Raw genomic sequence first — 445895 nt, forward strand, 5'->3', positions numbered from 1 at the left:
CGTGAGGCCGGCAAGTCGCTGGCCGATGGCGTGGCGGAAGTGCGCGAGGCAGTCGACTTCCTGCGCTATTACGCCGCCGAGGCCGAAAAGGCCGAGGCCGGCACTGTCGCGCGTGGCGTTATCGCCTGCATCTCGCCATGGAATTTCCCGCTGGCGATTTTCACCGGCCAGATTGCGGCGGCCCTCGTTACCGGCAACTGCGTGGTTGCCAAGCCGGCCGAGCAAACGCCGCTGATCGCAGCGCGCGCGGTCGAACTGCTGCGCAAGGCCGGCATTCCCGAGGATGTCATCCAGCTTCTGCCGGGCGACGGCCCGTCGGTCGGCGCGCCGCTGACCGCCGATCCGCGCATCGCCGGCGTCTGCTTCACCGGCTCGACCGAGGTCGCCAAGCTGATCGAAAAGCAACTGGCCGAGACCGCGGCACCCGACGCCATGCTGCTTGCCGAAACCGGCGGCATGAATGCGATGATCGTAGATTCCACCGCTTTGCCGGAGCAGGCAGTGCGCGACATCGTTGCCTCGGCCTTCCAGAGCGCCGGCCAGCGCTGCTCGGCGCTGCGCATTCTCTATGTCCAGAAGGACGTCGAGAAGAAGATGCTGGAAATGCTGGAAGGCGCGATGAAGGCGCTGAGCGTCGGCGATCCGTGGTCGATCTCGACCGATGTCGGGCCGGTCATCGATGAGGAGGCGCAGAATTCCATCCGCGATTATTGCGGCAAGATGGAAGGCAAGGGCCGCCTGATCGCCAAGCTCGATGCGCCGGCAGGTGGCCGTTTCGTTGCGCCACACGTCTTCCGCGTAAAAGGCATCGAGGAGATGGAGCGCGAGATTTTCGGGCCGGTGCTGCATGTTGCGACATTCGACGCCGATGATCTCGATAAGGTCATTTCCGCCATCAATGCAAAGGGTTACGGGCTTACCTTCGGCCTGCACACGCGCATCGAAGGGCGCGTGCAGCACCTTGTCGATCGCATTCATGCCGGCAATATCTATGTCAACCGCAACCAGATCGGCGCGGTCGTCGGCTCGCAGCCTTTCGGCGGCGAGGGGCTTTCGGGCACCGGCCCCAAGGCCGGTGGGCCGCATTATCTGCGCCGCTTCCGCAAGGCGGAAAGCGCATCTGCTATGGAGGCCGAGGGCCAGCCGCTTCCGGCCGTGGAGCTTGCCGAGCAGTTTCCCGATGCAACGCTCAGTGGCTGGAATGTCGCCGCCGACCGCATCATGGTTCTGCGGAAGCACCTGCGCGGCAAGGGTTCGGCCGGCATTGCGGCAGCTGCGGCGGTCGACTACGGCCAGATCGATCTGCCGGGTCCGACCGGCGAGGCCAATACGCTGGCGCTGAACCCGCGTGGTCGCGTGCTTTGCCTTGGCCCGGATGGTGAGGCGCTTCTTGCGCAGGCCATCCAGGCGCTTGCCGCCGGCAATGCCGTGCTGGCCGTTGCGACGTGCGCTTCGGCTGCCGTCAATGCGCTCACCGGCAAGGGCCTGCCGATCGTGGCAATCGATGGCGTGGCGTCTGCGGCTTCCTTAAAATCGCTCGGCATCGATGTCGTCGCCTTTGCCGGTTCGCCGGTGCGGGCCAAGGAAATCCGGCAGGCGCTGGCGGCACGAAAAGGGCCGATCGTGCCCTTGATCAGCGAAGTGCTTTATCCCGCAGCCTACGCGCATGAGCGCGCCGTCTGCGTCGACACGACTGCTGCCGGCGGCAATGCGAGCCTGCTGGCGGGGGCATGATTACACTTCTTCCGGCGCGCAGCCAAACCGCAGCAGATTGCCATGCGGGTCGTGGACATAGAATTCCTTCATGTTCCACGGCCTGACGGTGAATGGGCTCAGTTTCTCCACGCCGCGCGCTGAAAACTCGGCGTGCAACGCCGGCACCTCGCCGCCGCGAATGTAGCAGGAGGAAACCTCGGGCAGGGCGCGGTCGGCGGTGTACCAGAAATGGATTTCCATCTCGCCGCGCCGGACGATCAGATAGTCGTCCATCTCCGGCTGGATGACCTCGAATCCAAGCTGGTCGCGATAGAAATCGCGGCTCGCCTTGATGTCGGGTGAGGGCAGGACGGGGATCGTGCGTGCGAAATCGATGGCTTCTGCCATTTCATGCGCCTTCGACGACCGAGAATCCCTCGAACTGAGGATGGCCGATATAGGCGGGTTTGGTCGCACCGGCGTTCTTGTGGGCGGCGCGGAAGTTTTCCGACTTCGTCCAGGCGACAAAATCCTCGTAGCTTGCCCAGACCGTATGCGAGGCAAACAGGGTATAGCCTTCAGCCTCGTTCAAAGACCCGCGCAGGAGATGAAACTCCTTGAACCCGGTCATTTCCGAAAGCTTCGAATCCCGGCCTTTCCAGACATTCTCGAAAGCCTCTTCCGAGCCTGCCTGCACCTTGAAGCGGTTCATTGCGATATACATTTTCGTCTCCTTCAGATGTTGCGCCGGGAAGGCGCATGTTCTCTTGGCGCATTGCGCGCTTCGTCGGTGGTCGGAAACCTGATTACCCCATCCGGCGTCTCGGAGCCAAGTTTCGTGACCGGGTTCGGACCTGCCTGAACCGATCCCGTGTCCTGATGGTGGCCAATATCCACGACATTTGAATTCTGTGCGGTCACATTTTCGCGCCCGCGCAGAAGCGCGAGCAATTCAGGTCTAAGGCCGTCGCCGCGTGAGGTGGCGAGGCTGTGAAGTCCGGTCAATGGCAGCATGAAGGTCTTTCCTCATTGAAGTTCGGCATGCGGCCATAGAGCCCGGCAGCGGGAAGAGCCGTCACACGCCAAAGGCGATGCCGGTTTTCGTCCCCGTCTTGAGCTGGCGCATGCAGGCGGCGGGCTCGACGCCGGTGCCGGCGCACTCTGTTGCGTGGTTGATCAGCACCCGGCTGATCTTGGCGCAATCGGCTCCGGCTAGGTCGAAGCGGGTCACCTTGGTTTTGCCGACCGGCAGTTCCTTGAAATCGAGAACGGTCAGGCGATCGACCACGCCGCTTTCATTGAACAGCGCGATCTCGAAGGCCGCCCTGGAGAGTTCGGAGCCGAGCGCGTTATTGACCACGAAGGTCAGCCGGCAGCCCTTGTCGGAAGGCTGGGCGCCGTTCAGTTCGAGGGTCAGGGCAGGCGCCGGCGCGGTTTCCTGAGAATGCGCTGAGGCAATCGGCAGGCATGAAATCGCCGCGGCTGCGACGATGAGACGGGCTGAAGTCAGGGTGGTGTTCATGGATGTCCCCAATTGGCTGGTCTGGTCGTTTCAAAAAACTCACCGGCGAATGGACTTCGCCGGTGAGCGCTGGAGTGTCGCCTCGTTCCGGGAGGTCAGAACTGGAACTGCGTCGACACGTGGAATGTCCGGCCCTGGCCGGAGCCGATGGTGCTCAGCGCCGGTGTGTATTGCTTGTCGAACAGGTTGGTGACCTTGAAAGCCACATCCACATTCTCGTTGACCTTGTAGTTCGTGAACAGGTCGACGGTCGTGTAGCTCGGCGTCTTCACGTTAATCGGCGTGAAGGTCGGATCATTGGCATTGCCGACATTCGTCACCCCGTTCGAGACATAGTTGACCCGTGTGCCGACCTCCAGCTTCTGCTCGAGGAAGCGCCCACCGAGTGTCAGAGCGATGATGTCGTCCGGCAGGTAGCTCAGCGCGCCAAGGCCCGGCTGCTGGCTCGGCAGCTTGGTGTCGGTGTGCGTGTAGGCGATACCACCGAAAGCCAGGCCGAGATCATAGGTGGCGGCAAGCTCGATGCCGCTCTGGCGTGCTTCACCCGGAACATTCACATATTCGAACATGAAGAACTGCGGATTGAAGCGGGCCGCGATGAAATCCTCGACCTTCATGTTGTAGTAGCTGGCCTTGACCCGCAGGCTGTCATCGGCAGTGAACAGGCCGTCGCGTTTCACATTGACGCCGACTTCCCATCCCTTTTGCGATTCGGGCTTCAGGTCTGGATTGGGCAGGAAGCTTGCCGAAGTGCCGCCGGGATGATCGCCGCCGACCATGGTTTCCTGCACGGTTGGTGCGCGCATCGACTGCGAATAGGTGACATAGGGCTGAAACCAGTCGAGTGGTTTGACCGCCAGCGTTACCTTCGGATTGAGCGCCCCCTTCGACTGGTCGACGGTATAGGCGCCACCCGCACGGGGCCCTGCATCGGCTGTTCCGTCCAGATTGTAGAAGTCGTAACGCAGCGCGCCGACCAGTTCGAACATGCCGTAGGTGAAGGTGTTTTCCGAAAACACCGCACCGGTGCGGCTGTGGGCATTGGCGGGGTTCACGCCGCCATTGATCGAGGTGACCTTGTCCGTAAAATATTCAACGCCGTTTTCGGACTTCACCGCGATCTCACCGAAATCCATCAGCGAGGTGTTGGACACGTCGAACCCGACACCGCGGTCATTGATCTTGCGTCCTACGGAGGTCGCAAATGGCGATGTACTTTTTAGATATTCCATCTGGATGTCATTGTAGTAGCCGTTGACCTTGAGATGGATCAGGTCGTTTCCTGTCGGGTCGTAACGATAGTTGGCAGTCGCCGTGCGATTCTTGACCTGCTGCTCGTAGGAGTTGGCGGTGAAATCGTTCTGGTAGAAGATGCTACCAAGCGATAGGCGGTGATCCTCGCCGAAGCCGAAATCGGCCTTCAACAGGCCCGACACCAGATCCTGCCCGGTATATGGCACAGTCTCACCGTCACCGTTCTTGAAGTCGTTGGAATCGCGCTTGCTGATTGCCGCTGCAAGTCCGACCGCATCCCGCTTCACACCGCCCGCCAGCATTTCGGAGAAGCCGACGCCGTTGCTGCCCCAGGAGGCGCGGCCGAGCAGGCCGTATTCCTGGCCGTCACGCACGATGTCCTCGACGCCGATGGTGCGGAAATTGACAGAGCCGGCCAAGCCGCCGCCGCCCGCCGTTGAAACAGCGCCGCGCTCGACATCGATCTCTGTCAGGAAGTTGGGATCGACATAGGTGAAGCCGCCGGCCTCATGGCCGGTGAAGCGGAAGCTCTGGCGCACGCCGTCGATCATCGAATTGACGCGGCCCGAACCTTCGAAGCCGCGAATGTTGACGGCAATGCCCGGCTGCTGCGGGTTTTCGCGGGTAAACGTCCCTGGCACCGAGCGCAGAACGTCGTCGAGGTTTTCACGCCCGAGCTTTTCGAGCGTCTTCTTGTCGACTTTGCCGACGCTCGCCGGGACGTCCTCCGGCTCGCCAGTGCTGTCTCCGGCACCTGCTCGCCCGCTGGTGATGACAACGCGCTCAAGCTGCGTCACGCGATCCTGCTTTTCGGCCTCGTTCGTTTCCTGGGCTCTTGCCCCGATTGTTCCGACCAATACGGTCACTGCTGCTCCGCCAAGCAGAACAGCCATATTTCGTGCCACCAGCCCCATGTCCCAAAGCTCTCCGGTATGTGTTTCATGCGTGCTGGCTCGGTGCTTGCTGGCATTTTTTCATTGATGCCGGAGTGATTTAAATCTTGACTCGTTTACTCCGGTATTGCACTGACTATTGAACATGATGTTTTGAGTCAAGATTGATTTCAAGGCCGGAACAGAGGTCATCCGACAGGGGAGGCCAAGTTCCAAAACGAAAGGGTCCGACGACCATGAACAGCCACAATCACCAGGACTTCCACCACCGCAACCGGCGGCCTTTCAACGAAGCGCCGCGGCGTCCCGAACCGCAGCATTTTCCGACACGCACAGTCTTGAGTTCATCGCTCTTCAACGGTGACCACGAGATCGGCATCGACCATGGCGGATCGCTCTACCGGCTGAAGATCACCCGCCAGGGCAAGCTCATCCTCAACAAGTAAGCTCAGGACTTTTCCATGGACGCTCGCGTTAAACCCGCGCCACAAGCAATCCGTCTGGCGAGAGCCGACAATCCCAAAATGCGCGAACGCGATCTCGCAAGCCAACTCGGCATCTCCGAGGCCGAGTTGGTTGCGGCGCATTGCGGCGAGGGGGTCGTTCGCGTGGAGCCCCGCGTCAATGACCTGCTGACCGGCCTCGAGTCCGTCGGCGAGGTGATGGCGCTGACCCGCAATGAAAGTGCCGTCCATGAAAAAATCGGCATCTACGACAAGGTCGTAACCGGCAATCACAACGCCATGGTGCTCGGCGAAAACATTGACTTGCGCATATTCCCGAAAATCTGGGCGCATGGTTTTGCCGTCGAAAAGCGCGACGGCGGCGAAATCCGCCGAAGCCTGCAGTTCTTCGACAAGGAAGGCGAGGCGGTGCACAAGGTGCATCTGCGCAGCACCTCCAATCTCTATGCCTATCAGAAGCTCGTGGCCGATCTCGCCTCCGTCGATCAGCGACAGACGTTGGATCTTAGCTATGAGGACACGGCCGATGACGGCGCAGAACTGCCGGAGACCTCAACCAGCATCGACGATTTGCGCGATCGCTGGAGCAAGCTTACCGACACGCATCAGTTCTTCGGCATGTTGCGCACATTGAAACTGTCGCGCCAGCAGGCCGTTCGGATGGTGGGGCAGGACTATGCCTGGCTGGTCGACAACGATGCGTTGGCCGCGATGCTGCATCATGCCGCCGAGGGCGAGACGCCGATCATGTGCTTTGTCGGCAATCGCGGCTGCATCCAGATCCATTCGGGGCCGGTCAGGAACATCAAGCCGATGGGGCCGTGGATCAATATCCTCGACGAGACCTTCCACATGCACCTGCGGATGGATCACGTCGGCGAGGTCTGGGCGGTGCGCAAGCCGACGAAAGACGGTCACGTCACCTCGCTCGAGGCCTATGGCGCCGACGGCAAGATGATCATCCAGTTCTTCGGAAAGCGGCATGAAGGGCAAAGCGAGCGCGAGGACTGGCGCTTCATTGCAGAGAACCTGCCGCGCATTCCGACTTCGACGGCGGCCTGAGGGGCAGTTCCATGAGCATCTTCAATCGTATTGCCCGCGGCGCATGTGCTGCCTTCGTGGCTGCGTCCGTCATCGGCGCAGCGACAGTCGCATCCGCGGAAGAAGGCAAGGCCGTATTTCCCGACACGTCGCGGCTCGTTTCCATCGGTGGATCGATAACGGAAATCGTCTATGCGTTGGGTGAGGAGGGCAAGCTGATCGCCCGCGATTCGACCGGCACATACCCCGAGGCGGCGAAGGCGCTGCCCGATGTCGGCTATATGCGGGCTCTGTCTCCCGAAGGCGTGCTGTCGGTCAATCCATCCGGCATTCTGGCGCTTGCCGGCAGCGGTCCGAAGGAAGCCGTCGATGTCCTGAGGAAAGCCAGCGTCACCTTCATCGAAGTGCCTGAAACTTTCGATCATGCCGGAATCCTGGAAAAAATCCGGGTCGTCGGCAAGGCGCTCGGTGCAGACGCCAAGGCCGACGCTCTGGAAGCCTCCGTCGATGCCGACCTCAAGGAGGCCGAAAAACTCACTGCCGATGTGAAGGAGCGCAAGCGCGTGTTGTTCATTCTCAGCATGCAGGGCGGCAAGATACTGGCTGCCGGCAGCGACAATGCCGCAGACGGCATCATCAAGCTGGCGGGCGGCGTCAATGCCGTCGAAGGTGTGCCGGGTTACAAGCAGCTTTCCGAGGAAGCGGTGGTGACCGCCAAGCCGGACGTCATTTTGATGATGAATCGCGGTGGTGATCATGCGGCCGCTGCCGACGATCTCTTTGCCCATCCGGGCATCGCGTCTACGCCGGCGGCCGAGAACAAGAAACTGGTGCAGATGGATGGCAGCTACCTGCTCGGCTTCGGCCCGCGCACCGCCGGCGCCATTCGCGATCTTGCCATCGCACTTTATGGCGACGCGATAAAAGACTGATTGGAAATAGCGTGGCGGATACATTGGCCGACAGGTTCGGCGATATGGAAAAGCGCGCGGCGGCGGGTGACCGCTCGGCGCGCGCAAGATTCACCATCGGCATTCTGTGCGTGCTGCTTGGCCTGACCGTATTGTTCAGCCTTGCCTCCGGCGCGTCGGATGCTTCGGCTGTCACCGTGGTGCGCGACTGGCTGTTTCCGTCGCTGTCGGATGGCTCTGCCCTTTCCGCGCGCGACCGCATCATCGTCTACGACATCCGCCTGCCGCGCGTCATTCTGGGCGTGCTGATCGGGGCTGCCCTTGCCGTGTCCGGGGCGGTCATGCAGGGCCTGTTCCGCAATCCGCTGGCCGATCCCGGCCTTGTTGGCGTCTCATCGGGTGCCGGCCTTGGCGCCATCGTCGTCATCGTGCTTGGCGGCACGGTGCTCGGGCCGGTGCTGGCGATCTTCGGCATCTACACTTTGCCGCTGGCCGCCTTCTTTGGTGGGCTAGCGACAACCTTGTTGCTCTATCGCGTCGCGACCCGGCGCGGACAGACTTCAATTGCCACCATGCTGCTTGCCGGCATCGCGCTCGGCGCGTTAACGGGAGCGCTGTCCGGCATTCTTGTTTATCTCGCCGACGACCGGCAGCTTCGCGATCTGACCTTCTGGGGGCTCGGTTCTCTGGCGGGTGCGACGTGGACCAAGATTGCGGCAGCGGGGCCGATTATCGTGCTGGTGCTGATCGTCTCGCCGTTCCTGGCGCGTGCGCTCAACGCGCTGGCGCTGGGTGAGGCCACCGCCAACCATCTCGGCATACCGGTGCAACGTTTCAAGAATGTCGCCATCGTCGCGGTTGCCGCCGCCACCGGGGCTTCGGTGGCCGTCAGCGGAGGCATCGGCTTCGTCGGTATCGTCGTGCCGCATCTGCTGCGCCTGCTGATCGGGCCGGACAACCGCTATCTGCTGCCGGCTTCCGCGCTGCTCGGCGCATCCATGCTGCTCGTTGCCGATGCAATCAGCCGGACGATCGTCGCGCCGGCAGAACTGCCGATCGGCATCATCACGGCATCGGTCGGCGGGCCGTTCTTCCTGTGGATATTGCTGCGCAAGCGCGGCCTGCTGGACCTCTAGGGAGCAATGGCCATGATCGAAGCCCGCGACGTGTCCGTGTCCATCGGTGCCAAGCGCATCATCTCGAATGTCGATTTCGACATGAGGCCGGGCGAGGTGGCGGCGATCGTCGGTCCGAACGGTTCGGGCAAGACGACCTTCCTCAGGGCGCTTACCGGAGAATTGCCCTATACAGGCAGCATCGCCATCAACAATCGCGACCTGGCGACCCTGAAGTCCTGGGAGGCGGCGGCCATGCGCGCGGTGCTGCCGCAGGCGACAGCACTTTCCTTTCCTTTCACGGTGCGTGAGATCGTCAAGCTCGGGCTTCTGGGCGGCCGCTCCGGCGCGCTGCCAGGCGAGGACGACCGCCTGCCGGACCGGGCGCTGTCACGCGTCGATCTGGACGGCTTTGCCGGCCGGTTCTACCAGGAGCTTTCCGGCGGCGAGCAACAGCGGGTGCAGCTTGCCCGGGTGCTCTGCCAGGTCTGGGCGCCGGTGCTGGACGGAAAGCCGCGCTATCTGTTTCTCGACGAGCCGGTTTCCAGCCTCGACATCAAGCACCAGCTCATCATCATGAACATCGCCCGCGATTTCGCCCGGCGCGGCGGCGGGGTGGTGGCGATCCTGCACGACCTAAACCTGACGGCGATGTTTGCCGACCGCATCTTCGTCATGCATCGCGGCAGACTGGCAGCCGCCGGCTCGCCGCAGGATGTGCTCAGCGACGAACTGATCTCGAAGGTGTTCGAATGCCGGCTGAAGGTCGGCGCGCTGCCTGCCGGCAACGTGCCGTTCGTGCTCCCGCAATCGGCGGGGCTTTAAGCGCTGGGCCCCAAAAGCCTTCTTTTCAAGCCCGCAAGGAAGCCCCTAGCAGGTTTTTCGTCAGCGGGCACCGTGACTTGGTCGCGATAATCCTGGAAATCCATCCATTCAGCTTCAGGGGTTGCCGCGTGATGCATCCATTCGCCCGGCAATAAAACGTACCAGCCATATCGAGCGGAAAATTCCTTCAGAAGCGGGAATAAATCACCGCCGCCACGAACATGGATCATGATACCGTCAAGAGGTTCTGATCCTGCCAGGTTGAATTCGAGCGAGATGCCGTTTTTGTCATACTCGCCCCAGCCGCCATCTTCCCACCTAGTGCCTTGTAAGACGGCGGAAATCTTTGCCTGCACATCGCTTCTGGAACCAAGTGGAAGAGGCTTCCAGTCACTGGGCATTTCATCGACAGGCTGTGGTGGAGAACTGGCAGCGTGAACCAGAATATCCCAACTCATAGAAGGCCCCTCCGTATTTTACGAAGTTGCCACAACGTGGTTGCGATGAAAATACTCAGGCAGCAGGCGCGCGGCGTTCCACCAGCAGATCGATGCCGAGCAGGCTGCGCACATTGGGCCGTGCCTTGACGAGGTCTGCGATCGTGTAGCGCGCGAGCACTTCGAAGAAGGCGTTCAGTGCTTCTCGCAGCGCCGAGTTCAACGCGCAGCTGTCGACCAGCGGGCATTCGGCCGCGTCGTTCTCGAAGCATTCGGCCATGGCGAAATTCTCTTCCGTCACGCGCACCACGTCGAACAGATTGATCTTGTCGGCGGCACGTCCGAGCCGGACGCCACCATTGCGGCCGCGCACGGTTTCCACCAGGCCGTTTTCGACCAGCGGCTGCAGGATCTTGAACAGGAATAGTTCCGACACGGAATAGGCGGCGGCAATCTCAGGTATCCGGCTCAGCCGGTCGTCATTGGCAGCGCAATACATGAGGATGCGCATGGCGTAGTTCGTCTGGCGGGTGAGCCGCATGGTCGTTTCCTTCGCAGCACCGGCTGAAACCGATTTCCGAACGGCTCAAGCCAAGACAGGCGCGATCTCTCGAGTCGTTGGATCGCTTTCATTCCTGAATATGGCCTACAGTCTAGAATAATTCCAGACAAGAAGCGAAAATACCTTCTCCTTTTGGTCATATTTTTGGCGTTGATGCTGCGGCTGCGTCCGGTATTCCATTTTTGCAATGCTGACCTTTACGTAAAGGGATTGCATTTCATGGTGCGGCGCACAATATAATCACTGTCGAGAGTCGTAGACTCGGGGAGGAACCCACGAGAAGTACGACACATGCAAAACAATACGCTCAATCACGTTCCGCTGACCGGTATCATCAGGCAGCTCCGGCCTTCCGACCTCCCGCGCTTCCGCGAACATCTTCTCAGGCTCGATGCCGTGAGCCGGCGTGACCGCTTCAATGGCGCGACGGACGACGATTTCATCGCCAGCTATGCCGACCGCAGCTTTGCGCAAGGCACCACCGTCATCGGTTATGTCGAAGACGACAAGGTCTTCGGGGCGGCCGAACTGCACGAACGGCCTGAAATTGCCGAGCCGACGGGCGAGATCGCCTTCAGCGTCGAGCGCCATCTTCAGCACCGCCATATCGGCGGGCGCCTGTTCGAGCGCCTGATCGCAAATGCGCGCGGGCTGGGCTACACCAAACTTCTGGTGACGACCCATCCGCAGAATGTCGCGATGAAGGCCTTGGCGCGCAAGTTCAACGCAGCGCTTTCCTTCGAGGACGGCGAGACCGTAGGCGTTATCGACCTCGGCCAGCGTTCCTTTGCCGCGCTCGATCTCGTCGCTCCCAAACCGTTCGGCCTGTCGCCGCTGCGCGATATTCCCAAGATGCTTGCCGGCAGGTGAGGGCGCCTGTCCCGCGTTCGCCCTTGATCCCTGCCTGTAGTGAAGGCCCGCGCAAGCGGGCCTTTTTCATGTCTTCCATCTGGTAAGCCCCATATGTCTGGCGAGCCGAATGGCGGGGTCGCTCATGGATGATAGTGTGCGCCCTTTCGACAACCGGATGAGCATATGAACCAGGCATCGGCAATCAACCCGGAAAACGCGGAGAAGCTTGCAGCACTCCGCCGCACCAAATTCATCGCCACCGGCGCTTTGTGCCTGTGTGTTGCCGTCTTCATCGCGGCGAAGCTGTTGCAACCGCGCTTTCCGTGGCTTGGTTTCGTCGCAGCTTTCGCCGAGGCGGCCACCATCGGCGGGCTAGCCGACTGGTATGCCGTCGTGGCGCTGTTCAAGCGGCCGCTCGGCCTGCCGATCCCGCATACGGCGATCATTCCGTCCAATCAGGAGCGCATTGCCGACAATCTCGGCCGCTTCATCGAGGTCAATTTCCTGGCGCCGGGGCCGGTGCGCGAAAAGCTCGGCGAGGTTGATTTTTCTGCTTTGGTCGCCGACTGGCTGTCCGACCGGCAGAGGGCGGAAGGTCTGTCACGTTTCGTCGCGCGGCTGGTGCCGCAGACGCTTGCGGCCATCGATCAGTCCGGCCTGCGCGGCTTCGTTTCCGAGCGCATGCTGGAGCAGGTGGAAAAGGTGCCGCTCGCGCCCCTGGCCGCAGAGCTTCTATCTGCCTTCACCGATGACCGCCGTCACCAGAAACTGTTCGACCAGTTCACCAAGGTGGTCGGAAAATTCCTCTCCGATGAGGAAGCGCTGGCGGTGATGCGTGAAAAGATCCGCGAGGAACTGCCGTCGCTGTTCAATCTGTTCCGCGCCGACGCCTATCTGCTCAAGAAGATCGTCGCTTCCGCTGGTTCGCTGCTGGAAGAGGTGCGGGCCGATCAGGATCATCCGATGCGGCAGGAGTTCGACCGTTTCGTTGAAAAATTCATCGCCGATCTGCGCAATTCCAAAACCTACGCGAAACGTGCCGAAAAGCTGAAGCGCGATTTTCTCGCCCGGCCCGAGCTGAAGGCACTGGCCGGCGACATGTGGGAAAGCCTGCGCAACCTGATCGAACAGGATGCGCGCGCCGAAAACTCCATGATCCGCAGCCATCTCGCCGGCATGTTTGTCGAGGTCGGCCGTCAGCTTGCCGGCGACGAGAAAATCCGCGCCGACATGAACCAGGGTTTTGTCGTGGCGCTGGCCTCTTTCGTTGAGAGCCAGAAAAGCGGTGTCTCGAGCTTCATCGCCGAGCAGGTGAAGCGCTGGGATCTCGGCCAACTCACGCGCCTCATCGAAATGAACATCGGGCGCGACCTGCAATATATCCGCTTCAACGGCATGCTCATCGGCGGCATAGCCGGGCTGGCGCTTTACGTGATCGAGCTCGTCTTTCTCGTGAATTGACCCGCGCGGTCATCGGCCTATCTTCTCCTTGACCGCGTTCGACACCGGCGCGCGAAAGGGAGGAAATGATGGCCAAGGCACCTGAGACCGATACCTTCATGGACATGTTCAAGCGGCTTGGCGAGGAGCTGAAGCTGCCGCGCTTCGATGTCGACTCCATTCTCGCCCATCACCGCAAGAACCTGGAAGCGTTGCAGAAATCCGCCTCGGCCGGTGCATCGGGCGCATCAAGCCTCATGTCGCGGCAGCGCGAGATCATGCAGGACACGGTGCGCGAGATCACGGAGATGGCGCAGGGTTTCCGCACGCCCGGCAACCCGCAGGAGATGATGTCGAAGCAGGCCGATTTTGTGCACCGTTCCTTCGAGACCACGGTCAAGAACGCCAGCGAATCCGCCGAAATCATGCGCAAATCCGGTACGGAGTCGCTGGATATCCTGCGCAATCGCATCCGTGAGGCAATGGCGGAAATCCGGGAGGGATACGACCAGCGGAAGTAGTTGTTTCGGCGCATAGTTGGCCTGGGGCAGGTGCGTTCGAACGGCCATCATCTGTTCGGCTGATTGCCAAAGTCTGTCACGAAGGTCTTTTGCAGAGCGTCATAAACTGCTAGTTCCGGGCAGAAGTGGTCCGTTTGCGGGGAGCGTCTGATCCAGTGAGCGTACCTGTTTGTGCCGAAAACCTGCGCGCGTAAGCGTCGGAAAACGGAGAAACCGATGTCGAAACCGGCTTTGACATTCGCCACGCTCAAGGAAGCCGTCGGGCAGGAACTCGGCGTCTCGCAATGGACCACCGTCGACCAGACCCGGATCGATCAATTTGCCGACTGTACGGGCGACCATCAATGGATTCATGTCGATGCGGAGCGGGCGCGGCGCGAAAGTCCTTTCCGCGCGACGATCGCGCACGGCTTCCTGACGCTGTCGATCATCGGCTCGCTCGGCCAGGAGATCGGCGCAATTCCTGAAAATACGCAAGCCGCATTCAACTACGGGCTCGACAGGGTCCGGTTCGTCGCCCCGGTCCGGGCAGGCACGCGCGTTCGGCTGCGCTCGACCTTGGTATCGCTCGAGGATCGCGGTCCGGGCCAATATCTGATGAAGGCAAGCAACGTGATCGAGATCGAGGGCGACGAGCGGCCCGCGCTGATCGCCGACACGCTGATCATGCTTTATGAGCGTCGGCAGAAGAAGGCTGTTTGCTAAGTCTGGGTGCATCGAGCGCAGAAAACTGTCATTCACAGGCTGCCATCACCTGAATGTCGACACACCTATTCGGCGTCTGGCTGGTTCTTCGGGGCCGCTTTGATGAAGGCCGGCAACTCCAGGCAGGCCGCCGCGATCCGCGAAATCACCGGGTAGGGCTCCATATCGACATTGTAGCGGGCGTTGTTGACGACCTGCGCGACAAGGCAGATGTCGGCGAGGCCGGGCCGGTCGCCGTGACAAAACGTGCCGGTATCCTTGCTCTCGGCGAGAATCTTTTCAAGCGGTTGGAAGGTTTCGTTGACCCAGTGCCGGAACCAGTTGGCGACATCGTCGTCGCCGGCGCCATAGAGCGTGCGCAATGAAGTCAGTACCCGCAGATTGTTTATCGGGTGGATGTCGCAGGCGATCATCTGGGAGAGCATGCGCACGCGGGCGCGGCCGAGTGCATCGGCCGGCAACAAGGGCGGCTGCGGCACCGTTTCATCCAGGAATTCGATGATCGCCAGCGATTGCACCAGAAGCGTGCCGTCGTTCCAGATCAGGGCAGGGACAAACCCTTGCGGATTCACCGCGAGATAGGACGGTTCGAGATGTTCGCCGAAGCGCAGGTGATGGGGCACGTAGGTGTATTCCAGCCCCTTCATCTCCAGCGCAATGCGCACCCGGTAGGAGGTGGAGGAACGGAAATAATTATGCAGGATGATTTCGCTCACCAACGTTCCTCCCAGTGCATCTTGCGGGTCGTTTTCGCACGGCGAATGCGTCGCGTGTCGAAAAGCGGCCGATGTACTATTTGCCAATAATCGCTTGCGCTGCGCTCGGCTACTCTTGAATGATGCGGAATGAATCAGGGAATTAGAAAAAATGTCTTCTTTGGCTGGTCTGGCCGGACCACGGCATCCCTCGACGTCCGCACTTGCATGACGGAGAGTTGGCCATGAGCTCTGCCAACGAAACTGCCCGGTTCCTGATAATCGACGATCACCCGTTGTTTCGCGAGGCGCTGCACAGCGCGGTGCGCATGGCCTATCCGGATGTCGATACGGTGGAGGCGCGCTCCATCACCGAAGCGCTGGAACATCTGGCCGGGCCCAAGCCTTTCGATCTGGCGCTGCTGGACCTCTCTATGCCCGACGTTCATGGTTTCGACGGGTTGCTGCAACTGCGTACGCGCTACCCGCGCCTGCCGGTGGTCGTGGTTTCCGGTCACGAGGAGCCGAAGATCATTTCCGAGGCGCTGTCCTACGGTGCCGCCGGCTTCATCCCGAAATCCGTGCGCAAGACCGATCTCGCCAATGCCATCCGCTCCGTCATGGAAGGCGCGATCCATGTGCCGGAAAACTATGAGGGCCAGGCACCCGATGCCGAAAGTGCCGATCGGGCCGAAATGGTGCGCCGGCTCGCCAAGCTGACGCCGCAGCAGTTGCGTGTTCTGCAGATGCTGCGGCAGGGCCTTCTCAACAAGCAGATCGCCTTTGAGCTTCAGGTCGGCGAGACGACCGTGAAAGCGCATGTCTCGGAAATCCTGCGCAAGCTCAACGTCTACAGCCGCACCCAGGCGGTGATCGAGGTTTCGAAGCTCGACAATGCCGAGCTGTTCCGGGAGCAATCGGGATTCTAGGGGAGTAGGGGAATAAGGGAGTAGGGCAGTAGGGCAGTAGGGCAGTAGGGCAGTAGGGCAGTAGGGATTGGGGTTTCCAGAGCCCTTGCTGTCTCGACTAAATGCGTCGCGCGGAACTTAATTCCCTACTGCCTTACTGCCCTATTCCCCTACTCCCCTAAGCCAACAAATGCGCCAGCAGCGCCCGCAACTGCGCCGGCTTCAGCGGTTTGCGCATCAGTTCGACGCCGGCTTCGCGCGCCAGGCGTATTACGGCGTCGGAGCTGTCTCCGGTGACGATGAGCGCGGGCACCGCGCGTCCGAGATAGTCGCGAATTTCGGCGATGGTTGCGCTGCCGAGATCGCCGCCGTCGAGATGCTGGTCGGCAATGATGATATCGGGAATCCAGTTCGTATCGCCCAGCGCCTGCATTGCCAGCGCGGTCGAGGTCGCAGTCTTGACCGTGCACTGCCAGCGCTCAAGCAGTACGGTCATCGCCTCCAGAACCTCGATGTCGTTCTCGATCAGCAACACTTTGGTTCCGAACAGGCCGTAACCGCGTGGCCGTTCGGGCTCGCCAAGCAATGCCATGGGATCGGTAAAGGTGCCGACGACTACCGGCACGTCGAGATGGAAAATCGTTCCGCGTCCGACGATCGAGGAAAAGGCGATGGGATGGCCGAGCGCGCTGGTCATGCGGCGCACGATCGACAGGCCGAGGCCAAGCCCGCCGCCGGAAAGATCGGCGTCGGCGGAACCCGTGCCGCGGTGGAATTCCTCGAACACGGCCTCGTGCTGGTCTTCGGGAATGCCGCAGCCGGTGTCGACGATTGCGATCCTTATCCTGTCGCCGCGGTGCCGGATGCCGACCAGAACGCCGCCTTTGCGGGTGTAGCGTATAGCGTTGGAGACAATGTTCTGCAGGATGCGGCGCAGCAGCGTGCGATCTGAGCGCACCACCGCGTTTCCGGCATGGAACTTGAGTTTCAGCCCCTTCTGCGCGGCCAATGGCTGGAAATCGGATTTCAGCGACGAGAACAATTGATCAAGCGACACATCGCTGATCTCAGGTTCGACGACACCGGCGTCCAGCTTGGAAATGTCGAGCAGCGTGTGGAGCAGGTCCTCCATCGTTTCCAGCGAGCGCTCGACCTGCCGGACCAGCTTGCGGCCTTCTTCGCCGGCCTGAACCTCGGCCAGCGCCGACACCGACAGATGCGCCGCGTTGAGCGGTTGAAGGATGTCGTGGCTGGCAGCGGCGAGAAAGCGCGTCTTGGAAAGATTGGCGCGCTCGGCATTCTCCTTGGCGGCGACGAGATCGATATTGGACACCTCGAGCCGGCGCATCGTGGCGCGCAGCTCTTCCGTGCGGCTGCGTACCCGGTTTTCCAGGTTTATCGCGGTCTGGAACAGCGAAAAGGCGTTGCCCTGCTGGTCCATCGAACGCTCGACGCGGGAGATCAGCGCCTGATTGATTTTCTTCAGTTTCTCGATGTCATCGATCTGGCGCACGGACATTTCCCTGGCTCTTATTCCGCCGCCTGTCGCTGGCCGAAGGCGATGCCGATGAAGGTCTGATTAAGGTGCATGGAGCGATACTGCTCGCCATAGGTGCCGAAGCCGATCACGTTGTTGGCACGGTAGAGTTCCGAAATGTCGCGGAATACCTGACGGTTGCGAGCGTCGAGACGCCGCAGCACGCAGTCGAAGCCGAGAATCATGTCGATGCCGCCGAGCCGCTCACTGACGTTCTTCAACGCGGTGCGGGTCGATTCGACCATGCCGGTCGGCTTGGCTATGGACAGCACGATGCCATCGTCGATGGCGCAGAAGAAGGATAGCGAGCCGTCGGAATTCATCTTCTGGATCGAGCGGCAGTAATATTCACCACCGACACGCACGACGACCGGATGCGAGGCGAAGCTCAGCGGCGTCATGGCTCCATGAACGATGCCAACCGCCGCGGCGAATTCCTCGGCCGCCACGCCGGCATTGAATTCATAGACGATACGCCGCTCAGGATCGGACGAAGTGACGACGAGCTTGTCTTCGGTCGGCACGAAGTTTTCCGTCTTGAAGACGTGGAACGGGATTTCGGTCGACATCAGGATGATGACGGCGCAGTCGCTGTCGACATGGCCGTTCGAGATCAGCGCGGTCGTCTGGAATTTCAGGTCGTCGCCGGCGGAGCCGCCGATCAGGGGAATGTCGTCGAGCCCCCAGTGGATCGCCGATGTCACGGCCTCCTCGGTGTAGGAGAGGCCATCGATCAGGCAAAGCGCGAAGACATTGGCCGAATGGGTCGACCCGGTGCGGGAATAGAGCGTACGCCTCAAGGCTTCGACTTCGCCGGCGATATCATCCATACCGGAGGAAGAAAGGTTCCCGATCATTGTGCTGACGGCGGTGAAGGAGCGCTGCGGAAACAGCATTGCCAGGACGTGACCGTCCTCGAGCCCTGCAGGCGTTATCTCCCCGGCAGTGGAGCAACCGGCGTAGCTCAGGCCCGGTGCGTGAACCTTCAAGGCAGCGGAAAGCGATTCGGCATCCATCACCTGCTGCGAAAAGAAGAGAAGTGCAAAGCCGGCATCGATAGCGGCCGCTTCTTCGGCGACCGCCCGGGCAAATTCATCGGCGTCGGCCATGTCGGAAGTCAAAGCCGACAGGCCGCAGGCGTAGCTTGTCCGTGAACAGACCAGCGCAGTTCCTCCCAAAACCCACCTTCGACGTCCTCATCTTATGTCGAAGGCACACGCGTCTTGTGCATTCTTGCCCCCAGGCGTTAGTTTGGCAATGCCTGCATGCGGAACTCGTGTCCGAAAGTACAATATACGGGCATCTGGGCCGCCTGCATTCTCGCATCGTCGGGAATAATAAATGCATTTTGCCGCGCGTTTCGCGGCGACAGAATTCAGACCGTCCGGCCTTCGGCTGTGACGGGAACGGCACCGAGGGAGGTTTCATGTCGGAAGTATCGTTGGTTGTGAACGGCCGGCGCGTCGGCGGCGTGGTCGAGGACCGCACGCTGCTGGTCCAGTTCCTGCGCGAGCATGTCGGGCTCACCGGCACGCATGTCGGTTGCGACACGTCGCAATGCGGCGCCTGCGTCGTCCATGTCGACGGCAAGGCTGTCAAATCCTGCACAATGCTGGCCGCTCAGGCATCAGGCTCGACAGTGGTCACCATCGAAGGCCTGGCCAATGGCGCCGACCTGCATCCGGTGCAGGCGGCTTTCAAAGAGCATCACGGGCTGCAATGCGGCTTCTGCACGCCGGGCATGATCATGTCGGCGACAGATATGATCAATCGCCACCCGGAAGGCCTGGACGAAGCGACGGTGCGCGCGGAGCTCGAAGGCAATATCTGCCGCTGCACCGGCTATCACAACATCGTGAAAGCCATATTGGCAGCGTCGAAGACTAGGTCGAAGAGCAAGGGCAAGGTTGCGAGCAAGGCGAAGAAGGCGGCGTGAGACGAGGGCAATAGGGCAGTAAGTCACTGCGGTGTTCGTCCCCTACTGCCCTACTGCCATATTCCCTTACTCCCCTAAAAAGTTCTGGAGGAGAACGTTCATGGGCATTGAAGGCGTCGGCGCACGGGTTGCGCGCAAGGAAGACAGAAGGTTCATCACGGGTGCGGGGCGCTATGTCGACGACATGGTGGTTCCGGGAATGAAGCATGCGGCGTTCGTGCGCAGTCCTTACGCACATGCCGACATCAAGAAGATCGACGTCAAGGCGGCGCAGGCCATGCCGGGCGTCGTCGGCGTGCTGACCGGCAAGGAACTCAAGGCCGACGGCATCGGCAATCTCATCTGCGGCTGGATGATTCATTCCAAGGACGGCTCGCCGATGAAGATGGGCGCCTGGTCGCCGCTTGCGGTCGACCGCGTCCGTTACGTCGGCGATGCAATCGTCATTGTCGTGGCCGACACCAAAGGCCAGGCACGCGACGCTGCCGAGGCCGTCGAGATCACCTTCAAGGAACGCAAGGCCGTCACCAGTGCGGTGGATGCCGTGAAGAAAGGCGCGCCGCAGATCCATCCGGAAGCCGACGACAATTTGATCTTCGACTGGGATCTGGGCGATGCCGAGGCCACAAATGCTGCGTTTGGCAAGGCGGCGCATGTCGTCAAGCTGGACATCATCAACAACCGTCTCGTCCCCAATGCCATGGAGCCGCGCGCAGCGCTCGGTCACTACGACAAGGCGGAAGACCACTACACCTGCTGGACGACATCGCAGAACCCGCATGTCGCCCGTCTCGTCATGAGCGCCTTCTACAATGTCGCGCCGGAAAACAAGCTGCGCGTCATCGCGCCCGATGTCGGCGGCGGCTTCGGTTCGAAAATCTACATCTACCCGGAAGAGATAGTCTGCCTGTGGGCATCGAAGAAGACCGGTGTGCCGGTGAAATGGGTCGGCGACCGCACCGAAGCCTTCCTCACCGACGCGCATGGCCGCGACCACGCCACCCATGCCGAAATGGCTTTCGACAAGGACCACAAGATCCTCGGCCTGAAGGTCGAGACCAAGGCAAATCTCGGCGCCTACATGTCGCTGTTTTCCTCGGCGACGCCGACCTATCTCTACGCCACGCTTCTGTCGGGCCAGTACAATATCCCGGCAATCCACGCCAATGTGAAGGCGATCTACACCAACACCGCGCCCGTTGACGCCTATCGCGGGGCGGGGCGGCCGGAAGCCACCTATGTCATGGAACGGATGATGGAGACGGCGGCGCGCGAGTTCGGCCTCTCGCCGGCAGAGCTTCGCCGCAAGAATTTCATCACCTCCTTCCCGCATCAGACACCGGTCATCATGTGCTACGACGCCGGTGATTTCGGCGCCTCGCTCGATGCGGCCCTCAAGGCTTCCGACTATGCCGGCTTCGAGAAGCGCCGCGCCAAGGCAAAGAAGGCGGGCAAGCTGCGCGGCATCGGCATGAGCTGCTACATCGAGGCCTGCGGCATCGCGCCGTCGGCGGCGGTAGGCTCGCTCGGCGCCGGCGTCGGCCTTTGGGAATCGGCTGAGGTGCGCGTCAACGCCGTCGGCACGATCGAAGTGCTCACCGGTTCGCACAGCCACGGGCAGGGGCATGAGACGACCTTCGCCCAGCTTGTCACCCAACGCTTCGGCGTGCCGATCGACTCGGTGTCGATCGTGCATGGCGACACCGACAAGGTGCAGATGGGCATGGGCACCTATGGCTCGCGCTCCGGCGCGGTCGGCATGAGCGCCGTCGTCAAGGCGCTCGACAAGGTCGAGGCCAAGGCCAAGAAGATCGCCGCCCATCTGATGGAAGCGGACGAGGGCGACATCGTCATCGAGAACGGCACGCTGAAAGTTGCCGGCACCGACAAGAACGTGCCGTGGTTCCAGGTGGCGCTTGCTGCCTACACCGCGCACAACCTGCCCGGCGGCATGGAGCCCGGCCTCAAGGAAACCGCCTTCTACGATCCGGCCAACTTCACCTTCCCGGCGGGCTGCTACATCTGTGAGGTCGAGGTTGATCCGGATACCGGTACGACCGAGATCATCCAGTTCGTCGCCGCTGACGATTTCGGCAACATCATCAATCCGATGATCGTCGAAGGCCAGGTGCATGGCGGCATTGCACAGGGCGTCGGGCAGGCGCTCCTTGAAGGCGCGCACTACGACCCCGGCAACGGCCAGCTTCTGACGGCGAGCTACATGGACTACACCATGCCGCGCGCTGGTGATCTGCCTTCATTCCAGGTTTCGACCTCGAACACGCCATGCCCGTCCAATCCGCTCGGCATCAAGGGGTGTGGTGAGGCCGGCGCCATCGGCTCGCCGCCGGCAGTTATCAACGCCATTACCGACGCCATCGGCACCAATGAACTGACTATGCCCGCCACGCCCCAGAAGGTCTGGGCGGCGCTGCGGTCGGCAACGAAGAACTGAGGATCGGGGAGTAGGGGAATAAGGGAGTAGGGCAGTAGGGTTCGACAATAAGTTCCTTCCCCTGATGTTCTTCCCCTACTCCCTTACTGCCCTACTCCCTTATTCCCATTCTCTCTTAACGGAGGTGACAATGTACTCAGTCAATTACCACCGCGCTTCCTCGGTCGCTGACGCGGCCAAGCAGATCAAAAAGGGCGACGCCAAATTTCTCTCCGGCGGCATGACGCTCATTCCGGCGATGAAGACCCGGCTCGCAGCACCCTCAGATCTGGTCGATCTCGGCCACATCAAGGAAATGAAGGGTATCAAGGTTTCGGGCAAGACCGTCACCATCGGCGCCGGCACGACGCATTACGAGGTTGCCAATGACGAGAAGCTGAAGAAGGTCGCGCCTGCGGTCGCGCATCTCGCCAGCCTCATCGGGGATCCGGCAGTGCGCCATCGCGGCACGATCGGCGGCTCGATCGCCAACAACGACCCGGCAGCCGACTACCCCGCCGCGCTTCTCGCGCTCGGGGCTACAATCGTCACCAACAAGCGTCAGATCGCGGCTGACAAGTTCTTCAAGGGCCAGTTCGAAACGCCGTTGAAGGAAGACGAGATTGTCACCGCCGTCACCTTCACCGCCCCCGCCAAGGCGGCTTACCAGAAGTTCCGCAACCCGGCTTCGCGCTATGCCATCACCGGCGTGTTCGTGGCCAAGGGCAGCGACGGCGTGAGGGTGGCGGTCACCGGCTCGGGTGATGACGGCGTCTTCCGCTCCAAGGAGATCGAGGCGGTTTTGACGAAAAAATTCGACACCTCTGCACTTGAAGGCGTCACCGTGCCGTCGAAGAACCTGATGACGGATATGCATGCTTCGGCAGAGTATCGCGCCAACCTGATCGTGGTCATGGCCAAGCGCGCGGTGGCGGATGCCAACGCCTGATTGATCTGCAAAGCTGAGAAAAGGGGGCCGCTACGGCCCCTTTTTTGTGCTTGTTACTGGTCGGGTTCACTCGGAGAGATTTGTTTTGTTTCGGTCGATATAGATTTAAGTACCTAAATATAATGAATACGATTCTATTGTGATAACTAAAGAAACTTTCTTCGGTACTCACTTTGAGCTAATAGTAAATTTCTTAGAAAAAACTAATATTTCTCGCCTTGACGTCGTTCGCACGGGAGGGTGAGATGGCCGTTGTAAGTGGTGGGACGTTAGTTCCGATAAATTTCGACACGCTTCAGGTCAACAAACTCTACGACTATGATTTTTCGGCGGTGTCCTCCACGTCCGCGAAGTACTACGACAATGCGACGAATTACACGCTGTTCCAGGGCAGTGGCTTCACCTTCAACACCTCACATGTGCCCACCGGCGGGACCGTTACGTCGGCGCGCTATGTGATAAACAACAGCACGGCTCTGCTGATCAGCGGCGCGAGCATAGCCGCCACCACAGTCCACACTTATGCGTCACAAAACAACACTCAGGGCCTGCTTGGCCTTGTACTGGCTGGCGCTGACACGCTGACCGGGACGCCGCTGGCCGACGTCCTTCGCGGCTATGGCGGCAACGATATTCTGAAGGGCGCCGGGGGCAAGGATGTGCTCGACGGTGGGACTGGCGTCGACACTGCGCTCTACAACGACAAGGCGGGTGCCGTCGTGGTCACTCTCAACGGTGCTATCAACGCGACGGTCACCGTCGCAGGCATTGCCGAAGACACCATTCGCAACATTGAGAATGTCACCGGCGGCTCAGGGGCTGACACGCTGACCGGCGATGGCCTCGCCAATACGCTCAGCGGCGGTGGCGGCAACGATATATTGAGGGGCGCTGCCGGCAATGACGTGCTCATCGGCGGATCGGGCAAGGATGTGCTCGATGGCGGGACGGGGCTCGATACCGCAGTCTACAGCGACAAGACGGGTGCCGTCGTGGTGACCCTCGTTGGTGCCAACAATGCGACGGTTGCCGTCGCGGGCGTCGCCGAGGATACGATCCGCAACGTCGAAAACATCACAGGCGGTTCCGGGGCCGATACATTGACCGGCGACGGTCTCTCCAATGTCTTGAACGGCGGTGCCGGCAACGACACCATCCGGGGCGGGGGCGGTGCGGACACGCTTATCGGCGGGCGGGGCAACGATTTCCTCAATGGCAATTCCGGCCTTGATACGGTCGATTACAGCAAGGACGCCGCGGGCGGAGGAACGCTGGGCGTCATCGTCAATCTGCTGGGCAATGGTTCGCAGGCTGGCCTGCCGGCAGATACCGCGAAGGACGGTTTCGGCAACACCGATACTGTCACGAACATTCCGAATGTCATCGGGACCCAGTTCAACGACCAGATCTACGGCGGCAATCATGCCAACAGGCTTTCCGGCGGTGCCGGCAATGATGTGATCAACGGTGGGCTAGGCAATGATGTTCTGATCGGCGGCACCGGCAACGATACGTTTTTCTTCAACGGCGCACTTGGTGCGACCAACATCGATACGATCAGCGACTTCGTCGTGGTGAACGACACGGTCCGGCTGGAGAATGCCATCTTCGCCGCCTTGACCGTCACGGGCACGCTTGCTGCCGCCGCCTTCCATATCGGAGCTGCTGCAGCCGACGCATCCGACCGCATCATCTACAACAGCGCGACCGGCGCACTCAGCTACGACAAGGACGGAGCAGGGGGAACCGCGGCAGTGCAATTCGCCACGGTCGCGCATGGCCTTGCAATGACCAATGCCGATTTCTTCATCGTATAAAGCCTGAGAAAGAGCTTTCCCCTTCGTCTGCAACCCGCTTGAGAGGATAAGCCCTTGTGGGAGGCGGGTCGATAACGCCCGGTTAGGGGCGAGTGGCGGCTCATAGTTTTGACTTGCTTCACCTTCATCGCTAGATGTCGGGCCGATTGTACGGCACCGAAGGCGGGCATTGACGCGTGAAGTTCTATCTAAAGATCGCAGCCGGGTTTCTGCTTCTGCTTGCCGTGTTTGCGTTCATGATCTGGTACCGCACCACCGCGCTCGGCCATGAGGCGCTGCGCGACATCGCCACGCAGGCGCAGCTTTGCAAGACGGTTGGATGCAGCGAAGGTATCGACGAGGCGGCGTCTTATCTGGCCGAGCAGTACGGCCTTTCGCCGAGCCTGGTTCAATGGTGCGTTGGCGTCGACACGCTGTCTGAACGCGACGGCGCCAAGGGTTTGGTCAACCGCTCCTGGTGGATCAACCTGCTTTATGAACCATGCGGCGATCCGATTACCGAGTAGATGAAACGGGTAGGGCCGTTTGACGGTCCTGCCTGTCGCCGGGATCGCTCCCACGAAGCGGGATGACTATTTCGGCATTGGCGGCATGAATGCTTGATGCCGCCAACATTTCATTCCACATCAGTCACGAGGCGGGATGACATATGGGATCAGCGTTGGATGTTCAGGTGGTGGGCCTTGCCTGCCTCCGTCGTCACGCATTTGCTCATTGTAGCGCTTCTGATCTTCGGGCTGCCGGTATCGCTCTCGCCGTCGCAGGAGGAGCAGGCGATAGCGGTTGAACTTGTGCCGCCGCCCAAACCACCTGAGAAAGCAAAGGTTGAACCTCCGCCGCCTGCGAAAGAGGCCAAGTCCGAGAAGGCGCAGGAAGCAAGTGCCGAGGCATCGTCACCAACGGGCAATGATTCCGCCGGTGAGCCGCCGCCGTCCGCTCTGAGGCCCGTTTTCCAATTCGGTGAGAAGGACACCGGTCCACGGGAAGCTCCGGATGGCAACAGTGCGGACGAGGGTTCGGCGTCGCCCGTGGCGCGGCTCGAACCAGACAAAAAGGATCTCGCAGAACCACCGCCGGTGAAAGCGTTCGATGCAATAGGCGCAGCTCCGCAGTCTGAGGCGCCCGAGGTGCCGACACCCAAGCCGACGGACGTTGCCAAAGTGCAAAGTGCCGTGAAGCTTCAGAAGGCGAAGAAATTATTCTCGCAGGCAGCAAGCGGTAATCCGACTGCGACAACTGCGATGCGTAACGTTCCGCGCGACGTGCGTGCGGGACGGCTCTGCGTAACGGAGCTGCGTGAGCAGTTGCTTAACGCTTCACCGCCCTATTTTCCGGACCTCCTGCCTTCCGAGCGGCTGAAGGACGGCACCGTCATCGAAATCCCCCGGGAGGCCTTCCGCGCGAATGGGCAGTGGTTCAATCTGAGCTATCGTTGCGAGGTCGACGCAGACGCGATGAAAGTCGTGTCATTCGCCTTCAATGTCGGAGATCCGGTTCCGCGCAGCGAATGGAAGCGCCGCGGGCTGCCAGCACAATAAGGGCTGAGCGCGCGTTCGAGGCGGAATCTGGGCTAACTCTTGCCAAGACCGCAGTGACGGATATCATCGCTTCGGGAAGATCGGAAAACTGCACTCGACTGACGTGGTGCTATGTCTATGGCGGAAAAAAGCAGATCGACAGCGGTCGAAAACCAGCGAAAGTCGCGCGCGGCGGTTCGGCGTGCGCTTGAACGGCACAAGGTCTATGTCGTCAGCCGGCGTTTTTCCGATTCCGGCATGTCCGCTCGCGTCCTGATCGATGGCGAGTATTACGACGTCAACGAGCGTGAACTGTCACGGCTGGAGGCCGGTGCGCGTCCTGAACGTGATCTGGCTCTTGAACCGGTTCGCGACGCCTGAGCCGAGCAGGGGCCTCAGCGTGTTGATCATCACTCAAAGTCTCATTTCCGAAGCGTGATCCATGCCGGCGCATGATCGCTTGCGCCGTCCATTCCTCGAACATCCCTATCGACGCCAGCGCCGCTGAGCTGTCGTGCCAGCTTCCTGCTTAGAAGAATATGATCGAGGCGCAGGCCGGCATCGCGCGGCCAGCGGTTTCGCCGGTAATCCCAGAATGTGTAGATGACATCCTTGGGATGGACCTTGCGGATTGCGTCGAGCCAACCCTGCTTGAGAAGGCTGTGAAAAGCTGCCCGGCTTTCGGGCTGGACCAGCGCGTTGTCGTCGTAAGATCGTGTCGGATAGATGTCGCGTGGCTCCGGGACGACGTTGTAGTCGCCGGCGAGCACGACAGGCAGTCCTGTCGACAGGAGTTCCGTGGCGTGACTGATCAGTCGATCGTGCCAGGCAAGCTTGTAGTCAAATTTCGGGCCGGGCTGGGGGTTGCCGTTGGGTGCATAGAGCGACGCGATCAGTATGCCATTCACGGCTGCCTCGATGTAGCGGCTCTGTGAATCGGATGGATCGCCCGGCAGTTCGGTGCGGGTCAGGACGGGTTCGTTGCCGAGCGCCAGAATGGCGACGCCGTTCCAGGCCGATTGCCCGCGCCAGACCGCGCCGTAACCCGCCGCCTCGATTGCACTTTTGGGAAACTGCTTGTCGGGTGCCTTGAGCTCCTGCAGGCAGACGATATCGGGCTTGGCCGACGCCAGCCAGGCCAGCAGATTCTCAAGCCGGTGGTTGATGCCATTGACGTTGAAGGTCGCGATCTTCATGCAGGCTGCACAGTCAGCGCGCCAATTTGCCGACCCATGCTGTGACCGCATCGGCAAGCGTCTTCAGGTGATCGGCGGCAGAAAACCCCGATATGCTCTTGCGCGGCTTGAGGTCGTGATCCCCATCCTCCAGCCACAGAATCTCGATCCTGTCGGAGAGCTGATAGGCCGGAACTTCATCGCGGGTGCCGAACTCGTCGCGTGTTCCCTGACAGATCAAGGTCGGCGTTCTCAATCCCGCAAGATGCTTGGTGCGCAGTTGTTCGGGCTTGCCTGGCGGATGAAACGGGTAGCCAAGGCACAGAAGCCCGGCGATCTTACCGTCTGCATGAAGTTCGTCCGCAACCATGCTGGCGACCCGTCCGCCCATGGATTTTCCGCCGATGATGAGCGGCCCTTTCGCGCCAAGTTCGGCCACGGCCGCCTCGTATTCCGGATTGAGCGTCTCGGCACGGGGAGGGGGTTTGCGGCTGTCCGAGGTCCGGCGTGCGGCCATGTAACCGAACTCGAAGCGCGCGACGCGAAACCCTGCCTGTGCGATAGCCTTGGCGGTAGCCGTCATCGATGCGGAATCCATCGGCGCGCCGGCACCGTGGGCGAGGAGGATGGTGACGGGAGCATCATCCGGTCCATCGAACAGGAACATCTCAGCCTGCCGTTCTTTGGGCAAGCTGAAGGTCGACGAACTGGATGCCGCGGGCAGCCGTTCGCGCCCATTCGGAATCGCCGTCGAGTTCGAGATAGCGCTCCCACCAGCGCCGCGCTTCGCCGAGATTGCCGGCGTCGAATTCGAGCTTCGCCAGATTGAAGATTGCGTCTTCGTATGCGCTGTCGAGTTCGATCGCCTTGAGAAGGTGGCGGCGCGCGGAATCGACCCGTCCATCTTCGCTCATCAGCCCGGCGAGGTTGAACCACGCCTCGACGAAGCTGGGATCGAGCTTGATAGCGCGGGCATAGTCCTGCGCGGCATCCAACGGCAGGCCTGCCGCCTTCAGGCAGTTCGCACGGTTGAAAGCGGCGACGGGGTCGTTCGGATCGATTGCGAGATAGCGCTGGTAGAAGGCTGCAGCATCCGCATATTGGCCTTCATGCTCTGCCGCTTCGGCCTGCAGGAAGATATCCTCAAGTTCGGCTTCGCCGGGAATTCCAAGTTCGAACAGCATTTGGCCGTCGAGTTCGCTCAAGCCTTCCGCGCGGCGCGCGTAGATTGCGTCCGAACCTTCGTGGTGGAGCGACAACGCGGTAAGCGACTTCACCGGACCGGATCGATGCACCGATCTTGCAATGGCGCTCCAGGAAGCACCGCTGGAAACCAGCCCGGCGTATTTCCTGGCCAGGATCAGATCACGGAAGGAGTAGGGCTCCGCGTCATGTTCGAAGGCATCGAACAGGGAGAGAAGTTTCAATGTCCGCGCGGACAGCCCGGACTGGTCGATCAAAGACTGTTCCGTGAGTGCCGAAGCCTCCGGCGAGGGCATCAGCCCGAGCAGCCGAAGAAAGCCGTTCTCGCTCAGGAGCCGCGTGCCCTGGCTCATTCCAGCATCGAATAGCGTATCGATCTCGGTCTCGCTTGCCCGCGTAAGCAGCCCGCGACCGAAGACCAGATGCGACATTCGGCGGGTTAACCCCCGCCGGAGATGGCCATGTTGCCGTTCGACCTCGCGGGCGGCCAAGCGTCGTGGAAACGCAGACAGCGCACCCACGATGCCGAATATCTGGCCGGCAACCGCCATCAGGCTTTCTTCTTGGCAGCCGGTTTCGCCGCTGCGGCGGCGGCCTTTTCCTTGGACTTGGCTGCCGGTTCGGCCTTGGTCTTGCTCTTGGCTGCCGGTTTCGATTGCGACAGGCTCGCCTTCAGGGCATCCATGAGGTTGATGACATTGCCGCGATCGGGAGCTGCCGCGACGATCGGCTTGTGGCCCTTGAGCTTCTCCCGGATCATCTGCATCAAGGCGACTTCATAGCGATCCTCGTAGTTCTTGGGATCGAAAGTCGTCTGCTTCTGCTGGATGAGTGCCTCGGCAAGTTGCAGCATCTCGGCATCCGGCTTTCCGACCGGGATGTTGCCGAAATATTCGGCTGTGCCGCGCACTTCACTCGGATTTCGCAGCGTACAGACGAACATGCCGGTTTCGCGAGCGCCGATGGTGATCACCCGCTCACGGCTGGAGAGGACGAGGCGTGCAATCGCCAGCTTGCCGGTCTTGCGCAAAGCCTCTCGAAGCACGACGAACGTTTCTTCAGCCATTGCGCCGTCGGGCGCCAGATAATAGGGCGCGTCCTGATAGATGACGTCGACGGAGCCTTCGTCCACGAAGGCTTCGATGTTCATCGTATGCGTGGATTCGATCTTGATGCTTTCAAGGTCGCTATCCTCGATGATGATGTATTTCTTGTCTTCGTATTCGTATCCCTTCACCAGATCGGATCGTTCGACCAGGCCCAGTTCGGGATCGACAGGCTTAATATTGATCCGGTTGTGGGTCTTCTTGTGAAGCTGATTGAAGCTGATACGTTCGCTCGTGCTCGTGGCGGGATAGAGCCTGACCGGACAGCTCACGAGACTGAGTTTAAGGTAACCTTTCCAGCTTGCCCTGGGCGCCATGATCGTCTCCTACGCGGTACTACGATGACTTCCTGCTTTCAGACAATAACGGCAAATCCCTAGCGAAATCTTCTATATCGGCCCAGGGATCGCCTGACGTGGCCAAGAGGCCAGGCAGCGAAGAATAGTTCAAATCCTCCGGAGCGTCGATGGTTTCGAGATCGGCCCAGCTTACCGGGGTCGATGCGGGCAGGTTGGTGCGCGCCCGAAGAGAGTAGGGGGCGACCGCAGTGTGCCCGCGCGCATTGCGGTGATAGTCGATGAAAATCCGCTTTACGCGATTGTCCTTGCCCATTGTCGTGGTGAAGGTCTGGGGTGCGGTGGCGGCAAGCTGGCTGGCTATGGCGCTGGTTGCCTGATGGACTTTTTTCCAGATGAGCTTGGGCGTAATGGGGATGACGACGTGGATGCCCTTGCCACCCGATGTCTTCACGAAGGGGACGAGACCCAGCCCCTCAAGCTCGCCGCGGATGTGAACGGCCGCCTCGACCACTTCCCGCCAGGCGATGCCTTCGCCGGGATCGAGATCGAAGACGACGCGATCCGGCTTGTCGAGGCGCTTCCGGTATGATCCCCAGCTGTGGAACTCGATGACGCCGAACTGCGCCAGCGCGAGATAGCCTCTGGCGTCTTCCACCGAGATATAGGACTTCGTCTCGCCTTCCGAATTGGTGGTGTCGAAGGTCGCCATCGAGGACGGCATGCCGGTGAAGGCATGGCGCTGGAAGAAGCAATCCGTAAGCTTTCCCGTCGGACAGCGGAACAGCGAAACCGGACGGGCGAGAATATGCGGCAGCATGAAGTCTCCGACCATGGCATAGTAAAGCGCTATGTCGAGCTTGGTCGGGCCGGACTTGCCGAACAGCCGGCGCGTTGCATTGGTGACGGAGATGCTTGCGAGATCGGCATCCGAAATCAGCCGTTTGCGCTTTGTCGAGACAGGCGTGGTTAGCTCCACGTCGCGCAGGCTCTTGAACACCGCGTGGCGAAGCGCGTTGTCAGCCGTGCGGTTGGCATAGTGAACATGCGCCGACAGCACCGGGCGAACCCAGATGATCTCCTTCGGCGCGCCTTCGAGCTTGGTCGCGCCGTCATGCAGGGGCTCCAGCCGGGCAAGCAGTTCCTCCTGCATGTCAGCATCGAACCCCGTGCCGATCTTGCCGCGATACTGCAGTTCGCCGTCAACCCATTCGGCCGCGGCAAGGGCGGCGAGGCCTTCTGCCGCTTCTGAAACAGTGTATCCGGCAATGACGAAATCGCCTTTCATCAACGCCTTGGTCTTGGCCCAGGTTTTTGAGCGGCCACTCTGGTACGGCGCTGATGCACGTTTCGAAACGACCCCTTCGAGCCCCAGTTCCGAGACCTTTTCGTAGAATGCACGGCCGTCGCCATCGACGTGGTCGCTTAACTGGATCGCCGAATTCGCGGTTACGTGCCCCGCCAGGAATTGGGAAAGCAGCGCCTTGCGCTTTTCCAGCGCAACCTTGGCAAGGTTCCAGCCGTCGAGATGGAGAAGGTCAAAGGCATAGAATACCAGCTTCTTGCCGGGTCCTTCCGACAGTGCATCCTGCAGAAGCGAGAACCGGCTGATGCCCTTGTCGTCCAGCACGACGATTTCGCCGTCGATGACGACGTCGCGGCTCGGCAATCGCCGAAATTGATCCGGCAGGTCGCCGTAGCGCTTCGTCCAGTCCAGTCCGCCCCGCGTGATCAGCCGCACGGTGTCGCCGGACACATGCGCCATCGTCCGGTAGCCGTCGAACTTGATCTCATGCAGCCAGACCTCTCGGGTGTCGTCCCCGCCGGGCGGAGCGGCTATCTGGGTCGCGAGTTGAGGCTCGATGCGCGTCGGGGCGTCTCCCTTCACGGCACCGGCGAGAGAACCAGGATCGAGCTTGGCGGCCTTACGCACCGGCTTGGGCTTCTGCACCAGTTCCTCGATCCGCCGGCCGGATTTCACGCTTTCCGGGCGCTTTGCGAGGATGTCGATCTTCGTGTCGGCGGAGAGGTCGCGCTCCTTGAACAGGAGCCAGTTGCGCTGATCGTCATCGCCTGGCTTTGGCTTCAGCCGCGCCAGCATCCAGCCGCCATTGAGTTTTTCGCCGGCCAGGCGAAACTTGAACGCGCCGGTCTTCAGGCTTTTCTCGATATCGTCCATTGGCGCCCAGACGCCGGTATCCCAGACGATCATCGGGCCGCCGCCATATTCGCCTTCGGGTATGACGCCCTCGAAGTCGATATATTCCAGCGGATGGTCCTCGGTTTCGACGGCAAGCCGCTTGTCCGCGGGGTTGAGCGACGGCCCTTTCGGCACGGCCCAGCTTTTCAGCACGTCGCCGACCTGCAGCCTCAGATCGTAGTGATCTGCGGTCGCGTGATGCTTGTGGACGACGAAACGGCTGCCCGTATCCCCTGAAAGATTACCGGCGGGCTCAAGCGTTTTCGAGAAATCCCGCTTTTTGCGATAGGGCTGCAGCTTCGATGTCGCCATACCCTAGCGTATGGGCAGTCCGGTCAAGCCGCAATGTTCCAGTTCGATCAGCGTTACGTTGCAATATCAGCGACCGGTGCCTCGATCATTGCCTTGAAGGCAGGCTGCGGCGATCGCTTCACGCAGTTCCTCGCCGGCGATCGGCTTGTGCAGGATACGAACGCCGCTCGCGCTGACTTCCTTGAGGCGCGATGGCGAGGTGTCACCGGTAACGATGATGGCCGGGACACGGCGGCCGATATGGGTGCAAAGCGTCTGGGTCGCTTCCAAGCCAGTTGCGCCACGACCCAGGCGGTAGTCGGCGATGATAAGGTCGACCGGCGCGTCGCCGGTCTTCAAGGCCCCCGCATGGATTTTTCGTACCTCTGCAGCGGATCGGCCGGCATAGACACGATGCCCTTCCAGGGTGAGCAGCCGAACCATGGCGTCGAGAACATCTTTCTCGTCCTCCACAACCATGATGCCGACTGGTGCGATGATGCCGGCGGGTAGTGTCTCGCTGCCATGCAAAGTGGCCTCCACCGCTCCGGTTTTCGGAACCGTCACGGAGAACATCGAGCCGCGCCCGGGCACGGAAACCAGCCTCAGGGGATGTCCGAGCAGCTCGGTCGTACGGCGAACGATGGCGAGGCCAAGCCCCAGGCCTTGCGTGCGGTCTCTTGCCGGGTTCTGCAACTGCACGAATTCTTCAAAAACCATCGCTTGCTGATCGGCAGGGATGCCGGGGCCTGTATCCAGGACCTGTATTTCCACCAGATCGCCGTGCTTGCGGCAGCCGAGCAGAACGCCGCCTTCCTTGGTGTAGCGAAAAGCGTTCGACACAAGGTTGTTGAGGATTCGCTTGAGCATCATCGGGTCGCTGTCGACCCGCAGGTCGCTGTCAACGACGCGCCATTCAAGGCCGCGCTGTTTTGCTTCCGCGGCGAACTCGTTGCGAAGGTCGCGGAACAGTTCGCGCAACTCCACCGCTTCGTTCGCAACCGTGACGATCCCCGCGTCGAGCCGGGAGATATCGAGCAGCGCGTTCAAGAGTCCGCTCAGGTTTCCGATGACTGATTTCGCCCTGCTTGCCAGATCACGAGCCTCGCCGGAGGGCACATTGCCGCGCTGCCCCATTATGGCAAGCGTGGAAACCAGCAGGCTCAAGGCATGGATAGGCTGGCGCAGATCGTGACTGGCCGCGGCCAGAAACCGCGTCTTGGCGCGGTCTGCCGTCTGTGCCCGGTCACGTTCTTCCTGCAGGTGGTCGACCAGGTTCTCATTTTCCAATCGCAGGCTGACGGTTTCGCGCAACATGCGGTAGGTGATGCGGCAATAGTAGAAATTGATTGCCACAAGCGACGCGAGCAGGAACAGGAAGGCGCCGGAAATGTCGCTTTCGGTCATGATGCAACGGGCGGCAATCGGCACGACGGTCGCGAGAATCGAGCCGATGAGAGCCGGCGGAAAAGCCGAAAGCGACGGCACCGTGCCGCAGACGAGGCCGGTCAGTACGATAACCGTGAAGGAAAGCACGATGGGCGCCTCGGGAAGGAAACCGGCCCAGCCGAGCGCGCCCCACAACAGGCCCGACACCCAGGAAAAGCCTGCCGCGAGCCATGCCCATTGCATGATCGACCCGGCATCTCTTTTGCGGCTGAAAAATCGGCGGGAGGCAAGAACCCGGATGGCCGTGAGCAGATAGAGCGCGCCAAGCCACCCGATTAGCCAATTCGTGGAAACGGCATTCTTCAGCACGTATACCGCAGCGAGAGAAATGACGATGTTGGAGATAACCACGCCGTAGGAGTTGCGATACAGAAGCTCGATGAGAGCCTGGCGTATCTTGTCTTCCTGCATCAGGCCCCTCCAAGCGCCGCGCGAACATCGTCCGAACGGTCCTTACCCAAAAACGATTGATCTATAGGCAACTTGTTTCCCATAAGTTGGCGCCCAGGGAATTTCTGTTGACCAAATGATTCGCCCGCTCACCGCCATTCTTGCCGACGATCATGCCATTGTCCGTGAAGGACTGAAGCTGCTCATCTCTGTGATGGAAAATGTGTCTGTCGTTGCCGAGGCAGCGGATGGCGAGGCCCTGCTGGGGCATGTGCGTGGCACCCGCGCCGACTTGCTGATCCTCGATCTCGGCATGCCGGGCGTTGCCGGAATACAGTTCATCTCCGACATAAAAGCTCTCGCCCCTCGAATGAAGATACTGGTGCTGACGGCCAATATCGAGCCGAGAACGGTGCGTGCAGCGCTGGAGGCCGGCGCCAGCGCCTATCTGACCAAGGACGGCGACCCGGAGGAACTTGGCGCGGCCATCGAAGCGGTGAAGAACGGCGGAACCTATCTGGCGCAGACCGTTCGTTTCGCGATAAGCGAGCCGGCCCGAAACAGCAGGCCGCAGCCGGCGCAGGAAATCCTGTCGCCGATCCCGCTGACGCGGCGCGAACATCAAATCCTGGCGCTGGGAGCGCAAGGCATGACCGCGCGGGAAATTGCAGAGCGGCTGGGCATCAGTCCTTTGACCGCCCGCAAGCATCGGGAAAACCTGATGCGAAAGCTTAATCTCCATAGTGCCGCCGAACTGACCGCCTATGCGGTTCGCCTTGGATTGCCCGCCGGCTGACAGGACCGGGCAGGGGTTCAGAGTAGTATTTTCTTAACCATCAACTGACTATCGGACAGCGACGGCTGTTCAAATACGGCACCTGCCGTATGTCTTCCTCCCGGAGCCGCGCCTATCCCTCCCACGGCTGAAACATGTGGGAGGAGCCATCATGCCATCGCTGGATCTGTGGATTCCGTTTGCCATCGCAACGCTTGCCTTCGCTTGCGTGCCGGGGCCTGCAATTCTCTATATGACAGCGCAGACTCTCGCCCATGGCCGGCAGGCAGGCTTGATGGCGGCACTTGGCGTTCATCTCGGTTGTTACGTGCATATCGTAGCCGCCGCAGTGGGTCTCGCCGCACTGATGGAGCATGCGCGGGTCGTTTTTTCGATAATCCGATTTGCGGGTGCCGCTTACCTCATCACGCTCGGCCTTGCCATGTTCCTGGGCTGGAACCGCAACGGTGAGGACGGTGCCCGTCCGGCGCCGAACACATTTCGCGACAGCATGGTCGTCGAAATCCTCAATCCCAAGACCGCGCTGTTCTTCCTGACCTTCCTGCCGCAATTCGTCGACCCGTCGGCCAGCATTCCGGTGGGGCTGCAATTCCTCATCCTCGGCATCATCGTCAATCTCATCTTCTCGATCGCCGATGTCGCCGCGGTCGGCATCACCTCACTCGCCCTTGGCCGGGTCGCTGCCGGCGGGGCCGGATGGATGGTCCCAAAAACCTGCGGTACGGTTCTCATCGGATTAGGCGTGGCGCTCGTCAGCCACCATGTCTGATCCTGCAGAAAATGAATCTGCCAGGTCGCCTCGATCACTGTCGGCCAGAAGAACTTCAGTTGTTCGAGCCTGAACACCCGCTTCAGAAGCGATAGTCAGTGGGCGCCCGGCCCGGCCCATCATCTTTTTCGATAGAGGAGTTAAACCGCAATCGGGGATTGCGCTGCAGCCGTTGCCGGGAACTATGCTTGTCTTGCGGGCAGGTACTTGCTTTGCGCCTCTCTTGCTATTTAAATCGATATAACTTGCAGAGGTCACATGAGGGGTGTCCGATGGAAAGCATAGCAGGCAGATTGTCCTCCCTTTCCACTGCGTGTCGAGGAAGGCCGTCATGGCGCGATGCGCTGGGGGCTTTGATGGGCGCGGGCTTGCTTCTCTGCGTATCCGGCGCCTCTGCCCAGCAGCAGGAACCGCCGACGGTGACCGTCGCCAAGCCGGTTGTGCGCGATATCGTCGAAGACGACGAATTCGTCGGGCGCTTCGATGCAATCGACGATGTCGCAATCCGCTCGCGCGTCGCCGGCTATCTGGCCGAAGTGCATTTCCGTGACGGCCAGATGGTGGCGAAAGGCGATCCGCTTTTCACCATAGACCAGCGCCCTTACCAGGCCGCCTACGACGCGGCGAAGTCGCAGGTGGATGTGGCGACGAGCCTGCTCGAATTCTCCAAGACGCAACTGGACCGGGCCGAGCAACTGGCAAAGTCCGGCAATCTTTCAGCGTCTGTACTCGACGACCGCCGGCGCGAGTTCCTCTCCGCGCAGGCCCAGCACCAGGGCGCCGAGGCCGCATTGCGCACCGCCAGCCTCAACATGGAATTCACCGAGATCAAATCGCCGCTATCGGGCCGCATCGGCCGGCGGCTGGTCTCGCAAGGCAATCTCGTCCAGCCGGACTCGACCCTGCTCACCACGATCGTCGCACTTGACCCCATCGACTTCTATTTCGACATCGATGAGCGGGCGTACTTTTCCTATGCCCGCGACGCGCGCCAGCGCGGCGGCTCCATTCAGGAAGGGGGAGGCGGCATAGACGTTTCGGTGCGCGTGGCCGACCAGAACGAGGCAGCCGTCAAAGGCAAGCTGGACTTTGCCGAGAATCGGCTGGACGAGGCGACCGGCACGATGCGCGCCCGCGCCCGCTTTGACAACAAGGAAGGGATGCTGCAGCCGGGCATGTTCGGCCGCATCAATGTGCCGGGCTCGTTGCCGCATCCCGGCGTTCTGCTGCCGGATGAGGCGATCGGCGCCGATCAGAACCGCCGCATAGTCTTTGTCGTGGATCAGGCGGGCCTGGTTTCGACCAAGCCTGTCCGCACCGGCCCGCGCATCGATGGCTACCGCGTCATCCGCGAAGGCCTGACGGGCGATGAAACCGTGGTGGTCAATGGGCTCGTGCGTGTGCGCCCGGGCGTCACCGTCAAGCCCGAAACGATCACCTTGCCGCCCAAGGCCGAAGGGCAACCGCAATGAGGTTCTCTCATTTCTTCGTCGACCGCCCGATCTTCGCTGCGGTCCTTTCGATCGTGCTTCTGATTGTCGGCGGCATTGCCTACACGCAGCTTCCGGTCGCCCAGTATCCCGAGATCGCCCCGCCAACGATCGTGGTGCGCGCCGCCTATCCCGGCGCCGATGCCGAAACAGTCGCCGCAACGGTTGCCACGCCGATCGAGCAGGAAATCAACGGCGTCGAGAACATGCTCTACATGTCGTCCTACTCGTCGGAGGACGGCGCGATGGCATTGACCATCACCTTCGAGATCGGCACCGACCTCGATCAGGCCCAGGTGCTGGTGCAGAACCGCGTCTCGGTGGCTGAGCCGCGCCTGCCGGAAGAGGTTCGGCGGCTCGGCGTGACAACCGCAAAGAGTTCGCCCGACCTCATGATGGTCGTGCACATGCTGTCGCCGGACGACACCTACGACCAGCTCTACGTCTCGAACTATGCGCGCACGCGCATTCGCGACGTGCTGTTGCGGCTGGATGGCGTCGGCGACGTCATCATCTTCGGCGAACGCGAATATGCGCTGCGCATCTGGCTCGACCCGGAGAAACTGTCGTCATATGGCATGACAGCCGGCGATGTGGTCGAGGCATTGCGCGAGCAGAACGTGCAGGTTTCCGGCGGTTCGATCGGCGCACCACCAGTCACGGGCGGATCGGCCTTTCAATACACGGTGACGACGCAAGGGCGCTTCGAGGACGCGCGCGATTTTCGCTACGTCATCGTCAAGTCGACCGAGGGCCGCCTGATCTCGCTAGAGGATGTGGCGCGTATCGAACTCGGCGCCAAGGACTATGTCACCAATTCCTATCTCAACGGCAAGCAGGCAGTGGCGCTCGGCATTTTCCAGCGGCCCGGAACGAATGCGCTGGCAGCGGCCGACGAAATCCAGAAAACCGTTGCCGATCTGGCGGCGGATTTCCCGAAAGGTCTCGCCTACGAGATCGTCTACAACCCGACCGAGTTCATCGCCGAGTCGATCAACGAGGTCTACAAGACGATCGCCGAGGCGATACTGCTGGTCGTCATCGTCATCATTGTCTTCCTGCAATCATGGCGCATGGCGATCGTCCCCATTGTGGCGATCCCGGTCTCCTTGATCGGTACGTTGGCGTTCCTTTATGCCTTCGGCTTCTCGCTCAACATGCTCACGCTCTTTGGCCTCGTGCTGGCGGTCGGCATCGTCGTCGACGACGCAATCGTTGTGGTCGAGAATGTGGAGCGAAACATCGCTCTGGGGCAGACGCCGCGACGCGCTGCCCATCGGACTATGGACGAAGTGGGCACCGCAGTGCTTGCGATCTCGCTGGTGCTGATTTCGGTATTCGTGCCGACGGCCTTCATCCCCGGCATTTCCGGTCAGTTCTACCTGCAGTTTGCCATCACCATCGCGGTGTCGACGGCGATCTCCGCTTTCAATTCGCTGACGCTTTCGCCGGCGCTGGCCGCCACATTGTTCAAGCCTCATCACGAGGGCGAGCATTCAAACTTCTTCCTGGCGCGGTGGGGCCGTGCACTTGCGGACGGCTTCAACAACGGCTTCGATAGGCTTTCGCATGGCTATGCCAAGCTGGTGCATCTGCTCGTCGGTTCGTGGACTGCGTTGCTTGCAATGCTGCTAGTCTTTGCCGCTCTGATCTATGCCACGGTCTATATGCTGCAGACGGTGCCGCGCGGTTTCATTCCGCAGATGGACCAGGGATACGCCATCGTCGTCGTGCAATTGCCGGAAGGCTCTTCGCTGGGCAGAACTGACGCCGTCGTCCAGAAGGCATCGGAGATCATCAGGAAGACGCCCGGCGTCGCCAACGCTGTTGCATTTGCCGGCTTCTCCGGCGCGACCTTCACCAACGCCAGCAATTCGGGCGTGATTTTTGCGGCCTTCAACAGCTTCGAGGAAAGGCTGAAAGAGGGGCAGTCGTCCGGACAGATCATCGGCAACCTGTATGGCAGCCTGCAGTCGATCCAGGAGGCATTCATCATCGCCTTGCCGCCGCCGCCAGTGCCCGGCATCGGCAATTCGGGTGGCTTCAAGATGATGCTGCAGGAGCGCAACAGCGCCGACATGCGACCGATCCTGGCGCTTGCCTATGAGATTGCCGGCAAGGCCAACCAGACGGCGGGTCTGACGGGTGTGTTCACCACCTTCTCGGCTTCGAGCCCGCAATTCTTCCTGGAGATCGATCGCGACAAGGCGCGCATACTGAATGTGCCGATCCCCAACATATTCGAGACGCTCTCGATCAATCTCGGTACTGCTTATGTCAACGATTTCAACGCGTTCGGCCGGGTTTATCAGGTGCGGGCGCAGGCGGATCAGGCGTTTCGCCTGGAGCGCGATGACATTCTGAAGCTGAAGGTCCGATCGGCTACAGGCGCGCTGGTACCGCTGGGCACGCTGGTGGAGATCCGCGACGTGACCGGACCATCGCTGGTGCAGCGCTACAACATGTATGTCTCCGTGCCAGTGCAGGGCAACGCCGCGCCGGGCGTCTCCACCGGGGATGCGCTGAAGGCCATGGAGAAGGTTGCTACCGAAACGCTACCGCAAGGAACATCGTTCGAATGGACGGAACTTGCCTTGCAGGAAAGCCAGACCGGCAACACGGCGATCCTGATCTTCGGGCTGTCGGTGCTGTTCGTCTTTCTTGCGCTGTCTGCTCAATATGAGAGCTGGATCATGCCGTTCGCGATCGTGCTCATCGTGCCGCTCGGCGTGCTCGCGGCACTGATTGGCGTGGCCTTCCGCGGACTGGACAACAATGTGCTGGTGCAGATCGGCCTGGTCGTTCTCGTGGGTCTTGCCGCCAAGAACGCCATCCTGATCGTCGAATTCGCCCGGCAGGGCCAGGAGCATGGCGCGTCTGCGGTCGAAGCGGCAGTGGAAGCTGCACGGCTGCGATTGAGGCCGATCCTGATGACCGCCTTCGCCTTCATCCTGGGCGTCGTGCCGCTGATGATCGCCACAGGCCCGGGCGCCGAAATGCGGCAATCGCTGGGTACGGCGGTATTCTCGGGCATGCTTGGCGTGACGATCGTCGGCCTGTTCCTGACACCTGTGTTCTACGTGACGCTTCGGCGGCTGTTCCCTTATCGAAAGCTGGAGGAAGAGGCGGCGGTTGTTCGGGGGGCCGATATTTAAAGCCTGCGGCAATGATGGTCGGATATGCCTGGTCTTCCGGCATTATCCGCGATGCGGCTTGTTTGGCGAAAATCGACTGAAACAGGGAGAGACAATCCATGTTCTACGCCATCCTGGCTTATCACGAGGAGGGAGTGGTCGAATCCTGGACGAAAGAAGAGGATGAGACACTGATGGCCGAACTGCTTCAGGTCAATGATCGCCTCGTCGGGGAAAAGCGTTTGGGCCCGGCCGCACGGCTCGGCCCGACGCAAGGCGCTGTGACCTTGCGAGGGGAGGGTGCCGGTTTGGTCACCGACGGCCCCTTTGCCGAGACCAAGGAGCAGTTGCTCGGTTTCTATGTTGTCGATTTCCCGACGATCGAGGCAGCCGTCGCTGCGGCGCGCGACCTGCGTCGCGCCAATCCGACTGCAGTGTATGAAATCCGGCCGATCTCGCTCTATCTCCCCGGCGCGCCGCTGACGGCCGGAGACGAGAGCTAGCAAGCCTTCCAGATATTCTCCTCAATGCGTTGTGTCGAACAGGCACCAAAGAGCCAGAAATGGTGTGGTGGCCGATGCCTCCATGGCATGAAGTATGTTCGGCTCATTGTAGAGCCCCGCGCGCCAGCATACCGTGGAGCGCTTTACCTTCAGGTGCATATGATGCAGCCGACCGGCATGATCTGATGAGGGTTGCGTCGAAATGTGTTATCAGCCTGTCGAGTTTATCCTGCGTCGGTCGCCGATCTGGCTCTTGCCCTTTGCCGCCGAGGCAGCCATCTAAACGTACCAAAAAGTGTCGCACTGTGGCCTATATTCGTGTGCACTCGGCACGACCTAACGATTTGATGTTAAAGAAAACGATGAAATACCAATACGTTAGACTCTCCGTTGCACCCATGATGGACTGGACTGACCGCCATTGCCGGTTTTTCCATCGCCAACTCACCAGCCGTGCACTGCTCTACACTGAGATGGTGGTGGCCGACGCCGTCATTCATGGTGCGCGCGAGCGGCTGCTTGGGTTTTCGCCACAGGAGCATCCGATTGCGCTGCAGCTTGGTGGCTCCGACCCGGTAAAGCTGGCCGAGGCCGCGCGCGTCGGCGAGGCGTTCGGCTATGACGAGATCAACCTCAATGTCGGCTGCCCGTCCGACCGCGTGCAGTCTGGTACTTTTGGCGCCTGCCTGATGAAGACGCCGGCTCTGGTTGCCGATTGCACGGCGGCGATGAAGGCTGCGGTGAAGATACCGGTCACGGTCAAATGCCGTATCGGTGTCGATGAACAGGACCCCGAGCCGGCGCTGGATGCGCTGGCCGACGGGGTGTTCGAAGCTGGCGCGGATGCGCTGTGGGTGCATGCGCGCAAGGCGTGGCTGGAGGGGCTGAGCCCCAAGGAAAACCGAGATATCCCGCCGCTCGACTATGATCGCGTCTACCGGCTCAAGGCCAAAAATCCGAATCGATTCATCGGCATCAATGGCGGTATTCAGACACTGGATGAAAGCAGCCGGCATCTGGAGCATGTCGATGGCGTCATGCTCGGCCGCGCCGCCTATCACACGCCCGGCGTCCTCATCGATGCCGATGCCGCGCTCTATGGCGATGCCGCGCGCGATTTCGACTTTGCCGCGTTGATCGAGACGATGGCCGACTATGCCGGCCGTCATATTGCTGAGGGCGGGCGTCTCGGCCATGTCACGCGCCATATGGTTGGGTTGTTCCATGGCATGCCCGGCGCGCGGCGCTTCCGCCAGATATTGTCCACCGACGCCACCCGTCCGGGCGCCGGGCCGGATGTGTTGCGCCAGGCCTCTGCCGAGATCGATTTCGAGCGCGCCAGCCAGGCAGCCTGACCAGTCCCAGCTCCTCCGAATTTTCATCGGCCAAACGCCGACAGGAATTGTGCTTGCCAATCCAATAAGTATCTACTTATATGTTTGGCATGATCGAGTCGGAAATCTTTCGCGCCCTTGCCGATCCCACCCGTCGCGCCGTGTTCGAGCGGCTGGCGGGCGGCGAGATGAGCGTCGGCGACCTCAAGGCGGGCTTTGAAATTTCGCAGCCGGCGGTTTCCCAGCATCTGGCCGCGCTGCGCAAGGCCGGACTGGTGACCGAGCGGCGGGAAGGGCGCAACGTGTTCTATCGCGTCGAGCCCGAAGGCCTGTCGCCGCTTGCCGGATGGGTCGAGCGCTACCGCAATTTCTGGCCGGATCGTGTCGAACGGCTGAAGGACGTGCTGAAGGGAATGGACCAATGAGCAATGACCGTGCGCATGACCGTGAGGAAATCGTCGTGGAGTGCAACCTGCCGGATGCGCCGGAAAAGGTCTGGCGCGCGCTGACCGTGCCGGAACTGCTTTCCGCCTGGCTGTTGCCCAACGATATCCGCCCGGAGGAGGGCGCGCGCTTTTCCTTCGAAGGCGGTCCGGGCGTGGGTGGCAAGGTTTCGTGCGAAGTGCTCGACATCGAGCCGCACCGGCACATCCGCTATTCCTGGCGCGATGGCGATGCCGAGCGCGAGGGCGTGGCGAGCACGGTCAGCTTCGAACTCACGCGGACCGCGGTCGGCGGCACGCATCTGCGCATTGCCCATGAGGCGCGCGTCGTGGCGCTCCCGGCCGCGCGACCGAAGACCATCGCTGCTGCCAATTCGAACCGGCCCGCCTCCATGTTGTTGGCGGCCTGATATCTTCACAGGAGAACGACCATGAGCGGAATTTCCAATCTCGTGCCGATGGTCATCGAGCAGTCGAGCCGGGGCGAGCGCGCCTTCGACATTTTTTCGCGGCTGCTGCGCGAGCGCATCATCTTCATCAACGGGCCGATCGATGACAACGTTTCGGCGCTGGTCTGCGCGCAACTTCTATCGCTGGAATCGGACAATCCGAAAAAGGAGATCGCGCTCTACATCAACTCGCCGGGCGGCGTGGTCTCCAGCGGCTTCGCCATCTACGATACGATGCAGTACATCAACAGCCCGGTTTCCACTGTCTGCATGGGCACGGCGGGCTCGATGGGTTCTTTTCTCCTGATGGCCGGCGCGCCGGGAATGCGCATCGCGCTGCCCAACGCCAGCATCATCCTGCACCAGCCGTCCGGCGGGTTTCAGGGACAGGCATCCGACATCCAGCGCCACGCCGAGGATATCATCAAGGTCAAGAAGCGCATGTACGCGCTCTACGCCAAGCATTGCGGGCGCACCATGGAGGAGGTCGAGCGCACGCTGGACCGCGACTATTTCATGACCGCCGAGGAAGCCCGCGACTGGGGTATCGTCGACCATATCTATGAGCGGCGGGAACTGACTGCGGCTTGATAGGACCGGCAGTTTTTGCGATTGCGGATTACCCCTCTCCGTCGCGCTTCGCGCGCCACCTCTCCCCGCAGGCGGGGCGAGGAACCCAAGTCCTGAAACGCCGCGACCTCACAGAATCTAGGTTCCTCTCCCTCGCAAAGCGGGGGAGAGGTGGCGCGCGAAGCGCGACGGAGAGGGGGAGTTCACGCAAGACGCCGCTTCAATCAAGCCGCATGCGCCAGAATGTTCACCAGCTTGCCAAACGGATCGCGCACATAAAACCGCCTCACGCCCCAAGGCTCGTCGGCCGGTCCATATTCCACGGCAATGCCGGCTTTCTTCACCCGCTCCAACGCCTCATCCAAATCATCCACCTCGATCGAAAGGTCCGGTACCGGCGTTCCCGAGCCGCCTTGCTCGGCAAAGCTGATCTGGACGGTCATTGCTTCCTGCGAGCCGTAGGTGGCGATCCAGCCGATATCCATCAGCAGGTCGAGGCCGAGAATGTCGTGATAGAAGCGCCGGGCTGCGGCGACATTCGGCGTGTCGATATTGGCTACGATGCGCTTGACCTTCATTCCAATCCTCCCGATTGAAATTTTACGGCGTCAGTCCCGCAGGATCATGCGGTCGCCGCGCATGTCGAAGCCTGACAGCGTGCCGATGAAATTCATGCCGAGCAGGCTCTGGTCGAGCATGCCGGGGGCGGCGACCAGCAGCGTCACGTTGCGCCGGGTGATCGCGCCGAGCGTCAGTTCCTTGGCCGTCACCCTTGCCGCGGTGGCGTTGCCGTTGGCGGTCGAAACCGGGATCGTATAGGCGAGCGTTTCAGGATCGAAGCCGGCGCGGCGGGCGTCGTTGGCCGTCAGCACGGTGCTTGTCGCGCCCGTGTCGACCAGAACCTGCATGGCCGCGCCATCCACCGAAATCCGGGCTTCGAAATGGCCGTTCGGCATTTTTTCCAGCGTCACCGTCGTGCGTCCGTCGGAGTCGGTGATCGAAAGCGGGCTGCCGGGCACCAGTCCGGCGGTGACGCGGCTGGCGATATCCTGCAATTCATAGCGATACTGATAGCCTGCGATGAACACGAGGATCACCAGCAGCCACAGCGCCAGATTGCGGGCCACGTCACCCAGACGGTGCCGTGAGCCGAGGATGCCGGCGCCAACCACCGCGCCGAAAATGCCGAGATAGAGTACGCGGCCGAATGTGTCGCTGGACAGGCCGGAAACATCGCCGCTCATGTCGTTCAGCACGAGCAGGACCAGCCCGACCGCCATAACCCCAAGAATGATCCAGATCGAACGGCTCATGCAGTCAAATCACCTGGCCGCGTTCTCGCGCCATGCGCGTGCGCCGCGTTTCGCGGCGAGGCCGCCGCTCGACCGTTTCGAGCCGCGCCGGCAGAAGCGCCATCACCTCGCGGCGCTGCACCGGCGTCATGTCGAGCCAGGCGGAGATTTCGTCGCGCGTGCGCCCGCAACCGAAGCAATAGCCGGTTTTCATGTCCATCGAGCAGACAAGGATGCACGGTGATTCGATCGCCGCCATTTCGGATTCCCGTTGTCCTTTCCAGATGGGCCAGACGGATCGCCAATGCAAGCCCCAGGCCCTTGGCCCATTGTGCCACGCGGCCATCGCGGCTATGCCGCAGCCGACGACGATTTTAGCGGACATTTACGACATGACCAGCGCGCTTCCCTTCGACGATTTTCGCACATTGCTGACGAAACTGCCGGCCGGCAACGCGGCGGCTGGCGAACGCGTGCGGGATCAGTTCGACCGCGCCGACAAGCCGAGAGGTTCGCTCGGCAGGCTGGAAGACCTCGCAGTGTGGTTGGCGACGTGGACCGGACGACCGCCTGCGGTGAACCGGCCGCTGGTTGCGATTTTTGCCGGTAACCACGGCGTCGTTGAACAGAACATCTCGCCACGCACTATGGAAGCGACCGCGCGGGCGGTCGAGCTCACCGCCGCCGGTGGGGCGGCGATCAACCAGATCTGCCTGGCCTACGATATCGGCCTGAAGGTCTTCGACCTCGCGCTGCATCTGCCGACCGCCGACATCTCTCGGGAAGCTGCCCTCGACGAGCGCGGCTGCGCGGCCACCATGGCGTTCGGCATGGAGGCCATCGCCGGCACGGACCTTCTCACCATCGGCGATCTCGGTGTCGGCAACTCGACTGTCGCCGCTGCGATTCTTGCAGCTCTCCATGGCGGTACCGGTGCGGATTGGGTCGGGCCGGGTTCGGGTGCCGATGCAGCTATGATTGCCCGCAAGGCGGAGGTGGTGGACGCAGCCCTTGCCGTGCATGCCGGCCACTTGAAAGACCCGTTCGAGGTGCTGCGCCGTGTCGGCGGGCGCGAGTTCGCGGCCATCGCCGGCGCCATCATCGCCGCGCGAATGGAGCGTATCCCGGTCATCCTTGATGGCTTTGCCGCAACCGCAGCAGCCTCCGTGCTTTACGCAATTCAGCCGGGCGCCTTGGATCATTGTGTGATCGCGCAGCTTTCGCCCGAACCGAGCCATGCGAAGGCTGTCGAGAAGCTCGGGATGCGGCCCTTGCTCGATCTCGGCGTCAGCCATGGCGAAGGGGCGGGCGGTGCGCTCGCCGCCGGAATGGTCAAGGCGGCGGCGCTGTGCAGCACCGGCATGGCTGCCGCACTTTAGAGGCGCTGATTTTCCACCTTGGGAGGTTAGCGTCTGCGCCCACCAACTGCCACCGCCGCCTTCGTCGGCAGCGCCGGCAGGACTTCCATGACCCGCGACGCCGGGAAGATGGCGATGGCTTCCGTGCCCACGCGCAGCTTGGAGTGAAGCTGGAACTCGCCGCCATGCATCTCCAGCAGGCCCTGGACGATCGGCAGGCCGAGCCCGGTTCCCTGTTCTGCGCTTTTGATGGCGATCGAACCCTGGCCGAAGGCTGACAGCACCACCGGGATTTCTTCGGCCGGAATACCGGGGCCGTTGTCCTTCACTGAAATGTATTGCCCGCCACCCGCCGTCCAGCCGACGCGCACGCGGATTTCGCCGCCGGATGAGGTGAACTTGATCGCATTGGACAGAAGGTTCAGCGTGATCTGGCGCACGGCGCGCTCGTCGGCGAACAGGCGCGGCAGCTCCGGCTCAAACTCCTGGATCACCTTCAGGTTCTTGTTATAGGCCTTCAGTTCCATCAGGTGGCAGCATTCCTCGACGATGTAGAGAAGGCGCACCGGTTCCTCGTTGAGCTGGTAGCGGCCGGCCTCGATGCGTGACAGGTCGAGGATTTCGTTGATGAGGTCGAGCAAATGCTGGCCGGAATCGTGCACATCGCGGGCATAGTCGCGGTAGGTCGGGTTCTGCATCGGCCCCAGAACCTCGTTCGACATCACTTCGGAAAAACCGAGAATGGCATTCAGCGGCGTCCGCAATTCGTGGCTCATCGAGGCAAGAAAGCGTGACTTGGCGAGATTGGCCTCTTCGGCGCGGCGGCGTGCCTCGTCCGACATGGATTTGGCGGTTTCCAGCTCGGCGATCAGCCCGTCCTTTTCGGAGCGGAAGGAAAGCAGCATCACCGACGAGCGGTTCAGGCGGCTGGCGACATAGACGAAGAAGGGCAACGACAACGCCAGCAGCGCCAGCATGACGAGATCGGCAGGGTCCGGCTCGGTAACGCCGAACGCGGCATAGACCGCAACCGGCAATGCGAACGTGGTGAGCAGCGCGCCGCGCAGGGACGAAGCGATCAGCGCGGTGGCTGCCATCGCCAGCAGCAGCACGACGGCCTTGACGATGGGAAACTGGTCGACCTGGCATTCGTTGCAGTTGATTGCCGCGAAATAGGCCCAGCCGAGACCGGTGATGAAATGCCCGATCAGGAAGTTTCGCGTGGTCCGTGCGGTTTCGAGCTTGGTCGTCTCTGATTTTTCGACGCGGTGCGCATAGAGCGCCAGTCCCGCATAGCAGATCATTGTCAGCAGCGCCCAGACCATGATCTCGCCGCGCATGCCGATGAAAATTCCGGTGGCGGTTATTGCGAGAACCAGCAGCGGAATGGCGGTCGCGCTGCCCACCATCGCATTGGCGTGAAGTTTCAGCAGTTCGCGGTCGAAGGCAAGCGCGCCGGGCCGGTGCGAAAGCCGGTCACGCGTTTTGCGCACCGCGCGCGCGACATCGCTGTTGCGGTGCGGTTTCCTGCGGTCCACAATGAATTTGTCCGCCGTGTTAGAGCGCAGCAACGGCATGAATGTCTTCAACTTACGCGAGCAATGATTACAAACCGCAGACTAGGCCGGAATGATTAAGAGTTTGTTTGCCATATGACTCGAATGTCGCGGAACTGGTCGCGTAGGCGGCGCTACACCCCGCCGCGCAGCCCATTCCGGAAGTTTCTGGACTATTGCCTCGCCTTTGCGATTCTCGGGCTGATTGTCCTCATCGTCGCGCGCCTCGACCGGGTCGAAACCCGTCAGACCACCGGCTCGGCGATCGTCAACGATGGCGATTCGATTACGCTCGGCGCCGAGCGCATCCGCCTGCTCGGCATCGACGCGCCGGAATACACGCAGACCTGCCAGAAGGACGGCGCCGACTATCCGTGCGGGCGGCGCTCTCGTGAAGCGCTTGCGCGGCTCGTCGCGGGCAAATCCGTTTCGTGTTCGGGCTGGGAGCGCGATCGCTACAACCGGTTGCTTGGCGTCTGCACGGCCGGCGGTGTCGATCTCAACCGCGCGCAGGTGGAGCAGGGGTGGGCGGTCGCCTATGGCGACTATGACGATCTGGAGCAGGCAGCGCGCCAGAAGGGCATCGGCATCTGGGCCGGCACATTCGAGCGTCCGCGCGAATGGCGTGACACGCATCGCATGCCGGTAGAGCCGCATCACGGCAGCGCCGGTTCGATGCTCAACTGGCTGCGGGAAATGCTTCGGTTGTCGTGATGCCGCGCTATAGTCGCAAGCCGAAACTGAAAGGGAGGTTGGATTGAAACTTTATGATGGCGGGCGCGCGCCCAATCCGCGGCGGGTCCGCGTATTCCTGGCCGAGAAGGGCATCGAGGTGCCGCTGGTGCCCATCGATATGGGTGCAATGGGACATAAGGGCGACGAGGTCGCCCGGCGCAACCCGCTGCAGCGCCTGCCTGTGCTCGAACTCGACGATGGGACGATCCTGACCGAGTCCGTAGCCATCTGCCGCTATTTCGAGGAGCTTCATCCCGAGCCGGCGCTGTTCGGGCGCGGTGCGCTCGGCAGGGCCAAGGTCGAGATGTGGCAGCGGCGCATGGAGCTCAACCTGCTCAGCTGCGTGGCGCAGGCATTCCGCCACATTCACCCGGCGATGAAGGAGTGGGAAATCCCGCAGGTTCCCGAATGGGGTGAAGCAAACAAACCCAAAGCACTGGAATTCCTCAATATTCTCGATGGGGAACTGGCTGACCGTGAATTTGCCGCCGGCGACGAATTCTCCATTGCCGACATCACCGGCATGATTGCCGTCGATTTCATGAAGCCGGCGCGCATTGCCGTCCCTGAAGAGCTGACCAACATCATTCGCTGGTATCAGGCGATTTCTGCCCGGCCGAGCGCCAAAGCCTGACCGTGCCCGCCGAGCTCGACCGGCTTGTCGCCGAAATCCGCGCCTGCCGCATCTGCGTCGAGCAGCCGCTTGCCCGGCCCCTGCCGCATGAGCCGCGGCCGGTCGTGGTGGCGTCCACGTCCGCCCGCGTCCTGATTGCGGGGCAGGCGCCCGGCACGAAGGTCCATGCCAGTGGCTTGCCGTTCGACGACCGCTCGGGCGACCGGCTGCGCGACTGGCTCGGCGTGACGCGCGCCCAGTTCTACGACGCGCAAAACTTCGCCATCGTGCCGATGGGCTTCTGCTTTCCGGGGCAGGATGCCAAGGGCGGCGACCTGCCGCCCCGCCGCGAATGCGCGCCAGCATGGCGGCAAAGGCTGATCGATCTGATGCCGCAGGTCGATCTCGTTCTTGCAGTCGGGCTTTATGCGCAGAGCTGGCACCTGGGCGTGGCGCGCAAGGAGTCGCTGAACGAAACGGTGCGGGACTGGCGCGCCATCCATGACGCGTCGACGATGCCGCGCGTCATCCCGCTGCCGCACCCTTCGTGGCGCAATACGGGCTGGCTGAAAAAGAATCCGTGGTTTGAAATGGAATTGCTGCCTGTCCTCAAATCGGAAATCCGGCATCGCATTTCCTGATATTCCTGCAATGTCTTTGCAAAAATTCCCGGTCCCCGGAGAATTCCTTTCTTGTGAAATACTTTCGTTAGGGAGATTATGGCGGAATAATATTCTAACGGAGCCATCATGGACCGCCTTGATCGAAAAATTCTTCGCCTTCTTCAGGAAGACGCGACACTTGCCGTCGCCGATGTCGCCAAAAAGGTGGGCCTGTCGACGACGCCTTGCTGGCGGCGCATCCAGAAGCTCGAGGAGGAGGGCGTCATCAAGCGGCGCGTGGCCATCCTCGATCCGGAAAAGATCAACACGCGCGTCACCGTCTTCGTGTCGATACGCACCAATTCGCACAGCCACGAATGGCTGCGGCGCTTCTCGGAGGTCATTCAGGAATTTCCGGAAGTGATTGAATTCTATCGCATGAGCGGCGATGTCGACTATCTGCTGCGCGTGGTGGTGCCGGACATTTCGGCCTACGACGCCTTCTACAAGCGGCTCATCGCCAAGATCGAGATTCGCGACGTGTCCTCGGCATTCGCGATGGAGCAGATCAAATACACGACCGAACTGCCGCTGGATTATATGGTGCTGGACAAGGAATCCGGCTCCAACGCCGCTTGATGACAGCTTGCCGGGAGGTTCGCGCCTCCCGGCCGTGCTTCACTTCTTCATGAAGCTCCACGGGTTGGCCTGCGGCACCACAACCGCATCCGGCACGGTTTCGGCCGATGCGACATCCGCCTTGCTGAAACTGTAACCGGACTGGACGATCGAGACGCCATCGAGAATGAAGAGCTGGCTCTTCTCCATGCTGGGCTTCAGCGTGCCGGTTACCGATACGGCCTCGTAGGCTTTCGCCAGTTTGTAGGGCTTGGGCATGGTGACGAGAACGATCTGGTTCGGCGGCGGTGTTGGCATATGGCTGCACGCGCCGGTCCAGGGGACGAGCAGGAACTGGTAAACAAGATCGCCATCGCGATCGACCGGCAGCGCGTAGCCGGTCAGTGTCACCGTCTTTCCGTCCAGATTCGTAGAAAGCGTTTCGCCATGGTCCGGCATTTTTGCAGCGACCATGGGCAATCCCGGGCCTTCGGCGGCCTGTTGCCCCGCTGGCCGGAGATCTTTCCAGAAAATGGTCGTGGCTGGCGAGGCGGCGTTCGCACTGAATGCCAGAAGTGTGGCGGCAGCCGCGACGGCTGATCTGAGAACAAAATTCAACGGCTACACTCCACGGGCATGAGCCTGAGTAAAATCGCTCGGGAAGGTCGGGTCAATAAGCAAAGGCGCGATTGGCCTGTTATGCCGAAGCGCTGCGCCTGGCCGCTCATTTCGCGTCCGCCTTGCGTTGCAGGTGTTCCAGCGTTTTGGGCCCGGTCAATTCCTTGACCGCATCCTTGCCGATCCAACGTGTCGTCTTGTCGGGCGAGGCCGCGAGCTTTTCGGCCATTACGAGCACCGGCCCGTGCAAGGCGAACGAGCGCTTGCCCATCGAGCGAAGTGCCCAGTTCACGGCCTTCTTCACGAAATTGCGGCTGTCGGTGGCGTGAGCCTCGACCAGCCGCAGGAAATCGAGGAAAGTCGCGTCCGGCTCCTTCTTCCGATGGACGACCGACCAGGCCATCATGGCAAAGGCGGTCCGGCGGACGAATTCGCGATCATCTGCCGCGAATTCCTCGATCAGTTCGCGCCAGCAATCCGTGTCGACGAAGAGGTCGGAGACGCCATCGACGATATCCCAGGAGTCGAAGCTCGCAGCCCAACGCCTTGCATTTTCAGCGGTAAAGCGCTTCGGGTCGGCCGTCACGGAAGCGATGAACTGCGCCTCCATGATACCGCTCTCCCAAAGCTCGAAGGCGCGTTCATGGTTTCGCTTGATCTGCCTGGCGATCTGTCGCTGCACGCCGTGCGAGATGCCGAGCGCACGATCGATTTTGATGCCATAGCGCAGCATCCCACGGCGATTTTCTTCCGAACCGATCGAGCGCAAATGCGCGATGATTTCCGCAGCGCTGGAGTTCGCCGAAAGCTCGGCCATGGCGTCTGCGCCTATTTCTCCAGTCGTGCCAGCAGCGAGGACGTGTCCCAGCGCTTGCCGCCCATGCCTTGCACATCCTTGTAGAACTGGTCGACAAGTGCCGTGACGGGAAGCGATGCGCCGTTGCGGTCGGCCTCGGTGAGGCAGATGCCGAGGTCCTTGCGCATCCAGTCGACGGCGAAGCCGAAATCATATTTGCCGGCGTTCATCGTCTTGTGACGGTTTTCCATCTGCCAGGAGCCGGCAGCGCCTTTGGAAATCACTTCGACCACCTTTTCGATGTCGAGCCCGGCTTTCTTGCCGAAGTGGATGCCCTCGGCCAGACCCTGAACCAGTCCGGCGATGCAGATCTGGTTGATCATCTTGGTAAGCTGGCCGGCGCCCGTCGGACCCATCAGCCCGACCATTTTGGCATAGGCGTCGATCACCGGCTTGGCCTTGTCGAAGACATCCTGATCGCCGCCGACCATGACGGTCAGCGCGCCGTTCTCTGCACCGGCTTGACCGCCGGAAACCGGCGCGTCGAGGAAGGAGATGCCGAGCTCTGAAGCTTTCTCGCCGAGTTCGCGTGCGACTTCCGCCGAGGCCGTGGTGTTGTCGATATAGATCGCGCCTTTCTTCATCGACTGGAAGGCCCCGTCCGGGCCGATGGTGACGCTGCGCAAATCGTCGTCATTGCCGACGCAGGAGAAAACAAAGTCCTTGTCCCTGGCTGCCTCGCGCGGCGTTGCTGCGTGGCTGCCGCCATGCTCGCCGACCCATTTCTGCGCCTTGGCGACGCTGCGGTTGTAGACGGTGACGTCATGCCCGCCCTTGTTCTTGAGATGCGCTGCCATCGGGTAGCCCATCACGCCAAGTCCCAGGAATGCCACTGACGCCATTATTCCAACCTTTCAGTCCCAACGAAAACCGTGGGCGTCAGGTCTAGCGCATAACCCCAAAAATCGGAATCGATTTTTGGAAAGGATTATGCGCCGACTCAGAGTGTTACAGCGTCCTTTGCGCGTTCAATTGGACGCGCGGCGCTGTACGCGATGGAGCAGATTCGTCAAGGATGAAGGATTGGCTCAGGCGGCGCGGGCAGCCGTGGCGACGCGATTGCGGCCCTCGGATTTGGCCAGATAGAGGGCTTCGTCGGCCTCGGCGATCAGCGACGGCAGATCACGCTCGGAGAACGGGGCGGACGCAACGCCGATGCTGATGGTCGGCCGCAGCGTGCCGCGTTCGGTGACAATCGCGATCTCGGCGCAGCGCGCGCGGATATTCTCTGCAATATCGATCGCCCGCCTCTGGCCGACGCCGGGCAGGAAGACGACGAACTCCTCGCCGCCATGGCGGCACAGCAGATCGCTCGCACGAATTGTGCTCTTGGCCATGGCCGCGAACATAACCAGCACCTGGTCGCCCACGGGGTGGCCGTAGGTGTCGTTGATCTTCTTGAAGAAATCGAGATCCATGATCAGCACGGTCGCCGGTGCGCGGGTGACTGCAAGGCGTTGCAGCGACTGTTCCGCCCGTTGGACGAATTCGCGCCGGTTGAGAACGTCGGTCAGCCCGTCATGGGTAGCGGCGCGGCGCAGTGCCATTTCGGTCTGTTCGCGGCCGAGTGCAACAAGGGTGAAGCTGGAAATCAGGATCAGCAGCATCACCTCGATGGTGGCCACCTTGGAACCGAAATAGGCAGTGAAGAACGGATGGTCCGGGCTCGTCAGCCAGAGCACCCCGCCGCGCCCGGCATAGTACAGGCCGTTGAAACTGCTGGTCACGGCCAGGATCAGGGCGTTCTGATAGCGATTGGCACCGCCGCGCCAGAATTCGAAGCCGGTCATCAGGCTGTAGAACGAGAATACGAAGAAAAACAGTACTGCGCCGCTCCAGGCTTCGAGCGGCCGGGACATCAGGAGCGGCACCAAGATGACCAGGCAAGGTCCGGCGAGTGCCGGAACAACCGCGCTCGAACGCCCATTGAAGGAGCGCGCGCCAACCCAGATGAAGGACATGGTTGCCACGACGAAACCATTGCCGACGGGACCCAGCCAATCGAGGTGAGGGGCCGACGAGGCGATGTAGAAGAGGAGCGAAATGGTCGAGCAGGCAAAGCCGATGCCCCACCACAGGCTGGAGGCGATTTCGCGCCGCCGCCACGCCTCGAGCAGGAACAGCACTCCGCAGGTGGACGTCACCAGCATGGAGCAAAGCATCAACGTGTTGAGATCGATCTGAAAAGCCATTCGGCCGCTGCACCCCGTATGACGCCGAGCATAGGCGTCAGTGGTGAAGCCGTCGTAAAGGGAATTGCCGCTGCGTCAATAAAATTGCGGCGCGCCGGCCGATTTCAGCGCTTCAAATGTTTGGTGATGCGCCGCTCGATCCATTCGATGCCGTGGCGCAGCGTCTCGACCATCGACAGGTAGATCAGTGCGGCCCAGAGGTAGGTCTGGAAATCGAAGGTGCGCGAATAGGCGCGGCGCGTTTCGCCCATCAGGTCGTAGACGGTGATGATGGCGACGATCGCCGAGCCCTTGATCATCAGGATGATCTCGTTGCCATAGGGGCGCAGCGCAACGATCAGCGCCTGCGGCAGCACGATCTTGCGCAGGATCTGGTACTTGTGCAGCCCGAGCGACTCCGCGCCCTCCCACTGGCCCTTCGGCACGCTTTCGATGGCGCCGCGCAGGATTTCGGCCTGATAGGCTGCGGTGTTCAGCGAGAAGGCGAAGACCGCGCAATACCAGGCATCGCGGAAGAAGGTCCACAAGCCGACGGCTTCAAGCTGCGGCCGGAACGAGCCGAGGCCGTAATAGATCAGGAACGTTTGCGCCAGCAGCGGCGTGCCGCGGAAGAAATAGACATAGGCATAGGCCAGGGCGTTCAGCAGCTTGTTCTTCGACATGCGCGCATAGGCGATCGGTATCGAAAGCAGCGCGCCGAGTACGATCGAGACCGCCACCAGTTTGATGGTTACCAGCAGGCCGGACAGATAATAGGGCGCGTATTTCTCGAAAAGGTCCGGGTTCCAGGCGTTGACGAGATAGCCCACCATGGCGACGCCGAGCATCAGCCACAGCACGATGAAGACGTGCCCGGTTATGCGCGCGGCAGTCCATGGCCTGGGAATGGCCGGCGGGCGGTCGACGTCGGTGCTGGTTTCGGTGACGGCGCTCATCGCTGCGCCTCCTTGCGGCCGGCCCAGCGTTCGATGGCATTGATGCCGAAGGACGAGATTATGGCCAGCACCAGATAGATCATGCAGGCGAAGCCGAAGAACAGGAAAGCCTGCTTGGTGACACGCGCGGCAATGCCGCTCTGGCGCAATATGTCGGCAAGGCCGATGGCCGAGACGAGCGACGTGTCCTTGAGCAGGATCAGCCAGAGATTGGCGAGGCCGGGCAGGGCGATCTTGATCAGCTGCGGCAGCACCACCAGCCGCATCGTCTGGCCCTTGGAAAGGCCGATCGAATAGCCGCCCTCATATTGCCCCTGCGGGATGGCGCGGAAGGCCGAGAGAAAAACCTCGCTGGCGTAGGAGGAAAAGACCACGCCCAGCGCCACCATGCCGGCAACGAAGCTGTTGATCTCGATATTGGTGCCGGGACTAATCAGATGAAGCAACTGCTGAAGGCCGATCTGCGCGCCATAGAAGACGAGGAACAGCGTCAGCAGTTCGGGCAGGCCGCGAAAGATGGTGGTGTAGACATTGCCGGCGAGCCGCAGCGACGGCTCGGGCGATTGTTTGGCGAGCGCCACCAGAAAGCCGATGAGCAGACCGACCGGAAGCGTGGCGAGCCCGAGCGAGACCGTGACGAGAACGCCCCAGGCGATGTCGTCACTCCAACCTTCTGGTCCCCAGCTGAGCAGCGTCCAGACGTTTTCCATCCGCGCGCCAGTCTCCTGTTCTGTCTAAAAGGCGAGGGCGGTGATTTGGCCGCCCTCGCGCTTCAATCGGATCAGGATTCGGCGCCGTAGACGTCGAACTTGAAGTACTTGTCGTTGATTTCCTTGTACTTGCCGTTGGCGCGGATCGCCTTGATCGCGGCGCTGAACTCGTTCGCCAGCGCATCGCCCTTGCGGACCGCAATGCCGGCGCCCTGTCCGAAGATCTCGACCGGCTGCGGCGAGGGTTGGCCCAGCAGCTTGCAGCAGGCGCCGTCGGCAGAATCAAGCCACTGCGACAGAACGACGATGTCGTCTTCCACCGCATCGAGACGGCCATTGGCGATATCGAGCTGATATTCCTGGGCGGTCGGGTAAGCCTTGACCGTTGCGTCGGTGAAGGTCTTTTCCGCATAGTTGAAGTGGGTGGTGGAGCCCTGCGTACCGATCGTCTTGCCGGCGAGGTCTTCCTTGGTCACGCCCTTGATGTCGCTGTCCTTGGGGACGGCGATGGCCGAAGGCGTGTTGTAGTATTTGGCGGAGAAGTCGACCTTTTCCAGGCGTTCCGGTGTGATCGACATGGACGCGATGATGGCGTCGAACTTGCCGGCCTGAAGGGCGGGGATGATGCCGTCCCAGTCCTGGGTCACGAATTCGCACTTGGCCTTCATCTCTTCGCACAGCGCGTTGGCGATATCGATGTCGAAGCCTTCCAGCTTGCCGTCGGCGGTCAGGTTGTTGAAGGGCGGATAGGCGCCTTCGGTGCCGATCTTGATGGTCTTTTCCTGGGCCTGGGCTGCGCCGATTGCCAGCGCGATTGCCGATACCCCAAGCGCGACACGCATAAGAATACGCATGATGTTCCTCTCTGTTGTTGCCCGCCGCTGATGGTTGCGGCGTCGTCCAGGGCCGCCTCCCGGTGGCCCGCAGAGCGCGATACTGCGTCTGTTTTCAGGAAGAAAGCAACTGCAAATACGTCCCCGGCAAACGACTTTACGTCAACTTGCCGGCGTGCGCGCAAGTTCATTCCGGCGGCGTAAATCGCTGCCGGGACATGACGTTACGTCAACTTTTTCAAGCCGGTTGTTGTTTCAATGAAATCGGCGATCACCGCGATGTCGTCGATGCCGAATACCGGGAGGCGTTCTCCCGACACCGGATGGTCAGCGGCGATGGCGACGATGTTGGGATCGTTCGCCGACAGGGGCGCTGTGTCTTTCGCTTCCAGCCGGCGCGTCTCGATCTTCTTGTGCGCCTCGCGCTTGTAGCCCTCGACCAGCACGATGTCGCAGGGCGAAAGGCGCGCCAGTATGGCGTCGAGCGAGGGCTCGTCTTCACTGGTCAGTTCATGCATCAGAGCCCAGCGCTTGCCGGAGACGATGGCGACTTCGCGGGCGCCGGCGGCACGATGGCGAAAGCTGTCGGTGCCCGGCTTGTCGATGTCGAACGCATGATGCGCGTGCTTGACCGTGGAAACGCGCCAGCCGCGCGCGGTCAATTCGGCCACGAGCCTTTCGGTCAGCGTGGTCTTGCCTGAATTCTTCCAGCCGGTGATGCCGAATACGCGCTGTGTCAAATCATGGCCCGCACGATCGCCTCGGCTTCCTGAAGTTCGCCGGGCGTGTTGATGTTGAAGAAGGGATCGACGATTTTTTCCGCAACGTCCAGCATCGGGAAATCGACCTCGACGAAATCATGGCTTTCGATGAAGGCGCGCACGCGGAATTTATGCTGCCCGCCGAGAAAGACGAGAAGCTCGTCGTGCAGCGTAACGGGCCACAGCGCGAATGTCGGGTGCTGTTCTCCGTCCGAGCAAGCAACCGCAATCCGGCCTGCTTCGCCCTTTCTGGCCGCGTCGAGCTTTTCGCAAAGATTGGCGGGGAAGAAGGGTGTGTCGCCGGCAACCGTCAGGATATGGCTGGCGACGGGGCGTGCCCATTCCATTCCCGCCAGAATCCCGGCCAAAGGTCCGGCGCCTGCGGTGTCGGCAATGACGGGAAGCCCGAAGCCGGCAAGGCGCGCCGGGTCGCCATTGGCGCTGATCGCCATTCGTCCGGTCTGTGGCGCAAGCCGCGAGATCACCTGCGACAGGATCGTTCTGCCGCCCAGCGGGCGCAGCGTCTTGTCGCCACCGCCCATGCGCGTCGCGCGGCCGCCTGAAAGAATCAATCCCGCAATATCTTCCTGCACACTCACGCTTCCTTGCCCGGATGCCGCGACACCCACATCACATAAAGGGTGAACAGCGCGCCTGCCAGCGCCGAAAGCAGCATGACCCAAAGCAACGGGTAGGGGCCGGTCTCCGGCGTCAGCAGCGCACCTGCGACCACAGCAAGCACCGCGCCGCCGCCGATCTGCAGCGCGCCGCCAAGGCCGGACGCCGAGCCCGCCAGATGGCTGCTGACGCTGACGATGCCGGCATTGGCGTTGGGCAGCGTAACGCCGTTGCCAACGCCAACGAAGAAGACAGGGCCGAACAGCGACAACGGATGGTTGTAGCCGGACCAGAACAGCGCGATCGACAGCATCATGCCCAGTACCGTCACGACATTGCCGTAGAGCATCATGCGGTTGATGCCGACCGTTCGCGAAAACCTGCCCGACATGAAGTTGCCGAGCATGTAGCCGATCGAAACGATGGCGAAATACAGTCCGTATTGCGATGGCGTCAGGTGCAGGATTTCCGACGAGATGTAAGGCCCGCCGCCGAGAAAGGCGAAGAAAACACCGGATGTGGAGGCGGCCGTCAGCGTATAGCCCCAGAAGCGCCGCGAGCCGACAACTTCCGGATAGGTGCGGAACTGCGCGGCAAAGCTCGACGATTTCTGCCGGTTCGTCTCACCGAGATCAAGCCAGACGATGGCGAAGGCGAACAACCCTGCCGCAAGCATCAGCAGGAAGGTAGCATGCCAGCCATAGAACTCGTCGAGGAAACCGCCGATAATCGGCCCTATCATCGGCACCAGGCTGGTGCCCATCGTGATGTAGCCGATCTTGCTCGCCGCTTCGGCTGCCTCGACGGTATCGCGCACGATGGCGCGCGATAGCACCATGCCGGCTGCCGAACTCGCCTGAAGCAGGCGGCAGGCAAGCAGCAGCTCGATCGTCGGCGCATAGAGGGCCGCGACCGTGCCGAGAATGAAAAGCGCGAAGCAGAACAGCATCACCGGCCGCCGGCCGAAGCGATCGGATGCCGGCCCGATGAACAGTTGCAGGATGGCGGTGGCGGCGAGATAGAGCGAAACAGCCAGCTGCACGACGGCATATTCAGCGTCGAAATGCCTGGCCATGCCGGGCAGGGATGGCAGGAAGACGTTCATCGACAGCGTGCTGGCTGCTGCTGCCGTCACCAGCGTGAAGACATGCGGCGGCGTCGCCTTGTTCAGGAAGCCTGCCGCCATATCCCGAGCCTAGATGCCGTCCGGCGCCATCGCCGGGCCTGTGCTTTGCGCGGCTGGCGCGGTTTTTCCGGCGACCTGTTCGCGGTAGAGCGTATAGAGGCCGGAACCGACGATGATGGTCGCGCCGACGATCATCGCAATGTCGGGGACGTCGCCGAAGATCAGATAGCCAAGCACGATCGCCCAGAGCAGGGCCGTGTAGCGGAATGGTGCGATGAAGGAGATGTCGCCGGTGCGCATCGACATGATGACGAACTGGTAGCCGACCAGGACGAGAACTGCCGCAAGGCCGAGCAGCGCGATGTATTCGAACTCCATCGGCGTCCAGCCGCCGAGCGGCGTTATGAGCACTGCGCCGCACAGCATGATCACCGTGGCGGTGACTGCGGAAACCAGAAGCGACGGGACGTGCGGCGGCAGGCGTCTGGTCGCGAGGTCGCGCAAGGCGCAGAAGGCAACCGAGACCAGCGCCGACAATGCGAAGACGTTGAAACCCTCGAAGCCCGGCCTCACGATGATCATGACGCCGGCAAAGCCTGCGACGATCGCCAGCCAGCGGCGCCAGCCGACGCCTTCACCCAGAAACAGCGCCGCGCCCATCGTCACCGCGAGCGGCAGGGCCTGAAGCACGGCCGAGACATTGGCGATGGGCAGGTGCTGGAGCGCGATCAGGAAGAAGATCGTGCCGCCGAGCTCGCCCAGGACGCGAAGGCCGATCATTGGGTGGAATATCAGCCGCGGCATCTTCAGCGCGCCCTGGTGCCAGGCAAGCAGGGTGATCAGCGCGGTCGCGAACAGCCCACGGACGAGGATCACCTGGCCGAAATTCATGTGCATCGACGCCAGTTTGATCAACGCGTCGTTGCATGTGAACCCGGCCATCGACACCACCATGAACATGGCGCCGCGAAGGTTGGGAGAAAGTGCCAAGGCGTTTCCGATTCTTTATTGTTAGGCAAAGGATGTAACATCCGGTGCCGAAACAGCAATGCCAAAGCGCTGGGCCACCGGAGAGTTCGGCCAGTGCTGCCATTGCAAGAGGTCACGAACGGAGGTTTGCCGGCTAAATTTTCCTGCTGTCACGAGCGGCAGGCAGCAGGGTCGGCTTGGCGTGGTGGTCGTTCCTTGAATTTACCCCACGATGGCGACTATCGTGACCATGAGCGGGGCAGGAATTCGAGGACATAAATCCAATGACTCCATCCGAACAGATCGACCAGTTGATCGCAAAACTCGACGACTGGCGCGGCAAGACGCTCGCCAGCCTCCGCAGGAGCATCCTCGAGGCCGACGTAGAGATCATCGAGGAATTGAAGTGGATGGGAAGCCCGGTATGGTCCCGCGACGGCATTATCGCTGTCGGCAACGCCCACAAGGACAAGGTGAAGCTCACCTTTTCCCACGGTGCGAGCCTCCCGGACCCCGACAAGCTCTTCAACGCGGGCTTCGGCGGCAAGGTGTGGCGGGCGATCGATGTTTTCGAGGGCGACACGATCGATGAGAACGCTCTGAAAAACCTCGTCCGCGCCGCGATCGAGTTCAATCAGGCCAAGAAGAAGACCAAGAAAGCGCCGGCGGGCAGCAGGGCGAAGGCTCAAACAAGGAAGGAAGCCTGAAGCTGCGCTTTCGCAGGTCTAGGCAGCTTCGACCAGAAGGTCAGCCAGTTCCTGCGGCTTGTCGATGCCGACATCATGGCCGCAGGCGACCTGCCTGACGGTCCAGCTCGGGTCCTTTCCCAAAGCCTCAGCGGTCTGGCCGAACGGGCTCTCCCAGCCGGTGGCCTGGATATAGGTTTTCTTCGGTACGCGCTGGTAGGCGCCGGTAACGCGGAGCTTTTCCTTCAGCGATGCGGTTGGGTGCGGCGTCGCTTTGGCGTCGACCCAGGCGCGGTCTTTTTCATCAAGATAGTCGCCCTTTGAGGTCGGCGGAGCGGGGATCGTTTCGCCGACGAGTTCCCAGTCTTCGGCGAAATCGGCGAAGGACTGGCCATCTGCGGGTATGAACGCGTCGAGATAGACGATCGAGGCGATGCGCTCGCCGATCCTTTCGGCCACCCCGGTTATGACGATGCCGGAATAGGAATGCCCGACCAGCACGATATTATCGAGGTCCTTCCACAGCACCTCGTTGACGACGTCGTTGACATGGGTGGTGAGGTTTATGTCCGGTCCTGCAAGGTGCGAACGCTCGCCAAGCCCGCTCAGCGTCGGCGCGAAGACACGGTGACCCTTGGCCGTCAGCAGATCGGCAACCCGCATCATCGACCAACTGCCCGCCCATGCGCCATGCACGAGCACAAAGGTAGCGCGCCCGTTCTTCTTTGAGTCGGTCATTTCATCTTCCCGATATGGATTTGAATTCGCTGGCTTACGAGCCCTGTCGGCCCAGCGGTGCAAGGTCGAGATAATGCAGGACCGGCACCAATGGCTCCAGCCCGCGTGCATAGGTCGAATAGCTGTGCAGGATCCGGTCTTCGTCGCGGAGGAAGACGCTGAGGCCCGGCAGTTCGGTGCCCCACTGGTCCCAGGCACCTTTCGCGGCCTCGAACTCGGCCTTGCCACGGTAGTTGATCTCGATAGGCGCGATCTTTTCGTCCAGCGTGACGTGGAAATCGTAGTTGAAGTCGCTGCCGAAGGACGAATACCACGGCACGGTCCAGCCCATCTTCTGCTTGTAGCCGGAGAGCTTCTCGAAAGGTGCGCGCGAGACCATCGCCAGTGTGGTTTCGCGTTTATGCAGTTCGGACAGATCCGGCAGGCTGTTGGCGAAGCTGGTGCAGCCGTGGCAGCCATTCTCCCACTCCGGGTCGAACATGAAGTGGTAGATGAGGAGCTGGCGCCGGCCCTCAAACAGGTCGGCGAGGCTCGTCTTGCCGTTCGGGCCGTCGAAGAGATAGTCCTTCTCGACCAGTTCCATCGGTAAGGCGCGGCGTTCGGCGTTCAGTGCATCGCGCGCCTTCGACATTTCCTTCTCGCGGGCGAGCAGCCGCTTGCGCGCTGCCACCCATTCGCCGTGCGGGACAATTTTCTGCGCTTCCATGTCTGTCTCCTTTCGAATTCAGTTCAGGTTCTGCGTCGGGAACATATGGAAATAGGGCTTGGCCTCCTTCAGCACGCGGGCGAAGGACGAGCGGTTCAACAGCCGGTCGAAATAGGCGGCCATGTGCTTGTGCGTCGCGGCGAAGGGCTCGACCTTTTCGGCATAGAACAGCGCCGGTGCCGCCGCGCAGTCGGCCATAGTGAAGGCATCGCCCATCGCCCATGTCCGCGAGGCCATGTCGCGCTCGATCATGCCATAGGCGGTTCGAAGCGTTGCGCGCGCCTGCTCGACGCCGAAGGCATCGTGCTGGCCTGCCGGGCGAATGCGGTCGACGACGATCTTCTGCATCGGCTCCTGCACATAGAGATCGTAAAAACGGTCGGCGAGGCGGGTGCGCCAGGCCTCTTCGGGGTCATAGGGCACGAACCGCACCGCGCCGGGATAATACCGGTCCAGATACTCGATGATGATGGTCGATTCCGGCACGATGCGGTCGCGGGCGGCGTCGCGCAGCACCGGCATCTTGCCGACCGGCCACAATTCCCTGAACTCCGCGCTGGAGCTTTCGTCACCGAGATCGACCAGCACCGTCTCGAACGGGGTGTCGTTTTCGTATAGCGCGATCAGAGGCTTGTGGCAGAAGGAGGCGAGGGGATGGAAATGATAGGTGAGTGACATGGAATCGCTTTCTCCTGTCGACCGTCAGCTCGCGCCGGTACATCAAATAGTGATTGTATTTAGCAACCAGTTGAACGATAATTGCACTGCTATGGAATTGCAACCGGTTTTTCGGAGAATTTTTTGATGGACGCTGCTCATCGCTCGGGCTGCCCGATAAACCTCTCGCTCGAAGTGTTCGGCGACAAATGGAGCCTGCTGATCCTGCGCGACATGATCTTCGGCGGCAAACGCCACTTTCGCGAGCTTCTGCGGTCGGAAGAGGGCATTTCGTCCAACATCCTCGCCGACCGCATGAAGATGCTGCTGGAAGAAGGCATGCTCACCAAGACCGACGACCCGAGCCACAAGCAGAAAGCGATCTACAGCCTGACAGAGAAGGCGATCGAATTGGTGCCGATCATGGCCCACCTCGGCGCGTGGGGCCGCAAATGGCTCCCCGTCAGCGAAGATCTCAGCATCCGCGCGCGGCTTCTGGAGGAGGGCGGGCTGCCGATGTGGGAGAAATTCATGGCCGAGCTGCGCGTCGAGCAGCTTGGCGCACCGAACACCATCTCCGGCCCGACCGTGCGCCAGACGCTGCAGGCGGCCTATCTGGAAGTGGTCGCGCGGCAGCAGGCGGAGCGGGCCACAGCGAACTGAGGCAACTGCCGTCCAGCGGCTGGGTGCGCGATCAATTCGGCTTGTTCATGGCTTGAGACTCGATCAGAACCGATCCAGTCTGAGATTCCGCACCGGGTTTATAATTGCGGACTTTGCCGTGGGGGGCTGATGAAAGAGCGCGCGAAAAAACCAAAGCTGTACATCGGAGGCTGCCTTTGCGGCGCTGTTCGCTTCGAGGCGACCGGCCCGGCTGAAAAGCCGCATACCTGCTCCTGCCGCATGTGCCAGCGCCACACCGGTGCATTGACGGCGCCCTGGGTCGAGTTTCCAAGCGACCGGGTGACGTGGACCGGACCCGCCGGCAAGCCGTCCGTCTATCGCTCGTCGGACTATTCCAGCCGCGCCTTCTGCCCCACCTGCGGCAGCTCCCTCGGCGCCATCGACGACAAGCCGGTTGTCGCCCTGTTGCTCGGAGCCTTCGACAAGCCCGCAGCGAAAGAGCTGATGCCCGCCTATCACACCAACCGAGGCGGACGGCCGAAATGGTGGCATGTGGAGGTGGGCGCGGGGTAGGAGGTGCGGCCGCGTGGAGCGTTGGGTCTGCGCGTTTCGCTTCGCTCATGCTCGACCCTGAATGACAAAGTGAGGGCGGCGCTTCCAGCACCAACCTCGGCGATTAGCGGTACCAACCATTAAGTTCGTCTTCCCGGAAACCGGAGCGAAGCGCAGGTTATCCGGGATCCATTGGCCGCAGCATCGTCAGGCGCGGCCCGGTCCTTGCCTTGGGGTTGGTCAGGACCACTGTGCGAACTCAGTACCCGGCCGTGGTGGTCAATGGGTCCCGGATAACCTGCGCTTCGCTCCGGTTTCCGGGATGACGACGGTGAGGTTTTTGCTTCGCTCAAGGGTTTGAAGGTGTGGAAAGATTTTCAACCGATTTCCACCCAACCTATTGTTTCTATTCACACCGCACATTTTTCTTCCCTCAATCTATCCCCCTCTTTCCGACCTCCCACATACTTCCCTCGCAAATCCGCTTCCAAACGGGATTCCTGGTGCGCACCGGGTATCAGGGGGAAGCGTCGGCGTCCGGGCTGGTGGTGCTGCGGTAGCACTGCTGGGTGATGAACCCCTAAGCCCGGGTCCTTGGCTACGGCTGGCCACGCGAATGTGGAGGCGACTGAGCGGGACAAGAGCGCTGGCGGGGCGCAATGGCTGCGCCACGAATTTACAAACATAGGAAGGCAAGGCCTTTGCGCCCCGCATTCCCGAGTTCTTTGACAATGGCCAGATGCGAAAGCAGGCGTGGCGATGATGAAGCGCGCCTCACCTTCTCCCCTTGTGGGAGAAGGTGGCCGACCCGAAGGGGAGGTCGGATGAGGGGTGTTGGACGGAGCGCAGACGCTGGAGTTTCTTCCAGCACCCCTCATCCGTCTTGGCGCTGCGCGCCAATCCACCTTCTTCCACAAGGGGAGAAGGAAAGGAGCCCGACCTTCACCCGCCGGTAACGCTCATATGGCGCGAGACGGCGGGGCGGCTGGTGCGGCGGTCGATGATGAAGTCGTGGCCCTTGGGCTTGCGGCCGATGGCTTCGTCGATGGCGCTGGAGAGAAGCTCGTTGCCTTCGGAAGCGCGCAGTGGCGCGCGCAGGTCGGCGGCGTCTTCCTGGCCGAGGCACATATAGAGCGTGCCGGTGCAGGTCAGCCGGACGCGGTTACAGCTTTCGCAGAAATTATGCGTCATCGGCGTGATGAAGCCGAGCCGGCCGCCGGTTTCGGCAACCTCGACATAGCGCGCCGGGCCGCCGGTCTTGTAGGGAATGTCGGTCAGCGTGAACTGGCGCTCGAGATCGGCGCGCAGCAGCGACAGCGGCAGATACTGGTCGGTGCGGTCCAGATCGATCTCGCCCATCGGCATGGTTTCGATGACGGTCAGGTCCATGCCACGGCCATGGGCCCAGCGCAGCATTTCGGGAAGTTCGGCGTCGTTGAAGCCCTTCAGCGCCACCGCGTTGAGCTTGATCTTGAGCCCGGCAGCCTGGGCGGCATCGATGCCGGCCATGACCTTGTCGAGATGGCCCCAGCGGGTGACGGCATGGAATTTTTCCGGGTCGAGCGTGTCGAGCGAGACGTTGATGCGCTTGACGCCGCAATCGGCGAGTTCGCCAGCGAAGCGGGCAAGCTGCGAACCGTTGGTGGTCAGCGTCAGCTCTTCAAGCGCGCCGCTCTTGAGGTGGCGCGAAAGCTCGCGCACCAGATGCATGATGTTCTTGCGCACCAACGGTTCGCCGCCGGTCAGCCGCAATCTGCGCACGCCCTTCTCGATGAAGACGGTGCACAGCCGGTCGAGCTCCTCGAGCGAGAGCAGATCCTTTTTGGGCAGAAAGGTCATGTCTTCCGCCATGCAATAGGTGCAGCGGAAGTCGCAACGGTCGGTGACCGACACGCGCAAATAGCTGATCGTGCGCCCGAATGGATCGATCATGTTCATGCGATGGCGTTTCCCAATGCCGTCAGCGCGACGGCTCTTGCCCTGAATGTCGTGTATTCGTACCCGTCATTCAAGGTAGGTGATATCGGTCTTTGGTAACATCTCCGTAGCCGACGCTGCAATGTCGGCTTTGTGGCACAGCTTTTTCACCTTTTCGGTGAACCCGAAGGCGCGTAGGGAAGGGGCCGAAACAAGGGCAGGACGATGACGGCGCCAACTGAACTGAGAGTATCGAAGGATCGCCGGACGCTGACGGTGACGTTTCCCAACCACCATCCGTTTGAGCTGTCGGCCGAACTGCTGCGCGTAGCTTCGCCCTCGGCTGAGGTACAGGGGCACTCGCCGGAACAGCGGGTGACCGTGCCGGGCAAGCGCAACGTGGCGATTTCCCGGATCGAGCCGGTCGGCAATTATGCGGTGCGTATAATCTTCGACGATACCCATGATACGGGCATCTTCACCTGGAACTACCTGCACACGCTGGGCCACGAGAAAGACGAGCGCTGGAATGCCTATCTCGCGGAGCTTCAGCAAAAGGGCATGAGCCGGGGATAGCGTCGCAAAAACGTCACCGAACTCAGATAACGGCGCGAGAGAAATCGGAGGTTTGGGAATGTCGAAGATCACCACCGTCGAACAACTCGAAGCGCTCTACGGCCTGCCCGGCGAGACCTCGCTGGTGAAGGAACTCGACCACATCATTCCCGAATATGCGGCCTTCATCGAAGCGTCGCCCTTCGCAGCGCTTGCCACGACCGGGCCTGAAGGTCTCGATTGTTCGCCGCGTGGCGATCTCGCCGGCTTCGTGCGCATCCATGACGAGCGGACGCTGATGATGCCCGACCGGCGTGGCAACAACCGCGCCGATTCGCTGAAGAACATCATCCGCGATGACAGGGTGGCGCTGCTGTTTCTGGTTCCCGGTTCGGGAACGACGCTGCGGGTCAACGGCCGCGCCTACATCACCACGGATGCCGAGCGTTGCGCGTCCTTCACGGTCGAAGGCAAGCCGGCGCGTTCGGTGACGGTGATTGCGGTCGAGGCCGTCTATTTCCAGTGCGCGCGGGCTATCGTGCGGTCCGAACTGTGGAACCCGGAAAAGCACGTCGACCCGAAGTCGATGCCCACGCCCGGCCAGATACTCGCGGTGACGAGCCGGAAAAACATCGACGGCGAGAAATACGATCGCGAATGGCCGGAGCGCGCAAAAGCCAGCATGTGGTGAGGGCGCGCGAGCCGGCTTCAGGTGTTTTTCATCACCTCGGAAATGCGTGTCATCATAGCGCCCATGCGGTCGCATTCGGTCGGAGAGGTTTGGGCCATCACCGTCTCGATCAGCGCGTTGTAGATGTGCAGCGCGTCCATCAGGAGCGTCTCTCCCTCGCCGGTGAGGGTCAGCCGCATGATCCGCTTGTCCTTGGCGTCGTTTTCGCGGGTAAGCAGGCCGCGCTTTTCCAACTGGGGCAAGAGCATGGTAATGTTCGACCGTCCGACCAGCAATTTGCGGGCAAGATCATGCTGGGACATGCCAGGGTGCCGATAGAGGTTCATCAGCATGTCGAGCTGCGCGAGCTTCAGGTCGAGCGGCTGCAACGCCTTGCTCAAGGCAGCCACAACGGCCTTTTCGGCGCGCACCAGCGCGATCCAGTTGCGGAATCGCGGATTGTCCCAGGGAAGGTCTTGTTTATTGTTCATGTTTGAACTATTATGTTCACAGTTGAACCGTTGGTCGGATCGTCAATATGGCATCAATTGGTTTGAAGGTCATCCGGGGTGTGTTCGGTGCTGCCGAGCATATAGCACCGCGATTGGGCGGACGCGCTGCGTTTGAACTCTTCTGCCGAACGCCTGACCCGAAAAAGCTGAGCGCGGGCGAGCGGCGTGCGGTCGAAGCGGCGAGGGGCTTCATGGCCGAGGCGCGGCATCACCGGCTGAAAGTCGGCTCGGGATGCGTAAGCGTTCACGAATTCCGCCCCGAAGGCCATTCCGCAACCGCAACTGTGCTCGTCATCCATGGTTGGCGCTCGCGTACCGAATATATGCGCGCTCTCATCGAGGGCTACCGCAAGGCGGGCTTTCGCGTGATGTCGCTCGATCTGCCGGGTCACGGAGGGTCGACGGGGCGGCGGCTCAACATGGCGATGGCGGTCGAAGCCACAGCGGCAGCGGCACAATGGTTCGGCCCGTTCGCGGCGGTCGTCGGTCACTCTTTCGGCGGTGCGGTTGCAGCCTGTGCCGCCTCCGGCATGATCAAGGGCACAGCACCCCTGCCGACGGAACGCCTGATCATGATCGCATCGCCAAACGCGCTGACGGACGTACTCAATGGATTTCGCCGGCATACGAATGTCGGGGATAAATCGGCCCGCGCGCTCGATAATCAGATCAAGCGCATCTCCGGCCATCCGATGGCCGAGTTCGTCGCATCCAGATATATCGCGCAAATGCAGATACCGACATTGGTCATCCATGCGCCCAACGATGCGGAAGTGCCGGCGTCAGACGCCAAGACGCTTGCGGCTGCCGGCGACCATGTCAGGCTCCTCTGGGCCGAAAACCTCGGGCATCGCCGCATCTTGTCCGACCAGACTGTCGTGGCGGAGGCTGTGGGTTTCGTGGAACAGCCACGACAGCCAGCCATCGTCCATTAGCCTCCGCCCGCTACGGCATCGCGACCGATACGTTGCGGCCTCGCTCACGCCCTTGTGAAGCGGCTAGGCAACATCATTGCCGAAATTTATCTTCCCTTAACGAAATCGGTATGAATCGATATAGTCGCGTCCTACATCGGCAGTGGACGAGCTGATTTTTCTCGGCGCGGCGAGAAAATGGGGAAACCGTCCGGAATTCGGGCGGAGACGGATAATCAATGATCTTCTCTCTGAAAAGAACCGCAGCCCTGTCGATCACGGTTCTTGCCGCCTCGCTGGCTTTCGACGCACCTGCAAACGCTCAAGGATTGTTCGATACCTTGTTCGGCGGCGGGCGTGTCCAGCGCATGCAAAGGGAAGAGTTTCCGCCGCCGCCGCGCGCCGAGAGGCGCGTTCCGCAGCCCAAGCGCACTGCAACTCCTGCTGCGGTCGCCAAGATCACCGGCCCGAGCTATTACACCTACAAAGCCGATCCACTCGTTCGCGTCGACTTCGGTGCGCTTTCGAAGAGTGCGCAACCGGTATCGTTCGAGCTATCATTGGGCGGCACATCTTTTCGGGAAGGCCTTGCCGGCCTCGACGGATTTGACCTCTCCGCTGAAAAGGATATCGCCAAGGCTCTTGCGGATTATTATGCGGCCAATCCCGATTACATCTGGGTAAGCGGCGCGACCGCCAATGCGCGTGCGCAGGATGCGGTTCGGGTTCTGGGCGAGGCGCCTACCCATGGACTGGACGCGGCGGACTATGCCGTCACGGTACCGGCCACCGGCTATTCGCTCGACGACATGGCCGCGCGCCAGCGCGAATTGATGCGTTTTGAGATGACGCTCTCGGCGCGCGTGCTGCGCTATGTTCGCGATGCGCAGAATGGCCGCGTCGATCCGAACAGGATTTCCGGATATCACGATTTTCCGGCCAAGCCGCTGGACATGGTCAACGTCCTGAAGACGCTGGCTCATACCGGCGAAGTGCGCAGCTATATGGAATCCTGGCATCCGCAGAACGCGGAATACCAAGCCTTGCGCGTCGAACTTGAGTCGTTGGAAGCCAGTTCGGAAAACGACATCGTCGTCGATCCGAAGCTGTTCTTGCGGCCGGGTCAAAGCAGCCCGGAACTGCCGAAGCTGCTGCAGCTGATCGCCCGCGACTATCCCGACGACATCGGCCAATATTCGGAGGTCATTACGCGGCTCGGCGCGAGTGAGGCCTATGTTGACGAGCTGGTGCCGGTCATCAAGATGGCGCAGGAAAAGGTCGGTCTGAAGCCGGACGGCGTGATCGGGCCGCGCACCGTGGGTGAACTCGCCGGAACGTCCAAAGCGGATCGTGTCGACAAGGTGCTCTTCGCGCTGGAGCAGATGCGCTGGTTGCCCTCCAATCTCGGCAGCCCCCGCGTTTTCATCAACCAGCCGGCATTCACGGCAAGCTATATCGACGGCGATACGGAAAAGCTGAAGATGCGCGTCGTCATCGGCCGGCCGACCAATCAGACAAGCTTCTTTTACGATGAAATCGAGCAGGTGGATTACAATCCCTATTGGGGGGTTCCGCAGTCGATCATCGTCAACGAGATGCTGCCAAGACTGCGCCGCGATCCCGGTTATCTCGACCGCTCCGGCTATGAAGTGACCGATTCGAAAGGTCGAAAAATTCCGTCGTCTTCGATCAACTGGGGACAGTACGGCGCAAAAATTCCCTACAGCGTGCGCCAGACCCCCAGCGAGGCCAACGCTCTCGGCGAGCTGAAAATCCTGTTCCCCAACAAGCATGCGATCTACATGCACGACACGCCGCAGAAGAGCCTGTTCGACCGCGATTCGCGGGCGTTCAGTCATGGCTGTGTCAGGTTGAAGGACCCGCGGGGCATGGCGGCGGCAGTGCTGGACACGACGGTCGACCATATCGCCCAGAAGCTGAAGCAAGGGCATTCATCCGAGCGCGTCACGCGCAAGATTCCGGTCTATGTCGCCTATTTCACGGCCTGGCCGGAAATGAACGGCAAGGTCGAGTATTTCGGCGACGTCTACGATCGCGACGCGCATCTGAAGACGGCTCTGGAAAAAACCGAGGCAGTGCGTACGCCGAGCATCCGGCAAGTCTCCCAGGCCGACACCGAGTTCTGAAACTTCAGGTGTCCCACACAGCGGGCGCCGCCCGCTGGATCATGCGGCTCTTCGCAAGCAACTACCCGTTGCTTGCCACAGTCCTTTGGACGCTTTGGCTGACGATACGCTGAAGTCAGCGCAATCAGGAAAAATCGGGCAAGGGGTATGGTGGGCGATGCAGGGATTGAACCTGCGACCCCACCCGTGTGAAGGGTGTGCTCTCCCGCTGAGCTAATCGCCCGCTCGTTGCCCGAAGGCCAAGCGAGCCGCGATATAAGGGACGGGAATGACCGAAGTCAAGGCACCGATCAGTTTGCTGCCGCGATAAGTTTGTCGGCCAGCGCCACCGTCAGTTCGTCGAAATGCGAGATGATTTTCGACGGCTCGAATTCGCGTACGTGCCGATCGGTATAGCCGAAATCGACCGCGACCACCGGAATGCCGGCTGCCTTGGCCGTGTCGATGTCGGTTTGCGAATCGCCGACCATCACTGCGCGATCGCGATCGCCTCCGGCCATTGCGATGGTTTCGGTCAGATGCCGAGGGTCCGGCTTGCGGAATGCGAACGTATCCTGGCCGCAGATCGCAGCGAAATACCGGGTCATATCGAGCGCTTCGAGAAGCTTGCGCGAAAAGCCTTCGGTCTTGTTGGTGCAGACGGCCATCAGGAAACCGGCGTCGGTAAAGCGGTCGAGTGCATCGAGTACACCTGGGTAGGGCAGGGACTTACCGGGAATGTTTTCACCATAGTGATCGATGAAGAGTGCAAAAAGCCGGTCGTGCTCTGCGACCGGCAGCGGCGTCCTGCTGGCGGCGAAGGCGCGCTCGATCATCACCCGGCCGCCATGGCCGACGAAGCTGCGGAAGCCCGTCGCGTCGGTATGCGGCACGCCACCGGCGCCGAGGCTGTGATTAAGGCTCTCGAGCAGATCGGGTGCCGTGTCGACCAATGTTCCGTCGAGGTCGAATACGATGATTGGGCTGCTCATGAGATGTCCTGCTGCTCAAGGAATAAGTCGGTCGCGCATAGCCCGAGTGACCTTGCGGCGCAAGCAAAGTCGATTGGGCCTGAGGGGCAGAAAACCTTTGCCGAAACAGCCAAAGATGCTAGGAGCGCGACCGAACGAGGACGCGGCGACACACCCATGGACGCAAGAGCATTGAAGATCGAGGCGGCGCGGGCCGCGCTTGAACATGTCACGGACGGGATGCGGCTCGGCATCGGCACCGGCTCGACTGCCGAGGAATTTGTCCGGCTGCTTGCCGAAAAGGTCGCGGCGGGCATGAAGATCATCGGTGTTCCGACTTCCGAACGCACCGCAGCGCTGTGCCGCGAACTGGGCGTTCAATTGTCGACGCTCGATGAGACACCGGAGCTTGACCTGACGATCGATGGCGCCGACGAGGTCGATGCGCAGCTCACGCTGGTCAAGGGCGGTGGCGGCGCGCTGCTGCGCGAGAAAATCGTGGCCGCAGCCTCGAAGAAAATGATCGTGATTGCCGATCAATCGAAGATGGTAGAAACGCTGGGCAAGTTTCCGCTGCCGATCGAAGTCAACAAATTCGGCTTGAAGGCGACCGAGCTGGCAATCGCTGCGGTTGCCGAAAAGCTCGGTCTTTCGGGCCCGCTGACATTGAGGATGACGAACGGCGCGCCTTTTGTTACAGACGGCGGACATTTTATCGTCGACGCATCTTTTGGCCGCATTCCCGATCCAAGAGCGCTATCAAATGGTCTTCACGCCGTTCCGGGGGTTGTCGAGCACGGTCTGTTCCTGGGCTTGGCGCAGGCGGCAGTCATCGCGGGTGCGGACGGCATCAGAACGGTCCGCGCGACCCAATAAAGAGGGAGTTTTATCCATTATGACGTTGGTCAATCGTGTTCGCCGCTTCTCCGCGGTTCTGGCGGCTTCGGCAATGGTCGCAATTGCGTCGCCGGCCTTTTCGCAGGAAATCTCGGACGCGCACCTGAAGGCAGCCCGCGAGGCGGTGGCAGCGATTCATGCCACCGACTTGTATGACAACATCCTGCCGCAGGCCGCGGGAGCGCTGAAGGCGCAGCTTATCCAGAAGAATCCGGATCTTCAGGAAGTCATCACCTCGACGGTCGATGAAACGACGCTGAAGCTTGCCGGCCGCCGTGCCGACCTGGAGAAGGAAGCAGCGCTTGCCTATGCGCGGGTCTTCTCGGTCGAGGATCTGAACGGCATTGCCGCCTTCTACAATTCGGCGCCGGGCAAGAAGCTTCTTTCCGATGGCCCGATCGTGGCGCGCGAAGTCAGCAAGGCTGCCGATATCTGGCAGCGCGGCGTCGCTCGTGATCTCGCCGAGGAAACCGGCAAGGCGCTCGACAAGGCGCTTGAGGGCAAGTCCGCTCCGGCGATCACCGATCCGGCAACGCCGACGCCTGACGCGGCAGCACCGGCGCCGGCGCCTGCTCCCGCCAACTGATCGAGCCTTACAAAATTGCATCGCTGAAAAGCCCGGCCTCTGCCGGGCTTTTCTTTTGCGGCTTTGGCTCCTAACTGTCACTTGCCGCGCACGGAGACAGAATCATGACTGCATATGACTACGACCTTTTCGTCATTGGCGGAGGCTCCGGCGGGGTTCGCGCTGCGCGCGTCTCGGCGGCACTCGGCAAACGGGTGGCGATAGCCGAGGAATTCCGTTTCGGCGGCACATGCGTGATCCGCGGCTGCGTGCCGAAGAAGCTCTATGTCTATGCTTCGCAGTTTCCCGAGCATTTCGAGGACGCCGCCGGTTATGGCTGGACTGTGCCCGAGGCGAGCTTCGACTGGCGCGAGCTCGTTGCCAACAAGGACAAAGAGATCTCGCGGCTGGAACAGATCTACCAGCGCAATGTCGAAGGGGCGGGCGGTGAGGTGTTTCACACGCGGGCGACCATCGTCGATCGGCATACGATAAGGCTGGAGAGCGAAAACCGTACCGTCACCGCCGACCAGATTCTGGTTGCGACCGGCGGCAGGCCGAATCCGCATGCCGCTTTGCCTGGTCACGAGCACTGCATCTTCTCGAATGAAGCGTTCGATCTGCCGGAATTGCCCAAGGCGATCGTGATTGCCGGCGGTGGCTATATCGCCGTCGAGTTCGCCAACATCTTCCATGGGCTCGGGGTCGAGACGACGCTGATCTACCGTGGCAAGGAGATACTCAACCGCTTCGACATGGACCTGCGGCGCACGTTGCATGAGACCATGGAAAAGAAGGGCATCCGTATTCTCTGCCACGAGATGTTCAAGGCTATCGACAAGCGTCCCGATGGCAGGCTCGACGCGCACCTGCAGGGCGGCGAGGTGCTGACGGTCGATCAGGTCATGCTGGCGCTCGGGCGTATTCCCAACACCGAAAACCTTGGGCTGGAAAACGCAGGTGTCGAACTCGGCAAGACCGGTGAGATCATCGTTGACGGCTATTCGCGGACCAATATCGACAATATCTGGGCGATCGGTGACGTCACCAATCGCGTTCAGTTGACGCCGGTGGCCATCCACGAGGCGATGTGTTTTGTCGAGACGGCGTTCAAGGGCAACCCGACACAGCCAGACCATGACTGCATCGCGACGGCTGTTTTCTCGCAGCCGGAAATCGGCACGGTCGGCCTGTCCGAGGACGACGCGGCCAAGAAGTTTGCAAATCTGGAAATTTATCGCGCGACGTTCCGCCCGATGCGGCACACGCTTTCCGGGCGTCAGGAAAAGATGCTCATGAAGCTGGTCGTGGACGCCGATACGCGAAAGGTGATCGGCGCTCACATACTAGGCCCGGATGCCGGTGAAATGGCGCAGCTTCTCGGCATTACGCTCAAAGCAGGTGTCACGAAGGATGATTTCGACCGCACCATGGCGGTGCACCCGACGGCAGCCGAGGAACTGGTCACCATGTACAAGCCCACCTATCTGGTCAGGAATGGCGAGCGGGTCGAATAGGGCGGCGGAACCGTTCGATTTCCGCGGAATTCCAGGGTAGAATAGCCAGCCGGCTTCCTGTATAGAGCGCCGTTCCCGAAAGCGGGAGATTTGCCGGGCAATTCCTGCCCTGAAGATACGTATTGGGTGCGACAATGACGAAATGGTCCCCGAATTCCTGGAGAAACATGCCGATCCAGCAGGTTCCGGCCTTTCCGGATCAGGCTGCTCTTGCGGAGACCGAAGCTCGTCTTGCATCGTTTCCGCCGCTCGTTTTTGCAGGCGAGGCGCGCAAGCTGAAGAAGCAGCTTGCACAGGTCGCTGCCGGGGACGCCTTCCTGTTGCAGGGTGGAGATTGCGCCGAGAGCTTTGCGGAACATGGCGCGGACAATATCCGCGACTTCTTCCGCGTCTTCCTGCAGATGTCGGTGGTGCTCACCTTCGCTGGTGCTCAGCCGGTGGTGAAGGTCGGCCGCGTTGCCGGCCAGTTCGCCAAGCCGCGTTCGTCCGACAATGAGACCAAGGATGGCGTGACGCTGCCGAGCTATCGCGGCGACATCATCAATGGCATCGAGTTCGACGAGAAGTCGCGCATTCCCGATCCGGCCAGGCAGGAAATGGCCTACCGGCAGTCGGCCGCGACGCTCAACCTGCTGCGCGCCTTCGCGCAGGGTGGCTATGCCAGCCTGGAGAACGTTCATCGCTGGATGCTGGGCTTCGTTTCCGACAGCCCGCAGGGCGAGAAGTATGAGTCTCTCGCTAATCGCATTACCGAGACGATGGACTTCATGAAGGCCGTCGGCATCACGTCCGAGACCAACTACGCGCTGCGCGAGACGGATTTCTACACCAGCCACGAGGCGCTGCTGCTCGGCTACGAGGAGGCGCTGACCCGCGTCGATTCCACCTCGGGCGACTGGTACGCGACTTCGGGCCACATGATCTGGATCGGCGATCGCACGCGTCAGCCCGATCATGCCCATCTCGAATATTGCCGCGGCATCAAGAACCCGCTCGGCCTGAAGTGCGGTCCCTCGCTGACTGCCGACGGCTTGCTCGAGCTGATCGACATGCTGAACCCCGAGAACGAGCCGGGCCGCCTGACGCTGATCGCCCGTTTCGGTGCCGACAAGGTCGGCGAGCATCTGCCGAAGCTGGTGCGTGCGGTGAAGAAGGAAGGCCGCAACGTAGTCTGGTCCTGCGATCCCATGCATGGCAACACGATCACGGCTGCCGGCTACAAGACGCGGCCCTTCGACCGCATCCTGCGCGAGGTGCAGAGCTTCTTCCAGGTTCACCGTGCCGAAGGCACGCATCCGGGCGGCATCCATATTGAGATGACCGGCAAGAACGTGACTGAATGCACCGGCGGCGCACGCGCCATCCGCGACGAGGAGTTGCAGGATCGCTACCACACGCATTGCGACCCGCGCCTCAACGCCGATCAGGCGATCGAACTGGCCTTCCTCGTGTCGGACCTGCTCAAGAAGGACGCCGGCGCGCCTGAGAAGAAAGTCGTGAACGGCTGATCCGTTTCATTCACGAATGCGAAAAAGGCGCTGGTTTCCAGCGCCTTTTTTGTTTCAGTCATCGGCGATAGTGCCGTGTGAGAGCGGCCCGGTATCAATCCTTGCGGTAGAGCAGCCAGCTCTTGCTCGAACGTTCCGGAATCTCGGAGAATCTGGTAACCCGGTTGCGGCCGTTGAGTTTGGAGCGATAAAGCGCGCGGTCGGTCTTGGCGTAGAGATCTTCAGCGCTCTCGGCCTCGGAGGCCATGCAGACGCCCATCGATACCGTGACCGGCCCGTAATTGACGTTCGTCTGGCCGCCGCTGGAAAAGGACGCCCGCTCTATCAGCAGCCTGATGCGCTCGGCGATGTCGAATGTCGACTGCTCGCTGGCACCTTCGACGATCAGCGCAAATTCCTCGCCGCCGGTTCTGGCGACGAACATGTCTTCGCGGATGCTGGTGCGGAAGATGCCGGCGATGATCTGGAGGATCTTGTCGCCGACGGGGTGGCCGTATCGGTCGTTGATTTCCTTAAAACGGTCTATGTCGGCGAGGATCAGGGCGTTGAACAGGATGCCTCGGCTGCTGTTGTAGACCTTGGCTATTTCCTTGTCGAAAGCGCGGCGGTTCCAGATCAGCGTCAACGGGTCGGTGTCTGCAAGCTTCTTGTATTCTTCGAGCTTGGATTTGACGCTTTCGAGTTCAGCCGATTTCTCGCTGAGCGTATTCGCCACCTGCTTTCCGTGGTCGATCGTCGAATTCGTCGCAGTCGACATGACGCCGGCGATCTTCTGCAGCAATTCCCGTGAAATCGCCGTGCGGCTGTTCAGCCCGTCGGCGGTCTGATCGAGAATCTGGCCGTATCGCTCGATGTGGTTGCGCTCGCTGCGAAGGATGCCGGCGATATCTTCCAATTCCTTGGCGATCACTTCGCGGGCATTTTCGACAATGCTCTGGGTGTGGTTCTGCGCAAAATACTTGCGGCCGATCTGATCGAGCTGATCCTGGGTCGGCCGATTGCCCAAGGCTATGACCTCAAGGCTGAGCTTCGGGTTCGAACCCGACAGCGCTTCGTAGAAAATCTCGTAATTGCGCGGCAAGGCCACGACGCCCATCTGGCGCATGGTCATGACCGTGTTGATGGCGAGGTCGTTGATTTCCTCGCCCGTGGCGACCGCAGGCTGCATTGTTGCTCCACTTCACCATTGGAACCGAAGCCGGCCCCGTTTCCAATGTCAGACAGCCTGACGACCAAAACGAACGATCGGGGATGAGAGTTTGCGCCGGCGCATACAACTGTACCGGCCCGTGAGGACGCCCCCCTGCGACCTCTGCTTGCATTCATGCTATATGCTGCCGAGCTAAAGTTTCCTTAATTGACTGATAGAACAGGCGCAAGTTGACAGGCATCGATTTGGTGAAAGATTGTTTCACAATTGCACACCCACGGGATTGACCGTGAATTTTCTGCCTTGATGTCGCAATTACCAAAGTAAGTTGAATATACTTATGGCGATATCAGCGGACTCAGCGAAACACGCCACCTTCTAGCACTGCGGGCACGAGATGAACGATACACGAACTGGCTCTTGTAGCTGTGGCGCTGTCCATTTCACGACGTCGGGACCGTTGCGCGGCGTGATTTATTGCCACTGCAAGCAATGCCGCAAGCAAAGCGGCCATTTCTTCGCAGCAACCAACGTTCCCGATGACAGAATCATGATCGAAGGGGCAAGCAACATCACCTGGTATCGCGGGTCGGATACCGCCAGGCGCGGCTTCTGCAGCGTTTGCGGTTCGGTTCTCTTCTGGAAGCATGACGAACTCGATACGATTTCGGTCATGGCCGGCGCTTTCGATGCGCCGAGCAGGCTTGAAGCCCACAGCCATATCTTCGTCGCCGATAAAGGGGACTACTACGAAATCGATGACGGCCTGCCGCAATTTTCGAAATCCACGCCCACTATCAAAGTGGCAGGAAACTGAACGGGAAAATTCAAAACGTTCTCGATTGTTGAACGGTTCGTCGACGGCTGGCGCTCTGCCCAGCTTGTTTGAACGGGCGTATATGATGGTCAAGGAGAAAGCCCATGACCACCATGCCCACACTGTTCATTTCCCACGGCGGCCCGAATATCGTCATCAGCGACACGCCGGCGCGGCATTATCTTGAAACGATCTCCGATCGTGTGCCGGCGCCAAAGGCGATCGTGATCGTTTCGGCTCATTTCGAAACGCATGGTGTTACCGTGGTTACCGATCCCAGGCCCGAAATGATCTATGATTTCGGTGGCTTTGCTCCAGAGCTTTACAAGATGATTTACGCGGCTCCCGGTGCGCCGGAGCTTGCCGAAAAGGTGCTGGCGCTTCTCGATCAGGCAGGGCTCGATCCTGCAAGGCTCGGAAAGCGCGGCTATGATCACGGCACCTGGACGCCTCTAAAGCTGGCTTTCCCGCAGGCCAACATACCGATCGTGCAGGTATCGATCGATCCGAACCGGGATGCTGCCTGGCATTATGCCGTCGGGCAGGCGCTTTCACCGCTGCGCGAAGAGGGCGTATTGCTGATCGGCTCCGGCCATATCACGCATAACCTTCGTGCGTTCTTCTCGGTCATGCGTCAGGGAGCGGCGCCCGATCCGTCGCTTGCGGCCAAGGTGAATGCCTTCACAGGCTGGTTCGAGGAAAAGCTCGCCGCCAACGATACGGCTTCGATCCTCGACTGGAAGACCAAGGCGCCGTTTCCATCCGAAAACCATCCGACCGACGAGCATCTGATGCCAATTTTCTTCGCTTATGGCGCAGCCGGCGAGAAGGTGAGGGCGGAGCGGGTTCACAATTCGGTCGATCACGGCTTTTTCGCCAATGATTCCTATCTGTTCCACTAAAGCCCGGTGCGCTACATGATCCCCTTCCGGCGATTCGGCGGGGGATTTGTGCAATGGAACGGCTGATAAACGCTTTCCACAATTCGGTAAGGGCCTTTAGCCGGCTCATCCGCTCCGAGAAGGCATTCCAGCAGGAGGTTATCCTGCTTGCGATCGCGATCCCGGTCGGTTGGCTCGTGGCATCGAGCTGGCGCGGCTATGCCTTGCTGATAGGAGCGCTGCTGCTTCTGATAATGGTCGAGGTGCTGAACACTGGCATCGAAGCTGCCTGCGATGCCGTTTCGCGCGAGTTCAACATCGACATCCAGCTCGCAAAGGACTGCGGCTCGCTGGCGGTGCTGATCTCGGTGATTATCGCCGCCGGCGTCTGGGGCATTGCAATTATCGAGAGGTTCACCGGCCTACCGCTTTAGCCGCGACATCCTATATGTGCGGGGCACAAGGATAATCCCGCACCATGAGCGAAATTCGCACGGAGCTTGAACACCGCGCCGGCTTGCCAGAGGACTTGCGCTGGCTCGCCGAAAAATATCCGCGCGAAGACTGGCAGGCGCACGTCAATATCGGCGGTATGGCGAACATGTGGCTGCAGCGCCACGACATGTTCCGCGAACTGGGCGGCGTCCTCACCAATGTGATTGCCGATTATCGCGAAGGAAAGACGACTGCGCCGCAGTTTGCGCAATTTTTCGCGCCGCGCCTGAACTTCTTTCTCGGCCAACTCGACGGTCATCACAGGATCGAGGACGAGCATTATTTTCCAGTCTTCGCCAATGCCGAGAAGCGTTTGAAACGCGGCTTCGACATTCTCGATGCCGATCATCACATCATTCATGACGGCCTCGAGCGCAACGCAGAAACCGCCAATGCCTTTTTGCGGGCTCTGCAGGAGACCGACGACAAACAACGCTTTGCCGCAGACGCCTATGCCGACGAGAATACACGCCTTGTGGCGATGCTGACCCGGCATCTGGCCGATGAGGAAGACCTGATCATCCCGTTGATTCTCGATCGCGGCGATCGTGAGCTCGGTATCGGCTGAAGCCTGTCGCTCAGCCAGCCCTGCCGTCAGCGACAAGGCGCGCTTCCAGCCGCTGCATCATTTCGGTCAGCTCAGTCAGCTTGTCGCGCATCGCCAACATCTCCTGATGACGCAGTTCATCGAGTTTTTCATGCAAGGCCATGATCTCGATCTCGGCTTTCAGATTGACTTCATAGTCATGCGTGGCGTCGATGCGGTCGCGTTCGGTTTGCCGGTTCTGCGACATCATGATGACCGGCGCCTGTATGGCGGCCAGCATGGACAGGACGAGATTGAGAAAAATGAAGGGGTAGGGATCGAAGGCGTCGGTCCGGAGAAGGTAGACGTTTGCGACTGTCCAGACCACGAGGAAGAGCAGGAACGACAATATGAACGTCCAAGAGCCGCCGACGCGCGCGATGGAATCAGCGAGACGCTCGCCGAAGGATTGGCGCTCCTTGTAAGCTTTGGCCGTGTTCTTCGCTATCGCCTTTCGGTCGATCGCGCTTTGAAGCACGCGATGTTCGAGGTCGGTCAAAGCTTCGGGCTTGCGGGTCAGCCAACGGCCCGCCAGATCGGCCACGGTCTTGTGCATCGTCCCCTCCATATGCTTGTCATCAGGACTGTCAGTGGTCGCATCGAGCGGGATGGACGGATGCTGCGATGCGATTGAAAATGCTACGATGTGCCAAGTTGCAGGGAGGCCGCAATGCTCGACTTCGATAAAATCCGTGCTCGCGCGGCAAAGCGCAAGGGCGGCGAGGCGGTTCTTGCCTCCTTGCTGGGTTCGGTACCCGACAATGCGGCTTTGGCGAAAATCCCGGACCACCGTATTCTCTCGACCATGGCTGAGCGTGTCTTTGCTGCAGGTTTCGTGTGGCGGGTGATAGAGCAGAAATGGCCCGGGTTCGAGGAGGCATTTCTGGGTTTCGAGCCCAAGCGCCTGCTCTTCCAGCCTGACGACTTCTGGCATGACCTCACGGCGGACAAGCGTATCGTTCGCAATCCGCAGAAGATAAAATCGGTGCGCGACAATGCCGTTTTCGTCGAGCGCATGTCGAAAGAGCATGGCAGCTTCGGCAAATTCCTCGCCCAATGGCCCGCCGACGACCAGATCGGCCTGACCGCATATCTGGCCAAGCATGGCAGCCGGCTCGGCGGCAATACCGGGCAGTATTTCCTGCGCTGGCTGGATTGGGACAGCTTTATCATCTCGCAGGATATGGGCGCGGCGTTGCGCGATGCCGGGCTCGACATTAGCGAAAACCCGACATCGAAACGCGATCTTTCCCGGATACAGATTCAAATCAACGACTGGGTGCAGAAGACGGGACTGCCGCGCAAGCACATTTCGCGCATCCTGGCGATGTCGATCGGCGAGAACCACGCGCCCGAGACGATCCGCGAATATACGGGCGAATAGATGGCCGAAGGGTGCGAGCGCTATGACCCACGTTAAAATCCGTCTGTTATGCTCATGTTGAGCATTGTGGCCTAAATCATTGGCTGCGCTGTCCGTTGCAAGCATAAAGCCGTCGCGCTACACCGCTGATATGACAAAGAAGCCTGCCGCTCCCGATATCCTGCGCATCGCAGTTGCCCAGTTGAACCCGACCGTCGGCGACATCGCCGGCAATCTCGCCAAGGCGCGCGAGGCGAGAACGGATGCTGCCCGCCAGGGTGCCGACATCGTCCTGTTCACCGAGCTTTTCATTGTTGGCTATCCGCCTGAGGACCTTGTTTTGAAGCCGGCGCTGTTGGCAGCGTGCGAAAGGGCGGTAGAGGATCTTGCGAAGGATACTGCTGATGGCGGTCCCGGAGTCATCATCGGCACACCGCTGAAGCGCAAGAGCGGTACGCACAATTCCGTCATGGTGCTGGATGGCGGCAAGATCATCGCCGAGCGCTACAAGGTCGACCTGCCCAACTATGGCGAGTTCGACGAGAAGCGCGTGTTCCAGCCGGGCCCGGATATGCCCGGGCCGGTCAATTTCCGCGGCGTTCGGCTTGGCATTCCGATCTGCGAGGACATCTGGAACGATCTCGCCGTCTGTGAGACACTGGCCGAAAGCGGCGCCGAACTGCTGCTGGTGCCGAACGGTTCGCCCTATTACCGCGGCAAGGTGGATATCCGCCATCAGGTGGCGATCCGGCAGGTGATCGAGAGCGGCCTGCCGCTGCTTTTTGCAAACCAGCTTGGCGGGCAGGACGAACTGATCTTCGACGGCGCGTCTTTCGCGATCAACGCCGACAAGACGCTCGCCATGCAGATGTCGCAGTTCGAGGAGCAACTTTCCGTCACAACATGGAAGCGTAGCGATGAGGGATGGGCCTGCACCGGCGGGCCGATGTCAAAGATTCCCGAAAAGGAAGAGGCCGACTATCGCGCCTGCATGCTGGGCTTGCGCGACTATGTGAACAAGAACGGTTTCAAGAATGTCGTTCTCGGCATGTCGGGCGGCATCGATTCGGCAATTTGCGCCGCTCTGGCCGTCGATGCGCTGGGCGAGGAGCGGCTGCGCGCCGTGATGATGCCATATCGCTATACCTCGAAGGATTCGCTGAAGGACGCCGAGGACTGTGCCCGCGCGCTTGGCTGCCGCTACGATATCGTGCCGATCTTCGAGCCCGTCGAAGGCTTCTTGCACGCGCTCGAACAGATGTTCGAAGGCACCAAGGAAGGAATCACCGAGGAGAACCTTCAAAGCCGCGCGCGCGGCACGATCCTGATGGCGATTTCCAACAAGTTCGGGTCGATGGTCGTCACCACAGGCAACAAGTCGGAAATGTCGGTCGGCTACGCCACGCTCTACGGCGACATGAATGGCGGCTTCAACCCGATCAAGGACCTCTACAAGATGCAGGTCTATGCGCTGGCCCGCTGGCGCAACGGCCATGTACCGCCGACGGCACTCGGACCGTCGGGCGAAGTGATACCGGCAAACATTATCGACAAGGCGCCCTCGGCGGAACTGCGCGAAAACCAGACCGACCAGGATTCGCTGCCGCCTTATCCGGTGCTGGACGATATCCTCGAATGCCTTGTCGAGAACGAGATGGGCACGGACGATATCGTCGCGCGCGGCCATGATCGCGATACGGTGCACCGCATCGAGCATCTGCTCTACATCGCCGAGTACAAGCGGCGGCAGTCGGCGCCGGGCGTGAAGATCACCAAGAAGAATTTCGGCCGCGACCGCCGCTATCCCATTACCAACCGGTACCGTGATCGGGGCTGACAAAAATGGCTAATGTCGAGATCAGCTTCGAGCCGTCGCGAATCGATTTCCAGAAGACCTCGGAGATCCTGAAGGAGAGCTACTGGGGCGATGGTCGGAGCGACGAGATACATCGCCGAGCGTTCGACAGCTCATTTTGCGCCGCTGCCTTTATCGACGGTGAGCAGGTCGGCTTCGCGCGTGCCGTCACCGATTACGCCTGTTTCGCCTATCTCTGCGACGTCATCATCTGGCCTGATCGGCGTGGCGCCGGCATCGGCAAGAAGCTCATCGCGGCATTGCTCGACCATCCAGATCTCGCCGGCGTTGGCAGCTGGAGCCTGCGAACCGGCGACGCACACAAGCTCTACGAGCAGTTCGGCTTCGTCATCTCAACGGACGGAATGTATATGCGGCTGGCGCGAAAGCCTGCCTGACACACGCCACTGTTGCAAAACTACGTCAACCTTTATGCCAGTTGCATTTTGCGGCACGGGCTGACTTGGCGAAAACGCAGGCCTCACCTATAAGCAAATTTCTGCGATTCCCTTTTGGGAGGGTGCGAATGCCAGGATTTGACAATTTCATGCGAGGTCTTGAGGCCTAGGTCTGCGATGCTCCGTCGCCCAAGCTGATTGCTTGGCGGTTCGGAGCAAGTTCAGAGCCTGGCACTCTTCGGTCTCGGTCGCCGCCCGATCATGTTGATCGGGCTTGCAGCCAAATTCGCTTCGTACCCGCATCTCCGGACGTTTTGTCGTCCTTCGCGGGGTTTTCAAAACTGACTTTACTGGGATCGGGTGACGCTTTTCGCCCGAATGACATCATGGCTCGTTTTCGTATCGACTGGCGCGGCGGCGCGTTCCGCAGCGTTCTGGGCTTCACCGCCCGCCACTGGCAGCGTCAGCCTGTCCGCGCTTCGGTGATCGCAGCTGCGGTTCTGGTTTCGACCCTGGCCGACGTACTGACGCCGCTCTATTCCGGCCGTCTGGTCGACGCTGTCGCCAATGGCGCGGCGACGGATGTGGTTGCGTGGAATGCCGCACTCGCAGCGTTCTTCACGCTGCTGGCGCTGGCGCTTGGCGCCATCGTCATGCGCCACATTGCCTTCATGGGCATCATCGACCTGACGCTGAACATGATGTCGGATATCGCGGCCGATGCGTTTAATCGCGTCCAGCGCTTTTCGACGGATTGGCATGCCAACAGCTTTGCCGGCTCGACCGTGCGCAAGGTGACGCGCGGCATGTGGGCGCTCGACCTGCTGAACGACACGATACTGGTCGCGTTGTTCCCGTCGCTCGTGATGCTCATCGGCTCGACGCTGCTGCTCGGCTGGTACTGGCCCATGATGGGCGTGATCATCGGTATCGGCTCGTTGATCTACATCGCAGTGACGGTATCGCTGTCACTCGGCTATGTCGCGCCTGCGGCAAGTCTCGCCAATCGCTGGGACACACGCCTTGGCGGGTCACTGGCCGACGCGGTGAGCTGTAATTCCGTCGTCAAGGCTTTTGGCGCGGAAAGGCGTGAAGATGGCCGGCTCGCCAAGGTGACCGCCAAGTGGCAGCACCGGACGCGGCGGACTTGGGTTCGCGGCACTATCAACGGCACGACGCAAGGTGCGACGCTGCTCGTGCTGCGCGCGGCGGTGATCGGCTTTGCGCTGCAGTTGTGGTCGCGCGGGCAGGCGAGTGCCGGCGATATCACGTTCGTGTTGACCTCGTTCTTCGTGCTTCAGGGTTATCTGCGCGATGTCGGCATGCATGTGCGCAACCTGCAGCGCTCGGTCAACGATATGGAGGAACTGGTCGATATCCACGGCCAGGCTCTCGGCATCGAGGACAAGCCCTATGCCAAGCCGATCGAGATCACCGTCGGGCGGATCGATTTCGAGAACGTCACCTTCCACTATGGAAGCCACAGGCTGCCGCTCTACGAGAATTTCTCGGTGACGATCGCAGCCGGTGAGCGTGTCGGTCTCGTCGGGCATTCGGGATCGGGCAAGACGACCTTCGTCAAGCTGATCCAGCGGCTTTACGATGTCAGCGGCGGTCGCATCGTGATCGACGGGCAGGATATTTCGCAGGTGACGCAGGCATCGCTGCGCCAGCAGATTGCCATCGTGCAGCAGGAGCCGATCCTGTTTCACAGGTCGCTTGCCGAAAACATCGCCTATGCGCGGCCGGGTGCCTCGCAGGCCGAGATCGAGAATGCGGCACGGCTTGCCAGCGCGCATGACTTCATCACCCGGCTGCCCAAGGGCTATGGCACGCTGGTGGGTGAACGCGGCGTGAAGCTGTCGGGCGGCGAGCGCCAGCGCGTGGCAATTGCGCGTGCGTTCCTTGCGGATGCGCCGATCCTGATACTGGACGAGGCTACGTCGAGCCTCGATTCGGAATCGGAGGTGCTGATCCAGCAGGCGATGGAGCGGCTGATGATCGGGCGCACGACGCTGGTCATTGCCCACCGTCTTTCGACGGTGCGGGCGCTCGACCGGCTGCTGGTGTTCGACAATGGCAAGATCGTGGAAGAGGGCGATCACCAGGCGCTCATCCGCCTGAAAGGTGGCATCTATCGCCGCCTGTTCGAACGGCAGGCGCTGGAGCTGACCAAGGGCCTGGTGGTCTAAAGGGCCAAATCCGCCGGCCGCGCGTCTGCGTGGCCGGCGCGTGCAGCCTTGCCAAGGCCATATCGTTCCGTTAACCGGGGAAAATGACTGTAACCGTTCGTTTTGCCCCGTCGCCGACAGGCTTGATCCATATCGGCAATGCCCGCACGGCGCTGTTCAACTGGCTGTTTGCCATGAAGAACGGCGGCCGCTTCATCCAGCGCTTCGATGACACCGACGTGCTACGCTCGAAGCAGGAATATGCCGACGCCATCCTCTACGACCTGCATTGGCTGGGCATCTTTCCCGATGCCACCGACTATCAGTCGCGGCGCTTCGATGCCTATGACGCGGCGGTCGAGAAGCTGAAGGCGGCGGGCCTGCTCTACGCCTGCTACGAGACATCGGAAGAGCTGGAGCTGAAGCGCAAGATACGGCTCTCCCGCAAGCTGCCGCCGGTCTATGGCCGCGAGGCGCTGAAGCTGACCGGTGAGGAGCGCGAGGCGCTGGAGGTCGAAGGCCGCAAGCCGCATTGGCGTTTCCTGCTGCCGAATTTCAGGGATAACCCGTTCGAGACGGAACGCACCGAAATCCAGTGGGACGATGTGGTGCGCGGCGAAGAAACCGTCGATCTCGCATCGCTATCAGACCCGGTTCTGGTGCGCGAGGACGGTACCTATCTCTACACGCTGCCGTCCGTCGTAGACGACATCGACATGGGCGTGACCCATGTCATCCGCGGCGACGACCATGTCACCAACACCGGTGTGCAGATCGCGCTGTTCAAGGCGCTCGGTGCCGAGCCGCCGGCCTTCGGGCATCATAATCTTTTGACGACGAGCACCGGCGAGGGGCTTTCGAAGCGCAGCGGTGCGCTTTCGATCAAAAGCCTGCGCGAATCCGGCCTGGAGCCGATGGCGGTTGCCTCGCTGGCGGTGCTGATCGGGACGTCTGAAAGCGTGACCGCTGTGCCCCATATGTCAGAGCTTGCGGAGCGGTTCGATCCAGAAGCAACGTCGAAGTCTGCGTCGAAATTCGATCCGGCGGAGCTTATCGTGCTCAACCGCGCGCTGCTCCATCAGCTGCCATTCAACGAAGCGCAGGACCGGCTTTCGGCACTCGGCGTGTCGGGAGAAAAGGCCGAGTCTTTCTGGCTGGCCGTGCGCGGAAATCTCGAAAAACTGGGCGATGCTGTTACCTGGTGGCGCATCGTCAATCAGGGTCCGGAAGAGCCCGTCGAACTTTCAGACAAGGACCGTGAATTCGTGAACCAGGCGTTCGACATGCTCCCCGAAGAGCCTTGGGACGGGTCGACCTGGAAGGCTTGGACCGGCGCCGTAAAGGAAGAAACCAAGCGCAAGGGCAAGACGTTGTTCATGCCCCTGCGACTGGCGCTTACGGGACTTGCCTCTGGGCCGGAGCTCGCAGATCTATTGCCCCTTCTGGGTCGGGAAGGAACACTGGCCCGACGACCCTGACCTTGCGATTGGGGTCAAGCGGTGCAAGTTCCGACGGCTTGGTTTCCGCAGGCTGTGCAGCAGGTTCCGGCCCAAGTTTCTGAATGGAGCTTGCGTGCGTTTCCTGGGCAGCAGGTGGCGCCACCGGCAGGATCGACGGAGACTCGTTTGGCGCAGTCGAGGAGGTCGCTTCGCTTGAAGGTGGCGGGTTTCCGGCAATCACTTCGAAATTCTTCGGTGCATTGCAGCTGCAGCCTTCCGGCTTTGGCAGGGTTTCGCGCTTGTAGAGATAAGCGTTCGGCATCTCGGAATATGGCTTGCCGCTGACGGAGGAAACCATGTCGGCCGACTCGTCGCTGATTTCCGGCGCCTCTTCGCCTTCCTTGACCTCCTTCATCGCCGCAGGGCTGCTTTGGTGGAAGAAGACCTGCATCTCGGCGCCTGGGCACATCGCCTGGCAATTCTGCTGGTCGCGGGCGAATTCGCGCTTCGAAGACGCAAAGGACATCGGGAAGTAATAGCCGTCGCATGTGCGCACACAGACGGTTCGATACTGGCCGCTCGGCGTTTGCATACCAGATGCTTGATTGGGCTTGGCGACCTGCCGGGCGGTACGCACTGGTGCGTTGTCGATTGTCTGGCGCCGCTCGCCGGTTCCAACCTGTGGCTGCATGACCAGGTAGTTGCCTCTATCCGAATTGTCCGTGCGAGGAGAAAATGGTTGCCGCGCCACTACTTGATTGCGGCAGCCATTGGCGTTGAGGGAAGCGAGTATGGTCGCTCGCGATCTTCCGCCTCCACGCCCGGCAGACTGATCGCGCTTGCGCTGAAGGGTGTCGACGTTGCGTTCCATCTTCTGGACGTTTGCGTTGATCCTGGCGCATTGCTGCACATTGCTGCCGAACAGGGAGAAACCGCAGCCTGCAGCGCGCGCATTGCCCTTTGCAGCAGAAAGCTGCTGGCGCTGTTTGCTCAGCGCTGCATCGTATCTGCGAAATTGTGCGGACCCGCCACCGCCTGATCCAGCGGATGCGAGCTCGGCCTCGAGCTGCCGGCAAACGCGGGAGCTAGCGGCTATCGCCGAGGTTGCGAAGACGATCGAAGCCAAGACGAGCAGCGCCGCCAATGCACGTGCCAAACCGTTCAACCCGGCCATCAGGCGCCCCCCGAACGTTTGCTATGCCTGATCAAAGATTCCGCCGCTGATCAGGCGTCACTCCGTTACCACATACGAGGTTAACTCTTTCTTCGCGTTTGGACAGTTGACCTTTTCGTGATCGCTATTGGTTAGCCGGCTTTCGAGATGGTCGCCTGAGCCTTTTGAGCTGCTTCCACCACCGCAAGTGCGGTCATGTTCACGACGCCGCGCGATGTAACCGACGGCGTCAGGATATGCGCAGGCTGCTCGGTGCCGAGCAGGATCGGCCCGACATGCAGGGCGTCCGTCATCTGCTTTACCGTGGTCAGCGCGATGTTCGCTGAATCGAGATTGGGGAAGACGAGGAGATTGGCTTCGCCCTTGAGCGTGGAATGCGGATAGACGCGCTGCCGCAGATGTTCCGACAGAGCGGAGTCTGCGTGCATTTCACCGTCGCTCTGAAGCTCGGGCGCGATCCTCTTCAGGATCGCGGCTGCCTCGCGCATCTTCAATGCGCTCGGGGAGTCGCGCGAGCCGAAGTTCGAGTGCGACAGCAATGCCGCCTTGGGCTCGATGCCGAAGCGGCGGATTTCCTCGGCCGCCAGTATGGTCATCTCGGCGATTTCCTCTGCGGAGGGATCAACCGTCACATAGGTGTCGGTGAAGAACGTCACGCCACGGCTGGAAATCAGCATCGACAGCGTGGAGAGATCACGGTCGCTGACGCCGGCGCGCGGTCCGATGATCAGCGTCACATTGCGCAGGTGGCGGGCGAAGCGCCCTTCGAGGCCGCAGATCATGGCATCGGCATCGCCGCGCCGCATGGCAAGTGCAGCAATGACGGTCGTGTCCGTGCGGACCATGGTGCGCGCGGCTTCCTGGGTCACACCGCGCCGGCCTGCGAGTTCGATCAGCTGATCGACATAGTCGCGGTAGCGCGGATCGTCCTCGGGGTTGATCAGCTCGAAATCCGTGCCGGGACGAATGCGTAAGCCATAGCGCCGCAACCGGACATCGATGACATTCGGGCGGCCGATCAGGATCGGCTCGGCAATGCCTTCCTCAAGCACCACCTGTGCGGCGCGCAGCACGCGCTCGTCTTCGCCGTCGGCATAGATGACGCGCTTGGCCGTCGACATCTTCGCGGTGGAAAACACCGGCTTCATGACAAGACCGGAGCGGAAGACAAAGCGGTTCAGCCGGTCGATATAGGCCGGAAAATCCGTAATCGGCCGTGTGGCTACGCCGGTCTCGCAGGCCGCTTTGGCCACAGCCGGCGCAATCCGCAGGATCAGGCGCGGGTCGAACGGCGAGGGGATCAGGAAGTCAGGTCCGAAGACCGGCGTCTCACCGGAATAGGCGCGCGCCGCGACATCCGACGGTTCCTCGCGCGCAAGGGCGGCGATGGCGCGGACAGCGGCCATCTTCATATCTTCGTTGATGGCGCTTGCGCCGCAGTCGAGTGCCCCACGGAAGATGTAAGGAAAGCACAGTACGTTGTTGACCTGATTGGGGAAATCGGAACGGCCGGTGCAGATCATGGCGTCCGGCCGGGCCGCGCGGGCAACCTCCGGCATGATCTCCGGCGTCGGGTTGGCCAGTGCCAGGACAAGCGGCTTTTCCGCCATGTGCTTCAGCAGTTCAGGCTTCAGAACGCCGGCTGCGGAGAGGCCGAGGAATACGTCGGCGCCTCCGATGACATCCTCAAGCGTGCGCGCATTGGTATCCTTCACATAGGGGTCTTTCCAGCGATCCATCTCATCCAGCCGCCCCTTGTAGGCGACGCCGAAACGGTCTGTGACCCAGATGTTTTCCACCTTGGCACCAAGCGAAACCAGGAGGTTGAGGCAGGCAAGAGCTGCCGCACCGGCGCCTGAGGTGACGATCTTGATGTCCTCGATCTTCTTGCCGGCGAATTCGAGACCGTTGAGCACCGCTGCCGCAACGATGATCGCGGTGCCGTGCTGGTCGTCGTGGAAGACCGGGATTTTCATCCGGGCCTTAAGCCGTTCTTCCACTTCAAAGCATTCCGGCGCCTTGATGTCTTCGAGGTTGATGCCGCCGAAGGTTGGTTCAAGGGCGGAGATTGTCTCGACCATGCGGTCGATTTCGGGCGCATCGATCTCAATGTCGAACACATCGATGCCGGCAAACTTCTTGAACAGGACGGCCTTGCCTTCCATCACCGGCTTGGAGGCGAGGGGTCCGATATTGCCGAGGCCGAGCACGGCAGTGCCGTTCGAGACCACACCGACCAGATTGGCGCGCGCCGTATAGTCCGCAGCCGTTGCCGGATCGTCCCTTATCGCGAGGCACGGCGCCGCCACGCCAGGCGAATAGGCCAGCGCCAGGTCGCGCTGGTTGCCGAGCGGCTTGGTGGCCTGGATCTCGAGCTTTCCCGGCACCGGGTACTTATGGAAGTACAGCGCCGCTTCTTCGAAATCGGAGCGAGCCGCATCGTTCTTTTTTTCGTTGTCCATGGTAGCGGTCTAACCCCGTATTCAATCGTTTCGACTGTGTTTTAGCACGCGATTCCGGTTTTTCGAGGCGGTTCGGTAACGAAAATAACTGGAATCAGGAAATTCCCATGATTCCAGTCATTTGCCGTCAGAATCTCGTAAAATGAATCAGCTGGTGGATTCGCGTTAGAAGGCGCTCACATAGAGGCCGCCGTCGACGGGTATGTTCTGCCCGGTGAGATAACCCGCATGAACCGAGCAGAGAAAGGCGCAGATCTGTCCGAACTCTTCCGGCGTGCCGAGGCGTTTGGCCGGAACGTCGGCGCTGATGCGCGTCTTGCGCTCGGTAGCTGCTTCGGGTGATTCGACGCTGCCTGGCTCGTGGGGGCCGCGAAGCCGGTCTGTGTCGAGCTTGCCTGGAAGCATGTTGTTGATGGTCACGTTGCGGTCGGCAACCGTGCGGGCAACGCCTGCCAGGAACGATGTCAGGCCGGCACGCGCGCCTGACGACAGGTCGAGGCCGGGAATAGGCACATAGACCGACAGCGATGTGATGTTGACGATACGGCCGAAGCCGCGCTCTGCCATGCCACCGACCACGGCCTGGACGAGCTCGATCGGCGTGATCATGTTGTTGACGACCCCGTCGAGCATCTTCTGCCGGTCGAGTTCCTTGAGCGGCCGGAAGGGCGGTCCGCCATTGTTGTTGACGAGAATGTCCGGCGTAGGAGCTGCCGCCAGTAATTGCTTCTGAACCTCCGGGTCGGAAACGCTGCCCGGAACTTCGACAACCTTCACGCCAAAGCGGTCGCGAATCTCCTGCGCGGTTTTCGCCAGGATCGCAGCATCGCGTCCGTTGACGACGAGATCGCAACCCGCTTCCGCCAAGGCTATAGCGCAGCCGCGTCCCAATCCGCGACTTGACGCGCAGACGATAGCCGTCTTTCCCCGAATGCCGAGATCCATGATGTGTCTTCTCCGATTTGCAGGCGGCCAACCTATCGCGCGGGCGACACAAACCGCAACCGTCATACGCCTGTTGCATGAATCGGGGCATAGGCTGCGCGACAGCAACGGAACAGAACCCATGTCCGGCGAAGCACCTCGCGCATTCCGCACCCTGTTCATTTCTGACGTCCATCTGGGCTCCAAGCCGGCCAAGGCGGAGTTCCTGATCGATTTCCTGCGCCATCACGAGGCGGAGACCATCTATCTCGTCGGCGACATCGTTGACGGCTGGCGGCTGCGCAGGTCGTGGCACTGGCCGCAGACGCATAATGACGTTGTCCAGAAACTGCTGCGCCAGGCGCGCAAGGGCACCAACATCATCTACATCGCCGGAAACCATGACGAGTTCCTGCGCATGTTCCAGGGCGTGCATTTCGGCGGCATCGTCGTTGCCGACCGTGCCATTCATGAGGCTGCGGACGGCAAGCGCTATCTCGTCATTCACGGCGACCAGTTCGATACGATCGTGCACAATGCCCGCTGGCTCGCCTATCTCGGCGACAAAGCCTACGATTTCGCGATCATCGTCAACCGGGTCGTCTCGCGGGCGCGGCGGCTGTTCGGCATGCCGTACTGGTCGTTCTCGTCCTGGGCCAAGGTCAAGGTCAAGAAGGCGGTGAATTTCATCGGTGCTTTCCAGGATGTCCTGACCGAGGAAGCGCGCCGCTCGGATGTCGACGGCGTCATCTGCGGGCATATCCATCATGCGGTGATCGAGGATTTCGGCGATGTCCGCTACATCAACACCGGCGACTGGGTTGAAAGCTGCACGGCGGTCGTGGAGCATTTCGACGGTTCGATGGAAATCCTGTGGTGGCCGCAGGTTCAGGCAAAAGCTTCGGCCGTGGAAACACCTTTTGTGCCGACTGTAATCGAAGGCGGCGGCGTCAAGGCAGCCTGACGGGCAAATCGACCATGTTTAGAGATATGGCAGACGGGCGCCGCAAGCGCGCCGAAGGCTCGTCGCTGCATGCTCCGGCGTCATCGACGACGCCGCAACCGGCAAGCCGGCGCGCGCTGCGACTTGGCGTGCTCGGCAATCATGAGGGGCGTCAGCCGGCAGCCCGGAACGCAGCAGCGCGGCAAACGGTTTTGCCGCAAAGCCAGACGCGCCTCGCTCAGGAAACCGCTGGACCAGGACATTTCGCGGCAATGCTTGCCGTGTTAAGTGAGCCAGCTACGCGGCTGAATCTTTTCGCATGAGTCGCGCTACCTGGACTGCGCGCCCTCAATGTCATTGCCGCCGCTCTCGCCTGAACAGCTCGTCAAGCCGCAACATTTCGAACTGCGCATTTCACTGATCTTCGCGGCCCTTTTCATTCCGCAGGGCGTGCATCTTCCCTATTTCCCGTTGTGGCTGGAGTCTAAAGGCTTCGATGCGGAGAAGATCGCCATCATCCTTGCCGCGCCGATGTTCCTGCGCGTCGTCACCACGCCGTTCATCTCTGCCATGGCCGATGAGGCGAAGGATCGCGCCAATGTGCTGATCGTGATGGTTGCGGCGGCGCTGCTGATCTCGGCGGGCTATTTTTTGCCGCCCACCTACGTGACCGTGCTCGCCGTTTCGCTGGCACTGGCGGTGGCGTGGACGCCGCATGCGCCGCTTACCGATTCACTGGCGCTTTCAGGCGTCAGGCGGTTCGGTTCCACCTACGCCAATATGCGCATCTGGGGCTCGGCGGCTTTTCTCGGTGCCAATCTTGCCGGTGGAGCGATCCTGTCACTGACAGGGGCTGAGGCCGTGCCGGTCATGATTTCCGTCGGGCTGGTCGGAATTCTGGTGATATCGTTCATTGCTCCGCGTCTCGGGCGGCCACGGCGCGCGTCGCCGCTCTCTGCCGTCGATATTCAGGAATCGGCGCCAAAGCTTCTCAATCGCTATTTCGTGTTCTTCGTGGCTGGAGCCGGCATCATCGTCGCCAGCCACGGGTTTCTCTACAGTTTCGTCTCGATCTACTGGAAATCGATCGGCATCAACGACACGGTGATCGGCTTGCTGTGGGCGTCGGCGGTTGTGGCCGAAGTCGGCATGTTCATGATTTTCACGCGTATCTTCGGCCGGATGCGGCCGCCGACATTGCTTCTGCTGGCGGGGTTAGCGGCGATTGTCCGCTGGCTTGCCTTCCCGCTGATCTGGCCGATGGGGCTTGGCGTTGGCGGTTTCTTCGCCGTCCAGTCGCTGCATGCCTTTTCGACGGCTCTCATTCTGATCGGCGTGCAAAAGCTGATTGCCGAAACCGTGGTGGAGGAACGCACCGGGGCCGCCCAGGGCATCGCCTTCTTCGCGAACGGCCTTTCGATGGCGACGGTGACGCTGGTTTCCGGACCGCTCTACGGACGCCTCGGCGTTGGCGGCTTCTACGTGATGGCTGCGGTTGCGGTGCTCGGGCTGGTCTTCATAGCGCTTGCGGCAAGGTCAGCCCCAGAGCGCCGCATCAGGCGGTGAGACCTCAGAGCCCCGGTAAATCAGTCCGGGCGCACGGTCGCGTGCCAGAAGCAGGGGGCCGTCGAGATCGACGAAGTCTGCGCCCTGCGCCAGAAGTACTGCCGGCGCCATTGCCAGAGACGTGCCGACCATGCAGCCGACCATGATGGAAAATCCCAAGTCTTTGGCGCGGTCGCGTAGCGTCAATGCGGCGGTCAGGCCGCCGGCCTTGTCCAGCTTTATGTTGATCGCGTCGTAGAGGCCGGCGAGTTTTTCGAGATCGTCGGCGCCGTGCACGCTTTCGTCGGCGCATAGCGGGACGAGATGAGGAACGTGGCGCAAGATGGCGTCCTTGCCCACCGGTAATGGCTGTTCGATCAATGCGATGCCGAGTTCGGCTGCTGCGGCGAGGTTTTCGCGGATGTTTTCGTCCGTCCAGCCTTCGTTGGCATCAAGGATGATTCGGCTGTTGGGCGCTGCTTCGGTGACGGCGCGAATACGGGCGATGTCGTTGTTGCCGCCGATCTTGACCTTCAGCAGCGGCCGATCCGCGTTCTCGCGCGCCTGCGCCGCCATGGCTTCGGGCGTTCCGAGAGACAATGTGTAGGCCGTTTCGAGCGATGTCGGCGGCGTCTGCGAAAGATCTCGCCAGACGGGGTTGCCCGATTTCTTGGCCTCCAGGTCCCACAGGGCGCAATCCACGGCGTTGCGGGCCGCCCCGGCCGGCATAGCGCCGATAAGTGCCTTGCGATCCATGCCCGCCGCTATTGCGGGCGCGATTGCCTCAATAGCATCACGAACGCCCTCCATGGTCTCGCCATAACGCTTGTAGGGAACGCATTCGCCCCGCCCGAGGAAATTGCCATCCGATATCGTGCAGACGATGACTTCCGCTTCGGTCTTCGAGCCGCGGGAGATCGTGAAGGTGCCGGCGATCGGAAATCGCTCGGCATTGACTGAAAGGACACGCGCCATATTTTTCTTCTCCGCCAGTCGATGCAGCACGGCCCGAGAAAGTGACAGACCCTGAATGACGGGATAAGACAGGCCGCAATGTTGTTCAATGGCGGCAAGGAAACGAGCGCGACAGAAGAGGCCGGTCCCCGCATCACGGAGACGGGGAAAGGCGGCGCATTGTCTTATGCTCTGTCCGGAGCCTGGACGACGCGCACCGTCGCTTTGATAGATGCCGATGTGCGAAAGATCGAAGCCCGGAAGGGCGCGGGCGCAATGACGCTCGATCTTTCCGGCATCGAGAGGATCGATACCGCCGGTGCCTGGCTGGTCGACCGGCTGATGAGATCGGCCGAATCGCAAGGCACAAGCGCGAATCTGGAAGGCCAGAGCGAAGTCGCTTCCATCTTGCTCGAGGCAATACGCGAGGCTTCCGACAAGGCCGGTGACGACGCCGTAGAAACCCGTCCGAACTTCATCATCACGATACTCGAAAACATCGGCCGTGGCGTCTACGCGATGCGGGACGATTTCCTGGCTTCGATGAGTATTCTCGGCTCGACGATCCGCGGTGCCCAGATGAAGCTCGGTCGTGGGCATGGCGTCAATCTGGCGGCGATCTTCAACCAGATCGACCGCATGGGCGTCGGCGCGATCCCCGTCGTGGTGCTGATGTCGGCAATCGTCGGGGCAATCGTCGCCCAGCAGGGCGCGTTCCAGCTTCGCTATTTCGGCGCCGACATCTTCGTCGTCGATCTCGTCGGCATCCTGGTCTTGCGCGAACTGGGCGTGCTGATGACGGCGATCATGGTCGCCGGCCGCTCCGGCAGCGCGATTACCGCCGAAATCGGCTCCATGAAGATGCGCGAGGAAGTGGACGCGCTGAAGGTGATCGGCCTCAATCCGGTCGGCGTCCTGGTGTTTCCGCGTCTCGTCGCGCTCGTGATCGCCTTGCCGTGCCTGACGATCGCCGCGAATTTCGCAGCACTCGGCGGTGCCATCCTGGTTTCCTGGCTCTATTCCGACATCGCGCCGGCTGCGTTCATCGACCGCCTGCGTCTCAGCATCGACCTCAGCACCATTTTTGCCGGACTGATCAAGGCGCCGTTCATGGCGATGATCATTGGCATCCTCGCTTCGGTCGAAGGCCTGAAAGTCGGCGGCAGCGCCGAATCGCTCGGCCAGCACGTCACCGCGTCGGTGGTGAAATCCATCTTCATCGTGGTCATTCTCGATGGGATGTTCGCGATTTTCTTTGCGGCCATCGATTTCTAGGGATGGCGATGAGCAGCAAAAACTCGATCAGGGAGAACGGGGAGGCTGCGGCGCGGACCGACGATATCGTGCTGTCGGCCCGCGACATCACCGTCGGCTTCGGCGACAAGATCGTGCTGGAAAATCTGTCGCTCGACATAAGGCGCGGCGAGATTCTCGGCTTTGTCGGCGCTTCCGGCGCGGGCAAGTCGGTTCTGCTGCGCACCGTGCTCGGGCTGAACCAGAAGCGCTCCGGAACGATCAAGCTTTTTGGCGTCGACGTCGACAAGGCAAGCGATGCCGATCGCCTGAAGCTGGACATGCGCATGGGCGTCTTGTTCCAGCAAGGTGCGCTGTTTTCGGCGCTTACGGTGCTGGAAAACGTCCAGGTGCCGATGCGCGAATATCTCGACCTGCCGAAGCGGCTGATGGACGAGCTGGCGCTGCTCAAGATCGAGCTTGTCGGCCTGCCGCGCGATGCTGCCGGCAAGTTTCCGTCCGAGCTTTCAGGCGGCATGATCAAACGCGCAGCACTCGCCCGCGCGCTCGCTCTGGACCCGGATCTGGTCTTCCTTGATGAGCCGACCTCCGGGCTCGATCCGATAGGTGCTGCCGATTTCGACGAACTCGTCGCCAAATTGCGCGACACGATGGGCCTGACCGTCTACATGGTGACCCACGATCTCGACAGCCTGTTTGCAGTGTGTGACCGAATTGCCGTACTCGGCAAGAAAAGGGTTCTGGTGGAAGGCACGATCCAGAACATGCTTGAAAGCGACGAGCCGTGGGTCAAGTCTTACTTTCGAGGCAAGCGCGCACGGCAGATCGATATGGCTGCAAGGGCATAAAGTAAAAGGCGGGAATGGAAACCAGAGCCAACTACGTCGTCGTCGGAATTTTCACGCTCGTTGCGGTGCTCGCGGCCTTCGCATTCGTCTACTGGACGGCGGCGGTCGGCGATCGCGGCGAGACGTCGATGCTGCGCGTGCGCATTCCGGGTTCGGCTTCGGGGCTCGGCCGCGGAAGCCAGGTCCTGTTCAACGGTGTGAAAGTCGGCGACGTGCGGCGGGTGTTTCTCGATGTCGATAATCCCACTGTCGCCATTGCCGATACCGAGATCGATCGTGCGACCCCGATCACGAAATCGACGCAGGCCGATATCGGTCTTGCCGGCTTGACCGGCCAGGCCAATATCGAGCTGAAGGGAGCGGACAAAACGGAGGCCAATCTGCTCGACGAGGCTGAAGCCTCTGGAAAGATGGCCGAAATCACCGCCAATCCTTCTGCGGTAACCAATCTGCTTCAGACGGCGCAGGATATCTTCAAGCGCGCCGATAATGTGCTGTCTCAGCTTGAAGGCTTCACCAGCGACGTGCGTGGTCCGTTGACCGATACGGTGAAAAACGCGCAGAAATTCTCGGATGCGCTCGGGCGCAATGCCGATGGGGTCGACAAGTTTCTCGACAGCGTTTCCAAGCTTTCGGAAGAACTGGCCGGCGTTTCGGGCAAGCTGGACGGTACGCTCAAGGCTGCCGAAGACATCCTGAAAGCCGTCGACAAGGATAAAATTTCCTCGATCGTCGCCAATGTCGACACCTTCACCAAGAGCCTGAGCGAGAACAGCAAGCAGTTCGACAAGATCATCGCCGGCGTCGACACTGCGGTCGCGTCGATCAACGATTTCGCGCAGAAGACCAGCGGCACGGTGGGCAAGGTCGACAAGATTCTGGAGGGCGTCGACCCGGCAACCGTACGCTCGGCACTCGGCAATATCGAGATGGCCAGCCGCGATGCGAAGACCGCGGCGGCGGACGTGTCGAAGGTGACCGAGAGGTTCAGCCGTCGCACCGACGATATCGACCAGATGATCAGCGATGCCGGGCAACTGACACAGCGCCTGAACGCCGCCTCCGTGCGCATTGACGGCGTCCTGGCCAAGGTCGACAGCCTGTTGGGCTCGGGGGAAGCGGAGGGCGTGATGACCCAGGCAAGCGAGACGCTGAAATCCTTCCGCCAGGTTGCCGACACGCTGAATGCACGCCTTGGCGTCATCACCGAAGGGCTCGCACGGTTCTCGGGGCAGGGATTGCGTGACGTCGATTCGCTGGTGCGCGATAGCCGCCGCTCCATCAATCGAATCGAACAGGCCATTACCGATCTGGAAAAGAATCCGCAGCGGATCATTACCGGTGGCGACGGAGCGGTCCGTCAGTATGACGGGCGGACACGGCGTTGAGTTCGGCGAGCGTATGTGATGAAACAGTTCGCCGAAGGGAAGAAATCCGCCGGTCACGGCAAGGGTTGGGGAAATTTCGGACAGGATCTGCCGTGAAGACAGTTAAGCTGATGTCTGGTGCTGCCATTATCGCTGCCGCACTTTCGGGGTGCGCGCTCCTGCCCGGAGGCGGCCCTGCGCCGCTCGATACTTATGAGTTGTCCGCACCTGCCAGCCAGGCGCAGAAAACGCGCAACCGGACCCAGATACTGATCGCAGAGCCGTCGGCCCTGAAGGCGCTGGATGGCGAAAACATCGTCATAAAGCCGGCTCCCGGCGTCATCCAGTTTCTGAAAGGCGCCCAATGGGCCGATCGGTTGCCGAAGATCGTGCAGGCCCGCCTTGCCGAGACATTTCAGCGTTCAGGCAGCTTTGCCGGTGTCGGATTGCCGGGCGAGGGACTGGCGATCGACTATCAGGTCATCGCCGAGGTTCGCGCCTTCGAAGTGCGTGTCGACGGCGGATCGCATGCCGAGGTCGAGCTTTTCGTGCGCCTGCTCAACGACCGCAACGGCACCGTACGGGCTTCGAGGATCTTTGAAGCCAGCGTGCCGGTTTCGGGCAATGGCAACGATGCCTATGTCCGAGCCTTGAACAGCGCGTTCGGGCAGGCCGCGACCGACGTCGTCACATGGACCGATTCCGTGATCTGATCGCCGGTAGCCGGCTGTCTCAGGACAAATAAAAAGGGCGGGAAATTCCCGCCCTTTTGTTTGTCTGGATGCCTCTGCGGTTTAGCGCAGCCGCCCGCCTGCGTGAGCAAGCATGGTGTAGACCTTGCCGGTATCCGAAGACAGGTAGGTCTGGGCCATAACGTTGTCGCGATCGTTGCGTGAAACGTCCTTCAGCAACTTTTCGAAATCGTCGCAGTAACGGTCGACAGCGGCACGGAACTCGGCGTCGGCCTGATATTTGCGGCGGATTTCGTCAAAGGTCTGCTGGCCCTTGAGCGTGTAGAGACGGCGCGTGAACACGTCGCGCTCGCCGCGCCTGTAGCGATCCCACAACTCGATCGACGCTTCATGATCGATTGCTCGCGCGATGTCGACCGAGAGCGAGTTCAGCGATTCGACCACATGTGCCGCCGAACGCGGGCTTGCTGCCGGGCGTGAGGCATTTGCAGCGGCTTCAGGGTGGGCCTCTTCACGCGACGCACCGCTCAGCAAGTCACGGACCCAGCCGCCGGGTTGCGCCCGCGAATTGCCCTCACGCGGACGCGGGGCCGGATCAGGCGTACGTTCCATCTCCAGCGTGCCGCGCAGCGGCAGGTGTGGCACGGGAGGCTGCGGTGCAGCTGGTGCCTGCGGGGTTGGAGCAGGAGCACGACGCTGCGGCTCCGGCGCACGTGCCTGTGGCGCAGCCGCCGGGCGCTGTGCTGAACGGTCGGAAACGTCGACGGTGCGACCGGACTTCGCAACGATCTCGGAGAGTTCCTTGAGGGCGTTGATCTGCTCGGTAACGGCGCGGCGCATGGCGGTGGTGGACTGCTTTGCTTCCTCGGGCATGTCGAGCACGCCCTTCTTGAGTTCGGCGCGGGTGTCGTCGAGTTCGCTCTTGATGGAGCTGGCCGTACGGCGCATGTCCTCGGTGGCGTCGGCGAAGCGCTTGGTCGCCGATTCCACCACGTCCGATATCGCGATGCGGATCTTGTCTGTCGAGGCGAGGGTGCGATCCTCGGCCTTGTCCAGTGCCTTGCCGACGAGATCCTCGAAGGAGCGCATGATACGCTCGAGGTCTTCCGACTTCTTGACCAGACCGACCGCCAGATCCTCCAGCGACGACTGGCGTTCGAGCGTGTGCTCGAGATTGCTCTGGGCCGAGCTCAGCAGTTCCGACGCACTCGTCAGCAGACGGCTGTGCTCGTCGAAGCGCGTGGCGATGGAGGCCACCTCCTTGAGCGTGTTGGACGACAGCTCGGTGAGGCGGGTGGTGTTGGAATCCACCAGCCGTGCCGAGCTTGCGAAGGTCTGAGCCGCCTTTTCAGTGGTCGCGGCGAAGCTCTGCGTGCTGCCGGCCAGACGATTATCGACATTGGCGAGGTTCGACGCCGCCTTTTCGATAAGGTCGTTGAGCTGCGAACTGGACGCTCCAAGCCGGACGATAAGATCGGTGACGCCTTCCGACAGATTGTTGCGCGCGCCCTCGACCGCAGACAGGGTTTCTGCGGTGCGGTTGGCGAGCGCATTGACCAGCGCCGCGTTTTCGGAGCGGAGGCGGTCCGTTGCCTTCTGGGTGGCGAGTTCGAGGCTCTTTTGCAGTTCGTCGCCGCTTTCGGAGAAGCGTTCGACAAGCGGACGAGCGGTTTCGTCGAGGATCTTGGTGATCTCGGCGGAGCGCTCGGCAAGCATCGTGTTCAGTTCGCGGGTGTTGGCGCCGATGGTGCGTGCGGCGTCGTTCGTGCTTTGGCCGATATGCTGGCCGACCGCCGTGAAGGTCTCGGCGATGACATTGGCTCGGGAAACGAGCTGTGCCTCGGCCTGCGATATCTGCTCGTTGAGCTTCTGGCCGACATTTTCGGCGCTCGACGCGAGCCGGATTTCGGCATTGGCAACATGCTCATCAACGCGCGCGGCGACGGCCTCGACACCAGACGCGAGGCGCTGATCCGCATTGGTGAGCGTCTCCTCGATCGAGCGTGCACGAGCGTCCAGTTCGACCGCAGTCTGCTTGGCCCGGTCAGCAACACGCTGCTCGGTCTCTGCAAACACATTGGCGATCTCGGTCGCGTGCGTTCCGATCGCAGACGACGATTCGCTGAGCCGTGCGGCAAGACGCTCGTCAGCGGTGTCGAAGACACGTCCGATATCGGCAGCACGTCCGGCCAGTGTTTCGGCTGTCTCTCCGACGCGGGCGGCGAGGCGAGCATCTGCTTCCTCGAAGTTGCGCACGATCTCGATTGCGCGCGAACCAAGCGTGGTTGCGCCATCCGAGATGCGGGAGATGAACTGCTGGTCGGCTGCATCGAAGATACGGCCGAGTTCGGCAGCGCGCGCGGCAAGCGCATCGGCCGATTCACCGATGCGCATGCTGAGACGCTGGTCGGCATCGTCGAAGTTACGCAGGATGTCGCCGGCGCGAACCGCGAGCGAACTCGCGGTCTCGACAGCGCGAGCCACCAGCTTCTGGTCTGCGTCGTCGAAGGTCCTGACGATATCGCCTGCGCGGAGCGCCAGCGTGTCGGCGGTTTCTTCGGCGCGTGCGATCAGCGAAGACGACGTTTCCTGCGCACGGGCGGCGAGGCGGCCGTCGGCCTCCTCGAAGGCGCGGGTGATGTCGTCGGCGCGGGCAATCAGCGCCGCGGAGGTCTGCTCGGCACGATCCGCGATCTGGCGGTCGGCATCCGTGAAGGCCTTGCCGGCTTCCTCGTTCAGCGCGGCGGTGACTTCGAGAACCTTCTCGCGCAGGGCGCCGGCAACGAAGACGGCGCTCTTTTCCAGCACGATACGGACATTGTCGATGCCGGTCGAAAGCGCGCGCTCCATGGTACCGGTGCGTTCCTCGATGACGCCGGTCTGGCGGCGGAACGCTTCCTCGATCTTCTCGACGTCGGCGGAAAGGGCATCGGCGATGTCGGCGCGCTTGCCGGCAATCGTCTCGATGTGACCGGAAACGGCTTCGTCGATCTCCCTGCGGGTTTCGGCGAGCCTGTTCAGGTCGTCGTCAAGGGCGCGGGAAAGCATGTCCCGGCCTTCGGAGAGCTTGCCGATGTGGGCGGCGATGATGCCGTCCACGTCTGCGCGGCTGTCGGTGACTTTCTGCAGGTCGGCTTCAAGCGCCTGCGAAAGGATGTTGCGGCCTTCCGCAAGCTTCTCGACCTGTCCGGCAACGATGTTGTCGATGTTCGAGCGGCTGTCGGCGAGCTTCTGCAGATCGACTTCCAGGGCGCGGCGGAGAATGTCGCGGCCTTCGGCAAGCTTTTCCACCTGTCCGGCAACGAGGCCGTCGATGCCGGAGCGGCTTTCGGCGAGCTTCTGAAGATCCTCTTCCAGCGTGCGGGCCAGCATGGAGCGACCCTCGGCCAGGCGCTCGGTCTGGCTGGCAATGAGGTTTTCGATGCTCTCTATATCCTGCTCCAGGGCGCGGGTAAGCACGCTGCGGCCTTCGCCAAGCTTTTCAGCCTGTCCGGCGATGACGCCCTCGATGCTGGCCACATCGGCCTCAAGTGCGTTCGACAGGACCTTGCGGCCTTCCACGAGCTTTTCCACCTGCGCTGCGACGAGGCCCTCGATATTGGCCATATCCGCTTCCAGGGCGCGCGAGAGGATATCGCGGCCATGGGCAAGCTTCTCGACATGCGTCGAGACGATGCCGTCCAGCCCCGAGCGCGTCTCGGCGATCTTGTTGAGGTCGTCTTCGAGCGCAAGCGTCAACTGCTGACGGTGATCGCTCATCTTGCCCGCATGCTGGGAGACCATGCGGTCGATGTTCGACAGATCGGCTTCCAGTGCGCGGCGGAGAATGTCGCGGCCTTCGGCCAGCTTTTCGACCTGTCCGGCGACCAGTCCGTCAATGCTTGAGCGGCTTTCGGCTAGCTTGTTGAGGTCGTCTTCCAGGGCACGTGTCAGGTTTGCGCGACCCTCACCAAGCTTGTCTGCGTGCGCACCGACCATATCGCCGATGGTGGACAAGTCTTCCTGCAGCGCCCGCTTGAGGATATTGCGGCCCTCGGCCAGCTTCTCGACCTGACCGGCGACCAGCCCGTCGATGCTGGAGCGGCTTTCGGCCAGCTTGTTGAGGTCGTCCTCGAGAGCCCGGGTCAGGCGCAGGCGGCCTTCGTCCAGTTTTTCGAGCTGCCCGTCGATCAGGTTGTCGACGGTCGAACGGCTGTCGGCGATCCTGTCCAGATCGGCTTCGAGGGCGCGGGAGAGAACGTCGCGGCCTTCTGCGAGTTTTTCGACCTGGCTTGCCACGAGACCGTCGATGCTCGAGCGGCTGTCGGCAAGCTTGGCAAGGTCGGCTTCCAGTGCACGCTTGAGAATATCGCGGCCTTCGGCCAGCTTTTCAACCTGGCCTGCGACCAGCCCATCGATGCCGGAGCGGCTCTCGGCGAGCTTGTTGAGGTCGTCTTCCAGGGCGCGGGTGAGGCGCAGGCGGCCTTCGTCGAGCTTTTTGAGCTGCCCGTCGATGAGGTTGTCGATGCTCGAACGGCTGTCGGCGATCTTGCCGAGATCGGTTTCGAGTGCGCGGGAGAGAATGTCGCGGCCCTCGGCGAGCTTCTCGACCTGGCTGGTGACCAGATTGTCGATGTTGCTGCGGCTTTCGGCAAGCTTGGCAAGGTCAGCTTCCAGCGCACGCTTGAGAATGTCGCGGCCCTCGGCCAGCTTTTCCACCTGGCCAGCGACCAGCCCGTCAATGCCGGAACGGCTCTCGGCGAGCTTGTTGAGGTCGTCTTCAAGCGCACGGGTGAGGCGCAGACGGCCTTCGTCGAGCTTTTCGAGCTGCCCGTCGATGAGATTGTCGATGCCCGAGCGGCTGTCGGCGATTTTGCCCAGGTCCGTTTCCAGGGCGCGCGAAAGGATATCGCGGCCCTCGGCGAGCTTCTCGACCTGGCTGGTGACCAGATTGTCGATGGTGCTGCGGCTCTCGGCCAGCTTGCCGAGATCGGCTTCAAGCGCGCGCGAAAGAATGCTGCGGCCTTCGCTCAGCTTGCCGACGTGGCCAGCGACCATTTCGTCAATACCGGCGCGGGTTTGGGTGAGTTTTTGCGAATCTTCCATGAGCGCGCGGGTGAGGCTTGCACGGCCTTCAGCCAGCCGCTCCAGATGATCGCCGAGAGATGCGTCGATGGTCGCGCGGGATTCGTTGATCTTGCGCAGATCCTCATCGAGCGCCTGCGAGATCAGGGTGCGCCCTTCGGCCAGCTTCAGCACCTGGAGGCTGACGGCCTCCTCGATGCCTGCGCGATTTTCCTCGAACTTGGACAGATCGCCACGAAGCGTTTCGGCTATCCGTTCGCCGCTTTCGGCAAACTTGCGCGACTGGTTCTCGACTGCTTCGTCAATGCTTTGACGTGCTTCGCCAAGCTTCTGGATGTCCGCGTCGAGCGCGTCCGAAACGACGTTGCGGGCCGACTCCAGCCGGTTTGCGAAATCGCCGGCGCGTGCTTCCAGCATGGAAGAGGTCGACATGACGATGTCGGCCATTTCGGAGCCGATCCGTGCGCGGCCTTCGTCGATGACGGTGGAGAGGCTCTGCTTGCCTTCCGAGAAGGTGTTGGCGATCTCGCGAGCGCGATCGACCAGCGTTTCGTTGATCTGGCGCGCGCGGGCTTCAAGCGCGGCATTGAGCTTCTGCGTGCCGGTGTCGAGTGCTTCTGCGCGCGTCTGGAACTCGCTGATCAGGACCTGGCCGCGTTCGGCCAGCGTGCGCTCGATGCCCTGCAGGCTTGCCTCGAAGTCGGCATTCAGCGTGCGGGCAGCGCCGCCCAGCAGCGAAACCATGCCGGAGGTGCGGTCGTCCAGCAGATCCGAAAGCGAGCGCGTCATGTCGTCAGTGCTCTGGGTAAGCTTGGCGATGCGCGTGTCGAGAAGGCTGGCGAAAGCCTCGCCGGACGTGGTGATACGGTCGCCGATCGTGTCGAGGCGCTGGTCGATGGATTCGAAGATCGAAGCGCCGCTTTCGTTGATGCGATCGATCAGCGTGTCGCCGGAATTGTTGATCGTCATCGACAGCTTGGTCGAGGCGTTCAGGATGTTGTCGCGAATGACTTCGCTGGCTGAGCCGAGCTCGTCGCGCAGCGTCTCATGTGCGCCGGTGATCGATGCGCGCACGCGTTCGGCATGGGTCACCACGGCTTCGCGCTCGCTGCCGAGCCCGTCGACGAGCGAGCGGATGCGTGCTTCGTTCTCCGAATAGGAACGTTCGATCTGGTTGACTTCGGTGTGGACCAGCGTTTCGAGTTCGACAGCGCGGGCGAGGGTGCGTTCGATGCCTTCGCCCATGGCCGCCACTTCGCGGCGCACGGCCTGGCCAACGGTCATGACGCGGTCCTGAGCCAGGTTCTCCGGCTCCGCGAGGCGGAATGCCACTTCCGTCATGGACTGGGCGGCGAGGCGCATGTCCTGCGCGCGGCGGATCATGAGCGCGAAAGCCCAGAAAAGGATTATTGGCGTGAAAGTGAGGACGCCGAGCAGGATAAGGTATGGGCGCGCCAGGACCTGATCGATCGATCGGATATCAAGAATGCTTGGCGAAAACAGCATGTTGGCGAGAAGGAAGCCGCCACCGATCCAAAGCAGCGAAAGAATTGCCACGACCCAATAGACGCCGTTCGACGAGCGCCGGTTTATGCCGTGCATAACCGACCTGTAGTCGCGCTGCTGGTCGTCATTGGCCGGCGAAAAGCCGGACGGGCGTCCATTGGGCTGCTCGACCGGGCGAAGCTCGGCAGCGGGCGCGGCTGACTTTTTAGAATTGGAATTGGAACTCGAAGGCTTCGAAGGCGCGTTCTGTACTGCAGGCTGAGCGGCTTTTTCGGCCCGGCTCTCGCGTGCAAGCTCGTCAGCGGCTTGCGATATCTGCGCCTCCAGATCTTCCATCGAGGCTGCTATATCCAGCTCATCGGCGCCTGCCGAGAGGTCGAAGTCGAGGGCTTCCTCGAGCTCTTTTGCGACTTCGCTGTCGAGGTTCTTCGTTGTCGAAGTTTTTTTCGCCATTTCGCCGTTACCCTGTACTACTGCCGCGAGGTCGCCAAATTTCGGCTCTTATATGCCCGCGTGCGAGGCTTATTATGGACCGCCCGTATCGTAGTGGCACAGCCGGGTAAAGGAAACTTGAATCCGGCCAGATACGTAAAACTTTAAACATAAGGTTAACGAAGCCAAGATTTGGGCGGCTTTGCGACCGATTTCCGGGCTCTCGCACATTAACCCGTTATCCACATGATTACGCTAGCCTGGTTGATCTAGCCGGGTGCATGACAAGAAGGTTGAAATGGCACTGCATACATCCAACGCCGTCGCATTTTCGATGCCGGGCGGCGAAAGCTGCGGCTCAGCACGGTCTCGCCCGGTCGATCTGGTTCATCTGGCCCGTCAAACGATGGGTGATCGCGCGCTCGAGCAGGAAGTGCTGGCATTGTTCGTGCAGCAAGCTCTGCAGGTTCGCGACCAGATCTCCACTGCCAGCACAAATGAGCGTCTTCGTTTGGCCCACGGCTTGAAGGGTTCCGCGCGCGGCGTCGGCGCATTCGCCATTGCCGACTGCGCGACCGCAATCGAAAAGCAGCCCGAAGATCGCAATGTTTTGAAGCGGTTGTCGGGGCTCATTGACGAAGTCCGCGAATTCGTCGCTGCTATCAATCGATAGGTATTTTCTCCACTTGTTCTCGAATACGCCACGGGAGGCCGCTTTTGCGACGCAGTTGACTTGCGCGCCGGAGTGATTATCTCGGCTTGGTATTCATTTCAGGGGCTGTAATGACCAAGCTTTCCTTTGTCGCCTTCGATGGCACGCGCTTCGAGGTCGAAGCCGAAAACGGCTCGACCGTCATGGAGAACGCCATCCGCAATGCCGTGCCGGGCATCGAGGCGGAATGCGGCGGGGCCTGCGCCTGCGCCACCTGCCACGTTTATGTCGACGAGACCTGGACCGATATCGTCGGCGAGCCGGAGGCGATGGAAGAAGACATGCTCGACTTCGCCTATGACGTTCGGCCGAATTCGCGCCTGTCCTGCCAGATCAAGGTGCGTGATGAACTGGACGGGCTCGTGGTGCAGGTTCCGGAGCGCCAGGGATAATTCCGCTGTTGCCGGCCAAGCTCATGCATTCCTGATATCCTGCTGGGGAAATTTCAACAGATCATAGTCGAGGGCAGGAATATGGAGAGCAGCAAGACGGACGTTCTGATCATCGGAGCAGGGCCGGTCGGGCTGTTCGCCGTGTTCGAACTCGGCCTGTTCGATATGAAGTGCCGTCTGATCGACATTCTCGACCGGCCCGGCGGCCAATGCGCCGAACTCTATCCTGAAAAACCCATCTACGACATTCCGGCCTGGCCTTCGATCTCGGCGCAAGGCCTTGTCGACAAGCTGATGGAGCAGATCGCTCCGTTCAAGCCGGAATTCAGCTTCAACCGCATGGTTTCCGGGCTGGAAAAGCTCGAAGACGGCACGTTCCGGGTCACCACGGACGAAGACGAGGTGATCGAGGCCAAGGTCGTGGTGATAGCTGCCGGTGGCGGCTCGTTCCAGCCCAAGCGACCGCCGATACCTGATATCGAGGCCTATGAAGGCAGCAGCGTCTTCTATTCCGTCCGGCGCATGGAAGAATTCCGCGGCCATGATCTCGTCATTGTCGGTGGCGGCGATTCCGCGCTCGACTGGACGCTCAACCTGCAGCCTGTCGCAAAAAGCGTCACACTGGTTCATCGCCGCCCGGAATTCCGCGCGGCACCTGACAGTGTCAACAAGATGTACGCGATGCAGGAGATGAAGCAGCTTGATTTTCAGGTCGGGCAGGTGACCGGCCTGAAGGGCAGCGACGGGCAGCTCTCATCCGCAACCATCAAGGGGCCTGATGGCGACGTCGAAATTCCTTGCACGCGCATGCTGCCGTTCTTCGGGCTGACCATGAAGCTTGGGCCGATCGCCGATTGGGGCCTCAATCTGCATGAGAACCTTATTCCGGTCGATACGGAGAAGTTCGAAACCTCGGTGCCGGGAATTTTCGCCGTCGGCGACATCAACTGGTATCCGGGCAAGCTGAAGCTGATCCTTTCCGGCTTTCACGAAGTGGCGCTGATGGCGCAGGCTGCCAAGAAGATCGTCAGCCCCGGCGAACGCATCGTGTTCCAGTACACGACGTCGTCTTCCAGCCTGCAGAAAAAGCTTGGCGTGGCTGATTAGGCTGCATTCAACCGGCGCGGCGCGCCGCTTCCATGCGCTCGAGGCGATATCCCAGAAGGCGCATGATGCGCCTTTCGAAATTCACGCTTTCAACCCGGTCGAATTGTTCCTGCGCCTTGTCGTGCTTTTCGAGAATTCTGGCACGGATCTCCTTAGCTTTCGCCAGAACCGTTTTGCAGTCCTTCTGCCGGTCAATCGCCTTCATGGCCCGTTCCATCTCGCGGGCATAATTCTTGGCAATGACGACATGGCCTTCCTCATGCCGCTTGATATCCGAAGCCAGAGTATCCCAAATCAGTCTGACATCCTGCTCGGCCTTGCGAGGGCGGCTCCATCTGGGAAGGATGATTTTTACCTTCAAGGTCACCTTCGCCTCGGCAAGTTGGCAAAAGCTTGAAGCGAATGCCGTTGTTCCCTGGGCGTAGCCGAGGCGGGTGGTGAATTCCATCTGCGTGGCGCCGGGGTGCCGCTTGTTGGAGGTTTTCACCTGTGGTCCGTGCTTGGCCAACTCGTTCTCGATCTGATCCAGCGTGTTGCCGCCGACCGAGAAATAGCTGTAGGTCTTCGAAAGGCTGACAGCGCCGGCGGGAATGGCCGAGCAGGTGATCAAGCCGAGGGCCAGCAGGATACGTTTGTTCATATTGCCTCTTGCTGTACCTTGCTTTACGCGCACTTTGGTGTGCAACCGAAATCGCCGCCAAACCAGTCTTGCTGCAACAAGTGTTGATTTTTTGTGCCTTCGCCTGATGAAAAAGAGCAATCGACCGTGACGATACGATGGCAACTGGCCCACGGCCGGCACCTCGACATCGGTGACAAGGCGCTGGTGATGGGGATTTTGAACGTCACGCCGGACAGTTTTTCCGATGGCGGCCTCTTCAATGTGCCTGACAGGGCCATCGAGCAGGCGCAACGCATGGTGAGCGAAGGCGCATCGATCATCGATGTCGGCGGGGAATCGACCCGTCCCGGCGCAACGCCGGTGTCGCCGGCAGAGGAGCAGGCAAGGGTATTGCCGGTCATCGAGGCGCTTGCGAAGGCCGGCGATACGCTGATTTCGGTCGATACCTACCGCGAGGAGACGGCGAGGCTTGCGGTAGCTGCCGGCGCGCATATCGTCAACGATGTATGGGGCCTTCAGCGCGAGCCGGGCATCGGCAAGCTTGCAGCCGAGACGGGGGCGGGGCTCGTCATCATGCATACCGGCCGGGAGCGCGAGAAGAACCCCGACGTCATCGCCGATCAGTTCGAGTTTCTTGAACGATCCCTCGAGATCGCGCATGAGGCAGGCGTGCGTGACGACCAGATATTGCTCGATCCAGGATTCGGATTCGCGAAGGATTCGGAAGAAAACCTGCAGCTGATGGCACGGTTCTCCGAGCTTCACGCCCTCGGCTTTCCGTGGCTGGTCGGCACATCGCGCAAGCGGTTCGTCGGCTATGTCTCGGGCAAGGACTCCGAGGCCCGCGATGCCGCCACAGCTGCCACAAGCGTCGTTCTTCGCCTGAAAGGGGCGGCGCTATTTCGGGTGCACAATGTCGCGATCAACGCCGACGCGCTTGCCGTCGCGGATGCTATCTTCGCGCGTGAAACTGCCAAATCCTTATCTTAAGAATTCCGGTCAAGCCGAGGTTGCGATTGTCGATTTCCAAAAAAGAGCGCGTCTATCTCAGCCTGGGTGGAAATCTCGGCGAACCGGCGAAAGCCATGGCCGCCGCCTTGCGCATGCTGGATGATGACCCGCAGACCGAGGTCGTTGCCGTCTCATCGCTGTACCGCACGGCGCCGTGGGGCAAACACGACCAGCCGGATTTTCTCAACGCAACCGCTGAGATCGCAACGACGCTGCCGCCGCGCGAATTGCTTGAGCTTTGTCTGGAATCGGAGCGGAAACTCAAGCGCGTCCGCGAGGAGCGCTGGGGACCGCGCCTCGTCGACATCGACATTCTGGTGTTCGGAGACCGCACGATCCACGAAGCCGGGCTGGAGGTTCCGCATCCACGCATGCTGGAGCGTGCTTTCGTGCTGGTGCCGTTGTCGGAGATCGCGCCGGATTTTTCCGTCGGTGGCCTAAGCCTGGCCAAGCGCCTGAAACAGATTGACCGTGCTGGTATCGAGCGCCTCCCGACCGGCCGGGATTGGTGGCGCAGCTGAGGCGACGCCTGCTTCAGCCCGCAAATCCGCCGCTGTCGAGAAAAGCCTGTTCCTCCGGCGTCGTTTCGCGACCAAGAGCCCGGTTGCGATGCGGGAAGCGCCCGAAACGCTGAACGATATCACGGTGTTCGATCGCGTATTTCATGAAGGACTCCGGCAGAAATCGCGCCAGCTCCACCGATCGATATTGATCGTCCAGATGCTCCGAGTGTTCGAAGGGCAGATAGAGGAAGACGCGCAATTCAGGGTCGATGGTCTCGTCGTGGCCAAGCTCCACGGCCCTGCGTGCGAAATGACGTGCGAGGGGATCGGTCGCGAACATATGTGCCGTGCCGCGAAAACAGTTGCGCGGGAACTGGTCGAGCAGGATCAGCAGTGCGAGGCAACCCTCTGGATGATCAGCCCAATGGTCCAGTTCGCGCCTGGCGGCGGCGAAATGCAGGTCGCGGAAGCGGTCGTGAAAGGAACTGTCGAATGTGGCGTCCTTGGTGAACCACTGATCGGGGCCGGCCTTACGCCAGAATTCGAGGATTTCGAGCGCATTCGGGTCCAATTCCGCCGTCAATTCTGATTTCCTTCCACTGTTACCGATTGTCCGAGAACGGTTGCCGTTCCCTCGTCCATTGCCCGTCCGGGGCGCCTTGGCGGCGTCAGCGGTGCCGGCACCGGCATATTGCCCTTCATGAAGCCGCGGCCGGCCTGCAGGCCGCCGGCAAGCTGCGCATCGAGGCGGGCCGCATCGCGCTGACGCACGTCCTGGATGACTTCTGCTGCGTCTTCCTCGTCGACGCCCAGCTTTTCGAGCGTCGACTGGCCGAAGGCGAGGGCTGATTCGAAGGTTTCGCGAAGCTGATAGTCGACGCCCGCCTGTATCAGGTCCATTGCTATGCCGCGATCGTAGGCGCGCGCCAGAACCGGCACGAGAGGGAACTCGGCGCGCATGTGCTCGGCGATGCGGACGGCGACATCGCCCTTGTCAACGCAGATCAGCACAGCGCGTGAGCGCCCGGCTCCGGCCGTGTGGAGAATGTCCAGCCGGGTGCCGTCGCCATAATAGACCTTGAAGCCGAATGTAGCGGCGGCCTGGATCATCTCGACATCGTTGTCGATGATGGAGACGTCGATGCCGCGCAGAAGCAATGGCTGACTGGCAATCTGGCCAAAGCGCCCGAAGCCGATGACGAGCACGCTGCCTTGCAGATCTTCAGCCAATTCGACGCCATCCAGCGTCTGTTCCACGGCTGGTGTGAAATAGCGCAAGGCTACAATCGCTAGTGGCGTGAGCACCATCGAAATGATGATTATGGCAGTCAGAATGGCGTTTGCCTGCCCGTCGATGATGCCGACCGCCATGGCCGACGAATACAGCACGAAGGCGAATTCGCCGCCTTGCGCCATGATTACCGCGCGTTCCAGCGCAACGCGATGACTGGACTTGAGGAAGCGCGCGACGAGATAGATGCCGAACGCCTTGATGAGCATGTAGGCGATGACGTAGAAGGCGACCATCTGCCAGTTGGCGGCGACGATCCGCAGATCCAGCGACATGCCGACGGCGAGGAAGAACAGGCCGAGCAGGACGCCGCGAAACGGCTCGATATCCGCTTCGAGCTGGTGGCGGAATGTGGATTCGGACAGCAGCACGCCGGCCAGGAAGGCGCCCATCGCCATCGACAGGCCACCGAGCTGCATGGCCAGTGCGGAACCGAGCACGACGAGCAAGGCAGCTGCCGTCATCACCTCTCTGGCCTGCGAATCGGCGAGAATGCGAAAGAGCGGGTTAAGGAGATAGCGGCCGGCGATGACGAGGCCGAGGATCGAGCCGAGGCCTATGCCGACATCGATAAGCCGGGTCGCCCATGTCGTTTCCGCATGCCCCGCCGCTACGGGAGCGAGAAACGCCACCGCAGCCAGAAGCGGGACGATGGCAAGGTCCTCCAGAAGCAGGATGGAAACCATGCGCTGCCCGTTGGGTGAAGACATCTCGCCGCGCTCTTCCAGTATCTGCATGACGATCGCGGTCGAAGTCAGCACGAAACCGGCGCCAGCGACGAAGGATTGCGACACCGGAAATCCAGTCAGGAAGCCAACGCCGGTGAGAAGCAGGGCGCAGACGCCGACCTGCATCACGCCGAGGCCAAATATCTGTTTTCGCAAGCCCCAAAGCCGCGACGGCTGCATTTCAAGCCCGATGATGAACAGGAACATCACCACGCCAAGTTCGGCGACATGCAGGATGGCAGCCGAGTCGGAAAAAATCTTGAGCCCGAAGGGGCCGATCGCAAGGCCGGCGGCGAGGTAGCCAAGGATCGAGCCCAGGCCCAGGCGCTTGAAGATCGGAACGGCTATGACGCCGGCACCGAGCAATGCCACCACCTGAATGAGATCGCTGTTCGAAGCTTCCGCCGCCATGAACTGTCCTGATTGTTCGCGCCGGACGTTTGCACGGCGAAAGGGAGATAGGTTGTCAGGATAGAAGCTTACGCCGCGCGCGAAAAGCCCGGAAAGGGAGGGGAACCCGACGATGTATGCCCATCATTCTCCGCAAGACAGGCAAATCCACCCAAAAACGCCTGGCTCATCGAATTTTCCTTCCAGGTTTTCGCGTTGCAGTTGCAAACCGTCACAAACGGGCGCTAAAGCACGATTGGCTTCTGGCCAAGCGGGGGGCTTGAGACATGCGGCTGTCATTTTTGCCGTTATTTCAAGGAGAGGACTACAATGAAGAAATTTTTGCTCGTCGCGGTCGGCTTTGCCGCGCTCGCCGGCTCGGCCTGTTCCAAGGCACCGGAATGCACGTCTGAAGTGCTGACCCAAAAGGCACAGGAACTGACGACGGCACTGCAGGCCGCTATTACGAAGGATCCTGCAAAGGCAGCCGAACTGACCACGAAGGTGCAGGAGATCGGCACGAAATATCAGGGTTCAACGACTTCAGCCGATGCCTGCAAGGCCTATGACGAGCTGATCACGGCGATCAAGGGCTGATATTTTTTGATTTTTTCAGAAAGCGGTCGTCGCGAGACGGCCGCTTTTTTCGTTGTCGGCTATTTTCGCGCGATCGTGCCGACAGCGGTTGCGTCGACGCGCTTCAGGCTCATGCCGATAACCGGCACCATCTGCTCATCGACGCGAACGGAGACCGTGACATTCATCGTGTTGTCGTCGGGAATGCGCGCCTGCATCACGCCCTTGAGCTGGTTGCGGTTGAGCGCGAACACGACCTTGCGGCCATCGACGACATTGCCGGAGATGATATCCAGGCCCTTGCCGGCGGCGCCATCAAGGAAGGTGCCCTTGTAACCCTTGCTGCCCTTATGCTCGACGGTGGCCGACATTTTCTGCGTGAAGACGCCGACGCGGCAGCCGCCATCCAGCGTCATCCCGACCTTGCCCGAAGGCGTGGAGCCGGTGAATGTGCAGTTGAACTTCGTGCCCTTGTACTTGCCGGCGACGATCTCGCCCGGTCCGACCCAGTCGCCTTCGACGCTCTGGAAGAATTTCTTGTCGCGCTGAGGTCCCTGAACGGTATCCGCAGAGCTTGGTGTTGCAGCGGCAAATGCCACGATCGGCAACACGGTGAACAGAACTGCGCGTTTCATCAAGTGACACCCGGAGACAAAGGAAACGTGGTTACGATTTCCTGAACCATGACCAAGATTGGTTAATGCTTCGTCACCTTGGCCATCCCACGCAATCGCTTTCAGGTCAATTTCGAAGTGCTTGATCAATCTTGCGCAGGCGTTTTTTCCGTTTGTTTTTTGGTCGCAAAGGAGGTCAGTGCGGATAGGAAGTCACCCATGCCCGGCCGCTTTTGCGCGATGAAGGGCAGGGGCCGGGCCGTTTCCATCGCGGCGATGCCGATTCGCGCGGTCATCATGCCGTTGACCACGCCTTCGCCCAGCTTGGCCGAAAGCCGCGCTGCCAGGCCGTGGCCGACGATCTGCTGCACGAAACTGTCGCCGACGGCGATAGAGCCGGTAACGGCCAGATGAGCCAGCACGCTGCGGGCAAGGCGAAAGAAGCCAAGCGTTCCGGGCCTGCCGCCATAAAGCTCCGACAAGCGCCGGATGAGCCGGCCTGCCTCGAAGACGACATAGGCAACGTCGACCAGCGCGCGCGGGCTGACGGCGGTCACCAGTGACACGCGCTTGGCCGCATCCAGGATCAGCACCTTGGCGCGGGCGTCGAGCGGGCTCAGGATTTCGGTTTCGGCAAGCTTCACCAAATTGGCGCCGTCGATGATCTCGTCGCGCAGTTCGGCAAGCGTGCGCCGGCCGGCTGCCGTATCGGGCTTGCCGGCCACGAAGGCGGAAAGTTCCTCGACTACCGCCCGCGCAGCCTTTGGATCGTCGCGGGCAACGGCATCCAGCGCCTTGGTTTGCAGCTTTTGCACCGATGCAAGGCGCCGAAGCGCCAGCATTTCCCGCAGAAGGATAACGACGAGTGCGAGCGCGGCGATAACCGCCACGGCTGCCGCAAGCCAGCCCAACCATTCGGCGCGCTCGAACAGGTCGCGGATAAGCTGGTCCGTCCACAGGCCGACGGCGAGCGAAACCAGTATCCCCAGCGCGCCGAGGAAGATCGAGGCGAGTTTCGAGTGACGCCTTGGCGCGGATGCCGGCGGCGGTTCGCTCGCAATGATGTCGGGCTCATCGAAGACGTCGATCTCTGCGGGCGTGACGATTGCCACGTCCGTTTTCAACGCGCGGGGTTTGCGCGGTGCTTCTGTGGCCGTGCGTTTCGAGACGGGAGCCGTCTTCTCTTCGGCTGCTTCCGGCTCGATGCGGAAGGCGGCCGGCTTTCGGGGCGCATTCATGCGAGATGATCTCCGATCAGGAACTGCAGCGCCCGGTCCAGCCGTATATGCGGCAACGACAGGGTGACGCCCTCGGCAGTCTTTTCCAGCTTCGGTGGGCGGAAGCGCACGAAGCGGATGGTGGGGTCGCCGTTGGTCGGATATCCACTGGCGCCGCCGACTTCAAAAACTGAATCCGCTTTTGCCGGCAAGTCACCGGGAAATATGGCTGTTTCGGTCTTGCCGTCGAATGTCTCGCCGCCGATGGTTTCGCCTTCCAGCGGCGTGCCGATGATGACCGGAAGCGTTTCCCGGCCTTGCTTGACGGTGCCTTCGCGCGTCGCCCGCACTGCCGCCATGGCCAGAACATCCACGTCGGCGCCCGACAGATTGGCGCGCGCGACGGCACGCTCCGTGAGGCGGCGCACGATTGCCTGAAGCCGATCATGGCTTTCGTGGTGCAAGTGGTCCGCCTTGGTGGCGGCGACGAGGATGCGGTCAATGCGCCGCGAGAACAGGTCGGTCAGGAAACTGCCGCGGCCCGGGCGAAAGCAGGCAAGGATTTCGGTAACCGCGCGCTCCAGATCGGCGATCGCGCCAGGCCCGGCATTGAGCGCCTGCATGGCGTCGATGAGCACGATCTGACGGTCGAGCCTTGCAATGTGTTCGCGGAAGAACGGCTTGATGACGTGGGTCTTGTAAGCCTCGTAGCGCCGTTCCATCATGGCATGTAACGAGCCGGTGCGGGGGCGAGCATTTTCGAGGCCGGGCAGGGGCGCGAAGGTCAGCGCCGGCGAGCCTTCGAGGTCGCCGGGCATGAGGAACCGCCCGGGCGGCAAGGTCGACAGGGCCCGTTCGTCCAGCTTGCAGGCTTTCAGGTAGGCCGCGAAACTCTCGAACAGTTTTCGCGCCGTCATCTCGTCGGCATCGGCGTTGGGGTCGATCGTCTCGGATAGCTTTCGCCATGCTTCCGACAGATCGGTGCGAACCGGAAGTGCGGCCATCTCGAATGCATCGTGGGAGAATTCGCTGTAGGATTTGCCGAGAAGCGGCAGATCCAAAAGCCATTCTCCGGGATAGTCGACGATATCGACCGACAGCCGCCCCGCCGAAAACATCCGGTTCCAGCCGGAGGCGGATTCAAATTCGATCGTCAACCGCAGTTCCGAGATTGCGCGCGTCGAATCCGGCCACGTCCGTGCATTCACCAGCGCATCAATGTGATCCTCATACTGAAAGCGCGGCACGGCATCGTCGGGCTGCTCCTCCAGGAAGGCGCGCGAGATGCGGCCGGATTTCTGCGCCTCGAACAGCGGCAGGCGTCCGCCCTGGATGAGGTTGTGGACGAAGGCAGAGATGAAAACAGTCTTGCCGGCGCGTGAGAGGCCGGTGACGCCCACACGCATAGACGGCACAAACAGGCCCGTGGTCCGCTCCGTGATCGTGTCCAGCGCTATTCGCGCCTCGTCGGTGAAAGTGGTCAGAGACGCCAAAGGCCAAACCTCGTCTGTGGATGCCTCCCGATATAGGCAATGCGCTCGCGATTTGAAGCGCCGGCACGAATTTGGAACGAGTTACGCTTCCGCCGGGGTTATGAAGGCTTCGAGAAAACCCTTGCCGGGAGCAGCCTCGCAGAGACCTTCGTCGAAGCGGATCACGGCGAGGCCGGAGGTCGGGAAACCGGCGTGCATCGTGGCGCAGGCCTCTTCTTCGCCGTCGGAGGCGACCGCCATGGCGAGATCTTCCATCATGGGATTGTGTCCAATGACTAGGATCGAGCCAAGGCAGCCGTTTTCCCGGATGATTTTCAAGTAGCCTGCTGCATCCTCGCGATAGAGATCATCGAAGAACAGGACTTTTCCAGTGTCGGCGTTGCCGGCGATGCCTTCCAGCGTCTGGCGTGCACGTGCCGCGTTGGAGCACAGGGTGAGGTCCGGCACATAGTCGCGGGCACGCATCGCCACGCCGGTCGTTTCGGCGTCCGCAACGCCGGATGGATCGAGCGGGCGATCGAAATCGCGCATTCCGGGCAAGGCCCAACCGGCTTTGGCGTGCCTGAGTAGATACAGCCTGCTCGCCACGCAACCCCTCCCTTGAACGGCTTTTTCGCGTTGCCGATTGTTGGAGAGGATTTAGCGACGGGCGGTCAATTGCGCAACCGAATGATGAGAAAGCCGTTGTTTCTCGGTCGGTCGCAGTAGTGATCTACTGCTTTTGATATAGGCCAATTGTCTGAATTGCATGATTTCAGGAAAGCCTCCGTGGCGCGAAACTTGGCGGACGTTGCGACTGACAATTGCGTGAAGGGGATGTCGATTGCGCTTGTGCGGTTAAAGGTCGGCGAATATATAGGCGCAAAAAAACGGGTAATGGGGTGAGTCGAAATGAACGAACTCGTTGATGCCGCTTACGTTCCCACGGAAGACGAACCGTTTATGAACGAGCGGCAGAAAGCCTACTTCCGTCTCAAACTTGTCACCTGGAAGAATGACATTTTGCGCGAAGCGCGTGAAACACTCGAAATTCTTCAACAGGAAAACGCCAATCACCCCGATCTTGCAGATCGCGCTTCGTCCGAAACGGACCGTGCTATCGAGCTCAGGGCGCGCGACAGGCAGCGGAAGCTTATTTCCAAAATAGACTCTGCACTTCAGCGCATTGACGAAGGCACCTACGGTTTCTGCGAGGAGACCGGAGAGCCGATCGCACTCAAGCGTCTGGATGCTCGCCCGATCGCCACTTTGTCGATCGAGGCGCAGGAGCGCCATGAACGGCGTGAAAAGGTCTATCGCGACGACTGATAGCGTCGTGGCAAGCAAAATAAAAAAGGCGGCTCAGGCCGCCTTTTTTATTTTCTGCGGATCAGCTCATCTTTTGTGGCTGGAAAGCTCGCCGAGCAGCTTCGTCATTTCGTCGTCAAGCGAGACTTCAGGCGCTTTGGGGCTTGCGGGCTTCGGCTCATCGTCCAGCGAGAATTCAAGCTCCTTCAGCAAAGACTCATCAAGTTCATCGTTCTGAACGGCTGGGCGGGATGGCTCGGCAACTGGAGCCTGGTATCGCGAGGCAGTCTGGACGGGCGGTTCGCGGCGCGGGGCGGGCGACGAAAGCGGCACGCGTGGCGGCTCCACTCTGGCAACAACCGGCGTCGGCGCCGGCGCTGGTGCGGGTCTTGGTGCAGGCGCCGGCGCGGGTCGAACAGCGGCTGCGAGCGCTTGGGCGCGCGCAATCTGCGTTGGCTGAGACGCAGGGGCGGGCTCCGGAGGGCGAGGCTGCGGTGCCGGGCGGGCCGGAACCTGCTGCTCCAAAGAGCGAGGTCTTGCCGGGGCTTCCTGTCCGCCGTCGCCGGTGAGTGCGGGCCGCCGCTGCTGGGTCAGCCGGATATCGCGCTCGACGACGACGTCGGTGGGGCCGCCAATCAAAAGCAGGTGCTCGATGTCGTCGCGGCGAACGAGAATCAGCCGCCGATGGCTGTCGACGGCTGTGGCGTCCATCACGGCCAGGCGCGTCTTGCGGTTGCGTCCGCCGGCAACGAATGTGCCGAACGTCATGCTGCGGACTAGCTTGATGATGATGAGGACGATGACGAGCAGAATGAGGGCGGCGAAGGTCCAGAGGATGGCTGCCGAATATCCCGGCCCAGCAATGTTATCCAACCATTCCATCATCGACTTCCCCAGCTCATTTCGCCCGCGCGACACTAGACCGTGGACGGCAATATTCGCAAGTTGCCTTTCACGCCCTGGACGCTCGAAATGCCCTAGCTGACAACGAGCCCGGTTTTTCCCTGCGCTTTTTCAGGCTAGGCCTATGCGCGTTGGGAAGAATGTGATTCAACCGGTTCCACGCCCGCAGGGGGAATCTGGGGAAAACAGGCAAGAGACGGACGTATGGCCAAGGAAATGCGCGGCGATTTTTATCCCGTACCGATCGTCGACCAGAATACGCGTCCGGGCGCGATAACGCGCCTGATCGTCTTTATCGTCGTGCTTACGGGTGCTGCGATCGTATTCGGCATTTTCCGCGAGCGTCTGGGCGATCCCTTCCTGCTGGGCATGCTCGGCGTGCTGGCGATGATCGGCGTTGGCTATCTCTTTGCCACGGCCATCGGCTTCGTACAGATCGCGCCTCGCTCCACGACCGACGAGCTGTCGAAGGCTTTCGTCGATTCCATGTCGCAGGGTCTTATCGTCACCGACACCAAGGGCCGTGTCGTCTACGCCAACCGTGCCTATGCCGACATGACGGGTGCGGCAAATGCCCCCGACCTGAAGACGGTGGAGGGCCTGCTCTCGGATATCCCCGAGGCGTCGCCGACGATCTATCGCCTGGCTTCCGGCTTGCGGGACGGGCAGGCGGGCGATGGCGAGTTTCGCCTGTCGCAGTCAGTGCGCCCCGGTGCCGAACCTGGCGCGCGCTGGTATAGGGTGAGGGCACGCACCTTCAAGGTGCCCGGCCAGCGCCAGCCGTTGCTTGCCTGGCAGTTGTCCGACATCTCGACCGAACGGGCCGAGCAGGAGCGTTTCTTCCTCGACCTGCAGAAGGCCATCGATCATCTCGATCACGCGCCCGCTGGGTTCTTCTCGGCCGACCAGGAGGGCCGCGTCACCTATATCAACGCTACGCTCGCCGAATGGCTCGGTATCGATCTTGCGAGCTTCACGCCGGGCGCGACCACGCTGCATGAGATCGTCGCCGGCGACGGCATGGCGCTCGTGCGGTCGGTGAAGGCCGATCCCGGCACCACCCGCAATGCGGTGATCGATCTCGATCTGGCAACCGTCACCGGCGAGGCGCTGCCGGTGCGCTTCATGCATCGCGTTTCAGCCAGCCGCGACGGCCTGAACGGCCCGACGCGCACCATCGTGCTGAACCGCATGCAGGGCGAGGACTCTTCGGCAGACCTGCGCGCCTCGGAGGTGCGGTTCACAAGGTTCTTCAACTCGACGCCGATGGCGATTGCCGGTGTCGACCAGGAAGGCCGCATCCTGCGCACCAATGCGCCGTTCCTGTCGCTGTTTTCGAGCGTGGTCGACCGGGATGCCGTTGACCGCCATGTCCGGCTCGATACCGTGATCCACGAACGTGATCGCCCCGCTCTGGCCGCCGCACTTGAAAAGGCGCGACAGCACCAGGTCGACATATCGCCCATAGAAACTATTCTGCCGGACAATGAGGAGCGCCATATGCGCTTCTATGTCAATGCGGTTGCCGACGGTACCGGCGGAGAGGGCGCCGAGGAAGCGGCCATCGTCTATGCCGTCGAAACCACTGAGCAGAAGGCGCTCGAGGGCCAGATGGCGCAAAGCCAGAAGATGCAGGCTGTCGGCCAGCTTGCCGGCGGTATCGCGCACGACTTCAACAACGTGCTGACAGCCATCATCATGGCGTCGGACCTGTTGCTGACCAACCATCGGCCGTCGGATCCGTCCTTCCCCGACATCATGAACATCAAGCAGAACGCCAACCGTGCCGCGTCACTGGTGCGGCAGCTGCTGGCGTTCTCGCGCAAGCAGACGCTTCGGCCCGAAGTGCTGAATCTGACCGACGTGCTCGCCGATCTGCGCATGCTGCTTGCGCGTCTTGTCGGCAATTCGGTCAAGCTCAAGGTCGATCACGGCCGCGATCTCTGGCCGGTGAAGGTCGATCTCGGCCAGTTCGAGCAGGTTGTCGTCAACCTCGCCGTCAATGCGCGCGATGCCATGCCGGACGGTGGCGATCTCACCGTGCGAACGAAGAATGTCACGGCGGAAGAGTGCAAAGCCTACACCTACCGCGAACTCGTGCCGGCGGATTATGTCGTCGTCGAGGTCGAGGATAGCGGCAGCGGCATTGCGCCGGACGTGCTGAAGAAGGTGTTCGAACCGTTCTTCACCACCAAAGAGGTCGGCAAGGGGACCGGCCTTGGCCTGTCGATGGTCTACGGTATCATCAAGCAGACCGGCGGCTTCATCTATTGCGATTCCGAAGTGGGCAAGGGTTCGGTCTTCCGCATCTTTCTGCCGCGCCACATCGCCGAGGTGAAACCCATGGCCGATGCAAGCGGGCAGCCGACCGAAGCCGCAAGCGCGCCCGCCGCGAAGGTATCGGACGCCGCGCGCGATCTGTCCGGTTCCGCAACCGTGCTCCTGGTCGAGGACGAGGATGCGGTGCGCATGGGCGGCATGCGGGCGCTGACCTCGCGCGGCTACACCGTGCACGAGGCCTCATCCGGCGTCGAGGCGCTGGAGGTCTATCACGAGCTTGGCGGCAAGATCGATATCGTCGTTTCGGACGTCGTCATGCCGGAAATGGACGGTCCGACGCTGCTTGGCGAGTTGCGCAAGCTGCGTCCGGATATCAAATTCATCTTCGTTTCGGGCTATGCAGAGGACGCATTTGCCCGAAATCTGCCGGCCGATGCGCAGTTCGGATTCCTGCCAAAACCCTTCTCGTTGAAGCAGTTGGCGACCGTCGTGAAGGAAGTTCTCGAAAAATAGCTCGGAATGCCTGCAGACAGCACTTCAAGCTATTCGAACCCGCACTTGCGCAATGGTGAGGCGGCATCCTATTTAACGAGAGACATTCAATAGCAGATTCTGCCCGTCCGGTGCCGGAATCCAAATCCTGACAAAGGGACATTTAATGAGAAACCCCGTCGAAACCGCAATGAACCTCGTTCCGATGGTGGTCGAACAGACCAATCGCGGCGAGCGCGCCTATGACATCTTCTCGCGGCTTCTCAAGGAGCGCATCATCTTCATCACCGGTCCGGTCGAAGACGGCATGGCGACGCTGGTCTGCGCGCAGCTGCTCTTCCTCGAAGCCGAAAACCCGAAGAAAGAGATCAATCTCTACATCAATTCGCCGGGCGGCGTGGTCACCAGCGGCATGGCGATCTACGATACGATGCAGTTCATCAAGCCTGCCGTTTCGACGCTTTGCATCGGCCAGGCCGCTTCGATGGGCTCGCTGCTGCTTTGCGCTGGCCACAAGGACATGCGCTTTGCCACGCCAAATGCCCGCATCATGGTTCACCAGCCGTCAGGCGGCTTCCAGGGGCAGGCTTCGGACATCGAGCGCCATGCCCAGGACATCATCAAGCTGAAGCGCCGCCTCAACGAGGTTTACGTCAAGCACACAGGCAAAACCTACGAAGAGATCGAAAAGACGCTCGATCGCGATCATTTCATGACCGCCGACGAGGCCAAGGATTTCGGTCTGATCGACAAGGTCATCAGCTCGCGTGAAGTTGTCGAAACACCGGAGCCAGCGGCGACGAAATGACGCTTTGCCGGTCGAGACTGTGGGAATGACACACTTTTGACTCGGCTTGCGGCATTTCGGTCACAATTAGCTGTTTCCTCGGCGAGAGCTACGACCTACGTTAAGCCTATGTTGAATTTCGGCGGCTTAACTTTCAGTGGGGGCGCCGCGAATCGATTGCCACGTTTTCTGACTTGTGTTTCGTATGGAATACGTTGGAAATGCTGGAATGCCAGCAGCGGTGGATTCCCGCGACCAACGGCGTAAGAGGTTCAGCCAGTCTATCGGCCGGGCAGTACTGAAAGGACTTGGACAAGATGAGCAAGGTCAGCAACGGCGGCGGCGATTCCAAGAATACGCTCTATTGCTCGTTCTGCGGCAAGAGCCAGCATGAAGTGCGCAAGCTGATCGCCGGCCCAACGGTTTTCATCTGCGACGAATGCGTCGAACTTTGCATGGACATCATCCGCGAGGAAAACAAAACCTCGATGGTGAAGTCGCGCGAAGGCGTGCCGACGCCGCAGGAAATTCTGAAGGTTCTGGACGACTACGTGATCGGGCAGCCCTACGCCAAGCGCGTGCTGTCGGTGGCCGTCCACAACCACTACAAGCGGCTCGCCCACGCATCGAAGAACAACGATGTCGAACTGGCGAAGTCGAACATCCTTCTGATCGGCCCGACCGGCTGCGGCAAGACGCTGCTCGCGCAGACGCTTGCCCGCATCATCGACGTGCCCTTCACCATGGCTGATGCGACGACGCTGACCGAGGCAGGCTATGTCGGTGAAGACGTCGAGAACATCATCCTGAAGCTGCTTCAGTCGGCCGACTACAATGTCGAGCGGGCCCAGCGCGGCATCGTCTATATCGATGAAATCGACAAGATTTCCCGCAAGTCCGACAATCCCTCGATCACCCGCGACGTTTCGGGCGAGGGCGTGCAGCAGGCGCTTCTGAAGATCATGGAAGGCACTGTCGCCTCCGTGCCGCCGCAGGGCGGCAGGAAGCATCCGCAGCAGGAATTCCTGCAGGTCGACACAGCCAACATCCTGTTCATCTGCGGCGGCGCATTTGCCGGCCTCGACAAGATTATCTCGGATCGCGGCAGAAAAACCTCGATCGGCTTCGGCGCGATCGTCGCTTCGCCGGAGGATCGCCGCAGCGGCGAGGTGTTCCGCCTCGTCGAGCCGGAGGATCTGCTGAAGTTCGGTCTTATTCCTGAGTTCGTCGGCCGTCTGCCGGTTCTGGCGACGCTGGAAGACCTGGACGAGCCGGCACTGATCCAGATCCTGACCGAGCCGAAGAACGCGCTGGTCAAGCAGTATCAGCGTCTGTTCGAGATGGAAAATGTCGAGCTGACGTTCCATGAGAACGCGCTTTCGGCGATCGCCAAGCGCGCCATCGAGCGCAAGACCGGCGCGCGCGGCCTGCGTTCGATCATGGAAGCTATCCTGCTCGACACGATGTTCGAGCTTCCGGCGCTGGAAGGCGTTCAGGAAGTTGTGATCTCCGAGGAAGTGGTGACCGGCAGTGCCCGGCCGCTCTACATCTATTCGGAGCAGAAGGAAAAGAAGGGTAACGTCAGCGCCTAAGCGCGTTTTCGCTGCAAAATATCCAGCAAACGGCGCCGCGAGGCGCCGTTTCGCGTTTCGAGGATAGGGCAAACGTTGGATAGTGCGACGAGAAGTATGCGGCTGTGTTGTTTGCCCTTGATCTTTGTTAGCCGCGCATCCAACTAACGGAGAGAGGTTGTGGGCTGTATTCCGTGCTAAAATCCCTGTACCAAACGGTGGATAGGCGGAACGGTCTGTGGCCGTTAATATGAGATTCGCGATTGGCCAATGGCGATCGCGAAATGAAAGGTTGGACAATGGCCAAGATATCCCGGTCTTCCGGCAACGCTGTTTTCGCAGTCCTCCCGCTGCGCGACATCGTGGTGTTTCCGCATATGATCGTTCCGCTCTTCGTCGGGCGTGAAAAATCGATCAAGGCGCTGGAAGAGGTGATGGGCGCAGAGAAGCAGATACTGCTCGCGACCCAGATGAATGCAGCCGACGACGATCCCGAAGCCGATGCGATCTATGAGGTCGGCACGCTCGCCAACGTTCTCCAGCTTCTGAAGCTGCCGGACGGCACGGTGAAGGTGTTGGTCGAAGGTACGTCGCGCGCGCAGATCACCTCCTTTACCGATCGTGCCGACTTCCATGAGGCGAAGGCGGTTGCACTTGTTGAGCCCGAAGAAGAAGAAATCGAGGTCGAGGCGCTCGCCCGCTCGGTGGTTGCCGACTTCGAGAACTATGTGAAGCTCAACAAGAAGATTTCGCCCGAAGTGGTCGGCGCCGCCAGCCAGATCGACGACTATTCCAAGCTCGCCGATACGGTTGCTTCGCATCTCGCCATCAAGATCCCCGAGAAGCAGGAAATGCTCGGCACGCTCTCCGTGCGCGAGCGGCTTGAAAAGGCCATGGGCTTCATGGAAGCCGAAATTTCAGTGCTTCAGGTGGAAAAGCGCATCCGCTCGCGCGTCAAGCGCCAGATGGAGAAGACGCAGCGCGAGTACTACCTCAATGAGCAGATGAAGGCGATCCAGAAGGAACTCGGCGAAGGCGAAGACGGCCGCGACGAGGTTGCCGAGTTGGAGGCGCGCATCAAGAAGACCAAACTCTCCAAGGAGGCCCGCGAAAAGGCGGATGCCGAGTTGAAGAAGCTCAAGTCGATGTCGCCGATGTCGGCCGAATCCACGGTCGTGCGTAACTATCTCGACTGGATCCTGTCGATACCGTGGGGCAAGAACTCCAAGGTCAAGCAGGATCTCGGTTTCGCGCAGGACGTGCTCGATACGGATCACTTCGGCCTCGACAAGGTTAAGGACCGCATCGTCGAGTATCTCGCCGTGCAGAGCCGCCAGAAGAAGCTGAAGGGGCCGATCCTCTGCCTCGTTGGTCCTCCCGGCGTCGGCAAGACCTCTCTCGGCAAGTCGATCGCCAAGGCGACCGGGCGCGAATTCGTGCGCATGGCGCTCGGCGGCGTTCGTGACGAGGCTGAAATCCGCGGTCACCGCCGCACCTATATCGGCTCGATGCCCGGCAAGGTCATCCAGTCGATGAAGAAGGCGAAGAAGTCCAATCCGCTCTTCCTGCTCGATGAAATCGACAAGATGGGCCAGGATTTCCGCGGCGATCCGTCGTCGGCCTTGCTCGAGGTGCTCGATCCGGAGCAGAACTCGTCCTTCATGGACCACTATCTGGAGGTCGAATACGATCTCTCGAGCGTGATGTTCGTGACGACGGCGAATACGCTGAACATCCCTGCGCCGCTTATGGACCGCATGGAGATCATCCGTATCGCCGGCTACACCGAGGACGAGAAGGTCGAAATCGCCAAGCGGCACCTGATGCCGAAGGTGGTTCGCGACCATGCGCTTCAGCCGAAGGAGTTTTCGGTCAGCGAGGATGCGATTCGCGCGATCATCCAGACCTACAGCCGTGAGGCCGGTGTGCGCAGTCTCGAGCGCGAGCTGATGAAGCTCGGGCGCAAGGCCGTCACCGAAATCATCAAGACCAAGAAGAAGTCGGTGAAGGTCACTGCCGAGAACCTGGCTGATTACCTCGGCGTGCCGCGCTTCCGGTTCGGCCAGGTCGAGGCGGACGATCAGGTCGGTGTGGTTACGGGTCTTGCCTGGACTGAGGTCGGCGGCGAATTGCTGACGATCGAAGGCGTCATGATGCCCGGCAAGGGCAAGATGACGGTCACCGGCAATCTGCGCGACGTGATGAAGGAATCGATCTCGGCGGCGGCATCCTATGTTCGCTCGCGGGCCATCGATTTCGGCATCGAGCCGCCGCTGTTCGACAAGCGTGACATCCACGTCCACGTGCCGGAAGGCGCGACCCCCAAGGACGGCCCATCGGCTGGTGTGGGCATGGCGACTGCCATCGTCTCGGTGCTGACCGGTATCCCGGTGAAGGCCGATGTGGCGATGACCGGCGAGATCACGCTCAGGGGCAGGGTGCTGCCCATCGGCGGCCTGAAGGAAAAGCTGCTTGCGGCTCTTCGCGGCGGCATCAAGAAGGTGCTGATTCCGGAAGAAAACGCCAAGGATCTGGCGGAGATTCCGGACAATGTGAAGAGCGGAATGGAGATCATTCCGGTCAGCCGCGTCGGCGAAGTCCTGCGCCATGCACTGGTGCGGATGCCCGAGCCGATCGAGTGGACGGAGCCGGTTGACGCTCCGGCAGCCAAGGCCGACGCGACCGACGATGCGGGCAAGACTCTCGCTCATTGAGCGCTGACGGCACGTATTTAGCCAGATGAAGTGAAAGCCGGGCCTCGTGCCCGGCTTTTTTCGTTGAAAAACCCCGGAAAACCAAGGATTCTCGGACTTTCTGGCTTGGTTGAGGGAACAGTTCTTTCTAAAGTCCGTTTCCTGCCGGTTGAGTCGTTAGTCCCGGTTTTCTCATGGAAGGAAATTTTAATGAACAAGAACGAATTGGTGTCTGCTGTCGCTGAGGCCGCTAACATTGCCAAGGGCGATGCGCAGTCCGCTGTTGAAGCGGTCTTCTCCGTGATCACCGGCGAGCTGAAGAAGGGTGGCGACGTTCGTCTGGTCGGCTTCGGAAATTTCACCGTGTCAAAACGCGCCGCTTCGACGGGCCGCAACCCGCAGACCGGCGCCGAAGTGCAGATTCCGGCGCGCACCGTGCCAAAGTTCTCGGCCGGCAAGGGTCTCAAGGACGCCGTGAACTAAGTTTTCGACAAATTGTCGAATTTGGAAAAGCCGGGCCCCACGCCCGGCTTTTTCTTTTGTCACAGATTCGGTATCAGCCGAGCCGAGCCGCGACGGTCGCGCAAAGCGAAATGTCGCTTTGCTTCGACGGTATGTAGTGATCGGAGGGGATTTGGTGGGCGATGACGGGCTCGAACCGCCGACATCTTCGGTGTAAACGAAGCGCTCTACCAACTGAGCTAATCGCCCGACGCGAGCGGACGTTTAAGCGGTTCGTCTCTGAACCGCAAGGAGAATTCGCGGGTTTTTCGGTATTATCGTCCGGTTTCTTGGTTGTTGCGCTGCTTGTGAAAAAACCTTTAGCCGAGTGGCGAAATGCTGCACTGGAGCGCTTGACACTCACCACCGAACCCCTTAATTCCACGCCCAACGACGCGGCACGAACTCAAGTGTCTGCGTCTTGCGCGGGTGTAGCTCAGTTGGTTAGAGTGCCGGCCTGTCACGCCGGAGGTCGCGGGTTCGAGCCCCGTCACTCGCGCCATTTCTCGAACGGCTTATAGTCGTTCAGAAATGTTTCCTTCCACAAATTCGAATGTCTTTTTCGTGCCTAAGGCGATAGCCGGGCACCGAATTGGTATGTGGATTATTGTGTTGAACTGACTGAACCAATTTCCTCGTAGGCCCCATTGTTCTAGCTTCCCCCAGTTCAAAACAGGAATGGACCGTCGAATGGAACGGATTGTCTACGTAAACGGCGAGTACGTTCAGGAGAGCGACGCCAAGATTTCGGTGTTCGACCGGGGCTTTCTGTTCGCCGACGGCGTCTATGAGGTTACCTCCGTGCTGGAGGGCAAGCTGATTGATTTCGACGGGCACCTTCGCCGCCTTCGCCGATCGCTTGTCGAACTCGCAATGACCATACCTTGCCCGGATGAGGAACTCCTGAGTATTCATCGCGAGCTCGTTGCGAGGAATGCCGTTGTCGAAGGGCTGGTCTATCTTCAGGTCACGCGCGGCGCTGCTGATCGCGATTTTGCCTTCCCGAAGAATGTTCCCCAGACATTGGTCCTGTTCACTCAGGCGAAATCGATCGTGGACAGCCCCCTGGCGAAGCGTGGTGCCCGCGTGGTTTCGGTAGACGATCTCAGATGGGGCAGGCGCGACATCAAGACCGTGCAGCTTCTGTACCCGTCGATGGCGAAGATGATCGCGCAGGAGAAGGGCGCAGACGATGCCTGGCTCGTCCAGGATGGACTTGTGACCGAAGGCACCTCAAACAACGCTTATATCGTCACGCAGGACGGCACGATCGTGACGCGGGACCTTTCCAGCGACATTCTTGCCGGCATCACGCGAGCGGCCGTCCTGAAATGCGCGCGCGAACTGCAAATGAAAGTGGAAGAGCGGCCATTCTCGATCGCGGAAGCGTTGACGGCGCGCGAAGCCTTCACGACCTCGGCGACGGGTTTTGTCTGCCCGGTGGTGGAGATCGACGGAACTGCGTTGAGTGACGGCAATCCCGGCGCTGTAGCTGTCAGGCTTCGCCAGGCCTACATCGAGGAAAGCCTCAAGGCAGCCATTTGAGCCGGGCGTCAGCGGGCGTACGGCTGCATTGAGCTTTGAATCGTCTGCCGTGCCGCGGTTGGACCATGGTTTTCGCGCGACATCGCATGTAAAGGCAGAATGGGCGGGCAGGTTTGTGTCGACGGCATGGTGCCGCGGGACTTTGCTGTGCCTGCATCTCAAGGGGGAGAGCGTTGGGCATGGGCGGACGTTTGAAAATCACAGCTGTGTCGATCATCGCGGCAAGTGCGGTCGCCCTGGCCGCTCATGCGGCCACAGGGGGAACGATGTCAGCGGTTCAGCCGGATCAGCTTGCTGAGAGCATTCCCGCGGGCCAGGGGGACGTTTTGCTGGCGCAGAACGCGACGGCTCCAGCGGCTCCTTCAAACCTCCCTGGTGGGGCGTCCTCGCTGCAGGAAACCTATGAGGACTGGCAGGTGGCCTGCGTGCAGCGGGGGGAGGGAAAGTTCTGTTCGATGTCGCAGCAGCAGGCCCAGCAGAGCGGCCAGCGCATCCTCGCGATAGAGATCAACAAGATTGACGCCGGCAAGACGGAGGGCGTCCTTGCGCTTCCTTTCGGCCTCGCGCTGGATTCGGGCGTTACCCTTCAGGTCGACGAGAAGCCTGCCGGAAAGCCTCTGCGTTTTCGCACATGCATACCGGCCGGGTGCCTCGTCCCGGTCAGCTTCGATGCCGCAATGGTTGCCGCGCTGCGGGGCGGAACGGCACTCAAACTCGCGGCCGCGGCAAGCGAAAACGGCCAGCCGGTGAATTTCTCGATTTCGCTGAAAGGTTTTGGCGCTGCCCTGGATCGCACGGCAGCGCTGGTAAAGTAGCTTCGGCTTTTATCGCCTAGCTAGAGATACTGGCCGACTTTCTTGCCCAGCTTCAGAAAGCGCAGGGGGTCGACCGCTTCGCCGTTGCGGCGGACTTCGTAATGAAGGTGAGGGCCAGTGGAGCGGCCGCTGGTGCCGACTTCGCCGATCGTATCGCCCGTGGCGATCTTCTGGCCCTCCCTGACGTCGATCCTGCTCAGATGAGCGTAGCGGGTCGAGAAGCCGCTGCCGTGATCGACTTCGACCATGCGGCCATAGCCGCCGTTCCAGCCGGCCTTTACGACGATGCCTGCGGCGGTTGCGCGCGCATCCGATCCCATGGGCGCGCGAAAATCCATGCCCGAATGAAGGGCAGGAGTGCCAAGCAGCGGGTCCCTGCGCACGCCGAAAGTGCTGGAAATCGACCGGCCCGGTGCGGGATTGGCCAAAGGCAGCCGCTGCGCTTCCTTCTTCACCTTGTCGAGCTTGTCCAGAGCTTCGTCCAGTTCCTTCACCTTGGTGTCGAACATCGAGGGATTGTCGACGGCAATCAACGGGCCGCCGACATCGGCCTTGCCAAAATCTGCGTCAACGGGAAGACCGGCCGATTCAAGCGCGTCGGAGATGACATCGGCGGTCTGGTAGGCATTTTCAGCCAGGGAATCTATGCGGGCGAGCTGTTCGCTTTCTATTGTGCGCAGCGACTGGTTGAGCGTGACGAACAGTTTGTCGGCATGATCGGCAGATGAGTCCGCCTGTGCTGCCGAGTTGCGGGTCGACCACAGCGCAAACGGGTTCTTTGCACTGCCAACGGCGGCGTAGGCCAGTTGCGTATCGGCAGCCGGAGAGGGCAGTTCAACGCGCGTTTCGGGTTTTGCCGGCGCCGAGCCTTCCGCCGGCTTTGCACCGTTCACCACCGCTTCCGCGCGATCCAGCAGGGGGCCGAGCCTGCCATGACGTTTGGTCAACTGGCTTTGACGTTCGATCAGTTCGGAAACCTTCGTTTCCATAAGCTGCTGGTCGAGCAATTGCCTGCTTGTTATGCGGTCGACTTGTGAGCGCAGGGCAGAGATTCGATCCTCATAGGCCTGCTGCATACGCGCCTGCCTTGCGGTGGCGGCGCCGATGAGATCGTCACGCAGCACCAGGTAGGAAGTCGCAAGAAGATAGCCGATCGCCAGTGCCGCGAATGCCGAACCGGCAAAGGCAGCCATCCATGGGCGCACGGTGAAATGCCTGATTTCGCTGCCGCGCGCGATGATGATCGTGTGCGGTTCCTTGCGTTTGCCGAATACGACTGCCTGATCGGATTGTTTCACGGAACCAACTTCCACGCCGGAGACCAACGACAGGTTGATTACACATTGTTAGGGTTAACAAAGCTTTTCGCGCATGGATTTAACAGCGCAATCAGAAAGGAATTCGTTGTTCGGGAGGGATTGCGCAAACAAAAAACCCGCCATGTGGCGGGTTTCAAATTTCGCTTTTCGATCCGCTTCTGGGGCTATCGCAGGAACAGCCAGAGCAGGATGATGATCGGAATAGGGATGCCAAGCATCCACAACAATACGCCGCGTAACATGTCTTCCTCCGATTGGTTTGATCGTTCTGAAATCAAACGTCGGAAGGTCAAAATCGTTCCGCTCTACAACGCGCGCGCAGCTTCCAGAACCTCGGCAGCATGGCCGGGCACCTTCACTTTGCGCCAAATCCTGGCGATGCGACCGTCCGAACCGATGAGGAATGTGGTGCGCTCCACGCCCATATATTTGCGGCCATACATGCTTTTCTCGGTCCATACGCCATAGGATTCGAGGGCTTTGCGCTCTTCGTCCGCGACGAGTTCGACCGCAAGCTTATGCTTGGTCTTGAACTTGTCGTGGCTCTTGACGCTGTCGGGCGACATGCCGAGCACGATGGCGCCGGCCTTCTCGAAATCGGATTTCAGCGCTGAAAAGTCGATCGATTCTGCCGTACAACCGGAAGTGTCGTCCTTGGGGTAGAAATAGAGCACCACTTTCTGGCCACGAAGGCTGGTAAGGCTGAGTTCCCCGCCGCCGTCTCGTGGCAGTTCGAAGTCCGGTGCATTGTCTCCTGCCGAGAGTTCAGTCATATCGGTGCCCTTGTTTGAGGTTACGCGCGAACCCACAGAGATATATTGTCGTTTTAGGATTCGTCCACGACTGAAACGCTGTCACGGGATACCGTGTGGATCACAAGGTACCAAAACACGAGAAGATACGGTTTCGGCGTCACGAAATCACGGATCTTAGCGCCTTTCCATCCGCGGAAGGCCAGGACTTCGGAAAGCCGCGCCAGAACATTGCCAGACGTTGCGGAAGGTTAGCCTTAGCGGCCGGGGCGGTGCTGGCGACCGTGCTCGCGGTGCTTGCCGCGATCGTTTTCGCAATCGGCTATTCCGGAATGGGCAGCGAACGGCTGCGCGCCGAGGCGGAGAAAGCGATCGAGACCTTTGCCGGCGTGGACGTGACTGCCTCGATGGGCCCTGCCGGCGTATCCGTAGACGGCTCGCGGCTTGTCGCGCTGGAAGTTCGCGATGTCAGCGTAAAAGCTGCAGATGGCGCACCTATCATCGATGCCGGGCTGGTGCGATTCGGGGTACGTTTCCTGCCGCTGCTTTCGGGCAATATCCGGCTTGGCAGCGCCGGGATTTCCGACGCGCGGATCACCACGGCAGCGATGCCGATGGCAGACAGGGGTGACTGGACCAAAATCCTGAAGAACGATGACGGTCTGATCAATCCCGACAAGGTCGCCGAAGCGATATTCGGTCAGGTCAGCCGCGCGCTCGATGCGCTGGAGGTTGGCTCGACGCGCCAGATACAGCTGGAAAATGTCGAATTCGTCCTTCCGGAGGACGGCCGCGTGCGTATCGTGCGCATCGCCGAAGCTTCGCTGAGCGAAGCCGGGCCGGGCGAACTCACCTTCACGGCTGACATCGACATCGACGGTCGCGGACTGGCGCTGACCGGCACGGCTACCCGCGATACGGTTTCGCACCGTATCACCGACCTCAACGCGCAGGTGAAGACAGCTGCCTTGGCGCAGGAAACGCCGGCGCTGGAGAACGGTAGCGATATTGGTGATTTCAGCCTGACGATCGCCGGACAGCAGGGAATTGCAACCAATCCAAGCCAGTTGACGGCGTCGCTCTCGCTCGATCGCGCAGTGCTTGACCTGGGCAAGGACGGAGCTTTCAACGGTGCGGTCAATGTTCAAGCCACGTTGCTGACAGGGTCGAACAAGATCGAGATCGATCGGCTTCGCGTGGCAACCGGGCGGTCCAATCTCGAATTCAACGGCGCCATAGGGCCTCGGCCGGCGACCGGCCTTGGCGGCGACAAGCCGCTCTACCGGTATGAACTTGTCAGCACCGCCGCAACGCTTGCGCCTCAGGATTCGCCTGAGCCCGCGCTTGATCTGATCGCGCGCGTGAACGGCACCTTTGACGCCGAGAAAAACCTGATAACCGCCGACCAGATCGCGGTCAAAAGTGGGTCGGGAGAGGTTGTTGGAACGGCCTCGCTGGAAATCCCCGGGGGCGGCAAGGCACCGGGGATTGCGCTGGCGCTGGCCGTCCACGACATGGACGTGTCCCACGTCAAGCAGATATGGCCCCTGTTTGCCGCCAAGGGGGCGAGAAGCTGGGTTCTGGATCATGTCTTCGGCGGCCGCGTCCTTGATGGCCGGTTGCAGTTCAAGGTCGCGCCCGATCGTCTCGGAAACGGCATTCCGCTTACCGCCGACGAGGTCTCGGGCAGGTTTCAGATCGACGACACGCGATTTGACACTGCAGGCCTGATACCGCCGGTTCGCGATGCCATGGGTGTCGTGGATTTCCAGGGCAACGATGTCGATATCTCGCTATCGTCGGGAACGGTTTTCCTTCCGAGCGGTCGTAGCGTGATCGCAACTGACGGCAAACTCAGGATCGAGAAAGCCAATCGACCACCGCTGATCGGGTCGCTCGACATCAATGTCGCTGGGGAAGCCGCCGCAATTACGGAACTCGCGTCCTACGATCCGATCAACGCCATGCGTTTCGTGGGGATGAAGCCGGACGAGTTCAGCGGCAAGGTGAGCGGCAACGTCAAGGCTGACATCCCGCTTTCGAAAGGCATCGATACCAGCAAGCTCTTCTGGCATGTCGCGCTCGACTATGAGGACCTGTCGCTTGCCAGGCCGCTGGATGGCCAGCGCATCAGCGATGCCGACGGCACGATCGTCGTCGAGCCCGACAATGCCGTGATAACCGCCAAGGCAAAGCTGAACGGGATTCCGGCCGATATTTCCATTATCGAACCGCTGCGGGCAGGCGGTCCGGAGCGTCAGCGCAAGGTTCAGCTGGTGCTCGACGATGCGACCCGCGAAAGCGTCATGCCTGAGCTTTCGACGCTGGTCACGGGCACGATCAAGGTCAATCTCGATGCAAAGACGGCCGGAAGCCAGGCCGTCACTGCCGACCTGACGAACGCAAAACTCGACATTCCCTGGGTGGGTTGGTCGAAGGGGCCTGGGATCGCCGCCGATCTCAGTTTCACGCTGCAGAAATCCGAAGGCAATTCGACGCTTTCCGACTTCAGGCTTGAAGGAAAATCCTTTGCGATCGGCGGTTCGATCGCGCTAGCCGGCGGCAGTTTCTCTTCGGCTCGCTTAACGACGGTGAAACTCAACCGCGATGACAATGTCGCGGTTTCGATCAAGCGTTCCGGCAAAAGCTATTCGGTAGACGTCAGCGGCAGCCAGATGGATGCGCGGTCACTGATCAAGCAGTTCACCTCGGACGTCGGCTCTAGCCCGGCCGGGAAGGCGGGCGGTGGGGCAGGGGTTTCCGTAAATCTCGACGTCAGGGCGATTACCGGCTTTGGCGGCGAGCAGCTCTCCAACGTCGCGGTCAGCTACAGCGGCGCCGGGTCGAAGGTGAACGGCCTGAAGGTGTCGGCGGTGACCGGCTCGGGAAGCGCAGTCACGGTGCGCAGTTCGTCGGATGGCGGCCAGCGTAGCCTGCAGATGCAGTCGGCGGACGCCGGGGCGATCCTGCGTTTTATGAACATCTACGACAACATGCAGGGTGGAGCCATCAAGCTGGCACTGGCGGCTGCCGGCGACGGCCCCATGAGCGGGCAGGTCGACACCAGCAACTTCTGGATCGTCAACGAACCGAGGCTGGCATCGATCGTCTCGACCACGCCGCCCGGCGACGAGCGCAGCCTGAACCAGGCGGTGAAAAGCAATATCGACACGTCGCGGGTGCAGTTCGAGCGCGGCTTTGCCCAGATAGAAAAGGGCCAGGGCTATCTGAAGATCGGCAATGGCGTGCTTCGTGGGCCGCTGATCGGCACGACTTTCCAGGGGACGCTCTATGACGAGCGCGGCAACATGGCGATGACCGGCACTTTCATGCCCGCCTATGGCCTGAACCGGATATTTGGCGAGATCCCGCTGTTCGGTGCAATCCTGGGCAATGGGCGCGACCGCGGGCTGATCGGCGTGACCTACCGGCTTTCCGGCAACGCCAAGTCACCCAACATGCAGATCAATCCGCTGTCGGTCATCGCGCCGGGAATTTTCCGGTCGATCTTCGAATTTCAGTGAGCAGCCGTTTGGCGGTCGGTCAAACCGGCCGCACCAGGATGTGCTTCTTCTTGCCGAGCGAAAGTTTTACGACGCCTTCTGAGGTGAGGTCGGCGCTCGTAATGATCCGCCGTTCGTCGGAAACGGCAGCGTCATTCACGCGCACCGCGCCACCCTGAACGTGACGGCGGGCTTCGCCGTTGGAGCCGGCAAGGCCGGCTGTGACGAACAATGCAAGAATGCCAATGCCGGCTTCAAGATCAGCCTTGCCGATCTCGACGGTCGGAAGCGTGTCGGCGAAGGCGCCTTCCTCGAAGGTCTTGCGCGCGGTTTCTTCTGCTTGCTGTGCGGCATCGCGGCCGTGAAGCATCGAGGTGACCTCGGTTGCCAGAACCTTCTTGGCGTCGTTGATTTCCGAACCGCCGAGCTTTTCCAGGCGCGCGATCTCATCCAGCGGAAGCGTCGTGTAGAGCTTCAGGAAGCGGCCGACATCGGCATCCTCGGTGTTGCGCCAGTATTGCCAGAACTCGTAGGGGCTCAGCATGTCGGCATTCAGCCAGACCGCGCCATTCATCGACTTGCCCATCTTGGCGCCGGACGATGTCGTCAGCAGCGGCGAGGTCAGCGCGTAGAGCTGCGGCGTGCGCAGCCGGTGGCCGAGATCGATGCCGTTGACGATGTTGCCCCACTGGTCCGAGCCGCCCATCTGCAGCTTGACGCCGTAGCGCTTGCTGAGCTCAACGAAGTCGTAGGCCTGCAGGATCATGTAGTTGAATTCGAGGAAGGACAGCGATTGCTCGCGGTCGAGCCGCTGCTTCACCGAATCGAAGGCGAGCATGCGATTGACCGAGAAATGCTGGCCGACATCGCGCAGGAATTCGAGGTAGTTGAGTGGCAGGAGCCACTCGGCATTGTTGACCATCAGCGCGTCGCGCGGGCCGTCGCCAAAGGTCAGGTAGCTGGAAAAAACCTGCTTGATGCCGTCGATGTTGGCCTGGATCGTCTCGGGCGTCATCAGCTTGCGCGCCTCGTCCTTGAAGGACGGGTCGCCGACCATGCCCGTGCCGCCGCCCATGAGCGCGACGGGGCGATGCCCGGTCTGCTGCATCCAGTGCAGCATCATGATCTGGATCAGGCCGCCGGCATGAAGGCTCGATGCCGTCGGGTCGAAGCCGATATAGGCCGAAACCGTTTCCGTGGCGAAAAGCTTGTCGAGGCCGGCATCATCGGATGTCTGATGGATGAAGCCGCGCTCGGAAAGGATGCGCAGGAAATCGGATTTGAAGGCGGACATTTTTTCTTTCCCGAGAATTCCACGGCGCATAGGACGCTGCCGTGGCAAGTGTGGTCGGGCGCGTTTAGCATCTGGCGGCAGGGAATCACAAGAACGGCGACCAAAATGACGACAACATGCGCGATCGGCCTGATGAGCGGCACGTCGATGGACGGCATCGACATCGCCATGCTGCGGACCGATGGCGTCGCCGAAATAGAGATAGGGCCTTCGCTTTTCGTTCCCTACGAAGCTGCTTTCCGGCGGCGCATCGAGAATTCGCTGGAAACGGCGAAGGCCATTGTGAAGCGCGACGACCGGCCCGGCGATCTCCAAGGCCTCGAACGCGAGATCACGCTGCGGCACGCGCGCGCTGTCGAAACCTTTCTGGCCTCGCCGGCCGGCGCGTGGGGCAGGCCGGAGGTGATCGGCTTTCATGGCCAGACGGTGCTGCACCGGCCGCAGGTTGGCGTTACCGTGCAGCTGGGCGACGGTGCGCTTCTGGCACGCGAGCTTGGCGTGCCGGTGGTCTACGACATGCGCGCCAACGACATGGCGCAGGGCGGGCAGGGCGCGCCGCTGGTGCCGGCCTATCATGCGGCTCTGGCGCGGACGCTGCCGGAACCTTTTTCCGGGCGATATCCGGTCGTCTTCGTCAATGTCGGCGGCATTTCCAATATTACCTATGTGCCTGAGAAGGGCGATCCCTTCGCTTTCGATACCGGCCCTGGCAACACGCTGATCGACCAATGGGTGTCGCGTGAGGGCGGCGTGCCGTTCGATGCCGGCGGTGCTATCGCCAGCGAAGGCGGTATCATTGTTTCGGTGGTCGAGCGTTATCTGGAAGTGCCGTTTTTCGAGAAGGCGGGACCAAAATCGCTCGACCGTAACGACTTCACGCTCGATCTCGCGAAAGACCTGGAGTTGTCTGACGGCGCACGCACGCTGGCAGCCGTTTCAGCCGAAGCAATATTGAAATCGGCAGAGCATATGCCTGAAAAGCCGAAGCTGTGGATCATCTGCGGCGGCGGCCGCAAGAACCCGCATATCGTCGGTGATCTGCGCGCCGGGGCTGAAAAGGCAGGTGCCGAGGTGATCGTTGCAGAAGATGCCGGTTTGGACGGTGATGCGACCGAGGCGGAAGCCTGGGCTTTCCTGGCAGTGCGATCGCTGAATGGGTTGCCGCTGACTTTCCCGACGACTACGGGCTGCCGGGAAGCGGTGAGCGGCGGGGTGCTGGCTCAGCCGTCCACAGTACAAGCCTGATCTAGTCGCCGCTCAGCCCGCCGTACTGGCGCACCAGATTCGCCATCTCGGCGGTGCCGGTCGATCCGGCGTCCGTTTCCAGCCCTTCCGCCACGCCGGCGCGATCTGCGACCGGACGGTTCTGGCTGACCTTCCATTTGCCTTCGATGCTGGTGATCTCGATCTCGAGGCCGATAATGCCTTTGATCTGTGCCTGGATGAACGCCTCAGGCGCGTCGGTCACCTTCCACGGTTCAGCGCGCTTGGTCTCATGGCTGGCGGTAAGTTCTGCAATCTGCCCGGCGAGCCAATCCTTGTCATCGATCACGCGCATGCGGCCACGGACCTGAACGATGGCATAGTTCCAGGTCGGCACGACCTTTCCCGTTTCGCGCTTCGTCTCGTACCAGGATGGCGTGACATAGGTGTCCGCCCCCTGGAACACGACAAGCACCGGCATGTCGGGATTATCGGCCAGCATGCGCCATTGCGGGTTTGCCCTGGCAAGGTGCACGCGCAGCCTGCCATGCGGCGGCACGTCGCCATCGAGCAGGAAAGGCAACGGATTGGCGACCGGGCCGTCCTGCCCGTTCGAGACGAGCAGGCCGAGCGGATGCGCGCGAATCAGGGAATGCAGGACGTCCAGCCGCGTTTCGATGAAATGAGGAGGCTGGTACATCGGCGTTTGTCCTGCGTGTTTATCTCAGCCGCTTGGGCCGTGGATCGGAAAGTTCGCCGGCGAGGCGCCGGTCGAGATAGTCGGAGCATTCCTCGAGCAGCAATTCGGCATCGTTGGCGAAGAAATGGTTCGCGCCGGGCAGCGTCTTCTGCGTGATCGTGATGCCTTTCTGCGTATGCAATTTGTCGACCAGTCCCTGAACGTCTTTCGGCGGGGCGACCTTGTCGGCATCACCATGGATGATAAGGCCGGACGACGGGCAAGGGGCCAGGAAGGAGAAATCATAGGTGTTGGGCTGCGGCGCGATCGAGATAAAGCCTTCGATCTCCGGACGGCGCATCAGAAGCTGCATGCCGATCCAGGCGCCGAAGGAGTAGCCGGCAACCCAGCAGGTCTTCGAATCCGGATGGAGTGCCTGGATCCAGTCGAGCGCCGCCGCGGCATCCGACAATTCGCCGTTGCCGTGGTCGAATTCGCCCTGGCTGCGGCCGATGCCGCGGAAATTGAAGCGAAGCGTGGTGAAATTCCGCTTCTGGAACATATAGAAGAGGTCGTAGACGATCTTGTTGTTCATCGTGCCGCCGAACTGTGGGTGCGGATGCAGGATGATGGCGATCGGCGCATTCTTTTCCTTCGACGGCTGATAGCGTCCTTCCAGACGACCGGCCGGACCGGCGAAAATGACCTCAGGCATGAATAACTCCACTTAACTCGTGCAAAAACTTGACCGCCGCTTGGAACAATTCTGCCGCTGGCCTTGACGCAGCGCGGGCGTCTTCTTAGAAGCTAGTTTAGAACTGTTCAAAACTGGGTGGACTGGCCACCTGTTTGACAATGCGGGTAAATAGGACGTCTGGCCTTGGAATTTCAAGGAAATAACGTTCAACCCGGCGGAATGGCGATTTAGAGGACCGATCGAGCGCAAATGGCCGCCTCACGCGCCTATCTCGACCACAATGCGAGCGCCCCGCTGTTGCCGGGCGCGCGCGAAGCCATGGTCGCGGCTCTCGACATCACCGCCAACCCATCCTCCGTCCATAGCGAGGGACGGGCGGCGCGGCGCATCATCGAGGATGCGCGGCGCGAAATTGCAGCACTGGTCAACACCAAGCCCGAGCATGTCGTCTTCACATCAGGCGCAACTGAAGCGGCGACGACGCTTCTGACGCCGGACTGGCAGATGGGACGCGGCGCGGTTCGTCTGTCAAAGGCCTACGTGTCAGTTGCCGATCATCCCTGCCTGCTCAATGGCGGACGTTTTGGCGCCGAGCGCACGATCCATATCGGCGTCGATGGTGACGGAATTACCGATCTGGACGCTTTGAGGCAGGCGCTTGCTGCTCACGACAAGGCCGAAGGCCTGCCGTTGGTGGCTATTCACGTAGCCAACAACGAAACCGGCGTGATCCAGCCGCTTGGCAAGATCGCCGAGATCGTCAAGGCGGCTGGCGGTGTGTTCGTGGTCGATGCGGTTCAGGCCGCTGGCCGCATTCCGCTCGATCTGGCAACGGGTTATGCCGACTATTTGATATTGTCGTCGCACAAGATCGGCGGGCCGAAAGGCGTCGGCGCATTCGTTGCCGCATCCGACCTGATGATGCCGAAGCCGCTCGTCACCGGTGGTGGGCAGGAGCGCGGATTTCGTGCGGGCACGGAAAATCTCGCCGCGATTGCCGGCTTTGGTGCGGCTGCACGCGAAGCAAAGATTGCGCTCGCCGGGATCGATCAGGTTCGGGCGCTACGTGACAGCCTCGAAGCTTCGATCCTGTCGCTTGCGCCCGATGCAGAAATATTCGGACGCCGGAGCGAACGGCTTGCCAATACGATTTTCTTCGCTATTCCAGGCGTCAAATCGGAAACGTCGCAAATCGCCTTCGATCTGGCGGGTGTGGCGCTGTCGGCCGGCTCGGCCTGTTCGTCGGGCAAAGTCGGCCCCAGCCATGTGCTGAAGGCCATGGGACACGACAATCCGGAAGGCGCGCTTCGCGTCTCGATCGGCCCGGCGACCACGCAGGCCGAGATCGAGCAGTTCACGGCGGTGCTAGCTGGAATCCTGGCGCGTCGCGCCGAAAAAACGAAAGCCGCCTGAGGGGTGGATGGAATTTGGCCTTCTGGGCCAACGAGTCGGTGCGTTTTGGAGCGTTTGTAACGCTTCCAACGGGTGAATTTCCCGGCAAGACGCACTATATGGAACTTACGCCGCGCCAGCGGTGCCATAGTTTGAAAACTGTCGGGCCTTGACCCCGGCGTGGATGGAGAACGCTTATGCCTGCTGTGCAGGATACGATCGATCGGGTTCGTAAGATCGACGTTGACCAATACAAGTACGGTTTTGAGACAGAGATCGAGATGGACAAGGCGCCGAAAGGCCTGTCCGAAGACACGATCCGTTTCATCTCGAAGAAGAAGGACGAGCCGCAATGGATGCTGGAATGGCGTCTTGAGGCTTTTCGCCGCTGGCTGACGCTCGAAGAGCCGACCTGGGCGCGCGTCAACTATCCGAAGATCGATTTTCAGGATATTTATTACTACGCCGCGCCGAAAAGCACGCCGGGGCCGACCTCGCTTGAGGAAGTCGATCCGGAACTTCTGAAGGTTTATGAAAAGCTTGGTATCCCGCTGAAAGAGCAGGAAATCCTGGCTGGTGTCCAGAAGCCGAAGGCGGAAGCCGACGAGTTCGACGAAGCTGGCGACAATGTCTACAAGTCCGGCCGCGTTGCGGTCGACGCGGTGTTCGATTCCGTTTCGGTCGTCACGACCTTCAAGAAGGAGCTGGCGCAGGCCGGCGTTATCTTCTGCTCGATCTCGGAAGCGATCCGCGAGCACCCGGAACTGGTGAAGAAATATCTCGGTACTGTGGTGCCGACTACCGACAATTATTATGCGACGCTGAATTCGGCCGTCTTCACCGACGGTTCGTTCGTGTTCGTGCCCAAGGGCGTTCGCTGCCCGATGGAGCTGTCGACCTATTTCCGCATCAACGAAAAGAACACCGGCCAGTTCGAGCGCACGCTGATCATCTGCGAGGACGGCGCCTACGTTTCCTATCTCGAAGGCTGCACCGCACCGCAGCGCGACGAAAACCAGCTTCACGCAGCCGTGGTCGAACTTGTCGCGCTCGACGATGCCGAGATCAAATATTCGACGGTCCAGAACTGGTATCCGGGCGACGCGCAGGGCAAGGGCGGCATCTACAACTTCGTCACCAAGCGTGGCGATTGCCGTGGCAAGAACTCCAAGATTTCGTGGACGCAGGTCGAGACCGGTTCGGCGATCACCTGGAAGTATCCGAGCTGCATCCTGCGTGGCGACAATTCGCGCGGCGAGTTCTATTCGATCGCCGTGTCGAACGGCTACCAGCAGGTCGATAGCGGTACCAAGATGCTGCACCTCGGCAAGAACACGTCGAGCCGCATCATCTCCAAGGGCATCGCCGCCGGCTTTTCGCAGAACACTTATCGGGGTCAGGTCTCGGCCCATCGCAAGGCGGAGAATGCACGCAACTTCACCCAGTGCGACTCGCTGCTGATCGGCGAGGACTGCGGCGCGCATACGGTGCCCTACATCGAGGCAAAGAATTCGTCGGCGCAGTTCGAGCATGAGGCGACAACCTCGAAAATCTCCGAGGACCAGCTGTTCTACGTCATGCAGCGCGGCATTCCCCAGGAAGAGGCCATCGCACTGATCGTCAACGGCTTCGTCAAGGAAGTCATCCAGGAACTGCCGATGGAGTTCGCGGTCGAAGCGCAGAAACTGATCGGCATTTCGCTCGAGGGTTCGGTCGGCTGACCGGTATTGGAATTCAGGAAGAAAAATATGCTTGAGATCAAGAACCTGCATGCCCGGATCGCCGAGAGCGGCGTTGAAATCATCCGCGGGCTGAACCTTACCGTGAAGGCCGGCGAAGTTGCCGCCATCATGGGCCCGAACGGCTCGGGCAAGTCGACCTTGTCCTATATTCTGGCTGGCCGGCCCGACTATGAAGTCACCGAGGGCGAGATTTTGTACAATGGCGAGTCGATCCTTGAGATGGACCCGGCCGAGCGCGCTGCCGCCGGCATTTTCCTGGCGTTCCAGTATCCGATGGAGATACCGGGCGTGGCGACGATGGAATTCCTGAAGGTCGCGATGAACGCGCAGCGCAAGGCGCGCGGCGAAGAGCCGCTGAAGATTCCTGAGCTGATCAAGCGCGTCAAGGAAGAGGCCGGCTTGCTCAGCATGGACATGGCGATGCTCAAGCGTCCGCTGAATGTCGGCTTTTCCGGCGGCGAGAAGAAGCGCGCGGAAATCCTGCAGATGAAGCTGCTTCAGCCGAACCTCTGCGTGCTGGATGAGACCGATTCCGGCCTCGACATCGATGCGCTGAAGATCGTGTCGGACGGCGTCAACGCGCTGCGCTCGCCAGACCGCGCCATCGTGGTCATCACCCACTACCAGCGCCTGCTCGAACACATCGTGCCGGACTCGGTGCATGTGCTTTACAAGGGCCAGGTCATCAAGTCGGGCGACAAGTCGCTGGCTTTCGAGCTGGAAGAGAACGGCTATGCCGGGATCATCGAAGAGGCGGCATAGGTGAGTGTGATGAATATGCATGCAACACCGCAGCGAACGGCAGCCGAAACGGCGCTGATCGACGCGTTCGGCGAGCGGCTGTCGCTGTTGCCGGGCGACGGCGAGGTCATGGTCAAGCGCGACGATGCCATCGAGGCGCTGAAGGCCGGCCTGCCGACCAAGCGCATCGAATCCTGGCACTATACCGACCTGCGCCGCCTGCTGACTTCGGTTCCCGCGCATGACGGTGCAGTTCAGGCGAAGGCCATTGCGCCGCTGCTCGAGGGCTCGACGGTGCTTTCGGCGCTGAACGGTGCGACTGCAGGCAAGCTTCCTTCCATCGAAGGCGTGACTGTCCAGTCTTTGGCCGAGAAGCTCACGGATGGCAGCTTTGCCCCGGCGCTCGACCCTTACGGCTTTGACGATGCGATCGGCGCGCTGAATACGGCCTTCGTTGCCGACGGCTATTTTGTCGACATCGCCGACGGCACCGAGCCCGAAACGCCGCTCGAACTGCAGAATGTACAGGCCGGCGGACAGACGCATATGCGTTTTCCGGTGCGCGTCGGTACCGGCGCCAAGGCGACGATTGTCGAGCGCCAGACCGGCGAGGGCGCTGCCCTTGTCAGTTCGGTCAGCCAGCTTGTGCTCGGCGATGATGCTGAGGTGCTGTGGCTGATCGTGCAGGAACAGCCGGACACGGCAACGCATCTGGCGCAGTTCAAGGCAAAGCTCGGCAAGAATTCCAAGCTGACGCTTTTCCTTATGAATGCCGGCGGCAAGCTGGTCCGCCAGGAGATTATCGTCGACGCGGCGGGCGAGGGTGCTGTGTTCACGCTGCGCGGCATCAACCTGCTCGCCGGCGACACGCATACCGACGTCACCATGGTGCTCGATCATTCGGTGCCGCATACGAGTTCGACGGAAGTGATCCGCAATGTCGTCACCGGCAAGGCGCGCGGCGTATTCCAGGGTCGCATCAACGTTGCCCAATACGCGCAGAAGACCGACGCGAAGATGGCCTGCAACACGCTGCTGCTGTCGGACGACGGCGAGTTCTCGGCCAAGCCGGAGCTCGAAATCTTCGCCGACGACGTGCAGTGCGGCCACGGCGCGACCGTAACCGAGATCGACCACAACCATTTGTTCTACCTGATGGCGCGGGGCATCGACGAGAAGACTGCGCGCGGCTTGCTGGTCAAGGCATTCGTCGCCGAGGTCATCGAGGAACTGGAAGTCGAACCGGTGGTCGAGGCGCTGGAGGCGCTGCTCGACGGATGGTTCCAGACGCATGGGTGAGGCATGAACGCGCCGGGTAAAATCGCGGAATTCTACGACGTCGAGGCGATCCGCCGCGATTTTCCGATCCTGTCGCGCGAAGTCTATGGCAAGCCGCTGGTCTATCTCGACAATGGCGCTTCGGCACAGAAGCCGCAGGCGATGCTCGATGCGGTCCAGCACGCCTATGCCAATGAATATGCCAATGTCCATCGCGGCCTGCATTTCTTGTCGAACGCCGCGACCGATGCCTATGAAAAGGCTCGCGAAACGGTTCGCCGCTTCCTGAATGCCGGCAGCGCGGAAGAGATCGTTTTCACCTCCAACACGACCTCGGCGATCAACACGGTCGCCTATGGTTTCGGCATGCCGAATATCGGCAAGGATGACGAGATCGTCATTTCGATCATGGAGCATCACTCCAACATCGTGCCGTGGCATTTCATCCGCGAGCGGCAGGGCGCAAAACTCGTCTGGGTGCCGGTCGACGATGAAGGCGTGTTCCATATCGAGGAATTCGAAAAGCGCCTGACCGATCGCACCAAGCTGGTGGCGATCACGCAGATGTCGAACGCGCTCGGCACCGTCACGCCGATCAAGGAAATCGTGCGGATCGCGCATGCGCGCGGCATTCCGGTGCTGGTCGACGGCAGCCAGAGTGCTGTCCATATGCCGATCGACGTGCAGGATCTGGACTGCGATTTCTTCGTCTTTACCGGCCACAAGGTCTATGGGCCGAGCGGCATCGGCGTGCTCTACGGCAAGCGCGAGATGCTGGAGCGCATGCGGCCCTTCCAGGGTGGCGGTGAGATGATTACCGAGGTGACGGAAGACAATGTCACCTACAACGATCCGCCGCATCGCTTCGAGGCCGGCACGCCGCCGATCGTCCAGGCGATCGGGCTCGGAGCGTCGCTCGAATATATGGAAAAGGTCGGCCGCGAGGCGATCGCCGCGCATGAGGCAGATTTGAAGAATTATGCGCATGAACGTCTGCGCTCGATCAACTCGCTGCGCATCTTCGGCGACGCGCCGGGCAAGGGCGCCATAGTGTCGTTTGAACTGCAGGGCATTCACGCGCATGATGTGTCGATGGTGATCGACCGGGCGGGCGTGGCGGTGCGCGCCGGCACGCATTGCGCGCAGCCGCTGTTGAAACGCTTCGGCGTAACCTCCACATGCAGGGCATCCTTCGGCATGTATAATACGCGCGCTGAAGTGGACGTTTTGGCAGAAGCGCTTGAAAAAGCGCGGAAATTCTTCGGGTGAGCACAATGGAAGACGCAAGCGTTGAAACCGAATCCAAGCCCGTCGAGGAGCAGGGCGGTAGCGTGGTTTCGGCTTCGGCCATTCCCGCCGAAGAACTGGCGCGGCTGACCGACGACATCGTCTCGGCGCTGAAGACGGTCTACGACCCTGAAATTCCGGCCGACATCTATGAGCTCGGCCTCATCTACAAGATCGACATCGAAGACGACCGCTCGGTCAAGATCGACATGACACTGACAGCGCCCGGTTGCCCGGTCGCCGGCGAAATGCCGGGCTGGGTGCAGAATGCGGTCGGTGCGGTGGAAGGCGTCTCGGATGTCGAGGTCAACATGACCTTCGATCCGCCCTGGACGCCGGACCGCATGTCGGAAGAGGCGCAGGTCGCGGTCGGGTGGTATTGAGCGACGATAACGAAAATTGCGCATTTTCTGTTATTTGCTATGATGCTTTGCAAAGGAGAGCATCATGAATGTCTCGCTCGGAGAACGCTGGGAAAGCTTTGTGGCCACGGCCGTTGAACAGGGAAGATACGGTTCCGCCAGCGAAGTGGTTCGAGAGGGGCTGCGCCTTGTTGAAGAGCGCGAGGCAAAACTTCTGGCGCTCCGGCAAACCATCGAGGCCGCTATCGACCGTGGCGGCAGTCACAGCGAGGAAGATGTCGAACGGGCGCTGAAGGCGAAACTCGATAGCTGGGCGGCAGAACGGGCCTGATGCGGGAACTCCGCTTTTCCAGTGAGGCGCTCGACAATCTCCTGGATATCGCAATTTACATCGCGACCACGACCGGCAGCCGCTTCCTGGCCGAGGCATTTGTCGGCGAGTTGCGGCAAAAATGCGCCAGGCTGGCGTCGCTTCCAGGTACGCTGGGGCGAGAGAGAACGGAGTTGAAGCCGGGTCTGCGCAGTTTCGCTTTCAAGGGCTATGTCATCTTTTTCCGTTATAGAGATGACATCTTCGAAGTGGTGACGGTGCTTGAAGGCCATCGTGATTTCATCGCGTACTACCGGGACGATGATATCTGATTGCGACTTGCCAACCGGACTTCGATCGACCATCTATAGGGTATCCGGCAGGCCTTGAACCTGCATGGGCATGGAGAATGAAATGGGACGCTTTGCCGTCATAAGCATGACCGAAAAGGCCGCATCTCGCGTCAACGAGATCGTGGCGACCCGTGAAGGTGCGCAGGGCATTCGCCTCGGCATCAAGAAGGGCGGCTGTGCGGGCATGGAATATACGGTCGATCTCGTGACCGAGCCCAACCTCAAGGACGATCACATCGAGCGTGACGGCGCCCATGTCTATGTCGCGCCGGAAGCGGCGCTTTTCCTGTTCGGCACGGTGATGGATTTCGAGGTGACGCAGCTTCGCACCGGTTTCACCTTCACCAACCCGAACCAGAGTTCGGCCTGCGGCTGCGGCGAATCGGTCGAACTGAAGCCTGCCGACCTCAAGCAACTTGCCGAGGCGAGAGCATCAGCCGGCGCTGCCTGAGCGCCCTAATCAACCCACATACCAGTTCTTTTGTGCCATTCGGCGATCGATTCCTCGGGATAGACGTCGAATGTCTTGTCGCCCTTGGCGATATCCGGCTCAACCCAGTTCGCCTTGTATTTCAGCATCAGGTGCGTGCGCTCCGGCGGGATAGGCAGGTCGGTGTCGATCGCTGAGGCGAAGGGGTGGACAAGCTCCGGCCATGTCGAGTCGTAGAGCCACAGGGCTGCCCCGCACTTCTTGCAGAAATTGCGTTCTCCGCTGGAAACCTCGCAGACCGGATGCTCGTCGTCCTCGATCTTGGCACGATAGACGCCAATGTGGCGCTTGCCTGTGACCTTCATCGTCTCATTGTCGGCGCCCAGATTGATGGCATAACCGCCGCTGCCCTGCTGTTTGCGGCAGATCGAGCAGTAGCAGAGCTGGTAGGGGGCAGGGGTATGGCTCTCGACTTCGAAATGAACGGCACCGCAGTGGCATGAGCCTTTGAGCAGGACGGGCATTCTGGCAACTCCTGGCAATCGATCGCTTCGATATATCACGTACGGGCGTTAAACCTGTCAGCAGAGCTTTGGTTGCCAGCATGACAAGTTCAGGGCCGCGTGACATCATCACGCCATGGACGACGAACGCATCCGCGAAATTTTCGACGGGCTTGGGCCGGTTTCAATCCGTCGCCTGTTTGGCGGCAAGGGCGTCTATTTCGATGGCGTCATCATCGCGGTCGAGATCCGTGGCGAATTCCGGCTGAAGGCAGATGCACAAAGCGCGCCCGATTTCGAAGCTGCCGGCTGCACCCAATGGACCTACACCGGGTCGAGGCATGGCAAGACAGTCGCCATGCCTTACTGGAGCATCCCTGAAGACGCGCTCGATGATCCCGAAGAGATGACGGTCTGGGCGCGCAGGGCCTATGAGGCGGGCTTGCGCGCCGGCAAGTGAGTGCCCGGTTCTTGAGCCGGGCTTGTTGCCGAGAGCGCCTCGCGCATCGGCAATCCGCGCATCAGAGCGACTATTGTGGCGCCTGCCAATGCCGCGAGTGAATATGCGGGATCGAGCGCTCGAATCGAAAAGAGGGATTTCCGGTCGAAACCGACGGTTGTTCCGTCGTCTTCCATGATGATGCCGCATGCGAGGCCGCGCTCGCGCAGCTCCTCTGCAATCGATGCAATCTCGCTCTTTCCTCTATCGCCCGAAAGCACAATGGCGCCTTCGCGTTTCATGAAAAGGCATGCGAGTTCAGGCAGAAGATTCGCGAAACGCAGGATCCTGGTCGAAGACTCTGCAATCGCAAACAGCGGCTTGCCGGCGGCGAGCGTTGCGAGCTTTTCGAGGGCAGCGGCGGGCATGGCGGCATCGCAAAGAATTGCGTCGGATTGCGCCACCGCCTCGCGCATCTTCGAACGCCGCATCTGCTTCGGAAAGACAAGGTCGTAGAGCGCCGTGTCGTCGAGCTCGGCAATGAGGCGGTGGTCGCTGTCCAGCAAGACCGTCCGGCTCGGCGTCTTGCGATCCAGGAAAATCACGGAAAGGTCCGAAATACCTTCTGCGGCAATGGCGCAGGATACGGTTTCGCCCACGACGTCTCCGCCTCTCACCGAGATCAGCGAAGCGGAGTCGCCGTGTCGTATGACTATCCGCGCGGCATTGAACGCATCGCCGCCGACATCCTCGCGCATCACGCCCGGATTGAATTCCCCTGGTGTGAATGAGCCGGTGATCCGGCCGTGCCGGATTATATGCGCGCCGCCTATGGCCAGAATTCTGGAAGACTTCATCGCGCATCCTGTTAAAATGAAAATCCGGTGAGAGCTTATCGCGCGGGCGTGGGCTTTGGACAATCCGCAGCAGCGAATCGCCCAGGCTGTGACTCAGCCACGCAACCGCGCGAACGCAATCGCAGCGCTCTGTGCATATCTATAGTACAAAAATAGAACATGTGTGGAAATCTATTACTTATCAACCACTTGAGACCTCTTGCCAAATGAGAACAAAAGAGGTACATGTTGATGACAAAGCCGGGTTGCCCGGCCTTTCATTGACGTCCAAGGGGTAATGTATCATGGCTCAGAATTCGTTGCGGCTTGTAGAGGACAAAACGGTGGACAAAACAAAGGCTCTGGATGCCGCGCTGTCGCAGATCGAGCGCGCTTTCGGAAAAGGCTCGATCATGCGCCTCGGCGCAAATGAGAAGATCGTCGAGATCGAGACGGTTTCGACCGGCTCTCTCGGCCTTGATATCGCGCTCGGTGTCGGCGGCCTGCCGCGCGGCCGTATCATCGAAATCTACGGTCCGGAAAGCTCGGGCAAGACGACGATGGCGCTGCATACGGTTGCCGAGGCGCAGAAGAAGGGTGGCATTTGCGCATTCGTCGATGCCGAGCATGCCCTTGATCCGGTTTATGCCCGCAAGCTTGGGGTCGATCTCGAGAACCTCCTGATCTCGCAGCCGGATACCGGTGAGCAGGCCCTGGAGATTTGCGATACGCTGGTGCGCTCAGGCGCTGTTGATGTTCTGGTCGTCGACTCTGTTGCGGCACTCACGCCGCGGGCCGAAATCGAAGGCGAGATGGGTGATTCCCTGCCGGGTCTGCAGGCGCGCCTGATGAGCCAGGCGCTGCGCAAGCTGACGGCATCCATCTCGCGTTCGAACACGATGGTCATCTTCATCAACCAGATCCGCATGAAGATCGGTGTGATGTTCGGTTCGCCCGAGACGACGACGGGCGGTAACGCGCTGAAATTCTATGCCTCGGTTCGCCTCGACATCCGTCGCATTGGCTCGGTCAAGGATCGCGACGAGGTCGTCGGCAACCAGACCCGCGTCAAGGTGGTGAAGAACAAGCTGGCGCCGCCCTTCAAGGTGGTCGAATTCGACATCATGTATGGCGAGGGGGTTTCCAAGACCGGCGAGCTTGTCGATCTCGGCGTCAAGGCCGGCGTGGTCGAGAAGTCGGGCGCCTGGTTCTCCTATAATTCGCAGCGTCTCGGCCAGGGCCGTGAAAACGCAAAGCTGTTCCTGCGCGATAATCCTGACACGGCTCGCGAGATCGAACTGCTCTTGCGGCAGAACGCAGGATTGATCGCCGAGAAATTCCTTGAAGGTGGACCGGAAGCCGATTTCGAGGATGATGCTGGCGAAGCCAACGAAGCATAGGCTGGTCGCGCTTCAGCTGTTTTGACAAACCGCCGGCCTTCGAGCCGGCGGTTTTGTTTTCAGGATAATGAAAACCCTTTTGCGGATGCGGTTTACCGCAGTTCGGCGTTCTGGACAGGGTAGGGTGCTAAGGCTAAAAGGCCATGTCCATTTTCCGCCTCGGCACAGGCGGAGTTCTCAAAAAGGCAAGCACATGAGTGGCGTAAACGAAATTCGGTCGACTTTTCTCGACTATTTCCAAAAGAACGGGCACGAGGTCATTCCATCGAGCCCGCTCGTGCCACGCAACGACCCAACGCTCATGTTCGTCAATGCCGGCATGGTCCAGTTCAAGAATGTATTCACCGGGCTGGAGACGCGCTCCTATTCGCGCGCCACGACCGCCCAGAAGAGTGTGCGGGCCGGCGGCAAGCACAACGACCTCGACAATGTCGGCTATACTGCGCGCCATCTCACCTTCTTCGAGATGCTCGGCAATTTTTCCTTCGGCGACTATTTCAAGGAGCGCGCGATCGAGCTCGCCTGGAACCTGATCACGAAGGAGTTCGGACTTTCCAAGGACAAGCTGCTCGTCACTGTCTACCACACCGACGATGAGGCGGTGGGCTATTGGAAGAAGATCGCCGGCTTTTCCGACGATCGCATCATCCGCATCGCGACCTCGGACAATTTCTGGGCGATGGGCGATACCGGGCCGTGCGGGCCATGCTCGGAGATATTCATCGACCGCGGCGAGCATATCTGGGGTGGCCCTCCCGGCAGTCCGGAAGAAGACGGCGACCGCTTCCTGGAGTTCTGGAACCTCGTCTTCATGCAGTATGAGCAGGTGACGAAGGAGGAGCGCGTGGCGCTGCCGCGTCCCTCGATCGACACCGGCATGGGGCTGGAGCGCATGGCTTCGATCCTGCAGGGCGTGGAAAGCGTTTTCGAGACGGACCTGTTCCGCCATCTGATCGACGTTACGGCTTCCGCTCTCGGCCGGGCTCCTGATGCCGACACCGTTGCGTCGTTCCGTGTGATCGCCGACCATCTGCGCTCGTCTTCCTTCCTTGTCGCTGACGGCGTGCTGCCCTCGAACGAGGGACGCGGCTATGTGCTGCGGCGCATCATGCGCCGGGCCATGCGCCACGCACAATTGCTCGGCGCGAACGAGCCGCTGATGTGGAAACTGGTGCCGGCGCTGGTGCGCGAGATGGGCCAGGCCTATCCTGAACTCGGACGTGGCGAGGCATTGATCACCGAGACGCTGAAGCTGGAGGAGACGCGCTTCGGCAAGACGCTCGCACGCGGCCTCGGACTGCTCGCCGACGCGACCGAAACGCTTGGCGACGGTGACATGCTGGACGGCGAGACGGCGTTCAAGCTCTATGACACCTACGGTTTCCCGCTCGATCTTACGCAGGATGCGCTGCGTCAGCGCAACATCTCGGTGAATCTGGCCGGCTTTACCGAGGCGATGGAGCGGCAGAAGGCCGAGGCGCGCGCCAACTGGGCCGGCTCCGGCGAGGCGGCGACCGAAACCGTCTGGTTCTCCGTCCGCGAAAAGGCGGGTGCGACCGAATTCCTCGGTTACGAGACCGAGCAGGCGGAAGGCATCGTGCTGTCGCTGGTGAAGGACGGCGCGGTCGTGGATGCGGCCAAGGAGGGCGAGCAGGTCGCCGTCATTGTCAACCAGACGCCGTTTTACGGCGAGTCCGGCGGCCAGATGGGCGACACCGGGATTATCTCCGGCGAAGGCTTTTCGATTGAGGTTTCGGATACGCAGAGGAAGGCCGATGGCCTGTTCGTCCACAACGGCAAGGTGACGAAGGGCGCGGTGAAGACAGGCGCTGCCGTCGAACTGAAGGTCGACCATGCGCGTCGCACGAGGTTGCGGGCCAACCATTCGGCGACGCATCTCATCCACGAGGCGCTGCGCGAGGTGCTGGGCACCCATGTTGCGCAGAAGGGCTCGCTGGTCGCGCCCGAGCGGCTTCGCTTCGACATTTCGCATAACAAGCCGATTGCTTTGGAGGAGCTCGAAGAGGTCGAGCGCATGGCGAACGAGATCGTCGTGCAGAACAGCCCGGTCACCACACGGCTGATGTCCGTGGACGATGCGATCGCGGAAGGCGCGATGGCGCTGTTCGGCGAAAAATACGGCGACGAGGTCAGGGTCGTTTCGATGGGCACCGGTGTTTCCGGCGTCAAGGCGAACCGGCCCTATTCGGTCGAGCTCTGCGGCGGCACGCATGTCAGGTCGACCGGCGACATCGGCCTTGTGCGCATCGTGGCGGATAATGCGGTCGCTGCCGGCGTGCGCCGCATCGAGGCGCTGACAGGGGAGGCGGCGCGGCGCCATCTCGACGAGCAGGATCGGCGGTTGAAGGCTGCTGCCGCAACCCTCAAGGTCGCGCCGGGCGACGTGCCTGCGCGCGTCGAGGCGCTGCTGGATGAGCGCAAGAAGCTGGAGCGTGAACTGACCGAAGCGCGCAAGAAGCTCGCCCTTGGTGGTTCTTCAGCCAATGGCGCTGCCGAAGAACGCGAAACCGTGGCCGGCGTCGGCTTCCTCGGCAAGTCCGTTTCAGGCGTGACGCCGAAGGATCTCAAGCCGCTGGCCGATGCCGGAAAAAGCACGCTGGGTTCGGGCGTTGTCGTGTTCGTCGGCTCCGGTGATGACGGCAAGGCGAGCGTTGTCGTCGGCGTGACGGATGATCTGACGGCGCGTTTCAGCGCGGTCGATCTGGTACGCGTCGCATCGGCAGCACTCGGCGGGCAGGGCGGCGGTGGCCGCGCCGACATGGCCCAGGCCGGTGGTCCGGATGGCAGCAAGGCGTCCGAGGCCATCGCGGCTGTCAGGGCGGCGCTGGCAGGCGCCTGACGCAACCTTTATTCGGAATCGAAAAGGCCCGCGGCAGATGCCGCGGGCCTTTTCGATTGTTGGGTTATGGTCTTACCGGGCGTTCTTCACGCCCGGTAGGTCTAAAGATCAGGCGGCCATTGCTTTCTTGAGGTTCTCGTCGATCTTGTCGAGGAATCCGGTGGTCGAAAGCCACGGCTGGTCGGGACCGATCAGCAGCGAAAGATCCTTGGTCATGTAGCCGGCTTCGACGGTCTGGATGCAGACTCGCTCCAGCGTGTCGGCGAACTTCTTCAGCTCCACATTATCGTCGAGCTTGGCGCGATGGGCGAGGCCGCGCGTCCAGGCGAAGATCGAGGCGATGGAGTTGGTCGAGGTTTCCTCGCCCTTCTGATGCTGGCGATAATGGCGCGTGACAGTGCCGTGGGCGGCCTCGGCCTCGACGGTCTTGCCATCCGGCGTCATCAGCACCGAGGTCATCAGGCCGAGCGAGCCGAAGCCTTGTGCGACCGTGTCGGACTGGACGTCGCCGTCATAGTTCTTGCAGGCCCAGACATAGCCACCCGACCACTTCAGGCTGGAGGCGACCATGTCGTCGATCAGGCGGTGTTCGTACCAGATCTTCTTTTCCTTGAACTGTGCCTCGAACTCCTGCTCGTAGACTTCCTGGAAGATGTCCTTGAAGCGGCCGTCATAGGCCTTGAGGATCGTGTTCTTGGTCGACAGATAGACCGGATAGCCGCGCAGCAGGCCGTAGTTCAGCGAGGCGCGCGCGAATTCGCGGATCGACTCATCGAGATTGTACATGGCCATGGCAACGCCGGAGCCGGGCGCGTCGAACACCTCGTGCTCGATCGTCTGGCCGTCTTCGCCGACGAACTTGATCGTCAGCTTGCCCTTGCCCGGGAACCTGAAATCGGTGGCGCGATACTGGTCGCCGAAGGCATGACGGCCGACGATGATCGGCTTCGTCCAGCCCGGAACCAGCCGCGGAACGTTCTTCATGATGATCGGCTCGCGGAAGATGGTGCCGCCCAGAATGTTGCGGATCGTGCCGTTGGGCGACTTCCACATCTTCTTGAGCTTGAATTCCTCGACGCGCTGCTCGTCCGGCGTGATCGTGGCGCATTTTACGCCGACACCGTATTTCTTGATCGCATTGGCGGCATCGATCGTCACCTGGTCGTCTGTCGCGTCGCGATGTTCCACGCCGAGATCGAAATATTTCAGATCGATGTCGAGATAGGGGTGGATCAGCTTGTCCTTGATGAACTGCCAGATGATGCGGGTCATCTCGTCGCCATCGAGTTCGACGACCGGATTATCCACCTTGATTTTCGTCATTGAGAAATGCCTCTTTCTGGGAGAGGAACAGAGTTGTTCCAAGGGCTTCGCGAAGGGTTGCGGCCCGTATAGCAAAGCACCGTTGGCTGCGCAAACGCTACATCTGGAAACGTTCGCTCGTTTGCCAATGATGTCAAAAGCCACCATCATTGGGTCAAGATGTTGGGCTGAAAACGGTTGGCGTGCCGTCCCTTGCAAGGTTTCGTTTCACTGAAAACTGTGCGAGAGAGGCCGCGAGCAAAACGGTTTCAGATATGGCAGGCACTGATCGCGAAAAACCCCTGATTGCCGAAGGCCCGGCGATCATTCTTGTCGAGCCGCAGCTCGGCGAGAATATCGGCATGGTCGCGCGCGCCATGGCGAATTTCGGCCTGTCCGAACTGCGGCTGGTCAAGCCGCGTGACGGCTGGCCAAACGAGAAGGCGCGGGCAGCGGCCAGCAAGGCCGATCATGTGATCGACGGCGTCGTCGTCTTCGAAGATCTGGCATCGGCGGTCGCCGACCTGAATTTCCTTTTTGCCACCACTGCGCGAGAGCGCGACGGCTTCAAGCATGTGCGCGGACCGGTGGAGGCAGGCAGGATGCTGCGTAGCCGCTTCGCTGCGGGCGAGCGCACCGGCATACTCTTCGGACGTGAGCGCTTCGGCCTGTCCAACGAGGAAGTGGCTATGGCCGACGAGATCGTGACCTTTCCGGTCAATCCGGCCTTTGCGTCGCTGAACATCGCACAGGCCGTGCTGCTGATGTCCTATGAGTGGATGAAGTCGGGCCTCGAGGATCTCGATGCGACGCCCTTCACAAGCCCGGTACAGACGCCGGCCAGCAAGACCCATCTGAACGGCATGCTCGGCCATCTGGAAGCAGCGCTTGACGCTCGCGGGTATTTCCGGCCGCTGGCCAAGAAGCCGAAGATGCTGGACAATATGCGTGCCGTGTTCACGCGCGCCGCCTTCACGCTGGAAGAGATCAAGCTGTTGCGCGGGGTCATTTCCTCGCTCGACTATTTTTCGCCAAAAGTGCCGCGCGGTGCCGGCTACCCTGAGCGCAAGGCCGAGGCCGATCGCGCCACGCATCCCGCAACGCAGAAAGCGGAAAAGGCGCACGATGACTGATCGCCCGGTGCTGATGTTCGATTCGGGTATCGGCGGGCTGACGGTGCTGCGCGAGGCGCGCGTGCTGATGCCGGATCGGCGTTTCGTCTATGTCGCCGACGACGCCGGTTTTCCCTATGGCGAATGGGAGGAGGAGGCGCTCAAGCGCCGCATAGTCGATCTTTTCGGCAGCCTGATCGAGGAACATCGGCCCGAGATCGCCGTCATCGCCTGCAACACCGCGTCGACACTGGTGATGGCGGAACTGCGCGCAGCCTATCCGAAGACGCCGTTTGTCGGCACCGTTCCGGCTATCAAGCCGGCGGCTGAGCGGACGCGCTCGGGTTTCGTGTCGGTGCTGGCGACGCCGGGCACGGTCAAGCGCGCCTATACGCGCGACCTGATCCAGTCATTCGCCGCGCAGTGCCATGTGCGCCTCGTCGGCAGCCAGAACCTGGCGCGCATGGCCGAGGCGCATATCCGCGGCGAGACGATGGACGATGCGGCGATCCGCGCGGAGATCGAACCATGCTTTGTCGAGGAAGACGGCAAGCGCACCGACATAGTCGTGCTTGCCTGCACGCATTATCCGTTTCTGGCGAATGTCTTTCGAAGACTGGCACCGTGGCCGGTCGACTGGCTCGATCCGGCCGAAGCGATCGCACGTCGGGCGCTGTCGCTGCTCGACGGGACATCAAGCAACGCTGTCGAGCACGAACCGGACTGCGCCATCTTCACCTCTGCGAAGCCGGATTTTCCGACCCGCCGGCTGATGCAGGGCTTTGGGCTTAAGCCGGTCTGACCGAGGCTTCCCGGTGCATGCGCCGCACCAAACCGGATGCGGTGAGGATGATCGCAAGCGTTGCGATATAGGCGACGATCTGGATGCCTTCGGGACGGGCGACGTAGCCGACCAGAATATGCAGCAGGAAACCGACGGGGTTGGTTTGCGGCAGAATGGCTGACGTGTTCCAGATGTCGTAGCCGAGTGGCGGCAGAACGCCTGCCTGCACGAGGAAGGCCGCCGCCTGCGCCGCCAGACCGGCGGCAATGAGCAGGAGGATGGCGCCCGTTACCTTGAAGACATGCTTCAACGGAATGCGAAGCAGCCCGCCGTAGAACAATGCCCCTACGAGCGCCGCTGCCACCACGCCCAGCGCTCCGCCTTGCAGCATCGACCTGGCGTCGAGTTCTCCGTCGATGGCAATGCCGTAGAGGAAGAGAACTGTTTCGGAGCCTTCTCTCAGGACGGCGACTGCGCAGATGAGGGCAAGCGCCGAAAGCGGCCGCAGGCCTTCGCGCGCATCCTGGCCGACGGATTTGCTCTCGCTGACCAGTTCCGCGCCGTGGGTGCTCATCCAGATCTGATGCCAGCCGAGCATCACCACGGCGAGCAGCAGAACGACGGCGTTGAAGATCTCGGTGCCATTGCCTTCGAACATGTCGGCAAGACGACCGGCAAACAGCGCCAGCAGTCCAGCCCCGGCCAGGCCGGCGACTATCCCTGTCGCTACCCAGCGGGTGCGCCCGGCGATGCCGGCGCTCGCGGCCAGCACGATGGCAACGATCAACGCTGCTTCCAGCGTTTCGCGAAAAACGATGATGAAGGTGGAGATCATGGCTTATTCGGCAAACATGTTGCCGAGAGCCGTATCCTCATGCCGCTCGCCGAAGAAGCCGTAGGAGCCCGCCGTTAGCGGGCCGACGTGAAATGTCGCCTGCTTGCCGCCCTGGATGACCTTTTCGACGTGGAAATCCTGGCTCTCGAATTCCTCGGCCGTCGGATCGGCGTTCACCACCACAAGGTCGAATTCCGCGCCTGCCGGCACCTTCAGCGTGGCGGGCGCAAAGCGATGATCCTTGATCGTGATGGTGAAGGACTTTTGGTCGGTCGCGGCGGAAGCGCCTGCGGCTAGAGAAACAAGGGCAACTGCGCCCAAGGATAGGGAAAGGAAACGAGAAAGCTTCATATCGAGGTCCCTCCAGGACCGCTCGGACAGCGCAGGACGAGGGGAGGCGCGGCTGCCGAGGGACGGCAGAATATAAAGGTGATGTGCGCCGTCAAGTATAGCCCGGATCACTTCTCGTTGAAGTTAGAATGATTCCAATGTGTTAGGTCGGGCATGCACAGCATCGGCATGGAAAAGTATGGGAACCACCGCATTGAAGAGGCGTTATCCGGCATCAACTCTCAAGGGAGATATCGAGATGCCAGCAACATCGAAGGCCCAGCAGATGGCCGCCGGAGCGGCACTGTCTGCCAAACGCGGCGAAACCAAGAAGAGCGAGCTCAAGGGTGCATCGAAGGAAATGTATGAATCGATGAGCGAAAAGCAGCTCGAGGAATTTGCCGAAACGAAGCGCAAGGGCCTGCCGGAAAAGAAGAAATGATCCGGCAGGCCGCGATTTGATCAGTATCCGACGGTGAAGCGCTTGCCGGTATGCTTGGCCGTTTCGGCCTCGTCGACCAGAACGACGGCAAGGTCTTCAACCGAAATCTTGCTTTCGTTGTTGGCATCGAAAACCGGCTGATCGCCCCCGTAGCGGAATTTGCCGGTGCGCTCGCCGGGCGCAAGGACGAATGCGGGGGAGAGGAACGACCACTCCAGCCCTGTTTCGCTGCGGAGCGCCTTGAGCGAGTCGCGAGCGGCGAGGGCGCCGTCCTTGTAGGCGGCCGGGAAGTCCGGCGAATCCACAAACTGGCTGCCATCGGGCGCGAGCAGGCTGCCTGCGCCGCCGACCACGATCACGCGGACCTTCGCGGCCTTTGCCGCGTCGGCAATCGCCTTCGAACCGTTGAGGTGCTTGTTGTAGATGTCCGGATCGCCCCATCCGCCGTTGAAGGCGGAAATCACGACATCCTGGCCGGCGAGGGCCTGCGCGAGTGCTTTGCTGTCGGTCACGTCAACCTGCTTTGCGGTGACGCCGGCAAGCTTTTCCACCTTGTCCGGATTGCGTACCAGCGCGGTAACCGTGTGGCCGCGCGATGAAGCTTCCTTGAGAACGGCTTTGCCGACGAAGCCGGAGGCGCCGATGAGTGCGATCTTCATGTTTTTCCTTTCCGCCCACTCTCACCGGATTGGCAAAGGCGGGTATGATCTGTAATCAGGTTACCAACAATAACTATATAGCTTCGATCGCGGGGCAGGAAAAGAACGCATGATTTGGTGCCCAGGTTACATGGAGAGAACCACGTGAACGCCCGCACAAGAACGGAGGAGCGTGTACCGTTGCTGCAGGCTCATCCCGGTTTCGACCGCGACGAGCGTGGCAGCTGCCCCATGCGTGACGTGCTGGACCGCATCGGAGACAGCTGGAGCCTGCTCGTCGTCATCAATCTTCAGGAGCGCCCGGTGCGCTTCAATGCGCTGAAGCGTTCGATCGAAGGCATTTCGCAGCGCATGCTGACGGTGACATTGCGCTCGCTGGAGCGAGACGGCCTTGTCCGGCGTACGGTCAAGCCGACAACGCCGCCGGAGGTGGAATATGCGTTGACCGAGGTAGGACAGTCGATTGCGGTGCCGATCGGCGCGCTTGGGCTTTGGGCTGCGCAAAATCGCGATCTTCTGGTGCGCGCCAGGGCAAGATTCGACGCCGAAAACGCCTGACGCGTTGACTTTGCGGAAAACTTCGCCTAATCACCCGCCAGCACCGGGCCGCAACGCCCGGTGTTGACTTTTATGCCGCAAGGTTGGGCTTTTAGCCTCTGGTGAATTTCCCCGCCCTGCAAATTGACGTGTCCCGTGGATATTTCCGGCAAGCTTAGCGGGAAAATCCTGTCAGGTCTCGAAAACGGAGGCCAGAGGAGGGCGCGTTTCCTTCACTCGAAACACGAGGTTTCGGGTGCATTGTTTTGAAAGGGAATGCGATGAGCAAGCGCGAATCCGCAAAGTACAAGATCGACCGCCGTCTCGGCGAAAACATCTGGGGCCGTCCGAAGTCCCCGGTCAACAAGCGCGAATATGGTCCCGGCCAGCACGGCCAGCGCCGCAAGGGCAAGCTCTCGGACTTCGGTCTGCAGCTGCGCGCCAAGCAGAAGCTGAAGGGCCACTATGGCGATATTTCGGAAAAGCAGTTCCGCAAGACCTATGAGGAAGCGAACCGCCGCAAGGGCGATACGCCGGAAAACCTGATCGGTCTTCTCGAGTCGCGTCTCGACGCGGTCGTCTATCGCGCGAAGTTCGTTCCGACGATCTTTGCCGCCCGCCAGTTCGTCAACCACGGTCACGTCAACGTCAACGGCCGCCGCGTCAATGTCGGCTCGTATCGCTGCAAGGCCGGCGATGTGGTCGAAGTGCGCGAGAAGTCGAAGCAGCTCGTCATCGTGCTGGAATCGGTGCAGCTCGCAGAGCGCGACGTTCCGGATTACATCGAAGTCGATCACAACAAGATGGTTGCGACCTTCGCCCGCGTTCCGGGCCTGGCCGACGTTCCGTTCGCTGTGCAGATGGAACCGAACCTGGTCGTCGAATTCTATTCGCGCTGATTTCGGTTCGATTTACTCGAATTTGCGAAAAGGCCGCCTTCGGGCGGCCTTTTCTTTATCTGCCCGGTCCTTTAATCCGGTCTGAACTGTAAAAGCTGCGGAAGCCATCGCCATGAACATGATGCCGGAGCCCATCTCCGATCTCGACGGGGAAGCCTGTCACGCCATGTTTCGCGACACGCCGTCGTCCGTGGAGTTCAACAAGCTGCGCAAGCGGCTGCTACGGCAGACCCGGCAGGCCATGGACGATTTTGCCATGGTCAAACCCGGCGAGCGCTGGCTGGTGGCGCTTTCGGGCGGCAAGGATTCCTACGGGCTGCTTGCCATCCTGCTCGATCTCAAATGGCGCGGCATGCTGCCTGTCGAGCTGATCGCCTGCAATCTCGATCAGGGCCAGCCGAACTTTCCCAAACACATCCTGCCGGAATATCTCGACCGGTATGGTATCGCGCATCGCATCGAGTACCGCGACACCTATTCGATCGTCACCGAGAAGCTGAGCGAGGGCAGCACCTATTGCTCGCTCTGTTCGCGGCTGCGGCGCGGGCATCTCTATCGCATAGCCCGCGAGGAGGGGTGTTCGTCACTGGTGCTCGGGCATCACCGCGAAGACATCCTCGAAACCTTCTTCATGAACCTGTTCCATGGCGGCAGGCTGGCTGCGATGCCGCCTAAACTGTTGAACGACGATGGCGATGTCATGCTGCTGCGGCCGCTCAGCTACTGCGCCGAGACCGATCTCCAGAAGTTTGCCGACAGCATGAAGTTCCCGATCATACCTTGCGACCTTTGCGGCAGCCAGGAAGGGCTGCAACGCAATCTGATGAAGGCGATGCTGGACGATATCGAAAAACGCATGCCGGGCCGTAAGGACACGATGATCCGCGCACTCGCCAATGCGCGGCCGAGCCATCTGCTCGACCGCAAGCTCTTCGATTTTGCAGGGCTGAAGACGACAGAAGGCGCAGAAGCGCCTGCTGCAGAGGATAATTAAGCCGGCTTGTGATGAGGCTGGAACAACCGGCCTTTTTCTGCAATCAGCACCATTATCAACGCGATCGCGGCGACGCCGCAAAAGCCCGCCGCAAGGGGCGTCGTCGTGCCGTCGAAGGACTGGCCGATTGCCGCGCCGATTATTCCGCCGCCCAGCGTCTGCATGAAGCCCTGCACCGAGGCAGCCGATCCGGCGATGTGTCCGACCGGTTCCATCGACAGCGCGTTGAAGTTCGAGCCGATCCAGCCGAACTGGAACATCGCCGCCGCAAACAGCAGGATGAAGCCGACCAGCGGCACCTGGCCAAACAGCGACCAGACGAACCAGATGGTGCTGACAGTCAAAAACCCGATCAGCGCTCCATGGGACAGCCGGCGCATGCCGACGCGCATGACCAGCCGCGAATTCAGGAACGACGAAAGCGCCATCATGCCGGCGATCGCAGCGAAAATCACCGGGAACCAGACGCCGAGCCCATAGATGCCGACATAGACCTGCTGCGCGGAATTGATGAAGCCGAACAGCGCGGAAAAGATGATCGTCGATGCCAGCGTGTACCAGAGCGAGATGCGGTTGGTGAGCACGATGGCAAATGCCTGTCCGATCGCCGAGATCGTGAAAGGACGACGATCCTCGGGGTGAAGCGTTTCGGGGAGGCGGAAGAATGCCCACAGCGAGATGAACAGCGCCCCCACGCCCATGCAGACGAAGATCATGTGCCAGTTGGCGAACAGCATGATCAACTGGCCGATGCTCGGTGCCACGACCGGGATGACCATGAAGACCATGAAAATGAGCGACATGATCTCGGCCATGGCCCTGCCGCCGAAGCGGTCGCGAACCATGGACACGGCAATCACGCGCGTCGAGGCGGCGCCAAAACCCTGGATCACGCGCAATGCGAGCAGCGTTTCGAAATTGGGTGCGATGGCGGCGGCAAGTGCGGCGATGACGTAAATTCCAAGGCCGAACAGCAAGGGGCCTCGCCGACCGAAACGATCGGAAGCCGGACCGTAGCCCAGCAGCCCGAGCGCCATGCCGCCGAAATAGGCAGAGATCACATATTGCCGGTGGTTTTCATTGTCGACACCGAGGCTTGCGCCGATCTGTTGAAGTCCCGGCAGCATGATATCGATGGCAAGCGCGTTCAGCGCCATCAAGGCTGCGGCAAGGGCAATGAATTCCCACCGCGGAATAGAGAGTTTTTCGGCTTCCGGAGCCGGCGAAACATGTTGGTCCATGGTAAAATCCGTAGGTCAAAAACGAAAATGCGCCGGTGATCGGCGCACTCGTTGCACAGTCCCGCGTCTGCGGGAGATGGATATTTACCGAGGCGGGGCTACCCCCGGTAGGATCGCGTCAGGCCGCCTTGGTGGTGACGCCCTTGCCTTCAAAGAGAGCCTGCAACTCGCCGGCCTGGAACATCTCGCGGATGATATCGCAGCCGCCGACAAACTCGCCCTTGACGTAAAGCTGCGGGATGGTCGGCCAGTTGGAATATTCCTTGATGCCCTGGCGCAGTTCGTTGGAGGTCAGGACGTCCACGCCTTTGTAGTCGACGCCGATATAGTCGAGGATCTGTACGACCTGTCCGGAAAAGCCGCATTGCGGGAAACCGGGCGTGCCCTTCATGAACAGCACGACGTCGTTGGTCTTGACCTCATTGGCGATGTAATCGTTGATTCCGCTCATCGGGTATCCTTTCACGCCTGTGGGAGCCAGGCTCAAATCATTATGATTCAAATAAACCGATAGGCAGCCCGAAACAAGACCGGCAGTTGCTGTGATTCTATGGGCCATAGGCGGAAACCGGTCAATTTTGCTTTAGAAAAGAGCAAGATCGATCCGATTCTTAATCGCATCCGCAGGACTTGTTGAGGTTAATGAAACGCGCTCTTGCTGCAATTCTGCTTATCGCCGGGTTTGCGGCCCTGGCGATGCTCGTCTGGAGGCGACCCGAGCCTCCAGCCGTGCCTCCGGTTTTTCAGAGCCAGGAACTGCCCGAGCCATGCCGGGAACAGGATTTCGAGGGGGTCGGCTACATCGTGTGTGCGATCGACCTGCACGCTTACGATGTCGGCCTGTTCCATGACGGAGCGGATGGAAAACCGTTTGGATCAGTGGATGCCTTCACCAGGGCGATGAAGGCGCAGGGCACGCCCGTGCTGCTCGCCATGAATGCCGGCATGTATCATCGGGATCTTTCGCCGGTCGGGCTCTATGTCGAAGACGGGATCACGAAGGAACCCCTGAATCTTTCGGACGGCGACGGCAATTTCTTCATGAAGCCGAACGGTGTGTTCGCGGTAACGAAATCAGGCGAAGTGCTGGTGATGGAGTCGGAAGCGTTTGCTGCCGCGCGGCCGGACGTGCGCCTGGGGACCCAATCAGGACCGATGCTGGTGATTGACGGCGTCATTCATGCTCGCTTCGAGCCGAATGGAAGTTCGCGCAATATCCGCAACGGCGTTGGCGTCAGTGCCGACGGCAAGGCGATTTTCGTCATCGCCCGTTCGCCGGTCAGCTTCGGATCGTTTGCGCGGCTGTTCAGCGACGGCTTGAAATGCCCCAACGCGCTCTATTTCGACGGCTTCATCTCTGCATTTTCCAATGGCAGCAAGCTTCTCGTCGGGAAGACCGATCCGGCGGGGCCGATCCTGGCGGTGTCGAGGAAACGTTAGCGTTCAATGCCCGAATGCGCCTGCCATTGAAATCATTCAGGAATGCTGGTCTGCAGGGCAAGCGCGTGAAGTACGCCGCCCATGTTCCCCTTCAGGGCGTCATAGACCATCTGGTGCTGCTGGACGCGGCTCTTGCCGCGAAAGCTCTCGGCCACGACCTCGGCTGCATAGTGATCGCCATCGCCGGCCAGGTCACGAATCGTCACCTTGGCGTCCGGAATGCCGTCCTTGATGAGTTTTTCGATGTCGTGTGCGTCCATTGCCATGAGGTAGTCTCCCAATGCGTCTGTCCCATGAGATATGGCGGCTGGGGCAGTGAAGGTCAATTGTCGGGCCGTCCTGTTGCGCACCCATCCCCATGCGTTAGCGCTGGGAAAGATGCCTGAAGGCGTAGCCGCTTTTCAGTTCCGACATGGAAAACTGATTGTTGGCGAGATGAGTCAGCCAATTCCAGCGATCCGGTTCTCTTTCGAGCGAGGCCGGATCGCTCAAGCTCTCCAGGGAAAATCGAATCGGGAAGGCGGCGCACTGCTCTTCGCAATAGACCGGAATGCCCTGCTGGACCGCCTCGATCGCAACGTTGCTGTTGTAGCAGACCACCATCGCCGCCTTGTCCAGATCAGCCTGGAGACTGGCCTTGCTGATCTCGAGCCGATCAACCGCGGGAGGCGTCGGGGTCGAAAAAGTTCCGTCCGGGTTGCCGGTATCGTCGATGTTCTTGGCGTTGGGCTTTTCACGCCAGACGATCGGCAAGTCGGTGAAACGGCGGATCTGATCGACGATCTGCCGGCCCCAGTCATCACAATCGAAGAACCAGCGTATCGCCGGCGTTGGCGGCAGGATGACGATGGCCTCACCCTTGCCACCCCGCCAGGGCCGCAGGGGATAATGTTTTTCGAAATGCCGCCGGAAACGGTCATCGTTGCCGGCCGTAAGTTTGTTTATGGAGTGCCCGTTTTTGGTGACACGAAACCAGCTGGGACTTCTGTTGAACCAGTTAAGCCAGTGGTCGCTTCGCGCGAAGTAACCGTGGTCCAGATAGTAGAAATCAAGATTGCGCCTCTCTGCCTCGCGGTAGAGCTGGCCGGCGCCACGAAGAATGCCGTACATCGCAACGGCGGTGGCATCGTCCGGCAGGCCGTTTTCGAGATAGCTCGATATATGCCGAAGCGGCGCTTTCGCTCCACGGCAGAAGGCACCCGTTACCTTGGGGCTGAGCAGAAATCCGGTGTGAAAGCCGTAAAGCGTCAATTTGCTCTAAACGTCCTTCACCAGCTTCAATTTCCGCAGAATCTTGCGCGGAAGCGGCTCCTTGCCATGGTCGCGCAGAGATGAACTTCCGGCGGCTTTCCGCTCATCGCCCTTCAGGTGATCCATGTAGGTGCCCAGAACCGAGTTGACGAAGGGGTGTCTCGATACGTCGTAGCTCGAGATGCTATGCTCATCGATCGTTCCGGTGGCGCTTAGAACGCTCCGCACCACGTCGAAAACGAACGAGTCGTGCCATTCGTTGAGCGTGTAGATTTCACCGGTTTCATACATGGCCTGCATGGCCTTGAAGAACTGCTGCGCGTTCGGGTGATGCAGATCGAAGCGCATGAAGCCGCATTCGCTGTGGGTATACCGTCGTCCGAGATACTCGACGAAGGTATCCCCGAGAGACGCGATGAAGTCTGCGGGAACGGGCTTCAACGTAACCGTATCGGCATCCAGCCAGACCAGATATCGCGCATCGGTGCGGGATGCTTCCTTGCAATAGGCAAAGACCTTGTTCGAGAATTTCACACCGTCGAATTTGAAATTGTACTTGTTCGTCAGTTTTACGCGCGCTTCCTTGCCTACGCTCGATCCGGTAAAGCCCTTTTGCCATGGTTCCTGGTTGGCCTTCTTGAAGGCCAGCAGCTTCGGGCACATCTGGTGAAGATCCAGGACTTCGAGCTTTTCCGAGGTTTCGGCAACATCGAAGTCTTCGGCGTATATGGTCAGCCGCACATTGCTCGGCCAGTGCTGCAGGAACGACCGGACCATTTCTCGTCCGTATTGTTCGTAACCGCCACGGTGCATGGTGGTAACGACGTTGACGGTGTTCGCATCGCGCATTTTCAGCACTCTCATTCGATTTGACCAGGAGTGGCTATGCGAGCCGCATCAGTCCTGTTCGCGACCCTCGCGCCCTTGAGGGCGCATCGGGTACGAATACGTCCAAAATTTGTTTGGTCAGTTTTCCATGAATTTCGGAAACCAGCCTTCATGCGCGTCTGTCAGTTCGGACACGGATATCGCACGCGCCTCGCCGAGTTTCAATTCGCGCCCACCGGTGGTGCCGATCCAGGGCGCGAAGATGCCGGTATCCTTGACGCGTTCCTCGAAGAACCAGTCGACCTTGTCGCGCGGGATCGTCACGAGATAGCGGCCCTGATCCTCGCCGAAGAAGGTAGGTATCGGCGACAAGCCCTTCAATTGATTGACCGTTGCGCCAATGCCCGAGGCCATCGCCATTTCGGCAACTGCGACGGCAAGGCCACCGTCGGAAAGGTCGTGCACGGCAGTGACGATGCCGTCCGCGATGAGCGTGCGAACGAAGTCACCGACCTTTTTTTCGTGAGCGAGATCGACCGGCGGGGGCGGGCCATCTGTGCGGTTGTGGATGTCGCGCATATAGACCGACTGCGCCAGATGCGTGCCCCATGCCGACGGCGCGCCGACAAGCAGGATCGCCTCGTCCTCTGCGGCAAAGCCGATGCGCGCCATCTTCGACCAGTCGCGGATGAGGCCGACGCCGCCTATGGTCGGTGTCGGCAGGATGCCCTGGCCGTTGGTTTCGTTGTAAAGTGAGACATTGCCGGAGACGATCGGGAAGCCGAGCGCGCGGCAGGCTTCGCCGATGCCGCCGACGGCTTTCACCAGCTGCCCCATGATCTCGGGGCGCTCCGGATTGCCGAAGTTGAGGTTATCAGTGGCGGCGAGGGGTTCTGCGCCGGTTGCAGTCAGGTTGCGCCAGCATTCGGCGACGGCCTGCTTGCCGCCCTCATAGGGATCGGCTTCGCAATAGCGCGGGGTGACGTCCGAAGAGAAGGCCAACGCCTTGGTGGCGTGGCCTTCCACGCGCACCACGCCGGCATCGCCGCCGGGTAGCTGCAAGGAATTGCCCTGGATCAACGTGTCGTATTGTTCCCAGACCCAGCGGCGGCTCGACATATTGGCGCTGCCGAGCAGTTTCAGCAGCGCGTCGGCTACATCGGCCTGCGGAATATCGTCAGCGGCGAGAGGTTCGCGCTTCTTCGGCTCGACCCAAGGGCGGTCGTATTCGGGAGCCTGATCGCCGAGGTCCTTGATCGGCAGGTTGGCGACTTCCGCACCCTGATGGATGATGCGGAAGCGCAGATCGTCCGTCGTCTTGCCGACGATTGCAAAGTCGAGGCCCCATTTGCGGAAGATCGCCTCGGCTTCTTCTTCCTTTTCCGGGCGCAGCACCATCAACATGCGCTCCTGGCTCTCCGAGAGCATCATCTCGTAAGCCGTCATGCGCTCCTCGCGCACCGGAACCTTGTCGAGATCGAGTTCGATGCCGAGGTCGCCCTTAGCGCCCATTTCCACGGCCGAACAGGTGAGGCCGGCAGCGCCCATGTCCTGGATAGCGATGACGGCACCGGACGCCATCAACTCGAGGCAGGCTTCCAGCAGGCATTTTTCGGTGAAGGGATCGCCGACCTGCACCGTCGGACGCTTCTCGTCGATCTTGTCGTCGAATTCGGCAGACGCCATCGTTGCACCGCCGACGCCGTCGCGGCCCGTCTTGGCGCCGAGATAGACGACCGGCAGGCCGACGCCCTTGGCTTCCGACAGGAAGATAGCGTCGGTCTTGGCCAAACCGGCAGCAAACGCGTTGACGAGGATGTTGCCGTTGTAGCGTGCGTCGAAATTGACTTCGCCGCCGACGGTCGGCACGCCGAAGGAATTGCCATAGCCGCCGACGCCGGAAACGACGCCTGCAACCAGATGCTTGGTCTTGGGATGGTCAGGCGCGCCGAAGCGCAGCGCGTTCATCGCCGCGATAGGCCGCGCGCCCATGGTGAAGACATCGCGCAGAATGCCGCCAACGCCGGTCGCAGCACCCTGATAGGGCTCGATGTAGGAGGGATGGTTGTGGCTCTCCATCTTGAAGACCACGCAGTCGCCGTCGCCGATATCGACCACGCCGGCATTCTCGCCCGGTCCCTGGATCACGACATCGCCCTTGGTCGGCAGGGTGCGCAGCCACTTCTTGGAAGATTTGTACGAGCAGTGCTCGTTCCACATCGCGGAAAATATGCCGAGCTCGGTGAATGTCGGCTCGCGCCCGACCAGATCCAGTATCCGCTGATACTCGTCGGGCTTCAGCCCGTGCGATGCGATCAGCTCGTCGGTGATTTTCACGTCGTTGGAGATGGTCATGATGGCCAGCGGATTCCTTAGGGCGTCGAAAAATAGCTCAATAGCGCAAGCCGTCGCCGGGATATACCGCAAAAGGCCGAAAATTCACCGGGAAGATGGAGCTTTAGCCGAAACTGTCGTAGCCCGCACGGCCTTCGTCGAGAAGGCGACGGATTGCCGCCAGTCCGGTCGCTACATCCTGACGATTATGCGGGGCCGAGATGCCGATCCTGACGCGATGGAAAACACGGTCTGAGCGCCCGGCCTTGAACTCGTCCTCGTCGTCGATGAGCACGCCCTGTTCGTAGGCGGCGTTCTTGAACGTGCCTGAATGCCACGGCTCGGGGACGGATAGCCAGAAGAAGGGAACGCCATCATTGGAGGTGAAATCATGGCCGGCAAGCGTAGAGCGGGCTATCGCCAAACGCGCATTGATTTCTGCCAGCGACCGCGCACGGATTGCGGCAGCCTCGCCGGACAGCACGAGCTGCGCGCAGACCTCAGCGAGCAGAAACGGCATTCCGCCGGTCGTCATCTTGTGCGCGACGCGGACGCGGTGCCTGTAATTGAGCGGGCACGAGATCCAGCCGCCACGAACGCCGGCCGCGACCGACTTCGAAAGGCCGCCAACCACGAAAGTGCGCTCCGGTGCGAATTCGGCAAGAAGCGGCGTCGGGTCGTCGGTCAAGGCTCCGTAAAGATCGTCTTCGATCAGAAGGACATTGTAACGCCGCGCGATGTCGGCAATCGCCGCGCGGCGTTCCGCGGGCATGATGGTGCCGGTGGGGTTCTGGCCCGTCGGCATCAAAAAGGCCATGGCTGGATGCTTCTGCGCGCAGACACGCTCGAAATCTTCCGGATCGACGCCATTCTCATCTGACTCGACCAAGGCCATGCGTCGGCCGACAAGACCCGCGCTCCTTGCGATCTGCGTATAGGTCACGTGTTCGAAAAGTATGTAATCGCCGGGAGAGGTGAGGGCTGATATGGCCGAAATTACGGCGGCGTGGGCGCCCAGCGTCGGCACGATGCTGTCTGCCTGCGGTTTGAATCCGTTGCGTGACAACCAGTGGCGGCCTGCTTCGAACCAGTGATCCGGGAACGATCTTGTATAGCTGGCGACCTCCTGCGGATGATCGCGGGTGATTGCCGACAGGATCGTCTCGATTATCTTGCCCTGTCCGACATCCGGCGCGGCAGTGCTGTCGAAGCGCAGTTTGCCGATGGGCGGTTCTGCGAGGCGCGTGCCTTCCCTTGGTGCGACGGCAGCTATCTCGATGTTGTCGTTCGCGTCGATGCCGCGCCCGAGCACATAGGTTCCACGCCCGACTTCTCCGCTGACAAGACCGCGTTCGCGCAAAAGCGCATAGGCGCGGCCTACAGTGCCGATGGTCACGCCGATGTCGTAGGCGAGGTTTCTCTGCGGCGGCAGTTTTTCGCCGGCAGGCAATGTGCCTGCGCCAATGTCGGATTCGATCCTGTCGGCCAGGCGCAGATAGAGCGGGCCAGAACCTTCGGAAAGATTAGGAAGCCAATTTGTCATGGTGACAATTTTCTACATTGCCATTCAAAAGGAGTCAATACAAAGAGATTGCACCCAATATAAGACCTCCCAAGGTGATGACAATGAGTGCAATTGATACAATCAGGAAGGGTTCAATTCCCGAGGAGCCCTCGTCGGGCCGGTCGGACTACCTGCGCAAGGTCAACGTCGCAGTTGTCGGATTCATCGAGTGGCTGGAAATGCGTCTGGAAAAGCGGCGCAGCAGATTGGCGCTCATGGAGCTGACCGACGCGCAGCTTGCCGATATCGGCATTTCAAGAAGCGAAGCCTATCGCGAAGGCATTCGCTCTTTCCTGGATTGATCGCAGGTCGAAAAAAGCAGACCGGGCTCGTGGCTTAAGCCGCGCTGCCGCAGGCGTTGTTGCCGCTCGACCAGCGCGTCAGGTCGGCGTGGATGCGCGCTCCGATGGGCTCCGACATCAGCGGGCCGAAGGATTCGACCCGGCTCGAATTGCCGCGCGCCTGCACGACGAGCAGGGGAAGCCCGCCATAGTTTTTGGCCGGCACGAGCAGGAAGCGGGGCGTGCCGCCGAAGGCGTTCAGTTCGTTGGCGAGGCGATAGGACTTGAAGGCCGGGTCCTTGCTGGCGAACCAGCATTTATGGGCGGCGATCGCGACCGTTTCCATCGCCAGCAGTGACGCGCTCTTGCCGGAGCCAACCGATGGCGTCGACGGCTTCGATCCGGACTGGCAGCCAGCGAGCGCCAGCAGCGATACGAGAGCTACCGCCAGAATGCGAAAATTCTTCATGCGCCGACGCCCACCGTTTCGAATCGTTGATTACGATCAGTAAGATACAGGAAGATATGAAGAACTCTACGCCAGGTTCTCAAGCGCCGGCCAGTGCCGGCTGGCGTGACGATCCGCCCAACGCGCTCTCGAACAGCGCCCGACCGTCGCTGCCGCCATGGGCCGCCTCGATCAGGTTTTCGGGATGCGGCATCAGGCCGAGCACATTGCCCCGGTCATTGACGATGCCGGCAATGTCGTTGATCGAGCCGTTGGGGTTCGTGCCTTCTGCGTAGCGGAAGACCACCTGACCTTCGCCTTCGATGCGGGCAAGCGTGTCGGCATCGGCAAAGTAGTTGCCGTCGTGGTGCGCCACAGGGCTGCGGATGATCTGGTTCGGCTTGTAGCCACGGGTGAAGGCGGTGTTGGCATTCGTGACCTGAAGCTTGACCTCGCGGCAGACGAATTTCAGCGACGCGTTGCGCATCAATGCGCCGGGCAGCATGCCGGCCTCTACGAGTATCTGAAAACCGTTGCAGACGCCGATGACCGTAACGCCCTTGGCCGCCTTGTCGGCGATCGCGCGCATGACCGGCATGCGGGCGGCAATGGCGCCGCAGCGCAGATAGTCGCCATAGGAGAAGCCGCCGGGAATGGCGATCAGGTCGACATCGGGTATTTCGGTGTCGGTCTGCCAGACGGTTACGGGTGCTTTACCCGAAATCTTGGTCAGCGCCGCGATCATGTCGCGGTCGCGATTGAGGCCAGGGAGGACGACAACGGCTGATTTCATGGCAGATCCCGCTCGGTCAGATGCTTGAGATATCGAGGCGCGACATGATCGGTCAGCCAGACATCATTTTCAGACAAGAAGAAGACTATCCCATCGTTTGACATCGCGCTGCTGTCAACGGCCAAGATCGCATCAGCGCCTTTGCGGCGTCGAGCGACTATTCTTGCCGTTTCAATGTCGTTCGATAGATGTACATGCTGGCGCGATTGGCTTTGCAAACCTTCTTTGAGAATGGATGCAAGGAATTCCGTTTTTGTACCGTGGTAGAGCATCGCGGGCGGCGCTGAAGGCGTTAATTGGAGATCGATCCCAACGCTATGACCTTGTGCCGCGCGAATGCGATTATTGATCAGCGTGAATCGCTTTTTCGGGTTTTCAGCCACGATGCGCTCAACTTCGGCTTTCGCAACGCCAAACCGCACATCGATAGCCCGATAGAGATCATCGAAGTCGACCCAGCCGTTTTCGTCCAACGTCAAACCGGCCTCTTCGGGCGAATGCCGAAGGACGAGGCTCATGAACTTGGATATCTGGACGTCCCTTGACATCTCGTCTCAGGCGATCTCCACCGCGTAGTTCTCAATCACGGTATTGGCCAGAAGCTTGTCGCACATGGCGTTGAGGTCGGCTTCCACCTTCGCCTTGTCGGTGCTGTCGACCTCTATGTCGAAGACCTTGCCCTGGCGGACCGAGCCGACGCCGCCGAAGCCGAGTGCGTCGAGCGCATGTTCGATCGCCTTACCCTGCGGGTCCAGAACGCCATTCTTGAGTGTAACGGTTACACGGGCTTTGATCACGGCCGCTTGTCTCCGGATATTTGCGTGGAAATGAAACGGCGCAGAAGCTGGCTTCCGCGCCGATAAGCTCAGTGTTTTACGAGAACCGGGCCGGTCGGGCGCACCGGCTCGTTCTCATTCATGATCCCGAGGCGACGGGCGACTTCCTGGTAAGCCTCGACAAGTCCGCCCATGTCACGGCGGAAACGGTCCTTGTCCATCTTCTCCTGGGTGTTCACGTCCCACAGACGGCAGCTGTCCGGCGAGATCTCGTCGGCAACGACGATGCGCATCATGTCGCCTTCGTAGAGGCGGCCGCATTCGATCTTGAAATCGACGAGCTGGATGCCGACGCCGAGGAAGAGGCCGGAGAGGAAGTCGTTGACGCGGATGGCAAGTGCCATGATGTCGTCGATTTCCTGCGGGCTCGCCCAGCCGAAGGCGGTGATGTGCTCTTCCGATACCATTGGATCGTCGAGCGCGTCGGCCTTGTAGTAGAATTCGATGATCGAGCGGGGCAGGACCGTGCCTTCCTCGATGCCGAGGCGCTTGGCCAGCGAGCCGGCTGCGATGTTGCGAACAACGACTTCCAGCGGGATGATCTCGACTTCGCGGATCAGCTGCTCGCGCATGTTGAGCCGGCGGATGAAGTGCGTCGGGATGCCCATGCGGTTCAGATGGGTGAAGATGTGCTCGGATATACGGTTGTTGAGCACGCCCTTGCCGTCGACGACTTCATGCTTTTTCTTGTTGAAGGCGGTGGCGTCGTCCTTGAAAAACTGGATAAGCGTTCCCGGCTCAGGGCCTTCATAGAGGATCTTGGCCTTGCCTTCATATATGCGGCGGCGATTTTTCATCATTTTTCTCTGGATTCAAGGGCTGGCGGCACGTAACCGGTCCCTTCATCTCGCACGCGAAACGCGGCGGTTGTGGGTTTCATGCGGTCTCTATCTCATACGCAGCAATTGCTCAATCAGCAAATCTTCTCAATCAACCGCTTTCCCATACGAAATGCCGCACCGCAGGCTGTAAGAGCGCGTATTGACCCGGACGCCACCTTTTGGTTTGTGCTGGTACAACCCATATTCAACGTCACGAATCGATATCAGATCCGGAGGAATTGCCATGAGCAGCATGAAGGACCGCGAAGAAGGCTTCGAAAAGAAGTTCGCGATGGACGAAGAACTGCGGTTCAAGGCGACTGCGCGGCGCAATAAGCTGCTGGGCCTGTGGGCTGCCGAGAAGCTCGGCAAGACCGGTGCCGATGCAGACGCCTATGCCAAGGAAGTGGTGATTTCCGATATCGAGGAAGCGGGCGATCACGACGTCTTCCGCAAGATACGCAAGGACTTCGATGCCGCCGGCGTCGAGCAGTCCGACCACCAGATTCGCCGCACCATGGACGAATTGCTGGCGACTGCGGCCGAGCAGATCATGAATTCCTGACGTCTTCCCGGCGTTGGCCCAAATGAACCGCCCGCATGACGGGCGGTTTTTCTTTGCCTTGGCGGAAGTTTCCGGGTGAGATGATCGGGGAAACTTCGAGGAGCTGCTTCATGACATTTTCATCCCGACTGGCCGCTGGTGAGACGCTGATAACCGCATGGTCCGGCATTCCGGATGCGCTCACGGTCGAGATCGTCGCCGCACAGGGTTTTGACGCGGTGACACTCGACATGCAGCACGGCGGTCATCACGAGGACAGCGTCTTGCGCGGCATCGTTCCCGTGCTGCGGGCGAACAGGCATCCGGTCGTGCGCATTCCGGTCGGCCGTTTCGACATGGCGAGCCGGGCGCTGGATTTCGGCGCGGAAGCGGTCATCGCGCCGATGGTGAACTCGGTGGAGGACGCGCAGCACTTCGCTGCGGCGATGAAATATCCACCGGTCGGCGAAAGGTCGTGGGGGCCATCCTTCGCGCTGCCACGCGCCGGTGGCAGCGACATGAAAGCCTGGCTGCGGGAAAACAACGCGAAAACGGTGTCCTTCGCGATGATTGAAACGCGCGCCGCACTGGCAGCTCTCGACGGCATTCTGGAAACGCCGGGAATCGACGGCATTTTCGTCGGCCCCGCCGATTTCTCCATCGCATGGACCAATGGCGCGACGGTCGACGCGACATTGGAAGACATGATGGAAACGATCGAGAATATTGCCGCCAAAGCCAAGGCTGCCGGCAAGCATGCCGGCATTTTTGTCGTCGATGCGGCCATGAGCGGCCGCTTCGTCGATATGGGCTATCGTTTCCTGGCCCTCGGCACCGAGCACCGCTACATCGCCATGGGTGCGGAAGCGCTGCTCAAGACGGCGCGCGCTTCCCTAAGATAGGGATGCGCTAACCCGGCAGGTTGCTGAGAAAGTTTGCGAAGGCCATCGTGCCTTCGGGCCATGGCCCGTAGCCGGCATCCGCATTGATGTGGCCGGCTTCACCGGCATGAATGAACCTCGAGCCCCAGGCAGCCGCGATGTCCTCGGCCATTTCCTGCGAGCAGAACGGATCGTTGCTGCTGGAGACGACGACCGACGGGAAGGGCAGCGGATCGCGCGGATAGGGCCCGAACGTCATCAGGTGCTTCGGCCTGATTTCAGGATTGGCGACGTCCGGGGGAGCCACGAAGAAAGCGCCCGCGATCGGCTTTTTGAATTGCGGGATCGCCTGGATGACCGTCGGCACGCCGAGCGAATGGGCGATGAACACCACCGGCTTTTCCGCCTCGTTCACCGCTTTCACGACAGCTGCCGTCCAGTCCTCGACGACCGGCTTCGACCATTCCGCCTGTTCCACGCGCCGCGCGGTGGAAAGCTTCTGCTCCCAGCGAGTCTGCCAATGGTCCGGGCCTGAGTTGGTGTAACCGGGGACGATGAGAATATCTGCGTCTTTTACCTTCATGCCGCGCATGTAGCGATGGCGGGCGGCGCGTGCAACTCCCCGGCTTGCTGCCGCAATGCTGAACAGCGTGTTTCCTGTTTTGCCGCTTGCGCGCCGGACCGCACGACACGATGTTGCAGGCAACCTAAACGTCGTTGATTTCAGGAGATGGGCTTTTGCAATTCACACGGCGTAATTTTGTCGGCGCTGCCGGTCTGCTCGCTTTTGGGGCGGGGACAGGCACTGGCCGAACGGAGCCAGACATGAGCGAACTGCCATTTGCCGCCACCACGCCGGTCAGCGTTTCCCGCATCGGCCTGAAGGCGAAAAACGCCGAGAACCTTGCCGCCTATTATCGCGCCGTGGTTGGGCTGGAAGAACTGGCGCGGGACGGGTCTGTGATCACGCTGGGCGCCAGCGGTCGTCCTTTGCTGGAAATCGAAAACGACGCTGCCGCCCGTCAGGAAGACCCGCGCAGCGCTGGTCTCTTCCACACCGCGTTCCTGTTGCCGTCGCGCGCCGATCTTGGGCGCTGGATCAAGCATGCGATCGCCAACAACATCGCCGTTGACGGTGCGTCTGACCATCTTGTCAGCGAAGCGCTTTATCTGACCGACCCGGAAGGCAATGGCATCGAAATCTATGCCGACCGCCCGCACGAAAGCTGGAAATGGAATGGCGCGCAGGTCGAAATGGCGACGGCGGCGCTCGATATTCCTGGCATCGTTGCTTCCGTGCCGGCGGGTAGTCCCGAATGGAAGGGCGCGCCCGAAAACAGCGTGATCGGTCACGTCCATCTTCGCGTCGGCAAGCCTGCCGAGGCCGAAGATTGGTGGAACTCGGAATTCGGCTTTGACACCGTTGCCCAATATGGCAGCAGCGCCGTCTTTCTGTCTTCCGGCGGCTATCACCATCACATCGGCGCCAACTCCTGGCAGAGCCCGGGCGCCGGAAAGCGCGAAAGCGGCCAGACCGGCCTGACCTGGGTCGAAATGCGCTCGGCGACCGCCAAGGCGGAAGAAACGCGCGAAGACCCGTGGGGCACGGTTATCAGGACGGTGCCGAACAAGGTCTGAAGCTCAGGCGCCAAAAATCGGCAAATAAAAAGGGCCTGCTGCAGGGAATGCACAGGCCCTTTTTTGATGGGAGGTCGTATGCAGCTATAACGACCGCGACTGTATTCGGTTCCGCCTCAGCTTTCGCCGAACACCCGCTTGAAGATCGTGTCGACATGCTTGGTATGATAACCAAGGTCGAATTTTTCGCGGATTTCCTGTTCGGACAAGGCGGCCGTCACTTCCTTGTCACCCAGCAGTTCCTCAAGGAAATCAGCGCCTTGTTCCCAGACCTTCATGGCGTTGCGCTGGACCAGCCGGTAAGAGTCTTCACGTGAGACGCCGGCCTGCGTCAGGGCCAGAAGCACGCGCTGGGAATGGACCAGGCCGCGGAACTTGTTGAGGTTCTTCAGCATGTTTTCCGGATAAATCACCAGCTTCTCGATGACGCCGGCGAGGCGGTTCAGCGCGAAATCGAGCGTGATGGTCGTGTCCGGTCCGATGGCGCGCTCGACGCTGGAATGTGAGATGTCGCGCTCGTGCCACAGCGCCACGTTTTCGAGCGCGGGCGTAACCGACATGCGCACGAGGCGGGCGAGGCCAGTCAGGTTTTCGGTCAGAACCGGGTTGCGCTTGTGCGGCATGGCCGAGGAACCCTTCTGGCCGGGCGAGAAGAATTCTTCCGCTTCCAGAACCTCGGTGCGCTGCATGTGGCGGATTTCGATGGCGACGTTCTCGATCGACGACGCGATGACGCCGAGCGTGGCGAAGAACATGGCGTGGCGATCGCGCGGGATGACCTGCGTCGAAACGGGCTCTGGCACCAAGCCGAGCTTCTCGCAGACATATTCTTCCACCGACGGATCGATGTTGGCGAAGGTGCCGACCGCGCCGGAGATGGCGCCCGTGGCGATTTCGGCGCGGGCTGCTATCAGACGCGCCCGGTTTCGTTCCATCTCGGCATAGAAGCGGGCGAAGGTCAGGCCCATCGTCGTCGGCTCGGCATGGATGCCGTGGCTGCGGCCGATGCGGATGGTGTCCTTGTGTTCGAACGCGCGCTTCTTCAGGGCGGCCAGCACACGATCGAGGTCGGCCAGCAGAAGGTCGGCTGCGCGCACCAATTGGATGTTGAGTGTCGTATCGAGCACGTCCGACGAGGTCATGCCCTGATGGACGAAACGCGCTTCGGGGCCGATGAATTCGCCCAGATGCGTGAGAAAAGCGATGACGTCATGCTTGGTGACGGCTTCGATCTCGTCGATGCGGGCGACGTCGAACTTTGCCGCGCCGCCTTTTTCCCAGATCGTCTTCGCCGCTTCCTTGGGGATGACGCCGATCTCGGCCAGCGCGTCGCAGGCATAGGCCTCAATCTCGAACCAGATGCGGAAGCGCGTTTCCGGCGACCAGATGGCAACCATTTCCGGGCGCGAATAGCGAGGGATCATGTCAGGGCATCCATGTGAGCATTGTTCAGCGGCGTCCTAACAGAGGAGGGCGCATTGCTCAATGCAGACGGCGCGCAAACCACAAAGCAGCTATAAACAGGACGACGAAGCCGATCGGGAAGAACAAGCGAATCCCCAGCACTGTGAACTGATAGAATGCGGCCAGGCCCGTGAAAACGATCTGGAATGCCCAGATCACGGTGAATGCGTCGGCGTGCCATTGCGCGTAGTAGAGGCGATACTGAATGGCATAAAGCACAGCCGTAACGCCTATCGTTGCGACGGCGAAGGAAACGAATGCGGCGGCGAATGCCGTTTCGGCGCGCTTGCCCTCTGAAAGAAAGCCGGCGGCCCATAGACCGAGCGGAAAGGCCAAGAATCCCCCGGCTGCGAACAGTGTTGTCACGGTCCGCATCTTATCTGGCGTTTCCCAGGCATCGAGCATGAGATTGAAAAGCGCGCTGCCGGCCATCGCGATGGCCCAAAGCAGTGCGCCTATCGATGCGACCCGAACTGACGGGCGGGTGCGGCGAAGGCGTGCGAGGAGACACTTCCGGACCCCTTGGTTGCCGGCAACAGCCGCTATGCCGGAAGCGCTCACAATCGGCCCGTCACCGCTATCCAGCGGTAGTCCGGACCTTCGAAGCCGACGCCACGTATGGCGATCAGTACGGCAAAAGCGGGTTTGCCACCTTCGCCGAAGAAGGTCTGGATGCCGCCGATCCGGTATCCGAGCGGACAGCTACGGCTTTGCGGGATTGTCTTGTCTTCATGGAGAAGGGCGGTCTGGCCGTCGTCACGTGCATCGACACGGAGCAGGCGGAAGCCGGATGTCTCGCCCATCCCCTCGCAACTCCCGGCTGCGGGCAAGGGAATTTCCTCAAGCCGAACCTCGAGCGGAGCGTCTATGGGCGGGAACACCGGGCGCGGATTGACGACCATGCGATGCGGATCGGCGTTCAGTTCGGTTACCGGGCTGGAACCTGCGGCAATTCCACGATTCAGACCCGTTCCCTTGACGATCTTGTCGCCAAGCTCGGAAGACTGCTTTCGAGCCGCTTCGAGGCTCGCGCTCTCGTCATCGAGCCTGACGCGCACCGGCGAGCCGGGCAGGAATTTGTCGGTGGACGTGTCGATGTAATAGCGGTTGGAATAGGGGAAGCCCGATCCATCCTGCACGCCATATTCCTCGAAGGCGAATATCCCGCCGTCGGCGCTGAAGCCCATGACTTCCAGATTGGCGACGTCGCCGGCGCGGCAGAGCGCGGTTGCGGCGAGGAAAGCCGTGGCTGCAAAAGCGATCAGTCGCATTGGCTTCATGACTTTCTTCCCGACCTGCCCATTTTCCCAGACTGAGCATCCTAGTGGCGTTGCCCTAATGAATGGCAAATCAGACCTTTCGCGACGACCAGACCGGAAACAGGTCATTCTCGGCCGAAGTCGCAGCAAAGATCGCTCGGGCGATCGCCCGCGCCATGGTCGCGCCTGCGGCGGCATAGAGGTCGATGGCGTCGTTTATTTCGAGCGTCTTTCCGCTCTGCCCGGTCGCAAGTGCAAAGACAAGATCGCCATCGACGGGCGTGTGTGTCGGCCAGATGGCGCGGGCAAAGCCGTCATGCGCTGCGATTGCCAGCCGTTTGGCGGCCGCCTTGGTCATGACCGCATCGGTCGCGATTATCGCGATGGTGGTGTTTTCGCCGGCCTTTAGCCCGTCCCGGAATTTGAGCCGAACGTCCTGGGCATCTGCGGGCAGGGGCGCGGGAAGGCCAAGCCCGCCGAATTCATCGCCGATCTCCCAAGGTGCTGCCCAGAAATGACGGCTGTGGCCAACGGTAACAGACCCGGTCGGGTTTGCAGCGACCAGCGCGCCGACGGTGACGCCGTTGGGCAGCAGCGTTGAGGCCGAACCCAGGCCGCCCTTCAATCCCGCGCTCAAAGCGCCGGTCCCGGCGCCGGCTGTGCCGATCGCGAAATCAAGTGCTGCGTTCTGCACGGCCTCGTAACCGAGTTCGCGATAGGGCGGGTAAAGCCCCCAGTCTTTGTCGCCGCCATTCGGCAGGTCGAAAAGGATCGCAGCCGGCACGATCGGAACGCGAAATTCGCGCGCTGCAAAGCCGATGCCCTTTTCGCGCAATGCCGCCTGCACGCCGGAAGCAGCGTCGAGCCCGAAGGCCGAACCACCCGAAAGCACCACCGCATTGATGGTCTCGACCGAATTGTGCGCTTCGAGAAGATCGGTTTCGCGTGTGCCCGGCGCTCCGCCCAGCACCTGGACGCCTGCCACCGCCGGCTCGTCACAGAGAACGACGGAAACGCCGGATTTGAGCTTTGCATCGTCCGCATTGCCGACGCGCAGGCCGGCGACATCGGTGATCAGATTGCGCGGTCCGGTTCTGAAGGTCATTGCACGTCCAAAGGCAGAAAGCGTGAACCGTCGAAGCGGAACAGGCGATAGGGGTTCGTCGAAAGATCGCCTTTGTCGTTGAACCTCACGCTGCCGATTGAGGTGGAAAACTCGCGGCCAGCCAGCGTCCCGGTCAAAGGTTTTCCCGTATCAGTGGTTTCGGTCACGGCGGCTATGGCAATCTCGGTGGCTGCGTAAGCCGGAAGCACGTAGCCCTCGGGGACTATTCCTTTGGCTGCGAGCGTCGCGAGGGCGGCTGGCGTGGCGATATCGGACCATTCCGAGAGGGCGATCATCAATGTGCCTTCGGCGAGCGGCACGTCTCCCGGTGCGGAGCGCAAATTCTCGCCGCCGGCAAAGACGATGTCTGCGCCGATCTGTTTTGCGTCGCGGGCCATGATGGCGATATCATCGCGGTCGCCGCCGACGAATACATGCGTTGCCTCGGCCTTGCGCAACCTGCCAACCAGACCGATCTGGTTGTCCAGCTGCGGCCGGAATGTATCGGCAAATACGGGCTTTAGCCCGCTTTGCTCAGCCGTCGTTCGAAAACTTTCGGCCAGTTCGCGCCCGTAGATCGTGCCGTCGTCGATGACCGCAAAAAGCTCATCGCGCCAAAGCCGGGTCAGGAGACGCCCGGCCGCCTCGCGTTCGCTGTCGGCGCGCGGTCCCAGGCGAAACACCGGCCAGCCGGTTTTTTCGCGGCGGTCGGTCAGGCTGTCAGTGCGCACGCCGACCGTGATGACGGGAATGTTTGCCTGCTTCAGGATCGGCAAGGCGGCTTCGATGGCCTCCGTGCAGAGAAAGCCGACGACGATCTGTACTTTCGCGTCGACGAATCGCTGGGCGGCATTTTCGCCGCCTTGGCCCGTGCAGGCATCGTCGGCGACTTCAATTGTGATGTCGGGTGCGCTTGCCGCTTCGAGTGCGCCGTTGCGGATCTGCTCGCCAAGAAGCTGGGAAGGGCCACTGAGCGGGGCGGCCACGCCGATGCGCATCGGCTCCGCCCGAGCAGGACCGCCGGCGAGCGCCAGCGCCGATAGTGCGCCAATGATAAAGCCTGCAATCCGCATGCGTTTCAACGTTTCCCCCAATGCCGGCAAGGGCATAGCCGGCATCATTTTCCGGCCAAGAGGTAAAGGCTGCCCCCTGATAGCGCAACACGCTAATTCAACCGTGGTCCAAGTCGCATTGCTTGTGGCGTTATGTCCTTGGCCATATATACCGGACAACCGACTTTCGTGGGGTTTACCGAGTGTTGAAGAAAAACGATATCGAGCCGCATGCCTACCGCGATGCGATGAGCCATTTTGCCGGAGCCGTCCATGTGGTGACGACCGACGGGCCTGCCGGCAGGCGCGGCGCGACAGTGATCGCGGCCTGCTCGGTGTCGGATACGCCGCCGATGGTTCTCGTATGCGTGAATCGCGAAAACCCCAACAATCTGCTGTTCGTCGAGAACGGCAATTTCGCGCTGAATACGCTGTCTTCCCATCACCAGCATCTGGCGGCAGGGTTTTCCGGCATCACCAAGCTGTCGGCTGACGAACGTTTCGCGCTGGGGCAGTGGGACAAGATTTCCAGCGGCGCACCGACGCTTGCCGATGCCCTGGCGGTTTTCGATTGCGAGCTGGTCGATACCAAGGATCTGGCGACCCATCGTGTGCTTTTTGGCAAGGTGACAGGCCTGCGCATCGGCGATAATTTGGAGCCGCTCGTCTATCACGACCGCGGCTATCACGTCCTCGGCCGATAAGGCCCTTGGAGACGCAATGAACGAAGCGACGCCACGCCCGGTTCCCCAATCGATCGACGAAACACTCGAGATGCTGACCGGGGCGGATTATGTCGCCGACCGGGCGCTGGCGACAGTGCTTTTCCTCAGCCTGCGCATGAAGCGGCCGCTTTTCCTGGAAGGCGAGGCGGGTGTCGGCAAGACCGAGATCGCCAAGGTGCTGGCCCAGGCTCTCGGCCGCCGGCTGATCCGACTCCAATGCTATGAGGGGCTCGACGTTTCATCGGCGGTCTACGAGTGGAACTATGCCGCGCAGATGATCGAGATCCGCATGGAGGAGGCGGCCGGCAAGGTCGATCGCTCCGACATGGAACGCAACGTCTTCTCCGAAAAATACCTGATCCGCAGGCCAATTCTCGAAGCGCTGACCGGCAAGGATGGCGCAGCACCCGTGTTCCTCATCGACGAACTCGACCGCACCGACGAAGCGTTCGAAGCCTTCCTTCTCGAAATCCTTTCCGATTTCCAGGTGACGGTGCCGGAACTCGGCACGATCAAGGCGGAAGAACCGCCGATCGTCATCATCACCACCAACCGCACGCGCGAAATCCATGACGCGCTGAAGCGGCGCTGCCTCTATCACTGGGTGGATTATCCCAATGCCGAGCGTGAATTGGAAATCGTCAACCGCAAGGTGCCGCAGGCCAACGAGCGGCTTTCGGCTGAGGTCGTCCGCTTCATCCAGAAGCTGCGCGAGATCGAGCTGTTCAAGGTGCCCGGCGTTGCCGAGACCATTGACTGGGCGAGCGCCTTGACCGAACTCGACAAGGTCGCACTCGATCCCGAAACCATTTCCGACACGATCGGCGTGCTCTTGAAATATCAGGACGACATAGCGCGCATCGAGCAAGGCGAAGGCCGCCGCATCCTCAATGAGGTGAAGGCGGAGCTTTCGGCGGCGGAGTAGGTGGTGGCGATGGATGATTTCGCTGCCGCCTCCAAAACCGCCAAGCCCGAAGGCCGCATTGCCGACAACATCGTCTATTTCGCCCGTGCCTTGCGCAAGGCCGGCATGCGTGTTGGGCCGGCTTCGGTCAAGGATGCGATAGAGGCGGTGCTGGTGGCAGGCATCGGCAGCCGCGACGACTTTTACTGGACCCTGCATGCCGTTCTGGTCTCGCGTCACGAGGACCATGCGACATTCGACGAGGCCTTTCGGCTGTTCTGGAAATCGCGCGAGCTGATCGAGAAGATGATCGCCATGTTTTCGCCGGTCGCGCCCGACAAGCGCGAGAAGCAGAAGCCGCGCACCGCCGAGAACCGCGTCAGCCAGGCGATGTTCGAGGGCCACGAAAAGAACCAGCCGCCGCGCGAGATTCCCGAGATAGAGATCGATGCGCGCTTCACCGTGTCGGGTAACGAGATGCTGCGCGGTAAGGATTTCGCGCAGATGAGCGCTGCCGAGATGAGCGATGCCAAGCGCGCCATCGCCGCCCTGCAATTGCCGTTCGACATGGTCGCGACGCGACGTTTTCGGCCCGACACGCGCGGCCGTGTCGATCCGCGCGCCATGATGCGGGCCGCCGCCCGCACCGGCGGCGAGCTTATTCTCCCGAAATTCCGCTCGGTTCGCGAGGTCCACCCGCCGCTGGTGGTTCTGGCCGATATTTCCGGCTCGATGAGCCAGTACACGCGTATTTTCCTGCATTTCCTGCATGCGCTGACGGAAAAGCGCAGGCGCGTGCATACATTCGTGTTCGGCACGCGGCTGACCAACCTGACCCGCCAGATGCGCCATCGCGATCCCGATGAGGCGTTGGCGGACAGTTCGGCTGCCGTTCAGGACTGGTCCGGCGGTACGCGCATCGGCGATACGCTGCATGAGTTCAACCGGCTGTGGTCGCGCCGCGTGCTTGGGCAAGGCGCTGTCGTTCTGCTGATTACCGACGGGTTGGAGCGGGACGACGTTGCCGGCCTGAGCGAAGAGATGGAGCGGCTGAGAAAATCCTGCCGGCGGCTGATCTGGCTCAATCCGCTTCTGCGCTTCGACGGTTTCGAAGCGCGTGCTCGCGGCGTCAAGGCGATGCTGCCGCATGTCGACGAGTTCCGCCCGGTGCACAATCTCAACGCTCTGTCCGACCTCTGCGCATCGCTGGACAAGGCGACGACACGCGATGTTGATCCCCGCCGCTGGATGGGGATTGGCAGACCGCATGCAGCGTGACCATATTTGGTGTCTGGGAAATCGATGAAACGTGAGGGAGCGTCATGCAAAACACAGCGCATCTCGATGAAAGCCGCGACCCGCTGATCATCGCGGAAGGTTGGATGAAGAACGGCAAGGACGTCGCCATCGCCACCGTGGTCGAAACCTGGGGCTCGGCGCCGCGGCCGGTCGGCAGCCATCTGGTCATCGATGCCGAGGGCAATTTTCATGGGTCGGTGTCGGGTGGCTGCGTCGAAGGCGCAGTCGTATCCGAAGCTGCGGACGTGATCGAAAGCGGCAAGCCGCGCATGCTCGAATTCGGCGTTGCCGACGAGACCGCCTGGCAGGTCGGGCTTTCCTGCGGCGGGCGCATCAAAGTCTATGTCGAGCGGCTGGGGTAGGCCGCATGGATCCGCTGCATCTCAAAAAGCTGAACGCTGAGCGCCGGGCGCGACGCGCGGCTATACTCGTCACCGATCTGGGCGATGGCCGCGACCGCATGGTGCGCGAGGGCGATACGGTTGCGGGGGAACTTGGCGAGGCGATCGTCAAGGCGTTTCGCAGCGGCAATTCCGGTTCGGTCGTGGCTGAAGGGCGGAATTTTTTCCTGAATGTCCATCTGCCGCAGCCCCGGCTGGTGGTGATCGGCGCGGTTCATATCAGCCAGGCGTTGGCGCCGATGGCGCAGATCGCGGGTTATCCGCTCGAAATCATCGATCCGCGTACGGCTTTTGCGACCGACGATCGCTTTCCCGATGTGACGCTGTTTGCCGAATGGCCGGAAGATGTTCTGAAGGCGCATCCGCTCGATGGCTACACGGCTTTGGCCGCACTTACACATGATCCCAAGATCGATGATTTTGCACTCAAAGCCGCACTCGACGCCGATTGCTTCTATATCGGCGCGCTGGGCAGCCGCAAAACCCACGCCAAGCGTGTCGAGCGGTTGATGGCCATGGGCGCGCCAAGCGAGGGCATCGAAAAAATCCACGCGCCGATCGGGCTCGACATCGGCTCGGCCAGCCCGGGCGAAATTGCCGTTGCGGTGCTGGCTGAAGTCATTCGCGCATTCCGTTCGCGCGGTACGGCAAGGTTGCCAAAGGGCCAGGCGGCGTGAAGTTCGGGGCGATCCGCACTGAAGACGCCGAAGGCGCCATACTGGCGCACTCGGTCTCCGTGGGTGAAAGGCGTTTGCGCAAAGCGCATGTGCTCTCAGACGAGGATATCGCCGCGCTGAATGCAGCCGGCATTCGCGAACTCGTCGTGGCGAGGCTCGATCCGGGCGATCTCGGCGAAGACGAGGCCGCAGATCGCATCGCCAAAAAGCTCTCGGTCGACAACATCGAAACCAAGCCGGCTGCGACCGGCCGCGTCAATCTTCATGCCAAGGCTTCCGGCGTCTTTACCGTCGACAAGGCGACAATCGACGCGGTCAATGCAGTCGATCCCGCAATCACCATCGCAACCGTTGCCCAATATGCCGAGGTCGAGAAAGGCCAGATGGTTGCGACCATCAAGATCATTCCGTTTGCGGTCCCGAGCGACCTGGTCGCGCGGGTAACCGGACTGGTGAAATCGGGCGAAGTCTTTGCGGTCCATCCCTTCCTGCCAAGGCGCATCGGGCTCGTCCAGACCATGCTTCCCGGCCTGAAGGAAAGCGTGCTGAACAAGACGGCGAACATCACGGCTGCGCGTTTCGCCCGGTCGCAAAGCCGGATAACGCAGGAGCGCCGCACGCCACATGAAACCGGTGCGGTGAAGCAGGCCGTCGAAGAGTTGCTAGTCGACAACGATATGGTTGTCGTCTTCGGCGCATCGGCGATGAGCGATTTCGAGGATGTTATCCCGGCTGCGATCGTTCAGGCCGGCGGCAAGGTGGTTCGCGCGGGCATGCCGGTCGATCCCGGCAATCTGCTCGTTCTTGGCGAGGTCAGCGGCAAGCCGGTGATCGGCGCGCCGGGTTGCGCCCGCAGTCCCAAGGAAAACGGTTTTGACTGGGTGCTGGATCGCATGATTGCCGGGCTTCCGGTCACCGGCATGGACATTGCCGGGATGGGCGTCGGCGGCCTGCTGATGGAAATTCCGACACGGCCGCAGCCGCGCGAGATAGGCGAGAAACCGCGCAACCCGAAGGTCTATGTCGTGCTGCTTGCCGCAGGCAGGTCGAGCCGCATGGGCGGGCCGAACAAGCTGATGGCGCTGTTCGACCACAAGCCTCTGATAAGGCAAAGTGCCGAGCGCGCGATTGCATCGCGTACTGCCGGCACGATCGTCGTTACCGGTCATCAGGCCGACCGGATCGAAAGAACGCTTGCCGGGCTCGATATGAAGCTTGTCCACAATGCGGATTTCGCGTCCGGGCTTTCTTCTTCGCTGAAAGCGGGCATCGCCGCTTTGCCGGACGATGCGGCCGGTGCGCTGGTGGTGCTGGGCGACATGCCGGCGGTAACGGCTGCCGATCTTGATCATATGGTAGAGGCGTTCCGAAGGTCCGGGGCACAATCGATCGTTCGCGCCACCCATGACGGCAAGCGCGGCAATCCGGTGCTTCTGCCGCGCGCGCTCTTTTCTGCCGTTGCGACATTGCAGGGCGACACAGGCGCGCGCCATATCGTCGAGGCCGAGGGTGCCGACGTTATCGATGTCGAGATCGGCGCAGGTGCCGCGATTGACGTCGACACGCGCGACGCCATGGTGGAAGCTGGCGGCATCCTGCAGGAAACCTGAGAAGCGAGGCTCATGATTCTCAAGACCATGTTGCGCGGAGCGCTGGTGTCCGCGCTGTTTCTGGCGGCTGCGCCGCCGCTCGCTGCTGCCGACGGTTTGACGCTTTCTCCCTTCAAGGACGAGTTGTTTGCCTATCCCGGCATCCTGTCCACCGCGCAGGGCGGCGCCTATACGGTGGTCGACTATCGCGAGATGCGCGACATCAACGAGCGTGACGAGATTCCCGAACGGCGCGTGCGCGGCAAATATGTTTCCACCGGCGTTCGCAAGGTCCAGAAGGATCTGGTGCTGAAGACCGACAGCGGTGACATCCGGCACGTCGCGGTCGGTACGCAGCAGAATGCCAGGCTGATTACGGTCTATCTGCACGGGCAGGGTGGCAGCCGTAAGCAGGGCGTCGACGATTTTACCTTCGGCGGCAATTTCAACCGGGTGAAGAACCTGATGGCCGCAAATGGCGGCCTTTACCTCTCACCCGATTTCCCGGATTTCGGCGACAAGGGTGCCGCACAGATTTCCGCACTGATCGCGCATTACGCGGAGCAATCGCCCGGCGCGCCGGTGTTCGTGGCTTGCGGTTCGATGGGCGGTGCCTTGTGCTGGAAACTTGCCGCTGACAAAGCCATCGCGCCCCGGATATCTGGCCTGCTGCTGCTGGGGTCGCTGTGGGATGACGGCTTCCTGATCAGCCCTGCGTTCAAGCGTAAAGTACCGGTTTTCTTCGGGCAGGGCAGCAAGGACCCGGTCTTTCCGATCGACAAGCAGGAGGCATTCTTCCGGTCGATTTCGGCCAAGTCGCCCGGCTATCCGACCCGCTTCGTCCGCTTCGAGACCGGTACGCATGGCACGCCGATACGCATGACCGACTGGCGTGAGGTTCTCAACTGGATGCTTTCTCTCAAGCGGTGACGCTATCCCATTGTTTCGCGGTCATTTTAGGACCACGATTTAAGGGGCCGTATTGTAGTCGACGATCGATTCAGGGTTGATTTCGCCGTCATAGGAGGCATCGACGTCGTATTGCACGAGGGTGAAGTCGCCGTTGCGGAACAGCCAGGTTCCGTCTGAGGAGGCGTCTCCAACGCCACGCCATTTGCCGTGCGAGGTGATCGTCTTGGTGGCGTCGTCGTAGGACGAGTTGATGAGCTGGTTTTCGCTGCGGTAACCGATGATGTTAATCGCCTCGACTTTGCCCTCGCTGTTTCCGCCTTCGTAATGAATGTCGAGTTCGGGCGTCGCGAAATGCAATTCGCGCACGCCGTTCGTCTCGTCGGCCAGGTAATAGACGTGGATTTCATTGTAGGCGCCGGCCAGGCAGAAGAAGCGGAAAAGCCGTGCCTTCTGCTCGGGGTCGTTTTCGGCGCTGCCGGCGGGATGAAACGAGATGGTGTGCTCCTCGGGCTTTATCGCGTCGTCGGGCTGGCCGGGCGCAAGCGAGGTGCACTGGGTCGAGTGGGTGGCGGCAAATGCATTTCTGGCCTGTTCCAGAACCGCATCCTTCGGCGTGGGAGCCGGACCATCGCCGCATGAGGCGGGCAGGGCTTCCCCCAGCGGTTTGTCGCTCGGCTTCAGATCACCCTTTTCTATGCGCAGGCCGGTAAAGGTTTGTTCCTGTAGCTGGGGGTTCACGAGACGCGCTGTGTAGCACCCGCCGAACACGGCTTCGCTGCCGTCTTTCTTGCGAGCGAGGATCGCGGCGGGAATGCTGAAATAGGTGCTTCCCGCGACCCCTTCGGCGCTGGCTTCGCCGGTGACGACCTGCACTTCGGTGGTGTTCTCGTACCCCTTGACGAAGGCCTCGTAATCCTTCGCAGGCTTGGTATCGCCGAAATAGTCCCAGGCGCGGGAATATTCCTGGCGATTAACCGCATTGTAGAGCGAGCGGATAAGCGAGGCGGCGTCGGAACGGTTGTCGAGATAGGTTGGCTCGGCGGCCAGCGCCGAAGCGGCAACCAGACTCGAGGCAAGGGCGGCGAGCACTATTCGTTTCATCCGCGAATCTCCCATTCGACGGATAGTATCTGCCATGGAATGCGGCGTGGTCGTGACGGCCAAACATCCGCAGCAAAAGTCGTCCCGGCGCGAGGCGCCGGAGACCGTTGGCTGTTATTTGAGAGCCATCTCGCGAGCGATGCGCGGAAAATCGGCAGGTTTTACGCCGATGTCGGCGCGGTCTGCATTGCTCATCGCGTCGAGCATCTGGAACGCGGCGCGGTAGCGGCTGTTTTCGCGGTGGCGCCGGCTGGTGAACATTTCAGTCAGGAACTTCATGATCAGGACCTTTCGTTGGTCCTCCCGCAGCTAATATAATCGATTTATATCCATTGTGCAGAGCAGCATTTGCATGGCTGCCATGTGTTTCATCGAAACCGCGACTGAAACTTTCTTGCCACTCGGCCCGTATTTTCCTGTCCCGGCCGAAAGCAGGTTTTTCCTCGTCGCAAGACGCATTCGGGCCGCACTTCGGTGTGGCCCGTTTTTTGGCAGGTCTGTTTGCATGAAACGGATTGCACCTAAATTTCTCCACATCACGCCAAGCTATTTTTAACGAGCGCTGTCCTATGGTCGGGAGCGAAATGGCCAGTCGCGCGCGTTGACGGCAGAGGAGCCTGTCTTGGGAACAAACACTACCCGCGATTTCGCCTCGCTGCTTGACGATCTTTTCGTCAATCCGGCTCCATTCGAGGAGGCATCTCCCCGCCCATCGGTGCCGTTCGATTATATGTCCGTTGCCGATGAGCTTCATTCCGGTCGGATCAAAGTCTCGACGGAGACCGCTACCGCCGAATATCGCGACGCTTCCGAGAATTTCGAGGCTGGCTTTGCCGCATTGCTAGCGAATCTCGATCGGTTGGCTGCGGACGAAGTGGCCGAGATCGAAAAGCTGCCGCCGATAGATCCCGAGGAGATTGCCAAGGAACTTGGATTGGCGGCGGCAAAAGCGAGTGCCGACTTTGGCCGGCTCCGTCGGAGTTTTGCTTTCCACAATCATCCCGACCGCGTGGCGCCGCATCTGCGCCAGCGCGCCATGGTGCGCATGCAGGTCGCCAACATGCTGATCGACGACGCCAAGCGGCGGGCCGCCAAGCCAGCCAAGCGCTGACGGGCAAATTCACCATATCCTGATCGACATTTGCGCAGGCGGTGGCTTGGCGGGCCGCATTGCTGTGGTCTATGTATGCACCCGCGCACCCTCCCAGCGCGACCACGCAAGATATCCCGCCAAGTCCGGAGACTTCCCATGCAGCAGCGCCGCATTGGCCGCACCGATCTCACTGTTTCGAAAATCTGCCTCGGCACCATGACATGGGGGCAACAGAACACGGAGGCTGAGGGTCATGCCCAGATGGACCTCGCTTTCTCGCGCGGCGTGAATTTTCTCGACACAGCCGAACTCTACTCGATCCCGCCAAAGCCCGAGACGCAGGGCAGCACCGAAATCATCGTCGGCAACTGGATGAAGGCGCGCGGCAACCGCGACAGCGTTGTGCTTGCATCCAAGGTCGTCGGCCGCACTTCCAATGAATGGTTCCGGGGAGGGCGGCCGTCGAAGCTGGTGCGCGCCGACATCTTAGATGCGGTCGAGAAATCGCTGAAAAGGCTGCAGATCGACTATATCGATCTCTACCAGATCCATTTTCCGGATCGGCTTATCCCCTGGGGCTCCAACCCGACGCGTATCGCTAATGAGCCGGGCAAGCGCGCCGAGGATGAAACGCCGATTGCCGAGACGCTTGCTGTCTTCGACGAGTTGGTGAAGGCCGGCAAGATCAGGCATCTCGGCCTGTCCAACGAAAGCTCCTGGGGCGCGATGCGCTTTCTTAACGAGAGCGACAAGGGCATCGGCCCTCGCGCAGCCTCGGTGCAGAACGCCTACAACCTCGTCAACCGCACATTCGAGATCAATCTTGCCGAAGTGTGCGAACGCGAGGATGTCAGCCTTCTTGCCTATTCGCCGTTGGCGCAGGGCTATCTGACCGGAAAATACGACCACGGCGCGCGGCCTGAAGGCGCGCGCACCACGCTGTTCAATCGCGCCCAGCGCTACGAGACGCCCTATGCCGCCGAGGCCCATCTCGCCTATAACGAGCTTGCCAGAAACTTCGGCATGGAGCCGGCGCTCTTCGCCAACGCCTATGTGACGAGCCGCTGGTTCGTGACCTCCAACATCATCGGCGCCACCTCGATTCCGCAGCTCGAAATGGCGCTGGCGTCGGCTGACGTGACCTGGACCGACGAGATGCAGAAGGCCGTCGACGACATTCACCAGCGCGTCGGCAATCCGTGCCCCTGAACGACAGATTGTGACGTTCTGGCCAGTGGACCGGCCCGGGCCTGCCCGATAAGTTGCGCGCCATATTCACGAGAGGAAAAAATCATGACTGATATCTGGTTCCGCACGGGCGAGGCGACGGTGCTTGCGGCCGAAGGACAGGCGACGGACGCGATGCCCGAGGTTCTGATCGGCTCGGTACGCGGGCCGGTGGGGCAGGCTTTCGCCTCGATGATGGGACAGGTGAAGGGCCATACCCGCATGTTCGTCGTGCGCGACCTGAACCAGCAGGTGAAGCCGGCAACCATGATGACGACGAAGGGCACCATCAAGAACATGGCCTATGCCGAGCTGCTCGGCGGCGTGGTGCAGGCAGCCACCGGCGACGCGATCGTCGATTGCCTTGCTGAGGGCATCCTGCCGAAGGACGAGGCCGAAGAGCTTTGCATGATCATCATGATCTGGCTCGATCCGCGCTGTGCGGAGGACGAGAACCTCGACAAGAAGGATCTCTACCGCACCAATTACGAAGCGACCAAGATCGCCATCTCGCGCGCCATGACCGGCAAGCCGACGGTTGACGAGCTGATCGCCAACCGCAAGACGGTGAAGCATTATGCGCTCGACGGCGTCATCGACTACTGAGCGATCGTTTCCTAACTCGTCCCGCCGGTCATCTGACGCGGTTTTCTGCGCTTCCGGTGCTCATGGACCTAATGTCCATTCCGCTCCGGTTCTCGAAATCCCACGCCATATGCCTCGGCAGGGCGAGTTATCAAAACGATCGCTCCGCTCTGGCTGGACCTCCGCTTAAGCCGCGCTGGCTGTGATTTCCGCGACCGCAAGGGTCTATGGATGCGTCCCTAGACCTTCCGGCCGCCAGAGTTCCATGTCCATGAGCAGCACCTCCATCACTGCGCCTGCGATCTTGCGATCGCAACGCTGGGCGTTGGCCGCGCTGCTCCTAGGCGGCATCGTCATTGGCTGCTCGCCGATTTTCGTGCGGCTTTCCGAAGTCGGGCCGATGATGACGGCGTTCTGGCGCGTGGCGCTGGGAATGTTGCCGCTGCTCGCCTGGCAGGCTGCCAGCCCGGCACGCGGCGAGGCCGATGCACGGCCCGCCGGCTTTTCCGATTATATCGCCCTTTGCGTGCCCGGCGTCATGCTGGCGGGCGATCTCGTCGCCTGGCACATCTCGCTTCACCTGACGTCGGTGGCCAATGCGACGCTGCTCGCCAATATGGCGCCGATCTTCGTGACGCTGGGCGGCTGGCTGCTTTTTCGCACGAAGATCAGCCGCATTTTCCTCGCCGGGCTCGCTCTGGCGCTGGCCGGCGTCGTCATCCTCAAGGGCGGGCCGGCAGCCTTGGGCGGCGGCGACATCAAGGGCGACGTCATCGCCATCATCGCCGCGGTCTTTTATGCCGGCTACATCCTTTCGCTCGGAAAGGTGCGCAGCCGCTATTCGACGCTGACCGTAATGCTGTGGACCACCGGCTCGGCAGCCATCTGCATGCTGCCGCTGGCGCTGTTCTTCGAAACCGGGTTCTGGCCTCTCACATTGTTCGGCTGGGCGATTCTGCTCGGTCTTGCCTGGATTACCCACGCCGGCGGGCAGGGGCTGATCATCTTCGCGCTGGCCTGGCTGCCGGCGGCCTTCTCGTCGCTGACGCTGCTGATCCAGCCTGTGGTCGCGACCATACTGGCGTGGCTTGTTCTCAGCGAGACGATCGGCATCATGCAGGCGGTTGGCGGGATCATCGTCCTTGCCGGGATACTGGTCGCGCGGCGCGGCTAGGGTGTGTCGAGGTTCAGGCGATGGCCGACTGCAAACGCACCCACATATTTTAGCCGGCCTCGCGTCATCAAACTGCAATAAACAAAGCTTGATCGGCCAATCGATTGCATTAGACGGCGAAACGAATAAACAGGAATCTACGCTAGAATTCCTGTGAAAAGCCGTTCCGCCATGAAGCACCGAATCCTGTTCGGTTCGTACCCGATTCCGCGCTTTGCCGGGGTGCCGAGCCACAATTTCATCGTCTGGGTCGATCCCGACGGGCGGCCGCTCTACGAGATCAATGGCGGGGCGAGTAATCCCGACGGCACCTTCAACTATTTTTCGATCTTCGGCCGACTGACCGCGGTGGAAACCGACTATGCGCACCGCAATCTCGCATATTGCCCGGAATTCCATACCCGCCCGACGTCCCGCACCGTGCTGTTGCTGGAAGCGTCTCATCGCGAGGTCGCAGCGCGCTGGGCGCGGGGCATGAGGACTGTTAACCGCATCGCCGCCTCGGGCTTGCGCTATTCCTTCCTGACCCAGAACAGCAATTCGGTCGCCTCCGCTGTCGCGCGCGGCATGGATCTCGTTGTACCGCGCTCCTCGCTCGGACCACTGCGCGCGCCCGGCGGCCGCCGCCGGCTGGCGCTGGAGCCGATGGTGGCTTAGCCAGCATCCTCTTCCTTCTCCCCCTGTGGGAGAAGGTGGATTGGCGCGCAGCGCCAAGACGGATGAGGGGTGTTGGAAGAAACTCCAGCGTCTGCGATCCGTCCAACACCCCTCATCCGACCTCCCCTTCGGGTCGGCCACCTTCTCCCACAAGGGGAGAAGGAGAGGCACGCTTCATCATCGCCACGCCCGGTTTTCACCGTCTGGCTATTGTCAAAGATCGGGAAAGACGGGCGGCCGAAATCTCGCTCATCTTTTGTATTTTTCTGCGATCTCTCGACCGCCTGTCTCGGTATCTGTCCCGAAGTCGGCCGGTCACAACGCCCGCTCCATGTACATTCCATGGACAAGACGCCGCGGGTTCTCCGCATGGTTTTGGGCAGAGGCATTTGCGCCGTGCTCGTTCCACGCCGGCCTGTGTCGGGCCCTCGGGTCCCTGGCTACCACACCAGGGCGGGAGGTCACCGCCACTCCCCCTTGATCCCGGTTCCAGACCCGGTCCCGCAGGAGCGATGACCGGATTATGCCGGAGGTGTTTTGGGGTGTGGATAGATCTGGCGTGAAAAAATGTGTGGGGTGAGGGAAAACAATGGGTTGTGTGGAAATTGCGTGAAAATCTTTCCTACAGTTTCCGCTAGTTTCACAGTCCACAGTTCTGCACCGCAGCAGCCGCCAGAGGTGTTCCGGCATGGATCCCCGGGTTCTTCGTATTCGCTGCGCTCATGCTGCGACCCGAGGATGACGAGCTTGTTATTTGCTGCTTTCGCAAACCGTCAACGCCAAACCGTCAACGCCAACGCTTGAGATTAGCGGCGAGCCTAAATGCAATTCATCATTCTCGACCTCGTGAGCGAGGAACGAGCGGAGAGTGTCGGGAATCCATGCCGGAACGGAGAAGCGTTTCGGCGGTGCAGAATGCATCAGCGGCAAGACCGGGCCGTGCTTGACGATGCTGCGGCCAATGGGTCCCGGATAACCTCCGCTTCGCTGCGGTTTCCGGGATGACGATGTCATGATTGGCACCGCCAGTCACCAAGCCCACCAAGCTATCTTTGCCTCACCATCAGATTCTTTGCAGCATCCTGTCGGCTTGCACGCGACCCGTTCGTCTTAAGGGTATCGACGGTCCGGCAGAGCGAGGCGAAGCCGGCAGACAAACGGGAGACGACGATGAAGACCATGCTGATTGCAATGCTCGCCACCGCAGCCGCCGCTTTTGCCGGCCCGCGCACCGCCGAGGCAGAGGAAGCCAAGGCAAGAACCGGCTATGTCGAGAACAATGGCGTGAACTACTACTATGAGATCCATGGCGAGGGCGAACCGCTGCTGCTGCTGCATGGCGGGCTCGGCTCGATCGACATGTTCGCGCCGATCATGCCGGCGCTGACCGAGCACCGGCAGGTGATCGCCGTCGATCTTCAGGGCCATGGCCGCACGGCACTCGGCGAGCGCGAGATCAGCCTGACGGCGCTGGGCGACGATATGGCGGCGGTGCTTAAGGAGCTCGGCTACGGCAAGGTCGATGTGCTCGGCTATTCCTTCGGCGGCGGCGTCGCCTTCCGGCTTGCCGTGCAGCATCCCGAGACCGTGCGCCGGGTGGCGCTGGTATCTGCGGGTTACGCGGCCAGCGGCTTCTATGACGACATGCGTGCCCAGCAGGCGCAGGTGACGGCCGCAGCCGCCGACTTCATGAAGGATACGCCGATGTACAAATCCTATGTCGCGGTAGCACCCAAGCCGGAGGATTTTCCCAAACTGCTCGGCCAGATGGGGAGTTTCATGCGCCAGGACTATGATTATTCGCAAGACGTCAAGACGCTGAAAATGCCGGTCATGATCGTGTTCGCCGACAGCGACATGTACAAACCCGAGCATATCGTGAAGTTCTATCAGCTGCTCGGCGGTGGGCTGAAGGACGCCGGCTGGATGCGCGAGACCATGTCGCAGAACCGCCTGGCGATCATTCCCAACCGCACGCACTACGACGTCTTCTTCGCACCCGAACTGGTTTCAACCACGCTGCCGTTCCTCGACGGCCAGACCAAGGTGAAGACATGGGATGAGGTGGTGGAAGAGTCGAAGAAGTAGAGGAGCTCTACTGCGAAAAATGCCGGCGCTTTCAGAGGGAAGCGCGGGCAGGCTCATGCTGTGCAACAACACACGGCCCAAATTTCGTCGAGTGTCTGTCTTTGGATATTTCCGCTTGCCTGGCACTGAAAAGATCAGGGAGCTTCATGGAACCGCGCAGATCGTCGAGCGCGTCAGGAACCGCTTCTCGCGGCCATTGTCGAGCGAGAACATGCCGCCGCGTCCGGGCACGACATCGATGATGAGATCGGTGTGTTTCCAGACCTCGAATTGCGAGGCGCTGATATAGACCGGCGTCTCGCCGATCATGCCCAGAAGTACGTCCTGATCGCCGACGATGAAGTCGCTGCGCGGGTAGCACATGGGTGAGGAGCCGTCGCAGCAGCCGCCGGATTGATGAAACAGGACGGGGCCGTGATCAGCGATGATTTCGGCCAGGAACGCTTCCGCTTCCGGGGTGGATGAGACCTTTCCCAGAGAGACTTTTTCGGCCATGCGGATACTCCCTGATAAAAGATGAGGCGGCGTGGCCATTTCGACCACGCCGCCGACGCCTTAGATCGCCGTGCGTCCATTCGGACGCACAAAGGACGATCTAACACTTTGAATGAGCATCGGAATATTCCGAAAACCGGGTTCCACTTTTCGGTCCGATGCTCAGGAGGCGATCAGAAGAAGCCGAGCTTCTTCGGGCTGTAGCTGACCAGCATGTTCTTGGTCTGCTGGTAGTGATCGAGCATCATCTTGTGCGTTTCACGGCCGATGCCGGACTGTTTGTAACCGCCGAAGGCCGCATGCGCTGGATAGGCGTGGTAGCAGTTTGTCCAGACGCGACCGGCCTGGATGGCGCGGCCGAAGCGATAGGCGCGTGTGCCGTCGCGGGTCCAGATGCCGGCGCCGAGGCCGTAGAGCGTGTCGTTGGCGATCGACAGAGCCTCATCGTCGTCCTTGAAGGTTGTGACCGAAACCACCGGTCCAAAGATCTCCTCCTGGAAGACGCGCATCTTGTTGTGGCCCTTGAAGATCGTCGGCTTGACATAGTAGCCGCCGGCGAGATCGCCGGGCAGGTGGTTCTGTTCGCCGCCGGTCAGAACCTCGGCGCCCTCCTGGCGGCCGATGTCGAAATAGCTCAGGATCTTTTCGAGCTGTTCGCTGGATGCCTGTGCGCCAATCATCGTTACCGGGTCGAGCGGGTCGCCCTGAACGATCGCCTCGACGCGCTTCAGCGCCTTTTCCATGAACTTGTCATAGATCTTCTCATGCACCAGCGCGCGGCTGGGGCAGGTGCAGACTTCGCCCTGGTTGAGCGCGAACATGACGAAGCCCTCGATCGCCTTGTCGAGGAAATCGTCATCCTCGGAGGCAACATCCCTGAAGAAGATGTTGGGCGACTTGCCGCCGAGTTCCAGCGTCACCGGGATGAGATTCTGGCTGGCATATTGCATGATCAGCCGGCCGGTCGTCGTCTCGCCGGTGAAGGCGATCTTGGCAATGCGCGGCGAGGAGGCCAGTGGCTTGCCGGCTTCGAGGCCGAAACCGTTGACGATGTTGAGCACGCCTTCAGGCAGGATATCGCCGATGAGATCGGCCCAGAGCATGATCGTGGCGGGGGTCTGCTCGGCCGGTTTCAGCACCACGCAATTGCCGGCAGCCAGCGCCGGCGCAAGCTTCCAGCATGCCATCAGCAGCGGGAAGTTCCACGGAATGATCTGGCCGACGACACCGAGCGGCTCATGGAAGTGATAGGCGACGGTATCGTCGTCGATCTGCGAGAGGCTGCCTTCCTGCGCCCGCAAGGCGCCGGCGAAATAGCGGAAATGATCGATGGCGAGCGGCACGTCGGCTGCGGTCGATTCACGGATCGGCTTGCCGTTGTCCCAGGTCTCGGCCAGAGCGAGGAGGTCGAGATTCTCCTCCATGCGGTCGGCGATCTTGAGCAGCATGTCGGCGCGCGTCGCTGCTGCGGTTTTGCCCCAGGCGTCCTTGGCCTTGTGGGCGGCGTCAAGGGCCGCTTCGATGTCGGACGCATCCGAACGGGCGATTTCGCCGAGCGGACGACCGGTCACAGGTGAGATATTTTCGAAATACCTTCCGGCTTTCGGCGCAACCCATTTGCCGCCGATGAAGTTGTCGTAGCGCTTGGCGAAGGGAACCTTGGCCGTGCGGGAAAATTCAACCTTGTTCATATCTTCCTCCCGAGAAGCGACGCCGCAGGATGCGGCGTTTCGAGAGGCAGGATCGGCGCTGCTTGATGCGTTGTCAGCCCGGGCAGGCGCGATTGCAGCCCCTGTGTGTCGCAGTCTTGCGACACCTCGCAGGGAGAAAATCAATGAGGGCGCGATACGTCGAGACGCTTCAGCTTGCGGTGCAGCGTGGCGCGGCTGATGCCCAGCACTTGCGCTGCGGCAGTGACGTTGCCATCGGCGCGGGCGAGCGCCCGTTGCAGGACGCTGCGCTCGGCATGGGCGAGGTTTTCCGGCTCGCCGCGCGTCGCACCGAACAGATCGACTGCCGGGAGAGGGCGCGTCAGGCAATCCGGCGTAATGCCGAGCGCCTGCCGTGCGGAACGCGTCGCGCCGACCACGAGATCGTCGGCATCGACCGCGACAAGCGCGCCGACGCTCTTGTCGATCGTCGGCGCCAGCAGAATGCGTGCCGTGGGGAACGACATGCGAAAATTTTCCGCCTCGATGCGGCGTGCGGCGTCGATAACTGCCATCGAAATCAGATTGGCAAAGCCTTCCGTCAGGTCTGCGCGGCAGGAGGATACGTCGAGTGCGGCGACCAGATTGCCCTCGTGGTCGTAGATCGGGGCGGTGGTGCAGCTGAGCGCGGTGTTGCGCGTGAAAAAATGCTGGTCGCGGTGGATGGTGAGCGCGCGCTGCTCGACGAGGCAGGTGCCGATGCCGTTGGTGCCTTCGCTGTCCTCGCTCCAGACGGAGCCGGTCCACAGGCCCCAGGAATGGAATGTCTCATCGTCGGACGGCGCACCGCGGCGATCGACGGGCACGCCATCCCGGTCGGCCAGGAGTACGCAGCAACCGACGCCGCCGACGGCCAGATAAAGCCTGTCCAGGTTGGGGCCTGCGGCGGCAAGCAGCGGCTCGATCTTCTGTCGCGCCTCCCTCAGTTCCGCCTCGGTCAGGCGCCTGGGGGATTTGCGTTCTGCCGGATCGAGCTGATGCAAGGATGATGAACGTCGCCAGGACGCTACAAGAGCGGACTTCGCTGCTGCGTCCGAAGTGATCGCGGCCTGAATGCGGTCTGCATGAAGGGCGGGTAAGTGTCCGACCATGTTTCCTCCCGAAACTTTAGCCTCTTCTCCTCTGCCTGGATCCGGCTCCTTCCCGAAGCCATATCTTGGTCGCAAGCCACGTTTGCTTTGCCGATCCCTGCACGTCAATTCATAGAAAGGATGAGATTTCTCCGGTTCTTGTCGTCGATCGCAAGGTCAATTCACAATCGGAGCTGCAAGTATGGTTCTCAATTCGGTGCCTTCGCGCAGTGCCATGCCAAGCGACTGGCACATGTTGAGGGCTGCCGCGCCTCAGTCGGCGGCGGAGCAGGGCCAGCTTGCCGGTACCGTCAGGCCGGCCGGCAGCTTCGTGGTGCTGTCACCGCAGGCCAGGTCGACCTGTCCTTGCTGCAGGTTTTTTGCTGCGGACAGGTTCACGCCTTCGATTCTTGTCAGAAACATAAAAGCGCGGTCGAAGTCTATCGCGCCTTCGAAAACCGAGCCGACGAAGCTGGCGCGCGAAAGGTTGGCCATGGGAAATCGGGTGCCGGTCAATACCGCCTTGTCGAAACCGGCGCGGCCGAGTTCGGCCTTCTCGAAATCGGCGCCGGTAAGATGCGCCTTGCTGAAATTGGTCCGTTGCAATTCGGAGCTGGCAAATGAGGCATTTTCGGCCGAAACGTCCGAGAAATCACAGCGATAGCCTTCGACCTTGGCGAAGTTTGCCTTGTCGGCATTGGCGCCTGCAAGCGAAGCGCGCACCAAGGTCGCCTTTTCCAGGTTCGCCGACTTGAGATTGGAACCGCTGAGGTCGGTCTGCGAGAAATCGGTGTCGGACAGATTGGCGTTTTCGAGATTGCTGCCCCCGAGTATGATCTGCTTCTTGTTGCAGCCGCTCCAGTTCATTCCAATCGCCGGCGAACTTCTGCAGTCCTGCGCGCGAGCCGGGAATGCCGAAGCCGCAATCGTTGCGGAAAAGACCAAAGCACAAAGAGCAAGGGAGCGAAAAACGCTTGCAAGCCCAGGCCGGATGAAACGACCTGGTCTCGGGAGCAGGGCGTCGGTATCGGCATGACAGGTAGGCTCGGTGCTCAGCGTGTTCATCTCATTGCTCCGAGATTCGATGTCGTTTTAGGTCCCAGCGCATAATGTGGGTGTCCCGGAGAGTCCACTCAAGATGCAACCTCGACGCTATTCCATCCGACCGTGCCCTGCAATCGATCGACGTCCTTGCCGGGCTGTCGGACCATTCGGATGCGGCGAACGGTCTATCTGAGACGGGCTGAAGATGCCGTCTCAACTGCTTTAAAGCTAAAAGATAGTCTATTGACATATAGATATGCCCTGCATAGCTTTCGCCCGAGCTGATACCGGTCTGCGAAGTTGAGGACAAGCTGACGGTGGATGCTGGCTGAGATAGCGCTCGGCCGGCCCAGCTTGTTTGACCAAGTGGAGGAAACCAATGAAATTATTGCGCCTTGCGATCTCCGCGGCGGTATCGGCCATTGCTCTAGGCACAGCCGCTGCAGAACCCGTGAAAGTCGCCTTCCTGACGCCGAAGACCGGGCCGCTGGCCTTTATCGGCGCCATGTACGATCCCACAATCAACTTCGTCCAGAAACCGTTCAACGAAGCCGCCGGCGAAACCGGCAACACGCTGGACATTAGCGTCTATGACGATTCCGGAACGACGCAGGGTGCTGCGGATCGCTTCAAGCAGGCGATTGCCGACGGTGCGCGCGTGTTCATCGGTGCGGGAACTTCGCCTTTGGCTGCGCAGAACCTGGCGGACATCCGCCGCTGGAACCAGCGCAATCCGGACGATCCGGCCATGCTGCTCATCGTCGGCTCGGAAGGATCGAACTTCATCGGTTCCGATTGTGACTTCTATTCCTTCCACTTCACGACAACACCCTTCATCCGGCAGAACGCCTTGGCAAAGGTCATGAAGGACGAAGGGTCGCTGGGTGAAAAGGTCTACTCCCTCCAGCCCGACTACACGATGGGCCGGGAGATGGAGGCGGCGGTCGGGCAGAATGCCGAGACCTACGGCTACAAATTGGTCGGCCAGACGCGCCACGACGTCTTCAAGATCAAGGACTTTTCGCCGTTCATCGAGAAAGTTCGAGCCACCGCGCCCGACACGATCTTTACGGCCAGCAGCGGGAGCGATCTGCGGCTCATCCTCCAGGCGGCATCGGCCTCTGGATTGAAGGCGCGTTTCGCGAGCACCTTCCTTGACGAACCTGGAAACCTGGCCGCCGCAGGCGCGTCTGCTCTTGATAGCCACAGCGCACAACTGTTCAACGCCGAAGCAAGCGGCGAAGCCGGCGAGAAATATCGCGCTGCCTTCAACGCCGCTGCCGGTCGCGACCCAGTCGCCTATATGAACAACAGCGTTCAGACGCTGAGCATGCTGAGCGCCGCGATCACCGCACTGCCAAAGGCGGACAAGGTCGCGGTCAACGACCTCGCCAAGTCCCTGGAAACCGTGCAGGTCGACTGGCCCCACGGCAAGCTTTCGATGCGTGCCGAGGACCATCAGATCCAGCTGCCACTGGTCATCACCAAAGTTTCGAAGAACGCTCGCGACAAGGTCGATGATACCGATATGGGGTTCGAGCCGGTCAAGGTCCTGAGCGCCGAAGAAACGTCGCTTCCGGTCAGCGCCGAGTGCAAGATGAAGCGGCCCTGATCCATCGTAAAAACTGCGGACGGGAGCCATTGCTCCCGTCCGTTTTGCGCTATGCCCGGCGGCCGCTGCATCTCATAAAATCAACGGATGCAATGTGAACCGCACTCAGAATCGGTCGTGCAAAGATGCTCCAGATTGGCGATTGCCGGATTGTCTCGGTCCTCGAGCAGGAGTTCGAGCCGCGTGTCGACTTTCTGTTTCCAGAACTGAATCTCGCTTCTCTTGCGGCAGAGCAGAGCTGGCTGGAACCGTCGCATCTGGACTTTCCGAGCGGCGTGGTGCGGCTTGCGATACAGAGCTTCATTGTCAAAGTGGATGGCTTGACCATTGTCGTCGACACCGGCATCGGCGAAGAAAAGCCGCGGCATCGTCCGGAGTGGCACCAGCGAAAGAATACAGGTTTTCTCGATAGCCTTGGCGAACACGGTGATGCGCCGGAGAGGGTCGACCTGGTTGTCTGCACCCATATCCATGTCGATCATGTCGGCTGGAATACGCGATGGATGGACGGCAGCTGGCAGCCTACCTTCCCGAATGCGCGCTATCTCATCCCCTTGATCGAGCGCGACCATATGCGCGCACAAGCCGAGCCACCCTCATATTATGCGGATAGTGTGGCGACGCTTCCCGAGGGCATGGTCGATTGGGTTCAACCCCATCATGAGATCTGCCCGGGATTGACGCTGGTGCCTCTGCCGGGACATTCGCCGGGCATGGTGGGGCTCAGGATCGAGCGAGACGGAAAGAAGGCCATGCTCTGTTCGGACGCATTGCACAGTCCCTTCCAGCTTCGCCTGCCCGAAGTTTCGAGTTCGCTGTGTTCGGACGCCGGCCTGGCGCGGACGACGCGCCACGCCCTGCTGTCCGAGTGCATTGCAGAGGATATGTTGCTGGTTCCTGCCCATTTGCGCGAACATGCCGCCATCCGGGTGCATAGAGACGGCCACGTGTTTCAGCCGGAATTCGTTGATTTCGTCGGTTGAGGCCAGCGGGACGCGGGCGGCGATTTTTTGCGTCATCGTCCGGCGAAATTGCGTCTCTTCAGCGCTGGATTCCAAAATCTATCCCGGACCAGCAGAGCCAAGTCTCCGTCACGGCATTACGTTGCCGGAGACCGAGTTGCTCCGATGAGAGGCCGGCGCAATCGGGGAGGATGAGGGGGACCACGCCGGCCAATGGCGCTCCCTTTCAGGTCCGCCGCGTGGCAAAGATGACACGATCGGTTGACATAGGAAACTAAAAACTAACATATGTTAGCATATGGCTTTGCTGAGAAATACGTTTCGGAGGGCAGATGCGGGCCGTAACGAACGGAATTACACTCGGGATTGTTGCATATTTCTGCCTTGCGGTTGCGCCGGCTTTGGCCGACATGCGCGCCGTCCGTCAATTTGCGGCTGGTTTAAATGGCAGTGAACGTTTCCGTATAATCCTGGTGGCTGACTCGGATCGGGGTAACTACCTCACCGATCAGAAGCTCAATCGCGCCATGGAGCCTCGCGAGCAGCGCAAGATCAGGCCAGTTCAACGCTCGACCTCGCGACCGAAGCCGCAGCAGGCCAGGACAATGCAGCCGACAAACGCGCGGCAGAGTATGAAATCCATCCCTGGTGAATATCGGACCGTCTGTGTGCGGACATGCGACGGTTATTACTTCCCAATGTCCTTTTCATCGTCCCGGCGTCAGTTCTCGCGCGATCTTCGGAATTGCCAGGCTATGTGTCCCGGCACTGAGATGCAGGTTTTCTTTCAGGAAAACGATGCGCAAATGGTCGAGGAGGTTAAAGAGGGGGAGGAGGCGCCGGATATCCGCAACGAGTCCGCCGCCATGATTTCAGCCGTCGATGGCAAGCCTTATTCCGAGATGCCCACGGCATATCTGTACAGGCGAGAAAGCCTGGCTCGCCCGCCAAACTGCAGCTGCAACGGGCAGGGCGCTTCAGAAGCTGTGGCCGAGCCCGCACCATCGAACGAGGCAACGTCCTCGACCAGTCCAACCGCTGCTCCTGTCGAGGAACCGAATCCGGTAGCTGATCCGAAAATATCGGCGGACTTGGGAAGGGACCAGGAAAGGGACGTGATTGTCCAGACACAGGGGAGTGTTGAAACGACCGCCCGTCCGCTCGACCCCGAACGCAAGGTCAGGGTTGTAGGACCGGTGTTTCTTCCTGACCCAGAAGGGGCAATAGATCTTCGAGCCCCGACTAATCGATACGTCCCGTAAATATGACTCTGAGCGCTGCGCTAGCGGCGGCGCGTTCTCGCACCAGTCCAATCGTAGCGTTGCTCGTAGTTCACGGTTGATCCGGGACGTTGTTCGAGTATTTCAGATTGGTGGCAGCAAGCATCATGATTGCATAGGAAACCTGCGCGGCCATCCGGCGGCAGTTGCCATTTCCAGCAACTTGATCACCGAAGGCTCCAACGCAAACTGACAATACGTCTGATATTGTGGATCGCCAAGAGGGTGACTGGGAGGATTGATCCTGTTTGCTTTTGCCATTGTTCATGCATCATGAGGTTGTCCCTCCGCCCAGACGCATCATCATTTTTTACGCATGCGGCAACCGACGTCAATCTTTCCAAAGTTGGCGGCAGATCTCCGCGGTCTGGCTGTTTTGATCTCATTTTGGTGAAGCCTCAGAAACGGGCTCCAACCTTGATGGCGAAGGTGTGATCCTGACTTTGCCCGCCGCTTCCATAGGCGGTCTGGTAGTCGAAACCGAGGTTCCAGGCGTCGCCGATCTGTGCGTCGAAGCCCAGCCCGATTGTCAGGTGGTCCCTGGAGAACTGATCGATATCGATTGAATACGGCAGCGTGCCGATATCGGCGTAGCCAAGGCTCGCACGGCTCGATCCCTCGAAATCGTGGGTGTATTCGAGCCTGGCACGAGGTTTGAAGACGCCCCAGTCCATAGACAACGCGTATTCGAGCCGAAGCCCAAGGATGCCGGAAAGCGTGTCGATGGTCTGGTCGCCATAGGTCAGGCCCCATATACCGCCGTCGCTCTCCGAAAAGGCGTCGAGTTTGGAGCGAGAGGCTTCCAGTCTTCCATATGGCGAGAGCAGCCAGCGGTCTTGACGATATTCGTATCCAACCGTCAGCGAACCGAAGATCTGCTGCCCGCCGCGCGATCCCGTGGCGAAATCTCCAGTTGCCGTGACATAGCGGCGGCTGTCGAAATCCATGAGGCCGTAGCCGATCAAGCCGTCAATGAATATCTCCGGCGTCGGCTTGTAGCTGCCATAGGCGGCCATGGACCATGCTCGCCCACGGCTTTCCGTTCCGTTGCCCCCGACATCGGTCTTGTCACGGCCGTAACCGAAGCCGAGGCCGCCCACGAATTTGGGAGTGAAGCGATAGTCCACGCCACCGGAAACGCCTACCAGCGTGCTGTCGAGATCGATGCTTCCGTTGTCGCTTTCCGCAAAATTGACATAGCCGCCCGACCAGACCGCGAAGTTGCCGAGAGGATTGTAGTCGGCAGAACCGGAAGCAGGCGTCTCGCTTTCCTTCTTGCCGGCGTCCATCCTGCGGAAGGCGTCCGCGACGGGATCGCGTTCGTCTTCTTCTGCATAGGCTGCCTGATCTGAATCGCGCTGCGTAAGGCCGATATTGACGTTCATCGAATTGCGCCGGCGCTCGCCTTCGTCGTGAAGCTGCTCAAGGCGGCGGTTGAAATTATCCGTCTGCGTCCTGGCGAAGCGCTTCGCCGCCTCTGCCTGGGCCGTCAAAAGGCCGATTACCTCGGGATCCTGCGACGGATCGGGGCGCGCGATGATGTTGAGTGTCACCGTGGCTGGGGCCGAGCGCCCATCGGCGTTCGACAGCGTGTATTGCAGGCTTGCCGATCCCTCGAAGGTGCCGGCAGCCGCGAAATCCAGCATGTAGGCAGCGCGTTCGCCCCTGATGGATGCCTTGCCTGCCTCGGTCGCGGGATAGACCGCGATATCGGCTCGGGTGAACGGGCCGTTGGCTGCTCCTTTCGTGAGATCGATGGAGCCGCGGGTTCCGGACATGACCTCCAATGTCATGTCCCGGGCGACCGGGACATTGAGGTTTCTGATTTTAATTGAAAGATTGGCAGTCCCGGTGAAGCCGAGACCATCGGTGGCCGTCACTGTGGCCGAGAAGTCGCCGGCTTCCGTTGGCGTCCCGGACAATGCGCCGTCAGCCGCAAGGACGATGCCCTTAGGCAGTTTACCCCCGGTCACGGCGAACTCATAGGACGCTGTGCCTCCTGAGGCAGACAGCTGCACCATTTCATAAACTGAATTGACCCTGCCATCAGCCAATGGCGGCACCGATATTTCGATCTCAGGGGCGGCGATGGAAAGCGAGAGTCGCCGTGCCCCGGTGAATCCGTTGTCGTCGGTTGCGGTCACGGTGAAGGCGAAGCTTCCGGCCTCGGTTGGGGTGCCGGCGAACTCACCGCCAGTATTGAGCGACAATCCTGCTGGCAGCTCGCCGGCTGTCACCTCGTAACTGTAAGGCTCGTTGCCGCCGTCAGCGGTCAGTGTCACCGGCCCATAGGCCGAGCCGGCCGTCCCGTCCGCCAGCGAGTCCGGATCAATCGTGATCGCCGGCGCGCCAATGGCCAACGTATACTCTCGGGTGCCGGTGAAGTCGTTGTCGTCGGTGGCTGTTGCCGTGAAGGTGAAGCTGCCAGTCTCGTTCGGTGTGCCGGTGATTTCGCCGGTCGTGGCGAGCGACAATCCTGCGGGTAGGTCTCCAGCCGTCACCTTGAAACCGTAAGGCCCGGTGCCACCGTCGGCGGACAGGGCCACCGGCCCATAGGCTGAGCCAGCCACACCGTCCGCAAGCGCGTCTGGATCGATCGAAATCGTCGGCGCATCGACGGCCAGCGTATACTCCCGGGTGCCGGTGAAGTCGTTGTCGTCGGTTGCCGTTACCGTGAAGGTGAAGTTGCCGGCCTCGGTTGGCGTGCCGCTGAGCTCGCCGGTCGTGGCGAGCGACAGGCCCTCAGGCAGATCACCGGTCGTCACGGTGAAGGCGTAGGGTGCTTCGCCGCCATCGGCGGTCATAGCGACCGGTTCATAGGCCACGCCTGCCGATCCGCCCGGCAGTGTGTCTGGAGCGATCGTGATCGTTGGCGCGTCGATGGCGAGCGTGTACTCGCGGGTGCCGGTGAATCCGTTGTCGTCGGTAGCTGTCACGGTGAAGGTAAAGCTTCCGGCCACGGTTGGGGTGCCATTGAACTCTCCGCCGATGCTGAGCGACAATCCTGCAGGCAGGTTGCCGGCCGTCACCTCGAAACTGTAAGGCCCTGTGCCGCCATTGGCCGTCAAAGTCACCGGCCCATAGCCACTGCCCACCGATCCACCCGGCAGCGCGTTCGGGCCGACGGTGATCGTTGGTTCGGCGCGTGTGACAGTGACCGTGTAGGTTCTTGTCGTCGTCCCGTCCTGTGCTGTCACGACAACCGTGATGGTTGTGTCGCCAGTTGCGAGTGAAATCCCCGATGAAGCCGATCCCGATGTGACGCTTTGGCCGTTGACGGTGATCGTCGCACCGGTATCCGCGGCCGTAGGGGTCAGGGTTAGCGAACTGACGGTGCTCGGAACGGACACGGTGTAACCGGTGGTGCCGGGAGCGAAGGCCGGGTTCAGAGTGCCTGCACTGATCAAGAGGTTTGAAAGACTGGCGTCGTTCGAGGCAGGCACTTCATAGGTGAACGCGCCCGTCGCGGTGGCGCTGCCGCCGGGCGTGGTCACCACCACGTCGACCGCGCCTTCCGCATGCGTTGGTGTCGTCGCGGTGATCTGCGTGGCGCTGTCGACCGTGAAGCTGGTCGCCTCGGTGCCGCCGAACGTCACGGCTGTCGCGCCGGTCAGGTCCGTGCCGGTGATGACGACGCTCGTGCCGCCTTCGGTCGTGCCGCTGGTGGGTGCGACGCTGGCGATCGTCGGGGCGGCTACATCGTCGTTGACGATCGTCCCCACACCCTGCCCCTTGACCACTGTCGCGCCAACGACATTGGTCACGTTCACGAAGAAGGTCTCATCCGGTTCGTTGAGAGTATCGCCGAGTATTCTGACGTCGAACTGGCGGCTGGTAACCCCCGGCGAGATTCCTACGCTGCTGACGGCATTGGTCAGATAGTCGTCGCCGGCGATGGCGGTGCCATCAGCGCTGGCGATGTCCATCGTCACCGCAGTTGAGGTCGCCTGGTCGATCGACACGGTGAACACGGCCCATGTCTGGCCGGAGTTGCCTTCGGACACGGTGACGTCGCTGATCGACAGCGACGGAAGCACCGGGGCGTTGTAAGTGAACGCGCCGGTCGCGGTATCGTCGCCGCTGGGCGTGAGCACCACCACATCGACCGGGCCTTCCGCATGCGCCGGTGTCGTGGCAGTGATCCGCGTGGCGCTGTCGACCGTGAAGCTGGACGCCGCCGTGCCGCCGAAGCTCACGGCGCTCGCGTCGGTGAAGTCTGTTCCCGTGATCGTCACCGTAGTGCCACCGGCCGAGGGGCCGCTCGGCGGCGCGATGCCGGTGATTGTCGGGGCTGCATCGTCGTTGACAATGGTTCCCTGTCCCACGCCGTCTGCTATCACCGCTCCAGCGACATTGGAAACGTTGAGGAAGAAGGTTTCATTCGCTTCGTCAAGCGCATCGTCAATCATTCCGACGGAGTGGTAATAGACGTTGGTGCCCGCCGGTATGTAACCGGACCCACTGTGAGTGTGATAATCCTGGCCGCCGATCGCCGTACCGTCGGCCGTGGTGACGTCGAATGTAACCCCTCCTGGCCCGGCAGGGGAATCGAGCGACACGGTAAAGGCGACGTTGCCGTTGCTCTCGACTGCCGACACGTCATTGATCGACAGCCGCGGTACCACGGGAGCATCGTAGGTGAACGCGCCCGCCGCGGTAGCGCTGCCGCCGGGCGTGGTCACGGCCACGTCGACCGGGCCTTCCGCATGCGCTGACGTCGTGGCGGTGATCTGCGTGGCGCTGTCGACCGTGAAGCTTATCACCGCCGTGCTGCCGAAAATCACCGCCGTCGCCCCGGTCAAGTTGGTGCCGGTGATGACGACACTCGTGCCGCCGGCCGTCGGGCCGTTGGTCGGCGAGATGCTGGTGATCGTTGGTGCTGCCGACGTATCATTGTCGACGATCGTCCCCACTCCCTGGCCATCGACCACCGTCGCTCCGACGACATTGGTCACGTTCACGAAGAAGGTTTCGTTCGGTTCGCTGAGTGTGTCGCCGAGTATCTGTACTGTGACAGGCCCGCCGATAGACCCCGGACCGATGCTGACGCCGGTGCCGCTGAGAGCCACGTAGTCGACGCCTGCGGTGGCTGTACCGTCGGCCGTGGCGATATCGAATGTCACCTCCCTGAACTGCGGCACGGTCCGGTCGAGCGTTATGTTGAAGGTGACAAAGGTGCTGCCGGAATCGCCCTCGACAACGGTGACGTCGTCGATCGACAGCGACAGTACCACGGGAGCGTCGTAGGTGAACGCGCTTGCCGCAGTGGCGTTGCCGTTGGGTGTCGTCACCGCCACGTCGACCGGGCCTTGCGCATGCGCTTCAGTTATGGCGGTGATCACCGTATCGGTGATCACCGCGAAGCTGGCCGCCGGGGCATCGCCGAAAGTCACCGCCGTCGCATCGGTCAGGTTCGTGCCGGTGATGACCACGCTGGTGCCACCCTCCGCCGGGCCTGTGGACGGCGAGACGTTGGTAATCGTTGGCGCGGTGCCCGCGCCGAGGACCGTCAACGTGAAGGACTGTGTCCCGAAATGCCCGTATTCATTTGTCGCGCGAATTGTGAAATCGAAACTTCCTGCTTCGCTCGGCATCCCCGACAGCGTGCCGCGATTGGAAAGGCTGATGCCATCGGGCAGATCTCCAGACGCCAGCGTAAAGGTGAATGGGCTATTGCCGCCGTTCACAAAGATGTCGTTGGTGTAGTTTCCGCCCAGCGCTACCTCGGTTGGCCCGATGGCGAACATCGTAATGACACTGGTTTGGATGGCGACGTGGCATGTCTCGGTTATGGTGGCGCGCCACGTGTCCCCATCGTCATGGGTGATGTTGCAGCCACTCGGCGGACTGCGATACGTCATCCCGGTGAGGATATCGATCCTGAACGTGACAATCGTGTCGACGTCCACGGCATCGCCACTGCTCAACATACCGCTAGGCCCCCCAATGGCCGAGACCGGTACCGGTTCATCCCATGTGACGATGGCCGTCTGCGCTTGTGCCGAAGCGGTAAAACCGAGCCCGGCAAACAGAAGCGCCAGGAAGAGCACGAGCCGGGACAATGGCGATTTGACCGGACACGCCTTGCCGCCATCAGTGACGATGTTCCGGTGTCCACCGCGAAACGTCATGCTCACCCCCGCCGATATGGATCGACCATCAGGGCGGTCGACCGCTTCTCCATGCGGCGGAGAGTGTTGCAAGATCGCCCGCACGACGCTCCTCTCGGCATCGCCCGGTCAATCCTCTCCAGATCTTGACACTCCGTCAGGCGAACCAGATCGCCTCGCGGAGGGATTTGTCAGTGCCGCATCGAAATCCAGATCACGATAAGGTCATGGCGACCGACAATTCCACCGATCAATTCTATTGAATTCTGACCAATTCTTGCAGCGCGCGCCCCGCACTTGCCTCCTCGCTCAACTCCTGCAAGGTTCAGCTTTCAAAGCGGCAAGAGGTGCGGCAGGGGAACCCCGTTGCGAACATTCAGGGATGCTTGACCTCAAGACCGTTCTGGTCGTCACTCTTGCAACCGCAAGCCTGCAGGCGGTCGCCTGGGTTTTCGTCTGGCAGGCTTGGCGACATCTCTACGAACTCAAGTTCCTTGCCGCAGGTTTTGCCGCGATTGCTGTCGGACTTCTCCTGATGATCGTTCGCGGCACGGAACCAGCCGCATTGGCTATCGTGTTGCACAATACGGTCATCAAGCTGGGGCTGGTGCTGCTCGCCGAGGGACTGGCCCGCTTTCTGGGACAGCCGCGCTATACCTGGATCGGTGTTTCGCTACTCATTTTCCAGGTCGTTGTCTGGAGCGCCGCTGTTGCAGTCGACCCGGCTAACATAGCGATCCGCATCCATACGTCGACCTTCTTTACCATCGTGATCATGTCGGTGATGTGCCTCGGGTTGATGCGAGACCGAACTCAACCGACGCTTCTGCGCTGGATAACGATTGGAATACTCCTCGAATATATGGCCGCCAGCATTATCCAGAGCGTCATCGAGTATCTGCTGCCTGCCGATTTTCAAAGCGGCCCGATTCTGGCCGATCGCAACGCCTGGTATCTTCTGCAAGGCACGCTGTTCCTGATCGCATTTTTCGCCTGCCTGCTCTTCATGGTCAGTTCGCGGCTCTCCGCCGACCTGCGTGAGAAAAACGCGGCCCTGTCGCGAGAGGTGCAGGAACGACGACGGCTGGAAAGCCGATTGAACGCAAGCCTTGAGGCCGAACGCGCGCTTCGCGATGAGCAGGCGGACTTCATGCGCGTCGTCAGTCACGAGTTCCGCACCCCGCTCGCCATTATCCGCAACGCTGTCGACATGATCGGCCTTGTCGGGAACAGGTCGCCCGAAGCCACCAAGGAACGGATCGCCGGCATTGGCGAGGCGCTCAATCGCCTGTTTTCCCTGATCGACCGCTTCATGGCCAATGATCGCGACAGCGGGTTCCGGCCGGAGATGATACGCGTTGGTTCCCTGATCGCGGATGTGCGATTGCATTTCGAGATGACCGAGCGCGGCGAGCGCCTGGTCTTTACAGTCAATGACGATGCCCTTTCGCTTTTCGCCGATCCCGAGATGCTGGCGACCGTCCTCATCAATCTCATCGACAACGCCCTCAAATATTCTTCAGAGGACCAGCCGATCGATATCGATGTGCGGCAGGAAGGTCGAAATGTGGTCGTCCGGGTCTGCGATCATGGCATGGGCATTCCGCAGGCCGAGCTTCACAAGATCGGCAGGCGCTTCTTCCGGGCCTCCAATACGATGGCCGGAACCGGAACCGGGCTCGGCCTCTACTCTTCACGCAAGCTGCTCGTCTACCATGGCGGCAAGCTGCAGTTGCTTGCCAACGACGGCCAGGGCATGACGGCGATTGTGAAACTACCTCTGTCAAGCGAAGCGACAGATCAATCTTCGCTGGAGGAACTGACGGCATGACGCATATTCTGATCGTTGAGGACGAGCCCCGGCTGCGTAAGGATCTGGCTGATTTCCTGGAGCTGACAGGCTTTACGGCCGAAGGTGTAGCCACAGCGCGGGAATTGCGTCAGGCGCTCGCGGACGGCAGTGCGCCTGCTGTCATCATCCTGGATGTCGGGCTGCCCGATGGGAATGGATTCGAGCTGGCAGCCGAAATCCGCAAGTCACGTGCCTGCGGCATCATCATGCTGACAGCACTCGGCGAAAGCGCAGACCGTATCCGTGGCTTTGAAAGCGGCGCCGACATCTACTTGGTCAAGCACAGCACACTGCGTGAGATCGAAGCCGCGATTCGCAGCTTGCTGCGACGGACGGGAGAGCTGCCTGGTTCTGCGAACGGCAACAATGATCAGTGGGTGCTTGACGGCACGAACTGGATGCTGATCGCGCCCAATCACCGTTCGCTCAAACTGACCGCAACCGAGTTCGCCTTTATGAGTGTGCTGTGCAGCAACTGTGGAGAGATCTGCCAGCGCGAGGATCTTATAGAAACCGTTGCCCGTCCCAGAGCGAACTTCGACAACCGGCATCTCGATGCCGTCGTCAGTCGGCTACGCCGCAAACTGGAGGAACAAATCAATCTGGCGGTACCGATCAAGGTCGTCTATGGCGTTGGCTACACCTTCACTGCCTCCGTCGTTGTACAGTAGCGCTCTTGTAAGGAAACCTTCGCTCATCGTTTCAGAAACCGGAAGTTTCCGGTCGAGCGTAGCCAGGCGCTCGAGATCACGGCTCTGCCGGTATCGGGAAATCCCCGCGGCCTACGTGCAGTACAAGGTCGATCTCGAGGGCGTCGGTCTATGTTTCCTGCGCCAACGCCGGTGTCTGACGGCCCCAGCCTATGCTGACAAAAGCTATGGCTGCGGCAATGCCGACCACGATTGCGACGGAAAGCGCGGACCATGTTCCGATGTGAGCCATCAGGAATGAGAACAGAAACGGGGCCAGCGCCGAGGCGATGAGACGGACTGCGGAGATTCGTCCCAGCATCGCTCCATAACCGTCTGAGCCGAACAGGTGCAGCGGTAATGACCCCTGAACGATGCTCATCAGACCCGAGCCGAGGCCGAAGAGTATGGCGAAAGCGATGCCGCCGGATATCCATGGCGCAGTGGTCAGCAGTACGCACAGGCCCACGACCAGGAAAGCGGCCGCGACGACCGCCAGAACCAGCGGCGATAGGGCCTTTCCGAACAGCATGTTGATGAAGCGGCTGAAGACCTGGGAAGGACCGAATACCGTTCCGACCAAAACCGCACTTGCGCCCATTCCCACGGCGGTCAGGAGCGGCACCATATGAATCAGCAGGGCTGAAAGCACAAATCCTTGGAGTGCGAAGCCGACGGCCATCAAAAGGAATGCTCTTGAACGGTTCTCGGTCGAAATGCTCCCAACGACCGCGGTAACAGCTGACGTTCGGGCTGAAGCCTCACGCACTTTGATCGCCTTCATCGTTAGCGCCAACCACCAATGGATCGGAAAACAGACGAAGAGGTTGACGCCCGCAAAGACGAGATAGATTTCGCGCCATGTCAGATGTTCGTGGAGCCGGGAGGTAATCGGCCAGAACAGTGTCGAGGCAAAACCAGCAATCAGCGTGAGATGGGTGATGCTTCGTTGCGCCGTTTGCGGTGTGATCTGGACCAGAAGGGCGAATGCCGCATTGTAGAGGACGAAGGTCGACGCCATCTCGATCGCGACCATTCCCGCAATGAACGTCAGCCGCTCTGGCGCAAAGGCGCACAGCAGGAGGGCAAGTGCTGCACCGATGGATCCGAGCGCCATCATCTGCCCAGCACCGTAGCGATCCATCCAGCGGCCGATGAAAGGTGACGCCAGCCCGCCGACAAGCAGGGAAGCAGAAAACACCCCGAACACCCATTCCTGAGACCAGTCGAAATCGCGGGCCATTTCCGGAGCGAGGATGGAGAAGCTGTAGTAGAGCGTGCCGTAACCTATGATCTGGGTCAGGCCCAATCCCCAGATGATGGCGCTGCGACGATGCTCAACTGAAACTGCCGAGGCCATATTCGGTTCTTCCGGAATTGTTGAAATTGATGGCAGAAGTGAGGAATCGCGCAGCACGCGTCCCGCACTTGATCGATGTGCTGCGGTCCTTTGTACCGGTGCCGGGTGCCGTATCCTAGATAGCCTTGAGCTTGACCCTTGCCTCCAGTTTCTCGGCGTCTTCCTTGCGCTCGCTGTAGCGGTCGGTGAGGTAACCGGAAACGTCCCGGGTCAGCAGCGTGAACTTCACGAGTTCCTCCATGACGTCGACGACGCGGTCGTAATAAGAGGACGGCTTCATTCGCCCCGCTTCATCGAACTCTTGATACGCTTTTGCGACACTCGACTGGTTGGGAATGGTAATCATGCGCATCCAGCGGCCCAAAATCCGCATCTGGTTGACTACGTTGAAGCTCTGCGATCCTCCGGACACCTGCATGACTGCAAGCGTGCGCCCCTGCGTCGGACGAACCGAGCCGACGGCAAGAGGGATCCAGTCGATCTGGGATTTCATGACGCCGCTCATGGCCCCATGACGCTCCGGGCTGCACCAGACCTGGCCCTCTGACCAGAGTGACAGTTCGCGCAATTCCTGCACCTTTGGATGGTCTGTCGGCGCGCCGTCGGGTAGGGGAAGGCCGGTCGGATCGAAGATGCGAGGTTCGGCCCCGAAATGTTCAAGCAGCCGCGCTGCCTCCTGCGCCAGGAAGCGGCTGTAGGAGCGGGCGCGCAGCGAACCATAAAGCAGCAGAATGCGCGGCTTATGGGTTGAGAATGGCTTGGACAGCCGGGCGGGTTCAGGAAACTGAAGCGCTTCGTCCACAATGTTGGGCAGGTCAGGCAATTCGATTTCCTTCAGCATCGATCAGTAATTCGCCGTCCTCCTTGGCGAAGGGGCCCTTCTGAGGCACGGGAAGAATGTCGAGCACGATCTCCGACGGACGGCTGAGCCGTACACCCCATGGCGTCACCACGAACGGACGGTTGATCAGGATGGGGTGTTCCAGCATGGCGTCGAGCAGGTCGTCATCGGACAGCGTTGGGTCATCGAGGCCGAGGTCCGCGTAGGGTGTTCCTTTTTCCCGGATCGCCTCGCGAACCGTGAGACCAGACTTGCTGATCAGGTCCTTGAGAACGGCGCGCGTCGGTGGCGTTTTCAGGTATTCGATGACAGTCGGTTCGATGCCCGCATTGCGGATGAGCGCCAGCGTGTTGCGGGACGTGCCGCAATCGGGATTGTGATAGATTGTGACGTCCATCATGCGGTCCTCTCGGCTTCCCTGGTTGCAGTGACGGCCGAGCCGCGCTCGTACCAGTCCTTGCTGCGGTTCACGATCCAGACGACCGAGAGCATCACCGGGACTTCGACCAAGACGCCGACGACGGTGGCGAGTGCCGCACCAGAGCTGAAGCCGAACAGGCTGATGGCAGCGGCCACGGCCAGCTCGAAGAAGTTCGATGCACCGATCAGCGCGGACGGTCCTGCAACGCAATGCTGTTCGCCAGAAATGCGGTTGAGCAGGTAAGCCAGCCCGGAGTTGAAGTAGACCTGGATCAGGATCGGAACGGCCAGCAGAGCGATGATCGTGGGCTGCGAAATAATCTGTTCTCCCTGAAAGCCGAACAGCAAAACCAGGGTTGCCAGAAGCGCGATGAGCGATAGCGGCTGCAAGGTTCGCAAGAGGCGGTCGAGGGCTTTTTGTCCGCCTGATGCGAGCAGGCTGCGCCGCATCAGCTGTGCGATGATGACGGGGATGACGATGTAGAGGACGACCGACAGGACGAGCGTATCCCACGGCACGGTGATGGCCGAAAGGCCAAGCAACAGGCCGACGATCGGGGCGAAGGCGACCACCATGATCGCGTCATTGAGTGCGACCTGAGATAGGGTGAAATGCGGCTCGCCCTTGGTCAGGTTCGACCAGACGAAGACCATGGCGGTGCAGGGGGCAGCCGCCAGAATGATCAGCCCGGCGATGTAGGAGTCGATCTGGGCTTCCGGCAGATAGGGCCGGAACAGCCAGCCGATGAAGAGCCAGCCAAGCAGTGCCATCGAGAACGGTTTGACTGCCCAGTTGATGAACAGCGTCACGCCGATGCCACGCCAGTGACGGCCGACTTCGCCCAGGGCTGCGAAGTCTATCTTCAACAGCATAGGGATAACCATCAGCCATATCAGCACGGCAACGGGGATGTTGACCTTGGCGATCTCGGCCGCGCCGATCGTGTGGAAGAGACCCGGCATAAGGTGGCCGAGCGCAATGCCCACGACAATGCACAGGGCGACCCAGAGGGTCAGGTAGCGTTCAAATGTCGACATGATCAGGCAGCGTCCGTGGTCTTTGAATTCGTGCCGTCGAGGCGGCCGATAGCCTTCAAATGATGCTCGAGCGCCATGCGGTCGATCGAGGCGTGCGGCAGACTGAGAAAGGCCATGATCCGGTTCTTCATGAAGCGGGCAGCGGTGCTGAAGGCGCGCTCCTTCTCGATATCGGTGCCATCGACATTGGAAGGATCCTCGATGCCCCAATGCGCGGTCATCGGTTGGCCCGGCCAGACCGGACAGGCTTCGCCGGCGGCGTCGTCGCAGACGGTGAAGACGAAATCCATTTCGGGTGCGCCAGCCGCCGCGAACTCGTCCCAGGCTTTCGAACGAAACCCGTCAGTGGGATAGTCGAGCGCTTCCAGAACTTTTAGCGCAAAGGGATTCACGGTGCCTTTCGGCTGGCTGCCTACCGAGAAGGCGTTGAAACGGCCGGCGCCTTCATTGCGCAGGATGCTTTCGGCGAGGATCGAACGGGCCGAGTTACCAGTGCAGAGAAATAGAACATTGTAGATGCGGTCGGTCATTGGACCGTCTCCTTGGTGCTGGCATGGAGGAGGGCTGCTTGGTTCGAAACCGGGCGGGTCAGGAATGCGGCTGTTGACGGACAAAGTGAGGATGCCTGCCGCGTTGAGAGTATTTCTAGCGGAACTTCATCGCGGCGGATTTGCTTGAATCCGATTGCCGCGAAGAAGTCAGCGGCGGATGTTGTCAGCAGATAGGCGTCTTTCGCGCCAAGCGAGGCAGCATGCTCCAGCAAGCTCTCGGTGATGAGATGGCCGATCCCCTGACCTCGAAATTGCGGGAAAACAACGATTGAACGGAATAGCACATGCTCTCCAAGCGCTTCTAACCCGCCAAATCCTGCAGGCGTACCATTCTGCGTGAAGCGGAAGAATAGGCGACCGCTTTCGGACAGATCGTCGATCGGCAATTGCTCTGCCTCGAGTGCGGCAACGAAATCCTGAGCGTCAGGCGCGATCGGTTCGACATTGACGCTCATTGCACCGTATCCGCGGGTTCGCAGCAGGACGGAACGAGGGCAGGAGCGCAAATGGCAGGGTTGCCAGCGCAGCAATCTTCCATGAGGAAACGGATCAGGCCGCTCAGAGCTTGATACTCGGCAGTGTAGACGATTGATCGGGCCTCACGCCGGGCCGCGACCAGCCCGCCACGCTCCAGTTCCTTCAGATGAAACGATACGTTCGAGGCTGAGACACCGGCGGCCTCGGCGATGTTGCCGGCAGCCATGCCTTCGGGGCCTGCCTTCACCAGAAGACGGATGATCCTAAGGCGGGTTTCCTGGGACATCGCTCCGAATGCGATGATGGCTTGACGTTCATCCATATTTCAATAATCCTAAAAATATCAAAATTAGGATTAACGCAGATGCTTACCCCTGACAACCGTGAATTTGAGCAGCTTGTAAAAATCATCGCTGATGATATCGGTATCGGTGACCTTCTCGACTTCCTCGGGGATCACAAGGATATGCCACTGGTGTTCAGCTATGACGGGAGGCCGGTGAAACCCGGCTATCACGTCACCGAGGTCAAGGCCGGAGCGTTTTCCGCACTGGACTGCGGTGCCAATCCGGAATCCTGGACCGAAATTTTCATTCAGCTGTGGGATGTTGAAGAGGGCGAACGGACCCACATGCCGTCGGGAAAGTTCACTGCGATCATCCGCAAGGTGACGGAACACCTATCACTCGACATGAGCGCAAAACTGACCTTTGAGGTCAGCGACGGCATTGCTCCCATGCAGCTTCATCAGGCATCCATGCCGGCCGTGGTCAATGGCGAGGTTCACGTCGAACTCTCACCCCGTCCGGCGAGCTGCAAGCCGCGTGATCGATGGCTGGCTGAACAGGCGAGGTCGTTGGCATCTTGCTGTGGGTCGCCAAAATCTGACGAAAAGCCGTGCTGCCGCTAAACTGCGGTTGCCCGGCGACGGATCTGAAAGATCCTTAGATATAAACCCCATCTTCCAAGCGTTCGAGATATGGCTCGACGAGGGTAGCACCGAACGGTGTGGCAACCAGATCGATCGAGCTGCGGCCGTTCAGTCCTGCGGCGGGATGCAGTATCCAAAGCTCGGCAATGGTTTGTGATCCGAAAACGGCGGCCACTTTTGCCAATATTATCGCGAACGTCCAAGTTTGGCTCCTTGGCCTTCGTGAGATTTCTCGAACAAAGGTCCGCCATTCGGCGGACCTTTGGGTATTTTGAGGCGACTTTTGGGTATTTGTTACCAAACTATGCGTTTAGCGACAGCAGCAGCTGCTGCTGCCGTTTCATCATCACGAACACCCGCTCGTAGCCCCACAAGTATCGCACTTCTCACAAGTGCCGTTCCTTACCATCGTAAAGTTCTGGCATTCCGAGCAGGAGTTGCCGGTGTAGCCTTGCAGCATCGACTTCATGCGGCGGTCTGCGGCTTTGGCCTTGGCGTCCGTCACTTCGTTTGCGGCTGCTTCGGTGAAGAGGGCAGCAGCCGGTGAGGTGTCCTCGACTGCGGCTTCCTCGGCCAGTTCCTTGGCGCGCTCCTCATAGTCGCGCTTGAAGGCGGTCGCCTCTTCGCGCAGTTCCGCCATGACGGGCTTGAGCGCCGTTACCGTTGCGCTGCTGGTTGCGAGCGCCCGCACGTTCGAGCCGGAATAGGCGGTCGGGGCGACCTTGGCCGGCTGGCTGGCGGGGGTGCCGGCAAAGCCCTTCGGGTCGGCCGAGCCGATGCCGGAGACGACCTTCAGCGGTGCGCCGCGGGTCAGGCCCTTGGAGACTGCCTGCGCGCGGCCTTCCGAAATGCCACGCCCGAGCGAGGTGTTGGAAAAGTCCGACGTGTCGACATGGGCGAGGTCGCCGCGGTCGAGATAGGAGACGGCCAGTTCGCGGAACACATAGTCGAGGATCGACGTTGCGTTCTTGATCGCGTCGTTGCCGACGACCATGCCGGCCGGCTCGAACTTGGTGAAGGTGAAGGCCTCGACATATTCGTCCAGCGGAACGCCATATTGCAGGCCGAGCGAAATCGCGATGGCGAAGTTGTTCATCATGGCGCGGAAGGCAGCGCCTTCCTTGTGCATGTCGATGAAGATCTCGCCGAGGCGGCCATCGTCGAATTCGCCGGTGCGCAGATAGACCTTGTGGCCGCCGACGACTGCCTTCTGGGTGTAGCCCTTGCGGCGGTTCGGCAGCTTTTCGCGGTCGCGGTAGAGGCGCTCGACCACGCGCTCGACGATCTTTTCGGTGATCGTCACGGCCTGTGCTGCTGCGGGAGCGGCGAGCAGGGCCTCGATGACGTCGTCTTCATCCTCTTCATCGTCGGCGAGCAGCGAGGCGTTGAGCGGCTGGGAGAGCTTGGAGCCGTCGCGGTAGAGCGCGTTGGCCTTGAGCGCCAGCTTCCAGGACAGCATGTAGGCTTCCTTGCAGTCCTCGACAGTCGCCTCGTTGGGCATGTTGATGGTCTTCGAGATCGCACCCGAGATGAAGGGCTGGGCAGCCGCCATCATGCGGATGTGGCTCTCGACCGAGAGATAGCGCTTGCCGATCTTGCCGCAGGGGTTGGCGCAGTCGAACACCGGCAGGTGCTCGTCCTTGAGGAAGGGGGCGCCTTCCAGCGTCATCGCACCACAGATGTGGATGTTGGCAGCCTCGATCTCCTTCTTGGAGAAGCCGAGGGCAGGCAGGATCTCGAACGAGAAATCGTTGAGCTGTTCGTCGGTGAAGCCGAAGGTCTCCTTCACCCAGTCGGCGCCAAGCGTCCACTGGTTGAACACGAACTTGATGTCGAAAGCCTGCTTGAGAGCGGCGTTCAGTGCTGCGATCTTGTCGTCGGGGAAGCCCTTGGCGCGCAGTGAGCCGGGGTTGACGCCGGGCGCCTGGTTGAGATTGCCGTGGCCGACGGCATAGGCCTCGATCTCGGCGATCTGGCTCTCGGTGTAGCCAAGTGTGCGCAGAGCTTCCGGAACGGCGCGGTTGATGATCTTGAAATAGCCGCCGCCGGCGAGCTTCTTGAACTTCACCAAGGCAAAGTCGGGCTCGATGCCGGTGGTGTCGCAATCCATGACGAGGCCGATCGTGCCGGTCGGCGCGATAACGGTCGCCTGGGCGTTGCGGTAGCCATGCTCTTCGCCGAGCTCGATGGCGCGATCCCAGGCAGCACGGGCATGCGTCACCAGTTCCTGCTGCTTGAGGTCGGAAGCGACCAGCGGCACCGGATTGACGGCAAGCTTCTCATAGCCGTCCTTGTCGCCATAGGCGGCACGGCGATGGTTGCGCATGACGCGCAGCATGTTGGCGGCATTGCGGTCGTAATCGGCGAAGGCGCCGAGTTCGGAGGCCATCTCGGCCGAGGTGGCGTAGGCGACGCCGGTCATGATGGCGGTGAGGGCGGCGCCGATGGCGCGGCCTTCATCCGAGTCATAAGGAATGCCGGAGGTCATCAGCAGACCGCCGATATTGGCGTAGCCGAGGCCCAGCGTGCGGTATTCGTAGGAAAGCTTGGCGATCTCCTTGGACGGGAACTGCGCCATCATCACCGAGATTTCGAGCACCATGGTCCACAGGCGCACGGTGTGCTCATAGGCGGCAATGTCGATCGTGCCGATTTCTTCCGGCCGTGAGCCTGGTTCCCGGCCAGTGTTGCGGTAGGGCAGGAGGTTGATGGAGGCGAGGTTGCAGGCCGTGTCGTCGAGGAACATGTATTCCGAGCACGGGTTGGAGCCGCGGATCGGGCCGGCCGCCGGCGAGGTGTGCCAGTCGTTCATCGTCGTGTTGAAATGCAGGCCCGGATCGGCGGAGGCCCATGCGGCGTGGCCGATCTTTTCCCACAGGTCGCGCGCCTTCAGCGTCTTCATGACGCGGCCGTCCTTGCGGGCGGTCAGGTTCCAGTCGCCGTCGGTCTCGACAGCGCGCAGGAAGTCATCCTTCAGCGAGACAGAGTTGTTGGAGTTCTGGCCCGAAACGGTGAGGTAGGCTTCCGAATCCCAGTCGGTGTCGTAGGTCTTGAAGTCGATGGACTTGTAGCCCTGCTTGGCGAACTGGATGACACGTTTGACGTAGTTTTCCGGAACGGAATTCTTCTTGGCCGCCTTGATCTCGCGCTTGAGCGCCGGGTTCTTCAGCGGGTCGAAGCAGTCGCCATTGTCGGCCTCGCAGTTGATGCATGCCTTCATGATGGCAGAGAGGTGGTTGCGGACGATCTTGGAGCCGGTGACGAGCGAGGCGACCTTCTGCTCCTCGTTCACCTTCCAGTCGATATAGGCCTCGATATCGGGGTGATCGGCATCGACCACCACCATCTTGGCGGCGCGGCGCGTGGTGCCGCCCGACTTGATCGCGCCGGCGGCGCGGTCGCCGATCTTGAGGAAGCTCATCAGGCCGGACGACTTGCCGCCGCCGGAAAGCTTTTCGCCTTCACCGCGCAGCATGGAGAAGTTGGAGCCGGTGCCGGAGCCGTATTTGAACAGGCGCGCTTCGCGCACCCACAGGTCCATGATGCCGCCTTCGTTGACGAGGTCGTCGGCGACGGACTGGATGAAGCAGGCATGCGGCTGCGGGTGTTCATAGGCCGACTTGGACTTGGTCAGCTTGCCGGTGAAGGGGTCGACATAGAAATGGCCCTGGCCGGGGCCGTCGATGCCATAGGCCCAATGCAGGCCGGTGTTGAACCACTGCGGCGAGTTCGGCGCGACGCGCTGGGTGGCCAGCATGTAGGAGAGCTCGTCCTTGAAGGCGCGGGCGTCGTCTTCGGACTTGAAGTAGCCGCCCTTCCAGCCCCAGTAGGTCCAGGTGCCGGCGAGGCGGTCGAAGACCTGGCGGGCATCGATCTCGGAACCGTAGCGTTCGTCTGCGGGCAGGGCGGCGAGTGCGGCCTCATCAGGCACCGAGCGCCACAGGAAGGAGGGGACGTCGTTTTCCTCGACCTTCTTCAGCCGGGCGGGCACGCCGGCCTTGCGGAAATACTTCTGGGCGAGGATGTCGGCGGCGACCTGGGAGAACTGCGCCGGCACGTCGATGTTGTCGAGGCGGAAGACCACCGAACCGTCAGGGTTCTTGATCTCGCTCAGCGCCTTGCGGAATTCGATCTCCGCGTAAGCCGATTGTCCGTCCTTGGTGAAACGCCGCTCGATGCGCATTTGTCCGTCCTCAGTCCCTATATATAGCACCTATCCACAGGAAACCCTCGCAGTTTCCGCATGAAGGCGCATGCCCTTTCAATGTCCGGCTTTCACGGAGAAAACCGGTGTCCCCGGCCTTCGTTCCCGCCAGGACCGCCGCTATGCCAAATCCCCTGGCCGGCAGTCCTCTTTCGGCGAGACCGGAAGGCCTCAATCCAACGCTTGGCTGTGATTCCCCTTGTTGAGGGAAGGTCACACTACCTAGTGTTGGAGCCTGGTATCAAACACTAAATATAGTGTTAACAAGATATTTATTCCAGTGTCACACAGGCATGCTACGCGACAAAAATTCCCGTCAGAACGCGTGCGAAAGCCCACCGTCGAAACGGGGCAAATCCGCCAGAACGCATGCTAGTCCGGGAAAAAAGACTGGTTCAGTGAACCCGCCGGCTGCACTCTAAACAAGAGCACATGATCCATAAAAGACGACTCGGATTTCATCGTCAAGGATTCGTTTCTGTAACTTTTATGACCCCAACATCTTGTGTGTCACTTATGTGGATAGTGGGGAGAAGAAATGCCGCAAACGCGCGGCGGCGCGGTTTTGCGGGAACCGCTCGAAAAAAACATCTTGCTATTGGTTGATGCTTGGCGGCTGCACCCGATTGCGCGCCAGGGTGGCCGAATCACAGAAGCCGCGAGCGTATCGCGCCTTCAGGAAACGGCGCCGAGCAGGGCGAATATCGATGCTGCCAGCAGGGCCGAAGCCGGCACGGTCGTCGCCCACGCCATGACGATGGTCCTGACATGGGCGCGGCGCACCAGGCGGCGGCGGGTGATCTCCTCGCTCGACGGTCCCTTGCGTGGATCGTCGTCGTCCTCGTCATCCTCAGCCGATTCGTTTTTCGATCCCGCCTTGCCGGGAGTCTTCAATTGCCTGCGCCGCTCGAGATAAGCGCGGCGATGCGTCGAGTTTTCGATGTACCATTCGCGGAAGAAGCCGACGCCGAAGACGGCGCCCACGGCAATATGCGTCGAGGAGACCGGCAGGCCGAACCACGAGGCGACGATGACGATGATCGCCACGGCAAGTGCTACCGAGAAGGCGCGCATCGGGTTGAGCTTGGTAATCTCGCCGCCGACGATGCGGATCAGTTTTGGTCCATAGAGCAGCAGGCCGAAGGAAATGCCGAGCGCGCCGATGAGCATGACCCAGAAGGGAATGTTGACGACGTCTGCCACCGCGCTCTTTCTGGCTGCATCGACGATCGCTGCCAGCGGCCCGACCGCGTTGGCAACGTCGTTGGCGCCGTGAGCGAAGGACAGAAGCGCTGCGGAGCCAATCAAGGGTAGCCGGAAAAGCTTCCTGAGCGAGCGGTTGCGGTTCTCCAGGCCTTGCGATTGCGCCAGTACGGACCGGTGGGAGAGCGCCCAGGCAAGCAGAAAGCAGGCGATGCCGACCAGTGCCGTCACCCCTGCACCTGCGCCGGGAAAGAGCTTCGTCACCAGATAGGTGGCGAAAGAGCCGGCCATAAGAGCGATCAGCAGCGGAACCCAGCGCCTTGCGGCGGCGATCTTGTCGTCCTGATAGATGATCGCAGTCTTGATGAAGGCCTGGAAGATGATCGCGACTGCAGCACCCAGGACGGGGGTCACGACCCAGCTCGTCGCTATGGTGGTCATCGACAGCCAATCGACGGCCGCCAGCCCGGCGGCTGCCGCCCCGGCACCGACCACGCCGCCGACGATGGAGTGGGTGGTCGACACCGGCGCGCCGATCCAGGTGGCGAAGTTGATCCACAGCGCCGAAGAGACGAGGCCGGCAAGCATCAGGCGGATCAGCACCGCGGGATCGGAAACGACCTCGGGCTGGATGATATTGGACGAAATCGTGGCGACGACTGCGTCGCCGGCAATCAGAGCGCCCGCCGTTTCGAAGATGGCGGCGATGATCAGCGCGCTGACCATCGTCATGGCCTTGGCGCCGACGGCAGGGCCGACATTGTTGGCGACGTCGTTGGCACCGATATTCATGGCCAGATAGGCCGCGATCACAGCCGCTATGATGATGATAACCGCTCGCGGCTCGCCAAAGACGTAGAGCGAAGCCGCTGCCGCCGCCAGCATCAGAAAGACCAGCGCCAGGCCGGGCGCAAGAAATCCACGCGCGACGAAGCCGGTTGCCTCCTCGATATCGGCCAACCGGCCCAGATCCTTGTCGAGCGTATGTTTGGAGCGCGCGCCGTCGCTCATGGTCGGCGAAGCCGCGGCCAGGGCAGGCCGGAGACCCGAGCCGTCGGCGCATATCTGGCGGAGTGTGGGCCTGCTGCGTGGTTCATCGTCTGGAAGTTAGCGAAATCAGGCAGCGGTTTTGTGTCGGCTCTCGCCGAAGTGCCTGATGAGCTCGCCAAGATCCTGCTCCCGCACCAGCCTTGCTGCCTTGGAAACGGGAAACCACTCGCGCTTGCGCTCGTCTTTCTCGGGCCATTTGGAGGCGACGTCGTCGACATGCATCGGAAATACGAGCACTTCGCAGCGCCGTTCCATGCCGGACGACAGGCGCTTGGCGTAATAGTAACGGCCAAGTTCGAGATGGGACATGGAGCCGGAAAGGCCTGCTTCTTCGGCTGCTTCACGCGCAGCAGACTCATAAAGCTGCTCGCTGCCTTCCGGCCAGCCCTTGGGCAGAACCCAGCGGCCGGTGTCGCGGCTGGTGATCAGCATGATCTCGGTTCGACCGGCGCGTTCGCGCCACGGCAATGCGGCAACCTGCACACGGCACGGCATCGCTCCAAAGAGGCGCCTGATCCGCTCAACCATATGGTTGCGTGTGACGTGGTTCATAAGCATCGACGTTGGTCTTTCCCGGTTCTCCGATTCGTTTGCCGTCTCACGAATATTAGAGTTAATTATGCGTAATAATAGTAAAAATTCGACTAACCCCCGACCGAAATCAGGTGAAGCAGTGATGCAGGACCTAGGTGGAGATCAGTCGAAAGTTGCAACTTGATATAGGTAGAGACCCGCTCGATTGCCACCTTGCGGGCGCCATCCGGTGGCGCAGGTGCGCAATCAGCCCGCGTGATCGTCGGAAATCGGCTTCTGGTAGGTGAAGCCCATGTCCCAGGGGAAGTAGATCCATGTGTCCTGCGACACCTCGGTGACGAAGGTGTCGACCAGCGGCCGGCCCTTGGGCTTGGCGTACACAGTAGCGAAATGCGCCTTCGGCATCATCGCCCGCACGATCGCAGCCGTCTTCCCGGTGTCGGTGAGGTCGTCGACGATGAGCACGCCTTCGCCGTCATTTTCGAGCAGGGAAGGGGTGATTTCCTTCAGGACCTGCAACTGACCTTGTGACGTGTAATCGTGGTAGGAGGCGACGCAGACGGTCTCGATCATGCGGATGCCGAGTTCGCGCGAGATGATGGCAGCTGGAACCAGCCCGCCGCGCGTAATGCAGACGATGGCCTTCCACTGTCCGTTGACGCCGGCAAGCCGCCAGGCCAGCGCACGGGCGTCACGATGGAACTGGTCCCAGGCAACGGGAAAGGCTTTTTCGGGAAGGGACATTGCGCGGCACTCCGATGGCGCGTCGCAACGCGCGAAAACTCAGGGAATGCGGGCGCAATTAGCCGGAAAGACCGGCGTTTGGCAAGCCTCTCGCAGTGACTAGCCCTATTGATTTTCGCATCCGGCGCCAGACGCGATTGTATGCCGGTCAAAGTTATGGTCATTGCGGGCGGCACGAAAAATCTGCGCAAGAATGAAGGGCTCACATGCTGAAGATCTGGGGTCGTGGAAACTCCACCAATGTCAAGAAGGTCCTGTGGTGTGCCGGGGAACTCGGCTTGCCTTTCGAGCATGTCAATGCCGGTGGCGCATTCGGCGTCGTCAATGATTCCGAATATCGCGCGATGAACCCCAACGGGCTCGTTCCCTGCATAAAGGACGGAGACTTCGTGCTGTGGGAATCGAATGCGATCGTTCGCTATCTGGCTGCAAAGTATAGTAATGGCACGTTTTTTCCGACGGACCCAACCGTTCGCGCCGATGCCGACAAGTGGATGGATTGGGCGACGTCGTCCATCGCTGCTCCTTTCCGCGATGTGTTCTGGAATGTCGTGCGCCTGCCCGCTGACCAGCGCAACGATGCGGCGTTCAGGAAAGGTTTAGAGGATTGCACGCGGCTGCTGTCGATCGCCGACAAGGCCCTTGCCGGGCAGCCGTTTCTTTCAGGCGCTCAATTCGGCATGGGCGACATACCGCTGGGATGCTTTGCTTATTCCTGGTTTGGTATGCCGATCGAAAGGCCAGCCTTGCCCTACCTGAAGGCCTGGTATGACCGGCTCGCCGCGCGGCCGGCCTATCAGACGGCGGTGATGATACCGCTGACCTGAGGTCCAATTCTCCTGCGCTGCGACCGCGGTGCCTTATCGCGACATGAATGTCGCCACCGGCATCGACTGCAGCACCGTTCGGGTGACGCCGCCGAAAAGCAATTGCCGCAGCCAGGAATGGCTGTAGGCGCCGAGCACCAGAAGGTCGGCGCCCGTCGCGGCGACACGTTCCTGAAGGATATCGTCGACAGAGCGGCGTTTCGATTCCTCGGAGGCGACCGTCACATTTGCGCCGTGGCGGGCAAGGGCTGCCGCGATTTCGGCGCCGGAGGCGTCGGCGTCTTCCTCCGCATCTTCAGGCGGATCGATGACGAAGACTTCCGTGTGCTTGGCTTCCAGGATCAGCGGAAGTGCATCGAAGGCAGCGCGTGCGGCCTCGCGGCTGCCGTTCCAGGCGATGATGATGCGGCCATAGTTGCTCTGGGCCGGTCCGTCATGCGGAACGACCAGCACCGGGCGCCCGGACTCGTAGAGAAGTGCGTCGACATCGGCGGTGGCGGTCGAATCCGCGTGCGGGTCGCGCTGGGCGGCGATGACGAGATCGGCGCAGCGCGCGCTGGAAATGCCGCAATGGGCGCTGTCGCCGGAAAAGCTCTCAAGGCTGCGCCACTCGAAGGACTGGCCGGATTCGGTCACGCGGCTTCGAAACAGCGCTTCGAGCAGGTCGGCGCGTTCCTTGTTGACCTCGGCAGTCGCCTGCAGAAACTCGGTGTCGGGAAAGCCGACCGCCGACGTGTAGGCGACCGGCAGCGCTTCGGCATGCACGCCGATCACATGGCTCTCGAAGCGGGCGGCAAAGGGGATCGCGCAGTCAAGGACGCGCTCGGCGTCGTCCTTGCTCTGGATAATGGCAACGATCGTCTTGAACGGCATGGAAGCCTCCTTGATGCGACGTATGAACATCCCAGAAGGAAACTCTATCACGGCCTTCGCGGTTCCGCACGGCGAGCAATATTGGCGCGCAAGCGCGTTGACATTCAGGTGATCGGGCCCGCGCAGCGCGTTGGCGCTCAGGCAGGCCTGGCGGCTTTTGCAGCTTCGGCGAGGCCGGCAACCATCGAGGCGACTTCGGCCCGCGCTGCCTCCAGCGCTTTGGGCGAGCGGGCACGGACGACGAGATCGGTGCGGAAGGTGCCATCGAGATATTTCGGGTAGGAGCCGATGATCGTGTCGGGATGGCGCTTCTGGATTTCTCCAAGGGGACCGCCGATCGTGCCTTCGCCGAAGGGGCACTCGATGGTGACTGAAATGAGCTTCGTGCCGGTCTTCAGCGTCGGCACGACATTGTCGAGCATGGCCTGGAAAATGGATGGCACGCCGGCCATGACATGGACATTGCCGATGCGGAAACCTGGCGCCAGCGAAACCGGATTGGCTATATGGTCAGCGCCGCGCGGCATGCGCGCCATGCGCTTTCGCGCTTCGGTGAATTCCATGCTGCGGCTGGCGTAGTTGGCCTCCATCATCGCATAGGCCTTGGGATCATATTCGCAGGGGACACCGAAGGCTTTCGAGATGGAATCGGCGGTGATGTCGTCATGCGTCGGGCCGATGCCGCCGGTGGTGAAGACGTAGGTGTATTTTGCCCTGAGCGCGTTCACGGCTGCAACGATCTCGTCTTCCTCGTCGGGGACGATGCGCACTTCCTTCAGGTCGATGCCGATCGCCGTCATGATGTCGGCGAGGTGGCCGATATTCTTGTCCTTGGTCCGGCCCGAAAGGATTTCGTCGCCGATGACGATCATGGCGGCAGTGACGATATCGGTCATGGGAGACTCCGGAAGAAATGACTTTGGTGAGATAGCCCGGCAAGGCACTTCGGGCAATGGTGCTCAGATTGTGAACGATCTGTCGGCAACTTAGGCGTTTCCACTGAACGATGCTGGCCCTAAATGTTTTCTGCACGGCGACCCAAGCGTCGCTTCATAGCGATTTCACCTGCAAGGAGACATGAGAATGGCGAAGGTATTGGTGCTTTATTATTCGAGCTGGGGTCACACCGAGCAAATGGCGAAGTCCGCCGCGGAAGGCGCCCGCGAGGCCGGCGCCGAAGTGACGATCAAGCGCGTTCCCGAACTGGTGCCGGAAGCAGTGGCAAAGGCGGCCTATTACAAGCTCGACCAGGAAGCGCCGATCGCCGAGCCGCTCGAACTGGAAAATTACGACGCCATCATCATCGCGACCTCGACCCGTTACGGCATGATGGCCTCGCAGATGAAGAATTTCCTCGACCAGACCGGTCCGCTCTGGGCCAAGGGCGCACTGGTCAACAAGGTCGGCTCGGCCATGGTTTCGACCGCCACCCAGCATGGTGGAGCTGAGCTGGCTCTGATCTCGACCCAGTGGCAGATGCAGCACCACGGCATGATCATCGTGCCGCTGTCCTATGCCTATCAGGGCCAGATGGGCAACGATGTCGTGCGCGGCGGCGCGCCTTACGGCATGACCACCACCTCGGACAGCGACGGTTCGCGCCAGCCTTCGGCACAGGAACTGGAAGGCGCGAAGTTCCAGGGCAAGCGGGTGGCTGAGATTGCCACGAAGCTCCACGGTTGATTTTTCTCAACAGTTGAAATGATTTGCGGGCGGTTCCTCACGGAGCCGCCCGTTTTTCGTTTGCGGGCTTCAATGGAACGGCGATGCCTTGTTGTGGCTTGAAAGACGGATAGACTTGAGCCCGACATTCTCGGTTCGGGGCTTTCATGACGCTTTCCACGATTCTGCTGTGGTTTCTCGCGGCACTGTTTCTGGCCGCCATCTTCGTGGCCGGCTATTTTGTCCTCGTTACCCGAAGGATCGCTGCCGAAGCGGAGCGCAGAGTGCCGCCTGCCGGCAAATTCATCGATGTCGATGGAAATCGCATCCACTACGTCGATGAAGGCGAGGGGCGGCCGATCGTCTTCGTCCATGGCCTTGGCGCGCAGCTTCTCCAGTTCCGCCATCCGCTGTTCGACAGGCTCGACGGTTTTCGGCTGATCGCACTCGACCGGCCGGGTTCCGGCTATTCGTCACGAGCCGCAGGTGCGACAGGACGCCTGACCGAGCAGGCGCTGATGCTCCGGCATTTCATCGAAAAGCTCGGGCTGGAAAAGCCGCTGATCGTCGGTCACTCGCTCGGCGGGGCGATCACGCTCGCGCTGGCGCTCGATCATCCCGATACGATCTCGGGCATCGCGCTGATGTCGCCGCTGACCCATCTGTCGGAGGCTCCGCCCGAATTCCAGGGCCTGCTCATCAGATCGCCGCTGAAGCGCTGGCTGCTCGCCAACACGGTGGCCGTGCCGATGGCGATGAAATATGCGCAGCAGACGCTGAACCTTATCTTCGGGCCGCAAGCCGTTCCTGGTGATTACATCGTCAAGGGCGGCGGCATGTTGGGCCTACGGCCGAGCCACATCTATGCAACGTCGACGGACTTCGTGGTGATCGAACAGGATCTCGGACGGCTGCAAGCCCGATATGGCGAGATAAGGCTGCCCGCCGGCCTGCTTTTCGGGACCGGCGACCGGGTTCTGGATTACAGGATTCAGGGGCTGCCGATGCAAGGCAAAATCCCCGGTCTCGAAATCGAGCTTCTAGATGGCATCGGCCATATGCCGCAATTCACCGCCACGACCGAAGCCGTGGCGTTCATTCGCAAGATGGCGGACAGGGCGTTCGCGAGCTGACGTTTACTCGGCAGCCTGCGTCCAGTGCCGCATGAAGGGCTCGCCGCGAGCAAGCTGCGGGGCGGGATGGAATTCATGCCCGAGCGTGGCTGCAGCCCGCCATGGCCAGCGCGGATCGGCAATCAGCGCGCGTGCCACCGCCACCATATCGGCCTTGTCCTCGGTGATGATCGCCTCCGCCTGCCGGGGCATGTCGATCAGGCCGACGGCGCGGGTCGGAATGCCGGCGCCATCGCGGATGGCGGTTGCCAGATGGACCTGATAGCCGGGACCGGTCGGGATTTTCTGCAGCGGTGAGTTGCCGCCGCTGGAGCAGCAGATATAGGCCGCACCGGCAGCCTTGTAGGCCTTGGCGACCTCGATGGCGTCGGGCACGTCGAAGCCGCCCTCGACCCAGTCGGTTACCGACATGCGCGCGCCGACCATCAGGCCGGGTGCTGCCGCAACCACCGCTTTCACGACCTCGACAGGGAAACGCATGCGGTTTTCCGGCGAGCCGCCCCATTTGTCGGTGCGCTTGTTGGACAGCGGCGACAGGAATTGATGCAGCAGATAGCCATGGGCGGAATGGAGTTCGATGAAGTCGAAGCCGGCGCGCGCGGTGCGCTTTGCCGCCTCGGCGAAAGCCGAGATGATGCGCTCGATGCCCGCCTCGTCGAGCGCCTCGGGCACTTGCCAGCCTTTGTCGAAGGCGATCGCGGAAGCTGAGACGATCGGCCAGGGGTCTTCGTCGGGACCGAGTGCGGTGCCGCCATCCCAGGGCAGGCGGTTCGACGCCTTGCGGCCGGCATGGGCCAGCTGGACGCCGAATTTGGTGCCGGGCGTGGCGACGCGGCGGGCCGCATCCAGCGTGCGCCGGGCAGCCGCTTCATTGTGGTCGGAATAGAGACCGAGACAGCCATGGGTGATGCGGCCGCGCCGCTCGACGTCGGTCATCTCGACGGTGACCATGCCGGCGCCCGACATGGCAAGGTTCATCCAATGCTGGAGATGCCAGTCGGTGGCCGAGCCGTCGTCGGCGGAATACTGGCACATCGGTGCGACCGCAATGCGGTTGGGGAATTCGAGATTGCCGAGCGTGATGGGGGAAAACAGATGCTTGGTCATGAAAACTCCAGCGTGGGTGTCGTCGTCATGTAGGAGAAGGGCTCGGCCCGCGCCATACACGAGAGGGTGAAGCGGTTCGCCGCACAAGCTGGATGTTCGAGCCGGCGAAGGCAAGGGCTGCTGTACCAACAAAGGCGCGTTGCGGAGGTCGAGATTTGCGGGTAGTGCCGATGCCCTGAATCAGGAGTTCCATCATGGAAGATCGCATCCGCATCCGGTCCGAAGAAATTCTTTCGGACGATTGGGCGCTGCTCAAGAAGACGGTGTTCGACTATCAACGCCGTGATGGCGGCTGGGAAACGCAGATTCGCCAGACCTATGATCGCGGCGACGGAGCGGTGATCCTGCCTTTCGACCCGGAGCGCGGAACCGTGCTTCTGGTGCAGCAGTTCCGGTTTCCGGCCTATGTTACCGGCCACAAGGAGCCGCTGATCGAGGCGTGCGCCGGTCTGCTCGACGCCGACGATCCGGAAACCTGCATCCGCAAGGAGGCGGAGGAGGAACTCGGCTACCGCCTGCGCGGCGTAAAACACCTGTTCACGCCCTATATGAGCCCCGGCAGCTTGACCGAGCGGCTGTCATTCTTCGTCGCTGACTACACGCCGGCCGATCGCATATCCGAAGGCGGCGGCGCTGCCGACGAGGGCGAGGATATCGAGGTGCTGGAGATGACGCTCGATGACGCGGTTGCTGCCATTACCGACGGCCGCATCATTGATGCCAAGACGATCATCCTGCTTCAGCATTTGAAGCTGACGAGGGGATGATATTCGGGTGCGGCCGCCGTTATTTGAATCTCGACACACCACAATGCGGGCTTGCAATCTTGTCCCGCTCCGTTACCAGTGACCGCGAAGCGGACGTGGCGAAATTGGTATACGCAACAGACTTAAAATCTGTCGACCTCTGGTCTTGCGGGTTCAAGTCCCGCCGTCCGCACCATCTCCCGACAATCAAGCCCTACTTGGCATCGATGAAATCGAGCACGGATTTCGTATAGCCTGCAGGGTCCTGCAGCATGGCGAAATGGCTGGCATTGGGCAGGATGATCAGCTTTGCGCCGGGAATGACGGAGGCCATGTATTCGGTGTGCTCGCGCTTGATCGCCTCGTCATGGTCACCGGCGACGATTGCCGTCGGAATGGTGATCTTTTCCAGTTGCTCCTTGGTCCAGGACGGCTGGCTTTCCCACATATGGCTGATCTGGCCGACAAAGGCGTCATACTGGTCGGGCGTCCGGGACAAGCGTTTGTAGTCCTCGCCTGAGCGCTCGATATAGGCGGCAAAAGTCTTGTTGGTCAGCACGCCGGGGTCGACGCCGTCGGTGGTGACGTTGGCGGCCTGGGCATAGAGTTTTGTCAGCCGCTCGGGATGGTTCATGGCGATGTCGAGGCCGATGATGCCGCCGTCGCTCCAGCCGACGAGTGCCGTCTTCTGGATTTTCAGCTGGTCGAGCAGGGCCAGATAGTCGGACGCCATCAGGTCGTAGCCGAAGGGCTGGTCGTTGCGGGTCGAGCGGCCATGGCCGCGGCTGTCGGCGACGATCACCTTATGGGTCTTGGAGAGTTCCGCGACCTGGCTCGACCATATATCGGCATGGCCAAGCCCGCCATGGATCAGCAGCACCGGCTCGCCCTGGCCATAGATGGCATAATACATCTCGATGCCGTTGACCTTGGCGTAGCCGCTTTCGTTGGCGGGCGGCATTGGCGCGGGCTGGGGCAGTGTCTGCCAGCGCTCCTCTGTTAGGGATGCGCCGGTGCCTGCGAGCGATAAAACCGCAAAGACCAGTGCAATCCAAAGGGCGCGCATATTCGTCTCCACTTGCTGCGAGTGGCGCTAAATCACTGCCTTTGCGCGAAAAAAGTCAATGGCGCACTTTGCTCGAAAGGATCGAGAATTGGGATGATTCACCTAGGGGATCAGGCGTCCTCCTCGACGAACACTTCGTCGCGCTTCTTCCTGACGCTGGGCAGGAACACGACGGCCAGTACGGCGAGCGCAATTAGCAGCAGTATCGCGCTGATCGGCCTTGTCACGAAGGTGGTCGGATCGCCGCGCGACAGGATCATGGCGCGGCGCAGGTTTTCTTCCAGCAGTGGGCCGAGCACGAAGCCGAGCAGCAAGGGTGCCGGCTCGCAGCGCAGTTTGGTCAGGACGTAGCCAATGAAGCCGAAAAACGCGACGGAGTAGAGGTCGAAAACGTTGGAATTGACGCTGTAGACGCCGATTGCGCAGAACGCCATGATGATCGGGAACAGCACGTAATAGGGGATTGTCAGCAGCTTCACCCACAAGCCGATCAGGGGAAGGTTCAGAACGATCAGCATCAGGTTGCCGATCCACATCGAGGCGATGATGCCCCAGAACAGGGCCGGCTGCTCTGTCGCGACATTGGGGCCGGGGACGATGCCCTGGATGATCATCGCGCCGATCATCAGCGCCATCACCGGGTTGGCCGGAATGCCCAATGTCAGCATCGGGATGAAGGAGGTCTGCGCGCCGGCATTGTTGGCCGATTCCGGACCGGCGACGCCGGCAATGGCGCCCTTGCCGAATTGTTCCGGGTGCTTCGACACCCGCTTTTCGACCGTGTAGGAGGCAAAGGCGGCCAGAACCGCACCGCCGCCGGGCAGGATGCCGAGAAGCGAGCCGATGATGGTTCCGCGCACGATGGGTGCGGCCATTTCCTTGAAATCCTCGCGGGTCGGAAACAGGCCGCTCACCTTCTTGATGAGCACCGAGCGCTCGTGCTCGTTTTCGAGGTTTCGCAGGATTTCAGCGACGCCGAAAACGCCGACCGCCACCGCGACAAAGTTCAGCCCGTCGGCATATTCGCGGATGCCGAGCGTGAAGCGCGGCGTGCCGGAATAGATGTCGGTGCCGACGACGCCGAGCAGCAGGCCAAGCACGACCATCGCCAGCGCTTTGATGATCGAGCCGTGAGCGAGTGCGATCGACGAGACGAGGCCGACGACCATCAGCGAGAAATATTCGGCGGCGCCGAATTTCAGTGCGATTGCGGTGAGCGGCGGCGCAAAGATGGCGACGAGGAAGGTCGAGACCGTGCCGGCAAAGAACGAGCCGATGGCGGCAATGGCGAGCGCTGCACCCGCGCGGCCATTCTTGGCCATCTGGTAGCCGTCGATCGCGGTGACCGCCGAGGAGGACTCGCCCGGCATGTTGATGAGGATCGCGGTGGTCGAGCCGCCATACTGCGCGCCGTAATAGATGCCGGCGAGCATGATCAGCGACGAGACGGGATCGCCGATCTGGAAGGTTATCGGCAACAGCATGGCGATTGTCGCCGTGGCGCCGATGCCAGGCAGCACGCCGATGAGCGTGCCGAGCAACACACCGATAAGGCAGAAGCCGAGGTTCCAGAGCGTTGATGCCGTGGCAAAACCGAGCGCGAGATTGTTGAGAAGGTCCATCACGCGCTCCTAAAACGGCAGCCAGGGGCCGAAGCGCTGGAACGGCAGGCCGAGCGCGTAGCTGAAGACGGCGACGGAAAACACGGTCACGCCCGCCGCCAGCAGGAGGGCGGGCAGGGGTTTCATGCGCGTGCTGGCGAAGGCCGCGATGAGGGAGGTGAAAAAGATCGAGGGCACGAAGCCAAGGCCGCGCACGGTCAGGCCGAAGAAGATCGGCGCGGGCAGGATGAGGAGCATGCCACGCCATGCGATGGGCCCGATAGGTTCGCCGGCGATACGCGTGGCCTGTACCAGGATGATGGCTCCGAGCAGGATCAGCACGCAGGCCAGAACCAGCGGAAAATAACCCGGTCCCATGCGGAAGGTGGTGCCCAGTTCGAGCCCGAAAGACTGTATCGCGAAGAACAGGCCAAGCCCGACGAATATCGCGCCGCAGAGGCCGTTGGTCGAATCGATTGAAAAAGATTTCATCAGGCGTTGTCCCCCACGCCCGCGCTGCGGGCGAAATGCCGATGGATGAAGGATGGACGGGGCGCCTGGCGCCCCGTCCATGAAATCAGAATCAGTCGGCGTATTGACCGGCCGCTTCGATGACCGGCTTCCAGCGTGCGATTTCGCTTTCGAGCTTGGCCTTGAGTGCAGCCGGCGTGGCGTCGGCCTCGGACGACGGCACGGTGCCGAGCTCGGCGAAACGGGCGATCACATTGGGGTCTTTCAGTGCCACCTGAAGCGACTTGGACAGGCGCTCGGTGATCTCGGCCGGCGTGCCCTTGGGCGCGTAGATGCCGTGCCAGATGCCGACCTGGAAGCCGGTCAGGCCGCCTTCTTCCGCGGTCGGCACGTCAGGCAGCACGTCGAGACGCTTGGCCGAGGTCACGGCATAAGCCTTGATGGTGCCGCCCTGGATCTGCTTGGTGGTGTTGGTGGTCTGGTCGCACATGATATCGACCTGGCCGCCGAGCAGGTCGGTCATGGCCGGGCCGGTGCCCTTGTAGGGTACGGTTACGAGCGACGTGTCGATCGCGCTCATGAACATCATGCCGCAAAGGTGCGAGGCAGCGCCAATGCCGGCATTGGCGACGGTGACCGTGTCCTTGTTGGCCTTGGCATATTCGACCAGGCCCTTGAGGTCGGCGGGCTCGAGGTCCTTGCGGGCGACGATCGTCATCGGCACGTCGGTGACGAGGCCGACATATTCGAAGGCGTTCAGCGTGTCATAGGCGAGCTTGCGGTACAGCGTGGCGCTGGTGGCCATGCCGATGTGGTGCAGGAGCAAAGTGTAGCCATCCGGCTCGGACGAGGCGACGCGTCCGGCGCCAAGCGTGCCGCCGGCACCGCCGACATTTTCGACGATGACCTGCTGGCCGAGGTCCTTCGACATCGCTTCTGCGACGAGGCGCGTGACCGTATCGGTCGGGCCGCCCGCGGCAAATGGCACGACGACCGTGATGGTGCGTTCAGGATAGTCCGCCCATGCCGCCGAAGACAGCGTCAACGCGGCGGTCGTGGCGAGTGCTGCGAGCAGCTTTTTCATCAATGAATTCCTCCCATTGCGAGCGGGGTTTCAACCCGCTCCTCCGCGGCGTGAACATTCACGGCCGCTTCTCCTCCCTTTGCGTCCGCCAACCGGGGGCAAATGCCGGCAGGACGAACGGTCATCGAAATGGACATGACTTTGGCTGTCAAGCGCAATACGACGATGGGATTATACGCTACAGTGAAGCAACGCCCGCAAATCGCAACTGGTCAAAGTTCCGAAGGCTTGGCAGAAACGGGCGAAACAGGAGTCGCATATGGTCAAGAAGCAGGCGTTCAGTGCACCCAGGCCGTGGACGGATATGGCGACTGCGCTGGTCGACGTCGCCATGGGTCGCAAGCCGGCCGACCTCGTGGTGCGTAACGGGCGCTGGGTCAACGTCCATTCCGGCGAGGTGATAGCGGGGACCGACCTGGCGATCGTGGGCGGGCGCTTCGCCTATTGCGGCCCGAATGCCTCGCACGCGATCGGTACCGGAACCAAGGTGGTCGATGCCGGTGGGCGCTATCTCGTGCCGGGCCTGTGCGACGCGCATATGCATGTCGAGAGCGGCATGGTGACGGTGACGGAATTTGCCCGCGCCGTCATTCCGCACGGCACGACCTCGATGTTCATCGATCCGCATGAGATTGCCAATGTGCTCGGGCTGAACGGCGTCAGGCTCATGCATGACGAGGCGGCTGCGATGCCGATCAACGTCCATGTTCAGATGCCGTCCTGCGTGCCTTCTGCACCGGGGCTGGAGAATGCAGGCGCTTCGCTCGGGCCGCAGGACGTGGCCGAGGCGATGACATGGCCCAACATCATCGGGCTCGGCGAGGTGATGAATTTTCCCGGCGTCGCGGCCAACGACCCGGTGATGGTCGGCGGCATCGCCGAGACCGTGAAGGCCGGCAAGACGGTCGGCGGGCACTACGCCTCGCGCGATCTCGGCCTGCCGTTCCATGGCTATGTCGCCGGAGGTCCCGAAGACGACCATGAAGGCACGCGCGCCGAGGACGCTATAGCGCGCGTCCGGCAGGGCATGAAGGCGATGCTGCGTCTCGGTTCGGCCTGGTATGATGTTGCCACTCAGATAAAAGCGGTGACAGAACAAGGACTTGATCCGCGAAACTTCATCCTTTGCACCGACGACAGCCATTCCGGCACGCTGGTGCATGAGGGGCATATGGATCGCGTGGTGCGCCATACCATCGCGCAGGGGCTGAAGCCGATAACCGCTATCCAGATGGCGACGATCAACACCGCCCAGCATTTCCGGCTGGAGCGCGAACTCGGCTCGATCACGCCGGGGCGGCTGGCCGATTTCCTGATCGTTTCGGATCTGGTCGAGATGAAGATCGACGAGGTCTATGGTCGCGGCGTGCGGCTGGCGAAGGCTGGCAAGCTGGAAATCGACATTCCGGCCTATGACTACCCCAAGAGCGCGAAAAACACGGTCAAGCTCGGCAAGAAGCTGAAAGCCAAGGATTTCGACATAGCAGCGCCCGAGGGCGCCAATGAAGTGCGCGTTCGCGTCATCGGCGTGATCGAGAACCAGGCGCCGACGCGGGCGCTGGAGGCCGATCTGGCGGTCGAGGACGGGCTTGTCGCCATGGATCGTCGCAACGACGTCTGCCAGATCGCGCTGGTCGAGCGCCATCGCGGCACCGGCGGGGTCGTCAACGGCTTCGTCTCGGGCTTCGGTTACATGCAGGATTGCGCCATGGCCTCGACGGTGGCGCATGACAGCCATCACATGATTGTCGTCGGCACCAACAAGGAAGACATGGCCAAGGCCGCAAACCGGCTGGGCGAGGTCGGTGGTGGCGTGGTGCTGTTTTCGAAAGGCAAGGAACTGGCGCTGGTCGAGATGCCGATCGCCGGCCTGATGTCTGACGAGCGCGCCGAAATCGTTGCGGAAAAGGCGGAGAAGCTGACCGAGGCGATGCGCAAAATGGGCTGCAGCCTGAACAACGCCTACATGCAGCACTCGCTGCTGGCGCTGGTGGTGATACCGGAACTGCGGATTTCCGATGCCGGCATCATCGATGTGACGAAGTTCGAGAAGGTCGATCTGTTTCTCTGAGCCGCTTCGGTCGTCGGCGGGCTGTACGTTATTGCCCGCCGCCGACTACGACGTTCAGCACTTCGAACGGCGTGGTGATGACGATCTCGGCTGCCGAAGCGATGGTCTGCGTGATGCCGCCGGCCAGGTTGCCGACACGGCTGCTGGTGTCGGTTTCGCCGGTGCCGAGTTTGCTGTCCGTGGCCAGGCGCTCGCCGAGCAGCTTCACCAGCACCGGATTGTCGGCGAATTTGGTGTGGTTGAGGCGGTCGCCGGAACTGACCTTGCTGAGATCGATGACGACGACGCCGAGGCTGGCGATATCTGCGGCGTCCTTGTAGCCGCCGAGGCGCGGCTTGTTGCCGGCGATCAGGCTTGAAATCTCGAGTGCGCGATCGTCGCCGGAAAGGAACAGGTAGAACGGCTTCTTGGGTTTGCCGTAGCGGTGCATCTGGCTCTTGAAGACATCGACGTCGATATCGGGCGAGGCCAGCACGACATCGCCGAGTTTTCCGCCGAGGTCGCCGTCTCCGGTGATGGCAAGCTGGCGCAAAGCCTCCATCGTTACCCAGTTGCCCATCGAATGAGCGATGATGTCGATGCGCGTGGCGCCCGATTTGGCCACGAGCCGCAGCGTTTCTTCCAGCGCGTCGCGGGCGGCGGTGGCGCTGTTGTTGTCGTAGACATAGTCGGAAACCTTGGCCCCCGATGCCCAGGAAAACAGCACCGGCGTTCCGGAGTAGCTGGCGTCGTGGGCGATCTGGGTGACGCGATAGACTGCGCTGTCGAAGGCCGTGTTGTAGCCGTGAACGAAGACGAGCGCGCGGCCGCCGCGTTGCGCGATATCTGCCCGTAGCGACTTCGAGAATGCGGCGGTGCTGTCGAAGGTGCTGATGCTGTCGGCGGTGAAGTATTTTGCCGGATCGGCGCGTTGCCCGCGCTTGCGGCGTTCTATCTCGCCGGTCTTGTGGATGACTGGTACGGTCATGTCGACGCGGGCGAAGCTGACGGTGGCGGAGCGATCGCCGGAGTAGGCCTCCTTCGGATCGGTGGCCTTTGCACGCGTTGTGGCGACGAAGATTTCGTGCCTGCCGGCTATGGAATTGGCGGGTGCCTGGACGATGTTGCTGGCAATCAGTTCGCGCGTGTTCTGGCCTGCGCAGCCGGCGACAAGCAGTGCAAGCGCGATAACAGCAGACCTGGCCGACACGGTACGAAACATCATGCGCTCCGGCCAGTTTTCCTCTCCGGCCAGTTTCCTGATAGCTGCTCGCGCCTGCGCGGTCCAGCCTGCCGCCACGGCAGCCGGATCCGAAATGGAACACGGTGTTGTTATCGGGAAACGGTCAGCGACCCCAGAAGGTGGGCGTGAAGATCACCAGCACGGCCAGGATTTCCAGACGCCCAAGCAGCATGGCGGCAGAGCAAATCCATTTCGCGGCATCGGGCAGCGAGGAAAAATTGCCGACCGGGCCGATGATCGGGCCAAGCCCCGGGCCGACATTGGTGAGCGATGTCAGCGAGCCGGTGAGGGCGGTGATGAAGTCAAGGCCGGTGGCGCCGAGCAGAACCGTGGTGATGGCCCAGAGCACCAGGAAGGAGGAGATGAAGAGGACAACCGCGCGCTGCATGTCGTCCGGCACCGAGCGGTCGCCATAGCGCACGGGAATGACCGTGTTGGGATAGATCAGCCGCCGCAGGCCATTCGCCATCAGCTCGAACAGGATGAGGAAACGATAGGCCTTGATGCCGCCGGTGGTCGAACCCGAGCAGCCACCGAGGAAGGTGGCGACGAAGACGCAGGTGACGGCGAACGGTCCCCACAGCGTATAGTCCTGGCTGGCAAAGCCTGCCGTCGTGATCAGCGACATGAAGTTGAAAGTGGACTGGGTCAGGGCCTGAAAGAAGGACTCGCCTGTGGTGACGCGCAGATAGATCGCGACCGCCACGGCAAAGACGACGCAATAGCCGGCATAGACCCGGATCTGGGGGTCGCGGAGTGCTTCGAAACGGCCGCGGATCGCGAACAGGATCATGATCGAAAACGGCAGTCCACCGATGAACATGAAAATCGTGCCGGTCCACAGGATGGCCGGATTGTCGGCATAGCGCAGGAAGGACGTGTCGTGGGTGGAGAAGCCGCCCGTAGCCACTGTCGACATGGCATGGTTGACCGCGTGAAACCCGTCCATGCCGGCGGCCGCGTAGGATATGGCGCAGGCAATCACGAGCGCGGTGTAGATGCCGATGAGGCTCAGCGTGAAGGTCTGGAACCTTTCGAAAGGCCGGTCCTCGATATCGGAGGATTCGATCTTGAAGTAGGAAATGCCGCCAATATTCAGAAAAGGCAGGAGAAAAAGGCCGAGCGCGATAACGCCCAGACCGCCCATGAAGCTCAGCAGCGAGCGCCACATCAACAGGCCGGGCGGGGCATGGTCGAGCCCGTTGATGACGGTCGAGCCGGTGGTGGTGATACCCGAAACCGATTCGAACACCGCGTCGGTGATGCTCATGTCGAGTGAGGAAGCGAGAAAGGGAACGGCGCCCGCGAGCGCCATGGTCAGCCACAGGAGATTGACCAGGAGGAAGCCGAACCGGCTCGTTACGGGCGGTGCGTTGCCATGCGTTGCCAGCGCAACGGCCATGGCCAGTCCGCCCATGAAAAGGGCTGAAAAGGCAAAGACGCGCCAGTCCTTGTTGCCGTAATAGAGATCGACCGCTGCAGGGATGAGCATCGCGGCTGAAAGATAGATGGCAAAGACCGCTGCAACGTGGATCGCGGCGCGAATGGCAACTCTATTCACGGATTGACGGGACCCCAGCTATCGCGACCGCGCCGTCCCAAGACGCGAAAGGCAGCGGCAGGGCCGGACAGTGGCTTCATCCGCCTGAATATGCAATAGGCTCGCAAACCGTGCCAACAGGAAACGCCGCCCGGCGCGCGGCGGGGATTTTTGATATGACGAGCTTTGCCGACAAGGTTGCGGCCGCCGCCGCGGCGGTGCGCGAACTGTTTCCCGAGACGCCGCTGCAGGAGAATGACTACCTGTCGCGCAAGACCGGAGCGCATATTTTCCTGAAGCGCGAAGATCTGTCGCCGGTGCGCTCCTATAAGATCCGCGGCGCGTTCAATTTCTTTCGCAAGGCGCTTGCCGCCGGCAATGATGCCGAACTGTTCGTCTGTGCTTCGGCGGGCAACCATGCGCAGGGGTTCGCCTTCGTCTGCCGCCATTTCGGCAAGAAAGGCGTGGTCTTCATGCCTGTGACGACGCCGCAGCAGAAGATCGACAAGACGCGGCTGTTCGGCGGCGAGTTCGTCGAGATCAAGCTGGTGGGCGACTTTTTCGATGCCTGCTATCGCGCAGCGATCGAGTTCACCGAGGCGGCCGGCGCGCATATGGTGCCGCCCTTCGACCACAAGGATATCATCGAAGGGCAGGCGACGGTCGCCTATGAGATCGCCGGGCAGATGCCTGCGGGTCGCAAGGCCGACATGGTGGTGCTGCCTGTCGGAGGCGGCGGGCTGGCGGCCGGTGTGACCCAATACCTGCGCGAAATCGGTCAGGATCCGCGTTTCGTCTTCTGCGAGCCGGTGGGTGCGCCGAGCCTCAAGACCAGCCTCACAAGCGGCAAGCGGGTAAAGCTCGAGGCCGTCGACAATTTCGTCGACGGCGCGTCGGTGGCCGAGATCGGTCGCGAACCGTTCCGGCATCTGAAGGATTTTTCCGAAAGCGCGGTGCGCCTGATCCCCGAAAACCGGCTTTGCGCAACCATGATCGAGATGCTGAACATCGAAGGCGTCGTGCTGGAGCCTGCGGGCGCACTTGCGATCGATGCGCTCAAGGATTTTCCGCGCAAGGAAATGCGCGGCAAGACCATCGTGCTGGTGGTTTCGGGCGGCAATTTCGATTTCGAGCGCCTGCCGGACGTCAAGGAGAGGGCGCTTCGGTTCGAGGGTTTGAAGAAGTATTTTGTGTTCCGCTTTCCGCAGAGACCCGGCGCGCTACGCGACTTTCTCGACCTGCTCGGCCCGGACGACGACATTACGCGCTTCGAATACCTCAAGAAGTCAGCGCGCAATTTCGGCTCGGTGCTGATCGGCATCGAAACCAAGGATCGGAAGAATTTCGACGTTCTGGCGAAACGCTTTCATGAAGCCGGTTGGGCCTATCAGGACATAACCGAGAACGAAACGATCGCCGGGCTGGTGATATGAGCGCCGAGACGGTTTACATCGTGCTGTTTCGCGGTGTCGGCGGCGCGACGCAGCTGCCGACGAAGCCGCTGCGCGAGGCGCTGACCAAGGCCGGTTTCAGCAATGTCGCGACCTATATCAACAGCGGCAATGCCGTCGTTTCGTCCGAGCGCAAGGAGGCTGAGGTTGCCGCGGATATAGCGGCGATCGTGAAGCAGGATTTCGGTTTCGAAAAAGACATCATGCTGGTGAGCCTTGCCGGATGGTCGAAGCTCATCCGCGACAACCCGTTTCCGGAAGCCGTCGACGTGCCGACTTCACTCCACGCCTTCGTTCTAGACAAGGCTCCGGCGAAGGAGGACGTCGAGGCGCTGGCTGCGAGAGGTGCTGCGCATGAGCGCGTTGCGGTTGTCGGCAAGGTGCTTTATTTCCATGCGCCAGACGGTTTCGGCAGATCGAAACTGCCGCCTGTTGTGGACAGGGTGCTGAAAGCCGTCTCGACCGCGCGCAACTGGAACAGCGTCCTGGCCCTGTACAAGCTGGCTGCCGACGCTGCCGGCAAAAAGTAGCGCTTGCGGGCGCCCGATGTCGTCCGATCAATAAAATTTTAGCGGTTGATCCGACCTGAATTTCATCTTTGCGCTATATGGAAACCTTAGGGAAGGCGATTGGGGTGAGTGGCGTGAAACTAAACTCGCTGATGCCGAAGTTCGAAGCGATGTCTGTTTTTTGGCAGACGACGTGCATGGTCCTGGTGACCATGCTTGCCGCGGACGCGCTTACCGCGTTGTTTTACAGCATCTTTTTTTCGGACCGTTTCCTTCTCGATATCCTGCTTTGCAGCATCATCGTCGCGGTACTCGGATATCCGCTCGGCTTTTTCTTTCTCGGCCAGAATGTGAAACTACGCAAACTGACGCAAGAGCTCGATCGCGTCGCGCGGTTTGACGATCTTACCGGCCTCTACAACCGCCGGACCTTCTTCCACGAGTGCGAAACGGGCAGGGCCGATCAAGCAGCCGGTGCGTTTCTCTATGCCGATGCCGATCATTTCAAGCAGCTGAACGATCGCTTCGGCCACATGGCGGGTGACGCAGTGCTATCCAGGCTGGGCGCTGCAATCGCCTCCTGCATCCGCGAAGGCGATCTGGCAGCAAGGCTGGGCGGCGAGGAGTTCGGGATTTTTCTGATCGACGCCGATCTGCCCATGGCATTGGTGATCGCCGAACGCATTCGCCGGAAATCCGCGCATATACGGGTTGGCGGTGATGAGAATGATTTCAAGGCGACTGTCAGCATCGGCATTGCCGTGCGCGAGCCGGGTCAGCCGCTGGAGGACCTGATGGCGCGGGCCGACGAGAACCTCTACGCCGCCAAGCAGCAAGGGCGCGACAGGGTTGTTTCAAACGCTTCGCGGGTGAATGCGGCCTGAATTTTCGCGCTTTCGCCAGCGTCTTTTTGCGCCGCAACATAAATTCGTTTGCTTTTTCAACGCAAATCGCCCATATGCGGCGTCATAGGCGCTTGAGCCGACTTTCTGGCTCTCCCCATCGATGGGACTGGTTGCGTCTGTTTTCTTCATCAGGATCGAATGATCCGCGGAGAAAAAGCCCTGCGGACTTATTTTTTCGCGGGCACGACAGCGCAGCCGCGTGGGCAAAGGAAATGCCCGCCGCCTTGTCGTTTCCATAACAAATTTCGCCGGCAGGTAAGCGCCTTGCCGCGATCATGCTTTGCGGTCGAGTGCCGCATGAAAGAAGAATAAATTGACGAACGAAAACAATGCGGAACTGACTGGTTTCGCCAAACTCGGAATTACCGGCGGCCTTCTCAAGGGCACGCATGCTGCGGGCTTCGATATGCCCAAGCCGGTGCAGGAACAGGCCATTCCGGCCCATCTCGCCGGCCGTGACGTGCTGGCCGTCGCCCAGACGGGCTCCGGCAAGACGGCGGCTTTCAGCCTGCCGATCCTGACCAAGATCATCGCGCTGGGCACTAAGCGCCTGCCGAAGACGGCGCGTGCGCTGATCCTCGCGCCGACCCGCGAACTCGCCGTGCAGATCGAAGACACCATCCGCGTGCTGACCAAGGGCCTGCATGTGTCGACCGCGCTCGTGCTCGGCGGCGTGTCGCGTTACAGCCAGGTCAAGAAGATGGCGCCCGGCGTCGACGTGCTGATCGCGACCCCCGGCCGCCTTACCGATCTGGTCCGCGAGGGCGAGGTCAACCTGTCCGATACGCGCTGGCTGGTTCTCGACGAGGCCGACCGCATGCTCGACATGGGCTTCATCCATGACGTGAAGCGCATCGCCAAGGCGACCCACAAGGACCGCCAGACGGCGCTGTTCTCCGCGACCATGCCCGCCGAGATCGAATCGCTGGCCCGCGGCATCCTGAAGGACCCCGTGCATATCGAAGTCGCGCCGCAGGGTACCACTGCCGCCGAGATCAAGCAGAGCGTGGTTCTCGCCCGCGTCAAGCAGAAGCGGCAGGTTCTGTCGGCAATGCTGGCCGACGAGACGATGCGCTCGGTTATCGTATTCGCCCGCACCAAGCACGGCGCCGACCGCGTTACCCGCGATCTGGAGCGTGACGGCTTCGACGCTGCCGTCATCCACGGCAACAAGTCGCAGAACGCCCGCCAGAAGGCCCTGAACGGCTTTCGCGACGGCTCCGTGCGCATCCTCGTTGCGACCGACATCGCGGCGCGCGGCATCGACGTGCCGGGCATCAGCCATGTCGTGAACTATGAGCTGCCGGACGAGGCGGAAAGCTACGTCCACCGCATCGGCCGCACGGGCCGCAACGGCGCTGACGGCATTGCCATCACGCTGTGCGATCCGGGCGAGAACGCAAAGCTTCGCCAGGTCGAGAAGATCATCCGCATGAAGCTGCCGGTCGCTGCCGATCATCTCGGTCAGCCCGATCCGGCGCCTGCGCCGCGCACCCACGATAGCGCGCCGCGCGAAGCAGCCAATGATCGCAACGCACCGCGCGGCGACAAACGCCCGCACGGCCAGAAGCCGCGCGGCAACGGCGGTTTCGGCAAGAAGACGTTCGGCGGGCAGCCTTCGGGCGAGAGGCCGGAAGGTCAAAGGCCGTTCCGCGCCAAGAAGCGCGGTTTCGGTGGCCGCAAGCCGAATACGCGGGCTGCATAAGCGCACCGCAGTTTGAGAAATTGGAAACGGCCGAAGCGATGCTTCGGCCGTTTCTTTTTATTCGAGGATGGCCCGAACCCACACCACGATACGCTCGGCGAGAAAGTTGGTTGTCGCCGGCGAGAGGGCGTCACCGGCGATGACGTGGTTGTCCGGATCGCCGGTGTCGTCGATCGGCACGAGTTCGTTTGGCGCGCCCCAGCGGGCGGCGATCTCGCGGGTCAGATCCTGCCGGGTGATGCGATCCGAATCCGAAAAGATGAACAAGGCGGGAATCTTGATCTGCTCGACTGGGGTCTCGCGGGCCAAATTGGTCAGCGCCGCCATCGGCAGCAGGGCGCGCGTCGGGTAGCTGGTGGTCCAGAGCTTTTCCTGCATGGCGTTGCGCGGCTCGAAGCTGCGGGTCTTGCCGGCGATGAGTTCGGCGATTTGCCCGCCCCATGGCAAGGTGAGGACTTCCGAGCCTGAGGCACGAACGCCGAAGTTCGGCGAAATCAGCGCCATGGCCGCGACGCCTTCCGATGCGCTGGCCTGCGTGGCAGCCTGGACGGCCAATGACGCGCCGGTCGAGGTGGCGATCACCACGACCTTGTCGCCGATTGCGCGGCCGATGGCTAACGCCTCGGCATAGTCGTTGATCCAGTCATTGACGGTGGCAGTGGCCATGGCCGCGCCGTCCTGCCCATGGCCCTTCAGGCGCGTGTAGAACAGATTGGCGTCGAGCCCGTCAGCGACTTCGTCGGCCAGGGGCCGGAGTTCGCCCTTTGATGCGGAAAAGCCATGGATGTAGACGATGGAAATCGGCGTTTTGGCATGGATCATCGGATCAGCCCAGATGATCTCCTTTTCAAGCTCGTCGCGGATGCCGGCGATCTTGTCCTCGGTGTTTTCCAGGTAGAGTTCCGGATCGTCGCCGACCGCGGATGGGTCGAAGGTGATGCGCGTGTCGACGGGCACACGGGGCCCGAGTGCGAACAGGACCGCCAGAACCACCAGCAGGCAGATGAAGCCGATCATGAAGCGGCGTCCCACGAAATCCTCCAGACACGCAAGGGCGCTAGGGCTCAAGCCCGCGCCGGGCACTGAGATGTTGCAGACAATGCAACGAATCAATGCACTTTACGTACAGATTTCCCGAATCGCGGCCAAGAGTCCTGCAGGGCCAGGATATGGATTTATCCTGCTCAGCAGCGTCGCCTGCGGCCGTTCGCCAGCGGGCGTCTCTCCCAACCCGTGACCCAGTGGACGAACCAGTACCGCAGCGAAAACGGCAATATCTTCAAGAGCTTGAGCACAAGTGTGAAACGAAGCGGGAAGCTGGTTTCGAAGCCGCCGAAGCGGATGGCTTTTGCAAGCCGCCGCGAGGCGTCGCCGACCGGCATCAGCGCCGGCATGGCGAAATTGTTTCTCTCGGTAAGCGGGGTGTCGACGAAGCCCGGATTCACCACCTGAACGCGGATGTTCATCTTGTCGAAGTCGTGCTTCAGCGCTTCCGCCAGGTTGTTCAGCGCCGCCTTCGATGCACTATAGGCGCCGGCCGACGGCCAGCCGAAATAGCAAGACGCCGAACCGACGAAGACAACGTGGCCGCGGCCGCGCTCGCGCATTCGCTCGACCACCGGAACCAGCCCATACATGACGCCGTAGAGATTGATCTCGAAGGTCTTGGTGATGTTCAGCACGTCGAGCCGTTCGCCGCGGGTCGGAAAGTAAGTGCCTGCATTGAAAACCGAAAGCGCAATCGGACCGGCCTCGTTTTCGATCGCGGCGACGGTTTTGACCATGGCGTCGTCGTCGGTCACGTCACACGGAAAGGACAGGACACGCCCGGGCATGCCGGCGGTTTCCTGAACCAGCGTCGCCAGGCGCTCTTCGTCGCGGGAGGTGGCGGCCACGGTGTAGCCCTCCGCGACAAGTTCGAGCGCCAGCGAACGGCCGATACCAGTGCTGGCGCCTGTAATCCACGCTACGCCATCCCTGGGGGCCGCCCGGTACAATGCTGCCATGTCGTGATCCGTTATTCGCAATCAGAAAAGCCTACCTAGCGGGCCTGATCTTTATTGGAAAGGGGAGATTGGATAGTTCTGGTTCTAAAGAAGATGCTAAAACAATATTATGAAACCAGTGATGAAATGGCCGCAGTCACGCTGTGCCGGCAACGGTCCGTGCGGCCGGCCGGCACAATCATTCAAGATGCCCGATCGCAAATAAGCCGGACGGTTTTTCGTACCTCGCCGGGGTGCAATGTTCAAAATGCGTCTGGGCCAGGCAAATTCATCCCTTGAAAGCACGGCGCGTGGTTTTTAGTGTCGGCGCCGACACATGAGGAATTTTCCATGCACCGTTCGGTGATCGACGCAATCGGCAACACCCCTTTGATCCGGCTGAGGCGCGCCTCGGAAGAAACCGGCTGCGAAATCCTCGGCAAGGCCGAGTTCATGAATCCGGGCCAGTCGGTCAAGGATCGCGCAGGCCTGTTCATCATCCGCGATGCGGAGAAGAAGGGGTTGCTGAGGCCGGGAGGCGTTATCGTCGAAGGCACGGCCGGCAATACCGGCATTGGGCTTACGGTGGTTGCAAAGGCGCTCGGCTATCGCACGGTCATCGTCATTCCCGATACGCAGAGCCAGGAAAAGAAGGACGCACTGCGCCTTCTCGGCGCCGAGCTGATCGAAGTGCCGGCGGTGCCCTACAAGAACCCGAACAATTACGTGAAGGTTTCGGGGCGGCTGGCGGAGCAGATGGCGAAGTCCGATCCGAATGGCGCGATCTGGGCCAACCAGTTCGACAATGTCGCCAATCGCGATGGCCATATCCGCACGACGGCGCAGGAAATCTGGGCGCAGACCGGCGGCAAGGTCGATGGTTTCGTGTCGGCCGTCGGCACTGGCGGCACGCTCGCGGGCGTGGCGATGGGGCTGAAGGAGAACAGCAACGCGGTGAAGATCGCGCTTGCCGATCCGCTCGGAGCTGCGCTCTTCAGCTACTACACCAGCGGCGAGCTGAAGTCCGAGGGCAGCTCGATCACCGAAGGCATCGGGCAGGGGCGCATCACCGCCAATCTGGAAGGGTTCACGCCGGACTTCTCCTATCAGATCCCTGACGAGGAGGCGCTGCCGATCGTGTTCGACCTGATACAGGAGGAGGGGCTGTGCCTCGGCGGCTCGACCGGCATCAACATCGCCGGCGCCATTCGCCTGGCGCGCGAACTTGGGCCGGGCCACACGATCGTGACCATCCTGTGCGACTACGGCACGCGCTATCAGTCGAAGATGTTCAATCCGGAGTTCCTGCGCTCGAAGGACCTGCCGATCCCCGAGTGGATGGACCGTCCGGTGGATATTCCGGTGCCCTTCGAGGCCGTGGCGTAATGGCCTATACGACCGAATCGGTTTTTCGCGACGATGCCTATCTCGCGGAAACCAGTGCTGCCGTCGTTGCGATCAACGAGCGCGGCGGCATCATTCTCGATCGCACGATTTTTTACGCGACCTCGGGCGGACAGCCCGGCGACACGGGCTTCGTGACGCGGCCCGATGGCAGCCGCATTGCCATCGCCGCGACCATTACCGGCGAGACCAAGGATGAGATCATCCATGTTCCGGCTGCCGGGCAGCCGGTTCCTGAGGTCGGCGAGCAGCTTGCGCTTTCCATTGACTGGCCGCGCCGGCATCTCCTGATGCGCATGCACACGGCCTGCCATCTGCTGACGGTCGTTTGTCCTTTTCCGATCACCGGAGCCTCGGTGAATGAGGAGGACTCGCGCGTCGATTTCGATCTGCCGGATGTCGGCTACACCAAGGAAGACGTGACCGCGCGGCTGATGGAGCTGGTCGCCGCCGACCATGCCGTTTTTATGCGGCTGATTACAGACGCCGACCTTGCCGCCAATCCGGGATTGGTGAAATCGAAGAATGTCCGGCCGCCGACCGGCACCGGCAAGATCAGGCTTGTCTGCATTGGCGATAATGGGTCGATCGACAGCCAGCCTTGCGGTGGCACCCATGTTAAAAGCACGGGCGAGGTCGGCGAAATCCATATCGGCAAGATCGAGAAGAAGGGGCGGGAAAACCGCCGCTTCCGCATTCGATTCGGACCGCTGCCGGCGCAGTGACCCGGGAGATGGCGCCGTCTACGGCCGGCTCTGCCGGGTTTCGTAAAAACTCGCTTTTTCGTCCCAGCGCGTGAGCAACTGCTGTGCCGCGCGTGGCACGGACACGGGATCATTGGCCTCCGCCTTCAGTGGCGAAAGGCTCTTTGCCGAGTCGAAACTCATCACCCAGACGAATTCCACTTCCTCGTCCGCCACGCGGCGCAGAAGCTCCATATTCTGGTAACCGGGCAGTCTCATGCCCTCGATGGCTGGTAACATCAGCGTGTCGAAAAAATGCTCATAGGCATCCGCCTTGTCCGGGGTCGTGTAGCTGCGCCAAATCCGCCTGATCATATTAAAGTCCCTCGTCATCGTGCTGCACCGCCCCCGGGAAGCAAATGCGAAGTGGTAATTTTGATTGGCCGGCGCAAGATGGAGCGCCGAAAAAAGGCAAAATTGTGCGCGGAATGCGACGTTGCGAACAATCGACCTGTCGGCACTCTTGCCTGCAAAGATTGCGTAAGCCTTGCCATTATGGCTTGGCGCGGTTGCGGATTTTTCGCGCCGCGCCTATTCAACATGCGGGCGAATGATTACCACTCGGAGACGAAAAGATGCCGGAAAAGAGTCCATTCGTGGTCGATGCCGATTGGCTTCAGGCGAAGCTCAAGACGCCGGGCATCTCGATCGTCGATGCTTCATGGTACCTGCCGGCGCAAAAGCGCGACGCGCGCGCCGAATATGATGCCGCGCATATTCCCGGCGCGGTGTTCTTTGATGTCGACATGGTCGTCGATCCTGATTCGGATCTGCCGCACATGCTGCCGCGCCCGAATGTCTTTGCCCAGCATGTCGGCTCGATGGGCATCTCCGCCGACGATACGATCGTGATCTATGACGGGCCGGGCTTCTTCTCCGCTCCGCGCGTCTGGTGGATGTTCCGGGTCATGGGCGTCTATCAGGTCTACATACTCGACGGCGGCCTGGACAGCTGGAAGGCCGCCGGGCGTCCGGTGACGTCGGAGCTGACCAAGATCGCGGGCAGCGTCTTTCATGCCGATTTCGATACTGCGCGCGTGGCTTCGCTGGCGGATATGCGGCGCACCGTGGAAAGCCACGAACGCCAGATCGCCGACGCGCGCCCCGCGGGACGTTTTACCGGGGTCGATCCGGAGCCGAGGGCTGGCATACGTTCCGGCCACATGCCGGGCGCCAGAAATGTGCCGGCTAGTTCGCTTTCGGAGAACGGACAATTTTTGCCGCTCGACCGGCTGAGAGAAAAGCTCGAAGGGGCGGGTCTCGATCTTTCGCAGCCTGTCGTCACCTCCTGCGGCTCCGGCGTCACGGCGGCCGTCATAACGCTGGCGCTGGAAAGCCTCGGCCATACCGACAACAAGCTCTACGACGGATCATGGACCGAATGGGGCGGGCTGAGCGATACGCCGGTCGTGACCGGCAAGGATTGACCATGGCGGACGAGACCCAGTCGATACCGGTAACCGTCACCTTTCTCGAAATGGGTGCGCCGCCGGTCTATTACCCGTCATTGCCGATGAACAAGCAGATCGCGCTGCTGAAGGCGCGTGCCGTGCCGTTGCATTTCTATCGCTATCTGATGGACCGGGTTGGGCGCAAATGGCAGTGGGTCAATGCGCTGCGGCTGGATGACGAGGAGCTTTCCGCCGGACTGCACCGCGAAGACCGCGACGTCCGCATCCTCTATCTCGACGGCGTGCCCGCAGGTTTCTTCGACATCAAGCCGCATCTGCCGGGAGAGGCCGAACTTGCCTATTTCGGCATGATGGAGCACGCGATGGGGCAGGGGCTCGGCCGCTGGTTCCTGGGGGCTGCGATCGAGGCAGCGTGGTCGCACAAGCCTGAACGGGTGACGGTGCAGACATGCACGATGGATCATCCTGCCGCCCTTCCGCTCTATCAGAAGCTCGGTTTCTCGCCGGTTGGCCAGAAGCAGGAGATGGTGCGCACCATGAGCTTCGCCGAGCGTTCCGCCAGCGTGATGCGGCCCTGACATCCAGATAACCGAAGCTGAACTGCTCGTTCAGGAATGCTTCAGCTTGGCTACGGCATGTTCGCGCCATCGAAACGGCTTTTTCTAGCCGCTGCTGAAGGAGACAACATACATGCTGAACCGCCGCCACTTCGCCGCCGCCATGGTCGCGCTCATAGCCTTCCCGACTTTCGCGACAGCGCAGAGCGCGATGCCTTCGGCAAATCAGATCGAGCGCAGGCTCGACGCGGCACCTGCCAGGAAGCTGCGCCGCGATCAGCGCGTGACGGTGCGCGAGTTCAAGAACCGTCCCGAACTTCGCCGCATGGCGCCGTCCATCGACATTCAGTCGATCAACTTCGCTTTCGGTTCAGCCGAGGTTCCCGATTCGCAATATGGCAAGGTCGAGAACATCGCGACGGCGCTGGAGCGTATGTTGCGCCGCCGGCCGGGCACCAAGGTGCTGATCGAAGGCCATACCGATGCGGTCGGTTCCTATGAATCGAACCAGATACTGTCCGAGCGCCGTGCAGCTTCGATGAAGCGGACACTGGTGCGCGAGTTCGGCATTCCGGCCCGGGCGCTGGAAACGGTCGGCTATGGCGAGGAATTCCTACTGGTGCAGACGCAGGCGGAAAACTGGCAGAACCGCCGCGTGACGCTCAGGCGCATAGACGATTTTCTGCGCTGACCGATACCGTTGCACTGGCAACTCTGGACCGCCGATCATGGATTCGTGATCGGCGGTTTGGCGTTTCAGGCACGGTCCTCGCAATCAGGAATCGGGTGGCTGGCAAGAGGAAGGGCACGGCATAGTGCGGGCATGATCACCTCAAGGAGTTGATGCCATGCTGCTACATTATGTTGCGCTTCCCACAGACCGCGTTCGCGCCCTTCAAGCCGGAGCCGCCGACGATTACGGCCTCGTTCCCGAGCGCCGCATTTCCGATGGCGATGGCATGCCTTGCCGCCATTGCCTGCGAAATATCGATGCTGGCAAGGAATATCTGATCCTGGCCTACAGACCGTTTCCGGCCCTGCAACCCTATGCGGAGACCGGCCCGATCTTCCTGCATGCGGAGGAATGCGAACGTTCGCCGGAAACCGACACGATCCCGTCGATGTTCAGGGCGACGCCGGATTATATCCTGCGCGGTTATGGCGAAGACGACCGTATCGTCTATGGCAGCGGGGCGGTGGTGCCGACGCATATGATCTGCGGGCGCGCCCATGAACTGCTGCAGCGGCCCGAAATCGCTTATGTCCACATGCGCTCGGCCCGCAACAATTGCTATCAATGCCGCATCGAGCGCGCCCACACGGAGGTGTGAGGGGTTGTGCAACTTTCAGTCGCAATGTCGTGATTCGACGCAATACTATTGCGTACCTATCTCAACTATACCGGAAAACCCCCGGATTTCCGGCAAAACTGAAGGTACAGCCCAAGCTTCGTAAGCACGATGGGATGGAGGAGACGTTTCGTCCGAGGCTTTGTCGCGTGGACTCCGCCGGGCAAGCGGCGGAACCGATGTCTTGCGATGAGGAGAAGTGAGATGAAAAAGTTGCTCTTTGCTTTTGCCGCAGTTCTTTTTGTTTCGGGTTCAGCACTGGCCGATGAATACCCGGTCGCTGTCGGCTCCGATTCAGCGCCGAAAACCGTCATCATGCAACGGAAACACGAGGTCATGGATCGCAACTACACGGCGATGGATCCCGGTTATGAGGTGAGGCAGAACGAGCGCGATGGTGATGCGGCCCCTGAGTCCAGGGTGCTGGCGGCCGGCCCGCTCGATCACACGACAACGGCCGCGATCGAGGCGCCGGAATATGGCCCGCATGTGAATGATCGCTACGGCGATGCACAGCCGTCGATGAGATAAGCCGGTATGCAATATGAGCCTTGGGCGACGGACGGTGTCCGTCGCCCCTTCAGCTGATCAGATCGCCATGCGGCGGTGACGGATCGAGCAGGCCAACACGGATCTGTGAAGGGACGCAACTTTCGGTCGCAGCGTCGTGATTTGCCGTTGCGCGGTCGCGTACCTACGTCAGTCGTGCCGGAAAACACTCCCGGAATTCCGGCGCATAGAAACTGAAATCCTGACCCGAGTACGAAAGCACTATGGGATGGGAAGGCGTTGTACCTTCGTCCAGCGCTTTTGCGCGTGGGTACCGCTGGCAAGCGGCGGAACCAATGTCTTGCGATGAGGAGAAGTGAGATGAAGAAGTTACTTTTTGCGTTTGCCGCTGTTGTTTTAGGTTCGGGTGCGGCTCTTGCTGACTCAGCCCCGCCGTCGGTCATCGTCAATCAGAACCATGTCGTCGTGGATCGCACGATTACCCAAAGGGATCCCGGCTATTCGGTAAGCCAGAATACGCGTGACAGCGATGCCGCGCCCGACTCGAAGGTTCTGGCGGCCGGCCCGCTCGATCGCACGACAACGGCTGCGATCGAAGCTCCGGAATATGGCCCGCACTTCAACGATCGCTACGGCGATGCACAGCCGTCGATGCGATAAGCGGCAAATATACAATTTGAACTTTGGGCTACGGGCGATGCCCACCGCTACTTTTTTGGTTCACTCAATAAAAAAACCGCCGGACGAACCGGCGGTTTTTGCGTTTGAGGAACCCGGATTCGAAATCAGGCGGCCAGAACCGCTTTCGGCTCGACCATTTCGTAGCCGAGCGCTTCGGCGACGGCGCGATTGGTGATCTTGCCCTTGTGGACATTGAGACCGTTGCGCAGATGCGGCTCGTCGATGAGCGCCTTCAGGCCCTTGTCGGCAAGCTGCAGGCCGTAATGCAGCGTCGCGTTGTTCAGTGCATGTGCCGAGGTGACAGGCACGGCGCCGGGCATGTTGGCGACGCAGTAGTGGATGACGCCGTCGACCTCATAGGTCGGGTCGGCATGGGTGGTGGCATGCGAGGTCTCGAAGCAGCCGCCCTGATCGATGGCGACATCGACCAGCACCGCGCCCTTCTTGATGCCGGACAGCATTTCGCGGGTAACGAGCTTGGGTGCTGCGGCACCCGGGATGAGCACCGCGCCGACGATGACGTCCGCCGAGAAGCATTCCTCGTCGAGCGCTTCCACCGTCGAATAGCGGGTGTGAATGCGGCCGCTGAACAGGTCGTCGAGCTGGCGCAGGCGCGGGATCGAACGGTCGAGAATAGTGACGTCGGCACCGAGGCCGACCGCCATCCGGGCCGCATGAAGGCCGACGACACCGCCGCCGATGACCGTGACCTTGCCGGGCAGAACGCCCGGAACGCCGCCCAGCAGTACGCCACGGCCGCCATTGGCCTTCTGCAGCGCGGTCGCGCCGGCCTGGATGGCGAGGCGGCCGGCAACTTCCGACATCGGCGCCAGCAGCGGCAGGCCGCCGCGATCGTCGGTTACCGTCTCGTAGGCGACGGCAGTGACGCCCGAAGCCAGCAGGCCCTTGGTCTGTTCCAGATCGGGAGCAAGGTGAAGATAAGTGTAGAGGATCTGGCCGTCGCGCAGCTGCACCCATTCGTTGGGCTGCGGTTCCTTGACCTTGACGATCATGTCCGACTTGGCAAATACGTCGGCGGCCGTCTTGGCGATGGTGGCACCCGCAGCGCGATAGGCGTTGTCATCGGCGCCGATGCCGGCGCCGGCGCCCGTCTCGACCAGAACCTCATGGCCATGGGCTGCATATTCGCGAACCGCGCCCGGTGTCAGGCCGACACGGTACTCATGATTCTTGATTTCCTTGGGGCATCCGACGCGCATTGTGTTCCTCCACTGTTTCCCGTCGATGGAATTTTTTGTATCCCTCATGAAATCACAGAATCGGCTGTGCTTGTTTGCAAATTGGGTTGCTGTTGCCGCCTGAAATCGCTATTCGTTGCGCGAAATCTCGGTATATTCGAAGGAAATACGAATAATGTCGCTCGACAGGATCGATATCGCCATTCTGGACGCTTTGCAGAAGGATGGGCGCATCCCAAATGCGGCTCTAGCCGAGAAGGTTGGCCTGTCGCAGTCGGCCTGTTCGCGCCGGCTAGACAATCTGGAAAAGAGCGGCGTCATCCGCGGCTATCACGCCCGGCTTTCCAACGCGGCGCTCGGCCATCAGATGACGGCCATCGTGCACATCTCGCTGTCGGGCCAGTTCGAGAAGACGCTTTCGGATTTCGAGGCGGCGGTGAAGCGCTGCCCCAACATCCTGTCATGCCATCTGATGTCGGGCGAATATGACTACATCCTGCGCATCGCTGCTAAGGACCTGGCCGACTACGAGCGCATCCACAAGGAATGGCTGTCGGCCATGCCGCACGTGACCAAGATCAACTCGTCCTTCGCGCTGCGCGAGATCATCGACCGCACGGCGCTCGGCATGAAGCCGGAGCTGGCGTGATCGGGTGTGCCGATATTCAGATGATGGCGGCCTGCGAACAGCAGTTTTCTGCGCTTCCGGTACTCACGTACCCAAATGTACGCTCCGTTCCGGTTCTCGAAAACCGCCGTTCTCGGCACGCCCTGATCTGAATCTCGACACACCCGAATGTGTCTTGGTCCTAAGCACTGCTTGCTTGTTTGCGGCACTGCACCATAATCGGGACGAATCGTTTTCTTCGCCCAAGCGAGCCCGATGGATCCTGCTTCCAGCCCACATCACGTCGTCGTCGTCGGTGCCGGGTTCGGCGGCCTGGAGGCTACCCGCAACCTGACCGGCGCACCCGTGCGCATCACGATCATCGACCGGCGCAACCATCACCTTTTCCAGCCGCTTCTGTATCAAGTCGCCACGACGTCGTTGGCGACGTCCGAAATCGCTTGGCCGATACGCCAATTGCTGCGCAACCGCGAGGATGTGACCACGCTTCTGGGCACCGTTACCGGCGTCGATCCGGCCGGCAAGCGGGTACTGATGGAGGACGGCGAAGCTATTCCCTACGACACGCTGGTGCTGGCAACCGGTGCGCGGCATGCCTATTTCGGCCATGACGAATGGGAGCCTTATGCGCCCGGCCTGAAGACGCTGGAGGATGCCACGACCATCCGCCGGCGCATATTGATGGCCTTCGAGAAGGCCGAGCGGGAAACCGATCCCGAACGTCGCCGCGCGCGTTTGACCTTCGTCATCATCGGCGGCGGTCCGACCGGCGTGGAACTGGCCGGCACGATCGCCGAACTGGCGCATGACACGCTGCCGCGCGAGTTCCGCAATATCGATACGCGCGAAGCCCGCGTCGTGCTGATAGAGGCCGGTGAACGCGTGCTTTCCGCCTTCGTGCCGGCGCAATCGGCCTATGCGAAAAGCGCACTCGAAAAGCTTGGCGTCGAGGTCGAGCTCGGCAGGGCGGTCTCCGAATGCAACGCGCAGGGCGTGGTCTATGGCGGGCAGCACCTGCCGGCAAAGACGATCATCTGGGCCGCAGGCGTTGCGGCGTCACCGGCGGCGGAATGGCTGGGTGCCTCTGCCGATCGCGCCGGACGGGTGATGGTGGAGCCGGACCTGACGGTCGCCGGGCACCCGGAAATCTTCGTGATCGGCGATACGGCACATGTCACGACGCCGGAAGGCAAGCCCGTTCCCGGTGTGGCGCCTGCCGCCAAGCAGCAGGGCTGGCATATTGCCGCGACGATCAAGGCGCGGTTGAAGGGCGGCAGTTCGGTGCGGCCCTTCCGCTACAAGAACGACGGCAATCTCGCCACGATCGGCAAGCGCGCGGCAGTGATCGACTTCGGCTGGATCAAGCTCAACGGGCGCATCGCCTGGTGGCTGTGGGGCCTGGCGCACATCTATTTCCTGATCGGCCTTCGCAACAGGCTTTCGGTAGCGCTGAGCTGGCTGTGGATCTACACGACGGGCCAGCGCAGCGCCCGGCTGATCACGCAGGGCTCCGCGCAGACGCCTGCAAAACCGAAATGATCGCTGATTAGCCGACAAATTGTCATCGGCGCGTCACCTGTTCCTGCTGGACTCGTAAAAAATTCGGCGCGAAACTCATTGTTTCGGCGTCGATTTTTTTCGAGATCAATCTCCAGGAGAAAACCATGTCTGAGTTGCTTCATCCCTTGTCGCGGCGGTCCTTTCTGGCAGGTGCTGCGGCAACCGGGGCCTTCGTCATGCTGCATCCGTTTTCGGCGCGAGCGCAGGCCAATCAGGCGCATCTCAGGATCATGGAAACGACCGACATCCATGTGAACGTGCTGCCCTACGACTACTATGCCGACAAGCCGAACGACACGATGGGCCTTTCCCGCACCGCTTCGCTGATCGACGCCGTGCGCAAGGAAGCGACCAATTCGATGCTGATCGACAATGGCGATCTCCTGCAGGGCAACCCGATGGGCGACTATGTCGCCTATGAGAAGGGCTTGAAGGAAGGTGACGTCCATCCCGTCATGAAGGGCATGAACCTGCTCGGCTACGAATGCTCGACGCTCGGCAATCACGAATTCAACTACGGCCTGTCCTTCATGGACAAGGTGCTGGCCGGAGCCAATTTCCCGTTCGTCTGCGCCAATCTGGTCAAGGGTACCGTGCTTGCCTCCAATCCGCGCGACGACAAGCTCTATCTCAAGCCTTACGTGATCCTCGACAAGAAGGTGAAGGACGGCGCGGGCGCGGAACATCCGATCAAGATCGGCATCATCGGCTTTGTGCCGCCGCAGATCATGATCTGGGATGCCAAGAACCTGACCGGTAACGTGCTGACGCGTGACATCGTGGAGGCGGCAAAAGCCTGGGTGCCGCAGATGAAGGAGGAGGGCGCGGACATCGTCATTGCGCTCTCGCATTCGGGCATCGACAACAAGCAGGGCGACCTGATGGAGAACGCTTCGTTCTTCCTCGCCGGCGTGGACGGCATCGATGCGGTCTTCACCGGGCATCAGCATCTCGTCTTTCCCGGCCCGAAGGACTTTCAGGGGCTGGAGGGCGTCGACGCGGCAAAAGGCACGCTGCAGGGCAAACCGGCCGTCATGGGCGGCTTCTGGGGCTCGCATATGGGCCTGATCGACCTGATGCTCGAAGCCGATGGCGGCAAATGGAAGGTCGTTTCAGCGACTTCCGAGGCGCGGCCGATCTATGAGCGCGTCGACAACAAGAACAAGGCAACGGTGGAGGACGACAAGCGCATTGTCGATGCGCTCAAGGAGGATCACGAGGCGACGCTCGCCTATGTGCGTCGGCCGGTCGGCAAGACATCCGCGCCGCTCTATTCCTATTTCGCGCTGGTCGCCGACGATCCTTCCGTTCAGATCGTCAGCCAGGCGCAGACCTGGTACATCAAGGACCTGCTGAAGGACACGCAATACAAGGACCTGCCCGTGCTTTCGGCGGCAGCACCCTTCAAGTCAGGCGGCCGCGGCGGTCCGGAGTACTATACAGACGTGCCGACCGGCGACATCGCGATCAAGAACGTCGCCGACCTCTATCTCTATCCAAACACGGTGCGGGCGGTGGAAATCACCGGCGCGCAGGTGAAGGACTGGCTGGAAATGTCGGCCGGCATTTTCAATCAGGTCGAGAAGGGCAAGGCGGACCAGCCGCTGATCAACACCGACTTCCCGTCCTATAATTTCGATGTGATCGACGGCGTCAGCTACAAGATCGATCTGTCGCAGCCGCCCAAATATGATCCGAAGGGCGCCGTCATCAACGCCGGCTCGAACCGCATCGTTGACCTGATGTTCGACGGGAAAGCCATTGATCCGGCAGCAAAATTCGTCGTCGCGACGAACAACTACCGCGCCGGCGGCGGCGGTAATTTCCCGGAGATCAACGCGTCCAAGATCATTTACGAGGCGCCGGATACCAACCGTGACGTGATCGTGCGCTACATCATCGACCAGAAGACGATCAACCCTTCCGCCGACGACAACTGGAGCTTTGCGCCGCTGGAAGGAACGTCGGTTCTGTTCGAGACCGGCCCCAAGGCAAAAGACCTGATCGCCAATGTGAAGGGCGTCAAGATCGAGCCCGCCGGCGAAGGTGCGGAAGGTTTTGGCAAATACCGCATCACGCTCTGAGGTCATCGGAATAAACAAAAAGGGCGGCAGACCGGGTCTGCCGCCCTTTGCGTTCAACTCAGTCCCGTAGGGACCGGTCGATCAGTACATCGAGTTCGCGCCGTCGCCGTAACGGTTGTTCTTGAGGCCGTTGGTGGTGGCGCCGATGCCGGCCGTGCCCGAGTAGTCGAGGCTCTTGGGCTGGCTTACAACAACCGAATTCGGAGCGGCATCGCCGTAGCGGTCGTTTTTGACACCGGTGTTGGTGGCGCCAATGGCGGCAGTGCCGGAGTAATCGATGCTCCTGGGAGCGTTGACGACGACCGAGGAAGGAGCGGCGTCGCCGTAACGGTCATTTGCGAGGGAAACGCCGGTGGTCATCAAAACGGCGGCGAGGGAAAGAATGATCTTTCTCATTTTAGTCTCCATTATTCTTGGCCGAAATTGTCTTCGGCGGAATTTTGAAGATATAAATCGTCAAGCAATTCAATATCTTCGGTTGCAAAGTGTGATTTATGTACCGGGACACTCAACTTCAAATGAAGTAACCGAGACGTAGCCGGGGAACATGGTCACAAGTTTGTGTGCCGGGGCGTGAGAGCACCCCGGATATTCATTCAACGGTTGTCGGCGCGTTCCTGAATGATCGCGGCGCGCTGCTGTTCGTTGGTCGCGCCGACCGTCGAGGAGATCGCGGCCTGTGAGGAATAATCGATATTGGCCGGCTGCTTGACGACGACGGAAACGGGCGCGGCGTCATGAGCCGTCTGGATCACCGAATTCGTATTCTGGGCAAGGGCGATACCGGAGGTCATCAAAACCGCGGTGAGTGCAATAATTGTCTTCTTCATCTGTATTCTCCAAAAGTTCGTCGTGACCGCGACAAGAGGTTTTCCGCCGGCATGGGAGGAAGATGCGCCAACCGGTATTCCGGTGGAGTCGCCAAGCTGCCGGTGATTTTGGAAATCCCTCGTGTCCGACGATCAACACGGCTCATATGGGTGAAGGCATCCGCGAAAGTAAGTCGGCTGACGATCAACAGGATGCGATCACGTGAAGGTGCCATTCACGCAAGCGTGATTCCGCTTTGAAGAATCGCTGCAGTGCGCGGAGTCGCTAGAGATGAGGCGACTGCGGTGTTAAAAAATGAGGTCGGAGGCTGGCCGGAAATTCTTCTCAGACGCCAAGAGCAGCCGAATTTCGGTCCTGATGCGGTGGCTCAAGCCTTGTAGATGACCTGCCGCACGTCGATATACTCTGCGCGGAAGCCAGCCTCGCAATAGTGGAGATAGAACTCCCAGAGCTTCTTGAAGCGGTCGTCGAAGCCGAGCGGCACGATCTTTTCCCAGGATCCCCAGAAACGCAGCCGCCATTCGGCAAGCGTGCGGGCGTAATCCTGCGGGAAGACACGCTCGCGCAGATAGGACAGGCCCTGATCGGCACCGAGCGATTTCAGGATCGCCGGTGTCGGCAGCATGCCGCCCGGAAAGACGTAGCGCTGGATGAAATCCGGCCGGCTGCGGTAGATCGAATAGGCGCTTTCGTTGATGGTGATGATCTGCATGCCGGCAGTGCCGCCGGCCTTCAGGCAGTCCTTGACCTTGCCGAAGAACACCGGCCAGTATTTTTCGCCGACGGCCTCGAACATCTCAATCGAGGCAATGCGGTCGTATTTGCCGGTTTCGTCGCGATAATCCTGCAGCTTGATCTCGACCTTGTCGGAAAGGCCGGCCTTGGCGATGCGGGCAGTGGCGAAATCATGCTGCTCGCGGCTGATGGTCAGGCCGGTGACGCGGCAGCCGATTTCGCGCGCGGCAAATTCGGCAAAGCCGCCCCAGCCACAGCCGATCTCCAGCACATGGTCCTTGGCGCGGATGCCGACATCCTTGGCCAGCGCCCGGTATTTCGCGGTCTGCGCGCTTTCAAGATCATTGGCGCCGGCCGAAAACAGCGCCGAGGAATAGGTCATGGTCGGGTCCAGCCATTCCTTGTAGAAGGCGTTGCCGAGATCGTAGTGGGCGGAAATGTTCTTCTTCGAGCCGCGGTGCGTGTTTTCGTTGAGCCAATGGCGGATGCGCTGAACCGCATTCAGCAGCCAGCTCGCACCGCCCGCCAGGCGTTCGCCGGTTTCGGAATTGACCACGAAGAGCTCGAGAAACGAGGTCACGTCCGGGCTTTCCCAATCGCCGTCCATATAGGATTCGGCAACGCCGATCGTGCCGCCGGTGAAGGCGCGGCCGGGCAGGCGCCAGTTGTTCAGCACGAGCTGTGCGTCCGGGCCGGGCGCCTTGCCGCCGACCAGGACGGCACGGCCGTCCGGCAAGGTGATCTTGAGCGTACCGCGAGCAAGGTTCATGGCCGCCGACAGCACCATGCGCGCCTTGGCCGGCAGGCCCCGCGCCACGTCGGCGAAATTGCGTTCGTCCAGCCTTATCGCGTCGTCGGATGCGGCGTGATCCTGCGTCATGTCAGATCCCCTCAGATCCCCGATTTCGTCGGCAAAGCCCACGCATGCCCTCGCATGCTGGTGGCTTTCCTCTCATTCACCGGGTTCGAACGCTCCACCATGATCACGGTAGCTGACCGTTTCAGGAGCCGGTGGGCTCCTTTTGAAACGGGCGCCCTTCAACCACAGTTTCAGCGCCTCCCAGTGGATTCCTGCCATGATCTTCCATGTCATCAAGGGAAACTTCAAGAGGCAGAGTGAAAGGGAGGCCGTACCAAGCTTTTCACGCCCCTGATCGAGAACGCTTTTCGCCGCCCGACCGACCAAAAGTCTCAACCGGTCATTTACGATCGGGTGGAGCTGATGGTGGTAGTATTGCAGGCGTTGGGGTATCGTGCCGGCATGCGCTATGTCGTTGCCGTGGTCATCGTCACTGTCTTCCTGATCTGGGATGCCACGTCCAATCAGGGCCGCTATCTGGATCATGGCGTGCGCCTGTTGCGCCACGCGATGAGCTACTTCGGCGGCTGATCGACGAAATTTCCGGCAGGCTGCGGCTGAAAGCCCTTGGCTTGAGAGATTGACGCGGGCGCGATAGCGACCCAAAAGACGCCTCGAGAATTCAGGAGGCGTACGTGATCCGGCATATCGTGTTTTTCAACGCCAGGCGTGAAGAGGATATCGCGGCTGTCCGCGACGGGCTGCGGGCGCTGGCTTCGATCCCGTATTCCGATCACTTTGAAGTGACATTCAACACCAAGGTCGATCCGCTCGGAAACGAGATCGACGTGGTGGTCTATGCCGAATTCGCCGACGAGGCAGCGCTGGCGGCGTACAAGGCGCATCCGACCTATGATGCGACGACGCGAAAGGTGCGGCCGCTGCGCGAATTGCGTTTCTCGGCCGACGTCGTGGCCGAACGCGCCTGACGGCGTCGGTTCAGGCTGCTTCGCTACGCAGAATCGCCTGTTCGTGGTCCGAGGGGCGGTGCCCTCTTAGATAGAGCGCGCAAGTGGTGCGCAGCATGGACGCGAAGTTCGGTATTTCGCCGTTTATCTCGATCGCCTCGTCGTAAAGCTTCGATATGAATTTCGGCGTCGTCAGCCCCTGGCCGTCGGCGATCTCGTCCAGCAGCGCCCAGAACGTCGCTTCAAGCTGGATGCTGGTCGAGTGGCCGCCGATGCGAATCGAGCGGTTGATCTGGCGATAGCCTTCCGGATCCTGTCCGGCAAAAACCCTGCACATCTCTCATTCCTCCCGGTTTTTCTTGGTTTTGGCGGCGCTTGCGCCCGCTGATGGTATATTCGACGGAAATGCAGATCGCCGCAATCGAACTTTGGTGCCTAGCGTGATTGTGACCGGCGATCAATTTCCTGCGTGGTAACGGGCTGCCACCAACTTGGATGCACCGCGCTCATAATCCGATTCACATCGAAGGCGTAACGGATTGCGGGGACAGATTTGGCCAAAGCGATACACATGATGATCCGGGTTCTTGAAGAAACCCGGTCCGTGGAATTCTACAAACAGGCATTCGGGCTCGAAATCGCCGACAGGCTGGATTTCGAGACCTTTACGCTCGTCTATCTGCGCAACGCCGAGGCCGACTTAGAGGTCGAACTCACCATCAACAAAGGCCGCGAGGAACCTTACGCGCTGGGCGATGGCTACGGCCATATCGCCTTCTGCGTCGATCATCTCGACGTCGAGCATGCCCGTTTTGAGGCGCTCGGCCTCGCTCCTCGCAAAATCGTCGAATTCAACCGGGAGGGCGCTTTGCTCGCCCGGTTCTTCTTCGTCGCCGATCCGGACGGCTACCAGATCGAGGTGCTGCAACGGCACGGCCGCTACAAATAGGGACGGGGTGATCCGCACTCGGGAGGAGTGCGGCCCAGCCAGCAACGGCGCCTTCAGGCGCAAAGCAAGCAAGGGAGGAACAAAATGGTCACGATCCATGAAGGCAGGCCCGGCCTGTCGCGACGTGAGCTGCTGAAACGCGGCGGCGTGGGCGCTGCGCTACTGGTCATCAGCGGCAGCGCGGTCATCAGCCCGCAGCATGCCTGGGGGCTCGAAACGACGGCCCTCAAGCCCGAGACGATGGCAACGCTGATCCAGATGGCGCGCGACATCTATCCGCACGACCAGGTGCCGGACAAATATTACGCCATCGCCGTCAAGAGCCATGACGAGGCGGCCGGTAAGGATGCCGCGCACAAGGAACTCATCGAAAAAGGCATTGCCGATCTCGACCAGAAGGCGGGCGCCGGGGGCTATGCCGGGCTCGGCTGGGAGGAGGAGCGGGTGAAGCTTCTGCAGGGTATCGAGGACACGCCGTTCTTCCAGGCGGTCCGGGGCGGGCTCGTCGTCGGTCTCTACAATCAAAAGGAGATCTGGCCAATCTTCGGCTATGAGGGCGAGTCCTACTCCAAGGGAGGCTATATCGCGCGCGGCTTCGACGACATTGAGTGGCTATAGAGCTCGTTTCGTCAAGCCATTGCAATTATTGACCTTTGGGAGGAAACCATGGTCGCGAAATATGATCTGAACGATGACAAGGTCGTCGTAATCATCGGCTCCGGCGCCGGCGGCGGCACGCTCGGCAACGAACTCGCCCAGAAGGGCATCGACGTAGTGATACTCGAAGCCGGCAATCGTTACGAATATGCGGATTTTATCAATGACGAATGGGATAGCTTTGCCCAGCTCTCCTGGGGTGATCCGCGCACCGCTTCAGGTGGCTGGCGCGTCGCCAAGGATTTTTCGGGCCTTCCAGCCTGGATCGTCAAGGCTGTCGGTGGAACCACAACCCATTGGGCCGGCGCATCGCTTCGCCTGCAGGAGCATGAATTCAAGGCGCTGACCCATTACGGCAAGATCGAGGGTGCGAACCTGCTTGACTGGCCACTGACGCTGGCGGAACTGGAGCCATACTACGCCAAGGCCGAAGACAAGATGGGCGTGACCCGCACCAACGGCATCGAAGGCCTGCCGGGAAACAACAATTTCAAGATCCTGAAGGCCGGCGCCGACGCGCTTGGCTACAAGGAATGCCACACCGGCAATATGGCGATCAATTCGGCAGAGCGTGACGGCCGCATGGCCTGCCAGCAGACTGGGTTCTGCTTCCAAGGCTGCAAATGGGGCGCGAAATGGTCGACGCTCTATACGGAAATCCCCAAGGGCGAAGAAACCGGCAAGCTGGAGGTTCGCCCCAACAGCCATGTCGTCAAGATCGAGCACGACGACAGCGGCAAGGTGACGAGCGTCGTCTACGCCGACAAGGACGGCAAGCTGCAAAGCCAGAAGGCGCGCATCGTCTGCGTCGCCGGCAATTCTATCGAGAGCCCGCGGCTGCTGCTTAACTCGGCATCTTCGAAGTTTCCTGACGGGCTTGCCAATTCGTCGGGGCAGGTGGGCAAGAACTACATGCGCCACACCACCGGCTCGGTCTACGCCATCTTCGACAAGCCGGTGCATATGTATCGCGGCACGACCATGGCCGGAATCGTACGGGACGAAGCAAAGCACGATCCTTCGCGCGGCTTCGTCGGCGGGTATGAGCTGGAGACGCTGGCGCTCGGGCTGCCCTTCATGGCCGCCTTCCTCAATCCAGGCGGGTGGGGCCGAGGGTTCACCACGGCGCTCGACCACTACGACCATATGGCCGGCATGTGGATCGTCGGCGAGGACATGCCGCAGGAACAGAACGCCGTGAAACTGCATGGCGAGATGAAAGACAAATACGCCATGCCGATCCCCGATGTCTGGTTTACCGACCATCCCAATGACGATGCCATGCGCAACCATGCCTACAAGCAGGGCATGGCCATGTATGACGCTGTGGGTGCAACGCGGACCTTCCCGACGCCGCCATATCCCTCCACGCACAATCTCGGCACCAACCGCATGAGCGAGAAGGCGTTGGATGGCGTAGTCAACAAGTTCGGCCAGACGCACGACATCAAGAACCTGTTCGTGTCGGACGGCAGCCAGTTCACCACCGGCGGTGCGGAAAACCCGACGCTGACCATCGTGACGCTGGCAATCCGGCAGGCAGATCACATCGCCAAGGAAATGGCGGCAAAGAACATCTAGGACGACCTCCCCGAGACCCTGCCTCCGGCGTGGAATGTCTTTCGACATTCTGCGCCGGATTTTTTGTGCGCAAGCTGTGCCAAAAATGGATGCATAGGTCGTGTCTGCGTAGAATTTGTGCATCGCACAATATCGATTGCACTAATATAACCCATAGTTGTGCATGAACGATCGCGCCCAATGTCACTGTGATCTATTCTATCCATTTGAAAATTATAGGATAATCGTATCTCGTCTGAATCGAGCGTTAGTTGGCACGGCGATTGCATTGCTTCTTGCGTGCGAGTCGCGGGGGGCTCGCATGCCAGTTTCGGGATTTCATCCCACATTCGTTGCCTTCGAGGGGAAGGCGCTCGACCGGAGCGCGGCGTTACGATCGCGCCCGGTCGAGCCAGCTATCTGGGACTTGCTGCCCGCCCACATGGACATTGCGCACAAAGCCTTTATTCATGTCGGGCAGGGCGCTTTGCCCCAACAGGCAGAAAATGCTCAGACCGCAGAAAATCCCGATCAGCCAGATCTATGTGCCAACGGAGCGCCGCAAGACGTTGCATCCGGATACGGTGCGGGTGATTGCCGAGAGCATCGTCGAAAACGGTCAGCAGACGCCGATACAGGTGCGTTTCGACGGCAAGCGCTACATCCTCGTCGAAGGGCTGCACCGGCTTGAAGCGGTGAAATGGCTCGGCGAGACGACGATCGATGGCTACATCGTGCAGGCCAAGCGGCACTAGGGGCCTTTTTGCGTCACCGAAGCGAATTCTGAAAGGTCTCTTAAATCCTAGCCGTGACGGCCCTTCGCCACCTCCTGAGTCAGCGTGGTGATGAAGCGCTTGGTGCGCTCGCGCTGCGGATTGTCGAAGACCTCCCGCGCCGGGCCGGTTTCGACTACCAAGCCGGCATCCAGAAACACGACTTCGTTGGCGATGGATGAAGCAAGACGAAGGTCATGCGTGGCCATGACCATGGTCGTGCCTTCCCTGGCGAGGTCACTCAGAACGTCGACTACCTCCTGAGCGAGTTCCGGGTCGAGCGCCGATGTAGGCTCATCGCAGAGCAGAACCTTGGGCGAGGGCGCGAGCGCGCGGGCAATCGCGACGCGCTGCTGCTGACCGCCCGAAAGCGTGGCCGGCCAGGCATCGGCCTTGTGGGCCATGCCGACCTTTTCCAGAAGTGCCGCTGCGCGCTCTCGCGCCTTGGCCTCCGGCCATTTGAGGACGGTGGTCAGAGCCTCCATGACGTTTTCGATTGCGGTGCGGTGGGGGAAAAGCTGGAAATTCTGGAACACCATGCCGGTCTGGCGGCGCAGGCGCTGGATCGCGGCAGTAGTGACCTTCTGGCCGGGATGGAACTCCAGCCGGTCGTTGCCGATGCGCACCGCGCCTGACGTCGGTATTTCCAGAAGGTTGATGCAGCGCAGAAGCGTGCTCTTGCCGCCGCCCGACGGGCCGACGAGGGCCGTCACGGTGCCTTCCCTGATGGCGACGGAGACGCCCTTGAGGACCATCAGATCGCCGAACTGCTTTTCGATGTTTTCCAGACCGATCATGACCGTGCCTCGATAAAGCCACCATAGCGTCCGAGGCGGTGTTCGAGCCGGGACTGAAGTTGTGACAGGATGGAGCTCAACGCCAGATAGATGAGTGCCGCCTCGACATAGAGGATCAGTGGTTCGTAGGTGGTTGCGACGATGCGCTGGGCTGCCTGGAACAGTTCGGGCACGGTGATGGCTGCGGCAAGCGACGTGTCCTTGACCAGCGAAATGAAGGTGTTCGACAGCGGCGGCACGGCGACGCGGGCGGCCTGCGGCAGGATGGTTCGGCGCATGGCCTGCGACCACGTCATGCCGATCGAATAGGCCGCTTCCCACTGGCCCTTCGGCACGGAGCCGATGACGGCACGGATGATCTCGGACGTGTAGGCCCCGACATTCAGCGTGAAGCCGATCAATGCGGCTGGGAAGGCATCGAGCACGATACCGACGCTGGGCAGGCCGTAGAAGATCAGGAAAAGCTGCACCAGAAGCGGCGTGCCGCGGATGATCCAGACATAGAAGCGCACGATCGCGACAAGCGGCGCGGGGCCGAACAGCCGGATGATGGCCACGATCAAACCGAGCGTGAGGCCAAGGGCGAAGGACAAAAGCGTGAGCGGGGCCGAAAACACGACAGCCGCCCATAGAAGCGGCCCGAGCGAATCCAGCATCAATTGAAGCCAGTGGGGCAAGGTATGTTCCTCCGGTCCCTACTTAAATTTCTCGGGAGCCAAGGTGCGGCTCGCGGATATGATCTAATTGCCGGGAAAGGTTGCAGGTTTTTCGCAAAAGATCATGCGCAAAATGAAAGGCGGACCGGCCTGCCGGCCGATCCGCCTCATTGCACGCGATGCGACTACTTCGAGACGTCCTGTCCGAAATATTTGTCGGAGATTTTCTGGTAGGTGCCGTCCGACTGGATTTCCTTCAGCGCCGCATTGATGGCCTCGAGCAGTTCGGGCTCGCCCTTGCGGATGATGACGCCGGAATAGTCGGCTTTGTCTTCGGTTGCAGCGATTTTCACGTTGGCGTCGGGCTTGTGCTTCTTGAAGTCGAGGAAGGACAGGCTGTCGTTGACAGTGGCGTCGGCGCGGCCGTTGAGCACGAGCTGGATCGACTGATCGAAGCCGTCGGTGCCGACCAAAGCCGCCCCCGAGGCCTCGGCGAGCTTGCCGAAATTGCTGGTCAGCGACTGTGCCGACTTCTTGCCCTTGAGATCGGCAAACGTCTTTATCTCCTCATTGTCGCCGCGCACGATCAGCGCGGCCTTGGAGGCGATGTAAGGCTCGGAGAAATCGTATTTCTGCTTGCGTGCGTCGGTGATGCCGACCTGATTGATGACGGCGTCATAACGGTTGGCGTCGAGACCGGCGATCAGGCCGTCCCAGCGGCCTTCGAGGAACTCAGCCTTCACGCCGAGGCGCTTGGCGATTTCCTCGCCGATTTCAACGTCGAAGCCGACGAGCTTGCCCGACGTATCGTGGTAGGTGAAGGGCGCATAGGTGCCTTCCGTGCCGATCTTGAAGACGCCGGCGCTCTTGACCTGTTCGAGGTTGGAGCCGGCATGGCCGGGAGCGAGCGCCAGAAGCTGCAAGGCACCGGCGACGAGCAGCGTGTTCAACCATTTCATGGTGTTTGATCCTGAAGTTTCCCGGCCCTTTGGCCGATCAATTGCGAAGAACCTGCAGATTGTCAGAACGATAACACGAATGGAACGCGAATATTTTTCCAAGGAACGTGATTTGTAAAACCCTGATCCTGATATGATGGATTCTCTGAAATGAAATTGCGTGAAGTCTGACCGCAATTGACCCATGCGAAAATTACATGACCCTGGCAGTCGTCGGCTTGACCGGCAATTCGGCTGATGAAAACCAGACGTCGCGGTATATCGCGGTGGCGGTTTCGTCCGGCGCCTTGTCGGCGGTCAGCCATAGCGAGCGCGTTCGGGCCGCTTCCCGCTTGCCTGGCACCTTTGTGCAGCCTTCCGTGCTCGAAGCGCCGACGCAGGGAATGAACCACGACGGCATCAACGGTTTCACCGAGAAGCCGGTGGCCACGCGCCGGACCAAAAGCGCAACGCCGACTTCTTCCGCCGGCCGCCATGGAAAGATCATGCGCCCGTCGGGGCGCAACGCCTGCAACCAAGATGGTGGCGGGCAGGCGACACCGGCGTTGACGTAGATCAGGTCGCATTGCGGGATCGGCAGGACCGTGGCGTCTCCCACGATGACGGACGCATTCTCGAAGGGTTCCAGATTTTGGCGAGCCTGGCGCGCAAGATCCGGTTCCAGCTCGAAAGCGTCGACCTTTCCGCCCGGCAGAACCAGCACCGACATCATGGCGGTGTAGTAGCCGGTGCCGGTGCCTATGTGACAGACGGTTTCGCCGGGCTGCGGCGCAACCGCGCCGAGCCAGGCGGCGTGAAGATAGGGTTCGCCATTGTTGATGCCCTTGTCCGCATCGAGTGCGACGAGTGCATTCTGATAGAGGTAGATGGGGTCGGCGCTCGGCGTTTGGACATAGTGGCGGTGGTTCACCATGATCTTCCACGGTCCGGGCGGCATGAAGGCCTCGCGCGGCACCAGTTCGAACACCCGCTCCAGCCTGGGGTCGCTGGAATTGCTCGCGGCAAACATCAAGCTTGCATAGAAGGCGCGTACTTCGTCGAGATTCTTGCCTTTCCGCATGCCGGTTCGCCTCCTCGCGAATGATATTACGCAGGCAGACCGGCGGCGCGTCAACGCCGAACCCTTTATGAAAGCTCGATAAGTTGAATGCTGCACACTGATTTTGCTGTGTTATTCTTCAGTTGGCTGGAGCGATTCGGCCAATCATCATCAGAGTGAATCAGTTGTTCGAGTGAGTGCAAGCGAAGCCGCAAGGCTGGCGCAAGCAAGCGCGCTCACTCTCTGCGTTGAAGTTTTGTTGCTGTTCCTTGTGTTTGGGCGAAACGGGCAAGGGGAAAGCCGGATGCAGCACGTTATCGAAGACAGTCTTAAGCCGCGCCTGACCGAACGTGTGGATATTCTCACGGCGGTCAACATTCTGCGGTCGCGCGGCTATCGCAATGAAGACCTGATCGCCGAGATCACGAGATTGTTTTACGTCGATCTCGACGAATACAACGACGTCGTGCAACTCAGCGCGTAACGGCGGACCAAAAACCGCGACAGATCACCGTGAGGCGAAGCCTCACAGCGGGATGTTGTCGTGCTTCTTCCAGGGATTCTGCAAATCCTTGTTGCGCAGCATGCGCAGCGCTCGCGCGACACGTCGGCGCGTCGAATGCGGCATGATCACCTCGTCGATATAACCGCGCTCGGCGGCAACGAAAGGCGACAGGAAGCGATCCTCGTAAGCCTTTGTGTGGGCTGCGATTTTCTCGGCGTCACCGATATCCTTGCGATAGATGATCTCGACCGCGCCCTTGGCGCCCATGACGGCGATCTGCGCTGTCGGCCAAGCATAGTTCATGTCGCCGCGAAGGTGCTTCGACGCCATGACGTCATAGGCGCCGCCATAGGCTTTTCGCGTGATGACGGTGATCTTGGGCACGGTCGCTTCGGCATAGGCAAACAGCAGCTTTGCGCCGTGCTTGATCAACCCGCCATATTCCTGCGCAGTGCCGGGCAGGAAGCCGGGCACGTCGACGAAGGTGACGATCGGAATGTTGAAGCAGTCGCAGAAGCGGACGAAGCGCGCGGCCTTGCGGCTGGCATCCGAATCCAGCACGCCTGCCAGCACCATCGGCTGATTGGCGACGAAACCGACGGTGCGGCCTTCGATGCGGCCGAAACCGGTGACGATGTTCTTGGCAAAGCTAGGCTGAATCTCAAAGAAATCGCCTTCGTCGGCGGTCTTCAGGATCAATTCCTTGATGTCGTAGGGCTTGTTGGCGTTGTCCGGGATCAGCCGGTCGAGCGACAGATCATGATCGGTGACAGACTGGAAGCACTCGATTTCCGGGAGTTCGGCGGTGTTTGAAGCCGGCAGGAAGTCGACCAGACGGCGCATCTGCAGCAGCGTCTCGACATCGTTGTCGTAAGCGCCATCGGCGATCGAGGATTTCGTCGTGTGGATCGAAGCGCCGCCGAGGCTTTCGGCCGTCACGGTCTCGTTGGTGACGGTCTTCACCACATCCGGGCCGGTGACGAACATGTAGGAGGTGTCGCGCACCATGAAGATGAAGTCGGTCATGGCCGGCGAATAGACGTCGCCGCCCGCACATGGCCCCATGATGACGGAGATTTGCGGGATGACGCCCGAGGCGAGCACGTTGCGCTGGAAGATTTCGGCATAGCCACCGAGTGCGGCGACGCCTTCCTGGATGCGTGCGCCGCCGGCATCGTAGAGGCCGATAATCGGCGCGCGGTTGCGCAGGGCCATGTCCTGCACCTTGTGCACCTTCTCGGCATGCGCCTCGGACAGCGAGCCGCCGAAAACCGTGAAATCCTTGGCGAAGAGATAGACTGGCCGGCCATTGACCGTTCCCCAGCCGGTTACGACGCCGTCACCGGCGATCTTGGTGCCTTCCATGCCGAAATCGGTCGAGCGATGCTCGACATACATGTCGAATTCCTCGAACGAGCCTTCGTCGAGAAAAATCTCGATGCGTTCGCGGGCGGTGAGCTTGCCCTTCTTGTGCTGGGCGGCAATGCGCGCGGGGCCGCCGCCGGCGCGGGCCATTTCGCGGCGGCGCTCAAGTTCCTTCAGCACATCTTTCATGACGAACGTTTCCCCGGGGCAAGTGTTTTGCCAGCGGTGTTAGCACGACAGTCGGCGAGCGCAAATATCGGGTCTGCCGCAGCCGCGCTAACCGGATGTGCGTGGGATCGCGCTACCAGGTACCGGTGTTGCTCATAGAGACCCAGGGCTCGGCTTTTTCCTTGGCGGGGCCTTTCTGAAGAAGTTCGATCGAGATGCCGTCCGGCGACTTGATGAAGGCCATGTTGCCGTCGCGTGGCGGGCGGTTGATGGTCACGCCCTTGTCCATGAGGCGCTGGCAGGTGACGTAGATGTCGTCGACCTCGTAGGCGAGATGGCCGAAATTGCGGCCGCCCTTGTAGTCTTCCGGATCCCAGTTGTAGGTGAGTTCGATCAGCGGTGCCTTGGCGGTGATACCGTCATGCTCGTCCTCCGGGGCGGCCAGGAAGATCAGCGTGAAGCGCGCGTCCTTGTTTTCGTGGCGGCGGACTTCGACAAGGCCGAGCTTGTTGCAATAGAAATCGAGCGAGGCATCCACGTCGGCGACGCGGACCATTGTGTGGAGATAGCGCATGTGTTCTTTCCTCGGGTTGGGCGCGGGAACATAGGGCGCGCCACCCCTTTTCGGCAACCTTCGAGGCCATACAAGGTGCGCGGAAAGATGATTGGCAGTATTGGAACGGCTGAAATGGTGAAAAAAGGCAAAGCGGGTATTGCATAGACCGGAACACGCAGTGTTATTCTGGTTGTAAGAATCAGTTGTGTCTTTAGTCAGGAAAAGGTGCGGTCGAATGGGGGACAGAGCCTCTTTCATGAGGCGGGACTTGATCGGGGATGATGCCTTGAACCGTGACGAGATCGGCGAGGCAGCTGATCTGACTGAGATCTCCGGTGCCATCAAGTGGTTCGATGTGGCCAAGGGTTACGGCTTCATCCTGCCCGATGACGGCGCTTCCGATATTCTCCTTCACGTTACGTGCCTGCGCCGCGACGGTTTCCAGACTGCGCTGGAGGGCGCGCGCGTTGTCTGTCTCGTCAGGCAGGGCGAACGCGGGCTGCAGGCCTTCCGCGTGCTTTCGATGGACAATTCGACGGCCATTCACCCGGCCGAGATGCAGGAACAGCGAACCCATGTCGCGGTGACCGCCGAAAGCGGGCTGGAACGCGCATTGGTGAAGTGGTTCAACCGCACCAAGGGCTTTGGCTTCCTGACGCGCGGCGAGGGCACGGAGGACATTTTTGTCCATATGGAAACCTTGCGCCGTTACGGCCTGACGGAGCTTCGTCCGGGCCAGGTCGTGCTGGTTCGCTTCGGTCGCGGCGACAAGGGCCTTATGGCTGCCGAAATTCACCCTGATATCGGGACTTTGCCGGTTTCGCATTAAGGTGTGGTCCCGGTCCAGGCGCGAACAGGGATCATGATGGCTCGAAAGACTTGGTTTGCCACCGGTGCGATTTTCGCCGCCATAATCAGTATTTTCACCTATTTCGCCTTGCAAGGGTCGTCGATAGCCGACGGCAGGGCGATGATCCTGCCGGTCGAGCCGGCACCGCTGGTCGTGGCGACCGCCAAGGGTGATCAGCCCTTCAGGATCGAAATCGCCGACGATGACAAGGAGCGTTCGGCTGGATTGATGTTCCGCGAAGAGATGCCCGACGATCACGGCATGCTTTTCGTTTTCGACCAGACCCGCGAAGTTGGCTTCTGGATGAAGAACACGCCGATGCCGCTCGATCTGGTCTTCATTGGCCCGGACGGGAAGATCAAGGCGATCCGCCGTGGCGAACCATTCTCGGAGGCTCTCATCGCGCCGAATGAGCCCGTGCGTTTCGTGCTTGAATTGAAGGCCGGAACGGCTGAAAAGGCTGGCATCGTGGATGGCGACGCGGTTCGCCATCCTGCCATCAGCAAGGTTTCCGGCTCGGCCAATCCCGGGTAGGACGTTTCTTCGGGAGCAGACAGGCCGTGACGCAGTTTTTCGACCATGAGGGCTTCGAACTCGCTTTTCTCGACCGCGAGCCACAGCAGGGTGCGGGCGATCCGATCCTGCTGATCCATGGCTTTGCCTCTAGCCACATCGTCAACTGGGTTTCGCCCGGCTGGGTGAAGACACTGACGGAAGCCGGATATCGCGCGATCGCCTTCGACCATCGCGGCCACGGCCTTTCCACGAAAAGCTACGATACTGCTGACTATACGCCGGAAAAGATGGCCGGCGATGCGGCGGCACTGCTCGACCATCTCGGCATCGAACGGGCTCATGTCATGGGCTATTCGATGGGCGCGCGCGTTTCGGCGTTCCTGGCGCTGGCGGAACCCGACAAGGTGGCGACGCTGGTTTTCGGCGGGCTCGGCTATGGTATGGTCGATGGCGTTGGCGATTGGGACCCGATCGCGGAAGCGCTGCTGGCACCCGATCCAGACCAGATCACCCATCAGCGCGCCAAGACGTTCCGTACCTTCGCCGATCAGACCAAAAGCGACCGCGAAGCGCTTGCGGCCTGTATCGAGACCTCGCGCACGCTGCTGAGCGAGGCGGAGCTCGGTCGCATCATGCAGCCGACGCTCGTTGCCGTCGGCACCAGGGACGATATCGGCGGTTCGGCGCAAAAGCTTGCGGCGATGATGCCTAATGCGGAGGCATTCGACATCGAGGGCAGGGACCATATGCTCGCCGTCGGCGACCGCACCTTCAAGGCGCGCGTGCTTGAATTCCTGAAAGACAATCCGCTCTGATTGCCTATCGGTCGAACGGGTCGCGAACTCAGTGACCTCACATGATTGCGCCGCCGGAATGACCCGGCGGCGCAATCTTCAAGCTCCCCGACCTGTTGTTCAGGGGTCAAGCCTGCGGTTGCGGTCCTGCCAGAGTTCCAGGATCGCGAGTGCGGCCACGGCGGCGCCAAGCACGATGTGCCATGTGCGCAAAGGTGCTCCGTAGTTGAAGGTGAATGGCGAGGCCATTACCCAGATACCACAGAAGAACGCCAGGAATTCCTCCCAGCGGCGCAGGTACATCTGCTCGAGACCTCCCAGCACCACTATTGCCGCGCCGACCAAAGCGGTGGCTGCGACCATTGTCGTGTTGCCCATGGTGTTGCCGAACATTGCCGTTCCCAGTATCACAGCGCCGAGCAGCATCGACAGGATATCCTCCCATCGCCGGTGCTCAAGAAACTGCCAGGAACTCATTCTGTTAAGTGTTGCCATAACGAGACTCCTCTTAAGGCTACTTTTGAGCGTAGCTCAAACACCCGTGAGGATTTCGTGCGCTATTCCTTGTCGAACTCCTCAGCCGAGCGTTCGTACGCACTGTTGTTATTATCTCAAAAAAGACCTGTAAAAGCAAGGATTTCGCTGGATCGATTGCTAAAGCGCCGAGTAACTGCCTTGCACGATACGGCTGGGCCGCATTACAAATCCCCGCGAATAGTCGAATGGCCGCAGGCCGTACAACGGCTCGACGGGATATGTTGCTTCGGTGTGCGGTATGAAGGGATTGTTTTCCATTGCGGCTTGAAACGGGGCCAAGCCAATCCATTTGACGATGTGATAAGGAAAATTGAGTTCAAACATGCTAATGTTTGGACTATACGTGCCGCAGTACAGACGAAGCGGCAACGGAGACCGCAGATGACGATCACCAGCGCAGCGCGTGCGAACACGCTTCAACCGATCGATCCGATATGGAGTTCGGTCCGCGACGAGGCCATGGACGCCGTATCGCGCGATCCGCTGCTTTCGGCCTTCCTCTATTCTACGATCCTCAATCAGGACAGTCTGGAGGATGCGGTCATTCATCGTCTCGCCGAGCGTCTCGATCATCAGGACGTCGGCGCCGATCTGATCCGCCAGACCTTCAAGGCAATGCTGCGCGAAAATACCGATTGGGCCTCTACGGTGCGCGTCGACATCCAAGCCTATTACGACCGCGATCCAGCCTGCGACCGCTTCCTGATGCCGATCCTCTATTTCAAGGGCTTTCACGCGATCCAGACCCACCGTCTGGCGCATTGGCTTTGGAACCGGGGCCGCAAGGATTTCGCGCTCTATTTGCAGAGCCGGTCTTCCTCGGTGTTCCAGACCGACATTCATCCGGCTTCGCGCATAGGCAAGGGCATCTTCATCGATCACGCGACCGGCCTCGTCGTCGGCGAGACGGCGCTCATCGAGGACGACGTTTCGATCCTGCATGGTGTGACGCTAGGCGGCACCGGCAAGGCCGGCGGCGACCGTCATCCGAAAATCCGTTACGGCGTGCTGATCGGTGCGGGCGCAAAGATCCTCGGCAATATCGAGGTCGGCCATTGCTCCAAGATCGCGGCCGGGTCGGTCGTGCTTTCCCCGGTGCCGCACAACAAGACGGTTGCCGGCGTACCGGCCCGAGTCGTTGGCGAGACGGGATGCGACCAGCCGTCGCGCCAGATGGACCAGTTCCTGCCATCGCAGGTCATGGATCACGTCGTCAGCTTCGATATCTAAGAGGGCGTTCGCGAACTCTACCCTGTCTGGCGAGGCGGCCAGCGTGGCTGTCGCCGCGCTTGGCGTTGTTAGGCGCAGCTCTCTTGGGCATTATGTCGGCGTTGCCTTTACACCGCCATCCTTGACGTGCCAGAAGCGCGTTCCATCTATCCACCCGCCACCGGGAGAAAAGTTTTGAAGCCGGAAGAAATCAGAAAACTCGACGCCTTTTTCAAGCGCACGTTCCAGAATCCGCAGTTGCAGGTGAAGGCCCGTCCGCGCAAGGACGACTCTGCCGAAGTCTATGTCGGCGACGAGTTCCTCGGCATCGTCTTCAAGGACGAAGACGACGGCGATTACAATTTCTCGATGGCGATCCTGGACATCGACCTGAACTAGGATGCGCTGATATTCAGGCGAGGGCGGCCTGCGAAGGCTGGCCTGACCTGAATTTCAACCAAGCAAGATCGGCCGGATTCAACGGTCGGTTTTGAGAATGCGGGCCGCCTTGGCGGTCACGCTTGCCTCCAGCCGAGGCCAGTCAGCCAGCAATTCCCGCGGAAAGCGGTATGTGAGGCTGAGATTGTCGCCCAGCTGGATATCGCGCTCGCAAGGCGCCAGTGATTCTTCTGCACTCGGTCCGGTCAGGCAACGAGCAACGAACGGCTCCTGGCCGGCTCGTGCGGCCACTGCGAGAATCTCGTTCAGATAGCCGGACTTTTCAGTGAAATCGTAGAGCGTAATGCCGTGAGGACCCGGTTGCCCGGGCTGTGCGATGAGCGAGCGGTAGATCGGTGCGAAACGGCCGCTCATGTCGCGCGACATCATGCTTTCCTCGAATGTGAGGAACAGGATGCGCTTCGTGCCGTCCGCATTGTTGAAATCGTCGCGGGCCGTCTCCGAATAACCCTCCATATCTGGCCAGCGCAGATAGAGGTCCAGCCGCGAGGCAATGCCGTCGCGCCGGGCGCGTTCGAAGCGGATGGCGTTTGCCGGCACCGAGATGACATTGTTGCCGATGACGATTTCATGAAGCGTGGCGTCGTCGGTGTGGCCCGCCATCGCAATCGAGCGGCCGAACCATTTTCCGCCGAAGCTGAGCGCCGCCGACAGCAAGGCAAGTGCGGCGAAGGCATAAAAGACCTTCAGCATCAGCGAGGAATCGATCGCCGTGATCGTGTCCTCCGCCGGCGATGCCGTGCTTTGTCTCATTGCGAGTGTCCTTCAGATGCGGTTGACGAACGAAGCCGCATAGCCCTATCCACAGCACTCACTCTTGCAATTTCATGGTAAACGGCTGGTAAAGATTCCCGGCCTTGCGCAGTCGTTGGTCATGCTTTTAGTGTGCGCCGGCAACGGAGTACAATGAATGCCGCTTTATGTACTGGACGGAACGCAGCCCGAATTCGAGGATCAGGACAGCAACTGGATCGCGCCCGACGCGACGATCATCGGACGGGTGCGGATCGGGCGAAATGCCGGCGTCTGGTTCGGCACGGTGATCCGCGGCGACAATGACCCTATCGTCATCGGCGCGGACACTAATATCCAGGAACATACGGTGATGCATACCGACGTGGGTTTTCCGCTGACCATCGGGAATGGCTGCACGATCGGCCACCGGGCGATGCTGCATGGCTGCACGATCGGCGACAACAGCCTGATCGGAATGGGCGCCATCGTTCTCAACGGCGCGCGCATAGGCAAGAACAGCCTTGTCGGCGCCGGCGCACTGGTGACGGAAGGCAAGGAGTTTCCCGACAATTCGCTGATCGTCGGCTCGCCCGCCAAGGCTATCAGGACGCTGGATGAAGCGGCGGTCGAGCGGCTGCGCGCGTCTGCCGCGCACTATGTAGCCAATGGCAAACGCTTCAAAGCAGGCTTGACGAAAATCTAAAGCTTTCGCGAAAAATGCTCCACCCGAAAAAGGCGGAGCCGGCCCGGGGACTGGGCCGGCTCCTTGAACCCGGTCGTTGGGGACGGGGAGGGTGGGGACTCGACCGGGTTTTCTCGCTAACTCTAGGATATTGATTTTGAAGCATAATCTTGTCCGAAAAGTCTGCAACTTTTCGGGATCATGCTCTAGCGAACGCTGGCCACCGCATCGGCGCGGCCGTCATTGATCTGCACCCAGACGCCGGAATTGCGGTCGGACTGGCGCTTCAGATAGGTGTATTCGGTGTCGGTCCACGCAAGGACGCGGGCTTCAAGGTTGTCGAGGATGAACTCGCCCATGCTGGTGCGCACTGTCAGCACCGCATGTCCGTCGCCGTTGGGCTGACGCGCAACCGTTATCAGCAGGTTGCCGGCCGGCACGCCGAGCGCCATCAGGCGGCGGCGCTTCTCCAGGGCGTAGTCCTCGCAATCGCCGGCGCCGTGGTCCGGATAGGCCCAGTATTCTTCCTGGCCGTAGATTTCCATGTCGGTCATAGGCTTGACCGAAACATTGACCGCATTGTTGATGTCGACCATCGCTGCCCAGAGCTTGCGCGTCAGTTCGACCGGCGCTTGCTTGGATGTCTTCTGATTGCATTCGACCGGCAGGCGCTGGCAGAACTCATAATGCCCGACCGGCTGCGTCGTGCGGCCGCCGACATGCATGAACGGCTCTGCCGCCTTCGCGTCGATCGAAAACCCGACCAGTCCAACCACTGCTGCGAAAAGAACCGAAACCCATTTTGTTTTTGTCATTGTGGCCTATCCCCGTTTGAGGACACATTGACAGATGCGGATTTATTTGACGCAAAACTCCGAAGTACATCTTGAGTAAAAACGCTCGTAAATTGAAATCAAATTCAAATATAATAAGTATAAAATGAAAATCAAATTCGCTTAAAATTTTAGCGAATCCGGAGTGGCGCGTGGCGGCGGCGAAAATCGCGGCAACAACGAAAAAGACCGGCCAATGGCCGGTCTTTTGGTGGGTTCGAATTTGAGGTCGCTTAGATCAGGGCTGGCTGGCGCTGTTGAATTCGGCGTCCAGCGTTTCGGGCCGCTGTATGACAGCGAACTCGATGGCGACGCCGTCCTCGAAATGGCGGACGATCTGGCCGCGCATGGTGCCGAGGATTACCTGGACGCCGAGCGCCGGTTTCACGTCGATCTCGATCGCCGCGCCAGAAAGCGACAGATCTATGATGCGGCACTGATACTGGCGGCCGTCGAGAAGCTGCAGCGAGCTCATCGGATTGCGTGGGGCGACGCGCTCGTGGCGGCGGTCCTCCGGCAGGTCGAGCTCGTGCTTGTTGGCGAGCCAGGTGAGCTGTGCCGCAAGCTTGTCCTTCTTGCGCTCGGAGGCGACGATGGTCATGGCGAAGCCGTCACGCATCGTGCGCGTCAGAACGCCTTCTATGCGGCCGATATGGTCGAGATAGGCGATGATCTTCTCGCCGGGGCGTCCGATGGTGTCGCAACGCAGGGCTACATTGCCGGGCGACATGTCAACGACCTGGCACGGATGCTCCGTGCGATCCTCAAGCATGAAACGGCCATAGATCTTCACGCGGACGCGCTGAAAATTGCGCTTTTCCGCAACCGACGGCGCGTAGTCGATCGCCGCTGACCTCATGACTGCCTCTGTCCCGTTCAAATTTCGCGCAGACGCGCGCGATTTCGGTCAAAAATACAGCCACACAGGTTAACAACATGTAAGTTATCGGCCTCGGAATGGCCGGAAATTAAGCTATTCGTCGCGTCCGCCCTTGAAAACCACGAGGTGACGGATGCGTCTTGCGCCGTTCATGGCGAGTGACTGGTCCGAGAAAGTATGGTCGCTGGGCGCCAGGGACGGGACGGTGACCGCCGGGCGGTTGTTCAGGAACATCGGCTCGCGGTCGGGATCGATGACCCGGACCGAATCTATCAGCGAGTCGACGATCGGATCAGTGCCGAGCCAGTACGGCTTTTCGGCAGGCGTGACGATGCCCAGCGAGCGCTGGTGTTCGAGGCCGCCATCAAGCGGCAGCAGCAGCAGTTCGAACGGGTTGGTGCGTTCGCCTTTCGACCTGCCTTCGAAGGTCACCAGCACAACGGATTTTGCCTTGAACACGCCATAGGCCAGCCGTGCAATCAGCCGCTGGTCCTTCTCGCGCCAGAGCGACGGGAATGAAAAACCCTTCAGCTCGCGCCCATAGGTGGCGCAGAGGCGCGTGCCGGCGAGCCGGAACACCGCTTCGCCGCGCGTATCCTTCTCGAGAATAAACGTGTCAGCGAGCAGGGACTTTATATCGCTGGGTTCTATTTCGGTCCGCTTCGGTGCCGGACGCCCGTCTCGCAATCGGTTCCAATAATGGAACAGGTCGATCGATCCGTTCTGTTTCATGCTGCTCCGCTCCGCGCGATCTGTTCTGTTGTGTTCCATCGGCGAACAGAAAGGCGTTGTTCGATGGCCTACATGCGGGGCGGAGCAGGTTGCGTGCCAGTCCGGGTGTCGGCTTGTTAACCGATCGGGGGCGTTAAGGTTAACAATTGGTTTACGTTGCGTGTCAATCGGGCCTGTGGCACCTTGAAACCACTCCAGAAGTGGTCGCCGCGAGGCGATCGGCAGCACTTCAGTCAAAGATTTTGGGAGAGCGTGGGGCTCGACCAGCCGTCCAAGGGGAACTTTGGGCGGCTTTTCTTTTGTGATTCGCGCCGCTCTTCGCTAAGGCGTCTCGATGACCCAGCAGTTGGAACCCAGCATGAATGACGCATTGCCGGAAGAACGCAGCCCCGAGCCGGAACCGGCACCTGAGCGCCGCGAGCCGGTTTTCAATCTTCCCGCCATCGTCATTGGCGCTATCGCGCTCTGCGTCGGCATCCATCTGCTTCGGCTTTATGTGCTGACGGCCGATCAGGATTTCGAACTGATCCTGCGCGGTGCCTTCATTCCAATCCGCTATTCGGGCGAGTTCGATCTGGACTTCTATGCCTTTACCAGCCCGGTTACCTATTCCTTCCTGCATGGAAGCGTCGCGCATCTGCTGATCAACATGGTGTGGCTTGCGGCATTCGGCTCGCCGCTAGCGAACCGGCTCGGCGCGCTTCGCTTCGTTGTTTTCTGGGTGGTTTCGAGCATCGCTGCGGTCGCGCTGCACTACAGCCTGCATTCGATGGACAATGCGCCGCTGGTCGGCGCCTCCGGTGCGATCGCAGGGATGATGGGTGCCGCCGCCCGCTTCGGCTTCCGCGTAGACCGCTCCGCCGGAAAGCCCGCCTTCGCCGGCGTGCTCCTGCCGGTATCGCTGGTTTTCCGCTCTCGCACCGTGATGACGTTCCTTGTCGTCTGGATGGTCGTCAATCTCGTCACCGGCATTTACGGATTTGGACCGGACATGGCCAACCGCATCGCCTGGGAGGCCCATGTCGGCGGCTTTCTGGTCGGCTTTTTCGGAATCCAGTTTTTTGATCATCCTCAACGAAGCATGCCGCTTTAGCTGCGAACCCTGAGCGTCCGCGAAACCGGCTTCACACTTGAAATGCAGGCCATCCAAGCGCACCATGACGGCATTGGAGCCGCGACGTGGAGGAGTATGGGCCGGTTCCGGTTTTGTACTGGCAAAGGAGGACGCCATGACGGTTAAGGCAATTCTCGAAGCGAAGGGCCATGACGTTTTCACGCTCGGGCCGAACGAGAAACTGGCTGAAGCGGTAAGAATACTGGCCGACCACCGCATCGGCGCGCTGGTCGTCACTAATGGCGATCAGAGGATCGTCGGCATTCTCTCGGAGCGCGATATCGTCCGGGTTCTCGCCAAGGAGGGGGTGGGAGCGCTGGAGCAGACCGTGCGGGCGGTGATGACGCCCAAGGTCAATATCTGCAACGAGCATCATACGGTCAACGAAGTCATGGAAATCATGACGCGCGGCCGCTTCCGCCACCTGCCGGTCGAAAAGAACGGCCGTCTTGATGGCATCGTGTCCATCGGCGACGTGGTCAAGCGGCGTATTGAAGATGTCGAGCGCGAGGCAGAAGAAATACGCGCCTATATAGCGACGGCGTAGTATCTCGGGATAACCGCCGGCACACGAATATGCCGGCGGGTTCCAGAGCAGTCCTACCTGTTGTCCAGTTCGGGGCGAACCAGCTTCAGCCCGTGGCGCGTGATGCGATAGGGGCCGCCATTGGAAGAGGCGATCGCCTTCTTCCGTTTCAGCTTGCGGAAAATACCGAGATCGAAATCCGGATAGGCCCACCCGTCGCGGGTGAGGCAAGAGATTTCTTCGATACGCTTGCTGTCGTCTTTTACGATTTCAATGCGTCCGCCCTGCGCAAGCAGGTGCAGAATGCGCTGTTCATTGCGCGATATGTCCATTTTTGGAGAATTCCCGGAAAACCTGACCAAAAGGCCAAATAGAAATGTCCGCCGCCGCAGGGGCCTGCGGCACGGGGTTTCAGGTTTTCATGCCCTGCCTTCCTCGGAAGGTCAGGGCTTTAGCGGGACTGAGCTGACTTAGACATATCCAAACTCCATCGGGACGGGATGGATATAATATGACCGTGGTTTTCGCGCCAGCCGGGGCCGGCCAAACGTCACACTTTGAACGGGAATGGTTGCAACAGAGCAACGATTGATCTAGCGAACAGTTGAATTCAGTTGCTCAACAAAATTCCTATTTTGCAACAAATAGCCCAGCCGGAACGCCATGACCCTCATCGACACGCGCACGCCCGACCCGAAACGCCTGATCCCCGGCGCCACCGGCGACTGGGAAATCATCATCGGCCTGGAAGTGCATGCGCAAGTGACCTCCAATGCGAAGCTGTTCTCCGGTGCCTCGACCTCGTTCGGCGCGGAGCCGAACGCCAATGTCAGCCTGGTCGATGCGGCCATGCCCGGCATGCTGCCGGTCATCAACGAGGAATGCGTCAAGCAGGCGATCCGCACCGGGCTCGGGCTGAAGGCGCAGATCAATCACAAGTCCGTCTTCGACCGTAAGAACTACTTTTATCCGGACCTGCCGCAGGGCTACCAGATTTCGCAGTTCAAGCAGCCGATCGTCGGCGAGGGCAAGATCACGATTTCGGTCGGTCCCGATCGCAAGGGCGAGTTCGAGGACGTCGAAATCGGCATCGAGCGCCTGCATCTGGAACAGGATGCCGGCAAGTCGATTCACGACCAGCACCCGACCATGTCCTATGTCGACCTAAACCGCTCCGGCGTTGCCCTGATGGAGATCGTCTCCAAGCCCGACATGCGCTCGGCAGACGAAGCGAAGGCCTATGTCACCAAGCTGCGCACCATCGTGCGCTATCTCGGCACCTGCGATGGCAACATGGACGAGGGCTCGATGCGCGCTGACGTCAACGTTTCCGTGCGCAAGCCGGGCGGCGAGTTCGGCACGCGTTGCGAGATCAAGAACGTCAATTCGATCCGCTTCGTCGGCCAGGCCATCGAGTACGAGGCACGCCGCCAGATTGCCATTCTGGAAGACGGCGGCAAGATCGACCAGGAGACCCGGTTGTTCGACCCGAACAAGGGTGAGACGCGGTCCATGCGCTCCAAGGAAGAGGCGCATGATTATCGCTATTTCCCCGATCCGGACCTTCTGCCGCTCGAATTCGACCAGGCTTATGTCGACGAACTGGCGAAGGACCTGCCGGAGCTGCCGGACGACAAGAAGGCGCGGTTGATCTCGAGCCTCGGCCTTTCCGTCTATGACGCCTCTATCCTGGTTTCGGAAAAGGCCATTGCCGATTATTTCGAAAAGGTTGCGGCCGGCCGCGACGGCAAGCTTGCCGCCAACTGGGTCATCAACGACCTGCTGGGCGCGTTGAACAAGGCCGGCAAGGACATTGAAAACGCTCCGGTTTCGCCCGATCAGCTCGGCGCGGTTGTCGACCTGATCAGGGAAGGCACCATCTCCGGCAAGATCGCCAAGGACCTGTTCGAGATCGTCTGGAACGAGGGCGGCGACCCGCGCGCGCTGGTCGAAAGCCGCGGCATGAAGCAGGTGACCGATACCGGCGCCATTGAAAAGGCGGTGGACGAGGTGATTGCCGCCAACCCGGACAAGGCCGAGCAGGCGCGCGCCAAGCCGAGCATGGCCGGTTGGTTCGTCGGTCAGGTGATGAAGGCGACCGGCGGCAAGGCCAACCCTCAGGCGGTCAACGACCTGATCAAGGCCAAGCTCGGGATCGTCGAGTAAATATGTTCGTCCGCACCGCCAGCGAGCGCGATCTGGCAGCCGTCCGCGCGCTGCTGGTGGAGACGTGGCACGCGACCTATGATGCGATTTACGGGGCCGAACGGGTCACTAAAATCACCGACGAGTGGCATTCGCTGGCGAAGCTGAAGGCCAATCTGGAGCGGCCGCGCTCGGAGTTCCTTGTCGCCGATGACGGCAAGATGCTCGGCGGCATGGCCTATGCCAGAGCGGGCGATGATGGGAAGATCGTTACGATCCACCAACTTTACGTTCGTCCCGCCTCGCAGCGGCTGGGGATTGGCAAAATGTTGCTGGCGGAAATCGAAGACAGTTTTCCGGAGGCAAAAACACTGCGTCTCGAAGTCGTCGAGGACAATCATCGCGCCTTGGCCTTCTACCGTGCTAACGGTTTTGTCATCGCCGACAGGCAGGAAGACAAGACCACCCATGCATCGGGCCTCGTAATCTTCAACTGCGAGAAACAACTCGGATAAGGCCATGGCTGACATCGATAATCTGTCGATCCGGCCAGCGCGCCGCGTTGACATTCCGGCGCTCGCTGCGCTCTTTGCTGCCGATGCAATCGGCGGCTATGGCGACACGATCGACCCCGAGGCCCTGCCGCTCTACGAGGCCGCGTTCGAGCGCATTGACGCCAGCGCGAACGACACGCTCTACGTTGCAGAATTGGCCGGCGAGGTCGTCGGGACATTCCAGACGACGCTGATCGTGGTCATGTCCGGGCGCGGTTCGACGACGTTGCGGGTCGAGGCGGTGCAGACGCGGGCTGATATGCGTGGCCGTGGCATTGGTGAGAGGATGATGCGGCATGCCATAGCGCAGGGCCAGGCGATAGGTGCGCGCGTCGTTCACCTGACATCCAACCTGCAACGCACCGACGCGCATCGCTTCTACAAGCGGCTTGGCTTCGACCAGAGCCACGCCGGCTTCAAGCTGAAGCTTTAGCCGCTTCTTCTTCTGCTATACGTGAGATGTAGACCGCGAACTCCGGGTCCTCTCCGGGCAGCAATTGCGGCAGAGCCAGCCGGAAATCCTCGCGCCGGCACCATTCGCGCATGAAGTCTTCCCACGAAGCCCAGCGGCGAAGCTTTCGCGGGGTCAGATCGTCGTCATAGGCGACCAGATAGGCCCGTTCGAAGAGCGCTATGAGAATCGCAAACATCGCCAGCATGCGCTCGACCTGATCCTCAGTGAGATTGGGCGTGGCGGTGCGTGACTGAAGCTTCAGGTCCGGGTGTTCGAGCGTCAGCTTCAGGAAGTCGGTGTAGCCGTCGGAGAGAAGCTGGTAGATTTCCTCTTCTTCATTGGCGCGCTCTTTTTGTTGTTCGTAGACGAAGATGAAAATCGCCAGCGGCAGGCCGATGATGGTCACGCACAGGCTGAGTATTTCCAGGATAGGCTTCAATTCCATCAGCTTCGGCCCGCGCGTGGGTTGCAGAGTCTTGCAATGCTATGCCGCGCGCAGGCCTTTGCCAATTGCGGGCAAAGCAGCCCGCTTCACAGCTAAACTCTTGCCATTCGCGCCTGCGAAAGCCATAAGGCATCGTATTGATCGACGCGCTTGCCGCGAGGAATCCGATGAAGAATTTCTTCCTGCAGTTTTTTACCTGGTGGAGCGGGCAGACGCTCGGCACACGCCTTCACACCTGGCGCTACGGCACGAAAGTCGGCCAGGACGACTGGGGCAACGTCTATTACGAAGGCGGCACCGATTCGGAAGGCCGCACGCGCCGCTGGGTGATCTATAGCGGCACGTCCGAAGCCTCCAAGATTCCGCCCGGCTGGCATGGCTGGATGCATCATCGCGTCGACACAGCGCCGTCGCAGGAGAACTACACAGCCCGCGAGTGGCAGCAGCCGCACCAGAGCAATCTCACCGGAACATCGGCAGCATACCGCCCGAAGGGTTCCGTGCTGGGCACGGGTCACCGCCCTCAGGTTACCGGCGATTACGACGCCTGGACTCCCGGCGCATAAGAGTGCGCCAGCCCGGTGTTTTCTCGCCACATTCCGCGGTTAACTGCTTGTTGATCACAATGAGGCGATATGCCGTGGTGGGCGAGCGATCCTTCCCGGCGCAACTTGCGGTATTTTCTCTATGACGATTTTAGGCCGAATTCTTCAGCGCAAAGTTTTGTCCGGCGCCCTTGTGATTTCGGCCATTATGTTCACCGTCATGCCCCTGCAGCTCCATGCGCAGGAACAGTTTCCGCTTGATGGCGATGAAATGCCGCTCGACGTAGAGCCGGCCCAGCCCCAGCAGCAACAGCAAGCGCTGGAGACCGACGAAGAGGTCAAGCCGGAGCCCGCGCCGAAGGTCGAGCGCATGAAGAACCCGGTCGCGGAGTTTTCCGGCATCGACAAGATCACCGGCCGCATCACGTCGTTCGACGTCTATATCAACGAGACGGTGCAGTTCGGTGCCCTGCAGGTGACGCCGCGTGTGTGCTATTCGCGGCCTGAAGCGGAAGAGCCCAAGACCGATTCGTTTGTCGAGGTCGATGAAATCACGCTCGACCGGAAAATCCGCCGCATCTTCACAGGCTGGATGTTTGCCGAAAGCCCGGGCCTGAACGCGGTCGAGCATCCCGTCTATGACGTCTGGCTGAAGAGCTGCAAGGCAAAATCGGACGTGCCTGCACCTGACACCGCCAAGAGCAACTGATCCTCGGTTGGCTAGCGCTCAGGGGTAGAAGAGAGCTTCGCCGCGCAATGCCTTTTCCAGCATCTTTTCGTATCTGCCGCGCGGCACGTCGACCGCGCCGAAGCGCTTGAGATGCTCGGTGGTGAACTGGGTGTCGAGCAGGACGAAGCCTCGCGCGTTCAGCCTCTCCACGAGATGAACGAGACAGACTTTCGAGGCGTCCGTCTCCTTGGAGAACATGCTTTCTCCGAAAAAGACGCGACCAAGACTGACGCCATAGAGCCCGCCGACAAGGCAGTCGTCGCGCCACGCTTCGACCGAATGGCAATGGCCGCGCTCGAACAGGTTAATATAGGCCTCGCGAATCGGTGCGTTGATCCATGTCGTCTGGCGTTCGTCGCGAACTTCGGCGCAACCGTCAATCACGCCGGCAAAGTCGCTGTCGAAGCGAATGTCGAAGCGGTTCTGGCGAATCGCCTTGCGCAAGCTCTTGGGAACGTGGAAGGCATCGAGCGGGATGACGCCGCGTGTCTCCGGCCGAACCCAGAAGACTTCGGGGTCCGAGGCGCTTTCGGCCATCGGGAACACGCCCGATGCATAAGCCTTCAGCAAAAGCTCAGGCGGAATGCGATAGCCGGGGGCATATGGACGGGTCATCAAGCCTCACAAGTATAAAAGAAACGCGCCGAAACGCGTTTCCGTCAACTTGGTCTTTCGGACGCTACGCACAATGCCCGGCCTTTCGACCGGGCTGATCCAGCACTATTCCGTCTCGGCGAGATGCTTTTCCAGCCAATGGATATCGTAGTCGCCATTGGCAATGTCGGGGTTGCCGACCAGTTCGCGAAACAGCGGCAGTGTCGTCTTGATGCCGTCGACGACGAACTCATCGAGCGCGCGGCGCAGGCGCATCATGCATTCGACGCGGTTACGGCCATGCACGATCAGCTTGCCGATCAGGCTGTCGTAATAGGGCGGGATGCGATAGCCGGAATAGACGCCGGAATCGACGCGAATGCCGAGGCCACCCGGCGTGTGGAAATGCGTGATCGTGCCGGGCGAGGGCACGAAAGTACGCGGGTCCTCCGCATTGATGCGGCATTCGATGGCGTGACCCTGGAAGCGGATGTCTTCCTGGCGCACGGAAAGCCCGCCGCCGGAGGCGACGCGGATCTGCTCATGCACGAGATCGATGCCTGTGATGGCTTCCGTAACCGGGTGCTCAACCTGAAGGCGGGTGTTCATCTCGATGAAATAGAACTCGCCATTCTCATAGAGGAACTCGATCGTGCCGGCGCCTGAATAGCCGAGATCGGCAATCGCCTTGGAGCAGACTTCGCCGATCTTCATGCGCTGTTCTTCGTTCAACGCGGGCGAAAAGGCTTCCTCCCAGACTTTCTGATGGCGGCGCTGCAGCGAGCAGTCGCGCTCTCCCAGATGGATGGCGTTGCCGGCACCGTCGCCGAAGACCTGGATTTCGATGTGGCGGGGCTTTTCGAGATATTTTTCAATGTAGACCGCGTCGTCGCCGAAGGCAGCACCGGCTTCGCTGCGCGCCGTCTGCAAGGCCTCGATCAGGTCGTCTTCGGTGCGTGCGACCTTCATGCCGCGACCGCCGCCGCCGGCAGATGCCTTGATGATAACCGGATAGCCGATGTCTGCGGCGATGCGCTTGGCCTCGCCTTCGTCGGAGACCGCACCGTCGGAGCCCGGAACGACCGGAATGCCGAGACGCTTGGCAGTGCGCTTGGCCTCGATCTTGTCGCCCATGATGCGGATATGATCGCCCGACGGACCAATGAAGGTGATGTTATGGGCGGCCAGGATGTCGGCAAACTTGGCGTTCTCGGACAGGAAGCCGTAGCCCGGATGGACAGCGTCGGCGCCGGTGATCTCGCAGGCCGCGACGATCTGGTGGATGTTCAGATAGCTGTCGCGCGAGGGCGGCGGTCCGATACAGACGCTTTCGTCGGCAAGGCGCACATGCATTGCGTCGGCGTCAGCCGTCGAGTGGACGACGACCGTCTGGATGCCGAGTTCCTTGGCAGCGCGCAGGACCCGAAGGGCGATTTCGCCGCGATTGGCGATGAGGATTTTCTGGAACATCCGGGGCCTATTCGATGACGACCAGAGGCATGCCGAACTCGACCGGCTGGGCGTCCTCGATAAGGATCGCCGTCACGGTACCGGAGCGCGGCGAGGGGATCTGATTCATCGTCTTCATGGCTTCGATGATCAGCAAGGTCTGGCCTTCCTTGACCGCCTGGCCAACCTCGATGAAGGATTTCGCGTCAGGCGACGGTGCCAGGTAGGCGGTGCCGACCATTGGCGAGGGCACGGCGTTTTTCGAAACGTCCGGTACTGCCGGAGCGGAAGCCGTCGGCTGCGGGCCGGGCGCGGTCTGCGTGAATACCGGGGCAGGGGCAGCGACGGCATGGACGGTCGGTGCCTGGCGCGAGACGCGCACCTTCAGGTCGCCGAGTTCCACTTCGATCTCGGTCAGGTTGGTGTCGTTGAGGATTCCGGCGAGATCGCGGATCATCTGTTGGTCAACACCGGGCTTCTTTATCGACATGTTCGAGCCTTTTCTTCTGGTCCGGCCGCTCAGAGGCGGGCGGCGAGCGCCTGCAGCGCCATTGTGTAGCCAAGCGGGCCGAAACCGCAGATCATCCCGACCGCCACCGGAGCGACCATGGAGACGTGCCGGAACGGCTCGCGCGCGTGAATGTTGGAGAGATGCACTTCCACGAGAGGCAGCGGCGCAGTCGCGCGAATCGCGTCGTGAATGGCAATGGAGGTATGCGTATAGGCGCCTGCGTTGAGGACCACGCCGACGGCCTTGTCTGCGGCTTCGTGGATCCAGTCGACGAGGTTGCCTTCATGGTTCGATTGTCGAAACTCGATGGCAAGGCCGAGTGCTTCGGCGCTCTTGCGGCAATCGACCTCGATGTCAGCAAGGGTCTTGCCGCCATATATGCCCGGCTCGCGCTTGCCGAGCATGTTGAGATTGGGGCCGTTCAGAACGAAAACCGTATTCAATATGCAATATCCCTTATTCCGCGCCGATCGCCGACCGGCGCGCCGCACCCTCTATAATGGGCTTAGGCCGCCGCGAAAAGAGCGCAAGTGGGTTCTTTCGCTGTCCACAGGCCGGCGTGTCTGTGCGGGTTTCCTAATTGGCGGCCGACGATGCGGTCTTGGCCGCCTTGATCTTCTCGGCCAGCACATCCTTGCCGAGCGCGCCGAACACCACCTCGTTGCCGACCACGTATGACGGGGTGCCGGTGATGGCGAGCTTGTTGGCGAGATCGTAGGTCTTGGAGAAGTTCTCCATGATGGCGGGGTTCTTCATCTCTTCGCGCAGCTTTGCCTCGTCGATGCCGAGCGCCAGCGCGATCTTGATCGCGCTGTCTTCGCCCGCACGACCCTGTCCACCGAGGAGCTGGTTGTGGAACTCTTCGAATTTTTCCGGCGCAAGCTTCAGGAATGCCTGCGAGACGACATGTGCCTTTTGTGAATCCGGGCCGAGGATCGGGAATTCCTTGAGCACGAAGCGCAGGTCCGGGTCGGTCTCCGTCAGCGCCTGCATGTCGGCCTGGGCGCGCTTGCAGTAGCCGCAATTGTAATCATAGAACTCGACGATCGTGACCTTGCCGTTCGGATTGCCTACGACGCCGTCATGGGCCGAATTGAAGATGTCTTCCTGGGCACCCTTGATGACATCGAGGCTGGCAACGCGCTGCGCCTCCTGCTGCTTGTCTTCCAGCGCCTGCTGGGCCTCCAGCAGGACTTCCGGGTTCTTGAGGAGATAATCGCGCACGATGGTCTCGATTTCAGCGCGGTCGAGATTCGCAGCATTTGGCGCAGTCGAGCTCGTAGCCTGTGCGAGTGTCTGGGCAGTCGCTGTCTCTGGCCGTCCCGCCATGAAGCCGAAAGCCAGCATCGCCAGCGCGATTGCCGTGCCGGTGGTGCCAAACAGAATTGCCTTGTTCATCTCGTTACTCGTCCTTGCCAGAGAATCTGCGCATGCCCGCTCTTTTCCGCACTCCATAGCAGGAGTTTGACGCTGAAGAGGCAAAGTAGCCGCGCGTTGTGTAAAAATTGTTGCATGCCGGTGCGCAAAGCCCAACCGGCGGTCATTCACTTTTTCGGAGTGCGGAAATTTATGATGTCCTGCGCTCGCACCCAGCCCGGGGTTCCGGGCTTGAATTTCGTCTGCGCGCGGGCCGCGAAAATCTTGGCGTCCTGATACTTGCCGCCGTAGAAATTGCCCTCCGCCGTTGCAAGTTCGGCCTCGGGGATTTCGCCCAACTGGCCGTAAGCCTGCGCCAGATAGCGATAGCCGACGGCGTTTTCGCGGTCGCGATCGAGGCCGTTGCGAATCTGGACGATCGCCTTTTTCAGCGAATCCGGCGTGCCGACGGCGATCAATGCCTGACCGTAGGAGATCGGCAGGATGCCGGACTTCACCGGGTCGAGCTGAACGGCCTTGGCGTAGGCTTCGGCAGCCTTGGCAGGTTGATTGGATTTCATCAGTATGTCGCCGCGCAGCTCCTGAAAATAAGGATTTTTCGGTTGCTGCTTGATCAGAGACTCGACCTTGGACGAGGCCGAACCGAGATTGCCGTAGAGAAAGGTGTTCAGCGTATCGCCATACTGGGCGGCAAGGCCTTTCGGATCCTTGCGGAACATGCGCGAGGTCGCGCCCTGGCCGTCGGTGAAGGCGGCGATCTTGGCGCGCATCATGTCATGGCGAAGCTGGAGCGTGGGCGAGTCCTTCTTGTCGAAATAGGGGCTTTTGCGCGCCAGTTCCTCAAGGTTTGCGATGCGATCCTGCGGCATCGGATGGCTGATCTGATAAGGATCGACGCGCGCGCCGGACAGCGAGAGCGCACTCTGGAAACGCTCGAAAGTCGTCAGCATGCCCTTGGTCGACTGGTTGGTCGCTTCGAGATAGGTGACCGCTGAGCGGTCGGCGGTGTTTTCCTCGGTGCGCTGGTAGCTGAGCAGGCCGCGCCGTGCCATCTCGCCGCCGCCCATGGCGATACCGCCACCGGCCTGGGCCAACTCACCCGACTTGGTCGCCGCACCCGCCACGATCGCGCCTGCGCCGAGGAGGCCGGCGACGATTGCCATAGTCTGGGCGCGGGCAAGCTGTTCGCGCAGCCGCTCCTGGTGGCCGCCGGCGATGTGCCCGGCTTCATGCGCGATGACGCCGATGATTTCGTTGGGAGTCTCCGATTGCATCAGCGCGCCGGTGTTGATGAACATGCGGCGGCCGGCAACAAAGGCGTTGAAGCGCTTGTCGTTGATGAGGATGATGTCGATGCCGGATTTGGAAATGCCGGCAGCCCGGAAGATCGGCCGCGCATAGTCGCGCACCAGCGCTTCGATTTCGGCGTCGCGCACGATCGGAAGATTGGCCTGCGCGAATGCGGTGACTGTCGTTGTCGTCGAAACGGCTACGGCCAATGAAGCCGCAAGGAACGAGCGCGCCGTTTTCGAAGCGAATGCCGAAAGAATATTTGCCTGCATCATGATGCCTACTGGTAAACGAGCGAAAGCTCGATGAAAAGCTCGGACACAAAATGGATGAACTTGTGATCCCCATAGCAATAGGGCATTTGTGCGGCGCAGCTTTCAAAGCGGCGACGTAAGTGGATGAAAGAATGGTTGTTTCGCTTTCCCGACGCGGCGATGTCGAGCCGTTTCACGCCATGGACGTTTTGGCCGAGGCCAATCGGCTGAAGGCGCTTGGCGTGCCGGTCATCTCCATGGCGGTCGGCCAGCCATCCGACCCCGCACCGACGCTGGTGCGCGAAGCGGCAGCGCGCGCGCTGCAGGATGGGCGCATAGGCTACACGGACGCGCTTGGCACCGCGACGTTGCGCAAGGCAATTGCTGCGCATTACGGCGAGCACTATGGCATCGACGTTCCGCCCGCGCGCATCGCGGTGACGACCGGCTCGTCGGCTGCTTTCAATCTGGCTTTCCTGGCTATGTTCGATCCTGGCGACCGCGTTGCGATCGCCGCTCCCGGCTATCCAGCCTATCGCAACATCATGAAAGCGCTCGGCCTGGACGTGGTCGAAATCGAGCTCGAGGGCGCGGCCTACCTGAATGCGGCTCATCTGGAGAGCGCGCATCGCGAAAAGCCGCTCAAGGGCGTGTTGTTTGCCAGCCCGGCCAATCCGACCGGAGCCGTGGTTCCACCGGAGGAACTTGCAGCCCTGGTGGCAATGGCGGAAAACCTCGGCATTTCAGTGATTTCCGACGAAATCTATCACCGGCTTGCCTATTCCGGGCCGGATACGACTGCGCTTGTTCACAGCAACGACGTGACCGTCATCAACTCATTCTCCAAATACTACTGCATGACCGGCTGGCGGATTGGCTGGATGGTGCTGCCGGAAAAGCTGGTGCGGCCGGTCGAGCGGATCCAGCAAAGCCTCTACATCTCCGCGCCCGAACTTTCGCAGATTGCGGCAAGCGAGGCGTTCAAGGCGACGATTGAGCTGGAAGCGGTCAAGGCGCGCTATGCCTGGAACCGAGAGCTGCTGATGCGCCGGCTGCCGGAAATCGGCTTCGCGCTGGCGGCACCTATGGATGGCGCGTTCTACGCCTTCTGCGATGTTTCGCGGTTGACCAATGACAGCATGGAATTCGCGCGGCGCATGCTGGCCGAGGCGCATGTTGCGGCCACACCCGGACGCGACTTCGATACGCTTGCAGGCCACCGCTTCATGCGCTTGTCCTATGCCGGCAGCCATGACGATATGGTCGAGGCGGTGGCGCGCATCGAGCGTTGGCTGAAATAGAGGGGCAAAGATGGCGGATCTGGAAGAGGTGCTGCCGGCGCTCGCAGCCGAGATGGCCGAGCGCAGCGACCGGGGCGAGGTGGCGACCTATATCCCGCAATTGGGCAAGATCGATCCGAAGCGATTCGGCATCGCGGTGGCGCTGACGGATGGCCGCGTCGTGACGGCCGGCGATGCCGACGAAGCATTTTCGATCCAGAGCATTTCCAAGATTTTCACGCTGACGCTGGCGCTGGGCAAGGTCGGCGATGCGCTGTGGCGACGGGTAGGGCGCGAGCCATCGGGAAACCCGTTCAACTCGATCGTCCAGCTCGAGCGGGAACTCGGCATTCCGCGCAACCCGTTCATCAATGCCGGCGCGATCGTGGTGACCGACGTGCTGCTGGCAGATCATCAGCCGCGCGAGGCGATTGGCGAAATCCTGCGTTTCATCCAATTCCTGACCGATGACGACACCATTATCATCGACCGGGATGTGGCAGCTTCCGAGCGGGCGACAGGCTTCCGCAATTTCGCGCTGGCCAACTATATGCGCTCCTTCGGCAATCTGACCCACGAGCCGGAGATGGCGCTGGGCGTCTATTTCCACCATTGCGCCATCGCCATGAGCGCCCGGCAACTGGCATTGGCCGGCCGCTTTCTCTCGCATGGCGGGCTGAACCCGGCGACGGGGCACTCGGTCGTGTCGGCCGAGCGTGCGCGCCGCATCCTGGCGCTGATGCTGACCTGCGGCCATTATGACGGCTCTGGCGACTTTGCGTTCCGCGTCGGCATTCCCGGCAAGAGCGGTGTCGGCGGCGGCATATTGGGGATCGTGCCGGGGGTCGCTTCGATGGCGGTGTGGTCGCCTGGGCTCAATGAGAACGGCAATTCAAAGCTTGGTTCCATCGCATTGGAAAAGCTGGCGAAAATCATGAACTGGTCGATCTTCGCACCCTGATCATCTGGCGCTTTCCGGCCAAGAAAAATCCCGCGTCACCTTCCGGTCACGCGGGATTTTTCATTCAGCTATCTGACGATGGCTTAGAAGAAGCTCTTGCGCTGCCACCAGCCGCCCTTCTTGGGCTTGTCGTCGGTTTCCGGCTGCGAGGATTCCACCACAGGCTCCGCCGCTTTTGCAGGAGCGGGTTTTGGTGCCGGTGCCGGAGCTGGAGCTTCCGCGACCGGCTCGGCAGCTTCGGCCGCCGGGGCAGGCTCGGCCTCCTTCTTGCGGCGTGGTGCGCGCGGCTTGGCAGGCTTCTTCCCGGTAGGGGCCGGAGCTTCCTCGACCACTTCGGCGACCGCTTCGACAGCAGCCTCTTCCGCCTTTGCCTTCTTTGGCTTTGCGGTGCGACGAGCCTTTTTCGGCTTTTCCTCGACCGGAGTTTCCTCGGCTGGAGCGGCTTCGACTGCGGCGGTTTCGCTTACCGCTTCAATGGCCGCGACTTCGACGCCTGCCTCGTCTTCGGAAGCGTCGCCGGATTCGGCAGACTGTTCGCCCTCGCCATCCTTCTCGCGGTTGCGCCTGCCGCCGCGCTTGCCGCGACGACGCTTCTTGCGATCGGCCTCTTCGGCTTCGCTGGCAGCGATTGCCGCGGTATCGGCTTCTTCGCTCTCGTCGTCGTCACCAGCGTCAGCCTGAGCCGACGCGTCGGAGACGGTCTCTCCCTCTGCCGGGGCTGCATGTTCGCGGTCGCGATCCTTGCCACCACGCCGACGCCGGCGCTTGCGGCGCTTGCGGTCGCGCTGGTCGCCTTCCTCGGCACGCTCGGTGCGCGCAGGCTGTGCCTCGGCAACTGCGATTTCCTCGACTTCTTCCTCTTCGACGATTTCGTCTTCGATCTCTTCCGGCTCGACATAGGTCGGGGCAGGGATCGCATTCGGCGAGACGAGCGGCTTTTCGGCAACCGCACCGCGCGTGATCACATGATGCTGCGCGCCGACGGTGTCGTCAGGCTCGAGCGTGATGGTGACGCCGAACTTATGCTCGAGTTCCACCAGCGTGCTGCGCTTGTGGTTCAGCACGTAGAAGGCGGTCGCAACGGGTGTGCGCACCGTGATGTGGTGGCGCGAGTCCTTGAGCAGGAACTCTTCGATCGCGCGCACGACAAGCAGCGCCACCGAAGAATCGGAACGCACATGACCCGTACCGCCGCAATGCGGGCAGGGCTTCATCGTCGATTCGAGCACGCTGGCGCGGATGCGCTGGCGCGACATCTCCATCAGGCCGAAATGCGAGATGCGTCCGACCTGGATGCGGGCACGGTCGTTCTTCAGATGGTCCTTGAGGCGCTTTTCAACCGCACGGTTGTTGCGGTTCTCCTCCATGTCGATGAAGTCGATGACGATCAGGCCGGCCAGGTCGCGCAGGCGAAGCTGGCGGGCGACTTCCTCGGCGGCTTCAAGGTTGGTCTGAAGCGCCGTGTCCTCGATCGAATGTTCCTTGGTGGAGCGCCCGGAGTTGACGTCGATGGCGACCAGCGCCTCGGTCTGGTTGATGATGATGTAGCCGCCGGACTTCAGCGTCACCTGCGGCTGCACCATGCGGTCGAGCTGGGCTTCGATGCCGTTGCGGGCAAAGATCGGCGTGGTGTCGCGATAAGGCTGGACGACCTTGGCATGGCTGGGCATCAGCATGCGCATGAAGTCCTTGGCCTCGCGGTAGCCATCCTCGCCGGCGACAAGAACCTCGTCGATATCCTTGTTGTAGAGATCGCGCACCGAGCGCTTGATCAGGCTGCCTTCCTCATAGACGAGGGCGGGCGCGGTCGACTGAAGCGTCGTGTTGCGGACGGTTTCCCACATGCGCATCAGATATTCGTAGTCGCGCTTGATCTCGGCCTTGGTGCGGCTTTCGCCTGCCGTGCGCAGGATGACGCCCATGCCCTGCGGCACTTCGAGGTCCTGGACGACTTCCTTGAGGCGCTTGCGGTCCTGCGCATTGGTGATCTTGCGCGAAATGCCGCCGCCGCGCGCCGTGTTGGGCATCAGCACGGAATAGCGACCGGCGAGCGACAGGTAGGTCGTCAGGGCCGCGCCCTTGTTGCCGCGCTCTTCCTTGACCACCTGCACCAGCAGGATCTGCCGGCGCTTGATGACTTCCTGGATCTTGTAGTGCTTGCGCATCGGCTTGCGGCGATTGCGCACTTCTTCCAGCGCGTCCTCCGCGCCGACCGATTCGACGCCATGGTCGTCGTCATGCGAGCCGGAGACTTCCTCGACGCGTCCACGGACGTTCTCGGCAGGAGCCTCGTCGCCGTCGGAATCGGCGGAAGCGGTTGCTTCATCGACCGGCTCGGAGACGACATCTCCATCAATGGCGGCTGCCATCGACGGTCCCTTGTCATTCGACGGGGTTTCGTCGTCAGACTGTTCGCTGCTGTCGCTGTCGCCACTCTCCGGCGAAGCATCTTGCTCGGAAACGGTGGTTTCGCTCTCGTCGCTTTCAAAGGCTTCGACAAAGACCGCATGCTCATCGGAATCGCTCTCGGCGTCCGAGGCTGCACCTTCGTCACCCGATTCGGAACCGGCGCGCTGTTCGTCACCGCTGCGAGGACGGTTCTTGCCGCCGCGCCGACGCTTGTTGCGGCCGCGATTGCGGTCGGAGCGGTCTTCGCCGTCTTCGTCGTCCTCATCCTCGGCGTCTTCCGCCTCGGCGCGCAACAGCGCCTGACGGTCCGCAACCGGGATCTGGTAGTAGTCGGGGTGAATTTCGCTGAAGGCGAGGAAACCGTGCCGGTTTCCTCCGTATTCGACAAAGGCCGCCTGAAGGGAAGGTTCGACGCGCGTTACGCGGGCGAGATAGATGTTTCCTTTGAGCTGCTTCTTGTCCTGGGATTCAAAGTCAAATTCTTCAATGCGGCTACCGCGTACTACGACAACCCTTGTTTCCTCCGGGTGGGAGGCGTCTATTAGCATCTTGTTGGGCATTATCTTGTTTCCTGCCGGCAGCCGCCAACCGTGTCAGCCGCAGCGAGATCCGCTGCAGACCATGCGGTGAAAAACGCATGCCGGGCATTTTAACGTCCGCTGGCCGCTGCCGAAGCGCCATAGACAAGCCGCCCGCAGCCGGAATGGCGCGGTAAGATGCGGAACTTGCCATGATTGCGCTTGAAGCCATCGTAGCCTTGCGGAACCTTTTGAACCAAAGCCCGGAAAATCCGGACCAGCTGTTTTGCTCCTATGAGCCGGCACGGAATGTCTTTCCGGCCGTTTTCCTCACCTCAAGGGTTCCAAGTCAGCGGAAGCACCCTGAAGAAATCCGTCGCGACCACCTAACGCCCTCTAATCGCCGCCGCGATTTGAGCCGTTGTTTCGTCGCTTGACCGAATATGGAAGCTGCGCAGTAACGGTTCCAGGCATTGCGATGGTCCAGTACCGCTTTTATGATTTGGCGGGGTTCAAAGCAACCCCGATTCAGATGCCGGCAAAAAGCCGTTGAGAACTTAAGGAGACAGCACAAAGACAATATCAAAAAGGCTTGGTTAACCTTATGTCGATACCAATCATTAATCAGCGCGCGGGCTTATCGCGTCTGCGCCGGATGTCTGAACGGTGATCTTGGAAGAGTGCATAGGGTGGCGGAAATGGGCCTTGCCGGGATGAGACGGAACGTCGTCCGCATCGGAAGTTCGTTCCTTTTTCTCGTTTTGGGCCTGTTTGTATTCCTGTCCTCTCCCGTATCTGCCGCGCCGCTCGAGGCGCATGACTACAAGATGGCCGGCGACGCCGTGCATATGCGCATCGTCATGAATTTCGACCAGGAGCCCGAGCCCAAGTGGTTTTTGCTGCGCGGGCCGCATCGCCTGGTGATCGATCTGCCTGAAACCAAGTTCAAGCTCGACTCGAAGGAGCTGAAGGCGCGTGGGCTGATACAGAATGTCCGCTTCGGAAAGCTGGAGGAGGGCACATCTCGCCTGATCCTCACGGCGAAAGGGCCATTCACCGTCGAAAAGCTCGACGTGCTGCAAAACGAGGATTCGGCCGGCTACAGGCTGGTCGCTGATATCACTGCAGCCTCCGATCGCCAGTTCGAGGAAGCGCTTGCCATCCAGTCGCAGACGACGGGATCGACCGAAACGACCGCCAAGGCCGACCGTATCGGCCAGGCGGCTGCCCGGACCGCCAAAAAATTCACCGTCGTGATCGATCCGGGACACGGTGGAATCGACAGCGGCGCCGAGGGGGTGAGCGGCACGCAGGAAAAATCGATCACGCTTGCGTTTGCGCTGGAACTGCGCGCCAAGCTCGCCGAAAGCGGCAAATACGATATCTATATGACTCGCGACAAGGACGAGTTCCTGCGGCTGGACGAGCGGGTGCGGATCGCACGCCAGCACGAAGCAGATATTTTTATCTCCATCCATGCCGACACGATCCGCTTGAAGGGTATTCGCGGGGCGACCGTCTATACGGTGTCGGACAAGGCTTCCGACGCCGAGTCGCAGGCGCTTGCCGATCGCGAAAACCTGTCCGACCAGCTTGCGGGCATCGAGATCAAGGATGAGAATCAGGAAGTAGCCGATATCCTGATCGAGCTTATCAAACGCGAGACGCACGGCTTCTCGATGAAATTTGCAAAGTCGCTGGTCGGCGAATTGGCGAACTCGGTCGGCCTGATCAACAATCCGCACCGGTTTGCCGGTTTTCGGGTTTTGAAGGCGCCCGACGTGCCTTCGGTGCTGGTCGAACTCGGCTATCTTTCGAACCCAAAGGACGAGGAACAGTTGCGTAATCCCGACTGGCGTGGCAAAGCGGCGGAAAGCATCTCCAATGCGGTTGCATCATTTGCAGCTGCGAAAACGGCGGCGGGCGGCTGATGCGCGATGTGATTGCGCCGGTCGTTCTGTTTTTTGGCGTTGCGTAAGCACAACAGTTTGCGGTTTAATGATGCGTAATCCGAAGGGCTTGGCCAGGCTGCCGCATTTTGCCCACATCGGCGCGACATTGCTTGGCCGCAAAGGATCGGGGTTTCTCGGGCGTCTTGCGAGGGGCGCTCTTTTGGCAGAGGAACTCCCGACCCACGGACTGGAGCGGGCATGATTCGTCTCATAGGCTATTTCTTCGGCATCGGCACAGCGTTTGCGCTCCTCATGGCGGCAGGCGTGGCGGTCTATCTTGGCCATATCACCAAGGACCTGCCGGACTACGAGGTTCTGGCGAAATACGAACCGCCGGTGACCACCCGCATCCACGCTTCGGACGGTGCGTTGATGGGCGAGTTCGCGCGTGAGCGCCGGCTGTACCTGCCGATCCAGGCGGTTCCCGATCGCGTCAAGGCTGCGTTTCTGTCGGCCGAAGACAAGAATTTCTACAACCATCCGGGCGTCGACCTGACAGGCCTTGGCCGCGCGGTCATCACCAATCTGCGCAATATGGGCTCGGGTCGCCGGCCGGTTGGCGCTTCGACGATCACGCAGCAGGTGGCGAAGAACTTCCTGCTGACCTCCAACCAGACCTACGATCGCAAGATCCGCGAGATGATTTTGGCCTTCCGCATCGAGCAGGCATACTCGAAGGATCGTATTCTCGAGCTCTACGTCAACGAGATCTTCTTCGGCCTCGGCGCCTATGGCGTCGCCGGTGCGGCACTGACCTATTTCAACAAGTCGGTCAATGAACTGACGGTGGCCGAAGCCGCCTATCTCGCCGCGCTGCCCAAGGGCCCGTCCAACTATCATCCGTTCCGCTACACCGACCGCGCGATCGAGCGCCGCAACTGGGTGATCGACCAGATGGTCGACAACGGTTACGTCTCGCGCGAAGAAGGCACCAAGGCCAAGGCCGAGCCGCTGGGTGTTACGCCCCGGCGCAACGGCAACTATGTTTTCGCCGGCGAGTATTTCACCGAGGAAGTACGCCGTGAGATCATTTCGCGCTACGGCGAGAATGCGCTCTACGAAGGCGGCCTTTCGGTTCGCACGACGCTCGATCCGAAGCTTCAGCGCCTTGCCCGCAAGGCAATGCAGCACGGGCTTCTGAAATACGACACGCTGCGCGGCTACCGTGGACCCGTCAAGAACATCTCCGTCGATGGCGACTGGGGCAAGGCTCTCAGCGAGGTCAAGGGCCTCGACGACGTGCCCGAATGGCAACTCGCCGTCGTGCTCGACAGTTCAGCTTCCGGCCTGACGGTTGGATTGCAGCCCAAGCGACAGGCCTCTGGCGATATCGTCAAGGAGCGCGAGCAGGGCACCGTTGCCAAGGACGATATGAGCTTCGCCATGCGTCACCTCGTCAATGGCCAGCGCGTCAAGGCAAATTCGCCGGCCGACGTGCTGAAGCCCGGCGATGTGGTCTTCGTTGAGCCGAAGCAAGGCGCCGAAGGCTCCTATATGCTTCGCCAGCCGCCGGAGGTTTCGGGCGGTCTTGTCGCGATGGACCCGCATACGGGCCGTGTCCTGGCAATGGTCGGCGGCTTCTCCTATTCGGAATCGGAGTTCAACCGCGCCACGCAGGCGATGCGCCAGCCCGGCTCGTCCTTCAAGCCGTTCGTCTATGCGGCAGCGCTCGACAATGGCTACACGCCTGCCTCCGTGATCATGGACGGCCCGATCACCATCAAGGTCGGAAACACCACATGGACGCCGAAGAACTATGACGGCAAGTCGGCGGGGCCGGCGACGTTGCGCTCGGGCATCGAGCGCTCGCGCAACCTGATGACGGTGCGCCTGGCCAACGACATGGGCATGAAGCTGGTGGCAGAATATGCCGAGCGCTTCGGGCTTTACGACCATCTGGCGCCTTATCTGCCGATGGCGCTCGGCTCCGGTGAAACCACCGTCATGCGCATGGTTTCGGCCTATTCGGTGATGGCCAATGGCGGACGCCAGATCAAGCCGTCGCTGATCGATCGCATTCAGGACCGCTACGGCAAGACCGTCTTCAAGCATGACGATCGCGGCTGCGAAGCCTGCGTGGCGACCGAATGGTCGGATCAGCCCGAGCCTGAACTGACTGACAATTCCGAGCAGGTGCTCGATCCGATGACCGCCTATCAGATCACCTCCATGATGGAAGGCGTGGTCATTCGCGGTACCGCCATGACGCTGGCTGAGCTTGGCCGCCCGATCGCCGGCAAGACCGGCACGACCAACGACGAAAAGGACGCCTGGTTCGTCGGTTACACGCCGAACCTCGTCATGGGCCTCTACATGGGCTTCGACAAGCCGCAGGGCCTCGGCAAGGGCTCGACCGGCGGCGGCCTTGCCGCGCCGATCTTCAAGGAATTCATGGGCGATGCCATGAAAGGCATGCCGATCGTCGACTTCAAGGTGCCGGAAGGCATGAAGCTCATCGCCATCAACCGCAAGACCGGCATGAGGGCGTCGAAGGGCGATGGCGGAACGATCGTCGAGGCGTTCAAGCCGGGAACCGGTCCTGCCGACAGCTACTGGATTATCGGTATGGGCGAGGACGGCGGCAACGGCAGCGGGGCAGCCCTTTCGCCGCGCGCCAGCCAGGCCATCACACAGGGCGGCGGCGGCCTCTACTGATCCGGCAAATTTGTGAAGGGGCCGGTCTTTTGCCGGCCCTATTCGCTTTACAGGCGCAGGCCGCCTGCCTATGTTCCGCGCCAATCCGAACGGCCAAGACTTCAAAAGGAATTAAGCCTGCCATGCGTGCAGAAACGGAAAAGCTCGTCGACGAAATCAAGCAGGCCATAAGCCTGCTGAGGAGGCATCTTTGACTGGGATCAGGCGCTAAAGCGGCTTGAATACCTGAATATGCGTTCGGAGGATGCGACCCTCTGGAACGATCCCCAGGAAGCGCAGAAGCTGATGCGCGAACGTCAAAGCCTGGATGACGGAATCAACTCGATCACCAGCCTGTCCCGCTCGCTCGAGGATAATATCGGCCTGATCGAACTCGGTGAGGAAGAGGGCGACGCCGACGTCGTGTCGGAAGCCGAAACCGCGATCCGCTCGCTTGCTGGCGAGACCAAGGCGCGCCAGATCGAGACGATGCTTTCCGGCGAGGCCGACAGCAACGACACCTATCTCGAAGTGCATGCCGGTGCCGGCGGTACCGAAAGCCAGGACTGGGCGAACATGCTTCTGCGCATGTATACGCGCTGGGCCGAGCGCCGTCGTTTCAAGGTCGAGGTGCTGGAAGTCCATGATGGCGAAGAGGCCGGCATCAAGTCGGCGACGATCCTGATCAAGGGGCACAACGCCTATGGCTGGCTGAAGACGGAATCGGGCGTGCACCGCCTTGTGCGCATCTCGCCTTACGACAGCAACGCGCGCCGCCACACTTCGTTCTCGTCAATCTGGGTCTATCCGGTCATCGACGACAACATCCAGATCGACGTCAACGAATCCGACGTGCGCATCGACACCTATCGTTCGTCGGGCGCCGGTGGCCAGCACGTCAACACGACAGACTCGGCGGTGCGCATCACGCATATCGCGACCGGCATCGCGGTTGCCTGCCAGGCCGGTCGCTCGCAGCACCAGAACAGGGCGAAAGCCTGGGAAATGCTGCGCTCGCGGCTTTATGAAGAGGAACTGAAGAAGCGTGAGGCCGCCGCCAACGCGACCGAAGCCTCCAAGACTGAAATCGGCTGGGGACATCAGATCCGTTCCTACGTCCTGCAGCCGTACCAGCTGGTGAAGGATCTTCGCACCGGCATGGAAAGCTCCAGCCCGTCCGACGTACTCGACGGCGATCTCGATGAGTTCATGGAAGCCTCGCTCTCGCATCGCATCGAGGGCGGTACGGGCCAGCCGGTGGCCGACATCGATTGATAGGAAAACAGCGTAGGCCGGACAGGCCTTCGCTGTTTTCGAGATATCTCGAAGAGCATCGGAATATTCCGAAAACCGGGTTCCACTTTTCAGGTCTGATGCCTGAGGTAACAAACCTTCAAACAAAAACCGCGCTGGCGCGTTATCGTCGATCTTCCACCAAGCAGGAGGTCGGCATGTCAGACATCATCCGGCGAAAACCGGTCATTCTCGGTCTCGGCCAGGGACGTGGCTACGACTGTGGCGCGATGAGCGCGGTTTTCAAGGTCGATCGGTCGGAAGTTGGCGACCGATATTCGGTGTCCGAATGGTGGCTGGAACCGCATTCGAAAGGACCGGGCGCGCATTCGCATGCGGAGAATGACGAGTTGTTCTTGGTCATCCAGGGGCAGCCCAGCATCCTGATCGGTGAGACCTGGTATGACTCTCCAGCTGGATCATTCGTGATGGTGCCGGCGGGCGTAACGCACGATTTCGAGAACCACACCGCAGTTCGCGCCGGATTGCTCAACGTCTTCATCCCGGGCGATTTCGAGAGCAAGATGCCGGCCATTGTCGAATGGTTTCGGAACCAGAAGCCTTAACTTCTCGTTAACCATGCGGGCGCAACATTATTGCGCAGATGTCGGTGCTCGGGCTGCCAGCAGTTTCTTGCGCCGGCGTAGGAATCGCCCCACCATGCTCATGGGCTGGTGGGCCTAAAAGCATTTATCGCCGGACGGGCATATCTGCGACTTATGATCCGGCGGCATGGGAAGACACGTTCCAGGGGCGGGGCAAGTGCAAGCTTGGTCACTCGTTCAGCAGGACTTTTGCCATGCCAATGTTCACTCAACTCTCTCATGAGAAACCACTCAACCGATCGCGCGGCTTTTTGCGCGTGTTTCGACACAGTGCCGGATTCGCGGCATTATTGTTTGTCGTCGCTGCCAACAATCCGGCTTCTGCGCACGACGCCAAATCCGGCTGGAGCTATCCGTTTGCGTGCTGTTCCGGCTACGATTGCCGTGAGGTGTCCGACAAGGCGATCAGCGAGCGCCCGGAAGGCTACGTCATCAACAACACCGGCGAGGTGGTGACCTATCACGACGCACGCGTCAAAAACTCGCCCGACGGTGAATTCCACTGGTGCTCGGTGGCCGGCGCGAACGATTCGAAGACGATCTGCCTGTTCGTGCCGTCAAGGTCCTATTGACGGATCCGAGAGCCATTGACGAAAACCGGATCGAAGGCTCAGAGAGCCAACGGCAGGTGCTAATTTAGGGAAAGAGGTAATTCCTCTTTGCCGTGATATTTGATACGCAACAGCGTCCAATTTCGGGCGGGGAATAAATCATGATTTTCAGAATTCATACGGTTGTGGCTGCCGCCGCAACCATTTGTCTTGTTTCGACATTTTCTGCGCAGGCCGAGGATCTCGTCTTCACCCTCAAGAACGGCACGAATTCGGTGCTGTCGGAATTCTACACCTCGCCCGTGGGCGTCGGGGAGTGGGAAGAGGATGTCTTTGGCAGCGATGTCCTGAGCCCCGGCGAAAGCATCAGCATCACCATCGCTGACGGAAGAAGTGTCTGCGAATACGATATGCGTTTCGAATTTACCGAGGAGTCCGACCTCGACACGACGACCGACAAAGCGGATCTGTGTGAACTTGGAGAGTATACGATCACCGAGTAACATCGCGCATCGGACCTTGCCTCATTGGCAAGGTCCGTTCGTTCAGCATTCCGCATCCTGACAGAATGACGCCAGGATGACTTGTCTAGGGCTGGGGGCATTGGCGCTGGAGAAGGGATCAGTCATGACGATTATCGGCAGTTGTCACTGCAAGGCGACCGTATTCGAAGTCAGTGAAGCACCTGACACGCTGACAAGCTGCACTTGCTCCTTCTGCTCCAAGCGCGGGTCATTGTGGGCCTACTACCTGCCGTCGCAATTCAAATTGAAGACGCCGCCCGAGAATGTTGCCGTTTATCAATGGGGCTCCAAGACGGTAAAGCACGGGTTCTGCGCCACCTGCGGCTGCGGCACCTTTACCGAAACGCCGGACTGGAGCACGGGCTCCCCGGATTTCGACAATCCGAAGATAAGCGTCAATGCGCGCCTGTTCGACGATTTCGATCTCGGCGCGGTCGAAGTCGTTGTCATCGACGGCAAGAACCTCTGGTAATCGCTTCGTCTGGTCCGTCCAATAGTCTGTCAAAACAGACTGCAAGAAAGCGCGAAAGGCATTTTGCCGTTCCGTTTTTTGCCGTATTTCATGTTACAACGGCGCTGAAGGACTGACGCGCCGGTGCGCGGGACGAAGTTTGGAGAGGGACGACCTGAATGACGAAGAAGATTATCGCCGTGCTCGCGGCTACGGCATTTCTCGGTGCGTGCACGACCGACCCCTATACGGGTGAGCAGAAGGTTTCGAACACGGCCGGCGGTGCAGCACTTGGCGCAGGCCTCGGCGCTTTGGCCGGCCTTGCCGTCGGCGGCAGCAAAAACGCACAGCGCAATGCCGTGCTGATCGGCGCGGGCGTCGGTGCTCTGGCCGGTGGCGCCGTCGGCGCGACCATGGACCGCAACGAATCGGAACTGCGCGCCCAGCTTCAGGGCACTGGTGTCAGCGTCACCCGCGCGGGCGATCAGATCATCCTCAACATGCCGTCCGATATCACCTTCGGCGTCGATCAGTCCGACATCAAGCCTGGCTTCTATCAGACGCTGAATTCCGTCGCGCTGGTGCTCAAGAAGTACAACCAGACGCTGGTGGATGTCTTTGGCCACACCGATTCGACCGGTGGCGACCAGCACAATTTCGACCTGTCGCAGCGCCGCGCGCTGTCGGTCGCGAACTACCTCAACGCGCAGGGCGTCGATTCGCGCCGCTTTGCTGTCACCGGCTTCGGCAAGACGCGCCCGATCGCATCCAACGATACGGCTGACGGCCGCGCGCAGAACCGCCGCGTCGAAATCCAGCTTTCGCCGCTCACCCGATAGGCGAACGCACCCGCGTAAAAATGAAAAAGCCCGCCGCAAATTGCGGCGGGCTTTTTCATTGAGCGGGATCGCGCTGCCTGACGGCAGCGAAGCGATCAGATCTTTACGGCAATCTTCATGAAGGCCGGCATGTCGTCGCCGAAGCCTATGGTGCCGTCATTGTCTTCATTGCGCTGGCGGGCATTGCGGTCGTCGCGCCGCGGCCTGTCATTGCGATCATCCCGGCGAGGGCGCTCGGCATGGTCGCCGCGTGCCTTGCGATCTGCATTCTCCGACTTGATCGTTTCCTTGCGGCTGCGATCGTCATTATCAGCGACAACGACGGGGGCCTCGACCTCCGGCTGGGCGTCCTGCACCGGCTTTTCAACAGGGGCTTTTGCGTGGCGCTCGCCGCGGGGCTTGCGCTCGCCTTCGTCCTTGCGGCCACGGCCACGCTGCTGGCTGGCTCTGCCGCGACGGGGTGCTTCTTCGCCTTCGCTCTCGACGACGGTCGAAAGATCGCCGTCATGCCACTCGATCGGCTGGCCGATCAGGCGCTCGATCGCGTCGATGTATTTTGTGTCGGACCGGGTGGCGATGGTGAAAGATTTTCCCGAACGTCCGGCGCGGCCGGTTCTGCCGATGCGGTGAACATAGTCCTCGGCATGGATCGGCACGTCGAAATTGAAGACGTGGCTGACATCGGGAATGTCGAGGCCGCGCGCGGCAACGTCTGAGGCGACGAGAAGCTTGAGCTTGCCTTCGCGGAAATTGGCCAGCATCTGCATACGCGCGCGCTGATCCATGTCGCCATGCAAGGCACCGGCGTCGAAATCGTATTTTATGAGCGAGCGGAAAAGCTCTGAGACTTCAATCTTGCGGTTGCAGAAGATGATGGCGTTCTTCAGCCCTTCTTCCTCGGCCTTGATCAGATTGCGGAGAACTTCGCGCTTGTCCCACGGCTTCTTGCCGGATTTGACCAGCCGCTGCGTGATGTTGATTGCCGTGGAGGCTGCCTTGGCGACTTCGACCCGAACAGGTGAATGCAGGAATTGCTCAGTCAGCTTGGTGATTTCGGGCGGCATGGTGGCCGAGAAAAACAGCGTCTGGCGCGTGAAGGGGATCATTTCGCAGATGCGCTCGATGTCGGGAATGAAACCCATGTCGAGCATGCGATCGGCCTCGTCGATGACGAGGATTTCGACGCCATTCAAAAGCAGCTTGCCGCGCTCGCGATGGTCGAGCAGGCGGCCGGGCGTGGCAATGAGAACATCAGCACCACGCTCGAGCTTCTTTTCCTGTTCGTCAAACGAGACGCCGCCGATCAGCAAGGCGATGTTCAGCTTGTGATTTTTGCCGTATCGGACGAAATTCTCTTCAACCTGAGCAGCGAGTTCGCGCGTCGGTTCGAGGATCAGCGTGCGCGGCATGCGCGCCCGGGCCCGGCCTTTTTCCAGGCGCGTCAGCATCGGCAGCACGAAGGATGCCGTCTTGCCGGTGCCTGTCTGGGCGATGCCGAGAATGTCCTTGCCCTGCAAGGCATGCGGGATCGCGCCCGCCTGGATCGGCGTCGGCACTGTATAGCCGGCGTCGGTAACGGCTGAAAGAACCTTCGGCGAAAGGCCGAGGTCTGCGAATGTCAACGCTTCTGGAGCGGTCTGGATGTCTGAGGACAAGTGTCTTGGCTGTCTTTGGCTGCTTGAAGGGCGCGCCCCCAAGGGACGCGGCAAACGCCTCGCGCTTGCACAATATGTCATCGCGTTACGGTTAGTGACACGATTTGTCAACACAAACAGGCGCGAATGCCGGTTTGTTGACCGCCTTTACTTAATGGTCCAGCCGATTTTCCGCAATGGCATCAGTAGCGGAATTGTTCGGCAAGAATTCTTTCGTTCCAGGAATGGTTCGGGTCGAACAGCAAGGTTGCCGTCGCGTTGCGGGACTCCTGGATCGTGACCGACGTCACCGCCTTGACTTCGGTGTGGTCGGCGGCGGCGTTCACCGGCCTCTTCCCGGCCTCCATGATGTCGAGCCGCACCACCGACTTGTTGGACAGAAGCGCGCCACGCCAGCGGCGCGGGCGAAACGGGCTGACCGGCGTCAAAGCGAGCAGCGGCGCGTCGAGTGGCAGGATAGGGCCGTGGGCTGACAGGTTGTAGGCGGTCGAGCCGGCAGGCGTCGCGATCATCACGCCGTCGCAGCTCAACTCTTCCAGGCGCACCTGATCGTCGATCGTGATGCGGATCTTGGCCGTTTGGTAGGATTGCCGCCACAGGGCGACTTCATTGATCGCCAGCGCCGAAACCGTTTCTCCCTCGGAGGTGACGGCCTGCATCTCCAGCGGGCGGATGGTTTCGGAGACGGCGGCAGCCAGGCGCTCGGGCAGGGCATCTTCGCGATATTCGTTCATCAGGAAGCCGATGGTGCCCCGGTTCATGCCGTAGACCTGCTTGCCGGTGCTCATGGTCTCGCGCAGCGTCTGCAGCAGAAAACCGTCGCCGCCGAGGGCGACGATCACATCCGCGTCAGCAAGCGGCGTATTGCCATAGCGCTCTGAAAGACGTGCCGCCGCCTTTTCGGCGTCAGGCGCGTCCGAAGATATGAACGCGAAGGTCTCGCGGGCTTTGTGTGCTGGTGCCAGTGTCTTGTCCTCGGCTCGACGGCCGTGCCGAGGTAGCATGCCGCTTTGCCGCTGCAAAGGCGGGACATGGCGGAAATTCTCCGCGTCTTAACCGCGGAGCGCCTTGCGCAGCTTGTTGAAATCAGCCCAGGGGTCTGCCGTTTTCAACGCTTTCTCCAGCGGTTTTCCGCCAATCGAAAAATCGGCCGGACCAACCCCGTTTTCGACTTCCGGCCAGGTCACCGGCATGGAAACGGTTGCGTTCGGCTTTGCCCGGCTTGAATAGGGCGCCACGGTTGTAGAGCCGCGCGCATTGCGCAGATAGTCGATGAAGATGCGCCCCGTGCGCGCTTTCTTGGATAGTGTCGCCGTGTACTTGTCAGGATCGCTTTGTTCCATCGCCTCGGCAAAATCATGGGCGAAGGTCTTGACCGTCTTCCAGTCGGCTTTTGGTTTCAGCGGCACTATCACATGAAAACCCTTGCCGCCTGATGTCTTCACGACATTGGGCAGGCCGAGTTCATCGAGCCGGCGTCTGACATCGAGCGTCGCGGCGAGAACATCATTCATGTCCAGTCCCTCGTCCGGATCGAGGTCGAATACGATCTGGTCGGGCGTATCGATGGCGTCGATCGTACATCCCCAGATATGGATTTCCACGACGCCAATTTGAACAAGCGCTGCAATACCGTTGAAATCCTTGATGTAAAGCAGTTCTTCGCCATCTTCGGGATCGGCCATTTTCACGATGGCTTCGTGCATGCCCGGCGAAGCGTGCTTCTGGAAAAAGCGCTGCTTGCCGGCGATGCCATCGGGCGCACGCAGCAAGGCGAGCGGGCGGTTAACGACGAACCGCTCCATGCGCGGCCAGACTGCCGCGTAGTGGTCAAGCAACCCCTGCTTGGTCACCCCGGCCTCGGGCCAGAGCAGTTTGTCGGGATGGGAAAGATCCATTCGCGTCCCTCTTTGCTAAACTGGGCATTGCCCTTGGAAGCTTGGAAGCCTGAACGCCAGTATGCCACGTTCGTTCCTGTTTTGCCGCAGAGGCATCATGCTGGAAACCGCTGGCCGGAATCGTTCGGCAGAGTTTTGACTTTACTGACGCGGCAAATGTGATAACCGGAGCGCGCGTGCCCTTGTAGCTCAGTTGGTAGAGCACCTGATTTGTAATCAGGGGGTCGGCGGTTCGAGTCCGTCCGGGGGCACCAGCCTGAATTCACGATCAGCTTAACGTCCGCAAGCCTGCATCTGCGCGGCGTATTTCATCGCCATGTTGGCGGCGCGGCGCGCGGCCTGTTGGGCCTGGGCGTTGGTGCGTCCCAGGCCTTTCGAATAACCGCCGTGACCGAGATAATAGGCGAGATAGAGGTTGTAGGTGTCGTTCAGGGCGATGCCGTTCACCTGATGGCTCTTGGCGTGATACCAGCCGATGAAATGGATCGCATCGCCGAAGTCGTTTCTGCGCGCATACCAGCGTCCGGTTTCGGACTGGTAGCGGGTCCAGGTGCCGTCCAGCGCTTGCGAATAGCCAAAGGCGGTTGAGGCGCGTTTCCAGGGGATGAAGCCAAGCAGTTTGGTGCGCGGCGGCTTGGCGCGCGCGTTGAAGCCGGATTCGGTGTAGACCGTCGCCATCAGGATAGGGACGGGAACGCCGAATTCACGCTCGGTGCTTTTGGCGGCACCGTGCCAGCTGTTGAACCAGCCATCCCGCTGGTCGAACACCGCGCAGACATCGTTGATGCGCGTCGGGGCGGTTGCACAACTCCCAAGCATCAGGAGCGCTACGATAAACAGGGCGCGCTGCATGAGACCTCGCTTTCAGCGAGTCTGTTAGTCGTTAAGATTTAAGTAAAATTTAACGGGCTGCTTTTGGCTTGATGATTCCGGCCTCGTGTCGCGGTCGGTCTTCAATCCGCCCTCAAAGCTTCCCATATTCCTGTTGCGGTTTGGGTTTTGCTGGAGGTGAGGGATGATCCGCTTTGTCGTCATTGCCCTGGTGGCGCTTTTGGCCTGGTTCCTGCTGGTAAGCTTGGTCAGGTATCTCAAGGGCGCAAATGTCGACTGGACCGGACTGACAGCTGCGGTCGCATTCGTCATGCTGGCCTTTTACCTGCGGCATGTGACGGGCATGGGCTGACTGCTCAGTCCCGTTCGTTTGCAGCCGGGTTCTCCCCGCCGATCATTTTTGTGATCTGCAAGGCTGCATCCTGAACGAGCGGTCCGATCTGCGCCAGCCGCTCAGGCGTGACGCGAACAGTCGGTCCGGATACCGACACACCGCCGACCGGTTCGCCGAATTCGTTGAAGATCGCCGCTGCAATGCAGCGCATGCCGGGATGACGTTCCTCGTCATCGACAGACCAGCCGCGCGTTCTGATTTCATCGAGGTCGCGGGTAAGGGCAGGGGCGCTGGCCAGCGTTTTCGGCGTATAGGCCTCGAGCCCGGCCTTACGAATGATCACTGCCACCCGTTCGGGCGCCAGATGCGCCAGGATTGCCTTGCCGATGCCGGATGCATGAAACGAGCTGCGCGTGCCCGGCCGGAAGAAGGCACGGATTGCCTGATGCGTCTCGACCTGGCTGACGAAAACCACGCAGTCGTCCTCGGCAACGCCGAGATTTGCCGTCTCGCCGGTCTTTTCCATCAGATCCTGCATGACGATGCGGGCGCGATCCACAAGCTTGCGGCGGCGCAGGAAGGCGGAACCCATGCGGTAGGTCTCGACGCCGATCGACCAGAGTTGCTCGGTCTTCTCGAACTCGACCATGCCGTGGCTTTCGAGCGTGGTCAGCATGCGATAGGCCGTCGACGGGGCGAGGCCGGAACTGGCGGCGACTTCGCTCAGCGACAGGCCGTTACCCTCGGCAACGAGGGCGAGAATGCGCAGCGCCCGGTCGAGTGCCTGCACCGGTCCGCTGTCGGCGGGCGCATTGAAGGAGCGCGGACGCCCGCGCTGGCGTTTTTCGGCTGTTTCCATCGGTTCGCTCCACGTAACGAATTTCTGGAGGCAGAATAAAAAAATATTTCACGAATTGGCAAATGGAACCAGAGCCGGCAGGAAGAGTGCGCAACGTCGAGCACCTAAGAGCGCAATCAGCCCTTCAAAAACTTCCGCGCCGCATAAAGGCTCACCGCCGCTGCATTCGACACGTTGAGCGAGCGGATGGCGCCCGGCATGTCGAGCCGGGCGAGTGTCGTGACCGTTTCACGCGTCTTCTGGCGCAGGCCCTTGCCTTCAGCCCCAAGGACAAGGGCTAGTTTTTGTGCATCAAAGGATTTTTCCAGTTCAGCCGGTCCCTCCGAATCAAGACCGATGGTCTGGAAGCCGGCTTCGTGCAATTGGCCCAAAGCGTCGGCGAGATTCTTCACCTCGATCATGTCGATGTGTTCCAGCGCGCCCGAAGCCGACTTTGCCAGCACGCCCGATTCGTGTGGGCTGTGGCGCTGCGTGGTGATCAGCGCACCCGCCCCGAAAGCCACGGCCGAGCGAATGATCGCGCCGACATTGTGCGGATCGGTGACCTGATCGAGCACCAGAACCAGCGGTGTATCGCCAAGCGCGTTGAGCGCCTTGGGCTTCAGCGGTGCGGTCTCGATCAGCACGCCCTGATGCACCGCGTCGCTTCCGGTGATCTTGTCGATATCGCGTGGCTCGACGATTTCGACGGGAAAGGGCAAGGCGTTGGTATCCGCGATCTCCAGCCGTTCCAGCGCATTGCGCGTCACCAGCATGTGGCTGATCTTGCGGCGCGGATTGTCGATCGCGGCACGCACCGTATGCAGCCCGTAGAGCCGCAAGACGCCGTCAGGTGCTGCTTCGCCCGGTGGGACGTTCGGTTTGGGCCGGAAAGTCGGTTGGCCGCCACTCTTCTGGTCGCGATAGGCGCGCCTGAGGTTGGCGTAATGGGTGTCTTTCGGGGTCTTGGATTTTTTATCGTCGGTCATGACCGTTCTATAACGGTGCGTTTTCTTTTTGGATATGGCAGCGGCGTGAGGGCATTACGAATTTCGTTCTGAAATCTCGGGCAGTGCGGTTGACAGTGTTTTGCCTTGCCGCCATAAGGCGCTTCGCAGGTTGGCGGGCAGGAAGTTACCTGGCTGACAATCCGCAGAATGCCTCGTTGCAAGGCTCCTGGCAGCAGTTTGGAGAGGTGCCCGAGTGGTTAAAGGGGACGGACTGTAAATCCGTTGACTCAGTCTACGTTGGTTCGAATCCAACCCTCTCCACCACTGCCGGCCCGGAAGCCTTTAGAGCGACGCGCGTTTATCAGAACGCGCAAAGCAGGCTCTAACGCTTTGAGGTTGCGCATGATACTTTCCGAATATCGAAAGTGATTTCGGGGTCATGCGTGGAGTTTAGGACGCGGGTATAGCTCAATGGTAGAGCAGCAGCCTTCCAAGCTGAATACGCGGGTTCGATTCCCGCTACCCGCTCCAGAATGACCCACCCAAGACCTGCGGCCAACGAATAATCTGCATGAATTCGCCTCTGGCGATTTCGAGCCGAATTTCCGGCCGTGCCGGCTCTAGCGCCGCCGCTCTGGCGCGCCAGCCTGTCATCGGCTGTGCCATTTCGGGAAGAAAAATCTGGCATCAGTCCTGCATGGTATTGCTTGCCGGCAATAGCCGGCCCTGATCGTGTCTCATACTGATCAGGGATGTGAAGGCTCGCCGGGCAGGGGCGGGGGCTCTTACCCCGGCGAGCTTCCCACGCCAGCACGCGTTTCCGCCGCCCGCTGGTTGGCCTTGCGTTGCCGTGACGTTCCTATCTTGCCACGTGTAATCTGCGCCCCATATCTCCTGGAGATAGAAACGCAGGAGATGCTGCCATGTCTGCGAAGACTTTGTTTGTTGCCGCCGCGATCGGCATTTCCGGCTTGGCCCTGAGCGGCTGTGTCGACAGCGGGGCCTATTATGACGATGGCTATTACGACAGAGGCCCGTATGACGGTGGCGGCTATTATGGCGGCGGTGGATACTATGGCGGCGGCGTGATCTACGAGGATGGCGGCTATTACCGTCGCGATCATCGCAGGCATCGTCCGCATTACGGCAATCCCGGCAGGCCGCGCCCGCCTATGGTGGGTGGCGGGCGTCCAACGATAGTAGGTGGCGGGAGCGGCGGGCGGCCCGATGTCGGGTCGCGTCCACCGAGACCCAATCCGGGTGGCGGCAGACCTGATATCCGGCCAAGCCCTGTGCCCAGCGGCCAGCCGATGCCTGCCGTGCTGCGGCCTGACTATCACGGTCGCTAGGTTCTAGAGGCCGCTTTTCAGCGGCATGATCGAGCAGGTCAGGCGACGGCGTGAGTGTAGCGTACGCCCTCGTGTGGTGCCCCTTTGAATTGTGGCGGGGCATACCTATATCGGCTTCAACACTGAAATCGGAGCGGCCGTCCCGACTAGATCGCCGTGCGTCCATTCGGACGCACAAAGGACGATCTAGCACTTTGAATGAGCATCGGAATATTCCGAAAACCGGATTCCACTTTTCGGTCCGATGCTCTGGGTCGGCATCGAAAGGTCAAAAGACTCTTGTGTTTTTTGGCCTTTGTCGCTAATCGCCCCGAATTCGAACCCAAACCGAAGCCCAGCCGCCAAGGAAAATATCAATGGCTAAGAGTAAATTTGAGCGCAACAAGCCGCATGTGAACATTGGCACGATTGGTCACGTTGACCATGGCAAGACGTCATTGACGGCTGCGATCACGAAGTATTTTGGCGAATACAAGGCCTATGACCAGATCGACGCAGCACCTGAGGAGAAGGCGCGCGGCATCACGATCTCGACGGCTCACGTCGAGTACGAGACGCCGAACCGTCACTATGCTCACGTCGACTGCCCCGGCCACGCCGACTATGTGAAGAACATGATCACCGGTGCTGCCCAGATGGACGGCGCGATCCTGGTTGTTTCGGCAGCCGACGGCCCGATGCCGCAGACCCGCGAGCACATCCTGCTTGCCCGTCAGGTCGGCGTGCCTTCGATCGTGGTGTTCCTGAACAAGGTCGACCAGGTCGATGACGCCGAGCTGCTCGAACTGGTCGAGCTGGAAGTTCGCGAGCTTCTGTCGAAGAACGAATTCCCGGGCGACGACATTCCGATCGTCAAGGGTTCGGCTCTGGCTGCTCTCGAAGATTCCGACAAGAAGATCGGTGAAGACGCGATCCGCGAGCTGATGGCAGCGGTCGACGCCTACATCCCGACGCCTGAGCGTCCGATCGACCAGCCGTTCCTGATGCCGATCGAAGACGTGTTCTCGATCTCGGGCCGTGGCACGGTTGTGACCGGCCGCGTCGAGCGCGGCATCGTCAAGGTTGGCGAAGAACTCGAAATCGTCGGCATCCGCGCGACGTCGAAGACGACCTGCACGGGCGTCGAGATGTTCCGCAAGCTGCTCGACCAGGGTCAGGCCGGCGACAACATCGGCGCGCTGCTGCGCGGCGTCGACCGTGAAGGTGTCGAGCGCGGCCAGGTTCTGGCCAAGCCGGGCTCGGTCAAGCCGCACAAGAAGTTCAAGGCCGAAGCCTACATCCTGACGAAGGAAGAGGGTGGCCGTCATACGCCGTTCTTCACCAACTACCGTCCGCAGTTCTATTTCCGCACGACGGACGTGACGGGCATCGTGCAGTTGGCCGAAGGCACCGAAATGGTGATGCCGGGCGACAATGTGACGGTCGATGTCGAACTGATCGTGCCGATCGCGATGGAAGAGAAGCTCCGCTTCGCCATCCGTGAAGGCGGCCGCACCGTCGGTGCCGGCGTCGTCGTCACCATCGTCGAATAATCGCCAAACCTTACGGTTTGTCAGGAAAGGGCGGCTTCGGCCGCCCTTTCTCTTTTAAAGCGCCATCGCCGTTCCCATATGCTGCTTCCGCGAGCGAGGAGATTGCGATGACGAAGGACGTTCCGACGCTTTACGACTGGGCAGGCGGAGCCGAAGCGCTCGATCGACTGACCAGTGCCTTCTACGACAAGGTTCTGGCCGACCCGCTTCTGGAGCCTGTCTTTCGGCATATGTCGGGCGATCATCCCGCCCACGTCGCAGCCTTCATCGGCGAGGTGTTTGGCGGGCCGTCCGTCTATAGCGAGAAGCTCGGTGGTCACGCGGCGATGATAAAGCATCACCTTGGCCGCCATCTGACGGAAGAGCAGCGCCGGCGATGGATCGCGCTGATTCTCGATTCGGCGGACGAGGCCGAACTGCCCGACGATCCCGAGTTCCGCTCGGCACTGGTCGCCTATCTCGAATGGGGAACGAGGCTGGCCAAATTGAATTCGCAGGATGGCGCATCGCCGGAACTCAACGAGCCGATGCCGAAATGGGGCTGGGGCGTTCCCGGCGGACCTTATCAACCGCCTTCCGCGAATTGAGACGTTCGAAAACCATTCTCGGCTCTTGAAACGCAGGCATCTTTGTGAAATGAAGCAGCCGCGATAGGGGTATAGCTCAGTTGGTAGAGCGGCGGTCTCCAAAACCGCAGGTCGCAGGTTCGAGCCCTGCTGCCCCTGCCAGCAACGCAGACCTTACGGTCGCGAATTGTCGACATAGCCGTTGACGGGACGATTGGATGGTTCCGGCAAAGGGCGTTTGGCAGGTAAGACGGATTTTAGGCACTTGCATGTGTCGGGAATCGGTTTTATGTAGACACAACGGACACGCGGCGCGTGGAGCTGAACGATCGGCTTTACGCGCCCGAAATGCATGGGCGGAATATCGGCGCTGATTCGCGACGGATTTCGGTACCAGGCAAAGGCAGCTCCCGGCCAACGGGAACATCCAAGAGGCTCGGGTCTTTCCGGGTCTTCGAAAGCAGAGCGGCAAATGGCGTCAAAAACCACCAATCCTTTCACCTTCCTGCAGCAGGTAAGGTCGGAGACGGCAAAGGTGACTTGGCCGTCGCGGCGCGAAACGGTGATCTCGACGATCATGGTTCTCGTGTTTGCGGTGATTGCGATGATCTTTTTCTTCGCTGCCGATCAGTTAATGGCTCTCGGTGTCGAGTTGATCCTCGGCATCGGCCGCTGAATACCGGCGAATACGGAGAAGTTTTGAGATGACTGCGCGGTGGTACATCGTCCACGCTTACTCGAATTTCGAGAAGAAGGTCGCCGAGGATATTGTCAACAAGGCCAAGCAGAAGGGCCTGAGCGACCAGATCGAGCAGATCGTCGTGCCGACCGAAAAGGTCGTGGAAGTGCGTCGCGGCCGCAAGGTCGATGCCGAGCGCAAGTTCTTTCCGGGCTATGTGCTGCTCAAGGCGCATCTCACGGATGCCGTGTTCTCGCTCGTGAAGAATACGCCGAAGGTCACGGGTTTTCTCGGTGACTCGAAGCCGGTGCCGATTACGGAAGCTGAAGCTCAGCGCATCCTGAACCAGGTTCAGGAAGGCGTCGAGCGGCCGAAGCCGTCGGTTACCTTCGAAATCGGCGAAGCCATCCGTGTCTCGGATGGACCGTTCGCCTCGTTCAACGGTTTCGTCCAGGAAGTGGACGAGGAGCGGGCGCGGCTCAAGGTGGAAGTTTCGATCTTCGGGCGCGCCGTGCCTGTCGATCTCGAATTCGGACAGGTCGAAAAGGGCTGATCCGAAAGCTCGTTGCCGGTTCTGGCGACGGGCAGGCGGCGGACGCAAGTCTGTTGTCGAAGTGGTGGGAGGAAGAGGCGGCTTAGCCGGCCGTGGTCTTCCGAACCACCAAACTGCAACCGCCGGAATATTCCGGCTTTGAAACAAGGCAGAGAGAATGGCTAAGAAAATTGCAGGCCAGCTCAAGCTTCAGGTCTCCGCGGGATCGGCAACGCCGTCGCCCCCGATCGGCCCTGCGCTTGGTCAGCGTGGCATCAACATCATGGAATTCTGCAAGGCGTTCAATGCGCAGACGCAGGAAATGGAAAAGGGTTCGCCTGTTCCGGTCGTGATTACGTACTATCAGGACAAGTCGTTCACCTTCGTCATGAAGACGCCGCCGGTGTCCTACTTCCTGAAGAAGGCCGCTGGCCTGAAGTCGGGTTCCAAGGAGCCGGGCAAGGTCGGTGCAGGCAAGATCAGCCGCGACAAGGTGCGCGAGATCGCCGAAGCCAAGATGAAGGACTTGAACGCGAACGACGTGGAAGCGGCGATGCGCATGGTCGAAGGTTCCGCCCGCTCGATGGGCCTGGAAGTGGTGGGCTGAGATCATGGCAAAGATTGCAAAGCGCGTAGCAAAGTCCCGCGAGGGCATTGACGTCAACAAGGCTTACGGCCTGGGCGAAGCGATCCAGCTTCTCAAGGATCGTTCCAAGGTCAAGTTCGACGAGACCATCGAAATCTCGATGAATCTCGGCGTTGATCCGCGTCACGCCGACCAGATGGTCCGCGGCGTCGTCAACCTGCCGAACGGCACGGGCCGCACGGTTCGCGTCGCGGTGTTCGCCAAGGATGCCAAGGCTGATGAAGCCCGCGCTGCTGGCGCTGACATCGTTGGTGCGGAAGATCTGGTCGAGATCGTCCAGAAGGGCACGATCGATTTCGATCGCTGCATCGCCACGCCGGACATGATGCCGCTGGTCGGCCGTCTCGGTAAGGTCCTCGGACCCCGCGGCATGATGCCGAACCCGAAGGTCGGCACCGTGACCATGGACATCGCCGCCGCCGTCAAGGCGTCCAAGGGTGGCGCGGTCGAGTTCCGCGTCGAAAAGGCCGGCATCATTCATGGCGGCGTCGGCAAGGTTTCCTTCGACGTCACGGCGCTGGAAGAAAACATCCGTGCCTTCGCCGATGCGGTGAACAAGGCCAAGCCGGCTGGCGCCAAGGGCGTCTACGTCAAGAAGGTGTCCGTCACCTCGACGATGGGCCCCGGCCTGAAGGTCGATCTCTCGACCCTCGCCACGGCTTGATCGATTGAATTGGGGTCAGGCTGTAATGGCCTGATTCCCTGAAGAATTCCGGGTCTTAACCGACCCGGATCCGAAGGCGGGAAACCGCTTTCGGAAATCCTGTCCGAGATTGCAGGCGGCTCGCCTTAATTCATATGGGCCTGCATGAGACGGGTGAAGACCCGACAACGGAGCGACCGCTCCAATGAAAGGTTCGAACCGTGTTTGCCTTTTGTCTGCACACCGGCGTGCTGGTGTGGCGATAAGGGGGGCAGGATCCTCGAGCGCCGTTCGGGAGATCTGGAATTTCTGGATAGCCCGCCCGGCAAAAGGCAACCCCGGCAGTCATTTCACAGTGAGATGGCTGTCAACTGGAGATAGGCAGTGGACAGAGCGGAAAAACGCGAACTCGTCACGGGCCTGAATGAAGCGTTCTCGAACGCAGGTTCAGTCGTCGTGGCCCACTATGCCGGTATCACCGTTGCGCAGATGAACGATCTTCGTTCGAAAATGCGTGCAGCCGGTGGCACCGTCAAAGTCGCGAAGAACCGCCTCGCCAAAATCGCTCTTCAGGGCACGGAATCCGAAAGCATCATCGACCTGTTCACCGGACAGACGCTGATTGCCTATTCGGAAGATCCAATTGCCGCGCCGAAGGTCGCGTCCGATTTCGCCAAGGGCAATGACAAGCTTGTCATTCTCGGCGGCTCGATGGGCACGACCGCACTCAACGCCGACGGTGTGAAGGCTCTTGCCACACTCCCGTCGCTCGATGAGCTGCGCGCACGTCTGGTTGGCATGATCGCCACCCCGGCTACCAGGATCGCCCAGGTCGTCAACGCACCGGCAGCTCAGCTTGCCCGCGTGTTTGGCGCCTATGCCCGGAAGGACGAGGCGGCATGAGGTTGTTCCTCGCTGTCATCAACATTTGTTCGAACTTTGAAGGAAACTAAAAATGACTGATCTCACCAAGATCGTAGACGACCTTTCGAAGCTGACCGTCCTCGAGGCGGCCGAGCTGTCGAAGCTTCTGGAAGAAAAGTGGGGCGTTTCGGCTGCGGCTCCCGTGGCTGTTGCTGCTGCTGGCGGGGGTGCCGCTGCTGCTGCTCCGGTTGAAGAGAAGACCGAATTCGACGTCGTTCTCGTCGACGCCGGCGCTCAGAAGATCAACGTGATCAAGGAAGTGCGTGCGATCACCGGTCTCGGCCTCAAGGAAGCCAAGGACCTGGTGGAAGCCGCTCCGAAGCCGGTCAAGGAAGCCGTCAACAAGGCGGATGCCGACAAGATCAAGGCTCAGCTCGAAGCAGCTGGCGCCAAGGTCGAACTGAAGTAAGCGTTACGGCTTTCGGCGGACGGTTTTGCCGTCCGCCGATCCCGCGTGACGCGAAAGCGTTTGGAGAACCTCTTTCCTGAAGGCCGGAAACGGCTTTCAGGAAACGGGTTTTCACCCGTTTCAGATGGACCGCCGGCGGAAGGCGGTCATGTATTGCAAGGCGCGAGATGCAGCGCGCCCCAAGAGAGGCAGCAAGGAGCGACGATGGCCCAGACCCAGACTTTCAATGGCCGCAGACGCGTACGCAAATTCTTCGGGAATATTCCGGAAGTTGCGGAGATGCCGAACCTGATCGAGGTTCAGAAGGCATCTTATGACCAGTTCCTGATGGTGGACGAGCCCAAGGGCGGCCGTCCTGACGAAGGACTGCAGGCCGTTTTCAAGTCGGTCTTCCCGATCTCGGACTTTTCCGGCGCGTCGATGCTGGAATTCGTCAAGTACGAGTTCGAGGCACCGAAATTCGACGTTGACGAATGCCGTCAGCGCGATCTGACCTATGCAGCGCCGCTGAAGGTGACGCTGCGCCTTATCGTGTTCGATATCGATGAGGATACCGGCTCCAAGTCCATCAAGGACATCAAGGAGCAGGACGTCTACATGGGCGACATGCCGCTCATGACGCTCAACGGCACCTTCATCATCAACGGCACCGAGCGCGTCATCGTTTCGCAGATGCACCGTTCGCCGGGCGTCTTCTTCGACCACGACAAGGGCAAGTCGCACTCGTCGGGCAAGCTTCTGTTTGCCGCGCGCGTCATTCCCTATCGCGGTTCGTGGCTCGACATCGAATTCGACTCGAAGGACGTCGTACACGCCCGTATCGACCGCCGCCGCAAGATTCCGGTGACGTCGCTGCTGATGGCGCTTGGCATGGACGGTGAAGAGATCCTCTCCACCTTCTACAACAAGATCGAATACAAGCAGTCGGGCGATCATTGGCGCATTCCCTTCACCGTGGATCGTTTCCGCGGCCTGAAGGCTGTCGATGACCTGGTCGATGCCGACACCGGCGAAATCGTCGTCGAAGCCGGCAAGAAGATCACTGCGCGTCAGGCCAAGCAGCTTGCCGACAAGGGTCTGAAGGCGATCAAGGCGACGCAGGACGATCTCTACGGCAGCTATCTGGCCGAAGACGTGGTGGATTTCGCGACCGGCGAAATCTTCCTCGAGGCCGGCGACGAGATCGACGAGAAGACGCTGAAGGTTCTGCTCTCGACGGGCGCGGAAGAATTCACCGTTCTCGACATCGATCACATCAATGTCGGCGGCTATATCCGCAACACGCTCACCGTCGACAAGAACGAGAGCCGCCAGGACGCGCTGTTCGACATCTATCGCGTCATGCGTCCGGGCGAGCCGCCCACCATCGACACCGCCGAAGCGATGTTCAATTCGCTGTTCTTCGACTCCGACCGCTACGACCTTTCGGCCGTCGGCCGCGTCAAGATGAACATGCGTCTCGACCTGAAGGCCGAGGACACCGTGCGCGTGCTGCGTAAGGAAGACATCCTTGCCGTGGTCAAGACGCTGGTCGAACTGCGCGACGGCAAGGGCGAGATCGACGATATCGACAATCTCGGCAACCGCCGCGTGCGTTCGGTTGGCGAGCTGATGGAAAACCAGTACCGCGTCGGCCTGCTCCGCATGGAGCGCGCGATCAAGGAACGTATGTCCTCGATCGAGATCGACACGGTCATGCCGCAGGACCTGATCAACGCCAAGCCGGCGGCTGCCGCCGTGCGCGAGTTCTTCGGTTCCTCGCAGCTGTCGCAGTTCATGGACCAGACCAACCCGCTGTCGGAGATCACCCACAAGCGTCGTCTTTCGGCGCTTGGACCCGGTGGTCTGACCCGCGAGCGCGCCGGCTTCGAAGTGCGCGACGTGCATCCGACGCATTACGGCCGCATCTGCCCGATCGAAACGCCGGAAGGCCCGAACATCGGCTTGATCAACTCGCTGGCGACATTTGCGCGCGTCAACAAGTACGGCTTCATCGAGACGCCTTACCGCAAGATCGTCGACGGCAAGGTGACGCTGGACGTCAGCTACCTCTCGGCGATGGAAGAGTCCAAGCACTATGTTGCGCAGGCCAACGCCTTGCTCGACAAGAACGGCGGCTTCGTCGACGAATTCGTCATTTGCCGCCACGCTGGCGAAGTGATGATGGCGCCACGCGAAAACGTCGATCTTATGGACGTGTCGCCGAAGCAGCTTGTTTCGGTTGCCGCGGCGCTCATCCCGTTTCTTGAGAACGACGACGCCAACCGCGCTCTGATGGGCTCGAACATGCAGCGTCAGGCCGTGCCTCTGGTGCGCGCCGAAGCGCCGTTCGTCGGCACCGGCATGGAGCCGATCGTCGCCCGTGACTCAGGTGCTGCCATCGGCGCCCGTCGCGGCGGCATCGTCGACCAGGTCGATGCGACGCGTATCGTCATCCGCGCAACGGAAGATCTCGATCCGGGCAAGTCCGGCGTCGATATCTACCGGCTGATGAAGTTCCAGCGTTCGAACCAGAACACCTGCATCAACCAGCGTCCGCTGGTCCGCATGGGCGACCACGTCAACAAGGGCGACATCATTGCCGACGGTCCTTCGACCGATCTCGGCGATCTGGCGCTCGGCCGTAACGTGCTCGTCGCGTTCATGCCGTGGAATGGCTACAACTACGAGGACTCGATCCTGCTCTCCGAGCGTATCGTGGCCGACGACGTCTTCACCTCGATCCATATCGAGGAGTTCGAGGTCATGGCCCGCGACACCAAGCTTGGGCCGGAGGAAATCACGCGCGACATTCCGAACGTTTCGGAAGAAGCGCTGAAGAACCTCGACGAAGCCGGCATTGTCTATATCGGTGCGGAAGTGCTGCCGGGCGATATCCTGGTCGGCAAGATCACGCCGAAGGGCGAAAGCCCGATGACGCCGGAAGAGAAGCTTCTGCGCGCCATCTTTGGTGAAAAGGCTTCGGACGTACGTGACACCTCCATGCGCATGCCGCCCGGAACCTACGGCACGGTCGTCGAAGTCCGCGTGTTCAACCGCCACGGCGTCGAAAAAGACGAACGTGCAATGGCGATCGAGCGCGAGGAAATCGAACGTCTGGCCAAGGACCGTGACGACGAGCAGGCGATCCTCGACCGCAACGTCTATAGCCGCCTGAGCGACGTGCTCATCGGCAAGGACGCGATTGCCGGACCGAAGGGCTTCAAGAAGGGCTCGAGCGTCGGCAAGGACACGCTGGAAGAGTATCCGCGTTCGCAGTGGTGGCAGTTTGCCGTCGAGGACGAGAAGCAGCAGAGCGAACTCGAAGCTCTGCGCGGCCAGTACGACGATTCCAAGAAGGCGCTCGAACAGCGCTTCATGGACAAGGTCGAGAAGGTGCAGCGCGGCGACGAGATGCCCCCCGGCGTCATGAAGATGGTCAAGGTCTTCGTGGCCGTGAAGCGCAAGATGCAGCCCGGCGACAAGATGGCCGGCCGTCACGGCAACAAGGGTGTCGTGTCGCGTATCGTTCCGGTCGAGGACATGCCGTTCCTCGAGGACGGCACGCATGCGGATATCGTGCTCAACCCGCTGGGTGTGCCGAGCCGTATGAATGTCGGCCAGATTCTGGAAACGCATCTCGGCTGGGCTTGCGCCGGCATGGGCAGGAAGATCGGCGACCTGATCGAGGCCTACAAGGCTGGTGGTAACGCCAACATCAAGCCTCTGCGGGACGAGATCGAGCACTTGATCCCGGACAACGACCGCAACGAGCCGGTTCGCCAGTTCGACGACGAGTCCATCGTTCGCCTCGGCGAGCAGATGAGGCGCGGCGTCTCCATCGCGACCCCGGTGTTCGACGGCGCGCATGAAGTCCACATCAACGAGATGCTGGAAACTGCGGGCCTTCACTCAAGCGGCCAGTCGCAGCTCTATGACGGGCGTACCGGCGAGCCGTTCGATCGCAAGGTGACGATGGGCTATATCTATATGCTCAAGCTTCACCATCTCGTGGACGACAAGATCCACGCGCGTTCGATCGGACCGTACTCGCTCGTTACCCAGCAGCCGCTGGGCGGCAAGGCGCAGTTCGGTGGCCAGCGCTTCGGCGAAATGGAGGTCTGGGCGCTTGAAGCTTACGGCGCCGCCTACACGCTGCAGGAAATGCTGACCGTGAAGTCGGACGACGTGGCAGGCCGTACCAAGGTCTACGAGGCGATCGTGCGTGGCGACGACTCCTTCGAGGCAGGCATTCCGGAGAGCTTCAACGTTCTTGTCAAGGAAATGCGCTCGCTGGGTCTCAACGTTGAACTGGAAAACACCAGGGTCGACGAAAATGCGACGCGTCTGCCTGACGCTGCCGAATAGTCGAATAAGGCGAACCGCGGAACGCGATTGCGTTCTGCGGTTCGCCGACAAATTCATGCGGCCGCACGATCGGCTGCTCGTACGGATCCGGTGACGCCAGCGAAGCGGCGGCGATCGAGCGGATCACCCAAGGGGCTAAATCGCCCGGTAATATTCGAATAGGGGCCTTCGGTCCCGAGAAGGAGAACGGCATGAACCAAGAGGTCATGAATCTCTTCAACAACAACGCCCCGGCGCAGGTGTTCGATTCCATCCGGATTTCGCTCGCCAGCCCGGAAAAGATCCTGTCCTGGTCGTTCGGCGAGATCAAGAAGCCGGAGACGATCAACTACCGTACGTTCAAGCCGGAACGCGACGGTCTGTTCTGCGCGCGCATCTTCGGGCCGATCAAGGACTATGAGTGCCTGTGCGGCAAGTACAAGCGCATGAAGTACAAGGGCGTCATCTGCGAAAAGTGCGGCGTCGAAGTCACGCTGTCGCGCGTTCGCCGCGAGCGCATGGGCCATATCGAGCTCGCCGCGCCCGTCGCCCACATCTGGTTCCTGAAGTCGCTGCCTTCGCGTATCGGCACGCTGCTCGACATGACGCTCAAGGATATCGAGCGCGTTCTCTATTTCGAGAACTACATCGTCACCGAGCCGGGCCTGACGGCGCTTAAGGAAAACCAGCTTCTTTCCGAAGAAGAGTACATGATCGCCGTCGACGAGTATGGCGAGGACCAGTTCACCGCCATGATCGGCGCCGAGGCTATTCATGACCTTCTGGCCGGCATGGACCTGGAGAAGATCGCGGGCGACCTGCGCTCCGAGCTTGCCTCGACCACGTCGGAACTGAAGCAGAAGAAGTATCTCAAGCGCCTCAAGGTGGTCGAGAACTTCATGGAATCCGGCAACCGTCCGGAATGGATGATCATGAAGGTCGTTCCGGTCATCCCGCCGGACCTGCGTCCGCTGGTGCCGCTGGATGGCGGCCGCTTCGCGACGTCCGACCTGAACGATCTCTATCGCCGCGTCATCAACCGTAACAACCGCCTGAAGCGCCTGATCGAGCTTCGCGCGCCTGGCATCATCATCCGCAACGAGAAGCGCATGCTTCAGGAAGCGGTCGATGCACTGTTCGACAACGGCCGCCGCGGCCGCGTCATCACGGGCGCCAACAAGCGTCCGCTGAAGTCGCTGTCCGACATGCTCAAGGGCAAGCAGGGCCGGTTCCGCCAGAACCTGCTCGGCAAGCGCGTCGACTATTCCGGCCGTTCGGTCATCGTGACCGGTCCGGAGCTCAAGCTGCACCAGTGCGGCCTGCCGAAGAAGATGGCGCTCGAGCTGTTCAAGCCGTTCATCTACGCCCGCCTCGACGCCAAGGGTTACTCCTCGACCGTCAAGCAGGCCAAGAAACTGGTCGAAAAGGAAAAGCCGGAAGTCTGGGATATCCTCGACGAGGTCATCCGCGAGCATCCGGTTCTGCTCAACCGCGCACCGACGCTTCACCGCCTCGGCATCCAGGCGTTCGAGCCGATCCTGATCGAAGGCAAGGCGATCCAGCTTCACCCGCTGGTCTGCACGGCCTTCAACGCCGACTTCGACGGTGACCAGATGGCCGTTCACGTGCCGCTGTCGCTCGAGGCTCAGCTTGAAGCCCGCGTCCTGATGATGTCGACCAACAACATCCTGCACCCGGCCTCCGGCGCACCGATCATCGTGCCGTCGCAGGACATGGTGCTGGGCCTGTACTACCTGTCGATCGTCAACCAGAACGAGCCGGGCGAGGGCATGGTGTTTGCCGACATGGGCGAACTCCAGCACGCGCTTGAGACCAAGGCTGTTACGCTGCATGCCAAGATCCGTGGCCGTTTCCGCACGGTCGATGCGGAAGGCAACGTCGTGTCGAAGATCCATGACACGACGCCCGGCCGCATGATCATCGGCGAGCTTCTGCCGAAGAACGTCAACGTGCCTTACGAGACCGCCAACCAGGAGATGACCAAGAAGAACATCTCCAAGATGATCGATACCGTCTACCGCCACTGCGGTCAGAAGGAGACGGTCATTTTCTGCGATCGCATCATGGCTCTCGGTTTCGCCCATGCCTGCCGCGCCGGCATTTCGTTCGGCAAGGACGACATGCTGATCCCGGATGCCAAGGAGAAGCTGGTCGCCGACACCGAGGCGCTCGCGAAGGAATACGAGCAGCAGTACAATGACGGCCTGATCACTCAGGGCGAAAAGTACAACAAGGTCGTCGATGCCTGGGCCAAGTGCTCGGAAAAGGTCGCCGACGAGATGATGGCCCGCATCAAGGCTGTCGAGTTCGAGGACAATGGCCGTCAGAAGCCGATGAACTCGATCTACATGATGTCGCATTCGGGTGCGCGTGGTTCGCCCACCCAGATGCGTCAGCTCGCCGGCATGCGCGGCCTGATGGCCAAGCCTTCGGGCGAGATCATCGAAACGCCGATCATCTCGAACTTCAAGGAAGGTCTGACCGTTCTTGAATACTTCAACTCGACCCACGGCGCCCGCAAGGGTCTGGCCGACACCGCGTTGAAGACGGCAAACTCCGGCTACCTGACCCGTCGTCTCGTCGACGTGGCGCAGGATTGCATCGTCAACTCCGTCGACTGCGGCACCGACAAGGGCCTCACCATGCAGCCGATCGTCGATGCCGGCCAGGTCGTTGCCTCGCTCGGACAGCGCGTTCTCGGACGCACGGCGCTCGACGACATCAATCACCCGCTTACGGGTGACCTGATCGTCAAGGCCGGCACGCTGATGGACGAGCGCGACGTAGAGCAGATCGAAAAGGCTGCGATCCAGTCGATCCGCATCCGCTCGGCGCTGACCTGCGAAGTCAAGACCGGCGTCTGCGCCGTCTGCTACGGACGTGACCTTGCCCGCGGTACCCCGGTCAACCAGGGTGAAGCGGTCGGCGTCATCGCCGCGCAGTCGATCGGCGAGCCGGGCACGCAGCTCACCATGCGTACCTTCCACATGGGCGGTACGGCGCAGGTGGTGGATAGCTCGTTCCTTGAAGCCTCGTATGAGGGCAAGGTCGAAATCCGCAACCGCAACGTGGTTCGCAACTCCGACGGCCAGCTCATGGTCATGGGCCGCAACATGGCGGTCCTGATCCTGGACGAAGCCGGCAAGGAACGCGCCACGCACCGCGTCACCTATGGTTCGCGTATCTTCGTGGACGATGGCGACAAGGTGAAGCGCGGCCAGCGTATCGCCGAGTGGGACCCGTACACCCGTCCGATCCTCACCGAAATCGAGGGCAGGGTGGTGTTCGAGGATCTGGTCGACGGCATCTCCGTTCAGGAAACGGCCGACGAATCGACAGGCATCACCAAACGTGAAGTCATCGACTGGCGTTCGACCCCGCGTGGTTCGGACCTCAAGCCGGCGCTCGCGATCCATGATGCCAAGGGCAAGGTCGGCAAGCTCGCCAAGGGCGGCGATGCACGCTTCCTGCTCTCGGTCGAGGCGATCCTTTCGGTCGAGCCGGGTTCCATGGTTCGTCCGGGCGACGTGATTGCGCGTATTCCGATGGAAAGCGCGAAGACGAAGGACATCACCGGCGGTCTGCCGCGTGTTGCCGAACTCTTCGAGGCTCGCCGTCCGAAGGATCACGCCATCATCGCCGAGATCGACGGTACGATCCGCTTCGGGCGCGACTACAAGAACAAGCGCCGCATCATCATCGAGCCGCATGACTCGACGCTGGAGCCGGTCGAATACCTGATCCCGAAGGGCAAGCCGTTCCATCTTCAGGACGGCGACGCGATCGAGAAGGGCGACTACATCCTCGACGGCAATCCGGCGCCGCACGACATTCTGGCGATCAAGGGCGTGGAGGCTCTGGCCTCGTATCTCGTCAACGAGATCCAGGAAGTCTACCGGTTGCAGGGCGTGTTGATCAACGACAAGCACATCGAGGTGATCGTTCGCCAGATGCTGCAGAAGGTCGAGATCACGGCACAGGGCGACTCGATCTACATCCCGGGCGACCATGTCGACGTGATCGAGTTCGACGAGGTCAACGACCGCCTGATCGAGGAAGGCAAGAAGCCTGCAGAAGGCCAGCCGGTGCTGCTCGGCATCACCAAGGCTTCGCTGCAGACGCCGTCCTTCATCTCGGCCGCCTCCTTCCAGGAGACGACCCGCGTGCTGACCGAAGCAGCCGTAGCCGGCAAAACCGACATGCTGCAGGGCCTGAAGGAAAACGTCATCGTCGGCCGTCTCATCCCGGCTGGCACAGGTGGCCAGATGAGCCAGATCCGTCGCATCGCGTCGCATCGCGACGAACTTATCCTCGACGAGCGTCGCAAGACGTCCGGCGTGGAAGTCGCCGAGCCGATGCTGACCGACATGGTCAACGCAGCTCAGTAAGCTTTTGGGCTTTCGGAATAAAAAATGCCGCCGGGGTTACCCGGCGGCATTTTTGTTTGAGCCCGGATGCCTGCGAATAGCCGGACACTCCCATATGGGGGGTGACAGCACATCTACCGGAAGCCGATACTAGCCCGCACGATTGCCTACGGTGTCAGATTCGGGCGGGGATCCTGCGACCTAGATGATCTTGGTTCCGTTCGCGGGATATCGATGCAACAGAGGCGGTTTAATCACCTGCCTCGCGACACCGCCGATCTCTGTCCAGGGGGCATAGCCGACAACAGAAGAGATGGCAGGCGTTCTGCTTATGGCGGCTTCTTGCGCTGCGTGGTTTTGGCGGGCAAGCTCTAAGGGGAGCGGTTGAAGGATCAGTTTCAGTCTACGCGGCTTCGATTGGAGGTCTGACCTCCATCTCCGCGCTTTGGCCGTCCGGCTGTGCCCCATCCGGACGGCCTTTTTGATTCTCGAATCAAGCGCAATTGGCGCTCAGGTCGCTTCGTTGAAGGTAACGATGGACACATCACCTTCCAGCGCGCCCTGAAATGCCGACAGATGCGGCTCGTCGTCGGGCTCGCCCTCCATATCGCCGATCTGGTCGAGCTCGGCTTCGGCATAGCCTTCCTTCGCCAGTGCCTCCAAAGCGCGGCGAACCGCCGAATCATCGTCCGGCGCGACCAGCATCACGTGGACTCCCTCCGATTTCCCGCCTTTTCTGCGCCAGACTCGGCCTGTGATGATGGTTACGGGGCGTTCTTCGTTGTCATTCATAGGTGATTCCATTAATCAGTCAGCTATTGTCGTCCTTGAGCGGTTTTTCGCATGAAGATCGGGCAGGGGACAGACAAAAGCGTGTCACTTTCTTTTTCGCAATTGCGAAATCGCGAAAGAAAATGTCGCCGACCGCGCCAGAGCCGTTCAAGTCGCGGTTTTGTTAAGATATTTGGGTGGTCGGGCTTGACGATGGGCGGGGTAGCGCGTATTAGCCGCCTCGTCTGAACCCATGTGAGGTCTGGCTTTCCAGCGCGACACGCTCTGGAGTTTGCCTCAAACAAGGTTCGTTTTACGAGCGACTACACATTTCCGGCGTGCATGAGGCGGGTTCCGCTTCCTCTGCTTTTGTTCGGGCGCACCGCGAATTCGCGGTTTGTGGCCCGAATTTGCGTATGGAAATACCGCTTGAAGCCGCCCGTGAATGGGCCCGAGACACGGAATTTGAGAGACAAGAGGGTTTAATGCCTACCGTCAACCAGCTGATCCGCAAGCCGCGCATTGCGCCGGTAAAGCGCAATAAGGTTCCGGCCATGCAGGCCAATCCGCAGAAGCGGGGCGTCTGCACGCGCGTCTATACAACGACGCCGAAGAAGCCGAACTCCGCGCTCCGTAAGGTCGCGAAAATCCGCCTGACCAATGGCTTCGAAGTGATTGGCTACATTCCTGGTGAAGGTCACAACCTTCAGGAGCACTCCGTGGTCATGATCCGCGGCGGCCGCGTGAAGGATCTTCCGGGTGTGCGTTACCACATCATCCGCGGCGTGCTCGACACGCAGGGCGTGAAGAACCGCAAGCAGCGCCGCTCGAAGTACGGCGCCAAGCGTCCGAAATAAGGTTTACCGGCTCAGGCGCCTTTGTTGCCGAGCCTCGAAGTTGAGAGACGAGAACCATGTCCCGACGCCATAGTGCAGAGAAGCGCGAGATCAACCCGGACCCCAAGTTCGGTGATCTGATCGTTACGAAATTCATGAACGCCGTCATGTATGATGGCAAGAAGTCGATCGCCGAGACGATCGTCTACGGTGCCCTTGATCAGGTTCAGGCCAAGACCAAGCAGGAGCCGGTGACGGTTTTCCATCAGGCGCTCGACAATGTCGCTCCGCACGTCGAGGTTCGTTCGCGCCGCGTCGGTGGTGCAACCTACCAGGTTCCCGTCGACGTCCGTCCGGAGCGCCGTCAGGCCCTGGCCATTCGCTGGCTTATCACTGCTGCCCGCAACCGTAACGAGACGACCATGGTCGACCGTCTGTCGGGCGAATTGATGGATGCTGCCAACAACCGTGGCACCGCCGTCAAGAAGCGTGAAGACACCCACAAGATGGCGGAAGCCAACCGCGCCTTCGCGCACTACCGCTGGTAACGGCGCGAACGGACAGGAAGGCATCCATCATGGCCCGCGAATATAAAATCGAAGACTACCGCAATTTCGGCATCATGGCGCATATCGACGCCGGCAAGACGACGACGACCGAGCGCGTCCTCTATTACACGGGCAAGTCGCACAAGATCGGCGAAGTCCATGACGGCGCTGCCACCATGGACTGGATGGAGCAGGAGCAGGAACGCGGCATCACCATCACTTCCGCTGCGACGACGACCTACTGGAAGGGTCGCGATGGCAAGATGCGCCGCTTCAACATCATCGACACGCCCGGCCACGTCGACTTCACCATTGAAGTCGAGCGTTCGCTGCGCGTTCTCGACGGCGCGATCGCTCTTCTTGACGCGAACGCCGGTGTTGAGCCGCAGACCGAGACCGTCTGGCGCCAGGCCGACAAGTACCATGTCCCGCGCATGATTTTCTGCAACAAGATGGACAAGATCGGTGCCGATTTCTATCGCTCGGCCGAGATGATCAAGAGCCGCCTTGGTGCCACCGCCGTTGTCATGCAGCTGCCGATCGGCGCCGAGACCGAATTCAAGGGCGTCGTCGATCTGATCGAGATGAACGCGCTGGTTTGGCGCGACGAAAGCCTGGGCGCTGCCTGGGATGTCGTGGAAATCCCGGCCGACCTCAAGGATCGGGCTGAAGAGTACCGCGAGCGTATGATCGAGACGGCCGTCGAAATGGACGAGACCGCGCTTGAGAACTACCTCGAAGGCAAGATGCCGACGAACGACGAACTGCGCGCTCTGATCCGCAAGGGTACGATTGCCGTCAAGTTCTTCCCGATGTTCTGCGGCTCGGCCTTCAAGAATAAGGGCGTTCAGCCGCTGCTCGACGCAGTTGTCGAGTTCCTGCCTTCGCCGATCGACGTTCCGGCAATCAAGGGTATCGACCCCAAGACCGAAGCCGACCTCATTCGCCTGCCGAATGATGAAGAGCCTATGTCGATGCTGGCCTTCAAGGTCATGAATGATCCGTTCGTCGGTTCGCTCACGTTCTGCCGCATCTATTCCGGCAAGGTCGCCAAGGGCGCTTCGCTCGAGAACACCGTCAAGGGCAAGAAAGAGCGCATCGGCCGCATGCTGCAGATGCACTCCAACTCGCGTTCCGACATCGAAGAGGCTTTTGCCGGCGACATCGTCGCCCTGGCTGGTCTCAAGGAAACGACCACGGGCGATACGCTTTGCGATCCGCTGAAGCCGGTTATCCTTGAGCGCATGGAATTCCCCGAGCCGGTCATCCAGATCGCGATCGAGCCGAAGACCAAGGGCGACCAGGAAAAGATGGGCCTCGCGCTGCATCGCCTGGCTGCTGAGGATCCGTCCTTCCGCGTCAAGACCGACGAAGAGTCGGGCCAGACCATCATCGCCGGCATGGGCGAGCTTCACCTCGACATCATCGTCGATCGCATGAAGCGCGAATACAAGGTCGAGGCCAATGTCGGCGCCCCGCAGGTTGCGTATCGCGAAACCATTACGCGTACTCACGAGCAGGACTACACCCACAAGAAGCAGTCGGGTGGTACCGGTCAGTTCGCTCGCGTCAAGATCGTGTTCGAGCCGAACCCCGAAGGCGAAGATTTCGTGTTCGAGTCCAAGATCGTCGGCGGTGCAGTTCCCAAGGAATACGTACCGGGTGTCGAGAAGGGCATTCGCAGCGTTCTGTCGTCCGGTCCTTTCGCAGGCTTCCCGATGATCGCCGTCAAGGCGACCCTCATCGACGGTGCTTTCCACGATGTCGACTCCTCGGTTCTGGCGTTCGAAATCGCCGGCCGTGCGTGTCTTCGTGAAGCTGCACCGAAGCTCGGCGTTCAGCTGCTCGAGCCGGTCATGAAGGTCGAAGTCGTGACGCCGGAAGACTATGTCGGCAGCGTCATCGGCGATCTGAACAGCCGTCGTGGCCAGATCCAGGGCCAGGAAAGCCGCGGTGTCGCCGTGGTCGTCAATGCGATGGTCCCGCTGGCCAACATGTTCAAATATGTGGACAGCCTGCGCTCGATGTCGCAGGGCCGCGCCCAGTACTCGATGACCTTCGACCACTACGAAGCGGTTCCGACTGCAGTGGCCCAGGAAGTTCAGAAGAAATACGCGTAGTTCTGAGGAATTACGTCGTTAAGTTAATTCAACGCCCTAACGGGCTGCAAGGAATGGAGACTTCACATGGCTAAGAGTAAATTTGAGCGCAACAAGCCGCATGTGAACATTGGCACGATTGGTCACGTTGACCATGGCAAGACGTCATTGACGGCTGCGATCACGAAGTATTTTGGCGAATACAAGGCCTATGACCAGATCGACGCAGCACCTGAGGAGAAGGCGCGCGGCATCACGATCTCGACGGCTCACGTCGAGTACGAGACGCCGAACCGTCACTATGCTCACGTCGACTGCCCCGGCCACGCCGACTATGTGAAGAACATGATCACCGGTGCTGCCCAGATGGACGGCGCGATCCTGGTTGTTTCGGCAGCCGACGGCCCGATGCCGCAGACCCGCGAGCACATCCTGCTTGCCCGTCAGGTCGGCGTGCCTTCGATCGTGGTGTTCCTGAACAAGGTCGACCAGGTCGATGACGCCGAGCTGCTCGAACTGGTCGAGCTGGAAGTTCGCGAGCTTCTGTCGAAGAACGAATTCCCGGGCGACGACATTCCGATCGTCAAGGGTTCGGCTCTGGCTGCTCTCGAAGATTCCGACAAGAAGATCGGTGAAGACGCGATCCGCGAGCTGATGGCAGCGGTCGACGCCTACATCCCGACGCCTGAGCGTCCGATCGACCAGCCGTTCCTGATGCCGATCGAAGACGTGTTCTCGATCTCGGGCCGTGGCACGGTTGTGACCGGCCGCGTCGAGCGCGGCATCGTCAAGGTTGGCGAAGAACTCGAAATCGTCGGCATCCGCGCGACGTCGAAGACGACCTGCACGGGCGTCGAGATGTTCCGCAAGCTGCTCGACCAGGGTCAGGCCGGCGACAACATCGGCGCGCTGCTGCGCGGCGTCGACCGTGAAGGTGTCGAGCGCGGCCAGGTTCTGGCCAAGCCGGGCTCGGTCAAGCCGCACAAGAAGTTCAAGGCCGAAGCCTACATCCTGACGAAGGAAGAGGGTGGCCGTCATACGCCGTTCTTCACCAACTACCGTCCGCAGTTCTATTTCCGCACGACGGACGTGACGGGCATCGTGCAGTTGGCCGAAGGCACCGAAATGGTGATGCCGGGCGACAATGTGACGGTCGATGTCGAACTGATCGTGCCGATCGCGATGGAAGAGAAGCTCCGCTTCGCCATCCGTGAAGGCGGCCGCACCGTCGGTGCCGGCGTCGTCGTCACCATCGTCGAATAAGTAATTAACCGATCTGTCGCGGGCGCGGTAAAAGCCCGCGCCGCGCCAGAACAAGGAAGTGACGCATGAACGGACAGAATATCCGCATCCGCCTGAAGGCGTTTGATCATCGGGTGCTCGACGCCTCCACACGCGAAATCGTGTCGACGGCAAAGCGCACCGGCGCCAATGTTCGCGGGCCCATTCCGCTGCCGACCCGGATCGAGAAGTTCACTGTGAACCGCTCGCCCCACGTCGACAAGAAGAGCCGCGAGCAGTTCGAGATGCGCACGCACAAGCGTCTGCTGGACATCGTCGATCCGACCCCGCAGACCGTCGATGCTCTGATGAAGCTCGACCTCGCCGCAGGTGTCGACGTCGAAATCAAGCTCTAAGAGCTAACATGAGCCGGGCGAGAAGACCCAAACGGCTCCTCTGAAGGAAAACGAACCGATGCGTTCAGGTGTTATCGCACAGAAGTTGGGCATGACCCGCATCTATAATGATGCTGGCGAGCATGTGCCCGTTACGGTTCTCCGCATGGAGAACTGCCAGGTCGTGGCTCAGCGCACGAAAGAGAAGAATGGCTACACGGCCGTTCAGCTCGGCGTTGGCCTGGCCAAGGTCAAGAACACGTCGAAGGCGATGCGCGGTCACTTCGCTGCCGCCTCCGTCGAGCCGAAGTCGAAAGTTGCCGAATTCCGCGTGTCGGACGACAACATGCTCGATGTCGGCGTTGAAATCACCGTTGAGCATTACGTCCCCGGCCAGAAGGTCGACGTGACGGGCACCTCGACGGGTAAGGGTTTCCAGGGTGTCATGAAGCGCCACAACTTCGGTGGTGGCCGCGCGACCCACGGTAACTCGGTTTCGCACCGTGCACACGGTTCGACCGGTCAGCGTCAGGACCCGGGTAAGGTGTTCAAGGGCAAGAAGATGGCCGGCCACATGGGTGCTACCCGCGTGACCACGCAGAACGTCGAGGTCGTTTCGACCGACACGGATCGCGGCCTGATCCTGATCCGCGGCGCCGTTCCCGGCACCAAGGGCGCCTGGATCCTGGTCCGCGACGCCGCCAAGGAAGCACTGCCGGAAAACGCTCCGAAGCCGGCTGGCATTCGTGCCGGGCAGAAGACTGAAGCTTCCGCCAAAGAAGGAGCTGAATAATGGATCTCAAGATTTCAACGCTTGGCGGCGAAGATGCCGGCAAGGTGAAACTCTCCGAGGAGATTTTCGGCCTTGATCCGCGCGAAGACATTCTGCAGCGCGTCGTGCGCTGGCAGCTTGCCAAGAAGCAGCAGGGCACGCACAAGGCCAAGGGCCGCGCCGAAATCGCGCGTACCGGTGCCAAGATGTACAAGCAGAAGGGTACGGGCCGCGCTCGTCACCATTCGGCTCGCGCTCCGCAGTTCCGCGGCGGCGGCAAGGCTCACGGCCCGGTTGTCCGCAGCCACGAGCACGACCTTCCCAAGAAGGTTCGCGCTCTCGGCCTGAAGCATGCTCTTTCGGCCAAGCTGAAGGCGTCCAACCTGATCATCGTCGATGATCTGGCGATGACCGAAGCCAAGACCAAAGCCCTGGTGGTGAATTTCGCCAAGCTCGGCCTGACCAACGCACTGGTGATCGGCGGCGCCGAGCTTGACGTGAACTTCAAGCGCGCTGCGTCGAACATCCCGAACATCGATGTGCTGCCCATCCAGGGCATCAACGTCTACGACATTCTGCGCCGCGGCACGCTGGTCCTTTCGAAGGCCGCCGTCGAGGCTCTCGAGGAGCGCTTCAAATGACGGATCTCCGCCACTACGACGTGATCGTTTCGCCGGCGATCACCGAAAAGTCGACCATGGCTTCCGAACAGAACCAGGTCGTCTTCAATGTCGCCAAGAAGGCGACGAAGCCGGAAATCAAGGCTGCGATCGAAGCGCTGTTCAGCGTCAAGGTCACAGCGGTCAACACGCTGGTCCGCAAGGGCAAGGTGAAGCGTTTCCGCGGCACGATTGGCCGTCAGAGCGACGTGAAGAAGGCGATTGTGACGCTGGCCGACGGCCAGTCGATCGACGTCGCGACGGGTCTCTGACAGGCGCGAGGACAGAACAATGGCACTCAAGAAATTCAAACCGGTAACGCCAAGCCTTCGCCAGCTGGTCATCGTCGATCGCTCGGCGCTGTACAAGGGCAAGCCGGTCAAGGGTCTGACCGAAGGCCTGACCAAGTCGGGCGGCCGCAACAACTACGGTCGCATCACGGCTCGCTTCATCGGCGGCGGTCACAAGCGTTCGTATCGCATCATCGACTTCAAGCGTCGCAAGTTCGACGTGTCGGCGACCGTCGAGCGGCTCGAGTATGACCCGAACCGCACGGCTTTCATCGCGCTGATCAAGTATGAAGACGGCGAGCTGAACTACATCCTGGCGCCGCAGCGCCTCGCCGTTGGCGACAAGGTCATCGCCGGCGAGAGCGTCGACGTGAAGCCGGGCAATGCGATGCCGCTGGGTGGTATGCCGGTCGGCACGATCGTCCACAATGTCGAGCTGAAGCCCGGCAAGGGCGGCCAGATCGCACGTTCGGCAGGTGCTTATGCACAGCTCGTCGGCCGTGACCAGGGCATGGCGATCCTTCGCCTGAACTCGGGTGAACAGCGCGTCGTGCACGGCTCGTGCATCGCGACTGTCGGAGCGGTCTCCAACCCGGACCACTCCAACATCAACGATGGCAAGGCAGGTCGCACGGTCTGGCGCGGTAAGCGCCCGCATAACCGCGGCGTCACTATGAACCCGGTCGACCATCCGCACGGCGGTGGTGAAGGCCGCACCTCTGGTGGTCGTAACCCGGTTACTCCGTGGGGCAAGCCGACCAAGGGCAAGAAGACGCGGTCCAACAAGGCGACCGACAAGTTCATCCTGCGCTCGCGCCATCAGCGCAAGAGCTAAAGAGAGGTAGTCTGACGTGACCCGTTCAGTTTGGAAAGGCCCGTTCATCGACGGCTTTCTTCTCAAGAAAGCCGAGAAGGTGCGCGAAGGCGGCCGTAGCGAAGTGATCAAGACCTGGAGCCGTCGTTCCACGGTTCTGCCGCAGTTCGTCGGCCTGACCTTCGGCGTCTACAACGGCCAGAAGCATATCCCGGTCTCCGTGTCTGAAGACATGGTCGGCCACAAGTTGGGCGAATTCGCCCCGACGCGGACCTATTACGGTCACGGCGCGGACAAGAAAGCGAAGAGGAAGTAACATGGGCAAGGCCAAAGCTCCGCGCAGGCTTGCTGACAACGAGGCGCGTGCGGTCCTCCGCACCATCCGCGTCAGCCCGCAGAAGCTGAACCTGGTTGCCGCGCTCATCCGCGGCAAGAAGGTCGCGACCGCGCTTTCTGATCTGGAATTCTCGCGCAAGCGCATCTCCGACACCGTCAAGAAGACGCTGGAGTCGGCGATCGCCAACGCGGAAAACAATCACGACCTCGACGTCGATGCGCTGATCGTTGCTGAAGCCTATGTCGGCAAGTCGATCGTCATGAAGCGCTTCCACGCCCGTGGCCGCGGCCGTGCAAGCCGCATCGAGAAGCCATTTTCGCACCTCACGATCGTTGTTCGTGAAGTCGAAGAGAAAGGGGAGGCCGCCTGATGGGTCAGAAAATCAATCCGATCGGTTTCCGCCTCGGCATTAACCGCACCTGGGACTCGCGCTGGTATGCAAACACCGGCGAGTACGGCCAGCTGCTGCATGAAGACATCAAGATCCGCGAGTATCTTAAGGAAGAGCTCAAGCAGGCTGCGATCTCGAAGGTCGTCATCGAGCGTCCGCACAAGAAGTGCCGCGTCACGATCCACGCTGCCCGTCCCGGTCTGATCATCGGCAAGAAGGGCGCGGACATCGAGAAGCTTCGTAAGAAGCTGATGGAGATGACCAAGTCGGAAACGCACCTCAACATCGTCGAGGTTCGCAAGCCCGAGATCGACGCGACGCTGGTCGCACAGTCGATCGCACAGCAGCTCGAGCGCCGTATCGCGTTCCGCCGTGCGATGAAGCGCGCTGTCCAGTCGGCAATGCGTCTCGGCGCCGAAGGCATCCGCATCAACTGCTCGGGCCGTCTCGGCGGCGCTGAAATCGCACGTATGGAATGGTATCGCGAAGGTCGCGTGCCGCTGCACACGTTGCGCGCCGATGTTGACTACGGCACGGCCGAAGCCAAGACGGCTTATGGCATCTGCGGCGTCAAGGTCTGGGTGTTCAAGGGCGAAATCCTCGAGCACGACCCGATGGCTTCGGAGCGCCGCGCGACGGAAGGCGAGCACGCACATGCAGGCGAGCGTAACGACCGTGGCGGTCGCCGCCGCGAGAACGCCTGAGAAGCATAGGAATTTGGAGTAAGAACGATGCTGCAGCCAAAGCGCACAAAGTTCCGCAAGCAGTTCAAGGGCCGAATCCACGGCGCCGCCAAGGGCGGTACCGACCTGGATTTTGGTGGCTTCGGACTGAAGGCGCTGGAGCCTAACCGCGTCACCGCACGTGAGATCGAGGCGGCACGCCGCGCGATCACGCGTGAAATGAAGCGCCAGGGCCGTGTGTGGATCCGTATTTTCCCGGACGTTCCGGTGACCTCGAAGCCTACCGAAGTCCGCATGGGCAAGGGCAAGGGCGCGGTCGACTACTGGGCGTGCCGTATCAAGCCGGGCCGTGTGATGTTCGAGATCGACGGCGTGTCGGAAGAAGTGGCGCGTGAAGCGCTGCGTCTCGGCGCAGCCAAACTCTCCGTCAGAACGCGTTTCGTACAGCGTATAGCTGAATAGAAAGGTCACGAGTCATGAAAGCCGCAGAAGCACGGTCCAAGACCGCCGACCAGTTGAATGACGATCTGGCCTCGCTGAAGAAGGAGCAGTTCAACCTGCGCTTCCAGAAGGCGACAGGCCAGCTCGAGAAGACAGCCCGCGTGAAGGAAGTCCGCAGGGACATCGCGCGCATCAAGACCATCGCCGCCGAAAAATCTTCGGCCAAGAAGGCATAAGGACGAAAATCATGCCAAAGCGCATTCTGCAGGGCACCGTCGTCAGCGACAAGAACGAGAAGACGGTCGTCGTCAAGGTCGAACGGCGCTTCACGCATCCGGTCATGAAGAAGACCGTGCGTATGTCGAAGAAGTACAAGGCGCACGACGAAAACAACGCGTGCAAGGTCGGCGATCAGGTCTTCATCCAGGAGTCGGCGCCGATCTCCAAGGATAAGCGCTGGGTCGTCATCACCGACGCCCAGGCGTCGCAGTAACTAAATTTTTGGACAGACCGGGTAGGGCGAGGGCTCTTCCCAGGAATGAAGAAGGCGGTCAGTCATGATTCAGATGCAAACAAACCTCGACGTCGCGGACAATTCCGGCGCTCGTCGTGTCATGTGCATCAAGGTGCTGGGCGGCTCGAAGCGGAAATACGCTTCCGTTGGTGACATCATCGTGGTGTCGATCAAGGAAGCCATTCCGCGCGGCCGCGTCAAGAAGGGCGATGTGATGAAGGCGGTCGTGGTTCGCACGGCCAAGGACATCCGCCGTCCGGACGGCAGCGTGATCCGTTTCGACAAGAACGCAGCTGTTCTCGTCGATAACAAGAAAGAGCCGATCGGCACGCGTATCTTTGGACCGGTTCCGCGCGAACTCCGCGCCAAGAACCACATGAAGATCATCTCGCTCGCGCCTGAAGTGCTGTAAGGAGCCGGAAAAATGCAAAAGATTCGCAAAGGCGACAAGGTCGTCGTTCTGGCCGGCAAGGACAAGGGCCGTTCGGGTGAAGTCGTCCGGGTCATGCCCAAGGACGACAAGGCAGTCGTTCGCGGCGTGAACATGATCCGCCGTCATCAGAAGCAGTCCCAGTCCCAAGAGGGCGGGATCATTACCAAGGAAGCGCCGATCCATTTGTCGAACATCGCGCTGGTCGACCCCAAGGACGGAAAGCCGACCCGCGTCGGTTTCCAGGTCCAGAAGGACGGGACCAAGGTGCGCGTGGCAAAGCGCTCGGGAGAAGTGATCAATGGCTAAGGCAGAATATCAGGCCCGCTTGCGCTCGGTCTATGACGAGACCATTCGCAAGGCGCTGCTCGAAGAATTCAAATACGACAACGAGATGGAAGTACCCCGTCTCGACAAGATCGTCCTGAACATGGGTGTCGGTGAAGCGACGTCGGACTCGAAGAAGCCTTCGGTTGCCGCCGCCGATCTGGCGCTGATCGCCGGTCAGAAGCCGGTCATCACCTATGCGCGCAATTCGATCGCCGGCTTCAAGGTCCGCGAGAAGATGCCGCTCGGCGCCAAGGTTACCCTGCGCAAGGACCGCATGTACGAGTTCCTGGACCGTCTGGTCACGATCGCGCTGCCGCGCGTCCGCGACTTCCGCGGCCTGAACCCGAAGAGCTTCGATGGCCGTGGCAACTACGCCATGGGCATCAAGGAACACATCATTTTCCCAGAGATCGCCTATGACAAGGTCGACCAGATCTGGGGTATGGACATCATCGTTTGTACGACTGCGAAGACGGATGACGAAGCCCGGGCACTGCTCAAGGCTTTCAACTTCCCCTTCCGCCAGTAACGGCAGCGAGAAAAGGAAAAATCTGAAATGGCAAAGACCAGCTCAGTCGAGAAAAACAACAGGCGTCGCAAGCTTGTCGAGCAGAGCGCTGCAAAGCGTAAGGCTCTCAAGGCGACGATCATGGACAAGAGCCTTCCGATCGAAGATCGTTTCCGGGCGCAGCTGAAGCTTGCTGCAATGCCGCGCAACACGTCCAAGACCCGCATTCGCAACCGTTGCGAGATTACAGGCCGTCCGCGCGCCTATTATCGCAAACTGAAGATGTCGCGTATTGCATTGCGCGAACTTGGCTCGCTGGGCGCTGTCCCGGGCCTGGTCAAGTCGAGCTGGTAAGGAGCACACGACATGTCACTAAGTGATCCTCTCGGCGATATGCTGACCCGCATCCGCAACGCCTATGGCCGCAAGAAGTCGAAGGTTTCGACGCCGGCCTCGCGTCTGCGTGCCCGTGTTCTCGACGTTCTGAAGGCGGAAGGCTACATCCGCGACTACAGTCAGGTCGACTATGACAACGGCAAGTCGGAAATCGAGATCGAACTGAAGTATTTCGACGGCGCACCGGTGATCCGTGAGATCGCCCGCGTGTCGAAGCCTGGCCGCCGCGTTTACGTGTCGGTCAAGTCGATCCCGCAGGTGGCCAACGGCCTCGGCATTTCGATCCTGTCGACGCCGAAGGGCGTGATGGCGGACCATGAAGCGCGCGAACAGAATGTCGGCGGGGAAATCCTCTGCCAGATATTCTAATCGGGCGAACATAAGACAGAAAGAACGAGGACAACAACATGTCTCGTATTGGCAAGAAACCCGTTCCGTTGCCCCAGGGCGTGACCGCTTCCGTCGACGGCCAGACCGTCACGGCAAAGGGCCCCAAGGGCGAACTGAAGTTCGTGGTCAACGACGAAGTGCTGGTCAAGTTCGAGGACGGCCAGATCGCCGTTCAGCCGCGTGACCAGTCGAAGGTCGCCCGCTCCAAGTGGGGCATGTCGCGCACGCAGATCGTCAACATCCTCAACGGCGTCAAGGATGGCTTCGAGAAGAAGCTTGAGATCAGCGGCGTCGGCTATCGTGCGGCCCTGCAGGGCAAGAACCTGCAGCTCGCGCTTGGCTTCAGCCATGACGTGGTCTACCAGACGCCGGAAGGCATCACGATCACCGTGCCGAAGCCGACCGAAATCGTCGTCACCGGTATCGACAAGCAGGCGGTTGGCCAGGTTGCGGCCGAGATCCGCAAGTATCGCGAACCTGAGCCCTACAAGGGCAAGGGCGTGAAATATGCTGGCGAGAAGATCGTCCGCAAAGAAGGCAAGAAGAAGTAATTACAACGCCGCGGTGCGCGGTCGCGGGAGGCGCATTCGCCTACCGCACATGGCCGCACCCGTCCAAGAAGGCAAGGAACAGACATTATGGCTTCCAAGGAAACCACCCAGCGCCGCGCCGCGCGCGTTCGCCGTCAACTCAAGAAGGTCTCCGGCGACCGTCTGCGTCTGTCGGTCTACCGTTCGTCGAAGAACATCCACGCGCAGATCATCGACGACTCGAAGGGCCACACCGTTGCTGCCGCTTCGACCCTCGAAAAGGACATCAAGGGCTCGCTGAAGACCGGCGCCGATGTCGCGGCTGCTGCCGCTGTTGGCAAGCTGCTTGCCGAACGCGCCTCCAAGGCCGGCGTCACGGAAGTCGTCTTCGATCGTGGCCCGTACATCTATCACGGCCGCGTCAAGGCGCTTGCCGAAGCCGCCCGCGAGGCCGGCCTGAGCTTCTGATCCGATTTGTTGCGAGGCGCGTGGCGCCTCGTCGCATGATCGACAGTTGAAATAAGTCCGGCTCTGTTATAGACGCCGGACTTCAGTTTTTAACCCCCGTGCTTCCGGAAAAAAACAAGGAACAGGATATGGCACAAGAACGTAGGGATGACCGCAACCGCGGCGGTCGTGACCGTGAAGAGCGCGACAGCGAATTTGTCGACAAGCTCGTCCACATCAACCGCGTCGCCAAGGTCGTCAAGGGCGGCCGGCGCTTCGGTTTTGCGGCACTCGTCGTCGTCGGCGACCAGAAGGGCCGCGTCGGCTTTGGTCACGGCAAGGCGCGCGAAGTGCCTGAGGCTATCCGCAAGGCAACCGAATCGGCAAAGCGCGACCTGATTTTCGTCCCGCTGCGTTCGGGCCGTACCCTTCACCACGATGTCGAAGGCCGCCATGGTGCTGGCCGCGTCCTGCTGCGCTCCGCCAAGGCCGGTACCGGTATCATCGCCGGTGGTCCGATGCGCGCTGTTTTCGAGACGCTCGGCATGCATGACGTCGTCGCCAAGTCGATGGGTTCGTCGAACCCGTACAACATGGTGCGCGCGACGTTCGATGCGCTGAAGAACCAGATGCATCCCAAGGATGTGGCTGCTCAGCGCGGCATCAAGTATTCGACCCTTCAGGCGCGTCGCGGCTCTGCCGTCGCCGCCGAAGAATAGTCGGACGGGCAAGGATTACGACCATGGCTAAGAAAGCTACCAAGACGATCACGGTCGAGCAGATCGGCAGCCCGATCCGCCGCCCGAAGGAACAGCGCGCAACGCTGGTCGGCCTCGGCCTCAACAAGATGCATCGCCAGCGTACCCTCGAGGATACACCCTCGGTGCGCGGCATGATCGCCGCAGTGCAGCATCTCGTCCGCGTCGTGGACGAGAAATAAGCCGGGCGCAGGAGAAAGATCATGAAACTCAACGAACTGCGTGACAAGGACGGCGCAACCCATTCGAAGAAGCGTCTCGGACGCGGCATCGGCTCGGGTTCGGGCAAGACTGCTGGTCGCGGCGTGAAGGGCCAGAAGGCTCGTTCGGGCGTTGCCATCAACGGCTTCGAGGGTGGTCAGATGCCGCTTTACCGGCGTCTGCCGAAGCGCGGCTTCAACAACATCTTCGCAAAGAGCTTTGCGACGGTGTCGCTGGCCCGCATCCAGACCGCGATCGATGCCAAGAAGCTCGACGCCAAGGAAACCATTACGGCTGACGTGCTGGTCAAGGCCGGCGTTATCCGCCGCGTCAAGGACGGCGTGCGTCTGCTTAGCGATGGTGAACTGAAGAGCAAGGTTTCTTTCGACATCGCCGGCGCCTCCAAGGCAGCCATCGAGAAGGTCGAAAAGGCCGGTGGCTCGGTGAAGGTGCCTGTAAAGGCAGCTGAGGCCGAGTAACAATATCGGATCAAGCGGCTGCCATCATCGGTGGCCGCTTGCATCTTTGCCGTCCGGAGCCTATCTCGTGGCTTCGTCGACACGTGCCGCCCGGCGCGGGCTTTCGAGCGTGACCAAGCGGAGACTTTTGCATGGCATCGGCTGCTGAACAACTTGCATCGAATCTGAATTTCGCAGCCTTCGCCAAGGCCGAGGATCTCAAGAAACGCATCTGGTTTACCCTGGGCGCGTTGCTGGTCTACCGGCTCGGCACCTACATTCCGCTTCCCGGAATCAATCCCGACGCATTCGCCCAGGCGTTCAATTCGCAGTCCGGCGGCGTTCTTGGCATGTTCAACATGTTTGCCGGTGGCGCGGTCAGCCGCATGGCGATCTTTGCGCTCGGCATCATGCCGTATATTTCCGCCTCCATCATCATGCAGCTCATGACGTCGGTCATCCCGTCGCTCGAAGCGCTGAAGAAGGAAGGCGAGCAGGGCCGCAAGGTCATCAACCAGTACACCCGCTACGGCACCGTGCTTCTCGCTCTCGTTCAGGCCTACGGTATTTCGGTCGGACTTGAGGGCGGCAACGGCATCGTCGCCGATCCTGGGCTGTTCTTCCGCGCCTCGACCGTCATTACGCTGGTCGGCGGCACCATGTTCCTGATGTGGCTCGGCGAGCAGATCACCGCACGCGGCATCGGCAACGGCATTTCGCTCATCATCTTCGCCGGCATCGTTGCAGGCCTTCCGCATGCCATCAGCGGCACGCTGGAACTCGGCCGCACCGGCGCTCTGTCGACCGCGCTGATTCTCGCGATCATCATTCTGGCTATCGTCGTCATCGCGCTGATCGTCTTCTTCGAGCGCGCCCAGCGCCGCCTGCTGATCCAATATCCGAAGCGCCAGGTCGGGAATCGTATGTTCCAGGGCGATACGTCGCACCTGCCGCTGAAGCTCAACACCGCCGGCGTCATTCCGCCGATCTTCGCCTCGTCGCTGCTGCTCCTGCCGGCGACGGTTGCAGGCTTCTCGGCCACGACCAACATGCCTGCCTGGGCAAGCACGATCCTGTCTGCTCTTGGCCATGGACAGCCGCTTTACATGGCTTTCTATGCCGCGATGATCGTGTTTTTCGCCTTTTTCTACACCGCTATCGTCTTCAATCCGAAGGATACGGCCGACCAGCTCAAGAAGCATTCCGGCTTCATTCCGGGCTATCGCCCCGGTGAGCGTACGGCCGAATATATCGACTACGTGCTGACCCGCATCACGGTCATCGGCGCCATCTACCTCGTGCTTGTCTGCCTATTGCCCGAATTCCTGATTTCGGCCACTGGCGTTCCATTCTATCTTGGTGGAACATCGCTGCTCATCGTCGTCAGCGTCACGCTCGACACGGTTGCGCAGATCCAGGGTCATCTGATCGCCCATCAGTACGAAGGGCTGATCAAGAAATCCAAGCTTCGGGGAGGGAAGAGAACTAAATGAGGCTGATATTGCTTGGACCGCCGGGGGCGGGCAAGGGGACGCAGGCACAGAGGCTCGTCGAAAAGCACGGCATACCGCAGCTTTCCACCGGCGACATGCTGCGCGCGGCAGTTGATGCCGGAACCGAGGTCGGCAAGCGCGCCAAGGCTGTGATGGACGCCGGCGAGCTGGTTTCAGATGCCATAGTCAATGCCATCGTTGCCGAGCGCATCGATCAGGCCGATTGCGCGCGGGGGTTCATCCTCGATGGATATCCGCGCACTCTGGCTCAGGCAGACGCGGTCCAGTCTATGCTGGCAGATCGCTCCCTGGCATTGAACGCCGTTATCGAGCTCGTTGTCGATGACAGGGCTTTGGTTGGCCGCATCGTCAAGCGCGCTGAAGAAGCCAAGGCTGCCGGTCGGCCGGTGCGCAAGGACGACATTCCGGAAGTGTTCGAGGAACGCCTGCGGGAGTATTACAAGAAGACAGCCCCGCTGATTGGCTACTACTATGCCAAGGGCATGCTGAAGTCGGTTGACGGCATGGCGGAGATCGAAACCGTCACTTCGCAGATCGAATCTATCCTTTCCGAAACGGTGAAGAGAAATAAAGTCAGCCAACCTGTTGACTGATTGACTCTTCTGGACTATAGCGGCCCGTCTCCCATTCAGGCGTCAGGTTGGCTTGTCCGTTAGGATGAGGCGCTCGCATTGAACCAGGAACACCCGCAAGGGCCGGTCTCCACCGGACGCGGGTCAACAATAACGCCGGCTTGACCGGCTTACATGGAGAAGAAAATGGCCCGTATAGCTGGCGTCAATATTCCGACCAACAAGCGCGTAGTCATCGCGCTGCAGTACATCCACGGTATCGGCAAGAAGTTTGCCGCCGAGATCGTCGAGAAGGTCGGCATCCCGGCCGAGCGCCGCGTCAATCAGCTTACCGACGCTGAAGTTCTTGCAATCCGCGAAACCATCGACCGCGACTATCAGGTCGAGGGCGATCTGCGCCGCGAAGTTTCGATGAACATCAAGCGCCTGATGGACCTCGGCTGCTACCGCGGCCTGCGTCATCGCCGTTCGCTTCCGGTTCGTGGCCAGCGCACGCATACCAATGCGCGCACCCGCAAGGGTCCCGCCAAGGCAATCGCCGGCAAGAAGAAGTAATTTAGGGGAATAAGGGAATAGGGGAGTAAGGCAGTAGGTTTTGGGTTCGTCCCTATTCTCCTGCTGCAGTATTTCCCTGCTCCCCTCTCTCCTGGTGTAGCCGCTGGTATTACGGCGGTGACGAGATCAACTGAAAGGACCATCATGGCCAAGGAAGCCGCACGAGTTCGCCGCCGCGAACGCAAGAATATTTCGTCGGGTGTCGCTCACGTCAACTCGACCTTCAACAACACGATGATCACCATCACCGACGCACAGGGCAACACCATTGCCTGGTCGTCGGCCGGTGCTCAGGGCTTCAAGGGCTCGCGCAAGTCGACGCCGTTCGCCGCCCAGATGGCAGCCGAAGACGTCGCCAAGAAGGCGCAGGAACACGGCATGCGCATGCTGGAAGTCGAAGTCTGCGGTCCGGGTTCGGGTCGTGAATCGGCTCTGCGCGCGCTGCAGGCCGGTGGCTTCACCATCACCTCGATCCGTGATGTGACGCCGATCCCGCACAATGGCTGCCGCCCGCGCAAGAAGCGTCGCGTCTAGTTTGTGATTTCATCGCCGCATAAGCGCATTGGGCGCTTGTGCGGTTTTTCCAGATCGCCCGCCACGATTGGATGGTGGCGGGGAACCGGAAGGAAGACAAAATGATCCAGAAAAATTGGCAGGAACTGATCAAGCCGAACAAGATCGAGTTCTCGTCGAAGAAAAAGACTTTGACCACTCTGGTCGCAGAGCCGCTCGAGCGGGGCTTTGGCCTGACGCTCGGCAACGCGCTGCGTCGCGTACTTCTGTCGTCGCTGCGTGGCGCTGCCGTCACCGCAGTTCAGATTGACGGCGTTCTGCATGAGTTCTCTTCGATCGCCGGCGTGCGTGAAGACGTGACCGATATCGTGCTCAACATCAAGGAAATCGCCATCCGCATGGAAGGCGACGGCCCCAAGCGCATGGTTGTGCGCAAGCAGGGTCCGGGTGCTGTTCTGGCTGGTGACATCCAGACCGTGGGCGACGTCGAAATCCTCAACCCCGACCACGTCATCTGCACGCTGGACGAGGGCGCTGAAATCCGCATGGAGTTCACCGTCGACACCGGCAAGGGTTACGTGCCGGCAGACCGCAACCGCGCCGAAGACGCGCCGATCGGCCTTATCCCGGTTGACAGCCTCTACTCGCCGGTCAAGAAGGTCTCCTACAAGGTCGAGAACACCCGCGAGGGCCAGGTTCTCGATTATGACAAGCTGACCATGACGATCGAGACCAACGGCTCGGTTACCGGCGAAGATGCCGTGGCTTTCGCCGCGCGCATCCTGCAGGACCAGCTTGGCCTGTTCGTCAACTTCGACGAGCCGCAGAAGGAAGTTGCCGCCGAGCAGGTTACCGAGTTGGCGTTCAATCCGGCTCTGCTCAAGAAGGTCGACGAACTCGAGCTTTCGGTGCGTTCGGCCAACTGCCTGAAGAACGACAACATCGTCTATATCGGCGACCTGATCCAGAAGACCGAAGCCGAGATGCTGCGCACCCCGAACTTCGGCCGCAAGTCGCTGAACGAGATCAAGGAAGTTCTGGCTGCGATGGGTCTCCATCTCGGTATGGAAGTGGCCGACTGGCCGCCGGAAAACATCGAAGATCTCGCCAAGCGTTACGAAGATCAGTATTGAGGCGTAGGCCTCGTGAACCAGGATTTAAAGGAGTAGGGCCATGCGCCATGGATTTGCCGGACGCCGGCTAGGCCGCAGCTCAAGCCACCGCCAAGCGATGTTTGCCAATCTGGCAGTTTCGCTGATCGAGCATGAGCAGATTACAACGACGCTTCCCAAGGCGAAGGACCTGCGTCCTATCGTCGAGAAGCTGGTGACACTGGGCAAGCGCGGCGACCTGCACGCTCGCCGTCAGGTCATCGCACAGATCGGCAACGAGGCCGTCGTCAAGCGTCTCTTCGACACGCTGGCGCCGCGCTATGCCACCCGCAACGGCGGCTATCTGCGCATCATGAAGGCCGGCTTCCGTCACGGCGACAACGCCGCGATGGCCGTGATCGAGTTCGTCGATCGCGACACCTCGGCCAAGGGTGCAGGCGACCGCGCCCGCGTCGAGGCTGAAGAAGCCAATTCGGAATCCGAAGCCGCATAATCCGGCTTTTTGCATCACTGAATTTTGCGAAGGGGCCCTTGCGGCCCCTTTTGCTTTTTGATGGGTTGCAGCGCTATCCTTGCCTATGACGACAAGATCGATTGTTGCAGGCATGGCGACTGTTTTCGTAGCGTTGATGATTTCGGCCAGTGTCCTGATTGCGGGAGAGAGGAACGACATGCTCTTGGAAGCTGCTGCCGCCGGTAATACTGACGAGGTGAGAACCCTTCTGGCGCAGGACGTGAAGGTTGACGTTCGTGACCGTGCAGCGCGAACGCCTCTTTTGTTGGCTACCCGAGCGAACCACGTCGAGGTTGCCAAGGCGCTCATCGAAGCGGGTGCGGACGTCAATGCCAAGGACGTCATCAAGGATACACCGTTCCTCTATGCCGGTGCGGAAGGACGCAATGAAATCCTGAAGGCGATACTGGCAAGCGGAAAGGCCAATCTCAAGGATACCAACCGCTACGGTGGCGTCGCCCTCATTCCGGCCTCGCACCATGGCTACCCGGATACGGTGCGCATCCTGCTCGAAACCGATATCGACATCGACCACGTCAACAATCTCGGCTGGACCGCGCTGCTGGAGGCTGTGATCCTTGGCGATGGTGGCGAGATTTACGAGGAAATCGTCGAACTGCTTGTGTTTGCGGGCGCCAAGAATATTTCCGATCGCGATGGCAAGACACCGTTGGACCATGCGCGTGAACGCGGTTTCTCGGAGATGGCTGTCAAGATCGCTACCGGCGTGGCCACTCGTGGAGGAGCGGAACTTGCCACGAAGGAGGAGCTACAGCGAATTGAGCAAGTGCTGGCTGCTACGGCTGCCAAAGATTGGACTACCTTCAAATCGCTTTCGGACGAGCCTTTTTCAAACGAGGAGTCGATGCTGGGGCAATTCGGTTTGCTGAAGGGTCTTTCCGATTTCGATTTGGGCGATTGGCAACGAAGCCTGCATGTTTCTGTCCACAACGATGGCAGTCGCTCGCTGGAAGTGAGACTTCCGCCCAAGGAGGGCGGTACTTCACCCGCGGTTTTGTACCTCCATGGCCAGGGCACAGTCCTCAATGTCCGGACATTCTTCCCGGGGAACCAGTGGTAAGAATGGAGATTATTTCGAGCTTAGCTTCTCAAGGGCCCGTCAAGCCTTTCATTTTGCACATTCATCGTGACAATGGCGCGCTTGCCCTGGAGGATTCGTATGGTCGCCAAAAGATTGCCGTTTGTCCTGATTGCCGCCTGGCTATCTGTCGCTGCTGCGTTTGCAGCCGGACCTGTTCTGGCACAGGAAACACCGGCCCCTGAGGCCGCTCCTGCGCCGCAGGTGGCACCAGCGCCGGCGCAACCGCCGGCAGCACAGGCACCGGAGGCCAAGCAGCCGGATCAGCCGGGCCTGAAGGAAGTGCTGAATGAGCTTCTGAAGAGCGTCGAGGAGCCGGCACCGCCGCCTGCGCCGCAAGGACGCCGCCTGCCGTTCGGCCGCCCCGAAATCCAGCTTTCCTTCGCGCCGCTGGTCAAGGACACCGCGCCGGCAGTCGTCAACGTCTACGCCTCGCAGCAGGTGCGCGTGCGCTCGCCCTTCGCAGGCGACCCGTTCTTCGAACAGTTTTTCGGCAGCCAGTTCGGTGGCCAGGCGCCTCAGCGCATGCAGTCGTCGCTGGGCTCGGGCGTGCTGGTCGATCCGAGCGGCATCGTTGTCACCAACAACCACGTCATCAACAATGCCGACGAGGTCAAGGTCGCGACTTCCGACGGCCGCGAATTCACCAGCAAGGTGCTGCTCAAGGACGAGTCGCTCGATCTTGCCGTGCTGAAGATTGATGATAGCAAGCCGTTCCCATCCATCCCGATCGGCGATTCCGATGCGCTGGAAATCGGCGACCTGGTGCTCGCCATCGGCAACCCCTTCGGCGTCGGCCAGACCACGACCAGCGGCATCGTCTCGGCGCTGGCCCGCTCGCATATCGGCGTGTCGGATTTCGGCTTCTTTATCCAGACCGATGCGGCGATCAATCCCGGCAATTCCGGCGGCGGCCTCATCAACATGACCGGCCAGCTCGTCGGCATCAACACCGCCATCTACAGCCGCAGCGGCGGCTCGATCGGCATCGGCTTCGCCATTCCCTCCAACATGGTGCGGGCGGTCGTCGAATCGGCCAAGCAGGGCAGGGACTATTTCGAGCGACCGTTCATCGGCGCTGCCTTCGAGCCTGTCACGGCAGCGATTGCCGAGTCGCTCGGCATGCCTAAGCCGACCGGCGCGCTCGTCTCTTCGGTTATCCCTGATGGGCCTGCCGCCAAGGCCGGCCTGAAGCCGGGTGACGTGGTTCTGTCGCTCAACGGCGTTGCCATCGAGCATGTCGATGCGCTGGGCTATCGTCTCGCGACGATCGCCATCGACGCTCCCGCCAAGCTCAACGTTTTGAGCCAGGGTGCCGAAAAGACGGCGGACATCACGCCCGTGCGGCCACCGGCAGACGCGACGCCGGCGCAGGTTACCATTGGCGGCCGCAGTCCTTTTTCGGGCACCAAGGTGGCGTCGCTATCGCCGCGGCTGGCGCAGCAACTCGGCCTTAAGGCCGAAACGACGGGAGTCTCGGTCGTTGATATCGACCGCAATTCACCGGCCGCGCGTTTCGGCCTGCAGCCGCGCGATATCATCCGCGAGGTGAATGGTGAGGTCATAGACACGCCGCAGAAGCTGAAGCAGGTCGCGGAGCAGGACGCGCGCTGGTGGCGTTTCACGATCGAGCGCGACGGGCAACTGCTTCGCCAGATGCTGCGTTACTGACGAGCACCCCATGGCCGACTTGTTCAAGGCCGACGAACCCGACAAAGCCCCGCCCGGCCGGCCGCTTGCGGACCGGTTGCGTCCGGCAAGCCTCGGCGAGGTCGTCGGCCAGGAACATCTGACCGGCGAGGACGGCGCGCTGACGCGCATGATCCGATCCGGCTCGCTCGGCTCGATGATATTCTGGGGACCGCCCGGAACCGGCAAGACGACGGTCGCGCGGCTGCTCGCCGGCGAGACCGGACTGGCCTTCGAGCAGATTTCCGCGATTTTTTCGGGCGTTGCCGACCTGAAAAAGGTGTTCGAGACGGCAAGGCTGCGCCGCACCAATGGCCGCCAGACCTTGCTCTTCGTCGACGAGATCCACCGCTTCAACCGCGCCCAGCAGGATTCTTTTCTGCCCGTCATGGAAGACGGCACGGTTATCCTGGTCGGGGCGACGACGGAAAATCCATCCTTCGAGTTGAATGCGGCCCTTCTGTCGCGCGCGCGGGTGCTGGTGTTCCAGTCGCTCAGTGAGGAAAGCATCTTAAAACTGCTTCTGCGGGCCGAGGAGGCCGAAGGCAAGGCGTTGCCGCTCGACGACGAGGCGAGGGCGGTCCTGATGCGCATGGCCGATGGCGACGGCCGCGCGGCACTTACGCTTGCCGAGGAAGTCTGGCGCGCTGCGAGGCCGAGCGAGGTTTTCGACGCCGAGGGCCTGCAGCGCATCGTTCAGCGCCGCGCGCCGATCTACGACAAGGGCCAGGACGGCCATTACAATCTGATCTCCGCCCTGCACAAATCGGTGCGCGGTTCCGATCCCGACGCGGCGCTCTATTATCTCGCGCGCATGTTCGATGCCGGCGAAGACCCGCTCTATCTCGGCCGGCGACTGGTGCGCATGGCCGTGGAAGATATCGGCCTTGCCGACCCCCAGGCGCTGGTCATCGCCAATGCCGCCAAGGACGCCTACGACTATCTCGGCTCGCCGGAAGGCGAACTGGCCTTCGCGCAGGCCTGCGTCTATCTCGCCACTGCGCCGAAATCCAATGCCGTCTATACGGCTTTCAAGGCGGCAACGCGTGCGGCGAAGGAACATGGTTCGCTTCTGCCGCCCAAGCATATTCTCAACGCGCCGACCAAGCTGATGAAGAGCGAGGATTACGGCGCAGGCTATCGCTACGATCACGACGAGCCCGAGGCCTTTTCCGGCCAGGATTACTTTCCGGAAAAGATGGGCCGTCAGACGTTTTACGATCCGCCTGAGCGCGGCTTCGAGCGCGATATCAGAAAGCGGCTCGACTACTGGGCGAAACTTCGGCGGGAAAAATCGGGTCGCGGCGATTGATCGTAATTTTGCCAAAGATTCGGCGCTGCGATTGCGCCGCTTGATCGACAGGCGTTTCAACGACTTGTCATCGACATGTGCTTTGTACCGCAATTCCTTTTTCGGTAAGATTCATGGACAAGAAGTCTCTCAAGACCGCTCGCAAGATCGGCATAGCCGTGCTCATTCTGGCCGTGGCTTTCTATTTCATTCCCATCATCACCGCCTTGTTCCTGCTTTGCGGGCTGGTCGACGTGCTGCGCAACGACCGTAAGAACCATCGGCTGTTCAGCCTCTATTTCCTCGGCAACGGCATGTTCACCTGGTTGCTTTCACCCTTCAATCTCTTCGTCGACCTGTTGTCCTACAAGAACTGGGGCGTGTGGAAGCTGGAGCAGTTTCCCGACGACTATCGCCGCGAGGTGGATCAGGTCCTGGACGTCTTCAAGAGCCGGCAGGCCGAGATTATTGCCGATATCGATGCGAATTTCGAAAGCGGGCGTCGGGGCATGTATGTCTACCAATGGTATGGCAAGCAGCACATCGACAACGTTCCTGAGTTTACCCAGAAATTCAAATATATCAGGACGATAGCGGTATCCGTTTTCTCGGGACGTGAATCGACGTCCTACCATTTTGGTCCGCTGCGGCTGACCTTGCGCGTGCTCTACAATCTGGTTCCGGCAAAGACCGATCAGATCTTCATTGAATGCGGCGACGCCAAGCAGCTCTGGTACCAGAACCCCCTGTTCATCTTCGACGACACGCTGCTGCACCGCTCGGTCAACGAGCATGACGGCCGCCGCTATTGCGTGTTCATGGACATCATCCGTCCGTCTCCGGTTCCGGGCTTCCTGTCGGCAATGCTGTCGGTGATCTCGATCAGCGTCGATCGCATGAAGGCGATGTTCTACAAGAACTGGAAGATGATCGGTTCGCGCAAGCCAAAGGCGGCGGTGCCGGCCAAGTAACCGTATCTTTCGCGGCCGCACCCGATCCGCTATCAAGTCTGCCATGTATAATCTGGTCCTCGTCGCCATTGGCGGCGCCATCGGCGCGTCGCTTCGCCATCTCGTCAATCTCGCAGCGCTGAGGCTGGTGGGGATGACGTTTCCATGGGGCACTATGGCCATAAACATCGCCGGCTCCTTTGCGATGGGCGTGTTCGTCGAGCTTCTGGCGCGGCGCTTCGGTGCGTCGAACGAGGTCAGGCTGTTTGTTGCGACAGGCATTCTCGGTGGCTTCACGACGTTTTCGGCTTTTTCACTCGATTTTGCCGTACTTTGGGAGCGCGGAGCTGCACTTCCGGCCCTTGCATACGTGCTTGTCAGCGTAATAGGCGCTATTCTTGCCCTGTTTCTGGGATTGTGGCTCGTAAGAAGCGTCGGCTGATGCTATTGCGCCGGATTGAAACGGACATGGCACAATGGCAGGCGTAGAGCAGATCAAGGTCGAGGACGGCGAAACGGGCATGAGGCTCGATCGCTGGTTCAAGAACCACTTCCCCGGGCTGGGATTCGGACACCTTCAGAAACTGTTGCGCTCGGGCCAGGTCCGTGTCGATGGCGGGCGGGCAAAGGCCGACACGCGCGTCGAGCCGGGCCAGACGATCCGCATCCCGCCGCTCGATGTCGACAAGAAGGGCGGCGAGGGCATGCTGACCGGCCACTCCATCCGTAACCAGGATGATGGCGACGTGCTGGCCCAGATGCTGCTTTATGAAGACCCGAAGGTTTTCGTCTTCAACAAACCCGCAGGCCTCGCGGTGCAGGGCGGCTCGGGCGTTTCGCGGCATGTCGACGACATGCTGGAGGCCTGGCGCAGCAAGAAGGGCGAAAAGCCGCGCCTCGTTCACCGGCTCGACCGCGACACTTCCGGGGTTCTGGTGGTCGCGCGCACACGTCTTGCCGCGATGAAACTTGCCGAGGCATTCCGTGGTCGTGACGCCAAGAAGACGTATTGGGCGCTGGTCAAGGGCGTGCCGAAGAAGCGCGAGGACAAGATCTCCACATGGCTGATCAAGGAACCGACGCCGGATGGTGACCGCGTGCGCGTTGCCCAGCACGGCGAGCGCGGCGCCGATCATGCCGTCTCCTATTACCGCGTGCTGGAACAGGCAGCGCAGAGCCTGGCTTGGCTGGAGATGGAGCCGCATACCGGCCGCACGCACCAATTGCGCGTACATGCAGCCTATATCGGCTGCCCGATCATCGGCGATCCGAAATATTTCGAAGCCGACACCAATTGGGATTTTCCGGGCGGCATGCAGAACCGCCTGCATCTTCACGCCCGCCGTATCCGCATTCCACATCCCGACAAGGGCGTCATCGACGTGACCGCGCCGATGCCGCCGCATATGCGTCAGAGCTGGAACCTTATCGGCTTTGACGATGCAAACGGTGAGCAGGAAGCGTGAGCCACGCCGCGGGCACGATCGATCGCCGCGATTCCATCGACATGGCGGCGGCGGCCATCATGGTCGGGCTGACCTTTTCGTGGGGACTGAACGGCGTCGCCGCAAAAATTTCCTATGCCGGCTACGATCCGGTCTTTCTCTCGATCGCCCGCGCGGTCATTGGCGGTGCGCTCGTTCTGGCATGGTGCCGTTGGCGCGGCATTGCGCTCTTTAGGAAAGACGGCACGCTTGTTTCGGGCGTCGCGGTGGGCGTGCTTTTCGGTCTCGAATTCCTGTTTCTCTACATAGGCCTTGATCATACGACGGTTGCGCGCAACACGCTTCTGGTCAACACCATGCCGTTCTGGGTGCTGATCGGTGGACACTTCCTGCTTGGCGAGCGCATCACCACGCGCAAGCTGATAGGCCTTTTGCTGGCATTTGCGGGTCTGGTTGCAGTTTTTTCCGACAAGCTCGGGGCGAGCGGGACACTGATCGGCGATCTTATGAGTCTCGGCGCAGGCATTCTCTGGGCCTTGACCAATATCGTCATAAAGCGTTCGAATCTGACGAACACGAGCGCCGAGAAACTTCTGCTCTACCAACTGGCCGGGGCGGCGGTGGTCGGCGCATTCGTGCTGCCTTTCGCCGGCCCGTCCGTTCGCGAGTTCGCGCTGGTGCCGACGCTGGCGCTGCTTTTCCAGTCCGTCTACGTCGTAGCGTTCACCTATGTGCTTTGGTTCTGGCTGCTGCGCCGTTATCCCGCATCTGGCCTTTCGAGCTTTGCCTTCCTGACGCCGGCTTTTGGCGTATTATGCGGTGGTCTCATTCTCGGTGAACCGCTCACCGTCAGGATCTTTCTGGCGCTCGGACTGATTGCTATCGGCCTGATCGTCGTCAACAGGCCGCCGCGACGGCTGCCTCAGTGAGTGCAAGATGCGTGAAATTCTGAACGATCTCGAAATCAGCGACCTGCTGTCGGACCCGGATCCGATCCGCCGGGCGCAAAGCCAGCTGAAGCGGCAGTTACCGAAGCGGTTTTATAAAACCGTCGCGGTCGCGCCCGTCGAGGACGGGTTTGCCGTGCATCTCGACGGCAAGCCGGTTCGCACACCCGCCAAGGCGATCCTGACCTTGCCGACGGCCAAGGCGGCCGAACTGGTCGCCGCGGAATTTTCAGCGCAAGAGGAAAATATCGATCCGACGACCATGCCGGCGATGCGGCTGGTCAACACGGCGATCGATGGTGTCGCTACCGACCCGCAGGCCGTCCTGGAGGATATCCTGCGCTTCGCCTCGTCGGATCTTCTCTGCTACCGCGCCGAGGCGCCGGAAAAGCTGGTCGAGCGGCAGGCCGAAGCCTGGGACGGCGTACTGGATTGGGCTCGCGCTTCGCTCGGCGCGCGCTTCGTGCTGACCGAGGGCGTCATCCATGTCGAGCAGCCGCGCGAGGCGATCGGTGCAATCGGCATTCATCTCAGCCAGCGCGCAGAGCCGCTGAAACTTGCGTCGCTTCATGTAATGACGACGCTGACAGGATCAGCCCTGTTGGCGCTGGCGGTAGAGACCGGTGAGATAGACGCCGAGACGGGCTGGAACGCCGCGCATGTCGACGAGGACTGGCAGATCGAGCAATGGGGCCAGGATTCGGAAGCGGTCGCGCGGCGTAATTATCGCAAACGCGATTTCATGGCGGCGATCGCATTGCTTGAAGCGTTGAAAGCTTAAATGAGCGTTCCGGGCAATCCGGAACGCATTCAATCCTGGCTCGGAGGTTCAGCTCTTCAGATCGCGGTCGGCGCTCTGAACTGCTTCCTCATGATACCATGCGCTGCCGCAAGCAATATTGGGCAAACGCTTTGCTACGAGCTCTGTAACCGAGCCGGTTTTTCCATGAAAACTATCGGCCGTTGAGCGAACCTTCGCTTTGAAGGTGTAGATCTTGGCCGATTCACGATGAATGCCAGTACTAGTCATTGTCGTGTCTCTCCCTCGACGGCGCGATAGCCGCATTGGATAAAGAGAAGATAGGGCGTGCATCAGTTTTGTGCAATATGAACAGTAAAATATCTTGTTTTGCTCATTTTTTAGGCGATCTTATATTTGCCGGTTCGTGCGGCATCTTTGAACCATGTGCAGTGCGATAGGCCAAAGCGCATCTGCGAGCCTGGCAACTCTAAGCATCGCCATTTTCCTCCCGAGGAGCCTGCACTCCGCTGGCCATTTTGTCGCAAGGGCTGGCTTTTCCTGGAGTTTTTGCACCGGATTCTACCAAGTCGGCGCAAGTGGCACGCTACTTGCTTTTTCAGCATTGAGGTACTCGGCCCATGACGGCCGGGCGCATTTCAGCGCTTCCTCAAAGATTAAGCGAACTGGTTACGAGAGGCCGGCATGACAAAATACAAGCTCGAATATATCTGGCTGGACGGTTACACCCCGGTCCCCAATCTGCGCGGGAAAACCCAGATCAAGGAATTCGATTCGTTCCCGAGCCTCGAGCAACTGCCGCTGTGGGGCTTCGACGGCTCGTCCACCATGCAGGCCGAAGGCCATTCGTCCGACTGCGTGCTGAAGCCCGTCGCGATCTATCCCGATCCGGCCCGCACCAATGGCGCGCTGGTCATGTGCGAAGTCATGATGCCGGATGGCGTCACCCCGCACGCTTCGAACAAGCGCGCCACCATCCTCGACGACGAGGGTGCATGGTTCGGCTTCGAGCAGGAATACTTCTTCTACAAGGACGGCCGCCCGCTCGGCTTCCCGGAATCCGGCTATCCGGCCCCGCAGGGCCCTTACTACACCGGCGTCGGCTACAAGAATGTCGGCGACATCGCCCGCCAACTCGTCGAGGAGCACCTCGACCTTTGCCTGGCAGCCGGTATCAACCATGAAGGCATCAATGCCGAGGTTGCCAAGGGCCAGTGGGAATTCCAGATTTTCGGCAAGGGCTCCAAGCGCGCCGCCGACCAGATCTGGATGGCCCGCTACCTGCTGCTGCGCCTGTGCGAAAAGTATGGCATCGACATCGAGTTCCACTGCAAGCCGCTGGGCGACACCGACTGGAACGGCTCGGGCATGCATGCCAACTTCTCGACCACCTATATGCGCGAAGTGGGCGGCAAGGCGTATTTCGAGGCGCTCATGGCTGCCTTCGACAAGAACCTGATGGACCACATCGCCGTCTACGGCCCGGACAATGACAAGCGTCTGACCGGCAAGCACGAGACCGCACCGTGGAACAAGTTCAGCTACGGCGTGGCTGACCGCGGCGCTTCGATCCGCGTTCCGCACTCCTTCGTCAACAACGGCTACAAGGGCTATCTGGAAGACCGCCGCCCGAACTCGCAGGGCGACCCCTACCAGATCGCTTCGCAGATCTTGAAGACGATCGATTCCGTCTCGGCGGAAGCCAAGAAGGCTGCCGCGTAACGCCTCTTATCTGGTTCAACGAGAAAGCCCGGCGGGAAACCGCCGGGCTTTTTTGTGCGCTTTGCTCGTCATGCAGCCGCACTCAGATGCGAAATCATATCGCTTGCGACCGGGGACGGCTCTTCCCCCGAGCGAAAGCAGATCTTCAAGCGGCGCGTTGCCCAGGCATCCGTCAAGCGCAGCGAGACGATCGCCATCGGGCGTTGGCATCTGCGGGCCGTGGTCTCCGGCACGATGCCAAAGCCGACACTGTGAGCCGCCAGGCGGCAGATACCCTCGAAGGTGCGCACGCGCATCCGGAATTTCAATTTCGTTCCGGTACGGGCGGCCTGCGCCTCGATGTAATCCTGCAAGGCGCTGCCTTCGGCGAGCCCAACGAACTCATGTTGCAGGATATCCGCGAAGGCTATTTTCCTGGCGGTTGCCAACGGATGGCTGCGCGGAACAACGACAACAAGCCTGTCGATCGCGAAGGGGCGAAGCTGCAATCCGCTTGAATCGGTGGCATCGGAAATGATGCCGATGTCTGCAAGGCCGGCCGAGATGGCCTTCACGATCTCCGAGCTCTGGCGCTCCTTTAGGTCGACGTCGATGCGGCGATGGGCGGCGAGCCAGGGCCCAAGCCTGTCGGGCAGAAACTCGGTGATGGCCGCGGTGTTCGCCAGCAGGCGGATCGTTGCCCTGATGCCATTGGCGTATTCGCCGAGCTCGCCCTGCATATGCTCCATCTGGCGAAGGATGAGTCGGGCATGATGAGCGAGCGCTTCTCCCGCCTCTGTCGGTGCCACGCCTCTGCGCCCCCGTTCGAGCAGCTTGACGCCGCCGGCCAGTTCCATACCGCGCAGGCGCTCGCTGGCCGCCGGAAGCGACAGGTGGGCTTCGGCGGCGCCATGCGTGATGCTGCCCGCCTGAATGACGGCAAGGAACAGGCGGAGGTCGGTGAGGTCGAAATGCATGACGGGCATGTTAGCGTGTAAGTAGCCTTCGGGCCAGCCGAAGGCTACCTGCGGATCATCCGCATTGTGGCCGGTGAAAAAGATCGCGAAGATCAGCCATGATGGAATCGTCTACATGGCTCATCGGCACGGTCGCCGCCACCTTCTTCCTTGCGGGGATCGTCAAGGGCGTTACCGGAATGGGGCTGCCGACGGTCGCCATGGGCGTGTTGGGAGCGCTGGTTTCGCCCGTTGCGGCTGCGACCCTTCTGATCGTGCCGTCATTCGTCACCAATGTCTGGCAGCTCTTCACCGGCCCGGGCTTCTGGCCGCTGATCTCGCGGTTCTGGCCCATGATGGGGGCGATCGTCGTTGGAACGGTCGCAGGATCGTCGCTACTGACGAGCGGCGATACGCGCCTTACGACGAGCGCCCTTGGCGCGGCGCTGTTGGTTTATGCCGCTTACACGCTCATGGCCCGTCAGTTCGTCGTGCCGGCTCGACTGGAGCGATGGTTGTCGCCATTGATCGGGGTGACCACCGGCGTCGTAACCGGCGGCAGCGGTGTGTTCGTTATTCCGGCGGTTCCCTATCTCCAGGCGCTCGGCCTCGAAAAGGACGAGCTGATCCAGGCCCTGGGCCTTTCCTTCACCGTTTCGACCATCGCGCTTGCGGCCAGTCTTACCTGGCACGGTGCGTTCCAGTTGGGGAACGTTTCGATGTCGGCGCTCGCCGTAGCGCCGACTCTTGCAGGCATGTGGGTGGGGCAGGTGGTGCGAAAGAAGGTGAGCCCGACGGCATTCCGCCGCTGGTTCCTGCTTGGCCTGCTTCTGCTCGGCGCCGAGATGCTGATAAGGCCGTTGCTTTGATGGCGCCAGAGGTGCCCAGCCCGTGATTATGCGGATTTCTGTATGGGCAACTGGCGTTGCCGGACCGGTGCTTCGGCCCTGATGCTTTCCACCCGGGCCGGCCGGCCGACATGGAAGCCCTGGACCTGGTCGATGCCGAGTTCGCGTATCAGTTCCATCTGGTCTTCGACCTCCACGCCCTCGACCAGGATTTTGGGCCCGCGATTCCTGAGCAGGCTGACAATGTCCTGGAGCATCGCTTCGCCGCGTGGCGAGCTGCAGTCGTGCAGGAAAGAGCGGTCGATCTTGACCGTGTCGAAATCAATCAGGCGCAGCCATGACAGGCCGGCAAAACCGGTGCCGAAATCGTCGAGCCAGATCTTGATACCCAAAAGCTTGAGGTCGGAGATGCAGCGCAGAACATCGGAATGCATTTCCATCTCGAGCCCTTCGGTGATCTCGAAGGCAAGGCGGTTGCCTGCAATGCCCGTTTCACCAAGTATCGCGGCGACCGAGGTTGCAAAGCCGGGGGCCTTGAGCTGGATGGGGGAGACATTGACGCTGACGATGCGCGTGTGGTCGTTGGAAAGATATTCGCGGCACACCGTCCTTATCGCCCAGCGGCCGAGCTCCAGAATTGCACCTGTCCGTTCCGCGACCGGGATGAACAGGCTCGGCGGGACGGAGGTGCCGTCCAGCATGTTAAGGCGCATCAGCGCCTCCAGCGCTTCGACCCGGCCAGTCTTGACGTTCTGGATGGGTTGGTAAACGAGCGAGACGAGATCTTTCTCGATCGCGATCTTCAGAAGGGCTGCGATGTTTTCGCTCTCGTCGCTGCTTTGCGGGTCGTTGGGATCGAAGAGCTTCGCGCAGTTGCGGCCGCTGGCCTTGGCCAAATAGAGCGCACGGTCTGCTTCGTGGATGATCTTTTCAAGCTTGGCGCCGGTCTGATGCCGGGTGAAGGCGGCGCCGATGCTTACCGTGACGATCTGCATGCCATCGCGGCGCTGGTCGTGCCTGAGCGCAAGTTTCTCGATCGTGCTGCGTATTTCGTCGGCAAAGTCGGCCACCTCTTCCTGCTTGTCGAGCGAGGTGATGACAATGAATTCCTCGCCACCATAGCGGCCGATCGAGGCGTCATGGGCCTCGATCGTCTTGCTGAGCGCGGCGGCTACCAAGATCAGGCAGCGGTCGCCTTCCTGATGGCCATAGCAGTCATTGTATCGCTTGAAGAAGTCGACATCGATCAGCAGTACGGCAAAGCGTCGTCCCTGCTGCTGCCAGGCGCCCCAATGGTCGCGCAACCGTTCATCCACGGCACGGCGGTTCTCCAGGCCCGTCAGCGGGTCCGTGCGGGAAAGCTTCAGCAGCGCCTTGCCCCGTTCGGTCGCTTCCTTGTGCTGCATCTTGGCTTCCAGCGCATTCAGGAAGACGTTGTATCGCTCCCTGTTCAGTTTCCAGTTCACGTAGGACGTGAAGATGAAGCACGAAACGTGAAATATGCCGAAGGAAAGCTGATAGATTCGGTTGTATGGAAACAGATAGAAAAGCACGGACAAGGACGCCAGGAGCATGACGCCCGAGACGAGAATGGAGAACTGAAACCTGAAGCTGAAAAACAGGTTGGCGCTCATCATGAAGATGGCCCCAAATACCAGATAGTATGAAATCGTCTCCGTATGTCGCGTCGTGATGGCCGCGAAGAGCCAGCCCACATATGCAAGAACCAAGGCCACCGCACAGGTAAGGTCCATACGGGCTGCAGGCGCATTCTCGCGATACTGCAATTCCACCATTATCAATGTGCCGATGCCGACGGTGAAACGCACTGCGATCGCCGGCAGGGCGGCGTCGGGAATGAGCAGAATGTCGGTAATCGAAAAGAGCAGATAGACGAGGACTGCGGCCCACAGCCCCTGGCGGATGCCCACGCGCTGCATTTCTTCGCTGTCTTTGCGGTAAAGCGTCTGCAGAAGCGCAGGCGAAGGACGCTCTATTGGTCCTTGCAGATCGCTGTCGATCGGGTCGGCCATCGTTTGTGTCATGCGCTTTCCGTCGAAATGCGGTGACTCAACGCCTGCCGACTAGGCTGCCTGTTGAACAACGCCTTCGCTGCTTCGAACACTATCCGCAATGCGGGAACCTTCAGACTGCGGGGCATTCTCGCGTCAGGAACACAAGTTTCCGTTAAACGCTGTGCCAATTCCGCGGCAGCGTTAGCAAAGCATGAAGAAAATCACTTCAATGTTATTAACCATGCGCGACGGTTTGGCTTGAGTTGCGCCCGCCGCGGCTTAAACATAGGTTAACAAATGATTAACGCGGGGGCGTAAATTGCATGAATGAACCGCAGCCGGTACTGGATGGCGAAAGCCTTATCACCCCAACAGCCATCGCAGCCGACATGGCGGCCCTCTATCCCTCCCAAGGCAGTAGCGATCATCTCGCGACCGCGACGGCGGAACTCGGCCTTGTCCTCCATTCGGCACGGCAGTGGTTCGAGGCTGGCAATGATCCCGCGCAGACGATGCGCTGGACTGTCGAGGCGCTGCACAAGATGCGGCGCAAAGTCGAGCCAGGTGTCTGGCAGGCGCTGATACCGCTGGCACAGGAACATCCCGTTGCCGATTATTTTCACCAGGACCCGTTTACCCGCTGGTCGTTCGAAAAGCCTCGCGGCTATTCGGGCGATGCCCGGCTGCTCGACTTCATCTATCAGCACGAGAATATCCGGGAGGATGTGGCGGAGGCCTCTCCGATCGGCAGCGCGCTTTATGCGTACAGCAAATATTACCCCTCATGCGTGGCGGTGCGGGAGCGCCGCGATCTCCTGGCGCAGTATGTCGACGAGATTACCGAGGAGAGGGGCGGCGGGACGGAAGTGCTTGCGATCGCATCGGGCCATCTTCGCGAGGCCGGCAGTTCGGTCGCGCTGGAGCAGGGGCGCATAGCGCGCTGGGTCGCGCTTGATCAGGATCCGCTGAGCGTGGGATCGGTCGCGCGCGACTATGCCGGAACGCCCGTCGAGGCCATTGACGGTTCCGTACGCGGCCTGCTGACGGACGCCTACAAGCTGGGCACGTTCGATTTCGTCTATTCCGCCGGCCTCTACGATTATCTCACCGACGCCGTGGCGATCAGGCTCAACAGGCGGTGCCTGCGCATGCTCAAGCCCAAGGGCACCTTGCTGTTCGCCAACTTCTCGCCGGAACTGACCGACGACGGCTACATGGAAACTTTCATGAACTGGGCGCTGCTGCTGCGTACCGAAGCCGATATGTGGAAGATCATCAACGCCAGCGTTGACCGCAACACGGTCGAGGCGGAGGTGTTCTTCGGCGAAAACCGCAACATCGTCTACGGTGTCATCCGCAAAAAGGACTGATCTCTCGGAATTCAGACAGGCCGCCGGCATCGCAGCAGGCCTATCAAACAAAAACCCCGGCGTTTCCGCCGGGGTTTTGTTTTTCAGCGATGTGAACTCGCCTTACACCGAATAGTACATGTCGAATTCGACCGGGTGCGGGGTCATTTCGAAGCGCATCACTTCGGCCATCTTCAGTTCGATATAGGCGTCGATCTGATCGTCGTCGAAGACGCCGCCGGCCTTCAGGAAGCCGCGGTCCTTGTCGAGGCTCTGCAGGGCTTCGCGCAGCGAACCGCAGACGGTCGGGATCTTCTTCAGTTCCTTCGCCGGCAGGTCGTACAGATCCTTGTCCATCGGCTGGCCGGGGTGGATCTTGTTCTTGATGCCGTCGAGGCCGGCCATCAGCAGGGCTGCGAAAGCGAGGTAGGGGTTCGCGCCCGGATCGGGGAAGCGGATTTCGACGCGCTTCGACTTCGGCGACGAGCCGAAGGGGATGCGGCAAGAGGCCGAGCGGTTGCGCGCCGAATAGGCGAGCAGAACCGGTGCTTCATAGCCCGGAACCAGACGCTTGTAGGAGTTGGTCAGCGGGTTGGTGAAGGCGTTGATGGCCTTGGCGTGCTTGATGATGCCGCCGATGTAATAGAGGCAGTTTTCCGACAGGCCGGCATATTCGTTACCGGCGAAGGTCGGCTTGCCGTCCTTCCAGATCGACATGTGCACGTGCATGCCCGAACCGTTGTCGCCGAAGATCGGCTTCGGCATGAAGGTTGCAGTCTTGCCATAGGCGTTGGCGACCTGGTGCACGACATACTTGTAAAGCAGCATCTTGTCGGCGTTGCGCACCAGTGCGTCGAACTTCACGCCGAGCTCATGCTGGGCGGCAGCCACTTCGTGGTGGTGCTTTTCAACGCGAACGCCCATTTCGGTGAGCACGGTCAGCATTTCCGAGCGCATGTCCTGGCAGGAATCGATCGGCGGAACCGGGAAGTAGCCGCCCTTGACGCGCGGACGATGGCCGAGGTTGCCGGTCTCGTAGTCGGTGTCGTCGTTGGACGGCAGTTCGGTCGAATCGAGCTTGAAGCCGGTGTTGTAGGGGTCGGCCTTGTACTTGACGTCGTCAAAGACGAAGAATTCGGCTTCCGGGCCGACGAAGATGGTGTCGCCGATGCCTTCTGCCTTCATGTAGGCTTCGGCCTTCTTGGCAGTGCCGCGCGGATCGCGGTTGTAGGACTCACCGGAGACCGGATCGAGAATGTCGCACAGGATGACCATGGTCGACTGCGCGAAGAACGGGTCCATGTGGACGGTTTCCGGATCGGGCATCAGAACCATGTCGGATTCGTTGATGGCCTTCCAGCCGGCGATGGACGAGCCGTCGAACATGACGCCATCGGCGAACATGTCTTCCTCGACCTCGGAGATATCCATCGTCACATGCTGGAGCTTGCCCTTCGGGTCGGTGAAGCGCAGATCGACAAATTTTACGTCGTTGTCCTTGATCTGCTTGAGAATATCCTTGGCTGTCGTCATGTCGCGTTTCCTGTGATTTTAATGATGGCGTTGAAACGAAATTCTGTCGGCTTGGCCGATCAGATGGCGTCGATGCCGGTTTCGCCGGTGCGGATGCGCACCACTTCCTCGATGTTGGAGACGAAGATCTTGCCGTCGCCGATGCGGCCCGTCTGGGCCGCCTTGCGAATGGCCTCGATCGCCGCTTCGACGGATTCGTCGCCGAGCACAACCTCGATCTTCACCTTGGGAAGGAAGTCCACGACGTATTCAGCGCCGCGATAAAGCTCGGTATGGCCTTTCTGACGTCCGAAGCCCTTTGCTTCGGTGACGGTAATGCCTTGCAGGCCTGCTTCCTGAAGCGCTTCCTTCACTTCGTCGAGTTTGAAAGGCTTGATGATCGCTTCGATCTTTTTCATGTAAAATGCGGCCTCCGCTAGGGACTGTACGGGTGTCGCCCCGCTTGCGCATCACAAAGCAGGAAGCGTGCCAGATGCCTAAAGGCGCAACAAACCTTCTTCGAATCCGCAAAGATCGAAAAAAATTGCGTTTTTCGGGCAAAGCGCAGGGCGCTTAAGCGATACCCTGAATATCGCTTATCGGAGTGCTTTTGCAACGGGGTAAAAACTATGCAATCCGCCTAAATTTTGGGCATTTGCTTTTTGTTTGCGCCGGATTCTACGCGACGCGCGGAACATCTATCTTGTCGTCCTGCATTTCGGCGGGCCGGTGCGGTGTGCTAATCATGATTTCCCCAAAGGGGTCGAACAGGCCGCTCGCATGTCGCATGAAATCCTGACACCCGATGAAATGGCCAAGGCCGATCGCCTCGCGATCGAAGGCGGTCCTTTCGATGGATATGCGCTGATGCGCAATGCCGGCGCTGCTGTCGCGGCGCTTGTTCTGGCGCGGTTTGCCTCCGCCTCGACGGTTCATGTTCTATGCGGCCCCGGCAACAATGGCGGTGACGGCTACGTCGTCGCCAAAGCGCTCGTTGAGACAGGATGCGCCGTCAAACTCTGGGCCGAGGGATCGCCTAAGCCGGGCAGCGATGCGGCACTGGCCGCCGCAGATTGTCAGCTCAAGGCTCAGCCGCTCGGTGATTTTGAAATGAAACCCGGCGCGCTCGTTGTCGACGCGCTTTATGGGGCAGGGCTGTCGAAACCGCTTTCCGCGGAGGCTGGTCGCGCTGCACAGCTCGCCGCAGACATGAAGGTCCCGGTCGTTTCGGTCGATCTGCCGTCGGGGCTTTCGGGTGAAAGCGGCGCAACACTTGGCGAGGCTTTTCAGGCGACGATCACGGTTACCTTCGCGCGCAAGAAGCCCGGCCATCTGCTTCTGCCTGGGCGCAACCTCTGCGGCGAGGTCGTCGTTGCGGATATCGGCATCGGCGACAAGGTAATTGACGCCGTTGGCGCTCGCTGCTTCGAAAACGTGCCGGCGCTTTGGCTGGATAAGTTTCCGATGCCTGCGTTGGACGCCTACAAATACAGTCGCGGCCATGTCGGCGTCTTTTCCGGCGGGCCTTCGGCAACGGGCGCTGCCCGGCTGGCCGCGATGGCGGCGGCGCGGATCGGGGCAGGGGCGGTCACCGTGCTGTCCCCGTCGCTCTCGCTTTCCGTCAATGCCAGCCATCTGACCTCGATCATGCTGCGCAAGGCCGACACGCTGGAGGAAGTGTTCGGCTTTCTCGATGCGCGCCATCCGGAAGCGCTGGTCTACGGCCCTGGGCTGGGACCGGAGCCGGGCGTCGGAAACTTTCTTCTCGATTTGCTGGCGGCGGCGGAAAATTCGCCAAAGGGGCTCGTGCTGGATGCCGACGGGCTGACGTCGCTAGCCGCGCAGCCTGAGGCATTGTTTGCCGCCTTGCATCGCATGGGCGCGCCACGGGCGATCCTGACGCCGCATGAAGGGGAGTTTCGCCGGCTGTTTCCGGGCATTGCCGAGGACGAAAAACTGTCGAAGCTGGAAAAAGCCCGCGCCGCGTCTCGGCTTTCCAACGCCGTTGTCGTCTACAAGGGGCCGGACACGGTGATCGCAGCGCCTGACGGGCGGGCCGCGATCAATTCCAACGGCACGCCTTTGCTGGCAACGGCAGGTTCCGGCGACGTGCTGGCGGGCATCTGCGCCGGCCTGCTGGCTCAGGGCATGCCTGCCTTCGAAGCGGGATGCGCCGCCGTCTGGATACACGCCGATGCAGCGCAGCGGTTTGGGCCGGGGCTGATCGCCGAGGATCTGCCGTTGGCGCTGCTTTCTGTCCTTCGGAATTTGCGGGAGCCCGGCGCATTGCCTGTACCACCAGGCTCCCTAGCTGCGGGGAAAACCCTGAGCTAACACCGGAAAAATCCGCATGCGCGCCTCAACGCCGTGGGCGCTGTTTCGTTCCGCTGCGCATCAAGATGGAGGGGCAACTCCTGGCGGGCGGCAGTCGGGATTCGACCATTCCTGGCAAGGAGAGCCCGGGTCTTCTCCATTGTTGTGCTTGGCCAGTTTGGAGAAGGCAAACGCAAAGCCCGCCAGAAGCACAAGCACCAGTGTCAGGCGTATTGCCATCATTCATCCTGGTTGGGTGGTATCCCCGCCACTCACCTGTCCACGGCAAGTCTAGACCTTGTGAGATGAATTAAAAACCCGAGCCGTACACTTTTGATGCCTGAAGTTCTCCGCGGTCTCTGCACCGTTGGCCCGCCGCGCGAAAAGCGACGTTTTGGAATCAGGCGTTGGCGCCGCCATCGATGGTCAATGCGGCTCCCGTCATGAAGCGGCCTTGTGGGCCAGCCAGCCACGCGACCAATCCGGCGATGTCGTCGGGGGAGCCGTATTTTGGTATTGCCATCCGGCCGCGCTGGGCGTCGGCATGGTCGCTGTCGGCGGGGTTCATGTCGGTGTTGGTAGAGCCGGGGTGCACGACATTGACGGTGATGCCGCGCGGGCCGAGATCGCGCGCCAGGCCCTTGGTCAGGCCGACAAGTGCCGCCTTGCTTGCCGAATAGAGGCCGATACCTGCATCCGGCACGCGTTCTGCAAGATTGCTGCCGATCGATATGATGCGTCCGCCTTCGGGCATGACGGCTGCGGCTGCCTTCGATGCGATGAACGGAGCGCGGAAATTGACCGCCATCGTTTCATCCATCTGTGCCAGCGTTACCGTGTCCAGGGGGCCGGCATGCCAGATGCCGGCGCTGTTGACGAGGATGTCGAGGCGTCCGAACTGAGCCACGGTGGTCGCCACGGATGCTTCGACGGCTTCAGCGTCCGTGTTGTCGGCCTGTATCGCCAGGGCGCGCCTGCCGAGTGCTTCGATCTCCTTCACGACGGCTTCGGCCTTTTCGGCGGAGCGCACATAGGTCAGCGCGACATCGGCACCGGCGCGGGCAAGTTGCCTTGCGATCGCGGCGCCAATACCGCGGCTGCCGCCGGTCACCAGTGCTACCTTGCCATGAAGTTCGATCGTGTTTTCATTGGTAGACATTTTGTTCACTGCCTTTTTGTATCAATCAATACAAAATAGATGACACTCTTGCCGAAGGCGGTCAAGGGCTTTATGTATCGATCATAACAGAAAGGTGTTCGATGTCTCAGAAGGGCCGGCCACGCAGCTTCGACCGCGATGCGGCCTTGCAGCAGGCGATGCGCGTATTCTGGCAGAAGGGCTACGATGGCGCGTCGCTGTCGGACCTGACGACCGCCATGGGCATCAACTCGCCCAGCCTCTACGCCGCCTTCGGCTGCAAGGAAGCGCTGTTTCGCGAAGCGGCCGATCTCTACAGCGCAACCGAAGGCGTCGATATCTGGAAAGCGTTCGAAAGCCCGAGCACGGCGCGGGAAGCGATGGCGAATTTTCTGCGCGCCTCGGCAATCGCGTTCAGCGAGCCCGGCGATCCCAAGGGGTGCCTGATCGTGCTTGGCGCGCTCAATCCCAGCGACGGCAATCTGGAGGTCTTCCGCGATCTGAGTCACAGGCGGCAAGCCAATGTGGAAGACTTCAAGAATCGCCTGAAGCTTGCGATCGTACAGGGCGAACTGCCGGCAACGGTCGATTGCGAGGCAGTCTCCGTCTTCTATCTCGCCGTCCAGCAGGGCATGTCGATCCAGGCGCGCGATGGAGCTTCGCGCGAAAGGCTGCTTTCGATCGGCGAAGGAGCAATGGCTGCGTGGGACGGCCTGACCTCAGGCTCTGCGGGCATCAGCCCTTCACGCGCTCCATGAAAGCCATGGCGCCATGCGGTGCATGAACCTTGCCGGAGGTTATGAAGTAGACGAAGACGTCGCGCGGTTTCATCGGCGCATCGCTTGAAGGATCGGCGCGGGGCAGATCGTCCGGCACGCCGCCCTGCGCCCATGTTTTTGCACGAGCAAGCCATTCATCGAGCGCCTTCGGCGCGTAGCAGGTCGGGATATCGTCCGAGCCTGTCTGCAGCCGTGCATAGACGAAATCACCGGTGACGTCGGCAATGGCGGGGTAGGTGGCATGGTCGGCAAAGACGATGGCGACATCGTGCTTGCGCGCCAGCGCGACGAATTCCGGCACGACGAAGCTCGGATTGCGCACCTCGACGCAGTGGCGCAGTTTGACGCCGTCCTGCTTTTCCGGCAGCAGTTTCAGGAACGCGCCGAAATCGTCCTCGTCGAACTTCTTGAACGGCGCGAACTGCCATAGGATCGGCCCGAGTTTCTCGCCAAGTGCCGCAACGCCGGATTCGAGAAACCGCATCATGGATTCGCCGGCTTCACCGAGCACCTTGCGGTTGGTGACGAAGCGGTTGCCCTTCAGCGCATAAACAAAACCGTCCGGCGCCTCATTGGCCCATTTGACGAAGGTCGGCTCCTTGAAGCTGGAATAATAGGTGCCGTTGACCTCGATGGTCGGCACCTGCCGGGTGGCGAACTGCAGCTGCTTCGCCTTGGACAGTTTTTCCGGATAGAAGGATGTGTCCCACGGCTCGAACGTCCAGCCGCCCATGCCGGCGCGGATTTTTCCGGAACTGCTCATTGCTTCTCCTCCGTTTCTACATTCGGTCAAGCGACATCGATCGCTTGGGCCTGTCCCGCATCTTCCGCAGGAGCTACATCCTTCGCCATATCGACAACTACCCAGCCTGGCCGAACGGGATTTGGCCGGCGGCCCGTCTCGTGAAAACCATAAGCCAGATAAAGCGCAATGTTCCGCTCCATCCGGGCATTGGTGTAGAGCCGTATCTCCGGCAAGGTGGCCGCGCGAGTCCTGTCCTCCAGCCAACGCAGCAAGGTGACGCCGAGGCCCTTGCCCTGGAACGCAGGGTAGACTGCGATACTGAAGACAAGTAAATGATCTTCGTGCAGTTCGAACACCGCAAGCCCTGCCAGTTCGCCATCGCTTTCCAGCAGCCAGACCTCGCCGGCGTCAATCCGAGGTGCGTAGTCCTCGGTAACGGGGATCGGCGGTGCGCCAAACAATGCCGTGTAGGGCGCATAGGCCTGCTCGGTGAGCGCTACGACGGCCGACAAATCGTCGGAAAGTGCTCTTCTGATCTGCATAGAGACCCTTTCCGAATGACTAGCGCCTTGATGCGCCCGCTCTACTCCGCCGCTTCAGCCTTCCGGCCCGGACGCCGCCCAAGCAGCTCCTTCAGGAACTGCCCCGTATAGCTGCGCGGTTCTTCGGCGATATCTTCCGGACGGCCTGAGGCAACCAATTCGCCGCCGCCGTCGCCGCCTTCAGGACCGAGGTCGAGAACCCAGTCGGAGGTTTTGATGACTTCGAGATTGTGCTCGATGACGACGACCGTGTTGCCCTGGTCGACGAGCTCATGCAGCACTTCAAGAAGCTTTGCCACATCATGGAAATGCAGGCCGGTTGTCGGCTCATCCAGGATATAGAGCGTCTTGCCGGTTGCCTTGCGCGACAGTTCCTTGGCGAGCTTGATGCGCTGCGCTTCGCCGCCGGACAGCGTGTTGGCCTGCTGGCCGACATGGATGTAGCCGAGGCCGACCTTGGCCAGCGTTTCCAGCTTGTCGCGCACGCCAGGCACGGCGGCAAAGAACTCGACGCCTTCCTCGACCGTCATTTCCAGCACGTCGGCGATCGACTTGCCCTTGAAGGTGACGTCCAGCGTCTCGCGGTTGTAGCGCTTGCCGTGGCAGACGTCGCAGGTGACATAGACGTCGGGCAGGAAGTGCATCTCGATTTTTATCACGCCGTCGCCCTGGCAGGCTTCGCAGCGACCGCCCTTGACGTTGAACGAGAAACGGCCGGGCGCATATCCGCGCGCCTTGGCTTCCGGCAGGCCGGCGAACCAGTCGCGGATCGGCGTGAAGGCGCCGGTATAGGTCGCCGGGTTCGAGCGCGGCGTGCGCCCGATCGGCGACTGATCGATGTCGATGACCTTGTCGAGGAATTCCAGCCCCTCGATGCGATCATGATCGGCTGGATGCTCGCGCGAACCCATGATGCGGCGCGAGGCGGCCTTGAACAGCGTCTCGATGAGGAAAGTCGACTTGCCGCCGCCCGAAACGCCGGTGACAGCCGTGAAGGTGCCGAGCGGGATTTCGGCGGTGACGTTCTTCAGATTGTTGCCGCGCGCGCCGACAATCTTGATGCGCCGGCCCTTCTTCATCTCGCGGCGATGGCGCGGCATGGAGATTTCGAGCTCGCCGGTCAGATATTTGCCGGTGATCGAATTGGGATTGGCCATGACTTCGGCCGGCGTGCCTTCCGCAATGACATTGCCACCATGGATGCCGGCGGCAGGGCCGATGTCGACGACATAGTCGGCCGTCAGGATCGCATCCTCGTCATGCTCGACGACGATGACCGTGTTGCCGAGGTCGCGCAGGTGCTTGAGCGTGTCGAGCAGGCGCGCATTGTCGCGCTGGTGTAGGCCGATCGACGGCTCGTCGAGCACATAGAGCACGCCGGTCAGGCCGGAGCCGATCTGCGAGGCCAGGCGAATGCGCTGGCTTTCGCCGCCCGACAGCGTGCCCGAATTGCGTGCCATGGTCAGATAGTCGAGGCCGACATCGTTGAGGAAGCGCAGGCGCTCGCGGATTTCCTTGAGGATGCGCACCGCGATCTCGTTCTGCTTGTCGTTGAGCGAGGCAGGCAAGTCCTCGAACCAGCCATTGGCCTTGCGGATCGACAGGGCCGTGACCTCACCGATGTGCTTGCCGGCGATCTTCACCGCCAGCGCTTCCGGCTTCAGGCGAAAGCCGTTGCAGACGGGGCAGGGCGTCGCCGACATGAAGCGCTCGATCTCCTCGCGCATCCAGGCCGATTCCGTCTCTTTCCAGCGGCGCTCGAGGTTCGGGATGACGCCTTCGAAAGTCTTCGTCGTCTTGTAGGACCGAAGCCCGTCATCATAGGTAAAGGCGATTTCGCGCTCGCCGGTGCCGCGCAGGATCGCTTCCTGCGCTTCCGCGGTCAGGTCCTTGAACTTGTCGCCGAGCTTGAAGCCATAGACCTTGCCCAGCGCTTCCAGCGTCTGCGAATAATAGGGCGATGTCGATTTCGCCCATGGGCTGACGGCGCCATCGCGCAACGAGACATTGTCGTCGGGCACAATCAGGGTTGCGTCGATGGCGCGCTGGTTGCCGAGGCCGTCGCAGGCCGGGCAGGCGCCGAAAGGATTGTTGAACGAGAACAGCCGCGGCTCGATCTCGGGAATGGTGAAGCCGGAAACCGGGCAGGCGAATTTTTCGGAGAACAGGATGCGCTCATGCGTCTCGTTCTTCGACTTGTTGACGGAATCCTCTCCCGTCTGGCTGGCGTCCAGCGGTTTGTCGGCGAATTCGGCGACGGCCAGTCCTTCGGCAAGCTTCAGCGCCGTCTCGATGGAATCGGCAAGCCGCGTCGCCAGATCGCCACGTACGACGACACGATCGACCACGACGTCGATGTCGTGCTTGTACTTCTTGTCCAATGCCGGAACGTCGGCGATCTCGTAGAAAACGCCGTCGACCTTGACGCGCTGAAAGCCCTTCTTCAGGAGCTCGGCCAGTTCCTTGCGATACTCGCCCTTACGGCCGCGCACCATCGGCGCCATGATGAACAGGCGCGTGCCTTCGTCCAGCGCCAGCACACGGTCGACCATCTGGCTGACCGTCTGGCTCTCGATCGGCAGTCCGGTCGCCGGCGAATAGGGAACGCCGACGCGCGCGAACAGCAGGCGCATATAGTCGTAGATTTCGGTGACGGTGCCGACCGTCGAGCGCGGATTGCGCGAGGTCGTCTTCTGCTCGATGGAAATAGCCGGCGAAAGCCCGTCGATCTGGTCAACATCCGGCTTCTGCATCATTTCGAGGAACTGGCGCGCATAGGCCGAAAGGCTCTCGACATAGCGGCGCTGGCCCTCGGCATAGATCGTGTCGAATGCCAGCGACGACTTGCCCGAGCCGGAGAGGCCGGTCATGACGATCAGCGAATCCCGGGGAAGATCGAGATCGATGTTTTTCAGATTGTGTTCGCGCGCGCCGCGAATGGAAAGATATTTATGGTCGACCATGCCGGGTCTGCCGCCTCGATCAGGAATTTGTCGGATTGGCTGGTTTGTCCGGCCAACCGGTCATGTAGGTATTTTTACCGCTCTGTCGAGGGACGCATCGCCCCTCGCTGTCAGCAGGGTTTAGCCGCCTTTGGCCGGGGGGAGCAAGCGGAAAGAACAAAGGCCGAACACGCTCCTGACATATTGTGCATAAGTTGCAGGGCCAATGTTACATGCCGATCACATTTTTGCCGGCAAGGCTCCCCGCGGTTGACGTTGAAAAATCGAAGGAGCAGACTTCCTATGTCATCTGGAGCCGAGCATCCTTTGATGTTCTTCGCAGCCGGTAGGCGGTTTGCGAGACGCCGCAAACGAGCGAATAAGCGCTTCGGAAGACTTTGGAGAAACTGACACAGGAGCGAGGCATGACCCCACCTGATAGTTCCCAATGGCTCTGCGAATGCGCGGAGCCGCGCCAGGCATAAGTGCCGGGCTTGCCCGGCAGACTGTGACCTGCCGTCCCCAAAACGAAAATCAGAGACCACTAGTCGGATCGTTAGCTGAAGCCGCGTAGCATCCGAAAGTAAAGCCGGTAAAACACTCCCGGCAGTTGGCAAGAATGTCATCAAAGCCTCGACCGCTCTTGAATGAGCGGCGAGGCTGCTTTCGTGATCCGGGCCGACATCCCCTCGAAACGCCATTTGACGCCACAATAACAAATCTCCGCCGCCGTGCCGCCTCACGGCTAACCGCGATTTGCCGCAATCGCTGAGGAAATTGCGCCTACCAGTGCCGACGTCCTTTTTCATCAAGACAAGGCATCGCCCGGTTTCGCGAGGCCTTGAGTATGATGGTGTTTGGGAAAAGATTGATGCCTGCGCGGGCAGGCGTCTGGATCTCAGTGGCTCTCGCAGTGCCGCTGCTGGCGCTCGGCGCGTTCCTTTGGGATCTGCAGCTTTCCGGAAACTTCCATACGGTCGTGCCCGGCGAACTCTATCGGGCGGCGCAGCCAACGCCTCGTCAACTCGAAGCATACGCCAACAAATACGGGGTGAAGTCCGTCATCAACCTCAGAGGTCCGCATGATGGCTTCGCCTGGTACGAGGCCGAGAAGGCGGAAAACGCAAAACTTGGGATCAAGCAGATCGATTTTCGCGTCAGTTCGATCACGGAGATGGACAGCAAGCAGATCGCCAGGCTTGTTGCGATAATGCGCAAGGCCAGGAAGCCGCTGCTCGTTCACTGTCAGTCGGGCGCTGATCGCAGCGGGCTGGTATCGGCACTCTATCTGGCTGCGGTCGATGGTGTGGATGTCAAAGAGGCCGCGCGCCAACTTTCGATCAGGTACGGGCATTTTTCGATGCCGTTCAGCCGGACCTACGCCATGGACCTGACTCTGCAAGCTTTTGGTGCCTTGTCTGGCCAGCCCAGCGGCTAGGATTTCGCGACAATCGAGACTTCCGGTCGAAAAAGACGAGGAATCTGATGGCAGCGCTTGAAATACAGCGAATTGCAGTTTAGAACAAAATAAGAACAAACAACTTGTGGACAGAGCCTGAATTTCATCCCCGTTGTGGCCGGGATGGTGTCTATGGGCTAAGGTGTGCCGGCGAATTTGCCGGTTTTGTTAGGATAAGCGCGGAGCGGTGTCATGGCGGGTAGCGTCAATAAGGTCATTCTGGTTGGTAATCTCGGCGCGGACCCGGAAATCAGGCGGTTGAACTCGGGCGAACCGGTCGTCAACATTCGTGTCGCCACTTCTGAAAGCTGGCGCGACAAGAATTCCGGCGAGCGCAAGGAAAAGACTGAGTGGCACAATATCGTCATCTTCAATGACAATCTCGCCAAGGTCGCTGAGCAGTATCTGAAGAAGGGCATGAAGGTCTATGTCGAGGGTCAGTTGCAGACCCGCAAATGGACGGACCAGACCGGAAACGAACGCTACACGACCGAGATCGTGCTGCAGAAGTTCCGTGGCGAGTTGCAGATGCTCGATGCGCGCGGGCAGGGCGGCGACGGCGGCCAGGTAAGCTATGGCGGCGGCGGTGGCCGCGGTTCGGATTTCGGCCAGTCCGGCCCGAACGATGACTTCAACCGTGGCGGTGGCGGCGGTGGTGGTGGAAACCGGGGCGGCGGCGGTGGCGGTTCGTCGCGCGATCTCGACGACGAAATCCCGTTCTGATTGATTTTTCGCGGGGGCGTCCGACGCTCCCGCGAACTCATTTTCTGTTCCGGCAGCCTCCGTCGATAGTCCTGCCGGCTGCCCCGAAAACCGATCAGCCTACCGCCATCATGGCCTTGATGCCATCGGCGACGAACTGGACGGCCAATGCCGCCAGGATCACGCCAAGAAGCCGTGTCAGTATCGAGCGTCCGGTCTGCCCGAGCAGGCCGTCGATGCGCTCTGCGAGGATGAAGACGAGGTAGGTGAGGGCGAGGCACAGGAAGATGATGCCCACCAGCGCTGCCTGCGCGGCCCAGCCCTGGAACGAGCCTGACAGCAGCACCGTCGCCGAGATGGCGCCGGGACCCGCGATAAGCGGGATCGCCAGCGGAAACGCCGCGATGTTGTGGATGTGATCCTTGGTGATTGCGACATCCGATATTTTTTCCTTCCGATCCTGCCGCTTTTCAAAAACCATCTCGAAGGCAATGAAAAACAACAGAAAACCGCCGGCGACGCGGAAGGCCGGCAGGGTGATGCCGAACACTGACAGGATCGATGCGCCGGCAATGGCAAACAACGCCATGACGCCGAAGCCGATGACGCTGGCGCGGATCGAAACCTGACTGCGCTGCGCGCGTGTCATGCCCCGCGTCACCGCCAGAAAGATAGGTGCCAGCCCCGGCGGGTCGATGGTGACCAGGAGCGTCACGAAGGCGTTGAAAACACTATCGAAATTCGGCATCCCGCGTCCTCCTGCGCGCAGGCTACATTGCCGGCTTTCCGCGCGCCAGTCCCCTCACGGCAAGATCAGGGCAAAGGCCTCCCGATTTCTTGGGAGGCATATTTTCGACATGGTGTCGCAGGATTGCCCGAATCGTCGGTATCCATTTGAATTTGTGACGAAAATCAGTTCTGGAAAAAAGCGCTCGGTATTGGTGAAATCGGTATCGTTCCTATATAAGAGGGCAGTGATTCTCCTAGTTTAAGTGATCCGATTTGACCGACCAGAAATTACCGGGTGGACCCGGCGGCCCCTCCGATATCGAGCCTATCTCGATCATCGAGGAGATGCAGCGTTCCTATCTCGACTATGCGATGAGCGTCATCGTCAGTCGTGCGCTTCCGGACGTTCGCGACGGGCTGAAGCCGGTTCACCGGCGTATCATGTTTGCCGCCCATGAGAGCGGCTACCACTGGAACCGCAAATATGTGAAGTCGGCGCGCCCGGTCGCCGACGTCATGGGTAAATACCACCCCCACGGCGATGCTTCGATCTACGATGCCTTGGTTCGAATGGCGCAGGACTGGTCGCTGCGCGTGCCACTCATCGACGGGCAGGGCAATTTCGGTTCGATCGACGGCGATCCGCCTGCGGCGATGCGTTATACGGAATCGCGCCTGACCAAGGTCGCGCACGAGCTTCTGGAGGATATCGACAAGGATACGGTTGATTTCCAGGAGACCTATGATGCGTCCGGCCGCGAGCCGCGCGTTCTGCCGGCGCGCTTCCCCAACCTTCTGGTCAACGGCTCCGGCGGTATCGCGGTCGGCATGGCGACCAATATTCCGCCGCACAATCTGAGCGAAGTCTGTAATGGCGCCATTGCGCTCATCGACAATCCGGCGATCGACCTGCCGGCGCTGATGGAAATCATTCCGGGTCCGGATTTCCCGACCGGCGGCATCGTTCTCGGCCGCTCTGGCATTTATAATGCCTATTCGACCGGGCGCGGCTCCATCGTCATGCGCGGCAAGGTCGCCATCGAGCAGATCCGCAACGACCGCGAAGCCATCATCATCACCGAAGTTCCCTATCAGGTGAACAAATCGACGATGATCGAGAAGATGGCCGAGCTGGTGCGCGACAAGCGTATCGAGGGCATTTCCGATATTCGCGACGAGTCCGACCGGCAGGGTTACCGCGTCGTTATCGAATTGAAGCGTGATGCGGTTGCCGACGTCATTCTCAACCAGCTCTACCGTTTCACGCCGCTGCAAACGTCTTTTGGCGCCAATGTGGTTGCGCTGAACGGCGGCAAGCCGGAAGTCCTCACGCTGATCGACATGCTGAAGGCGTTCGTTGCCTTCCGCGAAGACGTCATCAGCCGCAGGACGAAATTCCTGCTGCGCAAGGCGCGTGATCGCGCCCATGTCTTGGTCGGCCTGGCTATTGCCGTCGCCAATATCGACGAGGTCATCCGGGTGATCCGGCAGGCGCCCGATCCGCAGACGGCACGCGAACAGTTGATGGAGCGCCGCTGGCCGGCCCGTGATGTCGAGTCGCTGATCCTGCTGATTGACGATCCGCGCCATCGCATCAACGATGACGGCACCTACAATCTGTCCGAGGAACAGGCGCGCGCCATTCTGGAACTGCGTCTGCAGCGCCTGACGGCCCTTGGCCGCGACGAAATCTCGGACGAACTCAATACCATCGGCGACGAGATCAAGGATTACCTCGACATCCTGTCATCGCAAGCGCGCATACAGCAGATCGTCAAGGACGAGCTTGCGGCCGTTCGCGACGAGTTCGGCACGCCGCGCCGCACGGAACTTAGCGACGGCGGCTCGGACATGGACGACGAGGACCTGATCCAGCGCGAGGACATGGTCGTCACCGTCAGCCATTCCGGCTACATCAAGCGCGTGCCGCTTTCGCTCTACCGGGCGCAGCGCCGCGGCGGCAAGGGCCGCTCGGGCATGTCGACCAAGGACGAGGATTTCGTCACGCGGCTGTTTGTGGCCAACACGCATACGCCGGTGCTGTTCTTCTCCTCGCGCGGCATCGTCTACAAGGAAAAGGTCTGGCGCCTGCCGATCGGTAGCCCGCAGTCACGCGGCAAGGCCTTGATCAACATGCTGCCGCTGGAACAGGGCGAGCGCATCACCACGATCATGCCCCTGCCAGAGGACGAAACGAGCTGGGGCGATCTTGACGTGATGTTCGCCACCACGCGCGGCACCGTGCGCCGCAACAAGCTCAGCGACTTTGTTCAGGTCAACCGCAACGGCAAGATCGCGATGAAGCTGGAGGAGGCGGGCGACGAGATTCTCGGCGTCGAGACCTGCACCGACAATGACGATGTGCTTTTGACCGCAGATACCGGCCAGTGCATTCGCTTCTCGGTCGGTGACGTGCGCGTCTTCCAGAGTCGCAACTCCGTCGGCGTTCGCGGTATCAGCATGGGCGAAAAGGACCGCGTCATCTCGATGGCGATCCTCGAGCATGTCGATGCAGACGCGCCAGAGCGTGCGGCCTATCTCAAGCGTTCGGTTGCCGAGCGGCGGCTGGCCGCCGATGCGGCTGTCGGCGAAGAGGAAGATATCGCACTGACCAACGAGGAAGTCGGCGAGGAAGCCGACATTTCGGAGGAGCGCTATCAGTTCTTGTCGCAGCACGAGCAGTTCGTGCTGACTGTCACCGAGTATGGCTACGGCAAGCGTTCGTCGTCCTACGATTTCCGTCTGACGGGCCGTGGCGGCAAGGGCATTCGCGCGACCGATGTGTCGAAAGTCGCTGAAATCGGCCGCCTTGTTGCGACCTTCCCGGTCGGCAATGAGGACCAGATCATGCTGGTTTCCGACGGTGGACAGGTGATCCGCGTGCCGGTCAACGGCATTCGCTTCGCCAGCCGTGCCACCAAGGGCGTCACGATCTTCAATACGGCAGATGGCGAGAAAGTCGTCTCTGTCGAGCGCATTTCCGAGCCGCAGGGCGACGAAGAGGCTGACGAGATCGTTGCTTCAGACGGAACGGTTGTCGAAGGTGTTACAGAAATTGCGCCCGAAGATCAGGGCCCGACAGAGTAATACCAGGAAATCCTGAAGTATTGCTCTCGCGCTAACCCACCTCGCCGGAAACGGTGAGGTGGTGGTTCAAGAAATCAGCGGGGACCGAAACCGTTCGAGCGAGCCTTCTGTTCCTGAAGGCGCATGCGCTCCGACTCCTGATGGATGCCGAAAGCGGTTGCGATCAACATGGCGATAGTCATTGCAGCAGCGAGCATGTAAATCATCATGGTCTTGTTCTCCTGACCTCGATAACGATGATGTGGCGATTTGGTTTCATGTTTTCCAGATCACGCTACTTCGCATTGCTTGAACTTGTCGTGATCGCTCCATTCATCCGGTGTTCATTCTGCGCCCGTGAGCAGATTGCCTTTGCTCACGCTGCCCGCTAGAAACCACGCCATGACAGAGCGTATCGCCATCTATGCCGGGTCGTTCGACCCCTTGACCAACGGCCATCTCGACGTGCTGAAGGCTTCGCTTGCCATCGCCGACACGGTGTTTGCGGCGATCGGTATTCATCCCGGGAAGAAACCGCTGTTTGCTTTCGAGGAGCGCGTCGGCCTCATTGAACAGTCGATCGCCACCGAGTTCGGTAAGGATGCCAAGCGCATCAAGGTCGTTTCTTTCGACGGCCTGGTCATCGATGCAGCCAAAGAGCACAACGCTTCGATCATGATCCGCGGCCTGCGTGACGGCACCGATCTCGACTACGAGATGCAGATGGCCGGCATGAACGAGACCATGGCGCCCGACCTGCAGACGATATTCCTTCCGGCAAGCCCTTCGGTTCGCACCATTACCGCCACACTTGTCCGCCAGATAGCGTCGATGGGCGGCGATATCCGGCCGTTCGTGCCAAAAGTGGTCGCCACCGCGCTGACTGCAAAATTCGCAAAGTAAAGGGAGTGGAGATGTCCATGCAGCTGAGAAAGCTTGCTTCGTCGTTCGTCGTCATCGCCGGTCTTGTCGGCTCTTCGTTCTCCGCCTTCGCGGCCGAGCCCGAAAACACCATGGTCATCAGCCTCAAGGGCGGAGATGTGACCGTCGCGCTTCGACCCGATCTCGCACCGAAGCATGTCGAGCAGATCAAGGCGCTGGTGCGCGAAGGCGCCTATGACAACGTCGCCTTCCACCGCGTCATCGACGGCTTCATGGCCCAGACCGGCGATGTCGAGTTCGGCAACATGAAGTCCGGCTATAATGCCGAGCGCGCCGGCACCGGCGGCTCGAAAAAGCCCGACCTTCCGGCCGAATTCTCCACCAGCGAACATTTCGTGCGCGGTACGGTCGGCATGGCCCGGGCCCAGAACCCGAATTCGGCGAATTCACAGTTCTTCATCATGTATGCACCCAATCCCGGCCTCGACGGCGACTACACCATCGTCGGCAATGTCGAGAGCGGCATGGAGTTCGTCGACGGCATAAAAAAGGGTGATGCGGCTGCTAACGGGGTTGTCAGCAGTCCCGACCGCATGATCAAGGTGCGCATCGCCAGCGACGGCAAATAAACTGAAATTACGAAACAAGGAAATCTGATATGGCCGAGATCAAGGATCGCGAAAACGCGCTCATCATGGAAACCACGAAGGGCAAGGTCGTCATCGAACTTCTGCCCGACCTGGCGCCCGGCCATGTCGGCCGCATCAAGGAACTGGCGCGTGAAGGTGCCTATGACGGCGTGGTGTTCCACCGCGTCATCGAAGGCTTCATGGCGCAGACTGGCGACGTCAAGTTCGGCAAGTCCGACGGCCCGAGCTTCAACCCGTCGCGCGCCGGCATGGGCGGTTCCGACAAGCCGGACCTGAAGGCCGAGTTCTCCAACATGAACCACGCGCGCGGCACCTGCTCGATGGCCCGTTCGCAGAACCCGAATTCGGCGAATTCGCAGTTCTTCATCTGCTTCGAGGATGCCGGCTTCCTCAACCGCCAGTACACGGTGTGGGGCCAGGTCATCGAAGGCATGGACAATGTAGACAAGATCAAGCGCGGCGAGCCGGTTCAGGATCCCGACAAGATTGTGTCGCTGAAGGTCGCGGCAGACGTCGCGGAATAACAGGTAGGGCAGGCCGTTATGGCGGGGGTTCTCTGGTCACTGATCGGCATTCTGGCTGGCGCTTTCATCGCCATACAGGCGCCGATCAATTCCGAGCTCAGCAAGGGGCTCGGACTTCCCGTCGCGGCGGCCGCCTTTTCCTTCCTGTCGGGTGCGATCGTGCTCGGCATCGTTTCCTTTGCGATTACGCGCGCGCAAGGGATTTCCCTTGATTGGCGCGCGCCTGCGCCCTGGCTGTTCGTCGCCGGCGGCATGCTGGGCGGCGCCTATGTCACCAGCGCCACCATTCTGACGCCCAAGCTTGGTGCCGCGGCATTGATGGCGTTTCTCGTCACCGGTCAGCTGCTTGCCGGCATGCTCATCGACCGCGTCGGCTTCCTCGGCGTCGCCGTCCGCGAGATTTCGGTGGGGCGCATCGCCGGCGCGCTCCTGCTGCTCGCCGGTGCGCTGATGATCCGCATCTACTGATGCGCGTCGATCTTTTCGATTTTGAACTCTCGGAAGAGCGCATCGCATTGCGCCCGGCTGAGCCGCGCGATTCCGCGCAGCTGTTGGTCGTCAGGCCCGTGGAAGCAGTGGAGGACAGGCATGTCGGCGATCTGCCACAACTGCTCCAGCCCGGCGATCTGCTTGTTTTCAACGACACGAAAGTCATTCCGGCACAGCTGAAAGGCATAAGGCGTCGCGGCGAGGCTGCTGCGCATGTCGATGCAACGCTTCACATGCGCACCGGTCCGGATCGCTGGCTGGCCTTTGTCCGTCCGGGCAAGCGCGTGGTGGCGGGCGACCGCATCCATTTCGGCCATGACGGCAATTCCTGTTTTCTCGGTGCGCTCGACGCCACCGTGCTCGAGAAAGGCGAGGGCGGCGAGGTGCTGCTCGGTTTTGACTTGTCCGGTCCCGTATTGGACGAGGCGCTGCATAGCGTCGGCCATATTCCGCTGCCGCCCTACATCGCCTCGAAGCGTCCCGACGACGCTCGCGATCTGACCGACTACCAGACCGTCTATGCGCGAGAGGAGGGGGCTGTCGCCGCTCCCACTGCCGGGCTGCATTTCACGCCGGCGCTTTTCGAAGCGCTTGACACGCGCGGCATCGAGCGCCATTTCGTGACGTTGCATGTCGGTGCCGGCACGTTTCTGCCGGTGAAAGTCGACGACACGGCCGATCACAAAATGCATGCCGAGATCGGCCACGTGTCGGAAGAAACGGCAAACGCGATCAACAAGGCCCGCGCCGAGGGTCGCCGTGTCGTCGCCGTCGGTACGACCTCATTGCGATTGCTGGAAAGTGCAGCGAGCGAAAGCGGGCAGTTAGCCGCTTGGTCCGGCCCAACCGATATCTTCATCACGCCGGGCTATCGCTTCCGTGCCGTCGATGTGTTGATGACCAATTTTCACCTCCCACGCTCGACGCTGTTCATGCTGGTCTCGGCCTTCGCCGGAACGGACACGATGCGCGCGGCCTATGCGCATGCCATCGAAAACCGCTACAGATTCTACTCCTATGGAGATTCCAGTCTCCTGTTCAGGGCCGATCCATGAGCACCGAATTTTCCTTCAAGGTTCTCGCCACCGACGGCAAGGCCCGGCGCGGTGAGATCACCATGCCGCGCGGCACCATCCGCACGCCGGCCTTCATGCCGGTCGGCACCGGCGGCACGGTCAAGACCATGTATATGGACCAGGTGCGCGATCTCGGCGCCGACATCATCCTCGGCAACACCTATCATTTGATGCTGCGGCCGGGCGCAGAGCGCGTCGCGCGGCTCGGCGGCTTGCACGAATTCGCCCGCTGGCCCTATCCGATCCTGACCGATTCCGGCGGATTCCAGGTCATGTCGCTGTCGAAACTGCGCAAGCTCAATGAACAGGGCGTGACCTTCCGCTCGCATATCGACGGCGCGGCCTATGAAATGTCGCCCGAGCGCTCGATCGAGATCCAGGGCCTGCTCGATTCCGATATCCAGATGCAGCTGGACGAATGCGTTGCGCTACCGGCCAAGGACAAGGATATCGAGAAAGCGATGGAGCTTTCGCTGCGCTGGGCCGAACGCTGCAAGGTGGCCTTCGGCGAACAGCCGGGCAAGGCGATGTTCGGCATCGTGCAGGGCGGCGACACGCCGGCATTGCGCGTGCGTTCGGCGCAGGCGCTGAGTGGGCTCGGGCTGAAAGGCTATGCCGTCGGCGGGCTGGCGGTCGGTGAGCCGCAGGAAGTCATGCTCGACATGCTCGACGTGACCTGCCCGGAACTGCCGACTGAGAAGCCGCGCTATCTGATGGGCGTCGGCACGCCCGATGACATCGTCAAATCCGTGGCGCGAGGCATCGACATGTTCGACTGCGTCATGCCGACCCGCGCCGGCCGTCATGGCCTTGCCTATACGCGGCGCGGCAAGGTCAATCTTCGCAACGCCCGCCATGCCGACGATCATCGTCCGCTCGATGAGGAAAGCGACTGCCCCGCTGCGCGCGATTATTCCCGCGCCTACCTCCATCACCTCGTCAAGTCGCAGGAGGCGCTGGGCGCGATGCTTCTGACCTGGAACAATCTTTCCTACTACCAGCGCCTGATGCAGGATGTTCGCGACGCCATCGAGGCCGGCGCATTCGTTGATCGTACGGCCGAGATTTCGGAAGGCTGGGCGCGGGGCGATATTCCGGCGCTTTGAACGGTCTCAAGTGCTGAATGAATTCGCCGCCCGCAGGCTGACACCGGTAATGCGGAACACACCGTCCGGCTGCAGTTCGAGCGTGTAGACCGCCTCATAATCCTTGCCGTCGGCACCGACGATAATCACCTGCTGGATGATCGAGGTCGGGCTGAGTTCCTGAACCTTGCCGAAGGCGTAGCTGCGCGGCTGATGGACCGGCTGGTAGGCGCCCGTCACCATGTTCATGAAGTTTTCCAGCGTCGGGAAGATGCGTTTCACATTGGGTGCGGCAAAACTGTAGGCGGCGGCGTTGTCACCGGCGCGGAACGCCTTGAGCTGGCTGTCGATCGAGCTCTGGGCCGCCTTTATCTCCGCGTCGCCGGCAAACGCCATGGAGGCGTAGAGTGCGGGAATGGCAAGAGCTAATAGGCTTCGGCGCATGAATTCTCTCCCGTCGTATCGAGCGCAGTGCCGCAGCTCGGCATCGATGCGCCGGGCTTCAGTTTAACATACGCAAGGCGTGGCTTTCCGGTTTCATCCTGCAGCAAGATTCGCTTGTCAGAACTGCCGATGGCGGCGCCGACTTTGCCCAAGCGATTTTCAAACCCCGTAGGCAGCATGCCTATATTCTGGGCAAAAGGCGGAAGATGCATCGCGTTGATCATGGAATGTGCGATTGCGCTTGCTTTTCGTCTTCGACCTCATTTCAAATGAGGTTCAGAGGGGAGTGCGCGATTGGCTGCATTCGATGAAATGCTTCCGGAAACTACCGGATTGCGAAAACCATACACGGGCTATGACGACTGGTTCAAAGACCAGGATGCAGCCCGATTGACCGAAAAGATGCGCGATGCCGAGCGCGTTTTCCGCAAGACCGGCATCACCTTTGCCGTCTATGGCGAAGAAGAGGCCGCCGAACGCCTCATTCCCTTCGATATCGTCCCGCGCATCATATCCGGGCAGGAATGGCGCCGCCTGACGCAAGGCATCGAACAGCGCGTTCAGGCGTTGAATGCTTTTCTCGACGATATCTACCACCGCCAGGAAATCCTGCGGGCAGGGCGCATACCCCGCGAATTGATCGCCAGCAACGTGGCCTTCCTGCCGGAAATGATCGGCGTACGGCCGCCGGGCGGCGTCTACACCCACATCATCGGCACCGACATTGTGCGCATCAACGAGAACGAGTTCTACGTTCTGGAGGACAATGCGCGCACGCCTTCCGGCGTTTCCTACATGCTGGAAAACCGAGAAACGATGATGCAGCTCTTTCCCGAGCTGTTTCAACGCATCAAGGTGCGGCCGGTCGAGAACTATCCGCAGCTCCTGCGACAATCGCTCGGCGCGGTGCGGCCGGATGGGGTGAAGGACGCGCCGACGATTGCGGTGCTGACGCCGGGAAGCTTCAACTCGGCCTATTTCGAACATGCCTTCCTTGCCGACCAGATGGGCGTCCAGCTTGTCGAGGGTTCGGATTTGCGCGTGGTCGACGGCCACGTCGCCATGCGAACCACCGAAGGCTACAAGCAGATCGACGTGCTCTATCGCCGCGTCGATGACGCCTATCTCGATCCGCTGACCTTCCGTCCGGATTCGGCGCTCGGCGTGCCGGGCATCATGGATGTCTACCGCGCCGGCAACATCACCATCGCCAACGCTCCGGGCACCGGCATTTGCGATGACAAGGCGATCTACTCCTACATGCCGGAAATCATCGAATTCTACACCGGCCGCAAGGCGATGCTGGGCAACATCCCGACGTGGCGCTGCTCGGAGCCGGACAGCCTGAAGTATGTTCTCGAGCACTTGGACGAGCTTGTGGTGAAGGAAGTCCACGGCTCCGGCGGGTACGGCATGCTGGTCGGGCCGGCGGCGAGCAAGAAGGAATGCGAGGCGTTTTCGCAGAAGCTGAAGGCGCGCCCGGCCAACTACATCGCCCAGCCGACGCTTTCGCTGTCGACCTGCCCGATCCTGACCGAAAAGGGCCTGGCCCCGCGCCATGTCGATCTCAGGCCCTTCGTGCTGGTCTCCGACCGCATCCAGATCGTGCCCGGCGGGCTGACGCGGGTGGCGCTCAAGGAAGGATCGCTGGTGGTGAATTCCTCGCAGGGCGGCGGCACCAAGGATACCTGGGTTCTGGACGACTGAGTAAAAGGGTACCAATGCTTCTCGGACGTACCGCAAACGGCATTTACTGGATGAATCGCTATATCGAGCGGGCCGAGAATATGGCGCGCCTGATTGACGCTGGCATGCGCATGGCGCTGACCCGGACGTCGAGTTCGGCGGACGAATGGACCTCCGTCATACTGAGCGCCGGGGTGGAATCGGCATTCCGCCAGCGCCATGACGAGTTCAGCGCCGAGACGGTCACCGATTTCCTTCTGCGCGACACGTCCAATCCGTCGAGCGTGATGTCGGCGATCGAGACTGCGCGCAACAACGGCCGCATGGTGCGTACCGCTCTGACGCGTGAAACCTGGGAGAGCATCAATGAAGCCTGGATGTCGCTGAAGCGCATGCTGGGCAGCCCGGTCGACCAGCGCGACGTGCCGGCGGTGCTGGACGCCATCAAGCGCGAGACGGCGCTGATCCGCGGCGCTTTTCACGGCACGATGCTGCGCAACGAGATTTTCGATTTCTCCCAGATCGGCACCTTCGTCGAGCGGGCCGACAACACGGCGCGCATCCTCGACGTCAAATATTACGTGCTGCTTCCGTCGATTTCCTGGGTCGGCTCGACGCTCGACAACTACCAGTGGGAATCGATCCTGCGCTCGGTGTCGGCGCATCGTTCCTATCGCTGGGTTTATGAAGCCGACTACAGACCGGCCAACATCGCCGACTACCTCATCCTCAACAATCGCATGCCGCGTTCGCTGGCCTATTGCTATCGCAACATCGCCGAGAGCCTAGCCTATCTTGCCGACGACTATGGCGCGCTGCATCCCTGTCACAAGACGGCGGGCGAGACGATGGCCAAGCTTGAGGTCGGCAACGTAAAGACCATCTTCGACGCAGGTCTTCACGAGTTCCTGTCGTGCTTCATCCGCGACAATTACCGGCTCGGCGACGAGGTTGCACAGGATTACAGGTTCCACTGATGCGCCTCAAAATCAAGCACCGCACCGAATATCACTACGACATGCCGGTGCAGTACGGTCTGCAGCGGCTGCGGCTGTTGCCGCGAGAAGGCAAGACGCAGTCGGTACTGTCATGGAACGTCGTAGTCGGCGGTGCGCGCGAAGAGGTGCGGTTTTCCGACCAGTTCGGCAACGACACGCGGCTGGTCAGCATCGAAGGCGATCCGCGTGTCGTAAGCGTCGAGGCCACGGGCGAGGTCGAAACGCATGACACTGCCGGCGTGAGCGGGCCTCACACCGGTTTTGCACCGCTCTGGCTGTTCAGTCATGCAACGCCGTTGACGGAGGCTGGTGAAGGCGTTCGCGAGCTCGCCGCCTCGATCGCTCCGGGCGCCGAAATCGATCGGCTGCATCAATTGTTGGGCATGGTGCGAGAGCGTGTCGACTATGTCGTCGGCGCGACCGACGCCGAAACCACGGCGGAAGAAGCGCTGAAGCAGGGCAGTGGCGTATGCCAGGATCATGCCCATGTGTTTTCGTCGGCCGCACGGCTGCTGGGCATTCCAGCGCGCTATGTCAGCGGCTATCTTATGATGGACGGCACCATCGAGCAGGTGGCGAGCCATGCCTGGGCGGAAGCCTATGTTTCCACGCTGGGCTGGGTCGCGTTCGACGCCGCCAACGGCATTTCCCCAGACGAACGCTATGTGCGACTTGCGACGGGCCGAGATTATCGCGATGCTATGCCGGTTTCCGGGATTCGCTTGGGACAGGCGTCGGAACAGCTTGCGGTTCACATCACGGTCGAGCAGTAATCCCGGTATTGTTCTAGAATACGGGATTCCATGACTTACTGTGTCGGCCTCAAGTTGGATCGCGGTCTGGTGTTCATGTCGGACACCCGCACGAATGCCGGAATGGACAGCATCTCCACCTTCCGCAAGATGCATGTCTGGGAAAAGCCGGGCGAGCGCGTCATTGTGCTGATGTCTGCCGGCAATCTGGCGACGACCCAGGCCGTGGTCAGCCTGCTCGAAGAGCGCTCCAAGGCGCCGGAAGAACGATCTTCCGTCGTGCTTGAAACGCCGTCGATGTATCAGACGGCTCGGCTGATCGGCGATGTCGTCAAGGAAGTCATCGCTCATGCATCGCCGACAGGTGAGAGCGCCGATTCCTATTTCAACGCCTCCTTCATCCTCGGCGGCCAGATCAAGGGCAGTCCGCCGCGGCTTTTCATGATCTATCCGGAAGGCAATTTCATCGAATCCACGGATGACACGCCGTTCTTCCAGGTCGGCGAGACCAAATACGGCAAGCCCATCATCGTGCGCGCCTACGACCGCACGATGAGCTTCGAGGAAACTGTCAAGCTTTTGATGGTATCCTTTGATTCCACATTGAAATCCAATCTTTCGGTCGGTCTTCCGCTGGACCTTCTTCTTTATGAAAACGACGCGCTCGCGGTTAAGCTGAAAAAGCGCATCGCGCTCGACGATCCCTATTACCGGACGATCTCGGACGGCTGGTCGAATGCGCTGAAACTGGCGTTCAAGAGCCTGCCTGATTTCCCCATCTGATATCGACCGGCATCTGCCGGTGGGAGGAAAGCACTTGGACGGCAAGGAATTTCGCGATTGGTCGCTGAAGGCGGCCGAATGGGGCGCGGACTATCGCGAGACGCTGCGAGAACGCCCGGTACGAGCGCAGACCCAGCCGGGCGAGATTGCTGCCGGAATAGCACTTTCGCCGCCCGAGGCGCCCGAAGCGATGGAGGCGATCTTCGCCGACTTCGAAGAAAAGATCCTGCCGGGCATGACGCACTGGCAACATCCACGCTTCTTTGCCTATTTCCCGGCCAATGCAGCGCCAGTCTCGGTGGTGGCAGAATATCTGGTCACGGTCATGGCCGCGCAGTGCATGCTGTGGCAGACATCGCCCGCCGCGACCGAACTCGAAACCCGCATCATCGACTGGCTGCGTCAGGCGCTGGGCTTGCCGGAAGGGTTTTCCGGCGTGCTGCAGGATTCGGCCTCGTCGGCGACACTCGCAGCCGTGCTGACCATGCGCGAGCGGGCGCTCGACTGGCAGGGCAACAAGCAAGGGCTGTCCGGACAGCCGCGCATCCGCGTCTATTCTTCCGATCAGGTCCACACCTCGATCGACCGGGCGATATGGGTTTCAGGTATCGGCGAGGAAAATCTCGTCCGCATCCCGACTGCCGGGCGCTGGCGGGCGATGGATGTGGCAGCTCTTGAAGCTGCGATCGTCGCCGACAAGGCAAACGGCCTGCTTCCCGCCGGCATTGTCGCCTGCGTCGGCGGCACCAGCACCGGCGGAACCGACGATATCGCCGCAGTCGCGGCGGTTGCGCAGAAATATGGGCTTTACCTGCATGTCGATGCCGCCTGGGCCGGCTCTGCGATGATCTGCGAAGAGTTCCGGCATTTCTGGACAGGCGTAGAGCACGCCGATTCGATCGTCTTCAATCCGCACAAATGGCTAGGCGCGCAGTTCGATTGCTCGGCACAGTTCGTGCGCAATCCCGATGATCTGGTTCGCACGCTGGCGATCAAGCCGGAATATCTGAAGACGCATGGCAAGGATGGCGTCGTCAATTATTCGGAGTGGTCGGTGCCGCTTGGCCGGCGGTTCCGCGCGCTGAAACTGTGGTTCCTATTACGCGCCCACGGCCTTTCCGGCCTGCGCACCATGATCCGCAACCATGTCGCCTGGGCAGAAAAGCTGGCCGCGCGGATTGCCGCGACGGTGGAGTTCGAGATCGTCACCGAGCCTATGCTGTCGCTGTTCTCATTCCGCCATGTGCCTTCAGGCGTGACCGACCTCGACGAGCACAATCTGCGCCTCATCAACGCGATCAACGACGATGGCCGCATCTACCTGACGCAGACGCGGGTCGACGGTCATTTTGCGATCCGTTTTCAGGTCGGCCAGTTCGAGGCTACCGAGCAGGACGTGGATACGGCTTATTCGGTGATCACCGAGATCGCAGCGTCGCTTCGGTGAGGGCATTTCCCAATTCGCCAGCTAGGTTTTTGCGGCGTTTCGTTTTACCTTGATTATTGCCTCAAACGAAGATCGGAGAAGCAGCGTGTTCCTGTCGACGCGGCATTCGGAAATCATACAGTTGGCCAAGGATTCCGGCCGCGTTCTCGTCGACGATCTGGCGGCGCATTTCGGCGTGACGCCGCAGACCATACGTAAGGATCTCAACGATCTGTGCGACCAGCGCCTGCTGAGCCGCATTCATGGCGGTGCGCTGTTTCCCTCCGGCATCGAGAACATGGAGTACGAAGCCCGCCGCAAGATCGCAGCGGAGGAAAAGGACGCGATCGGCCGCGCAGCCGCCAAGCTGATCCCGGACAACGCTTCGCTCTTCATCAACATCGGCACGACGACCGAAGCCGTAAGCCAGGCGCTTCTGGATCATTCAGGTCTCATGGTTATTACCAATAATATAAATGTTGCCAACAGGATGCGGGTGTTTCCTGAGATTGAAGTTGTGATCGCCGGCGGCGTCGTGCGCGGATCGGATGGCGGCGTGGTCGGCGAAGCAGCCGTCGATTTCATCAAGCAGTTCAAGGTCGACTACGCCGTCATCGGAGCATCTGCCATCGACCATGATGGAGCGCTACTGGATTTCGATTTCCGCGAGGTGAAGGTGGCGCAGGCGATCATTGCCAATGCGCGCCACGTCATTCTCGTCGCCGACGCGACCAAATTCGAACGTACCGCACCGGTCCGGATCGGGCATCTGTCTCAGGTCGATTCCTTCATCACGGATCGCTGCGATATCGAGTCCATACGTTCGATCTGCCAGGAGTCGGAAGTCCAGCTGATAGAGACCATGCGCTGAAGCCGTCAGTATGTCTTGATGTATTTTCGTTGACATTCGTTTATGTTTCGAATTGATAGAAAATAGTTTCGTACCGTGCAAAAACGCGGAATGAAGAAGCTCCGGACCATCATTCACGCGCCCGGAGCCGAGACAAAGAGGGGGAGATGATGGCTGGATTGGTGCTGGCGATCGATCAAGGCACGACCTCGAGCCGCGCGATCGTTTTCGATACGGCGATGAAGCCCATCGGCACCGGTCAGCAGGAATTCACGCAGCATTTTCCAGCTTCCGGCTGGGTCGAGCACGATCCGGACGAGATCTGGGAAAGCGTCGTTGCTACCTGCAAGACGGCGCTCAAGAAGGCGAAATCCACCGCCGCAGATGTCTCGGCCATCGGCATCACCAATCAGCGCGAGACGGTGGTAATCTGGGAAAAAGCCACCGGCAAGCCGATCCACAACGCCATCGTCTGGCAGGATCGCCGCACCGCGCCGCTTTGCCAGAAACTCAGGAAACAAGGGCTTGAACCGCTTTTTTCGCGAAAAACAGGGCTTCTGCTCGATCCCTATTTCTCCGGCACCAAGATTGCCTGGATACTCGACAAGGTCAAAGGCGCGCGCCGGCGAACCGAGAAGGGCGAATTGCTGGCCGGCACCATCGACAGTTTCCTGATCTGGCGGCTGACCGGCGGCAAGGTGCACGCGACCGACGCAACCAACGCTTCGCGCACGCTGGTCTACAACATCCGCACCAATGAATGGGACGCCGAACTCCTGAAGATACTGCGCATTCCGGCGGCAATGCTGCCGGAAGTGAAGGATTGCGCCGACGATTTCGGCGTCACCGACAAAAAGCTGTTCGGCGCGGAAATTCCGATCCTCGGGGTTGCTGGCGACCAGCAGGCGGCGACCATCGGCCAGGCCTGTTTCGAGCCCGGCATGATGAAGTCGACTTATGGCACCGGCTGCTTTGCGCTTTTGAACACTGGCGCTGACATGGTACGCTCGAAAAACCGGCTTCTCACGACCATCGCTTATCGCCTCAACGGTGAGACGACCTATGCGCTTGAAGGCTCGATCTTCGTCGCAGGCGCTGCTGTTCAGTGGCTGCGCGACGGCATCGGCGTTATCGGCAAGGCCGAACATAGCGGCGTACTGGCGGCCAAGGCCGACGACACCCAGAACGTCTATCTGGTGCCTGCATTCGTAGGCCTCGGCGCGCCGCATTGGGATGCCGAGGCGCGGGGGGCGATTTTCGGCCTTACGCGCAATTCCGGTCCGGCCGAATTCGCGCGCGCCGCACTCGAATCGGTGGCGTATCAGACGCGCGACCTGCTCGATGCGATGCGAAAGGACTGGAAAGGCGGTTCGAAGCAGACCGTTTTGCGCGTCGACGGCGGCATGGTCGCGTCGGACTGGACCATGCAGCGGCTTGCCGACATCCTCGATGCACCGGTCGACCGTCCGACCATTCTCGAAACGACCGCGCTGGGCGCCGCATGGCTTGCCGGCTCGCGGGCAGGGGTATGGCCCAAGGCCAAGGCTTTTGCCAAGTCATGGGCGCTGGACCATCGCTTCAAGCCGCAGATGGACGAGACCGTTCGAGCAGCCAAGCTGAAGGGCTGGCGCAATGCGGTGAAGCGGACGCTTTCTTAAGCGTTGAGCGAAATCACATGGAAAAAGGCCCGCGCTGAGCGCGGGCCTGATTTCACTATGACCGATATCAATAGGGCGAATAGCACTGCTGACGCGGGCCGTTATAGGGCTGGAACGTGTTGTCATAGGCCCGATAGGACCGGTAGCGGTTATAGCACCAACGCACATGGGCGTTGCCGCCACCGCGATATTCACGAACCGGCGGCGGTGCTGCTATTGCGCCACCGACGATTGCCCCGGTGATAAATGCGGCAGCCGGGAACCAGTAGCCATTATATTCGCGGTAGCCGCGTCGGTAGTTTCGATAGCCGCGATGCCCGCGATAATAGTTGTAGTCGCCGCGGCGTTCGAAACGGCGTCCGTCACGACGCCCATCGCGCCAGCCTCGGCGAAAATCCCGCCTGTCGCCACGGAAGTGACGTGCGGAAGGAATGGCTCTGCGATACGGGTCGTATTGTACCTGCTGTACGTCAGACTGCGTCGTTGCTGCCGGCGGCACATAGGCGGGTGCTGCGCTGGCTCCGGGTATGGCCGGTACGATCGCGAAGGACAATGCAAGCGCCGAAGCGCAGAGGCCTGAGAGAAACTTCTTCATGATGATCTCCTCGCAAAGGATGAACTTGTCCCTTGTGCCCCAAGCAACGTGCAAACGGCGCGATTGGTTCCCGCCGAATGCAAGTGATTGAAACGCAGTGATTTATGGCGCGTGATCGAGCCCGGCGCAAGAATGCTGCAAGCACGAAGTCGCGAGCGCGAACAAAGGCTGATGGACATTGCTTTTTCCGGTTGACCGGCAGGGGCACTCTCCCTATGTTCCGGCGCAATTTCGGGGCGGCTTTTGTGCGCTGCGAAACACTCGTTGCGGCTTTCGGCCGCCCGCTCTGAAATCGATGCATACGGATAACGTGGGCATTTCCGGCTTACCGGGGTTCAGGGCATTCGTTCTGACAAGAACACGGGTGATTGGTGAAGGGCTGGTAGCTCAGATGGTAGAGCACGGAACTTTTAATTCTGGGGTCATGGGTTCGAGTCCCATCCAGCCCACCAACACCAATTTCGGCCTCTGATTTTATTGGCTTTTTGCCCGTGCTCAAGTGGGCGACGGGTCTGAACTGCGAAGGCAGTTTATACAGGGCCCAAGCGCAACGACTTGAGGTTCCTCAATGTGTAGTCAACAGGCGCTGGACGAGTTCGGTGCGGTTGTGTGCGTGCAGCTTCTGGCAGAGGCTGCCAATATGGTCCTTGACCGTATAGGCCGATATTCCGAGGGCTCGTGCGATCTCCTTGTTGGACTGGCCGTGGCACAGCAGCAGTGCCACTTCGCGCGAGCGCGTCGGCAGTTGGTTCAGGGCTGATGCATTGGCCAGTGACGCGTATTCGCTGTGTGAGGCCGCGCCGGACTGCGAAATCCAAGCAGGTGGAGCGCCATTGAGCCGACCGGTCTCGACCATTGTGGTGAGCGCGAGTGATCCGGCCCGGCAAAGGATCTGCATGCTGTCAACGGCCGGTGACGCATAGGCACCCACTTCGCCCTGGTTGGCCGTATAGACGACGCCGACCACGCGGTTGTCGACACGAAGCGGCCCCGCCATGCAATGCACGAACCCCCAGCGCCGCAGCAGCTCGAAATTGTTGCAGCTTTGCCAGCCGGCGGCGCCGACAAGCGTCGAGCCGTCCACGGGCTGGCCCTTCTCGCAGATATAGGCCAGCAGCGGATCGTATTTGTCGAATTCGGCGCTGTACTCCTGGATGAACCCATCCGGCGCCTGCTTGCTGTAGAACAGATAGGGTTTGTCCCGGTCGAGCAGATAGAGGCCTACCGTCGGCGATCCGATCAGCCGGCCGATCTCGCGGTGGCAGGCGTCGCCGAGCGCTTCCAGCGAGCGGCTGGCGGCAACGTTGAGCGCGGCATCGCTGACCGCGCCCGCCGAGTAGTCCGCTATCGTGGCCGGGGACCGGCGCATCTGTCATTCCTCCTTTTGCCCGCGCCCATTTTTAGGCTTGTCGGACACGGCAAGGCTCGCCACCCTCAGCGAGCACCCTGTTTGCCGGACAAGGAGTTTCCAGCAAAAGCAGGAAAAAGCAAGCGGGTGCGTGCGATCCCGCGACGGTCAGCCGTCGACGCCGAACACGCCCCATTTCGCGTCCGCCCCGACAGCGCCGAGATAGACGCGTCCGCATTCCTGGACGATCTCGTCAGCCATCAAAATGTGCTGCGTTCCCGAATGGATGTCGCGGTAGAAGCGCTGCATGATGCCATTGTGCAGGGAAGCGCCCCGTGCAGCCCGGTGGGCGAAGGTGCCGACATCCGATATCACGTCATGCACATGGCGCATCGCCAGTTTCACATCGGCGATCTGTTCGAGCGAAGCTTCGCCGCCTTCGGCGAAGGTTTCGGCCATGCTCGTCCATGCCTGATAGGCAAAGGCGCGGGCTGAACGAAAACGCGCCTCGGCGCGGGCGAATTCATATTTGAACGTCGCGCTTTCGTTCATCTTGCCGAAGGCATCGACGCGTTTGGCGGCAAGCTTGGCCAGTTCGTCCAGCATGCGCCGGCCGACGCCCAGCGCCCATGTCGTGTGGCCCCAGGCGGTATAGCCGACCAATCCGAGGCTGCCCTGCGGACCGCCGCGCTTGGCATTGCCCTCGTTGAGGCCGTAGCAAAGGTGATGCGGTACGAAGAGCTCGTCAGCGTCCTTCAGCGTGTAATCGAAGCTGCCGGTAGCGCGCAGGCCAAGCACGTCCCAATTGCCTTTCAGCTCGATCGTCGCGCGCGGGTGATGGGTGACGACGACTTCCGGCTGGCCGTTCGGCTGCATCACCATGGTCTTGCCGGTCGCGTCGGTGACGAAACAGCCGGAATGGATCCACTCGGCGTGCTGGATGCCGCTGCCATAGGCCCAATGGCCGCGGATCATGTAGCCGCCGTCGACCGGCCTTGCATAGCCTCGCGGCACGCCATTGCCGGCGACCATGACGTCGGGTCCATGCGCGAAGATATCGCTGGCGCCCTTGTCGGAAACGAACAGCGACATCACTCCGCCGACAGCGTTGTTGACGATGACGCACCATCCCGCTGAACCATGTGCCCATGCGACACGCTCGCCGAGCCGCATGGCATCGACATGGGAAAGCTCTGCGCCGCCGACCTCCTTCGGCATCATCATGCTGTAGAGCCCGGCATCCTGCAGAAGCTTGAACGTGCCGTCGGCAAGCCGGTTCAGCTGTTCGCTTTCTTCCGCCGCCGCCTCGATTGCCGGGAGGATGCTTTCGACGCGTGCCGTCATCTCGGCGAGCGATGGCTTGGCGGCTTGTTTGAGATTGGCAACAGGCATGTTCACGGGCTCCACCCTTGTCTTTCGGTTGTCGGGCCAGGCTCGGCGGCCTGGTTCTTCCTCGTGGCAGTGTTCCAATGGGGCAGCCCCCCAGCAACCCCCCCAACTGGGGGGATTGTGCGCCTCGCCCTACACTTGAAAAATGCAGGTCGACGGGAATTGAAGCGCGGCCCGCACAAGAACCAAGAGCCGGCGGCGCTGATCTGGGAGTATCGTATCGATGGCTGGCATCAGGGTCATCGGCTTCTGCGGCAACACGCAGAGGCCGTCGAAAACACGCGCGCTTGTCGAGGCCGTCTCCGGCAATCTGCGCAAACGCCACGGCATCGACGTTGATATCTTCGATCTCGTCGATGCCGGCGAAGGGCTAGGCGCGTATTCGCCGGCCGGACTGAGTGGACGTGCCAAGGCGATCGTCGATGCGATCGAGAGCGCCGATGCCCTCATCGTCGGCAGCCCGGTCTACAAGGGCTCTTACACCGGCCTGTTCAAGCACGTATTCGATCTGGTTCAGCCGACCGCGCTGGTCAATCGCCCGGTGCTGCTCACCGCCACCGGCGGCGGCGCACGTCATTGCCTCGTGGTCGAGCATCAGCTCCGGCCGCTGTTCGGCTTCTTCGAGGCCTGCACCATCCCAACCGCCATCTATGCCAGCGAAACGGATTTTTCCGACGGCATTCCCTCAAGTCCGTTCGTGCTGCAACGCATCGCCGCCGCCGTTGATCAACTGGCGAGCCTGGTCGGGCGTCCCGGCTGCGTCGCTGCCGAATAGCAAGGAGTTTTCGAACGATGAACCAGGCAATCGTCTCCAGATCTGCTCCTGCAATGAGCGGCTTCGAGCGCGCCGAATATGATATCGGCGGCGTGCGCACCGTCGTGCACAGCCTCGGCAAGGGCAGGCCGCTGGTCTTTCTCCATGGCGCCGGCACTTTTCCCGGCTTCGAATTCGCGCGTCTTCTGGCTGCCGATGCGCGCGTGATCATTCCCTATCATCCAGGCTTCGGCGAATCCGCCGATGACGAGCACATCACATCGATCGACGACCATGTGCTGCATTATGCCGACCTGTTCGATCGTCTCGGCCTCGCAGAGTTCGACCTTGCCGGCTTCTCGTTTGGCGGCTGGATCGCCGCGGAATATGCCGCGCGCATGAGCAGCCGCCTGCGCCGGCTGGCACTGGTCGCGCCGGCCGGGCTGGTGGTGCGCGCGCATCCGGCGCCGGACCTTTCGATTGTCGCGCCGCATGATTTGCCGGGCTACCTGACGCATGATCCGCAAGTGGCGATCGGCTATTTCCCGAAGTCGCCGGACCCGGCCTTCGACCAGTCGCTCGGTCGCGAGATGATGGCGTTCGGCAAGCTTCTCGGCGACGAGCCGCAGGGCAATCCGAAGCTTGACCGCTGGCTCCATCGCATCGGTGTTCCGACGCTGCTGCTTTGGGGCAGTGAGGACCGGATGCGCCCGGCAGCCCAGGCGTCCGCCTGGCTGAACGAACTTCCAAACGCGCGGTTCGAACAGGTGGCGGATGCGGGTCATCTCCTGTTCGAGGAAAAGCCGCAGGCCGCCGTCGCAATCCTTCGCGACTTCCTCGCCGCGTGAAGACCACCGAACCGACACATCTCGAAAAGGACAGACCAATGATTGTGATGCAGGCCGGCGTGACCAAAAGCGAGGAAGCCTATGACGGCGCCAAATGGAGCATTCTCGGCCAGACCTACACGCTGAAACAACAGTCGGATGCCTCCATGGCCTGGCATGCGATCCTGCCGCCCGGCACCTTCGTGCCGCCGCACACGCATCCGACGCAGGACGAGTTCATCTCGGTCTTTGAAGGCCGTCTCGACCTCTGGCTCAACGGCAAGGAAGTCATCGCCAACGCCGGCGATCTCATCCGCCTGCCGATGGGCGAACCGCACGGCATCTTCAACAAATCCTCCGCTACGGTCAGCAGCCTGTTCTGGGTGTCGCCGACGCGGGCGCTGCGCGGCCTGTTCGAACGCATCCACAATGTCGGCGATCCGGCCGAAGTGGTGCGCATCGCCGCCGAGCACGAGGTCGACTTCCTGCCACCACCGGCCTGAAGCCATCCATGTCTTTCCCGTTCGCTGCCATTGCGGCGCGCGGGAACCGGGTACGGCCCGGCAATCACGAACGCCGCAAAGGCGCATCAATTCGCGAAAATAAATTTCCGAACAGGGGAACGGACAATGAATTGGGATACGATTTCTGAAACGGACAGATCACATATAAAACGCTGGCAATTCGGTATGCTGGCGCTCGCACTGATATGCGAGATCTTTCTCGCTGCGGACTGGTACGCCTTTGCGGCGGTCATTCCCTTCATCTCGGAGACGCTGCAACTCGATCCGGCTCAGGCCGGCCTGGCGCAAGGCATCTTCGCGCTGACATATGGCCTCGGCATGATCGTGTGGTCGCAGGTCAGCCGCGGCATGAGCGCCCGCAACATGCTCCTGATCGGCCTTGCCGGCACCGGCCTTGGTATGGTGCTGCAGGTCTATGTCCAGAGCTATGGCCAGTTGATCGCGCTGCGGCTTTTCATCGGCTTCTTCGATGCCGCGATCTTCCTCGGCAACATGAAGCTGGTCATCGGCTGGTTTCCACAGGCGCGGCGCGGCAGCATCGTCGGTATGATCCTGGCTGCCTACAGCCTTGCCATAACGCTCGACTTCGCGCTCGGAATCCCGCTTACCATCGCCTATGGCTGGCGCACATTCTTTGCCCTGCTGGCCGGCGGAACCCTGCTCGTCGCGCTTGCAATCGTGCTGTTCGGTCGCAATGGCCCGGCCGAGATCGGCGTGCGTGGCTTTGCCTGGGAAGAGCCGCTGCCGCGTGGTGCGGCGATCCCGCTCAGCGCCATCTTCCGCTCGCGGTGGATTTTGGTCGGGGGTCTCGGCATCGCCGCCTGTACGCTCGCTATCGCCGGTACTGCAACCTGGGTGGTGCCTGCCTATATCGCCGTCCAGAACATGCCGGTGGAAGATGCCGCCCTGGTCGGCACGCTGATGGGCCTGTCGCAGGTGGTGTTCCTCGTCATCGGTGGTTACGTAGCCGATCGCATCGGCAAGGCCTTCATGATCAAGTTCGGCACGGTGCTGGCGCTGCTCACTGCAATCGCCTTCACGGTAGCCACAATCTATCCGATGGATTTCGGTTGGCTTCTGCTCTTCGCCGGTCTTAGTGGCATTGCCGTCTTCGGCGGTGGTGCGATCTTCTCGCTGCTCAGCGAAAAGTATCCCGATGAACTGGCAACCGCGGCGGTCGGTTACGCCGAAGTCTTCGGCGTGGTGTCGAGCTTCCTGTCGCCATGGATGATGGGCCTGGTGATCCGCGCCTCAGGCGGCTCCTTCACGGAGGCGTTCGTGGCGTTCGCGGTCGTTGAGGCGATCTTCCTTATCGTCCTCGTTATCCTGGCGCGGGAGAACGTCGGGAGGGCAGGGGTCGTTGCTCCGGTCGCGACCAACTGAAGTCAGCAGGATCGCATTTATCTGCTCTTGTTTCGAGAGTCCGGGCGCCCGCTAAAGCAGCAGATCGCTGACGGTGGCGCCCGGCGGTTGAGCACCGACCGTCATGCAGCATCGATCTTCTCGATAGCGGCCATCACACCGCGAAGCTCGGCAAGTCCGCGAAGACGGCCGATTACCGGATAGCCGGGATGGGTTTTTCGCGATGCGTCGTCGATCAATTCATGGCCGTGGTCGGGGCGCATTGGAATATTCCAGTCCATGCGTCCTTCGGCCTTGCGGCGCCTGCACTCGGCCATAAGCACGCGCACCAGCGCCACCATGTCGGTGTCGCCGCCGAGATGATCCGCTTCCACGAAGGAGCCATCGGCTTCCCTGGCGACGTTGCGCAGGTGGGCGAAATGGATTTTGTCGGCGAAGCGTCTTGCGATCGCCGGCACGTCGTTAGCCGGGTTTGCACCGAGCGAGCCGGAGCACAATGTCAGCCCGTTTGACGGAGACGGCACAGCCGACAGGATGAAGTCGATGTCATCGGCATTGGAGACGATGCGGTCGAGGCCGAACAGCGGGCGGGGCGGATCATCCGGATGCACGCAAAGTCGCACGCCCACCTCTTCCGCGGTTGGGACCACCTCGCGCAGAAAGCGGACGTAATTGGCTTGAAGATCGGTCCGCGACACTTGCTTGTAGCGATCCAGCATGGCGCGCAGGCCCGGCACGTCGTAGCGATCATAGGCGCCGGGCAGACCAGCCATGATGTTGGCCAGCAGCTTTTCCCTGTCGCTTTCGGAAGAACTCTGGAACCAGCTCCGCGCCCGATTGAGAGTGGTCTCGTCGTGCTCGTCCTCCGCACCCGGCCGCTTCAGCATGTAGCAATCGAAGGCCGCATATTCGTGAACATTGAAGCGTAGCGCGGTGCCGCCGCCGGGAAGGGGGGCATCCAGTTGCGTGCGGGTCCAGTCGAGGATCGGCATGAAATTATAACAGACCACCTCGATGCCGCAGGCGGCAAGATTGCGCAAAGATTGGCGATAGGCATCGAAGATCGGCTCCAACCCGTCGCCGCCAAGCTTGACGCTCTCATGCACCGGCAGGCTTTCCACCACGCGCCATTTCAGGCCCAGCGAGACATCGGTCTCGATGATTGCCTGCCGTTTGCGGATTTCTTCGACAGTCCAGACATGTCCGTAAGGAATATGATGCAGCGCGGTGACGATGCCCCGCGCGCAGGCCTGGCGCACATGCTTGAGTTCGCAGGCGTCATCTGGGCCGAACCAGCGCCAGGTTTCTTCCATTGCATCAGCTCCGATTGGGCATTTCGTCAGATTTTGTCGTGGCCACCCGACGGACCATTACGAAACAGCGCGTCCGTCGGCATCGAAGAAATGCAGATTGTCCTTGTCCGCAGTCAGTCCAATGCGGGTGCCGATCGGCGGCATGTCCCGCTTGTCATCTACGACAAGACAGGTCTGTCCACCGGGCAGCTCGACATGCATCAGCGTCACGGCCCCCGTGTATTCGTTGAGCGTCACGGTGGCGGACAGCGAGTCGGTCGTCGGCTCGACGACGCGAAGATGCTCCGGCCGCACGCCGACCGAAACTGCGCTGGCGGGCAGGGCATGCGTCGGGGATATGAGCTTCGCTTCCGCGGCGGGCAGCAGGTTCATCCTCGGGCTACCGATGAACTGCGCGACGAAGACATTGTTCGGTTTCTCATAGAGGTCACGCGGCGAACCGATCTGCTCGACCAGGCCGTCCCGCAGCACCACGATCTTGTCGGCCAGCGTCATCGCTTCGATCTGATCGTGCGTCACATAGATCATCGTTGTCTTCAGGCGGTTGTGAAGTGCTGCGATCTCGGAACGCATATGGACGCGAAGCTCCGCGTCGAGGTTCGACAGCGGCTCGTCGAACAGGAAGACGTCCGGGCTGCCGACGATGGCACGTCCGATGGCGACGCGCTGCCGCTGGCCGCCGGACAACTGGCGAGGATAGCGGTCGAGCAAGGCGTCGAGCTTCAGCGTTGCGGCAGCTTCCCTCACGCGTCGGTCGCGCTCATCGACTGGAACTTTGCGAACCTTCAGGCCGAAACCCATATTGTCGCGTACATTGAGGTGCGGGTAGAGCGCGTAGGACTGGAACACCATGCCGACGCCGCGCTTTGCCGCCTGGACATCGTTCATCCGCCGCCCGCCGATATGGAGTTCTCCGCTGCTGACATCCTCAAGCCCGGATATCATGCGCAGCAGGGTCGACTTGCCGCAGCCGGACGGCCCTACGAATACGGCGAACTCGCCTTCATCGACCGTCAGGTCGACGCCCCTGATGATCTCGGTCGCGCCGAATTGTTTGCGAATGTCTTTCAGGACTACATCAGCCATTCATATTCCTCGTCAGCCTTTGACGCCGGAAAGCGCAAAGCTCTCCGTGATCTGGCGTTGGGCAATCAGGTAAACGATCAGGATCGGCAGGACTGCGAGCGTGGTCGCTGCCAGTTGCAGGTTCCATAGCGGCAGTCCGTAGCTGTCGTTGAAGTTGGAGAGTGCCAGCGGCAGCGTGAACATCTCCAGCGAACTCAGGAAGATCAGCGGCTCGAGGAACAGGTTCCACGAGAACAGGAAGGTGATGATGGCGACGGCCGCCAGCGCCGGGCGCGACATCGGCAGGGCGATGCGCCACCAGATGCCGATGCGCGAAAGCCCGTCCATCCGTCCGGCGTCCTCAAGCTCTCTCGGCAGCGCCAGGAAATACTGGCGCATGAGGAAGGTCGCCATGACGCCGTGCGGTCCGAATGTCGGCAGCAGGATCAACGGCCAGTGCGTGTCGATCAGGCCGAGCGAGCGGATGAGGAAGAAGTTGGGAATGATGGTCACCTCCTCGGGCACCATCAGCGCCGAAACGAGGAACAGCATCAGAAGGCCCGCGCCAGCGAAGCGCATCCGGGCCAGCGCATAGCCGGCGAGCGAGGAGATGATCAGCGTCAGCACCGTCACTGCAATCGCGATGTAGAGCGAGTTGAAATACTGCCGGGCGAAGGGCTGATAGGTGAACACCTCGATGAAGTTCTCATAGCGCCAGACGCGCGGCAGCAACGACGGCGTGCCGAATATCTCGGTCGTGCTCTTGAAGCCGGCCGAGACCATCCAGAGAAACGGAAAGACGAAGGGGATCGCCACGATCAGCAGCGCCAGCGTCCAGCATGTGCGGTAGATAATGTCGATCTGGCGCCGGGTCATTGCGTGCCCCTGCGGCGTATCCAGACCTGGATGAGGGTAAGCGCCATGACGATCACGAACATGATCATCGCCAGTGCGGCGGCGTAGCCGACGTTGAAGAACTTGAAACCCTGCTGGTAAATGTAGAAGGCCAGCACCAACGTGCCGTTCTCCGGTCCGCCGCCCGTCATCTGGTAGATGTGGTCGAACACCTTGAACGATCCGATCGTCGTGATGACCAGGATCACCAGAGTGGTGGGAGCCAGCAGCGGCCAGATGACCATCGTGAAAACCTGCCAACGCGACGCGCCTTCGAGACGCGCGGCCTCCTCGTAGTCGCGTGGCACGGCCTGGAGTGCTGCGATGTAGAGGATCATGTTCAGGCCGACCATCTTGATGACGCGCGTGACGATGACCGCGGCCATCGCCCAGTTCGGCTCACGCAGCCAATTCGGGCCGGTTATGCCGACAAGCGCCAGCATCTGGTTGATCACGCCGCCTTCGCCCTGCAGCAGGAACTTCCATACGATGGCCCAGGCGATAGCCGACGTGATGACAGGGGCAAAGAAAACCGTACGAAAGAAGACGACACCGAAGAATGGTCTCGACAGCGCGAGCGCGAGCGTTAGGGCCAGGGCCATATTGAGAGGCACGAGCCCGATAGCAAACACGACGGAGTTACGGACGACGTGCCAGAAGTCAGGGTTCTTGAAGAGCGTATCGTTGAAATTGTCCAGCCCGACGAACGTGGCCTTCTGTGACAGGAGGTTCCACTCGGTCATCGAGAAATAGACGACCGCGACAAGCGGGCCGAGGAAGAAGATAAGGAAGCCGATGACGGTCGGGCTGACGAAAAGCCAGGCCTCAAGCATCTCCCGGGTCTTCAAGGTCAACCACGGCGCGCGATCGTTGCGCGCCGTGGTTTCTGGGCGGGAAAGATCCATCATCTTCCGCAGGTCAAAGCAGTGGTTGAATGGCTGCGCAGACGCCCTTCAGCGCCTCTTCGACATTTGCGTCCGGCTTCCAGAGCGCGTCCATCTTCGGCGCCATCGCTGCGAATATCTGCGGCACCTTCTCATGCGCCGGATGCACACGGCCGTTCACGATCGCTGCTGCGATACTCTTCATCTGATCGGCAGGCACCAGCTTGTTGCTGTTGATGAAGGCGTCGCTCTCAAGCACCGATTTGCGGGCCGGCGGGAAGAACTGCGCCATGATGGCGACATTCTCCTTCGTCGTCATCTGCGCCACAAGGTCGGCAGCAAGCTGCTTGTTCTTGCCCTGTTCGAAGACGACCAGCGCCGCCTGTCCGATGACTGGAGCCTCGCCCCCAGGGCCGGTCGGGAGAGGAGCGATGCCCCACTTGAAGCCGGCCTCAGGCATCTTGGAAGCCCGCGATATCTGATTGACCGTCATCGCCGAATTTCCGGAGAAATAGTCTCCCTGCTCGCCAGGCGGCACGATGGTCTTGTCCTTGAAGACCATGTCGTGAAGCTGCTGCACGGCAGCGACTGCCTCCGGCTTGTCGAAGCCGCATTGGCCATCGGCCCACATCTCGCCGCCATAGGCGCGGATCGGAGGCAGCACCGCATGCGTCATGCGCGAGGCATAGCCTTCGCCGTCCTTGAACTCGAACGCCCACTTGCCGGGGTTTGCCTCGACGAGCTTCTTCGACACTTCCTGGAACTTCTTCATGTCCCACTCGCCCTTCGCAGCGAGCGCCAGCGGGTCTTCGAGACCTGCTTTGTCGAACATGTCCTTGTTGTAGTAGATCATGAACGGCGAGGTCGAGAATGGGATGCCGTAGACGGTTTCGCCATTCTGCCAGAGCGCCATCGCCGGCTGCGAGAAGTCGGCGAAATCATAGCCTTCGGCGGCCTTGACGGTCGGCCCGATATCCATCAGCAGGCCGGCGTTTTCGAAGGCGGGGGCTGCGTCCTCCATCATCCAGGCAGCATCCGGCGGATTGCCGCCGGCGACCTGGAAGGTCAGTTTCTGCGTATAGTCGGCGACAGGTACCGTCTCGAACTTCACGGTAACGCCGGGATGCTTGGCGATGAACGGTTCAGCGATGCCGTTCAGCATCTTGAGGTGGGCTTCACTGCCGGTCCAGACGGTCACGCGCAATTCCTGCGCGAGCGCTGCCCCGGACATCAAGCACAGTGCCAATGTGGAAGCGATTATTCCTGTTCGTGCGCCTTTCATAGGTTCCTCCCCTTGGTGGCTGGTCTTTGTTGGTTATGTGTGGACGCGTAGCGGTTGGCGGGCAGTCTGGAAACGCGGGATTTCGTGCCCGCTGGTTCCGGTTTCGATTTCGAAGACGGAGCCGGCAAGCGGCTGCCGCTTTAGTTCGTCGGGTGTCAGTCCGGCGCGTATCGAGGTAACGAAGAGCGTCGTCATATCCGGGCCGCCGAAGGCCGGCTTGGAAGGGCGGGACACGGGCAGCCGGATCGTTTCCATCTCGTGCCCATCAGGATCGACGCGGACGATCAGCCCGGCGTCTACCGCCGCGAACCAGTAGCAGCCATCGACGTCGACGCAGGCGCCATCAGGGCGCCCTTCGGCGGGAACGTGGAACACGCGGCGACGATCTAGCGCGCCGGTCTCGACATCGAAGTCGAAGGCCCAGATGCAGCGGATGTCGGGATGACTGTCGCTTAGGTAGAAGGTGCGGCCGTCGGGTGAGATGGCGCAACCATTCTGAGTGCGAAGACCGCCGATGACCTGTGCGGCGGACCTGCCGTCATAGCGATAGAGCGCGCCGATAGGCTTGCGCTCGGCCGGGATATGCATTGTCCCGGTCCAGAACCGGCCCAGCGGATCGGTGACCCCATCGTTGAAGCGCATCTCGGACTCGGGTGCCTGGATCCCGGCGAGCAGCGAGAGATTTCCGGAGTCTGGGTCGAGGCTGTACCAGCCGTGCGACGCGGCAACGATGATCGCGCCATCGGAGAGGGCCAGCGCGCCCGGTAAGACGTCCAGCTCGTATGTCGATAACTCGCCCGTACCGGCATGCTTGCTATGGACACGGCCGCCGGCGGCGTCGACCCACCACAGCGTCCCGGTCGAGGCATCCCAGAGAGGGCTCTCGCCGACCTGATCCTCACCGGCGTGGAACACGGAGAAATCGCGATAGACCGTCATGCGGCTTCTCCCGGCAATACTCCCGGAGCGTCGCCGATCGACCAGCCGCCATCGACGGGGATGTTCACGCCGGTGACGTAGGAGGCGGCATCACTGCAAAGGAATATGTAGGCGCCCACGAGATCCTCGGGCATGCCGTGGCGTCCGACCGGAATTTTGACGGCCACCGCGCGGCGGAATGCGGCGTCCTCGTAGCGGGGAGCTGTCGCTTCAGTCTCGATCGCGCCTGGCGACACAACGTTCATCGTCACGCCACGCGGGGCAACGTCACGCGCAAGCGCCCGTATTGCTGTCAGCTGGGCAGATTTGAGCGAGGCGTAGACGATTGTTTCGGCGCGCGGACGGCTCGCCATGATGCTGCCTGTGGCAACGACACGGCCCCAGCCGCGCTCGGCCATCGGTGGCACGAATTTGCGGGCGAGAGTAATCAGCGCCGTAAAATTGGAGGCGACATGGGCCTCGACATGTGCCGGATCTGCGTCGTGCCAGGGGAGGCGGCGCTCGATTGCCGCATTGGAGATGAGGATGTCTATTGGACCGGCAGTCGAGAGAACCTCATCGGCGAAGCTTTCGACGGCGGCTGGCTTGGTGAAATCGGCCTCGAAGACGGGCGTGCTGCCTCCCACGTCGCGGGCAGTGGCCTCGGCGCCGCCGGCGTCGCCGAAATGGTGGATGACGATCTCGGCGCCCTCTGCTGCCAGGCCAAGTGCGACGGCGCGACCGATGCCCGAACTGGCGCCAGTGACGAGCGCACGACGCCCCTCAAGCGAGAAGCGGCCTGCGCTCATTGGCGTCTGCCCTCGAGCTTGTCGGCGACTTCCAGCGAGGCGATGTCGGCGGCCTTGAAATGCGATTTGATCTTCGCTTCAGCAAGGTCGGCATCGCCGGCGGAGATTGCGTCGAGAATCTCCTCGTGGCGCTTGATCGTCTGTCGCCAGTCGGCATCGGTCCGGTTCGAACGCCGTGAGAAGAGTTCGGAGACCTCGCGCTGCACCGAACGCAGCCCTTCCATCTGGACGCGTATCATCGTGTTTCCGGTCGCCATCGCCAGTCCGAGATGGAACAGGATATCGGCCTCCGTGAAACCAGCAGGATCGAGCAAAGACGTCTTCATGTCCTCGATCGCCTGGGTCATGGTCTTCAGCCCTTCGGGGTCGCGGCGTTCGGCTGCAAGGCGAGCGATGCCGGTCTCGATGACGCGGCGCATTTCGTTGGCTTCCTGCAGGCTCTTCAGGCTGGAGCGGACCGCATAGCCGTAGATCCTCTCCATAGGCTCGCCGCTGATCGCTTTGGCTCGCGCTACCTTGCCTTGCTGGGTGAAAATCAATCCGGCAGCGGTCAGCTGGCGCAGCGCTTCGCGGGCGATCGGCTTGGATACGCCGAACTCACGCGCGATTTCGCCTTCGGGCGGCAAAGGCTCGCCGGGCTGGATGCGCCCGTCGAAGAGCGCGGCCGCAATGGCGTCCGATACGCTGTCCGCCAGGCGCAGCGGACTTGCTTGCTTCGCTGAAAAGAACGGCTTCTTTGTTGTTGTCGCGGTCATCTGTTTTTCCCAATTCAGGTTTGTTAGCACGACAGCACAAAACTTAGCAACTAAGTTTATCAGTTGCCAAGCTGCTTGGCGATCGCTAGAACCGATGCATCATCGCACCTGCCGATAACGCGGAGTAGACGAAACATCATGAACGTCGCGAGGCTCCGCACCGCATGAGGCACTCATCGTGACGTCCAGGAACATTTCCGAAATCGCCGAAGCAATGCGCATAGCGCTGCTGCGCGTCGACCCGGCGCTCAGCCGGTTCGATCCGCTCCCGCGGATAATTTCGCTGGACGACTTCTCGCGCGGTCATTGCGGCTGGTCGCAACTGGTCGGCAACTATGAGGATCACCTCGACACGATGCTGCCGGGCTATGCCCAGCATTCGAGCGCAATGCTTTCGACACTCGGCCACTGGGAGGCCGGGTCACATGGCGGGATGGATTCATCCTATGCGCTGAAGATTGCAACCCGACCAAAACCGGGCGCGCAGAACGTGGCGATCAAGCGTCACACGTTCCGCAAGCGTGGACCGATTCGGTTCGAGGCCTATTTCACCTTCAAGCCGGAGGCAAACGAGCTCAAGCTGTCAGAGACCGACGTCCGCTCCGTAGGCTTCCTCTTCGACCTGCAGGGTGGAGACCAGGATGCGGATGCGCAACGCGTAATGCCGCATCTGCGCTTTCTCAACGCTTCCGACGGCAAGCACTGGCAGAAGTGGCAGTACAAGCGCGAGACGACGACTTTCAAGGCGGTCGGCCCGGAGGACAAGACGTTGAGCCACTACCATCTCTCGCCGGATGGATGGCTCGACCTGCCCAACGGCGAACAGCGGCTTTGCTACAACGAGATTCCAACCAAGGTGAACTGGAGCTACCTGCGGTTCGATTTCGATCTTGAGACGATGAAAGCCACCGGCTTCCAGTGCAATGATCGAAACTTCGACCTTTCCGGCTTCGATTCGATCCGGATCCCCGCGATGAAGAACCTCTGGTGCATGCTCAACTTCTGCCTGTTCGCGGAGACCGACGTAGCCAAGCGGGCCTTCCTCTATGTCGACTCCATCTGCATCTCCGGAGACTTCTGATGCTGCCCGAAAACATAACCGCGGTCATTGCCCGCAACGAGCGGTGGACCGGCGAGGCGGCATGCGAGCCTTACGAGGCTGGATGGGCGCGCGAGGCCGTCTTCTTTGTACGGGCGATCAACCCGCCTATAGGCCCGGCCCCGATGGCCTGGGTGGAGATCTCGCCCGACGGCATGCGCTGGATTCGCGAAGGCGCGGAGTTCCGCATGCCTTCCGAGCGTGACGGTATTGCGTGCGCTCGCATTGCGCATTTCGGCAACTGGCTGCGCGTCGCGACGAAATTCGAGGACGGCGCGGAATGCACCGTCCTTGTCACGCTTCACCTCAAGGCCTGAAGCCTCTCACCCGAGATAAGCGCCCTGTGCGAGCAGTTCTCTGCGAATGTCCGCATAGTCGACATGGCGAGGGGTGCCGCGATTTCCGATCGACAGGGCTGCCGCGACGCCGGCCGCCTGGCCAAGTGCGAAGCATGGAGGCATCACGCGGATCGCGCTGAGCGCTTCGTGCGTCGCCGATACGGCCCGGCCCGAGACCAGCAGCCCGTCGTGGCGCCTCGGCACCATTACCCGGTAGGGGATCTGGTAGACATTGGCGGTCGGCAACGCCTCGGCGGTGCCGCCGCCTGAGCCAGCTGGGTCATGAATGTCGAGCGGATATCCGCAGAGTGCCACCACATCATCGAAGGCGCGTCCGCTGCGCAGGTCATCCAGCGTCAACTCGTAATCGCCCTCGATGCGGCGCGTCTCACGCACGCCGATCTGCGTTGCGGTGTCACGCAGCTCTGCGTTCTCGAAGCCCGGCAGCTCCTCGCGGAAGAAGCGCAACAGTGCCATCGTCTGCTCGCGGCCCTGCATCTCGGCTTTCGTCAGGTCGCCAGCGTCGGCACCGTTGAGCTTGAGCACGCGGCCCGTATTAATGCGCCACACACCGGGCTCCATCGTCTTGTAGAGCCCGATGCCGCGCCGTGGCGCAGGGAAGCGGCCCGCGGCGGTCGCCGCAGCGACTATCGAGGCATAGGGGCGGAAGTCGTCGGGATGTGCTGCGACATAGGCCTCGACGATGGCATCGTCCACATTCTGGACCCGGAAGAACAGCGTCTGCGGCTGTGCGAGGCCGTCGCTGTCGCGGCCGTGTCGGGTGTGGACGCCGGCGTAATGAGCAACGTCCCCGTCGGCCGAGCAATCGACGACGATACGCGCCCGCGCTGCGCGAAGGCCGCCCTTGCCGGCACAGACGACGCCGAGTACGCGCGGGTTGGCGATATCGGGATCATCGACGATCGCATCGACCACCATCGTGTGGAGGAGCAGGTCGACGCCGGCCTCCACGCACATGCGCTGCGCGACGATCTTCGCGGCCTCGGGCTCGAAAGGCGTTACCTTGTCGTGGCCATAGACAATGAAGCCGCTGTACGGCGAACCGGCGGGCACCTTGCTGGGATGCATGGCGCCCCCGACTTCCATCATGTTCTGTACGAATTCTTCGAAGACGCCACGGATGAGCTGCTCCGACCCGTCGAGCGAGTAGGACGTCATGCATGGGCCAACAAGCCCGGCGGTGAGATTGCCGCCAAGAAAGCCGTAGCGCTCGATCAGTCGCACCCGCACGCCGAGACGCGCCGCAGCGATGGCTGCGGAAATTCCCGAGGGGCCACCGCCGATGACCAGCACATCGACTTCATCGAGTTCCGGGATATGCGACGAATAGGCGTATGTGCGTTCGGTCTGCAGCATCGTCGTCTCCAGGGTCAGCGGAACATCGATCCGCCATCGACGTCGAGGGCGGAGCCATAGGTGAAGCTCGCGGCGTCGGAGCAAAGGAACATGATGGCGGCCGCCATGTCGGTCGGCCTTCCCATGCGCCTCATCGGGAGATTTGCAGCGATGCGGTCCTTTAGTGCCTGGTCGATATGCGAATGCATTGGCGAATCGGTCGGGCCGGGATTCAGCGCGTTGATCCGCACTTTCTTGCCTGCCAGTTCGCGCGCCATCGATTTCACCAGCGACAGGGTTCCGGCTTTTGACGCTGCGTATGCGGTATCGGCGATGAGCCCGCCACCGCCGCAGACGCCCGCGTCGGACGCTACGCACACGATGTTGCCGCCTTGCGGATTTTCGAGGAAGCGTTTCACGCCCGCCTGTACGGTGAAGAACGTGCCCAGCAGGTTCACGCCGAGCACGCGCTCCCAGTGCGCCCAGTCCTGTTCGAATATCCGCTTGGCGGTGATGACGGCGGCGCATGTCACCACATTGTCGAGACGCTCCAGCTTCTCGTCGCAATAGGCAAATGCCTTCGAGATGCTGTCGGGATTGCTGACATCGACGGTCACGGCATGGATTTTCGCGCCACTTTCGCGCAGCGCCCCGGCGTGCTGCTCGAGCCCCTTGGTGTCTCGGTCGCACATGATGACCTCAGCGCCTTTGGACGCGAATGCGCGTGCGGTTTCGAGCCCCATGCCGCTGGCTGCACCGGTAATCAGTACGGACCGACCGGCGAAGGCGTCGTTGGCGAATGTGGCGTAGTTATCAGTCATATCCACTCCATTGATGTCGGGAATTGCGGCCGCTCAGGCCATTTAGGGCCTGCCGTGCACGTCGAGGCGACGTCATCATATAACGATTAACTTAGCTGCTAAGTTGGGTAGTTGTAAAGTGGAGCCACCTTCATCATGTGTAATCTCTGAACCGGAAAGCCGGCGAAAACAGTCGGTCACTCGATACCGCCGGTCACGGCAAAGGTGCCGGCCACGCGTCCGTCCTGGAGGCGCATAATCGCGGTCACGATCGAGCCGTAGGAACCCCGCCAAACGCTGTGGACGGCTTTGTGTGTGTCAGATGACACGAGCACGTGTCCGGTGAATCTCGCGCCGATTCGCTGCATTTCGACCGGTTCTCCGTTGATGTGAACCTTCACGCTGGCCGTGTCGGTTTCGATCGCGTCGTCCAAATGCGTGTCGAGCGTGATGATTATCTCATCCTGGTTGCCCACATGGCGTGTCTCGGCACGAAGGGTGATGACGAGCGGTTGCGCTTCGATGTCATTGAGCGCTGCCCGGCTGGGAAAAATGTCGTCGGCGAGTTCCGGCGTCCGCGGTGGGCGGGTCCGGCGTGAGCTTGATCGCTCGAAGTCCCCGGCAATCCGAAGCAGCCTCGTGTCGTCATAGGCCTTGCCCGCGAATGTAAGGCCGACCGGCATGCCGATATCGGCCATCGTACCCATCGGAACGGTGACGGTGGGAATGCCGAGATGCCGCGGCACGAGGTTTCCGTTGGCGACCCAGGTTCCGTTGCGCCAGGCGAGGGCCGCGGAAGCCTCGTTCACGTCCGCGTCGGCTGGTCCGACGTCGGCAGCGGCAGGAAAAACCACCGCGTCCAGTCCCTGGTCATCGAGCCAGTCCTCGAAATCGATGCGCCGTGTTGCTTCCAGACCCTTCAGTCCGAGGTCCAACCCGGGGATGTTCTCGAACGGCGTTACGCCGCGCTTTGCGTGCGCGACATAGTCTGCGAGATCGAAGTCGTCGCCATAGCGGTCCGGCAGCGTGCCGGGCGGCTGCGGAAATATCTTTGCACCATCGACAGAGGCCAGGTTCGGGATCGCTGGGTCGGCATTCGCCCGTAAAAAATCGTCCCATGCCCAGACGCACAGGTCCCAGATTTCCCGCTCGGCGAATTCTTCAGGAACCAGACCGCGATCCACCATGGATTTCGTGCCGGGCCGATCGCGCTCGTAGTTGGAGACGACGGGAAAGTCGACTTCCACCACGGTTGCGCCGAGCCGCCTCAGATCCGCTGCGGCCTGCTCCCACAGATCGAGGACGGAGGCGCGCGTTTCGATCGGAGCGTTGGTGTCGTGGTCGCGGCCGATATACATGCGAGGCACGCCCAGCCGCACGCCTTGCAATGACCCTTCCAGTTTGAGATCGGTATAACGTTGAGGGCGCGCGGCTGAACTGAGTGGCAAGTCGACCCATGGCTGCGCCCGCCAGAAATCGCCTCTGGTCGTATGATCGTCCTCGACAATCACGTCGAGTAACTCCAGCATATCCGGCATGCTTCGCGTGTGCGGAACAACCACGTCCATTGTCGGAACGAGAGGCCAGTTGCCGCGCACCGAAATGATGCCTCTCGACGGTGTGTAAGCCACCAGTGCATTGTTGGATGCCGGTGCCCGGCCCGAAGACCATGTTTCCTCACCCAGTCCGAATGCCGCAAAGCTTGCCGCCGTCGCCGTGCCAGATCCGTTGGACGAACCGGACGCGAAGGCCGCCGTCAGATAGTCGGCATTGTAGGGGCTTTCCGCCCGTCCGTAGACGCCGCGCTGCATTCCGCCATTAGCCATCGGCGGCATGTTGGTGAGCCCGATGAGGACCGCTCCGCCAGCCCGCAATCGCTCGATCGTAAAAGCGTCCTCGTTTGCGACCAGATGTTCGAACGCAGGCGAACCGGCTGCCACCGTCAGGCCTGCGACCTTGTAGCTGTCCTTCGCGGTGTATGGGATGCCGTCCAGCGGCCCAAGCGTTGAGCCGCTCTTGCGCCGCAGATCGGAAGCGGCAGCTTCCACGAACATATCCGGATTGAGGACAGGAACGGCGTTGAGGGCGATGCCATGCCGGTCGAAACAGGCGATCCGCCGCAGATAGGCGCAGACCATCTCCACACTGGTTACGGTGCCGGCATCGAGCGCTTGCCTGAGTTCTTCGATAGTCGCTTCAACGATATGGAGGCCGTTATCCGTCATGGGATTTTTTTCCGAAGTTCTGCGGGATCCGGTATTCGCGACGAAAACTGGATCCGATAAATGATTTTGCTCAATCCTGCGGGCGGATATGACGATACTCTGAACATCGACGGGCGTTTCGTATAGCCACGAACGGGAAAAGCAGTGGCCATTGGCACCGAGGCTTCTGCATTTCACCGGTCAAAATGGTACGAGCGCCAAACCACTATCGAGAAAATTGGAGATCGCCATGTCAGCCAATATTCCCACGACTGCTTTGCCTTCCGGCGAGCTGGTTCCAGTGCTCGGGCAGGGCACGTGGTTCATGGGCGAGGATCGCCGCAAATCCGGGCAGGAAGCCGATGCGCTCAGGCTTGGCATCGATCTTGGCATGACCTTGATCGACACGGCTGAAATGTATGCCGGCGGCGGTGCCGAAGAGGTTGTCGGGGAAGCGATCGAGGGCCGGCGCGATGAGGTGTTCCTGGTGAGCAAGGTGCTTCCCTCGAACGCTTCGCGGCAGGGAACGATTCTCGCCTGCGAACGCAGCCTCAAGCGGCTTCGCTCCGAAACCATCGACCTCTATTTGCTCCATTGGCGCGGCAGCTACGCGCTCGAAGAGACCGTTGCTGCATTCGACGATCTCATCCGGGCAGGGAAGATCCGAAGCTGGGGCGTCAGCAATTTCGACACCGACGACATGGAGGAAATCGTCGCGCTGTCCGGGGGCGACAAGGTCGCCAGCAACCAGATCCTGTACAATCTCGCGCGGCGCGGGCCGGAATTCGATCTGATGCCGTGGTGCGGTTCGCGAAACATTCCGCTCATGGCCTACTCGCCGATCGAGCAGGGGCGGTTGCTTCGAAACGCGACGCTTGCCGAGCTCGCGAAGGAATGCGGTGCGACGCCGGCGGCCGTGGCGCTTGCCTGGGTGCTGAGCCATGACGGCGTCATCGCAATTCCGAAATCCAGCAATCCCGATCATCTACGCGACAACAGGAAAGCCGCCGATCTCAAGCTGACGGTGGAACAATTGGCAAGGCTGGACCGGGCTTTCCCGGCGCCTCGACGCAAGACCGCGCTCGAGATGCTGTAGAGTTTTTCAGTCAATCACGGCTCGGCGTGATGGCAGCGGACGTAGGTGGCCTCAAGCAGCTGCGGTTCCGGGACGGTCGTGCGGCAAAGCTCCGTCGCCAGCATGCAGCGCGGATGGTAGCTGCATCCTGTCGGCGGATCGATAGGGCTCGGTAGGTCTACCACCGCAGGAACGCGGTCGCGGTTCGGTCTTTCAAGGTCCGGCACGGTGTCGAGCAGGAAGCGCGTGTAAGGGTGCTTCGGCCGCTCGAACAGGTCGTCAGTCGCGGCCTCTTCGACAATGCGCCCGAGATACATCACTGCGACGCGGTCAGAGACGTGGCGAACCGCTGCCAGGTTGTGGCTTATGAACAGATAAGTCAGTCCAAGTTCCCGCTGCAAATCCTTGAGAAGATTGAGAATCTGCGCCTGGACGGACACGTCGAGTGCCGAGGTTGGCTCATCGCAGATCAGGAATTCCGGTTCTGCGGAAAGCGCGCGGGCGATCGAGATGCGCTGGCGTTGTCCGCCGGAGAATTCGTGCGGATAGCGCGCGGCGTCCCGCCAGGACAGGCCGACGATCTCCAGCAATTCCCGCACCCGCATATCGGTCTCGCCACCGGCTCGGCGCAATCCGAGGTGGCGGATCGGCTCGGCGATGATGTCGCCGACGCGCCAGCGTGGGTTCAGGCTGGCATACGGGTCCTGAAATATCATCTGCGTCCGCACGCTGCCGTCGCTGCCGCTCCCTGTCGCAAAGGAAAGACTGCCGCGCGTTGGCTGATAGAGCCCGACGACCAGCCGCGCCAGTGTCGACTTCCCGCAGCCGGATTCGCCGACGATCGAAAAGGTGGTGCCGCGCGGGATGGCGAAGCTCAGGCCATCGACTGCCTTCAGCGTGCGCTCAGGCTTGCGCAGAACGGTTCGGTCGAACCATGACGGCGAGACGTCGAAATGGAAGGCGATGTCTTCCACACGCAGTGTCGGTTGTCCGAGCGCACCCATCACGCTGCCTCCACTGCTTCGGCCAAAGCCAGCTTCCAGCAGGCGACCGAACCTCGCCCACTCGGCAAGAGCTTGGGCAGATCGCTGCGGCAGCGCGCATCCGCGATTTCACAGCGTGGATTGAAGGCGCAGCCCGCAGGCATGGAATTGAGACGCGGCATTGCGCCATCGATCTGGGCAAGCCGTTCGTGACGGGCTGCAAGGCTCGGAATCGAGCCGATCAGGCCGCGGGTGTAGGGATGCTGCGGCCGCTTGATTAGGTCCTCGACCGGTCCGATTTCGACAATGCGTCCCGCATACATCACCGCCACGCGATCGGCGGTTTCGGCGATCACGCCCATGTCGTGGGTCACGAGCATGATGGCCGTGCCGCGTTCCCGGCAGATTCGCTTGAGCAGCCCCGTGATCTGCGCCTGGATCGAAACATCGAGCGCCGTCGTCGGCTCGTCGGCAACGACGAGTTCCGGCTCGGCGGCGAGAGCAAGCGCGATCACGACACGCTGCCGCATCCCGCCGGAAAACTGGTGCGGGTACTGACCGACACGAAGCTCGGGCGAGGGAATGCCGACTTCGTTCAGGAGGTCGATGGCGCGCCTTGCCGCTTCCGTCCGTGACAGCGGAAGGTGGCAGCGGATCGTTTCCACAAGCTGGTCGCCCACGGTGAGGAGCGGGTTCAGCGATGTGAGCGGGTCTTGAAAGATCGCGCCGATGGTCTTGCCGCGCAGTGCCATCAATTGCCGCCGCGGCAGACTGTCGATGCGTTTGCCGCTGACATGGATCTCGCCGCCCGCGATCCTGCCCGGCGGTTCGAGAAGACCGATCACGGCAGCACCGGTCAGGGATTTCCCCGCGCCGGATTCGCCGACGACACCGAGTATCTCGCCGCGCCTGATCGTCAGGCTGACACCGCGAATGGCCGTCAACACGCCGCGCCGCGTCGGAAATTCAACGCGCAGGTCGCGAATGCTGAGAACCGGTGGGTCGAGCGGGGGCTCGTTTGGCGCAAACGCGGCGTTCATGGGATCACTCCGTCTCGAACAAGGCAGCACCCTCGCGGGCAACGACTTTTCCGCGTTTCATCACCAGCGGACGAGCGCGTCGTGAGACGACTGCCTCGGCCAGTGTCTCTCCTTCGATCAACACAAGATCGGCGGCATCGCCGACGGCAAGCCCGTAATCCTGACGGCCCATGACGGCAGCACCACCGGTGGTGACCACCTCGACGGCACGGCGGATTTCGTCGTCGCGATCGAGATCATTGCGCATGCCGAGAAAGATCGCGCGCTCCAGCATGTCGGCATTGCCATAGGGGCTCCAGCAATCGCGTATACCGTCCGAGCCGGAGCAGACCGTGATTCCGGCATCCAGCGTGCGGATCAGAGGCGGGCAGGGATAGCCGGCCGGTCCCGTCGTCATGATCGCGATGCCTGCGTCGGCCAGTTCGTCGAGCAGATTGCCGATGGCAAGGTAGTCGTTGTGACCGAGGCAGAAGGCATGGCTGACGGTCACCTTGCCGGCCATGGCATGGGCGCGGGTGCGGTCAATAATGAGGCGCATCGAAAAAGCACCAAGCTCGCCCAGCTCGTGCAAATGGATGTCGATAGGCTTTCCGTGCTTTTCGGCGAGAGCGAAGACCACATCGAGATGGCCTTTCGGATCAAGGTCCATCGAACAAGGATCGAGCCCGCCCACGACCTCGGCGCCGAGGCTCAACGCCTCATCCATCAACTCCTTCGTTCCCTGGCGGATAAGCATGCCAGACTGTGGGAAGGCGACGATCTCGAGGTCGATCACGTCGGCATATTTTTCGCGCGTCGCCATGACACCCAGCACGCCGTTCAGGCCGTGTTCTGTGTCGATGTCGACATGGCTGCGGATATGGGTCGTGCCATGCGCTACCGACAGCGCCACCTGCCGCGCCGATTGGCGCGCGGGATCGAGGCCGAGCCGCGCCTTCGAATTGCGCTCATTGGTGATTTTGTCGATCAGCGTGGAACCGACATTGTTGTGGTTCCACGGCATGCCGAACAATGTCTTGTCGAGATGGGTGTGCGCTTCGAAAAAACCGGGCAGAATGATCGCCCCTTTTCCATCGATTGTTTGAGCCTCGGCAAGAGATGAGGCCGAAGACTCTGAAGCGATGCGTCCATCTGCAATCGTTAGGTCTATGGCGGCTTCGCCCCACGGCCGCACATTCTTCAGGATCAGCATTTCACTCATGGTCAGCCTCTTGGTCAGCGGAGTTTCGGGTTGAGGGCGTCGCGCAGCCAGTCGCCGAGAAGATTGACGGCGAGGATGATCAGGCTGAGTTGCAGCGCCGGGAACAGCACGACCCACCAGCTTCCGGAAAAGAAATACTGGTTGCCGATGCGGATCAGGGTGCCAAGCGAGGGCTGGGTCACCGGCATGCCGACGCCGAGAAAGGAAAGCGTGGCTTCCGCCAGAATGGCGAGGCCGAGATTGAGCGTGGCCGTCACCAGAACCGCGGTCATGACGTTTGGTAAGATGTGCGTCAGCATGATGCGCAGAGGCGGCAGCCGCAGGATGCGGGCGGCCAGCACATATTCCTTGCGCGCTTCCACCATGGTCGAGGCGCGCACGATGCGGGCGTACTGAACCCATGAGGTGATGGCGATCGACGTGGTCAGGATGACCGGCGTGAAGGCGTCCCGCATCGAAACCGGCAGGAGTTCGCGGAAGATCGCGCTGACCAGGATGGCGACGAGCAGCGTCGGTATTGAGAGCACGAGATCGCCGATACGCATCAGCAGATTGTCGATCCGGCCGCCGACATAGCCCGAGGTCAGCCCGACCACGATGCCGATCATCACCGACACGATAACGCTGGCAAAGCCGATCATCAGCGAAATGCGCGAGCCGTAGAGAATAGCCGAAAAGATGTCGCGGCCTTGCACGTCGGTGCCGAGCAGGTATGGCGCTTGGCCCTCAGCGGTCCAGATCGGCGGCAGTTCCGCCTTGTCGAGGTAGAGCTGCGTCAGGTCGTAGGGATCCTGCGGCGAGAGCAACGGTGCGGCGATGGCGGTCAGTGCAATGACGAGCAGCACGATCGCCGAAATGACCGCCGAGGGGGTGCGCAGGAAGCCATAGACCAGATCGCCGTCAAGGAAGGTTCTGAGGCGGGCAAACCGAGGTGCGGCCGGCATCTTCACTGTCTGCTCAACGGACATTTGCGCCTCCTGCCGTCCCCGTCTGCCGCAGGCGCGGATCGACGGCGAGGTAGATGAAATCGACGATGGTGTTGAGCGTGATGAAGATGACGGAAACGATCATCAGATAGGCCGCCATGACGGGGATATCGATGAACATCACCGCCTGTACGAACAGCAATCCCATGCCGGGCCACTGGAATACCGTCTCGGTCACCAGGGCAAAGGCGATGAGGTCGCCGATCAGCATGCCGGTCATGGTCACCACCGGCATCATGCAGTTCCTCAATGCGTGGCGGAAATGCACGATGCGGTCGGGAAGACCCCGGGCGCGCGCGAATTTGACGTAATCGGTTCGCAGCACTTCCAGCATTTCGGCGGTAACCAGGCGCATGATGAAGGAGATCTGGAACAGCGCCAGCGATGTTGCCGGCATTATGAGTGCCAGCCGTCCCGACGGCGTCAGCAGACCGGTCGACCATGTGCCGAACTGCACGACTTCGCCGCGCCCGAAGGCCGGGAGCCAGCCGAGCTGCACCGAAAACACCAGGATCAGCACGATGCCGATGACGAAGGCCGGCACCGAAACGCCGACCATGGAGATCATGCGTGCAATGCGCGCCGCCGGGTTCTTCGGGTTGATCGCGGCAAAGACGCCAAGCGGCACGCCTATCGCCAAAGCCAGCACGGTCGAGACCATGACGAGTTCGAATGTCGCCGGAAAGCGTTCGGCAATGAGCGACATGACTTCACGCTGGTTGCGGAACGAGATGCCGAAATCGCCCTGCACGGCGCGGATGACGAAGGAGAAGAACTGCATGACGACGGGCTGGTCGAGACCGAGGCGAAGCCGCAACGCGACGCGCTCTTCCTGGCTGGCCTGCGCGTTGAGCATGAGCTGAACCGGGTCTCCCAGAAACTGGAAGATCATGAAGGCGATGAAGGCGACGACAAGCATGACAAGCGCTGCATTGCCGATGCGTTTGACGATGATGGCAAGCATGTCTGCCGTCTCCTGACGGGTTTCAATGAGGCCTGAACCGGGCTGACGTCCGACTGATTTCGTCCGGCCCGGAGTGCCCGGGCCGGAGGTGGAAAATTACTTCATCTTGGTCAGCCAGTGGCGCGGCTTGTTGTCGGTAAGCTGGACGAGGCTTTCCACTTTCGAACCGGTCGCCCATGCCATGGGCTGCTGGTGCAGCGGCAGGAAGGCCACATCGTCCTTGATCTTGGTCAGCGCCTCGCTCTGGAAATCGAGGCGCTTTTCGCGGTCGAGTTCCTTGCCGGCGGCATCGATCAGAGCGTCGACCTCCGGATATTTCCATCCGCCCCAGTTGAACACGCCGGACGTGCCCGTCTTGGAATGCACGACCTGCACGAGGATCGAGTAGCTGTCGATCATGGGCTCGTTGGCCCAGCCAAGTATGCCGACATCGAACTTGCCGCTCTCGAATTTCGCGGTCTGCAGGCTGGTCGGCGCGACGTCCAGCGTCGCTTTCAGCCCGACGCGGGCCCACATCGACGAGACCGCCTGGCAGATCTCTTCCTCATTGACGTAACCGTCGTTCTCGCAAACGAAGGAGAAGGTAAAGCCGTTGGGATATCCCGCCTCAGCCAGAAGCTTCTTGGCTGCATCCGGGTCATAGGGCAGGCGCGAATCCAGCGCTTCGACATAGCCGGGAATGGCGGGTGCAACCATCGACCCGGTGTTACGCGACAGGCCGCGCATCACCTTCTTCTGCAAGGCGTCGATGTCGATCGACTGGTACATCGCCTGGCGAACCTTGATGTCGTTCATCGGGTTCTTGTCGGTGATGTCGGATGCGATCGTCTTGTCGGTCCGGTTGAAGACGAAGAAGACGGTCCGTAACTCATTGCTCGCCAGCACCTTGATGTCTGACGAAGCCTGCAGGCGGGGAATGTCCTGGAGGGGCGCTGAATTGGTGAAGTCGATCTCGCCCGACAAAAGGGCTGCAACACGCGTGGCAGCCGAGGTGATCGGGGTGAAGACGATCTTGTCGATGTTGTGCCGCGGCTTGTCCCACCAGGCCTTGTTGACCTCGAACACGGTCTCGGCATCGGGCTTGCGCGACACGACCTTGAACGGGCCGGTGCCGTTGGCGTGGGCGGTCGCATAGCCTTCGACGCCCTTGCCGACGTCCGTCGGAGCCTCCGCCTTGTTGGCGACCAGCCATTCCTTGTCGAAGATGACGATGTTGGTGAGGTCGTTGAGCAGCAGCGGGTAGTTCGGCGTGGTGGTGACCTCGACCGTGAAGTCGTCGATCTTCTTGGCGCTCTGGTAAGCCGGCAGATTGCCGCGCAGAGGCGAGGCCGGGTCGCTGACGCGCGTTAGCGACGCTAGCACGTCGTCGGCGGTGAATGGCGCGCCGTCATGGAAGGTAACGCCTTGGCGCAGATGAAAGCGCCAGAGGGTCGGGGACACGACTTCCCACGACGTGGCGAGCGCCGGCGCTATCTGCAGATTGTCGTCGTAGCGCACCAGTCCTTCATAGACATGGTTGAGCACGGCGATGGTGAAGGTGTCTCCGTAGGAATACGGGTCGAGCGAGACGACATCGCGCTGGGCGCCCCACTTGAGAACATTTTCGGCGGCTGCCGAGAATGTGGTGAGCGTTAGCGCCGCGATGCAGGCAACGGACGTCTTCAAGAACGATTTCATTGCAGCCTCTCCATTTGTTTTTACCAAATCTGAATTTGCCGTCCAGATAGGCGTTCCCGTGGATTGCACTTCATTTGAGCTGGTTTTGATTATTTTTTATGCAATCTGTATCCACTTGATAAACGATAGTGTATACTGTTTAATGGCGCAAGAGAAAACATTTGGCATCGATCCTGTACGCAGATTGGGAACACGCCATGGTTGACACCGGCACAGGGTATTCGGATAAATCGCTGCACCATGACCTCACAGGAAATCACGCCGACCAAACGCGCGAGCCGCGCCGGCAATCTCGCAGAAGGCGTATATCAGGCGCTGAGACGGGCAATCATCGAACAGGCGATCGCGCCGGGCACGAAGTTGCCGGAGGATTCGGTCGGCGAGAGTTTTGGCGTCAGCCGGACGGTCGTGCGCAGCGTGCTCGCGCGCTTGACTGTGGAAGGTCTCGTTTCGCAGCAGCCCAACAAGCGTGCGACGGTGGCTTCGCCCAGCCTCGCGGAGGCGCGCGGCGTCTTTCAGGTGCGGCGCAGCCTGGAGCGGACGGTGATCGAGACGCTGGCCGGACGCATGACGCCCGCCATGACGGAAAAATTGCGGGCACATGTCGCGGCGGAAGAACGGGCGCAGGGACGCGACGGACCGGAATCGATACGGCTTGCCGGCGAATTCCATACGCTGCTTGCAGATATGACGGGCAACGAACTTCTCATTCGCTATGTCGCAGAAGTTGCATCGCGCTGCTCGCTGATCCTTGCCCTTTATGGCCGGCCGCATTCATCGGAGTGCGCGGTCAACGAGCACCAGATGATCATCGACGCGCTCGTGCGTGGCGACGAGGAAACCGGCGTCCGGATCATGGACGAGCACCTGACCGCCGTCGCAACGCGCGGTCTCCTCGACCTGAAACCCGTGCGCGAGCGCGAGCTGAAGGACTTGCTGGCGGACTATCGACCGCTCGCGGCAAAGAGCTAAGCCGGCACCTTTCCCGACAAACTGACGAGTGGCGCGCAAAGGCTGCCGCCGCTGCCATTCCGCTCATATTCGACATCCGCACATGCGCTTTGCCGGCGCGTGGGCGTTGCGATTTTCTTGTCTCAACTTTTCTGAAAGCACGCTCATGACCAACAAGACCAGTTTCGACTTCGAACGAATGTCCGAACGCGAGAAGTACAAGCTGTTGATCGGTGCGGTGGTGCCGCGCCCGATCGCGCTGGTGACGACCGTTGATCTGAACGGGCGCGTCAACGCCGCTCCCATCAGCTTTTTCAACTGCCTGTCGGCCGAACCGGCGATTCTTGCGCTCGGCGTGGAAAACCACGACGACCTTTCCTTCAAGGATACGGCCTGGAATGTGCGCACGACCGGCGTCTTCACGGTCAACATCGTCTCGAGCGCGATGCTCGACGCCATGAATGTCTGCGCTGTGCCGTTCTCATCGGATATCGACGAACTTGCCGAAGCAGGCCTGACCGCCGTTCCCGGATCGAAGATCGCAGCGCCCCGCATCGCGGAATCGCCTGCCGCCTTCGAATGCCGCACCTATGTGACGCTGGGCGTCGGCAATTCGCGTGAGGTCATTCTTGGTGAGATCGTCGCGGCCCATATCCGCTCCGACGTCGTCAATTCTCGGCTGCATGTCGACCCCGTCGGGCTGGACGCGATCGGCCGGATGGGCGGTCACGGTTATGCGCTTTCCCGCGAGACGTTCGACCTGCCGACCATGAGCGTCGCGCAATGGGAAGAACGCAAGCGCAAGCCCGCAGCTGAGTAGGGAACGACGATCATGAGCGAAGGCAAGCGCACACTGATGACCGCCGCCTGGGTGGTGGGCCACGAAGAAGGCCGCCATACGCTGCTGCCCGGCGGGGAAGTGGTCTACCAGGACGGCGCAATACTCTTTGTCGGCCACGATTTCCCCGGGGATGTGGACGAGCGGATCGACTATGGGCAGGCCCTGATCGCTCCGGGTTTCATCGATCTCGATGCCTTGTCCGATCTCGATACGACTGTTCTGTCTTTCGACAACCATCCATCGTGGCGCAAGGGCCGCGTCTGGCCGAAATCCTATATGGAAGCCGGCCCCTATGAGATGTATTCGCCCGATGAACTGGTGTTTCAGAAGCGCCATGCCTTCGCGCGCCTGATCCGCAACGGCGTAACGACTGCCTTGCCGATCGCCTCGCTCTATTATCGCGAATGGGGTGAAACGGTGGAGGAGTTCGAAGGAGCGGCTGAAGCAGCTGCCAACCTCGGCCTGCGCGTCTATCTGGGCCCTGCCTATCGCACCGGCAATCCCGTCGTCGTGGAGGAGAACAAGTTCGAACTCTTCTTCAACGAGCCGCGTGGACTGAAAGGGCTGGCCGACGCGATTTCGTTCTGTGAGCGGCTGGAAGGCCGGCATGGTGGCCTTGTCCGCACCATGCTCGCACCGGACCGTATCGAGACCTGCACTCCCGACCTGCTGAGACGCACCGCCGCCGCCGGAAAAGACCTTGGCGTGCCCGTACGTTTGCATTGCTGCCAGGGCGGCTTCGAGCGCGAGACCGTGCGGCGACTGCATGGCATGACCTCGATCGAATGGCTGAAGAGCCTGGATTTTCTGACCAAGAAGACCCTTCTGCCGCATGGCACCTTCGTCAGCCCGTCGCGCTTCGTGCCGGAACCGGGGCGCGACCTCGAAATCATCGCCGAGGCCGGCTCGGTCATCGTGCATTGCCCGCTGGTTGCAGCACGCTTCGGTGATGGGCTTGAAAGTTTCAGCAGTTACCGCGAGCGCGGCCTTCGCATCGGGCTTGGCACGGACACGTCGCCTCCCGATATGCTGCTCAACATGCAGATCGGCCTGATGATCTGCCGTTTTGTCGAGGGGAAAGCCGAGGCATGCCGCGCCGAAGACTATTTCGACGCCGCCACCCTTGGCGGAGCGGATGCTCTCGGCAGACCCGATCTCGGCCGGCTCGCACCCGGATGCCGCGCCGACATGGTGGTTTGGGATTTGGCAAACCCTGATATCGGTCAGATCATCGACCCGATCCAGACCCTGATGATTTCAGGTTCTGGACGCGATGCCCGAACCGTCATCATCGACGGGCGGATGGTCATGCGTGAGCGGCAGATTCCGGGAATGGATTTCGCTGCCGACGCCGTGCGCGCGCAACGCCAGTTCGAGGGGCTGGTCGAAAAATATCCCGACCGCACCTGGGCTCATCCTACGGCTGAGGAAATCTTTTCGTCGGCTTACCGTATCGTCCGATCAACCGGCGCGGCACAAGGCTGAGCGCAGAAGGGCATTTTTCATGCGTATTCTTGTCGTCAATCCGAACACGACCGAGAGCATGACGGCGACGATCGCCGATGCTGCGCGGGGTGCCGTGTCCCGCGAAAGCGAGATCGTTGCCGTCACGTCGCGCATGGGGCCGGTTTCGATTGAGGGATATTACGATGAGGCGCTGGCCGTTCCCGGAATGCTGGCAGAAATCGCCTCGGGAGAACGTAACGGAGCAGATGCTGCAATCATCGCCTGCTTCGACGATACCGGCCTGGATGCCGCGCGAGCCATGGCAAACATGCCGGTGATCGGCATATGCGAGGCCGCGCTTGCCACCGCTGCCTTTCTGGCCCCGCGCTTCTCTGTCGTGACCACGCTTGAGCGTTCGCGCATTCCGATCGAGAATCTGGTGCAGCGATATGGAATGGCAGGCAGGGTGCGCGTGCGTGCTGCCGATATCCCTGTTCTTTCGCTGGAGGATCCGGCCTCCGGGGCAAAGGCGAAGCTGGCGCATGAAATTCGCCGGGCGCTCGACGAGGACCGCGCCGAAGCTATCGTTCTGGGATGCGCCGGCATGGCGGACCTGGCACGAGCATTCCAGGACGAGTTCGGCGTGCCTGTGATCGACGGGGTCAGTGCTGCCGTCAAGCAAGCCGAGGCGCTCATCTCGCTGGGGCTCAAGACCAGTAAGCGCGGCGCCTATGCCCGCCCGGTCATCAAGCCTTATGTTGGTGCTCTGAGTTCTTTTGCGCCACAAGCCCTCTAGTCTGCTAGTTTTCCGTTCGTAAGGTCCCGAGGCGACGATCTGCCACGCAGTCGTGATTGGAGGCGGCGCCTTCTGACGGCTATATGCAGCGCAAACCCAATTGTTGCGGGGAATCATGGCGTTGGATGTCGGCTATCTGAGTGCGATCGGGGCAGGGGCGCTTTCGTTCCTGTCGCCCTGCGTGCTGCCGCTGGTGCCGCCTTACCTCTGCTATATGGCCGGCGTTTCGGTCGATGATTTTCGTGCCGAGGGTGGAAAGGTTGCCAAGTCGGCCACCCGAAACGCACTTCTGATAACATCGGTTGCCTTCGTCCTGGGATTTTCCACCGTATTCGTGGCGCTCGGTGCTGGTGCTTCGACGATCGGACGGCTTCTGCGCGTCTGGCAGGAACCGCTGGCGATGGCGGCCGGCGTGCTCATCATCCTGATGGGGCTCAACTTCCTCGGCGTCCTGAAAATCCCGTTCCTGTCGCGCGAGGCGCGCTTCCAGTCGGAAGGCAAGCCCGCCAGCACGGTCGCTGCCTATGCCATGGGACTCGCTTTCGCTTTCGGCTGGACGCCTTGCATCGGGCCGGTGCTCGGGCCGATCCTGACGCTTGCCGGCGGACGCGAAACGGTCAGCGAAGGCGCGCTGTTGCTTGCGGCCTATTCGCTCGGGCTCGGTATTCCGTTCCTGCTGGCGGCCTTCTTTTCCGGTGCATTCATGCGCTTTCTCGGCAAGTTCCGCGTGCATCTTGGCCGCGTCGAGAAAGTCATCGGCGCGCTTCTGGTATTGGCCGGCGTGTTCTTCCTTACCGGCGGCGTCCAGAGCGCTTCCTACTGGCTTCTGGAAACCTTTCCGACGCTCGGCAAGCTGGGCTGACGACGTATCGGCCGGTGCAGATCGGCTGTAATTCTGCCGACGCATCGAATTTCAGCCGCATTGGAGCAGGAAGGAAGCAGTGCTAGAACTGCGACGAATCTTCCTGTTTCTTTCCGGAAATCGCCATGACCGCTAGATCCTGCCTGTCGATCATCCTTGCCGCCGGCGAGGGCACGCGCATGAAAAGCGCGTCGCCCAAGGTGCTTCACAAGATAGCCGGCCTGCCGATGGTCGCGCATGTCGCCAACGCCGCAAAGGCCGCCGGCGCTGGCGATCTCGCTCTGGTCGTCGGCTTCGGAGCCGAGCAGATGCGGGAGGCGGCCGCGTCCTTCGCGCCGGGCACGGAGACCTTCGTTCAGGAGGAACGGCTCGGTACGGCGCATGCTGTGCTTGCCGCTCGAAAGGCGATCGCGCGCGGTTATGACGATATCCTTGTGCTGTTCGGCGATACGCCGCTGCTGGAGGCGGGTTCGCTTTCTGCCGCACGGACGAAACTCGGGGAAGGCGCTGCCGTGGTCGTGATCGGCTTTCGCCCGCCCGATCCTTCCGGTTATGGCCGCCTGATCGAAAAGAACGGCAAGCTTGTCGCGATCCGGGAAGACAAGGATTGCAGCGACGAAGAGCGCAAGATCGGTTTCTGCAATGCCGGCATCATGGCCATTTCGGGTGCGCACGCGCTGAAACTGCTCGACGCCGTCGGCAATGCCAATGCGAAGGGCGAATTCTACCTGACCGACATCGTCGAAATCGCCGACGCAGCCGGCCTGGCAGTGACGGCGACCGAAGCGAGTTTCGAAAGCGTTCTCGGCATCAACAATCGCGCCGAGCTCGCCGAGGCAGAAGCCATCTGGCAGAAGCGCAAGCGCCGCGAGATGATGCTCTCTGGCGTGACCATGATCGCGCCCGAAACCGTCTTCTTCTCGCACGATACGGAAATCGGTGCGGAAACCATTATCGAGCCGAGCGTCTTTTTCGGTCCCGGCGTGAAAGTCGCATCTGGCGTGAAGATCCACGCCTTCAGCCACATCGAAGGGGCTCTTATCGGTCCCAGCGCCGATGTCGGACCCTTCGCGCGGCTGCGGCCAGGCGCCGATCTTCGGGAAAAGGCCAAGGTCGGCAATTTCTGCGAGGTCAAGAAGGCGACGATCGAGGCCGGCGCGAAGGTCAATCACCTTACCTATATCGGCGACGCGCGTGTCGGGCAGGGCGCCAATATCGGGGCGGGCACCATCACCTGCAATTATGACGGCTACTCGAAATTCTTCACCGACATTGGCCCTGGCGCCTTCATCGGCTCGAACTCGTCGCTTGTCGCGCCGATCACCATCGGCGAGCGCGCCTATGTCGCCTCGGGCAGCGTCATCACCGAGAACGTACCGGCGGACGCACTGGCATTCGGACGCGCTCGGCAAAAGACCTTGCCCGACAAGGCACGCGAATTGCGCGAACGCCGCGCCAATGCAGCGAAAAAGTAACCCGAAACGGTTATTCGAAGCGCATACGCTGGACGCTGTGGGGGTCATCCTCCATAGCCATAAAGCTGATACCAGAAGATACGGAATGTGACTTCCGCGCCGCCGCCACACTGACTAGATAGCGGCAGGGGGAAGTTTGCGGGAATAGGGGCAACCGGACCATGTGCGGAATTGTTGGGATCGTCGGCCGGACATCGGTAGCGCCGCTTATCGTCGACGCATTGAAGCGGCTTGAATATCGCGGCTATGACTCGGCGGGCGTAGCGACCGTCGAAGGCGGCCAGCTTGGCCGCCGCCGCGCCGAGGGAAAGCTCGTCAATCTCGAGCAACGGCTGAACGCCGAGCCGCTCGACGGCAATATCGGCATCGGCCATACGCGCTGGGCGACCCATGGCGTGCCGAACGAGACCAACGCGCACCCGCATTTCTCCAATGGCGTTGCAGTCGTCCACAACGGCATCATCGAGAATTTCGCGGAGTTGCGGAACGAGTTGAAGGCTGACGGCTACGAATTCGTTTCCCAGACGGATACCGAAGTCGTGGCGCATCTCGTCGCGCGCGAACTGAAGCGCGGCGCCAGCCCGGTCGATGCCGCGCATGGCGCGCTGAAGCGCCTTGAAGGCGCATTCGCGCTGGCGATCATGTTCCAGGGCGACGACAACCTGATCGTCGGCGCCCGCAACGGCCCGCCGCTGGCCGTCGGTCACGGCGACGGCGAGATGTATCTCGGCTCCGACGCCATCGCGCTCGCCCCCTTCACCAATTCGATCACCTATCTCGAAGACGGCGACTGGGCGGTCGTGCGCCGCAACGAGGTCGGTATCTTCGACATGGACGGCAACGCGGTCGAGCGCAGGCGCCAGCAGTCGCTCAGCACCAGCTTCATGGTCGACAAGGGCAACCGCCGCCATTTCATGGAAAAGGAAATCCATGAACAGCCGGAAGTCATTTCGCATACGCTGGCGAATTACGTGGATTTCACCGATGGCGTCTCAAAACCGCTCGACCTGCCGTTCGATTTCGCCAAGATCGACAGGCTGGCGATTTCGGCCTGCGGCACGGCCTATCTCAGCGGGTTGATCGGCAAATACTGGTTCGAGCGTATCGCCCGCCTGCCGGTCGATATCGATGTCGCATCGGAGTTCCGCTACCGCGAAATGCCGATCTCGAAGAACAGCGCCGCCTTCTTCATCTCGCAATCGGGCGAGACCGCCGACACGCTTGCCTCGCTGCGCTACTGCCGCAAGGCCGGCGTTCCGATCGGGGCTATCGTCAATGTCCGCGAATCGACCATCGCGCGCGAATCCGACGTGATCCTGCCGACCCTTGCCGGGCCGGAAATCGGCGTTGCCTCGACCAAGGCCTTCACTTGCCAGCTTTCGGTTCTCGCTTCGCTGGCCGTGCGGGCCGGCGTGGCGCGCGGCACGATCTCTCGCGAACAGGAAAAGACGCTGGTGCGCGAACTGTCCGAAGCACCGCGTTTCGCCAACCATGTGCTCAAGCTCGAGGAGCAGATCGAAAAGATCGCGCGGGAACTTTCACGCTACAAGCACGTGCTCTATCTCGGCCGCGACACCAACTATCCGCTGGCCATGGAAGGTGCGCTAAAGCTCAAGGAAATCTCGTATATCCACGCCGAAGGCTACGCCGCCGGCGAGTTGAAGCACGGGCCGATTGCGCTGATCGACGAGAACATGCCGGTGATTGTCATCGCGCCGCATGACCGCATTTTCGAGAAAACCGTCTCGAACATGCAGGAAGTGGCGGCGCGCGGCGGCAAGATCATTCTGATTACCGACCAGAAAGGTGCGGATCAGGCCGGCATCAAGACGATGGAAACGATCATTCTGCCCGATATGCCTGAGATCATCACGCCGATCGTCTACGCACTACCGATCCAGATGCTAGCCTATTACACGGCCGTCTTCATGGGCACGGACGTCGACCAGCCGCGCAATCTGGCGAAGTCGGTGACGGTCGAATAACGAAAAACGCCGCTGTCTGAGGCAACCGGCAGCGGCGTTCTCAATCCACCCCGGATTCCATGCCTTCGATCACCCGTCACGTGCTTTCTTGGGACATAGAGTGCTGTCCTGACAAAACCGTGTCCGGCAGGTCGCAAAAACGATTCCCACCGCTCGGGGTGATGGTCTAAGACTATGGCGGGGGCGTTGCGATATCGCACCGCAACACTCAGCTACAAATCGGAAGTGCTGCATGGGCCGTCTGCGAAACTATTTTCTAACCGGCTTCATCGTGACGGCGCCGCTGGCAATCACCGCCTATCTGGCGTGGTCTTTCGTCGGCTGGGTCGATTCCTGGGTAAAGCCCTACATTCCGTACCGCTATAATCCCGATCACTATCTGCCGTTCGCCGTGCCGGGTTTCGGCCTCATCGTGGCGCTGCTGCTGATTACGCTGGTCGGCTTCCTGACCGCCAATTTCATCGGCCGCTCGATCGTCTCTCTGGGCGAGCGGGTGTTAGGGCGTATGCCGCTTATCCGCAGCATTTACAGCAGCTTGAAGCAGATTTTTGAGACGGTTCTTTCGAACAAGAACGAGATGTTCCGCACCGTTGGAATGGTCGAATATCCCCGCAAGGACGTATGGTCGATCGTTTTCGTTGCCGGCGAGAAACGCACCGAGATCAATGACAAGCTCGACCAGAATGACGACCCGCTGATTGCCGTCTTCATGCCATGCACGCCCAATCCGACGACCGGGTTCCTGATGTATGTGCCAAAATCCCAGGTCATCGTACTCGACATGAGCATCGAGGACGGCGCCAAGCTCATCGTCTCCGCCGGGCTGGTGACGCCCGACATGGGCAAGAAAATGGTCAAGATAAAAGGCAAAAAACTCGTATCGATAGCCAATCCGACGCTTGAGGAAGTCGCTCAGCCGGCCCTCAGCAGCCGCACCGCCTCATCCCGCCCGAACAAATAAAGCAGCATCCGTATCGCTTGGCCGCGCGCAGACTTGAGGTCCGGATCGCGCGTCAGCAGCAGTCGGGCGTCGTCGCGAGCGATTTCCAGCAGGTCGGCATGCGTCTCGATGCGCGCCACTTGAAAGCCCGGCGTGCCGGATTGGCGCGTGCCCAGCAACTCGCCTTCGCCGCGCAGTTTCAAATCCTCTTCCGATATGCGGAAGCCGTCCTCCGTCTCGCGCATCACCGAAAGACGGCGCTTGGCCGTTTCGCCGAGCGGGTCTTTATAAAGTAGAACGCAGGTCGAGGCCTTGGCGCCGCGCCCGACACGGCCGCGCAACTGGTGAAGCTGGGCGAGGCCAAAGCGCTCGGCATGCTCTATGACGATGATCGTCGCGTCGGGCACGTCGACGCCGACCTCGATGACCGTGGTGGCGATCAGGATGCGCGTTTCGCCCTCCTTGAAGGCGCGCATCGCCTCGTCCTTTTCTGCGCCCTTCATGCGGCCATGGACGAGGCCGGCCGCATCGCCGAAAACCGGTTTCAGCGAGGCAAAACGGTCTTCCGCCGACATTAGTTTGATCTCTTCGGATTCTTCCACAAGCGGGCAGATCCAATAGACTTTCTGGCCGTCGGCCACGGCATCACGCATGCGCCCGACCAGTTCATCAAGCCGCTCCAGCGGCAGTGTGACGGTGCGGATCGGCTGGCGGCCGGCCGGTTTTTCCGTCAGCCGTGAGACATCCATGTCACCGAAGGCGGACAGAACCAGCGTGCGCGGTATCGGCGTCGCCGTCATCACCAGCATGTCGGGTGCATCACCCTTGGCAGTGATCGCCAGCCGCTGATGCACGCCAAAACGGTGCTGCTCATCGACCACGACAAGCGCCAGATCGCGGAATTGCACGGTTTCCTGAAACAGCGCATGGGTGCCTACAACGATATTGATCGCGCCGCTTTCCAGCCCGGCAAGGATTTCCACGCGCTCGCGTCCCTTTTCCCGCCCAGTCAACACGGCAACGCGCAAGCCCATCTTTTCGACCAGCGGCGCGATGGTGGCGAAATGCTGGCGCGCGAGGATTTCAGTCGGCGCCATCAGGGCGGCCTGTCCGCCGGCCTCGACGGCGCGCGCCATGGCAAGCAGCGCCACCACCGTCTTGCCGGAGCCGACATCGCCTTGCAGCAGGCGCAGCATGCGCTCCGGTTTCTGCAGGTCGGCATCGATCTCAGCCAGCGCCTGCGTCTGCGATTGGGTAAGCTTGTAGGGCAGGGCGTTTCGCAATGCGGCGATCAGCCGGCCGTCGCCTGCAAGCGGCCTGCCGGAAAGCCGCCGCACCGTCGCGCGCACCAGCGCCAGCGAAATCTGCCCGGCCAGGAACTCGTCATAGGCAAGCCGCCGCCACGCAGCACTGTCGGGCAGGACATCGATCGGATCGGCGGGGTTGTGTATGCGGCCCAGCGCCTCGCCAAAGGCGGGAAAGCTTTGCCGGCGCATGACATCCGGATTGAGCCATTCGGGCAGCGCCGGCACGCGTTCCAGCGCCTGGCCGATGGCGCGGCGCAGCACTTTTCCGGACAATCCAGCCGTCAGCGGATAGACCGGCTCGACCAGCGGCAGGCTTTCGGTATCGCCTACGCGCGCGATATGATCGGGATGGACCATGCTCGGGCGGCCGTTGAACCACTCCATGCGGCCGCTGACCACCACATCCTCACCAACCGGCATCGCCTTTTCGAGCCAGCCGGTGTTGGCGTGGAAGAATGTCAGCGCGATCTCACCGGTATCGTCGAAGGCGTAGACCCTATACGGCACCGACTTGTTGCCGCGCGGTGGCGGCTGGTGCCGGTCGATGCGCACTTCCAGTGTCACGATGGCGCCGGAGGGTGCCAGCGCTATGCCCGGCCGGTTGCGCCGGTCGATCACCGAATGCGGCAGCGTGAAGATCAGATCGCCGGCGCGCGCCTCGCGATCCGAAATATCGGCGGGCACGATCTTCTTGATCAGTTCGGCAACCTTCGGCCCAACGCCGGCAAGCGAGGTGATGGAGACGAAAAGCGGGTCGAGAATATTGGGGCGCACGGTTTTACGCTCCCGACGATCGGGAGGCTTGGACCGCAGGTCCGGAACGGGGAGAAGTTGTCAGCATGATTTCCACCAGCCGACTCTTAGGCACTGCGAGAGCGGTTGCAAGGCTGACAGGCAGCGTCATCCACGCTATATGCGCCACTCGGCAATCAGGAATGCGAAACAATGACAGGCATGACGCGATCAAGTGAGGGGCTCGATGCGCGCCGGCGCAAGCTGCTGTTCCGTTCGTGGCATCGCGGCATGCGAGAGATGGACCTGATTCTCGGCGCTTTTGCCGATACCACCATTCACGCCTTGTCCGATTCCGAACTGGACGCATATGACGCGGTGCTGGAACTGCAGGACGCCGACCTGTTGTCCTGGATCACCGGCGAGCAGACCATCCCGCCGGAACACGACACAGCGATGTTCCGCAAGATTCTGGCCTCACGCCAGGCCATGAGTTTCTGAAAATGAGCCTGATCAAGAAAATCGGACTGCCCAAGGGCGGCATCGGCCAGTTCATCGTCGATGGCGTTGCTGATGGCTATGAAGCCTTCGCGCTAGCCCAGGCCGTGGCCGAGACAGTGTCCGACGCGCCGGTGATCTTCGTTGCGCGTGACGGCCAGCGCCTGCCGGCGATCGTCGAGGCGCTGGCATTCGCCGCCCCCGATCTTCCGGTGCTGGAATTCCCGGCCTGGGATTGTTTGCCCTATGACCGCGTCTCGCCCGGAGCAGATGCCGCCGCCCGCCGCCTCGATGCCATGGCGGCGATGACCGCGCTGGCCAAGAAGCCGCATCGCGCCGTCATCCTCACCACCGCCAATGCGCTCTTGCAGCGCATCCCGCCGGCTGCCGCGATCGAGGCGCAGACGTTCCACGCCAGGTCCGGCGGTCAGATCAACATGAATGCGCTGATCTCGCGGCTCGATAATTCCGGCTTCGACCGCGTTGCTACCGTGCGCGATGTCGGCGAATTCGCCGTGCGCGGCGGCATCCTCGACCTCTTCGCGCCCGGCTCGACCGAGGCTCTGCGGCTCGACTTCTTCGGCGATACGCTGGAATCGATCCGCGCCTTCGACGTCGCCACGCAGCGCACCACCGGCCAGCGCAAGGCGCTCACGCTTCAGCCGATGAGCGAAGTGGCGCTGACGCCCGAAGCGATCAGCCGCTTCCGCCGCTCCTATATCGAGGCGTTCGGCGCTCCCGCGCGTGATGACGGGCTTTATGCTGCCATCAGCGAAGGCCGCCGCTTCGCCGGCATGGAGCACTGGCTGCCCTTCTTCTACGAGCGGCTCGAGACGATTTTCGACTATCTGCCGACCGCGCCTTTCGTATTCGACCATCTCGCCCGCGAGGCGCTTGTCGAGCGCCATACGCTGATCGTCGACTACTACGAGTCGCGCAGGCAGCAGGCCGACGGTGCGCTGAAGGATGCCGTGCCCTACAAGCCGGTGCCGCCGGCAAAAATGTATCTTTCGCCCGAAGACGTGACGGCGGCACTGTCCGATCACGCCGCGGTCGAGTTCACGCCCTTCGACACCCCCGACACCGGCGGCCGCAAGCTGCTGCATGGCGGCTCGAAGGCCGGTCACAGTTTCGAGCTCGAACGCGCTGATCCCAACGCCAATGTCTTCGAGGCGGCGGTGAACTATATCGGCGACGTGCGCGCCGCCAAGCGCCGCGTCGTCATCGCCGGCTGGACGGAGGGTTCGCTCGATCGGCTCGGCCAGATTCTTGCCGAGCACCACCTCGGCAATCTGAAGCCGGTCGCCACGCTTGCCGATGTCGAGAAGCTGACAGTGGGGCAGGCGGGTCTTGCCGTGCTGCCGCTCGAATCCGGTTTCGAGACGGACGGCTTCGTCGTTGTCGCCGAACAGGACATTTTGGGCGACCGCCTGGTGCGGCGCTCTAAGAAGCGCAAGCGCGCTTCGGACTTCATTGCAGAAGCAGCCTCGCTCTCGGCCGGCGACATCGTCGTTCATGCCGATCACGGCATCGGCCGTTTCATCGGCCTGCGCACCATCGAAGCGGTCGGTGCGCCGCATGACTGCCTTGAAATCCACTATGCCGGCGACGACCGCCTGTTTCTGCCGGTCGAAAACATCGAGCTCCTGTCGCGCTTCGGCTCGGATTCGGCGGAAGCGCCGCTCGACAAGCTCGGCGGCGGCGCATGGCAGTCGCGCAAGGCGAGGCTCAAGCGGCGGCTGCTCGAAATGGCCGGCCAGCTCATCCAGATTGCCGCCGAGCGCCAGATGCGCTCAGCCCCGGCACTCAACCCGCCGGACGGGCTCTATGGCGAGTTCGCGGCCCGCTTCCCCTATGAGGAAACCGACGACCAGCAGCGCGCCATCGACTCGGTCATGGACGACCTCGGCGCCGGCAGGCCGATGGACCGGCTGATCTGCGGCGATGTCGGTTTCGGCAAGACCGAAGTGGCGCTGCGTGCCGCTTTCATCGCCGCCATGGAAGGGTTTCAGGTCGCCGTCGTCGTGCCGACCACACTTCTGTCGCGCCAGCATTTCAAGACCTTCACCCAGCGCTTCGCCGGCCTGCCGCTGGTCGTGCGGCAAGCATCGCGGCTGGTCGGCGCGAAGGAACTCGCCGAGACCAAGAAGGGTATCGCCGAAGGCACGGTCGATATCGTCGTCGGCACCCACGCGCTACTTGGCGCGTCGATCTCCTTTAAGAATCTCGGCCTGCTGATCATCGACGAGGAGCAGCATTTTGGCGTCAAGCACAAGGAGCGGCTGAAGGAGCTCAAGAGCGACGTGCATGTGCTGACGCTGTCGGCCACGCCGATCCCGCGCACGCTGCAACTGGCGCTGACGGGTGTGCGCGAGCTGTCGCTGATCGCTACGCCGCCGGTCGACCGCATGGCGGTGCGCACCTTCATTTCGCCCTTCGACCCGCTGGTCATCCGCGAGACGCTGCTGCGCGAACGCTATCGCGGTGGCCAGAGCTTTTATGTCGTGCCGCGCATCTCGGACCTTAATGAAATCAAGCAGTTCCTGCAGGAATCTGTGCCGGAACTTAAAGTCGCGACAGCCCATGGCCAGATGCCGCCGGGCGAGCTCGATGACATCATGAACGCCTTCTACGACGGCCAGTACGACGTTCTGCTTTCAACGACCATCGTCGAATCCGGCCTCGATATTCCGACCGCCAACACGCTGATCGTGCACCGCGCCGACATGTTCGGCCTGGCCCAGCTCTATCAGCTGCGCGGCCGCGTCGGGCGCTCAAAAGTGCGCGCTTATGCCCTGTTCACGCTGCCGGCCAACCGCAAGCTCACCGACACCGCCGATCGCCGCCTGAAAGTCCTGCAATCGCTGGATACGCTCGGCGCAGGCTTCCAGCTTGCCAGCCACGATCTCGACATTCGCGGTGCAGGCAATCTTTTGGGCGAAGAGCAGTCCGGCCACATCAAGGAGGTCGGCTTCGAACTCTACCAGCAGATGCTGGAAGAGGCGGTTGCCGAAATACGCGGCACCGGCGAGGTCATCGACGGCGGCTGGTCGCCGCAGATCGCGGTCGGCACGGCAGTGATGATCCCGGAATCCTATGTGCCGGACCTGCAGCTGCGGCTGGCGCTCTACCGTCGCCTGGCCGATCTCGATTCGCCGGAAGAGATCGACGGTTTCGCCGCCGAACTGATCGACCGCTTCGGCCCGCTGCCGGAAGAGGTGCAGCATCTCCTGAAGATCGTCTTCATCAAGGCGCTGTGCCGCAAGGCCAATGTCGAAAAACTCGATGCCGGTCCGAAGGGCGTGGTCATCCACTTCCGCAAGCGCGAGTTTTCCAACCCGGCGGGTCTGGTCAAGTACATCTCGGAGCAGGGGTCTCTGGCCAAGATCCGGCCGGACCAGAGCGTCGTCTTCATCCGCGATTGGCCCAACGCCGAAAAGCGCCTCGCCGGCGCGGCAGTGGTGATGACGCAGTTGGCAAGGCTGGTGGAGAAGGCGGCTTAGAAGTTTCACACGGCGGCAGCAATGGCAAGCCGATCGCCAGTGACCGCATGGCCTACTCCTGCGTCAGTGCTCCAAACATCTGAAGCCCGGCGGTTGGGGTGGCGAGCGCTCCCCGGCCGATCTTCGCGAATGCGGCATCGAGACCCAGGATCTTTGCCAATCTCGTACGGGTTTGCGGGGTAAGATTACGCCGTATGTGGCCAGCATCCATGTAGAGGAACTCACCATTTAGGCGTGTGAGACACTGGTCGGACTGGCAAACGCTAACATTCGTCTGGATGAGTTGAGCCTTGGTGGTGGCTACGGCCTTCTCCAGGGCTGTGTTCACCGGGTCCATCAACCGCCTTGTTTCAGCCGTCGATATCTGAAGGGCCGAGGGGTCGCATTTCCTGCGCATAAGGCCGGAAATACGAGCGATGTTGCAGGGTTGCGGCGCGTTTTGAAAACGCGGGAACTGAGCCATCACGAGAACATCGCGCTTCGTCGGGTCAATGGTGGAGATAGCCTTTGCCAGGCCGATTTCCATCAGCTTCAAACCGTTCGTCAACGAGAGCTTGTCACCTTCTCTCTGGTAGAGGGTCGACAGGCCATCGTACCAGGCTGAGGCAAGAACGACGACTTTTGCATCCCCGGACTTGCCTATCCAGTTCATCGCCGCCGCACGGCTCTTTGCACAATTGGCCGAGTAGCTGGGTTGCTGCGGCCTCCACCGTTTGACATTCAACTGGTCGATATAAGGAGGGCACTTATACCAGACGACCAGAGATATTCCAGCCTTGCGCGCGGTGATATCCACCAATGGAGCGAAGTGGAGGGCATGGCTGTCACCCCACAGGATGCCGCGCTTTTCCGCTGCCTTCCACGGGGCGCCCACCACGCACAAGGTTCCGCCGCCGAGCTGGTCGATCTTTCGGTACTCCGGGCATCGCCAGCGGAACATTTCAGCGTTGCTTTGATACGGAGCAATCTCAGCATTGACCCGGTGAATGAAGCCGAGCTGATGCAGCGAAAAGAGAGTGACTAAGGTGACGAACAGTACGCCAAAAATCCCGAGTGCTATCACCACATCAGATGACGGCTTCCGAGACGCACGCGCCTTAGCGCGTGAGTTCGCTGCAATTTCGATCATGCGGTTCCCCCGAACCAACTCGACAAACTGCCGAGCACCCACTCACGTACTGCAACATTTCGTTACAAAAAGAAAGCCGGCTTACATGAGCTGATTATGAATGGCCTCTGCAGCGTCTTCGAGCGACGCGCTACAGGAGTTCGACCGGCGTCTTGCGGCCAACGTAGCGGCGGGAACTGCTTCCTTGCATGAGCAAGGAACGTTCCTTGACAATAGCCAGGCGCAAAATGCGGGCGTGGCGATGAATAGATGCACCCTTAGAAAGCTGTTAGCTAGCCGTCTAAAGCTGTTAGCTAGCCGTCTCCAGTTCCCCGCGCGCTTTCGCGGCGGCGATCTGGCGGATGGCGTCGGCCAGGGTGTCGCTCTCCTGTGCGCCCATGACGGCGTATTTGCCTTCGAGCAGGAAGCAGGGAACGCCGGTGATGCCCATGCGGGACGCGGTGGCGGCTTCGTTGGCAACGGCGTCGCGGTCGGTGTCGGTGGCAAGCATCGCCTCGACCACCGGCGCATCCATGCCGGCCTCGCGTGCGGCTTCGGTCAGAACGGCGTGGTCGCCGATGTTCTGGCCTTCTTCGAAATAGAGCTGGAACAGTCGCCGCGCGAGCCTGTTCTGCACTTCCACGCCGGCAGCCGAGGCCCAGCGCATGACGCGGTGAGCGTCGATGGTGTTGGGCGAGACCTTGATTGCCTCGAAATCGAAGTCGATGCCTTCGGCTTCACCCAGCGGTTCGATATTGGCGTGGATCTGGCGCAGGCGCTCCTCGCTGCCGAACTTCGCCAGCATGTATTGCTTGCGGTCCTTGCCTTCGAGCGGAATGGTCGGGTCGAGCTGGAACGGGCGCCAGCGTATCTGCACGTCGACTTCCGGCACGGCGGCAACGGCCTTGTCGAGCCGCTTCTGGCCTATGAAGCACCAAGGGCAAACGGCGTCGGAGACGACATCGATGGTGATGGACTGCTTTTCGTCGCTCATCGGGAATTCCTCCTTTGCCGTCAATTCGGCTTCTGCCACCAGGTCGGAAACTGGTTCCCGAATATAGGTGTCTTTGCCGGGTGTTCCAGATTGGCCCAGTAGGCAAGGAACTCTTTCTTGTTGTGCTGCATCGGCACCATATAGGCGCCGGAAATCAACAGGCGATCCAGCGCGCGCACGGCGGCGACGTAGCTGTCCTTGTCGCGGGCATGCAGCATCGCCTCGATCATCGCATCGACTGCCGGATCGGCGACGCCGGCAAGATTGAACGATCCCGGGACATTTGCAGACTCGGAACCCCAGCGGAAAGTGAGTTCGATGCCGGGCGATAGCGTCCCGAGGAAGCCGGTGGAGCCGAACAGCACATCAAAGTCAAAGTTCTGCTTGCGCATCTGGATCTGGTCGGATTCGAGCGCGCGGATGTTGACGTCGATGCCGAGCTTCTCCAGCGAACGCTGATAAAGCGCTGCAAGCCGCTCCTCGGTCTGCGACGTGGTCAGTATCTCGAAGCTGAACGGCTCACCGTCGGGGCCGACGAGCTTGCCGCCATCGACGTGGTAGCCGGCGCTTTCCAGGAGATCAAATGCCTCCTTCAGCACCTTGCGATCACGGCCGGAGCCGTCAGTTACCCGCGGTCGATAGGTGCCGTCCATGACATCCGCAGGCACCTTGCCGGGGAAGGGGGCAAGAAGCGCGCGTTCGGCCTCGCTGGCCGGGCGTCCGAGCGCGGAAAGCTCGGAATCCTGCCAGAAGCTCGCCGTGCGCTTATACTGGCCGTCGAACAGGTTCTTGTTGGCCCATTCGAAATCATAGAGCATGCCGAGCGCGCGGCGCACGCGAACGTCGGAGAATTTCGGCAGCCGCGTGTTGAACAGGAAGCCGTTGACCACCGGTGGCAATCCACTCTCGAAATCTTCCGAGACGACCTTGCCTTCCGTCATTGCCGGGAAATTGAAATTGCGCTCGCGCTTGACCGGGTCGGCCTCGGCGAAGGTCGAGCAGATGCCTTTCTTGAAAGCCTCGAACATGGCGTTGGCATTCAGGAAATATTCGAGCGTGACGCGGTCGAAATTGTCGATGCCGCGCTTCACCGGCAGGTCTTTGGCCCAATAGTCGGGGTTGCGTTCGAAGACGATGCGCTGGCCCGGCGCCACCTGCCCGACGCGGTAGGGGCCGCTGCCGATCACCGGCTTCAGCGTCGTCTGGTCGAAAGTCTCCTTGTTGAAGAAGTGCTTCGGCACGATCGGCGTCATCGCGATAATCAGCGGAAATTCGCGGTCGGCGAGTTCGTTGAAAATGAAGCGGACGCTGAGATCGCCTGTCTTTTCGAGCTTGGCGATCTTCTTCATGCGGTCACTGTATGGGGGACGGCCCTTTTCCGTGTAAACCTCATAGGTGAAGATCACATCGTCTGCCGTCACAGGCTCGCCGTCGGACCATTTTGCCTTCGGGTTGAGGTGGAATTCGACCGATTTTCGGTCTTCCGGCATGTCGATCGACTCGGCCAGCAGGCCGTAAAGCGAAAAAGGCTCGTCCATGCTGCGCTGCATCAGCGATTCGAAGACCAGATTGCCGTAGATCGTGTCGATCATGCCGCGCGCGGTGGTGCGCAGGCTCTTGATGATGAAGGGGTTGAGGTTGTCGAAGCTGCCGACCACGCAATAGGTGACACTGCCGCCCTTGGGCGCGTCCGGATTGACGTAGGGGAAATTCGAAAAATCTTCAGGCAGGGCAGGCTCTCCCTGCATCGCAACAGCGTGCTTTGGCTCGGCCAGTGCCGCAGCCCCAAGCGCCGGCAACAGGGCCATGGCGGCACAGAGCGATAGAAATATGCGGCGCATTGGTAGATAGCCCTCACTCGAACATTACTGGATGATTCGAATAAGAATCTATCACGGCGGCACTATTGTGAGGTTAGAGGTGAATTGCCACGGTTATTCGCTGCAAACGGACTGGATTCGCAACGCGAGGCGGTGTAACACGCCCGCAAAAGCCATGCTGTTGCCTCATTTAGCCAACAGGTAGCGGTTACGAACGGCGCCATGAGCCGGTTCCGGGAACAATTGAGAGGAAATTGATAGATGACGAGCTTGAAAACCGACACTGCCCGTCTTTCGGTCATGGCCGCAGGCGTGGTCGGCATGCTCGCCGCTGGTCTCGTGCCGGCCGCGGCACAACAGCAGCAGCCGCAGATTCCGCAGGGCTGGTTCAAGGCTTGTTCCAAGCAGGAAGACGTGGACATCTGCAATGTGCAGAACATTTCCACTGCCGCTTCCGGCCAGCTCGTCACCGGCATCAGCCTGATCGAGCTCAAGGGCAAGGTGAACCGCAAGGTCTTCCAGGTAACGGTCCCGACCGGCCGTCTCGTGCCTCCCGGCATCGGCCTTCAGATCGATGGCGGCAAGGCGCAGAAGCTTGATTACGTGATCTGCTTCCCGGACCGCTGCGTTGCCGAAGCCCAGCTTTCGGACCAGCTCATCGCTTCCTTCAAGAAGGGCTCGGAGCTGACGCTGACTTCCGTCAACTTCCAGAACCAGCCGAACCCGATCAAGGTTTCGCTGTCCGGCTTCACCGGCGCCTATGATGGCCCGGCGATGCAGCAGTCCGATCTCGAGGACCGCCAGAAGAAGCTCCAGGAATTCGTTTCCAAGAACAATGAGGACTTCGCCAAGAAGCTGAAGGAAGAGCAGGACAAGGCGAAGACGGCCAATTGATCGCCGTCACTCTCTGATCAGAAAAAAGCGGGGTTTTGCCCCGCTTTTTTTGTTTTTGTCCGATTAAAAGCCGATTGGCATCAATGGCGCGCGTGATGTTTTGGCGAATAACGGCCGTCCGCGGTCTTGTCGAAGAGTTCGCGCAGTTGCGGATGCCGCACCGGCTCGCCGGAATCGTCTTCCAGCAGGTTCTGCTCCGAGACATAGGCGATGTATTCCGTCTCATTATTTTCCGCGAGCAGATGGTAGAATGGCTGGTCCTTGCGTGGACGCACATCCGCCGGGATGGCCTCATACCATTCTTCGGTGTTGTTGAACTGCGGATCGACGTCGAAAATGACGCCCCTGAACGGGAACAGACGGTGACGCACCACCTGGCCGATCGCAAATTTTGCTGTCTTCATTTCAATCACGCTTTCAACTCTCACACATTATTTGGCGCAGGCTGAGGCGCAATTCAATCCCAAACGGGTTGACGCATTGAGGAACAACGGGTTAGCGCGGGCCTGAGTTTCGGATAAGCAATCATCATGTCGGATGTCATCGGTCTGGTTCTGCCCTTTTTCGGGCTGATCTTCATGGGTTTTCTGGTGGCGCGGATAACGCGCCAGCCCATTGAGGCGCTCGGCTGGATGAACACCTTCATCATCTATGTCGCGCTGCCGGCGCTGTTCTTTCAGCTTCTGGCAAAGACGCCTGTCGAAAAGCTGACGGAATGGAGCTACATCTTCGGCTCGGTCTTTTCGACCTACCTTGTTTTCTCCCTGATGTTCGTCGGATCGCTGATCCTTTCGCGCGGAAAGATCGCGGAAGCGACGATCAAGGGGCTGGCCGCCTGCTACGGGAATATCGGCTATATGGGACCGGGCATCGCGCTGCTGGCCTTCGGCGAGGAAGCAGCAGTGCCTGTCGCGCTGATCTTCTGCTTTGAAAACACCATCCACTTCGCCGTCGCGCCGATGATGATGGCGCTGGCCGGCAGCGAGAAGGTTCCGCCGCTGCAACTGGCGTTCGGGGTGGTCAAGAAAATCCTGCGGCATCCATTCATCATCTCGACCATCATCGGCGTGGCCGCCGCTTACGCCGAGTTTCGCCCGCCGATGCCGATCGAGCGCTTTCTTGACTATTTGTCGCGCGCCGCGGCACCTTGCGCGCTGTTTGCCATGGGCGTGACGCTGGCATTGAGGCCGCTGAAGCGGGTTCCGACCGAAATCGCACCAATCACCGCGCTCAAGCTGATCCTGCATCCGCTGATCTGCTACGTCGTTCTGAGCTGGGTCGGGAATTTTTCGGAGGTGTGGCTATTCTCTGCGGTTCTGCTTGCCGCGCTGCCGACCGCCACCAACGTCTTTGTCATCGCCCAGCAGTACAATACGTGGGTTGAGCGCGCTTCGGCGAGCGTGCTGATCACCACCTGCTTCTCCGTGGGGACGGTGACGGCGCTGCTCTACATGATCAAGACCGGAATGCTACCGCCGGATCTGTTCCCGTAGCGAAGACGCCAGGGAAGATAGACCGCTTCCAGGACGCAAGCCCTCGCGCATGAACAGCGTGCGGAGGGGCGCGAAGCTGCCAAGGATGCCAAGGCCGGCACTGCGCAGCAATTGCGCCGGAATGATATTCGACAGCAGCGACTGGTTGAGCAGGCTGACGGCGCCCGAGCGGGCCAAGATATCCGGCCGCCGCCTTGCGTCATAGGACGAGAGCGCATCGGCTGAGCCGGGGTCTTCGCGATGAATTGATGCAATCTCAATGAGTTGCTGGATATCCCTGATACCGAGATTGAGGCCCTGTGCGCCGATCGGTGGGAAGACGTGTGCGGCCTCTCCGACCAGCGCGACCCGGTTTTGCGCGAACCGCTTCGGCAAGGTCGCCGACAGCGGATAAATCTGCCGGCCCGGCTCGACCGAAACCCGGCCAAGCATCGACTGCATGCGCTCCTCGACGCGGGCTGACAACGCTTCGTCATCGAGTCCCGCAAGTTGCTCCGCCGTTTCCGGCTCCACGACCCAGACCAGGCTCGAGCGGTCGCCGGGCAGGGGAACCTGCGTGAAGGGGCCAGTCTCGGTGTGGAATTCGGTCGAAGTGTTGGCGTGGCCGCGCGTATGGCCGAAATTGATCACCAGGGCGGCCTGCGGATAGGCTTGTGTTGAGGTGGAAATGCCTGCGGCTTCGCGGGCAGGCGACGTGCGGCCATCGGCGGCGACAGCCAGTTTTGCCGATATTTCCGTCCCGTCGGACAGGATGGCCAGCACAGTATCAGCGCCAATCTGCCAGCGCTCGACCAGCGCGTGGTGCCAGGCAATGCCGGCATGGTTCGTAACGGCGTGTTCAAGCGCTTCGTTGAGGTCGCGATTGGGTATGTTCAGCCCGAAAAGCGGTTCGCCGATCTCGCTGGCGTGAAAGGTGACGATCGGACTTCTGATCAAACGGCGCGTCGCGTCGATAATGCGCATGATGCGCAGGGGTGCTGCCTTCGGTTCGATTGCAGCCGTGATGCCAAGCGTGTCGAGGAATTTCAGTGCCGGCGTCATCAAGGCTGTGGTGCGGCGGTCCTTGCCGCTGACGGCGGGGCCGACGAGGCTTACGGAAAAGCCTGCGTGGGCAAAGGCAAGTGCCGCGATCAGCCCGGCGGGTCCGGTGCCCGCGACGACGACATTGACTTGATCAGTTCGGTCCAAGGCTGCGATCCGGCTAAATTGCGCGCTGCCGGCAGTCGCCGGACGTTTTCATATAGAGCAGCGCATCAGGCTTGATCAACGTGGCGATTCAGCCCATCGCTTTGCCATGAGCACCAATCAGGACGGGTTCGACCATCTCGACCGGGCAGGGCGCGCGGCGGCTGCCGTCGCGAAAAGCCCGCGCTGGGCGATTTACACGGTGCTTGCCACCGGCATCGCGCTGTCCTGGCTGGTGATCGCGGCCATGGCTGTTCGCAGTGCCGAAAGCCGCGATCCGGGCAATGCGGCGCCGGGTGATCGTTTCCTGCGGATGCTACCCGACATTTCCCTGCCGGACGTGGTCGAGCGGTTTTTCGCGCTTTGCATGACGCCTGCGCCGCTGGATGGAGCGGGATTGACCGCCTATGCGGCACTTACGCTGATGTGGTTCCTGATGGCGCTGGCGATGATGCTGCCCTCGGCGGCACCCATGATCCGAACCTATTGCGAGATTGCCGACACCGCGCGGCAGAAGCGGGAGCCGGTTGTTCATCCCCTGGTTCTGGTCGCCGGTTATCTCA

At 60.9% G+C, this 445895-nt stretch carries 441 protein-coding genes, 9 tRNA genes and 1 pseudogene (2 of these 451 running past the window's edge); 265 read left to right on the forward strand and 186 right to left on the reverse strand.

Translation table 11 applies throughout. The annotated features are described in order from the left end of the window. Positions 1-1734, forward strand: partial view of a bifunctional proline dehydrogenase/L-glutamate gamma-semialdehyde dehydrogenase PutA gene (putA, locus tag G6N74_RS00265; protein WP_205826481.1) — the final stretch only. 1890 nt of this gene lie to the left of the window's left edge; only the last 1734 of its 3624 coding nucleotides appear in the window; its start codon lies beyond the left edge, outside the window; the stop codon is at positions 1732-1734. Here putA and G6N74_RS00270 read toward each other — a convergent pair whose 3' ends face one another. The 5 genes from G6N74_RS00270 to G6N74_RS00290 all read right to left on the reverse strand — a co-directional run bounded on the left by G6N74_RS00270 (position 1735) and on the right by G6N74_RS00290 (position 5364). Beyond that, the gene (locus G6N74_RS00270; RefSeq protein WP_165113090.1) at positions 1735-2103 is read right to left on the reverse strand and encodes a bleomycin resistance protein; all 369 of its coding nucleotides are present in this window, start codon (positions 2101-2103) and stop codon (positions 1735-1737) included. It abuts the gene before it with no gap. 1 nt (position 2104) lies between these two features. Continuing rightward, a complete protein-coding gene (gene hmuQ / locus G6N74_RS00275) occupies positions 2105-2419 on the reverse strand; it encodes a heme-degrading protein HmuQ (RefSeq protein ID WP_091912399.1) in 315 nt (104 codons plus the stop codon). Between the two features lie 11 nt (positions 2420-2430). Beyond that, entirely contained in the window at positions 2431-2709 is a 279-nt protein-coding gene (locus G6N74_RS00280) for a hypothetical protein (protein WP_165113092.1), read from the reverse strand. 61 nt (positions 2710-2770) lie between these two features. Then, the gene (locus G6N74_RS00285) at positions 2771-3217 is read right to left on the reverse strand and encodes a hypothetical protein (protein WP_165113094.1); all 447 of its coding nucleotides are present in this window, start codon (positions 3215-3217) and stop codon (positions 2771-2773) included. Between the two features lie 95 nt (positions 3218-3312). Continuing rightward, positions 3313-5364: a TonB-dependent receptor domain-containing protein gene (locus G6N74_RS00290; protein WP_246245598.1), complete on the reverse strand. Its 2052-nt coding sequence runs from the start codon at positions 5362-5364 to the stop codon at positions 3313-3315. Between the two features lie 236 nt (positions 5365-5600). Between G6N74_RS00290 and hemP the strand changes: the two genes are divergently transcribed. Genes hemP through G6N74_RS00315 form a run of 5 tightly spaced genes read left to right on the forward strand, consistent with a single transcriptional unit; the run spans position 5601 to position 9720 of the window. Further along, entirely contained in the window at positions 5601-5810 is a 210-nt protein-coding gene (hemP, locus tag G6N74_RS00295; RefSeq protein WP_165113098.1) for a hemin uptake protein HemP, read from the forward strand. A 15-nt stretch (positions 5811-5825) separates the two neighbouring features. After that, complete coding sequence (locus G6N74_RS00300) at positions 5826-6890, forward strand: hemin-degrading factor (protein WP_165113100.1); 1065 nt, start codon at positions 5826-5828, stop codon at positions 6888-6890. A gap of 11 nt (positions 6891-6901) precedes the next feature. Continuing rightward, the gene (locus tag G6N74_RS00305) at positions 6902-7801 is read left to right on the forward strand and encodes a heme/hemin ABC transporter substrate-binding protein (protein ID WP_165113102.1); all 900 of its coding nucleotides are present in this window, start codon (positions 6902-6904) and stop codon (positions 7799-7801) included. 44 nt (positions 7802-7845) lie between these two features. Further along, positions 7846-8916, forward strand: a complete 1071-nt coding sequence (locus G6N74_RS00310) for a FecCD family ABC transporter permease (protein WP_205826499.1) — start codon at positions 7846-7848, stop codon at positions 8914-8916. Between the two features lie 12 nt (positions 8917-8928). Then, entirely contained in the window at positions 8929-9720 is a 792-nt protein-coding gene (locus G6N74_RS00315; protein WP_165113106.1) for a heme ABC transporter ATP-binding protein, read from the forward strand. Here G6N74_RS00315 and G6N74_RS00320 read toward each other — a convergent pair. Then, positions 9717-10178 (reverse strand): hypothetical protein, encoded by a 462-nt coding sequence (locus G6N74_RS00320; RefSeq protein ID WP_165113108.1) that lies wholly within the window; start codon positions 10176-10178, stop codon positions 9717-9719. The genes G6N74_RS00315 and G6N74_RS00320 overlap by 4 nt on opposite strands. Positions 10179-10233: 55 nt before the next feature. After that, the gene (rirA, locus tag G6N74_RS00325) at positions 10234-10698 is read right to left on the reverse strand and encodes an iron-responsive transcriptional regulator RirA (protein ID WP_165113110.1); all 465 of its coding nucleotides are present in this window, start codon (positions 10696-10698) and stop codon (positions 10234-10236) included. Between the two features lie 312 nt (positions 10699-11010). Between rirA and G6N74_RS00330 the strand changes: the two genes are divergently transcribed. The 4 genes from G6N74_RS00330 to G6N74_RS00345 all read left to right on the forward strand — a co-directional run bounded on the left by G6N74_RS00330 (position 11011) and on the right by G6N74_RS00345 (position 14237). Beyond that, positions 11011-11589, forward strand: coding sequence for a GNAT family N-acetyltransferase (locus tag G6N74_RS00330; protein ID WP_165113112.1), 579 nt, complete (start codon positions 11011-11013; stop codon positions 11587-11589). A 165-nt stretch (positions 11590-11754) separates the two neighbouring features. Continuing rightward, on the forward strand, positions 11755-13032 hold the full coding sequence (locus G6N74_RS00335; protein WP_165113114.1) for a DUF445 domain-containing protein: 1278 nt from the start codon (positions 11755-11757) through the stop codon (positions 13030-13032). A gap of 68 nt (positions 13033-13100) precedes the next feature. After that, positions 13101-13532 carry a phasin family protein gene (locus tag G6N74_RS00340; protein ID WP_165113116.1) on the forward strand — a complete coding sequence of 144 codons (432 nt, stop codon included), beginning with the start codon at positions 13101-13103 and terminating at the stop codon, positions 13530-13532. Between the two features lie 216 nt (positions 13533-13748). Then, a complete protein-coding gene (locus G6N74_RS00345; RefSeq protein ID WP_165113118.1) occupies positions 13749-14237 on the forward strand; it encodes a MaoC family dehydratase in 489 nt (162 codons plus the stop codon). 65 nt (positions 14238-14302) lie between these two features. Here G6N74_RS00345 and maiA read toward each other — a convergent pair whose 3' ends face one another. Continuing rightward, positions 14303-14953, reverse strand: a complete 651-nt coding sequence (gene maiA / locus G6N74_RS00350) for a maleylacetoacetate isomerase (protein ID WP_165113120.1) — start codon at positions 14951-14953, stop codon at positions 14303-14305. 224 nt (positions 14954-15177) lie between these two features. On the opposite strand from maiA, the gene G6N74_RS00355 reads away from it, so the two are divergent. Continuing rightward, a complete protein-coding gene (locus G6N74_RS00355) occupies positions 15178-15861 on the forward strand; it encodes a response regulator (RefSeq protein WP_091912441.1) in 684 nt (227 codons plus the stop codon). A 157-nt stretch (positions 15862-16018) separates the two neighbouring features. Here G6N74_RS00355 and G6N74_RS00360 read toward each other — a convergent pair whose 3' ends face one another. Together G6N74_RS00360 and G6N74_RS00365 are read right to left on the reverse strand one after the other, a co-directional pair. Next, positions 16019-17359 carry an ATP-binding response regulator gene (locus tag G6N74_RS00360; RefSeq protein ID WP_165113122.1) on the reverse strand — a complete coding sequence of 447 codons (1341 nt, stop codon included), beginning with the start codon at positions 17357-17359 and terminating at the stop codon, positions 16019-16021. 11 nt (positions 17360-17370) lie between these two features. Next, complete coding sequence (locus G6N74_RS00365; protein ID WP_165113124.1) at positions 17371-18486, reverse strand: FIST N-terminal domain-containing protein; 1116 nt, start codon at positions 18484-18486, stop codon at positions 17371-17373. Between the two features lie 317 nt (positions 18487-18803). Here G6N74_RS00365 and G6N74_RS00370 point away from each other — a divergent pair, with 317 nt between their 5' ends. The 7 genes from G6N74_RS00370 to G6N74_RS00400 all read left to right on the forward strand — a co-directional run bounded on the left by G6N74_RS00370 (position 18804) and on the right by G6N74_RS00400 (position 26411). Beyond that, positions 18804-19313, forward strand: coding sequence for a (2Fe-2S)-binding protein (locus tag G6N74_RS00370; RefSeq protein ID WP_165113126.1), 510 nt, complete (start codon positions 18804-18806; stop codon positions 19311-19313). A 100-nt stretch (positions 19314-19413) separates the two neighbouring features. Further along, positions 19414-21768: a xanthine dehydrogenase family protein molybdopterin-binding subunit gene (locus G6N74_RS00375; RefSeq protein ID WP_165113128.1), complete on the forward strand. Its 2355-nt coding sequence runs from the start codon at positions 19414-19416 to the stop codon at positions 21766-21768. A gap of 130 nt (positions 21769-21898) precedes the next feature. Beyond that, positions 21899-22696: an FAD binding domain-containing protein gene (locus G6N74_RS00380; protein WP_165113130.1), complete on the forward strand. Its 798-nt coding sequence runs from the start codon at positions 21899-21901 to the stop codon at positions 22694-22696. A 245-nt stretch (positions 22697-22941) separates the two neighbouring features. Next, the gene (locus tag G6N74_RS00385) at positions 22942-24513 is read left to right on the forward strand and encodes a calcium-binding protein (RefSeq protein ID WP_165113132.1); all 1572 of its coding nucleotides are present in this window, start codon (positions 22942-22944) and stop codon (positions 24511-24513) included. 176 nt (positions 24514-24689) lie between these two features. Next, positions 24690-25019 carry a hypothetical protein gene (locus tag G6N74_RS00390; protein WP_165113134.1) on the forward strand — a complete coding sequence of 110 codons (330 nt, stop codon included), beginning with the start codon at positions 24690-24692 and terminating at the stop codon, positions 25017-25019. Positions 25020-25196: 177 nt separating this feature from the next. Continuing rightward, on the forward strand, positions 25197-26051 hold the full coding sequence (locus G6N74_RS00395; protein WP_246245599.1) for a DUF930 domain-containing protein: 855 nt from the start codon (positions 25197-25199) through the stop codon (positions 26049-26051). Between the two features lie 117 nt (positions 26052-26168). Beyond that, a complete protein-coding gene (locus G6N74_RS00400; protein ID WP_165113136.1) occupies positions 26169-26411 on the forward strand; it encodes a hypothetical protein in 243 nt (80 codons plus the stop codon). A gap of 41 nt (positions 26412-26452) precedes the next feature. Here G6N74_RS00400 and G6N74_RS00405 read toward each other — a convergent pair whose 3' ends face one another. From G6N74_RS00405 to G6N74_RS00430, 6 genes are all read right to left on the reverse strand, one after another. After that, complete coding sequence (locus tag G6N74_RS00405) at positions 26453-27226, reverse strand: exodeoxyribonuclease III (protein WP_165113138.1); 774 nt, start codon at positions 27224-27226, stop codon at positions 26453-26455. A gap of 13 nt (positions 27227-27239) precedes the next feature. After that, positions 27240-27872 (reverse strand): alpha/beta hydrolase family protein, encoded by a 633-nt coding sequence (locus G6N74_RS00410; RefSeq protein ID WP_165113140.1) that lies wholly within the window; start codon positions 27870-27872, stop codon positions 27240-27242. Position 27873: 1 nt separating this feature from the next. After that, positions 27874-28959, reverse strand: a complete 1086-nt coding sequence (locus tag G6N74_RS00415; RefSeq protein WP_165113142.1) for a tetratricopeptide repeat protein — start codon at positions 28957-28959, stop codon at positions 27874-27876. Further along, on the reverse strand, positions 28959-29831 hold the full coding sequence (ku, locus tag G6N74_RS00420; protein WP_165113144.1) for a non-homologous end joining protein Ku: 873 nt from the start codon (positions 29829-29831) through the stop codon (positions 28959-28961). Before ku ends, G6N74_RS00415 begins: the two co-directional genes overlap by 1 nt. 19 nt (positions 29832-29850) lie before the next feature. Further along, positions 29851-32322, reverse strand: coding sequence for a DNA ligase D (ligD, locus tag G6N74_RS00425; protein WP_165113147.1), 2472 nt, complete (start codon positions 32320-32322; stop codon positions 29851-29853). A gap of 66 nt (positions 32323-32388) precedes the next feature. Beyond that, positions 32389-34161, reverse strand: a complete 1773-nt coding sequence (locus G6N74_RS00430) for an ATP-binding response regulator (RefSeq protein ID WP_165113149.1) — start codon at positions 34159-34161, stop codon at positions 32389-32391. 115 nt (positions 34162-34276) lie between these two features. Between G6N74_RS00430 and G6N74_RS00435 the strand changes: the two genes are divergently transcribed. The 9 genes from G6N74_RS00435 (at position 34277) to G6N74_RS00475 (ending at position 43649) form a co-directional block, all read left to right on the forward strand. Then, positions 34277-34936 carry a response regulator gene (locus G6N74_RS00435; RefSeq protein ID WP_165113151.1) on the forward strand — a complete coding sequence of 220 codons (660 nt, stop codon included), beginning with the start codon at positions 34277-34279 and terminating at the stop codon, positions 34934-34936. Positions 34937-35087: 151 nt separating this feature from the next. Then, a complete protein-coding gene (locus tag G6N74_RS00440) occupies positions 35088-35705 on the forward strand; it encodes a LysE family translocator (protein WP_165113153.1) in 618 nt (205 codons plus the stop codon). A 356-nt stretch (positions 35706-36061) separates the two neighbouring features. After that, positions 36062-37177 (forward strand): efflux RND transporter periplasmic adaptor subunit, encoded by a 1116-nt coding sequence (locus tag G6N74_RS00445; protein ID WP_165113155.1) that lies wholly within the window; start codon positions 36062-36064, stop codon positions 37175-37177. Continuing rightward, entirely contained in the window at positions 37174-40350 is a 3177-nt protein-coding gene (locus G6N74_RS00450) for an efflux RND transporter permease subunit (protein WP_165113157.1), read from the forward strand. Before G6N74_RS00445 ends, G6N74_RS00450 begins: the two co-directional genes overlap by 4 nt. A gap of 98 nt (positions 40351-40448) precedes the next feature. Further along, positions 40449-40832, forward strand: coding sequence for a YciI family protein (locus G6N74_RS00455; RefSeq protein WP_165113159.1), 384 nt, complete (start codon positions 40449-40451; stop codon positions 40830-40832). A gap of 362 nt (positions 40833-41194) precedes the next feature. Then, positions 41195-42187, forward strand: a complete 993-nt coding sequence (gene dusA, locus G6N74_RS00460; protein WP_165113161.1) for a tRNA dihydrouridine(20/20a) synthase DusA — start codon at positions 41195-41197, stop codon at positions 42185-42187. Positions 42188-42276: 89 nt separating this feature from the next. Further along, a complete protein-coding gene (locus tag G6N74_RS00465) occupies positions 42277-42591 on the forward strand; it encodes an ArsR/SmtB family transcription factor (protein WP_091912860.1) in 315 nt (104 codons plus the stop codon). Continuing rightward, positions 42588-43019 (forward strand): SRPBCC family protein, encoded by a 432-nt coding sequence (locus G6N74_RS00470; RefSeq protein ID WP_165113163.1) that lies wholly within the window; start codon positions 42588-42590, stop codon positions 43017-43019. Before G6N74_RS00465 ends, G6N74_RS00470 begins: the two co-directional genes overlap by 4 nt. Before the next feature lie 21 nt (positions 43020-43040). Beyond that, the gene (locus G6N74_RS00475) at positions 43041-43649 is read left to right on the forward strand and encodes an ATP-dependent Clp protease proteolytic subunit (RefSeq protein WP_091912581.1); all 609 of its coding nucleotides are present in this window, start codon (positions 43041-43043) and stop codon (positions 43647-43649) included. A 203-nt stretch (positions 43650-43852) separates the two neighbouring features. On the opposite strand, the gene G6N74_RS00480 is transcribed toward G6N74_RS00475, so the two are convergent. From G6N74_RS00480 to G6N74_RS00490, 3 genes are read right to left on the reverse strand one after another with little or no spacing between them, the layout of a single operon-like run. Next, entirely contained in the window at positions 43853-44206 is a 354-nt protein-coding gene (locus G6N74_RS00480) for a VOC family protein (protein WP_165113165.1), read from the reverse strand. 30 nt (positions 44207-44236) lie between these two features. Then, on the reverse strand, positions 44237-44941 hold the full coding sequence (locus G6N74_RS00485; protein ID WP_165113167.1) for a TIGR02281 family clan AA aspartic protease: 705 nt from the start codon (positions 44939-44941) through the stop codon (positions 44237-44239). 4 nt (positions 44942-44945) lie between these two features. Then, positions 44946-45179, reverse strand: a complete 234-nt coding sequence (locus tag G6N74_RS00490) for a DUF1289 domain-containing protein (protein ID WP_165113169.1) — start codon at positions 45177-45179, stop codon at positions 44946-44948. 133 nt (positions 45180-45312) lie between these two features. On the opposite strand from G6N74_RS00490, the gene G6N74_RS00495 reads away from it, so the two are divergent. Beyond that, entirely contained in the window at positions 45313-46299 is a 987-nt protein-coding gene (locus G6N74_RS00495) for a nicotinate-nucleotide--dimethylbenzimidazole phosphoribosyltransferase (protein ID WP_165113171.1), read from the forward strand. A gap of 26 nt (positions 46300-46325) precedes the next feature. Here the strand turns inward: G6N74_RS00495 and G6N74_RS00500 are convergent, their stop codons facing one another. Beyond that, positions 46326-47855 carry a sensor histidine kinase gene (locus G6N74_RS00500; protein ID WP_165113173.1) on the reverse strand — a complete coding sequence of 510 codons (1530 nt, stop codon included), beginning with the start codon at positions 47853-47855 and terminating at the stop codon, positions 46326-46328. A gap of 84 nt (positions 47856-47939) precedes the next feature. On the opposite strand from G6N74_RS00500, the gene G6N74_RS00505 reads away from it, so the two are divergent. From G6N74_RS00505 to G6N74_RS00520, 4 genes are all read left to right on the forward strand, one after another. Next, entirely contained in the window at positions 47940-48548 is a 609-nt protein-coding gene (locus G6N74_RS00505) for a thermonuclease family protein (protein WP_165114375.1), read from the forward strand. 43 nt (positions 48549-48591) lie between these two features. Beyond that, on the forward strand, positions 48592-49203 hold the full coding sequence (locus G6N74_RS00510) for a glutathione S-transferase (RefSeq protein WP_165113175.1): 612 nt from the start codon (positions 48592-48594) through the stop codon (positions 49201-49203). Between the two features lie 2 nt (positions 49204-49205). Further along, positions 49206-49823, forward strand: coding sequence for a uracil-DNA glycosylase family protein (locus tag G6N74_RS00515; RefSeq protein WP_165113177.1), 618 nt, complete (start codon positions 49206-49208; stop codon positions 49821-49823). 108 nt (positions 49824-49931) lie between these two features. Then, entirely contained in the window at positions 49932-50423 is a 492-nt protein-coding gene (locus tag G6N74_RS00520; RefSeq protein WP_091912597.1) for an Lrp/AsnC family transcriptional regulator, read from the forward strand. 39 nt (positions 50424-50462) lie between these two features. On the opposite strand, the gene G6N74_RS00525 is transcribed toward G6N74_RS00520, so the two are convergent. The 11 genes from G6N74_RS00525 to G6N74_RS00575 all read right to left on the reverse strand — a co-directional run bounded on the left by G6N74_RS00525 (position 50463) and on the right by G6N74_RS00575 (position 60041). After that, positions 50463-50876: a DUF3299 domain-containing protein gene (locus G6N74_RS00525; protein ID WP_246245600.1), complete on the reverse strand. Its 414-nt coding sequence runs from the start codon at positions 50874-50876 to the stop codon at positions 50463-50465. Positions 50877-51126: 250 nt separating this feature from the next. Continuing rightward, positions 51127-51837, reverse strand: coding sequence for a DNA alkylation repair protein (locus G6N74_RS00530; protein ID WP_165113181.1), 711 nt, complete (start codon positions 51835-51837; stop codon positions 51127-51129). Between the two features lie 11 nt (positions 51838-51848). Further along, on the reverse strand, positions 51849-52718 hold the full coding sequence (locus G6N74_RS00535; RefSeq protein ID WP_165113183.1) for an NAD(P)-dependent oxidoreductase: 870 nt from the start codon (positions 52716-52718) through the stop codon (positions 51849-51851). A gap of 186 nt (positions 52719-52904) precedes the next feature. Then, entirely contained in the window at positions 52905-54068 is a 1164-nt protein-coding gene (locus tag G6N74_RS00540) for a GGDEF domain-containing protein (protein WP_165113185.1), read from the reverse strand. Between the two features lie 104 nt (positions 54069-54172). Next, the gene (locus G6N74_RS00545; protein WP_165113187.1) at positions 54173-55003 is read right to left on the reverse strand and encodes an ABC transporter permease; all 831 of its coding nucleotides are present in this window, start codon (positions 55001-55003) and stop codon (positions 54173-54175) included. Beyond that, positions 55000-55713 carry an ABC transporter permease gene (locus G6N74_RS00550; RefSeq protein WP_165113189.1) on the reverse strand — a complete coding sequence of 238 codons (714 nt, stop codon included), beginning with the start codon at positions 55711-55713 and terminating at the stop codon, positions 55000-55002. The genes G6N74_RS00545 and G6N74_RS00550 overlap by 4 nt, the downstream gene beginning before the upstream one ends. Positions 55714-55784: 71 nt before the next feature. After that, positions 55785-56567, reverse strand: coding sequence for an ABC transporter substrate-binding protein (locus tag G6N74_RS00555; protein ID WP_165113191.1), 783 nt, complete (start codon positions 56565-56567; stop codon positions 55785-55787). A 203-nt stretch (positions 56568-56770) separates the two neighbouring features. Beyond that, a complete protein-coding gene (mobB, locus tag G6N74_RS00560) occupies positions 56771-57286 on the reverse strand; it encodes a molybdopterin-guanine dinucleotide biosynthesis protein B (RefSeq protein WP_165113193.1) in 516 nt (171 codons plus the stop codon). Then, positions 57283-57900 carry a molybdenum cofactor guanylyltransferase MobA gene (gene mobA, locus G6N74_RS00565; RefSeq protein ID WP_165113195.1) on the reverse strand — a complete coding sequence of 206 codons (618 nt, stop codon included), beginning with the start codon at positions 57898-57900 and terminating at the stop codon, positions 57283-57285. Before mobA ends, mobB begins: the two co-directional genes overlap by 4 nt. Before the next feature lie 2 nt (positions 57901-57902). Beyond that, positions 57903-59111 (reverse strand): multidrug effflux MFS transporter, encoded by a 1209-nt coding sequence (locus tag G6N74_RS00570; protein ID WP_165113197.1) that lies wholly within the window; start codon positions 59109-59111, stop codon positions 57903-57905. A 9-nt stretch (positions 59112-59120) separates the two neighbouring features. Continuing rightward, positions 59121-60041 (reverse strand): DMT family transporter, encoded by a 921-nt coding sequence (locus G6N74_RS00575; RefSeq protein ID WP_165113199.1) that lies wholly within the window; start codon positions 60039-60041, stop codon positions 59121-59123. 263 nt (positions 60042-60304) lie between these two features. On the opposite strand from G6N74_RS00575, the gene G6N74_RS00580 reads away from it, so the two are divergent. After that, positions 60305-60727, forward strand: coding sequence for a DUF1801 domain-containing protein (locus tag G6N74_RS00580; protein ID WP_165113201.1), 423 nt, complete (start codon positions 60305-60307; stop codon positions 60725-60727). Positions 60728-60745: 18 nt separating this feature from the next. Here G6N74_RS00580 and G6N74_RS00585 read toward each other — a convergent pair whose 3' ends face one another. The 3 genes from G6N74_RS00585 to G6N74_RS00595 are packed head-to-tail and all read right to left on the reverse strand — an operon-like array spanning position 60746 to position 62828. Next, positions 60746-61444, reverse strand: coding sequence for an alpha/beta fold hydrolase (locus G6N74_RS00585; protein ID WP_165113203.1), 699 nt, complete (start codon positions 61442-61444; stop codon positions 60746-60748). A 34-nt stretch (positions 61445-61478) separates the two neighbouring features. Further along, positions 61479-62150 carry a DUF899 domain-containing protein gene (locus tag G6N74_RS00590; RefSeq protein ID WP_165113205.1) on the reverse strand — a complete coding sequence of 224 codons (672 nt, stop codon included), beginning with the start codon at positions 62148-62150 and terminating at the stop codon, positions 61479-61481. Positions 62151-62168: 18 nt separating this feature from the next. Next, on the reverse strand, positions 62169-62828 hold the full coding sequence (locus tag G6N74_RS00595) for a glutathione S-transferase family protein (RefSeq protein ID WP_165113207.1): 660 nt from the start codon (positions 62826-62828) through the stop codon (positions 62169-62171). Between the two features lie 126 nt (positions 62829-62954). Here G6N74_RS00595 and G6N74_RS00600 point away from each other — a divergent pair, with 126 nt between their 5' ends. Beyond that, complete coding sequence (locus G6N74_RS00600; protein WP_165113209.1) at positions 62955-63470, forward strand: winged helix-turn-helix transcriptional regulator; 516 nt, start codon at positions 62955-62957, stop codon at positions 63468-63470. Positions 63471-63599: 129 nt separating this feature from the next. Next, a complete protein-coding gene (locus G6N74_RS00605; RefSeq protein ID WP_165113211.1) occupies positions 63600-64004 on the forward strand; it encodes a GFA family protein in 405 nt (134 codons plus the stop codon). A gap of 921 nt (positions 64005-64925) precedes the next feature. Here G6N74_RS00605 and moaA read toward each other — a convergent pair. After that, a complete protein-coding gene (moaA, locus tag G6N74_RS00610) occupies positions 64926-65921 on the reverse strand; it encodes a GTP 3',8-cyclase MoaA (protein ID WP_165113213.1) in 996 nt (331 codons plus the stop codon). Positions 65922-66125: 204 nt separating this feature from the next. Between moaA and G6N74_RS00615 the strand changes: the two genes are divergently transcribed. Both G6N74_RS00615 and G6N74_RS00620 read left to right on the forward strand, forming a co-directional pair. Then, positions 66126-66476 (forward strand): gamma-butyrobetaine hydroxylase family protein, encoded by a 351-nt coding sequence (locus G6N74_RS00615; protein ID WP_119817405.1) that lies wholly within the window; start codon positions 66126-66128, stop codon positions 66474-66476. Between the two features lie 58 nt (positions 66477-66534). Continuing rightward, entirely contained in the window at positions 66535-67146 is a 612-nt protein-coding gene (locus G6N74_RS00620; protein WP_165113215.1) for a pyridoxamine 5'-phosphate oxidase family protein, read from the forward strand. Between the two features lie 17 nt (positions 67147-67163). Here G6N74_RS00620 and G6N74_RS00625 read toward each other — a convergent pair whose 3' ends face one another. Next, entirely contained in the window at positions 67164-67616 is a 453-nt protein-coding gene (locus tag G6N74_RS00625) for a MarR family winged helix-turn-helix transcriptional regulator (RefSeq protein WP_165113217.1), read from the reverse strand. 47 nt (positions 67617-67663) lie between these two features. Between G6N74_RS00625 and G6N74_RS00630 the strand changes: the two genes are divergently transcribed. Both G6N74_RS00630 and G6N74_RS00635 read left to right on the forward strand, forming a co-directional pair. Continuing rightward, on the forward strand, positions 67664-68572 hold the full coding sequence (locus tag G6N74_RS00630; RefSeq protein ID WP_165113219.1) for an alpha/beta hydrolase: 909 nt from the start codon (positions 67664-67666) through the stop codon (positions 68570-68572). 218 nt (positions 68573-68790) lie between these two features. After that, positions 68791-70698 (forward strand): L,D-transpeptidase family protein, encoded by a 1908-nt coding sequence (locus tag G6N74_RS00635; protein WP_165113221.1) that lies wholly within the window; start codon positions 68791-68793, stop codon positions 70696-70698. 148 nt (positions 70699-70846) lie between these two features. Here the strand turns inward: G6N74_RS00635 and G6N74_RS00640 are convergent. Further along, a tRNA-Val gene (locus tag G6N74_RS00640) sits at positions 70847-70921 on the reverse strand. A gap of 67 nt (positions 70922-70988) precedes the next feature. Then, the gene (locus G6N74_RS00645; protein WP_165113223.1) at positions 70989-71669 is read right to left on the reverse strand and encodes a phosphoglycolate phosphatase; all 681 of its coding nucleotides are present in this window, start codon (positions 71667-71669) and stop codon (positions 70989-70991) included. Between the two features lie 156 nt (positions 71670-71825). Between G6N74_RS00645 and rpiA the strand changes: the two genes are divergently transcribed. From rpiA to G6N74_RS00665, 4 genes are all read left to right on the forward strand, one after another. Beyond that, positions 71826-72524 carry a ribose-5-phosphate isomerase RpiA gene (gene rpiA / locus G6N74_RS00650; protein WP_165113225.1) on the forward strand — a complete coding sequence of 233 codons (699 nt, stop codon included), beginning with the start codon at positions 71826-71828 and terminating at the stop codon, positions 72522-72524. A 19-nt stretch (positions 72525-72543) separates the two neighbouring features. Then, positions 72544-73131 (forward strand): DUF2059 domain-containing protein, encoded by a 588-nt coding sequence (locus tag G6N74_RS00655; protein WP_165113227.1) that lies wholly within the window; start codon positions 72544-72546, stop codon positions 73129-73131. A 104-nt stretch (positions 73132-73235) separates the two neighbouring features. Continuing rightward, complete coding sequence (gene gor / locus G6N74_RS00660; protein ID WP_165113229.1) at positions 73236-74627, forward strand: glutathione-disulfide reductase; 1392 nt, start codon at positions 73236-73238, stop codon at positions 74625-74627. Positions 74628-74761: 134 nt separating this feature from the next. Then, on the forward strand, positions 74762-76135 hold the full coding sequence (locus tag G6N74_RS00665; protein WP_165113231.1) for a class II 3-deoxy-7-phosphoheptulonate synthase: 1374 nt from the start codon (positions 74762-74764) through the stop codon (positions 76133-76135). A gap of 94 nt (positions 76136-76229) precedes the next feature. On the opposite strand, the gene G6N74_RS00670 is transcribed toward G6N74_RS00665, so the two are convergent. Next, positions 76230-77303: a GGDEF domain-containing protein gene (locus G6N74_RS00670; RefSeq protein ID WP_165113233.1), complete on the reverse strand. Its 1074-nt coding sequence runs from the start codon at positions 77301-77303 to the stop codon at positions 76230-76232. Between the two features lie 379 nt (positions 77304-77682). Here G6N74_RS00670 and G6N74_RS00675 point away from each other — a divergent pair, with 379 nt between their 5' ends. The 4 genes from G6N74_RS00675 (at position 77683) to G6N74_RS00690 (ending at position 80046) form a co-directional block, all read left to right on the forward strand. Then, positions 77683-78102 carry a GFA family protein gene (locus tag G6N74_RS00675; protein ID WP_165113235.1) on the forward strand — a complete coding sequence of 140 codons (420 nt, stop codon included), beginning with the start codon at positions 77683-77685 and terminating at the stop codon, positions 78100-78102. A 104-nt stretch (positions 78103-78206) separates the two neighbouring features. Then, entirely contained in the window at positions 78207-79004 is a 798-nt protein-coding gene (locus tag G6N74_RS00680; protein WP_165113237.1) for a DODA-type extradiol aromatic ring-opening family dioxygenase, read from the forward strand. Positions 79005-79057: 53 nt separating this feature from the next. Further along, on the forward strand, positions 79058-79417 hold the full coding sequence (locus tag G6N74_RS00685) for a diacylglycerol kinase (protein WP_091912661.1): 360 nt from the start codon (positions 79058-79060) through the stop codon (positions 79415-79417). Positions 79418-79461: 44 nt separating this feature from the next. Continuing rightward, positions 79462-80046, forward strand: coding sequence for a hemerythrin domain-containing protein (locus G6N74_RS00690; RefSeq protein WP_165113239.1), 585 nt, complete (start codon positions 79462-79464; stop codon positions 80044-80046). A gap of 10 nt (positions 80047-80056) precedes the next feature. Here the strand turns inward: G6N74_RS00690 and G6N74_RS00695 are convergent, their stop codons facing one another. Continuing rightward, the gene (locus tag G6N74_RS00695) at positions 80057-80620 is read right to left on the reverse strand and encodes a DUF1003 domain-containing protein (RefSeq protein WP_165113241.1); all 564 of its coding nucleotides are present in this window, start codon (positions 80618-80620) and stop codon (positions 80057-80059) included. A gap of 114 nt (positions 80621-80734) precedes the next feature. On the opposite strand from G6N74_RS00695, the gene G6N74_RS00700 reads away from it, so the two are divergent. The 5 genes from G6N74_RS00700 to gltX all read left to right on the forward strand — a co-directional run bounded on the left by G6N74_RS00700 (position 80735) and on the right by gltX (position 87329). After that, complete coding sequence (locus tag G6N74_RS00700; RefSeq protein ID WP_165113243.1) at positions 80735-81448, forward strand: DNA-3-methyladenine glycosylase I; 714 nt, start codon at positions 80735-80737, stop codon at positions 81446-81448. 130 nt (positions 81449-81578) lie between these two features. Continuing rightward, complete coding sequence (locus G6N74_RS00705) at positions 81579-83264, forward strand: NAD+ synthase (RefSeq protein WP_165114377.1); 1686 nt, start codon at positions 81579-81581, stop codon at positions 83262-83264. A gap of 5 nt (positions 83265-83269) precedes the next feature. Then, positions 83270-83680 (forward strand): GNAT family N-acetyltransferase, encoded by a 411-nt coding sequence (locus G6N74_RS00710; RefSeq protein WP_165113245.1) that lies wholly within the window; start codon positions 83270-83272, stop codon positions 83678-83680. A gap of 386 nt (positions 83681-84066) precedes the next feature. Beyond that, positions 84067-85872 carry an ABC transporter ATP-binding protein gene (locus G6N74_RS00715; RefSeq protein ID WP_165113247.1) on the forward strand — a complete coding sequence of 602 codons (1806 nt, stop codon included), beginning with the start codon at positions 84067-84069 and terminating at the stop codon, positions 85870-85872. Between the two features lie 83 nt (positions 85873-85955). Next, positions 85956-87329, forward strand: a complete 1374-nt coding sequence (gene gltX / locus G6N74_RS00720; RefSeq protein WP_165113249.1) for a glutamate--tRNA ligase — start codon at positions 85956-85958, stop codon at positions 87327-87329. On the opposite strand, the gene G6N74_RS00725 is transcribed toward gltX, so the two are convergent. The 3 genes from G6N74_RS00725 to G6N74_RS00735 form a co-directional block, all read right to left on the reverse strand. Next, on the reverse strand, positions 87247-88464 hold the full coding sequence (locus G6N74_RS00725) for a DUF2865 domain-containing protein (protein WP_165113251.1): 1218 nt from the start codon (positions 88462-88464) through the stop codon (positions 87247-87249). The genes gltX and G6N74_RS00725 overlap by 83 nt on opposite strands. Before the next feature lie 131 nt (positions 88465-88595). Further along, complete coding sequence (locus tag G6N74_RS00730) at positions 88596-90926, reverse strand: NADP-dependent malic enzyme (RefSeq protein ID WP_165113253.1); 2331 nt, start codon at positions 90924-90926, stop codon at positions 88596-88598. Between the two features lie 165 nt (positions 90927-91091). After that, positions 91092-91871: an SDR family oxidoreductase gene (locus G6N74_RS00735; protein ID WP_165113255.1), complete on the reverse strand. Its 780-nt coding sequence runs from the start codon at positions 91869-91871 to the stop codon at positions 91092-91094. 121 nt (positions 91872-91992) lie between these two features. Between G6N74_RS00735 and G6N74_RS00740 the strand changes: the two genes are divergently transcribed. Both G6N74_RS00740 and G6N74_RS00745 read left to right on the forward strand, forming a co-directional pair. Beyond that, positions 91993-92814, forward strand: coding sequence for a UDP-2,3-diacylglucosamine diphosphatase (locus G6N74_RS00740; RefSeq protein WP_205826483.1), 822 nt, complete (start codon positions 91993-91995; stop codon positions 92812-92814). A gap of 330 nt (positions 92815-93144) precedes the next feature. Continuing rightward, the gene (locus tag G6N74_RS00745; RefSeq protein ID WP_165113257.1) at positions 93145-94359 is read left to right on the forward strand and encodes an MFS transporter; all 1215 of its coding nucleotides are present in this window, start codon (positions 93145-93147) and stop codon (positions 94357-94359) included. Here the strand turns inward: G6N74_RS00745 and dgcA are convergent. Then, complete coding sequence (gene dgcA, locus G6N74_RS00750; protein WP_165113259.1) at positions 94330-95313, reverse strand: N-acetyl-D-Glu racemase DgcA; 984 nt, start codon at positions 95311-95313, stop codon at positions 94330-94332. The two genes, G6N74_RS00745 and dgcA, sit on opposite strands and share 30 nt — an antisense overlap. 78 nt (positions 95314-95391) lie before the next feature. Here dgcA and G6N74_RS00755 point away from each other — a divergent pair, with 78 nt between their 5' ends. From G6N74_RS00755 to G6N74_RS00770, 4 genes are all read left to right on the forward strand, one after another. Continuing rightward, the gene (locus G6N74_RS00755; RefSeq protein WP_165113261.1) at positions 95392-96567 is read left to right on the forward strand and encodes an ABC transporter permease; all 1176 of its coding nucleotides are present in this window, start codon (positions 95392-95394) and stop codon (positions 96565-96567) included. Positions 96568-96575: 8 nt separating this feature from the next. Continuing rightward, positions 96576-97394: an ABC transporter ATP-binding protein gene (locus G6N74_RS00760; protein ID WP_376767669.1), complete on the forward strand. Its 819-nt coding sequence runs from the start codon at positions 96576-96578 to the stop codon at positions 97392-97394. Between the two features lie 14 nt (positions 97395-97408). Then, on the forward strand, positions 97409-98782 hold the full coding sequence (locus G6N74_RS00765) for an MlaD family protein (protein ID WP_165113265.1): 1374 nt from the start codon (positions 97409-97411) through the stop codon (positions 98780-98782). A gap of 110 nt (positions 98783-98892) precedes the next feature. After that, the gene (locus G6N74_RS00770; RefSeq protein ID WP_165114381.1) at positions 98893-99474 is read left to right on the forward strand and encodes an ABC-type transport auxiliary lipoprotein family protein; all 582 of its coding nucleotides are present in this window, start codon (positions 98893-98895) and stop codon (positions 99472-99474) included. Positions 99475-99555: 81 nt separating this feature from the next. Here G6N74_RS00770 and G6N74_RS00775 read toward each other — a convergent pair whose 3' ends face one another. Beyond that, positions 99556-106476 carry a kinesin gene (locus G6N74_RS00775; protein WP_165113267.1) on the reverse strand — a complete coding sequence of 2307 codons (6921 nt, stop codon included), beginning with the start codon at positions 106474-106476 and terminating at the stop codon, positions 99556-99558. A gap of 277 nt (positions 106477-106753) precedes the next feature. Here G6N74_RS00775 and G6N74_RS00780 point away from each other — a divergent pair, with 277 nt between their 5' ends. From G6N74_RS00780 to G6N74_RS00790, 3 genes are all read left to right on the forward strand, one after another. Next, a complete protein-coding gene (locus G6N74_RS00780; RefSeq protein WP_205826484.1) occupies positions 106754-107128 on the forward strand; it encodes an Hpt domain-containing protein in 375 nt (124 codons plus the stop codon). Between the two features lie 110 nt (positions 107129-107238). Next, on the forward strand, positions 107239-107559 hold the full coding sequence (locus G6N74_RS00785; RefSeq protein WP_165113269.1) for a 2Fe-2S iron-sulfur cluster-binding protein: 321 nt from the start codon (positions 107239-107241) through the stop codon (positions 107557-107559). Positions 107560-107640: 81 nt separating this feature from the next. Continuing rightward, on the forward strand, positions 107641-108666 hold the full coding sequence (locus G6N74_RS00790) for an NAD(P)/FAD-dependent oxidoreductase (RefSeq protein WP_165113272.1): 1026 nt from the start codon (positions 107641-107643) through the stop codon (positions 108664-108666). Positions 108667-108673: 7 nt separating this feature from the next. On the opposite strand, the gene G6N74_RS00795 is transcribed toward G6N74_RS00790, so the two are convergent. After that, complete coding sequence (locus G6N74_RS00795; protein ID WP_165114385.1) at positions 108674-109306, reverse strand: DUF922 domain-containing Zn-dependent protease; 633 nt, start codon at positions 109304-109306, stop codon at positions 108674-108676. Between the two features lie 126 nt (positions 109307-109432). Here G6N74_RS00795 and folP point away from each other — a divergent pair, with 126 nt between their 5' ends. Further along, on the forward strand, positions 109433-110278 hold the full coding sequence (folP, locus tag G6N74_RS00800; protein ID WP_312857819.1) for a dihydropteroate synthase: 846 nt from the start codon (positions 109433-109435) through the stop codon (positions 110276-110278). A gap of 26 nt (positions 110279-110304) precedes the next feature. Beyond that, positions 110305-110820: a 2-amino-4-hydroxy-6-hydroxymethyldihydropteridine diphosphokinase gene (gene folK, locus G6N74_RS00805; protein ID WP_165113274.1), complete on the forward strand. Its 516-nt coding sequence runs from the start codon at positions 110305-110307 to the stop codon at positions 110818-110820. A gap of 13 nt (positions 110821-110833) precedes the next feature. Here the strand turns inward: folK and G6N74_RS00810 are convergent, their stop codons facing one another. Both G6N74_RS00810 and G6N74_RS00815 read right to left on the reverse strand, forming a co-directional pair. After that, positions 110834-111385: a DUF924 family protein gene (locus G6N74_RS00810; protein WP_165113276.1), complete on the reverse strand. Its 552-nt coding sequence runs from the start codon at positions 111383-111385 to the stop codon at positions 110834-110836. Further along, positions 111382-113232: a monovalent cation:proton antiporter-2 (CPA2) family protein gene (locus G6N74_RS00815; RefSeq protein WP_165113278.1), complete on the reverse strand. Its 1851-nt coding sequence runs from the start codon at positions 113230-113232 to the stop codon at positions 111382-111384. The genes G6N74_RS00810 and G6N74_RS00815 overlap by 4 nt, the downstream gene beginning before the upstream one ends. 309 nt (positions 113233-113541) lie before the next feature. Between G6N74_RS00815 and G6N74_RS00820 the strand changes: the two genes are divergently transcribed. After that, positions 113542-113808, forward strand: coding sequence for a hypothetical protein (locus G6N74_RS00820; RefSeq protein WP_165113280.1), 267 nt, complete (start codon positions 113542-113544; stop codon positions 113806-113808). A gap of 59 nt (positions 113809-113867) precedes the next feature. Here G6N74_RS00820 and G6N74_RS00825 read toward each other — a convergent pair whose 3' ends face one another. The 4 genes from G6N74_RS00825 to G6N74_RS00840 form a co-directional block, all read right to left on the reverse strand. After that, entirely contained in the window at positions 113868-114422 is a 555-nt protein-coding gene (locus G6N74_RS00825) for a hypothetical protein (protein ID WP_165113282.1), read from the reverse strand. A 125-nt stretch (positions 114423-114547) separates the two neighbouring features. Then, positions 114548-115639: a YcjF family protein gene (locus G6N74_RS00830; RefSeq protein WP_165113284.1), complete on the reverse strand. Its 1092-nt coding sequence runs from the start codon at positions 115637-115639 to the stop codon at positions 114548-114550. Continuing rightward, positions 115636-117111 (reverse strand): YcjX family GTP-binding protein, encoded by a 1476-nt coding sequence (locus tag G6N74_RS00835; RefSeq protein WP_165113286.1) that lies wholly within the window; start codon positions 117109-117111, stop codon positions 115636-115638. Before G6N74_RS00835 ends, G6N74_RS00830 begins: the two co-directional genes overlap by 4 nt. A gap of 81 nt (positions 117112-117192) precedes the next feature. Next, entirely contained in the window at positions 117193-117699 is a 507-nt protein-coding gene (locus tag G6N74_RS00840; RefSeq protein WP_165113288.1) for a SixA phosphatase family protein, read from the reverse strand. 303 nt (positions 117700-118002) lie between these two features. On the opposite strand from G6N74_RS00840, the gene dksA reads away from it, so the two are divergent. Beyond that, entirely contained in the window at positions 118003-118419 is a 417-nt protein-coding gene (dksA, locus tag G6N74_RS00845; RefSeq protein WP_091912705.1) for an RNA polymerase-binding protein DksA, read from the forward strand. Between the two features lie 66 nt (positions 118420-118485). Here dksA and G6N74_RS00850 read toward each other — a convergent pair whose 3' ends face one another. After that, positions 118486-119280, reverse strand: a complete 795-nt coding sequence (locus G6N74_RS00850; RefSeq protein WP_165113290.1) for a flagellar biosynthetic protein FliO — start codon at positions 119278-119280, stop codon at positions 118486-118488. Positions 119281-119505: 225 nt separating this feature from the next. On the opposite strand from G6N74_RS00850, the gene cckA reads away from it, so the two are divergent. The 5 genes from cckA to G6N74_RS00875 all read left to right on the forward strand — a co-directional run bounded on the left by cckA (position 119506) and on the right by G6N74_RS00875 (position 127607). Continuing rightward, the gene (gene cckA / locus G6N74_RS00855) at positions 119506-122094 is read left to right on the forward strand and encodes a cell cycle histidine kinase CckA (RefSeq protein ID WP_165113293.1); all 2589 of its coding nucleotides are present in this window, start codon (positions 119506-119508) and stop codon (positions 122092-122094) included. A gap of 145 nt (positions 122095-122239) precedes the next feature. Beyond that, positions 122240-122881 (forward strand): ATP-dependent Clp endopeptidase proteolytic subunit ClpP, encoded by a 642-nt coding sequence (clpP, locus tag G6N74_RS00860; RefSeq protein WP_165113295.1) that lies wholly within the window; start codon positions 122240-122242, stop codon positions 122879-122881. 296 nt (positions 122882-123177) lie between these two features. Beyond that, on the forward strand, positions 123178-124452 hold the full coding sequence (clpX, locus tag G6N74_RS00865) for an ATP-dependent Clp protease ATP-binding subunit ClpX (protein WP_091912880.1): 1275 nt from the start codon (positions 123178-123180) through the stop codon (positions 124450-124452). A gap of 278 nt (positions 124453-124730) precedes the next feature. Next, complete coding sequence (gene lon, locus G6N74_RS00870; protein ID WP_165113297.1) at positions 124731-127145, forward strand: endopeptidase La; 2415 nt, start codon at positions 124731-124733, stop codon at positions 127143-127145. A 189-nt stretch (positions 127146-127334) separates the two neighbouring features. Next, on the forward strand, positions 127335-127607 hold the full coding sequence (locus tag G6N74_RS00875; protein WP_165113299.1) for an HU family DNA-binding protein: 273 nt from the start codon (positions 127335-127337) through the stop codon (positions 127605-127607). Positions 127608-127759: 152 nt separating this feature from the next. Here the strand turns inward: G6N74_RS00875 and G6N74_RS00880 are convergent. Continuing rightward, positions 127760-127835 (reverse strand) — tRNA-Val (locus G6N74_RS00880). Positions 127836-128050: 215 nt separating this feature from the next. Between G6N74_RS00880 and G6N74_RS00885 the strand changes: the two genes are divergently transcribed. The 3 genes from G6N74_RS00885 (at position 128051) to G6N74_RS00895 (ending at position 129985) form a co-directional block, all read left to right on the forward strand. Beyond that, positions 128051-128127: transfer RNA gene (locus G6N74_RS00885), tRNA-Asp, on the forward strand. A 188-nt stretch (positions 128128-128315) separates the two neighbouring features. After that, positions 128316-129170, forward strand: a complete 855-nt coding sequence (locus G6N74_RS00890; protein ID WP_165113301.1) for a D-amino-acid transaminase — start codon at positions 128316-128318, stop codon at positions 129168-129170. A 179-nt stretch (positions 129171-129349) separates the two neighbouring features. Continuing rightward, positions 129350-129985, forward strand: a complete 636-nt coding sequence (locus G6N74_RS00895) for an invasion associated locus B family protein (RefSeq protein ID WP_246245601.1) — start codon at positions 129350-129352, stop codon at positions 129983-129985. A gap of 20 nt (positions 129986-130005) precedes the next feature. Here the strand turns inward: G6N74_RS00895 and G6N74_RS00900 are convergent, their stop codons facing one another. Together G6N74_RS00900 and G6N74_RS00905 are read right to left on the reverse strand one after the other, a co-directional pair. Continuing rightward, complete coding sequence (locus G6N74_RS00900; RefSeq protein WP_165113303.1) at positions 130006-131283, reverse strand: peptidoglycan DD-metalloendopeptidase family protein; 1278 nt, start codon at positions 131281-131283, stop codon at positions 130006-130008. Between the two features lie 326 nt (positions 131284-131609). Then, positions 131610-132077 (reverse strand): peroxiredoxin, encoded by a 468-nt coding sequence (locus G6N74_RS00905; RefSeq protein WP_165113305.1) that lies wholly within the window; start codon positions 132075-132077, stop codon positions 131610-131612. 95 nt (positions 132078-132172) lie between these two features. On the opposite strand from G6N74_RS00905, the gene G6N74_RS00910 reads away from it, so the two are divergent. After that, positions 132173-135580 (forward strand): DUF3971 domain-containing protein, encoded by a 3408-nt coding sequence (locus G6N74_RS00910; protein WP_165113307.1) that lies wholly within the window; start codon positions 132173-132175, stop codon positions 135578-135580. A 19-nt stretch (positions 135581-135599) separates the two neighbouring features. Here the strand turns inward: G6N74_RS00910 and tyrS are convergent, their stop codons facing one another. Continuing rightward, positions 135600-136853: a tyrosine--tRNA ligase gene (gene tyrS / locus G6N74_RS00915; RefSeq protein WP_165113309.1), complete on the reverse strand. Its 1254-nt coding sequence runs from the start codon at positions 136851-136853 to the stop codon at positions 135600-135602. A 105-nt stretch (positions 136854-136958) separates the two neighbouring features. Between tyrS and G6N74_RS00920 the strand changes: the two genes are divergently transcribed. Then, positions 136959-138098 carry an anhydro-N-acetylmuramic acid kinase gene (locus G6N74_RS00920; protein WP_165113311.1) on the forward strand — a complete coding sequence of 380 codons (1140 nt, stop codon included), beginning with the start codon at positions 136959-136961 and terminating at the stop codon, positions 138096-138098. Position 138099: 1 nt separating this feature from the next. On the opposite strand, the gene G6N74_RS00925 is transcribed toward G6N74_RS00920, so the two are convergent. Next, positions 138100-138756, reverse strand: coding sequence for an FMN-binding negative transcriptional regulator (locus G6N74_RS00925; RefSeq protein WP_165113313.1), 657 nt, complete (start codon positions 138754-138756; stop codon positions 138100-138102). A 19-nt stretch (positions 138757-138775) separates the two neighbouring features. Beyond that, positions 138776-139450, reverse strand: coding sequence for an alpha/beta hydrolase (locus G6N74_RS00930; protein ID WP_165113315.1), 675 nt, complete (start codon positions 139448-139450; stop codon positions 138776-138778). Positions 139451-139681: 231 nt separating this feature from the next. On the opposite strand from G6N74_RS00930, the gene G6N74_RS00935 reads away from it, so the two are divergent. The 9 genes from G6N74_RS00935 (at position 139682) to sufA (ending at position 147348) form a co-directional block, all read left to right on the forward strand. Then, positions 139682-140845, forward strand: coding sequence for a cysteine desulfurase family protein (locus G6N74_RS00935; protein ID WP_165113317.1), 1164 nt, complete (start codon positions 139682-139684; stop codon positions 140843-140845). 176 nt (positions 140846-141021) lie between these two features. Beyond that, complete coding sequence (sufB, locus tag G6N74_RS00940) at positions 141022-142545, forward strand: Fe-S cluster assembly protein SufB (RefSeq protein WP_165113319.1); 1524 nt, start codon at positions 141022-141024, stop codon at positions 142543-142545. A gap of 27 nt (positions 142546-142572) precedes the next feature. Then, positions 142573-143328 (forward strand): Fe-S cluster assembly ATPase SufC, encoded by a 756-nt coding sequence (gene sufC / locus G6N74_RS00945; protein WP_165113321.1) that lies wholly within the window; start codon positions 142573-142575, stop codon positions 143326-143328. 9 nt (positions 143329-143337) lie between these two features. After that, positions 143338-144606: a Fe-S cluster assembly protein SufD gene (gene sufD / locus G6N74_RS00950; RefSeq protein WP_165113323.1), complete on the forward strand. Its 1269-nt coding sequence runs from the start codon at positions 143338-143340 to the stop codon at positions 144604-144606. Positions 144607-144609: 3 nt separating this feature from the next. Beyond that, entirely contained in the window at positions 144610-145854 is a 1245-nt protein-coding gene (locus G6N74_RS00955; protein ID WP_165113325.1) for a cysteine desulfurase, read from the forward strand. A 5-nt stretch (positions 145855-145859) separates the two neighbouring features. Beyond that, positions 145860-146255 carry an SUF system Fe-S cluster assembly protein gene (locus G6N74_RS00960; RefSeq protein WP_165113327.1) on the forward strand — a complete coding sequence of 132 codons (396 nt, stop codon included), beginning with the start codon at positions 145860-145862 and terminating at the stop codon, positions 146253-146255. Between the two features lie 64 nt (positions 146256-146319). Next, positions 146320-146565, forward strand: a complete 246-nt coding sequence (locus tag G6N74_RS00965) for a type II toxin-antitoxin system ParD family antitoxin (RefSeq protein WP_165113329.1) — start codon at positions 146320-146322, stop codon at positions 146563-146565. Beyond that, positions 146565-146876: a type II toxin-antitoxin system RelE/ParE family toxin gene (locus G6N74_RS00970; protein ID WP_165113331.1), complete on the forward strand. Its 312-nt coding sequence runs from the start codon at positions 146565-146567 to the stop codon at positions 146874-146876. The genes G6N74_RS00965 and G6N74_RS00970 overlap by 1 nt, the downstream gene beginning before the upstream one ends. 82 nt (positions 146877-146958) lie before the next feature. Next, positions 146959-147348: a Fe-S cluster assembly scaffold SufA gene (gene sufA / locus G6N74_RS00975; RefSeq protein WP_165113333.1), complete on the forward strand. Its 390-nt coding sequence runs from the start codon at positions 146959-146961 to the stop codon at positions 147346-147348. A gap of 5 nt (positions 147349-147353) precedes the next feature. Here the strand turns inward: sufA and G6N74_RS00980 are convergent, their stop codons facing one another. Next, positions 147354-147851, reverse strand: a complete 498-nt coding sequence (locus tag G6N74_RS00980) for a GFA family protein (protein ID WP_165113335.1) — start codon at positions 147849-147851, stop codon at positions 147354-147356. A gap of 115 nt (positions 147852-147966) precedes the next feature. Here G6N74_RS00980 and G6N74_RS00985 point away from each other — a divergent pair, with 115 nt between their 5' ends. Continuing rightward, complete coding sequence (locus tag G6N74_RS00985; RefSeq protein ID WP_165113337.1) at positions 147967-148290, forward strand: TfoX/Sxy family protein; 324 nt, start codon at positions 147967-147969, stop codon at positions 148288-148290. Here the strand turns inward: G6N74_RS00985 and G6N74_RS00990 are convergent. After that, a complete protein-coding gene (locus G6N74_RS00990) occupies positions 148260-149126 on the reverse strand; it encodes a PfkB family carbohydrate kinase (protein WP_165113339.1) in 867 nt (288 codons plus the stop codon). The two genes, G6N74_RS00985 and G6N74_RS00990, sit on opposite strands and share 31 nt — an antisense overlap. Positions 149127-149410: 284 nt before the next feature. On the opposite strand from G6N74_RS00990, the gene recA reads away from it, so the two are divergent. Further along, positions 149411-150505, forward strand: a complete 1095-nt coding sequence (recA, locus tag G6N74_RS00995) for a recombinase RecA (RefSeq protein ID WP_165113341.1) — start codon at positions 149411-149413, stop codon at positions 150503-150505. Positions 150506-150698: 193 nt separating this feature from the next. Further along, on the forward strand, positions 150699-153365 hold the full coding sequence (gene alaS / locus G6N74_RS01000) for an alanine--tRNA ligase (RefSeq protein WP_165113343.1): 2667 nt from the start codon (positions 150699-150701) through the stop codon (positions 153363-153365). A 108-nt stretch (positions 153366-153473) separates the two neighbouring features. Here alaS and G6N74_RS01005 read toward each other — a convergent pair whose 3' ends face one another. After that, complete coding sequence (locus G6N74_RS01005; protein ID WP_091912749.1) at positions 153474-154688, reverse strand: NADP-dependent isocitrate dehydrogenase; 1215 nt, start codon at positions 154686-154688, stop codon at positions 153474-153476. Between the two features lie 254 nt (positions 154689-154942). Here G6N74_RS01005 and G6N74_RS01010 point away from each other — a divergent pair, with 254 nt between their 5' ends. Together G6N74_RS01010 and murI are read left to right on the forward strand one after the other, a co-directional pair. After that, the gene (locus G6N74_RS01010) at positions 154943-155800 is read left to right on the forward strand and encodes an RNA methyltransferase (protein ID WP_165113345.1); all 858 of its coding nucleotides are present in this window, start codon (positions 154943-154945) and stop codon (positions 155798-155800) included. Beyond that, a complete protein-coding gene (gene murI, locus G6N74_RS01015) occupies positions 155793-156581 on the forward strand; it encodes a glutamate racemase (protein WP_246245602.1) in 789 nt (262 codons plus the stop codon). The genes G6N74_RS01010 and murI overlap by 8 nt, the downstream gene beginning before the upstream one ends. Here murI and G6N74_RS01020 read toward each other — a convergent pair. Continuing rightward, the gene (locus G6N74_RS01020; protein WP_165113349.1) at positions 156568-157398 is read right to left on the reverse strand and encodes an FTR1 family iron permease; all 831 of its coding nucleotides are present in this window, start codon (positions 157396-157398) and stop codon (positions 156568-156570) included. The genes murI and G6N74_RS01020 overlap by 14 nt on opposite strands. A gap of 3 nt (positions 157399-157401) precedes the next feature. Continuing rightward, on the reverse strand, positions 157402-157749 hold the full coding sequence (locus tag G6N74_RS01025; RefSeq protein ID WP_165113351.1) for a cupredoxin domain-containing protein: 348 nt from the start codon (positions 157747-157749) through the stop codon (positions 157402-157404). A 238-nt stretch (positions 157750-157987) separates the two neighbouring features. Here G6N74_RS01025 and G6N74_RS01030 point away from each other — a divergent pair, with 238 nt between their 5' ends. Beyond that, positions 157988-158170, forward strand: coding sequence for a DUF3008 family protein (locus G6N74_RS01030; RefSeq protein ID WP_165113353.1), 183 nt, complete (start codon positions 157988-157990; stop codon positions 158168-158170). A 20-nt stretch (positions 158171-158190) separates the two neighbouring features. On the opposite strand, the gene G6N74_RS01035 is transcribed toward G6N74_RS01030, so the two are convergent. Next, complete coding sequence (locus G6N74_RS01035) at positions 158191-158829, reverse strand: NAD(P)-dependent oxidoreductase (RefSeq protein WP_165113355.1); 639 nt, start codon at positions 158827-158829, stop codon at positions 158191-158193. Between the two features lie 144 nt (positions 158830-158973). Here G6N74_RS01035 and G6N74_RS01040 point away from each other — a divergent pair, with 144 nt between their 5' ends. From G6N74_RS01040 to ttcA, 3 genes are all read left to right on the forward strand, one after another. Continuing rightward, positions 158974-159387 (forward strand): winged helix-turn-helix transcriptional regulator, encoded by a 414-nt coding sequence (locus G6N74_RS01040; RefSeq protein ID WP_165113357.1) that lies wholly within the window; start codon positions 158974-158976, stop codon positions 159385-159387. 260 nt (positions 159388-159647) lie between these two features. Next, a complete protein-coding gene (gene rpsD, locus G6N74_RS01045; RefSeq protein WP_119817542.1) occupies positions 159648-160265 on the forward strand; it encodes a 30S ribosomal protein S4 in 618 nt (205 codons plus the stop codon). A gap of 112 nt (positions 160266-160377) precedes the next feature. Further along, positions 160378-161259: a tRNA 2-thiocytidine(32) synthetase TtcA gene (ttcA, locus tag G6N74_RS01050; protein WP_165113359.1), complete on the forward strand. Its 882-nt coding sequence runs from the start codon at positions 160378-160380 to the stop codon at positions 161257-161259. On the opposite strand, the gene G6N74_RS01055 is transcribed toward ttcA, so the two are convergent. Together G6N74_RS01055 and grxD are read right to left on the reverse strand one after the other, a co-directional pair. Further along, complete coding sequence (locus G6N74_RS01055; protein ID WP_165113361.1) at positions 161256-162500, reverse strand: multidrug effflux MFS transporter; 1245 nt, start codon at positions 162498-162500, stop codon at positions 161256-161258. The two genes, ttcA and G6N74_RS01055, sit on opposite strands and share 4 nt — an antisense overlap. Positions 162501-162618: 118 nt before the next feature. After that, complete coding sequence (grxD, locus tag G6N74_RS01060; RefSeq protein ID WP_091912769.1) at positions 162619-162951, reverse strand: Grx4 family monothiol glutaredoxin; 333 nt, start codon at positions 162949-162951, stop codon at positions 162619-162621. 191 nt (positions 162952-163142) lie between these two features. Between grxD and G6N74_RS01065 the strand changes: the two genes are divergently transcribed. Next, complete coding sequence (locus G6N74_RS01065) at positions 163143-163940, forward strand: phosphodiester glycosidase family protein (RefSeq protein WP_165113363.1); 798 nt, start codon at positions 163143-163145, stop codon at positions 163938-163940. A gap of 32 nt (positions 163941-163972) precedes the next feature. Here G6N74_RS01065 and G6N74_RS01070 read toward each other — a convergent pair whose 3' ends face one another. The 5 genes from G6N74_RS01070 to G6N74_RS01090 form a co-directional block, all read right to left on the reverse strand. Beyond that, entirely contained in the window at positions 163973-164206 is a 234-nt protein-coding gene (locus tag G6N74_RS01070; RefSeq protein ID WP_091912773.1) for a BolA/IbaG family iron-sulfur metabolism protein, read from the reverse strand. Between the two features lie 97 nt (positions 164207-164303). Further along, entirely contained in the window at positions 164304-165191 is an 888-nt protein-coding gene (locus tag G6N74_RS01075) for a hypothetical protein (protein ID WP_165113365.1), read from the reverse strand. 6 nt (positions 165192-165197) lie between these two features. Continuing rightward, positions 165198-166040 (reverse strand): hypothetical protein, encoded by an 843-nt coding sequence (locus G6N74_RS01080; protein ID WP_165113367.1) that lies wholly within the window; start codon positions 166038-166040, stop codon positions 165198-165200. 117 nt (positions 166041-166157) lie between these two features. Beyond that, positions 166158-168374 (reverse strand): phosphoribosylformylglycinamidine synthase subunit PurL, encoded by a 2217-nt coding sequence (gene purL / locus G6N74_RS01085; protein ID WP_165113369.1) that lies wholly within the window; start codon positions 168372-168374, stop codon positions 166158-166160. 103 nt (positions 168375-168477) lie between these two features. Then, on the reverse strand, positions 168478-169896 hold the full coding sequence (locus G6N74_RS01090; RefSeq protein WP_165113371.1) for an aminotransferase-like domain-containing protein: 1419 nt from the start codon (positions 169894-169896) through the stop codon (positions 168478-168480). Between the two features lie 83 nt (positions 169897-169979). Here G6N74_RS01090 and G6N74_RS01095 point away from each other — a divergent pair, with 83 nt between their 5' ends. Next, a complete protein-coding gene (locus tag G6N74_RS01095; protein WP_246245603.1) occupies positions 169980-170219 on the forward strand; it encodes a DUF1127 domain-containing protein in 240 nt (79 codons plus the stop codon). A 34-nt stretch (positions 170220-170253) separates the two neighbouring features. Here the strand turns inward: G6N74_RS01095 and G6N74_RS01100 are convergent, their stop codons facing one another. The 5 genes from G6N74_RS01100 to purC form a co-directional block, all read right to left on the reverse strand. Beyond that, positions 170254-170667: a hypothetical protein gene (locus G6N74_RS01100; protein ID WP_165113375.1), complete on the reverse strand. Its 414-nt coding sequence runs from the start codon at positions 170665-170667 to the stop codon at positions 170254-170256. A 79-nt stretch (positions 170668-170746) separates the two neighbouring features. After that, positions 170747-171439 (reverse strand): phosphoribosylformylglycinamidine synthase subunit PurQ, encoded by a 693-nt coding sequence (gene purQ / locus G6N74_RS01105; protein WP_165113378.1) that lies wholly within the window; start codon positions 171437-171439, stop codon positions 170747-170749. Further along, positions 171436-171987 carry an RNA 2'-phosphotransferase gene (locus G6N74_RS01110; protein WP_165113380.1) on the reverse strand — a complete coding sequence of 184 codons (552 nt, stop codon included), beginning with the start codon at positions 171985-171987 and terminating at the stop codon, positions 171436-171438. The genes purQ and G6N74_RS01110 overlap by 4 nt, the downstream gene beginning before the upstream one ends. A 6-nt stretch (positions 171988-171993) precedes the next feature. Continuing rightward, positions 171994-172236 (reverse strand): phosphoribosylformylglycinamidine synthase subunit PurS, encoded by a 243-nt coding sequence (gene purS / locus G6N74_RS30635; protein WP_165113382.1) that lies wholly within the window; start codon positions 172234-172236, stop codon positions 171994-171996. Between the two features lie 68 nt (positions 172237-172304). Then, positions 172305-173072 (reverse strand): phosphoribosylaminoimidazolesuccinocarboxamide synthase, encoded by a 768-nt coding sequence (purC, locus tag G6N74_RS01120; protein WP_165114391.1) that lies wholly within the window; start codon positions 173070-173072, stop codon positions 172305-172307. A 268-nt stretch (positions 173073-173340) separates the two neighbouring features. On the opposite strand from purC, the gene G6N74_RS01125 reads away from it, so the two are divergent. Both G6N74_RS01125 and G6N74_RS01130 read left to right on the forward strand, forming a co-directional pair. Further along, on the forward strand, positions 173341-173661 hold the full coding sequence (locus G6N74_RS01125) for a DUF1476 domain-containing protein (protein WP_091912791.1): 321 nt from the start codon (positions 173341-173343) through the stop codon (positions 173659-173661). 110 nt (positions 173662-173771) lie between these two features. Beyond that, the gene (locus tag G6N74_RS01130; protein ID WP_165113384.1) at positions 173772-174542 is read left to right on the forward strand and encodes an HpcH/HpaI aldolase family protein; all 771 of its coding nucleotides are present in this window, start codon (positions 173772-173774) and stop codon (positions 174540-174542) included. 7 nt (positions 174543-174549) lie between these two features. Here the strand turns inward: G6N74_RS01130 and G6N74_RS01135 are convergent, their stop codons facing one another. Then, a complete protein-coding gene (locus G6N74_RS01135) occupies positions 174550-175104 on the reverse strand; it encodes an RBBP9/YdeN family alpha/beta hydrolase (RefSeq protein WP_119821689.1) in 555 nt (184 codons plus the stop codon). A 155-nt stretch (positions 175105-175259) separates the two neighbouring features. Between G6N74_RS01135 and G6N74_RS01140 the strand changes: the two genes are divergently transcribed. Next, on the forward strand, positions 175260-176159 hold the full coding sequence (locus tag G6N74_RS01140; RefSeq protein ID WP_376767670.1) for a VOC family protein: 900 nt from the start codon (positions 175260-175262) through the stop codon (positions 176157-176159). Between the two features lie 116 nt (positions 176160-176275). On the opposite strand, the gene purB is transcribed toward G6N74_RS01140, so the two are convergent. The 5 genes from purB to G6N74_RS01165 form a co-directional block, all read right to left on the reverse strand. Then, positions 176276-177583, reverse strand: a complete 1308-nt coding sequence (gene purB / locus G6N74_RS01145) for an adenylosuccinate lyase (protein ID WP_165113388.1) — start codon at positions 177581-177583, stop codon at positions 176276-176278. 58 nt (positions 177584-177641) lie between these two features. Then, positions 177642-178055, reverse strand: a complete 414-nt coding sequence (locus tag G6N74_RS01150) for a hypothetical protein (protein ID WP_165113390.1) — start codon at positions 178053-178055, stop codon at positions 177642-177644. A gap of 125 nt (positions 178056-178180) precedes the next feature. Then, on the reverse strand, positions 178181-178903 hold the full coding sequence (locus tag G6N74_RS01155) for a DUF2259 domain-containing protein (RefSeq protein WP_376767671.1): 723 nt from the start codon (positions 178901-178903) through the stop codon (positions 178181-178183). A gap of 70 nt (positions 178904-178973) precedes the next feature. Further along, a complete protein-coding gene (locus G6N74_RS01160; RefSeq protein ID WP_165113392.1) occupies positions 178974-179987 on the reverse strand; it encodes a P1 family peptidase in 1014 nt (337 codons plus the stop codon). Then, a complete protein-coding gene (locus G6N74_RS01165; RefSeq protein WP_165113394.1) occupies positions 179984-181060 on the reverse strand; it encodes a branched-chain amino acid ABC transporter substrate-binding protein in 1077 nt (358 codons plus the stop codon). The genes G6N74_RS01160 and G6N74_RS01165 overlap by 4 nt, the downstream gene beginning before the upstream one ends. 182 nt (positions 181061-181242) lie before the next feature. Here G6N74_RS01165 and G6N74_RS01170 point away from each other — a divergent pair, with 182 nt between their 5' ends. From G6N74_RS01170 to G6N74_RS01200, 7 genes are read left to right on the forward strand one after another with little or no spacing between them, the layout of a single operon-like run. Further along, positions 181243-181743 (forward strand): flavin reductase, encoded by a 501-nt coding sequence (locus G6N74_RS01170; protein WP_165113396.1) that lies wholly within the window; start codon positions 181243-181245, stop codon positions 181741-181743. 16 nt (positions 181744-181759) lie between these two features. Further along, positions 181760-182689 (forward strand): AAA family ATPase, encoded by a 930-nt coding sequence (locus tag G6N74_RS01175; RefSeq protein ID WP_165113398.1) that lies wholly within the window; start codon positions 181760-181762, stop codon positions 182687-182689. Positions 182690-182698: 9 nt separating this feature from the next. Continuing rightward, on the forward strand, positions 182699-183946 hold the full coding sequence (locus tag G6N74_RS01180) for a vWA domain-containing protein (RefSeq protein ID WP_165113400.1): 1248 nt from the start codon (positions 182699-182701) through the stop codon (positions 183944-183946). A gap of 44 nt (positions 183947-183990) precedes the next feature. Continuing rightward, on the forward strand, positions 183991-184329 hold the full coding sequence (locus G6N74_RS01185; RefSeq protein ID WP_165113402.1) for an XdhC family protein: 339 nt from the start codon (positions 183991-183993) through the stop codon (positions 184327-184329). A 5-nt stretch (positions 184330-184334) separates the two neighbouring features. Further along, entirely contained in the window at positions 184335-185045 is a 711-nt protein-coding gene (locus G6N74_RS01190) for an XdhC family protein (RefSeq protein ID WP_165113404.1), read from the forward strand. Beyond that, complete coding sequence (locus G6N74_RS01195) at positions 185042-186655, forward strand: NTP transferase domain-containing protein (protein ID WP_165113406.1); 1614 nt, start codon at positions 185042-185044, stop codon at positions 186653-186655. Before G6N74_RS01190 ends, G6N74_RS01195 begins: the two co-directional genes overlap by 4 nt. 27 nt (positions 186656-186682) lie before the next feature. Next, on the forward strand, positions 186683-187564 hold the full coding sequence (locus G6N74_RS01200) for an alpha/beta hydrolase family protein (RefSeq protein ID WP_165114396.1): 882 nt from the start codon (positions 186683-186685) through the stop codon (positions 187562-187564). Positions 187565-187603: 39 nt separating this feature from the next. Here the strand turns inward: G6N74_RS01200 and G6N74_RS01205 are convergent, their stop codons facing one another. Beyond that, entirely contained in the window at positions 187604-188647 is a 1044-nt protein-coding gene (locus G6N74_RS01205; protein WP_165113408.1) for a DUF1176 domain-containing protein, read from the reverse strand. A 114-nt stretch (positions 188648-188761) separates the two neighbouring features. After that, positions 188762-188926 (reverse strand): hypothetical protein, encoded by a 165-nt coding sequence (locus tag G6N74_RS01210; protein ID WP_165113410.1) that lies wholly within the window; start codon positions 188924-188926, stop codon positions 188762-188764. A gap of 343 nt (positions 188927-189269) precedes the next feature. Here G6N74_RS01210 and G6N74_RS01215 point away from each other — a divergent pair, with 343 nt between their 5' ends. The 6 genes from G6N74_RS01215 (at position 189270) to G6N74_RS01240 (ending at position 195471) form a co-directional block, all read left to right on the forward strand. Continuing rightward, on the forward strand, positions 189270-189758 hold the full coding sequence (locus tag G6N74_RS01215) for a hypothetical protein (RefSeq protein ID WP_165113412.1): 489 nt from the start codon (positions 189270-189272) through the stop codon (positions 189756-189758). Between the two features lie 138 nt (positions 189759-189896). Continuing rightward, positions 189897-190949 carry an aldo/keto reductase gene (locus G6N74_RS01220; RefSeq protein ID WP_165113414.1) on the forward strand — a complete coding sequence of 351 codons (1053 nt, stop codon included), beginning with the start codon at positions 189897-189899 and terminating at the stop codon, positions 190947-190949. A gap of 84 nt (positions 190950-191033) precedes the next feature. Further along, a complete protein-coding gene (gene fae / locus G6N74_RS01225) occupies positions 191034-191573 on the forward strand; it encodes a formaldehyde-activating enzyme (protein ID WP_165113416.1) in 540 nt (179 codons plus the stop codon). A gap of 250 nt (positions 191574-191823) precedes the next feature. Then, positions 191824-192726 carry a DMT family transporter gene (locus G6N74_RS01230; RefSeq protein ID WP_165113418.1) on the forward strand — a complete coding sequence of 301 codons (903 nt, stop codon included), beginning with the start codon at positions 191824-191826 and terminating at the stop codon, positions 192724-192726. 171 nt (positions 192727-192897) lie between these two features. After that, complete coding sequence (locus G6N74_RS01235) at positions 192898-193383, forward strand: hypothetical protein (protein WP_165113420.1); 486 nt, start codon at positions 192898-192900, stop codon at positions 193381-193383. Between the two features lie 1170 nt (positions 193384-194553). Beyond that, positions 194554-195471, forward strand: a complete 918-nt coding sequence (locus G6N74_RS01240) for an alpha/beta fold hydrolase (RefSeq protein WP_165113422.1) — start codon at positions 194554-194556, stop codon at positions 195469-195471. Between the two features lie 144 nt (positions 195472-195615). Here the strand turns inward: G6N74_RS01240 and G6N74_RS01245 are convergent, their stop codons facing one another. From G6N74_RS01245 to G6N74_RS01260, 4 genes are all read right to left on the reverse strand, one after another. After that, positions 195616-195966 carry a DUF779 domain-containing protein gene (locus G6N74_RS01245; RefSeq protein WP_165113424.1) on the reverse strand — a complete coding sequence of 117 codons (351 nt, stop codon included), beginning with the start codon at positions 195964-195966 and terminating at the stop codon, positions 195616-195618. Positions 195967-196139: 173 nt separating this feature from the next. Next, a complete protein-coding gene (adh, locus tag G6N74_RS01250; protein WP_165113426.1) occupies positions 196140-197657 on the reverse strand; it encodes an aldehyde dehydrogenase in 1518 nt (505 codons plus the stop codon). A gap of 140 nt (positions 197658-197797) precedes the next feature. Continuing rightward, complete coding sequence (locus G6N74_RS01255) at positions 197798-198766, reverse strand: helix-turn-helix domain-containing protein (protein WP_165113428.1); 969 nt, start codon at positions 198764-198766, stop codon at positions 197798-197800. 252 nt (positions 198767-199018) lie between these two features. Continuing rightward, positions 199019-199738, reverse strand: a complete 720-nt coding sequence (locus tag G6N74_RS01260) for a pentapeptide repeat-containing protein (protein WP_376767677.1) — start codon at positions 199736-199738, stop codon at positions 199019-199021. Between the two features lie 430 nt (positions 199739-200168). On the opposite strand from G6N74_RS01260, the gene G6N74_RS01265 reads away from it, so the two are divergent. From G6N74_RS01265 to G6N74_RS01275, 3 genes are all read left to right on the forward strand, one after another. After that, positions 200169-201401, forward strand: coding sequence for an ABC transporter substrate-binding protein (locus tag G6N74_RS01265; RefSeq protein WP_165113432.1), 1233 nt, complete (start codon positions 200169-200171; stop codon positions 201399-201401). 125 nt (positions 201402-201526) lie between these two features. Next, positions 201527-202384, forward strand: a complete 858-nt coding sequence (locus tag G6N74_RS01270) for an MBL fold metallo-hydrolase (protein ID WP_165113434.1) — start codon at positions 201527-201529, stop codon at positions 202382-202384. Positions 202385-202695: 311 nt separating this feature from the next. Further along, a complete protein-coding gene (locus tag G6N74_RS01275; protein ID WP_165113436.1) occupies positions 202696-203625 on the forward strand; it encodes a DUF2865 domain-containing protein in 930 nt (309 codons plus the stop codon). 416 nt (positions 203626-204041) lie between these two features. Here the strand turns inward: G6N74_RS01275 and G6N74_RS01280 are convergent, their stop codons facing one another. After that, positions 204042-209774, reverse strand: a complete 5733-nt coding sequence (locus G6N74_RS01280) for a putative Ig domain-containing protein (RefSeq protein WP_165113438.1) — start codon at positions 209772-209774, stop codon at positions 204042-204044. A gap of 361 nt (positions 209775-210135) precedes the next feature. Here G6N74_RS01280 and G6N74_RS01285 point away from each other — a divergent pair, with 361 nt between their 5' ends. Next, entirely contained in the window at positions 210136-211584 is a 1449-nt protein-coding gene (locus G6N74_RS01285) for a sensor histidine kinase (RefSeq protein ID WP_165113440.1), read from the forward strand. After that, a complete protein-coding gene (locus tag G6N74_RS01290; protein ID WP_165113442.1) occupies positions 211581-212276 on the forward strand; it encodes a response regulator transcription factor in 696 nt (231 codons plus the stop codon). Before G6N74_RS01285 ends, G6N74_RS01290 begins: the two co-directional genes overlap by 4 nt. Positions 212277-212424: 148 nt before the next feature. Here the strand turns inward: G6N74_RS01290 and arsK are convergent, their stop codons facing one another. From arsK to G6N74_RS01325, 7 genes are all read right to left on the reverse strand, one after another. Continuing rightward, complete coding sequence (gene arsK / locus G6N74_RS01295) at positions 212425-213654, reverse strand: arsenite efflux MFS transporter ArsK (RefSeq protein ID WP_165113444.1); 1230 nt, start codon at positions 213652-213654, stop codon at positions 212425-212427. 115 nt (positions 213655-213769) lie between these two features. Next, entirely contained in the window at positions 213770-214495 is a 726-nt protein-coding gene (gene arsH / locus G6N74_RS01300) for an arsenical resistance protein ArsH (RefSeq protein ID WP_165113446.1), read from the reverse strand. Beyond that, a complete protein-coding gene (gene arsC, locus G6N74_RS01305; protein WP_165114399.1) occupies positions 214470-214892 on the reverse strand; it encodes an arsenate reductase (glutaredoxin) in 423 nt (140 codons plus the stop codon). The genes arsH and arsC overlap by 26 nt, the downstream gene beginning before the upstream one ends. Further along, the gene (gene arsB / locus G6N74_RS01310; protein ID WP_165113448.1) at positions 214892-215953 is read right to left on the reverse strand and encodes an ACR3 family arsenite efflux transporter; all 1062 of its coding nucleotides are present in this window, start codon (positions 215951-215953) and stop codon (positions 214892-214894) included. The genes arsC and arsB overlap by 1 nt, the downstream gene beginning before the upstream one ends. 2 nt (positions 215954-215955) lie before the next feature. Then, a complete protein-coding gene (locus tag G6N74_RS01315; RefSeq protein WP_165113450.1) occupies positions 215956-216483 on the reverse strand; it encodes an arsenate reductase ArsC in 528 nt (175 codons plus the stop codon). Next, positions 216480-216959 carry an arsenic resistance N-acetyltransferase ArsN2 gene (arsN2, locus tag G6N74_RS01320; RefSeq protein ID WP_165113452.1) on the reverse strand — a complete coding sequence of 160 codons (480 nt, stop codon included), beginning with the start codon at positions 216957-216959 and terminating at the stop codon, positions 216480-216482. The genes G6N74_RS01315 and arsN2 overlap by 4 nt, the downstream gene beginning before the upstream one ends. Next, a complete protein-coding gene (locus G6N74_RS01325; protein WP_165113454.1) occupies positions 216956-217303 on the reverse strand; it encodes an ArsR/SmtB family transcription factor in 348 nt (115 codons plus the stop codon). Before G6N74_RS01325 ends, arsN2 begins: the two co-directional genes overlap by 4 nt. A 42-nt stretch (positions 217304-217345) precedes the next feature. Between G6N74_RS01325 and G6N74_RS01330 the strand changes: the two genes are divergently transcribed. After that, positions 217346-217891: a DUF6428 family protein gene (locus G6N74_RS01330; protein WP_165113456.1), complete on the forward strand. Its 546-nt coding sequence runs from the start codon at positions 217346-217348 to the stop codon at positions 217889-217891. 34 nt (positions 217892-217925) lie between these two features. Here the strand turns inward: G6N74_RS01330 and G6N74_RS30640 are convergent, their stop codons facing one another. The 5 genes from G6N74_RS30640 to gpt all read right to left on the reverse strand — a co-directional run bounded on the left by G6N74_RS30640 (position 217926) and on the right by gpt (position 225647). Beyond that, entirely contained in the window at positions 217926-218087 is a 162-nt protein-coding gene (locus G6N74_RS30640) for an antitoxin Xre/MbcA/ParS toxin-binding domain-containing protein (protein ID WP_312857825.1), read from the reverse strand. 171 nt (positions 218088-218258) lie between these two features. Continuing rightward, on the reverse strand, positions 218259-222095 hold the full coding sequence (locus tag G6N74_RS01340) for a vitamin B12-dependent ribonucleotide reductase (protein WP_165113460.1): 3837 nt from the start codon (positions 222093-222095) through the stop codon (positions 218259-218261). Between the two features lie 696 nt (positions 222096-222791). Next, entirely contained in the window at positions 222792-224330 is a 1539-nt protein-coding gene (locus G6N74_RS01345; RefSeq protein WP_165113462.1) for an inorganic phosphate transporter, read from the reverse strand. A 105-nt stretch (positions 224331-224435) separates the two neighbouring features. Then, on the reverse strand, positions 224436-224927 hold the full coding sequence (locus tag G6N74_RS01350; protein ID WP_165113464.1) for an NUDIX hydrolase: 492 nt from the start codon (positions 224925-224927) through the stop codon (positions 224436-224438). A gap of 222 nt (positions 224928-225149) precedes the next feature. Further along, positions 225150-225647: a xanthine phosphoribosyltransferase gene (gene gpt / locus G6N74_RS01355; protein WP_091913432.1), complete on the reverse strand. Its 498-nt coding sequence runs from the start codon at positions 225645-225647 to the stop codon at positions 225150-225152. A gap of 206 nt (positions 225648-225853) precedes the next feature. Between gpt and G6N74_RS01360 the strand changes: the two genes are divergently transcribed. Continuing rightward, positions 225854-226474, forward strand: coding sequence for a glutathione S-transferase family protein (locus tag G6N74_RS01360; RefSeq protein ID WP_165113466.1), 621 nt, complete (start codon positions 225854-225856; stop codon positions 226472-226474). A gap of 33 nt (positions 226475-226507) precedes the next feature. On the opposite strand, the gene G6N74_RS01365 is transcribed toward G6N74_RS01360, so the two are convergent. Both G6N74_RS01365 and G6N74_RS01370 read right to left on the reverse strand, forming a co-directional pair. Continuing rightward, entirely contained in the window at positions 226508-227347 is an 840-nt protein-coding gene (locus tag G6N74_RS01365; RefSeq protein ID WP_165113468.1) for a universal stress protein, read from the reverse strand. Positions 227348-227484: 137 nt separating this feature from the next. Continuing rightward, on the reverse strand, positions 227485-228243 hold the full coding sequence (locus G6N74_RS01370; protein ID WP_165113470.1) for a competence/damage-inducible protein A: 759 nt from the start codon (positions 228241-228243) through the stop codon (positions 227485-227487). Between the two features lie 187 nt (positions 228244-228430). Between G6N74_RS01370 and wrbA the strand changes: the two genes are divergently transcribed. Together wrbA and G6N74_RS01380 are read left to right on the forward strand one after the other, a co-directional pair. After that, positions 228431-229030, forward strand: a complete 600-nt coding sequence (wrbA, locus tag G6N74_RS01375) for an NAD(P)H:quinone oxidoreductase type IV (RefSeq protein ID WP_165113472.1) — start codon at positions 228431-228433, stop codon at positions 229028-229030. A gap of 146 nt (positions 229031-229176) precedes the next feature. After that, the gene (locus G6N74_RS01380; protein ID WP_165113475.1) at positions 229177-230142 is read left to right on the forward strand and encodes an alpha/beta fold hydrolase; all 966 of its coding nucleotides are present in this window, start codon (positions 229177-229179) and stop codon (positions 230140-230142) included. Between the two features lie 3 nt (positions 230143-230145). Here G6N74_RS01380 and G6N74_RS01385 read toward each other — a convergent pair whose 3' ends face one another. Then, positions 230146-231249, reverse strand: coding sequence for an NADH:flavin oxidoreductase/NADH oxidase (locus G6N74_RS01385; protein ID WP_165113477.1), 1104 nt, complete (start codon positions 231247-231249; stop codon positions 230146-230148). A 194-nt stretch (positions 231250-231443) separates the two neighbouring features. Between G6N74_RS01385 and G6N74_RS01390 the strand changes: the two genes are divergently transcribed. Further along, a complete protein-coding gene (locus G6N74_RS01390; RefSeq protein WP_165113479.1) occupies positions 231444-232016 on the forward strand; it encodes an NUDIX domain-containing protein in 573 nt (190 codons plus the stop codon). Positions 232017-232105: 89 nt separating this feature from the next. Further along, positions 232106-232191 (forward strand) — tRNA-Leu (locus G6N74_RS01395). Positions 232192-232209: 18 nt separating this feature from the next. On the opposite strand, the gene G6N74_RS01400 is transcribed toward G6N74_RS01395, so the two are convergent. From G6N74_RS01400 to G6N74_RS01415, 4 genes are all read right to left on the reverse strand, one after another. Beyond that, positions 232210-233061, reverse strand: coding sequence for an alpha/beta fold hydrolase (locus G6N74_RS01400; protein WP_165113480.1), 852 nt, complete (start codon positions 233059-233061; stop codon positions 232210-232212). A gap of 110 nt (positions 233062-233171) precedes the next feature. Then, positions 233172-234683 carry a tripartite tricarboxylate transporter permease gene (locus G6N74_RS01405; RefSeq protein ID WP_165113482.1) on the reverse strand — a complete coding sequence of 504 codons (1512 nt, stop codon included), beginning with the start codon at positions 234681-234683 and terminating at the stop codon, positions 233172-233174. Positions 234684-234692: 9 nt separating this feature from the next. Then, positions 234693-235154: a tripartite tricarboxylate transporter TctB family protein gene (locus tag G6N74_RS01410; protein WP_165113484.1), complete on the reverse strand. Its 462-nt coding sequence runs from the start codon at positions 235152-235154 to the stop codon at positions 234693-234695. Positions 235155-235245: 91 nt separating this feature from the next. Further along, on the reverse strand, positions 235246-236217 hold the full coding sequence (locus G6N74_RS01415; protein WP_165113486.1) for a tripartite tricarboxylate transporter substrate binding protein BugD: 972 nt from the start codon (positions 236215-236217) through the stop codon (positions 235246-235248). A 259-nt stretch (positions 236218-236476) separates the two neighbouring features. Here G6N74_RS01415 and ade point away from each other — a divergent pair, with 259 nt between their 5' ends. Further along, a complete protein-coding gene (ade, locus tag G6N74_RS01420; protein WP_165113488.1) occupies positions 236477-238288 on the forward strand; it encodes an adenine deaminase in 1812 nt (603 codons plus the stop codon). 28 nt (positions 238289-238316) lie between these two features. Here ade and G6N74_RS01425 read toward each other — a convergent pair whose 3' ends face one another. Both G6N74_RS01425 and G6N74_RS01430 read right to left on the reverse strand, forming a co-directional pair. Beyond that, positions 238317-239492 carry an alpha/beta hydrolase gene (locus tag G6N74_RS01425; RefSeq protein WP_165114402.1) on the reverse strand — a complete coding sequence of 392 codons (1176 nt, stop codon included), beginning with the start codon at positions 239490-239492 and terminating at the stop codon, positions 238317-238319. A gap of 121 nt (positions 239493-239613) precedes the next feature. Beyond that, positions 239614-241071, reverse strand: coding sequence for a TrkH family potassium uptake protein (locus tag G6N74_RS01430; protein WP_165113490.1), 1458 nt, complete (start codon positions 241069-241071; stop codon positions 239614-239616). Positions 241072-241226: 155 nt separating this feature from the next. Between G6N74_RS01430 and ilvA the strand changes: the two genes are divergently transcribed. From ilvA to G6N74_RS01450, 4 genes are all read left to right on the forward strand, one after another. Then, positions 241227-242483: a threonine ammonia-lyase IlvA gene (ilvA, locus tag G6N74_RS01435; protein WP_165113492.1), complete on the forward strand. Its 1257-nt coding sequence runs from the start codon at positions 241227-241229 to the stop codon at positions 242481-242483. After that, positions 242480-243031 carry a DUF1697 domain-containing protein gene (locus G6N74_RS01440; RefSeq protein WP_165113494.1) on the forward strand — a complete coding sequence of 184 codons (552 nt, stop codon included), beginning with the start codon at positions 242480-242482 and terminating at the stop codon, positions 243029-243031. The genes ilvA and G6N74_RS01440 overlap by 4 nt, the downstream gene beginning before the upstream one ends. Positions 243032-243207: 176 nt before the next feature. Then, the gene (locus G6N74_RS01445) at positions 243208-243894 is read left to right on the forward strand and encodes a GGDEF domain-containing protein (protein WP_205826487.1); all 687 of its coding nucleotides are present in this window, start codon (positions 243208-243210) and stop codon (positions 243892-243894) included. A gap of 334 nt (positions 243895-244228) precedes the next feature. Further along, positions 244229-245620 (forward strand): DEAD/DEAH box helicase, encoded by a 1392-nt coding sequence (locus G6N74_RS01450; RefSeq protein ID WP_165113496.1) that lies wholly within the window; start codon positions 244229-244231, stop codon positions 245618-245620. Between the two features lie 57 nt (positions 245621-245677). Here the strand turns inward: G6N74_RS01450 and G6N74_RS01455 are convergent, their stop codons facing one another. Together G6N74_RS01455 and G6N74_RS01460 are read right to left on the reverse strand one after the other, a co-directional pair. Continuing rightward, positions 245678-246637, reverse strand: a complete 960-nt coding sequence (locus tag G6N74_RS01455) for an alpha/beta hydrolase (protein WP_205826509.1) — start codon at positions 246635-246637, stop codon at positions 245678-245680. A gap of 167 nt (positions 246638-246804) precedes the next feature. Further along, entirely contained in the window at positions 246805-247626 is an 822-nt protein-coding gene (locus G6N74_RS01460) for an SDR family NAD(P)-dependent oxidoreductase (RefSeq protein ID WP_165113500.1), read from the reverse strand. A 330-nt stretch (positions 247627-247956) separates the two neighbouring features. On the opposite strand from G6N74_RS01460, the gene G6N74_RS01465 reads away from it, so the two are divergent. Continuing rightward, the gene (locus G6N74_RS01465) at positions 247957-248991 is read left to right on the forward strand and encodes a cysteine synthase A (RefSeq protein WP_165113502.1); all 1035 of its coding nucleotides are present in this window, start codon (positions 247957-247959) and stop codon (positions 248989-248991) included. Then, positions 248991-249734, forward strand: coding sequence for an alanyl-tRNA editing protein (locus G6N74_RS01470; RefSeq protein ID WP_165113504.1), 744 nt, complete (start codon positions 248991-248993; stop codon positions 249732-249734). The genes G6N74_RS01465 and G6N74_RS01470 overlap by 1 nt, the downstream gene beginning before the upstream one ends. 18 nt (positions 249735-249752) lie before the next feature. Here the strand turns inward: G6N74_RS01470 and G6N74_RS01475 are convergent, their stop codons facing one another. Beyond that, a complete protein-coding gene (locus G6N74_RS01475; RefSeq protein WP_165113506.1) occupies positions 249753-250067 on the reverse strand; it encodes an antibiotic biosynthesis monooxygenase family protein in 315 nt (104 codons plus the stop codon). 260 nt (positions 250068-250327) lie between these two features. Here G6N74_RS01475 and sseA point away from each other — a divergent pair, with 260 nt between their 5' ends. The 6 genes from sseA to G6N74_RS01505 all read left to right on the forward strand — a co-directional run bounded on the left by sseA (position 250328) and on the right by G6N74_RS01505 (position 254240). Then, positions 250328-251179, forward strand: coding sequence for a 3-mercaptopyruvate sulfurtransferase (sseA, locus tag G6N74_RS01480; protein WP_165113508.1), 852 nt, complete (start codon positions 250328-250330; stop codon positions 251177-251179). A gap of 2 nt (positions 251180-251181) precedes the next feature. Further along, positions 251182-251742 (forward strand): GNAT family N-acetyltransferase, encoded by a 561-nt coding sequence (locus G6N74_RS01485; RefSeq protein WP_165113510.1) that lies wholly within the window; start codon positions 251182-251184, stop codon positions 251740-251742. A 112-nt stretch (positions 251743-251854) separates the two neighbouring features. After that, the gene (locus tag G6N74_RS01490; RefSeq protein ID WP_165113512.1) at positions 251855-252412 is read left to right on the forward strand and encodes an OmpA family protein; all 558 of its coding nucleotides are present in this window, start codon (positions 251855-251857) and stop codon (positions 252410-252412) included. Positions 252413-252569: 157 nt separating this feature from the next. Next, positions 252570-253052 carry a DUF1203 domain-containing protein gene (locus G6N74_RS01495; protein ID WP_165113514.1) on the forward strand — a complete coding sequence of 161 codons (483 nt, stop codon included), beginning with the start codon at positions 252570-252572 and terminating at the stop codon, positions 253050-253052. 222 nt (positions 253053-253274) lie between these two features. Beyond that, entirely contained in the window at positions 253275-253601 is a 327-nt protein-coding gene (locus G6N74_RS01500) for a hypothetical protein (protein WP_165113516.1), read from the forward strand. Between the two features lie 339 nt (positions 253602-253940). Next, the gene (locus G6N74_RS01505; RefSeq protein WP_165113518.1) at positions 253941-254240 is read left to right on the forward strand and encodes a hypothetical protein; all 300 of its coding nucleotides are present in this window, start codon (positions 253941-253943) and stop codon (positions 254238-254240) included. A 125-nt stretch (positions 254241-254365) separates the two neighbouring features. Here G6N74_RS01505 and ald read toward each other — a convergent pair whose 3' ends face one another. After that, on the reverse strand, positions 254366-255481 hold the full coding sequence (gene ald, locus G6N74_RS01510; RefSeq protein WP_165113520.1) for an alanine dehydrogenase: 1116 nt from the start codon (positions 255479-255481) through the stop codon (positions 254366-254368). 154 nt (positions 255482-255635) lie between these two features. On the opposite strand from ald, the gene G6N74_RS01515 reads away from it, so the two are divergent. From G6N74_RS01515 to G6N74_RS01525, 3 genes are all read left to right on the forward strand, one after another. Beyond that, positions 255636-256109, forward strand: a complete 474-nt coding sequence (locus G6N74_RS01515) for an Lrp/AsnC family transcriptional regulator (protein ID WP_091913484.1) — start codon at positions 255636-255638, stop codon at positions 256107-256109. Between the two features lie 234 nt (positions 256110-256343). Further along, complete coding sequence (locus G6N74_RS01520) at positions 256344-257627, forward strand: NAD(P)/FAD-dependent oxidoreductase (RefSeq protein ID WP_165113522.1); 1284 nt, start codon at positions 256344-256346, stop codon at positions 257625-257627. 125 nt (positions 257628-257752) lie between these two features. After that, positions 257753-259732 carry a bifunctional 2',3'-cyclic-nucleotide 2'-phosphodiesterase/3'-nucleotidase gene (locus tag G6N74_RS01525; RefSeq protein ID WP_165113524.1) on the forward strand — a complete coding sequence of 660 codons (1980 nt, stop codon included), beginning with the start codon at positions 257753-257755 and terminating at the stop codon, positions 259730-259732. Positions 259733-259813: 81 nt separating this feature from the next. Here G6N74_RS01525 and G6N74_RS01530 read toward each other — a convergent pair whose 3' ends face one another. The 4 genes from G6N74_RS01530 to G6N74_RS30645 form a co-directional block, all read right to left on the reverse strand. Further along, positions 259814-260128 (reverse strand): hypothetical protein, encoded by a 315-nt coding sequence (locus G6N74_RS01530; RefSeq protein WP_165113526.1) that lies wholly within the window; start codon positions 260126-260128, stop codon positions 259814-259816. Positions 260129-260328: 200 nt separating this feature from the next. Then, positions 260329-260562 carry a hypothetical protein gene (locus G6N74_RS01535; RefSeq protein WP_165113528.1) on the reverse strand — a complete coding sequence of 78 codons (234 nt, stop codon included), beginning with the start codon at positions 260560-260562 and terminating at the stop codon, positions 260329-260331. A gap of 368 nt (positions 260563-260930) precedes the next feature. Further along, entirely contained in the window at positions 260931-262178 is a 1248-nt protein-coding gene (locus G6N74_RS01540) for an SAM-dependent methyltransferase (protein ID WP_165113530.1), read from the reverse strand. Positions 262179-262250: 72 nt separating this feature from the next. Further along, on the reverse strand, positions 262251-262493 hold the full coding sequence (locus tag G6N74_RS30645) for a DUF1365 family protein (RefSeq protein WP_376767673.1): 243 nt from the start codon (positions 262491-262493) through the stop codon (positions 262251-262253). Positions 262494-262520: 27 nt separating this feature from the next. On the opposite strand from G6N74_RS30645, the gene G6N74_RS30650 reads away from it, so the two are divergent. Together G6N74_RS30650 and G6N74_RS01550 are read left to right on the forward strand one after the other, a co-directional pair. Next, a complete protein-coding gene (locus tag G6N74_RS30650; RefSeq protein WP_246245605.1) occupies positions 262521-262688 on the forward strand; it encodes a hypothetical protein in 168 nt (55 codons plus the stop codon). A 104-nt stretch (positions 262689-262792) separates the two neighbouring features. Next, entirely contained in the window at positions 262793-263086 is a 294-nt protein-coding gene (locus G6N74_RS01550) for a Dabb family protein (RefSeq protein WP_165113534.1), read from the forward strand. 10 nt (positions 263087-263096) lie between these two features. On the opposite strand, the gene G6N74_RS01555 is transcribed toward G6N74_RS01550, so the two are convergent. Next, entirely contained in the window at positions 263097-263402 is a 306-nt protein-coding gene (locus tag G6N74_RS01555; protein WP_165113536.1) for a ribbon-helix-helix domain-containing protein, read from the reverse strand. Between the two features lie 216 nt (positions 263403-263618). Between G6N74_RS01555 and G6N74_RS01560 the strand changes: the two genes are divergently transcribed. The 4 genes from G6N74_RS01560 to G6N74_RS01575 all read left to right on the forward strand — a co-directional run bounded on the left by G6N74_RS01560 (position 263619) and on the right by G6N74_RS01575 (position 266986). Beyond that, the gene (locus tag G6N74_RS01560; RefSeq protein WP_165113538.1) at positions 263619-264014 is read left to right on the forward strand and encodes a VOC family protein; all 396 of its coding nucleotides are present in this window, start codon (positions 263619-263621) and stop codon (positions 264012-264014) included. Positions 264015-264098: 84 nt separating this feature from the next. Next, positions 264099-264632, forward strand: coding sequence for a twin-arginine translocation signal domain-containing protein (locus G6N74_RS01565; RefSeq protein WP_165113540.1), 534 nt, complete (start codon positions 264099-264101; stop codon positions 264630-264632). A 48-nt stretch (positions 264633-264680) separates the two neighbouring features. Continuing rightward, entirely contained in the window at positions 264681-266252 is a 1572-nt protein-coding gene (locus G6N74_RS01570; RefSeq protein ID WP_165113542.1) for a GMC family oxidoreductase, read from the forward strand. A 485-nt stretch (positions 266253-266737) separates the two neighbouring features. Then, entirely contained in the window at positions 266738-266986 is a 249-nt protein-coding gene (locus G6N74_RS01575; RefSeq protein ID WP_165113544.1) for a ParB N-terminal domain-containing protein, read from the forward strand. A 47-nt stretch (positions 266987-267033) separates the two neighbouring features. Here G6N74_RS01575 and G6N74_RS01580 read toward each other — a convergent pair whose 3' ends face one another. The 4 genes from G6N74_RS01580 to G6N74_RS01595 all read right to left on the reverse strand — a co-directional run bounded on the left by G6N74_RS01580 (position 267034) and on the right by G6N74_RS01595 (position 270476). Further along, positions 267034-267801, reverse strand: coding sequence for an amino acid ABC transporter ATP-binding protein (locus G6N74_RS01580; RefSeq protein ID WP_165113546.1), 768 nt, complete (start codon positions 267799-267801; stop codon positions 267034-267036). Continuing rightward, positions 267798-268478 (reverse strand): amino acid ABC transporter permease, encoded by a 681-nt coding sequence (locus G6N74_RS01585; protein ID WP_165113548.1) that lies wholly within the window; start codon positions 268476-268478, stop codon positions 267798-267800. The genes G6N74_RS01580 and G6N74_RS01585 overlap by 4 nt, the downstream gene beginning before the upstream one ends. A 164-nt stretch (positions 268479-268642) precedes the next feature. Then, positions 268643-269416 carry an amino acid ABC transporter substrate-binding protein gene (locus tag G6N74_RS01590; RefSeq protein ID WP_165113550.1) on the reverse strand — a complete coding sequence of 258 codons (774 nt, stop codon included), beginning with the start codon at positions 269414-269416 and terminating at the stop codon, positions 268643-268645. 193 nt (positions 269417-269609) lie between these two features. Next, positions 269610-270476, reverse strand: coding sequence for a protein-L-isoaspartate O-methyltransferase family protein (locus G6N74_RS01595; protein WP_165113552.1), 867 nt, complete (start codon positions 270474-270476; stop codon positions 269610-269612). A 283-nt stretch (positions 270477-270759) separates the two neighbouring features. On the opposite strand from G6N74_RS01595, the gene G6N74_RS01600 reads away from it, so the two are divergent. Next, entirely contained in the window at positions 270760-270939 is a 180-nt protein-coding gene (locus G6N74_RS01600; protein ID WP_091913509.1) for a hypothetical protein, read from the forward strand. 42 nt (positions 270940-270981) lie between these two features. On the opposite strand, the gene G6N74_RS01605 is transcribed toward G6N74_RS01600, so the two are convergent. Next, positions 270982-272514, reverse strand: a complete 1533-nt coding sequence (locus tag G6N74_RS01605) for an acyl-CoA carboxylase subunit beta (RefSeq protein WP_091913511.1) — start codon at positions 272512-272514, stop codon at positions 270982-270984. A 112-nt stretch (positions 272515-272626) separates the two neighbouring features. Beyond that, entirely contained in the window at positions 272627-273067 is a 441-nt protein-coding gene (locus G6N74_RS01610) for a VOC family protein (RefSeq protein WP_165113554.1), read from the reverse strand. Positions 273068-273284: 217 nt separating this feature from the next. On the opposite strand from G6N74_RS01610, the gene G6N74_RS01615 reads away from it, so the two are divergent. The 3 genes from G6N74_RS01615 to G6N74_RS01625 are packed head-to-tail and all read left to right on the forward strand — an operon-like array spanning position 273285 to position 275230. Then, complete coding sequence (locus G6N74_RS01615; RefSeq protein WP_119817716.1) at positions 273285-273878, forward strand: cold-shock protein; 594 nt, start codon at positions 273285-273287, stop codon at positions 273876-273878. 36 nt (positions 273879-273914) lie between these two features. Continuing rightward, positions 273915-274433: a DUF192 domain-containing protein gene (locus tag G6N74_RS01620; protein ID WP_165113556.1), complete on the forward strand. Its 519-nt coding sequence runs from the start codon at positions 273915-273917 to the stop codon at positions 274431-274433. A gap of 26 nt (positions 274434-274459) precedes the next feature. Then, a complete protein-coding gene (locus tag G6N74_RS01625; RefSeq protein WP_165113558.1) occupies positions 274460-275230 on the forward strand; it encodes an alpha/beta fold hydrolase in 771 nt (256 codons plus the stop codon). A gap of 99 nt (positions 275231-275329) precedes the next feature. Here the strand turns inward: G6N74_RS01625 and G6N74_RS01630 are convergent, their stop codons facing one another. Beyond that, positions 275330-275704 (reverse strand): SPW repeat domain-containing protein, encoded by a 375-nt coding sequence (locus G6N74_RS01630; protein WP_165113560.1) that lies wholly within the window; start codon positions 275702-275704, stop codon positions 275330-275332. A 423-nt stretch (positions 275705-276127) separates the two neighbouring features. On the opposite strand from G6N74_RS01630, the gene cysE reads away from it, so the two are divergent. Next, positions 276128-276976 (forward strand): serine O-acetyltransferase, encoded by an 849-nt coding sequence (cysE, locus tag G6N74_RS01635; RefSeq protein WP_165113562.1) that lies wholly within the window; start codon positions 276128-276130, stop codon positions 276974-276976. 174 nt (positions 276977-277150) lie between these two features. Further along, entirely contained in the window at positions 277151-277354 is a 204-nt protein-coding gene (locus G6N74_RS01640; protein ID WP_091913521.1) for a DUF3126 family protein, read from the forward strand. Between the two features lie 78 nt (positions 277355-277432). Here the strand turns inward: G6N74_RS01640 and G6N74_RS01645 are convergent, their stop codons facing one another. Continuing rightward, the gene (locus tag G6N74_RS01645; RefSeq protein WP_165113564.1) at positions 277433-278167 is read right to left on the reverse strand and encodes a hypothetical protein; all 735 of its coding nucleotides are present in this window, start codon (positions 278165-278167) and stop codon (positions 277433-277435) included. Between the two features lie 157 nt (positions 278168-278324). Here G6N74_RS01645 and G6N74_RS01650 point away from each other — a divergent pair, with 157 nt between their 5' ends. Next, positions 278325-278852, forward strand: a complete 528-nt coding sequence (locus tag G6N74_RS01650) for a gamma carbonic anhydrase family protein (RefSeq protein ID WP_165113566.1) — start codon at positions 278325-278327, stop codon at positions 278850-278852. Between the two features lie 185 nt (positions 278853-279037). On the opposite strand, the gene G6N74_RS01655 is transcribed toward G6N74_RS01650, so the two are convergent. The 3 genes from G6N74_RS01655 to G6N74_RS01665 form a co-directional block, all read right to left on the reverse strand. Then, positions 279038-279556 (reverse strand): transglutaminase-like cysteine peptidase, encoded by a 519-nt coding sequence (locus G6N74_RS01655; RefSeq protein WP_246245623.1) that lies wholly within the window; start codon positions 279554-279556, stop codon positions 279038-279040. 346 nt (positions 279557-279902) lie between these two features. Beyond that, the gene (locus tag G6N74_RS01660; RefSeq protein ID WP_165113570.1) at positions 279903-280523 is read right to left on the reverse strand and encodes a PilZ domain-containing protein; all 621 of its coding nucleotides are present in this window, start codon (positions 280521-280523) and stop codon (positions 279903-279905) included. A 114-nt stretch (positions 280524-280637) separates the two neighbouring features. Next, the gene (locus G6N74_RS01665) at positions 280638-281276 is read right to left on the reverse strand and encodes a PAS domain-containing protein (protein WP_165113572.1); all 639 of its coding nucleotides are present in this window, start codon (positions 281274-281276) and stop codon (positions 280638-280640) included. A 358-nt stretch (positions 281277-281634) separates the two neighbouring features. Between G6N74_RS01665 and G6N74_RS01670 the strand changes: the two genes are divergently transcribed. Both G6N74_RS01670 and G6N74_RS01675 read left to right on the forward strand, forming a co-directional pair. Beyond that, positions 281635-282369 carry a rhomboid family intramembrane serine protease gene (locus tag G6N74_RS01670; protein ID WP_165113574.1) on the forward strand — a complete coding sequence of 245 codons (735 nt, stop codon included), beginning with the start codon at positions 281635-281637 and terminating at the stop codon, positions 282367-282369. Between the two features lie 136 nt (positions 282370-282505). Then, on the forward strand, positions 282506-282937 hold the full coding sequence (locus G6N74_RS01675; RefSeq protein ID WP_165113576.1) for a CBS domain-containing protein: 432 nt from the start codon (positions 282506-282508) through the stop codon (positions 282935-282937). Between the two features lie 53 nt (positions 282938-282990). Here the strand turns inward: G6N74_RS01675 and G6N74_RS01680 are convergent, their stop codons facing one another. Beyond that, a complete protein-coding gene (locus G6N74_RS01680) occupies positions 282991-283248 on the reverse strand; it encodes a YjhX family toxin (protein WP_165113578.1) in 258 nt (85 codons plus the stop codon). A gap of 331 nt (positions 283249-283579) precedes the next feature. Between G6N74_RS01680 and gatB the strand changes: the two genes are divergently transcribed. From gatB to G6N74_RS01695, 3 genes are read left to right on the forward strand one after another with little or no spacing between them, the layout of a single operon-like run. Beyond that, complete coding sequence (gene gatB, locus G6N74_RS01685) at positions 283580-285082, forward strand: Asp-tRNA(Asn)/Glu-tRNA(Gln) amidotransferase subunit GatB (protein ID WP_165113580.1); 1503 nt, start codon at positions 283580-283582, stop codon at positions 285080-285082. Between the two features lie 2 nt (positions 285083-285084). Continuing rightward, positions 285085-285576: a GNAT family N-acetyltransferase gene (locus G6N74_RS01690; protein ID WP_165113582.1), complete on the forward strand. Its 492-nt coding sequence runs from the start codon at positions 285085-285087 to the stop codon at positions 285574-285576. A gap of 4 nt (positions 285577-285580) precedes the next feature. Further along, a complete protein-coding gene (locus tag G6N74_RS01695; protein WP_165113584.1) occupies positions 285581-286048 on the forward strand; it encodes a GNAT family N-acetyltransferase in 468 nt (155 codons plus the stop codon). Here the strand turns inward: G6N74_RS01695 and G6N74_RS01700 are convergent. Next, complete coding sequence (locus G6N74_RS01700) at positions 286032-286514, reverse strand: hypothetical protein (protein WP_165113586.1); 483 nt, start codon at positions 286512-286514, stop codon at positions 286032-286034. The genes G6N74_RS01695 and G6N74_RS01700 overlap by 17 nt on opposite strands. A gap of 167 nt (positions 286515-286681) precedes the next feature. Here G6N74_RS01700 and G6N74_RS01705 point away from each other — a divergent pair, with 167 nt between their 5' ends. Next, a complete protein-coding gene (locus G6N74_RS01705) occupies positions 286682-287080 on the forward strand; it encodes an NADH:ubiquinone oxidoreductase subunit NDUFA12 (RefSeq protein WP_165113588.1) in 399 nt (132 codons plus the stop codon). Positions 287081-287279: 199 nt separating this feature from the next. Next, positions 287280-287768: a DUF2155 domain-containing protein gene (locus tag G6N74_RS01710; RefSeq protein WP_246245606.1), complete on the forward strand. Its 489-nt coding sequence runs from the start codon at positions 287280-287282 to the stop codon at positions 287766-287768. Between the two features lie 18 nt (positions 287769-287786). On the opposite strand, the gene aat is transcribed toward G6N74_RS01710, so the two are convergent. The 6 genes from aat to G6N74_RS01740 form a co-directional block, all read right to left on the reverse strand. Continuing rightward, on the reverse strand, positions 287787-288404 hold the full coding sequence (gene aat / locus G6N74_RS01715) for a leucyl/phenylalanyl-tRNA--protein transferase (RefSeq protein ID WP_165113590.1): 618 nt from the start codon (positions 288402-288404) through the stop codon (positions 287787-287789). 105 nt (positions 288405-288509) lie between these two features. Continuing rightward, complete coding sequence (accC, locus tag G6N74_RS01720; protein WP_165113592.1) at positions 288510-289853, reverse strand: acetyl-CoA carboxylase biotin carboxylase subunit; 1344 nt, start codon at positions 289851-289853, stop codon at positions 288510-288512. Between the two features lie 7 nt (positions 289854-289860). After that, positions 289861-290322: an acetyl-CoA carboxylase biotin carboxyl carrier protein gene (gene accB / locus G6N74_RS01725; protein ID WP_165113594.1), complete on the reverse strand. Its 462-nt coding sequence runs from the start codon at positions 290320-290322 to the stop codon at positions 289861-289863. A gap of 29 nt (positions 290323-290351) precedes the next feature. Then, on the reverse strand, positions 290352-290786 hold the full coding sequence (gene aroQ / locus G6N74_RS01730) for a type II 3-dehydroquinate dehydratase (protein WP_165113596.1): 435 nt from the start codon (positions 290784-290786) through the stop codon (positions 290352-290354). 133 nt (positions 290787-290919) lie between these two features. Continuing rightward, positions 290920-291741, reverse strand: a complete 822-nt coding sequence (locus G6N74_RS01735; RefSeq protein ID WP_165113598.1) for a DsbA family protein — start codon at positions 291739-291741, stop codon at positions 290920-290922. 146 nt (positions 291742-291887) lie between these two features. Then, entirely contained in the window at positions 291888-293282 is a 1395-nt protein-coding gene (locus tag G6N74_RS01740) for a M48 family metalloprotease (RefSeq protein WP_165114411.1), read from the reverse strand. Between the two features lie 134 nt (positions 293283-293416). Here G6N74_RS01740 and G6N74_RS01745 point away from each other — a divergent pair, with 134 nt between their 5' ends. Beyond that, complete coding sequence (locus G6N74_RS01745; protein WP_165113600.1) at positions 293417-294565, forward strand: pyridoxal phosphate-dependent aminotransferase; 1149 nt, start codon at positions 293417-293419, stop codon at positions 294563-294565. 10 nt (positions 294566-294575) lie between these two features. Continuing rightward, positions 294576-295505: a glutaminase gene (locus G6N74_RS01750; RefSeq protein WP_165113602.1), complete on the forward strand. Its 930-nt coding sequence runs from the start codon at positions 294576-294578 to the stop codon at positions 295503-295505. An 83-nt stretch (positions 295506-295588) separates the two neighbouring features. Here G6N74_RS01750 and G6N74_RS01755 read toward each other — a convergent pair whose 3' ends face one another. Beyond that, positions 295589-298474 (reverse strand): ribonuclease E/G, encoded by a 2886-nt coding sequence (locus G6N74_RS01755; protein ID WP_165113604.1) that lies wholly within the window; start codon positions 298472-298474, stop codon positions 295589-295591. A 656-nt stretch (positions 298475-299130) separates the two neighbouring features. Here G6N74_RS01755 and G6N74_RS01760 point away from each other — a divergent pair. The 8 genes from G6N74_RS01760 to G6N74_RS01795 all read left to right on the forward strand — a co-directional run bounded on the left by G6N74_RS01760 (position 299131) and on the right by G6N74_RS01795 (position 307281). Next, positions 299131-300363 (forward strand): N-acetylmuramoyl-L-alanine amidase, encoded by a 1233-nt coding sequence (locus G6N74_RS01760; RefSeq protein ID WP_165113607.1) that lies wholly within the window; start codon positions 299131-299133, stop codon positions 300361-300363. A 219-nt stretch (positions 300364-300582) separates the two neighbouring features. Then, on the forward strand, positions 300583-303039 hold the full coding sequence (locus G6N74_RS01765) for a penicillin-binding protein 1A (protein WP_165113609.1): 2457 nt from the start codon (positions 300583-300585) through the stop codon (positions 303037-303039). Positions 303040-303161: 122 nt separating this feature from the next. After that, a protein-coding gene (gene prfB, locus G6N74_RS01770) for a peptide chain release factor 2 (protein ID WP_165113611.1) occupies positions 303162-304293 on the forward strand; the annotation gives its coding sequence in 2 pieces (ribosomal slippage) (positions 303162-303227 and positions 303229-304293; 1131 coding nt in all). Positions 304294-304469: 176 nt separating this feature from the next. Beyond that, the gene (locus G6N74_RS01775; protein ID WP_165113613.1) at positions 304470-304877 is read left to right on the forward strand and encodes a cupin domain-containing protein; all 408 of its coding nucleotides are present in this window, start codon (positions 304470-304472) and stop codon (positions 304875-304877) included. 239 nt (positions 304878-305116) lie between these two features. Beyond that, a complete protein-coding gene (locus G6N74_RS01780; protein WP_376767678.1) occupies positions 305117-305488 on the forward strand; it encodes a hypothetical protein in 372 nt (123 codons plus the stop codon). Positions 305489-305628: 140 nt separating this feature from the next. Continuing rightward, positions 305629-305970: a hypothetical protein gene (locus tag G6N74_RS01785; RefSeq protein WP_165113617.1), complete on the forward strand. Its 342-nt coding sequence runs from the start codon at positions 305629-305631 to the stop codon at positions 305968-305970. Between the two features lie 124 nt (positions 305971-306094). After that, the gene (locus tag G6N74_RS01790; RefSeq protein ID WP_165113619.1) at positions 306095-306463 is read left to right on the forward strand and encodes a GFA family protein; all 369 of its coding nucleotides are present in this window, start codon (positions 306095-306097) and stop codon (positions 306461-306463) included. Positions 306464-306621: 158 nt separating this feature from the next. Then, positions 306622-307281, forward strand: coding sequence for a YiaD family glycine zipper/OmpA-like lipoprotein (locus tag G6N74_RS01795; RefSeq protein WP_165113621.1), 660 nt, complete (start codon positions 306622-306624; stop codon positions 307279-307281). 95 nt (positions 307282-307376) lie between these two features. On the opposite strand, the gene G6N74_RS01800 is transcribed toward G6N74_RS01795, so the two are convergent. From G6N74_RS01800 to ligD (G6N74_RS01810), 3 genes and pseudogenes are all read right to left on the reverse strand, one after another. Further along, entirely contained in the window at positions 307377-308936 is a 1560-nt protein-coding gene (locus G6N74_RS01800; protein WP_165113623.1) for a DEAD/DEAH box helicase, read from the reverse strand. A 182-nt stretch (positions 308937-309118) separates the two neighbouring features. Beyond that, positions 309119-309940: an NAD kinase gene (locus G6N74_RS01805; RefSeq protein WP_165113625.1), complete on the reverse strand. Its 822-nt coding sequence runs from the start codon at positions 309938-309940 to the stop codon at positions 309119-309121. Positions 309941-309988: 48 nt separating this feature from the next. Beyond that, positions 309989-310840: pseudogene (gene ligD / locus G6N74_RS01810) on the reverse strand (non-homologous end-joining DNA ligase); the annotation flags it as partial. A 172-nt stretch (positions 310841-311012) separates the two neighbouring features. Between ligD (G6N74_RS01810) and G6N74_RS01815 the strand changes: the two are divergent. Beyond that, positions 311013-311088 (forward strand) — tRNA-Thr (locus G6N74_RS01815). A 19-nt stretch (positions 311089-311107) separates the two neighbouring features. Here G6N74_RS01815 and G6N74_RS01820 read toward each other — a convergent pair. Next, the gene (locus G6N74_RS01820; RefSeq protein WP_165113629.1) at positions 311108-311686 is read right to left on the reverse strand and encodes a transglycosylase SLT domain-containing protein; all 579 of its coding nucleotides are present in this window, start codon (positions 311684-311686) and stop codon (positions 311108-311110) included. A 163-nt stretch (positions 311687-311849) separates the two neighbouring features. On the opposite strand from G6N74_RS01820, the gene G6N74_RS01825 reads away from it, so the two are divergent. After that, positions 311850-312017, forward strand: coding sequence for a hypothetical protein (locus G6N74_RS01825; RefSeq protein ID WP_165113631.1), 168 nt, complete (start codon positions 311850-311852; stop codon positions 312015-312017). Between the two features lie 4 nt (positions 312018-312021). Here G6N74_RS01825 and bhcR read toward each other — a convergent pair whose 3' ends face one another. Together bhcR and rlmB are read right to left on the reverse strand one after the other, a co-directional pair. Next, the gene (gene bhcR / locus G6N74_RS01830; RefSeq protein ID WP_165113633.1) at positions 312022-312858 is read right to left on the reverse strand and encodes an HTH-type transcriptional regulator BhcR; all 837 of its coding nucleotides are present in this window, start codon (positions 312856-312858) and stop codon (positions 312022-312024) included. A gap of 116 nt (positions 312859-312974) precedes the next feature. Next, a complete protein-coding gene (gene rlmB, locus G6N74_RS01835) occupies positions 312975-313826 on the reverse strand; it encodes a 23S rRNA (guanosine(2251)-2'-O)-methyltransferase RlmB (protein ID WP_165113635.1) in 852 nt (283 codons plus the stop codon). 200 nt (positions 313827-314026) lie between these two features. Here rlmB and G6N74_RS01840 point away from each other — a divergent pair. The 14 genes from G6N74_RS01840 (at position 314027) to rpoC (ending at position 329802) form a co-directional block, all read left to right on the forward strand. Beyond that, a tRNA-Tyr gene (locus G6N74_RS01840) sits at positions 314027-314111 on the forward strand. A gap of 133 nt (positions 314112-314244) precedes the next feature. Then, positions 314245-314318, forward strand: a tRNA-Gly gene (locus G6N74_RS01845). Between the two features lie 392 nt (positions 314319-314710). Further along, positions 314711-315136 (forward strand): hypothetical protein, encoded by a 426-nt coding sequence (locus G6N74_RS01850; protein ID WP_165113637.1) that lies wholly within the window; start codon positions 314711-314713, stop codon positions 315134-315136. Between the two features lie 356 nt (positions 315137-315492). After that, positions 315493-316668: an elongation factor Tu gene (tuf, locus tag G6N74_RS01855; protein WP_165113639.1), complete on the forward strand. Its 1176-nt coding sequence runs from the start codon at positions 315493-315495 to the stop codon at positions 316666-316668. Between the two features lie 107 nt (positions 316669-316775). Continuing rightward, the gene (locus G6N74_RS01860; protein ID WP_165113641.1) at positions 316776-317255 is read left to right on the forward strand and encodes a group II truncated hemoglobin; all 480 of its coding nucleotides are present in this window, start codon (positions 316776-316778) and stop codon (positions 317253-317255) included. Between the two features lie 65 nt (positions 317256-317320). Further along, positions 317321-317396, forward strand: a tRNA-Trp gene (locus G6N74_RS01865). A gap of 310 nt (positions 317397-317706) precedes the next feature. Continuing rightward, complete coding sequence (gene secE, locus G6N74_RS01870; RefSeq protein WP_091918811.1) at positions 317707-317910, forward strand: preprotein translocase subunit SecE; 204 nt, start codon at positions 317707-317709, stop codon at positions 317908-317910. Between the two features lie 28 nt (positions 317911-317938). After that, complete coding sequence (gene nusG / locus G6N74_RS01875) at positions 317939-318466, forward strand: transcription termination/antitermination protein NusG (protein ID WP_091918812.1); 528 nt, start codon at positions 317939-317941, stop codon at positions 318464-318466. Between the two features lie 157 nt (positions 318467-318623). Beyond that, on the forward strand, positions 318624-319052 hold the full coding sequence (gene rplK, locus G6N74_RS01880) for a 50S ribosomal protein L11 (protein ID WP_165113643.1): 429 nt from the start codon (positions 318624-318626) through the stop codon (positions 319050-319052). Between the two features lie 4 nt (positions 319053-319056). Next, positions 319057-319755: a 50S ribosomal protein L1 gene (gene rplA / locus G6N74_RS01885; protein WP_165113645.1), complete on the forward strand. Its 699-nt coding sequence runs from the start codon at positions 319057-319059 to the stop codon at positions 319753-319755. Positions 319756-320118: 363 nt separating this feature from the next. After that, complete coding sequence (gene rplJ / locus G6N74_RS01890; protein ID WP_165113647.1) at positions 320119-320637, forward strand: 50S ribosomal protein L10; 519 nt, start codon at positions 320119-320121, stop codon at positions 320635-320637. A gap of 52 nt (positions 320638-320689) precedes the next feature. Next, the gene (gene rplL, locus G6N74_RS01895) at positions 320690-321067 is read left to right on the forward strand and encodes a 50S ribosomal protein L7/L12 (RefSeq protein ID WP_165113649.1); all 378 of its coding nucleotides are present in this window, start codon (positions 320690-320692) and stop codon (positions 321065-321067) included. 204 nt (positions 321068-321271) lie between these two features. Next, positions 321272-325414, forward strand: a complete 4143-nt coding sequence (gene rpoB, locus G6N74_RS01900) for a DNA-directed RNA polymerase subunit beta (RefSeq protein WP_165113651.1) — start codon at positions 321272-321274, stop codon at positions 325412-325414. Between the two features lie 191 nt (positions 325415-325605). Then, positions 325606-329802, forward strand: coding sequence for a DNA-directed RNA polymerase subunit beta' (gene rpoC / locus G6N74_RS01905; RefSeq protein WP_165113654.1), 4197 nt, complete (start codon positions 325606-325608; stop codon positions 329800-329802). A gap of 489 nt (positions 329803-330291) precedes the next feature. On the opposite strand, the gene G6N74_RS01910 is transcribed toward rpoC, so the two are convergent. Further along, positions 330292-330573, reverse strand: coding sequence for a transcriptional regulator (locus G6N74_RS01910; protein ID WP_165113657.1), 282 nt, complete (start codon positions 330571-330573; stop codon positions 330292-330294). A 464-nt stretch (positions 330574-331037) separates the two neighbouring features. Between G6N74_RS01910 and rpsL the strand changes: the two genes are divergently transcribed. The 39 genes from rpsL (at position 331038) to G6N74_RS02105 (ending at position 357982) form a co-directional block, all read left to right on the forward strand. Continuing rightward, entirely contained in the window at positions 331038-331409 is a 372-nt protein-coding gene (rpsL, locus tag G6N74_RS01915) for a 30S ribosomal protein S12 (protein ID WP_008837709.1), read from the forward strand. A gap of 56 nt (positions 331410-331465) precedes the next feature. Further along, complete coding sequence (gene rpsG / locus G6N74_RS01920; RefSeq protein WP_165113660.1) at positions 331466-331936, forward strand: 30S ribosomal protein S7; 471 nt, start codon at positions 331466-331468, stop codon at positions 331934-331936. Between the two features lie 29 nt (positions 331937-331965). Next, the gene (fusA, locus tag G6N74_RS01925; protein WP_165113662.1) at positions 331966-334056 is read left to right on the forward strand and encodes an elongation factor G; all 2091 of its coding nucleotides are present in this window, start codon (positions 331966-331968) and stop codon (positions 334054-334056) included. 66 nt (positions 334057-334122) lie between these two features. Continuing rightward, positions 334123-335298 (forward strand): elongation factor Tu, encoded by a 1176-nt coding sequence (gene tuf, locus G6N74_RS01930; protein ID WP_165113639.1) that lies wholly within the window; start codon positions 334123-334125, stop codon positions 335296-335298. A 65-nt stretch (positions 335299-335363) separates the two neighbouring features. Next, complete coding sequence (rpsJ, locus tag G6N74_RS01935; RefSeq protein ID WP_006205468.1) at positions 335364-335672, forward strand: 30S ribosomal protein S10; 309 nt, start codon at positions 335364-335366, stop codon at positions 335670-335672. A 58-nt stretch (positions 335673-335730) separates the two neighbouring features. Then, positions 335731-336444 (forward strand): 50S ribosomal protein L3, encoded by a 714-nt coding sequence (gene rplC, locus G6N74_RS01940; protein WP_091913561.1) that lies wholly within the window; start codon positions 335731-335733, stop codon positions 336442-336444. Further along, the gene (gene rplD, locus G6N74_RS01945; protein WP_165113664.1) at positions 336444-337064 is read left to right on the forward strand and encodes a 50S ribosomal protein L4; all 621 of its coding nucleotides are present in this window, start codon (positions 336444-336446) and stop codon (positions 337062-337064) included. Before rplC ends, rplD begins: the two co-directional genes overlap by 1 nt. Further along, a complete protein-coding gene (locus G6N74_RS01950) occupies positions 337061-337354 on the forward strand; it encodes a 50S ribosomal protein L23 (protein ID WP_091913563.1) in 294 nt (97 codons plus the stop codon). Before rplD ends, G6N74_RS01950 begins: the two co-directional genes overlap by 4 nt. 19 nt (positions 337355-337373) lie before the next feature. Next, the gene (rplB, locus tag G6N74_RS01955) at positions 337374-338207 is read left to right on the forward strand and encodes a 50S ribosomal protein L2 (protein WP_165113667.1); all 834 of its coding nucleotides are present in this window, start codon (positions 337374-337376) and stop codon (positions 338205-338207) included. Positions 338208-338223: 16 nt separating this feature from the next. Beyond that, the gene (gene rpsS / locus G6N74_RS01960) at positions 338224-338502 is read left to right on the forward strand and encodes a 30S ribosomal protein S19 (RefSeq protein ID WP_091913565.1); all 279 of its coding nucleotides are present in this window, start codon (positions 338224-338226) and stop codon (positions 338500-338502) included. A 1-nt stretch (position 338503) separates the two neighbouring features. Next, positions 338504-338893 carry a 50S ribosomal protein L22 gene (rplV, locus tag G6N74_RS01965; RefSeq protein WP_091913566.1) on the forward strand — a complete coding sequence of 130 codons (390 nt, stop codon included), beginning with the start codon at positions 338504-338506 and terminating at the stop codon, positions 338891-338893. Continuing rightward, a complete protein-coding gene (rpsC, locus tag G6N74_RS01970) occupies positions 338893-339618 on the forward strand; it encodes a 30S ribosomal protein S3 (protein ID WP_091913567.1) in 726 nt (241 codons plus the stop codon). The genes rplV and rpsC overlap by 1 nt, the downstream gene beginning before the upstream one ends. 27 nt (positions 339619-339645) lie before the next feature. Then, positions 339646-340059, forward strand: coding sequence for a 50S ribosomal protein L16 (gene rplP, locus G6N74_RS01975; protein WP_091913568.1), 414 nt, complete (start codon positions 339646-339648; stop codon positions 340057-340059). A 14-nt stretch (positions 340060-340073) separates the two neighbouring features. Further along, positions 340074-340274, forward strand: coding sequence for a 50S ribosomal protein L29 (rpmC, locus tag G6N74_RS01980; RefSeq protein WP_091913569.1), 201 nt, complete (start codon positions 340074-340076; stop codon positions 340272-340274). 11 nt (positions 340275-340285) lie between these two features. After that, positions 340286-340531 (forward strand): 30S ribosomal protein S17, encoded by a 246-nt coding sequence (gene rpsQ, locus G6N74_RS01985; protein ID WP_091913570.1) that lies wholly within the window; start codon positions 340286-340288, stop codon positions 340529-340531. 64 nt (positions 340532-340595) lie between these two features. After that, complete coding sequence (gene rplN / locus G6N74_RS01990) at positions 340596-340964, forward strand: 50S ribosomal protein L14 (protein WP_006205457.1); 369 nt, start codon at positions 340596-340598, stop codon at positions 340962-340964. Positions 340965-340976: 12 nt separating this feature from the next. After that, positions 340977-341291: a 50S ribosomal protein L24 gene (gene rplX, locus G6N74_RS01995; RefSeq protein ID WP_091913571.1), complete on the forward strand. Its 315-nt coding sequence runs from the start codon at positions 340977-340979 to the stop codon at positions 341289-341291. Then, positions 341284-341841, forward strand: coding sequence for a 50S ribosomal protein L5 (gene rplE / locus G6N74_RS02000; protein WP_091913572.1), 558 nt, complete (start codon positions 341284-341286; stop codon positions 341839-341841). Before rplX ends, rplE begins: the two co-directional genes overlap by 8 nt. 27 nt (positions 341842-341868) lie before the next feature. Next, positions 341869-342174, forward strand: coding sequence for a 30S ribosomal protein S14 (rpsN, locus tag G6N74_RS02005; protein ID WP_119817796.1), 306 nt, complete (start codon positions 341869-341871; stop codon positions 342172-342174). 12 nt (positions 342175-342186) lie between these two features. Continuing rightward, positions 342187-342585, forward strand: coding sequence for a 30S ribosomal protein S8 (rpsH, locus tag G6N74_RS02010; RefSeq protein WP_091913574.1), 399 nt, complete (start codon positions 342187-342189; stop codon positions 342583-342585). A gap of 38 nt (positions 342586-342623) precedes the next feature. Then, positions 342624-343157 (forward strand): 50S ribosomal protein L6, encoded by a 534-nt coding sequence (gene rplF, locus G6N74_RS02015; protein ID WP_091913575.1) that lies wholly within the window; start codon positions 342624-342626, stop codon positions 343155-343157. An 87-nt stretch (positions 343158-343244) separates the two neighbouring features. Further along, positions 343245-343604: a 50S ribosomal protein L18 gene (gene rplR, locus G6N74_RS02020; protein ID WP_165113669.1), complete on the forward strand. Its 360-nt coding sequence runs from the start codon at positions 343245-343247 to the stop codon at positions 343602-343604. Between the two features lie 128 nt (positions 343605-343732). Then, complete coding sequence (gene rpsE / locus G6N74_RS02025; RefSeq protein ID WP_091913577.1) at positions 343733-344302, forward strand: 30S ribosomal protein S5; 570 nt, start codon at positions 343733-343735, stop codon at positions 344300-344302. A 23-nt stretch (positions 344303-344325) separates the two neighbouring features. Next, a complete protein-coding gene (gene rpmD / locus G6N74_RS02030) occupies positions 344326-344523 on the forward strand; it encodes a 50S ribosomal protein L30 (protein ID WP_091913578.1) in 198 nt (65 codons plus the stop codon). A 21-nt stretch (positions 344524-344544) separates the two neighbouring features. Beyond that, positions 344545-345021: a 50S ribosomal protein L15 gene (gene rplO / locus G6N74_RS02035; RefSeq protein ID WP_165113671.1), complete on the forward strand. Its 477-nt coding sequence runs from the start codon at positions 344545-344547 to the stop codon at positions 345019-345021. 131 nt (positions 345022-345152) lie between these two features. Continuing rightward, the gene (secY, locus tag G6N74_RS02040) at positions 345153-346493 is read left to right on the forward strand and encodes a preprotein translocase subunit SecY (protein ID WP_165113674.1); all 1341 of its coding nucleotides are present in this window, start codon (positions 345153-345155) and stop codon (positions 346491-346493) included. Beyond that, entirely contained in the window at positions 346490-347107 is a 618-nt protein-coding gene (locus G6N74_RS02045; RefSeq protein ID WP_165113676.1) for an adenylate kinase, read from the forward strand. The genes secY and G6N74_RS02045 overlap by 4 nt, the downstream gene beginning before the upstream one ends. Positions 347108-347272: 165 nt before the next feature. After that, positions 347273-347641 (forward strand): 30S ribosomal protein S13, encoded by a 369-nt coding sequence (gene rpsM / locus G6N74_RS02050; protein ID WP_165113678.1) that lies wholly within the window; start codon positions 347273-347275, stop codon positions 347639-347641. A 144-nt stretch (positions 347642-347785) separates the two neighbouring features. Then, entirely contained in the window at positions 347786-348175 is a 390-nt protein-coding gene (rpsK, locus tag G6N74_RS02055) for a 30S ribosomal protein S11 (protein ID WP_091913583.1), read from the forward strand. Between the two features lie 101 nt (positions 348176-348276). Next, entirely contained in the window at positions 348277-349287 is a 1011-nt protein-coding gene (locus G6N74_RS02060; RefSeq protein ID WP_091913584.1) for a DNA-directed RNA polymerase subunit alpha, read from the forward strand. A 40-nt stretch (positions 349288-349327) separates the two neighbouring features. After that, a complete protein-coding gene (gene rplQ / locus G6N74_RS02065) occupies positions 349328-349759 on the forward strand; it encodes a 50S ribosomal protein L17 (RefSeq protein WP_091913585.1) in 432 nt (143 codons plus the stop codon). 112 nt (positions 349760-349871) lie between these two features. Then, positions 349872-350861, forward strand: coding sequence for an ankyrin repeat domain-containing protein (locus G6N74_RS31355; RefSeq protein WP_205826488.1), 990 nt, complete (start codon positions 349872-349874; stop codon positions 350859-350861). A gap of 99 nt (positions 350862-350960) precedes the next feature. Further along, on the forward strand, positions 350961-352550 hold the full coding sequence (locus G6N74_RS02075; protein WP_165113682.1) for a DegQ family serine endoprotease: 1590 nt from the start codon (positions 350961-350963) through the stop codon (positions 352548-352550). A 10-nt stretch (positions 352551-352560) separates the two neighbouring features. Then, positions 352561-353880, forward strand: a complete 1320-nt coding sequence (locus G6N74_RS02080; RefSeq protein WP_165113684.1) for a replication-associated recombination protein A — start codon at positions 352561-352563, stop codon at positions 353878-353880. Between the two features lie 113 nt (positions 353881-353993). Then, the gene (locus G6N74_RS02085) at positions 353994-354830 is read left to right on the forward strand and encodes an aspartyl/asparaginyl beta-hydroxylase domain-containing protein (protein WP_165113686.1); all 837 of its coding nucleotides are present in this window, start codon (positions 353994-353996) and stop codon (positions 354828-354830) included. A gap of 43 nt (positions 354831-354873) precedes the next feature. Then, positions 354874-355251, forward strand: a complete 378-nt coding sequence (crcB, locus tag G6N74_RS02090; protein WP_165113689.1) for a fluoride efflux transporter CrcB — start codon at positions 354874-354876, stop codon at positions 355249-355251. A gap of 34 nt (positions 355252-355285) precedes the next feature. Further along, positions 355286-356275, forward strand: coding sequence for an RluA family pseudouridine synthase (locus tag G6N74_RS02095; protein WP_165113691.1), 990 nt, complete (start codon positions 355286-355288; stop codon positions 356273-356275). A 41-nt stretch (positions 356276-356316) separates the two neighbouring features. After that, a complete protein-coding gene (locus tag G6N74_RS02100; protein ID WP_165114414.1) occupies positions 356317-357183 on the forward strand; it encodes a DMT family transporter in 867 nt (288 codons plus the stop codon). A 7-nt stretch (positions 357184-357190) separates the two neighbouring features. After that, complete coding sequence (locus G6N74_RS02105; protein ID WP_165113693.1) at positions 357191-357982, forward strand: ATP12 family chaperone protein; 792 nt, start codon at positions 357191-357193, stop codon at positions 357980-357982. Between the two features lie 48 nt (positions 357983-358030). Here the strand turns inward: G6N74_RS02105 and G6N74_RS02110 are convergent, their stop codons facing one another. Beyond that, on the reverse strand, positions 358031-358231 hold the full coding sequence (locus G6N74_RS02110; RefSeq protein ID WP_165113695.1) for a DUF2735 domain-containing protein: 201 nt from the start codon (positions 358229-358231) through the stop codon (positions 358031-358033). Positions 358232-358645: 414 nt separating this feature from the next. Here G6N74_RS02110 and G6N74_RS02115 point away from each other — a divergent pair, with 414 nt between their 5' ends. After that, positions 358646-359683 (forward strand): glutamine synthetase beta-grasp domain-containing protein, encoded by a 1038-nt coding sequence (locus G6N74_RS02115; RefSeq protein WP_165113698.1) that lies wholly within the window; start codon positions 358646-358648, stop codon positions 359681-359683. 68 nt (positions 359684-359751) lie between these two features. Here G6N74_RS02115 and G6N74_RS02120 read toward each other — a convergent pair whose 3' ends face one another. Further along, positions 359752-360639 carry a LysR family transcriptional regulator gene (locus G6N74_RS02120; RefSeq protein ID WP_165114417.1) on the reverse strand — a complete coding sequence of 296 codons (888 nt, stop codon included), beginning with the start codon at positions 360637-360639 and terminating at the stop codon, positions 359752-359754. Between the two features lie 98 nt (positions 360640-360737). Between G6N74_RS02120 and G6N74_RS02125 the strand changes: the two genes are divergently transcribed. Beyond that, on the forward strand, positions 360738-361487 hold the full coding sequence (locus tag G6N74_RS02125) for a sulfite exporter TauE/SafE family protein (RefSeq protein WP_165113700.1): 750 nt from the start codon (positions 360738-360740) through the stop codon (positions 361485-361487). Positions 361488-361513: 26 nt separating this feature from the next. On the opposite strand, the gene G6N74_RS02130 is transcribed toward G6N74_RS02125, so the two are convergent. Further along, positions 361514-363511 (reverse strand): putative bifunctional diguanylate cyclase/phosphodiesterase, encoded by a 1998-nt coding sequence (locus G6N74_RS02130; protein WP_165113702.1) that lies wholly within the window; start codon positions 363509-363511, stop codon positions 361514-361516. 293 nt (positions 363512-363804) lie between these two features. Between G6N74_RS02130 and G6N74_RS02135 the strand changes: the two genes are divergently transcribed. Further along, complete coding sequence (locus G6N74_RS02135) at positions 363805-364851, forward strand: class I SAM-dependent methyltransferase (protein WP_165113704.1); 1047 nt, start codon at positions 363805-363807, stop codon at positions 364849-364851. 102 nt (positions 364852-364953) lie between these two features. Here the strand turns inward: G6N74_RS02135 and glnA are convergent, their stop codons facing one another. Both glnA and G6N74_RS02145 read right to left on the reverse strand, forming a co-directional pair. Beyond that, positions 364954-366363 carry a type I glutamate--ammonia ligase gene (glnA, locus tag G6N74_RS02140; RefSeq protein WP_165113706.1) on the reverse strand — a complete coding sequence of 470 codons (1410 nt, stop codon included), beginning with the start codon at positions 366361-366363 and terminating at the stop codon, positions 364954-364956. 59 nt (positions 366364-366422) lie between these two features. Continuing rightward, a complete protein-coding gene (locus G6N74_RS02145) occupies positions 366423-366761 on the reverse strand; it encodes a P-II family nitrogen regulator (RefSeq protein ID WP_091913600.1) in 339 nt (112 codons plus the stop codon). A gap of 361 nt (positions 366762-367122) precedes the next feature. Here G6N74_RS02145 and G6N74_RS02150 point away from each other — a divergent pair, with 361 nt between their 5' ends. Then, a complete protein-coding gene (locus G6N74_RS02150; protein WP_165113708.1) occupies positions 367123-368676 on the forward strand; it encodes an NAD(P)H-hydrate dehydratase in 1554 nt (517 codons plus the stop codon). 379 nt (positions 368677-369055) lie between these two features. Here the strand turns inward: G6N74_RS02150 and G6N74_RS02155 are convergent, their stop codons facing one another. Next, the gene (locus G6N74_RS02155; protein WP_165113710.1) at positions 369056-369814 is read right to left on the reverse strand and encodes an SDR family NAD(P)-dependent oxidoreductase; all 759 of its coding nucleotides are present in this window, start codon (positions 369812-369814) and stop codon (positions 369056-369058) included. A gap of 101 nt (positions 369815-369915) precedes the next feature. On the opposite strand from G6N74_RS02155, the gene G6N74_RS02160 reads away from it, so the two are divergent. Further along, complete coding sequence (locus tag G6N74_RS02160) at positions 369916-370551, forward strand: TetR/AcrR family transcriptional regulator (RefSeq protein WP_165113712.1); 636 nt, start codon at positions 369916-369918, stop codon at positions 370549-370551. Here G6N74_RS02160 and G6N74_RS02165 read toward each other — a convergent pair. From G6N74_RS02165 to uvrA, 3 genes are read right to left on the reverse strand one after another with little or no spacing between them, the layout of a single operon-like run. Beyond that, on the reverse strand, positions 370529-371335 hold the full coding sequence (locus G6N74_RS02165; RefSeq protein WP_165113714.1) for a DUF72 domain-containing protein: 807 nt from the start codon (positions 371333-371335) through the stop codon (positions 370529-370531). The two genes, G6N74_RS02160 and G6N74_RS02165, sit on opposite strands and share 23 nt — an antisense overlap. A gap of 26 nt (positions 371336-371361) precedes the next feature. Continuing rightward, a complete protein-coding gene (locus G6N74_RS02170) occupies positions 371362-371859 on the reverse strand; it encodes a GNAT family N-acetyltransferase (RefSeq protein ID WP_165113716.1) in 498 nt (165 codons plus the stop codon). Positions 371860-371900: 41 nt separating this feature from the next. Next, entirely contained in the window at positions 371901-374822 is a 2922-nt protein-coding gene (uvrA, locus tag G6N74_RS02175) for an excinuclease ABC subunit UvrA (protein ID WP_165113720.1), read from the reverse strand. An 892-nt stretch (positions 374823-375714) separates the two neighbouring features. Here uvrA and G6N74_RS02180 point away from each other — a divergent pair. Next, positions 375715-376239 carry a dual specificity protein phosphatase family protein gene (locus tag G6N74_RS02180; protein ID WP_312857821.1) on the forward strand — a complete coding sequence of 175 codons (525 nt, stop codon included), beginning with the start codon at positions 375715-375717 and terminating at the stop codon, positions 376237-376239. A gap of 213 nt (positions 376240-376452) precedes the next feature. Then, positions 376453-376983: a single-stranded DNA-binding protein gene (gene ssb / locus G6N74_RS02185; protein WP_165113726.1), complete on the forward strand. Its 531-nt coding sequence runs from the start codon at positions 376453-376455 to the stop codon at positions 376981-376983. 94 nt (positions 376984-377077) lie between these two features. On the opposite strand, the gene G6N74_RS02190 is transcribed toward ssb, so the two are convergent. Beyond that, entirely contained in the window at positions 377078-377710 is a 633-nt protein-coding gene (locus G6N74_RS02190; protein WP_165113728.1) for a MarC family protein, read from the reverse strand. Positions 377711-377964: 254 nt separating this feature from the next. Here G6N74_RS02190 and gyrA point away from each other — a divergent pair, with 254 nt between their 5' ends. Then, the gene (gene gyrA, locus G6N74_RS02195; protein ID WP_165113730.1) at positions 377965-380778 is read left to right on the forward strand and encodes a DNA gyrase subunit A; all 2814 of its coding nucleotides are present in this window, start codon (positions 377965-377967) and stop codon (positions 380776-380778) included. Positions 380779-380852: 74 nt separating this feature from the next. On the opposite strand, the gene G6N74_RS31135 is transcribed toward gyrA, so the two are convergent. Next, positions 380853-380987, reverse strand: a complete 135-nt coding sequence (locus G6N74_RS31135) for a hypothetical protein (RefSeq protein ID WP_091913611.1) — start codon at positions 380985-380987, stop codon at positions 380853-380855. 172 nt (positions 380988-381159) lie between these two features. On the opposite strand from G6N74_RS31135, the gene coaD reads away from it, so the two are divergent. From coaD to tgt, 6 genes are read left to right on the forward strand one after another with little or no spacing between them, the layout of a single operon-like run. Beyond that, the gene (gene coaD / locus G6N74_RS02200) at positions 381160-381660 is read left to right on the forward strand and encodes a pantetheine-phosphate adenylyltransferase (protein WP_165113732.1); all 501 of its coding nucleotides are present in this window, start codon (positions 381160-381162) and stop codon (positions 381658-381660) included. Between the two features lie 17 nt (positions 381661-381677). Beyond that, a complete protein-coding gene (locus G6N74_RS02205) occupies positions 381678-382268 on the forward strand; it encodes a peptidylprolyl isomerase (protein WP_165113734.1) in 591 nt (196 codons plus the stop codon). A 29-nt stretch (positions 382269-382297) separates the two neighbouring features. After that, positions 382298-382813: a peptidylprolyl isomerase gene (locus tag G6N74_RS02210; RefSeq protein WP_165113736.1), complete on the forward strand. Its 516-nt coding sequence runs from the start codon at positions 382298-382300 to the stop codon at positions 382811-382813. 18 nt (positions 382814-382831) lie between these two features. Then, positions 382832-383281 carry a DMT family transporter gene (locus G6N74_RS02215; protein ID WP_091913615.1) on the forward strand — a complete coding sequence of 150 codons (450 nt, stop codon included), beginning with the start codon at positions 382832-382834 and terminating at the stop codon, positions 383279-383281. After that, a complete protein-coding gene (queA, locus tag G6N74_RS02220) occupies positions 383281-384357 on the forward strand; it encodes a tRNA preQ1(34) S-adenosylmethionine ribosyltransferase-isomerase QueA (protein ID WP_165113738.1) in 1077 nt (358 codons plus the stop codon). Before G6N74_RS02215 ends, queA begins: the two co-directional genes overlap by 1 nt. Beyond that, positions 384354-385484, forward strand: coding sequence for a tRNA guanosine(34) transglycosylase Tgt (tgt, locus tag G6N74_RS02225; RefSeq protein ID WP_165113740.1), 1131 nt, complete (start codon positions 384354-384356; stop codon positions 385482-385484). Before queA ends, tgt begins: the two co-directional genes overlap by 4 nt. A 6-nt stretch (positions 385485-385490) precedes the next feature. On the opposite strand, the gene G6N74_RS02230 is transcribed toward tgt, so the two are convergent. Together G6N74_RS02230 and G6N74_RS02235 are read right to left on the reverse strand one after the other, a co-directional pair. After that, complete coding sequence (locus G6N74_RS02230; protein WP_165113742.1) at positions 385491-385907, reverse strand: DUF4864 domain-containing protein; 417 nt, start codon at positions 385905-385907, stop codon at positions 385491-385493. Then, entirely contained in the window at positions 385889-386131 is a 243-nt protein-coding gene (locus tag G6N74_RS02235; RefSeq protein ID WP_165113744.1) for a hypothetical protein, read from the reverse strand. The genes G6N74_RS02230 and G6N74_RS02235 overlap by 19 nt, the downstream gene beginning before the upstream one ends. Positions 386132-386201: 70 nt before the next feature. Between G6N74_RS02235 and G6N74_RS02240 the strand changes: the two genes are divergently transcribed. The 7 genes from G6N74_RS02240 to glpK all read left to right on the forward strand — a co-directional run bounded on the left by G6N74_RS02240 (position 386202) and on the right by glpK (position 394060). Further along, positions 386202-387614, forward strand: coding sequence for a circularly permuted type 2 ATP-grasp protein (locus G6N74_RS02240; RefSeq protein WP_165113746.1), 1413 nt, complete (start codon positions 386202-386204; stop codon positions 387612-387614). Between the two features lie 14 nt (positions 387615-387628). Continuing rightward, positions 387629-388570 (forward strand): alpha-E domain-containing protein, encoded by a 942-nt coding sequence (locus G6N74_RS02245; RefSeq protein ID WP_165113748.1) that lies wholly within the window; start codon positions 387629-387631, stop codon positions 388568-388570. Further along, positions 388570-389364 carry a transglutaminase family protein gene (locus G6N74_RS02250; RefSeq protein ID WP_165113751.1) on the forward strand — a complete coding sequence of 265 codons (795 nt, stop codon included), beginning with the start codon at positions 388570-388572 and terminating at the stop codon, positions 389362-389364. The genes G6N74_RS02245 and G6N74_RS02250 overlap by 1 nt, the downstream gene beginning before the upstream one ends. 30 nt (positions 389365-389394) lie before the next feature. After that, the gene (locus G6N74_RS02255) at positions 389395-390126 is read left to right on the forward strand and encodes a proteasome-type protease (RefSeq protein ID WP_165113754.1); all 732 of its coding nucleotides are present in this window, start codon (positions 389395-389397) and stop codon (positions 390124-390126) included. Positions 390127-390160: 34 nt separating this feature from the next. Further along, complete coding sequence (locus G6N74_RS02260; protein ID WP_165113756.1) at positions 390161-391573, forward strand: pyridoxal phosphate-dependent decarboxylase family protein; 1413 nt, start codon at positions 390161-390163, stop codon at positions 391571-391573. 85 nt (positions 391574-391658) lie between these two features. Continuing rightward, positions 391659-392423, forward strand: a complete 765-nt coding sequence (locus G6N74_RS02265) for a DeoR/GlpR family DNA-binding transcription regulator (protein ID WP_165113759.1) — start codon at positions 391659-391661, stop codon at positions 392421-392423. A gap of 149 nt (positions 392424-392572) precedes the next feature. Further along, on the forward strand, positions 392573-394060 hold the full coding sequence (glpK, locus tag G6N74_RS02270) for a glycerol kinase GlpK (RefSeq protein WP_165114420.1): 1488 nt from the start codon (positions 392573-392575) through the stop codon (positions 394058-394060). A gap of 67 nt (positions 394061-394127) precedes the next feature. Here the strand turns inward: glpK and G6N74_RS02275 are convergent, their stop codons facing one another. Beyond that, on the reverse strand, positions 394128-394655 hold the full coding sequence (locus G6N74_RS02275) for a BA14K family protein (RefSeq protein ID WP_165113761.1): 528 nt from the start codon (positions 394653-394655) through the stop codon (positions 394128-394130). Between the two features lie 376 nt (positions 394656-395031). Here G6N74_RS02275 and G6N74_RS02280 point away from each other — a divergent pair. After that, positions 395032-395107: transfer RNA gene (locus tag G6N74_RS02280), tRNA-Lys, on the forward strand. A 113-nt stretch (positions 395108-395220) separates the two neighbouring features. On the opposite strand, the gene G6N74_RS02285 is transcribed toward G6N74_RS02280, so the two are convergent. Together G6N74_RS02285 and G6N74_RS02290 are read right to left on the reverse strand one after the other, a co-directional pair. Beyond that, positions 395221-396024 (reverse strand): LuxR C-terminal-related transcriptional regulator, encoded by an 804-nt coding sequence (locus G6N74_RS02285; protein WP_165113763.1) that lies wholly within the window; start codon positions 396022-396024, stop codon positions 395221-395223. A 147-nt stretch (positions 396025-396171) separates the two neighbouring features. Beyond that, positions 396172-397395 carry an acyl-CoA dehydrogenase family protein gene (locus tag G6N74_RS02290; protein WP_165114423.1) on the reverse strand — a complete coding sequence of 408 codons (1224 nt, stop codon included), beginning with the start codon at positions 397393-397395 and terminating at the stop codon, positions 396172-396174. A gap of 220 nt (positions 397396-397615) precedes the next feature. On the opposite strand from G6N74_RS02290, the gene msuE reads away from it, so the two are divergent. The 4 genes from msuE to G6N74_RS02310 all read left to right on the forward strand — a co-directional run bounded on the left by msuE (position 397616) and on the right by G6N74_RS02310 (position 400880). Further along, entirely contained in the window at positions 397616-398167 is a 552-nt protein-coding gene (gene msuE, locus G6N74_RS02295) for an FMN reductase (RefSeq protein ID WP_165113766.1), read from the forward strand. Between the two features lie 17 nt (positions 398168-398184). After that, on the forward strand, positions 398185-398994 hold the full coding sequence (locus tag G6N74_RS02300; RefSeq protein ID WP_165113769.1) for an alpha/beta fold hydrolase: 810 nt from the start codon (positions 398185-398187) through the stop codon (positions 398992-398994). 38 nt (positions 398995-399032) lie between these two features. Continuing rightward, positions 399033-399476 carry a cupin domain-containing protein gene (locus tag G6N74_RS02305; protein ID WP_165113771.1) on the forward strand — a complete coding sequence of 148 codons (444 nt, stop codon included), beginning with the start codon at positions 399033-399035 and terminating at the stop codon, positions 399474-399476. Between the two features lie 186 nt (positions 399477-399662). After that, entirely contained in the window at positions 399663-400880 is a 1218-nt protein-coding gene (locus G6N74_RS02310; RefSeq protein ID WP_246245609.1) for an MFS transporter, read from the forward strand. Between the two features lie 101 nt (positions 400881-400981). Here G6N74_RS02310 and uxuA read toward each other — a convergent pair whose 3' ends face one another. From uxuA to G6N74_RS02350, 8 genes are read right to left on the reverse strand one after another with little or no spacing between them, the layout of a single operon-like run. After that, positions 400982-402172, reverse strand: a complete 1191-nt coding sequence (uxuA, locus tag G6N74_RS02315) for a mannonate dehydratase (RefSeq protein WP_165113775.1) — start codon at positions 402170-402172, stop codon at positions 400982-400984. Between the two features lie 57 nt (positions 402173-402229). Continuing rightward, positions 402230-403258 (reverse strand): ABC transporter ATP-binding protein, encoded by a 1029-nt coding sequence (locus G6N74_RS02320; protein WP_165113778.1) that lies wholly within the window; start codon positions 403256-403258, stop codon positions 402230-402232. 12 nt (positions 403259-403270) lie between these two features. Next, complete coding sequence (locus tag G6N74_RS02325; RefSeq protein WP_165113780.1) at positions 403271-404113, reverse strand: carbohydrate ABC transporter permease; 843 nt, start codon at positions 404111-404113, stop codon at positions 403271-403273. Then, positions 404110-405036, reverse strand: a complete 927-nt coding sequence (locus tag G6N74_RS02330) for a carbohydrate ABC transporter permease (RefSeq protein WP_165113782.1) — start codon at positions 405034-405036, stop codon at positions 404110-404112. The genes G6N74_RS02325 and G6N74_RS02330 overlap by 4 nt, the downstream gene beginning before the upstream one ends. 13 nt (positions 405037-405049) lie before the next feature. After that, complete coding sequence (locus G6N74_RS02335) at positions 405050-406297, reverse strand: ABC transporter substrate-binding protein (protein WP_165113784.1); 1248 nt, start codon at positions 406295-406297, stop codon at positions 405050-405052. Positions 406298-406330: 33 nt separating this feature from the next. Then, entirely contained in the window at positions 406331-407236 is a 906-nt protein-coding gene (locus G6N74_RS02340; RefSeq protein WP_165113786.1) for an SMP-30/gluconolactonase/LRE family protein, read from the reverse strand. Beyond that, complete coding sequence (locus G6N74_RS02345) at positions 407233-408024, reverse strand: SDR family NAD(P)-dependent oxidoreductase (RefSeq protein ID WP_165113788.1); 792 nt, start codon at positions 408022-408024, stop codon at positions 407233-407235. The genes G6N74_RS02340 and G6N74_RS02345 overlap by 4 nt, the downstream gene beginning before the upstream one ends. After that, entirely contained in the window at positions 408021-408779 is a 759-nt protein-coding gene (locus G6N74_RS02350) for a FadR/GntR family transcriptional regulator (protein ID WP_165113790.1), read from the reverse strand. The genes G6N74_RS02345 and G6N74_RS02350 overlap by 4 nt, the downstream gene beginning before the upstream one ends. Positions 408780-408993: 214 nt before the next feature. On the opposite strand from G6N74_RS02350, the gene G6N74_RS02355 reads away from it, so the two are divergent. Both G6N74_RS02355 and G6N74_RS02360 read left to right on the forward strand, forming a co-directional pair. Further along, positions 408994-409860, forward strand: a complete 867-nt coding sequence (locus G6N74_RS02355; protein WP_165114426.1) for a DUF6772 family protein — start codon at positions 408994-408996, stop codon at positions 409858-409860. Continuing rightward, positions 409860-410195, forward strand: a complete 336-nt coding sequence (locus tag G6N74_RS02360) for a hypothetical protein (protein WP_091912550.1) — start codon at positions 409860-409862, stop codon at positions 410193-410195. The genes G6N74_RS02355 and G6N74_RS02360 overlap by 1 nt, the downstream gene beginning before the upstream one ends. A 6-nt stretch (positions 410196-410201) precedes the next feature. On the opposite strand, the gene G6N74_RS02365 is transcribed toward G6N74_RS02360, so the two are convergent. From G6N74_RS02365 to G6N74_RS02375, 3 genes are all read right to left on the reverse strand, one after another. Continuing rightward, positions 410202-411593, reverse strand: coding sequence for an FAD-dependent oxidoreductase (locus tag G6N74_RS02365; protein WP_165113793.1), 1392 nt, complete (start codon positions 411591-411593; stop codon positions 410202-410204). Positions 411594-411607: 14 nt separating this feature from the next. Further along, on the reverse strand, positions 411608-412393 hold the full coding sequence (locus G6N74_RS02370; RefSeq protein ID WP_091912554.1) for an SDR family NAD(P)-dependent oxidoreductase: 786 nt from the start codon (positions 412391-412393) through the stop codon (positions 411608-411610). 176 nt (positions 412394-412569) lie between these two features. Next, positions 412570-414597: an amidase gene (locus G6N74_RS02375; RefSeq protein WP_165113795.1), complete on the reverse strand. Its 2028-nt coding sequence runs from the start codon at positions 414595-414597 to the stop codon at positions 412570-412572. Between the two features lie 229 nt (positions 414598-414826). Here G6N74_RS02375 and G6N74_RS02380 point away from each other — a divergent pair, with 229 nt between their 5' ends. Then, positions 414827-415672 carry an aldo/keto reductase gene (locus tag G6N74_RS02380; RefSeq protein WP_165113797.1) on the forward strand — a complete coding sequence of 282 codons (846 nt, stop codon included), beginning with the start codon at positions 414827-414829 and terminating at the stop codon, positions 415670-415672. A gap of 14 nt (positions 415673-415686) precedes the next feature. On the opposite strand, the gene G6N74_RS02385 is transcribed toward G6N74_RS02380, so the two are convergent. The 6 genes from G6N74_RS02385 to G6N74_RS02410 all read right to left on the reverse strand — a co-directional run bounded on the left by G6N74_RS02385 (position 415687) and on the right by G6N74_RS02410 (position 422502). After that, positions 415687-416655, reverse strand: a complete 969-nt coding sequence (locus G6N74_RS02385) for an ABC transporter ATP-binding protein (RefSeq protein ID WP_165113799.1) — start codon at positions 416653-416655, stop codon at positions 415687-415689. After that, positions 416655-417674, reverse strand: coding sequence for an ABC transporter ATP-binding protein (locus G6N74_RS02390; RefSeq protein WP_165113801.1), 1020 nt, complete (start codon positions 417672-417674; stop codon positions 416655-416657). The genes G6N74_RS02385 and G6N74_RS02390 overlap by 1 nt, the downstream gene beginning before the upstream one ends. 4 nt (positions 417675-417678) lie before the next feature. Then, the gene (locus tag G6N74_RS02395) at positions 417679-418875 is read right to left on the reverse strand and encodes an amidohydrolase family protein (RefSeq protein WP_165113829.1); all 1197 of its coding nucleotides are present in this window, start codon (positions 418873-418875) and stop codon (positions 417679-417681) included. Between the two features lie 14 nt (positions 418876-418889). Continuing rightward, positions 418890-419843, reverse strand: a complete 954-nt coding sequence (locus G6N74_RS02400; protein WP_165113832.1) for an ABC transporter permease — start codon at positions 419841-419843, stop codon at positions 418890-418892. Further along, positions 419833-420825: an ABC transporter permease gene (locus tag G6N74_RS02405; protein WP_165113834.1), complete on the reverse strand. Its 993-nt coding sequence runs from the start codon at positions 420823-420825 to the stop codon at positions 419833-419835. The genes G6N74_RS02400 and G6N74_RS02405 overlap by 11 nt, the downstream gene beginning before the upstream one ends. A 96-nt stretch (positions 420826-420921) precedes the next feature. After that, positions 420922-422502 carry an ABC transporter substrate-binding protein gene (locus G6N74_RS02410; protein ID WP_165113837.1) on the reverse strand — a complete coding sequence of 527 codons (1581 nt, stop codon included), beginning with the start codon at positions 422500-422502 and terminating at the stop codon, positions 420922-420924. Positions 422503-422742: 240 nt separating this feature from the next. Here G6N74_RS02410 and G6N74_RS02415 point away from each other — a divergent pair, with 240 nt between their 5' ends. The 8 genes from G6N74_RS02415 (at position 422743) to G6N74_RS02450 (ending at position 431819) form a co-directional block, all read left to right on the forward strand. Beyond that, the gene (locus tag G6N74_RS02415; RefSeq protein WP_165113839.1) at positions 422743-423474 is read left to right on the forward strand and encodes a GntR family transcriptional regulator; all 732 of its coding nucleotides are present in this window, start codon (positions 422743-422745) and stop codon (positions 423472-423474) included. Positions 423475-423619: 145 nt separating this feature from the next. Beyond that, positions 423620-424273 (forward strand): flavin reductase family protein, encoded by a 654-nt coding sequence (locus G6N74_RS02420; RefSeq protein WP_165113842.1) that lies wholly within the window; start codon positions 423620-423622, stop codon positions 424271-424273. A 12-nt stretch (positions 424274-424285) separates the two neighbouring features. After that, positions 424286-425779 (forward strand): amidohydrolase family protein, encoded by a 1494-nt coding sequence (locus G6N74_RS02425; RefSeq protein ID WP_165113844.1) that lies wholly within the window; start codon positions 424286-424288, stop codon positions 425777-425779. 19 nt (positions 425780-425798) lie between these two features. Continuing rightward, entirely contained in the window at positions 425799-426536 is a 738-nt protein-coding gene (locus G6N74_RS02430; protein WP_165113847.1) for an aspartate/glutamate racemase family protein, read from the forward strand. 115 nt (positions 426537-426651) lie between these two features. Further along, a complete protein-coding gene (locus G6N74_RS02435; protein WP_165113850.1) occupies positions 426652-427398 on the forward strand; it encodes a cytochrome c biogenesis CcdA family protein in 747 nt (248 codons plus the stop codon). A 125-nt stretch (positions 427399-427523) separates the two neighbouring features. Further along, positions 427524-428873, forward strand: coding sequence for a bifunctional UDP-N-acetylglucosamine diphosphorylase/glucosamine-1-phosphate N-acetyltransferase GlmU (gene glmU, locus G6N74_RS02440; protein ID WP_165113852.1), 1350 nt, complete (start codon positions 427524-427526; stop codon positions 428871-428873). 161 nt (positions 428874-429034) lie between these two features. Further along, the gene (gene glmS, locus G6N74_RS02445; protein ID WP_165113855.1) at positions 429035-430858 is read left to right on the forward strand and encodes a glutamine--fructose-6-phosphate transaminase (isomerizing); all 1824 of its coding nucleotides are present in this window, start codon (positions 429035-429037) and stop codon (positions 430856-430858) included. Between the two features lie 232 nt (positions 430859-431090). Continuing rightward, on the forward strand, positions 431091-431819 hold the full coding sequence (locus G6N74_RS02450; protein WP_165113858.1) for a DUF502 domain-containing protein: 729 nt from the start codon (positions 431091-431093) through the stop codon (positions 431817-431819). On the opposite strand, the gene recG is transcribed toward G6N74_RS02450, so the two are convergent. Beyond that, on the reverse strand, positions 431771-433879 hold the full coding sequence (gene recG, locus G6N74_RS02455; protein ID WP_165113861.1) for an ATP-dependent DNA helicase RecG: 2109 nt from the start codon (positions 433877-433879) through the stop codon (positions 431771-431773). The genes G6N74_RS02450 and recG overlap by 49 nt on opposite strands. 171 nt (positions 433880-434050) lie before the next feature. Here recG and G6N74_RS02460 point away from each other — a divergent pair, with 171 nt between their 5' ends. Continuing rightward, positions 434051-434338 carry an FAD assembly factor SdhE gene (locus G6N74_RS02460; protein WP_165113864.1) on the forward strand — a complete coding sequence of 96 codons (288 nt, stop codon included), beginning with the start codon at positions 434051-434053 and terminating at the stop codon, positions 434336-434338. A 2-nt stretch (positions 434339-434340) separates the two neighbouring features. Beyond that, positions 434341-437838 (forward strand): transcription-repair coupling factor, encoded by a 3498-nt coding sequence (gene mfd, locus G6N74_RS02465; protein WP_165113866.1) that lies wholly within the window; start codon positions 434341-434343, stop codon positions 437836-437838. Between the two features lie 52 nt (positions 437839-437890). Here the strand turns inward: mfd and G6N74_RS02470 are convergent, their stop codons facing one another. From G6N74_RS02470 to G6N74_RS02480, 3 genes are all read right to left on the reverse strand, one after another. Continuing rightward, on the reverse strand, positions 437891-438967 hold the full coding sequence (locus G6N74_RS02470) for an SGNH hydrolase domain-containing protein (protein WP_165113869.1): 1077 nt from the start codon (positions 438965-438967) through the stop codon (positions 437891-437893). A 289-nt stretch (positions 438968-439256) separates the two neighbouring features. Then, complete coding sequence (locus tag G6N74_RS02475; RefSeq protein ID WP_165113872.1) at positions 439257-439940, reverse strand: DsbA family oxidoreductase; 684 nt, start codon at positions 439938-439940, stop codon at positions 439257-439259. Between the two features lie 20 nt (positions 439941-439960). Next, positions 439961-441781 (reverse strand): extracellular solute-binding protein, encoded by a 1821-nt coding sequence (locus tag G6N74_RS02480; protein ID WP_165113874.1) that lies wholly within the window; start codon positions 441779-441781, stop codon positions 439961-439963. A 240-nt stretch (positions 441782-442021) separates the two neighbouring features. Between G6N74_RS02480 and G6N74_RS02485 the strand changes: the two genes are divergently transcribed. After that, positions 442022-442654 carry an invasion associated locus B family protein gene (locus G6N74_RS02485; RefSeq protein ID WP_091913660.1) on the forward strand — a complete coding sequence of 211 codons (633 nt, stop codon included), beginning with the start codon at positions 442022-442024 and terminating at the stop codon, positions 442652-442654. A gap of 80 nt (positions 442655-442734) precedes the next feature. Here the strand turns inward: G6N74_RS02485 and hspQ are convergent, their stop codons facing one another. Next, positions 442735-443058, reverse strand: coding sequence for a heat shock protein HspQ (hspQ, locus tag G6N74_RS02490; RefSeq protein ID WP_165113876.1), 324 nt, complete (start codon positions 443056-443058; stop codon positions 442735-442737). 126 nt (positions 443059-443184) lie between these two features. Between hspQ and G6N74_RS02495 the strand changes: the two genes are divergently transcribed. Then, positions 443185-444147, forward strand: coding sequence for an AEC family transporter (locus G6N74_RS02495; protein WP_165113879.1), 963 nt, complete (start codon positions 443185-443187; stop codon positions 444145-444147). Here the strand turns inward: G6N74_RS02495 and G6N74_RS02500 are convergent. Further along, a complete protein-coding gene (locus tag G6N74_RS02500; protein ID WP_165113881.1) occupies positions 444124-445335 on the reverse strand; it encodes a UbiH/UbiF family hydroxylase in 1212 nt (403 codons plus the stop codon). The genes G6N74_RS02495 and G6N74_RS02500 overlap by 24 nt on opposite strands. Positions 445336-445441: 106 nt before the next feature. On the opposite strand from G6N74_RS02500, the gene G6N74_RS02505 reads away from it, so the two are divergent. Beyond that, on the forward strand, positions 445442-445895 hold the 5' portion of the coding sequence (locus G6N74_RS02505; protein WP_165113884.1) for a DUF2182 domain-containing protein. The gene runs 443 nt beyond the window's last position; only the first 454 of its 897 coding nucleotides appear in the window; the start codon lies at positions 445442-445444; its stop codon lies off the right edge, out of view.

The sequence above is a fragment of the Mesorhizobium zhangyense genome (genome assembly GCF_011045115.1).
Taxonomy (GTDB): Bacteria; Pseudomonadota; Alphaproteobacteria; order Rhizobiales; family Rhizobiaceae; genus Mesorhizobium_M; species Mesorhizobium_M zhangyense.

Excerpts from the sequence above, each read along its gene's own strand:
- G6N74_RS01360 (WP_165113466.1), top strand. The coding sequence starts at position 225,854 with ATGCTGAAGATCTGGGGTCGTGGAAACTCCACCAATGTCAAGAAGGTC.
- G6N74_RS01600 (WP_091913509.1), top strand. The coding sequence starts at position 270,760 with ATGCAGCACGTTATCGAAGACAGTCTTAAGCCGCGCCTGACCGAACGT.
- G6N74_RS01020 (WP_165113349.1), bottom strand. The coding sequence starts at position 157,398 with ATGATCTCCACCTTCATCATCGTTTTTCGCGAAACGCTGGAAGCAGCG.
- rirA (WP_165113110.1), bottom strand. The coding sequence starts at position 10,698 with ATGCGGCTCACCCGCCAGACGAACTACGCCATGCGCATCCTCATGTAT.
- G6N74_RS00740 (WP_205826483.1), top strand. The coding sequence starts at position 91,993 with ATGTCCGGCGAAGCACCTCGCGCATTCCGCACCCTGTTCATTTCTGAC.
- G6N74_RS01785 (WP_165113617.1), top strand. The coding sequence starts at position 305,629 with ATGATTTTCAGAATTCATACGGTTGTGGCTGCCGCCGCAACCATTTGT.
- rplA (WP_165113645.1), top strand. The coding sequence starts at position 319,057 with ATGGCAAAGATTGCAAAGCGCGTAGCAAAGTCCCGCGAGGGCATTGAC.
- G6N74_RS00785 (WP_165113269.1), top strand. The coding sequence starts at position 107,239 with ATGACCAAGCTTTCCTTTGTCGCCTTCGATGGCACGCGCTTCGAGGTC.
- G6N74_RS00370 (WP_165113126.1), top strand. The coding sequence starts at position 18,804 with ATGTCGGAAGTATCGTTGGTTGTGAACGGCCGGCGCGTCGGCGGCGTG.
- G6N74_RS01030 (WP_165113353.1), top strand. The coding sequence starts at position 157,988 with ATGCCAGCAACATCGAAGGCCCAGCAGATGGCCGCCGGAGCGGCACTG.
- arsC (WP_165114399.1), bottom strand. The coding sequence starts at position 214,892 with ATGGACGTCACAATCTATCACAATCCCGATTGCGGCACGTCCCGCAAC.
- purC (WP_165114391.1), bottom strand. The coding sequence starts at position 173,072 with ATGAAAAATCGCCGCCGCATATATGAAGGCAAGGCCAAGATCCTCTAT.
- G6N74_RS01490 (WP_165113512.1), top strand. The coding sequence starts at position 251,855 with ATGCTGAACCGCCGCCACTTCGCCGCCGCCATGGTCGCGCTCATAGCC.
- G6N74_RS01460 (WP_165113500.1), bottom strand. The coding sequence starts at position 247,626 with ATGGCAGCATTGTACCGGGCGGCCCCCAGGGATGGCGTAGCGTGGATT.
- G6N74_RS02435 (WP_165113850.1), top strand. The coding sequence starts at position 426,652 with ATGGCGTTGGATGTCGGCTATCTGAGTGCGATCGGGGCAGGGGCGCTT.
- G6N74_RS00955 (WP_165113325.1), top strand. The coding sequence starts at position 144,610 with ATGAACGCGCCGGGTAAAATCGCGGAATTCTACGACGTCGAGGCGATC.
- G6N74_RS01070 (WP_091912773.1), bottom strand. The coding sequence starts at position 164,206 with ATGGCAATGGACGCACACGACATCGAAAAACTCATCAAGGACGGCATT.
- G6N74_RS00630 (WP_165113219.1), top strand. The coding sequence starts at position 67,664 with ATGGCATCAATTGGTTTGAAGGTCATCCGGGGTGTGTTCGGTGCTGCC.
- G6N74_RS01005 (WP_091912749.1), bottom strand. The coding sequence starts at position 154,688 with ATGACGAAAATCAAGGTGGATAATCCGGTCGTCGAACTCGATGGCGAC.
- rplQ (WP_091913585.1), top strand. The coding sequence starts at position 349,328 with ATGCGCCATGGATTTGCCGGACGCCGGCTAGGCCGCAGCTCAAGCCAC.
- accB (WP_165113594.1), bottom strand. The coding sequence starts at position 290,322 with ATGTCGATAAAGAAGCCCGGTGTTGACCAACAGATGATCCGCGATCTC.
- G6N74_RS02365 (WP_165113793.1), bottom strand. The coding sequence starts at position 411,593 with ATGCTGCAGACCGAACGCACATACGCCTATTCGTCGCATATCCCGGAA.
- rpsL (WP_008837709.1), top strand. The coding sequence starts at position 331,038 with ATGCCTACCGTCAACCAGCTGATCCGCAAGCCGCGCATTGCGCCGGTA.
- fusA (WP_165113662.1), top strand. The coding sequence starts at position 331,966 with ATGGCCCGCGAATATAAAATCGAAGACTACCGCAATTTCGGCATCATG.
- rplE (WP_091913572.1), top strand. The coding sequence starts at position 341,284 with ATGGCTAAGGCAGAATATCAGGCCCGCTTGCGCTCGGTCTATGACGAG.
- G6N74_RS00715 (WP_165113247.1), top strand. The coding sequence starts at position 84,067 with ATGGCTCGTTTTCGTATCGACTGGCGCGGCGGCGCGTTCCGCAGCGTT.
- rpsJ (WP_006205468.1), top strand. The coding sequence starts at position 335,364 with ATGAACGGACAGAATATCCGCATCCGCCTGAAGGCGTTTGATCATCGG.
- G6N74_RS00925 (WP_165113313.1), bottom strand. The coding sequence starts at position 138,756 with ATGTACCAGCCTCCTCATTTCATCGAAACGCGGCTGGACGTCCTGCAT.
- sufC (WP_165113321.1), top strand. The coding sequence starts at position 142,573 with ATGCTTGAGATCAAGAACCTGCATGCCCGGATCGCCGAGAGCGGCGTT.
- G6N74_RS01650 (WP_165113566.1), top strand. The coding sequence starts at position 278,325 with ATGCCGCTTTATGTACTGGACGGAACGCAGCCCGAATTCGAGGATCAG.
- G6N74_RS02400 (WP_165113832.1), bottom strand. The coding sequence starts at position 419,843 with ATGTCCGTTGAGCAGACAGTGAAGATGCCGGCCGCACCTCGGTTTGCC.
- G6N74_RS01025 (WP_165113351.1), bottom strand. The coding sequence starts at position 157,749 with ATGAAGCTTTCTCGTTTCCTTTCCCTATCCTTGGGCGCAGTTGCCCTT.
- G6N74_RS01095 (WP_246245603.1), top strand. The coding sequence starts at position 169,980 with ATGAGTGCAATTGATACAATCAGGAAGGGTTCAATTCCCGAGGAGCCC.
- rplR (WP_165113669.1), top strand. The coding sequence starts at position 343,245 with ATGGCTTCCAAGGAAACCACCCAGCGCCGCGCCGCGCGCGTTCGCCGT.
- G6N74_RS00655 (WP_165113227.1), top strand. The coding sequence starts at position 72,544 with ATGACGTTGGTCAATCGTGTTCGCCGCTTCTCCGCGGTTCTGGCGGCT.
- G6N74_RS01570 (WP_165113542.1), top strand. The coding sequence starts at position 264,681 with ATGGTCGCGAAATATGATCTGAACGATGACAAGGTCGTCGTAATCATC.
- G6N74_RS02150 (WP_165113708.1), top strand. The coding sequence starts at position 367,123 with ATGTCGCATGAAATCCTGACACCCGATGAAATGGCCAAGGCCGATCGC.
- G6N74_RS01100 (WP_165113375.1), bottom strand. The coding sequence starts at position 170,667 with ATGAAGAATTTTCGCATTCTGGCGGTAGCTCTCGTATCGCTGCTGGCG.
- G6N74_RS01765 (WP_165113609.1), top strand. The coding sequence starts at position 300,583 with ATGATTCGTCTCATAGGCTATTTCTTCGGCATCGGCACAGCGTTTGCG.
- G6N74_RS01150 (WP_165113390.1), bottom strand. The coding sequence starts at position 178,055 with ATGGCCGGCAGCGCGCTTTTCAATCTCATGCTCGATGCCTGGGAAACG.
- G6N74_RS02390 (WP_165113801.1), bottom strand. The coding sequence starts at position 417,674 with ATGAACGCCGCGTTTGCGCCAAACGAGCCCCCGCTCGACCCACCGGTT.
- arsK (WP_165113444.1), bottom strand. The coding sequence starts at position 213,654 with ATGGCCTCGGCAGTTTCAGTTGAGCATCGTCGCAGCGCCATCATCTGG.
- rplD (WP_165113664.1), top strand. The coding sequence starts at position 336,444 with ATGGATCTCAAGATTTCAACGCTTGGCGGCGAAGATGCCGGCAAGGTG.
- G6N74_RS00335 (WP_165113114.1), top strand. The coding sequence starts at position 11,755 with ATGAACCAGGCATCGGCAATCAACCCGGAAAACGCGGAGAAGCTTGCA.
- G6N74_RS00770 (WP_165114381.1), top strand. The coding sequence starts at position 98,893 with ATGTCTGGTGCTGCCATTATCGCTGCCGCACTTTCGGGGTGCGCGCTC.
- G6N74_RS02255 (WP_165113754.1), top strand. The coding sequence starts at position 389,395 with ATGACTTACTGTGTCGGCCTCAAGTTGGATCGCGGTCTGGTGTTCATG.
- sufD (WP_165113323.1), top strand. The coding sequence starts at position 143,338 with ATGAATATGCATGCAACACCGCAGCGAACGGCAGCCGAAACGGCGCTG.
- G6N74_RS00600 (WP_165113209.1), top strand. The coding sequence starts at position 62,955 with ATGGACGCTGCTCATCGCTCGGGCTGCCCGATAAACCTCTCGCTCGAA.
- G6N74_RS02300 (WP_165113769.1), top strand. The coding sequence starts at position 398,185 with ATGAACCAGGCAATCGTCTCCAGATCTGCTCCTGCAATGAGCGGCTTC.
- rpmD (WP_091913578.1), top strand. The coding sequence starts at position 344,326 with ATGGCTAAGAAAGCTACCAAGACGATCACGGTCGAGCAGATCGGCAGC.
- tyrS (WP_165113309.1), bottom strand. The coding sequence starts at position 136,853 with ATGTCCGCCTTCAAATCCGATTTCCTGCGCATCCTTTCCGAGCGCGGC.
- G6N74_RS01680 (WP_165113578.1), bottom strand. The coding sequence starts at position 283,248 with ATGGACATATCGCGCAATGAACAGCGCATTCTGCACCTGCTTGCGCAG.
- G6N74_RS00555 (WP_165113191.1), bottom strand. The coding sequence starts at position 56,567 with ATGCGTATTCTTATGCGTGTCGCGCTTGGGGTATCGGCAATCGCGCTG.
- G6N74_RS01135 (WP_119821689.1), bottom strand. The coding sequence starts at position 175,104 with ATGAAGGTAAAAGACGCAGATATTCTCATCGTCCCCGGTTACACCAAC.
- G6N74_RS02045 (WP_165113676.1), top strand. The coding sequence starts at position 346,490 with ATGAGGCTGATATTGCTTGGACCGCCGGGGGCGGGCAAGGGGACGCAG.
- rpiA (WP_165113225.1), top strand. The coding sequence starts at position 71,826 with ATGGACGCAAGAGCATTGAAGATCGAGGCGGCGCGGGCCGCGCTTGAA.
- G6N74_RS00450 (WP_165113157.1), top strand. The coding sequence starts at position 37,174 with ATGAGGTTCTCTCATTTCTTCGTCGACCGCCCGATCTTCGCTGCGGTC.
- G6N74_RS02350 (WP_165113790.1), bottom strand. The coding sequence starts at position 408,779 with ATGACCGCGACAACAACAAAGAAGCCGTTCTTTTCAGCGAAGCAAGCA.
- G6N74_RS01185 (WP_165113402.1), top strand. The coding sequence starts at position 183,991 with ATGCAAAACACAGCGCATCTCGATGAAAGCCGCGACCCGCTGATCATC.
- G6N74_RS01620 (WP_165113556.1), top strand. The coding sequence starts at position 273,915 with ATGGCTCGAAAGACTTGGTTTGCCACCGGTGCGATTTTCGCCGCCATA.
- rpsM (WP_165113678.1), top strand. The coding sequence starts at position 347,273 with ATGGCCCGTATAGCTGGCGTCAATATTCCGACCAACAAGCGCGTAGTC.
- G6N74_RS01670 (WP_165113574.1), top strand. The coding sequence starts at position 281,635 with ATGAATGACGCATTGCCGGAAGAACGCAGCCCCGAGCCGGAACCGGCA.
- G6N74_RS01580 (WP_165113546.1), bottom strand. The coding sequence starts at position 267,801 with ATGATCGGTCTGGAAAACATCGAAAAGCAGTTCGGCGATCTGATGGTC.
- G6N74_RS01010 (WP_165113345.1), top strand. The coding sequence starts at position 154,943 with ATGGCAGGCACTGATCGCGAAAAACCCCTGATTGCCGAAGGCCCGGCG.
- G6N74_RS01350 (WP_165113464.1), bottom strand. The coding sequence starts at position 224,927 with ATGCTTATGAACCACGTCACACGCAACCATATGGTTGAGCGGATCAGG.
- G6N74_RS01400 (WP_165113480.1), bottom strand. The coding sequence starts at position 233,061 with ATGCGCGCCCTTTGGATTGCACTGGTCTTTGCGGTTTTATCGCTCGCA.
- G6N74_RS01795 (WP_165113621.1), top strand. The coding sequence starts at position 306,622 with ATGACGAAGAAGATTATCGCCGTGCTCGCGGCTACGGCATTTCTCGGT.
- G6N74_RS01190 (WP_165113404.1), top strand. The coding sequence starts at position 184,335 with ATGGATCCGCTGCATCTCAAAAAGCTGAACGCTGAGCGCCGGGCGCGA.
- coaD (WP_165113732.1), top strand. The coding sequence starts at position 381,160 with ATGACAGAGCGTATCGCCATCTATGCCGGGTCGTTCGACCCCTTGACC.
- grxD (WP_091912769.1), bottom strand. The coding sequence starts at position 162,951 with ATGAGCGGAATCAACGATTACATCGCCAATGAGGTCAAGACCAACGAC.
- rpsD (WP_119817542.1), top strand. The coding sequence starts at position 159,648 with ATGAGCAAGCGCGAATCCGCAAAGTACAAGATCGACCGCCGTCTCGGC.
- G6N74_RS01090 (WP_165113371.1), bottom strand. The coding sequence starts at position 169,896 with ATGACAAATTGGCTTCCTAATCTTTCCGAAGGTTCTGGCCCGCTCTAT.
- G6N74_RS02115 (WP_165113698.1), top strand. The coding sequence starts at position 358,646 with ATGACAAAATACAAGCTCGAATATATCTGGCTGGACGGTTACACCCCG.
- G6N74_RS01440 (WP_165113494.1), top strand. The coding sequence starts at position 242,480 with ATGAGCGCCGAGACGGTTTACATCGTGCTGTTTCGCGGTGTCGGCGGC.
- G6N74_RS02245 (WP_165113748.1), top strand. The coding sequence starts at position 387,629 with ATGCTTCTCGGACGTACCGCAAACGGCATTTACTGGATGAATCGCTAT.
- G6N74_RS02475 (WP_165113872.1), bottom strand. The coding sequence starts at position 439,940 with ATGAGCGACGAAAAGCAGTCCATCACCATCGATGTCGTCTCCGACGCC.
- G6N74_RS00895 (WP_246245601.1), top strand. The coding sequence starts at position 129,350 with ATGGGCGGACGTTTGAAAATCACAGCTGTGTCGATCATCGCGGCAAGT.
- G6N74_RS02230 (WP_165113742.1), bottom strand. The coding sequence starts at position 385,907 with ATGCGCCGAAGCCTATTAGCTCTTGCCATTCCCGCACTCTACGCCTCC.
- G6N74_RS01850 (WP_165113637.1), top strand. The coding sequence starts at position 314,711 with ATGTCTGCGAAGACTTTGTTTGTTGCCGCCGCGATCGGCATTTCCGGC.
- G6N74_RS02385 (WP_165113799.1), bottom strand. The coding sequence starts at position 416,655 with ATGGGTGCGCTCGGACAACCGACACTGCGTGTGGAAGACATCGCCTTC.
- G6N74_RS01735 (WP_165113598.1), bottom strand. The coding sequence starts at position 291,741 with ATGAACAAGGCAATTCTGTTTGGCACCACCGGCACGGCAATCGCGCTG.
- G6N74_RS02340 (WP_165113786.1), bottom strand. The coding sequence starts at position 407,236 with ATGACGGTCTATCGCGATTTCTCCGTGTTCCACGCCGGTGAGGATCAG.
- rpsK (WP_091913583.1), top strand. The coding sequence starts at position 347,786 with ATGGCCAAGGAAGCCGCACGAGTTCGCCGCCGCGAACGCAAGAATATT.
- bhcR (WP_165113633.1), bottom strand. The coding sequence starts at position 312,858 with ATGGAAACAGCCGAAAAACGCCAGCGCGGGCGTCCGCGCTCCTTCAAT.
- G6N74_RS01470 (WP_165113504.1), top strand. The coding sequence starts at position 248,991 with ATGGCCTATACGACCGAATCGGTTTTTCGCGACGATGCCTATCTCGCG.
- adh (WP_165113426.1), bottom strand. The coding sequence starts at position 197,657 with ATGAACAAGGTTGAATTTTCCCGCACGGCCAAGGTTCCCTTCGCCAAG.
- G6N74_RS01055 (WP_165113361.1), bottom strand. The coding sequence starts at position 162,500 with ATGGACCAACATGTTTCGCCGGCTCCGGAAGCCGAAAAACTCTCTATT.
- G6N74_RS01315 (WP_165113450.1), bottom strand. The coding sequence starts at position 216,483 with ATGACCGACCGCATCTACAATGTTCTATTTCTCTGCACTGGTAACTCG.
- G6N74_RS01655 (WP_246245623.1), bottom strand. The coding sequence starts at position 279,556 with ATGCATGTCGGCGGCCGCACGACGCAGCCGGTCGGGCATTATGAGTTC.
- G6N74_RS00595 (WP_165113207.1), bottom strand. The coding sequence starts at position 62,828 with ATGTCACTCACCTATCATTTCCATCCCCTCGCCTCCTTCTGCCACAAG.
- G6N74_RS01175 (WP_165113398.1), top strand. The coding sequence starts at position 181,760 with ATGAACGAAGCGACGCCACGCCCGGTTCCCCAATCGATCGACGAAACA.
- G6N74_RS00935 (WP_165113317.1), top strand. The coding sequence starts at position 139,682 with ATGGCCGCCTCACGCGCCTATCTCGACCACAATGCGAGCGCCCCGCTG.
- G6N74_RS01125 (WP_091912791.1), top strand. The coding sequence starts at position 173,341 with ATGAGCAGCATGAAGGACCGCGAAGAAGGCTTCGAAAAGAAGTTCGCG.
- G6N74_RS02450 (WP_165113858.1), top strand. The coding sequence starts at position 431,091 with ATGGGCCGTCTGCGAAACTATTTTCTAACCGGCTTCATCGTGACGGCG.
- G6N74_RS01405 (WP_165113482.1), bottom strand. The coding sequence starts at position 234,683 with ATGGACCTTCTCAACAATCTCGCGCTCGGTTTTGCCACGGCATCAACG.
- G6N74_RS00520 (WP_091912597.1), top strand. The coding sequence starts at position 49,932 with ATGGACCGCCTTGATCGAAAAATTCTTCGCCTTCTTCAGGAAGACGCG.
- G6N74_RS02215 (WP_091913615.1), top strand. The coding sequence starts at position 382,832 with ATGGCGGGGGTTCTCTGGTCACTGATCGGCATTCTGGCTGGCGCTTTC.
- G6N74_RS01200 (WP_165114396.1), top strand. The coding sequence starts at position 186,683 with ATGTTGCGCGGAGCGCTGGTGTCCGCGCTGTTTCTGGCGGCTGCGCCG.
- G6N74_RS01180 (WP_165113400.1), top strand. The coding sequence starts at position 182,699 with ATGGATGATTTCGCTGCCGCCTCCAAAACCGCCAAGCCCGAAGGCCGC.
- G6N74_RS01380 (WP_165113475.1), top strand. The coding sequence starts at position 229,177 with ATGACGCTTTCCACGATTCTGCTGTGGTTTCTCGCGGCACTGTTTCTG.
- G6N74_RS01155 (WP_376767671.1), bottom strand. The coding sequence starts at position 178,903 with ATGAAGCCAATGCGACTGATCGCTTTTGCAGCCACGGCTTTCCTCGCC.
- G6N74_RS00645 (WP_165113223.1), bottom strand. The coding sequence starts at position 71,669 with ATGAGCAGCCCAATCATCGTATTCGACCTCGACGGAACATTGGTCGAC.
- G6N74_RS00440 (WP_165113153.1), top strand. The coding sequence starts at position 35,088 with ATGCCATCGCTGGATCTGTGGATTCCGTTTGCCATCGCAACGCTTGCC.
- G6N74_RS01910 (WP_165113657.1), bottom strand. The coding sequence starts at position 330,573 with ATGAATGACAACGAAGAACGCCCCGTAACCATCATCACAGGCCGAGTC.
- G6N74_RS02320 (WP_165113778.1), bottom strand. The coding sequence starts at position 403,258 with ATGGCTGATGTAGTCCTGAAAGACATTCGCAAACAATTCGGCGCGACC.
- ligD (WP_165113147.1), bottom strand. The coding sequence starts at position 32,322 with ATGGCGACATCGAAGCTGCAGCCCTATCGCAAAAAGCGGGATTTCTCG.
- G6N74_RS01485 (WP_165113510.1), top strand. The coding sequence starts at position 251,182 with ATGGCGGACGAGACCCAGTCGATACCGGTAACCGTCACCTTTCTCGAA.
- G6N74_RS01230 (WP_165113418.1), top strand. The coding sequence starts at position 191,824 with ATGAGCAGCACCTCCATCACTGCGCCTGCGATCTTGCGATCGCAACGC.
- crcB (WP_165113689.1), top strand. The coding sequence starts at position 354,874 with ATGTATAATCTGGTCCTCGTCGCCATTGGCGGCGCCATCGGCGCGTCG.
- G6N74_RS01745 (WP_165113600.1), top strand. The coding sequence starts at position 293,417 with ATGGTTGTTTCGCTTTCCCGACGCGGCGATGTCGAGCCGTTTCACGCC.
- G6N74_RS00500 (WP_165113173.1), bottom strand. The coding sequence starts at position 47,855 with ATGCCGTTGCTGCGCTCTAACACGGCGGACAAATTCATTGTGGACCGC.
- G6N74_RS00330 (WP_165113112.1), top strand. The coding sequence starts at position 11,011 with ATGCAAAACAATACGCTCAATCACGTTCCGCTGACCGGTATCATCAGG.
- G6N74_RS02380 (WP_165113797.1), top strand. The coding sequence starts at position 414,827 with ATGTCAGCCAATATTCCCACGACTGCTTTGCCTTCCGGCGAGCTGGTT.
- G6N74_RS02210 (WP_165113736.1), top strand. The coding sequence starts at position 382,298 with ATGGCCGAGATCAAGGATCGCGAAAACGCGCTCATCATGGAAACCACG.
- G6N74_RS01540 (WP_165113530.1), bottom strand. The coding sequence starts at position 262,178 with ATGACGCAGGATCACGCCGCATCCGACGACGCGATAAGGCTGGACGAA.
- G6N74_RS01535 (WP_165113528.1), bottom strand. The coding sequence starts at position 260,562 with ATGAAGAAGACAATTATTGCACTCACCGCGGTTTTGATGACCTCCGGT.
- G6N74_RS00820 (WP_165113280.1), top strand. The coding sequence starts at position 113,542 with ATGAAGAAATTTTTGCTCGTCGCGGTCGGCTTTGCCGCGCTCGCCGGC.
- G6N74_RS02155 (WP_165113710.1), bottom strand. The coding sequence starts at position 369,814 with ATGTCTACCAATGAAAACACGATCGAACTTCATGGCAAGGTAGCACTG.
- G6N74_RS31355 (WP_205826488.1), top strand. The coding sequence starts at position 349,872 with ATGGCGACTGTTTTCGTAGCGTTGATGATTTCGGCCAGTGTCCTGATT.
- tuf (WP_165113639.1), top strand. The coding sequence starts at position 315,493 with ATGGCTAAGAGTAAATTTGAGCGCAACAAGCCGCATGTGAACATTGGC.
- G6N74_RS01575 (WP_165113544.1), top strand. The coding sequence starts at position 266,738 with ATGCTCAGACCGCAGAAAATCCCGATCAGCCAGATCTATGTGCCAACG.
- G6N74_RS00930 (WP_165113315.1), bottom strand. The coding sequence starts at position 139,450 with ATGCCTGAGGTCATTTTCGCCGGTCCGGCCGGTCGTCTGGAAGGACGC.
- G6N74_RS02395 (WP_165113829.1), bottom strand. The coding sequence starts at position 418,875 with ATGAGTGAAATGCTGATCCTGAAGAATGTGCGGCCGTGGGGCGAAGCC.
- G6N74_RS01825 (WP_165113631.1), top strand. The coding sequence starts at position 311,850 with ATGATCCGCTTTGTCGTCATTGCCCTGGTGGCGCTTTTGGCCTGGTTC.
- G6N74_RS00540 (WP_165113185.1), bottom strand. The coding sequence starts at position 54,068 with ATGGCTTTTCAGATCGATCTCAACACGTTGATGCTTTGCTCCATGCTG.
- wrbA (WP_165113472.1), top strand. The coding sequence starts at position 228,431 with ATGGCGAAGGTATTGGTGCTTTATTATTCGAGCTGGGGTCACACCGAG.
- tgt (WP_165113740.1), top strand. The coding sequence starts at position 384,354 with ATGAGCACCGAATTTTCCTTCAAGGTTCTCGCCACCGACGGCAAGGCC.
- purL (WP_165113369.1), bottom strand. The coding sequence starts at position 168,374 with ATGACCATCTCCAACGACGTGAAAATCACCGACGAGCTGATCGCATCG.
- G6N74_RS01330 (WP_165113456.1), top strand. The coding sequence starts at position 217,346 with ATGCTTACCCCTGACAACCGTGAATTTGAGCAGCTTGTAAAAATCATC.
- G6N74_RS00280 (WP_165113092.1), bottom strand. The coding sequence starts at position 2,709 with ATGCTGCCATTGACCGGACTTCACAGCCTCGCCACCTCACGCGGCGAC.
- G6N74_RS00315 (WP_165113106.1), top strand. The coding sequence starts at position 8,929 with ATGATCGAAGCCCGCGACGTGTCCGTGTCCATCGGTGCCAAGCGCATC.
- G6N74_RS01425 (WP_165114402.1), bottom strand. The coding sequence starts at position 239,492 with ATGATGTTTCGTACCGTGTCGGCCAGGTCTGCTGTTATCGCGCTTGCA.
- G6N74_RS01645 (WP_165113564.1), bottom strand. The coding sequence starts at position 278,167 with ATGAGACAAAGCACGGCATCGCCGGCGGAGGACACGATCACGGCGATC.
- rpoC (WP_165113654.1), top strand. The coding sequence starts at position 325,606 with ATGAACCAAGAGGTCATGAATCTCTTCAACAACAACGCCCCGGCGCAG.
- G6N74_RS00745 (WP_165113257.1), top strand. The coding sequence starts at position 93,145 with ATGTCATTGCCGCCGCTCTCGCCTGAACAGCTCGTCAAGCCGCAACAT.
- G6N74_RS01665 (WP_165113572.1), bottom strand. The coding sequence starts at position 281,276 with ATGAAACAGAACGGATCGATCGACCTGTTCCATTATTGGAACCGATTG.
- G6N74_RS00405 (WP_165113138.1), bottom strand. The coding sequence starts at position 27,226 with ATGAAGATCGCGACCTTCAACGTCAATGGCATCAACCACCGGCTTGAG.
- G6N74_RS01505 (WP_165113518.1), top strand. The coding sequence starts at position 253,941 with ATGAAGAAGTTACTTTTTGCGTTTGCCGCTGTTGTTTTAGGTTCGGGT.
- G6N74_RS00535 (WP_165113183.1), bottom strand. The coding sequence starts at position 52,718 with ATGGCGTCAGTGGCATTCCTGGGACTTGGCGTGATGGGCTACCCGATG.
- hmuQ (WP_091912399.1), bottom strand. The coding sequence starts at position 2,419 with ATGTATATCGCAATGAACCGCTTCAAGGTGCAGGCAGGCTCGGAAGAG.
- G6N74_RS01240 (WP_165113422.1), top strand. The coding sequence starts at position 194,554 with ATGAAGACCATGCTGATTGCAATGCTCGCCACCGCAGCCGCCGCTTTT.
- hemP (WP_165113098.1), top strand. The coding sequence starts at position 5,601 with ATGAACAGCCACAATCACCAGGACTTCCACCACCGCAACCGGCGGCCT.
- sufB (WP_165113319.1), top strand. The coding sequence starts at position 141,022 with ATGCCTGCTGTGCAGGATACGATCGATCGGGTTCGTAAGATCGACGTT.
- G6N74_RS00455 (WP_165113159.1), top strand. The coding sequence starts at position 40,449 with ATGTTCTACGCCATCCTGGCTTATCACGAGGAGGGAGTGGTCGAATCC.
- G6N74_RS00920 (WP_165113311.1), top strand. The coding sequence starts at position 136,959 with ATGACGACAACATGCGCGATCGGCCTGATGAGCGGCACGTCGATGGAC.
- hspQ (WP_165113876.1), bottom strand. The coding sequence starts at position 443,058 with ATGAAGACAGCAAAATTTGCGATCGGCCAGGTGGTGCGTCACCGTCTG.
- G6N74_RS00355 (WP_091912441.1), top strand. The coding sequence starts at position 15,178 with ATGAGCTCTGCCAACGAAACTGCCCGGTTCCTGATAATCGACGATCAC.
- G6N74_RS02485 (WP_091913660.1), top strand. The coding sequence starts at position 442,022 with ATGACGAGCTTGAAAACCGACACTGCCCGTCTTTCGGTCATGGCCGCA.
- dksA (WP_091912705.1), top strand. The coding sequence starts at position 118,003 with ATGAACGAACTCGTTGATGCCGCTTACGTTCCCACGGAAGACGAACCG.
- G6N74_RS02285 (WP_165113763.1), bottom strand. The coding sequence starts at position 396,024 with ATGCGCCGGTCCCCGGCCACGATAGCGGACTACTCGGCGGGCGCGGTC.
- G6N74_RS00415 (WP_165113142.1), bottom strand. The coding sequence starts at position 28,959 with ATGGCGGTTGCCGGCCAGATATTCGGCATCGTGGGTGCGCTGTCTGCG.
- secY (WP_165113674.1), top strand. The coding sequence starts at position 345,153 with ATGGCATCGGCTGCTGAACAACTTGCATCGAATCTGAATTTCGCAGCC.
- G6N74_RS02370 (WP_091912554.1), bottom strand. The coding sequence starts at position 412,393 with ATGACTGATAACTACGCCACATTCGCCAACGACGCCTTCGCCGGTCGG.
- recA (WP_165113341.1), top strand. The coding sequence starts at position 149,411 with ATGGCTCAGAATTCGTTGCGGCTTGTAGAGGACAAAACGGTGGACAAA.
- mfd (WP_165113866.1), top strand. The coding sequence starts at position 434,341 with ATGAGCCTGATCAAGAAAATCGGACTGCCCAAGGGCGGCATCGGCCAG.
- G6N74_RS00780 (WP_205826484.1), top strand. The coding sequence starts at position 106,754 with ATGGCACTGCATACATCCAACGCCGTCGCATTTTCGATGCCGGGCGGC.
- G6N74_RS02235 (WP_165113744.1), bottom strand. The coding sequence starts at position 386,131 with ATGATCAACGCGATGCATCTTCCGCCTTTTGCCCAGAATATAGGCATG.
- G6N74_RS00665 (WP_165113231.1), top strand. The coding sequence starts at position 74,762 with ATGACGAAATGGTCCCCGAATTCCTGGAGAAACATGCCGATCCAGCAG.
- G6N74_RS00670 (WP_165113233.1), bottom strand. The coding sequence starts at position 77,303 with ATGCAGCCTGCGGTCGCCACGGGCGAGGAAATCAACGACCTCGCCATC.
- G6N74_RS00890 (WP_165113301.1), top strand. The coding sequence starts at position 128,316 with ATGGAACGGATTGTCTACGTAAACGGCGAGTACGTTCAGGAGAGCGAC.
- G6N74_RS00730 (WP_165113253.1), bottom strand. The coding sequence starts at position 90,926 with ATGGACAACGAAAAAAAGAACGATGCGGCTCGCTCCGATTTCGAAGAA.
- G6N74_RS00360 (WP_165113122.1), bottom strand. The coding sequence starts at position 17,359 with ATGTCCGTGCGCCAGATCGATGACATCGAGAAACTGAAGAAAATCAAT.
- G6N74_RS01740 (WP_165114411.1), bottom strand. The coding sequence starts at position 293,282 with ATGCAGGCAAATATTCTTTCGGCATTCGCTTCGAAAACGGCGCGCTCG.
- queA (WP_165113738.1), top strand. The coding sequence starts at position 383,281 with ATGCGCGTCGATCTTTTCGATTTTGAACTCTCGGAAGAGCGCATCGCA.
- G6N74_RS02375 (WP_165113795.1), bottom strand. The coding sequence starts at position 414,597 with ATGACGGATAACGGCCTCCATATCGTTGAAGCGACTATCGAAGAACTC.
- G6N74_RS02120 (WP_165114417.1), bottom strand. The coding sequence starts at position 360,639 with ATGCATTTCGACCTCACCGACCTCCGCCTGTTCCTTGCCGTCATTCAG.
- G6N74_RS01160 (WP_165113392.1), bottom strand. The coding sequence starts at position 179,987 with ATGACCTTCAGAACCGGACCGCGCAATCTGATCACCGATGTCGCCGGC.
- G6N74_RS02305 (WP_165113771.1), top strand. The coding sequence starts at position 399,033 with ATGATTGTGATGCAGGCCGGCGTGACCAAAAGCGAGGAAGCCTATGAC.
- G6N74_RS02310 (WP_246245609.1), top strand. The coding sequence starts at position 399,663 with ATGCTGGCGCTCGCACTGATATGCGAGATCTTTCTCGCTGCGGACTGG.
- G6N74_RS02405 (WP_165113834.1), bottom strand. The coding sequence starts at position 420,825 with ATGCTTGCCATCATCGTCAAACGCATCGGCAATGCAGCGCTTGTCATG.
- G6N74_RS02095 (WP_165113691.1), top strand. The coding sequence starts at position 355,286 with ATGGCAGGCGTAGAGCAGATCAAGGTCGAGGACGGCGAAACGGGCATG.
- G6N74_RS01750 (WP_165113602.1), top strand. The coding sequence starts at position 294,576 with ATGGCGGATCTGGAAGAGGTGCTGCCGGCGCTCGCAGCCGAGATGGCC.
- G6N74_RS00710 (WP_165113245.1), top strand. The coding sequence starts at position 83,270 with ATGGCTAATGTCGAGATCAGCTTCGAGCCGTCGCGAATCGATTTCCAG.
- G6N74_RS01520 (WP_165113522.1), top strand. The coding sequence starts at position 256,344 with ATGGATCCTGCTTCCAGCCCACATCACGTCGTCGTCGTCGGTGCCGGG.
- G6N74_RS00755 (WP_165113261.1), top strand. The coding sequence starts at position 95,392 with ATGTTGTTCAATGGCGGCAAGGAAACGAGCGCGACAGAAGAGGCCGGT.
- rplN (WP_006205457.1), top strand. The coding sequence starts at position 340,596 with ATGATTCAGATGCAAACAAACCTCGACGTCGCGGACAATTCCGGCGCT.
- arsB (WP_165113448.1), bottom strand. The coding sequence starts at position 215,953 with ATGTCGACATTTGAACGCTACCTGACCCTCTGGGTCGCCCTGTGCATT.
- G6N74_RS00530 (WP_165113181.1), bottom strand. The coding sequence starts at position 51,837 with ATGGCCGAGCTTTCGGCGAACTCCAGCGCTGCGGAAATCATCGCGCAT.
- uvrA (WP_165113720.1), bottom strand. The coding sequence starts at position 374,822 with ATGGTCGACCATAAATATCTTTCCATTCGCGGCGCGCGCGAACACAAT.
- G6N74_RS00545 (WP_165113187.1), bottom strand. The coding sequence starts at position 55,003 with ATGAGCGCCGTCACCGAAACCAGCACCGACGTCGACCGCCCGCCGGCC.
- G6N74_RS01610 (WP_165113554.1), bottom strand. The coding sequence starts at position 273,067 with ATGCGCTATCTCCACACAATGGTCCGCGTCGCCGACGTGGATGCCTCG.
- purB (WP_165113388.1), bottom strand. The coding sequence starts at position 177,583 with ATGATCCCTCGCTATTCGCGCCCGGAAATGGTTGCCATCTGGTCGCCG.
- G6N74_RS31135 (WP_091913611.1), bottom strand. The coding sequence starts at position 380,987 with ATGATGATTTACATGCTCGCTGCTGCAATGACTATCGCCATGTTGATC.
- aat (WP_165113590.1), bottom strand. The coding sequence starts at position 288,404 with ATGACCCGTCCATATGCCCCCGGCTATCGCATTCCGCCTGAGCTTTTG.
- G6N74_RS00850 (WP_165113290.1), bottom strand. The coding sequence starts at position 119,280 with ATGGAATGGTTGGATAACATTGCTGGGCCGGGATATTCGGCAGCCATC.
- G6N74_RS01410 (WP_165113484.1), bottom strand. The coding sequence starts at position 235,154 with ATGAAATCTTTTTCAATCGATTCGACCAACGGCCTCTGCGGCGCGATA.
- G6N74_RS00585 (WP_165113203.1), bottom strand. The coding sequence starts at position 61,444 with ATGACCGACTCAAAGAAGAACGGGCGCGCTACCTTTGTGCTCGTGCAT.
- G6N74_RS00465 (WP_091912860.1), top strand. The coding sequence starts at position 42,277 with ATGATCGAGTCGGAAATCTTTCGCGCCCTTGCCGATCCCACCCGTCGC.
- G6N74_RS00790 (WP_165113272.1), top strand. The coding sequence starts at position 107,641 with ATGGAGAGCAGCAAGACGGACGTTCTGATCATCGGAGCAGGGCCGGTC.
- G6N74_RS01205 (WP_165113408.1), bottom strand. The coding sequence starts at position 188,647 with ATGAAACGAATAGTGCTCGCCGCCCTTGCCTCGAGTCTGGTTGCCGCT.
- ilvA (WP_165113492.1), top strand. The coding sequence starts at position 241,227 with ATGACGAGCTTTGCCGACAAGGTTGCGGCCGCCGCCGCGGCGGTGCGC.
- G6N74_RS00435 (WP_165113151.1), top strand. The coding sequence starts at position 34,277 with ATGATTCGCCCGCTCACCGCCATTCTTGCCGACGATCATGCCATTGTC.
- G6N74_RS02330 (WP_165113782.1), bottom strand. The coding sequence starts at position 405,036 with ATGGATCTTTCCCGCCCAGAAACCACGGCGCGCAACGATCGCGCGCCG.
- G6N74_RS01595 (WP_165113552.1), bottom strand. The coding sequence starts at position 270,476 with ATGCGGAAAGGCAAGAATCTCGACGAAGTACGCGCCTTCTATGCAAGC.
- G6N74_RS00300 (WP_165113100.1), top strand. The coding sequence starts at position 5,826 with ATGGACGCTCGCGTTAAACCCGCGCCACAAGCAATCCGTCTGGCGAGA.
- arsH (WP_165113446.1), bottom strand. The coding sequence starts at position 214,495 with ATGCTGAAGGAAATCGAATTGCCTGACCTGCCCAACATTGTGGACGAA.
- G6N74_RS01370 (WP_165113470.1), bottom strand. The coding sequence starts at position 228,243 with ATGACCGATATCGTCACTGCCGCCATGATCGTCATCGGCGACGAAATC.
- G6N74_RS02190 (WP_165113728.1), bottom strand. The coding sequence starts at position 377,710 with ATGCCGAATTTCGATAGTGTTTTCAACGCCTTCGTGACGCTCCTGGTC.
- G6N74_RS00875 (WP_165113299.1), top strand. The coding sequence starts at position 127,335 with ATGAACAAGAACGAATTGGTGTCTGCTGTCGCTGAGGCCGCTAACATT.
- G6N74_RS01080 (WP_165113367.1), bottom strand. The coding sequence starts at position 166,040 with ATGCGCGATGCGAACACCGTCAACGTCGTTACCACCATGCACCGTGGC.
- G6N74_RS01365 (WP_165113468.1), bottom strand. The coding sequence starts at position 227,347 with ATGCCGTTCAAGACGATCGTTGCCATTATCCAGAGCAAGGACGACGCC.
- G6N74_RS02105 (WP_165113693.1), top strand. The coding sequence starts at position 357,191 with ATGCGTGAAATTCTGAACGATCTCGAAATCAGCGACCTGCTGTCGGAC.
- G6N74_RS01605 (WP_091913511.1), bottom strand. The coding sequence starts at position 272,514 with ATGAAAGATGTGCTGAAGGAACTTGAGCGCCGCCGCGAAATGGCCCGC.
- rplF (WP_091913575.1), top strand. The coding sequence starts at position 342,624 with ATGTCTCGTATTGGCAAGAAACCCGTTCCGTTGCCCCAGGGCGTGACC.
- G6N74_RS00685 (WP_091912661.1), top strand. The coding sequence starts at position 79,058 with ATGGAACGGCTGATAAACGCTTTCCACAATTCGGTAAGGGCCTTTAGC.
- accC (WP_165113592.1), bottom strand. The coding sequence starts at position 289,853 with ATGTTCCAGAAAATCCTCATCGCCAATCGCGGCGAAATCGCCCTTCGG.
- sseA (WP_165113508.1), top strand. The coding sequence starts at position 250,328 with ATGCCGGAAAAGAGTCCATTCGTGGTCGATGCCGATTGGCTTCAGGCG.
- G6N74_RS00825 (WP_165113282.1), bottom strand. The coding sequence starts at position 114,422 with ATGAAACGCGCAGTTCTGTTCACCGTGTTGCCGATCGTGGCATTTGCC.
- rpsH (WP_091913574.1), top strand. The coding sequence starts at position 342,187 with ATGTCACTAAGTGATCCTCTCGGCGATATGCTGACCCGCATCCGCAAC.
- cysE (WP_165113562.1), top strand. The coding sequence starts at position 276,128 with ATGACGATCACCAGCGCAGCGCGTGCGAACACGCTTCAACCGATCGAT.
- G6N74_RS00375 (WP_165113128.1), top strand. The coding sequence starts at position 19,414 with ATGGGCATTGAAGGCGTCGGCGCACGGGTTGCGCGCAAGGAAGACAGA.
- G6N74_RS01325 (WP_165113454.1), bottom strand. The coding sequence starts at position 217,303 with ATGGATGAACGTCAAGCCATCATCGCATTCGGAGCGATGTCCCAGGAA.
- G6N74_RS01710 (WP_246245606.1), top strand. The coding sequence starts at position 287,280 with ATGCCCCTGCAGCTCCATGCGCAGGAACAGTTTCCGCTTGATGGCGAT.
- G6N74_RS02420 (WP_165113842.1), top strand. The coding sequence starts at position 423,620 with ATGACCAACAAGACCAGTTTCGACTTCGAACGAATGTCCGAACGCGAG.
- G6N74_RS02080 (WP_165113684.1), top strand. The coding sequence starts at position 352,561 with ATGGCCGACTTGTTCAAGGCCGACGAACCCGACAAAGCCCCGCCCGGC.
- G6N74_RS01590 (WP_165113550.1), bottom strand. The coding sequence starts at position 269,416 with ATGAAATGGTTGAACACGCTGCTCGTCGCCGGTGCCTTGCAGCTTCTG.
- sufA (WP_165113333.1), top strand. The coding sequence starts at position 146,959 with ATGGGACGCTTTGCCGTCATAAGCATGACCGAAAAGGCCGCATCTCGC.
- G6N74_RS00980 (WP_165113335.1), bottom strand. The coding sequence starts at position 147,851 with ATGCCCGTCCTGCTCAAAGGCTCATGCCACTGCGGTGCCGTTCATTTC.
- G6N74_RS01390 (WP_165113479.1), top strand. The coding sequence starts at position 231,444 with ATGGAAGATCGCATCCGCATCCGGTCCGAAGAAATTCTTTCGGACGAT.
- gor (WP_165113229.1), top strand. The coding sequence starts at position 73,236 with ATGACTGCATATGACTACGACCTTTTCGTCATTGGCGGAGGCTCCGGC.
- G6N74_RS01455 (WP_205826509.1), bottom strand. The coding sequence starts at position 246,637 with ATGATCGGCTTCATCTGCCTGCTGGTGGTTCTGGCGGTCCTGTTCGCA.
- G6N74_RS01465 (WP_165113502.1), top strand. The coding sequence starts at position 247,957 with ATGCACCGTTCGGTGATCGACGCAATCGGCAACACCCCTTTGATCCGG.
- G6N74_RS00470 (WP_165113163.1), top strand. The coding sequence starts at position 42,588 with ATGAGCAATGACCGTGCGCATGACCGTGAGGAAATCGTCGTGGAGTGC.
- glpK (WP_165114420.1), top strand. The coding sequence starts at position 392,573 with ATGGCTGGATTGGTGCTGGCGATCGATCAAGGCACGACCTCGAGCCGC.
- clpP (WP_165113295.1), top strand. The coding sequence starts at position 122,240 with ATGAGAAACCCCGTCGAAACCGCAATGAACCTCGTTCCGATGGTGGTC.
- gatB (WP_165113580.1), top strand. The coding sequence starts at position 283,580 with ATGACCCTCATCGACACGCGCACGCCCGACCCGAAACGCCTGATCCCC.
- rplL (WP_165113649.1), top strand. The coding sequence starts at position 320,690 with ATGACTGATCTCACCAAGATCGTAGACGACCTTTCGAAGCTGACCGTC.
- G6N74_RS00635 (WP_165113221.1), top strand. The coding sequence starts at position 68,791 with ATGATCTTCTCTCTGAAAAGAACCGCAGCCCTGTCGATCACGGTTCTT.
- purQ (WP_165113378.1), bottom strand. The coding sequence starts at position 171,439 with ATGAAATCAGCCGTTGTCGTCCTCCCTGGCCTCAATCGCGACCGCGAC.
- G6N74_RS02430 (WP_165113847.1), top strand. The coding sequence starts at position 425,799 with ATGCGTATTCTTGTCGTCAATCCGAACACGACCGAGAGCATGACGGCG.
- G6N74_RS00695 (WP_165113241.1), bottom strand. The coding sequence starts at position 80,620 with ATGCACAAGACCGTGGCCGATCTGGCGGGCCGTTGGCTGACCCGCAAG.
- G6N74_RS02165 (WP_165113714.1), bottom strand. The coding sequence starts at position 371,335 with ATGAGCAGTTCCGGAAAAATCCGCGCCGGCATGGGCGGCTGGACGTTC.
- G6N74_RS00480 (WP_165113165.1), bottom strand. The coding sequence starts at position 44,206 with ATGAAGGTCAAGCGCATCGTAGCCAATATCGACACGCCGAATGTCGCC.
- gpt (WP_091913432.1), bottom strand. The coding sequence starts at position 225,647 with ATGTCCCTTCCCGAAAAAGCCTTTCCCGTTGCCTGGGACCAGTTCCAT.
- alaS (WP_165113343.1), top strand. The coding sequence starts at position 150,699 with ATGAGTGGCGTAAACGAAATTCGGTCGACTTTTCTCGACTATTTCCAA.
- G6N74_RS00590 (WP_165113205.1), bottom strand. The coding sequence starts at position 62,150 with ATGGAAGCGCAGAAAATTGTCCCGCACGGCGAATGGGTGGCAGCGCGC.
- G6N74_RS02480 (WP_165113874.1), bottom strand. The coding sequence starts at position 441,781 with ATGCGCCGCATATTTCTATCGCTCTGTGCCGCCATGGCCCTGTTGCCG.
- gltX (WP_165113249.1), top strand. The coding sequence starts at position 85,956 with ATGACTGTAACCGTTCGTTTTGCCCCGTCGCCGACAGGCTTGATCCAT.
- G6N74_RS00285 (WP_165113094.1), bottom strand. The coding sequence starts at position 3,217 with ATGAACACCACCCTGACTTCAGCCCGTCTCATCGTCGCAGCCGCGGCG.
- ade (WP_165113488.1), top strand. The coding sequence starts at position 236,477 with ATGGTCAAGAAGCAGGCGTTCAGTGCACCCAGGCCGTGGACGGATATG.
- G6N74_RS02470 (WP_165113869.1), bottom strand. The coding sequence starts at position 438,967 with ATGATCGAAATTGCAGCGAACTCACGCGCTAAGGCGCGTGCGTCTCGG.
- G6N74_RS01220 (WP_165113414.1), top strand. The coding sequence starts at position 189,897 with ATGCAGCAGCGCCGCATTGGCCGCACCGATCTCACTGTTTCGAAAATC.
- msuE (WP_165113766.1), top strand. The coding sequence starts at position 397,616 with ATGGCTGGCATCAGGGTCATCGGCTTCTGCGGCAACACGCAGAGGCCG.
- G6N74_RS02060 (WP_091913584.1), top strand. The coding sequence starts at position 348,277 with ATGATCCAGAAAAATTGGCAGGAACTGATCAAGCCGAACAAGATCGAG.
- G6N74_RS00815 (WP_165113278.1), bottom strand. The coding sequence starts at position 113,232 with ATGGCGGCGGAAGCTTCGAACAGCGATCTCATTCAGGTGGTGGCATTG.
- murI (WP_246245602.1), top strand. The coding sequence starts at position 155,793 with ATGACTGATCGCCCGGTGCTGATGTTCGATTCGGGTATCGGCGGGCTG.
- G6N74_RS00705 (WP_165114377.1), top strand. The coding sequence starts at position 81,579 with ATGACAAAGAAGCCTGCCGCTCCCGATATCCTGCGCATCGCAGTTGCC.
- glmU (WP_165113852.1), top strand. The coding sequence starts at position 427,524 with ATGACCGCTAGATCCTGCCTGTCGATCATCCTTGCCGCCGGCGAGGGC.
- G6N74_RS02425 (WP_165113844.1), top strand. The coding sequence starts at position 424,286 with ATGAGCGAAGGCAAGCGCACACTGATGACCGCCGCCTGGGTGGTGGGC.
- G6N74_RS01515 (WP_091913484.1), top strand. The coding sequence starts at position 255,636 with ATGTCGCTCGACAGGATCGATATCGCCATTCTGGACGCTTTGCAGAAG.
- G6N74_RS01475 (WP_165113506.1), bottom strand. The coding sequence starts at position 250,067 with ATGATCAGGCGGATTTGGCGCAGCTACACGACCCCGGACAAGGCGGAT.
- rplB (WP_165113667.1), top strand. The coding sequence starts at position 337,374 with ATGGCACTCAAGAAATTCAAACCGGTAACGCCAAGCCTTCGCCAGCTG.
- rplC (WP_091913561.1), top strand. The coding sequence starts at position 335,731 with ATGCGTTCAGGTGTTATCGCACAGAAGTTGGGCATGACCCGCATCTAT.
- uxuA (WP_165113775.1), bottom strand. The coding sequence starts at position 402,172 with ATGGAAGAAACCTGGCGCTGGTTCGGCCCAGATGACGCCTGCGAACTC.
- nusG (WP_091918812.1), top strand. The coding sequence starts at position 317,939 with ATGACTGCGCGGTGGTACATCGTCCACGCTTACTCGAATTTCGAGAAG.
- secE (WP_091918811.1), top strand. The coding sequence starts at position 317,707 with ATGGCGTCAAAAACCACCAATCCTTTCACCTTCCTGCAGCAGGTAAGG.
- G6N74_RS00430 (WP_165113149.1), bottom strand. The coding sequence starts at position 34,161 with ATGCAGGAAGACAAGATACGCCAGGCTCTCATCGAGCTTCTGTATCGC.
- G6N74_RS01675 (WP_165113576.1), top strand. The coding sequence starts at position 282,506 with ATGACGGTTAAGGCAATTCTCGAAGCGAAGGGCCATGACGTTTTCACG.
- G6N74_RS01565 (WP_165113540.1), top strand. The coding sequence starts at position 264,099 with ATGGTCACGATCCATGAAGGCAGGCCCGGCCTGTCGCGACGTGAGCTG.
- ttcA (WP_165113359.1), top strand. The coding sequence starts at position 160,378 with ATGAACATGATGCCGGAGCCCATCTCCGATCTCGACGGGGAAGCCTGT.
- rplK (WP_165113643.1), top strand. The coding sequence starts at position 318,624 with ATGGCTAAGAAAATTGCAGGCCAGCTCAAGCTTCAGGTCTCCGCGGGA.
- G6N74_RS00410 (WP_165113140.1), bottom strand. The coding sequence starts at position 27,872 with ATGTTCCTGTTCGATGGACCGGATGATGCTCCCGTCACCATCCTCCTC.
- G6N74_RS01065 (WP_165113363.1), top strand. The coding sequence starts at position 163,143 with ATGAAACGCGCTCTTGCTGCAATTCTGCTTATCGCCGGGTTTGCGGCC.
- G6N74_RS00625 (WP_165113217.1), bottom strand. The coding sequence starts at position 67,616 with ATGAACAATAAACAAGACCTTCCCTGGGACAATCCGCGATTCCGCAAC.
- G6N74_RS00760 (WP_376767669.1), top strand. The coding sequence starts at position 96,576 with ATGAGCAGCAAAAACTCGATCAGGGAGAACGGGGAGGCTGCGGCGCGG.
- G6N74_RS01615 (WP_119817716.1), top strand. The coding sequence starts at position 273,285 with ATGGGGGACAGAGCCTCTTTCATGAGGCGGGACTTGATCGGGGATGAT.
- G6N74_RS00495 (WP_165113171.1), top strand. The coding sequence starts at position 45,313 with ATGACCAGCGCGCTTCCCTTCGACGATTTTCGCACATTGCTGACGAAA.
- G6N74_RS01245 (WP_165113424.1), bottom strand. The coding sequence starts at position 195,966 with ATGGCCGAAAAAGTCTCTCTGGGAAAGGTCTCATCCACCCCGGAAGCG.
- G6N74_RS01530 (WP_165113526.1), bottom strand. The coding sequence starts at position 260,128 with ATGAGAAAGATCATTCTTTCCCTCGCCGCCGTTTTGATGACCACCGGC.
- G6N74_RS01290 (WP_165113442.1), top strand. The coding sequence starts at position 211,581 with ATGACGCATATTCTGATCGTTGAGGACGAGCCCCGGCTGCGTAAGGAT.
- G6N74_RS30650 (WP_246245605.1), top strand. The coding sequence starts at position 262,521 with ATGGTGGTAGTATTGCAGGCGTTGGGGTATCGTGCCGGCATGCGCTAT.
- G6N74_RS00985 (WP_165113337.1), top strand. The coding sequence starts at position 147,967 with ATGGACGACGAACGCATCCGCGAAATTTTCGACGGGCTTGGGCCGGTT.
- rplP (WP_091913568.1), top strand. The coding sequence starts at position 339,646 with ATGCTGCAGCCAAAGCGCACAAAGTTCCGCAAGCAGTTCAAGGGCCGA.
- G6N74_RS01555 (WP_165113536.1), bottom strand. The coding sequence starts at position 263,402 with ATGTGCAGGGTTTTTGCCGGACAGGATCCGGAAGGCTATCGCCAGATC.
- G6N74_RS00960 (WP_165113327.1), top strand. The coding sequence starts at position 145,860 with ATGGAAGACGCAAGCGTTGAAACCGAATCCAAGCCCGTCGAGGAGCAG.
- G6N74_RS01780 (WP_376767678.1), top strand. The coding sequence starts at position 305,117 with ATGTTCACTCAACTCTCTCATGAGAAACCACTCAACCGATCGCGCGGC.
- tuf (WP_165113639.1), top strand. The coding sequence starts at position 334,123 with ATGGCTAAGAGTAAATTTGAGCGCAACAAGCCGCATGTGAACATTGGC.
- G6N74_RS01110 (WP_165113380.1), bottom strand. The coding sequence starts at position 171,987 with ATGTCAAGGGACGTCCAGATATCCAAGTTCATGAGCCTCGTCCTTCGG.
- G6N74_RS01755 (WP_165113604.1), bottom strand. The coding sequence starts at position 298,474 with ATGCCCAACAAGATGCTAATAGACGCCTCCCACCCGGAGGAAACAAGG.
- G6N74_RS02360 (WP_091912550.1), top strand. The coding sequence starts at position 409,860 with ATGCTGCCCGAAAACATAACCGCGGTCATTGCCCGCAACGAGCGGTGG.
- G6N74_RS00580 (WP_165113201.1), top strand. The coding sequence starts at position 60,305 with ATGACTCCATCCGAACAGATCGACCAGTTGATCGCAAAACTCGACGAC.
- G6N74_RS00725 (WP_165113251.1), bottom strand. The coding sequence starts at position 88,464 with ATGGCCGGGTTGAACGGTTTGGCACGTGCATTGGCGGCGCTGCTCGTC.
- G6N74_RS01035 (WP_165113355.1), bottom strand. The coding sequence starts at position 158,829 with ATGAAGATCGCACTCATCGGCGCCTCCGGCTTCGTCGGCAAAGCCGTT.
- G6N74_RS02205 (WP_165113734.1), top strand. The coding sequence starts at position 381,678 with ATGCAGCTGAGAAAGCTTGCTTCGTCGTTCGTCGTCATCGCCGGTCTT.
- rpsG (WP_165113660.1), top strand. The coding sequence starts at position 331,466 with ATGTCCCGACGCCATAGTGCAGAGAAGCGCGAGATCAACCCGGACCCC.
- G6N74_RS00380 (WP_165113130.1), top strand. The coding sequence starts at position 21,899 with ATGTACTCAGTCAATTACCACCGCGCTTCCTCGGTCGCTGACGCGGCC.
- G6N74_RS01345 (WP_165113462.1), bottom strand. The coding sequence starts at position 224,330 with ATGAGCGACGGCGCGCGCTCCAAACATACGCTCGACAAGGATCTGGGC.
- G6N74_RS02085 (WP_165113686.1), top strand. The coding sequence starts at position 353,994 with ATGGACAAGAAGTCTCTCAAGACCGCTCGCAAGATCGGCATAGCCGTG.
- rpsE (WP_091913577.1), top strand. The coding sequence starts at position 343,733 with ATGGCACAAGAACGTAGGGATGACCGCAACCGCGGCGGTCGTGACCGT.
- G6N74_RS02415 (WP_165113839.1), top strand. The coding sequence starts at position 422,743 with ATGACCTCACAGGAAATCACGCCGACCAAACGCGCGAGCCGCGCCGGC.
- G6N74_RS00400 (WP_165113136.1), top strand. The coding sequence starts at position 26,169 with ATGGCGGAAAAAAGCAGATCGACAGCGGTCGAAAACCAGCGAAAGTCG.
- ald (WP_165113520.1), bottom strand. The coding sequence starts at position 255,481 with ATGCGCGTCGGATGCCCCAAGGAAATCAAGAATCATGAGTACCGTGTC.
- rpsN (WP_119817796.1), top strand. The coding sequence starts at position 341,869 with ATGGCAAAGACCAGCTCAGTCGAGAAAAACAACAGGCGTCGCAAGCTT.
- G6N74_RS00475 (WP_091912581.1), top strand. The coding sequence starts at position 43,041 with ATGAGCGGAATTTCCAATCTCGTGCCGATGGTCATCGAGCAGTCGAGC.
- G6N74_RS02355 (WP_165114426.1), top strand. The coding sequence starts at position 408,994 with ATGCGCATAGCGCTGCTGCGCGTCGACCCGGCGCTCAGCCGGTTCGAT.
- glnA (WP_165113706.1), bottom strand. The coding sequence starts at position 366,363 with ATGACGACAGCCAAGGATATTCTCAAGCAGATCAAGGACAACGACGTA.
- G6N74_RS00270 (WP_165113090.1), bottom strand. The coding sequence starts at position 2,103 with ATGGCAGAAGCCATCGATTTCGCACGCACGATCCCCGTCCTGCCCTCA.
- G6N74_RS01860 (WP_165113641.1), top strand. The coding sequence starts at position 316,776 with ATGACGAAGGACGTTCCGACGCTTTACGACTGGGCAGGCGGAGCCGAA.
- G6N74_RS00550 (WP_165113189.1), bottom strand. The coding sequence starts at position 55,713 with ATGGAAAACGTCTGGACGCTGCTCAGCTGGGGACCAGAAGGTTGGAGT.
- G6N74_RS00700 (WP_165113243.1), top strand. The coding sequence starts at position 80,735 with ATGCTCGACTTCGATAAAATCCGTGCTCGCGCGGCAAAGCGCAAGGGC.
- G6N74_RS00965 (WP_165113329.1), top strand. The coding sequence starts at position 146,320 with ATGAATGTCTCGCTCGGAGAACGCTGGGAAAGCTTTGTGGCCACGGCC.
- dgcA (WP_165113259.1), bottom strand. The coding sequence starts at position 95,313 with ATGGCGCGTGTCCTTTCAGTCAATGCCGAGCGATTTCCGATCGCCGGC.
- clpX (WP_091912880.1), top strand. The coding sequence starts at position 123,178 with ATGAGCAAGGTCAGCAACGGCGGCGGCGATTCCAAGAATACGCTCTAT.
- G6N74_RS01165 (WP_165113394.1), bottom strand. The coding sequence starts at position 181,060 with ATGCGGATTGCAGGCTTTATCATTGGCGCACTATCGGCGCTGGCGCTC.
- ssb (WP_165113726.1), top strand. The coding sequence starts at position 376,453 with ATGGCGGGTAGCGTCAATAAGGTCATTCTGGTTGGTAATCTCGGCGCG.
- rplV (WP_091913566.1), top strand. The coding sequence starts at position 338,504 with ATGGGCAAGGCCAAAGCTCCGCGCAGGCTTGCTGACAACGAGGCGCGT.
- G6N74_RS01130 (WP_165113384.1), top strand. The coding sequence starts at position 173,772 with ATGACATTTTCATCCCGACTGGCCGCTGGTGAGACGCTGATAACCGCA.
- G6N74_RS02130 (WP_165113702.1), bottom strand. The coding sequence starts at position 363,511 with ATGACACAAACGATGGCCGACCCGATCGACAGCGATCTGCAAGGACCA.
- G6N74_RS01385 (WP_165113477.1), bottom strand. The coding sequence starts at position 231,249 with ATGACCAAGCATCTGTTTTCCCCCATCACGCTCGGCAATCTCGAATTC.
- G6N74_RS00970 (WP_165113331.1), top strand. The coding sequence starts at position 146,565 with ATGCGGGAACTCCGCTTTTCCAGTGAGGCGCTCGACAATCTCCTGGAT.
- arsN2 (WP_165113452.1), bottom strand. The coding sequence starts at position 216,959 with ATGAGCGTCAATGTCGAACCGATCGCGCCTGACGCTCAGGATTTCGTT.
- G6N74_RS00905 (WP_165113305.1), bottom strand. The coding sequence starts at position 132,077 with ATGACTGAACTCTCGGCAGGAGACAATGCACCGGACTTCGAACTGCCA.
- moaA (WP_165113213.1), bottom strand. The coding sequence starts at position 65,921 with ATGAACATGATCGATCCATTCGGGCGCACGATCAGCTATTTGCGCGTG.
- G6N74_RS00690 (WP_165113239.1), top strand. The coding sequence starts at position 79,462 with ATGAGCGAAATTCGCACGGAGCTTGAACACCGCGCCGGCTTGCCAGAG.
- G6N74_RS01760 (WP_165113607.1), top strand. The coding sequence starts at position 299,131 with ATGGGCCTTGCCGGGATGAGACGGAACGTCGTCCGCATCGGAAGTTCG.
- lon (WP_165113297.1), top strand. The coding sequence starts at position 124,731 with ATGGCCAAGATATCCCGGTCTTCCGGCAACGCTGTTTTCGCAGTCCTC.
- rplO (WP_165113671.1), top strand. The coding sequence starts at position 344,545 with ATGAAACTCAACGAACTGCGTGACAAGGACGGCGCAACCCATTCGAAG.
- G6N74_RS01700 (WP_165113586.1), bottom strand. The coding sequence starts at position 286,514 with ATGGAATTGAAGCCTATCCTGGAAATACTCAGCCTGTGCGTGACCATC.
- G6N74_RS02335 (WP_165113784.1), bottom strand. The coding sequence starts at position 406,297 with ATGAAAGGCGCACGAACAGGAATAATCGCTTCCACATTGGCACTGTGC.
- G6N74_RS02460 (WP_165113864.1), top strand. The coding sequence starts at position 434,051 with ATGACAGGCATGACGCGATCAAGTGAGGGGCTCGATGCGCGCCGGCGC.
- cckA (WP_165113293.1), top strand. The coding sequence starts at position 119,506 with ATGGCCAAGGAAATGCGCGGCGATTTTTATCCCGTACCGATCGTCGAC.
- G6N74_RS01340 (WP_165113460.1), bottom strand. The coding sequence starts at position 222,095 with ATGCGCATCGAGCGGCGTTTCACCAAGGACGGACAATCGGCTTACGCG.
- G6N74_RS00570 (WP_165113197.1), bottom strand. The coding sequence starts at position 59,111 with ATGGCGGCAGGCTTCCTGAACAAGGCGACGCCGCCGCATGTCTTCACG.
- G6N74_RS00775 (WP_165113267.1), bottom strand. The coding sequence starts at position 106,476 with ATGGCGAAAAAAACTTCGACAACGAAGAACCTCGACAGCGAAGTCGCA.
- G6N74_RS02110 (WP_165113695.1), bottom strand. The coding sequence starts at position 358,231 with ATGACTAGTACTGGCATTCATCGTGAATCGGCCAAGATCTACACCTTC.
- G6N74_RS00675 (WP_165113235.1), top strand. The coding sequence starts at position 77,683 with ATGAACGATACACGAACTGGCTCTTGTAGCTGTGGCGCTGTCCATTTC.
- G6N74_RS00345 (WP_165113118.1), top strand. The coding sequence starts at position 13,749 with ATGTCGAAACCGGCTTTGACATTCGCCACGCTCAAGGAAGCCGTCGGG.
- G6N74_RS01415 (WP_165113486.1), bottom strand. The coding sequence starts at position 236,217 with ATGAAAAAGCTGCTCGCAGCACTCGCCACGACCGCCGCGTTGACGCTG.
- G6N74_RS01630 (WP_165113560.1), bottom strand. The coding sequence starts at position 275,704 with ATGGCAACACTTAACAGAATGAGTTCCTGGCAGTTTCTTGAGCACCGG.
- G6N74_RS00735 (WP_165113255.1), bottom strand. The coding sequence starts at position 91,871 with ATGGATCTCGGCATTCGGGGAAAGACGGCTATCGTCTGCGCGTCAAGT.
- G6N74_RS00680 (WP_165113237.1), top strand. The coding sequence starts at position 78,207 with ATGACCACCATGCCCACACTGTTCATTTCCCACGGCGGCCCGAATATC.
- G6N74_RS01255 (WP_165113428.1), bottom strand. The coding sequence starts at position 198,766 with ATGGTCGGACACTTACCCGCCCTTCATGCAGACCGCATTCAGGCCGCG.
- G6N74_RS01265 (WP_165113432.1), top strand. The coding sequence starts at position 200,169 with ATGAAATTATTGCGCCTTGCGATCTCCGCGGCGGTATCGGCCATTGCT.
- G6N74_RS01280 (WP_165113438.1), bottom strand. The coding sequence starts at position 209,774 with ATGACGTTTCGCGGTGGACACCGGAACATCGTCACTGATGGCGGCAAG.
- G6N74_RS00830 (WP_165113284.1), bottom strand. The coding sequence starts at position 115,639 with ATGAATGCGCCCCGAAAGCCGGCCGCCTTCCGCATCGAGCCGGAAGCA.
- G6N74_RS01695 (WP_165113584.1), top strand. The coding sequence starts at position 285,581 with ATGGCTGACATCGATAATCTGTCGATCCGGCCAGCGCGCCGCGTTGAC.
- G6N74_RS00765 (WP_165113265.1), top strand. The coding sequence starts at position 97,409 with ATGGAAACCAGAGCCAACTACGTCGTCGTCGGAATTTTCACGCTCGTT.
- rpsC (WP_091913567.1), top strand. The coding sequence starts at position 338,893 with ATGGGTCAGAAAATCAATCCGATCGGTTTCCGCCTCGGCATTAACCGC.
- G6N74_RS01705 (WP_165113588.1), top strand. The coding sequence starts at position 286,682 with ATGAAGAATTTCTTCCTGCAGTTTTTTACCTGGTGGAGCGGGCAGACG.
- G6N74_RS00310 (WP_205826499.1), top strand. The coding sequence starts at position 7,846 with ATGGAAAAGCGCGCGGCGGCGGGTGACCGCTCGGCGCGCGCAAGATTC.
- G6N74_RS01285 (WP_165113440.1), top strand. The coding sequence starts at position 210,136 with ATGCTTGACCTCAAGACCGTTCTGGTCGTCACTCTTGCAACCGCAAGC.
- rpsQ (WP_091913570.1), top strand. The coding sequence starts at position 340,286 with ATGCCAAAGCGCATTCTGCAGGGCACCGTCGTCAGCGACAAGAACGAG.
- G6N74_RS01445 (WP_205826487.1), top strand. The coding sequence starts at position 243,208 with ATGGTCCTGGTGACCATGCTTGCCGCGGACGCGCTTACCGCGTTGTTT.
- G6N74_RS02250 (WP_165113751.1), top strand. The coding sequence starts at position 388,570 with ATGCGCCTCAAAATCAAGCACCGCACCGAATATCACTACGACATGCCG.
- G6N74_RS00305 (WP_165113102.1), top strand. The coding sequence starts at position 6,902 with ATGAGCATCTTCAATCGTATTGCCCGCGGCGCATGTGCTGCCTTCGTG.
- G6N74_RS02290 (WP_165114423.1), bottom strand. The coding sequence starts at position 397,395 with ATGCCTGTTGCCAATCTCAAACAAGCCGCCAAGCCATCGCTCGCCGAG.
- rlmB (WP_165113635.1), bottom strand. The coding sequence starts at position 313,826 with ATGACCGACGATAAAAAATCCAAGACCCCGAAAGACACCCATTACGCC.
- G6N74_RS00365 (WP_165113124.1), bottom strand. The coding sequence starts at position 18,486 with ATGGCCGACGCCGATGAATTTGCCCGGGCGGTCGCCGAAGAAGCGGCC.
- G6N74_RS02325 (WP_165113780.1), bottom strand. The coding sequence starts at position 404,113 with ATGACCCGGCGCCAGATCGACATTATCTACCGCACATGCTGGACGCTG.
- G6N74_RS01690 (WP_165113582.1), top strand. The coding sequence starts at position 285,085 with ATGTTCGTCCGCACCGCCAGCGAGCGCGATCTGGCAGCCGTCCGCGCG.
- rpoB (WP_165113651.1), top strand. The coding sequence starts at position 321,272 with ATGGCCCAGACCCAGACTTTCAATGGCCGCAGACGCGTACGCAAATTC.
- G6N74_RS01790 (WP_165113619.1), top strand. The coding sequence starts at position 306,095 with ATGACGATTATCGGCAGTTGTCACTGCAAGGCGACCGTATTCGAAGTC.
- G6N74_RS00290 (WP_246245598.1), bottom strand. The coding sequence starts at position 5,364 with ATGGCTGTTCTGCTTGGCGGAGCAGCAGTGACCGTATTGGTCGGAACA.
- G6N74_RS01820 (WP_165113629.1), bottom strand. The coding sequence starts at position 311,686 with ATGCAGCGCGCCCTGTTTATCGTAGCGCTCCTGATGCTTGGGAGTTGT.
- G6N74_RS02075 (WP_165113682.1), top strand. The coding sequence starts at position 350,961 with ATGGTCGCCAAAAGATTGCCGTTTGTCCTGATTGCCGCCTGGCTATCT.
- G6N74_RS00795 (WP_165114385.1), bottom strand. The coding sequence starts at position 109,306 with ATGAACAAACGTATCCTGCTGGCCCTCGGCTTGATCACCTGCTCGGCC.
- G6N74_RS01235 (WP_165113420.1), top strand. The coding sequence starts at position 192,898 with ATGAAGCACCGAATCCTGTTCGGTTCGTACCCGATTCCGCGCTTTGCC.
- G6N74_RS02145 (WP_091913600.1), bottom strand. The coding sequence starts at position 366,761 with ATGAAAAAGATCGAAGCGATCATCAAGCCTTTCAAACTCGACGAAGTG.
- G6N74_RS00485 (WP_165113167.1), bottom strand. The coding sequence starts at position 44,941 with ATGAGCCGTTCGATCTGGATCATTCTTGGGGTTATGGCGGTCGGGCTG.
- G6N74_RS00505 (WP_165114375.1), top strand. The coding sequence starts at position 47,940 with ATGTCGCGGAACTGGTCGCGTAGGCGGCGCTACACCCCGCCGCGCAGC.
- G6N74_RS01270 (WP_165113434.1), top strand. The coding sequence starts at position 201,527 with ATGCTCCAGATTGGCGATTGCCGGATTGTCTCGGTCCTCGAGCAGGAG.
- G6N74_RS01495 (WP_165113514.1), top strand. The coding sequence starts at position 252,570 with ATGCTGCTACATTATGTTGCGCTTCCCACAGACCGCGTTCGCGCCCTT.
- glmS (WP_165113855.1), top strand. The coding sequence starts at position 429,035 with ATGTGCGGAATTGTTGGGATCGTCGGCCGGACATCGGTAGCGCCGCTT.
- fae (WP_165113416.1), top strand. The coding sequence starts at position 191,034 with ATGACTGATATCTGGTTCCGCACGGGCGAGGCGACGGTGCTTGCGGCC.
- rpmC (WP_091913569.1), top strand. The coding sequence starts at position 340,074 with ATGAAAGCCGCAGAAGCACGGTCCAAGACCGCCGACCAGTTGAATGAC.
- G6N74_RS01805 (WP_165113625.1), bottom strand. The coding sequence starts at position 309,940 with ATGCTACCTCGGCACGGCCGTCGAGCCGAGGACAAGACACTGGCACCA.
- rplX (WP_091913571.1), top strand. The coding sequence starts at position 340,977 with ATGCAAAAGATTCGCAAAGGCGACAAGGTCGTCGTTCTGGCCGGCAAG.
- G6N74_RS02100 (WP_165114414.1), top strand. The coding sequence starts at position 356,317 with ATGGCGGCGGCGGCCATCATGGTCGGGCTGACCTTTTCGTGGGGACTG.
- ku (WP_165113144.1), bottom strand. The coding sequence starts at position 29,831 with ATGGCGCCCAGGGCAAGCTGGAAAGGTTACCTTAAACTCAGTCTCGTG.
- G6N74_RS01525 (WP_165113524.1), top strand. The coding sequence starts at position 257,753 with ATGTCTGAGTTGCTTCATCCCTTGTCGCGGCGGTCCTTTCTGGCAGGT.
- G6N74_RS02160 (WP_165113712.1), top strand. The coding sequence starts at position 369,916 with ATGTCTCAGAAGGGCCGGCCACGCAGCTTCGACCGCGATGCGGCCTTG.
- G6N74_RS00320 (WP_165113108.1), bottom strand. The coding sequence starts at position 10,178 with ATGAGTTGGGATATTCTGGTTCACGCTGCCAGTTCTCCACCACAGCCT.
- G6N74_RS02275 (WP_165113761.1), bottom strand. The coding sequence starts at position 394,655 with ATGAAGAAGTTTCTCTCAGGCCTCTGCGCTTCGGCGCTTGCATTGTCC.
- G6N74_RS02135 (WP_165113704.1), top strand. The coding sequence starts at position 363,805 with ATGAATGAACCGCAGCCGGTACTGGATGGCGAAAGCCTTATCACCCCA.
- G6N74_RS01775 (WP_165113613.1), top strand. The coding sequence starts at position 304,470 with ATGTCAGACATCATCCGGCGAAAACCGGTCATTCTCGGTCTCGGCCAG.
- G6N74_RS01500 (WP_165113516.1), top strand. The coding sequence starts at position 253,275 with ATGAAAAAGTTGCTCTTTGCTTTTGCCGCAGTTCTTTTTGTTTCGGGT.
- G6N74_RS00620 (WP_165113215.1), top strand. The coding sequence starts at position 66,535 with ATGTCGAAGATCACCACCGTCGAACAACTCGAAGCGCTCTACGGCCTG.
- G6N74_RS02345 (WP_165113788.1), bottom strand. The coding sequence starts at position 408,024 with ATGAGCGCAGGCCGCTTCTCGCTTGAGGGGCGTCGTGCGCTCGTCACT.
- G6N74_RS00525 (WP_246245600.1), bottom strand. The coding sequence starts at position 50,876 with ATGGTCGCTGCAAAAATGCCGGACCATGGCGAAACGCTTTCTACGAAT.
- G6N74_RS02410 (WP_165113837.1), bottom strand. The coding sequence starts at position 422,502 with ATGAAATCGTTCTTGAAGACGTCCGTTGCCTGCATCGCGGCGCTAACG.
- G6N74_RS00605 (WP_165113211.1), top strand. The coding sequence starts at position 63,600 with ATGAAAGAGCGCGCGAAAAAACCAAAGCTGTACATCGGAGGCTGCCTT.
- G6N74_RS02170 (WP_165113716.1), bottom strand. The coding sequence starts at position 371,859 with ATGCAGATCAGAAGAGCACTTTCCGACGATTTGTCGGCCGTCGTAGCG.
- G6N74_RS00385 (WP_165113132.1), top strand. The coding sequence starts at position 22,942 with ATGGCCGTTGTAAGTGGTGGGACGTTAGTTCCGATAAATTTCGACACG.
- dusA (WP_165113161.1), top strand. The coding sequence starts at position 41,195 with ATGAAATACCAATACGTTAGACTCTCCGTTGCACCCATGATGGACTGG.
- G6N74_RS00490 (WP_165113169.1), bottom strand. The coding sequence starts at position 45,179 with ATGGCGGCGATCGAATCACCGTGCATCCTTGTCTGCTCGATGGACATG.
- G6N74_RS00445 (WP_165113155.1), top strand. The coding sequence starts at position 36,062 with ATGGGCGCGGGCTTGCTTCTCTGCGTATCCGGCGCCTCTGCCCAGCAG.
- G6N74_RS02495 (WP_165113879.1), top strand. The coding sequence starts at position 443,185 with ATGTCGGATGTCATCGGTCTGGTTCTGCCCTTTTTCGGGCTGATCTTC.
- G6N74_RS02125 (WP_165113700.1), top strand. The coding sequence starts at position 360,738 with ATGATGGAATCGTCTACATGGCTCATCGGCACGGTCGCCGCCACCTTC.
- G6N74_RS00340 (WP_165113116.1), top strand. The coding sequence starts at position 13,101 with ATGGCCAAGGCACCTGAGACCGATACCTTCATGGACATGTTCAAGCGG.
- G6N74_RS01950 (WP_091913563.1), top strand. The coding sequence starts at position 337,061 with ATGACGGATCTCCGCCACTACGACGTGATCGTTTCGCCGGCGATCACC.
- G6N74_RS01275 (WP_165113436.1), top strand. The coding sequence starts at position 202,696 with ATGCGGGCCGTAACGAACGGAATTACACTCGGGATTGTTGCATATTTC.
- G6N74_RS00615 (WP_119817405.1), top strand. The coding sequence starts at position 66,126 with ATGACGGCGCCAACTGAACTGAGAGTATCGAAGGATCGCCGGACGCTG.
- G6N74_RS01210 (WP_165113410.1), bottom strand. The coding sequence starts at position 188,926 with ATGAAGTTCCTGACTGAAATGTTCACCAGCCGGCGCCACCGCGAAAAC.
- G6N74_RS00990 (WP_165113339.1), bottom strand. The coding sequence starts at position 149,126 with ATGAAGTCTTCCAGAATTCTGGCCATAGGCGGCGCGCATATAATCCGG.
- G6N74_RS01660 (WP_165113570.1), bottom strand. The coding sequence starts at position 280,523 with ATGAGGTCAGCGGCGATCGACTACGCGCCGTCGGTTGCGGAAAAGCGC.